This is a genomic window from Oxalobacteraceae bacterium OTU3CAMAD1, assembly GCA_024123915.1.
Classification (GTDB): Bacteria; Pseudomonadota; Gammaproteobacteria; order Burkholderiales; family Burkholderiaceae_D; genus Rugamonas.
Map to the genome: position 1 here is coordinate 3,969,371 of CP099650.1, position 461,373 is coordinate 4,430,743.

At 64.4% G+C, this 461,373-nt stretch carries 364 protein-coding genes, 4 tRNA genes, 5 pseudogenes and 2 riboswitches (2 of these 375 only partly in view); of the genes and pseudogenes, 174 read left to right on the forward strand and 199 right to left on the reverse strand.

Translation table 11 applies throughout. From position 1 onward, the window contains the following. Together NHH88_17200 and NHH88_17205 are read left to right on the forward strand one after the other, a co-directional pair. Window positions 1-847: the 3' portion of a GH92 family glycosyl hydrolase gene (locus NHH88_17200; protein USX11453.1), read on the forward strand. The gene continues 1,505 nt to the left of window position 1, outside the view; the window shows 847 of its 2,352 coding nt (coding positions 1,506-2,352); its start codon lies beyond the left edge, outside the window; it ends in the stop codon at window positions 845-847. A gap of 144 nt (window positions 848-991) precedes the next feature. After that, window positions 992-1,414, forward strand: a complete 423-nt coding sequence (locus NHH88_17205; protein USX11454.1) for a hypothetical protein — start codon at window positions 992-994, stop codon at window positions 1,412-1,414. Window positions 1,415-1,484: 70 nt separating this feature from the next. Here the strand turns inward: NHH88_17205 and NHH88_17210 are convergent, their stop codons facing one another. Beyond that, on the reverse strand, window positions 1,485-2,189 hold the full coding sequence (locus NHH88_17210) for a PEP-CTERM sorting domain-containing protein (GenBank protein ID USX11455.1): 705 nt from the start codon (window positions 2,187-2,189) through the stop codon (window positions 1,485-1,487). A 307-nt stretch (window positions 2,190-2,496) separates the two neighbouring features. On the opposite strand from NHH88_17210, the gene NHH88_17215 reads away from it, so the two are divergent. Together NHH88_17215 and NHH88_17220 are read left to right on the forward strand one after the other, a co-directional pair. After that, window positions 2,497-2,949: a hypothetical protein gene (locus NHH88_17215; protein USX11456.1), complete on the forward strand. Its 453-nt coding sequence runs from the start codon at window positions 2,497-2,499 to the stop codon at window positions 2,947-2,949. Between the two features lie 56 nt (window positions 2,950-3,005). Then, window positions 3,006-3,479 carry a hypothetical protein gene (locus NHH88_17220; GenBank protein ID USX11457.1) on the forward strand — a complete coding sequence of 158 codons (474 nt, stop codon included), beginning with the start codon at window positions 3,006-3,008 and terminating at the stop codon, window positions 3,477-3,479. 3 nt (window positions 3,480-3,482) lie between these two features. Here the strand turns inward: NHH88_17220 and NHH88_17225 are convergent, their stop codons facing one another. Both NHH88_17225 and ppk2 read right to left on the reverse strand, forming a co-directional pair. Beyond that, on the reverse strand, window positions 3,483-3,863 hold the full coding sequence (locus NHH88_17225) for a VOC family protein (GenBank protein ID USX11458.1): 381 nt from the start codon (window positions 3,861-3,863) through the stop codon (window positions 3,483-3,485). Window positions 3,864-3,894: 31 nt separating this feature from the next. Continuing rightward, entirely contained in the window at window positions 3,895-4,809 is a 915-nt protein-coding gene (ppk2, locus tag NHH88_17230; GenBank protein ID USX17363.1) for a polyphosphate kinase 2, read from the reverse strand. 187 nt (window positions 4,810-4,996) lie between these two features. Between ppk2 and NHH88_17235 the strand changes: the two genes are divergently transcribed. Continuing rightward, the gene (locus tag NHH88_17235) at window positions 4,997-5,416 is read left to right on the forward strand and encodes a hypothetical protein (protein USX11459.1); all 420 of its coding nucleotides are present in this window, start codon (window positions 4,997-4,999) and stop codon (window positions 5,414-5,416) included. 100 nt (window positions 5,417-5,516) lie between these two features. Here the strand turns inward: NHH88_17235 and NHH88_17240 are convergent, their stop codons facing one another. Together NHH88_17240 and NHH88_17245 are read right to left on the reverse strand one after the other, a co-directional pair. Then, window positions 5,517-6,497, reverse strand: coding sequence for a 2-dehydropantoate 2-reductase (locus NHH88_17240; GenBank protein ID USX11460.1), 981 nt, complete (start codon window positions 6,495-6,497; stop codon window positions 5,517-5,519). A gap of 100 nt (window positions 6,498-6,597) precedes the next feature. Beyond that, window positions 6,598-7,935, reverse strand: coding sequence for an MFS transporter (locus NHH88_17245; protein USX11461.1), 1,338 nt, complete (start codon window positions 7,933-7,935; stop codon window positions 6,598-6,600). 135 nt (window positions 7,936-8,070) lie between these two features. On the opposite strand from NHH88_17245, the gene cyoA reads away from it, so the two are divergent. Genes cyoA through thpR form a run of 8 tightly spaced genes read left to right on the forward strand, consistent with a single transcriptional unit; the run spans window position 8,071 to window position 15,412 of the window. Further along, entirely contained in the window at window positions 8,071-9,066 is a 996-nt protein-coding gene (gene cyoA, locus NHH88_17250; GenBank protein ID USX11462.1) for a ubiquinol oxidase subunit II, read from the forward strand. 2 nt (window positions 9,067-9,068) lie between these two features. Continuing rightward, window positions 9,069-11,075, forward strand: a complete 2,007-nt coding sequence (cyoB, locus tag NHH88_17255) for a cytochrome o ubiquinol oxidase subunit I (protein ID USX11463.1) — start codon at window positions 9,069-9,071, stop codon at window positions 11,073-11,075. Beyond that, window positions 11,068-11,697, forward strand: a complete 630-nt coding sequence (gene cyoC / locus NHH88_17260) for a cytochrome o ubiquinol oxidase subunit III (protein ID USX11464.1) — start codon at window positions 11,068-11,070, stop codon at window positions 11,695-11,697. The genes cyoB and cyoC overlap by 8 nt, the downstream gene beginning before the upstream one ends. Further along, window positions 11,694-12,104 carry a cytochrome o ubiquinol oxidase subunit IV gene (gene cyoD / locus NHH88_17265; protein ID USX11465.1) on the forward strand — a complete coding sequence of 137 codons (411 nt, stop codon included), beginning with the start codon at window positions 11,694-11,696 and terminating at the stop codon, window positions 12,102-12,104. Before cyoC ends, cyoD begins: the two co-directional genes overlap by 4 nt. Then, window positions 12,101-12,886, forward strand: a complete 786-nt coding sequence (locus NHH88_17270) for an SURF1 family protein (GenBank protein ID USX11466.1) — start codon at window positions 12,101-12,103, stop codon at window positions 12,884-12,886. The genes cyoD and NHH88_17270 overlap by 4 nt, the downstream gene beginning before the upstream one ends. Before the next feature lie 18 nt (window positions 12,887-12,904). Further along, the gene (locus NHH88_17275; GenBank protein USX11467.1) at window positions 12,905-14,281 is read left to right on the forward strand and encodes an ATP-binding protein; all 1,377 of its coding nucleotides are present in this window, start codon (window positions 12,905-12,907) and stop codon (window positions 14,279-14,281) included. Then, a complete protein-coding gene (locus tag NHH88_17280) occupies window positions 14,271-14,819 on the forward strand; it encodes a response regulator transcription factor (GenBank protein USX11468.1) in 549 nt (182 codons plus the stop codon). The genes NHH88_17275 and NHH88_17280 overlap by 11 nt, the downstream gene beginning before the upstream one ends. Continuing rightward, window positions 14,819-15,412, forward strand: coding sequence for an RNA 2',3'-cyclic phosphodiesterase (thpR, locus tag NHH88_17285; GenBank protein ID USX11469.1), 594 nt, complete (start codon window positions 14,819-14,821; stop codon window positions 15,410-15,412). The genes NHH88_17280 and thpR overlap by 1 nt, the downstream gene beginning before the upstream one ends. Window positions 15,413-15,642: 230 nt before the next feature. Here the strand turns inward: thpR and NHH88_17290 are convergent, their stop codons facing one another. Beyond that, a complete protein-coding gene (locus NHH88_17290; protein USX11470.1) occupies window positions 15,643-15,990 on the reverse strand; it encodes a hypothetical protein in 348 nt (115 codons plus the stop codon). 470 nt (window positions 15,991-16,460) lie between these two features. Between NHH88_17290 and NHH88_17295 the strand changes: the two genes are divergently transcribed. The 3 genes from NHH88_17295 (at window position 16,461) to NHH88_17305 (ending at window position 19,970) form a co-directional block, all read left to right on the forward strand. After that, window positions 16,461-17,585 (forward strand): Fic family protein, encoded by a 1,125-nt coding sequence (locus NHH88_17295; GenBank protein ID USX11471.1) that lies wholly within the window; start codon window positions 16,461-16,463, stop codon window positions 17,583-17,585. Between the two features lie 86 nt (window positions 17,586-17,671). After that, window positions 17,672-18,820 carry a putative peptide maturation dehydrogenase gene (locus NHH88_17300; GenBank protein USX11472.1) on the forward strand — a complete coding sequence of 383 codons (1,149 nt, stop codon included), beginning with the start codon at window positions 17,672-17,674 and terminating at the stop codon, window positions 18,818-18,820. Between the two features lie 100 nt (window positions 18,821-18,920). Beyond that, the gene (locus NHH88_17305; protein USX11473.1) at window positions 18,921-19,970 is read left to right on the forward strand and encodes a hypothetical protein; all 1,050 of its coding nucleotides are present in this window, start codon (window positions 18,921-18,923) and stop codon (window positions 19,968-19,970) included. A gap of 95 nt (window positions 19,971-20,065) precedes the next feature. On the opposite strand, the gene NHH88_17310 is transcribed toward NHH88_17305, so the two are convergent. After that, a complete protein-coding gene (locus tag NHH88_17310; GenBank protein USX11474.1) occupies window positions 20,066-20,320 on the reverse strand; it encodes an NHLP-related RiPP peptide in 255 nt (84 codons plus the stop codon). Window positions 20,321-20,425: 105 nt separating this feature from the next. Further along, window positions 20,426-25,396: a response regulator gene (locus NHH88_17315; GenBank protein USX11475.1), complete on the reverse strand. Its 4,971-nt coding sequence runs from the start codon at window positions 25,394-25,396 to the stop codon at window positions 20,426-20,428. Window positions 25,397-25,701: 305 nt separating this feature from the next. Here NHH88_17315 and NHH88_17320 point away from each other — a divergent pair, with 305 nt between their 5' ends. The 3 genes from NHH88_17320 to NHH88_17330 all read left to right on the forward strand — a co-directional run bounded on the left by NHH88_17320 (window position 25,702) and on the right by NHH88_17330 (window position 29,837). Beyond that, complete coding sequence (locus NHH88_17320; protein ID USX11476.1) at window positions 25,702-26,652, forward strand: 2-hydroxyacid dehydrogenase; 951 nt, start codon at window positions 25,702-25,704, stop codon at window positions 26,650-26,652. 90 nt (window positions 26,653-26,742) lie between these two features. Next, a complete protein-coding gene (locus tag NHH88_17325; protein USX11477.1) occupies window positions 26,743-28,362 on the forward strand; it encodes a methyl-accepting chemotaxis protein in 1,620 nt (539 codons plus the stop codon). Between the two features lie 92 nt (window positions 28,363-28,454). Further along, window positions 28,455-29,837, forward strand: a complete 1,383-nt coding sequence (locus tag NHH88_17330; GenBank protein USX11478.1) for an MATE family efflux transporter — start codon at window positions 28,455-28,457, stop codon at window positions 29,835-29,837. Between the two features lie 42 nt (window positions 29,838-29,879). Here the strand turns inward: NHH88_17330 and NHH88_17335 are convergent, their stop codons facing one another. The 3 genes from NHH88_17335 to NHH88_17345 all read right to left on the reverse strand — a co-directional run bounded on the left by NHH88_17335 (window position 29,880) and on the right by NHH88_17345 (window position 35,583). Continuing rightward, window positions 29,880-30,290, reverse strand: coding sequence for a hypothetical protein (locus tag NHH88_17335; protein ID USX11479.1), 411 nt, complete (start codon window positions 30,288-30,290; stop codon window positions 29,880-29,882). 10 nt (window positions 30,291-30,300) lie between these two features. Further along, window positions 30,301-31,551 carry a porin gene (locus NHH88_17340; GenBank protein ID USX11480.1) on the reverse strand — a complete coding sequence of 417 codons (1,251 nt, stop codon included), beginning with the start codon at window positions 31,549-31,551 and terminating at the stop codon, window positions 30,301-30,303. A 276-nt stretch (window positions 31,552-31,827) separates the two neighbouring features. Beyond that, entirely contained in the window at window positions 31,828-35,583 is a 3,756-nt protein-coding gene (locus NHH88_17345; GenBank protein ID USX11481.1) for a CHASE domain-containing protein, read from the reverse strand. Between the two features lie 211 nt (window positions 35,584-35,794). Here NHH88_17345 and NHH88_17350 point away from each other — a divergent pair, with 211 nt between their 5' ends. The 4 genes from NHH88_17350 to NHH88_17365 are packed head-to-tail and all read left to right on the forward strand — an operon-like array spanning window position 35,795 to window position 39,693. After that, complete coding sequence (locus NHH88_17350) at window positions 35,795-36,217, forward strand: DUF2141 domain-containing protein (protein ID USX11482.1); 423 nt, start codon at window positions 35,795-35,797, stop codon at window positions 36,215-36,217. 7 nt (window positions 36,218-36,224) lie between these two features. After that, window positions 36,225-37,718 (forward strand): carotenoid oxygenase family protein, encoded by a 1,494-nt coding sequence (locus NHH88_17355; protein USX11483.1) that lies wholly within the window; start codon window positions 36,225-36,227, stop codon window positions 37,716-37,718. Next, complete coding sequence (locus NHH88_17360) at window positions 37,715-38,902, forward strand: sensor histidine kinase (protein USX11484.1); 1,188 nt, start codon at window positions 37,715-37,717, stop codon at window positions 38,900-38,902. Before NHH88_17355 ends, NHH88_17360 begins: the two co-directional genes overlap by 4 nt. A gap of 20 nt (window positions 38,903-38,922) precedes the next feature. Continuing rightward, window positions 38,923-39,693, forward strand: a complete 771-nt coding sequence (locus tag NHH88_17365; GenBank protein USX17364.1) for a LytTR family DNA-binding domain-containing protein — start codon at window positions 38,923-38,925, stop codon at window positions 39,691-39,693. Between the two features lie 117 nt (window positions 39,694-39,810). Here NHH88_17365 and purT read toward each other — a convergent pair whose 3' ends face one another. Continuing rightward, window positions 39,811-41,022, reverse strand: a complete 1,212-nt coding sequence (gene purT / locus NHH88_17370) for a formate-dependent phosphoribosylglycinamide formyltransferase (protein ID USX11485.1) — start codon at window positions 41,020-41,022, stop codon at window positions 39,811-39,813. A gap of 31 nt (window positions 41,023-41,053) precedes the next feature. After that, complete coding sequence (locus NHH88_17375) at window positions 41,054-41,803, reverse strand: DUF481 domain-containing protein (GenBank protein USX17365.1); 750 nt, start codon at window positions 41,801-41,803, stop codon at window positions 41,054-41,056. Between the two features lie 167 nt (window positions 41,804-41,970). On the opposite strand from NHH88_17375, the gene NHH88_17380 reads away from it, so the two are divergent. Beyond that, window positions 41,971-42,360, forward strand: coding sequence for a hypothetical protein (locus tag NHH88_17380; GenBank protein ID USX11486.1), 390 nt, complete (start codon window positions 41,971-41,973; stop codon window positions 42,358-42,360). A 19-nt stretch (window positions 42,361-42,379) separates the two neighbouring features. On the opposite strand, the gene NHH88_17385 is transcribed toward NHH88_17380, so the two are convergent. Both NHH88_17385 and NHH88_17390 read right to left on the reverse strand, forming a co-directional pair. Beyond that, a complete protein-coding gene (locus NHH88_17385; protein USX11487.1) occupies window positions 42,380-43,429 on the reverse strand; it encodes a GGDEF domain-containing protein in 1,050 nt (349 codons plus the stop codon). Between the two features lie 140 nt (window positions 43,430-43,569). Next, window positions 43,570-44,028 carry an Lrp/AsnC family transcriptional regulator gene (locus NHH88_17390; protein ID USX11488.1) on the reverse strand — a complete coding sequence of 153 codons (459 nt, stop codon included), beginning with the start codon at window positions 44,026-44,028 and terminating at the stop codon, window positions 43,570-43,572. Window positions 44,029-44,153: 125 nt separating this feature from the next. Here NHH88_17390 and NHH88_17395 point away from each other — a divergent pair, with 125 nt between their 5' ends. Next, window positions 44,154-44,408 carry a hypothetical protein gene (locus tag NHH88_17395; protein USX11489.1) on the forward strand — a complete coding sequence of 85 codons (255 nt, stop codon included), beginning with the start codon at window positions 44,154-44,156 and terminating at the stop codon, window positions 44,406-44,408. Here NHH88_17395 and NHH88_17400 read toward each other — a convergent pair. Next, on the reverse strand, window positions 44,401-45,690 hold the full coding sequence (locus tag NHH88_17400; GenBank protein ID USX11490.1) for an NCS2 family permease: 1,290 nt from the start codon (window positions 45,688-45,690) through the stop codon (window positions 44,401-44,403). The genes NHH88_17395 and NHH88_17400 overlap by 8 nt on opposite strands. A 194-nt stretch (window positions 45,691-45,884) precedes the next feature. Here NHH88_17400 and NHH88_17405 point away from each other — a divergent pair, with 194 nt between their 5' ends. Next, window positions 45,885-46,853 (forward strand): MBL fold metallo-hydrolase, encoded by a 969-nt coding sequence (locus tag NHH88_17405; protein USX11491.1) that lies wholly within the window; start codon window positions 45,885-45,887, stop codon window positions 46,851-46,853. Between the two features lie 13 nt (window positions 46,854-46,866). On the opposite strand, the gene NHH88_17410 is transcribed toward NHH88_17405, so the two are convergent. Next, entirely contained in the window at window positions 46,867-49,248 is a 2,382-nt protein-coding gene (locus tag NHH88_17410) for a diguanylate cyclase (protein USX11492.1), read from the reverse strand. Window positions 49,249-49,395: 147 nt separating this feature from the next. Here NHH88_17410 and NHH88_17415 point away from each other — a divergent pair, with 147 nt between their 5' ends. The 8 genes from NHH88_17415 to NHH88_17450 all read left to right on the forward strand — a co-directional run bounded on the left by NHH88_17415 (window position 49,396) and on the right by NHH88_17450 (window position 58,897). After that, window positions 49,396-50,052, forward strand: a complete 657-nt coding sequence (locus NHH88_17415; GenBank protein ID USX11493.1) for an HAD family phosphatase — start codon at window positions 49,396-49,398, stop codon at window positions 50,050-50,052. A gap of 107 nt (window positions 50,053-50,159) precedes the next feature. Next, complete coding sequence (locus NHH88_17420; protein ID USX11494.1) at window positions 50,160-50,375, forward strand: hypothetical protein; 216 nt, start codon at window positions 50,160-50,162, stop codon at window positions 50,373-50,375. 204 nt (window positions 50,376-50,579) lie between these two features. Further along, window positions 50,580-51,416 (forward strand): DNA/RNA non-specific endonuclease, encoded by an 837-nt coding sequence (locus NHH88_17425; GenBank protein USX11495.1) that lies wholly within the window; start codon window positions 50,580-50,582, stop codon window positions 51,414-51,416. Then, on the forward strand, window positions 51,404-51,664 hold the full coding sequence (locus NHH88_17430) for a hypothetical protein (protein USX11496.1): 261 nt from the start codon (window positions 51,404-51,406) through the stop codon (window positions 51,662-51,664). Before NHH88_17425 ends, NHH88_17430 begins: the two co-directional genes overlap by 13 nt. Window positions 51,665-51,787: 123 nt before the next feature. Then, on the forward strand, window positions 51,788-53,494 hold the full coding sequence (locus NHH88_17435; GenBank protein USX11497.1) for a DUF4214 domain-containing protein: 1,707 nt from the start codon (window positions 51,788-51,790) through the stop codon (window positions 53,492-53,494). 89 nt (window positions 53,495-53,583) lie between these two features. Continuing rightward, window positions 53,584-55,290: a DUF4214 domain-containing protein gene (locus NHH88_17440; GenBank protein ID USX11498.1), complete on the forward strand. Its 1,707-nt coding sequence runs from the start codon at window positions 53,584-53,586 to the stop codon at window positions 55,288-55,290. 95 nt (window positions 55,291-55,385) lie between these two features. Continuing rightward, window positions 55,386-57,095 (forward strand): DUF4214 domain-containing protein, encoded by a 1,710-nt coding sequence (locus NHH88_17445; GenBank protein USX11499.1) that lies wholly within the window; start codon window positions 55,386-55,388, stop codon window positions 57,093-57,095. Between the two features lie 95 nt (window positions 57,096-57,190). Further along, window positions 57,191-58,897 carry a DUF4214 domain-containing protein gene (locus NHH88_17450; GenBank protein ID USX11500.1) on the forward strand — a complete coding sequence of 569 codons (1,707 nt, stop codon included), beginning with the start codon at window positions 57,191-57,193 and terminating at the stop codon, window positions 58,895-58,897. On the opposite strand, the gene NHH88_17455 is transcribed toward NHH88_17450, so the two are convergent. Then, window positions 58,878-59,900 carry a GGDEF domain-containing protein gene (locus NHH88_17455; protein USX11501.1) on the reverse strand — a complete coding sequence of 341 codons (1,023 nt, stop codon included), beginning with the start codon at window positions 59,898-59,900 and terminating at the stop codon, window positions 58,878-58,880. The two genes, NHH88_17450 and NHH88_17455, sit on opposite strands and share 20 nt — an antisense overlap. A gap of 55 nt (window positions 59,901-59,955) precedes the next feature. Continuing rightward, window positions 59,956-60,837 (reverse strand): histidine kinase, encoded by an 882-nt coding sequence (locus NHH88_17460; protein USX11502.1) that lies wholly within the window; start codon window positions 60,835-60,837, stop codon window positions 59,956-59,958. A 185-nt stretch (window positions 60,838-61,022) separates the two neighbouring features. On the opposite strand from NHH88_17460, the gene queE reads away from it, so the two are divergent. The 5 genes from queE to NHH88_17485 all read left to right on the forward strand — a co-directional run bounded on the left by queE (window position 61,023) and on the right by NHH88_17485 (window position 64,638). Continuing rightward, window positions 61,023-61,658, forward strand: a complete 636-nt coding sequence (queE, locus tag NHH88_17465) for a 7-carboxy-7-deazaguanine synthase (GenBank protein USX11503.1) — start codon at window positions 61,023-61,025, stop codon at window positions 61,656-61,658. A gap of 11 nt (window positions 61,659-61,669) precedes the next feature. After that, window positions 61,670-62,116, forward strand: coding sequence for a 6-carboxytetrahydropterin synthase QueD (gene queD, locus NHH88_17470; GenBank protein USX11504.1), 447 nt, complete (start codon window positions 61,670-61,672; stop codon window positions 62,114-62,116). Next, window positions 62,109-62,624 (forward strand): tRNA adenosine(34) deaminase TadA, encoded by a 516-nt coding sequence (gene tadA / locus NHH88_17475; GenBank protein ID USX11505.1) that lies wholly within the window; start codon window positions 62,109-62,111, stop codon window positions 62,622-62,624. The genes queD and tadA overlap by 8 nt, the downstream gene beginning before the upstream one ends. 118 nt (window positions 62,625-62,742) lie before the next feature. Further along, window positions 62,743-63,690 carry an alpha/beta fold hydrolase gene (locus NHH88_17480; protein ID USX11506.1) on the forward strand — a complete coding sequence of 316 codons (948 nt, stop codon included), beginning with the start codon at window positions 62,743-62,745 and terminating at the stop codon, window positions 63,688-63,690. Window positions 63,691-63,717: 27 nt separating this feature from the next. After that, entirely contained in the window at window positions 63,718-64,638 is a 921-nt protein-coding gene (locus NHH88_17485) for an LD-carboxypeptidase (protein USX11507.1), read from the forward strand. Between the two features lie 3 nt (window positions 64,639-64,641). Here the strand turns inward: NHH88_17485 and NHH88_17490 are convergent, their stop codons facing one another. The 3 genes from NHH88_17490 to NHH88_17500 all read right to left on the reverse strand — a co-directional run bounded on the left by NHH88_17490 (window position 64,642) and on the right by NHH88_17500 (window position 69,675). Then, the gene (locus tag NHH88_17490) at window positions 64,642-65,157 is read right to left on the reverse strand and encodes a hypothetical protein (GenBank protein ID USX11508.1); all 516 of its coding nucleotides are present in this window, start codon (window positions 65,155-65,157) and stop codon (window positions 64,642-64,644) included. Between the two features lie 131 nt (window positions 65,158-65,288). After that, on the reverse strand, window positions 65,289-68,999 hold the full coding sequence (locus tag NHH88_17495) for a TonB-dependent receptor (GenBank protein USX11509.1): 3,711 nt from the start codon (window positions 68,997-68,999) through the stop codon (window positions 65,289-65,291). A 379-nt stretch (window positions 69,000-69,378) separates the two neighbouring features. Further along, window positions 69,379-69,675: a hypothetical protein gene (locus tag NHH88_17500; GenBank protein ID USX11510.1), complete on the reverse strand. Its 297-nt coding sequence runs from the start codon at window positions 69,673-69,675 to the stop codon at window positions 69,379-69,381. A gap of 148 nt (window positions 69,676-69,823) precedes the next feature. Here NHH88_17500 and NHH88_17505 point away from each other — a divergent pair, with 148 nt between their 5' ends. The 5 genes from NHH88_17505 (at window position 69,824) to NHH88_17525 (ending at window position 75,244) form a co-directional block, all read left to right on the forward strand. Further along, window positions 69,824-71,425: an ABC-F family ATPase gene (locus tag NHH88_17505; protein ID USX11511.1), complete on the forward strand. Its 1,602-nt coding sequence runs from the start codon at window positions 69,824-69,826 to the stop codon at window positions 71,423-71,425. Window positions 71,426-71,449: 24 nt separating this feature from the next. Further along, entirely contained in the window at window positions 71,450-72,595 is a 1,146-nt protein-coding gene (gene nadA / locus NHH88_17510; GenBank protein ID USX11512.1) for a quinolinate synthase NadA, read from the forward strand. Next, complete coding sequence (gene nadC / locus NHH88_17515) at window positions 72,595-73,461, forward strand: carboxylating nicotinate-nucleotide diphosphorylase (protein ID USX17366.1); 867 nt, start codon at window positions 72,595-72,597, stop codon at window positions 73,459-73,461. The genes nadA and nadC overlap by 1 nt, the downstream gene beginning before the upstream one ends. A gap of 101 nt (window positions 73,462-73,562) precedes the next feature. Beyond that, window positions 73,563-74,351 carry a PEP-CTERM sorting domain-containing protein gene (locus tag NHH88_17520; protein USX11513.1) on the forward strand — a complete coding sequence of 263 codons (789 nt, stop codon included), beginning with the start codon at window positions 73,563-73,565 and terminating at the stop codon, window positions 74,349-74,351. A gap of 116 nt (window positions 74,352-74,467) precedes the next feature. Next, a complete protein-coding gene (locus NHH88_17525) occupies window positions 74,468-75,244 on the forward strand; it encodes a transporter substrate-binding domain-containing protein (protein USX11514.1) in 777 nt (258 codons plus the stop codon). On the opposite strand, the gene NHH88_17530 is transcribed toward NHH88_17525, so the two are convergent. From NHH88_17530 to NHH88_17580, 11 genes are all read right to left on the reverse strand, one after another. Then, window positions 75,231-75,734: a GNAT family N-acetyltransferase gene (locus tag NHH88_17530; GenBank protein ID USX17367.1), complete on the reverse strand. Its 504-nt coding sequence runs from the start codon at window positions 75,732-75,734 to the stop codon at window positions 75,231-75,233. The two genes, NHH88_17525 and NHH88_17530, sit on opposite strands and share 14 nt — an antisense overlap. A gap of 56 nt (window positions 75,735-75,790) precedes the next feature. Beyond that, the gene (nadB, locus tag NHH88_17535; protein ID USX11515.1) at window positions 75,791-77,404 is read right to left on the reverse strand and encodes an L-aspartate oxidase; all 1,614 of its coding nucleotides are present in this window, start codon (window positions 77,402-77,404) and stop codon (window positions 75,791-75,793) included. A gap of 236 nt (window positions 77,405-77,640) precedes the next feature. Further along, window positions 77,641-79,260, reverse strand: coding sequence for a serine protein kinase (locus NHH88_17540; GenBank protein USX11516.1), 1,620 nt, complete (start codon window positions 79,258-79,260; stop codon window positions 77,641-77,643). A gap of 230 nt (window positions 79,261-79,490) precedes the next feature. Beyond that, window positions 79,491-79,919: a hypothetical protein gene (locus NHH88_17545; GenBank protein ID USX11517.1), complete on the reverse strand. Its 429-nt coding sequence runs from the start codon at window positions 79,917-79,919 to the stop codon at window positions 79,491-79,493. 412 nt (window positions 79,920-80,331) lie between these two features. Further along, entirely contained in the window at window positions 80,332-80,742 is a 411-nt protein-coding gene (locus NHH88_17550) for an Hpt domain-containing protein (GenBank protein USX11518.1), read from the reverse strand. 115 nt (window positions 80,743-80,857) lie between these two features. After that, the gene (locus tag NHH88_17555) at window positions 80,858-81,727 is read right to left on the reverse strand and encodes a proteasome-type protease (GenBank protein ID USX11519.1); all 870 of its coding nucleotides are present in this window, start codon (window positions 81,725-81,727) and stop codon (window positions 80,858-80,860) included. A gap of 46 nt (window positions 81,728-81,773) precedes the next feature. Next, on the reverse strand, window positions 81,774-82,577 hold the full coding sequence (locus NHH88_17560; GenBank protein ID USX11520.1) for a transglutaminase family protein: 804 nt from the start codon (window positions 82,575-82,577) through the stop codon (window positions 81,774-81,776). A 15-nt stretch (window positions 82,578-82,592) separates the two neighbouring features. Continuing rightward, window positions 82,593-83,546, reverse strand: coding sequence for an alpha-E domain-containing protein (locus NHH88_17565; GenBank protein USX11521.1), 954 nt, complete (start codon window positions 83,544-83,546; stop codon window positions 82,593-82,595). A 9-nt stretch (window positions 83,547-83,555) separates the two neighbouring features. Then, entirely contained in the window at window positions 83,556-84,986 is a 1,431-nt protein-coding gene (locus NHH88_17570; GenBank protein USX11522.1) for a circularly permuted type 2 ATP-grasp protein, read from the reverse strand. Window positions 84,987-85,186: 200 nt separating this feature from the next. After that, window positions 85,187-85,762, reverse strand: coding sequence for a PRC-barrel domain-containing protein (locus NHH88_17575; protein USX11523.1), 576 nt, complete (start codon window positions 85,760-85,762; stop codon window positions 85,187-85,189). Window positions 85,763-86,038: 276 nt separating this feature from the next. Beyond that, complete coding sequence (locus NHH88_17580; protein USX11524.1) at window positions 86,039-87,274, reverse strand: D-amino acid dehydrogenase; 1,236 nt, start codon at window positions 87,272-87,274, stop codon at window positions 86,039-86,041. Window positions 87,275-87,487: 213 nt separating this feature from the next. Here NHH88_17580 and NHH88_17585 point away from each other — a divergent pair, with 213 nt between their 5' ends. The 9 genes from NHH88_17585 (at window position 87,488) to NHH88_17625 (ending at window position 99,835) form a co-directional block, all read left to right on the forward strand. Then, the gene (locus NHH88_17585; protein USX11525.1) at window positions 87,488-88,372 is read left to right on the forward strand and encodes an N-acetylmuramic acid 6-phosphate etherase; all 885 of its coding nucleotides are present in this window, start codon (window positions 87,488-87,490) and stop codon (window positions 88,370-88,372) included. A gap of 65 nt (window positions 88,373-88,437) precedes the next feature. Further along, window positions 88,438-89,322, forward strand: coding sequence for a LysR family transcriptional regulator (locus NHH88_17590; protein ID USX11526.1), 885 nt, complete (start codon window positions 88,438-88,440; stop codon window positions 89,320-89,322). A 206-nt stretch (window positions 89,323-89,528) separates the two neighbouring features. Further along, window positions 89,529-92,294: a TonB-dependent receptor gene (locus NHH88_17595; protein USX11527.1), complete on the forward strand. Its 2,766-nt coding sequence runs from the start codon at window positions 89,529-89,531 to the stop codon at window positions 92,292-92,294. A 107-nt stretch (window positions 92,295-92,401) separates the two neighbouring features. Then, window positions 92,402-93,355 (forward strand): LD-carboxypeptidase, encoded by a 954-nt coding sequence (locus tag NHH88_17600; GenBank protein USX11528.1) that lies wholly within the window; start codon window positions 92,402-92,404, stop codon window positions 93,353-93,355. Window positions 93,356-93,406: 51 nt separating this feature from the next. Continuing rightward, window positions 93,407-94,231: a ferritin-like domain-containing protein gene (locus NHH88_17605; GenBank protein USX11529.1), complete on the forward strand. Its 825-nt coding sequence runs from the start codon at window positions 93,407-93,409 to the stop codon at window positions 94,229-94,231. A gap of 141 nt (window positions 94,232-94,372) precedes the next feature. Continuing rightward, window positions 94,373-95,026, forward strand: a complete 654-nt coding sequence (paoA, locus tag NHH88_17610) for an aldehyde dehydrogenase iron-sulfur subunit (protein ID USX11530.1) — start codon at window positions 94,373-94,375, stop codon at window positions 95,024-95,026. Beyond that, on the forward strand, window positions 95,023-95,976 hold the full coding sequence (locus NHH88_17615; protein ID USX11531.1) for a xanthine dehydrogenase family protein subunit M: 954 nt from the start codon (window positions 95,023-95,025) through the stop codon (window positions 95,974-95,976). The genes paoA and NHH88_17615 overlap by 4 nt, the downstream gene beginning before the upstream one ends. Window positions 95,977-95,980: 4 nt before the next feature. Continuing rightward, a complete protein-coding gene (locus NHH88_17620; protein ID USX11532.1) occupies window positions 95,981-98,182 on the forward strand; it encodes a xanthine dehydrogenase family protein molybdopterin-binding subunit in 2,202 nt (733 codons plus the stop codon). Between the two features lie 93 nt (window positions 98,183-98,275). Next, window positions 98,276-99,835 carry a TerC family protein gene (locus NHH88_17625; GenBank protein USX11533.1) on the forward strand — a complete coding sequence of 520 codons (1,560 nt, stop codon included), beginning with the start codon at window positions 98,276-98,278 and terminating at the stop codon, window positions 99,833-99,835. Window positions 99,836-100,007: 172 nt separating this feature from the next. Here the strand turns inward: NHH88_17625 and NHH88_17630 are convergent, their stop codons facing one another. From NHH88_17630 to NHH88_17655, 6 genes are all read right to left on the reverse strand, one after another. Further along, the gene (locus NHH88_17630) at window positions 100,008-100,862 is read right to left on the reverse strand and encodes a class I SAM-dependent methyltransferase (protein USX11534.1); all 855 of its coding nucleotides are present in this window, start codon (window positions 100,860-100,862) and stop codon (window positions 100,008-100,010) included. Window positions 100,863-100,949: 87 nt separating this feature from the next. Beyond that, window positions 100,950-103,439, reverse strand: a complete 2,490-nt coding sequence (locus NHH88_17635) for a glycosyl hydrolase 115 family protein (protein USX11535.1) — start codon at window positions 103,437-103,439, stop codon at window positions 100,950-100,952. Further along, the gene (locus NHH88_17640; GenBank protein USX11536.1) at window positions 103,436-107,311 is read right to left on the reverse strand and encodes a beta-galactosidase; all 3,876 of its coding nucleotides are present in this window, start codon (window positions 107,309-107,311) and stop codon (window positions 103,436-103,438) included. Before NHH88_17640 ends, NHH88_17635 begins: the two co-directional genes overlap by 4 nt. Before the next feature lie 205 nt (window positions 107,312-107,516). Continuing rightward, complete coding sequence (locus NHH88_17645) at window positions 107,517-110,735, reverse strand: discoidin domain-containing protein (GenBank protein ID USX11537.1); 3,219 nt, start codon at window positions 110,733-110,735, stop codon at window positions 107,517-107,519. A gap of 285 nt (window positions 110,736-111,020) precedes the next feature. Next, a complete protein-coding gene (locus NHH88_17650) occupies window positions 111,021-111,308 on the reverse strand; it encodes a hypothetical protein (protein ID USX11538.1) in 288 nt (95 codons plus the stop codon). Window positions 111,309-111,519: 211 nt separating this feature from the next. Next, window positions 111,520-112,281 carry an SDR family oxidoreductase gene (locus NHH88_17655; protein USX11539.1) on the reverse strand — a complete coding sequence of 254 codons (762 nt, stop codon included), beginning with the start codon at window positions 112,279-112,281 and terminating at the stop codon, window positions 111,520-111,522. A 100-nt stretch (window positions 112,282-112,381) separates the two neighbouring features. Here NHH88_17655 and NHH88_17660 point away from each other — a divergent pair, with 100 nt between their 5' ends. Continuing rightward, entirely contained in the window at window positions 112,382-113,284 is a 903-nt protein-coding gene (locus tag NHH88_17660; protein USX11540.1) for an AraC family transcriptional regulator, read from the forward strand. A 107-nt stretch (window positions 113,285-113,391) separates the two neighbouring features. Further along, window positions 113,392-114,564 (forward strand): hypothetical protein, encoded by a 1,173-nt coding sequence (locus NHH88_17665; protein USX11541.1) that lies wholly within the window; start codon window positions 113,392-113,394, stop codon window positions 114,562-114,564. Between the two features lie 35 nt (window positions 114,565-114,599). On the opposite strand, the gene NHH88_17670 is transcribed toward NHH88_17665, so the two are convergent. From NHH88_17670 to NHH88_17680, 3 genes are all read right to left on the reverse strand, one after another. Beyond that, entirely contained in the window at window positions 114,600-116,048 is a 1,449-nt protein-coding gene (locus tag NHH88_17670) for a cellulase family glycosylhydrolase (protein USX11542.1), read from the reverse strand. Window positions 116,049-116,078: 30 nt separating this feature from the next. Beyond that, window positions 116,079-116,639 carry a LemA family protein gene (locus NHH88_17675; GenBank protein USX11543.1) on the reverse strand — a complete coding sequence of 187 codons (561 nt, stop codon included), beginning with the start codon at window positions 116,637-116,639 and terminating at the stop codon, window positions 116,079-116,081. A gap of 69 nt (window positions 116,640-116,708) precedes the next feature. After that, on the reverse strand, window positions 116,709-119,810 hold the full coding sequence (locus NHH88_17680) for a cellulose binding domain-containing protein (protein USX11544.1): 3,102 nt from the start codon (window positions 119,808-119,810) through the stop codon (window positions 116,709-116,711). A 614-nt stretch (window positions 119,811-120,424) separates the two neighbouring features. Continuing rightward, window positions 120,425-120,643, forward strand: a riboswitch (cobalamin riboswitch). 187 nt (window positions 120,644-120,830) lie between these two features. Here NHH88_17680 and NHH88_17685 point away from each other — a divergent pair. After that, window positions 120,831-122,939, forward strand: coding sequence for a TonB-dependent receptor (locus NHH88_17685; GenBank protein USX11545.1), 2,109 nt, complete (start codon window positions 120,831-120,833; stop codon window positions 122,937-122,939). On the opposite strand, the gene NHH88_17690 is transcribed toward NHH88_17685, so the two are convergent. The 8 genes from NHH88_17690 to NHH88_17725 all read right to left on the reverse strand — a co-directional run bounded on the left by NHH88_17690 (window position 122,933) and on the right by NHH88_17725 (window position 130,353). Beyond that, window positions 122,933-123,229 carry a DUF971 domain-containing protein gene (locus tag NHH88_17690; protein ID USX11546.1) on the reverse strand — a complete coding sequence of 99 codons (297 nt, stop codon included), beginning with the start codon at window positions 123,227-123,229 and terminating at the stop codon, window positions 122,933-122,935. The two genes, NHH88_17685 and NHH88_17690, sit on opposite strands and share 7 nt — an antisense overlap. Continuing rightward, a complete protein-coding gene (locus NHH88_17695; GenBank protein ID USX11547.1) occupies window positions 123,229-124,218 on the reverse strand; it encodes a HEAT repeat domain-containing protein in 990 nt (329 codons plus the stop codon). The genes NHH88_17690 and NHH88_17695 overlap by 1 nt, the downstream gene beginning before the upstream one ends. A gap of 188 nt (window positions 124,219-124,406) precedes the next feature. Next, window positions 124,407-125,240: an ABC transporter ATP-binding protein gene (locus NHH88_17700; GenBank protein ID USX11548.1), complete on the reverse strand. Its 834-nt coding sequence runs from the start codon at window positions 125,238-125,240 to the stop codon at window positions 124,407-124,409. Next, window positions 125,237-126,130 (reverse strand): ABC transporter permease, encoded by an 894-nt coding sequence (locus tag NHH88_17705; GenBank protein USX11549.1) that lies wholly within the window; start codon window positions 126,128-126,130, stop codon window positions 125,237-125,239. Before NHH88_17705 ends, NHH88_17700 begins: the two co-directional genes overlap by 4 nt. A 10-nt stretch (window positions 126,131-126,140) precedes the next feature. Beyond that, the gene (locus NHH88_17710) at window positions 126,141-127,553 is read right to left on the reverse strand and encodes an ABC transporter substrate-binding protein (protein ID USX11550.1); all 1,413 of its coding nucleotides are present in this window, start codon (window positions 127,551-127,553) and stop codon (window positions 126,141-126,143) included. A 17-nt stretch (window positions 127,554-127,570) separates the two neighbouring features. Further along, the gene (locus tag NHH88_17715) at window positions 127,571-127,804 is read right to left on the reverse strand and encodes a ferredoxin family protein (GenBank protein USX11551.1); all 234 of its coding nucleotides are present in this window, start codon (window positions 127,802-127,804) and stop codon (window positions 127,571-127,573) included. A gap of 10 nt (window positions 127,805-127,814) precedes the next feature. Next, window positions 127,815-129,575 carry a fumarate reductase/succinate dehydrogenase flavoprotein subunit gene (locus NHH88_17720; protein USX11552.1) on the reverse strand — a complete coding sequence of 587 codons (1,761 nt, stop codon included), beginning with the start codon at window positions 129,573-129,575 and terminating at the stop codon, window positions 127,815-127,817. A 34-nt stretch (window positions 129,576-129,609) separates the two neighbouring features. Next, window positions 129,610-130,353, reverse strand: a complete 744-nt coding sequence (locus NHH88_17725) for a GntR family transcriptional regulator (GenBank protein ID USX11553.1) — start codon at window positions 130,351-130,353, stop codon at window positions 129,610-129,612. Window positions 130,354-130,866: 513 nt separating this feature from the next. Between NHH88_17725 and NHH88_17730 the strand changes: the two genes are divergently transcribed. The 10 genes and pseudogenes from NHH88_17730 to NHH88_17775 all read left to right on the forward strand — a co-directional run bounded on the left by NHH88_17730 (window position 130,867) and on the right by NHH88_17775 (window position 143,061). Next, a complete protein-coding gene (locus NHH88_17730) occupies window positions 130,867-131,499 on the forward strand; it encodes a response regulator transcription factor (protein ID USX11554.1) in 633 nt (210 codons plus the stop codon). A gap of 30 nt (window positions 131,500-131,529) precedes the next feature. Beyond that, window positions 131,530-132,696, forward strand: coding sequence for a response regulator (locus tag NHH88_17735; protein ID USX11555.1), 1,167 nt, complete (start codon window positions 131,530-131,532; stop codon window positions 132,694-132,696). Continuing rightward, entirely contained in the window at window positions 132,693-138,062 is a 5,370-nt protein-coding gene (locus tag NHH88_17740) for an ATP-binding protein (GenBank protein USX11556.1), read from the forward strand. The genes NHH88_17735 and NHH88_17740 overlap by 4 nt, the downstream gene beginning before the upstream one ends. 147 nt (window positions 138,063-138,209) lie before the next feature. Beyond that, window positions 138,210-138,662 (forward strand): annotated as a pseudogene (locus NHH88_17745) (MCP four helix bundle domain-containing protein). Between the two features lie 219 nt (window positions 138,663-138,881). Further along, window positions 138,882-139,826: pseudogene (locus tag NHH88_17750) on the forward strand (methyl-accepting chemotaxis protein). Window positions 139,827-139,973: 147 nt separating this feature from the next. Further along, window positions 139,974-140,369, forward strand: a complete 396-nt coding sequence (locus NHH88_17755) for a hypothetical protein (protein ID USX11557.1) — start codon at window positions 139,974-139,976, stop codon at window positions 140,367-140,369. Window positions 140,370-140,514: 145 nt separating this feature from the next. Continuing rightward, on the forward strand, window positions 140,515-141,156 hold the full coding sequence (locus NHH88_17760) for an FxDxF family PEP-CTERM protein (protein ID USX11558.1): 642 nt from the start codon (window positions 140,515-140,517) through the stop codon (window positions 141,154-141,156). A gap of 112 nt (window positions 141,157-141,268) precedes the next feature. Next, complete coding sequence (locus tag NHH88_17765; GenBank protein ID USX11559.1) at window positions 141,269-142,291, forward strand: dienelactone hydrolase family protein; 1,023 nt, start codon at window positions 141,269-141,271, stop codon at window positions 142,289-142,291. 141 nt (window positions 142,292-142,432) lie between these two features. After that, window positions 142,433-142,687 (forward strand): hypothetical protein, encoded by a 255-nt coding sequence (locus tag NHH88_17770; protein USX11560.1) that lies wholly within the window; start codon window positions 142,433-142,435, stop codon window positions 142,685-142,687. Next, window positions 142,687-143,061, forward strand: a complete 375-nt coding sequence (locus NHH88_17775; GenBank protein ID USX11561.1) for a type II toxin-antitoxin system PemK/MazF family toxin — start codon at window positions 142,687-142,689, stop codon at window positions 143,059-143,061. The genes NHH88_17770 and NHH88_17775 overlap by 1 nt, the downstream gene beginning before the upstream one ends. Before the next feature lie 102 nt (window positions 143,062-143,163). On the opposite strand, the gene NHH88_17780 is transcribed toward NHH88_17775, so the two are convergent. After that, entirely contained in the window at window positions 143,164-143,301 is a 138-nt protein-coding gene (locus NHH88_17780; GenBank protein USX11562.1) for a hypothetical protein, read from the reverse strand. A gap of 86 nt (window positions 143,302-143,387) precedes the next feature. On the opposite strand from NHH88_17780, the gene NHH88_17785 reads away from it, so the two are divergent. Further along, the gene (locus NHH88_17785) at window positions 143,388-144,530 is read left to right on the forward strand and encodes a cellulase family glycosylhydrolase (GenBank protein USX11563.1); all 1,143 of its coding nucleotides are present in this window, start codon (window positions 143,388-143,390) and stop codon (window positions 144,528-144,530) included. A gap of 20 nt (window positions 144,531-144,550) precedes the next feature. Here NHH88_17785 and NHH88_17790 read toward each other — a convergent pair whose 3' ends face one another. From NHH88_17790 to NHH88_17810, 5 genes are all read right to left on the reverse strand, one after another. Next, entirely contained in the window at window positions 144,551-145,816 is a 1,266-nt protein-coding gene (locus NHH88_17790; protein ID USX11564.1) for an ROK family transcriptional regulator, read from the reverse strand. A 7-nt stretch (window positions 145,817-145,823) separates the two neighbouring features. Next, complete coding sequence (locus NHH88_17795; protein USX11565.1) at window positions 145,824-146,276, reverse strand: RbsD or FucU transport; 453 nt, start codon at window positions 146,274-146,276, stop codon at window positions 145,824-145,826. Further along, window positions 146,269-147,063, reverse strand: coding sequence for an ATP-binding cassette domain-containing protein (locus tag NHH88_17800; protein USX11566.1), 795 nt, complete (start codon window positions 147,061-147,063; stop codon window positions 146,269-146,271). Before NHH88_17800 ends, NHH88_17795 begins: the two co-directional genes overlap by 8 nt. Window positions 147,064-147,068: 5 nt before the next feature. Continuing rightward, window positions 147,069-148,028, reverse strand: a complete 960-nt coding sequence (locus NHH88_17805; GenBank protein USX17368.1) for an ABC transporter permease — start codon at window positions 148,026-148,028, stop codon at window positions 147,069-147,071. Between the two features lie 77 nt (window positions 148,029-148,105). Then, a complete protein-coding gene (locus NHH88_17810; GenBank protein USX11567.1) occupies window positions 148,106-149,071 on the reverse strand; it encodes a sugar ABC transporter substrate-binding protein in 966 nt (321 codons plus the stop codon). 211 nt (window positions 149,072-149,282) lie between these two features. Here NHH88_17810 and NHH88_17815 point away from each other — a divergent pair, with 211 nt between their 5' ends. Further along, window positions 149,283-150,227, forward strand: a complete 945-nt coding sequence (locus NHH88_17815) for a PfkB family carbohydrate kinase (protein USX11568.1) — start codon at window positions 149,283-149,285, stop codon at window positions 150,225-150,227. A gap of 274 nt (window positions 150,228-150,501) precedes the next feature. After that, window positions 150,502-151,833 carry a carbohydrate porin gene (locus NHH88_17820; GenBank protein USX11569.1) on the forward strand — a complete coding sequence of 444 codons (1,332 nt, stop codon included), beginning with the start codon at window positions 150,502-150,504 and terminating at the stop codon, window positions 151,831-151,833. A gap of 29 nt (window positions 151,834-151,862) precedes the next feature. Here NHH88_17820 and NHH88_17825 read toward each other — a convergent pair whose 3' ends face one another. Beyond that, entirely contained in the window at window positions 151,863-153,266 is a 1,404-nt protein-coding gene (locus NHH88_17825; GenBank protein USX11570.1) for an ATP-binding protein, read from the reverse strand. After that, on the reverse strand, window positions 153,259-153,951 hold the full coding sequence (locus NHH88_17830; GenBank protein USX11571.1) for a response regulator transcription factor: 693 nt from the start codon (window positions 153,949-153,951) through the stop codon (window positions 153,259-153,261). The genes NHH88_17825 and NHH88_17830 overlap by 8 nt, the downstream gene beginning before the upstream one ends. 116 nt (window positions 153,952-154,067) lie before the next feature. Here NHH88_17830 and NHH88_17835 point away from each other — a divergent pair, with 116 nt between their 5' ends. The 3 genes from NHH88_17835 to NHH88_17845 are packed head-to-tail and all read left to right on the forward strand — an operon-like array spanning window position 154,068 to window position 159,758. Next, on the forward strand, window positions 154,068-155,207 hold the full coding sequence (locus tag NHH88_17835) for an efflux RND transporter periplasmic adaptor subunit (GenBank protein USX11572.1): 1,140 nt from the start codon (window positions 154,068-154,070) through the stop codon (window positions 155,205-155,207). Then, a complete protein-coding gene (locus NHH88_17840) occupies window positions 155,200-158,319 on the forward strand; it encodes a CusA/CzcA family heavy metal efflux RND transporter (GenBank protein USX11573.1) in 3,120 nt (1,039 codons plus the stop codon). Before NHH88_17835 ends, NHH88_17840 begins: the two co-directional genes overlap by 8 nt. Further along, window positions 158,316-159,758, forward strand: a complete 1,443-nt coding sequence (locus NHH88_17845; protein ID USX11574.1) for an efflux transporter outer membrane subunit — start codon at window positions 158,316-158,318, stop codon at window positions 159,756-159,758. The genes NHH88_17840 and NHH88_17845 overlap by 4 nt, the downstream gene beginning before the upstream one ends. Window positions 159,759-159,773: 15 nt before the next feature. Here the strand turns inward: NHH88_17845 and NHH88_17850 are convergent, their stop codons facing one another. The 3 genes from NHH88_17850 to NHH88_17860 all read right to left on the reverse strand — a co-directional run bounded on the left by NHH88_17850 (window position 159,774) and on the right by NHH88_17860 (window position 162,698). Further along, entirely contained in the window at window positions 159,774-160,274 is a 501-nt protein-coding gene (locus NHH88_17850; GenBank protein USX11575.1) for a hypothetical protein, read from the reverse strand. Between the two features lie 140 nt (window positions 160,275-160,414). Beyond that, entirely contained in the window at window positions 160,415-161,095 is a 681-nt protein-coding gene (locus NHH88_17855) for a hypothetical protein (protein USX11576.1), read from the reverse strand. 76 nt (window positions 161,096-161,171) lie between these two features. Then, window positions 161,172-162,698, reverse strand: coding sequence for a CitMHS family transporter (locus NHH88_17860; protein USX11577.1), 1,527 nt, complete (start codon window positions 162,696-162,698; stop codon window positions 161,172-161,174). A gap of 286 nt (window positions 162,699-162,984) precedes the next feature. On the opposite strand from NHH88_17860, the gene NHH88_17865 reads away from it, so the two are divergent. From NHH88_17865 to NHH88_17885, 5 genes are all read left to right on the forward strand, one after another. Further along, the gene (locus NHH88_17865) at window positions 162,985-164,190 is read left to right on the forward strand and encodes a matrilysin family metalloendoprotease (GenBank protein ID USX11578.1); all 1,206 of its coding nucleotides are present in this window, start codon (window positions 162,985-162,987) and stop codon (window positions 164,188-164,190) included. A 13-nt stretch (window positions 164,191-164,203) separates the two neighbouring features. After that, window positions 164,204-164,479, forward strand: coding sequence for a hypothetical protein (locus tag NHH88_17870; GenBank protein ID USX11579.1), 276 nt, complete (start codon window positions 164,204-164,206; stop codon window positions 164,477-164,479). Continuing rightward, entirely contained in the window at window positions 164,479-164,829 is a 351-nt protein-coding gene (locus NHH88_17875; protein ID USX11580.1) for a hypothetical protein, read from the forward strand. Before NHH88_17870 ends, NHH88_17875 begins: the two co-directional genes overlap by 1 nt. Window positions 164,830-164,920: 91 nt before the next feature. Next, entirely contained in the window at window positions 164,921-167,227 is a 2,307-nt protein-coding gene (locus NHH88_17880; GenBank protein ID USX11581.1) for an EAL domain-containing protein, read from the forward strand. Between the two features lie 109 nt (window positions 167,228-167,336). Continuing rightward, window positions 167,337-170,309 (forward strand): trypsin-like peptidase domain-containing protein, encoded by a 2,973-nt coding sequence (locus NHH88_17885; protein ID USX11582.1) that lies wholly within the window; start codon window positions 167,337-167,339, stop codon window positions 170,307-170,309. A 54-nt stretch (window positions 170,310-170,363) separates the two neighbouring features. Here NHH88_17885 and kefC read toward each other — a convergent pair whose 3' ends face one another. Next, window positions 170,364-172,214: a glutathione-regulated potassium-efflux system protein KefC gene (gene kefC / locus NHH88_17890; GenBank protein ID USX11583.1), complete on the reverse strand. Its 1,851-nt coding sequence runs from the start codon at window positions 172,212-172,214 to the stop codon at window positions 170,364-170,366. Window positions 172,215-172,410: 196 nt separating this feature from the next. On the opposite strand from kefC, the gene NHH88_17895 reads away from it, so the two are divergent. Next, window positions 172,411-173,034: an FxDxF family PEP-CTERM protein gene (locus NHH88_17895; protein USX11584.1), complete on the forward strand. Its 624-nt coding sequence runs from the start codon at window positions 172,411-172,413 to the stop codon at window positions 173,032-173,034. A 211-nt stretch (window positions 173,035-173,245) separates the two neighbouring features. After that, entirely contained in the window at window positions 173,246-174,274 is a 1,029-nt protein-coding gene (locus NHH88_17900; GenBank protein ID USX11585.1) for a diguanylate cyclase, read from the forward strand. 27 nt (window positions 174,275-174,301) lie between these two features. Here the strand turns inward: NHH88_17900 and NHH88_17905 are convergent, their stop codons facing one another. Then, a complete protein-coding gene (locus NHH88_17905; GenBank protein ID USX11586.1) occupies window positions 174,302-174,700 on the reverse strand; it encodes an ACT domain-containing protein in 399 nt (132 codons plus the stop codon). 226 nt (window positions 174,701-174,926) lie between these two features. Here NHH88_17905 and NHH88_17910 point away from each other — a divergent pair, with 226 nt between their 5' ends. From NHH88_17910 to NHH88_17925, 4 genes are read left to right on the forward strand one after another with little or no spacing between them, the layout of a single operon-like run. Then, window positions 174,927-175,739, forward strand: a complete 813-nt coding sequence (locus NHH88_17910; GenBank protein USX11587.1) for a DUF1080 domain-containing protein — start codon at window positions 174,927-174,929, stop codon at window positions 175,737-175,739. A gap of 3 nt (window positions 175,740-175,742) precedes the next feature. Then, a complete protein-coding gene (locus NHH88_17915; GenBank protein USX11588.1) occupies window positions 175,743-176,615 on the forward strand; it encodes an FAD:protein FMN transferase in 873 nt (290 codons plus the stop codon). Further along, entirely contained in the window at window positions 176,602-177,900 is a 1,299-nt protein-coding gene (locus NHH88_17920) for a Gfo/Idh/MocA family oxidoreductase (protein ID USX11589.1), read from the forward strand. Before NHH88_17915 ends, NHH88_17920 begins: the two co-directional genes overlap by 14 nt. A gap of 55 nt (window positions 177,901-177,955) precedes the next feature. Next, window positions 177,956-179,365, forward strand: coding sequence for a Gfo/Idh/MocA family oxidoreductase (locus NHH88_17925; protein USX11590.1), 1,410 nt, complete (start codon window positions 177,956-177,958; stop codon window positions 179,363-179,365). A gap of 91 nt (window positions 179,366-179,456) precedes the next feature. Here the strand turns inward: NHH88_17925 and NHH88_17930 are convergent, their stop codons facing one another. Further along, the gene (locus NHH88_17930; protein ID USX11591.1) at window positions 179,457-180,995 is read right to left on the reverse strand and encodes a PLP-dependent aminotransferase family protein; all 1,539 of its coding nucleotides are present in this window, start codon (window positions 180,993-180,995) and stop codon (window positions 179,457-179,459) included. A gap of 98 nt (window positions 180,996-181,093) precedes the next feature. On the opposite strand from NHH88_17930, the gene NHH88_17935 reads away from it, so the two are divergent. From NHH88_17935 to udk, 3 genes are all read left to right on the forward strand, one after another. Further along, complete coding sequence (locus NHH88_17935; GenBank protein ID USX11592.1) at window positions 181,094-181,732, forward strand: FMN-binding negative transcriptional regulator; 639 nt, start codon at window positions 181,094-181,096, stop codon at window positions 181,730-181,732. Between the two features lie 98 nt (window positions 181,733-181,830). Then, window positions 181,831-182,739 carry a DNA-binding protein gene (locus NHH88_17940; protein ID USX11593.1) on the forward strand — a complete coding sequence of 303 codons (909 nt, stop codon included), beginning with the start codon at window positions 181,831-181,833 and terminating at the stop codon, window positions 182,737-182,739. A gap of 93 nt (window positions 182,740-182,832) precedes the next feature. After that, a complete protein-coding gene (gene udk / locus NHH88_17945) occupies window positions 182,833-183,474 on the forward strand; it encodes a uridine kinase (GenBank protein ID USX11594.1) in 642 nt (213 codons plus the stop codon). A 434-nt stretch (window positions 183,475-183,908) separates the two neighbouring features. Here udk and NHH88_17950 read toward each other — a convergent pair whose 3' ends face one another. From NHH88_17950 to NHH88_17975, 6 genes are all read right to left on the reverse strand, one after another. Next, entirely contained in the window at window positions 183,909-186,299 is a 2,391-nt protein-coding gene (locus NHH88_17950) for a TonB-dependent siderophore receptor (GenBank protein USX11595.1), read from the reverse strand. An 87-nt stretch (window positions 186,300-186,386) separates the two neighbouring features. Further along, window positions 186,387-187,394 (reverse strand): FecR domain-containing protein, encoded by a 1,008-nt coding sequence (locus NHH88_17955; protein ID USX11596.1) that lies wholly within the window; start codon window positions 187,392-187,394, stop codon window positions 186,387-186,389. Between the two features lie 18 nt (window positions 187,395-187,412). Next, entirely contained in the window at window positions 187,413-187,946 is a 534-nt protein-coding gene (locus tag NHH88_17960; GenBank protein USX11597.1) for a sigma-70 family RNA polymerase sigma factor, read from the reverse strand. Between the two features lie 117 nt (window positions 187,947-188,063). Next, window positions 188,064-189,728 (reverse strand): glycoside hydrolase family 43 protein, encoded by a 1,665-nt coding sequence (locus NHH88_17965; protein ID USX11598.1) that lies wholly within the window; start codon window positions 189,726-189,728, stop codon window positions 188,064-188,066. 30 nt (window positions 189,729-189,758) lie between these two features. Further along, window positions 189,759-192,848 (reverse strand): TonB-dependent receptor, encoded by a 3,090-nt coding sequence (locus tag NHH88_17970; GenBank protein ID USX11599.1) that lies wholly within the window; start codon window positions 192,846-192,848, stop codon window positions 189,759-189,761. A 392-nt stretch (window positions 192,849-193,240) separates the two neighbouring features. Next, window positions 193,241-195,220 (reverse strand): U32 family peptidase, encoded by a 1,980-nt coding sequence (locus tag NHH88_17975; protein ID USX11600.1) that lies wholly within the window; start codon window positions 195,218-195,220, stop codon window positions 193,241-193,243. 222 nt (window positions 195,221-195,442) lie between these two features. Here NHH88_17975 and NHH88_17980 point away from each other — a divergent pair, with 222 nt between their 5' ends. Continuing rightward, the gene (locus NHH88_17980) at window positions 195,443-202,225 is read left to right on the forward strand and encodes a filamentous hemagglutinin N-terminal domain-containing protein (protein ID USX11601.1); all 6,783 of its coding nucleotides are present in this window, start codon (window positions 195,443-195,445) and stop codon (window positions 202,223-202,225) included. Between the two features lie 28 nt (window positions 202,226-202,253). Here the strand turns inward: NHH88_17980 and NHH88_17985 are convergent, their stop codons facing one another. After that, entirely contained in the window at window positions 202,254-203,120 is an 867-nt protein-coding gene (locus NHH88_17985) for a LysR family transcriptional regulator (protein USX11602.1), read from the reverse strand. A gap of 117 nt (window positions 203,121-203,237) precedes the next feature. On the opposite strand from NHH88_17985, the gene NHH88_17990 reads away from it, so the two are divergent. Both NHH88_17990 and NHH88_17995 read left to right on the forward strand, forming a co-directional pair. Then, the gene (locus tag NHH88_17990) at window positions 203,238-204,140 is read left to right on the forward strand and encodes an NADP-dependent oxidoreductase (GenBank protein USX11603.1); all 903 of its coding nucleotides are present in this window, start codon (window positions 203,238-203,240) and stop codon (window positions 204,138-204,140) included. A 165-nt stretch (window positions 204,141-204,305) separates the two neighbouring features. Continuing rightward, the gene (locus NHH88_17995) at window positions 204,306-204,725 is read left to right on the forward strand and encodes a helix-turn-helix domain-containing protein (GenBank protein ID USX17369.1); all 420 of its coding nucleotides are present in this window, start codon (window positions 204,306-204,308) and stop codon (window positions 204,723-204,725) included. Between the two features lie 65 nt (window positions 204,726-204,790). On the opposite strand, the gene NHH88_18000 is transcribed toward NHH88_17995, so the two are convergent. The 9 genes and pseudogenes from NHH88_18000 to NHH88_18040 all read right to left on the reverse strand — a co-directional run bounded on the left by NHH88_18000 (window position 204,791) and on the right by NHH88_18040 (window position 216,422). Continuing rightward, the gene (locus NHH88_18000; protein USX11604.1) at window positions 204,791-205,531 is read right to left on the reverse strand and encodes an NAD(P)-binding domain-containing protein; all 741 of its coding nucleotides are present in this window, start codon (window positions 205,529-205,531) and stop codon (window positions 204,791-204,793) included. A 51-nt stretch (window positions 205,532-205,582) separates the two neighbouring features. Then, complete coding sequence (locus NHH88_18005; protein ID USX11605.1) at window positions 205,583-205,948, reverse strand: MarR family winged helix-turn-helix transcriptional regulator; 366 nt, start codon at window positions 205,946-205,948, stop codon at window positions 205,583-205,585. Between the two features lie 271 nt (window positions 205,949-206,219). Continuing rightward, the gene (locus tag NHH88_18010; GenBank protein USX11606.1) at window positions 206,220-207,746 is read right to left on the reverse strand and encodes an alpha-N-arabinofuranosidase; all 1,527 of its coding nucleotides are present in this window, start codon (window positions 207,744-207,746) and stop codon (window positions 206,220-206,222) included. Between the two features lie 81 nt (window positions 207,747-207,827). Next, window positions 207,828-208,778 carry a PA14 domain-containing protein gene (locus NHH88_18015; GenBank protein USX11607.1) on the reverse strand — a complete coding sequence of 317 codons (951 nt, stop codon included), beginning with the start codon at window positions 208,776-208,778 and terminating at the stop codon, window positions 207,828-207,830. A gap of 32 nt (window positions 208,779-208,810) precedes the next feature. After that, window positions 208,811-209,383 (reverse strand): hypothetical protein, encoded by a 573-nt coding sequence (locus NHH88_18020; protein USX17370.1) that lies wholly within the window; start codon window positions 209,381-209,383, stop codon window positions 208,811-208,813. Then, window positions 209,368-209,463, reverse strand: a pseudogene (locus NHH88_18025) (DUF4390 domain-containing protein). The gene NHH88_18020 and the pseudogene NHH88_18025 overlap by 16 nt, the downstream one beginning before the upstream one ends. Before the next feature lie 103 nt (window positions 209,464-209,566). Next, a pseudogene (locus tag NHH88_18030) lies at window positions 209,567-211,702 on the reverse strand (family 43 glycosylhydrolase). 258 nt (window positions 211,703-211,960) lie between these two features. After that, window positions 211,961-215,119: a TonB-dependent receptor gene (locus NHH88_18035; protein USX11608.1), complete on the reverse strand. Its 3,159-nt coding sequence runs from the start codon at window positions 215,117-215,119 to the stop codon at window positions 211,961-211,963. Between the two features lie 79 nt (window positions 215,120-215,198). After that, window positions 215,199-216,422 carry a hypothetical protein gene (locus NHH88_18040; GenBank protein USX11609.1) on the reverse strand — a complete coding sequence of 408 codons (1,224 nt, stop codon included), beginning with the start codon at window positions 216,420-216,422 and terminating at the stop codon, window positions 215,199-215,201. 413 nt (window positions 216,423-216,835) lie between these two features. On the opposite strand from NHH88_18040, the gene NHH88_18045 reads away from it, so the two are divergent. Further along, window positions 216,836-218,341, forward strand: coding sequence for a tryptophan 7-halogenase (locus NHH88_18045; GenBank protein USX11610.1), 1,506 nt, complete (start codon window positions 216,836-216,838; stop codon window positions 218,339-218,341). Next, the gene (locus tag NHH88_18050; GenBank protein USX11611.1) at window positions 218,338-219,819 is read left to right on the forward strand and encodes a tryptophan 7-halogenase; all 1,482 of its coding nucleotides are present in this window, start codon (window positions 218,338-218,340) and stop codon (window positions 219,817-219,819) included. Before NHH88_18045 ends, NHH88_18050 begins: the two co-directional genes overlap by 4 nt. Window positions 219,820-219,832: 13 nt before the next feature. On the opposite strand, the gene NHH88_18055 is transcribed toward NHH88_18050, so the two are convergent. Both NHH88_18055 and NHH88_18060 read right to left on the reverse strand, forming a co-directional pair. After that, window positions 219,833-220,873 (reverse strand): helix-turn-helix transcriptional regulator, encoded by a 1,041-nt coding sequence (locus NHH88_18055; GenBank protein ID USX11612.1) that lies wholly within the window; start codon window positions 220,871-220,873, stop codon window positions 219,833-219,835. 259 nt (window positions 220,874-221,132) lie between these two features. Further along, entirely contained in the window at window positions 221,133-222,731 is a 1,599-nt protein-coding gene (locus NHH88_18060) for a glycoside hydrolase 43 family protein (protein USX11613.1), read from the reverse strand. A 325-nt stretch (window positions 222,732-223,056) separates the two neighbouring features. Here NHH88_18060 and NHH88_18065 point away from each other — a divergent pair, with 325 nt between their 5' ends. Next, the gene (locus tag NHH88_18065) at window positions 223,057-224,499 is read left to right on the forward strand and encodes a DUF1593 domain-containing protein (protein ID USX11614.1); all 1,443 of its coding nucleotides are present in this window, start codon (window positions 223,057-223,059) and stop codon (window positions 224,497-224,499) included. A gap of 21 nt (window positions 224,500-224,520) precedes the next feature. Here the strand turns inward: NHH88_18065 and NHH88_18070 are convergent, their stop codons facing one another. Both NHH88_18070 and NHH88_18075 read right to left on the reverse strand, forming a co-directional pair. After that, on the reverse strand, window positions 224,521-224,979 hold the full coding sequence (locus tag NHH88_18070) for a GGDEF domain-containing protein (GenBank protein USX17371.1): 459 nt from the start codon (window positions 224,977-224,979) through the stop codon (window positions 224,521-224,523). A 318-nt stretch (window positions 224,980-225,297) separates the two neighbouring features. Next, a pseudogene (locus NHH88_18075) lies at window positions 225,298-226,983 on the reverse strand (hypothetical protein). A gap of 839 nt (window positions 226,984-227,822) precedes the next feature. Between NHH88_18075 and NHH88_18080 the strand changes: the two are divergent. After that, on the forward strand, window positions 227,823-228,125 hold the full coding sequence (locus tag NHH88_18080; GenBank protein ID USX11615.1) for a FlxA-like family protein: 303 nt from the start codon (window positions 227,823-227,825) through the stop codon (window positions 228,123-228,125). A 73-nt stretch (window positions 228,126-228,198) separates the two neighbouring features. Here the strand turns inward: NHH88_18080 and NHH88_18085 are convergent, their stop codons facing one another. Then, window positions 228,199-228,831 carry a hypothetical protein gene (locus NHH88_18085; GenBank protein USX11616.1) on the reverse strand — a complete coding sequence of 211 codons (633 nt, stop codon included), beginning with the start codon at window positions 228,829-228,831 and terminating at the stop codon, window positions 228,199-228,201. 712 nt (window positions 228,832-229,543) lie between these two features. On the opposite strand from NHH88_18085, the gene NHH88_18090 reads away from it, so the two are divergent. Further along, a complete protein-coding gene (locus NHH88_18090) occupies window positions 229,544-230,182 on the forward strand; it encodes a hypothetical protein (protein ID USX11617.1) in 639 nt (212 codons plus the stop codon). Window positions 230,183-230,617: 435 nt separating this feature from the next. On the opposite strand, the gene NHH88_18095 is transcribed toward NHH88_18090, so the two are convergent. Then, the gene (locus NHH88_18095; protein ID USX11618.1) at window positions 230,618-231,784 is read right to left on the reverse strand and encodes a response regulator; all 1,167 of its coding nucleotides are present in this window, start codon (window positions 231,782-231,784) and stop codon (window positions 230,618-230,620) included. Between the two features lie 121 nt (window positions 231,785-231,905). Between NHH88_18095 and NHH88_18100 the strand changes: the two genes are divergently transcribed. Beyond that, entirely contained in the window at window positions 231,906-234,173 is a 2,268-nt protein-coding gene (locus tag NHH88_18100) for an ATP-binding protein (GenBank protein ID USX11619.1), read from the forward strand. 241 nt (window positions 234,174-234,414) lie between these two features. Here the strand turns inward: NHH88_18100 and NHH88_18105 are convergent, their stop codons facing one another. Genes NHH88_18105 through NHH88_18115 form a run of 3 tightly spaced genes read right to left on the reverse strand, consistent with a single transcriptional unit; the run spans window position 234,415 to window position 237,164 of the window. After that, a complete protein-coding gene (locus tag NHH88_18105) occupies window positions 234,415-234,708 on the reverse strand; it encodes a type II toxin-antitoxin system RelE/ParE family toxin (protein USX11620.1) in 294 nt (97 codons plus the stop codon). Then, window positions 234,701-234,919 carry a hypothetical protein gene (locus NHH88_18110; protein ID USX11621.1) on the reverse strand — a complete coding sequence of 73 codons (219 nt, stop codon included), beginning with the start codon at window positions 234,917-234,919 and terminating at the stop codon, window positions 234,701-234,703. The genes NHH88_18105 and NHH88_18110 overlap by 8 nt, the downstream gene beginning before the upstream one ends. 49 nt (window positions 234,920-234,968) lie before the next feature. Further along, window positions 234,969-237,164: an OsmC domain/YcaO domain-containing protein gene (locus NHH88_18115; protein USX11622.1), complete on the reverse strand. Its 2,196-nt coding sequence runs from the start codon at window positions 237,162-237,164 to the stop codon at window positions 234,969-234,971. A gap of 176 nt (window positions 237,165-237,340) precedes the next feature. Here NHH88_18115 and NHH88_18120 point away from each other — a divergent pair, with 176 nt between their 5' ends. Further along, window positions 237,341-238,252, forward strand: coding sequence for a LysR substrate-binding domain-containing protein (locus NHH88_18120; GenBank protein USX11623.1), 912 nt, complete (start codon window positions 237,341-237,343; stop codon window positions 238,250-238,252). 13 nt (window positions 238,253-238,265) lie between these two features. Here NHH88_18120 and arsH read toward each other — a convergent pair whose 3' ends face one another. The 4 genes from arsH to NHH88_18140 are packed head-to-tail and all read right to left on the reverse strand — an operon-like array spanning window position 238,266 to window position 241,148. Then, complete coding sequence (gene arsH / locus NHH88_18125; protein USX11624.1) at window positions 238,266-238,982, reverse strand: arsenical resistance protein ArsH; 717 nt, start codon at window positions 238,980-238,982, stop codon at window positions 238,266-238,268. A 24-nt stretch (window positions 238,983-239,006) separates the two neighbouring features. Then, complete coding sequence (locus NHH88_18130; GenBank protein ID USX11625.1) at window positions 239,007-240,287, reverse strand: arsenic transporter; 1,281 nt, start codon at window positions 240,285-240,287, stop codon at window positions 239,007-239,009. Between the two features lie 22 nt (window positions 240,288-240,309). Next, window positions 240,310-240,804, reverse strand: coding sequence for an arsenate reductase ArsC (locus NHH88_18135; protein ID USX11626.1), 495 nt, complete (start codon window positions 240,802-240,804; stop codon window positions 240,310-240,312). A 35-nt stretch (window positions 240,805-240,839) separates the two neighbouring features. Continuing rightward, entirely contained in the window at window positions 240,840-241,148 is a 309-nt protein-coding gene (locus tag NHH88_18140; GenBank protein ID USX11627.1) for a metalloregulator ArsR/SmtB family transcription factor, read from the reverse strand. A gap of 147 nt (window positions 241,149-241,295) precedes the next feature. On the opposite strand from NHH88_18140, the gene arsN2 reads away from it, so the two are divergent. The 3 genes from arsN2 (at window position 241,296) to NHH88_18155 (ending at window position 244,920) form a co-directional block, all read left to right on the forward strand. Continuing rightward, entirely contained in the window at window positions 241,296-241,757 is a 462-nt protein-coding gene (gene arsN2 / locus NHH88_18145) for an arsenic resistance N-acetyltransferase ArsN2 (protein ID USX11628.1), read from the forward strand. 47 nt (window positions 241,758-241,804) lie between these two features. Next, window positions 241,805-243,010 carry an MFS transporter gene (locus NHH88_18150; protein USX11629.1) on the forward strand — a complete coding sequence of 402 codons (1,206 nt, stop codon included), beginning with the start codon at window positions 241,805-241,807 and terminating at the stop codon, window positions 243,008-243,010. A 467-nt stretch (window positions 243,011-243,477) separates the two neighbouring features. Beyond that, window positions 243,478-244,920 (forward strand): polysaccharide lyase, encoded by a 1,443-nt coding sequence (locus NHH88_18155; protein USX11630.1) that lies wholly within the window; start codon window positions 243,478-243,480, stop codon window positions 244,918-244,920. Window positions 244,921-245,015: 95 nt separating this feature from the next. On the opposite strand, the gene NHH88_18160 is transcribed toward NHH88_18155, so the two are convergent. Beyond that, window positions 245,016-245,672, reverse strand: coding sequence for a cation diffusion facilitator family transporter (locus tag NHH88_18160; protein USX11631.1), 657 nt, complete (start codon window positions 245,670-245,672; stop codon window positions 245,016-245,018). Between the two features lie 153 nt (window positions 245,673-245,825). Between NHH88_18160 and NHH88_18165 the strand changes: the two genes are divergently transcribed. Together NHH88_18165 and NHH88_18170 are read left to right on the forward strand one after the other, a co-directional pair. Next, entirely contained in the window at window positions 245,826-247,595 is a 1,770-nt protein-coding gene (locus NHH88_18165; GenBank protein USX11632.1) for a hypothetical protein, read from the forward strand. Window positions 247,596-247,685: 90 nt separating this feature from the next. Further along, a complete protein-coding gene (locus NHH88_18170; protein ID USX11633.1) occupies window positions 247,686-250,055 on the forward strand; it encodes an acyl-CoA dehydrogenase in 2,370 nt (789 codons plus the stop codon). A 144-nt stretch (window positions 250,056-250,199) separates the two neighbouring features. Here NHH88_18170 and NHH88_18175 read toward each other — a convergent pair whose 3' ends face one another. Genes NHH88_18175 through NHH88_18185 form a run of 3 tightly spaced genes read right to left on the reverse strand, consistent with a single transcriptional unit; the run spans window position 250,200 to window position 254,724 of the window. After that, the gene (locus tag NHH88_18175) at window positions 250,200-251,594 is read right to left on the reverse strand and encodes a glycoside hydrolase family 5 protein (protein ID USX11634.1); all 1,395 of its coding nucleotides are present in this window, start codon (window positions 251,592-251,594) and stop codon (window positions 250,200-250,202) included. Window positions 251,595-251,619: 25 nt separating this feature from the next. Further along, window positions 251,620-252,222 carry a PEP-CTERM sorting domain-containing protein gene (locus tag NHH88_18180; GenBank protein ID USX11635.1) on the reverse strand — a complete coding sequence of 201 codons (603 nt, stop codon included), beginning with the start codon at window positions 252,220-252,222 and terminating at the stop codon, window positions 251,620-251,622. A gap of 15 nt (window positions 252,223-252,237) precedes the next feature. Then, window positions 252,238-254,724, reverse strand: a complete 2,487-nt coding sequence (locus NHH88_18185; GenBank protein ID USX11636.1) for a cellulose binding domain-containing protein — start codon at window positions 254,722-254,724, stop codon at window positions 252,238-252,240. 383 nt (window positions 254,725-255,107) lie between these two features. Here NHH88_18185 and NHH88_18190 point away from each other — a divergent pair, with 383 nt between their 5' ends. From NHH88_18190 to NHH88_18200, 3 genes are read left to right on the forward strand one after another with little or no spacing between them, the layout of a single operon-like run. Then, window positions 255,108-256,331, forward strand: coding sequence for a DUF4861 domain-containing protein (locus NHH88_18190; protein USX11637.1), 1,224 nt, complete (start codon window positions 255,108-255,110; stop codon window positions 256,329-256,331). A gap of 3 nt (window positions 256,332-256,334) precedes the next feature. Further along, a complete protein-coding gene (locus NHH88_18195; GenBank protein ID USX11638.1) occupies window positions 256,335-257,720 on the forward strand; it encodes a rhamnogalacturonan acetylesterase in 1,386 nt (461 codons plus the stop codon). Window position 257,721: 1 nt separating this feature from the next. After that, on the forward strand, window positions 257,722-258,693 hold the full coding sequence (locus tag NHH88_18200; protein ID USX11639.1) for a glycoside hydrolase family 43 protein: 972 nt from the start codon (window positions 257,722-257,724) through the stop codon (window positions 258,691-258,693). Between the two features lie 85 nt (window positions 258,694-258,778). Here the strand turns inward: NHH88_18200 and NHH88_18205 are convergent, their stop codons facing one another. Continuing rightward, window positions 258,779-260,140, reverse strand: coding sequence for a glycoside hydrolase family 88 protein (locus NHH88_18205; GenBank protein ID USX11640.1), 1,362 nt, complete (start codon window positions 260,138-260,140; stop codon window positions 258,779-258,781). A 19-nt stretch (window positions 260,141-260,159) separates the two neighbouring features. Continuing rightward, window positions 260,160-261,821, reverse strand: a complete 1,662-nt coding sequence (locus tag NHH88_18210) for a rhamnogalacturonan acetylesterase (GenBank protein USX11641.1) — start codon at window positions 261,819-261,821, stop codon at window positions 260,160-260,162. Between the two features lie 125 nt (window positions 261,822-261,946). On the opposite strand from NHH88_18210, the gene NHH88_18215 reads away from it, so the two are divergent. Continuing rightward, window positions 261,947-263,275, forward strand: coding sequence for a hypothetical protein (locus NHH88_18215; GenBank protein ID USX11642.1), 1,329 nt, complete (start codon window positions 261,947-261,949; stop codon window positions 263,273-263,275). Here the strand turns inward: NHH88_18215 and NHH88_18220 are convergent. Then, entirely contained in the window at window positions 263,272-263,904 is a 633-nt protein-coding gene (locus tag NHH88_18220; GenBank protein ID USX11643.1) for a DUF1080 domain-containing protein, read from the reverse strand. The genes NHH88_18215 and NHH88_18220 overlap by 4 nt on opposite strands. A gap of 17 nt (window positions 263,905-263,921) precedes the next feature. Here NHH88_18220 and NHH88_18225 point away from each other — a divergent pair, with 17 nt between their 5' ends. Next, window positions 263,922-264,830, forward strand: coding sequence for an alpha/beta hydrolase (locus tag NHH88_18225; GenBank protein USX11644.1), 909 nt, complete (start codon window positions 263,922-263,924; stop codon window positions 264,828-264,830). On the opposite strand, the gene NHH88_18230 is transcribed toward NHH88_18225, so the two are convergent. From NHH88_18230 to NHH88_18255, 6 genes are read right to left on the reverse strand one after another with little or no spacing between them, the layout of a single operon-like run. Beyond that, entirely contained in the window at window positions 264,818-265,132 is a 315-nt protein-coding gene (locus NHH88_18230; protein USX11645.1) for an L-rhamnose mutarotase, read from the reverse strand. The genes NHH88_18225 and NHH88_18230 overlap by 13 nt on opposite strands. Then, window positions 265,129-266,325: a glycoside hydrolase family 88 protein gene (locus NHH88_18235; protein USX11646.1), complete on the reverse strand. Its 1,197-nt coding sequence runs from the start codon at window positions 266,323-266,325 to the stop codon at window positions 265,129-265,131. Before NHH88_18235 ends, NHH88_18230 begins: the two co-directional genes overlap by 4 nt. Continuing rightward, on the reverse strand, window positions 266,325-267,764 hold the full coding sequence (locus NHH88_18240; protein USX11647.1) for a glycosyl hydrolase family 28 protein: 1,440 nt from the start codon (window positions 267,762-267,764) through the stop codon (window positions 266,325-266,327). The genes NHH88_18235 and NHH88_18240 overlap by 1 nt, the downstream gene beginning before the upstream one ends. An 8-nt stretch (window positions 267,765-267,772) precedes the next feature. Continuing rightward, a complete protein-coding gene (locus tag NHH88_18245; protein ID USX11648.1) occupies window positions 267,773-270,520 on the reverse strand; it encodes a glycoside hydrolase in 2,748 nt (915 codons plus the stop codon). Window positions 270,521-270,565: 45 nt separating this feature from the next. Further along, complete coding sequence (rhaI, locus tag NHH88_18250; protein USX11649.1) at window positions 270,566-271,873, reverse strand: L-rhamnose catabolism isomerase; 1,308 nt, start codon at window positions 271,871-271,873, stop codon at window positions 270,566-270,568. A 38-nt stretch (window positions 271,874-271,911) separates the two neighbouring features. Then, window positions 271,912-273,948, reverse strand: a complete 2,037-nt coding sequence (locus NHH88_18255) for a bifunctional rhamnulose-1-phosphate aldolase/short-chain dehydrogenase (protein USX17372.1) — start codon at window positions 273,946-273,948, stop codon at window positions 271,912-271,914. A 386-nt stretch (window positions 273,949-274,334) separates the two neighbouring features. Between NHH88_18255 and NHH88_18260 the strand changes: the two genes are divergently transcribed. From NHH88_18260 to NHH88_18285, 6 genes are read left to right on the forward strand one after another with little or no spacing between them, the layout of a single operon-like run. Then, on the forward strand, window positions 274,335-275,201 hold the full coding sequence (locus NHH88_18260; protein USX11650.1) for a DeoR/GlpR family DNA-binding transcription regulator: 867 nt from the start codon (window positions 274,335-274,337) through the stop codon (window positions 275,199-275,201). Continuing rightward, window positions 275,198-276,205, forward strand: coding sequence for a rhamnose ABC transporter substrate-binding protein (gene rhaS / locus NHH88_18265; protein ID USX11651.1), 1,008 nt, complete (start codon window positions 275,198-275,200; stop codon window positions 276,203-276,205). The genes NHH88_18260 and rhaS overlap by 4 nt, the downstream gene beginning before the upstream one ends. Window positions 276,206-276,216: 11 nt before the next feature. Next, on the forward strand, window positions 276,217-277,740 hold the full coding sequence (locus NHH88_18270; GenBank protein USX11652.1) for a sugar ABC transporter ATP-binding protein: 1,524 nt from the start codon (window positions 276,217-276,219) through the stop codon (window positions 277,738-277,740). Continuing rightward, window positions 277,737-278,738, forward strand: coding sequence for an ABC transporter permease (locus NHH88_18275; GenBank protein ID USX11653.1), 1,002 nt, complete (start codon window positions 277,737-277,739; stop codon window positions 278,736-278,738). Before NHH88_18270 ends, NHH88_18275 begins: the two co-directional genes overlap by 4 nt. A 14-nt stretch (window positions 278,739-278,752) precedes the next feature. Beyond that, window positions 278,753-279,772, forward strand: coding sequence for an ABC transporter permease (locus NHH88_18280; protein ID USX17373.1), 1,020 nt, complete (start codon window positions 278,753-278,755; stop codon window positions 279,770-279,772). Beyond that, window positions 279,769-281,163, forward strand: coding sequence for an L-fuculose kinase (locus NHH88_18285; GenBank protein USX11654.1), 1,395 nt, complete (start codon window positions 279,769-279,771; stop codon window positions 281,161-281,163). The genes NHH88_18280 and NHH88_18285 overlap by 4 nt, the downstream gene beginning before the upstream one ends. A 90-nt stretch (window positions 281,164-281,253) precedes the next feature. On the opposite strand, the gene NHH88_18290 is transcribed toward NHH88_18285, so the two are convergent. Both NHH88_18290 and NHH88_18295 read right to left on the reverse strand, forming a co-directional pair. Further along, complete coding sequence (locus tag NHH88_18290; protein ID USX11655.1) at window positions 281,254-282,243, reverse strand: glycoside hydrolase family 43 protein; 990 nt, start codon at window positions 282,241-282,243, stop codon at window positions 281,254-281,256. 53 nt (window positions 282,244-282,296) lie between these two features. Then, entirely contained in the window at window positions 282,297-285,476 is a 3,180-nt protein-coding gene (locus NHH88_18295) for a TonB-dependent receptor (GenBank protein USX11656.1), read from the reverse strand. Window positions 285,477-285,670: 194 nt separating this feature from the next. Here NHH88_18295 and NHH88_18300 point away from each other — a divergent pair, with 194 nt between their 5' ends. Together NHH88_18300 and NHH88_18305 are read left to right on the forward strand one after the other, a co-directional pair. Beyond that, window positions 285,671-287,344, forward strand: a complete 1,674-nt coding sequence (locus tag NHH88_18300) for an FAD-dependent oxidoreductase (protein USX11657.1) — start codon at window positions 285,671-285,673, stop codon at window positions 287,342-287,344. 82 nt (window positions 287,345-287,426) lie between these two features. Further along, a complete protein-coding gene (locus NHH88_18305) occupies window positions 287,427-289,649 on the forward strand; it encodes a patatin-like phospholipase family protein (GenBank protein USX11658.1) in 2,223 nt (740 codons plus the stop codon). A gap of 9 nt (window positions 289,650-289,658) precedes the next feature. Here NHH88_18305 and fabI read toward each other — a convergent pair whose 3' ends face one another. The 4 genes from fabI to NHH88_18325 form a co-directional block, all read right to left on the reverse strand. Further along, the gene (gene fabI / locus NHH88_18310) at window positions 289,659-290,435 is read right to left on the reverse strand and encodes an enoyl-ACP reductase FabI (protein ID USX11659.1); all 777 of its coding nucleotides are present in this window, start codon (window positions 290,433-290,435) and stop codon (window positions 289,659-289,661) included. Next, window positions 290,432-291,625, reverse strand: a complete 1,194-nt coding sequence (locus tag NHH88_18315; GenBank protein USX11660.1) for an acetate/propionate family kinase — start codon at window positions 291,623-291,625, stop codon at window positions 290,432-290,434. Before NHH88_18315 ends, fabI begins: the two co-directional genes overlap by 4 nt. A gap of 4 nt (window positions 291,626-291,629) precedes the next feature. Then, entirely contained in the window at window positions 291,630-292,589 is a 960-nt protein-coding gene (locus NHH88_18320) for a phosphate acetyltransferase (protein ID USX11661.1), read from the reverse strand. A 117-nt stretch (window positions 292,590-292,706) separates the two neighbouring features. Continuing rightward, window positions 292,707-293,933, reverse strand: a complete 1,227-nt coding sequence (locus NHH88_18325; GenBank protein ID USX11662.1) for a S8 family peptidase — start codon at window positions 293,931-293,933, stop codon at window positions 292,707-292,709. A gap of 49 nt (window positions 293,934-293,982) precedes the next feature. Next, a riboswitch (cyclic di-GMP riboswitch) is annotated at window positions 293,983-294,071 on the reverse strand. A gap of 237 nt (window positions 294,072-294,308) precedes the next feature. Here NHH88_18325 and NHH88_18330 point away from each other — a divergent pair. Beyond that, complete coding sequence (locus NHH88_18330; protein ID USX11663.1) at window positions 294,309-294,758, forward strand: hypothetical protein; 450 nt, start codon at window positions 294,309-294,311, stop codon at window positions 294,756-294,758. A gap of 12 nt (window positions 294,759-294,770) precedes the next feature. Here NHH88_18330 and NHH88_18335 read toward each other — a convergent pair whose 3' ends face one another. Together NHH88_18335 and NHH88_18340 are read right to left on the reverse strand one after the other, a co-directional pair. Continuing rightward, window positions 294,771-294,944, reverse strand: coding sequence for a hypothetical protein (locus tag NHH88_18335; protein USX11664.1), 174 nt, complete (start codon window positions 294,942-294,944; stop codon window positions 294,771-294,773). Further along, on the reverse strand, window positions 294,941-296,113 hold the full coding sequence (locus tag NHH88_18340) for a PepSY domain-containing protein (GenBank protein ID USX11665.1): 1,173 nt from the start codon (window positions 296,111-296,113) through the stop codon (window positions 294,941-294,943). The genes NHH88_18335 and NHH88_18340 overlap by 4 nt, the downstream gene beginning before the upstream one ends. Before the next feature lie 130 nt (window positions 296,114-296,243). On the opposite strand from NHH88_18340, the gene NHH88_18345 reads away from it, so the two are divergent. After that, window positions 296,244-298,436 (forward strand): TonB-dependent siderophore receptor, encoded by a 2,193-nt coding sequence (locus NHH88_18345; protein ID USX11666.1) that lies wholly within the window; start codon window positions 296,244-296,246, stop codon window positions 298,434-298,436. Window positions 298,437-298,545: 109 nt separating this feature from the next. Beyond that, window positions 298,546-299,682, forward strand: a complete 1,137-nt coding sequence (locus NHH88_18350) for a PQQ-dependent sugar dehydrogenase (GenBank protein ID USX11667.1) — start codon at window positions 298,546-298,548, stop codon at window positions 299,680-299,682. A gap of 230 nt (window positions 299,683-299,912) precedes the next feature. On the opposite strand, the gene NHH88_18355 is transcribed toward NHH88_18350, so the two are convergent. From NHH88_18355 to NHH88_18380, 6 genes are all read right to left on the reverse strand, one after another. Next, the gene (locus tag NHH88_18355) at window positions 299,913-301,637 is read right to left on the reverse strand and encodes a tetratricopeptide repeat protein (GenBank protein USX11668.1); all 1,725 of its coding nucleotides are present in this window, start codon (window positions 301,635-301,637) and stop codon (window positions 299,913-299,915) included. Window positions 301,638-302,247: 610 nt separating this feature from the next. Beyond that, window positions 302,248-302,472 carry a hypothetical protein gene (locus tag NHH88_18360; GenBank protein ID USX11669.1) on the reverse strand — a complete coding sequence of 75 codons (225 nt, stop codon included), beginning with the start codon at window positions 302,470-302,472 and terminating at the stop codon, window positions 302,248-302,250. A gap of 417 nt (window positions 302,473-302,889) precedes the next feature. After that, window positions 302,890-303,249: a hypothetical protein gene (locus tag NHH88_18365; GenBank protein USX11670.1), complete on the reverse strand. Its 360-nt coding sequence runs from the start codon at window positions 303,247-303,249 to the stop codon at window positions 302,890-302,892. 67 nt (window positions 303,250-303,316) lie between these two features. Continuing rightward, window positions 303,317-304,072 (reverse strand): hypothetical protein, encoded by a 756-nt coding sequence (locus NHH88_18370; GenBank protein USX11671.1) that lies wholly within the window; start codon window positions 304,070-304,072, stop codon window positions 303,317-303,319. A 242-nt stretch (window positions 304,073-304,314) separates the two neighbouring features. Beyond that, window positions 304,315-304,620 (reverse strand): hypothetical protein, encoded by a 306-nt coding sequence (locus tag NHH88_18375; protein ID USX11672.1) that lies wholly within the window; start codon window positions 304,618-304,620, stop codon window positions 304,315-304,317. Between the two features lie 67 nt (window positions 304,621-304,687). Beyond that, window positions 304,688-305,065 (reverse strand): hypothetical protein, encoded by a 378-nt coding sequence (locus tag NHH88_18380; GenBank protein USX11673.1) that lies wholly within the window; start codon window positions 305,063-305,065, stop codon window positions 304,688-304,690. A gap of 244 nt (window positions 305,066-305,309) precedes the next feature. Between NHH88_18380 and NHH88_18385 the strand changes: the two genes are divergently transcribed. Beyond that, the gene (locus NHH88_18385; GenBank protein ID USX11674.1) at window positions 305,310-305,810 is read left to right on the forward strand and encodes a hypothetical protein; all 501 of its coding nucleotides are present in this window, start codon (window positions 305,310-305,312) and stop codon (window positions 305,808-305,810) included. A gap of 337 nt (window positions 305,811-306,147) precedes the next feature. On the opposite strand, the gene NHH88_18390 is transcribed toward NHH88_18385, so the two are convergent. The 3 genes from NHH88_18390 to NHH88_18400 form a co-directional block, all read right to left on the reverse strand. Then, window positions 306,148-307,227, reverse strand: coding sequence for a GGDEF domain-containing protein (locus tag NHH88_18390; protein USX11675.1), 1,080 nt, complete (start codon window positions 307,225-307,227; stop codon window positions 306,148-306,150). A 139-nt stretch (window positions 307,228-307,366) separates the two neighbouring features. After that, window positions 307,367-307,810: a GNAT family N-acetyltransferase gene (locus tag NHH88_18395; protein ID USX11676.1), complete on the reverse strand. Its 444-nt coding sequence runs from the start codon at window positions 307,808-307,810 to the stop codon at window positions 307,367-307,369. Window positions 307,811-308,067: 257 nt separating this feature from the next. Further along, on the reverse strand, window positions 308,068-309,465 hold the full coding sequence (locus NHH88_18400) for a DUF2799 domain-containing protein (protein ID USX11677.1): 1,398 nt from the start codon (window positions 309,463-309,465) through the stop codon (window positions 308,068-308,070). A gap of 92 nt (window positions 309,466-309,557) precedes the next feature. Between NHH88_18400 and NHH88_18405 the strand changes: the two genes are divergently transcribed. Continuing rightward, window positions 309,558-310,724, forward strand: coding sequence for a DUF5009 domain-containing protein (locus tag NHH88_18405; GenBank protein USX11678.1), 1,167 nt, complete (start codon window positions 309,558-309,560; stop codon window positions 310,722-310,724). A 9-nt stretch (window positions 310,725-310,733) separates the two neighbouring features. Beyond that, complete coding sequence (locus NHH88_18410; GenBank protein USX11679.1) at window positions 310,734-311,804, forward strand: heparan-alpha-glucosaminide N-acetyltransferase domain-containing protein; 1,071 nt, start codon at window positions 310,734-310,736, stop codon at window positions 311,802-311,804. Here the strand turns inward: NHH88_18410 and NHH88_18415 are convergent. Next, a complete protein-coding gene (locus tag NHH88_18415) occupies window positions 311,794-312,033 on the reverse strand; it encodes a hypothetical protein (GenBank protein ID USX11680.1) in 240 nt (79 codons plus the stop codon). The genes NHH88_18410 and NHH88_18415 overlap by 11 nt on opposite strands. Window positions 312,034-312,077: 44 nt before the next feature. Between NHH88_18415 and NHH88_18420 the strand changes: the two genes are divergently transcribed. Beyond that, window positions 312,078-312,584, forward strand: a complete 507-nt coding sequence (locus NHH88_18420; protein ID USX11681.1) for a hypothetical protein — start codon at window positions 312,078-312,080, stop codon at window positions 312,582-312,584. A 48-nt stretch (window positions 312,585-312,632) separates the two neighbouring features. Here the strand turns inward: NHH88_18420 and fusA are convergent, their stop codons facing one another. Continuing rightward, window positions 312,633-314,744 (reverse strand): elongation factor G, encoded by a 2,112-nt coding sequence (gene fusA / locus NHH88_18425; protein ID USX11682.1) that lies wholly within the window; start codon window positions 314,742-314,744, stop codon window positions 312,633-312,635. Between the two features lie 268 nt (window positions 314,745-315,012). Between fusA and NHH88_18430 the strand changes: the two genes are divergently transcribed. Beyond that, on the forward strand, window positions 315,013-316,059 hold the full coding sequence (locus NHH88_18430) for a phospholipase A (protein ID USX11683.1): 1,047 nt from the start codon (window positions 315,013-315,015) through the stop codon (window positions 316,057-316,059). Between the two features lie 244 nt (window positions 316,060-316,303). Continuing rightward, a complete protein-coding gene (locus NHH88_18435; GenBank protein USX11684.1) occupies window positions 316,304-317,908 on the forward strand; it encodes a methyl-accepting chemotaxis protein in 1,605 nt (534 codons plus the stop codon). A 218-nt stretch (window positions 317,909-318,126) separates the two neighbouring features. On the opposite strand, the gene NHH88_18440 is transcribed toward NHH88_18435, so the two are convergent. From NHH88_18440 to NHH88_18450, 3 genes are all read right to left on the reverse strand, one after another. Beyond that, window positions 318,127-318,327, reverse strand: a complete 201-nt coding sequence (locus NHH88_18440) for a hypothetical protein (protein USX11685.1) — start codon at window positions 318,325-318,327, stop codon at window positions 318,127-318,129. 158 nt (window positions 318,328-318,485) lie between these two features. Then, the gene (locus NHH88_18445) at window positions 318,486-318,734 is read right to left on the reverse strand and encodes a hypothetical protein (protein USX11686.1); all 249 of its coding nucleotides are present in this window, start codon (window positions 318,732-318,734) and stop codon (window positions 318,486-318,488) included. 58 nt (window positions 318,735-318,792) lie between these two features. Continuing rightward, window positions 318,793-319,716, reverse strand: coding sequence for a methyltransferase domain-containing protein (locus tag NHH88_18450; protein ID USX11687.1), 924 nt, complete (start codon window positions 319,714-319,716; stop codon window positions 318,793-318,795). A 184-nt stretch (window positions 319,717-319,900) separates the two neighbouring features. On the opposite strand from NHH88_18450, the gene NHH88_18455 reads away from it, so the two are divergent. From NHH88_18455 to NHH88_18465, 3 genes are read left to right on the forward strand one after another with little or no spacing between them, the layout of a single operon-like run. After that, complete coding sequence (locus NHH88_18455; protein USX11688.1) at window positions 319,901-320,713, forward strand: alpha/beta hydrolase; 813 nt, start codon at window positions 319,901-319,903, stop codon at window positions 320,711-320,713. 30 nt (window positions 320,714-320,743) lie between these two features. Further along, window positions 320,744-321,307, forward strand: a complete 564-nt coding sequence (locus NHH88_18460) for an MbcA/ParS/Xre antitoxin family protein (GenBank protein ID USX11689.1) — start codon at window positions 320,744-320,746, stop codon at window positions 321,305-321,307. After that, entirely contained in the window at window positions 321,304-321,777 is a 474-nt protein-coding gene (locus NHH88_18465; GenBank protein ID USX11690.1) for an RES family NAD+ phosphorylase, read from the forward strand. Before NHH88_18460 ends, NHH88_18465 begins: the two co-directional genes overlap by 4 nt. A 37-nt stretch (window positions 321,778-321,814) precedes the next feature. On the opposite strand, the gene NHH88_18470 is transcribed toward NHH88_18465, so the two are convergent. Genes NHH88_18470 through mltG form a run of 6 tightly spaced genes read right to left on the reverse strand, consistent with a single transcriptional unit; the run spans window position 321,815 to window position 326,432 of the window. Then, entirely contained in the window at window positions 321,815-322,492 is a 678-nt protein-coding gene (locus NHH88_18470) for an ankyrin repeat domain-containing protein (protein USX11691.1), read from the reverse strand. Between the two features lie 7 nt (window positions 322,493-322,499). Further along, complete coding sequence (locus tag NHH88_18475; GenBank protein USX11692.1) at window positions 322,500-323,279, reverse strand: TatD family hydrolase; 780 nt, start codon at window positions 323,277-323,279, stop codon at window positions 322,500-322,502. Window positions 323,280-323,336: 57 nt separating this feature from the next. Further along, on the reverse strand, window positions 323,337-323,717 hold the full coding sequence (locus NHH88_18480) for a PilZ domain-containing protein (protein ID USX11693.1): 381 nt from the start codon (window positions 323,715-323,717) through the stop codon (window positions 323,337-323,339). Window positions 323,718-323,720: 3 nt separating this feature from the next. Continuing rightward, window positions 323,721-324,764 (reverse strand): DNA polymerase III subunit delta', encoded by a 1,044-nt coding sequence (locus tag NHH88_18485; protein ID USX11694.1) that lies wholly within the window; start codon window positions 324,762-324,764, stop codon window positions 323,721-323,723. 26 nt (window positions 324,765-324,790) lie between these two features. After that, on the reverse strand, window positions 324,791-325,423 hold the full coding sequence (tmk, locus tag NHH88_18490; GenBank protein USX11695.1) for a dTMP kinase: 633 nt from the start codon (window positions 325,421-325,423) through the stop codon (window positions 324,791-324,793). Between the two features lie 19 nt (window positions 325,424-325,442). Then, window positions 325,443-326,432 (reverse strand): endolytic transglycosylase MltG, encoded by a 990-nt coding sequence (gene mltG / locus NHH88_18495; GenBank protein USX11696.1) that lies wholly within the window; start codon window positions 326,430-326,432, stop codon window positions 325,443-325,445. 163 nt (window positions 326,433-326,595) lie between these two features. Between mltG and NHH88_18500 the strand changes: the two genes are divergently transcribed. The 4 genes from NHH88_18500 (at window position 326,596) to NHH88_18515 (ending at window position 329,191) form a co-directional block, all read left to right on the forward strand. After that, entirely contained in the window at window positions 326,596-327,612 is a 1,017-nt protein-coding gene (locus NHH88_18500) for a folate-binding protein (GenBank protein ID USX11697.1), read from the forward strand. Window position 327,613: 1 nt separating this feature from the next. Next, window positions 327,614-327,901 (forward strand): DUF4936 family protein, encoded by a 288-nt coding sequence (locus tag NHH88_18505; GenBank protein USX11698.1) that lies wholly within the window; start codon window positions 327,614-327,616, stop codon window positions 327,899-327,901. Continuing rightward, complete coding sequence (locus NHH88_18510) at window positions 327,892-328,635, forward strand: NRDE family protein (GenBank protein USX11699.1); 744 nt, start codon at window positions 327,892-327,894, stop codon at window positions 328,633-328,635. The genes NHH88_18505 and NHH88_18510 overlap by 10 nt, the downstream gene beginning before the upstream one ends. Window positions 328,636-328,804: 169 nt before the next feature. After that, the gene (locus tag NHH88_18515; GenBank protein ID USX11700.1) at window positions 328,805-329,191 is read left to right on the forward strand and encodes a VOC family protein; all 387 of its coding nucleotides are present in this window, start codon (window positions 328,805-328,807) and stop codon (window positions 329,189-329,191) included. Window positions 329,192-329,196: 5 nt separating this feature from the next. On the opposite strand, the gene NHH88_18520 is transcribed toward NHH88_18515, so the two are convergent. From NHH88_18520 to NHH88_18555, 8 genes are all read right to left on the reverse strand, one after another. Then, window positions 329,197-329,460 (reverse strand): hypothetical protein, encoded by a 264-nt coding sequence (locus NHH88_18520; GenBank protein USX11701.1) that lies wholly within the window; start codon window positions 329,458-329,460, stop codon window positions 329,197-329,199. A gap of 3 nt (window positions 329,461-329,463) precedes the next feature. Then, a complete protein-coding gene (locus NHH88_18525; GenBank protein ID USX11702.1) occupies window positions 329,464-331,203 on the reverse strand; it encodes a S8 family serine peptidase in 1,740 nt (579 codons plus the stop codon). A 54-nt stretch (window positions 331,204-331,257) separates the two neighbouring features. Continuing rightward, window positions 331,258-332,610 carry a PEP-CTERM-box response regulator transcription factor gene (prsR, locus tag NHH88_18530; GenBank protein USX11703.1) on the reverse strand — a complete coding sequence of 451 codons (1,353 nt, stop codon included), beginning with the start codon at window positions 332,608-332,610 and terminating at the stop codon, window positions 331,258-331,260. Between the two features lie 53 nt (window positions 332,611-332,663). After that, window positions 332,664-334,742, reverse strand: a complete 2,079-nt coding sequence (gene prsK, locus NHH88_18535) for a PEP-CTERM system histidine kinase PrsK (protein ID USX11704.1) — start codon at window positions 334,740-334,742, stop codon at window positions 332,664-332,666. A gap of 18 nt (window positions 334,743-334,760) precedes the next feature. After that, the gene (locus NHH88_18540) at window positions 334,761-336,161 is read right to left on the reverse strand and encodes a TIGR03013 family PEP-CTERM/XrtA system glycosyltransferase (protein USX11705.1); all 1,401 of its coding nucleotides are present in this window, start codon (window positions 336,159-336,161) and stop codon (window positions 334,761-334,763) included. An 82-nt stretch (window positions 336,162-336,243) separates the two neighbouring features. Further along, window positions 336,244-337,299: an NAD-dependent epimerase/dehydratase family protein gene (locus NHH88_18545; protein USX11706.1), complete on the reverse strand. Its 1,056-nt coding sequence runs from the start codon at window positions 337,297-337,299 to the stop codon at window positions 336,244-336,246. 2 nt (window positions 337,300-337,301) lie between these two features. Further along, complete coding sequence (locus NHH88_18550) at window positions 337,302-338,591, reverse strand: nucleotide sugar dehydrogenase (protein ID USX11707.1); 1,290 nt, start codon at window positions 338,589-338,591, stop codon at window positions 337,302-337,304. A gap of 360 nt (window positions 338,592-338,951) precedes the next feature. Further along, the gene (locus tag NHH88_18555; GenBank protein USX11708.1) at window positions 338,952-339,896 is read right to left on the reverse strand and encodes a glycosyltransferase; all 945 of its coding nucleotides are present in this window, start codon (window positions 339,894-339,896) and stop codon (window positions 338,952-338,954) included. A 167-nt stretch (window positions 339,897-340,063) separates the two neighbouring features. On the opposite strand from NHH88_18555, the gene NHH88_18560 reads away from it, so the two are divergent. The 5 genes from NHH88_18560 (at window position 340,064) to NHH88_18580 (ending at window position 345,526) form a co-directional block, all read left to right on the forward strand. Next, window positions 340,064-341,518, forward strand: coding sequence for a lipopolysaccharide biosynthesis protein (locus NHH88_18560; GenBank protein USX11709.1), 1,455 nt, complete (start codon window positions 340,064-340,066; stop codon window positions 341,516-341,518). Further along, window positions 341,515-342,474 carry a glycosyltransferase family 2 protein gene (locus tag NHH88_18565; protein ID USX11710.1) on the forward strand — a complete coding sequence of 320 codons (960 nt, stop codon included), beginning with the start codon at window positions 341,515-341,517 and terminating at the stop codon, window positions 342,472-342,474. The genes NHH88_18560 and NHH88_18565 overlap by 4 nt, the downstream gene beginning before the upstream one ends. After that, window positions 342,471-343,235 carry a methyltransferase domain-containing protein gene (locus tag NHH88_18570; protein USX11711.1) on the forward strand — a complete coding sequence of 255 codons (765 nt, stop codon included), beginning with the start codon at window positions 342,471-342,473 and terminating at the stop codon, window positions 343,233-343,235. The genes NHH88_18565 and NHH88_18570 overlap by 4 nt, the downstream gene beginning before the upstream one ends. Before the next feature lie 7 nt (window positions 343,236-343,242). After that, a complete protein-coding gene (locus NHH88_18575; protein ID USX11712.1) occupies window positions 343,243-344,199 on the forward strand; it encodes a glycosyltransferase family 2 protein in 957 nt (318 codons plus the stop codon). Window positions 344,200-344,704: 505 nt separating this feature from the next. Then, window positions 344,705-345,526 (forward strand): N-acetyltransferase, encoded by an 822-nt coding sequence (locus tag NHH88_18580; protein USX11713.1) that lies wholly within the window; start codon window positions 344,705-344,707, stop codon window positions 345,524-345,526. On the opposite strand, the gene prsT is transcribed toward NHH88_18580, so the two are convergent. Further along, window positions 345,513-348,269 (reverse strand): PEP-CTERM system TPR-repeat protein PrsT, encoded by a 2,757-nt coding sequence (prsT, locus tag NHH88_18585; protein USX11714.1) that lies wholly within the window; start codon window positions 348,267-348,269, stop codon window positions 345,513-345,515. The genes NHH88_18580 and prsT overlap by 14 nt on opposite strands. Window positions 348,270-348,544: 275 nt before the next feature. On the opposite strand from prsT, the gene NHH88_18590 reads away from it, so the two are divergent. The 4 genes from NHH88_18590 (at window position 348,545) to NHH88_18605 (ending at window position 352,385) form a co-directional block, all read left to right on the forward strand. After that, on the forward strand, window positions 348,545-349,309 hold the full coding sequence (locus NHH88_18590; protein USX11715.1) for an N-acetyltransferase: 765 nt from the start codon (window positions 348,545-348,547) through the stop codon (window positions 349,307-349,309). Between the two features lie 194 nt (window positions 349,310-349,503). Further along, the gene (gene pepA, locus NHH88_18595; GenBank protein ID USX11716.1) at window positions 349,504-350,301 is read left to right on the forward strand and encodes a flocculation-associated PEP-CTERM protein PepA; all 798 of its coding nucleotides are present in this window, start codon (window positions 349,504-349,506) and stop codon (window positions 350,299-350,301) included. A gap of 86 nt (window positions 350,302-350,387) precedes the next feature. Next, the gene (locus NHH88_18600) at window positions 350,388-351,491 is read left to right on the forward strand and encodes a hypothetical protein (protein USX11717.1); all 1,104 of its coding nucleotides are present in this window, start codon (window positions 350,388-350,390) and stop codon (window positions 351,489-351,491) included. A 129-nt stretch (window positions 351,492-351,620) separates the two neighbouring features. Continuing rightward, window positions 351,621-352,385 (forward strand): N-acetyltransferase, encoded by a 765-nt coding sequence (locus tag NHH88_18605; protein USX11718.1) that lies wholly within the window; start codon window positions 351,621-351,623, stop codon window positions 352,383-352,385. On the opposite strand, the gene NHH88_18610 is transcribed toward NHH88_18605, so the two are convergent. From NHH88_18610 to NHH88_18690, 17 genes are all read right to left on the reverse strand, one after another. Beyond that, window positions 352,325-353,026 (reverse strand): chemotaxis protein CheB, encoded by a 702-nt coding sequence (locus NHH88_18610; GenBank protein ID USX11719.1) that lies wholly within the window; start codon window positions 353,024-353,026, stop codon window positions 352,325-352,327. The genes NHH88_18605 and NHH88_18610 overlap by 61 nt on opposite strands. A gap of 143 nt (window positions 353,027-353,169) precedes the next feature. Next, complete coding sequence (locus NHH88_18615) at window positions 353,170-354,198, reverse strand: polysaccharide deacetylase family protein (protein USX11720.1); 1,029 nt, start codon at window positions 354,196-354,198, stop codon at window positions 353,170-353,172. Beyond that, on the reverse strand, window positions 354,195-355,508 hold the full coding sequence (locus tag NHH88_18620) for a putative O-glycosylation ligase, exosortase A system-associated (GenBank protein USX11721.1): 1,314 nt from the start codon (window positions 355,506-355,508) through the stop codon (window positions 354,195-354,197). Before NHH88_18620 ends, NHH88_18615 begins: the two co-directional genes overlap by 4 nt. Continuing rightward, window positions 355,505-356,953, reverse strand: a complete 1,449-nt coding sequence (locus NHH88_18625; protein ID USX11722.1) for an AMP-binding protein — start codon at window positions 356,951-356,953, stop codon at window positions 355,505-355,507. The genes NHH88_18620 and NHH88_18625 overlap by 4 nt, the downstream gene beginning before the upstream one ends. Next, on the reverse strand, window positions 356,950-358,086 hold the full coding sequence (locus NHH88_18630) for a glycosyltransferase family 4 protein (GenBank protein USX11723.1): 1,137 nt from the start codon (window positions 358,084-358,086) through the stop codon (window positions 356,950-356,952). The genes NHH88_18625 and NHH88_18630 overlap by 4 nt, the downstream gene beginning before the upstream one ends. Next, window positions 358,083-359,297, reverse strand: a complete 1,215-nt coding sequence (locus tag NHH88_18635) for a glycosyltransferase, exosortase A system-associated (protein USX17374.1) — start codon at window positions 359,295-359,297, stop codon at window positions 358,083-358,085. Before NHH88_18635 ends, NHH88_18630 begins: the two co-directional genes overlap by 4 nt. Window positions 359,298-359,359: 62 nt before the next feature. Continuing rightward, window positions 359,360-361,255: an amidotransferase 1, exosortase A system-associated gene (locus NHH88_18640; protein ID USX11724.1), complete on the reverse strand. Its 1,896-nt coding sequence runs from the start codon at window positions 361,253-361,255 to the stop codon at window positions 359,360-359,362. After that, the gene (locus tag NHH88_18645; protein USX11725.1) at window positions 361,243-362,418 is read right to left on the reverse strand and encodes a TIGR03088 family PEP-CTERM/XrtA system glycosyltransferase; all 1,176 of its coding nucleotides are present in this window, start codon (window positions 362,416-362,418) and stop codon (window positions 361,243-361,245) included. Before NHH88_18645 ends, NHH88_18640 begins: the two co-directional genes overlap by 13 nt. Further along, window positions 362,415-364,034, reverse strand: a complete 1,620-nt coding sequence (xrtA, locus tag NHH88_18650) for an exosortase A (GenBank protein ID USX11726.1) — start codon at window positions 364,032-364,034, stop codon at window positions 362,415-362,417. The genes NHH88_18645 and xrtA overlap by 4 nt, the downstream gene beginning before the upstream one ends. A 1-nt stretch (window position 364,035) precedes the next feature. Then, on the reverse strand, window positions 364,036-365,256 hold the full coding sequence (locus tag NHH88_18655) for a TIGR03087 family PEP-CTERM/XrtA system glycosyltransferase (protein ID USX11727.1): 1,221 nt from the start codon (window positions 365,254-365,256) through the stop codon (window positions 364,036-364,038). 3 nt (window positions 365,257-365,259) lie between these two features. Then, entirely contained in the window at window positions 365,260-366,351 is a 1,092-nt protein-coding gene (locus NHH88_18660) for a FemAB family PEP-CTERM system-associated protein (protein ID USX11728.1), read from the reverse strand. Then, the gene (locus NHH88_18665; protein ID USX11729.1) at window positions 366,348-367,199 is read right to left on the reverse strand and encodes a DUF3473 domain-containing protein; all 852 of its coding nucleotides are present in this window, start codon (window positions 367,197-367,199) and stop codon (window positions 366,348-366,350) included. The genes NHH88_18660 and NHH88_18665 overlap by 4 nt, the downstream gene beginning before the upstream one ends. Then, a complete protein-coding gene (gene wecB / locus NHH88_18670; protein ID USX11730.1) occupies window positions 367,196-368,365 on the reverse strand; it encodes a UDP-N-acetylglucosamine 2-epimerase (non-hydrolyzing) in 1,170 nt (389 codons plus the stop codon). Before wecB ends, NHH88_18665 begins: the two co-directional genes overlap by 4 nt. Then, the gene (locus NHH88_18675; GenBank protein USX11731.1) at window positions 368,362-369,369 is read right to left on the reverse strand and encodes an XrtA-associated ATPase; all 1,008 of its coding nucleotides are present in this window, start codon (window positions 369,367-369,369) and stop codon (window positions 368,362-368,364) included. The genes wecB and NHH88_18675 overlap by 4 nt, the downstream gene beginning before the upstream one ends. Window positions 369,370-369,384: 15 nt before the next feature. After that, window positions 369,385-370,923, reverse strand: a complete 1,539-nt coding sequence (locus NHH88_18680) for a TIGR03016 family PEP-CTERM system-associated outer membrane protein (protein USX11732.1) — start codon at window positions 370,921-370,923, stop codon at window positions 369,385-369,387. A 34-nt stretch (window positions 370,924-370,957) separates the two neighbouring features. Next, on the reverse strand, window positions 370,958-371,941 hold the full coding sequence (locus NHH88_18685; protein ID USX11733.1) for an XrtA-associated tyrosine autokinase: 984 nt from the start codon (window positions 371,939-371,941) through the stop codon (window positions 370,958-370,960). Window positions 371,942-372,028: 87 nt separating this feature from the next. Then, entirely contained in the window at window positions 372,029-373,555 is a 1,527-nt protein-coding gene (locus NHH88_18690) for a chain length-determining protein (protein ID USX11734.1), read from the reverse strand. Between the two features lie 206 nt (window positions 373,556-373,761). On the opposite strand from NHH88_18690, the gene NHH88_18695 reads away from it, so the two are divergent. The 6 genes from NHH88_18695 (at window position 373,762) to NHH88_18720 (ending at window position 378,387) form a co-directional block, all read left to right on the forward strand. Then, window positions 373,762-374,565 carry a serine protease gene (locus tag NHH88_18695; GenBank protein ID USX11735.1) on the forward strand — a complete coding sequence of 268 codons (804 nt, stop codon included), beginning with the start codon at window positions 373,762-373,764 and terminating at the stop codon, window positions 374,563-374,565. A gap of 203 nt (window positions 374,566-374,768) precedes the next feature. Beyond that, the gene (locus tag NHH88_18700) at window positions 374,769-375,329 is read left to right on the forward strand and encodes a polysaccharide export protein (protein USX17375.1); all 561 of its coding nucleotides are present in this window, start codon (window positions 374,769-374,771) and stop codon (window positions 375,327-375,329) included. A 172-nt stretch (window positions 375,330-375,501) separates the two neighbouring features. Continuing rightward, on the forward strand, window positions 375,502-376,101 hold the full coding sequence (locus NHH88_18705) for a hypothetical protein (protein USX11736.1): 600 nt from the start codon (window positions 375,502-375,504) through the stop codon (window positions 376,099-376,101). Next, a complete protein-coding gene (locus tag NHH88_18710) occupies window positions 376,098-376,376 on the forward strand; it encodes an HPr-rel-A system PqqD family peptide chaperone (GenBank protein ID USX11737.1) in 279 nt (92 codons plus the stop codon). The genes NHH88_18705 and NHH88_18710 overlap by 4 nt, the downstream gene beginning before the upstream one ends. Next, complete coding sequence (locus NHH88_18715; protein ID USX11738.1) at window positions 376,370-377,284, forward strand: HprK-related kinase A; 915 nt, start codon at window positions 376,370-376,372, stop codon at window positions 377,282-377,284. The genes NHH88_18710 and NHH88_18715 overlap by 7 nt, the downstream gene beginning before the upstream one ends. Continuing rightward, window positions 377,281-378,387, forward strand: coding sequence for a nucleotidyltransferase family protein (locus tag NHH88_18720; GenBank protein USX11739.1), 1,107 nt, complete (start codon window positions 377,281-377,283; stop codon window positions 378,385-378,387). Before NHH88_18715 ends, NHH88_18720 begins: the two co-directional genes overlap by 4 nt. 283 nt (window positions 378,388-378,670) lie before the next feature. Here NHH88_18720 and NHH88_18725 read toward each other — a convergent pair whose 3' ends face one another. The 9 genes from NHH88_18725 to NHH88_18765 all read right to left on the reverse strand — a co-directional run bounded on the left by NHH88_18725 (window position 378,671) and on the right by NHH88_18765 (window position 389,462). Continuing rightward, on the reverse strand, window positions 378,671-379,546 hold the full coding sequence (locus tag NHH88_18725) for a ThiF family adenylyltransferase (protein USX11740.1): 876 nt from the start codon (window positions 379,544-379,546) through the stop codon (window positions 378,671-378,673). Between the two features lie 100 nt (window positions 379,547-379,646). Further along, window positions 379,647-380,654, reverse strand: coding sequence for a glycosyltransferase (locus NHH88_18730; GenBank protein ID USX11741.1), 1,008 nt, complete (start codon window positions 380,652-380,654; stop codon window positions 379,647-379,649). Further along, complete coding sequence (locus NHH88_18735; GenBank protein ID USX11742.1) at window positions 380,651-381,892, reverse strand: ATP-grasp domain-containing protein; 1,242 nt, start codon at window positions 381,890-381,892, stop codon at window positions 380,651-380,653. The genes NHH88_18730 and NHH88_18735 overlap by 4 nt, the downstream gene beginning before the upstream one ends. After that, window positions 381,885-383,018 carry an acyltransferase gene (locus NHH88_18740; GenBank protein USX11743.1) on the reverse strand — a complete coding sequence of 378 codons (1,134 nt, stop codon included), beginning with the start codon at window positions 383,016-383,018 and terminating at the stop codon, window positions 381,885-381,887. The genes NHH88_18735 and NHH88_18740 overlap by 8 nt, the downstream gene beginning before the upstream one ends. Then, window positions 383,015-383,695 carry a hypothetical protein gene (locus tag NHH88_18745; protein USX11744.1) on the reverse strand — a complete coding sequence of 227 codons (681 nt, stop codon included), beginning with the start codon at window positions 383,693-383,695 and terminating at the stop codon, window positions 383,015-383,017. Before NHH88_18745 ends, NHH88_18740 begins: the two co-directional genes overlap by 4 nt. After that, window positions 383,692-384,717 carry a polysaccharide deacetylase family protein gene (locus NHH88_18750; GenBank protein USX11745.1) on the reverse strand — a complete coding sequence of 342 codons (1,026 nt, stop codon included), beginning with the start codon at window positions 384,715-384,717 and terminating at the stop codon, window positions 383,692-383,694. Before NHH88_18750 ends, NHH88_18745 begins: the two co-directional genes overlap by 4 nt. A 4-nt stretch (window positions 384,718-384,721) precedes the next feature. Next, window positions 384,722-386,548 carry an asparagine synthase C-terminal domain-containing protein gene (locus NHH88_18755; protein ID USX11746.1) on the reverse strand — a complete coding sequence of 609 codons (1,827 nt, stop codon included), beginning with the start codon at window positions 386,546-386,548 and terminating at the stop codon, window positions 384,722-384,724. After that, a complete protein-coding gene (locus NHH88_18760; protein USX11747.1) occupies window positions 386,545-387,831 on the reverse strand; it encodes a pyridoxal-dependent decarboxylase, exosortase A system-associated in 1,287 nt (428 codons plus the stop codon). Before NHH88_18760 ends, NHH88_18755 begins: the two co-directional genes overlap by 4 nt. Further along, window positions 387,828-389,462 (reverse strand): acyl-CoA ligase (AMP-forming), exosortase A system-associated, encoded by a 1,635-nt coding sequence (locus NHH88_18765; GenBank protein USX11748.1) that lies wholly within the window; start codon window positions 389,460-389,462, stop codon window positions 387,828-387,830. Before NHH88_18765 ends, NHH88_18760 begins: the two co-directional genes overlap by 4 nt. A 259-nt stretch (window positions 389,463-389,721) precedes the next feature. On the opposite strand from NHH88_18765, the gene NHH88_18770 reads away from it, so the two are divergent. Genes NHH88_18770 through NHH88_18805 form a run of 8 tightly spaced genes read left to right on the forward strand, consistent with a single transcriptional unit; the run spans window position 389,722 to window position 398,537 of the window. After that, on the forward strand, window positions 389,722-390,972 hold the full coding sequence (locus NHH88_18770; protein USX11749.1) for an aminotransferase class I/II-fold pyridoxal phosphate-dependent enzyme: 1,251 nt from the start codon (window positions 389,722-389,724) through the stop codon (window positions 390,970-390,972). Then, a complete protein-coding gene (locus tag NHH88_18775) occupies window positions 390,921-392,078 on the forward strand; it encodes a GNAT family N-acetyltransferase (protein ID USX11750.1) in 1,158 nt (385 codons plus the stop codon). Before NHH88_18770 ends, NHH88_18775 begins: the two co-directional genes overlap by 52 nt. A 6-nt stretch (window positions 392,079-392,084) precedes the next feature. Beyond that, window positions 392,085-392,336, forward strand: a complete 252-nt coding sequence (locus tag NHH88_18780) for an acyl carrier protein (protein USX11751.1) — start codon at window positions 392,085-392,087, stop codon at window positions 392,334-392,336. Next, a complete protein-coding gene (locus NHH88_18785) occupies window positions 392,333-393,196 on the forward strand; it encodes a hydrolase 2, exosortase A system-associated (GenBank protein USX11752.1) in 864 nt (287 codons plus the stop codon). Before NHH88_18780 ends, NHH88_18785 begins: the two co-directional genes overlap by 4 nt. Continuing rightward, on the forward strand, window positions 393,186-394,037 hold the full coding sequence (locus tag NHH88_18790) for a hydrolase 1, exosortase A system-associated (protein ID USX11753.1): 852 nt from the start codon (window positions 393,186-393,188) through the stop codon (window positions 394,035-394,037). Before NHH88_18785 ends, NHH88_18790 begins: the two co-directional genes overlap by 11 nt. Continuing rightward, window positions 394,031-395,344 (forward strand): glycosyltransferase, encoded by a 1,314-nt coding sequence (locus NHH88_18795; protein USX11754.1) that lies wholly within the window; start codon window positions 394,031-394,033, stop codon window positions 395,342-395,344. The genes NHH88_18790 and NHH88_18795 overlap by 7 nt, the downstream gene beginning before the upstream one ends. After that, entirely contained in the window at window positions 395,341-396,006 is a 666-nt protein-coding gene (locus NHH88_18800) for a tetratricopeptide repeat protein (protein ID USX11755.1), read from the forward strand. The genes NHH88_18795 and NHH88_18800 overlap by 4 nt, the downstream gene beginning before the upstream one ends. After that, on the forward strand, window positions 396,003-398,537 hold the full coding sequence (locus NHH88_18805; protein USX11756.1) for a hypothetical protein: 2,535 nt from the start codon (window positions 396,003-396,005) through the stop codon (window positions 398,535-398,537). Before NHH88_18800 ends, NHH88_18805 begins: the two co-directional genes overlap by 4 nt. 17 nt (window positions 398,538-398,554) lie before the next feature. On the opposite strand, the gene NHH88_18810 is transcribed toward NHH88_18805, so the two are convergent. Continuing rightward, window positions 398,555-398,992 carry a GNAT family N-acetyltransferase gene (locus tag NHH88_18810; GenBank protein USX11757.1) on the reverse strand — a complete coding sequence of 146 codons (438 nt, stop codon included), beginning with the start codon at window positions 398,990-398,992 and terminating at the stop codon, window positions 398,555-398,557. Next, window positions 398,989-399,924, reverse strand: a complete 936-nt coding sequence (locus NHH88_18815) for a LysR substrate-binding domain-containing protein (GenBank protein ID USX11758.1) — start codon at window positions 399,922-399,924, stop codon at window positions 398,989-398,991. Before NHH88_18815 ends, NHH88_18810 begins: the two co-directional genes overlap by 4 nt. Before the next feature lie 112 nt (window positions 399,925-400,036). Here NHH88_18815 and NHH88_18820 point away from each other — a divergent pair, with 112 nt between their 5' ends. After that, entirely contained in the window at window positions 400,037-401,116 is a 1,080-nt protein-coding gene (locus NHH88_18820) for a tartrate dehydrogenase (protein USX11759.1), read from the forward strand. Between the two features lie 248 nt (window positions 401,117-401,364). Here the strand turns inward: NHH88_18820 and NHH88_18825 are convergent, their stop codons facing one another. The 5 genes from NHH88_18825 to NHH88_18845 all read right to left on the reverse strand — a co-directional run bounded on the left by NHH88_18825 (window position 401,365) and on the right by NHH88_18845 (window position 406,443). Continuing rightward, on the reverse strand, window positions 401,365-401,892 hold the full coding sequence (locus NHH88_18825) for a superoxide dismutase family protein (GenBank protein USX11760.1): 528 nt from the start codon (window positions 401,890-401,892) through the stop codon (window positions 401,365-401,367). Between the two features lie 113 nt (window positions 401,893-402,005). Beyond that, entirely contained in the window at window positions 402,006-403,004 is a 999-nt protein-coding gene (locus NHH88_18830) for an NADP-dependent oxidoreductase (GenBank protein ID USX17376.1), read from the reverse strand. A 6-nt stretch (window positions 403,005-403,010) separates the two neighbouring features. Continuing rightward, window positions 403,011-403,313: a Dabb family protein gene (locus NHH88_18835; protein USX11761.1), complete on the reverse strand. Its 303-nt coding sequence runs from the start codon at window positions 403,311-403,313 to the stop codon at window positions 403,011-403,013. Window positions 403,314-403,325: 12 nt separating this feature from the next. Beyond that, entirely contained in the window at window positions 403,326-405,260 is a 1,935-nt protein-coding gene (locus NHH88_18840) for an acyl-CoA dehydrogenase (protein ID USX11762.1), read from the reverse strand. Window positions 405,261-405,264: 4 nt separating this feature from the next. After that, window positions 405,265-406,443, reverse strand: coding sequence for an acetyl-CoA C-acyltransferase (locus tag NHH88_18845; GenBank protein USX11763.1), 1,179 nt, complete (start codon window positions 406,441-406,443; stop codon window positions 405,265-405,267). Between the two features lie 191 nt (window positions 406,444-406,634). On the opposite strand from NHH88_18845, the gene NHH88_18850 reads away from it, so the two are divergent. Beyond that, a complete protein-coding gene (locus NHH88_18850; protein USX11764.1) occupies window positions 406,635-408,332 on the forward strand; it encodes an MHS family MFS transporter in 1,698 nt (565 codons plus the stop codon). 188 nt (window positions 408,333-408,520) lie between these two features. Here the strand turns inward: NHH88_18850 and NHH88_18855 are convergent, their stop codons facing one another. Next, the gene (locus tag NHH88_18855) at window positions 408,521-409,543 is read right to left on the reverse strand and encodes a helix-turn-helix transcriptional regulator (protein ID USX11765.1); all 1,023 of its coding nucleotides are present in this window, start codon (window positions 409,541-409,543) and stop codon (window positions 408,521-408,523) included. A gap of 127 nt (window positions 409,544-409,670) precedes the next feature. Here NHH88_18855 and NHH88_18860 point away from each other — a divergent pair, with 127 nt between their 5' ends. After that, the gene (locus NHH88_18860; GenBank protein USX11766.1) at window positions 409,671-410,903 is read left to right on the forward strand and encodes a lipase family protein; all 1,233 of its coding nucleotides are present in this window, start codon (window positions 409,671-409,673) and stop codon (window positions 410,901-410,903) included. 71 nt (window positions 410,904-410,974) lie between these two features. Here NHH88_18860 and NHH88_18865 read toward each other — a convergent pair whose 3' ends face one another. Further along, entirely contained in the window at window positions 410,975-411,610 is a 636-nt protein-coding gene (locus tag NHH88_18865; GenBank protein USX11767.1) for a PEPxxWA-CTERM sorting domain-containing protein, read from the reverse strand. A gap of 196 nt (window positions 411,611-411,806) precedes the next feature. After that, window positions 411,807-413,897 carry a 3-hydroxyacyl-CoA dehydrogenase NAD-binding domain-containing protein gene (locus tag NHH88_18870; protein ID USX11768.1) on the reverse strand — a complete coding sequence of 697 codons (2,091 nt, stop codon included), beginning with the start codon at window positions 413,895-413,897 and terminating at the stop codon, window positions 411,807-411,809. Window positions 413,898-414,190: 293 nt separating this feature from the next. Here NHH88_18870 and NHH88_18875 point away from each other — a divergent pair, with 293 nt between their 5' ends. The 5 genes from NHH88_18875 (at window position 414,191) to NHH88_18895 (ending at window position 419,603) form a co-directional block, all read left to right on the forward strand. Continuing rightward, window positions 414,191-415,888: a methyl-accepting chemotaxis protein gene (locus tag NHH88_18875; protein ID USX11769.1), complete on the forward strand. Its 1,698-nt coding sequence runs from the start codon at window positions 414,191-414,193 to the stop codon at window positions 415,886-415,888. A gap of 8 nt (window positions 415,889-415,896) precedes the next feature. Next, window positions 415,897-416,733: a protein-glutamate O-methyltransferase CheR gene (locus tag NHH88_18880; GenBank protein USX11770.1), complete on the forward strand. Its 837-nt coding sequence runs from the start codon at window positions 415,897-415,899 to the stop codon at window positions 416,731-416,733. A 4-nt stretch (window positions 416,734-416,737) separates the two neighbouring features. Continuing rightward, window positions 416,738-417,313: a chemotaxis protein CheD gene (locus NHH88_18885; protein ID USX11771.1), complete on the forward strand. Its 576-nt coding sequence runs from the start codon at window positions 416,738-416,740 to the stop codon at window positions 417,311-417,313. Continuing rightward, window positions 417,300-418,841 carry a chemotaxis protein CheW gene (locus tag NHH88_18890; GenBank protein ID USX11772.1) on the forward strand — a complete coding sequence of 514 codons (1,542 nt, stop codon included), beginning with the start codon at window positions 417,300-417,302 and terminating at the stop codon, window positions 418,839-418,841. The genes NHH88_18885 and NHH88_18890 overlap by 14 nt, the downstream gene beginning before the upstream one ends. A 66-nt stretch (window positions 418,842-418,907) precedes the next feature. Next, the gene (locus NHH88_18895; GenBank protein ID USX11773.1) at window positions 418,908-419,603 is read left to right on the forward strand and encodes a DUF4197 domain-containing protein; all 696 of its coding nucleotides are present in this window, start codon (window positions 418,908-418,910) and stop codon (window positions 419,601-419,603) included. Between the two features lie 239 nt (window positions 419,604-419,842). On the opposite strand, the gene NHH88_18900 is transcribed toward NHH88_18895, so the two are convergent. Then, window positions 419,843-420,310 (reverse strand): hypothetical protein, encoded by a 468-nt coding sequence (locus NHH88_18900; GenBank protein USX11774.1) that lies wholly within the window; start codon window positions 420,308-420,310, stop codon window positions 419,843-419,845. A 377-nt stretch (window positions 420,311-420,687) separates the two neighbouring features. Between NHH88_18900 and NHH88_18905 the strand changes: the two genes are divergently transcribed. Beyond that, a complete protein-coding gene (locus NHH88_18905; GenBank protein USX11775.1) occupies window positions 420,688-421,023 on the forward strand; it encodes a hypothetical protein in 336 nt (111 codons plus the stop codon). A gap of 125 nt (window positions 421,024-421,148) precedes the next feature. On the opposite strand, the gene NHH88_18910 is transcribed toward NHH88_18905, so the two are convergent. After that, window positions 421,149-422,936 carry a beta-lactamase family protein gene (locus NHH88_18910; GenBank protein ID USX11776.1) on the reverse strand — a complete coding sequence of 596 codons (1,788 nt, stop codon included), beginning with the start codon at window positions 422,934-422,936 and terminating at the stop codon, window positions 421,149-421,151. Between the two features lie 4 nt (window positions 422,937-422,940). Beyond that, window positions 422,941-424,569, reverse strand: a complete 1,629-nt coding sequence (locus NHH88_18915) for a 3-(methylthio)propionyl-CoA ligase (GenBank protein USX17377.1) — start codon at window positions 424,567-424,569, stop codon at window positions 422,941-422,943. Window positions 424,570-424,842: 273 nt separating this feature from the next. On the opposite strand from NHH88_18915, the gene NHH88_18920 reads away from it, so the two are divergent. The 6 genes from NHH88_18920 (at window position 424,843) to NHH88_18945 (ending at window position 429,347) form a co-directional block, all read left to right on the forward strand. Further along, window positions 424,843-426,240 (forward strand): YdiU family protein, encoded by a 1,398-nt coding sequence (locus NHH88_18920; GenBank protein USX11777.1) that lies wholly within the window; start codon window positions 424,843-424,845, stop codon window positions 426,238-426,240. Window positions 426,241-426,254: 14 nt separating this feature from the next. Continuing rightward, entirely contained in the window at window positions 426,255-426,653 is a 399-nt protein-coding gene (gene msrB, locus NHH88_18925; GenBank protein USX11778.1) for a peptide-methionine (R)-S-oxide reductase MsrB, read from the forward strand. A 22-nt stretch (window positions 426,654-426,675) separates the two neighbouring features. Then, window positions 426,676-427,305, forward strand: a complete 630-nt coding sequence (locus tag NHH88_18930) for a septation protein A (protein ID USX11779.1) — start codon at window positions 426,676-426,678, stop codon at window positions 427,303-427,305. After that, window positions 427,302-427,574: a BolA family transcriptional regulator gene (locus NHH88_18935; protein USX11780.1), complete on the forward strand. Its 273-nt coding sequence runs from the start codon at window positions 427,302-427,304 to the stop codon at window positions 427,572-427,574. Before NHH88_18930 ends, NHH88_18935 begins: the two co-directional genes overlap by 4 nt. A gap of 120 nt (window positions 427,575-427,694) precedes the next feature. Continuing rightward, the gene (locus NHH88_18940) at window positions 427,695-428,471 is read left to right on the forward strand and encodes a peptidyl-prolyl cis-trans isomerase (GenBank protein USX11781.1); all 777 of its coding nucleotides are present in this window, start codon (window positions 427,695-427,697) and stop codon (window positions 428,469-428,471) included. A gap of 99 nt (window positions 428,472-428,570) precedes the next feature. Continuing rightward, on the forward strand, window positions 428,571-429,347 hold the full coding sequence (locus tag NHH88_18945; GenBank protein ID USX11782.1) for a peptidylprolyl isomerase: 777 nt from the start codon (window positions 428,571-428,573) through the stop codon (window positions 429,345-429,347). Window positions 429,348-429,453: 106 nt separating this feature from the next. Here the strand turns inward: NHH88_18945 and NHH88_18950 are convergent, their stop codons facing one another. Next, window positions 429,454-429,870, reverse strand: coding sequence for a YeeE/YedE family protein (locus NHH88_18950; GenBank protein ID USX11783.1), 417 nt, complete (start codon window positions 429,868-429,870; stop codon window positions 429,454-429,456). Window positions 429,871-429,880: 10 nt separating this feature from the next. Next, window positions 429,881-430,312 (reverse strand): YeeE/YedE family protein, encoded by a 432-nt coding sequence (locus NHH88_18955; GenBank protein USX11784.1) that lies wholly within the window; start codon window positions 430,310-430,312, stop codon window positions 429,881-429,883. Window positions 430,313-430,551: 239 nt separating this feature from the next. On the opposite strand from NHH88_18955, the gene NHH88_18960 reads away from it, so the two are divergent. After that, the gene (locus tag NHH88_18960; protein USX11785.1) at window positions 430,552-431,307 is read left to right on the forward strand and encodes a DNA alkylation repair protein; all 756 of its coding nucleotides are present in this window, start codon (window positions 430,552-430,554) and stop codon (window positions 431,305-431,307) included. Here the strand turns inward: NHH88_18960 and NHH88_18965 are convergent. Then, window positions 431,232-432,317 (reverse strand): PEP-CTERM sorting domain-containing protein, encoded by a 1,086-nt coding sequence (locus NHH88_18965; protein ID USX11786.1) that lies wholly within the window; start codon window positions 432,315-432,317, stop codon window positions 431,232-431,234. The genes NHH88_18960 and NHH88_18965 overlap by 76 nt on opposite strands. Window positions 432,318-432,505: 188 nt before the next feature. Continuing rightward, entirely contained in the window at window positions 432,506-436,561 is a 4,056-nt protein-coding gene (gene purL / locus NHH88_18970; GenBank protein ID USX11787.1) for a phosphoribosylformylglycinamidine synthase, read from the reverse strand. A gap of 276 nt (window positions 436,562-436,837) precedes the next feature. On the opposite strand from purL, the gene NHH88_18975 reads away from it, so the two are divergent. Next, window positions 436,838-438,478, forward strand: a complete 1,641-nt coding sequence (locus tag NHH88_18975) for a response regulator (GenBank protein USX11788.1) — start codon at window positions 436,838-436,840, stop codon at window positions 438,476-438,478. A 296-nt stretch (window positions 438,479-438,774) separates the two neighbouring features. Here NHH88_18975 and NHH88_18980 read toward each other — a convergent pair whose 3' ends face one another. Continuing rightward, the gene (locus NHH88_18980; GenBank protein USX11789.1) at window positions 438,775-440,796 is read right to left on the reverse strand and encodes an ATP-binding protein; all 2,022 of its coding nucleotides are present in this window, start codon (window positions 440,794-440,796) and stop codon (window positions 438,775-438,777) included. A 79-nt stretch (window positions 440,797-440,875) separates the two neighbouring features. Continuing rightward, window positions 440,876-444,484: a hydantoinase B/oxoprolinase family protein gene (locus tag NHH88_18985; protein ID USX11790.1), complete on the reverse strand. Its 3,609-nt coding sequence runs from the start codon at window positions 444,482-444,484 to the stop codon at window positions 440,876-440,878. A gap of 106 nt (window positions 444,485-444,590) precedes the next feature. On the opposite strand from NHH88_18985, the gene NHH88_18990 reads away from it, so the two are divergent. Next, window positions 444,591-446,150 (forward strand): NAD(P)H-hydrate dehydratase, encoded by a 1,560-nt coding sequence (locus NHH88_18990; GenBank protein ID USX11791.1) that lies wholly within the window; start codon window positions 444,591-444,593, stop codon window positions 446,148-446,150. Window positions 446,151-446,314: 164 nt separating this feature from the next. On the opposite strand, the gene NHH88_18995 is transcribed toward NHH88_18990, so the two are convergent. Next, on the reverse strand, window positions 446,315-447,088 hold the full coding sequence (locus NHH88_18995) for an ABC transporter ATP-binding protein (GenBank protein USX11792.1): 774 nt from the start codon (window positions 447,086-447,088) through the stop codon (window positions 446,315-446,317). A 73-nt stretch (window positions 447,089-447,161) separates the two neighbouring features. Here NHH88_18995 and NHH88_19000 point away from each other — a divergent pair, with 73 nt between their 5' ends. The 3 genes from NHH88_19000 to NHH88_19010 all read left to right on the forward strand — a co-directional run bounded on the left by NHH88_19000 (window position 447,162) and on the right by NHH88_19010 (window position 451,873). Then, on the forward strand, window positions 447,162-447,749 hold the full coding sequence (locus NHH88_19000; GenBank protein ID USX11793.1) for an arylesterase: 588 nt from the start codon (window positions 447,162-447,164) through the stop codon (window positions 447,747-447,749). Then, window positions 447,746-448,807, forward strand: coding sequence for a tRNA 2-selenouridine(34) synthase MnmH (gene mnmH, locus NHH88_19005; GenBank protein USX11794.1), 1,062 nt, complete (start codon window positions 447,746-447,748; stop codon window positions 448,805-448,807). Before NHH88_19000 ends, mnmH begins: the two co-directional genes overlap by 4 nt. A 594-nt stretch (window positions 448,808-449,401) precedes the next feature. Continuing rightward, window positions 449,402-451,873, forward strand: coding sequence for a TonB-dependent receptor (locus NHH88_19010; GenBank protein ID USX11795.1), 2,472 nt, complete (start codon window positions 449,402-449,404; stop codon window positions 451,871-451,873). 158 nt (window positions 451,874-452,031) lie between these two features. Here NHH88_19010 and NHH88_19015 read toward each other — a convergent pair whose 3' ends face one another. The 10 genes from NHH88_19015 to NHH88_19060 form a co-directional block, all read right to left on the reverse strand. After that, on the reverse strand, window positions 452,032-453,909 hold the full coding sequence (locus tag NHH88_19015; protein ID USX11796.1) for a SurA N-terminal domain-containing protein: 1,878 nt from the start codon (window positions 453,907-453,909) through the stop codon (window positions 452,032-452,034). A gap of 348 nt (window positions 453,910-454,257) precedes the next feature. Beyond that, window positions 454,258-454,334: transfer RNA gene (locus NHH88_19020), tRNA-Asp, on the reverse strand. Window positions 454,335-454,362: 28 nt separating this feature from the next. Further along, window positions 454,363-454,439, reverse strand: a tRNA-Asp gene (locus NHH88_19025). A 44-nt stretch (window positions 454,440-454,483) separates the two neighbouring features. Further along, window positions 454,484-454,559 (reverse strand) — tRNA-Val (locus NHH88_19030). A gap of 60 nt (window positions 454,560-454,619) precedes the next feature. After that, entirely contained in the window at window positions 454,620-454,892 is a 273-nt protein-coding gene (locus NHH88_19035) for an HU family DNA-binding protein (GenBank protein USX11797.1), read from the reverse strand. 212 nt (window positions 454,893-455,104) lie between these two features. Then, window positions 455,105-457,516, reverse strand: coding sequence for an endopeptidase La (gene lon, locus NHH88_19040; protein ID USX11798.1), 2,412 nt, complete (start codon window positions 457,514-457,516; stop codon window positions 455,105-455,107). Between the two features lie 276 nt (window positions 457,517-457,792). After that, window positions 457,793-459,061, reverse strand: a complete 1,269-nt coding sequence (gene clpX, locus NHH88_19045; protein ID USX11799.1) for an ATP-dependent Clp protease ATP-binding subunit ClpX — start codon at window positions 459,059-459,061, stop codon at window positions 457,793-457,795. A gap of 172 nt (window positions 459,062-459,233) precedes the next feature. Beyond that, window positions 459,234-459,821, reverse strand: a complete 588-nt coding sequence (gene clpP, locus NHH88_19050) for an ATP-dependent Clp endopeptidase proteolytic subunit ClpP (GenBank protein USX17378.1) — start codon at window positions 459,819-459,821, stop codon at window positions 459,234-459,236. A 136-nt stretch (window positions 459,822-459,957) separates the two neighbouring features. Beyond that, window positions 459,958-461,307 (reverse strand): trigger factor, encoded by a 1,350-nt coding sequence (gene tig, locus NHH88_19055; GenBank protein USX11800.1) that lies wholly within the window; start codon window positions 461,305-461,307, stop codon window positions 459,958-459,960. A gap of 32 nt (window positions 461,308-461,339) precedes the next feature. Then, window positions 461,340-461,373 (reverse strand) — tRNA-Leu (locus NHH88_19060); it runs 53 nt beyond the window's last position.

A 461,373-nucleotide genomic window follows, 5' to 3' on the forward strand; every position in this document is an offset into this window, starting at 1 on the left:
GTTCGACGACTGGACCATCGCGCGCATGGCGGAGAAGATGGGCAAGAAGGACGTCGCCGCGCGCTATTACAAGCGGGCGCTGAACTACCGCAACTCCTTCGACACCAAGACCGGCTTCCTGCGGGCGAAAAAGTCGGACGGCAAGTTCCGCGAGCCGTTCGATCCGGTGCGCTCGAACTTCGGCAGCGACTACACCGAGGGCAGCGCCTGGCAATATTCCTGGTATTCGCCGCACGATAACGCCGGCCTGATCAAGATGCTCGGCGGAGATGCCGGTTTGCAAAATAAGATCGACATGATGTTCGACGCCAAGGTCGACGACAACGTCTACGCGCACATGGAGGATATCTCCGGCCTGATCGGCCACTACGCGCACGGCAACGAGCCGTCGCACCACGTGGCCTATCTGTACAACTTCGCCGGCGCGCCGTGGAAGACCCAGCAGCGCCTGACGCAGGTGGTGGCGTCGCAGTACAACGCCACGCCGCAGGGCTTGTCGGGCAACGACGATCTGGGGCAGATGTCGGCCTGGCTGGCCTTCACGGCGCTGGGCTTCTATCCGGTGGCGCCGGGCAGCAACGAGTACGTGATCGGCCGTCCCTTCCTGGACAAGGCGGTGATGAATCTGCCCAACGGCAAGACCTTCACCATCCGCGCGGTGGGCATGAGCGCCGACAACGCCTATGTCGCCGGCGTGACCTTGAACGGCAAGCCGCTGGCGCAGACTTTCCTGCGCCACGAGCAAATCATGGCCGGTGGCGAGCTGGTGTTTACGATGGACAAGGAACCGAACAAGGCGTGGGGCAGGGGCGCGGCGGCGCGCCCGTACACGCAAACGGCCTACTAATCGTTCGACGAACAGCAGGAAATGTCGATCGGATCATATCGCTCCCCGTTGGGCTGGGTAAGCTGGACTTTCGCCATATCGGGCGGGAAGTTCTCTTCGTCACTATTGCTCGCGCTTGGTGACCACTCAACCTGGACGGAGGTTATGATGGATGAATTTGTCTACAGTCTGCTGTTGAAGGGTACGCAAGGATTGACCCTGCTTGGCACGTTGCGCTACCGCTTCACCGATCTTGCCGCCGACGCCCGCACCCGCGACATGCAAGCGCTGATGGGCGCGACGATCGACCGGCCCACCATCGAGCTGTTCATCCTGCCGGCCGAGGGCACGATCTCGGTGCCGCTGCTGACCGGGCTGACGCCGGTGCCGATCAGCGGCATCGGCTTCGGCAGTCCGGCGGGCCTGCTGACGGTGCTGTTCTCCAGCACCGACGATACGCGCGGCCTCAGCCTGCAAATCAATCCGATCGACGCCACCCACATCGGCGGCGGCCTGACCTGGAAGCCAGGCCAGCCGGACACGTTGCTGTTCAGTGTACTGGGCACGCAGCTTGCATTCCCGATGTGAAGCGGGGGGCCGGGTGCGGATGGTGGGGAAGGGCGCCATGGGAGTGGCGCCCTTGTTGCATCCGGGGTGCTCAGGCGCGGCGTTTGCGCAGCGCCGCGCCGATCACGCCGAGTCCCGCGAGCATCAGCAAGGCCGATTCCGGCTCGGGAACGGCGGATACCTGGACCCGCTGGATCGAGGTGAGCGTGCCCCAGAAGGAGACGCCGTAGTCGTCGCTTTGACGGTACCAGCCGCCGCCGATGGTCGACACCAGGTCCTTGTAGGCGATGTCGAGCGCCGACGGCAGCGCTGTCGAATTGAGATAGCCGCCACTGGCGTCCGTGAAACCCAGCCCCGCGCCGCCGCTCAGGTCGGGCTGTGCGCTCCCTTCATAATTGGTGTTGTCGAGGGCGATCGAATCGTTACCGGGTCCGTTCACCACCGTCACCGCGCCCGTGTGGGCGCTGGCGTAATTGTTCTGGCCCGACTTGAAGCTGTATTCCATGCTGAACGTGGGCAACGTGCTCAGGCTGTAGCTGCCGTAGTCGAAGAAGGAAGACGGGTTGGCCGTATCAAAGCTGATGCGTCCCGTCAGTTGGTCGTTCACCGCCATGTGATGGCCCGCCAAGTTGGCGCTATCGACATAGCCCCCCTGGCCTTTCGACAGAGCGAGCACGCGATCGACCACGGCGGTGAAAGTGTAGGTCACGGTCTCGGCATGCGTCGGGCTGGCGGCCGACAGCAAGGCCAGCGCCACCGCGCCGACGCTTGCGTTCATCTTGGTTGTCCAGGTCATAGCCATTCCAATCTCTGTGTGAAGTAGGGAACTTATTATAATAATTGCACTCAGGAATTGTAAATGTAAAATCTCAAGCGTGCGGGCCGATACAACGCCGACCATGCCGATTTGATCACAATGTGTGGACATGGCGGGTGGCGCTGGCGCGGGCGCCTGAAGCGGCGGGCCGCGATTGCAATATCGATCTGATCAGAATGCGTCCAAATCGGCCGGGTAAGCTGAACTACTGCCCCATCAGGCAGGGAAGTTCTCGCTGTCACTATCGTTAGCGCATGGTGGCAGCTCAACCCGCATGGAGGTTATGATGGATGAGATTATTTATGATCTGTTATTGAAGAGTCCGCTTGGTTTTGCCCTGTTAGGCACGCTTCGTTTCCGCATCATTTTCGATGAACCGGCGTCCGGAAAAAGCATCGGCGACGTCTCCGCGCTGTTGACCGAGACGCTGGAGCGGCCCTTTATCACCATGAGCGCCCAGGAGCTGGAGGGCAGCATCTCGGTGCAATTCCTGACCGGCTCGCGTCCGTTGCCGGCCGCCGGCCGTCTCTTCGGCTTCGACATGACGCCGCTGCCGCTGAACGCCTTGTTAAACGGCGGCGACGCCACGCGCCAGCTGTTCCTGCAGTTCAGCTTCCTCGACGCCACGCACATCGGAGGCGGCATGCTGTGGCAACCCAACACGCCGCAGCAAATGAAGTTCAGCCTGCTGGGCACGCAGCGTCCGTTCGGCATGTCGGCCGATGACATCCCCCAATGAAATTCCCTTCGCCGCCATTGCCCGCGCATGGTGGCCGCTCAACATGGATGGAGGTTATGATGGATGAGATTGCCTTTAATATAATACTGACGAGCAGGTTCGGCCTGAGCCTGCCCGGCATGCTGCGTCTTCGCTTCACCGATCTGGACGCGCTCATGCCCAGCGGCGATATCGGCGCCGTGCTGGCGGCGATGCCGCAGCCGGTCGACATCGACGTGGCGGTGTTCCAGCTGGCCGGGACAATGTCGGTGCCGCTGCTGACCGGCGTGCGTCCCGTGCCGGTGGCCGGCATCGGCCTGGCCACGGCGGCCGGCCCCATCGGGTATGTGCTGGCCGGCACCGACCCGGCGCGTCCGCTTCGGCTGCTGTTCAACAACCTGGACGTTCAGGACATCGCCGGCGGGCTGGTGTGGCGGGCGGGGCAGTTCGGCCAGCAGATTTTCAGCTTGCTGGGCACCCAGCTTCCGTTCGGCCTGCGGGGCGACGCGGCCCCGCAAGAGGAGGCCGCTCCCCAGGACGAGACCGCTTGATGCTCAGGGACCGGCTTCCGCCTCGTCCAGCGACACGAAGGTGAGCCGGTTGCCGAACGGATCTTTGACCGACATCTCACGCCCGCCCCACGGCACCGTTTCGATGCCCGGGCGGGCGTATTTATAGTGCTTGACGGTCAGCTCGGCGTGCAGGGCGTCGATGTCGGCGCTAACCACCCGCAGCGCCGCGCCCGGGCTGCAATCGCCGTGGTGTTCGCTCAGGTGCAGCGCGCAGCCGTCGCGCGACACTTGCAGGTAGAGCGGCATGCCCGGCTCGAAACGGTGTTCCCAATCGACCCCGAAGCCCAGGTAGTCGATGTAGAACTCGCGCGCCTTGGCTTCGTCGAAGATGCGCAGGATGGGCGTGATGGTTCCGAGGGTCATGCTGGTTCCTGTGGATGGGCTGTACGGACCCCTAGTATATCTCCGGCACGATGATTTCGGACGGCACCGGGCGGCGCACGTAGTCGTCGTGGTACTCGCGCTCCGGCAGCTGGATTGCCGGATGCTCGACTTCGATGTAGGGCATCTGTCCCAGCAGGTGGTGGATGCAGTTCAGCCTGGCCTTCTTCTTGTCCACGCCTTGCACCACCCACCATGGCGCCTCCGGAATGTGGGTGCGCTCGAGCATGATTTCCTTGGCCTTGGTGTATTCCTCCCAGCGGCGGCGCGACTCCAGGTCCATCGGGCTCAGTTTCCATTGCTTGAGCGGATCGTGGATGCGGCCCAGGAAGCGCGCGTTCTGCTCCTCGTCCGAGATCGAGAACCAATATTTGATCAGCTGGATGCCCGAGCGCGCCAGCATGCGCTCGAACTCCGGCACAGTCTGGAAGAATTCCTCGTATTGTTCGTCGCTGCAAAAACCCATCACGCGCTCGACGCCGGCGCGGTTGTACCAGCTGCGGTCGAACAGGACGATCTCGCCGGCGGCCGGCAGGTGCGAGGCGTAGCGCTGGAAATACCACTGCGTGCGCTCGCGGTTGTTGGGCGCGGGCAGGGCGGCCACGCGGCAAACGCGCGGATTGAGGCGCTGCACGATGCGTTTGATCACGCCGCCCTTGCCGGCGGCGTCGCGGCCCTCGAACAAGATCACCACCTTGTGGCCGGTGTGCACCACCCAGTCCTGCAGCTTGACCAGCTCGGCTTGCAGGCGGAACAGTTCGCGGAAGTAATGGCGGCGGGCCGCCTTGGCCGCCTCGCTGCGTTCCGTTTCGATGACCAGCTTGGTGACCGGGTCGATCTCGCGGTCCTCCAGCTCCATCTCCAATTCCTCGTCGTAGCTGTCGGTGAGCTCGCGGTGTACGCGCTCCAGCAATTCCTGCTCGTTCAATTTCACGCAATGCTCCTCGGTGTGGGTCGGGCACAGCTTACGCGTGGAATGTGACCTGGCGATGACGAATCAATATCGTCCCGATGTCGATCTGATCATGGCGCCGTGCGCCCGCCTCGGTAAGCTGAAATCCTGGCTCGCTCGTGAGGCAGGCATGTTTGCGGTGACTTTACCTATGGAGGTTGTGATGGATGAGCTGGTCTATAACTTGTTATTGAAGAGTCCGCACGGTTTGACGCTGCCGGGCACCTTGCGCTATCGCTATACCGACCTGGACGCCCTCAAGGCGGGGGAGATGTCAGCCCTCATGGAGCAGGCGCAGCAGGTGGACACCTTCGAATTGTCGCTCTTCAAGCTGGCCGGTACCTTGTCGGTGCCGCTGCTGACCGGTTTCACGCCGGTGCCTGTCGAGGGGATCTCGTTCGTCGCCCTGCTGGGGCCGACCTTGACCAATTTGCTGAGCAGCACCGATCCGCGCCGCCGCCTCGATATGCAGTTCAACTTCCTCGGCAGTAATAATATCGCCGGCGGCCTGCTGTGGCGTCCGGGCGAGCTGCGCCAGCAGGTGTTCAGCATCCTGGGCACCCGCGCGGCGCCGGGCGTGTAGAAGGGCCCAACCCGCAGAGCCAGGCGGGGTCGGACCCGACGGGTCCGACCCCTAAGCGCGGCGGCAAGCGTCGAGTTGCCATCTCGGAGGGGGCTCGATTTTAATTCGGATACAGGCCGTGCACCCGGCCGAACAACCGGGTCAGGCCGAGCAGGGCGTCGATGTGGGGCGTGGGCAATTGCAGCCGCTGGCCGATTTCGCGCACGGCGCCCACCAGCGCGTCCAGCTCCAGCACGCGGCCGGCGTCGGCGTCCTGCAGCATCGAACTCTTGAAGGCGCCCAGCTTGCGCGTGACCTGGTGGCGCTGCTCCGGCGTCTCGTCGATGTGGCAGCCGATGCGGTCGCCGATCAGCGCCGCCTCGCGCATGGCCGCGCGGCAGAACTCGGCCACCAGCGGATCGTCCAGGATGCGGTCGGCGGTGGCGCCGGTGATGGCCGACACCGGGTTCAACGTCATGTTGCCCCACAGTTTGTACCAGATGTCGTAGCGGATGTTGTCGGAGACGGTGACGTCGAAGCCGGCGCCGCCCAGCAGCGCGCCGAGCTGGCGCGCGCGCGCCGACTCGCCGCCGCCGGGTTCGCCGATGATCAGGCCGTTGCCCATTTTGTGGGCGACCAGGCCCGGCTCCGGCGACGAGGTGCTGGCGTGCACGACGCAGCCGAGCACCTGGGCGTAGGGCAGGGCGGCGGTGATCGAGCCCTCCGGATCGACGCTGGCCAGCGGCTGGTCGCCGATGGCGGCCACGCCCTGGCCGAACCACCATGGCACGCCGTTCATGGCCGGCAGGATCACCGTCTCGGGCCCGATCAGCGGACCGATCTCGCGCGCCACGGCCGTCAAGCCCTGGCCCTTGACAGCGACGATGACCACATCCTGGCGTCCCAGCTGCGAGGCGTCGTCGCTGGCGTGGGCCGGGGCCGTGGTCAGCACGTCGCCCTGGCGCAGCCGCCAACCGTTTTCTTGCAGCGAAACGAGTGCCGCGCGGCGCGCCAGCACACTTAAATCACACGCGGCCGCAGCCGCCAGACGGGTGCCGATGAAACCGCCAATGGCCCCGGCGCCGACGATACATACTTTCATGTTGTCTCCTCTGAAAGAAAAGGGGCCGCGATGTGCGGCCCCGCCTCCTGAAGCAGGTTTGATTACATCTTATTATTTGCTAAGTATATATCACTCTATATCAATTGCGAATATCGAGCCTGCGGTTCAGGCTCAGCGCCGCCAGCGAGGCCACGGCGCCCGACAGCAGGTACAGGCCGACATAGGCCAGGCCGAAGTGCGCCGACACGCCCAGCGCCACCAGCGGCGCGAAACCGGCGCCGACCAGCCAGGCGATATCCGACGTCAATGCCGCGCCGGTATAGCGGAAGCGCTGTTCGAAGTTGGCGGTAACGGCGCCGGCGGCCTGCCCGTAGGACAGGCCCAGCAGCGCGAAGCCCACCAGGATGAAGATGTCCTGGCCGATTTCGCCGCCGTCGATCAGCGACGGCACGGCCGCGCTGAAGACGGCGATCATGATGGCGAGGGTGCCCAGGGTGCGGCGGCGGCCGTAGCGGTCGGCCACCAGGCCCGAAATAATGATGCCGATCGTCATCAATACCACGCCGACCATCTGCACTTGCAGGAAGCCGGACACCGAGCGCGGCGAATACAGGCTGATCCAGGACAGCGGGAACACCGTCACCAGGTGGAACAGCGCGTAGCTGGCCAGCGCGGCAAGCGCGCCGATCAGCACGTTGCGGCCCTGTTTGCTCAGCAGTTCGACGACGCTGACCGGCTCCAGCTGGCGCTCGTCGAGCAGGTGCGAGTATTCATGGGTGGTAACCAGGCGCAGGCGGGCGAACAGCGCGACCACGTTGATGGCGAAGGCCACATAGAACGGATAGCGCCAGCCCCAGTCGAGGAAGTCCAGCGAGCTCAAGGTGGCCATCATATAGGCGAACAGGCCGGCCGCGATGAGGAAGCCGATCGGCGCGCCCAGCTGGCCCAGCATGGCGTACCAGCCGCGCTTGTGCTCCGGCGCGTTGAGCGCCAGCAGCGACGGCAGGCCGTCCCATGAACCACCCTGGGCGATGCCCTGGCCGATGCGCAGCAGCGACAGGATGACGATGGAGGTGGTGCCCAGCGACGCGTAGTCGGGCAGGAAGGCGATACCGGCGGTGGACACGCCCATCACCATCAGCGCGAGCATCAGCTTGGCTTCCCTGGTGAACCGGTGTTGTACTGCCATAAACGCCACAGTGCCGAGCGGCCGGGCGATAAATGCTAGCGAGAAAATCGCGAAAGCGTATAGTGTTCCGTCAAGGCGGCTCTCGTACGGGAAGAACACCGACGGGAACACCAGCGCCGAAGCGATCGCGTAGACGAAGAAGTCGAAGTATTCGGAGGCGCGGCCGATGACCACGCCGATGGCGATTTCGCCTGGTGAAATATCCCCATCCCTGGCATTGATGTTACGCGCGCCTTGGCTGGTTTGATGCTCAGGGACGACGCCCGTTAATGTAGTCGTATTGGCCATGGTCTCGTCTCGTAAGTAAATTAATTTTTATTACGATCATGTCCCTGGACCACTAGGACAAAGTGTCCAATGGCAAGAACATTCCGTAATAGGTACAGTAGCATGTTATCCATATTCTGTGACGTAAATTACCGCATGATTCCTCCTATCGCACGTCGTGGGCTATTCCTCGCACCGTTGTTGTGGCTTGCCGGCTGCAACACGGTCGTGTTGAACCCGTCCGGAGATATCGCTGCCCAGCAAGGAAACCTTGTCATTGTTTCCACATTGCTGATGCTGTTGATTATCGTACCCGTTATGATTTTGATCTGTCTGTTCGCTTGGCGCTATAGGAAGGCAAATACTTCCGCCAAGTACGAACCGAACTGGGATCACTCGACCAAGCTCGAATTGCTGATCTGGGGCGCGCCGCTGCTGATCATCATCGTGCTGGGCGCGATCACCTGGATCTACACCCACTTGCTGGACCCGTACCGTCCGCTCAGCCGCCTCGACGCCAACCGTCCGATCGCCGCCGGCGTCAAGCCGCTGGAGATCCAGGTCGTGTCGATGGACTGGAAGTGGATGTTCATCTATCCGGAGCAGGGCATCGCCACCGTCAACGAACTGGTGACTCCGATCGACGTGCCGGTGCGCTTCAAGCTGACCTCGTCGACCGTGATGAACGCGTTCTACGTCCCCGCGCTGGCAGGCATGATCTACACCATGCCCGGCATGGAGACCCAGCTGAACGCGGTGATGAACAAGGTGGGCGTGTACGACGGCTTCTCGTCGAACTACAGCGGCGCCGGCTTCTCGCAGATGCGCTTCAAGTACCACGGCGTGAGCCAGGGCGACTTCGACGCGTGGGTCGCCAAGACCAAGGCTACCACCGGCACGCTTACCCGCGCCGAGTTCGTGACCCTGGACAAGCCGACCATTAAGCACCCGATCATGCACTTCGGTACCGTCGACAAGGGTCTGTACGACCTCGTGCTGAACCGTTGCGTCGTTGAAGGTTCGGTCTGCATGAACACCCTGATGCACCAGGACGCCACACGCATCAAGGCGGCGGCCGCAGTCAAAGCGCTGGACAAAGACGTCTGTGAGACTGACGTTGCCGCCACCGCCCAACCTACCCGTAAAGAATGACCATGTCCGAACATACCTTGACACCCAACCACCCGATCCTGGGTCGCCTGTCGTGGGAATCGATCCCGCTGCATGAGCCCATCCTGATCGGCACCTTCGCCATGGTGGCGCTGGGAGGCCTGGCCTTCCTCGCCGTCATGTTCAAATTCCGCCTGTGGGGCCCGCTGTGGAAGAACTGGATCACCAGTATCGACCACAAGAAGATCGGTATCATGTACATGATCCTGGGTATCATCATGCTGCTGCGCGGCTTCGCCGACGCGCTGATGATGCGCGCCCAGCAAGCGATGGCCTTCGGCGACAACGCCGGCTTCCTGCCGCCGCACCACTACGACCAGGTCTTCACGGCCCACGGCACGATCATGATTTTCTTCGTGGCAATGCCTTTGGTCACCGGCCTGATGAACTACGTGGTGCCGCTGCAGATCGGCGCGCGCGACGTTTCGTTCCCGTTCCTGAACAACTTCTCGTTCTGGATGACCACCTTCGGCGCCATGCTGACGATGGTGTCGCTGTTCGTGGGCGAATTCGCCAAGACCGGCTGGCTGGCGTTCCCGCCGCTGTCGGGCATCATGGCCAGTCCGGACGTGGGGGTTGACTACTATATCTGGTCATTACAGATCGCCGGGGTGGGCACGACCCTGTCCGGCGTCAACCTGATCGCCACCATCGTCAAGATGCGCGCGCCGGGCATGGACCTGATGAAGATGCCAGTGTTTACCTGGACCGCGCTGTGCACCAACGCCCTGATCGTCGCGACGTTCCCGATCCTGACCGTTACCCTGGCGATGTTGTCGCTCGACCGCATGGTCGGCACCAACTTCTTCACCAACGACCTCGGCGGCAACCCGATGTTGTACGTCAACCTGATCTGGATCTGGGGCCACCCTGAGGTCTACATTCTGATCCTGCCGGTGTTCGGCGTGTTCTCGGAAATCGTCTCGACCTTCAGCGCCAAGCGCCTGTTCGGCTACACCTCGATGGTGTACGCCACCGTCGTGATCACCATCCTGTCGTACCTGGTATGGCTGCACCACTTCTTCACCATGGGTTCCGGGGCCAGCGTCAACTCGTTCTTCGGCATCACGACGATGATCATCTCGATCCCGACCGGCGCGAAGATCTTCAACTGGCTGTTCACCATGTACAAGGGCCGCATCACCTTCGACGTGCCGATGTTGTGGACCGTGGGCTTCATGCTGACCTTCGTCATCGGCGGCATGACCGGCGTGATGCTGGCCGTGCCACCGGCCGACTTCGTGCTGCACAACTCGCTGTTCCTGATCGCCCACTTCCACAACGTCATCATCGGCGGCGTGGTGTTCGGCCTGTTCGCCGGCATGAACTACTGGTTCCCGAAAGCGTTCGGCTTCAAGCTCGACGAATTCTGGGGCAAGGTTTGCTTCTGGTGCTGGCTGGTCGGCTTCTGGGTCGCGTTCACGCCGCTGTACGTGATGGGCTTCATGGGCGTCACCCGCCGCATGAACCACTTCGAAGATCCGTCGCTGCAAATCTGGTTCGTCATCGCCGCCATCGGCGCGCTGATCATCGCCGGCGGTATCGGCGCGTTCCTGATCCAGATCTATGTGTCGTGGCGCGACCGCGCGAAGCTGCGCGACGTCACCGGCGACCCATGGGGCGGCCGTACCTTGGAATGGGCGACTTCGTCGCCGCCGCCGGACTACAACTTCGCGTTCACGCCGGTGGTGCATGACAGCGACAGCTGGGCCGACATGAAGGCGCACAACTACAAGCGTCCGACCAAGGGCTTCGTCGACATCCACATGCCGAAAAACACGGCCGCCGGCTTCATCATCTCGTCGCTGTCGTTCGTGATGGGCTTCGCCCTGGTCTGGCAGATGTGGGCGCTGGCCATCGTCGGCTTCGTCGCCATGATGGTCGCCATCATCAAGCACACCTTTAACTACAAGCGCGATTTCTACATCAAGGCGGAAGAAGTCATCCGTACCGAAGAAGCGCACACTCGTTTGCTGGAAAGCCATGTCTGATATAACCGCTAACGCCGCCATGAGCGACGACCCAAGCGCGCGCTACTACGTAGCCGACCACCACCCGGAGAACGGCACGTTGCTGGGCTTCTGGCTCTACCTGATGAGCGACTGCCTGCTGTTCGCCGGCCTGTTCGCGGCCTACGCCGTGCTCGGCCGCAACTACGCGGGCGGCCCGTCGGGCGCCGAGCTGTTCGAGCTGGGCACGATCGCGCTGAACACCGCGTTCCTGCTGCTGTCGTCGATCACCTATGGCTTTGCCATGATCGCCGCCCAGCGCAAGAGCCTGAAGTTCGCCATCATCTGGCTGGGGATCACGGGCCTGTTCGGCCTGGCGTTCCTGTTCCTGGAGATCGAAGAGTTCATGCACCTGATTCACATCGGTGCCGGTCCGCAGCGCAGCGCGTTCCTGACCTCGTTCTTCGCGCTGGTCGGTACCCACGGTCTGCACGTGACCTTCGGTACGATCTGGCTGATCACGTTGATGTTCCAGCTGAAAAAGCACGGTCTGACGGTCGAAAACAATCGGCGCATGATGTGCCTGTCGATGTTCTGGCACTTCCTGGACGTGATCTGGATCGGTGTATTTACCTTTGTTTACCTGATGGGAGTTCTGCCATGAGCGCGCCACACAATCACGGTCATGGCCACGGTCATGACGATCATGGCCACGGCCACGGCGAAGAGGGCGCCCACGGCAGCCTGAAGGATTACGCCATCGGCTTCGTGCTGTCGGTGATCCTGACGGCAATTCCGTTCTGGCTGGTGATGGCCAAGGTGTTCGACAAGTCCAGCACCACGGCCGCCGTGATCCTGGCCTTTGCCGCCGTCCAGGTGGTCGTGCACATGGTCTACTTCCTGCACATGAACGGCAAGAACGAAGGCGGCTGGTCGATGCTGGCCCTGTTGTTCACCGCAGTGTTGCTGCTGATCGTATTGGCGGGCTCGATCTGGGTCATGTACCACATGAACCTGAACATGATGCCGTCGATGGGCTCGGATGTGCACAGCATGCACGACATGAAATGACGACTGGCGCACCGCGCCAACGTTCCCGCGCCCTGCGCGTCATCCTGGCCCTGGTGGCCGGGGTGATGTTCGCAGGGTTTTTTGCTTTGGGAACGTGGCAAATATTCAGGTTGCAATGGAAGCTGGCGCTGATCGAGCGGGTCGACCAGCGCGTGCACGCCGCGCCGACGGCCGCGCCCGGCATCGCCGACTGGCCGACGCTCAGCGCCGAGGACGACGAATACCGCCGCGTGCGCCTCAGCGGCGTGTACCTGCCGGCCTCGACCACGTGGACCCTGGCGTCGCTCGAGCGTGGCATCGGCTACTGGGTGTTGACGCCGCTGTGCACACAAGACGGCGGCATCGTCATGGTCAATCGCGGCTTCGTGCCGGCGGGTACGGGCGGCTGGAGTCCGCGTCCGGCGCCGGCGCCCGCTGCGGCCAACGCCTGCGCGGCAGTGGCTGGCGGCCCGGCGGTGACGGTCACCGGCCTGCTGCGCGTCAGCGAAAAGACCAGCTCGCTGCGGGCCAACGAGCCGGCGCGCAATTACTGGTACACACGCGACTTGCAGGCGATCGCCAAGGCGCGCGGTCTGCCGGCGGTGGCGCCGTATTACGTCGATGCCGACGCCGCCTCAGCGCAGGTCGATTTGCCGGGAGAAACCGTGCGCCCGATCGGCGGGCTGACGGTGGTCTCCTTCGTCAACAACCATCTGGTTTATGCTTTGACCTGGTTTGGGCTGGCGTTGATGGTGGCTGTCGCCACCTGGTGGGTCGCACGGGATACACGTGGGGGACGTTGATCACGTAAAATAACGGGGATGGCGACAAAATACCCCAACCCCTTCGACCGCGGTCGTCCCAACGCCCCCGTGGTCGAACCGCTGGCCGCCGTGAAAGCGTCGGCCAACACCATCACGCACGCGGCCGGCCACAAGAACATGCAGCAGCTGATCCAGCTGCGCTGGATCGCCGTGATCGGCCAGATCACCACCATCGCCGCCGCCTCGCAGCTGCTCGACGTGCAACTGCCGATGCCGGCCATGCTCAACGTGCTGGCCTGCCTGATCGCCTTCAACATCGCCAGCACCCTGCGCTGGCAGGAAAACCAGTTCGTCTCCAACAACGAGCTGCTGCTCGCGTTGACGGTGGACGTCGCCAGCCTGACCGCCCAGCTCTATTTGAGCGGCGGCGCCACCAACCCCTTCGTGTTCCTCTACCTGCTGCACGTGATCCTGGGCGCGGTGCTGCTGGAAGCCTGGTCGACCTGGACCATCGTCGCCGTCACCGGCGCCTGCATCGCCTGGCTGGCGCTGTTCTCCGAACCTTTGCGGCTGCCTCAAGACCACGAACGCGGCATCCTCAGCCTGTACGTGCAGGGCATGCTGGTGTGCTTCATCCTCGACGCCGCGCTGCTGGTGGTGTTCATCAGCCGCATCACGCGCAACATGCGCACCACCGCCGCCAAGCTGGCCGCCTTGCACCAGCGGGCGGCCGAGGAGGAGCACATTATCCGTATGGGCCTGCTGGCCTCGGGCGCCGCGCACGAACTGGGCACGCCGCTGGCCACCCTGGCCGTCATCCTCGGTGATTGGAAGCACATGCCCGAGTTCAAGGGCAATCCGGTGCTGCTGGAGGAAATCGCCGAGATGCAGACGCAGCTCAAGCGCTGCAAGTCCATCGTCAGCGGCATCCTGCTGTCGGCGGGCGAGACGCGCGGCGAATCGTCGGCCGCGACCACCATCAACACCTTCCTCGACGAGGTGGTGGCGGAGTGGCGCATCGGCCGTCCGGTGGTGGCGTTCGAGTTCGAGAATCGCATCGATCCCGACCTGCCGGTGGTGTCCGATTCAACACTGAAGCAAATGATCTGCAATGTGCTGGATAATGCGCTGGAGGCGTCGCCGCAGTGGCTGCGCATGGAAGCCAGCCGCGAGGACGACGCCTTGGTGCTGCAGGTGACCGACGCCGGTCCCGGTTTCGCCGAGGCGATGCTGGCGCAATTCGGCAAACCATATAATTCCAGTAAAGGACGGCCGGGCGGAGGGCTCGGGCTGTTCCTGGTGGTGAACGTGGCGCGCACCCTGGGCGGCGCCGTCACCGCCAGCAACCTGGAGCAGGGTGGGGCGATGGTGCGTTTGACGCTGCCGTTGTCGGCCATCGAAATCAAATCGGAACAAGCTAATCATGAGTACTGAGGAAACTGAACAACGTTTGCTGTTGCTGGTCGAGGACGACGCCGCTTTCGCCCGCACCTTGAGCCGTTCGTTCGAACGGCGCGGCTACAAGGTGCTGCTGGCCGAGAACGTCGACGAGACCAGCGCGGTGCTGGTGGACCACTCGCCCGGCTACGCTGTGGTGGACTTGAAATTGAAGGGCAACTCGTCCGGCCTGGCCTGCGTGCAGATGCTGCATCAGCACGATCCGGAGATGCTGATCGTGGTGCTGACCGGTTTCGCCAGCATCAACACGGCGGTCGAGGCGATCAAGCTGGGCGCCTGCCAGTATCTGGCCAAGCCGTCCAATACCGACGATATCGAGGCGGCGTTCGAACACGTCGCCGGCTCGGCCGAGCTGGAGCTGACCAACCGGTCGACGTCGATCAAGACCTTGGAGTGGGAGCATATCCACACGGTGCTGGCGGAGACCGATTTCAATATCTCGGAAGCCGCGCGCCGGCTCGGCATGCACCGCCGCACCCTGGCGCGCAAGCTGGAAAAGCAGCGGGTTAAATAGTGACACAAGCTTCATTTCCCGGTTTCGAGCCTGAACCGGAACTGACGGACCGGATATTTTTTGCCGTGATGCCGGATGGCGCGGCGGTTGCCGGGATCAATCAGGTCACGGCGGAGTTGAAAGCCCGTCACGGCATGCGTGGCCGGCCCATCGTCGACGCCAAGCTGCACGCCACTTTGTGCAACCTGGGCGACTTTCCGGGCATGCCGGCCAGCCTGGTCGCGCGCGCGGAGCAGGCGGCTGCGTCCATAGCCGCCGCAACGCCCGAGTTCGATGTCGCCTTCGACACGGCGCAGACCTTCGTGAATCGTTCACGCAATCGGCCGTTCGTGCTGACCGGCGGCGACGGCGTGGTTGGGCTGACGGCGCTCTACAAGAATCTGGCGCAAGCGCTGCTCAAGGTCGGCATCGCCGGCAATCCTCCCAGCTATACGCCGCATGTCACGCTGCTGTACGACGATGTCACCGCCGCTCCGGCGCCGGTACCGGCGATCCAGTGGACCGTGCGGGAATTGGTGCTGCTGCATAGCCGGATTGGCCAGAATCAACCAGCGTATACCACAGTGGCGCGTTGGCCGCTCGGCATGATTTAACCATGTTGCGGTAGCCTAATACGGTCTTTTTATCTTTGATCACGTCGACGGGATTCCACCATTGACTATCTTCGCCAGCACAGTTTGAAAATCTAAAATGTGCCTAGCAGAAGTGTCCGTGACGTTGGGGGGAAGGCCAGTATGGTCATTCTCCGCAGTAGCAAGAGGTGATTTCCTTCTTTAATCCTCTCGCTGGTGACACTGAATCGCTATCTGCGGCTCTTTGACATTCAGTATTTGAAAGGAATTTGTGGCACCTTGTAATCGTTCTTGCTCTTGCCAGTTCGCTCCAAGTCCTCTTCAAATTCTTTCATGGCCCGCAACGCCTCCGAAAAGATAATTTGCTGCCGTCCCGAAAATTGGGGAGCCTTCTCAGCGCCGAACCACTTAGGCCATACCGTCTGATCGTATGTGTACTTTGCAACTGTAATCAGCGCATAGAGTTGAAATCTTATTTTCGGATCCAGGTCATGAGTTTTCCAGCGATTGATGGTCCAGTTGATGCACTCCACCATCAAGATCGCCTGGATGTCGTTACCGTAACCTCTCATCTTGCTATTGATACTTTCAGGTGCCATGAGGTGCTTCAAACCCTCGCCAAGGTCACTTCATCAAATCCTTGGGATACAGGACGGCACCTGCACGATGACGCCGTTTCGCTATCTGGTGAAGACAAACCGATCGCCGACTTTACGATCACCCCGCCAACGGCCTGCTGTATGACGTCGTCATTGAAGTAGATCAACCTGACTTGGGGACGCTCGACAAACAGACAAATGAGTTTCGGCGTCGCATCGTGGTCGTAGACCGCATCGAACCGCGAACAAGCGCCCCCGACATGTCGTCGCGCAAAATGTCGCCTTCGTCTATCAACTGATCCATGTTGGCGATCATGACTTTTTCTAGTTCAACCTCGTAGTATCGGCTTGCCGTCGCTATCGGCGCGCATGAATTCTAGTTCGGCAACAAGCGGTGCACACGGGTCGATTCTCGCAATAGATGCGGTAAATATCTTGCTTGTGCGGCGAAAGTGGCGAATAATCACCGCATGAATAGCGGCTATTACACGTATATCTGGCAGGCCCGGGATTGGCCGGCGTGGCGCTTTGAGCTTGCCGTGCTGGCTACGCCCATGGCCGAGGTGAGCAGGGCGCAGGGGCATTTGGTCGGTCGTCTGGCTGACGTCGGCTTGGTACTGCGCGGCCAGGCAAGTCTGGCCGCACTGACCGAGGACGTCGTCAAAACCAGCGAAATCGAAGGAGAGGCGCTCAACGTCTCCTCCGTTCGCTCGTCCATCGCCCGTCGTCTTGGCGTCGACATCGGTGCCCTTGCGCCAGTTGATCGCCATGTGGAAGGCGTAGTTGAAATGGTTCTCGATGCGACGGCCAATTGCCACGCGCCGGTCACGCGGGATCGCCTGTTCGCTTGGCATGCGGCGCTGTTTCCTACCGGGTATTCAGGCCTTTCCAAAATCAATGTCGGTGCCTGGCGCGACGATGTCAACGGCCCGATGCAGGTGGTCTCCGGTCCCGTCGGCAGGCAACGGGTGCACTTCGAGGCACCTCCCGCAAGCGCGCTTGAAGCTGAAACCGCACTGTTTCTCGACTGGATAGACACGGATTCAAATGTTCCTCCGCTGATCAAGGCCGGTCTCGGACACTTGTGGCTGGTGACACTGCATCCATTCGACGATGGCAACGGCCGTATCGCGCGCGCCCTCGGCGATCTGCTGCTGGCGCGCGCCGAGGGATGTCCTCAGCGCTTCTATAGCCTATCCGCGCAAATCCAGCGCCAGCGCAAGGCATACTATGAAATTCTGGAGCGGACGCAGAAGGGTGCGATGGACGTCACCGAATGGCTTCTGTGGTTTTTCGATGCGCTGAGAAGCGCGGTCGAACAGGCTCATCTCGGTCTCGATGTCGTTTTGTGGAAAGCGCGCTTCTGGCGACAATGGGCAGAGGCGCCGATGAACGAGCGCCAGGTCAAGTTGCTCAACAAATTGCTTGATGGCTTTGAAGGCAAGCTCACGACCAGCAAGTGGGCCGCGATCGCCAAGTGTTCGACCGACACGGCACTGCGTGATATCACCGATCTTGTGCGGCGTGGAGTGCTCCGCAAAACGGATGCCGGAGGGCGCAGCACCGGTTACGAGTTGAGTGGGCTGGCATTGTGAACGCTCGCACTTGGCAGTGGATTGCAAAGGTGCAGTTAGCGTCAGACTGGAACAAACTGGCAGGGGTTTTTACGAGGTGAACCATCATGCTGATCAGACGCTGCGCCGTGCTGTTTGTCGAGCCCCGCGAGGATCTCGATATCGATTGGTCTTCGCTGTTCGCCGGCGAGAGCGCGCTGGGCTCGACGGTGCGCTGGATCGCGCTGGCGCCGCATCTTGGCGCCGAGGTCGAGATCGGCAGCGACGAGATGCTGGCCCTGGGTGGCATCAGCCTGACCTTGTGGCAGGAGCGCGCCGTCTGCGAGCGGAAGTCGTCGGCCGACGTCATCGGGCGTTTGCTCGCGCACGGCCTGCTAATGAGTGATGCGCCCGAGGGCGCGGCGATTCGGGAACGCGACGAGGTACTGCGTTCGCAGCACTGGCGGCCGTTATCCGCCGCCGCGCATATGTTTAGCCGCTGGGGCGATATGCGGGTCGATAAGGGCATGCAGTTTCCCAGCTTTGAGGAGCTGGTTGAGTCGTACGGCACGCCGCCGGGCCCCGCCATCGAACGCGGCGCCGCCGCTGATGCGTTGATGTTGCCGGTTCCGGAGCGCGCCGGGTTGGACGAGACGCTTTTCAAACGCTACACCGGCCGTAATTTCGATCCGGTCGCCACGCTGCCATTGGCCACCGCCTCGCGTTTGCTGCAACGCGCCTTCGGCTCGCAGGGCGAGCGCGAGATGGCGCCGGATGCCTTTGTGCTGAAGAAGCTCAGTCCCTCGGCCGGCGGCCTGCATCCCACGGAGGCGTATGTGCTGGCGCAGCGCGTGGAGGGCGTGGCGCCGGGGTTGTATCACTACCACCCGGTGCGGCACGCGCTGGAGCCGCTGGTGGCGATGGATACCACGCAGACGGCGGAGCTGGCGATGCGCATGGTGGCCGATCAGGATTGGTTTGTCGATGCGCCCATGATGGTGGTGCTGGCGGCGCGCGTGGAACGGAATTTTTGGAAGTACCGTAATCACGCCAAGGCTTATCGGGCGTTGTTGTTGGACGCGGGGCATTTGTCGCAGACGTTTTATCTGCTGGCGACGGAGGCGGGGATGCCGGCCTTTGTGACGGCTGCTGTCAATGAGGTGGATATCGAGCGGGCGTTGGGGCTCGATCCGCTCAAGGATATGGTGGTGGCGGTTTGTGGGTGCGGCGCGGCGTCGGGGGCGCAGGATACGGTGGAGATGCGGTATGAGCCGTGACGCTGACTTGGGTTCCTGACGGCGCTTGCATGGCGGATTACGCTTCGCTAATCCGCCCTACGTGTTTATGATGTATGGTTGACTCATACATCCTCCGCCTATGAAAACTCTTTTTTTGCTGCCGGTCGTTTTGTTCGCCGGGTGCGCGTTTGCCGATGCACCTTCCGCCACTTGGGACAAGCAGGCTAGCGGCGTCGCCGGTCGCTTGCGCGGCGTGAGCGCTGTCGATGACAATGTGGCCTGGGCCAGCGGCGCGGGCAACGCCGTGCTGCGCACCGCCGACGGTGGCGCCACCTGGCGCAGCCTTACACCGCCGGTCGATGCCCAGGCCACGCCGCTCGATTTCCGCGATATCGACGCCGTCGACGCTCGCACCGCCTACTTGTTGAGCATCGGGCCGTCCACGGCCTCTCGCATCTTCAAGACCACCGACGCCGGCGTCACCTGGACGCAGCAGTATGTCAATCCCGATGAAAAAGGCTTCCTCGACGCGATGACGTTTTGGGACGCGGACAGTGGCCTGGTGATCGGCGATTCGATCGACGGCCGCTTTCAGATACTGCGCACCGCCGACGGCGGCGCGACATGGAGCAAGATTCCCGCCGCCGCGCTGCCGCCCGCGTTGCCGAACGAGGGATCATTCTCGGCCAGCGGGTCCAACATCGCCGTGGTCGGCCGCGACGACGCCTGGATCGCCACCGGCAGCCGGGTGCTGCACACCGGCGATCGCGGTAAAACCTGGAGCGTCGTCCAGGCGCCGCTCGATACCAGCGAGTCGGCCGGCATCTTTTCGATCACGTTCCGCGATGCGCTGCATGGCGTGATCGTCGGCGGCGACTACAAGCGCGAAGGCGCGGCCGTCAACAACGTTGCCGTCACCAGCGATGGCGGAAAGAGCTGGTCGCTGGTGCGTGAAAAAGGATTGTCCGGTTACCGCTCGGCGGTGAAGTACTTGCCCGGGGGCGGCAAGTCGCTGGTGGCCGTCGGTCCGTCAGGCGCCGATGTGTCGCGGGATGACGGCAGGACGTGGACGCCGTTGGCGTATCCGGCATCGGTCGCCGGCTTCGACGCGATCAGCTTTGCCGCCGGCCGCAAGACGGCTTGGGCCAGCGGCAACAAGGGCGAACTGGCGAAAGTGAATTTTAAATAAACTGCAAACCCGCATAGCTAAACGATGGGCCGGCGTTGGCGCAATGGGGTCGGACCCCGCGGGTCCGACCCCGCCTGGCCCTGTGGGTTGGGCGTTCAGCGCTGGCCTGATAGGAAGAACGGAATCGCGCCGGCGGCGTTTTCCAGTTTGCCTTTGATCGCATGACGATTGGCGGCGAGGACTTCTTTCGACGGCAGGCTGCGCAGGGCCGGAATCTGGGCGGCGTCGATGCGGATGCCCAAGCCATCGAGCGCAATTTGCGGATCGCTCAGGAAGCTCTGGCGGAAGCTGTCGTCGCCGGAGAGTTTGGACAGCAGCAGGTCGAGATCTTGCGGGGAATGCGAGGCCATGTGGTCACCTTTCGTATGCGGGGAGCAGGTTGATGCGTATCAATACGCAAGTCCATGCTAGGACAAAGCCTGACCGACCTCAAGAAATTTCAACATAGCAATATGCTAGTGAGTTTGCCCGGTGTTTTCCATGCTCGCGGGCGGCGCCGCTGATTGTTTGGCGATCTCGTCGTGCGCGCTGTGCATGACGATCTCGAAGGCCTGCTCGAAATCGCTCAACAGTTGCGGCAACGCGGTTTCCCGCTCTCTGAGACGCTCCTCCAGCGCCGTCGCCGCCTTAAAAAGATCGGGCGCGGAAATGTTTCCAGCCGCGCCACGGATCTTGTGTACAAGTTCGGCCGCCCGGGCCAGATCGCCGGCGTCGATTGCATCATGAATGTGTTGCAAAATGGCGCCGAAGTCGTGGGCGAACAGGCTCAAAAGCCGCGTCAGCAGGGCGCTGTGGCCGCCGAGGCGTTCCAGCGCGGCGTTCATGTCGATGCCCGGGCGCGCGCTTGGCGGCGCCGCCGGCGGCAGGCCCGCGCCGCGCGGCGCGTCCGGCTCGTCGATCGGCGCGCGTGCCGCATCGTGCTCCACCCAGGTCGCCAGCACGGCGTACAGCGTGTCCGGATCGATAGGCTTGGTGACGTAGTCGTTCATGTCCATGTTCAGGCAGCGCTCGCGGTAGCCGGCCACCGCGTGCGCCGTCATGGCGATGATCGGCAGCGCGGCGTGGCGTTCGTCGGCGCGGATCAGCGCCGTGGCCTGGTAGCCGTCCATGTCGGGCATTTGTATGTCCATCAGCACCGCGTCGTACTGGCGCGCGTGGACCATGCGCGCCGCCTCCTCGCCGCTGGCGGCCAGGTCGACCCGGACCCCGGCGCGCTGCAGGATTTCGCTCGCCACCTGCTGGTTGATGCTGTTGTCGTCGACCACCAGTACAAGCGCGCCGCGTATGCGCTGGACCGCGAACGAGGGCGGGGCGGGCAGCTTGACGGCGGGCTGTCCGGCGTCCAGGCCGAGCGCCGTCATGATCGCGCTGCGCAGCAGGTAGGGATTGGCCGGCTTGTCGATGAAGGGCATGCGGCGGGTCTGTTCGGCGGCCTCGATATTGTGCTCGCGCGCGTAGGCGGTGACCATGAGGATGGCCGGCGGCACGGCCAGCGCCGGGTCGGCGCCGATGCGGCGCAGCGTTTCGATGCCGTCCAGCTCCGGCATGTCGGCGTCGATCAGCAGGATGTCGTACGGTTCCAGCTGCAGCGCGGCCAGCGCCGCCGCGCCGGAGGCCACGGCGCGCGCCTGCAGTCCAAGGCCGCCCAATTGGATCTGCAGCATGTGGCGCGCCGCTTCGCAATCGTCGGCCACCAGCACGCGCTTGCCGAGCGCCTGCGCCGGAACCGGTAACAGGCGCGGCGTCTGGTCGGCGGCCGGTTGCAGCTGCACGGTGAAACTGAAGCTGCTGCCGACACCGGGCTCGCTGTCGACGGCGATCACGCCGCCCATTTTGCGCACCAGCTGCTGCGAGATCGCCAGTCCCAATCCGGTGCCGCCGTAGAGCCGCGTGGTGCTGGCGTCGGCCTGGGCGAAGGCCTGGAACAGGCGCGCCTGCTGCTCGCCGCTGATGCCAAGGCCGCTGTCTTCCACCGTGAAGCGCAGCGCGAACGCGCCGGGGACCACGTCGGCGGCGGCCAGGTTCGGGTCCAGCTCGACCCGCAGTTCGATGTGGCCGCGCACGGTGAACTTGAGCGCGTTGCCCACCAGGTTGACCAGGATCTGGCTCAGTCGCAGCGGGTCGCCCAGCAGGTTGGCCGGCACGTCCGGGGCCGACCAGATCACCAGTTCCAGACCCCGTTCGGCGGCGCGCCACGAGAACAGGTCGGCCAGCTGGTTGAGCGTGTCGGGAAGGTCGAAGGGCAGGGCCTCCAGTTCCAGCTTGCCCGATTCGATCTTGGAGAAGTCCAGCACATCGTTGATGATCTCGAGCAGGCTTTGTCCCGCGCGGCCGATCTTGCGGAAGTAGTCCAGCGGTTGCGGCGGCAGGTCGAGGTGGGTGCCAAGTCCGGCGAAGCCGAGGATGGCGTTCATCGGCGTGCGGATCTCGTGGCTAATGTTGGCCAGGAACTCGCTCTTGGCGCGGGTGGCCGCTTCGGCGTTGGCGCGCGCCTGCTCGATCATGCGCAGCGCCCGCGCCTTCTGGTAGGCCGACACGAACGGCTCCTTCAGCGCCTTGAGCAGATCGAGGTCGCTCGCTTCGAACTTGGTCTGGTACTGGTAGTTCTCGAAGATCAGATAGCCCTCGACCTGGCCGTCGATCACCACGCGCACCGCCAGCATCGCGCAGACGTCGCCCGGCAGCGAATTGTGATGGTAGATTTCGAAGATGTCCGGCGCGATCATGGATTCGGGCGGGGCGTAGCGCAGCTCCGCCTGGCGCAGGTCGATGCTGTAGGCGTCGGCGGCGGCGTCGATGCGGCCCCAGGCCGCGCGCAAGGTCAGCGTCTCGGTGCCGGCTTCGCGCACCAGCGCCAGGGCCGAATCGATGCCCTTGATGACGGTGGATTCCTGCAGGATGGTCTGCAGCAGCGCGTCGAAGTCCAGCTGCTCGTTGATCGATTTGACGATGGCGTTGAGTTTTTCCAGATGCCGGGTGCGCGAGTAGACCAGCGCCTGCAGGACCTCGCCCTTGTTGTGCAGTTGTCTGACGCGCCAGCGCACCAGCGCCCATGCCAGCAGGCCGGCGGCCAGCAGGTAGCCGGTCCGGGCCCACCAGGTCTGGTGCCAGGCCGGCAGCACCACCACCCGCAGCGACAGTTCATCGACGTTCCACAGGCCCTCGCGGTTGCTGCCGCGCAGGCGCAGGCGGTAGGTGCCGGGCGGCAGGCTGTTGTAGCTGGCCACGCGGCGGCTGGCGTCGGCCTCGGTCCAGCGGCGGTCGAAGCCCTCCAGCAGATAGGCGTAGCGGTTGCGTTGTGGCGCGGAGTAGTCCAGCGCCGCCAGTTCCACCTCGAAGTTCTGGGTGTCGGGCGTCAGGGTCAGGGTCGGACCTTCGGGGGCGCTGAGCTGGTCGGGCGTGAGCGCGCGCTGGTCGACCCGCACGGCGCTGATCACCAGCGGCGGACGATAGGCCCAGTCGTTCAGGCGCGCGGAGTCCACCACCGCCATGCCGGAGGTGGCGCCGAACAGCAGATCGCGTTCGTTGGTGACGGTGCTGGCGCCGATGAAGAAGGTGCGGAACGCCAGCCCGTCGGCGCGGGCCAGCGCGCGCGCCTTGAGCGTGGTGGCGTCGACCACGGCGATGCTGTCCGAAGTGGCGGCCCAGATGCGGCCGGCGGGGTCCGACTGCAAGGCCATGATGGTGCCGGTCGACAGTCCCTCGGCGACGCCCACCCGTTCGAACACCGGCGCGCCCCTGGCATCGCGCCCGGTCATCACGCAGATGCCGCCGCCGTAGGTGCCCACCCAAAGCCGGCCGCGCCCGTCGATCACCAGCGAACTGATAACGGCCTCGGAGAGCGCGGTGGGGAGGGCCGGCGCGGCGTGGATCTGCTCCACCTTGCCGGTCGCCGGATCGAGGCGATTGAGGCCGTTGCGGGTGGCGATCCACAGCGCGCCGTCGGCATCGGGGATCACGGCGTGGATGCGGTTGTCGGTCAGCCCGCCGCCCTCCGGCGGTCCCTGGACGTAGCGCTTGATGGTGCCGGCGGCGACATCGTAGCGCAGCAGTCCTTCGAAAGTGCCGAGCCAGAGCTGGCCGTCGCGCTTCAGGATGGTGCCGATGCGCGGATACTGGTTTTCCTGCGGCAGGGCGATGCGTTTGGCGGCCCGCCCGCCGCCCCGGGTGCGGTACAAACCGAGCTGGGTGCCGATCCAGGCCTCGCCGGGCTCCGCCTCGGCCAGCGCCAGCACCACGCGGTTGGGCAGCGCCGTTTCCGGCTGGTGCGGGTCGGGGCGCAGCGCCGCGCGCCGGGTGCCGTCGGTCGCCACGATGTCGATGCCCTGGTCGGCCAGCGCGATCCACACCTCGCGGCGGCTGTCGGTCATCAGCGCGGTGACGGCCGCCTCCAGCTTGCCCTCGCCGCCGAACACCGAGTCGATGCTCTCGCTGTGCGGATCGTGGATGTCGACGCCGCGCTCGGTGCTGACCCAGATCATGCCGCTGCGGTCGCGCAGCAGCGCGGCGGTGCGGTCGTTACTGAGGCTGAGCGGCACCGCCGGCTGGTGCAGTATGCGGTTGCTGCGGCCCGTGGCGGTGTGATACTCGACGATGCCGCCGCCGTAGGTGCCGGCCCACCAGGTGCCCGGCGTGCTCTCGGCGACCGACAGCACCATGTTCGATTCCATGTCCTTGACGCCCTTGAGCGCGACCAGCTGACCCCTGTCGGCCAGCGGATCGACCGTGCCGATGCCGCTTTTGAGCGTGCCGAAAGCGATCTGTCCCCGGCTGTTCTCGCCCAGCGCCATGACGGTGTCGCTCCAGCCGCCCTGGCCGGCGGCGCCGACCGGAATGGCGGCGATGGCGCCGCCGGGTTTCATCCGCGCCAGTCCGGTGCCGGTACCGATCCACAGGTTGCCCGAACGGTCCGCCAGCAGCGCGCGGACCTGGTTGTCCGGCAGGCCCGGCGCGGTCTCGCGGGTATGGCTAGTCACGGTGCCGGCGATGGCGTCGTAGAATTTGAGGCCGGCGGGCGTGCCTATCCACAGATTGCCCTTGGCGTCGCTGGCGATCGCGCTCACCAGGCCATGGCTCAACTCCTCGTTGAGGCGGACGAAGTGTTCCTTGCGATTGTCGTACATCGCCAGGCCGGCGGCGGCGGTGCCGACCCACAGGCGGCCGCGCGCGTCGACGTGCAGGGTTTGAATGAAATCGCCGGGAAGGCTGGTGGGGTCGGTGGCGTTGTGGTGGAAGCTGCGCACGCGGTAACCGTCCCAGCGCGCCAGCCCGCTCTGCGTGCCGATCCAGATGTAGCCGTCGCCGTCCTGCGCCAGCGCCATGCTGACCGGATGCGGCAAGCCTTGTTCGAGTCCGAGATGTTCAAACAGCGGGGTGGCCAATTTATCCCAGCGCTCGGCGCCGGCCCGGGCGGGGCCGAACGACATCGCGCCGGCCAGAAGGCACAGGCATGCCGCCGGCGCGAAGGCGACACGGGACAGCGGGACGACACAGCATAGCCGAAAAAGTCGACAAAGGGCGGCGATACAGGCATGCGGTGATAGGGCGTGGGCGTTCAAATCAGGGCACTCTCCCGGCAAGTGATTATCAGCATACGGAATAGCCGGCCGAAAGTCCATGCTTGCGGCGCGAATTCGCCGCCGCTTGTACAATCGCCGTCAGCATCGCCTTACAAGGAATTACCCTCCCTATGAAACCGTCGCTATGAAGCAGTCGCTATGAGACCGTCGCTATGAAACCTCAATTACTGGTGCTGGCCGCCAGCCCCTCCGCCTCCGTCATGGAGCAACTGGACGTCCACTTTGAATGCCACCACGCCTGGCGCCAGCCGCGCGAGACGCAGCCCAATTACATACGCGGCGTGGCCGCCGGTGTGCGCGGCCTGCTGACCACCGGCGCGATCGGCGTCGGCCCGGCGCTGCTGGAGCAGTTGCCGGCGTTGGAAATCGTCGCCGTCAACGGCATCGGCACCGACGCCGTGGCGCTGGAGGCGACCCGCGCGCGCGGCATTGCCGTCACCAATACCCCCGGCGTGCTGACCGACGACGTGGCCGATCTGGCACTGACGTTGTTGCTGGCGGCGGCGCGGCGACTGCCGGCGCTGGACCGCTACGTGCGCAGCGGCGCCTGGGAGGCGGGGCAGCCGCTGGCGCCCACGCGCGCCTTGCGCGGCAAGGTCTGCGGCGTGTTCGGCTTCGGCCGCATCGGCCAGGCGGTGGCCGCGCGTGCCGAGGCGTTCGGCATGCGCACGCTGTACTTCCAGCCGCGCGCGATCGCCGGCGTGCCGCAGGAGCGCAGCGCCTCCCTGCTGGAGCTGGCGCGGGCGAGCGACTATCTGGTGGTGTGCGCCCCCGGTGGCGCCGCCACCCGGCACGCGGTGGACGCGCAGGTGCTCGCGGAGCTGGGGGCGGAGGGCACGCTGGTGAATATCGCGCGCGGTTCGCTGGTGGACCAGCAGGCGTTGATCGAGGCGCTGCGCGAAGGCGCGCTGGGGATGGCGGCGCTCGACGTGTTCGACGACGAGCCACGCGTTCCGGCCGCGCTGCGCGAGCTCGATAACGTGGTGCTGGCGCCGCACGTGGGCAGCCTGACGGTGGAGACCCGCCACGCGATGGGGCAACTGGTGGTGGATAACCTGGTGGCGCATTTCGAAGGGCGCGCGCTTCCCACTCCCGTGGTATAAATTGCCGCGTGGTAATTATGGTGTCATATTCGTCGCGTATAGTGATTGATGTCGGTGTTATAACATTAATTACTCGGAAGAACTGTCGCGATGAAACTCCCTCAATTGAAGACCGGCGCGCGCGTGCTGGCGTCTTTCGCCATGCTGCTGTTCGCGATGGCCTGCATGTCGGCCGTGTCGCTGTGGCGCCTGCAATCGGCCAACGACACCGCGTCCAACCTGGTCGATGAAAAGCTGGCCAAGCAGCAGCTGACGTCCGAGCTGCTGGGCGTGGCCGAGCTCAATGGGCTGCGGGCGATTTCAATCGCCCGCAGCGACAGCCTGGAAGTGGGCGACATCTTCCATGCGCAGCTGGTCGCCGGTGAAAAGGTGGCGGCGGCGATGGACCGCCAGTTGGCCGCCATGCCGGCGGACGGCGTGGAACACGAGCTGCTGCGCGCCGTCGGCGCCAGGCGGGCGGCGTACGCGGCCCTGCGCGCCGACTTGTTCAAATTGAAGGACGGCGGACGGATACAGGAGGTGAGCGACTTGCTCGACACCCGCCTCGCCGCCGCCTTCGGCGCGTACACCGGCGCGCTGCAAAAACTGCTGGCGTATCAAACGCAGGAGGCCAGGACGATGGCGGCGCTGTCGGCCAGCCAGTATCGAAGCAGCCGCGCGCTGCTGATCGGGCTCGGACTGGCCACCCTTGCATTGGGCGCGGTGCTGGCGCTGATGCTGACGCGCAGTATCGTGCGTCCGCTGACGCGGGCGGTGGCGCTGGCCGAACAGGTGGCGGCCGGCGAGCTGCATGCCGTCATCGAGCATGGACGCGGCGACGAGATCGGCCAACTGTTCGACGCGTTGAGCCACATGACGGGCCGCCTGGCCCACACCGTCGGCCGGGTGCGCGACGGCGCGGTGGCGATCGACTCGGCCTCGCGCGAGATCGCCAACGGCAATATGGATCTGTCGCGCCGCACCGAACATCAGGCCGGGGCGCTGCAGGAGACCGCGTCGGCGATGGTGCAACTGACGTCGGCGGTGCGCGAAAACAGCGGTAACGCGCGCCATGCCAACGCGCTGGCCTTGTCGGCGTCGGAGGTGGCGGGCAAGGGCGGCAAGGTGGTGTCCGAAGTGGTGCGCACGATGGCCGGCATCAACGACTACGCGCACAAGATCGTCGACATCACCGGCGTGATCGACAGCATCGCCTTCCAGACCAATATCCTGGCGTTGAACGCCGCCGTCGAAGCGGCGCGCGCGGGCGAGCAGGGACGCGGCTTCGCGGTTGTGGCCTCCGAGGTGCGCAATCTGGCGCAGCGTTCGGCGGCGGCGGCCAAGGAGATCAAAAAGCTGATCAACGACTCGGCCGAACAAATCGCCAGCGGCAGCGTGCTGGCCGAAAACGCCGGCGCGACGATGGACGAAATCGTACTGAGCGTGCGCAAGGTGACCGCCATCATGGCCGCGATCAGCACCGCCAGCGCCGAGCAGGAACACGGCATCGGGCAGGTCACCACCGCCATCGGCGAGATGGACGGCGTCACGCAGCAGAACGCCGCGCTGGTGGAGGAGGCGGCAGCGGCGGCGGCAGCGATGCAGGCGCAAGCGAAGGAACTGGCGCAACTGGTGGGCTCCTTCAAAATCGACGCCACCAGCGCAAAACCACCGATGTCAACGAAACCAAGTATACCCAGGATCCACGTAGGGCGGATTAGCGCAGCGTAATCCGCCAATGCGTGCATGTCGACGACCCATGCACCGGCCGATATTGCTGTAAACTAGGAGAGCTCAGCACCACTAACTCTCCCGAACCATCCATGTCCGCTCCCAAATCCCCCTCCGGCACCCCGCCCATGTTCAACCTGGCGTGGCCGCTGCTGGTCGAACTGGGATTGGCGATAGGCGCCGGCGTGGTCGGCACCGCGCTGGCCTCGCGCATCTCCGACGCCGCCGGCGGCGCCTTCGCGATCGCCAGCCAGGTCTCGGCCACTTTGTTCATCCTGTTCCGCATCATCGGCGCCGGCGTCAGCGTGGTGGTCACGCAAAATCTCGGCGGCGGCCAGCGTGACGCCGCCGACAATGTCGCCCGCGCGGTGGTCGGCGCCAGCACCTGGCTCGGCGCGGTCGCCGCGCTCGCGGCGCTGGTTGGCGCCAACGGCCTGCTGCACCTGCTCAACGCGCCGCCCGAGGTCTTCCCGCTGGCCGCGCCGCTGTTGATGGCGCTGGCGCCATCGCTGCTGTTCGACGCCTGGAACGCCTCCATGGCCAGCGTGATGCGCGCCCATCTGCGCACGCGCGACACCTTGCTGGTGCTGATCGCCATGCACGTCAGCCACCTGGCGCTGGCCATTCCGCTGATGTACGGCTGGGGACCGGTGCCCGCCATGGGCCTGCCCGGATTCGCGGCGGCGCTGGCGGTCAGCCGCGCCATCGGCCTGGCGCTGCACCTTTGGCTGTGGCGCATCCACCTTGGCGTCACGCTGGTGCGCAGCGACTGGTGGCGCCTGCCGCGCCGCGAGCTGGCGGCGGTGCTGCATATCGGCCTGCCCGGCGCGGCCGAGAATATCGCCTACCGCCTGGCGTTCATGTTCAGCGTGGCGACGGCGGCGAAACTGGGCGCCACCGCCCTGGCGACCCAGGCCTACGTGCTGCAGTTGATGGGCGGGGTGATGATGTTCAGTATCGCAACCGGCCTGGCGGTGGAGATTGTGGTCGGCTACCTGATCGGCGCGGGCGACCTGCGCGAGGCGCACGCCGTGGTGCGGCGCGCGCTGAAGATCGGATTGGTGGCGTGCGTGGCGATCGCCGCCGCCGCCGCGCTGGCCGGGCGCTGGTTGCTGGGATGGTTCACGCAGGACCAGCAGATCATCGACGCCGGCATCGCGCTGTTGTGGATCACGGTGCTGCTGGAGCCGGGCCGCACCTTCAACCTGGTGGTGATCAACGCGCTGCGCGCGGCCGGCGACGCCCGTTTTCCGGTAATGGCGGGCGCCTTGTCGATGCTGCTGGTACTGGCCGGCGGCAGCTGGGTGCTGGGCGTGGTGCTGGGCTGGGGCCTGGTCGGCGTGTGGATCGCCTACGTCGCCGATGAATGGATACGCGGCTTGATCATGTGGCATCGCTGGCAAACCCACGCCTGGGTGCCGCACGCGCGGGCCTCGCGCAAGCGGCTGCGGCCCGTGATCGTGGTCGAGGGATAAAAAAACGCCCGGCTGCGGCCGGGCGTTTTTTATCGCGCATCGTTACTGCACGGTGAGGATCACTTTGACCGTGTCGTCGACCTGCGATTTCTCGATATAGCCGATGGCGCTGGGGTCGGCCGCCACGGCTTTCTTCACTTCGGCGCTGGACGCGTATTCCTTGGGCGCGCTGGCCTTGCCGGTGAAGACCAGCTTCGACCAGATGGCCTTGACCTGCGTCGCGTCCTTGTCCAGCACCTTTTTATAGAACTCGTTGCGCAGCGCGCCGTCGGTGTGTTCGACGGGCGTGAACAAGGTCGATTTACCGAGGAAGAACTGGCCCGCCTGTTCGCTGAACATGCGCGTGGCCGGGTTCTTCGGATTGACGATCACCACGATCTCCGCCGCGAACGAAGGCGCGGCGAACGCGCACACACCCGCCGCCAGCAGCAGCTTGCCGATAGTCGTTTTCATGTGGTTCTCCTTAGAAGACGAAATCGATGGCGGCGGCGTAGACATTCACCGTGCTGCCGGCGAAGCCGGGCTTGGGGTTGGTGAAGTAGCCGTCGCCGTCACGCGTCTTGACGCGGTCCATCTGCACCTTGAACGCGGCCGACTTGTAGAAGTCCCAGCGCAAGCCGATCGCAGTGCTCGATTGCAGCCCCACCTTGAGCGCGGCGTTGGCGCCGGCCGCCAGCGGCGCCAGAGGACCGGTGGTGGGCAGCGTCGAGAAGTTGCGGATGCTGTCCTGTTTCACGTCGCCGTGCATCACGAACGGCACGAATTTTCCCCAGCGGTATCCCAGCATCACGTACCAGGAGGTGGTGTCGTGCACCAGGCGGCTGTCGGTCTTGCGCTTGGCGAATTCCGTCATGCCGATGATGTTGTTGTAGTCCATGCTGATGCCGGCCGAATTGAACGTTCCCTTGACGTCGCGTGACGGGATTTGTGCCAGCAGGCCGGTCAAATTCAGCGCGGTGAAGGAATTGGTGAGGACCGTCACGTTCGGGCTGCCATCGATGGTGAACTTCGTGCGCGAGTGGCCGAGCCGGTAGGTGAATGGGCCATTCTCGAGCAGGATTTGCGCGGCCATGGTGCGCTTGAAGTCGACATCGAATCCCTCCGACAGCCGCACCGTGGTGTTGCCGAGGCCCAGTTGGGCGGTGACGGTGCTGTCGCCGAAACTATGCTGGTAAGTGATGTCGCCGCCGTCGACGCTGTCGAACGGCACCTGGCGATACACCTCGGTCGGCGGGCGAAGCATGGTGTTGGCGTAGCCGACGTTGCGCACATCGGAGATCATGTAGACCGGCAGGCCGACGCGGCCCAGCCGCACCGAGAAATCGTCGTTGAGCTTGAACTTGGCGAAGGCCCAAGTCAACTCGGCGCCGTAGCTGTCTTCATCGCCGTACTTGCGCACCAGGCCTTGGGCGGTGAACGAGATGGTGTCGCTCAATTTCCCGGTAACCTGCAGTCCAAGATTGGAATCGACGCCGGTGCGCCAATCCTTGCCCGCGCCGCTGGCCTGGTTCAGACGTGTAAATTCCGCGCCATCGGTGTCGGTCCGCGTGACAGCGCCGGTACCGAAACCGCTAATCGTGATCGGCAGGCTGTCCTGGGCGTAGGCCGTGGCGCAAAAGGCGCCAAGGATCGCCAGCGCCATCAGCGATTTCATCGCGGGATTCAACACTGGATTGCTGACTAAAGTGCGGTTTGCAAGCTTGGTTTGTTTCATTGGGTACCCTCCGGTGGTTGCGTCTGGACGTTTTGGTTGTCCTGATCGTCCTTTTTAGTGTGGCCCGGAAGGCATTGATTTGGGTTAAATTTATACGGAAATGTCACAATTTCGTTGTTCATGGGCAACGACTTGCGATATGGGATCGCTATCATGTGACTGAAACGGCAAGCTTTCCCAAGCCATGTCTACGATTTCTGGCACGGTCGCCGGTGCCGGGCGGCGCCGGGTCATGACACAAATTCCGGAGGACGAGGGACGGGCAGGGAAGGCGCTTTAACGGCCGTCGGCGGACGGTGTCGCGGGCAGGTTGCGCACGATGGCGCGCAGCATTTCCTCGACGTCGATCGGCTTGGCGATGAAGTCGTTCATGCCCGAAGCGATGCATTGCTCGCGTTCCGAGGCCATCACGCCGGCCGTCATCGCCAGCACTGGCAGCGTCAGTTTCAGTTCGGAGCGGATCAGGCGCGTCGCCTCGAAACCGTCCATTTCCGGCATCTGCACGTCCATCAAAACCAGGTCGTAGCGATGCGACTCGGTGCGCAGCAGGTCGACCGCCTGGCGGCCATTCTCGACCGAGTCGATGCTGGCGCCGGCGTAATCGAGCATGCTCTTGGCGACCAGTTGATTGATCGGATTGTCCTCGACCAGCAGGATACGCACGCCGTCGACGCGCAGGCCGGGGGGCGGCGGCTGGTCCGCCTCGGTGGGGGGCGCGGAACCCGGCGCCGCGGGATCGCCTGCATCCTTCTTGTCGGCCACCGCCGCCTCGCGGGCGGCGCGCGCCAGCCGCACGGTATCGTGCAGGCGTTGGCCGGTTACGGGTTTGAGCAGCACCGCATCGGCGCTTTGGGCGCCGCCGGCGTGCAGCAGCTTGCCCTGGCCGAAGGCGCTGACCATCAGGACGATGGGCGGCGCGACGGGGCCGGCCGCCCGTATCGCCTCCATCGTTTCCAGGCCATCCATGTCCGGCATGTTCCAGTCCACCAGCACGGCGCCGTAGCGGCCGGCCGAGCCGCGCAACAACGTCAGCGCCTGCTCGCCCGAGCCGGCGCAGTCGCAGCGCCAGCCTTGCGCGCGTATCGTTTTGTACAGGTAGCGCGCGCTGGTCGGATCGTCGTCCACCACCAGCAAATGCAGCGCGGGCAGGCCGGCCGCGTCGTCGGCCGCTGCGTCGGCGCGCAGCATCGGCACCGTCAGCATGAATTCGCTGCCGACACCAGGCGTGCTGCGCACCTCGATCGCGCCGCCCAGCAAGGCGGCGATGCGGCGCGAGATCGCCAGTCCAAGGCCGGTGCCGCCGAAGCGGCGCGTCATCGAGGCGTCGGCCTGGGAAAAGGGCGCGAACAACTGCGCCAGGCTGTCGGCCGGAATGCCGATGCCGCTGTCGCTGACGGTGAAGCGCAGCGTGGCCGGAGCGCCGGCCGCCTGGTCGATGCCGGAGGCGCCGGGCGTGCCGGCCACCAGCTCCACCAGCACCGCCACCGAGCCTTTTTCGGTGAACTTGATGGCGTTGCCGACCAGGTTGACAAGGACCTGCTGCAGCCGGTGGCCGTCGCCGACCAGCGCCTGCGGCACGCCGGGCTCGATGCCGATGGCCAGTTCCAGGTCCTTCTCGCCGCCGTTGACGGTCATGATGTTGGCCAGCGCCTCCAGCACCGCGCCGAGCTGGAACGGCGCCGGCGACAGCTCCATGCGGCCCGCCTCGATCTTGGAGAAGTCCAGCACGTCGTTGAGGATGCCGAGCAGCGAGTTGCCGGACGTCCGTATCATCTCCAGGTACTTTTGCTGGTCGGCCGACAGCGGCGTGTTGTTCAGCAAATGCGTCATTCCCAGCACGGCGTTGAGCGGGGTGCGGATCTCGTGGCTCATGTTGGCTACGAACTCGGTCTTGGCCCGGCTGGCCGCTTCGGCCAGGTCGCGCGCGGCGATCAGCGAGCGTTCCGACTCGCGCAGCGCGCCGGTCATTTGCCGCGCCAGCGCGGTGGCGTAGACGTGGCGCGCGGTCAGCGCCCGCACCACGCCGAAGAATAGCAGGCTGATGATGACGCCGGCCAGCAGCACGATGTGCGATTTCTGGCGGTCGATGGAGCGCTCGAAGGCCGGCAGCGACGTGAAACGCAGCGTCCAGCGGTGCTGCAGCAGTTCGAGCGGCATCTCGCGCGCGAATGGATTGGGATAGTGCAAACGGTCGTCCGCGGTGCGGTCGGCGGCGCTGGCGTACAGGCGCGCCTTGGCGTCGGCCTCGTCGCCGTCGAAGATCTCCAGCCGGATCGCGTGCGCGCCCGCGTGGTTCTCCCCGTGCCCGCCCGCGCCGAGCAAGTCGCGCATCAATTCCGCAGCCAGGATCGGGCTGTAGGCGTAACCCTGCAGCGCCGCCATGCGCTGCTCCGGTGTCGCGGCGGCGGACAATCCCGCCTGTTTGCGGTACACCGGAAAATACATGAGGAAGCCCGGCTGGTGCCCGTCCCGGGCGCTCTGCACCAGCTCCACCTTGGCGCTCAGCGCCGGCATGCCCGAGCGCGCGGCGTTGCGCAGCGCCACCTTGCGGATCGGTTCGGAAAACATGTCGTAGCCGAAGGCGCGGCGATTGCGCTCGTCGAACGGCTCCAGGTACAGCACCGCCACCGAGGACGGCGGCGGGTGCGCCGCCGAATCGAGCGACCAGACGCGGAACTCGGGATAGCCCTCCTGGCGTACCTGGCGCTCCAGCCCCGCGCGCTGGTCGTGGCGCAGGAAAATTCCATAGCCCAGCCCCATCACGCCGGGGAAGTTGTTTGCCAGGTCCAGGCCGGCGGCGAAGTCGCGCCACTGGGTGCGGGTCGGCTCCTGCTCGGCATTGAACAGCGCCTGGGCGCCGCGCAGCCCCGATTCGTAAAGCGTCATGCGCTGGACGATGCTGCGCGCGATTTCGGCGGCCTCCGCGTCGAACCGCTCGCGCGCGCGGCGCTCGGTGTCCACCGCCACCAGGTGCCACACCAGAACCGTCAGGCCCACCCCCACCAGCAAGGTCGCCCATTGCGCGGCGCTGTGTTCCGGGACGCTGGTCTGCAGCCGTTTGCGTTCGCTGGCGTCGGCGCTCAGCACCAGGCCAATCAGGCTGCACAACACGATGAAGCTGTCGAGCGAGATCAGCGCGTCGTTCAGGGTGCCTGCCGCGAACGGACCGAGGCCGCTGACGGTGCCCAGCACCGCGCCGGCGGCGGCGCACATGTACACGGCGCTGGCGCCGCGCAGGCCGTAGCGGTAGGACGCCCAGGCCACGCACAGCACGAACAGATAGGGCAGCCATCCGAGGTGGTCGTGCGGCGAATAGGCGCGGAAGAACACCATGGCGATCAGCGCCAGCAACGCCGCCAAGGACAGCGCCACCTCCAGCGCGCCACGCCAGCGCCGGGCCAGCGACCGGTCCGTCCACCAGACGATGATCGCCGGCGTCACCAGCAGCACCCCGGCGGTGTCGCCGACCCACCAGGTCAGCATGACGGTGGCGTAGGCGTCGGCGCCGGCCAGGCCGAAAAGCACCAGGGTGGTGGCGCCGATGCCGGCGCTCACCAGGCACATGGCCATGGCGACCAGTGCGAACTTGTAGACGTTTTGCAGTTGGCCTATCGGTTGCGTGACGTCGGCGTAGCGGCGTATCAGCCAGGTGCCGGCCAGCGCCTCGAGGGTGTTGCCGCCGGCGATGGCGCCCGATGCCAGCGCCACTACGCCGTCCAGTGGCAGGCCGTTGACGTGGAAGGTGGCGAGATTGGCGGCGAAGGCTCCCAGCATGATAGCCGGCCAGGCGCGGTAGCCGATCAACAGGATGGCGGCGAAGGCGATGCCGGACGGCGGCCAGACGGGGGTGGCGTTGGTGTTGGCGAAGGCCAGCAGCAGACTGGCGCGGGCCACCAGCGCGTAGCAAAGCGCCAGCAGCGCCAGCCCGACCAGCCTTTGTCGCGTGTCCGGCGCGCCGGCTCCCCCGGTCCAGGCGGAGACCAGGGAGCGCTCGGATGCGGCCGGGGAATCCGTATCGTGACCTACGCGCATGGCAGCATGTTTTGGATTATTTGAGTTGCACTTGTCCACTATATCGTATTTGCACCGGGGTTTGCGCCGGGTTTATACATTTCGCGCCACCGGTATGCATTTGGCGCCGTTTGGGCGCCGCTCGTCGCATCGGCCGGCGGCGGGACGCTCGCCTGGCTACAGTGGAATCCCGATTCATCCACCGCAACCGCCACATCCAACGGAGCCCGATATGACACGCCAGACCGCGACAGCCTTCCTTGCCTTCCTTTTCGCCGCAGCCAGCGCCTGCGCCAGCGCGGGCGACCTCACCATCACCGTCGAAGGCGTGGCCAGCGCCGATGGCCGGTTGATGGTCGCCTTGTACAACTCCGCCGAGACCTTTCGCGGCAAGCCGGCCCTGGCGCGGATGGCTCCCGCGTCGGCGGGCGCCGTCACGCTGGCGTTCAAGGAACTGCCTGCCGGCGACTACGCGTTCGCCGTCTATCACGACGCCAACGGCAACGGCAAACTGGATTTGAACGCTGTCGGCATGCCCGTCGAGGACTACGCCTTCAGCAACAACGCCATGGGCAACCGGAGCGCGCCGAGTTACGAGGACGCGCGCTTCCAGGTGCCGGCCGGCGGCGCCGCCGTTAGCGTCAACCTGCGCTGAAAGGGCGATGATGAACCAACGCCGTCAATTCCTTTTTCGTGGCGTCGGCCTTGCCGCCCTGGGTGCGTCCGCCCGACCGGCGCTTGCCGACAGCGGGACCTTCGGCCGTTTTCACCAGGCGCTCGAGCGCAATCCGCGTTTGTCCGTGTACGCCGATACCAGCGGCGAACAGGCGGGCCTGGCGCAGGTTTGGGGCAGCATGCCGCCGGACCTGAATGGCGTGTTCTACCGCAACGGGCCGGGACGTTTCGAGTTGGGCGGCGAGCGCTATCACCATTGGTTCGATGGCGACGGCTTTGCGCAGCGCTGGCAAGTCGGTGGCGGCAAGGTAGGTCATCGTGGGCGTTTCGTGTTGACGAAAAAATTCGAGGACGAGAGCAAAGCGGGGCGCTTCCTGTACCCGGTCTTCGGCACCGCGATCGCGCGCCGGGCGGTGAAGAACAATGACAGCGTCAACGTCGCCAATACCAATCTGCTGCCGTTCAACGGCGCCTTGTACGCGCTGTGGGAGGGCGGTTCGGCGATCGAACTCGATCCGGATACATTGGCCACGCGCGGCGTCAAGACCTGGCGCGCCGATTTGAAGGCCATGCCTTTCTCCGCCCATCCGAAGATGGACCCCGATGGCGGGCTGTGGAACTTCGGCAATCCGCCTGGAGGCGACCAGTTGGTCATCTATCGCCTGAACGCCGCCGGCGAAGTGACGCGCACCGCCATGGTGCCGGTGCCCAGCTTGAACATGGTGCACGACTTCGTCGTCAGCGGCCGCCATCTGATCTTCCTGGTGGCGCCATACGCCGTGCGCGCCGATGCCGGCCTCAGTCTGGCCGAGCGCATGCGATGGGACGGCGGCACGCGGCCGCTGCGCGCGGTCGTCATCGACAAGAATACGCTGGAACTGCGCCAGGTGTTCGAGCTGCCGGCGCGCTCCGTCTTCCACCTCGGGAACGCGTTCGAGGATGGCGGCTGCACGCGGCTGGACGCGGTGCTGCACGAAGGCGACGTCCTGCCCGATCCCGCGCTGCCGATGCGCGGAGACATGCGCGAGTACCGCGAGGCGCGCAGCGCCACGGTGCAGATCACGCTGGACTATGCCAGCGGCCAGGCGCGCGAGGCGCGGCTGTTCGGCGTCAGCGAGTTCCCGCGCGTGGCGCCGCAGGTGGTGTCGGCGCGCCATCGCAGGTTGGCGGTGCTTGGCGCCGACGGCGTGGGCAAGGATCTGATCCTGAACACCGTTAATCTGATCGACACCGACACCGGCAAGGCCGACAGCTATGCCTTCGGCGCCGGCTGGCAGGTGGAGGAGCATGTGCTGGTGCCCAGGCGCGGTGCGCGCTCCGAGACCGATGGCTATCTGGTCGGCGTCGCGCAGGACACGCGGCGCGGGCAAACGGTGCTGACCGTGTTCGATGCACACAACATCAAAGCCGGTCCGAGGGCTTTGGCGCGATTGTCCTATCGCGCGCCGGTTTGTTTTCATGGTAACTTTCTGGCCACATGAATATTACTCCCGACACCCTAAGCCGTAAGCAGCCGCCGATCGCCCATCCGCTCGAAGTCATCCCGGTTTTCCGGCGTTGGCCGTCCTCGGTGCCGCGCAACGTGCTCTATACGATTATCTTCAGCTGCCTGGTGGCCCTGGTGCTGACGGCGATCGACAAGACCCGGGGAGCGAGCGACCAGATGCTGCGCGCGAACTTTCCCGCCACGCTGTTGATCTCCAACTTGATCGGCGCGTTGGTGTATGGCGGGATGTTCGCGCTGAATCGCTCGCTGGACGGGTGGGTGGCGCGCCTGCGCGGTGTGCGGCGCATGCTTTTCTACGTGTCGCTGATGTCGGTCAGCGTGCCGCTCGGCATAAGCTTGGGCAATGTGCTGCTGCGGGGTGCCAGTCCTTTGGTGGTGTTGGCGCAGCGCGGGGTGTGGGTGTACTCGCTGGCGACGGCGGTGCTGGTCGCCGGCTTCATGTACCTGGTTCATCGCAGCGGGGAACGGCGGATGCAGCAGGCGATGGCCACGGCGCGCAACAATGAATTGATCGCGTCCAGCCAGCGGCTGCTGGCCGAGGCGCGCCTGCGCGCTTTGCAGGCGCAGATCGAGCCGCACTTTTTGTACAACACGCTGGCCAATGTGGTCGGCTTGATCGGCACGCAGCCGGCTCGCGCGCAGCATATGCTGGAACGGTTCATCGACTACCTGCGCGCCAGCCTGGCGGCCAGCCGTGGCGACCAGGCGACCCTGGCCAGCGAGGCGGCCATGCTGGCGGCGTATCTGGATGTGCTGGCGGTGCGCATGGGCGAGCGGCTGCGCTACCGCATCGACGTGCCGGACGATCTGCGCGGCTTCGCTATCGCGCCCATGCTGCTGCAGCCGGTGGTGGAGAACGCGATCACCCATGGCCTGGAGCCGAAAGTGGAGGGCGGCGAGATCGTCATCGGCGCGCGAGTGCTTGGCGACCGTGTGTGCGTGGAGATCAGCGACACCGGCGCCGGCCTGGCCGAATCGGGGGCGGCGTCGAAGAAGCATGGCGGCGGGGTGGGGTTGAGCAATCTGCGCGAACGCCTGGCCAGTTTGTACGGCGGCGCTGCTCGGGTAGAATTACTGGAAAATCAACCTTGCGGCATGACGGTGCGCCTGATGCTGCCTTTGAATGCGAGTCCGACATCGATACCTTCCACGCCCTGATAGCAGACGACGAGGCGCACCTGCGCGATTATCTGGAGGGACAACTCAAGACCGTGTGGCCCGAACTACGGGTGGTCGCGAAGGCGGCCAACGGGCTCGATGCGCTGCGTTTGATCGACGAGGAGGCGCCCGATGTGGTCTTTCTGGACATCCGCATGCCGGGCATGACGGGGCTCGACGTGGCGGCGCGGCTGGTGGAGGGACGCAAGCCGCCGCACATCGTGTTCGTCACCGCATTCGACCAGTATGCGGTGGAGGCGTTCGAGCATTCGGCGGTGGACTACCTGTTGAAGCCGGCCAGCCTGGATCGGCTGACCAAGACGGTGGTGAAGTTAAAGGCGGCGTTGCAGGCGAGGCGGGAAGTCGGGCAAGAGCCTGCGGCGGCGGGCGGTGTGACGGCGGCCGCTTTGCAGGCCTTGCTGGCGCAGTTGGGTGGCGCGGTGGCCGCTCCTGTCGCCGCTGTGGAGCCGCTGCAGTGGATACGCGCTTCGCAGGGAGATCAGACGCGCTTGATCTCGATCGACGAGGTGATTTATTTCCAGAGTAATGACAAGTACACCAGCGTGTTCCTGGCCGATGGCGAGAGTTTGATCCGCACGCCGATCAGCAAGTTGCGCGAGCAGCTCGATGAGCGGCAGTTCTGGCAGATACACCGCAGTGTGATCGTGGCGGCGCGGCATGTGGCGGGGACGCGGCAGGATTTTCGCGGACGCTTGATGGTGCTGTTGAAGGGGCGCGGCGAGCAGCTGGTGGTCAGCCGCAATTACGTGGATTTGTTCAGGCAGATGTAGGGCGGTTTTTAACCCGCACGGCCATACGGGGTCGGACCCTACCGGGTCCGACCCCTAAGCGGTATGGTCGGCATATCGTTGAAAGCACGCGGGGTTGAAAGCGTGCGTATTCTGGAACTACTTGGCGATGACCGGCTTGACCTTCGCCGCCGCTTCCTTGGCGCGCGCGCGTGCGGTTTCCACGTCGTCCGCAGTCGCCAGCGCCACGCCCATGCGGCGGCGCGCGAACGATTCCGGCTTGCCGAACAGGCGGATGTCGCTGCCCGGCACGCGCAGCGCTTCGGCTACGCCTTCGAACGCGATGCCGGCCGCTTCGTGCTGGCCGTAGATGACGGCAGAGGCGCCCGGCGCCTTGAGCGCGACATTGACCGGCAGGCCCAGGATCGCCTTGGCGTGCAGTTCGAATTCGCTTTGCACCTGCGTCGCCATGGTCACCATGCCGGTGTCGTGCGGACGCGGGCTCACTTCCGAGAACCAGACCATGTCGTCCTTGACGAACAGCTCGACGCCGAACAGGCCAAGGCCGCCCAGGTCGCCCGTCACCTTGCCGGCGATGTCGCGCGCGCGTTCCAGCGCCACCGGGTCCATGCGGCACGGCTGCCACGATTCGACGTAGTCGCCCTGCACCTGTACGTGGCCGATCGGTTCGCAGAACTGCGTTTCCACCTGGCCGTCGGCGCCGATCGAGCGCACCGTCAGCAGCGTGATTTCGTAATCGAAGTCGATGAAGCCTTCGACGATGACGCGGCCCGAGTCTACCCGGCTGCCGGCGGCGGCGTAATCCCACGCGGCCTTGACTTCGGCGGCGCTGTCGATCTTCGACTGGCCTTTACCCGACGACGACATGACAGGCTTGATCACGCACGGGAAGCCGATGGCGGCGGTGGCCGCCTCAAGTTCCGCCAGGCTGCTGGCGAAGCGGTAAGGCGACGTCGCCAGGCCGAGCGTTTCGGCGGCCAGGCAGCGGATGCCTTCGCGGTTCATGGTCAGCTGCGCGGCGCGCGCGGTCGGGATGCAGGTGATCTTGCCGGCTTGTTCCAGCGCTGCCAGCGTGTCGGTGGCGATGGCTTCGATCTCCGGCACGATCAGGTCCGGCTTTTCCTGCTCGATCAGCGCGGCCAGCGCGGCGCCGTCGGTCATGTTGATGACATGGGCGCGGTGCGCGACCTGGTGGCCCGGCGCGTTCGGATAGCGGTCGACGGCGATCACTTCCACGCCCAGGCGCTGCAGCGCGATGATGACTTCCTTGCCTAGCTCCCCTGAGCCGAGCAGCATGACTTTGGTGGCGGTGGGGGACAGCGGCGTGCCGAGGATGCGTGGAGTGTTCATGTTTGGTTCAGAGAGAAGAAAAGTAAAGGCGTCAGAAAGAGTAGACCAGGGTCACCGAGGTTTGCGTGTCGGTGCTCTTTTTATCGTCCGGGACGTTGGTGTCGCTGCGGACGCTGAACGCGGCCTTCAACTGCATGGTGTTGTTGATCTTGGTGCGCAGCGATGTTTCCGCCTCCGAGTGGGTGTTCGAGGTGCCCCGTTCGACCATCAAGGTTTGCTGGAACAGGGCGTTTTCGCTCAGGCGCCATTTGAAGTTGCCCGCGCCGCGGATGGTCATGCCGTTCTCGGTTTCGCCGGTGTCGCGCGCGCCGCGGAAGTAGCCCGGACCGATTTCCACGTCCAGCGTCTTGGTCTCCGACTGATAGACCTGGGTGCCGTAACCGACGCCGATCGTCGAGTAGCGGATGTAGGCGCCGAACCGGTCGTCGACGTGCGTGGCCAGCGCGAACAGCCGGTCGCGGTCCTGCATCAACTTGTACGCGGCCTTGGCCGACAGCGAGTAGCGCTGCGCCGAACGCTCGCGCACTTTTTCGCCGTCGCTGTTGGTGACCTGCTCGTCCTTGAAATAGCCGGCGGCGATGTACTCGTTGCTCCAGTCGGGAAGTTCCTGCTTGGAATCTATCTTGCCGGTAACGGAGGTGCCGACGGTGTTGCCGGAGGTGGAAATCGCGCCCAGCTCGGCGGAGGTGCTCCAGCCGTAGGGTGGGTCCAGATCGACGGCGGCCGCGTGGCCGACGGTGAGTGATAGCGCTAGCGCGGGTACGAACAGCAATGGTTTCATAGGCATGGGAGGGCGATGCCGGGCATTGCCGGCGGTGCGTCGTCTTGTACGGAAGAAGCCGCTATTGTACCCGACACCGATTACGTGTGGTTCCGTACAGAACGGGGCCTTTCAACGGAGGATCATTGCCCCATTAGCTGAACGGGGTAACGATCATGAAGACATCATTGAAATTGACAAAAATGCTGCTGTGCGCGGGCCTGTTCGCCGCCACCGCCTCCGCCACCTCGTTCGCCAGCGCCGGCATCAACCGCTGCGTCGACCCGCAGGGCGCCGTGCTGCTGACCGACGCCGACTGCCCGCAGGGCAGCCGCGTCGCCAACGAGGACGCCGTGAGCGACACTGGCGCCGATGGCGTCATCATCAACAGTGGTGTCGAACGCGTCGTCCCGGGAATTCAGAGCGGCGCCAGCCTGCCGCGCAGCCGTTGGGCCGATTTGCCGCGCCCTCTGGTGCGCAAGGCCGGCGGCACGGACGCGATGACCTTGCAGGCCGCCCGCAGCACGCTGCAGATGCAGGACGAGTTGCGTCGCCAGAGCCGCGTGGCGGCCCGTTGATGCCCCACCCGGACCGGCGTCAGGCAGCTTCGCGCTGATCGGTGGCGACGACGTAGCGGTTTTTACCGGCATGCTTGGCCGAGTACAGCGCCCGGTCGGCATGGCGGTAGCTGACCGAGAGGTCGGCCTGTTTGTCGAATTCGGCGATGCCGATGCTGATCGTGCGCGCCGGCACGCAGGCCGCCCGCACCTCGTCCAGCAGCCGGCCGGCGAACACGCAAGCGTCATCGAGGTCGCCGTGGAAGACGACGCCGAATTCCTCGCCGCCCAGCCGCCCGCACAGGTGGTTGGCGGACAGCCGGCCGACGACGGCGGCGGCCCTTTTCAAGACCTCGTCGCCGGCGTCGTGGCCGAGGGTATCGTTGATCTTCTTGAAGTCGTCGATGTCGATCATCAGCAAGTGCAGCGGACCTGTCGTTTGCTGGGCGGCGCGGGCGTCGAGGGTGAACTTGCGGCGGTTGCTCAAGCCGGTGAGGCTGTCCTTGAACGCCAGCACCGTCAACTCCTTGCGGGCGCGGAAATTACCGACGCGCAAGGTGAGGAAAAAAATATTGAGATAAACGCCGATGCACAGGCTCCCGCCGACGGCGACCAGCGCCAGGTTGAAGTCGAGGTGCCCCGGTTGGCCGGGGAAATTGCCGACGCCGAGCACCAGCCAGATGACGACGACGGTGGCCACGTAATTAATCAGCCCGCTAAACACGGGCGCCGACGCCAGCGCCATGGCGATGCCGATCGGCAGTACCCAGAACGCCGGGTGCGCGGTTTGATCGATGAACAGCCGGAAGGCGACGGCGGTGGTCACCGCCCCCAGCACGCCGCTGACGATCAACTGGCGCAGCGAGCGCGCGCGGACGGTCATCAGCAGGCTGGCCAGGATGCCCGGCGCGCCCAGCAGCAATTTCAGGTGGCCGTTGCCGTGCGCGCCGAACAACAAAGTGATAGAGCACAGCCAGGCGATCAGTCCGAAGGCCTGGGTCAGGATGACGACCGGACGGCCTTCGACAAAAAATTGTCGTTGCTGTTCGGGATCGCCAATGAAATAGGAGTAAGCAAAAAGTTTTCGCATGCGCGTTCGCATATAATTTCCCAAGAGTATAAATCTTGTGCTCGGGAAAAAATAGTGATTTTGGTGGAAATGTAAGCGAAATCACAGGAGTTGCTTCAATTTATCAACAATTCCTTAAATGCAATTGATCCGCCGACAGCTCACGGCGCCACCGAAAAGCTGCGTTTCAGGCACCGCAGCACGAAGGTCGAGCGGCTGTGGCGCAGTCCCGGCAGCTTGTACAGTTTGCGGCGCAGGAACTCTTCGTAGCCGGCCGTTCCGGCCACCGCCACCTTGATCAGGTAGTCGTACTCGCCGGTCAGCAAATAGGCTTCCATCACCTCCGGCAGTTCGGCCAGCGCCTGGCCGAACTTGTCGAAGATGTCGTCGTCGTGGCGATCCAGCGTGACCTCGATGATGACGGTGTCGGGGTAGCCCAGCGCCGTCTGGCTCAGCAGCGCGGTGTAGCCCTCGATCATCCCGCCTTCCTCCAGCGCGCGCACGCGATTCCAGCATGGCGTGGTAGACAGACCGACCTTTTCAGCCAGCTTGGTGTTGCTCAGGCGCCCGTCCTGGCGCAGCTCGCGCAAGATGCGGCGGTCGATCTCGTCGATTTCCATGTTTCGCTCCCGGGAAGATGAATATTCCATGAATTTTACATGTGCGGGGACGATCTTCTTGGAAATGGGCGGAATCGGGGCAATTCAGGGAGCCTATTTCGCCCGACTGTGGATATTCTGATGGTATGAATACCACACAGAAAAACTACCGTTTTTGCATCGAGCCGGATGCGCCCATCGCCACCCTTGAGGCCGCGCTGGCCGTCGTGCGCCGCCTCGGCATCGAGCTGCGCGGCCTGCGCACGACCGCCGGGGACCACGGGCTGGAGGTGCATTTGCGCCTGGCCGCGCCGGAGGAGGACCCGCTGGTGCTGTGCCGCATGCGCCTGCACAACGTCATCGGCGTGCAGGCGATCCGCGAGCTGGCCGAGATTACGTGACGCTGTACTTAATCAGGAAAACGATGGCGATGATCCAGACCACCGGCTTGACCTGGCGCGCCTGGCCGGTCAGCAGCTTGAGGCCGGCGTAGGTAATGAAGCCGAAGGCGATGCCGTGGGCGATCGAGTACGTGAACGGGATCACCAGCGCGGTGATCGCCGCCGGCACGCTTTCCGTGGTGTCGCTCCAGTCAACGTCGACCAGGTCGCGCAGCATCAGGCAGGCGACGAACAGCAGCGCCGGCGCGGTGGCGTAGGCCGGCACCACGCCGGCGATCGGCGCGAAGAACAGCGCGGCGAGAAACAGCAGCGCCACCACCAGCGCCGTCAGGCCGGTGCGCCCGCCGGCCTGCACGCCGGCCGCGCTTTCCAGATAGGCGGTGGTGCTCGAGGTGCCCAGCACCGAGCCGGCCACGATGGCGCAGCTGTCGGCCAGCAGCGCCTTGTTCAGGCGTTCCATCTTGCCGTTGACCAGCAGGCCGGCGCGGCTGGCCACGCCCATCAGGGTGCCGGTGGCGTCGAACAGCTCCACCAGGAAGAACACCAGCACCACATTGAACAGCCCCATCGAGATGGCGCCCGCCAGGTCGAAGTGGAACAAGGTCGGCGAGATCGACGGCGGCAGTGACATGAAGCCTTTGAAGGTGTTGCCGCCGAAGAAGAAGCTCAGCACGGTGACGGCGACGATGCCGATCAACAGCGCGCCCGGCACCCGCAGCCGGTCCAGGGTGACGATCAGCAGGAAGCCGAAGATGGCCATCAGGGTGTGCGGATTGTGCATGTCGCCGACGGTGACCAGCGTTTCCGGGTTGGCCACCACCAGGCCGGCGCTTTTCATCGCGATCAGCGCCAGGAACAAGCCCAGGCCGACGGTGATGGCGACCCGCAGCGATTGCGGGATGCCGTTGACGATATGCTCGCGCACCTTGAACACGCTGACCACGATGAACAGGCAGCCGGAGATGAACACCGCGCCGAGCGCCGTCTGCCACGGCACGCCCATGCCGAGCACCACGGCGTAGGCGAAGTAGGCGTTCAAGCCCATGCCCGGCGCCATGCCGATCGGGTAGTTGGCGTACAGGCCCATGATCAGCGTGCCCAGCGCGGCGGCCAGGCAGGTGGCCACGAACACCGAGTCCTTCGGCAGGCCGGCGTCGCCGAGGATGGCGGGATTGACGAAGATGATGTAGGCCATCGTCAGGAAGGTGGTGACACCGGCGATCACCTCGGTGCGGATGGTCGTGCCGTGCTCGGCGAGCTTGAAGAATTGGTTGAGTGACATGGCTGGTCAAGGTCGTGGTCGACCCGGTATCGCGGGGAGGGCGAAGAATACCACGACCTCGGCGGCACCCGGGGCATCACATATTGTATTGCCTTTTAGACACAGAGGTGTCAAAATGCAAAATCTGCTGCCTGTTTGACACCACTAGTTGCTTTATCGACACGGGGCCATCGCACCACCATGGAATTCGCTTTATGAAAGCCCGCATCTGGGGCGCGCGCGGCTCGCTGCCGGTGGCGCTGAACCATAAGCACATCCGCGCCAAGCTGGTCTCGGCGCTGGAGGGGGCGATCGGCCGCGATCTCGACTCGCGCGAAAAGGTGGCGTCGTATGTCGACAACGAGCTCGATTTCGACGTGCGCGGCACGTATGGCGGCAATTCCAGCTGCGTCGAGGTCGAGGCCTGGGACCCGGACGCCACCACCGACCACATCATCCTCGACCTCGGTTCGGGCGTGCGGCCGCTGGCCGGCGCCAAGCTGGCGCGCTACGGTCCGGCCAAGCCGCAGACCTACCATGTGTTCATGTCCCATCTTCATTGGGACCACATCATGGGCTTTCCGTTCTTTACGCCTGCCTACATTCCGGGCAACCGCATCATCATCTACGGCTGCCACGCGGAACTGGAGGCGGCGTTCCGGCGCCAGCAGGACCCGATCAGCTTCCCGGTCGGCTTCGACCAGCTGGCGGCCACCATCGAATTCGTGCGCATGGAGCCGGGCGTGCCGGTGATGGTCAAGGACGTGAAGGTGACGGCCAAGCGCCAGCTGCACCACGGCGATTCCTACGGCTACCGGCTGGAGCGCGGCGGACTGGCCATGGTCTACAGCACCGATTCCGAGCACAAGCTCGACGACGCCGCCGGACGCGCGGCGTTCGTGGAGTTCTTCCGCGACGCCGACCTGGTGATCTTCGACGCTATGTATTCGCTAGCCGAATGCGTGTCGGCCAAGGCCGACTGGGGCCATTCGAGCGGCGCGGTGGGCGTGGAGCTGTGCCGGCTGGCCGGCGTGCGCACGCTGTGCCTGTTCCACCACGAGCCGGTCTACGACGACGCCCGCATCTCCGGCGTGCTGGCCGAGACGCGCCGCTACGCGGCCGCCACCGGCGAGACGCCGCTGGAGGTGGTGTCGGCCTACGATGGCATGGAGATCGACCTGTAAGAGGCGTGGCGCCTTAGTCGGCGATCGCGTAGCCGTCGCGGCCGTTGTGCTTGGCCGCGTACAGCGCGCTGTCGGCGCGCGCCACCAGTTCCGCCGCCGATTCCCCTTCGCCAAGATGCAGCGCCAAACCGATGCTGGTGGTGACCGCCATCGCCGCCTCCGCCACCATGAACGGCCGCCGGATCGCCTCGACGATCTTGAGCGCCATGCGCGCCGCCTCGTCGACGTTCGCCACTTGTTCGAAGATGATGATGAATTCGTCGCCGGCGACGCGGGCGACGGTGTCCGAGGCGCGCACGTTGGCCGTCAGGCGGGCGGCAAACTCCTTGAGCACGCCGTCGCCGGCGCCGTGGCCGCGCGTGTCGTTGATGGCCTTGAAGTGGTCGATGTCCAGGTAGGCCAGCGCCAGCGGCTGACGATTGCGCCTGGCGCGCACGATCGCCAGTTGCAGTATTTCCTCGAACATGCGGCGGTTGGCGATGCCGGTAAGTGTGTCGATGCGCGCCAGCTGCGTCAGGCGCTGTTCGATTTCCTTCATGCGCGTGGTGTCGTGGGTCAGCGAGTAGATGCCGACGACGGCGCCGTCGGTGCCCAGCTCCGGCACGAAGGTGGTCTCGAGCGCGTGCTCGCCGCCGTCGATCCTGGCGGTGTGCTCGTAGGTGGCGTTGTGGCCCTGGTAGGCGCGGTCCAGGTGCGGTTGCGCCAGCGCGTACTGGGTGTTGCCGATGCCTTCGACCAGATGGCGGCCGATCATCTTGACCGGGTCCATGCCGAACCAGTGCAGGAAGGTGGCGTTGAGGAACTGGAAGGTGCGCGCGTGGTCCAGGTAGGAGATCAGCACCGGCAAGTTGTCGGCCAGGGTGCGCAGGCGCTTTTCGCTGGCGGCGATCTTGCGCTCGTACGCCACCCGCTCGGTGATGTCGTGCAGGAAGGCGGTGGCGTAGTAGGCGCCGTCGTGGCGCAGCGCGCCGAGCGACAGTTCGACCGGCACCTCGCTGCCGTCCTTGTGCAGCGCCGCCACCCGCACCCGCGAGTTGATCAGGCGTCCGGCGTGGCCGTCGGCGAAGCTGCGCATGCCGGCGCCGTGCTTGCCGCGCATCGCCGGCGGGACGATCAGTTCGGCGATGTCGCGGCCGATCGCCTCCTCGCGCGTCCAGCCGAAACTGCGCTCGGCGGCGGCGTTCCACTTGGTGATGATGCCGGTGGCCTCGCAACTGACGAAGGCGTCGGGGGCGCGCTCGAGGATGCTGCTGATGAGCGCTTCGCTGTCGCGGATCGCCGTTTGCGCGGCCTCGCGTTCGGCCATCAGTTCGTGGAAGGCCACGCTCAGCGCGCCGATCTCGTCGGCGCGCCCGCGCTGCAGCACGCCGATGTCGGCGCGGCCGCCGCGGATGTCGTCGATGTGCCCGCGCAGGCGGCCCAGCGGGCGCAGCATCCACTGCACGGCGATCCACGCCGCCAGCCCGGCCAGCGCGGCGAAGGCCGCGGCGCCCAGCATGGCCTTGTGGCGCATGGCGATCATCGGCGCGAACGCCTCGTCCACCGGGAAGCGGGCGCCGATGATCCAGTTGGTGGCGCGCAACCGTTTGAAGCAGTAGATGCCTTGCACGCCGTCGCGGCCGGTCGTTTCGGTCCAGCCTTCGAAGCCCGTCAGCGCCAGCGCGGTGGCCTTGCTATGGCCGGGGCGCTCGTCGCGCCGTTTGAGCAGCAGGGAAGTGTTGGGATGGTGCAGTATCACGCCGTCGGCGGTCATCATGTAGGTGTAGCCGGTCTTGCCCGGCTTTTGCGCGGCCACCTGTTCGGTGAACGAAGGACTGCTCAGGTCGATGCTGCCGCACAGCAGCATGAGCGCGCGGCCGCCGGCGTCGAGCACCGGATGGACGATCATAATGGCCGGGCGGCCCGTCAGTATGCTCTTGAAAGGCGGCGACACGGCCGGCTTGCCGGCCGCCAGCGCGCGCTCGAACCAGGCGTGCGCGGCCTCGCCCGGGTCGAGCGCAGTCACGCCAGCATCGGCGCCATCGCCGACACCCCCGCCGGTATTGAGCAGCGCGCCTTGCCGATTGTAGATGTGCAGATTGAGGAAGCGCCCGCGCGCCACCGGATGGCGGGCGACGAACGCCTGCATGGCCGCCGGGCTGGCACCGTCGCTTTCGGTGACGGTGTCGGCCAGGCTGGCGAGCAGCACCTTCCTGGCGGTGAACTGGGCGTCGACCTGGGCGGCGGCCGACGACAGCAGCGCGTATTGCTGGTCGCCGATCACGCTTTTCATGTCGCGCTCGGCGAGCACCAGCGCGACCCAGGCCACCGTCACCGTGGCGGCCAGAACCAACATCACGACGACCCCGGTCATGCGGAACTTGAGGCTGCGCGGAAGTCGTGCAAAAACGGCCATGTCGCTCTTCGAATATGCGTTGGGGCAAGTATTGCATACCCTGTCAGGCAAGACCAGCGGGTACAATCGCCGCTGCCAACGGGCCATCGCGACGCCGGCGCCGGCCACGTCGCGGCCGCTTGCCGGCCTTTACAAGGAATGCGGAGTATGCTGCAAGCAATTTTGTGGGACAACGACGGGGTGCTGGTCGATACCGAACGGCTGTTTTACGAGGCCAACCGGGAGCTGTTCAGGCCGCTTGGCCTGGAGCTGAGCGAGCAGCACTTCTTCGACTGGTACCTGGCCGACAATCGCGGCGCCTGGCATCTGCTGGAGCCGGCCATGGACGAAGCGCAAATCGAGGCGGCGCGCGCGCAGCGCAACGAGCGCTACGCGCTGCGGCTGGCGTCGGAACACATCCCGGCCATCGCCGGCGTGGCCGAGGTGCTGGCCAGCCTGGCGCCGCGCGTACGCATGGCCGTCGTCACCAGTTCCATCAGCGAGCACTTCGAGATCATCCACGGACGTTTGCCGCTGCGGCGGCACTTCGAATTCGTGCTCACGCACGAGTCGTATGCCAACAGCAAGCCGTCGCCCGAGCCCTATCTGCTGGGCCTTGAGCGGCTGGGGGTGGCGGCGGCCGACGCGCTGGTGGTCGAGGATTCGCCGCGCGGCCTGCAGGCGGCGATGGCGGCCGGCATCCGCTGCGTCGTCCTGCGCAACGCGCTCACGCGCGGCCACGATTTCCCCGGCGCCTACCGGGTGGTCGACACGATGACCGAGTTGCTTGCGGAGATAGAACTGCTGTTGTCGGTGGAAAACTGACAAGCGAAACAGGGATTGCGGCGTAGCAGCCGTGCGACATCCCCGACGGCGTTTCAGTAGCATGGTTCGCGTAGATGCTGAACATGTTCTGAAGAAAGGAGTCCATCATGCCCCGAGGAGCAAGCCCCAAACGCGAGCACGAGTACAAGGAGCTGGAACACAAATTCGAACAGGAAGGACGCTACCCCGGCCGCGAGGAGGAGGTGGCGGCCCGGATCGTCAACAAGCAGCGGACCGAGGCCGGCGAGACCAAGCAGCCGCCCGGCCGCACCGGCACCGGCCACCGCCGTCGCAACACCACACGCCGCAACAAGCCGTCCTGAGCTCGCCGCTTTCGTTGTCAAAGTTTTCACCCAAGCCGCTAAAAACAATGTAAAATGACAAGCAGTGTTATAGCAATGGAAATATAAAACAAGGCCTCTGGTAGGGCGGATGTTTTGAAAGGGTCGAATCCTGACGGGTTCGGCCCTTTTTGTTTGGAGCGTGGTCGGCTAGAATGCCGCCTCCAAAATCTGCCCCAGGGAAATATGAATTTGTTTCAAAAAAGCGTGGCCGCGACGGCCATCGCTTGCGGCCTGATCGCCACGTCGGGCTTGTTCTCCGTCGCGCCGGCCTTCGAGGCCCGCGCCGCCAAAAGCCGCTGTGCCGCCCACTACGTCGACGGCCGGCTGCCGGAAATCGCCAACCGCAAGCTGGGCGCCGCCACAACCGAGCTGTGCTATGGCGTGTTCGGCGTCATGCATTCCGGCATCACGCGCACGCCGCTGTGGTCGGCGGAGCACCTAACCGCCGACAATATCGCCGCCGCCAGGGAATTGTCGCGCGAGGACAGCTTCCACGCCGAAAAGCGCTTGCCGCCCGGCGTCCGCGCCGAGCTGGACGACTACGCGCGCAGCGGCTACGACCGGGGGCACATGGCGCCCAACGGCGACATGCCGGACCGCCGCACCCAGCACGAGAGCTTCACCCTGGCCAATATGGTGCCGCAGGACGCCGACAATAACCGCCATCTGTGGGCGGGCATCGAGGCGGTGGTGCGCAAACTGGCGCAGAAGGAGGGCGACCTGTATGTCATCACCGGCCCGGCCTTCATCGGCCGCGAACTGCGCAAGGTCGGCAACGTGCTGGTGCCCACCCATTTGTATAAACTGGTCTACAGCCCGCGCCAGCGCGCCGGCGCCGCCTACTTTGTCGAAAACCGGGCCGACGCGGAGTACGAGGTGCTCAGCGTCGCCGAACTGGAAAGCAGGATCGGCATCGATCTGTTACCGTCGTTGTCGGCGGAGCGCAAGCAGGAACTTCTGCGCCTGCCGCATGCGCGGCAACGCAAGGGCAAGGAAAGGAGCAGGCAATGGGCCAATTGAGAAACGTATTCGTTCCCTATGCGAACGAGTCGGATGTGCTGAACATCGGGCATCTGACGATCGAGAACCGGGTCGACCGCATCACCGTCAGCGGCGATGTCGACCTGACCGCCGACCTGGCCGGCCTGGATTATGCGCGGGCGCTGCACCAGTTGCTGGGCGAGGTGGTGGCCAGCCTGGAGGCGCGGGAATTGCCTGACAAATTGCCCGCGCCGCCCACGAAGACGGTGGCGAACCCCTTCGAGTAGAGCGCCAACGATTACGCCGGCGTAAGTGGCGGGAGGCTAATCCGCAACACTTGCCGCTGAGAAATTCACCATTGCCCGGCCATGATGTTACTATTGGGCAATTATACTTGCGCTGGATAGATCATGGCTACCATCACTGGAATCAACTCCCTGGACGCGTTGCTGAAGAGCAGTTGGGCGTCGTCCGCCGGCACCGCCGTCACACTGACCTACAGCTTCCTGACCACGTCGCCGGCCGGGGCCACGACCACGGATGCGAACGGATTCAAGCCGATGACGGCCGCCCAGCAGGCGGCCGTCAAGGTGGCGCTGGACAGCTGGGCGGCGGTGGCCGACATCACCTTCACGCAGGTGAGCTCGGGCGGCGACCTCCAGGTGGGCACCAACAACCAGGGCGACGACAGCAGCGCTTACGCCTATCTGCCGGGCGGCCGGGGTCCGGTGTATATGTACACCAATAACACATATGCGCCCGGTTCCACCTATGCGGCCGGCGACTTTGGCGCCTCGGTGCTGATCCATGAATTCGGCCATACGCTGGGACTCAAGCATCCGGGCAATTACGATTCGACCGGCGGCGCGACCGACGGCCCGTTCCTGCCGGCCGCCACCGATAATCTGGATTTCACGCAGATGTCGTACAACACCGGTTCCGGCTTTAGCCTCAACGGCAACTATGGCGTCACGCCCATGCAGTTCGACATCCAGGCGATCCAGTACATGTACGGCGCCAACATGGCCTATCACACGGGCGCCGACACCTACAGCTTCGTGCGCGATTCGGCGCTGCAGTGCATCTGGGACGCGGGCGGCACCGACACCCTCGATTTTTCCGCTTGCACGGGCGCCACCATCATCAACTTAAACCAGGGCAACTTCAGCTCGACGGCGCCCGGTTACAACAACATCTCGATCGCCTACAACGTGACGATCGAGCGTGCGATCGCCGGCAGCGGCGGCTCCACCATCCACGGCAACGACGCCGGCAACGTCATCATCGGCGGCATCCGCAGCGACACCGTCTATCTGGGCAAGGGCAGCGATACGGTCACCGGCGGTGGCGGCGGGGATACGGTCGTCTTCGATCTCGCCCTGGCCAGCTACGGCTTCAGCGGTAGTAAAGCCGCCCTGACCGTCACCGGCGAGGGCACCGACCTGTTGAATAATATTTCGACGCTGAAGTTCGACGACCGCACGATACAACTGTCGAATTACATCTCGCTGAGCGGCGGCGGCGCCGGCGACGACAAGTTGGTGGCCGGCACGGGCAACGAGTTGTTTTCAGGCGGCACCGGTTTCGACACGGTCCACTACAGCCTGGCGCGCAGCAACTACACGGTGGCCGCCAGCGGCAAAGCCTTCACCGTCGGCGACAAGAGCGTCAGCGGCGGCACCGATCTGGTGGCCGGCGTCGAGCGCCTGGAGTTTTCCGACGGCAGCGGCGTGGCGCTGGACATCGCCGGCGCGGCCGGCCAGACCTACCGCCTGTATCAGGCGGCCTTCAACCGGAAGCCGGACCTGGGCGGATTGAGCTTCTGGCTCGACAAGATGGACGACGGCCTGGGACTGGCGAGCATGGCGCAGTTCTTCCTCAACAGTAAAGAGAGCGTGGCGATCTACGCCTTATTGACGGACGCGCAGTTCGTCGCCCAGGTGTACACCAACGTGTTGCACCGCGAGCCGGACACCGGCGGCCTGGATTTCTACATCAAAGGCATGGCCGCCGGGGTGACACGGGCGGCGGTACTGGCCGACTTCTCCGAATCGGCAGAGAATCAGGCCGCCGTGATCGGATCGATTACCAACGGCATCAATTACACGGTGTTCTAATAGATCATCAAAAAGTTATTCACAAAAATCATTGCCGATTTAGTAAGTTCGCGTTACCATAAAGAAATTAAACTTTAAGATAGCGGACCATGGCAGATATCACAGGCATCAACTCGATTGACTCGTTGCTTTACTCGAGCTGGGCGGACTACACCCACACGCCGGTTTCGCTGACCTACAGCTTCCTGACCGTGGCGCCAACCCGTGCGGCGAAGGACGCCATCGGCTTTGCCGCCATGACCGCCGGGCAGCGCGAGGGCGTCAAGGCGGCGATGGCGACCTGGTCGGCGGTGGCCAATATCAAGTTTACCGAGGTCGCTTCCGGTGGCGACATTCAAATCGGAACCAACAATCAGGGTGACGACAGCGCGGCTTACGCGACCTTTCCCAACCCGGGCGGGGCTTCCTATTTGTTAACGAACAATACCGACGACTATAACTTCAAGTTCGATGCCGGCGGTTATGGCCTTGAGACGCTGGTGCATGAACTGGGCCATACGCTCGGGTTTAAGCATCCGGGCGACTACACCGACGACGGCACCGCGCTGCATGAAGGGCCGTACCTGCCGACGGTTACCGACAATACCGATTACTCGGTGATGTCCTATCACAACGGCGACGGTTACTCGGTGCACGGCAAGTATGTCAGCACGCCCATGTTGTACGACATTCAGGCGATGCAAGTGCTGTATGGCGCCAACATGGCATACCACACCGGCAACGACACCTACAAATACGCCAAGGACACGGCGCCGCTGTGCATCTGGGATGCGGGCGGCACCGACACGCTGGATTTCTCGCTGTGCACCGGCTCGACTGTCATCAATCTGCGCGAGGGGGGCTTTAGCTCGACCGCTCGCGATTACTACAATATCTCCATCGCGTTCAACGTCACGATCGAGCGCGCGATCGCCGGCAGCGGCGGCGGCTCCATTTTCGGCAACGACGCCGGCAACGTGATCAGCGGCGGCGCCGGCACCGATTTCATTTATTTGGGCAAGGGTAGCGACACGGTGACCGGCGGCGGCGGTACGGACGAGGTTATCTTCGATCTCGACCTGGCGAGCTACAGCTTCAGCGGCGGCAAAGCCCTGCTGACCGTCACCGGCGAAGGCACCGACGTGCTGAGTAACATCTCTTCGCTGGAGTTCAACGACCGCACGATTCAGTTGTCGAACTATCTCTCGCTGAGCGGCGGCGGCGCCGGCAAGGACTCGTTCGTGGCTGGCACCGGCAGTGAATTGTTTTCCGGCGGCGGCGGCCTCGATACCGTCCACTACGGCCGTGTTCGCGATAATTACACGGTGAGCGCCAGCGGCAAGGATTTCACCATCGGCGATAAAAGCGGCAGCGGCGGCACCGATCTGGTGGCCGGCGTCGAGCGCCTGGAGTTTGCCAACGGCAGCGGCGTGGCGCTCGACATCGCAGGCGCGGCCGGCCAGACCTACCGTCTGTACCAGGCGGCCTTCAACCGGACGCCGGACCAGGGCGGCTTTAGCTTCTGGCTGGACAAAATGGACGACGGCCTGGGCCTGGTCACAATGGCGCAGTTCTTCCTTAACAGTGCCGAGAACGTTGCGACCTACGGCACGCTGACGGATGCGCAGTTCGTTGGCCAGGTGTACACCAACGTGCTGCACCGCCAGCCCGACGCCGGCGGCCTGGATTTTTATATCAAGGGCCTTGGCGCCGGGGTGACGCGCGCGACGGTGCTGGCCGACTTCTCCGAATCGCCGGAGAACCAGGCCGCCGTGATCGGCTCGATCACCAACGGCATGAACTACACGGTGTTCTAACGTAGAGGAAATAGTCGGTGCCGTGCGGCTCCGGTTATTGTTATGCTGTCAAGTTAATGTTACCATAAGGAAATTGACCTTTATGCTAACAAACGATGACTACCTTCACCGGCAATAACTCGATCGACGCGCTGTTTCATAGCAGCTGGGCGACCCAAACCAAAACACCGATCAGCCTGACTTACAGCTTCCTGACCGTGGCGCCGGTTGGAACCTACTGGATGGATTCAGTCGGTTTCGCCGCGATGACCGCAGGTCAGCGTGAGGGCGTGAAGGCGGCGATGGCGACCTGGTCGGCTGTTGCCAATATCACCTATACGGAGGTCGCTTCCGGCGGCGACCTGCTTCTTGGCACCAATGATCAAGGCACGGCGAGCGCCGGCTACGCCACCTATCCGGCGTCTGGCAGGACTGTCTACTTATTTACCAGCAATATAGACCCGAACAACTTCAACCTTGTCGACGGTGGTTATGGCAAGAACGTGCTGATACACGAACTTGGCCATACGCTTGGATTGAAGCACCCGGGCGACTACGCTCACGAAGACGACTCGAAAGACGAAGGCCCGTTCCTGCCGACCGCGACGGATAACCGGGACTACACGGTAATGTCGTACAACCAAGGTTCGGGGGTTGTTTATCATGGCAAGTACGGCATCACGCCGATGCTGTACGACATCCAGGTGGCCCAGCTGCTGTACGGCGCCAACATGACCTATCATACCGGCGCGGACACCTACCGCTTTACCGGGGACACCGTGCCGCAGTGCATCTGGGACGCGGGCGGCGTCGATACCCTCGATTTTTCCGCGTGCGCGGGCGCCACCGTGATTGATCTGAACGCCGGTTCCTTCAGCTCGACCGCGCCCGGCTACCACAACATTTCGATCGCTTACAACGTGACGATCGAGCGCGCGATCGCGGGCAATGGCGGATCCACCATTCACGGCAACGATGCCGGCAACGTCATCATTGGCGGCATCCGCAACGATTACGTTTATCTGGGCAAGGGCAGCGACACTGTCACCGGCGGCGGGGGCGGCGACATCGTGATATTCGAGAACGACATCGAGAACTACACCCTCAGCGGCAACAGCGCCACCCTGACGGTCAAGGGCCAGGGCACGGACGTGCTCAACAATATTCCGACGCTGTATTTCAAGGATTTCATCGTGCGGGCCACCGACTACGTCTGGATCGGCGCCGGCGGCGACGGCGCCGACGTGTTCAAGGGCGGGTCGGGCGCCGAACTGTTCAGCGGCGGGGCCGGCGTCGATACCGTCAGCTATAGCCGGGAGCGCGCCAATTTCACCGTATGGTCCGCCAACAGCGCGTTCAAGGTGCGCGACGATGGCGGCAGCGGCGGGATCGATGTGACCGCCGGCGTAGAACGCTTGAAGTTTTCCGATGGCAGCGGCGTGGCGCTCGACATCGACGGCGCGGCCGGCCAGACCTACCGCCTGTACCAGGCGGCCTTCAACCGGACGCCGGACCAGGGCGGTTTCAGCTTCTGGCTCGACAAGATGGACGACGGCCTCGGCCTGGCGAGCATGGCGCAGTTCTTCCTCAACAGCGCCGAGAATGTTGCGACCTACGGCACGCTGACGGACGCGCAGTTCGTCGGCCAGGTGTACACCAATGTGCTGCACCGCCAGCCGGACGCCGGCGGCCTCGACTTCTACCTGAAGGGCCTCGCCGCCGGGCTGACCCGCGCGGCGGTGCTGGCGGACTTTTCCGAATCGCCGGAGAACCAGGCCGCCGTGATCGGCTCGATCACCAACGGCATCAACTACACGGTGTTCTAGGCGGTAAGAAATAGTCGGTGCCTGGCGGCTCCGGCTATTGTCGTGCTGGCAAGATGATGTTACCATAAGGAAATTGAACTTTATGATAACAAACGATGGCTACCTTCGGCACCAACTCGATCGACGCGCTTTACTACAAGAGCTGGGCGGCTTTTACGCAAACGCCGATCACGCTGACCTATAGTTTTCTGAAGGCGAGCCCGGCGGACGCCACCGCCAGGGACGCCCTCGGCTTCGCGCCCATGACGGCGGCGCAGCAGGCGGCAACCAAGGTCGCGATGGCCGCCTGGTCGGCGGTGGCCAACATCACCTATACCGAGGTCGCTTCCGGCGGCATTCTGGGCATCGCGACCAACGATCAGGGCAACGAGAGCGGTGGTTACGCGGGGTATCCGAACGGTACCCGTCCCATTTACTTGTACACCAATAACACGGGCGACTATAACTTCAAGTTCGCGGACGGCGACTATGGCCGCGATGTGTTGCTCCATGAGCTGGGACACATGCTGGGATTGAAACATCCCGGCGACTACAGCAAAGACGCCATGCCCCACCACCAGGGCCCCTTCCTGCCGACCTGGTCGGATAACAAGGACTACACGGTGATGTCGTATAACGACGGGGCGGGCCGGGCGCTGCACGGCAACTATGGCATCTCGCCGATGTTGTACGACATACAGCTGGTCCAGTTGCTGTACGGCGCCAACATGAGCTATCACGCCGGCGCCGATCGGTACAGCTTCGTCAAAGACTCGGCCCCGCAGTGCATCTGGGATGCCGGCGGCACCGATACGCTCGATTTTTCGTCATGCACCGATAGCGTTGTCATCAACATGAACGCGGGCACCTTCAGCTCGACCGCGCCCGGCTACGACAATGTATCGATCGCCTATAACGTGACGATCGAGCGCGCCGTCGCCGGCAGCGGCGGCTCCATCATCCACGGCAACGATGCGGGCAACGTCATCACCGGCGGCATCCGCGCCGACAACATCCATCTGGGTGGCGGCAGCGACACCGTGAACGGCGGCGGCGGTGCGGACATCGTTTATTTTGAGCGCGCCCTGGATTCCTATACGGTCCACGGGGACGGCAAGGTGCTGACCGTCAAGGGGCAGGGCACGGATACGTTGAACAACATCCCGACAGTCTATTTCAGCGACCTGATAATTGAAGCGTCAAAATATATCAGCATCATCGGCGGCGGCGACGGCGACGATGCGTTCAGGGCGGGAACGGGAGCCGAGTTGTTCACCGGCGGCGCAGGAGTGGATGCCGTCAGCTACAGCCGCGGGCGTGACAATTTCACCATCAGCGCGATCCGCAGCGCGTTTACGGTCAGCGACAAGGGCGGCAGCGGCGGCCTGGATGTGGTCGCCGGCGTCGAGCGTCTGAAGTTTTCCGACGGCAGCGGCGTGGCGCTGGACATCGACGGCGCGGCCGGCCAGACCTACCGCCTGTATCAGGCGGCGTTCAACCGGACGCCGGACCAGGGCGGCTTCAGCTTCTGGCTCGACAAGATGGACGACGGCCTGGGACTGGTGAGCATGGCGCAGTTCTTCCTCAACAGCGCCGAGAACGTGGCGACCTACGGCACGCTGACGGACGCGCAGTTCGTCGGCCAGGTGTACACCAACGTGCTGCACCGCCAGCCCGACGCCGGCGGCCTCGATTTCTACCTGAAGGGCCTTGCCGCCGGGCTGACCCGGGCGACGGTGCTGGCGGACTTCTCCGAATCGGCCGAGAACCAGGCCGCCGTCATCGGTTCCATCACCAACGGCATCAACTACACGGTTTTTTAACCGCTTCGACGATGGCCGCCGCCAGATCGCTGTCCGCCGAGGGCAGGCTGATGCGGTTGCGGCCCATGTGCTTGGCGCGGTAAAGGGCCGAGTCGGCCGCCGCGACCAGCTGGCTCGAATCGTTGTCCGGCGCCGCCAGCGCCGTGGCCGCGCCGATGCTGACCGTCACCACGTGGCCCTCGTTGCCGAGGTTGGGCATGTGCAGCTGCTCGACGCGGCAGCGGATGCGCTCGGCCACGATGGCCGCGCCCTTGAGCGACTGGTTGGGCAGGATCACCGCGAACTCTTCTCCGCCATAGCGCGCCACCAGGTCGTTGGTGCGCATTTCGCTGGCCACCGCCTTGGCGATGCGCTGCAGGCACTCGTCGCCGCCGAGGTGGCCGTAGGCATCGTTGTATTGCTTGAAATTGTCGACATCGACCATCAGCAGCGACAGCGGCTGTTGCTGGCGCAGCGCGCGTTGCCATTCCGCGTACAGCGTGTTGTCGAAGCAGCGGCGGTTGGCCAGGCCGGTCAGGCCGTCGCGCGTGGCCAGCTGCTCCAGCGCCACCTGCGCGCATTTTTCGTCCGTCACGTCGCGCAGCGTCTCGACCACCGCCAGCAGCTTGCCCTCGTTGTCGACGATGGGGCTGGCGTCGGCGGCCAGGTAGCGGCGCCGGCCGATGCGCGGCATGTCGCACCAGTTTTCCGCGCGCAGGTTGCCGTCGGGGTCGGCGCGCCGCTGGCTGTGCGGGTCGGCGCCCCGGCCCTGGAGCACCAGGTCGGCCAGGGTGGTGCGCTGTTCATGGTAAAAGCCGCGCCAGTGGTCGGTGGTGCCCAGCACTTCCCAGGCGTCCACCGCCGTCAGGCGTTCGCAGGCGCGGTTCCAGATGATGACTTTGCCGTGGCAGTCGAGCACGAAGGTTGGAATGACCAGCAATTCCATCATTTTGAGCGCGAATCCATGCGGCTGCTCCGGGTGCGGATATTCCATCACATGCTGAATCTTGGGCTTGCGGTTCATGACGGCGGCCTTTGGGGGTATGGGTACGAAATCTGGAGGGGAGGTGCCGCAAGTGCTATGGCAGCGGGAACGACATCGTCAGCGCCGTGCCGCTGCCTGGCGCGGTGGCGACATCGAAACGTCCGCCGGCTTCCGCCACCCGTTCCGCCATGCCGCGCAGGCCATTGCCGCGCCGGGCCGGGGACGAGGTGTCGCTCGCGGCGTGGGCGGGGGCGCGGGCCGGCCCGTGGCCGCTGGCGATGCCAACCCCGTTGTCGCGCACGGTCAGGCTCAGCCGGTCTTCGGCGCGGCTGAGGCCCACCGAGACCTGCGACGCCTTGGCGTGGCGGGCGATATTGCTGAGCGATTCCTGCAGGATCCGGTAGATGACCTTGTCCATGCCGCCGTCGATGCGTCCGTCGGCGGCGATGGCGCCGGCGTCGAGCTGGCAGGCAATGCCGCTGAGGCGCGAGAACTGCGCCACCTGCTGTTCTACCGCGCCGCGCAGGCCGTCGCGCAAGCCCTCCGGCTGTAAATCGCGTACGATGGAGCGCATCGAACGCAAGGTCGCGGCGATGCGCTCGTCGACCTTGTGCAGCGCGTCCTTCAGCTCCGGGTGCTGCGCGGCCAGCGCGCCCAGCTCAAAGCTCATCGCCAGCAAGTGCTGGCCGAGGTCGTCATGCAGGTCGCGGGCGATGCGGCGGCGGTCGGCGTCGCGCAGCGATTGCTGGCTCTTGCTCAGGTGGCAAACCTGGCGGCGGGTGTCGGTCAGCGCCTGTTCGGCCAGCGCGCGGCCGCAGCGCTCGTGCGACAGCCTCGCTTGCAAGCGCGCCTCGATCCGGGCGAACGCGCTGCGTTGCCGTTGCTGTCGCCACAGCAGCAACAGGGCGAGCCAGACCAGCGCGCACACGCCCGCGACGATGAGATCGATCTGGATGGCTTGCGTCGTGTAGTTCATGGTGGTTCGTCCCCTGTGGTCGGGCGCCGGGCCGGTGCACTTGGTGAGATGCACGAAGCCGGTCGCCACCCTATGAAAATACCGTGGTTGCCGCACGGCAGCATTGTGCAAGGTCAACTTCCGCCGGAAACCGCGAAAAAGTGTCGCGTGGGATATAATTGAGGGTTGTCCAATCAGGAACTATCGTGACTTACAGCATCAAAGAGATCTTTTACACACTGCAGGGCGAGGGCGCGCATGCCGGACGCCCGGCGGTTTTCTGCCGTTTCTCCGGCTGCAACCTGTGGACCGGGCGCGAGAGTGACCGCGCCGGCGCCGTGTGCCAGTTCTGCGATACCGATTTCGTCGGCACCGACGGCGAAGGCGGCGGCAAATTCAAGACCCCGGAGGAACTGGCGGCGGCGATCGACGCGCTGTGGCCGGCCGCCTATCCAGCCAGCAAGTACGTGGTGTTCACCGGCGGCGAGCCGCTGTTGCAACTGGACGCGGCGTTGATCGCCGCCATGCACGCGGTCGGCTTCACGATCGCCATCGAAACCAACGGCACCTTGCCGGTGCCCGACGGCGTCGACTGGATCTGCGTCAGTCCGAAGATGGGCTCGACACTGGTGGTGACCAAGGGCAGCGAGATCAAGGTCGTCATTCCGCAGACGGGACAGGACCTGGCGGCCTACGAACAGCTCGATTTCGAGAATTTCTATGTGCAGGCGATGGACGGCCCGCTGGCCGAGTTCAACACCAAACTGGCGATCGAAACCTGCAAGCGCAATCCGAAATGGAAGCTGAGCCTGCAAACCCATAAACTTTTACAAATACCCTAAGAAAAGATGTCATGCTGACTATTACCCGCAAGCTGGAATTCGACGCCGGCCACCGCATTCCCGACCACAAGAGCCAGTGCCGCAACCTGCACGGCCACCGCTATACCCTGGAAATCACCCTGACCGGCAACATCATCACCGCCGAAGGCAATTCCGACAACGGCATGATCATGGATTTCTCCGACATCAAGGCGCTGGCCAAAGAGCATCTGGTCGATGTCTGGGACCACGCCTTCATCGTTTACGAGAAGGACACGGCGGTGCGCGACTTCCTGGCGACTTTGCCGGGCCATAAGACCGTGGTGATCGACCGCATTCCGACAGTGGAGAACCTGGCCCATGTCGCCTTCGCCATCCTCAAGTCGGCCTACAAGGACCGCTACGGCACCGGTTTGCATCTGCACAAGCTGGTGCTGCACGAGACGCCAAACTGCTGGGCAGAGATCACCGATGCCTGACGCGATGTCCGATGCGACGTCGGATGCGCAGCCTGCTGACTTTATGCGGCTGGCGCTGGAACAGGCACGGCACGCGTGGGATCTGGGCGAGGTGCCGGTGGGCGCCGTTGTCGTCAAGGACGGCGTGGTGATCGCGCGCGGCTATAACCAGCCGATCGGCAAGCACGATCCGACCGCGCACGCGGAAATCGTCGCGCTGCGCGCGGCCGCCGAGGTGCTGGGCAACTACCGGCTGCCGGGCTGCGAGCTGTATGTGACGCTGGAGCCGTGCGTGATGTGCTCGGGCGCGATGATGCACGCGCGCCTGGCCAAGGTGGTGTACGGCGCCACCGACCCCAAAACCGGCGCCTGCGGTTCGGTGGTCGATTTGTTCGGACAGGAACAGTTGAACCATCATACCGAGGTCAGCGGTGGCGTCATGGCCGAGGAGTGCGGCGCCATGCTCAAGAGTTTCTTCGCCGCCCGCCGCGCCGCCGCGGCCGCCGCGCGCCGCGACGCCCAGGAATAAGACTCCGGCACGACGTTTCCCCGGCCCGCGTTTCCAGACACCGGCAAAAATGGTATGCTGAAGCCACGATGCGCTGCGCGTCGTCGGCATCGCCGCCAGCCCCCTCCCGGAGACCGCTTTGGCTACCGCAAAAGCAAACGGCATTACGCTCACCTACGAAGCCAGCGGCAACCCGCAGGATACCCCCGTGCTGCTCATCATGGGCCTGGGCATGCAACTGATCGCCTGGCCGCAGGACCTGGTCGACGGCCTGGTCGAGCAGGGCTATTACGTGATTCGCTACGACAACCGCGATATCGGCCTGTCCAGCAAATTCGACCATTTCAAAAAGCCCAACCTGATGCTGGCCTACCTGAAGTCGCTGGTGGGCTGGCGGCAGTCGCCCGCGTACACGCTCAACGACATGGCCAACGACGCGCTCGGCCTGCTCGACGCGCTGGGCATCGCCCGCGCCCACGTGGTGGGCGCCTCGATGGGCGGTATGATCGCGCAGATTTTCGCCGCGCGCTTCGGCGCCCGCACCCTCAGTCTGACGTCCATCATGTCGAGCAGCGGCCGCCGGGGACTGCCCGGGCCGACGTCGGCCGCGCGCGCGGCGCTGATGCGCGGTCCCGGCAACGCCAGCGACCGCAAGGAGGTGATCGACCACGCCGTCGGCGTGTTCCGCACCATCGGCAGCCCGTCGTTTCCGACGCCGGAGCGCCAGCTGCGCGCCAATATCGAGCGTGCGCTCAACCGCAACGTCAATCCGGCCGGAATAGCCCGGCAGATGGTGGCCGTGGTGGCGTCGGGCGACCGCACGCCACTGCTGCGCAAGATCGCCTGTCCGGCGCTGGTCATCCACGGCGCGGCCGATCCGCTGGTGCCGGCCGCCTGCGGCGTGGACACGGCCGAGGCCATCCCGGGCGCCAAGCTGCACGTGATCGAAGGCATGGGCCACGACCTGCCGCCGCAGCTGATCGAGCGCCTGCTCGCCTTGCTCGACAACCATCTGCGCGGTAATATGACGCCGGACCTGCCCGCGCTGATCGCGCGCCGCGCCGGCAGTGGCACCCCTCAACAATAGCGCTTCACAATCGAGCATCGAACCAATTTGAACACCAACAAAATCGGCATCGCCATTGTCGCGCCGGGTGGCGCCGCGCCCAACGCCGCCGCGCTGCAGGCCGGCATCGCCCGGCTGGAACGGCAGGGCTTCCTGGTCCACAATTATTATGACGACGACAAGCGGCACCTGCGCTTCGGCGGCACCGACGCCGCCCGCCTGGCCCAGCTCGACGCCGCCGCCGCCGATCCCGACGTGCGGATCGTCATCGCCCTGCGCGGCTCGTACGGCATGACCCGGCTGTTACCGATGATTGATTTCGCCGCGATGGCCGACAGCGGCAAGCTGTTTGTCGGCTATAGCGACTTTACCGCCTTCCAGATGCCGCTGATGAAACAGACCGGGCGCATCAGCTTCGCCGGACCGATGATGTGCGACGACTTCGTCCGCGAGGAAGCGGAAGCCTATACGATGGCGCAGTTCTGGGATTGCCTGCGCGGTCCGGAGCACGGCGTGCGCGGCGAGGTGGCCGACGGCCGCGCCGACAACCCTGTAGTCGACGTCGGCGGCAGGCTATGGGGCGGCAACCTGGCGATGATGGTCAGCCTGCTCGGGACGCCGTATTTCCACGCGCTGGACGACGGCATCGTGTTCATCGAAGACATCGCCGAGCATCCCTACCGGATCGAGCGCATGGTGTTGCAATTGCTGTACGCGGGCGCGCTGGACGGCCAGCGGGCGCTGGTGCTGGGCGATTTTTCCGGCTATAAACTGGGCGCGCTGGAGAACGGCTACGACTTCGAGACCATGCTGGCCTATTTGCGCGAGCGTTTGCCGATGCCGGTGTTGACCGGCTTGCCGTTCGGCCACATCAAGCGGCGCGCCACCTTGCCTTATGGCGGGATGGCGCGGCTGGTGTCGGACGCGCGCGGCTTCGACCTGACCATCCGCGACTATCCCACCTTATAAGGCCTACTGCACCCGGCGCACGCGCGGGGGCTGCTTGGCGCCGTCGACTTCGAAGAAGACGGTGCCGATGGCGTTGCGGGTCAGGACCACTTTCGGATTGGTGCGTTCGATGAACCACTCGGAGCTGCCGTCCACCACCCGCCATACCTGGCCGTTGGCCAGTTTGAACTGGGTGGTGGGACCCCAGCCCTCGATCTTGCCGACCACTGTGCTTTCGATGGACTTCAAGTCGGCGGTTCTGTCCTTGGCGATGGTGTCGAGTCCGAAGCCGGCCTCGGTGTTGGCCGCAGGGGCGGCCTGTGCGGGTTGGGCCGCGCGCGCGACCGGTGCGGCCTGCGTAGCGGCGGGCGCTGCGGCAGGCGCGGCGGCGCCGACCTTGCCGGCGGCCGGCGCCACCGGGATCGCGTCGTAGCATGCCACGCGGCCGGCCACGTCGGCGATGGTGCGGCATTGGAGCAGGGCGCGGTCGTCGGCCAGCGCGGAACCGGACATTGCCAGCAATACAAGCAAAGCTTTCATCGAATACCTTCCAGATTGTGATCCCTGATTATATAGATAACGAGCGGAAAAAAAATAGCCCGGACGCGTGAGCGGCCGGGCTGTCGAAGAGAGGAGGGAGACCGCCTCCTCTTGGTGCTGGGTGGCTGACGTTAGTTCCTGAAGTTCATGCCGACCATGATGCGGCGGCCGGCGTAGGACGTGTCGAGCAGGTTGGGCGTGCCGTCGGCGAACGCCGCGTACTGGGCCTGGCTGTTGGTGGTCGAGCTCAGGTTCAGGTTGCGGCCCTCGGCGAAGATCTCCATGTTCTTGTTGATGCGGTAGGCGATCTTGGCGTCGACATAACGGGTGGCGTTCTTGAAGTTCGGCGAGCCCGGGTTGTATGGCGTGATGGTGGTGCGTCCGCCGGCCGCGTTAGGGTAGTTGTTGACCCCCGTGGCGCCACAGGCGGCGATGCAGCTGAACTTCTGGCCGACCGCCTGCAGCGACAAGCGCATCGACAGCGCGCCGTCGTCGTACCACAAGGAGGCGTTGTAGGTGTACTTCGATTCGCCGACCGGCGGCAGGGCCTCGCCGGTGAGCAGGTCGACGACGCGCTGGTCGGTGTTCTTCGAGCGTAGCTTGGTGTAGTTGAGGTCGATCCCGGTGTAGCGCAGCATCCACGGCAGGAACGTGAAGGCGGTCTTGCTGCCGTATTCCAGACCGGTGCGGGTGATGTTGGCGCCGTTCTCGTAGGTGCGGTAGTCGAATCCGAGGCCGTCGAGCGAGCGGCCGGTCTGCGGATCGACCAGCCCGGAGCCGTCGAACAGGCTCACGGCGCTCTTGCCGACGACGGTGCTGCCGCCAACCTTGCCCACCTGCCGGAACGCGCCCACCGAGAACGAGGAGTCGTCGTTCGGATACCATTCCAGCGCCAGGTTCTGGTTCTGGTTGGTTTGCGCCTTGAGCGCCGGATTGCCGATGGTGCCCGAGCAGCTCTGTTCCTCGTCGTCGCGGCGCCGTTCGTCGTAGGTGCAGGTGCCGGCCGGGATCAGCGCGTTGACCGGCGGGCGGGCGACCTGCTTGGCGCGGTTGTAGCGCAACACCACCTCGTTGGGCACCATCCACAGCGACAGGTTCAGGATCGGCAGGTAGTCGGTGGTGTTGGCGTCGAGCGCGGTCAGCTTGCTGGCCGTGGCGCTGATGGTGCCGCCGGCGGCGGTCGGGTTGAGCGGATCGTAGGCGGCCGTCTTGACGATGGAGGTGAAGCTCATCACCCCGGTGGCATGGACCTTGGTGCGCACCACGCGGTAGCCGAAGTTGCCGTCCAATTCCATGCCGAACGGCAGGCGCCGGTTGGTGAACGGGATTTCGTCCAAGCCGAAATCGGTCATCAGGTAAGCGGCCGTGGTGCGCTCCTTGAAGGTGCTGACCGGCTGCCGGTAGACCTTGCCGTCGTTGGCCGTGCATTCCTTGACGCAGTCGAAGTTGACGTTGGGCGAGTTGACCAGGCTGAACACTTTTTCGACGTCGATCTGGTTCCAGCCGTCGATCAGGCCGGCCGGACGGTCCGGCATGCCGTTGAAGAACGGCGTGTTCCGCTGCGCCATCGATTGCGCGATGATGTCCTGGAACTGCTGCTGCGACATGAAGGTGTTGCCGGAGCGGGCCGAGGCCGGATCGGTGTTGGGGACGTAGCCGGTCGCGCAGGGCTTGCCGCCCGGTCCGAGCGAGCCGGGGGTGTCGGTGCAGCCGGAAAAGAAGCTGCGCACGTTGGCGCTCGGCAGGATCACCGCCGGCACGTAGCCGGGCTTGCCGAACTCGCCGACGGCCGTTTGCACGGTCGAGCCGCCGCCGCCCCAGCTGCTGCCGGAGGTCTGGCGGAAGTTGAAGCCGCTCTTGACGCGCTTGAAGAACGGCACTTTTTCGCTCAACGCGTAGCTGAAGTCGGCCTTGGCGGTGCGCTCCTCGGTCTCGGCCATCTTCGGCGAGAAGCTGATTTGCGGCGCCTGCGTGCTCAGCGGCTGCTGGTCGATGGTGTAGGCCGGCACGGCCGGGCCCTTCGGACCGGCCTCGACCGCCTTGGTGTCGACGCCGGCCGGGCGCACCTGCGCGTAGATGGTCGGGTCGGCTTGGTTAAAGCTGCTGCCGGCGGGCTGTTCGTAAGTCCACAGGCCGTTGGACAGCACCCGCATCGTGGTCGGGCCGTAGTTGTAGCTCCAGTTGGTGCGCTTGTCGCCGCGCTGCCACTTGGAGCGGGCGTCGCCGACGAAGAACTCGGCCGCGAAGCCGCCGTTCTTGTACACGCCGCCGGTCTGGAAGTAGCGGTCGGTGGTCTTCATGACGTTGTGGATCTGGTCGGTGTTGACGTTGGCGTCGCTGATTGTGTACTGCGTCACGTGGTGGTTGGCGTCCACCAGCACCGAGCGCGGGTCGACGTTGGCGACGATGCCGGTGGCCGGATACAGGTTGGCGCGGTAGCTGGCGCCGTCGTACAGGTAGTAACCGGAACCGGGCACGGCGCTGCGCACGCCGGCCGACGTGTCGGTAAAGGTCGGTCCCTGGTAGGTCGGGCTGTAGGCGGTCGCCGCATTGGTGTTCAGGCCGCCCAGGCCGTAGGTCTGGTTGTTGTCGTCCACTTCCCGGCGGGCGTAGTTGACCTTGCCGTAGACGGTCAGCTGGTTGTTGACCTTGAAGTCGAAGCGCAGGTCGACGTTGCCGCGCTTTTCCTCCTGGCGCTTTTCGATGAAGCGCACCAGCGACGGCGTGTAGTCGTTCCACTGGTTCAGGCAACTGAGCAGTTCGTTGCCACGGGCGTTGATGGCGGCGTTGCGGGCGGTGTTGCCGTTGACGGCGTTGGCCTGCGCCGTGGTCAGCGCCGGGAAGGCCGCGTAGCACGCCGCCTTGGTCTGGGCCGCCGCCGATTTGGTCAGGATGTCGGCCGGCGAGGCGTGGTCGAAGAAGCCGCCGGCCGTCAGCGGCGAGCGCAACGTCGGCGCGGTGCTGGCCGGGTCGTTCGGCGACAAGGTGCCTGGCTGGTAGGTGAAGGTCTTGTTGGGCGAGTTGTCGAAGTCGACGTTGCGCGAATAACCGGCGTTGCGGGTGGTGGCGATCTCGGACGAGTGCGATTCGTTGACGGCGCGCGAGGTCGACGCGTTGAGCATGACGCCGAAGCGGTTGTCGAAGAATTTGCGGGTCAGGATCAGGTTGGTGTCGGGCGACCATTCCTTGTTGAGCGAGCCTTGCGAACCGGCCAGGCGCAGCGAATAGAACGGGTCCTTGAAGTCCAGGCTGGTGCGGGTCTTGATGATGATGCCGCCGCCCAGCGAGCCTTCGGTCATGTCGGCGGTGGCGCCCTTGACGACGTCGACGCTTTTGATCAGGTCTGCCGACAGCGAGCGGAACTCGACGCCGCGTCCGCTGCCGCCGCCATTCATGTCGGTGCCGCCGGCCGATTGCACGCCCTGGCCGTCGATCTCGACGCGGGTGAGGTCCGCGCTGTTGCCTCGGATGGCGACGCTGACGCCCTCGCCGAAGTCGCCGCGGTCGAGGGCGACGCCGGAGATGCGCGAGATGGCCTCGCCGATGTTGCGGTCGGGGAAGGAGCCGACGTCGTCGGCGACGATCGAGTCCATCGCGGTGGCGGCGTTCTTCTTGCGTTCGATGCCCGATTGCTGGGCGGCGCGCTGGCCCTGGACGACGACGGTTTTGATTTCCGTGGCGCCCGGCGCGGGTGCGGGTGTTTGCGCCGCCGGTGCGTCCGGCTTGGCGTCCTGGGCGGCGGCGTGGCCGGCGACGAGCGAGGCCAGCGCGATCGAGACCGCGTAAGCGATCGGCTTGAGGCTCAGTGGTTTGGCGAGCGCGCCTTGGGTGTGTCCGTGCATGCTGTCTTCTCTCCCTGACTGGCCTTTGCGGCCATTTTTTAACGCCGGTGGTATCCGCCCGGCTGATATATTAGTGATTAGTCTAGTGTTGAAAACAGGCGCGCGGATTGTTAAATGGAAAAGAATCACCCGCTTGAGCGGGATATTGATTTGGGCGCAAAACCGCCGTTTGCGGGCGGATTTGGATATCGGCCAGGTCGTTGGCCGCTGGCGGAGCTTGGCGGATTACGCGCTGCGCGCTAATCCGCCCTACGTGGTTCAGATGGGATTGGGGAATGCTGGCTTGCGGCCACGCGAGCCGATCCCTCGCGGAGACACGTAGGTCGGATTAGGCGGAACGCCGTAATCCGACATGTGTGAGCGGCCGTTAGCGCTGGACTTATTTCGCCGGCGGGACCGGCGCGGGCTGAGTGTAGACCACCACCGACTGCGGCGGCATGGGAGCGGCCTTGGGCGTGGCGTTGTTGAGAACGAAGGTAGTCACCGTCAGCGCAGTGCCACCGAGGACGATCGCGGTGCCGACCACCCATTTGATCATGTCGGCGAAGCCCCTGTGCATCGCCACCTGCAGGGCGCCCATCTTGTCGGCCAACTCCGTCTGGCGCGCCTCGATCCGCGCCAGGCGTTCCTTGGCGTCGGTTGCGAACTCTTCCAGTTTGGCGATGCGCGCTTCCATGTTGCTCCTTTCCAGGGCCGGTCACCCTGAACTTAACAAAATTGTACGCCATGTTTTAGCCCCTGTCCCCGGTGCCGCGCGGTGGGTGCTGTATAATCTCGCATTTCCGCCTAACGGCATGATTTAATTAAGAAAAGCCCAATTCAGAATGCTATCCACCGCTAACATCACCATGCAATTCGGCGCCAAGCCGCTGTTCGAAAACATCTCCGTCAAGTTCGGCGATGGCAACCGCTACGGCCTGATCGGCGCCAACGGCTGCGGCAAATCCACGTTCATGAAAATCCTGGGCGGCGATCTGGAGCCGTCGGGCGGCAACGTGATGCTGGACACGAACGAGCGTCTGGGCAAGCTGCGCCAGGACCAGTTCGCCTATGAGGAAATGCGCGTGCTCGACGTGGTCATGATGGGCCACACCGAGATGTGGGCCGCGATGCAGGAACGCGACGCCATCTACGCCAATCCGGAAGCGACCGACGACGATTACATGAAGGCCGCCGAGCTCGAAGGCAAAGTGTCCGAGTACGACGGCTACACGGCCGAGTCGCGCGCCGGCGAGCTGCTGCTGGGCGCCGGCGTGGACATCGAGCTGCACAAGGGACCGATGAGCAATGTGTCGCCGGGCTGGAAGCTGCGCGTATTGCTGGCCCAGGCGCTGTTCTCGAATCCGGACATCCTGCTGCTCGACGAGCCGACCAACAATCTGGACATCAACACCATCCGCTGGCTGGAGGACGTGCTGAACGACCGTAACTCCACCATGATCATCATTTCCCACGATCGCCACTTCCTCAACCAGGTCTGCACCCACGTGGCCGACATGGATTACGGCACGTTGAAGATCTATCCGGGCAATTACGACGAGTACATGTTCGCCTCGACCCAGGCGCGCAACCAGCAACTGGCCAACAACGCCAAGGCCAAGGACAAGGTCGCCGAACTGCAGGACTTCGTGCGCCGCTTCGCCGCCAACAAATCCAAGGCCCGCCAGGCGACTTCGCGCGCCAAGCAGATCGAGAAGATCAAGGTCGACGACATCAAGCCGTCGTCGCGCGCCTATCCGTTCGTGCGCTTCGACGGCGAGAAGAAGTTGCACCGCCTGGCCGTCGAGGTCGACAGCATCGCGAAGAAATACGACCGCCAGCTGTTCAATAACTTCAGCATCATGGTCGAGGCGGGCGAGCGCATCGCCATCATCGGCGCCAACGGCGCCGGTAAGACCACCTTGCTGCGTTGCATAGGCGGCGACGACATCGCCGGCCTGCACGCCGACCACGGCACCGTCAAGTGGGCCGAGAACGCCAACGTGGGCTACATGCCGCAGGATCCGACCGAGGAATTCGCCAAGGACACGACGTTGACCGACTGGATGGGCGACTGGACCCAGGAAGGCGACGACGACCAGGCCGTGCGCTCGATCCTGGGCCGCCTGCTGTTCGGCGGCGACGAGGTCAAGAAGTCGGTCAAGGTGCTGTCCGGCGGCGAGAAGGGCCGCATGATGTACGGCAAGCTGATGCTGGGCCGCCACAACGTGCTGCTGCTCGATGAGCCGACCAACCACATGGACATGGAATCGATCGAGTCGCTCAACATCGCGCTGGAGAAGTACGCCGGCACGCTGATCTTCGTCTCGCACGACCGCGAGTTCGTGTCGTCGCTGGCCAACCGCATCCTCGAGATCAAGGAAAACGAAATCATCGATTTCCGCGGCAACTACGAGGACTACCTGTCCAGCCAGGGCATCGACTAACTTTACGTTCTTTCTTACGGCACCATGCAAACCATCGAGATCAAATCCGTCGAGTACGATCATCCTCAAGACGGAGCCAGCTGCACCGCCCATGCCTGGGCGCGCACGCCAGCGACACCGACGGCCGAACAGCGCACCGCGCTCAAGGCCCGCATCAAGCAACTGCTGGTCGAGAAGGAAGCGGTGCTCGTTTCGCACTACTACGTCGACGGCGACCTGCAGGACCTGGCCGAGGAAACCGGCGGCTGCGTCTCCGATTCGCTGGAGATGGCGCGCTTCGGACGCGACCACCCGGCCAAGACCTTGGTCGTGGCCGGCGTGCGCTTCATGGGCGAGACCGCCAAGATCCTCAGCCCGGAAAAGCGCATCCTGATGCCGGACCTGGACGCGACCTGTTCGTTGGACCTGGGCTGCCCGGTCGACGAGTTCACCGCCTTCTGCGACGCCCATCCGGACCGCACGGTGGTGGTGTACGCCAACACCAGCGCGGCCGTCAAGGCGCGCGCCGACTGGATGGTGACGTCGTCGATCGGCCTCGACATCGTGGCCCACCTGCACGCGCAGGGCAAGAAAATCCTGTGGGCGCCGGACCGGCACCTGGGTTCCTACATTCAGAAGCAGACCGGCGCGGACATGCTGCTGTGGCAGGGCTCCTGCCTGGTGCATGACGAGTTCAAGGGCGTCGAGCTCGAGCTGCTGAAGGCGCAATATCCGGACGCCAAGGTACTGGTGCATCCGGAGTCGCCGGCCAACGTGGTGGCGCTGGCCGATGTGGTCGGCTCGACGACGCAGATCATCAACGCCGCCGTCGAGTCCGACGCCGATACCTTCATCGTCGCCACCGACAACGGCATCCTGCACAAGATGCGCGCGGCCGCGCCGGGCAAGCGCTTCATCGAGGCGCCGACCGCCGGCAACAGCGCCACCTGCAAGAGTTGCGCGCATTGCCCGTGGATGGCGATGAACGGCCTGCAAAACCTGGCCGACGTGCTGGAAAACATGGAAACCAGCACGACCAACGAGATCCATGTCGATCCGGAGATCGGCCGCCAGGCGGTGGTGTCGATCAACCGCATGCTCGATTTCGCGGCCGCCAAGAAGGCCCGGGTGCAGCCCGGCGCCGACCTGGCCAAGGAAGCACAACTGTTTTCAGGAATTGGTCCCGCATGATGAGTACTTTGTCGAATAAATTCGCGCCCTTCGATGACGCGCTGAAAACGGCCTTCGAGGCCAATCTGCTGTCGGCCTTGCTGGAGGATGTGGGCACGGGCGATTTGACGGGCCTGCTGGTGCCGGAGGGCGGCCGCTCGACCGCGCGCGTAATCGTGCGCGAGGACGCGGTGCTGTGCGGCGCGCCGTGGTTTGAGGGCGTGATGAATTGCATGCAGGCCGGCATCGAGATCGACTGGCAGTACGCCGAGGGCGACATGATGAAGGCCGACAGCGTCGTCTGCGTCATCCAGGGCCCGGCGCGCGCGCTGTTGACGGCGGAGCGGGCGGCGTTGAACTTCCTGCAGTTGCTGTCCGGCGTGGCGACCGCCACCCGCAAATACGTCGACGTCATCGCCGGCACCAACGCGGCCATCCTCGATACCCGCAAGACCTTGCCGGGCCTGCGTCTGGCGCAGAAGTACGCGGTGCGCGTCGGTGGCGGTCAGAACCAGCGCCTGGCGCTGTACGACGGCATCCTGATCAAGGAAAACCATATCGCGGCGGCCGGCGGCATCACCAACGCGGTGCTGGCGGCCAAGCGTTTGGATAAGGGGGTATCGATCCAGGTCGAGGTCGAGAACCTGGACGAGCTGGCCGAGGCGCTGGCGGCGGGTGCGGTGTCCATCCTTCTGGACAACTTCAGCAACGACATGATGCGCGAGGCGGTCAAGATCAATGCGGGCAGGGCGCTGCTGGAGGCGTCGGGCGGCATCAACTTCGATACAGTGCGCGCCATCGCCGAAACGGGCGTCAACCGCATTTCGATCGGAAGCTTGACAAAAGATATACGCGCCACAGACTATTCTTTGCGGATTGTCAACTAAATTATTTAAAAAATATGCAAATAATACAATTGTTAAGGATGACTTAAAGATAATATAATCTCCCTTGTTCTTTTGCCACTATTAACCAGGGAGATAGTTAGATGAAATTGAAACATGTAGCGGGTATGTTGGCGTTGGTAGGTTTGAGCGGTCTGGCGCAGGCCGACAACTTCGTCAACGGCGGCTTCGAATCCGGCACCACCAGTGGTTGGACCACCGGTGGCGGCTATCGCGGCGGCAGCCCGAACGCTTCCATCACGCCGGCGGATTTCCTCGCCGGTGGCGCGCTGAACTCGGATGACGGCGCGCGCGGTGTGATCATCGACAAGACTTATGTCGATCCGAACGTGGGCGCGTTGATCGGTGCGACCGTACTCGATGGTAACTATTCGTACCGCGTGGAAGACACCACCTACGGCGGCTACGGCACCGTGATCAGCCAGCAAGTCAAGAATTACACCGATACCGACATTTACTTCGGCTGGAAGGCCGTGCTGGAAAACGGCGGCCACGTCGAGGACGAATCGGCTGCTATGATCCTGACCTTGACCGACAACACCACCGGCCAACTGGTCCTGAGCCGCACCTACAACGCCGGCAACGGCGGCGGCGGTGTCGATTCGCGCTTCCAGACCTCGGGCGAGTTCTTCTACACGGCGGCATGGCAGCTCGAGCACCTGAGCATCGACCAATCCCTGTCCGGCCACGACTTCACGTTGTCGCTGCTGGCAGCCGACTGCGAGCCTACCGGCCACACCGGCTACGCCTATATCGACGGCTTCGGTTCCTATGTTCCGCCGGTACCAGAGCCTGAAACCTACGCCATGATGCTGGCCGGACTGGGCATGATGGGCTGGGTGGCGCGCCGCAAGAAAGCCGCCAAGGTTTAAGTAAGCGGCGCTGCCGCGATGAACTGCTAGAATCCTCCTTGTTGCACGGTTTGTTGTGCCGGATGCTCCGGCAGGGAGGCTGCTTGCGCGTGATCGCGGCGTTTCAGGAAGACCCATTGGCTTTTCTCGTTCGACGGCGTCTGCTGTTCGGCACGTGCGGCATTGCGCTCGGCGCTTTGCCGCATTTTGCTTTGGGCGCCGACAAAGCGCCGCTGCGGGTGGTCGGCACGCGTTTCGAGGGCGTGTACGAGCGCGAGGCCGATGGCGGATTTTCCGGCCTGGGTGTCGAGGTGGTGCGCTTGCTCGCCAAGCGCCGGGACTGCGCCGTGCAGTTTGAAGTCTATCCCTGGCGGCGCGCGCAGCAGCGCGTGGCCATGGGCCTGGCCGACGTGCTGGTCGGGCCCTACAAATCCGCCGAGCGCGAGCAAATCATGCGCTTCGGCGAACAACCGTTTTTCCAGGACCAGGTGGCGTTTTATTCACGCGCCAAGGGCATGGTGTTCTGGGGTGGCGACTACGCCGCGCTCAAGGGCAAGCGTATCGTCACGCTCAACGGCTGGAGTTACGGCGCAGCGTTCACCGCGGCGGCTGCGGGCTTGAATATCAGCGTCGCCAACAACGTCGAGAACGGTTTGATGATGCTGATCTACGGCCATGTGGATATGTTTGCCAGCAACCGGCGCGACACCGATCCGGTGATACAGCGCATGGGCTTGACCGACAAGCTGCTGCCGGTGGCGCCACTGATCGATACGCAGAACGCCTATTTCGCTTTTCCCAAAACGGCGATCGGCGAGGAACTGGCCGGCGCCTTCGATCAGTTGCTGTCGGAATTAAAGAGCAACGGCGAGTTGCGGCGCATGGCCAGGCGCCACCTGGTCAGCCTGCCTTGATGGTGATGGCCTTGCGCATGCGGGTCAGCGGCACTTGCACCGGGCCGGGCAAGGCGATCTCGAAGTTGTCGACTTCGCTGAAGCCGCAGGCCAGGTACAGCGGGACGCCGGGCATGGTGGCCGCCAGCTCCAGGGCGTGAAAGCCGGCCTCGGCGGCGGCATCGGTGCAGTGCTGCAGCAGCAGCCGACCCAATCCCTGGCGCGCGGCGGACGGATCGACGAAGAAGGCGCGGATGCGGGCCGGCTCGGTGGCCGGGTCGAGCAGGGCGTCGATGCCTTGTTTAGTGCGGTCGGCGCCGAACAAGGTGCTGCGCTTGCTCCAGCCGCCACACGCCACCAGCTTGCCTTGCTGTTCGATGAGGAAATACGTCTGGTCGGCCACCAGCTGGGTATCGACGCCGAATACGTGTTGCGTCACCGCCCGCGCCTGTTCGGCGGTGTAAAAGCCTTCGCTCAGTTCGATGCCGGAGCGCTTGATCAGCGCTTCCATGGCGGGAATGTCGGCGGGCGCGGCGGCGCGTACGGTGACCGTCAAGATGTCCGTCCCTAATTGCGGCGCGGCGGCATCAGGATGCTCGGCAAAGCCTTCGGCAACGTTTCCGGATAGTCGCGGCTGAAATGCAGGCCCCGGCTTTCGCGGCGCTGCAGCGCGCTGTTGACGATCAGGTTGGCCACGTCGACCAGGTTGCGCAGTTCCAGCAGGTCGTGCGTGATGCGGAAGTTGCGGTAGTACTCGTCGATTTCTTCCTTCAGCAGCGCGATGCGGTGCTGCGCGCGTTCCAGGCGCTTGGTGGTGCGCACGATGCCGACGTAGTTCCACATGAAGCGGCGCAGCTCGTCCCAATTGTGGGAAATGACCACTTCCTCGTCGGCGTCGGTGACGCGGCTTTCGTCCCAATCGGGCAGGTAGGGCACTTCGCCTTTTTCCTTGGCGGCGATGTCGCGCGCGCAGGCGCTGCCGATGACCACGCATTCGAGCAGCGAGTTGCTGGCCAGGCGGTTGGCGCCGTGCAGGCCGGTGCAGGCGGTCTCGCCCACGGCGTACAGGCCGGGCAGGTCGGTGCGGCCGAACAGGTCGGTCACCACGCCGCCGCAGGTGTAGTGCGCGGCCGGCACGATCGGGATCGGCTGCTTGGTGATGTCGATGCCCAGCTCCAGGCAGCGCGCGTAGATCGTCGGGAAGTGTTCGATCAGGAATTCGGCCGGCTTGTGGCTGATGTCCAGGTGCACGTAGTCGAGGCCGCGCTTCTTGATCTCGAAGTCGATCGCGCGGGCCACCACGTCGCGCGGCGCCAGCTCGGCGCGCTCGTCGTGGGCCAGCATGAAGCGCGTGCCGGCGGCGGCGCCCGCTTCCGGCGGCAGCTTGAGCAGGCCGCCCTCGCCACGGATCGCCTCGGTGATCAGGAACGATTTGGCGTAGGGGTGGTACAGGCAGGTCGGGTGGAACTGGATGAACTCCATGTTCGAGATGCGGCAGCCGGCGCGCCAGGCCATGGCGATGCCGTCGCCGCTGGCGGTGTCCGGATTGGTGGTGTACAGGTAGACCTTGCCGGCGCCGCCGGTGGCCAGGACGGTATGCTCGGCGGCGAAGGTCAGCACCTGGCCCGATTTCTCGTCCTGGACGTACAAGCCGTAGCATTTCGGCTGGGAATGGCCTTTTTTGACCGGATGCAGCTTGTCGGAGGTGATCAGGTCGATCGCGCAGTGGTGCTCGAACAAGGTGATGTTCGGATGGGCGCGGACTTTTTCCTCCAGCGTGACTTGCACCGCGTGGCCGGTGGCGTCGGCCGCGTGGATGATGCGGCGCTGGCTGTGGCCGCCTTCGCGGGTCAGGTGGAAGCCCAGTTCGGCCGACGAGTCGCGCGTGAACGGCACGCCCTGCGCGATCAGCCATTCGATCGCCTCGCGGCCGTGCTCGACGATGTAGCGCGTGGCGCTTTCGTCGCACAGGCCGCCGCCGGCGATCAGGGTGTCGTCGATGTGCTGGGTGTGGCTGTCGCCGGAATCGAGCACGGCGGCGATGCCCCCTTGCGCCCAGTTGCTGGCGCCGTCTTTGAGCGCGCGTTTGGAGATAATCGCGACTGTGCGCGTTTCGGCCAGGTGCAGGGCGACCGAGAGGCCGGCCAATCCGCTGCCGACGATTGCAACATCAAATTTCATGATCACATGTGAAATGCTGTAAGGAAGCATGACTATAGTCTATTTGTCACACCTTCGTCATATTCCCCCGTTTTTTGCTGGTCTTTTGCCGGTTTTTCCCATTTTCTGAGCCCGGTTTGCGCTAGCGCCGGTTTGCGGTTGTGGGCGCGCAAAGCGAACGGACCTGCTTGTCTCCATCATGAAAGTTCCGCCGGTCAGAGCGGCAGGGAGCTTATTGTGATCAGAATATTTCATCATTACGTGTCGAAAATGGCCTTCATGCTGCTGATGCTGGAGCTGCTGGTGTTATTGACGGCCGCTGTCGCCAGCGCGCCGCTGTGGCGGCAAGGCGCGCCGTCGCCGGGGGCCAGCCTGTATCCGCCGGCGCTGGCGTTCGCGCTGGTGCTGGTGTTCAGCATGGGGGCGCTGGGCATGTAGAACTCCTTGCGCGTTAGCACCAGATAGTCGACCCACTTGCGCTTGCGGGCCGATTCGATGCGGGCGTCGCTTTCGATGCCGTCCTTGAGCGCCAGCAGCAGGTCCATCGTGCTCAGGCTGCTGCGCTGCGACTGGATGATGGCGTTCGACAGGGCATTGATGACGAAGCGCGGCGACACGCCGGACAGGCCTTCGTCCGGCGCCTTTTCCTTGTTGCGCACGCGTAGCGCCTCCGAGTGATGCACGCCGTCGACGTCCTCGCCCGCGTGGATGCGCACGCGCCGCGCCAGTTCGTTGTCGCGGTCCTCGCCCTCGTGCAGGCGAGTCAGGACGGCGAACACCGCCGCCGCGTGCAGCACGTGCGGGTCGAGGTGGACGCTGCGGAAGGCCGCCGCCGCAGCCAGGATCAGCTTGTGATAAATGCGCGCCTCCTCGCGGAAATTCAGGGTGTACGGCACCTGCACGATGACCATGCGGTCGAGCAAGCCTTCGTTTTCGCTCTCCTGCAGAAATTTGCGGAACTCGGCCAGGTTGGTGTGCGCCAATATCGTCTCGTCCAGATAAATCAGGGGAAAGCGCGCCACCTTGACGTTTTTTTCCTGTGTTAACGTCAGCAGCAGATACAGGAATTCGCGCTTGACCTTCAGGATCTCGATCATTTCCAGCATGCCGCGGCTGGCCGCGTACACGGCGCCCGACCACGACCACGCGCGCGGGTCGCCCTCGTCGCCGTACTCGGCCACCCTGGACAGGTCGACCGAGCCGACCAGGTCGGCGATATCGGCCGTGTTCGGATCGTGCGGCGCATAGGTGCCGATGGCGCTGCGGCCGGCCTCGGATATGAAAATGCGCTCGACCGGCATGCGCAGGAAGTCGCCGGCCAGCTCGTGCTCCAGGCGTGCCCGGCAGTGGGGGCACAGTTCCCCGGCGACCTCGACGTTATAGGTGTCGCGGAAGCCGGAGCGCATTGTGTGCGGCACCAGGTGCAACGGCGATTCATGCACCGGACAGCCGGCGATGCCGTACAGCGCCCCCTGGTCGGTGTAGCTGTATTCCTCGAGGCCCCGTTTCAGCCTGATCACGAGGGTGGACTTGCCGCCGGAAGGGGGGCCGAGCAGCAGCAACAGGCGCCGTCCGACCTCCGAGCCGGCGGCGGCGGCCTTGAAATAGTCCGCCACGCGCGCCAGGGCGTCGTCGATGCCGAACAGCTCGTCCGCGAACAGGCTGCAGCGCAGCTTGCCGTTCGGGTCCTGCTTGCCGCTCCAGCGCAGCATGTCCCAGATGTACTGATGGGAGCTGCGCGCTAACTGGCAGGGGGAGGCCGGCAAGACCTGCTCCATGAACTGCGAGAAACTTCCGGTCCAATGCCCGGCCCGGTGCTGGCGGGTAAAGGCCAACAGCTGTTCCTGGAATTGTGCTTGCTCGGTCAGTTGATCCATCGTCGCCTTTCCTCCAGCGTCGCGCAGATCCGGACGCGCGGCACTTCGGAGTATGGTCCGACGCATGGCAGGTCGCCTGATCTGCCTCAAATGGAAAAACGGATTTTTATGGCTGCAGGCTGGTCGTCGATGCCCCAAGCGTATCGCTGGCGAGGCGCGCGGGCAAAAAAAAACCGCCGCACCCTGAGGTGAAGCGGTTTGATGCCCGGATGAGGGGACTCGCGGGGAACTTAGCGCGGCGCGTAGTTGACGCTGGTCGCTTCCTTGATCACGCGGCCTGCCGTGCGCGCCGCGTTGGCGGCGCCGGCGCCACCCATGCCGTCGCCGGCTTCGTGCGCCATGCCGACCAGACCGACGGCCGCCTGGGCATCGCCTGCGCTGGCCGCGCGTTCGAACAAAGCGATCGCCTCGTTGCGCTTGGCCGGGTTGGACAAATACCGCAATGCCAGCTCGCGCTGGGCCACCGCGGAGCCCTGGTCTGCCCATTCCTGTAAACGTCGCTCCGCCGCCGGTTGGCCCTGCGGACCGATTTGCATCGCGGCGGCTTCAATCACGGTCGAGGCGGGTACGGTACCTTCCTGCGCCTGGCAGGCGATCAACGCCCCGACCAGAACCAGAACCGACGATACCAACACACCTGACTTGTTGAATAAATCCATATTTTAGTTACCCTTGGTAATCGCCGTTTAAGACGCAACGCACCATTATACTTGCATCTCGGCAAATTGTCTCTTACGCAATACTACGCAGAGACTAATTTCGTGTGCGAGAGCTTACGACATCGTCAAAATCCATGTCGCACATCCCGCGCAGCAACGCCGTGGTTCGCGCGCCTTTTGGATGGTGGCGATATTAACATGAACACTTTGGCGCTTCGGATTGCAAGTGGCGAATCAGGGTAACAATTGTAACCATTCGTTAACCCGGCAAAAAGCGCCCAAACGGAGCATACCAGTGTGCGCTGCAACATGACCGTTCGTTACGATTTTTAGCAAGCTTACAAGGGGGATTGGAAGATTTAGTGCGGAATCGCGCAATGACAGAACGTCCTCGCGAAGAAGGAACCCGGCCTTATGCCCGGGTCGTCTTGCCGTCCAGCGGAGCGTTATGCAGCAGCCAATCCGCAGCCTGGCGCAGGACCAGCTGGTATTCGGATTCCAGTTCGGCGAACAGGTGAGGGATGTGCTCGGTCTGGCGCTCGGCCAGCGCCTGCTCCAGCTTGAGCGACGACGCCACCAGGCGCTTCGCCCCCAGCGTGCCGATGGACCCACGCAGACTGTGGAAAATCTTGCCGGCATCGACCAGACGCTCCTCCCGGATCGCTTCGCCGGCCTGCTGAAAAGGGGCCATGCCGGGCGCGCAGGCGTCACGGACGATTTTGGAGACGATCGCCAGCGCCTTGTCGTCGTTGCCCATGTATTTGAGCAAGGTGGCGACTGAGAATACGTTCTCTTCGGGTCCAGACGGACTGGTTTCAGACATGCGGCGCTCCACAACGACATTGATTGACTAATAATACACTGACGCGCGATGTTGCCGTACAGATTGTTCGAACATACTTAAACTTACTGGGCTCGGATTAAGCCAGATCAATACACTACTGTTGACCGTTGTTGAATTGCTGCGCCAAGGTCTGCAGCGGCACGATGGACGCGGCCGGCGCGGTACCGGCCGGCGGGACGACACGGACCGGCTTGCCGCCCGTCTTCGCCGCGTGCAGCACGTTGCTGGTAGCCTCGGGCGCCGCGTTCCACAGCGGATTGTCGAGGCCCTCGAACACGCGTTTGAGCTGGTCGCCCCAGGTGTTGCGGATCATCTGGAAATACTGGTTGCGCTCGTCGATGGTCACGAAATGCGTGACCGCCAGCGCGTCGGTCCCGTAGACCAGCAAATCGAGCGGCAGGCCGACCGAGACGTTGGAGCGCAAGGTCGCATCCATCGAAATGAGCGCGCACTTGGCGGCATCGTCCAGGCTGGTAGCCGGCGTCACCACGCGGTCGAGGATCGGCTTGCCGTACTTGGCCTCGCCGATCTGGAAATAGGTGTTCTCGTCGTGCGATTCGATGAAATTGCCGGCTGAGTAGATCTGGAACAGGCGGCAGCGCTCGCCCTTGATCTGACCGCCGAAAATAATGCTGACGTTGAAGTCGATGCCAAACTCGGCCAGCGATCTGGCGTCGCGCTCATGCACCCGGCGCACGGCGTCGCCGAGGATGCGGGCGGCCTCGTACATGTTCGGCGCGTCCCACAGGCTGCTGCCTGCGGCCGCCTGCTCGGACACCAGTTGGCGGATCGATTGCGAAATCGACAAGTTCCCGGCGGTCATCATGACCATCATACGGTCGCCGGGCACCTCGAACACGCTCATTTTGCGGAACGTGCCGACCTGGTCCACGCCAGCGTTGGTGCGCGAATCCGATAAAAACACCAGCCCGGCATCGAGGCGCATGCCCACACAATAAGTCATCGTCGTAAAGTATTGAATAAAAGTACGACTATTTTACACGTGGTAATTACCTGGCCCCAATTTTCACATCGACTTCCATCGATTCCTGGCCGCCGCCGCGCCGCACGCCGCGCACCGGCGCCGCCGAGTCGTAGTCGCGGCCGATGGCCAGACGGCAATAGGCATCGGTCATCAGGCGCGCATGCGTAACGTCGATGCTGATCCAGCCGACGTAATCCTTGTCTTCGGCCCAGGCGTCGACCCAGGCGTGGCTGGCCGCGTGCCCGGTGTCCTCGGGATCGATGTAGCCGGAAACGTAGCGCGCCGGGATGCCGTGCGCATGGCAGCAGGCCAGGAACAGGTGGGCATGATCCTGGCACACGCCTTCGCCCAGCGCCAACGCGTCGCTGGCGGTGGTGGTGACGACGGTCGCACCGCTTTGATACCGGACCGCACCAAAGATGTGCTCGGCAAGCGAAAGCAGGTCCTTGCTCTGCGCCCGGCCGTGCGGCAGGCAGGAGGCGGCCAGTTCCAGGATGCCTGGTGCGGCCTCGGTCAGGCGCGTCGGCACCGTGAAGATCAGCGGCGACAGCGTGTCGCCGTTCGGCACCCGCCCCTTGAGCGGCGCGACGGTCTCGATCACGCCCGAGGCGACGATGGCCAGGCCCTGGTGCGGCGTGTCCATCGTCATCATGTGCGACAGGTTGCCGTAGGCATCGGTGTAGGCATGCACATGGCCGGGCATGCCGATATGCCACGACAGCACATGCTGCTGCGGCTCCTTGCGCGGCGTCAGGTGCAGCTGCTGGATGGTGTAGGCCAGGGGCGCGGTATAGGTGTAGCGTGTTGCATGCCGAATATTCAGGAGCATTTGCCAGCCTCTCGCTCAAGCCGCCAGCGGCACCAGGAAATCGCGGCTGACGCGGTCGCCCAGTTGGTTGATGTCGGCCAGGAAGCGGGTCAGCGTTTCGTGCAGGCCGGCCTCCAGGATGTCGTCGATATTGCTGAATTGCAGCGCCGCGCGTAGCCTCCCAGCCAGGCGCTCGGTATCGGCCGACACGTCGTTGCGCACCTCGGCCAGGTTCTGCACCACCTCGTCCATACACGCCAGCAACGAGCGCGGCATGTCTCCGCGCAGCATCAGCAGCTCGGCGATGCGGGCCGGCGTGATGACGTCGCGATACACCTTGCGGTAGATCTCGAAGCCCGACACCGAGCGCAGCAGCGCGCCCCAGTAATAGAAATCGTGCTGGCTCATGGCCTCGCTGCGGGTGGCCTCGGCGCCGCCGCCATGGAACTTGACGTCCAGGATGCGCGCCGTGTTGTCGGCCCGCTCGAGGAAGGTGCCGAGACGGATGAAATGCACGGCCTCGTCGCGCAGCATGGTGCCGACGGTCACCCCGCGCGACAGGTGCGAGCGGAACTTGACCCATTCGAAGAACTTGCTCGGATCGTCCTCCAGCAAATCGCTGTCGAGGCGCTTTTGCATGTCCAGCCAGGTCTGGTTCTGGATTTCCCACACTTCGGTGGTCAGGGTGCCGCGCACGGCGCGGGCGTTCTCGCGCGCCTCGGTCAGGCAGGCGACGATCGACGAGGAATTATCCGGGTCGCGCACCATGAAATCGATAACCTCGCGCGCCTCCAGGGTCTTGTGCTTGGCGTCGTAGGCGGCTTGCAGCTCCGAAATGCCGAGCATCGCCCGCCATCCGTGGGCGTTGTCCTCGTCGGACTGGGGCAGCATCGACGTCTGTACGTTGACGTCGAGCATGCGGGCGGTGTTTTCGGCGCGCTCGGTGTAGCGCGCCATCCAGAACAGGTGATCTGCGGTACGGCTTAACATGGTGTCTCCTTAGCGTTCCAGTATCCAGGTGTCCTTGGTGCCGCCGCCTTGCGACGAATTCACCACCAGCGAACCTTCTTGCAATGCCACCCGGGTCAGGCCGCCGGGCACCATCGAAATGGTCTTGCCAGACAGCACGAACGGACGCAGGTCGATGTGGCGCGGCGCGATGCCGTTCTCCACATAGGTGGGGCAGGCCGACAACGCCAGGGTCGGCTGGGCGATATAGCCGTCCGGCTTGGCCAGCAGGCGCTGGCGGAAATCCTCGATCTGCGCCTTGGTCGACGCCGGGCCGACCAGCATGCCGTAGCCGCCGGCGCCGTGCACCTCCTTGACCACCAGCTCGCCCAGATTGGCCAGCGTGTAGTCCAGATCCTCTTTTTTGCGGCACTGGTAGGTCGGCACGTTGTTGAGCACCGGCTCCTCGGACAGGTAGAACTTGATCATGTCCGGCACAAAAGGATAGATGGACTTGTCGTCCGCCACGCCGGTGCCGATGGCGTTGGCCAAGGTCACGCGGCCGGCGCGGTACACCGACAACAGGCCCGGCACGCCGAGCGAGGAATCCGGGCGGAACGCCAGCGGATCGAGGAAATCGTCGTCCAGGCGGCGGTAAATCACGTCGACGCGCTTAGGTCCGCGCGTGGTGCGCATGAATACGGTGTTGTCGCTGACAAACAAATCCTTGCCCTCGACCAGCTCCACGCCCATTTGCTGGGCCAGGAAGGCGTGCTCGAAATAGGCCGAGTTGTACATGCCCGGCGTCATCACCACCACCGTCGGATCGTTGATCCCCATGGGCGCGACCGAGCGCAGGTTGTCGAGCAGCATGTCCGGGTAATGGTCGACCGGCGCGATTTTGTTGCGCGCGAACAATTCCGGGAATAGCCGCATCATCATCTTGCGGTCTTCGAGCATGTAAGAGACGCCCGACGGCACGCGCAGATTGTCTTCCAACACGTAAAACTCGCCTTCGCCGGCGCGCACGATATCGACCCCGGCGATGTGGGCATAGATGTCCGAGGCCACGTTGATGCCCTGCATCTCGGGCCGGTATTGCGCGTTCTTGTAGATCTGCTCGGCGGGAATCAGGCCGGCCTTGATGATGTTCTGGTCGTGGTAGATGTCATGGATGAACATGTTCAGCGCCTTCACGCGCTGAACCAGGCCGGTTTCCATCTTTTTCCACTCGGCGGCGGGGATGATGCGGGGGATCGTATCGAACGGAATCAGCCGCTCGGTGCCGGCGTCGTCGCCGTAGACGGCAAAGGTGATGCCGACGCGGCGGAAGGTCAGGTCGGCCTCGGCCCGCTTTCGCTCGATGGTTTCGGCCGACTGGCGCTGGAGCCAGCCGCAAAACTCGCGATAGTGTTCACGTACCTCGGCGCTGGCATGGTGTGCCAGGCCGTCAGCGGTCATTTCGTTGAAAAATTTTGCCATGTCGAACGTTCCTCTGTGGGGTGCCTTTATCTTCTATCAAGAAGTGTGCCAGAGGAAATGCCCGATATTGGTGCGTTTACACTATTGGGATAACTACACTGTCGATGATAAGGACGCAAAACGCCAAGGCACGCTACGAAGCATACCTTGGCGCTGAGAATTGTGTTGGACAGAATGCAATCGTGCTGTCCCCTCAACAATTAGAGGTTGCCGCTGCCCGAGCCGGTGCTGCCGTAGCCGGAGCCGGTCTGGCTGCCGGTCTGGGTGCCAACGCCGCTCTGGCTGCCGTACCCTGGATCGCTCTGCAGGCTTGAGCTGCCCGCGCCCATCACGCTGCCGCTGGCGGTACGGGTGCCGAGGGCGCCTTGCTGGGTACCGTAGAAGTTGTGCAGCTGGGTGCTGAACTCGGCGCTGGCCATGTCGGGCCAGTTATCCTTGTCGAAGCCCGGCGCGTTCTTCAGGTGGTCTTTGGACACGTCCAGCAGGAAGCGCTTGTTGACGGTGTCCAGTTGCAGGGCTTCCCAAGGCACGGCGAACAGTTTGTCGCCCATGCCCAGCCAGCCGCCGAAGGACAGCACCGCGTAGGCGACTTTGCCCTGGCGCATGTCGAGCATGATTTCCTTGATATCGCCCAGGTCTTCTTCCTGGCGGTTGTAGACATCCTCGCCGATCAGCGTGTCTGCGCCCATCAGGCGGGGGCCGGGGCCGCTGTTGACGTCGAGGTCGTTATCGAGGTCGGTGTAAATGCCGTAGGTGTCGCGGTCTAGGTAGCTCATGATGGTCTCCAAGTGGTTGAACAAATCCCGTCATACATGCCGCGGGAACAAGGCTCATCATGCGTCCAACGCGACGGTAGAGGTATAGGTGCGCGTGCGGTGTCGATGTAGGACGGGGATGAGTTCCCGGAGAACATAGCGAGGTGCTACTCGTGTACCCGCCAATCACGTCGAACCGCCTCTAAAACACGTAGGGCGGATTAGCGCAGCGTAATCCGCCATGCCTGCGTTGCGACGGCTCACGCATTGGCGGATTACGGCTTCGCCTAATCCGCCCTACGTGGAACCGAGGCCGTCCAGCGCGAACGGCGGGGTTTCGCCGCGCAGCGCGCCCGCCAGCAACTTGGCGGTGCCGCAGGCGAAGGTGAAGCCGAGCGCGCCATGGCCAACGTTAAGCCACAGGTTGTCGTAGCGGGTGGCGCCGATGATGGGCGCGCCGCCCGGCGTGGCCGGACGCAGGCCTGCCCACGTCTCGACGTTGTCGTAGTCGGCCGCGCCCGGCATGGCTTCCCTTGCCAGCCGCATCAGGCCCTGCACGCGGCCGTGCTCGATGGCGAGCCTGGCGCCCACCAGGTCGACCATGGCGGCCACCCGCAGCCGGCCGCCGATGCGCGCGTACAGCACCTTGCGCTCGAAGTCGGTCACGCTGATTTCCGGCGCGCGGTCGACCGCGCGTATCGGCGCCGTCAGGCTGTAGCCCTTGAGCGGATACAAGGGCAGGTAGATGCCGGCGCGCCCCGCCAGGTCGCGGCTGTCGATGCCGGCCGCCAGCACGTAATGATCGCCGCCCATGCGCCCGACGGAAGTGTCGAGTCCGCTCACCCGGCCGTCTTCGACCAACAAGGCGTGCACATCGGCGTGGACGACGCCAACAAAATTGGGATGCGCGCGCAGGCGCAGTTCCAGTGCCAGGCAAAACGCGTGGCAGTCGGCCACCGCTTCGCCGGGGTTGAAGATGGCGCCCGCCAGCACGTTGTGCAGCGCCGCCAGGGCCGGTTCCCGCGCCACAGTGGCGGCCGGCGACAAGATCTCGGCATCGGCGGCGGCCAGCCCGGCGGCGCGCTCGAACAGCGCGCGGCTGCGATACACGATCAGCTTGCCGGCGTCGCGCCAGGCGAACTCGGACGGCGGCAGCAGCGGCGACAGTTCCGCCATCGCATTGCGGCTCAGTTCGCCCAGCTGCAGCAAGGTGGCGGTGGTGCGGCGGTTGACGTCGGCATTGCAGTTGCGCAGAAATTGCAGGAACCAGCGCCATTGGCGCGGGTCGGCCTCGGGGCGAAAACGCAGCGGTCCGTCGCGCTGGAACAGCCACTGCAGCGCCTTCAGCGGCACGCCGGCGTCCGCCAGCGGCGCCACGTAGCGATAGCTGAGCTGGCCGCCATTGCGGTAGCTGGCCATGCTGCCGACTTGCGCCTCGCGCTCGACCAGGCGCACCTGAAAGCCGGCCTCGGCCAGCCACCAGGCCGACGTCAGGCCGACCACGCCGCCGCCGATGACGACGATCTCGCTCATGGTTCAGTGTCTCCCGCTGACAACAATATTGTTCCTATGCCCGGCGGCACATCGCACCGTACGCGGCACAGAATAACGTGGCCTGGCCGCCGTTGCCAATGAAAACCGGCGCTGCCACCATAACCTTTAGGAATGCGCGTCCGGCAACGTTTCATGCCTCAAGCACGCGTTTGGCGATTACACTGACAGCATCGAACCCATCGAGGCATGACGATGCTCAGAACCGAAATTCCCAGCCAGGAACATGCCGGCCTGGACCAATATCCGGTGCCCGACCTGGTCGAGACCCTGATCGCCGACCAGTTCAACGCCATCGCGGCGGTCCGCCATGCGGCCGCGCAGATCTGCGCCGTCGTCGAGGCGGCCGTGCCCCGCATCGCCGCCGGCGGACGCCTGATTTACGTGGGCGCGGGCACCTCGGGCCGGCTTGGCGTGCTGGACGGCGTCGAGCTGCATCCCACTTTTTCATGGCCGCACGAACGGGCGCTGTCGCTGCTGGCCGGCGGCAAGGGCGCCATGTTCCAGGCGGTCGAGGGCGCCGAGGACGACGCCGACCAAGGCGCCGCCGACCTCGCGGCGCTGCGTCCCGGTCCCAGGGACGTGGTCCTGCTGCTGGCCGCCTCGGGCGCCACGCCGTACGTGCTGGGCGCGCTGGACGCCGCCCGCGCCAGCGAGGCTCTGACCGTCGGCATCGCCAACAATCCAGGCGCGCCGCTGGTGCTGCGGGCCGGCATCGGCATCACCCTGGATACGGGGCCGGAGATCATTTCCGGCAGCACCCGCCTGAAGGCCGGCACCTCGCAGAAAATCGTGCTCAACACCATCTCCAGCGCGATCATGGTCAGGCTGCACAAGGTTTACGGCAACCTGATGGTGGACATGAAGCCGAGCAATTCCAAGCTGGTCCAGCGCGCCGTCGCGCTGACGATGCACGCCACCGGCGCCGACGAGGCCCGCGCCCGCGCGGCCCTGGAGCAATGCGGCTTCCACGTGAAAGTCGCCATCGTCGCCTTGCTCAAGCAGCTATCGATACCGCAGGCGCAAGCCTTGCTCGACCGCAGCGCCGGCAGTGTGCGCGCCGCACTCCTGCTACAGTAGCGCGCAGAGGCGTTATTGAAAGAGGGACCATGCGGTTACGGCACATAGAAGTATTCCACGCGATCATGCAAGTCGGTACCATCAGCGGCGCTGCGCAGGTGCTGCACATTTCCCAGCCGGCCGTTACCAAGGTGCTGCAACATTGCGAACTGCAACTGGGCATGCCGCTGTTCGAACGGGTGCGCGGCAAGCTGTATCCCAAGCCGGAGGCGCACCGCCTGTTCGCGGAAACGGAAAAGCTGCATCACGAACTGCAAGGCATCCGCCGCCTCGCCGCCAGCCTCAAAAGCCGCACGGTGGAAACCATCCGCCTGGTGGCGACGCCGACGATCGCCGTCAGCGTCCTGCCGCAGGCGATGAGCGCATGGCGTCGCGCCTTCGCCGACACCCGCTGCGAGCTGGCGACCCACCACACCAGCGAGATCATCAACACGCTGCGTCTCGGCGAGGCCGATCTCGGCCTGTCGCTGCAGGACCCGCGCCATCCGGGCATCATCGCCGAGCCGATCGCGCAGGGCGTGATGACGGTGATCGCGCCGCCGGGCAGCTGGTCGGCGGCGGAAGAGGGCGAAGCGCTATCGGCCTGCGGCCTGATAGGCGAGCTGATCGGCTACACAGACAACGATCCGTTGGGCGCACAGGTGGAGGCCGCCTGCGAAGCGCAAGGCATCGCGCCCTCGGTCCACACCGTGGTGCAAACCTACCAGATCGCCCGCTCGCTGGTGGAGGCGGGCGGCGGCATGGCCGTGGTCGATCCGTTCACTGCCGCTTCCGGGCGCGGGCGCCTGCAAAGCCGTCCCTGGGCGCCAGCCATTCCCATCCCGCTATACTTACTAACTCCGGCCCACGCGCCGCTGTCGCACGGCGCCCGCCGCTTGGCTGACAGTATCGGCACGGCCGCGCGGGCGTTGCTGGAAGAGACTTTATTATTTACTCCGTGGCAAAAATGATACAAATGCCATTCCGTAAATTGAGAGCGGCTGGCATCCTCCTCCTGCGCCGCTCACTTTATGACTAAAAGTTATAACCTCAAAAGCTATTTTCATTGGATGGCGACAAAGTCGAGCGGCTAATCTGGACTGGCGGGACAGCGCGGCGCAATGACGCCGGCAACCGCCTGACTCGATAGATCGCAAGCACATCAAAGGGAGAGGCCGTGAAGGTTAAGAAACTGGCGCACATGATTGCGCTGATAGGTGTTGTCGCCCCGGCATCGGGACCGGTGCTGGCGCAAAGCGGCGAACCGAGCATGCAACGGGTCGAGATCACCGGCAGCAGCATCAAGCGGGTGGCCAAGGAGGGCGCTTTGCCGGTGCAGGTGATTAACTACGAAACCATCGAAAAGCAGGGCATCACCAGCACAGAACAGTTAATCCGCACCTTGTCGGCCAACGGCACGGGCGCCGACAACATGACTTCCGGTAATAACGTCTTCGGCGCCGACGCCGACCGCGTCAGCGGCGGCGCCTCGTACGCATCGCTGCGCGGACTCGGCCCCAACAGCACCCTGGTGCTGCTCAACGGCCGCCGCATCGCCACCTACGGCGCCAGCGGCAAGTCCGTCGACCTGAACGCCATTCCGCTGGGCGCCATCGCCCGCGTCGAGATCCTCAAGGACGGCGCCTCGGCCATCTACGGCACCGACGCCATCGGCGGCGTCATCAACTTCATCCTGCGCACAGATTATCGCGGCCTGGAGGCGTCCTACACCGGCAACTTCACCGAGGAGGGCGGCGGCGCCAAGCGCCGCCTGTCGCTGCTCGGCGGCACCGGCTCGCTGCAGACCGACGGCTACAACCTGATGGGTAGCGTCACCTACGACAACGACGAAAAGCTCAGCTCGCGCGAGCGCTCGTTCGCCAACGGCTTCCAGCCGGCGCGCGGCCTGTCGCCGGACACCACCGGCACGCCTTTCGCCAACCAGCTCAATGGCCCCGGCACCGCGCTGGGCGCCGGCTTCAAGATGCCCGGCGACAATACGACCTATCTGCAGGCGAATCCGCTCAGCTTCCAGGGCAAGTGCGATTCGATTCCCGGCATGTCGCAATACCAGACCGCGCTGTGGAGAGACGTTACCGCCGCCGCCCGCAGCACCTACTCGTGCGCCTACGACTATGGCGCCGACTACATTATCAGCTTCCCGGTCGAGCGCCTGAACGCGGTCTCGCGCGGTACCGTGCAGATCAGCCCGGACCACAAGGTGTTCGTCGAGGCCCTGTACGGCCACAACAAAGCCATCTCGGAGCTGACGCCGGTGCAAATCTCCGCCACCGTGGCCAACGGCGGCGTCTACCCCGTCGGCGGCGCCTACTACCAGGACCTGTCGCAGTATATTTCCACCTTCGACAAGAGCAAGCCGATCTCGTACAAATGGCGCGCCAACGACTGGGGCTACCGCCAGCAGGAGAACGTCACCGACAACGCCCGCCTGCTGCTCGGCGCCGAGGGCGTCCTGCTGGGCAAGTGGGACTACCGCGCCGGCGTCTCCCACGGCGAGAGCAAGACCAAGACCCGCCTGCTGAACGGCTATGGCTACACCAGCAAGATCTACGCTGCGCTGGGCACCGGCCTCATCAATCCATGGCTGACGCCGGGGCAGTCGCAAACGCCGGAGGCGATCGCGCTGATCGACTCCACCCGCTATCGCGGCCCGCTACAGCACGGCAAAACAAAACTGACCCAGATCGACGGCAACATCTCCGGCGAGGTGATGCAATTGCCGGCGGGGGCGATGTCCATGGCGGTCGGCTTCGACCTGCGCCGCGAGGGCTACAGCTTCGCGCAGGATGTCGACGCCACGCAAATCTTGCTGGCGCCAGGCAACGCGGCGTTGAACGACGCGACGCGCGACATCAAGGCCTTTTACACCGAGCTCTTGGTGCCCGTCACCAAGGAGCTGGAGCTGCAACTGGCCGTGCGGCGCGACCACTACAGCGTATTCGGCGATACCACCAACCCCAAGGTGTCGTTCCGCTACCAGCCCAACAGTTCGCTGCTGTTCCGCGGCTCGGCCAACAAGGGTTTCCTGGCGCCGAGCTTCACGCAGCTGTATTCCGGCAGCCTGCTGCAGGAACTGCCAAACGGCATCATCGATCCCATCGGCTGCCCGGCCAATCCGGGCAATCCGGCTTTCTGCGCCATTCCGCGCCTGGAATATCTGACCGGCGGCAACACCAAGCTGAAGCCGGAGACCTCCAAGCAGGGCAGCCTCGGCGTCGTCTTCGAGCCGGTCAAGGGTTACTCGGCATCGCTGGATTACTGGGCGATCAACACGCTCAACCGCATCCTGAACCGCACGCCGCAAGTGGTGCTGGCCAACGCGGCGGCACTGTCCGAGAACATCGTGCGCAATCCCGACAATACCATCGCCTATGTGCAAGCGGGCTGGATCAATGCCGCCGGCGCCAAGACGCGCGGCGCCGACCTGAGCCTGCGCGGCGAAGGCAAGCTCAGCAATTACAACTGGAACTTCAGTCTCGACGGCACCTATACCAACAGCTTCAAGTTCGCCGAGTTCGAAGGGCAGGAATACAAGGAATATGTGGGCAACTTCTACACCCGCGACCTGTATCTGCGCTGGAAGCACAACGCCAGCTTCAGCCTGTCCAAAGGCGACTGGAGCGCCATGCTGATCCAGAACTACAGCACCGGCTACAAGGACCAGTTGCCGAACGCGGGCAAGTCGCCGCCGCCGCCGGGCTTCAATCCCAACGTCAAGGCTTATACCAAGTACGACCTGTCGGCTACTTACAGCGGCATCCGCAACACCACGATCACGGTGGGCATCCAGAACATCCTCGACACCGATCCGCCGTTCACGGCGCACAACGTCGACGAAGTGGTGGGTGCCGGCTGGGACCCGCGTGTCGCCGATCCGCGCGGCCGCTCGCTCAGCGTCTTGCTGAAGTATAAGTTCCTGTAATGTCAGGGGGATTCAGCCGGCGGCAATTCGGCAACCTGCTGGCAGCCGCCGCGCTGGGGACAAGCGCGACGGCCGCCGCTGCGCCGTCGTCCAGCCGGAGGAACACCATGCGTCTGATGAAACCCGCCCGATTGTTGCCTGGCGACCTCGTCGGCATCATCGCGCCGGGCGGGCATACCAATGAGGAAGCGCTGGCGAAGGCGGTGGCCAATATCGAATCGCTGGGCTTGCGCGCACGCGTCAGCAACAACATCCACTATGTCTACGGCAACTATGCGGGCACCGTCCAGCAGCGGCTCGAAGATCTGCATGGCATGTTTCTCGATCCGGAGATCAAGGCGGTGTGGGCGATACGGGGCGGCTCAGGCTGTATCTCTCTGCTCGAGCACATCGACTACCGGCTGATACGCGCCCATCCGAAGGTGCTGATCGGCTATTCGGACATCACCTGCCTGCACCTGGCCTTGCTCAAGCATGCCGGGCTGGTGACTTTCCATGGGCCGGTGGCGTCGTCGACGTTCTCGGAGTACGCCGTCACGCATATGCGGAACGTGCTGATGACGCCGCACGACAATTACACTATCGCGATGTCGGCGGAAAACGCGCTGGCCGGCGAGGAACACGCCAACTACAAGATCCGCACCATCCATGCTGGTATCGCGACCGGGAGGTTGATCGGCGGCAATCTGTCACTGTTCAGCGCGGTGGCCGGCACGCCGTATGCGGCCGACTTCACCGACGCCATCCTGTATCTGGAAGAGGTCAACGAGGAGCCGTACCGCGTCGACCGCATGATGACGCAGTTGCAGCTCAGCCAAGGGTACCGCCACGCCGCCGCTGTGATGCTGGGCATTTTCGAGAACTGCGAGGGGATCGACGGTGAAAGTGCCCTGTCGCTGGACGAGACGGTCGACCAGCACCTGCTGCCGCTGACGCGCCCGGCCGTCGCGGGCTATTCCTTCGGCCACATCCGCCATCAATTCACCATGCCGGTCGGCGTCCGGGCCCGGCTCGATACCGCGCGGCAAACACTGACGTTGCTGGAGCCCGGCGTCGTCTAGCGGGGAGGGGGAGTGGTACACTGCCGCCTTTCCCGTAAGTCCCCTAATCCGATGCACCCATCCCCCAGCCCCGAATTCGCTCCAACCGAGCTGCGCGCCTACGCGCTGCATTGCCTGCAGGAACCCGATCCGACCAAAAAGGTCGCCGCCGTCGCCGCGATGGCGGCCGCGTCCGCCGCCGGCCTGTGCCCGCCGGACCCGGCCGCCATGCTGCAAGCCACCGCCGCCATCCCCGGCCGCCCGCGAAAGCCCGATCTGGTGCCGCCGCGCGAAGTGGGGCGCCGCTCGATGAACACGCTCGAAGGCCGCGCCATGCTGATCCACGCGCTGTCCCACATCGAATTCAACGCCATCAACTTGGCACTGGACGCGCTGTGGCGCTTCCCGAACTTGCCTGCCGGCTATTACATGGACTGGTTGCGCGTCGCCGACGAGGAAGCGTTGCATTTTTCTCTGCTGGTTGCGCACTTGGGTGTGTTGGGTCACACATACGGCGATTTCACCGCCCACGACAGTTTGTGGGAGATGGTCGAGCGAACCACCGGCGACGTGCTGGCCCGCATGGCCTTGGTGCCGCGCACCCTGGAGGCGCGCGGCCTGGACGCCAATCCGCCGCTGCGCGCCAAGCTGGCCCAGGCTGGCGATATGCCCGCCGCGCACATCCTCGACATCATCCTGCGCGACGAGATCGGCCATGTGGAGATTGGCAACCGCTGGTACAGGTATCTGTGCGATCAGAACGGCCTGGAGCCGGGGGCCGCCTATGCCGACCTGGCCCTGCGCTACCGCGCCCCCGCATTGCGCGGCCCGTTCAATGTCGAGGCCCGGGTGCAGGCCGGTTTTACGATGGACGAGATCCGCGCGATGGGAGGCTGAACCCGGTCCGATTGCCTAAAACAACGGCTCCATTGCCTGATCCAACAGTGCGAATCAACCGTTCCGAATGCGCTTAATATTAATAAGACTGCCTCATCCAGAGAAGGCCTTTTAAACATTAGCCAACAGGACGTGAACACAATGGACGACCTAAGCCAAGTAAAAATTTCCCGGCGCGACGTGCTGATCGCGGGCGCCTTGTCGGCGACGGCGGCGGCCGTGCCATCCGCTTCAAACGCCCAAGGCACGGCGGGCGCGGCCAACAGCGCCGCAGCGCCGCCGGTGCTGGCCAAGGTGTCGCTCCAGGTCAATGGCGAAGTCCGCAAGCTCGAGCTCGACACCCGCACCACCTTGCTCGATGCCCTGCGCGAGAATCTGCACCTGACCGGCACCAAGAAAGGTTGCGACCACGGTCAGTGCGGCGCCTGCACGGTGATCGTCGACGGCCGCCGCATCAATTCCTGCCTGACCCTTGCCGTGATGCATGAAGGCGCCAAGGTCACCACCATCGAGGGGCTGGGCACGCCCGGCAAGCTGCATCCGATGCAGGCCGCCTTCGTCAAGCACGACGGCTACCAGTGCGGCTACTGTACCCCGGGACAAATCTGTTCGGCCGTGTCCGCGATCGAGGAGATCAAGCAGGGCATCCCAAGCCACGTCAGCCCCGATTTGACCGCGCGTCCGTTGCTCAACGCCACCGAATTGCGCGAACGCATGAGCGGCAACATCTGCCGCTGCGGCGCCTACTCCAACATCATCGACGCGATCAGCGAAGTCGCCGGGAGCGCCGCATGAGAGCCTTTACCTATCAGCGCGCGCAGTCGCCGGCCGAAGCCGCAGCCCTCGCCGCGCGCACGCCCAACGCCAAGTTCATCGCTGGCGGCACCAATCTGCTGGACTTGATGAAGCTGGAGATCGAAACGCCGGCCCACCTGATCGACGTCAACGGCGTCGGCCTGGACAAGATCGAAGCCACGCCGCAGGGCGGGCTGCGCATCGGCGCCATGGTGCGCAACACCGACCTGGCCGCCGACGAGCGCATCCGCCGCGACTACGGCGTGCTGTCCCGCGCCTTGCTGGCCGGCGCCTCGGCGCAGCTGCGCAACAAGGCCACCACCGCCGGCAACCTGCTGCAGCGTACCCGTTGCCCGTACTTTTACGACACCAACCAGGCCTGCAACAAGCGCACGCCGGGCAGCGGCTGCTCGGCCATCGCCGGACACAGCCGCAACCACGCGATTGTCGGCGTCAGCGATGAGTGCATCGCCACGCATCCGAGCGACATGGCCGTCGCCATGCAATTGCTGGACGCGGTCGTCGAGACCGTTCGTCCCGATGGCTCGACCCGCAGCATTCCGATGGCTGAATTCCACCGCCTGCCGGGCAAGACGCCGCATATCGAAACCACGCTGATGCCGGGCGAGATGATCACCGCCGTGACGTTGCCCAAGCCGCTGGGCGGCAAGCATTTCTACCGCAAGGTGCGCGACCGCTCGTCCTACGCCTTCGCGCTGATCTCGGTGGCGGCCGTCGTCCAGCCGGACGGCACCGGCCGGGTCGCGCTGGGCGGCGTCGCCCACAAGCCCTGGCGCATGCCGGGCGCCGACGACAGCATGGCGCGCGGCGGCAAGGCCGTGGCCGCCCAATTGCTGGCCGGCGCCAAGACCACCCACGAGAACGCCTTTAAGATCACCCTGGTTCAGCGCACGATAGAATCTGTGCTGGCGGAAGCGAAGAAAGCCTGACGCCATGAAATTCACCACTCCAGCCACCACCAATCCGATCGACCAGCTCAAGCTCGTCGGCAAGCCCCTGGACCGCATCGACGGTCCGCTCAAGACCACCGGCACCGCGCCGTACGCGTATGAACAGCACGAGGCCGCGCCCAACGCCGCCTACGGCTACGTGGTCGGCGCCGCCATCGCCAAGGGACGCATCGTCTCGATGGACCTGGCCGCCGCCAAGCGCGCGCCCGGCGTCATCGCCATCGTCACCGCCGACAACGCCGGCAAGCTGGGCAAGGGCAAGATGAACACCGCCAAGCTGCTCGGCGGTCCGGAGATCCAGCATTACCACCAGGCCGTCGCGCTGGTGGTCGCCGAGAGCTTCGAACAGGCGCGCGCGGCCGCGCAACTGGTGCAGGTCAAGTACGCGGCCGCCAAGGGCGCCTACGACCTGGCCAAGGAAAAAGACAAGGGCGTGCCGCACAAGGACAAGGAAAACGCCGATTCCAAGGTGGGCGACTTCGCCAGCGCCTTCGCCTCGGCGCCGGTGCGCATCGACGCCACCTACACCACGCCCGACCAGTCGCACGCGATGATGGAGCCGCACGCGTCCATCGCCAAATGGGACGGCGACAAGGTCACTTTGTGGACCTCGAACCAGATGATCGCCTGGAGCCAAGGCGACGTCGCCAAGACGCTCGGTATTCCGAAAGAAAAAGTACGCCTGGTCTCGCCGTACATCGGCGGCGGCTTCGGCGGCAAGCTGTTCTTGCGCAGCGAAGCCTTGCTGGCCGCGCTGGGCGCCAAAGCGGCCAACCGGGCGGTCAAGGTCACCTTGCAACGTCCGCTGATGTTCAACAACACCACGCACCGGCCGGCAACGATCCAGCGCATCCGCATCGGCGCCAGCAGGGAAGGCAAGATCACCGCCATCGGGCATGAGAGCTGGTCGGGCGACCTGCCGGACGGCCAACCGGAGACGGCGGTCAACCAGACCAAGCTGCTGTATGCCGGCGCCAACCGCATGACCAAGATGCGCCTGTCCGTGCTCGACCTGCCCGAAGGCAACGCCATGCGCGCGCCGGGCGAGGCGCCGGGCCTGATGGCGCTGGAAATCGCCGTCGACGAGCTGGCGGAAAAACTCAAGATGGACCCGGTGACGTTCCGCATCATCAACGATGTCACGCACGATCCGGCCAAGCGCGAGCGCAAGTTCTCGCAGCGGCGGCTGGTCGAGTGCCTGCGCAATGGCGCCGAACGCTTCGGCTGGAGCGCGCGCAGCGTGGAGCCCGGCAAGGTGCGCGACGGCCGCTGGCTGGTGGGCATGGGTGTCGCCGCCGCATTCCGCAACAACCTGGTGATGAAATCCGCCGCCCGCGTGCGCCTGGACGGCAAGGGCATCGTCACGGTCGAGACCGACATGACCGATATCGGTACCGGCACCTACACCATCATCGCCCAGACCGCCGCCGAAATGATGGGCCTGCCCATCGACAAGGTCGTGGTCAAGCTGGGCGACTCCGATTTCCCGGTCTCGGCCGGCTCGGGCGGGCAGTGGGGCGCCAACAGCGCAACCGCCGGCGTGTATGCCGCCTGCGTCAAGTTGCGCGAGGCGATCGCGCAAAAGGCCGGCTTGAACGCGGCCGAGGCCGAATTCACGGGCGGCTCGGTGCGCGCCGGCGGCAAGTCGGTCACGTTGCAGCAAGCCGCGCAGGATGGCGAGATCGTTGCCGAGGACACAATGGAGTACGGTGACCTGGACAAGAAGTACCAGCAATCGACCTTTGGCGCGCACTTCGTCGAAGTGGCGGTCGACGCCTACACCGGCGAAACGCGCATCCGCCGCATGTTGGCGGTGTGCGCGGCCGGGCGCATCCTCAATCCCAAGTCGGCGCGCAGCCAGGTGATCGGCGCGATGACGATGGGCGCCGGCGCCGCGTTGATGGAGCACCTTGTCGTCGACAAGCGTGGCGGCTTCTTCGTCAACCACGATCTGGCGGGCTATGAAGTGCCGGTGCACGCCGACATTCCACATCAGGAAGTGATTTTCCTGGAGGAGACCGATCCGATCTCATCGCCGATGAAGGCCAAGGGGGTGGGCGAGTTGGGCATTTGCGGCGTCGGCGCTGCCATCGCCAACGCGGTCTACAACGCCACCGGCGTGCGCGTGCGCGACTACCCGATCACGCTCGACAAGCTGATCGACAAGATGCCGCTGACCGCGTAAATAGTTCCATAAAGCAATGATGCCGAGCCCCGGCTATCGAACGGGGCTCCGGCATGGATTACAATGCATGCTTCTCAACACTGAAAGCAGCGCATGGAATGGCTATTCGACCCAAACATTTGGGTCGGTCTGTTTGCATTAATCGTTCTCGAAATCGTACTTGGCGTCGACAATCTCATCTTCATCGCGATCCTCGCCGATAAATTGGCGCCGGAGCAGCGCGACAAGGCGAGGCTCGTCGGCCTGAGCCTGGCGATGCTAATGCGCCTGGGTTTGTTGAGCGTAATGTCCTGGCTGGTCACCCTGACCGAACCGCTGTTTTCGATTGCCTCGCTAAGCTTCTCCGGACGGGACTTGATCCTGCTGCTGGGCGGCTTCTTCCTGCTGTTCAAAGCCACGATCGAGCTGCATGAGCGGGTCGAGGGCAAAGTCCACGAGACCCAGGGCGGGTCGAGGGTCTACGCCGGTTTCGGCGCCGTCGTCGCCCAGATCATCGTGCTGGACGCCGTGTTTTCGCTCGACGCCGTCATCACCGCCGTCGGCATGGTCGACGATCTTGGCGTGATGATGGCCGCCGTCGTCATTTCGATGGTGGTGATGCTGCTCGCCTCCAAGCCGTTGACCCGCTTCGTCAACGCCCATCCGACCGTGGTGGTGCTGTGCCTGAGTTTCCTGCTGATGATCGGCCTGAGCCTGATCGCCGAAGGCTTCGGCTTCCACATTCCCAAAGGCTATCTGTACGCCGCCATCGGCTTCTCGGTGGTGATCGAAGCGCTGAACCAGTTGGCGCGCCGTAATTTCGTCAGCCGGGAATCGCATGTTCCGCTGCGCGACCGTACTGCCGATGCCGTGTTGCGCCTGTTGGGCAGCAAGAAGCGCGTCGCCGCCGGCGGCGAGGAAGAGGACACCGCGACCACGGTGGTGCCGGAAGCGTTCGAGCAGGAGGAGCGCAACATGGTCAGCGGCGTGCTCAGCTTGTCCCAGCGCTCGGTACGCTCGATCATGACGGTCCGTTCCAACATTTCGTGGATCGATCTGGATGCCGACACCGCCACGATCCAGGGCCAGATCCTGGAAACGCCGCACAGCTTCTTCCCGGTCAGCCGGGGACATTTGGACAACATCATCGGCGTGGTCCGCGCCAAGGAATTGATGGCCAACCTGGCGCGCGGTGTCGCGATTCCGCCCGAGCACATCCGCGAGCCCATCATCATGCCCGAAGCCAGCGGCGTGCTGAAGGTGATGGAAACGTTGAAGCGTTCGCGCGGGCAATTGGTGCTGATCGCCGATGAGTACGGCACTATCCAGGGCGTGGTGACGCCGATCGATATTCTGGAGGCGATCGCCGGCGAATTCCCCGACGAGGACGAGCAACCGGACGTGCAGGAGCAGGGGCCGGATTGCTGGCGTGTTGCCGGCACGGCCGATCTGCACTATCTGGAGCAGGTGCTGGAGACGGACGAACTGATCAGCGAGAACGACGATTACACGTCCCTGGCGGGCTTCATGCTGGAACGCCTCGGCAACCTGCCGACGGTGGGCGAGGCGGTCGAGGTCGACGGTCTGCGGTTCGAGGTGATAGAGGTGGTGGAGCGGCGCATCGCGTCCGTGCTGGTGACGCGCGTCGAACCGACAACGTCAGACGAGGAATAACGCCGGCCATGGTCGCGCGTGAATTAATCTAAAACACGTAGGGCGGATTAGCGCAGCGTAATCGGCCATGGGTGCGCCGTCGGCGGCTTATGCATGGCCGATTACGGCGTGCCGCCTAATCCGCCCTACGTGCCTCCGTGATGATGCATGATGTGGGGTGAATGCGGGCCGCTCACACCGTGCGCCGCAAAATCGCATACATATTGTCACTCAATGGACTGCGATCCAGCATCGACATCCGCACCACATGCAACCCCGCCAGCTCGGCCGTCGCCTTCAGCGTCTCCGGCGTAAAATAATTCACATGATCCGGCCACCGGAAACCGCACCAGCGCGACCCGCGCAAGTACCGGTTCAAACAATTGTAGTTGGGCACCTTGACCAGAATCGAGCCGCCGGGCTTGAGCCGCTTCGCCGAACGCTCCAGCACCGCCAGCGGATTGATGTCATGCTCAAGAAACGACGCCATGATGATGACGTCGAAATAGCCATCGTCGAAATGTTCCAGCCCATCCATCGCAGACGCGTGCACGCAGCGTCCGCCGGCCTTGCGCAGCTTTCCATCCGATATCCTCGACAGCTCTTGCGATATCTCTATCCCGTGCGGCACGCTTTTGCCGCGCAGCGCCGCCGGCAGCGACTTGAACAAATCATCCAGCAGCGAGCCCCAGCCACAGCCAACGTCGAGCACGTTGATGCGGGCGCCGCGCGCGTCGCGTATCAGCCGCTGCACCAGGGTCAGGCTCTTGTTGCGCTTCAGGATGCGGCCGCGAAAGCGTTTCAGCGCGGTGCTGATCGCATAGCGCAAAGGCTCGGCTTGCTTGCGCGCCTGCGACTCCTTCTCGAACGTCACCTCATAAGCGAAATCCTGTGACAGCTCCTCGTAAGCGGGAGGGTTGGCCAGGAAAACAATGCCGGTCTGCTTGCATTGTTTAAGCCGCCAGGGCGAGGGCGCATATGGCAAATCGATTTCGTCGCCGCCTTGGGCGCGGAGCGGGGAGATTCTCAGTCGTGCGGCGATAGTCATGGCTGATGTCCTGCTGGTCGGTTGCGGGAGCGTGCCGACCAACATTAGCATGGACATATTGCAGTACGATGACCTGCGCCAATAGTGCTATCTGGGTGTCGCGCCGTAGTAACGCGCCGCGCCGTCGGGGACGATATCGACCCGGTCGAGGATAAAGCCCGGGTCCATGGCATACAAGCGCAGCCGATGTTTGCCTGCTGAAAACTTCTGCGCAGGCAGCGACCTGACCGCCGTGTTGCTCAGCACGTTGAGCTTCCATTCGTTGCTGCGGCCGTGCGTGCGGTAGTCCAATATTGCCAGCGGCCCGTCGTCGATGCTATAACCCAGCCTGAGCTGGTTTGCCGACGTCAGCGGATGGGTGGGGAGGGCGACGATGTTCACACCGACCGGATCGGCGGAATCGGTGTGGAACTCGATCACCAGCGGCGCAACGTCTACAGCCCGGGTCGCGTCGATGGAGGGCAAGGCTAGCGACGAGCGCAGCACCGCGCCCATGCTGCCCAGTTCATCGATCTTCTGCCATTGCGGATGCGGCGCCGCGCTGGACGCGGCAATCGACACCGTGCGCGGCCGAGCTGCCGGCTCCGACGCTGGTGGCGTCGCCGCCGCCGAGGCGCCGCCCGGTGATACGGGCCATGCGGGCTCGGCGAACACCGGCAGGCGGCGCGGCGCCATGTCCATCATGTGGCGCCACTTACCGTTGGCCAAGCCGTTGTAGTCGGCGGTGTCGGCAACGATGGACCGGTGCGCCGCCTTTGCCTCCGTCACATACTGTTCGGCACGGGTGCCGGCGTTGTCCGGCAAACCCGCCAGTTCCAGCTTCAGGATGCGCGCGTTCAGGCTGGCGCTTGCGCGTACCGGATACAACACCAGTTCGTAGAACGCGTCGCGGCGGTCGGCGGGCATCGCTTGCGCCAGCGCCTCGGCCCGTGCGGCAATGGCCGCGTACCGGTCCAGGCGTCGCCGCGCCTCGTCGCCGCCCGATTGCAAATACGCGGTCGGCCGGTTCGGCGTGGTCGGCTCGGTCTGGCCGAAGCCCATGAACTCCGGGCGGCGCTCCCATGCCAGTGCGTAGTACTCCATCATGATGTCGGTGATCTGCCGCGCCTGGTCCGCGCCGAACTGGCGCGCCATCCAGGCGCGCAAATGCTCGCTGGGCGCCTGCTCCAGCACACCGTGGTCGAAAGCCAGGTCGAGGAAGTACTGGCTCAGGTATTCCAGCGGCTTGATATCGCCGACGTTCGCCACCCACAGCTTGCGGGCGCCGGTATGCCTGGCACGCTCCAGCTGCTCGCGCACCAGAGACGGATGCGTCGTGCCCAGCCACAGATAGTCGTGCGGCCGGCCCCAGTACGACAAGTGGTAATAGAGACCGGCGCCGCCGGCGCGCCGCGCCTCGGCTTCAGTACTGAGCTGACTGATATAGCCGTAATTATCGTCCGGCCAGATCAGGCTGATGTCATCCGGCACCTTCAACCCGGCCTTGTAGATGTCGAGCACTTCCTTGTACAAGGTGAGCTCCTGCGGAATCCGTTCCGGCGGACGGCCCTGCGCCTTGGACAGCAAGCCCCGCTGGACATCGATGACCTGTTCGACGCCGTCGCGCGCCTCCGGGATGGTCTTCGCGCCTTCCATCGCGCTGTCGTGTACGCCGCGCAAACCGACCGACATCAGGGTCTCGAAGCCTTTGACTTGCTGAACCCGCTCATCCCAATAGGCGATCATGCGGTCGCGGTTGGTGAAGAAGTTGAACGGCCCGTTCGTCTTCAGATTCCACTCGCGCACGTTATTACGCATCATCGGCTCGGCGTGCGACGTGCCGACCACGATGGCGTAATTGCGCGCCATCTCCGGGTTGCCGTCGATCTGATAGAAGGGCTTGGTCGAGTCGTGCATCGCCGGCCACAGCGTGTTGGCCTTCAATCGCCACATCAGCTCGTAGATCCGCGCGTAGGTGGCGGGGCCGATATCGCCGGTTTTCGGGTCGTAGGTCTTGGCCGCCCAAGGCTGTAAGCCCCAGTCCTCATCGTTGAGGAAAATGCCGCGGTACTGGACCGATGGCGCGCGCGAGAATACGGTGGCGTCGCCAACGGCCAAGCGGGCTTGGCGGCGCGGCGTCACATCCGCCCACCACTCCCATGCCGAGACGCCCAGCTCGCGCGTCAGGTCCACCACGCCATAGACGGCGCCCCGCACATCCGACCCGGCGATCAATACGTAGTTCTGTTTTTTGGAGCGGACGACCAACCGTTTGTGCCGTTCCCACTCGCCGCGCAACGCCGCCAGATCGAGGCCGTCGCGTGTGGCGACCTGGCGCAGCAGCGGCGTATCGTATGCGCCGATGATCACACAGGTCTTGCCGCAATCCTGCAAGCGCGACGAGATGCGCGGCGTCTGGCCGCTCAGCGCCTGCAGGTCGCGGCCCAGCAATTGCGCCGCCAGCGCATAGGTCTTTTGATCTTCATGAACGATGGCGGCAACGGCACCGCCTTGTTCGTACAACGTCAGCTCCCCGGCGCCGGCGTGTCCGACGATGGCGAGCCACGCCCAGCACGCCAGCGGTCCGGCCAGCTTCATCGTTGCGCGCCGGCCGGGGCCGAGACATTCACCGCACCGGGCATGATTTCCAGCGGCACGCCGCCGCGCACCGTGCGCAGGTTGACCAGCTTCACAGGCTCCAGCGCGTTGCCGGGTTTGCCGTCGGTCGTGACCGCCAGCGCGATGGTGTTGGCGCCGTTCGGGTTCAGGATGCCTGGCGGGATCACAAACGTGCGCTGCGGACCGATGTGGGCGATGAACTGTCCCATGTTCCAGCCGTTGACGAAGATCAGCGCGCGGTTCTCGCGCTCCGAACGGGGCTTGGTGGTATCGCCGAACGCCAGGCCAAGCTGGATGTCGTGGCCCTCGGGCAGGTCCAGATCGAACGACGTGCGCAGCCAGTAGGTTCCCGGCGCTGGCGGCGCGTCGCCGGTCCTGGCCTTGGCCCAGCCTGCGCCGGAGGTCTTGCCATCCGTCGGCGGCAAGTACCAGCCCTGGCGTTCGCCGTAGAGCCCGCCATTGTTCATCGGGCCACGCACGACATCGACGATGTTCTCGCCGCCCTGGGTGCCCTGGATGCGCCACGCGATCGGAACGGCATAGCGTTGACCGCCGCGCGACGTCAGCGAGGCGGAGATCAAGCCGCGCGCCTCGCGGTGATAGTCGTCGGCCATCAGGTTCCAGTTGTGCGAGTTGTTGCGCACCATGACGGCGATCACGTGCGGACCTTTCGCCAGCTTGTCTCCGAGCGAGAACTTGACGCTGTCCGTGGTCTCGGGGAAGGAACGGCCAACGTCCAGCTCGTGTTGGCCGATGAATTTGCCGTCCACCCACACCTGTATCATGCCGGCGCCACCGGCGCCGTAGAACAGCTCCAGCTGATTGCTCTTGGCGTCGGCAAGGTCCAGTCGGCCGCGATACCAGACGTCGCCGTGGTGGAAGCCGTAGTCGCTCATCGACAAGGTCGGCTGGCCGCGCTCGGGCATGGTCCAGGTCTGCGCCGCCGAGGCGCGGTTGTCGGCTTTGATCCAGGCCGAATCGTCGAACTTCGGCTGCGCCTCGGGGCTGTCCATGCGCCGCGTCCAGCCCAGCGCGCCCAGGTCGGGCAGCTTCACCGCGTCCGGCCCCTTGAGCGCGGCGGTGCGCAGGCTGCCGTCCGGCTGGGAGGTGACCGAAAGGTTTTCGCCGTTGAAGGTGACGGCTGATACGGACGGCCCCCAGATTTGCATATCGCTGGCAGCCGTGGTATCTCCCGTCAACGCCAGCTTGCCGCCGGCCAGGCTGGCCGAGCGCACCATCGCCGGGCTAAGCTGAAGCACCTGGCCGGCCGGCGTTTTCTGAGTCCAAAAGGCGATGCTGTTCTTCTCGTCGGCCAGCAACAGCAGAAGCGGAGTGCGGCCGCCGCCGGAAATACGCACGCGGGCCAGGCCGTCGTGCAAATAATCGAGCTTCAGCACGCCGTTCTCGTAGCGCGATGTCACCTTGCCTTCGACTACGTCCACCTTCGGCGCGCTGGCGTAGCGCAGCAGTGTCTCGCCCGGTTCGTTCGCGCGGCCGTGCAGCAGCGCGATATCGCGGTCGCCGTTGGCGAAGTGGGTCTGAATTTCCGATGTCGAGTAGACCAGGTGATGGCGCTCCAGCTTGTAGTCAGCCAGCAGCATCTTGGCGTCCTGGCCGTTCAGGCGCAGCGGCACCTTGTAGCTGCCATCCTTGGTGGTCAGGTCGAAGGTGAAGCTGTCGTTCGTCAGCAGGTCCGAGGGACTGTGCACGGCGAACAGGATGTGCGTGTTGAGGTCGGGGTTGATATTGTGGTAGACCTTGACCTTGTCGGACGAGGTCTTGATCTCCGGTCCCTTGTCCATCTTGGCCAGCGCCTGCTCGGCCGCCTGGACCAGCATGCCTTGCTGCTTCAGGCCGTAAGCCTTGGCGCGCAAGCCACGGTCCTCCGAGATCGGCGCGCCGTAATCATAGGAGGTGTACACCACCGGCCCGGCCAGCCAACCCCACGAGGTGCCGCCGAACGTCATATAGATGTTGTGGATCGTGATGCGATTGATCAGGTTGGTGCCATAGAACACGCGTTGATACCCGGTGCCCTGGCGCTCGCCGGTGCAATTGTAGGTGCCGTTCGAGCCCCAGTAGTCGAACCAGCCGCCGCCCAGTTCGGCGGCGAAGCCCGGCGTCTTGGGCGAGGACAGCGCGCCGATCTTCGGCGAGTTCTTGCCGTAGATGCCCCAGTCCGGCGCCTTGTTCGGGCCGGCGGGATCGGCGTGCACATTGCAGGTGCCGCCTGGATAGCCGTCGAACGCATACATGTCGGTCGGGCCGGGATTGGCCCACGGCGCGGTCGAGTCCTTCGGTGTCCAGTCCGGCAGCCGTCCGGCGGCGTTGTGGAAGAATGGCACGCTGATGCCGTCCGCGCGCGCTTTCTTCGCCAGGTGGTCCATATGGCGCACGTGTTTCGGTTCCACCTTGCCCAGCTCGTTCTCCAACTGGTAGGCGATGACGTTGCCGCCGCCGGTGGTGATCTGGTGGCGCGCGATGATGGCGTTAATCTGCGTCATCCATTCATCGACGGCGGTCAGGTAGACCGGATCGTCGGTGCGCGCCTCGGCGCGGTTGCGGAACATCCAGCCCGGATAGCCGCCACCGGTCAACTCCGCGTTCACGTACGGGCCGGTGCGGGCGATCACGTACATGCCTTCCTCTTCGGCGATCTCGAGCGCGCGCTCGACGTTGCGCACATGTGAGAAATCGTAGACGCCGGGCGCCGTGGAGTGATAGCCCCAGTCGAAATAGAAGGCCACGCCGTTAAAGCCGAGCGCCTTCATCTTCTGTATGACGTCGCGCCACAGCGATGGGTTGGGCAGGCGGAACGGGTGGATCTCGCCGGACCACACGACCACGCGCTTGCCGTCGATCAGCATCGAGTGCTCGTCCCAGCTGACCTTTTTCGGCTGGCCTTTCGGCTTGGTGGTCTGCTCCAGAGCCTTGCGGTCCTCGACCAGCACCGAGGCCTGGCCGATGATGCCGGACACGCCGCCCAGTTGCTTGGCCGCGCTCCAGGTGCGCAAGCCGTCCTGGCTGTCGGAATACCAGCGGCGGCCGGTAGCGGTGTCGCCGAAATAAAGGCGCCATTGCCCGCCAGGCAGCTTGACCAGCGAGTGGGCGCCGGTGGTTGCGCCCCATTTGGCCCAGTCGCCTTGCTTCTCGACTGTCCACGGGCCTTGCAGCGACTTGGCGCCGGCCATCTCGATCAGGCCGGTGGCGGCGTTGCGGGCGAGGGCGGCGTAGCCGCCGTCTGTGACGGCGACGATCGTGTCGACATAGTTGTCCGGCAAGCCCTGCAAAGGCTGCGGCGCCGACCATGCGCTGAAATCGGCGTTCGGCGTCAACACATAGCTGCCGCCGGCGCCGCGTGAAACGATGGCTTTCAACGATCCATCCTTGTCGCGCAACCATTCCGGCGCGACGGCCTGGGCGTTGCCCGGCAGTGCCAGCGGCACGTTGCGGACGAACTGCCAGTTCTTCAGGTCTTTGGAGCGGGTGAGGCCGAGTTCGGCGCTGTCGGCGCCGGTGGCATAGAGCACGTAATAGTAGCCATCGCTGTGGCGCACAATCGCCGGGTCGCGCATCAACTTGCTGGGCGGCCGGTAAGCATCGGAGGCCAGCGATGTGAAGGTGACGCCGTCGGTGGAAGAGAACAGGCTGAGCCAATTGTCCGACGAGCTATTGAAACTGGCCATCAGGAACGCCGAGGCGTCGGCCGCACCGCCGCGCGCCTGGCTGGTTTGCCGGTCCGCGTCGGACGCCTGCGGAATGCCCAGTTCCTGGGCGGCGCAACCCAGCGCCAGGGTGGCGCCGCCGATGCCGGCGATGGTTTTTCGAGCGATGCGTGTGAAGTTCAGCATGGACCTATTTCAGTGAGGTAAGAACCACACATCATAAGTCCATATGCTAAGGCAGCGACATGCCTCCCGATCAACAAGTTGAGTGATTGATTGAATTCCTGCCAAAGCCAATTTACATAAGGCGAACTCGCACTCTTCTAAACGACGTAGGGCGGATTAGCGCAGCGTAATCCGCCATGCTCCGTCGACGGCTTGCGACGAATTCCTATAGCGACTTAAGGAACGACAGCACCGCCTCCCGGTCCGTCTTCGACAAACCCTCGAAGCGCTGGCGCGAGCGGTCGGCTTCGCCGCCGTGCCACAGGATGGCCTCGGTCAGCGTACGGGCGCGGCCGTCGTGCAGATAGCCGGCCTTGGCGCCGCCACCCATGACCTTGTCCGTGTAGCCGATGCCCCACAGCGGGGCGGTGCGCCACATCGCGCCCTTGGCCTGGCCCTCGACGAATTTGTCGGCAAGACCTGCGCCCATGTCGTGCAGCAGCAGGTCGCTGTACGGCCGGATGGTCTGGTTGCGCAGCTCGGCGAACAGGTGGCCGGGACCCGTCTTGATCTCGGCCGTGTGGCAGGCCACGCAGCGCATGCCCTGGAACAGCTTGGCCCCGGCCGCGACCTGCTGCGAGTCGACGCGGTGCTCGTCCAGCGGCGCCACGCCTTTCGGGAAGCCGCTCGCCACGCTGCGCTGCGCCGGCACCGCCACCAGCGCCAGATAGTTGGAGATCGATTGCAGATCGCCCTCGGAGATGCCCGCCTGGGACGCCCCGGCGCGGCAGGCCACCGGACCGTTGACGCAGTCGCGGCTGCGGTAGACCGGGGAGGTCACCGCCATGTCGAGCAGCAGTGCTTCGGCCGACTGCTGGCGCAACGTCGCCTTGGCCGCCTTCCAGCCGAAGCGGCCCACCCGCACTGCGCCGCTTTCCGGATCGTAGACGTAGTTGGCCACGCCTTTGACGCCGTCCGCGTCCGGCGCCGAACGCGCCAGCGCCAGAATGCTCGCCTCCGGTATGGCCTCCAGCAAGCCGGCCCCTATCATCGGCTGGGCCGCGCGCAGCGAGAAGATATCGGGCGTCGCGCCTTCGAAGGCCAGGGTCGGCTTGCGCAGTTCGACCGCCGTGCCGTCCGCCAGCTTGACCGACCTCGTCTCGAAGCCCGCGACGCGCACGCCGTTGCCCCAGTTCTGCGGCTTGCCGGTGGACGACATCGCGTTCATCTGCACGGCGGTGCCGTATTGCGGATGCGGCAGCTGCTGGCCGCTGGCGTTGGCGGTCGCAACCCGGATCGACATGCTGTCGAGCCGCTGGTTGATCGCCGCCGGCGCCGGGCTGCGGCCGTTGTTGACGTGACAGGCGATACAGGCGGACTGGTTGAACCGCGTTCCCTGCAGCCCCACCGCTTGCGCGTAGCGGTCGTTGCCCGGCTCGTTGTGGTCGCCGGTGGTGAAGTTGGTGTGCACCAGGCGCCGGCCCTCGACGAAGCGCTGCATGTTCTGCATGCCGATATTGTTGTGCGGTTGCTGGAACATGAACAGGCCGTTGTCCGAGTAGTTGTAGGACACCGAACCGGCGCCGCCGGACAAGGTTTCCTCCGGCAGAGGAATCGTGTTCAAGCGCGGCTGCACGCCGTACCAGGGCTTGAGTCCGGCGCCGACCACATACGCCCACTCGTACGAGTAGTAGCGCACGCCGCCGTTGTCGCCCTTGGCGGCCAGCGCATCGACGGTGGTAAACATCGATGGCGACACTTCGACGACATCGCCGACCGCCAGCGGCCGGCCACGGACGGTGGTGCCGTTGGGGAAGCCATCGATGCCGAGTCCGGCGTGTCCCGGATAGTTGTCGACCCGGATCGTGCAGCCGTTGTTGATGCCGTTGGCATTGGTCAGCTTGCCGTTGAGCGGATAAGCCACCGGTTTGCAGATGGCGACATTGTCGTCCACCAGCTGGCCCGGCGCCATCCAGCCGTAGCCGGTCACGCCGGGACGGTCGAAGCCGCGGAAGAAGGCCACGCCGCCTTTCAGGAAGTCGACCGTGGTGTATTGGTTCACGGTCAGGGTCGGCTTGGTGACGCCGGCCACGCGGCTGTTGTCGATGATCTCCACGCCCCAGGTGCGGTTCTTGAAGTATTGCGGCACGAACGTCAGGTAGTTGCCCGGCCCCTTGTCGCGCGGCAGCCCGGTGGCGGCGTCGACCGTCTCGTTGGGGCCGTAGCCGATCTCGTTCCAGTCCTCGCCGCGCTCGCGGCCGTGGCGGGCCAGGCCGCGCGCGCCGAAGCGGGTGACCAGGGTGCCGTCGGCCAGGGCGAATTGCAGCGTCTCGAGCGGCTGGTCGGCCGAGGGCAGGGGAGTCCAGCCGGCGCCGCTGGCGGGGAAGTTCAGCGGCGACGTCGCCACGCCGGCCAGCGTATTGTCGCTGCCGGGCGTCCTGAATTCCACCTCGTACAGCGAGTAGCCGTACTGGCTGGCGCGGGCCACGCCCTGCAGGCGCACGTAGCGGGCGTCGATGCCGAGATTGAAGAACTCCTCGGCGCCCCCCTGGCCGTTGGCGACGGCGCGTCGCAAGGTCCAGTTCTGGCCATCGTCCGAGACCAGCAGGCTGTATTGCTTGCCGTACGAGTTTTCCCAAAGCACCTTCATGTAGCCGATCGGCGTCTTGGCGCCGAAGTCGAACTGGAGCCAGGCGCCATCCTCGAACGCGCTGGCCCAGCGCGTGTTGGTCTTGCCGTCGATCGCCATGGCGGCCGACAGGCCTGGATTCTCCAGCTTGGAGGAGGTGGCGGCGACGGGCTTGATCGCCACGCCGGGCTGGGTCGGATCGGCCGGCAGCGGGGACGGCAACGGATCCGTCGGCGCCGTGACCGGCGTGCCCGAGAACGCCTGCACCTCAATGATCGAGTAGCCGTATTGCGTGGAGCGTTTAATGCCCTTGATGCGCAGATAGCGGCCCTGGCCGTTCAGCCCCGTCAAATCCTCGGTGCCGCCCTCGCTGTTGTCGACGCTTTTGATGGTGGTCCAGCTGGCGTTGTCGTCGGATACTTGCAGCAGGTATTGGGCGGCGTGGGCGTTCTCCCAATCGATGCGCACCCGGGTGATGATTTCGGTCTTGCCGAAGTCCAGGGTCAGATACTGGTCGTCCGCGAAGCCGCTGCCCCAGCGCGTGCCGCTGTTGTGATCGATGGCGGCGGCGGCCGACAGGTCGCCGCGTTCGGCGGAGCTGGCGCTGGCGTTGACCGGCGTCAGCGGCACTTCCGCCGAGACCGCCGCGCCCTGTATCCGCATGGCGCTGGCGGTGCGGGGCGCGGACTGGGCGGTTTCTTCTCCGCCGCCTCCGCAAGCTGCCAGCAAGGCGATCAAGGCCAAGGGCAGGCCCTGGATGGGGAGCCTGCGCAAGCGTCGCAGGTTGAGTTGGTGGCGACGCGGCGAGTGATTCATTCCATTCCCTTTTGTATGGTTGGCGATGGTGGCGATCCGTATATGGAAGCGCTTCCATCGGCGATGACTGAAGGGCCGGTTCCGGTGCGATCCGGCCCCCCGTCCCGACGCGCCGGATAACGGCACGTCAGAACTTATCAGTTACAAACAATTTCTATTGAGAAACGTTGCCGAAGATATCTGGTGTTGACCGGCATGTCAAGCGGGTCACAAAAATGTCATGAAAGCGGCTGGGGAAGCGCAAGTCGCCACCCGGCGTGTGGCCTGAAGCGGCGGCTGGGGGGCTTATTTCTTGAGCAAGGCGTCGAAAGTCATGCGCGAGCGCGCCAATTCCCAGTCCAGACTGCTGAAAGTCTGCTTCTGGGTAGCTGCGGTGACTTCCGGTTGCGCCACCGATGCCGCTGGCTCGTAGATTTGGCCGGGATCGGCTTCGGCGCGGCGCGGGGCGAACTCTTCCGGATACTCCCGCTTCAACATGGCCTGTATCTCCGCCATGCGTTCCTCGAACGGCGTGACCCTCGGGTCGTCGGCGGCGACGATCAGGCTTGGTTTGGTCTTCGCCAGTTCGGCCATGGAAATGACCTGAAAAGGCTTGCTTGTATCGATGCGGTACATAATGGCAGTTCCGTAAGTGGTATCGCGAATATGCGTGTCCGGCAGGTAAGCGCTTGGTTCATATTGGACAAGCGTACCCATATTGCCACGAGGAATCGAACCCGGTCAACGATATTTTGTGCCCGATGGTTACATTTGATCCCGACGTATTAATCGTCCAAAACGCAGGTTAACCGCGCAACAAACGCGCGCCGTTTTCGGCCATCGCCACCGCGTCGGCACCGGCAGGCATGCGCCCTGGCGATGACGGCTCGTTCGCGGCCCGCCATACGGCCTCCGCCACATCGGTCGCATGGGTCATGGCCGTTTGCTCCCCCCATGCCGCGAAGACTTCCTGCGCCATGCCGGCGTAGGCGTCGGGAATGGCGCCCTGCATGTGCGGCCGGGCGTTTTCGCCGAAACGGGTCTCCGGGGCGCGGCCCGGCAGCACCAGATGCACCCGCACGCCGAATTGCTCAAGCTCCAGCGCCAACGATTCCGTGAAGGCGTTGACCGCCGCCTTGCTTGCCGTGTACACCGACAGCAGCGGTAGCGGCACCAGCGTAACACTGGAAGTGACGTTGACAACGACGCCAGCCTTGCGTTGCCTGAACTGCGGCAGCACCGCCTGGGTCATCGCGATCGTGCCCAGCGTGTTGGTGTCGAAGATGTGACGGACGCTCGCCATCGATGTGCCCTCCAGCGCGCCCAGCAATCCGACACCGGCGTTGTTGACCAGCACATCGATCGGTCCGGCCGCCTCGACCGCCTGGCGGATGCTGTCCGGGTCGGTAACATCGAGTGCGATCACGCGCAGCCGGTCGGAGCGCGGCAATATATCAGGCGCGGGCGTGCGCATCGTCGCGACCACGTTCCAGTCGCGGTCCAGGAAATAGCGGGTAGTTTCAAGGCCGAAGCCGGATGAGCAGCCGGTGATCAGAACGGTTTTCATGGAATTACTCCTGTGGTTGGTTAGCAGGGTTGAACTATAGGGCGCGCGGGCAGGACTTGCTATAATCAAACGTCCACCTTTCATTCGCAGGAGTCCATACATGACCGATCCCTTGGCGGAAGTCGTTTCGCTGCTCCAACCGCAGGCCCGTTTTTCGAAGGTGGTTGGCGCGGCTGGCGCCTGGCGCGTGCGTCGCGCCGAGTCCGGCCAACCGTTCTATTGCGTGGTGATGGACGGCGCGTGCCAGCTCACCGTCGATGGACAGCAACCGTTGCATTTGCGGCAGGGCGACTTTGTGCTGATTCCGTCGGCCCACGGCTTCACGATGTCCAGCAACGAGCCCATGACTCCGGCGGACGCCGAAACCGAGCCCGTGGCGCTGCCCGACGGCGGGTTCCGGCATGGCCGGCAGGACGGTCCCGCCGACGTGCAATTGTTGATCGGCCACTGCGCCTTCGATTCGCCCGACGCGGCGTTGCTGGTGTCGCTGTTGCCGCAACTGGTGCATGTGCGCGGCGAGCGGCGGCTCGCCATCATCGTCGAGCTGGTCGGCGACGAATCGCGGGCGCGGCGGCCCGCGCGCGATGTCATCCTGGCCCGGCTGTTGGAGGTGCTGATGATCGAAGCGCTGCGCTCGGCCGCGCACACGGCCGCGTCGCCTGGCCTGCTGCGCGGGCTGGCCGACGAACGCCTGGCCGTCGCCATCCGGCATATGCACGAAAGCATGACGCGCCCATGGACGGTGGCGCAGCTGGCGAAGGAATCGGCGATGTCGCGGTCGGCGTTTTTCGAGCGTTTCAGCCGCGCGGTCGGCGTCGCGCCGATGGAGTACCTGCTTGCCTGGCGCATGGCGCTGGCCAAGCACCTGCTGCGGCGCGGGGAGGGCGGCGTCGCCGACGTGGCGCAGCAGGTCGGCTATGGTTCGGCCAGCGCGTTCAGCGTCGCCTTCGCCCGCCACGTCGGGTTGCCGCCGATGCGCTACGCGCGCGGGCTGTCCGGCTGAACGGCCCTTCCTTCGGCCAACCGGCCGGCGGCGGCACGACGTGGATCAAAGACGCGGCCGCCTTTTGCGCTAAGGTCAAGACTGGCTATCATCGACGGAGCGACATCATGGACGCACAAGTCAACAGCGGTTTCCAGGCCCGCGTCAATCTGATGCGGCTGCTGGCGGCGGGAATGGCCGTCGTCTATCACGTGCGCTTCCTGCTGTTCGCCGGCTATCCCGAGGTCTCGGAAAAGAGCTTGGTGCTGACGCTGTTCTATTTCGTCACCAGCCTGGGCCACGAAGCGTTCGTCATGTACATGGTCATCAGCGGCGTGGCCCTTGGCGGACTGTCGATCCACCGCTGGCGCCACGGCGTCGATCCCGGAACCGATCTGCTGCGCCGCTCCACGTGGTTTTATTGTCTGCTGACACCGGCGCTACTGCTCGGGGGCGCGCTGGACTTGCTCGGCACCCGCGCGCTCGCGCGTCCCGAGGTCTACGCCTACTTCACGATGTTTTCGCCCAGCCTGGACCTGGAGGCCTTCGCCGGAAACATGCTGATGCTTCAGCGCTTCGTCGTTCCCGGACTGGGCAGCAACACCATGCTCTATCTGCTGGCGTACGAATGCTGGGCCTACCTCGCGCTGGCCGCGCTGTTTGTGCTCGGAAAGCGTAGCCGGACGCTGGGCTGGTGCGCCGCCGTCACGGTCGCCTGGGCGGGCAGCGTGCTGGCGCCGGAGTTCCTCGGGTATTTGCTGTTGTGGATCTTGGGGACCGGCGTCGGCTGGCTCGGTTACAACACCAAGGTGCGTTTCCAGCGCCGCTACGGCATGCCGGTCTTTGTCATCGGCCTGCTGGTGTCGCGCTGGGGTGGCGCGCACGTCGAGCAAGTGCAGGAGGCGATGATTCCGGCCGCCCGGATGGCGCTGGACTTGCTGTTCGGCGCCAGCTTCGCATTGCTCACCGTCTCCTGGCTGACCGCCGGCGCCAGGCAGGCGCCGATCTTTTGGCTGCGCTGGACCGCGTGGCGGCTCAACCGCTGGTTCAGCGGCGCCAGTTTTGTGTTGTTCACGACGCATTTTCCTTTCATGATGTTTGTCGTCGCGGTCGCCTCGGCGGAGTTCCACGTGCCGATCGGCGGACAGCCCGGCGCGTTCGCGTTCGCGATGTTCGGCGGAACGGTGGTGGCGATCTACCTGTACGCGTATGCGTTCTCGGCCGTGGCGTCGCGCCTGGCAAGGAAGGTGCGGCGAACAATGCGCGGCCGGAGCTTGGCGAAAGCGGCTCCGCCAATCTGATCCCGGGCCGCGCGACGTCCTGCCCGCCGACGACGTTAACGCGTGGCGCAGAAGCCGAAGTTCTGCGTGCCGCCCGGCTGCACGGTGGCGTTGTGGCTCTGGCCCGTCGCCGTCAAGGTCGTGCCGGCCTGGTTCCACACCGCGCCCCACAGGTTGTTGATGGTGCCGGCCACCGTGAGCTGGACGTTCCACTGGGCCGGCTGCGTGCCCGTATTGCTCACCGTGACGTCCGCGCAGTAGCCGGCGCCCCAGTCCGAGTTGGTCTTCAAGGTCGCGGTCACGGCGCCCGGCGGCGTGTCCGGCGGATTGGGTGGATTCGTCGGCGGCGTGGTCGTGCCGCCGTCCCACAGTCGTTGGAGCAACGCCAGCTTGTCCGGCCAGACGGTCTTCCAGTCGTCCTGCAGGATGCCGCCGGTGTCGCCGCTGTTCGGATTCCACGACCAGTAGAACAGGCCCGTCATGCCGCGCGGCTTCAGGTAATCGACCAGCGCGTCCTGCCAGATCTTGTCCTTGGGACTGCCGCCGTGGCCGTACTTGCCGCCCGCTTCGCCCAGCACCACCGGATAGTCCTTGGCGAACTGGCCGAAATGGGTGTCCCAGATGGCCGGCATATTGGCCGGGAAGTTGGGCGCGTCGAAGTAGGACTGGTTGAACACGTCCGGGCCGTACACGTGCGGCGACAGCACCAGCTTGCTGCGCGGGATGTCGAGCGCCTTGCACTTCAACGGCTCCAGGTTGCCGCCCCAGAATATGCCCTGGTTGCCCGAGCAGACCGGATTGGTGGCGATGCCTTCGACGAAGATCAACAGCTTCGGATTGACCGCCAGGATGCGTTGGGCGGCGCGCTCGGCGGCCAGGTTCCAGTCAGTCGATACGTTGCCCGTGCCCCAGGTGGCGGCGCCGTGCGGCTCGTTCTTGAGATCGAGCCCTACCAGGTTACGCAGGCCGGAATACTTCTGCGCCAGATACTCCAGGTCGTCCAGCCACTGCGCCTCGCTGTACGCCGGCGTGTACCACAACTCCGAGATGGCCTGGCAGTCCGGCCGATGGTGGTCGAGCAGGATGTAGATGCCGCGCCGGTCCAGCTCGGTCAGGAAGACGTCCAGCCACTGGCGCGATTTCAGCCCGACCAGGTCGGGGTTCAGGTTGGAGTTGATGACGCCGCCGGGCGGCGAGCCTTCGCCACGGAAGGTGGCCGGGCATACCGGCACGCGCACAGCGTTGAAGCCGCTGGCCTGGATCTGGTCGATCATCTGTTTCCAGTTGCGCGCCCACAGGCCGTGCACCGTACCGTCCGGCGTCTCGAAGCCGAACCAGTTCACGCCCCGCAGTGGCACGGGCTTGTCGGCGTCGTCGAGGATCTGCGTGCCGGACACGGTGTAGGCCTGCGCCGGGGCGGTCGCCGCCACGCCGAATGCGAAGGACAGCGCCGCCGCCAGCGCTGTCGTCTTCCTCGCGCTGGTAGATATGTTCAGTGCTTTCACGATGTTCTTTCTAAATTAAAAGGGTTGGAGTCACAGCCCGGCGGGCAGATCGGGGTAGGCCAGCGCCGCCAGCGCGCCCGCGCCGGGAAAGGCCGCGCTCAGGTCGTTGTAGCCGGCCGCCGCGTGGCGGTAGCGCTCCCGCGTGGCCGCCAGGGCCGCCTCGTCGCGCAGCAACTCGCTGCGCAAGCCTTGCACCGCGCCGCTGGTCGCCACGGCCGGTACGCGCTGGGCGTTGGCGACCAGCACGAACAGCGCGCCGGTCAGCTCGCCCTGGTACTGCTTGTAGCGTTCGATCGCGCGCGCGTCGCCGAGCAGTTGTTCGTGCGCCGGCATCCTGGAGGCGCGCGCCAGCGCATCGCGCGCGCGGGCGGTGACGGCCGGGTCGAGGCCGTCGGCGGTGCCGACGGCGGCCAGCGCCGCGCTCGCCGCCTGCGCGCGGGCGGCATGGATCTGCGCCAACTCCAGCCAGGCGGCCGCGCTGGCCTCCCTGGCCTCGGCGCGCGCCAGGTGATGCCGTCCGGCCCCGATCGCCCCGAGCACGAGCACGCCGAGCAAGGTGGCCATGGCCACGGTTCTCCGTTGTATTGTCATGGTGTCTCCTGTATGTATTCCTTTGTGTAAAAGCGGCGGCCGCGCGCACCGTGCGCGGCCGCCTTCACGCTATTTCACGACGATGGTGCAGCTGCGGCCGGCCCAGGTCAGGCCGACCGGCACCGGTTTGGCGCCGCTGTAGCCCAGTTGCATGCCGAACTCGACGCTGCCATTGGCCGGCACCGTGGCGTTACCCAGCGGCGTGGCGACGAAGCCGCGGCCCGAGGTCGCCAGGGTCGCGTTCCACGAGTTGACCAGGGTGACGTCGTTCGACGCGGTCCAGCTCAGCGACCAGCCGTTGATCGCGGTGGCGCCGGTGTTGCGCAGCACCACGCGTGGCACCTGGCCGCTGCCCCAGTCGCTGCTGGTGTCGAAGTCGACCGCGCAGCCGCCGGCCAGGGCGTCCTTGTCGGCCTCGCTGGCGGCGACCAGCACATCGGTCGCATTCGGCGCCGAGACCCGGAAGCTGGCCGTGCCGTTGACGCTGTCGGCGTCGTTGGCGGCCGCCAAGGTGACGGTCTGGGCGGCGTTCCAGTTGGCCGTGGTAAAGCTCAGCGAGGCGCCGCCCGAAACGCTCAGGTCGGCGTCGCCGCTGGCGCGCGCCACGCTCACCGTCACCGGTCCGCTCGGCGCGCTGGCCAGCTGCACCTGGAAGGTTTTCGTGCCGCCCTCGGGCACCGTGACCGGCGCGCCGCTGACCGACAGCACGACCGGCACCACCACATCCTTGTCGATCTCGGTGGCTGTCACGCTGGTCGAGAGGTAGCCGGTCGCGCTGAAGCCGAAGGTGGCGCTGCCGCTCAACTGGTCGGCGTCGACGGCTGCCCGCAGCGCGACGGGCTGCGCCACGTTGTAGTTGGCCGGCGTGAACGTCAGCGCGGCGGTCTCCGTGCCCAGGTCGGGATCGCCCCCGGCCGCCTTGACGATGGCGACCGTCAGGTTGGCCGCCGGCGCCTTCGACAGCGAGATGGCGACGCTGGCCGTGCCGCCCTCCGGCACCGAGACGCCGGTGGAATCGGCCAGGATCGCCGGCGAGTCGGCCTGTTCCACCAGGTTGGCGTAGTCGTTCAGCGCCATGGCGATGTCGGCCTGGGCCCAGAAGCGGTGGTAGCGCCAGGTCGGGGCGGGGCCGCCGTCCAGGTGGGCTTTCAGCTTCGGCCACTGCGGGTCTTGCTGGTACTTCGGCCGCATGCTCAGGAAGGTCGAGCTGGCGTCGATGGTGGCGCCCTGGGCGTTGGTACCGGTCCAGCCCGGCGGCACGTACACGCCGGAGCCGGTGGCCGCGTCATACTTGGCGGTGAAGCGCAGGTAGTCGGTGCGTTTCTCGTCGACCGCCACGCCTTGCGGGTCCTGGTGCTTGGCCCACATGCGGTCGAGCAGCTCCTTGGCCAGCGTCTTGGCGCCGGCGTTGTTGGCCTTTGCGCCGTAGTAGATCAGGGTGCGGGCGAAGGCGGCGGCGATGCCGACGTCGCCGGTGCCATCGACCACCGTCACGCGCAAGCCGGCGTTGGCGCCCGGCGCGGCGGCGTTCCAGTTGTCCGGCTGGCCGCTCCACGACAAGGTGTTCGGAATCGTGTAGGTGCCGTCGGCGTTGAGCGTGGTGTTGGCCGAGGCCCACGCCACCCATTTGTCGAGCACCGCCTTGGCGCGGACGTCGCCGCTGGTGTAGTAGTACTCGGCCACGCGCTGCATCGACCAGGCCTGGAAGCCGAACCAGGTGTTCGAGGCCGGATCGTGGTAGACCGGTTTTTCATCGTAGAACATGCCGTAGAACGTGGCGGTGCCGGCCGGCGGCGTGCCGTAGCCGCCGCCCCAGCTGTTGGTGGCGCCGCCGGCGATGGCGCCCTCGGCCGATTGCAGCCAGCGGTAGAACTCGATTTGGCGGCCCAGGCTCTTGCCCCAGTCGCCGGCGGCCGTCGGCGACAGCGGCTTGAACTCGGTCTGGGTCGACAGCACCCACGCGGCCAGCGGATTCTGGTAGCCGAAGTGGTTGTGGCTGGAACCGATGCGCCATGCCCAGCCGGCGCTGCTGTCGGTGGCGCCGCCCCAGGCGTAGTACCAGCTCATCAGGTAATGCTGGTTGTCGCGCATGCCTTGGGCGTCGGCCGCGCCGCTGCCGCCGGGGCAGGTTTGCGTGCCGATGCAATTGCCGACCTTCTTGAAGTACTTATCGAACATGGCGTAGCGCAGGTAGTCGCCCATCTTCGCGGCCTTTTTGACCAGGCTGGCCACGTCGGCGCTCTTGCCCTGCGCCTTGGCCCACTCCGAGGCCCAGTAGATCGCCTGCACGGCGCGGGCGTCGGCGTCCGGCGCGTTGGTGTAGCGCCATTGCTTGGCGTAGCTGGAGTCGCCGATGAACAGGCTCAGGAAGCCCTGCGTGCCGCCGGTGCGGCCCCATTTAAAGGTTTCGCACGATGGATGCGGAATGGTCTCCCACACCGATTCCTGCGAGCCGCGCTGGAAGGTATTGATGTACGACGGGCGGGTCGTGCCATCGCCGCAGCGGCCGTAGCCGTACCAGTTGTCGACGTCGAGCAACCAGTGCATGCCGTAGATGTCGCGGTTGCCGTAGGTGCTGAACAGTTCGGCGCTGATCGGGTCCTGGCCCACCGGCACGCCGCTCGAGATCGGCGCCGGGTATTGGTTCGGCAGCGGGAACTCGCCGGCGTAGGTGGCCGGCTTGGCGGCGTTGTAGAAGCTGTTGGTGGGCTGGTCGGCAGGGGCCGGGATGATGTATTTCTCCATATTGGCCCAGGCGGCGTTGAGCGGCGCCCAGTCGCCGGTGACGCGGCCGTACTGTGCCTCCAGCCACAGCCAGAAGCTGTAGGTTTCGGAGGTGGTCTCGTGGCCGTGGTCGGGCGCCTCGACCATCAGGGTTTCGATCGAGTGGTACGGCACGCCCTCCGGGCTGAAGTAGCCGTTGGCCGGATTTTTGATTTTCTGGTACTGGGCCAGGAAGCGCTTGGTGTACTCGGCGTCTGCCGCGTGCGCGGAGGTCGCCAGCGGCAGGCCGACGATGGCGGCGGCGCCGGTCGTCAGCGACAGCGCCAGCAGGCCGCGCGCGAGGCCGCGCGCCCAGCGCCGCGCCTGGCGCCGGACCTTGTGGTCGGGCGCCGCTAGCGTTGGCGCGGCGGTGAGCGGGAAGGTTGGTGAAACCGATGGGGTGTGCATGTTGTCTCCCTTTATTTTCAAATTAAAGTGTGAACATCCATGGCGCGCGTGAGACCACGAGCGCTTGCAGCGCGTGCTTCGGCCGATGCATGCGCGCACGGCCAGGCACGTTGTCACGCCGTCGCCGATTGCGCGGCGACAGCGGGACACCGGCGGGCAAAAAAATGCCCGACGAGAGAGGACAGCGCCGGTCGGGCCGGTGCTGTGAAACGCGTGTTGTTAGGGGTGCGTGGGCGGAGGGCTAACGCTGTCGGAAAATGAAACGGTCGTCAGGATGACGCGCGAAACGAGGAATTGAAATCGTTTTCATATTCGCCTCGAAAAAAAGCGATCGATGATCGCTTGATCATTTGAGCGCGTCCGGCAGCAAGCGTGCGGACGCGGATCGTGACGCGGCGGAAGGTGTGCCCCCGTACTTTTGGGCCGGTTGGAGCCGTGCAACTCAGGGTCAAGAGTAATCGCGGTGGTAGTTTAAAGTCAAGCTTGCGAAAGATATTTATTCGACGGGCGTAAACGCGACAACTTGCATCGTGGACGCGACCGGATTCGACGATGCGGCGCCACGGCGCCTTGTTTGACGGCCTGTACAGCGAAGTGTCGTCGCGTGTAGAATGCGCGCTGATTACGTGAATGGTGTCCTCCCGCTTGTCGGCGGGAGGGTGAAACGGGAAGCCGGTGACGCGCGCGATTTTCATCGCGCGCCAGTCCGGCGCAGCCCCCGCTGCTGTAAGCCTGACGACGTCGATCGTACGCCACTGTGCAACGCACGGGAAGGCAGGATCGGGGAAGGATGACGGCGAGCCAGAAGACCGGCCAGTCACGATGCGTTACGTAAAACCCGGGGTGCGGTTTTACTTGATGTTTGTTTTTTCCCGTTGTCGCCACAGCAGTCGCGCGCCGCCGCGCGTGTGTTCGTTCGCGCCGCCGTTGCGGCCGCGCGCGCCGCACGCCTGGGCGCGCGCGCGCCGTCGCGACCTTGACCGCCCGGAGTTTCCGGCACTTGACCACGTAGACATGTTCATGATTCCTTCCCGCCTCGCTCACTTCCCGTCCACCCGTCCGATCGTGGCCGCCATCGCGCTGCTATGCGCCCATTGCGCCGCCGCGCAGCAGACCCAACTCATGCAGACCGTCACCGTAACAGCGGAGGCAGCGCGGGACGGCGAGGGATTGGGACTGGCGCGTGTGAACGGCAGCGCCAGCCGCCTGGATCTGCGCGCCGGCGAGCTGCCCGCCAGTGTCGAGTCGCTTAGCGCGGCGGCGATGCAGGCGCGCGGCGACCTGCAGGTCAAGGACGCCATCACCCGCACCACCGGCCTGACGGACATCAGCTCGCCCGGCAACGGCATCGCGTATTCGGCGCGCGGCTTTAGCGGCAACAACGCCGTCGCCATGCTGGAAAGTGGACAGCGGCTGCTGGTGGGCTCGGGCACGGCGACGTATCCATCGGACCCGTGGGGCTACGATTACATCGAAGTGCTGCGCGGACCCGGCTCGGTGGTCCACGGCAGCGGCACCACCGGCGCCACCATCAACGCCGTGCGCAAGGCGCCCAGTCGCGACGCCGCGTTCGAGGCGATGGCCGGCGTCGGCGGCGGCCGGGCGCTGCGGGCGGGCGTCGGCGGCAGCGGCGCGCTGGGGGAGCGCGCCGCCTTCCGCGTCGACGCCTACGCCGACCACAGCGACGGCTTCATCGACCGTGGCGAAGCGCGCCACGCCAAGCTGCTGACGGCGTTGACCTACGCGCTGACGCCGGACCTCGACCTGGACGTTCAGCTCGACCATCTGCGGCAAAAACCGCAGCGCTACTTCGGCACGCCGCTGGTGAACGGCGGCCTGTCTGGCGCGCTGCGCGACCAGAACTACAACGTCGGCGACGCCGATATCGACTTCGCCGACGACAAGGCCGTGGCGCGGCTGACGTGGCGCGCCACGCCGGCGCTCACCGTCAGCAACGAGCTGGCCTACATGAAGGCGCGGCGCAACTGGCGCAACGTCGAAGCCTACGTCTACGATTCGTTGGCCGACGTGGTCGACCGCAGCGACTATATCGCCATCAAGCACGACCAGGAGCAGACCGGCAACCGCCTCGAGGCGCGCTGGAACAGCGGCGCCAACCGGGTCGTCGCCGGCTGGGAGGCGGCCACCATCAACTTTACCCACACCAATAACTCGCCGTACGGCGGCGCCTCCAGCGTGGCGCCGACCGGCTTCGATCCGGGCCGCTTCGACAGCCCGGACGCGCTGCGTCCCAACTTCGCCACCGACACCACCACCAACGGGCTGTATGTCGAGGACGCGTACACCATCTCCGAGCGCCTGCTGCTGCTGGGCGGCGTGCGCCACGACCGCTACCGGGTCGCGCTGACCAGCCTGCGGGGAGCAGCCGGCTTCACGACGACCTTGCAGTCGACCGCCGCGCGCCTCGGCCTGAGCTGGAAGGTGGCGCCAGATACGTCGTTGTATGGACAGCTAAGCACCGGCAGCGATCCGTTGACCAGCCTGCTCTCGATGAACCTGGCCAACAGCCGCTACAAGCTGACGCGCTCGCGCCAGGTCGAGGGCGGCGTCAAGCAGTCGCTGGCTGGCGGCAAGGCCGAATGGACCGCCGCGTTGTACCGGATACGCAAGGACGACATTGTCACCCGCGATCCGGCCAATCCGGCGCTGTCGGTGCAGGGCGGCTCGCAATCGTCGCGCGGCGCCGAGCTGAGCGCCAGCGTCGGCCTGGCGCGCGCGTGGCGGCTCGACGCCAACGTCGCCTACACCGACGCCAGTTACGACAACCTGATCGAAGCCGGCAATGTCTCGCGCGCCGGCAAGCGCCCGACCGACGTGCCGAAGGTCTCGGCCAATCTGTGGCTGGGCTACCGCACCGACGACTGGCGCGCCGGCGCCGGCGCGCGCCACGTCGGCAAGCGTTTCATCGACAATGGCAACACGCAGGCGCTGCCGGCTTACACCACGCTCGACGCCACCATCGGCTGGAACGTCAACCGCCACCTGCTGGTGCAGCTGAACCTGCGCAATCTGGGCGACAAGCTGTATGCGAGCACGTCCTACAGCGACAGCCAGTATCTGCTGGGCGAACGCCGGCACGCCGAGTTGACGGCGCAGTGGCGTTATTGAGTTTCGGCGGGCAGCGAGCGCAGATACGGCCACGGATAGATCCCACGTTCGTGACGGTCGCCGAAGACCAGTTGCAGGCCGTAATTGCCGATCATCCGCAGGTTTTCGACTTGCGATGTCTCTTGGGACGGCTCCGCTTTGACGCCTAGCAGCCGTTGAGATTGGCACTGCGTGCATTTGCAGTGCGCACGCAGTTGGGCATGCGGCCATTGCTGCCGCACGCCATCCTGCCAGACGATCGTCAGTACGCGGCCGGCGCGGTCGTTGCTGATTTCGGCGGGGTAGTCCATCACGCGCTCCGATTCGCCGCATGGATCTGTTCCAGCGCCAGGCGCGCGGCCTTGCGCACTTCGGGATCGGGATCGGCCGCCACCGGTTCCAGCGCCGGCAGCGCGGCGGCGTCGCCAAGCTCGCCCAACGCCAGCGCGGCCTCCTTGCGCAGGTTGCTAATCGCGTGGGACAGCACCGGCACCAGCGCTGGCAGGGCGGCGGCGTACTTCAGGCGGCCCAGGCTGCGCGCGGCGCGCAGCCTGATCTGCCAGTAGCTGTCGTCCAGCGCCGCCATCAATGCGGTCCCGATGACCGTCAGATTGGCGACGTCGGCGCCGTCGCGGACGCCGGCCAGTTTGCCCAGCGTCGTTGCCGCTTCCTCGCGCACTTGCCACACGGGATCGCGCAGCGCGTCCAGCAAGGCGGTGGCGGTGTCCGCGCCGGCGCCGTAGCCGACGGCGCCGACCGCCGCGCGCCGCACCTCGGCGTCGGGATCGTTGCTGATCAGGGCAGTGAGGGCGGGCAGCGCGTCGGGCTGTTTCAGGTAGCCCAGCACGGCGACGGCTTCGCGGCGCACGCTGGCGTCGCTATCGGTAAGCGCGGCGAGCGCTGGCGCGTAGCTGTGCGGCGAGCGTAGTTCGCGCACGGCGCGCAGCACGGCGGTTTTTACAAATGGATCGGCGTGGGCGAGATGCGGCAGCAGTACTTGCGCGCTTTCTGATTGCTTTACTTCGCTCAGGCTTTGGGCGGCGGCCTGGCGCACGCTTTGCTCCGGGTCGCTCAGCAGCACGGCGAGGCCGGCGACGCCGTCAGCGGTTTCGAAGCCTTCGAGCGCGCGCGCGGCTTCGGCGCGCACGGTGGCGTCGGTGTCGCGCAGCGCGTCGATGAACAGGTCGGCGTGTTCGTCGCCGGCCCAGTCGGCCAGGTCCAGCAAGGCGATGCGGCGTACCGTGGCGTCGGGGTTGGACAGGCGCTCGCGCAGGTCGATGTCGTTGTCGGTGGTGTTCATGTTGTCCTTGTTCGATGGCTGATGCGTGCTTGGGGATGTCTTTGTTCGATGGCTGATGCCTATTTCGGAATCACGTAGGGCGGATTAGCGCAGCGTAATCGGCCATGCATGGGCCGCCGGTGACGCATGCATGGCCGATTACGGCGTTCCGCCTAATCCGCCCTACGTGTTTTAGATGTGAGCATGTGTTAGATGGCGAATTGCAGTTGGCGTGGTGCGGTTGCGCCTAACGGACTGAGTCGCTCCAACGGCAACTCGGCGTTGGCCGGATGCAGCAGCTGCAGGCAGCGCCGCTTCAGCGCCGTGAACTCGGGCGATGTCACCAGCGACGAGTCGCGCGGGCGCGCAAACGGTACGGCGATCTGTTCGATGATGCGCCCAGGACGCGGACTCATCACTAACACGCGGTCGGCCAGGAACAGCGCCTCGTCGATGTCGTGCGTGATGAAGACGATGGTGGTGCGGATGCGCGCCCACAAGTCCAGCAACAACTGCTGCATCATCAGGCGCGTCTGCGCGTCGAGCGCGCCGAACGGTTCGTCCATCAGCATCACACGCGGGTGGTTGATCAGCACGCGGGCTATTTCAACCCGCTGCTTCATGCCGCCCGATAGCTGCGCCGGGTAGTGCTCGGCGAACGCCTCCAAACCCACCAGGGCCAGCAGCTCCAGCGCGCGTTGGCGGCGCTCGGCGCGCGCCACGCCTTGCATCTTCAGGCCGAAGGCGACGTTGTCGACCACTTTGCGCCACGGGAACAGCGTGTGGTGCTGGAACACCAGGCCGCGCTCGGCGTGCGGGCCGTCGATGGCGCGGCCGTCGACGGTGATGGCGCCACGGCTGGGCCGTAGATGGCCGGCCAGCGCGCCCAGCAAGGTCGATTTGCCGCAGCCGGACGGGCCGAGCAGGCAGACGAACTCGCCCGGTTCGACCGTCAGGCTGACGTCCTGTACCGCCTCGAACGCCTGCGCGCCATGGCCGACCCGCAGGTGCAGCTTGTCGATCTCGATTTTCCCCACGCTCATGGCTTGCCCTCCGGTTGGTGCCAGGGCATCAAGACCTGGCCGATGGTTTTGACCAGCGCGCTGCTGCCCATGCCCAGCAGGCCGATGACCAGCATGCCGACGACGATGTCGGCGTAGTTCTGGATCGTGTAGGACGCCCAGGTGTAGTAGCCGATGCCGAACTGGCCGGAGATCATCTCCGCCGTGACCAGGCAAAACCAGGCCGTGCCCATGCCGATCGACAGGCCGGTGACGATGCTGGGCGCGGCGCCCGGCAGCACCACCTCGGTGAAGATGGCGCGCCGTCCGCCGCCCAGGCTGCGCGCCGAGGCGACCAGGCGCGGATCGATGTTCTCGACGCCGTGGACGGTGTTGAGCAGGATCGGAAACAGCGCGCCGGTGAAGGTGATGAACACCATCGACAGCTCCGACGACGGGAACATCAGGATCGCCAGCGGTATCCAGGCCACCGCCGGGATGGGCCGCAGCATTTCCAGTGGCGGCATCAGCCAGTTCTCCAGCCGGCGCGAGCGGCCGATGGCCAACCCGAGCAGGATGCCGACCAGCGCGGCGACCAGGAAGCCGCTGAACACGCGCGCCAGGCTGGCCTTCAGATGGCCCAGCAACTGCGGCGATTGCAGCAAGGCCCAGCCGGCCTGCGCGACCTCGGTCGGCGGCGGCACGTTTTGAAACGTCACCAGGCCCAGGTTCAGGTGGCTGGCCGAGGCCCATTGCCAGGCCAGCAGGCATGCCAGCAACGAGGTGGCGCCGGCGCCCCAGCGGGCGGCGCCGGACCCGAGTCCCGCAGCCAGGCCGCTACCCAGGTCGGCGCCACCGCCGGCGATGCCATGGCCGGCTGTCCCCACCGCCGCGATGCCGCTGCCGCCGAGCGCTTGCTGTGTGCTGTCCATCGGCGCGCTCCTATTTGGCCGCGAGGGCGGGCGTGGTGCCCCGCGCGGCGGCGAAGTCGACGACGGAGCCGCCGTTGCGGGCGGCCCAGGCGTCGGCCGACGCCCGCGTCAGGAAGGCGCTGGTATCGCCTTTGACGGTGACGAACCATGCGTCGCGGGCGAATAGCTTCAGGCCGCTGTCGCGGTCGTGGGCGTAGACCACGCGCACCTTCTTGCCGTCTTTGTCGAGTTGGCGCAGCGCGGTAAAGGCGCTGTCGGCGCTGGTGTAGTGGCGCACCAGCGGTTCGCCGTCGACCCAGATCTGCGTCAGGCGCGAGAAGTCGGTGATCGGCTTGCCGGTGGCCGCGTCCTTGGCCACCAGCGGCAGGCGATTGTAGTTCTTCAGCCGCGCGTCGTAGTCCAGGCCGGCTTGCTTGAAGGCGGCGCGGATGTAGCGGTCGTCGATGAAGGTGTTGACGTCGAGGTCGTTGTCGGTGCGCTTCATCAGCCGCAGCGTTTCGATCGAGGTCTTGACGGCCTGGCGGTACTCCGGCTTCCAGCTGAAGTCGCGCGTTTGCAAGCCCAACGGGCCGTGGAACAGGTAATCGACCTCGGCCTCGATGCCGGTCACCTTTGCAATCAGTTCGCTGTACTTCTCCGGTTCGGCCGCGATCAGGCGGTCGGCCTCGATGGCGGCGCGCAGGAAGGCGGTGACGATCTCCGGATACTTGGCCGCGTAGGCGGCGTCGACCAGGCTGCCGTGCAGGGTGGGGGACTTGGCTTGCGAACCGTCGAAGATCTTGCGGGCGTAGCCCCGGTGCGGGAACAGTTCCGCGAACGGCACGAAGTCGGCGTGGGCGTCGATCTTGTTGCTTTGCAGCGCAGATCCGGCCACTTCCGGCGCCTGCGTGACGACGGTGATGTCCCTGTCCAGCTCCCAGCCTTGCGCCTTGATGGCGCGCAGCAGCATGCCGTGGGCGGTGGACGCGAACGGCACCGAGATGGTTTTGCCCTTGAGCTCGGCGAGCGACTGCACCGCCGATGCCTTCGGCACCACGATGCCGTTGCCGCTGCCTTGCACGCTGCCCGACAGCACGGTGATGAAGAGGCTTTTCTTGCCGGCCTTCTCGAACGCGGCGCCGTTGAAGGAGCCCGGGAAGTCGGCCATCGAGCCGATGTCGAGCTTGCCGGCGACCATCTCGTTGGTCAGCGGCGCGCCGGAGGTGAAGTTCTTCCAGACGATCTCGTATTGCGCGTCCTTGTACTTGCCGTCGCGCGGCAGGTATTTTTCCAGCAGCTTCAGTTCGCGGATCAGCAGGCCGCCGGTGGCGCAGTTGATGGTTGTGTCCTGGGTGCCGATGGCGATGCGGATCGTCTCGGCGTTGGCCGCGCCGGCGCTCAGGGCCGCCAGCAGCAGGGTGGTCAAAGTGCGATGCAAGAACATGTGATTCTCCAGATAGGTCAGCGCAACAAGTAGGGAATATCGACCGTGACGGCGCCGGTCGGGCAATCTTTTTCGCAGGGCATGCAGTACCAGCATTCGTCGAATTTCATAAAGGCCTTGCCTTTGGTGAAGTCGATGGCCAGCACGTCCAGCGGGCAGACGTCGACGCACACGGTGCAGCCCTTGTCGGCGATGCACAGCTCCTCGTTGACGCGGACCGGAACGCTGCTTGGGTTGAGCGCGATGGGCATGGTGTTCTCCTTAAACGGCAAGCGCTTCGGCTTGCGGCGCGGTGTTCGCGGTGGCTGTCTCTTTACCGATCCGCAGTCGTTGATAGGCTTGCTTCTCCTGTTCGTCGAGGGCGACGATGTACGGCTCCAGCGGACGCTTGAAGCAGGTCATCTCGCCATCGACCTTCTTCAGCTGCACATGGCACAGCCAGTCGGCGTCGTTGCGCTCGGGGTGATCGACCCGGTTGTGGTACAGGCCCCAGCGGCTCTCGGTGCGGAACAGCGAAGCGCGCGCCGCCATCTCGGCGCAGTCGCGGATCGCGTGCACCTCCAGTGTGCGCATCAGCTCATGCGGGCCGGCGGCCGACAAGCGGTCCAGATCGGCGCGGATGGCCTCGAAGCGGGTCAGGCCGATCTCCATCTTGCGCGTGACCTTGGGCGGCTGCAGATAGTCGTTGACCATGCGGCGCAGCTTGTATTCGACCTGGGCCGGCGGCAAGCCGTCGGTGCGGCTTAGCGGGGCCCAGACCCGCTCCCGCTCGGCCTCGACCTGGGCGTCGTCGAGCGGCGCCAGTTCGATGTCGGCGCAGCGGCGCGCCGCGCTTTCGCCGGCCAGCTTGCCGTAGACGAAGGCGCCCAGCATGTAGTTGTGCGGCACGCAAGCCAGGTCGCCGGCCGCGTACAGGCCGGCCACCGTGGTCTCGGCATGTTCGTTGACCCACACGCCGGAGGCCGAGTGACCGCTGCACAGGCCGATCTCCGAGATATGCATCTCGACCATCTGCTCGCGGTAATCGGTGCCGCGTCCCTCGTGGAATCTGCCACGGCTGGGCCGCTCGTTGGTGTGCAAAATCGTCTCGATGGTGCTGATGGTTTCCTCGGCCAGGTGGTCCAGCTTGAGGAATACCGGGCCGTTGCCGCCTTGCAGCTCGTTGTAGAACTCCTGCATCATCTGGCCGCTCCAGTAGTCGCACTCGATGAAGCGCTCGCCCTTGTTGTTGGTGGTGAAGCCGCCGAACGGACCGGTCACGTAGGCGCAGGCCGGGCCGTTGTAATCCTTGATCAGCGGATTGATCTGGAAGCACTCGATGCCCGACAACTCGGCCCCGGCGTGATAGGCCATGCTGTAGCCGTCGCCGGCGTTGGTCGGGTTCTCGTAGGTGCCGAACAGGTAGCCCGAGGCCGGCAGCCCCAGCCGGCCGGCGGCGCCGGTGGCCAGCACCACCGCCTTGGCGCGGATCACGTGGAAGTCGCCGGTGCGGCAATCGAAGGACATGGCGCCGGCGATGCTGCCGTCGGCCGCCGTCAGCAGGCGCGTCGCCACCAGGCGGTTGCTGATCTCCACGCGCTGGCGCTTGAGGCGGCGGTACAGCACCTTCTTGATGTCGTGGCCTTCGGGCATCGGCAATACGTAGGTGCCCATGTGGTGCACCTTGCGCATCGCGTAGTCGCCGGTCTCGTCCTTCTCGAACTTGACGCCCCAGCGGTCCAGTTCCTCGATCATCGGATAGCTGTTCTCGGCATAGGTCATCACCGTGCGCTGGTTGACGATGCCGTCGTTGGCGGTGGTGATCTCCTTCACGTATTGCTCGGGCGTCGCGAAGCCGGGCACGACTGCGTTGTTCAGGCCGTCCATGCCCATGGAGATGGCGCCGCTGCGCTTGACGTGGGCCTTCTCCAGCAGCAGCACGCGCAGCTTGGGGTTGGCTTCCTTGGCCTTGACGGCGGCCATCGGGCCGGCGGTGCCGCCGCCGATCACCAGCACGTCGACGGTTTCGATGATGGTTTGCATAGTGGTTTGCTCCAGATGAAAAACGTGGGGGCGCTCAACCTCGGCGCGCGATCTGCAGGCGATACTGGAAGGCGTCGCCGCGGAAATACAGGTACTCGAAGTCGAGCGGCGTGCCGTCGGCCGCGTGGGTCAGGCGCTCGATGCGCAGCAGCGCGGTGCCGGCCTCGATGCGCAGCGCGTGGGCCAAGGTGTCGTCGGCCAGCATGGCGTCGATCTGCAGGTCGGCCCGGCCCAGCGCGATGCCGTAGTCGTTTTCCAGGATCAGGAAGATGTCGCGCCCGGCCAGGTCCTCGCGGCGCAGGCGCTCGCCGATGTCGGGCGGCAGATAGGTTACCTCCAGCGACACCGGCTCGCGGTTGAGGTGGCGCACGCGCTTGATCTCGGCGACGTCGGCGCCGGCCGCCAAGCCTAGGCGCTGCGCCACGTGGGCCGGCGCGGCAATGGTCTTGTGGCTGGTGACCTGGTTGTAGATCTCGTAGCCCATGCGGCCCATGGCCTCGCCGAAGCCCTCGAGCTGGGTCAGTTGCTGGAAGGCCTTGGGTTTGGAGACGAAGGTGCCCTTGCCGGGGATCTTGAAGATCACGCCTTCCTTTTGCAGGTCGTTGAGCGCCTGGCGCACGGTGATGCGGCTGACGCCGAAGATCGTGCTCAGCTCGCTCTCTGCCGGCAGTTTGGCGTGGGCCGGATAGCTGCCGTCGAGGATGCGCTCGCGCAGGTTTTCCTTCACCTGCGTATAGAGCGGGACGGGGGACAGTTCAACGGTACGGAAATTGGTCATCGGTTCACCTGGTCGGCATAAGCTGTCATATAAGCTGTCATAACAGGTTATGACTATCGAAAGAGCTTGCAGTCTATCGAGGCCGTTTCAGCGTGTGAACGAATGATTGCGCGTTTGCTTATGCGGAAAATTTAGCGGAGGGTGCTACGGGGAGGTGCGGCAGGGAGCCGTTCTTCCTGCGCCGGCGCGCGTCCATGGCGCCGCCTTGCCGATCACATCAGCGCCCGGCCACGGTAGGGATTTCCCTACCATGCCAGCGCCGCCGCCCTACGGCACAATCAAGAATGCCCGATGGCGCGGCCCCGCCCGCGCGGGCATGCTGTGGCATACGAACGCCAATACCGATCAGGAGAACCCGATGCACAACACCGCCATGCCCGCCGCGCCGGGCCCGGCCCGCACCCGCCGGCGAGGATTGTTGTAACAATGGAACAAGAAAACGAAACCGGCGTGTTGTCTGGTAGCATGATCGCTCCGAATGTTGCGATTTGCCCTGGAGAGCCGTTCCCCATCATGATACGAATTCTGATCGCCGACGACCACGCGATCGTGCGCGGCGGCCTGCTGCAATTGTTCGCGCTGGCCGGCGATGTGACGGTGGTGGCGCAGGCCACCAACGGCGGGCAGGTGATCGAAAGCCTGCGCGGCGAACCGTGCGACCTGGTGCTGCTGGATATGTCGATGCCGGGCATCAGCGGCATCGAGCTGATCGGACGCATCCGCGCCCACGCGCCGACCCTGCCGATCCTGGTGCTGAGCATGCACAACGAGGCGCTGGTGGTGCGGCGCGCGCTCAAGGCCGGGGCCAACGGCTACATGACCAAGGACGGCGACCCGGAGACCTTGCTGCTGGCCGTGCGCAAGGTTGCCGCCGGCGGGCGCTACATCGATCCCGGCCTGGCCGAGCAGATGGTGTTCGAGGGCGAGGGCGGGCAGGCCGAGCGCCCCCACGAGCAATTGTCCAACCGCGAACTGAGCATCTTCCGCCTGTTCGTCGGCGGCAAGAGCGTCAACCAGATCGCCGAGGAGCTGGCCATCAGCAACAAGACGGTGAGCACCCACAAGGCGCGCCTGATGCAGAAGATGGGTTTCCAGAGCAACGCCGACATGCTGCGCTACGGCATCGACCACGCGCTGGGCCAGTAGCCCGGGGCCCGCCGCGCGCCGGAAAACACCATGAGCATGCCGCCCGACCTGCGCGACCGCACCATCCTGATCGTCGACGACACGCCGGCCAACCTGACCCTGGCCGTGGCCATGCTGCAGCAGCACGGCCTGCGCCTCGCCGTGGCCCACAGCGGCGACGAGGCGCTGCGCCGCGTCGCCTTCTCCCCGCCCGACCTGATCCTGCTCGACGTGATGCTGCCCGGCATCGACGGCTTCGAGGTCTGCCGCGCCCTCAAGGCCGGCCCCGCCGCCGGCGCGGCCGTGCCGGTGATCTTCATGACCGCGCTCACCGGCACGGCCGAGAAGGTGGCCGGCTTCGCCGCCGGCGCGGTCGACTACGTGACCAAGCCGCTGCGCGCCGAGGAGGTGCTGGCGCGCGTGACGACCCACCTGCGGCTGGCCGCGATGCAGGCGCAGCTGGTCCAGCAGAACGCCCTGCTCGAGGGCGAGAACCGCGAGCGCCGCGCCGCCGAGCGCGTGCTGCAGCAATACCGCGACAGCCTGGAACTCCAGGTGGCCGAGCGCACCGCCGAGCTGCGCGAGCTCAGCGCCCACCGCGAGAGTGTGCGCGAATGCGAGCGCAAGCACATCGCCCGCGAGCTGCACGACGAGCTGGGGCAGTCGCTCACGGCGCTGCGCATGCAGGCGGCGCTGCTGCGGGTGCGCTTCGGCGCCGAGATCCCTGGCCTCAACGAGCAGGTGCGCGCCATGACCGAGCTGGTCGACCGCACCATCGGCGTGGTGCGCAACGTCGCCACCAGCCTGCGCCCGACCGTGCTCGACATGGGCATCGCCTCGGCGCTCGAATGGCTGGTCGACGAGTTCCGCCGCCACAGTGGCCTCGATTGCAGCCTGACCCTGGCGCTGGGCGAGGCCCAGCTGAGCGAACCGCAGGCCGTGGCCGTGTTCCGCATCGTGCAGGAATCGCTCACCAACGTCGCCCGCCACGCCGACGCCAGCGAGACGGCCGTTTCGCTGCGCCGCGACGGCGACGCCTGCGAGCTGGAGGTCGAGGACGACGGCCGCGGCTTCGACCCGGCGCGCACGCGGGCCCATTCGTTCGGCCTGCTCGGCGTGCGCGAGCGCGTGCTCAGCCTGGGCGGCCAGTTGACCATCGCCAGCCAGCCCGGCGGGCGCACCCGCATCGTCGTGCGCCTGCCGCTGGACCCGGCATGATCCGGCCCGGCGCGCGCCGGGCGCTGGCGTGTTGCCTGCTGGCCGGCGCCGCGCTGGCCGCCACGGCCGCGCCGTCGGCCCCCGGGCGGGCGGCGGGAGCGGGCGAAGCGGCGGACGTCGTCGCGCCCGAGCGCTGGTCCGAGCTGACCTTGCCGATGTTTCAGGCCGTCGGCGCGCCGCAGGGGCTGGGCAACGTCATCGTCATGGCCGTCGCCCAGGACCGCACCGGTTTCTTGTGGGTGGCCACCGCCGGCGGCCTGTCGCGCTGGGACGGCTACCGCTTCCGCAACTACACCAACAGCCCCGACGACCCGCGCTCGCTGCCGGACAACTACGTGCTCTCGCTCTACAGCGACCGCCGCGGGCGCTTCTGGGTGGGCACCTCCACCGGCGGCCTGGCGCGCTACGTGCCAGGGGACGACGGCTTCGTCACCTACAACGCCAAGAGCGCAGGGCTGGCCGCCGGCGGCGTGATGGCCATCGCCGGCGACGGCGGCGACGGCTTGTGGCTGGCCACCGCCACCGGGCTGGTCCATCTGGCCGACCCGGACGATCCGGCGCGGGCGCGCGCCACCCGCTACCGCCACGACCCGGACGATCCGGCCAGCGTGCCGGCCGACATCATCGAATCGCTGGCGGTGGGCGCCGACGGCACCGTCTGGATCGGCACCAGCGAGGGCCTGGCGCGGCGCGGGCCCGGCGCGGCCGGCTTCGCCAGGGTGGCGCTGCCGGTGCGCCCCGGCGACGGCCCGTCCGTGTCGGCGCTGATGGTCGACCAGGACGGCTTGTTGTGGATCGGCACTAACGGCGCCGGCGTATTCGTGCTCGACCCGCGCAGCGGCCGGCTCGGGCGCCACGCCGACGGCGCCGCCGCCGCCGCGCTGATGAAGCACGTCATGGTCACCGGCTTCGCCGAGCCGGTCCCTGGCGAGCTGTGGGTGAGCTCCTATTCGGAGGGCGTGGCCGTGATCGACCGCGCCAGCGGCCGCGCGCGCCTGCTGGCGCACGAGCCGCTGGCGCCGGGCGGGCTCGCGAGCGGCGTGGTGCGCGCGCTGTTCGCCGACCGCGCCGGCGCGTTGTGGGTCGGCACCGACAACGGCCTGAACCAGCGCGCGCCGCAGCAGGCGGCGCTGTCGCTGGCGCCGCGCCAGAACACCCGCCCGGGCCTGAGCGACGGCGACGTGATGAGCCTGGCCGAGGGGGCCGACGGCGGCCTGTGGGTCGGCATGGTGCGCCGCGGCGCGGACGTGGTCGATCCGGCGCGCCGGCGCGTCACGCGCTGGCCGCCGGCGCCGCGCCCGGGCGCGACGGTGTCGGCCTACAACGTCACCACCCTGTATGCGGACCGGGCCGGCAAGATGTGGGCGGCCACGCCGTCGGGCCTGTTCCGCGCCGACCCGGACGGGCGCGCCGGCACGGCCGTCGACGCCCCGTGGCTCGACCCGCGCCTGCACATCCGGGCGATGACCGAGGCCGGCGGCAGCTTGTGGATCGGCACCGCCAGCGGCGGACTGTTCCAGGCGCGCCTCGACGGCCCCGCCAAGCTGCGCAAGGTGCGCGAGGTCGCCGGGCTCGGCGGCCTGGAGATCGGCGACCTGCTGCCCGGGCCGGCCGGTTCGTTGTGGGTCGGCGCCAGCACCGGCTTGAGCCGGATCGACACGGCCAGCGGCGCCGTGCTCGAACACATCGGCGCCGACCGCGACGATCCGGCGGCGCTGTCGCATCCGAACATCAACAGCATGCTCACCGACCGCCGCGGCCGGCTGTGGGTGGGCGGCGACGGCGGCATTAATGTGCTCGAACCCGGGCCCGGCGGGCGCCGGCGCATCCACCGCGTGGGCAAGGCCGAGGGCTTGTCCAACACCAATATCTCGCAGTTGCTCGAGGACGGCCAGGGCCGCATCTGGGCCTGCACCGACGACGGCCTGGCCGTCATCGACCCGGTCAGCTACGCCGTCGGCGCGCTGGGGCCGGCCGAGGGCGCGCGCTACGCGCCGTACTGGGCGCGCGGGGGCGTGGCCGGCGCCGGCGGCGACCTGCTGTTCGCCGGTTCGGGCGGGGTCACCGTGGTGCGCCCGCAGCGCTACCGGCCGTGGCGCCTGGCGCCGCCGCTGGTGGTCACCGAGGTGCGGGTGGGCGGCAAGCCGATGCCGCCGGGGCGCTACCATGGCGACGGTGGCGCCGCGCTGGAGGTGCCGGCCGACGCCAACAGCTTCGCCGTGGCCTTCGCCGCGCTCGATTTCACCGCCCCCGAGCTCAACCAATATGCCTACCGCCTCGACGGCTTCGACCGCGACTGGGCCCACGCCGACGCCGCGCACCGGCTGGCGTCCTACACCAACCTGCCGCCCGGGGACTACCGCCTGTTGATCCGGGGCACCAACCGGGCCGGCGTCTGGAGCGGGCGCGAGCTGGCGCTGCCGGTGCGGGTGCTGCCGTGGTGGTGGCAGACCTGGTGGTTCCGCGCCGCCGCGGCGCTGGCGGGGCTGGCCGCGCTGTACGGCGCCTACCGGCTGCGCATCTGGCGCCTGGCGGCCCAGCGCGGCGCACTCGAGCGCGAGGTGGTCGCCCGCACCGCCGAGGTGCTGCGGCAAAAGGCGCTGGCCGACCAGCAGCGCGGCGAGGCCGAGCGCCAGCACCGCGAGGCGAGCGAGCGCAACGCCGAACTGGCGGCGGTCAACGCGGTGGCGCACACGCTGGCCGGCAAACTCGAGCTCGACCAGATGATCGCGCTGGTGGGCGACCAGGTGCGCCGCCTGTTCCAGGCCGAACGCGCCTGCATCACCTTGCTCGACGGGGACAGCGGCGCGCCCCTGGTGGCCTATACCCATGGCCAGGTCCATGGCCACGACCGGGCCGACGCCCTGGCCGCCGCCGACGAGGCGGCGCTGGGGCGGGTGCTGGCCAGCGGCCTGGGCGAGCTGGCCGACGACGGCGCGGTCTCGGGCCTGTATGTGCCCATCATCGCCAACGGCGTGGTGCGCGGCGCGGCGGCGGTGCGGCGCGCCGCCGGGCCGTATCAGGCCAGCGACCAGCGCCTGCTCGACACCATCGCCGCCCACTTGGGCGCGGCGCTGCAGAACGCGCGCCTGTTCCAGCAGGCCGAGGCGGCCCGGGCCCGGGCCGAGGAGGCCACCCAGGCCAAGTCCATGTTCCTGGCCAACATGAGCCACGAGATCCGCACGCCGATGAACGCGGTGATCGGCCTGTCCTACCTGGCGCTGGGCACCGGCTCGGCGTCGCGCCAGCGCGACTACCTGCAAAAGATCCACAACGCCGGCAATTCGCTGGTGGGTATCATCAGCGACATCCTCGATTTCTCCAAGATCGAGGCCGGCAAGCTCGACATCGAGAACGCCGACTTCGACCTCGACGACCTGCTGGCCCACGTGGCCGCCATCGCCGGCGGCACCGGCGGCGGCGCGCCCGAATGCAATTTCGACGTGCCGGCCGACGTGCCCAGGCGCCTGTGCGGCGACGCCCAGCGCCTCGGCCAGGTGCTCATCAACCTGCTCAACAACGCGCTCAAGTTCACCGCCGGCGGCGAGGTGGCGCTGGCGGTGCGCGCGCCCGAGGAGCGCGACGGGCGCGTGCGGCTCGCCTTCAGCGTGCGCGACACCGGCATCGGCATGTCGGCGCCCCAGCTCGACCAGCTGTTCCAGGCCTTCACCCAGGTCGACGGCTCGTCGACGCGGCGCTTCGGCGGCACCGGCCTGGGCCTGAGCATCTGCAAGAACCTGGTCGACCTGATGGGCGGCACGATCGCCGTCGACAGCGCGCCCGGCGTCGGCAGCCGCTTCGTCGTCGAGCTGTGGCTCGGGCGCGCCAGCGACGCGCTGGCGGCGGCGCCGGGCCTGCCGGCGGCGCTGGCGGCGCTGCGGGTGCTGGTGGTCGACGACAACGCCACCGCGCGCGCCGCGCTCGCGGGCACGCTCGGCAGCCTGGGGATCGCCGCCGTCGCCGTCGACGGCCCGCTGGCGGCCGCGCACGCGCTGGCCGGCGCGGCGCGCTACGACCTGCTGCTGGTCGATGCCGGCCTGGCCGGCGCGGGCGGCTGGGGCGACGCTGCCGCGCCGCTGGCGTCGGTGCTGGCCGCGCGCGACGGCGCCGCCCCCAAGCTGGCCCTGCTGAACGGCGCGGCCGGGGACGGGGCGGACGGCACCGGCGACGCCGACGCCTGCCTGGTCAAGCCGGTGACGCGGGCCGCCATGGCCGATAAGCTGCTGCGCCTGTTCGCGCCCGGGCAGCGCCCCGGCGCCCCGGGCCAGCGGCGCCCGCCGCCCCGGTTCGACGGCGCGCGCGTGCTGCTGGTCGAGGACAACGAGATCAACCAGGAGATCGCCGTCGGCCTGCTGGAGGCCTGCGGGGTCGCCGTCGACCTGGCCAACAACGGCCGCGAGGCGCTCGAGCGGCTGCGCGCGGTGGACGCGGCGCGCCACTACCAGCTGGTCTTCATGGACTTGCACATGCCCGAGCTCGACGGCCACGCCGCCACCGCGCGGCTGCGCCGCGACACCCGCTTCGACGCGCTGCCGATCATCGCCATGACGGCCAACGCCATGCCGGCCGAGCGCCAGCGCTGCCGCGACGAGGGCTTCGACGACCATCTGAGCAAGCCGTTGATACCGGCCGAGCTGTACCGCATGCTGGGCAGGCATCTGGACCCGGCCACGCGCGGCGCCTGGTGTGCGCGGCGCCGGCGCGCGCCGCTGCCCGAGGACGGCGTGCCGGGCCTGGACCTGGCGCTGGCGCGCCAGGGCGTCGACGGCGACGAGGCGCTGCTGCTCAAGGTGCTGCGCATGTTCGCCCGCGACGAGCGCGACCGCGCCGGGCGCATCCGCGCCGCGCTCGGGCGCGGCGACCACGCCGGCGCCGAGCGCCACGCGCACTCGCTGCGCGGGCTGGCCGAGGGCATAGGCGCGCTCGCGCTGGCGCGCCTGGCCGGCGAGCTGGAACGGGCGGCGCGGCGCGCCCGCGAGGCGCGCGCCGGCGGCGCGGCGCCGGACTTGGACGCGCCGGCCGCGTCCCACACCGAGTTGGCGGCGCTGGCCGCGCTCGACACCGCGCTGGCCGCGCTGTGCGCCGAGCTCGACGCCCTGCCGCCGGCCGAGGCCGAGGCCGTGGCCGCCGCCGGCACCGCGCGCGCGCCGCTGGAGTGGCTGGGCGAGCTGCGCCGGTTGGCCGAACTGATGTGCGAGCGCGACGGCGCGGCGGTCGGCCTGTTCGCCGCCGGCGCCGCCGACTTCGCCGCCAGCTTCGGCGCCTGGGACGCCGAGGCGATCCAGCGCGGCCTCGACGACCTCGACTTCGACGGCGCGCACGCGGCGTTGCGCTGGGTCGCCCACAAGCACGAGCTGGGCCTGTGAGGGCGCGCCTTACCGGCCGATCAGGTTTTCCCTACGGTTATATCAGGATGTACTGATTACCCCGAGTATTTCCCTGAAATAACATGAATTTCTTTTGGAATTCAATGGGCGCCCGCACGAGGCAGGCCCGAACGGGGAGACACAAAAATGAAAGATTGGAAAATCGGTACGCGCCTGGGCATCGGCTTCGGCGTCGTCCTGCTGTTGCTGGCGGTGGTGGCGGCGCTGGGCGTCAATGGCATGGGTCGCACCAAGCGCGCGCTCGACCGGATCGTCGACGTCAACGTCAATAAAATGAGCCTGGTGCAAGACATGTCGGAATCGGTCCACATCATCTCCCGCGTCACGCGCACGGTCGTGCTGTTGAGCGAGCCGGCGGCGATCGAACGGGAACTTGTCAAGCTCATGGCGGCCCGCGCGAAATACAACACCGCCTGGGAAGAGTTGGACAAGAGCGCCGCCAGCGTCGCGGGCCGGGCCGTGCGCGCCAGGATGGCTGAAGCGCGGCTGGCGTCCACGGAGCTCAACGACAAGGTGATCGCACTGGCCAAGGCCGACCGGGACGCCGAGGCGACCGAACTGCTGATCAAAGAGGCCGCGCCGGCGGCGACCCGGTGGCAGGACGCGATGGACGAGAACATCGAATTGCAAAAGGCGAACAACAAGATGGAAGTGGGGCAAGCCGGCGCGGCCTACGACCGCGCGCGTTCGCTGGTGCTGATGCTCACCGCCGTGGCGGCGCTGCTGGGCGCGGCCATCGCCTGGTTCGCCACGCGCTCGGTGACCGTGCCGATCCGCGCGGCGGTGGCGGTGGCGCGGGCCGTCGCCGACGGCGACCTGTCGAGCCGCATCGAGGTCGATACGCGGGACGAGACGGGACAACTATTGCAAGCGCTCAAGGACATGAACGAGGGCCTGGTCACCATCGTCGGCCAGGTGCGCAGCGGCACCGACGCCATCGCCGCCGCCTCCGGCCAGATCGCCAGCGGCAACATCGATCTGTCGTCGCGCACCGAGACGCAGGCCAGTACGCTGGAGGAGACCGCGTCCTCGATGGAGGAAATGACATCGGCCGTCAGGCAGAACGCCGACAACGCGCGCCAGGCCAACCAGCTGGCCATTTCGGCCTCCGCCGTGGCGGTCGAAGGCGGGGAGGTCGTCGCCCGCGTGGTCGACACCATGGACGCGATCAATGGCGCGTCGAAGAAGATCGTCGAGATCATCGGCGTGATCGACGGCATCGCCTTCCAAACCAATATCCTGGCGCTCAACGCGGCGGTCGAGGCCGCGCGCGCGGGCGAACAGGGGCGCGGCTTCGCCGTGGTCGCCACCGAGGTGCGCAACCTGGCACAGCGCTCGGCCGCCGCCGCCAAGGAGATCAAACAGTTGATCGGCGCATCGGTGGAAAAGGTCGACGCCGGCGCCAAGCTGGTCGACCATGCCGGCTCGACCATGCGCGCCATCGTCCAGAGCATCCGCAGCGTGACCGATATCATGGGCGAGATCACCTCGGCCAGCCAGGAGCAGAGCGCCGGCATCGAGCAAATCAATCAAGCCATCGTCCAGATGGACCGGGTCACGCAGCAGAACGCGGCGCTGGTGGAGGAGGCCGCGGCCGCCGCCGCCGCGCTGCAGGACCAGGCCGGCGGCCTGGTGCGCGCGGTGGGCGTGTTCAAGCTCGCCGCCGACGGATCGCCCGGGGCGGAAAGGCGCGCGGTGGCGGGTGTGGCCGCCCCCGCGATGCAATTGAGCTTCAGTCAATGAGCGGCGCCGTCGCTGCCAAGGCGTGCGGGCGGGTGCGCCGTTTGCCCTACAAGAACACGGGCAAATCCCTACATCACTATCCGACGCGGCTGATGGTCCCGCGATGCGGACTGATGCATTGTGTGGGTATCGAGGGAGGGGTTTAAAATGAACATAGCGCCACTGTACGAACATTATGAACAATACGTCCGGGAGTACCGGTCCGTCTTGCACCTGATCGACCAGATCCTGGCGCCGCGCGGCATGGATACGGCTGGCGCGATTGCGGCGCGCCGCCACCTGCTGGGCGAGGACGCGGTGACGGCCTTCATCCATATCACCGAGCGTATGCAGGCGCAGGTCTCGCAGGGGCGGATGGAGGTCGACGTCGTGCTGGCGGCCCTGGTGTACGAGTGTTGCGACAAACTGACGGTGCTGGGGGCGAACGGCGCCGTCGAGCATGAGGTTGTGGCCGGCGACGTGCAGCGCAAGGAGCGCTTGATTTCACCGGCCCGGCGCCTGTTCCACGGGGCTTGCCAACGTTTGCTGACGCGCTGCGCCTGACCGCGCCGGCCGCATGGGACGAGCTCGATTGCCTGATCCTTTCACCGCGCAGCGATCTTGAACAAAAAAACTATCATGCAGAATTGCTAACTGTATTAAGCTCGCGTTGCGCCATTTGGCGCGGTCAAAAAATACAGGAGGCACTATGCGTAACTTGTTGATTGTTATGTGCATTTCGCTAGCCAGTTTGTTTGGCGGTTCGGCCCACGCGTATCAGTACAACTATGTCAGCCAGGTGATCCCGGTCGAACACACCGCGTATCGAAGCGATATCACCTTCACCCATTACAGCGTCATCACGGTGCAGATCTTCACGCCCACACTGCTGACGGCCGGCTCCGCGTGGTCGCCCGACACGGTCATCTACATGAACCGGTGGTCGAACGATAATCCGACCCACCCGCAGTCGCTGCTCTATCCCAATCCGGACGCCGATCCGACCCGTCCGCCCGGCTCGGTCTGGAATCCCAACTGGACGGTGAACATGGACATCGGCGCGGTCGACGCCAATGGCTTGCCCACGGTATGGGACATCAGCCTGCTGCGCCAATTGCACACCCCGGAGGGCAGGGAAGACATCAGCAACATCACCACCACGAACAACGGCGACAGCGTCGTCGGCGGTTACGAGACCTATTACTACTTCCAGGGCGCGATCACCGCGCCGGGCACCTGGACCATGGGCGTGGCGGCCGTACCCGAGCCGGAAACCTACGCGATGATGCTGGCCGGCCTCGGCCTGGTCGGCGCCGTGGCGCGCCGCCGCCGGTCCGCACGGGCGGGTTGAATTTATAAGTATCCCCTCAGGTGGCCTGAGTAAATAAAGTTTTCTGATTTAACATTATCTTAACGGTAACTTTCATAGAATCGGCGGCATTCAAACCAATCGGAGCCGCTCGATGAAGTACTGGACCACTTTTGCCACCTTGTTGTTGGCGCTCGCCGCCGCCGGAATGCCGGCGGCGCGGGCGCAAAGCACGACCACCGACCCCGCCGTTACGCGCGTCGAGTTCGACAGCTACACGCCGCCCACCATGTACGACCTCGCGCGCGAACGGCGGCAAAACTGGGCGCCGCAGCGGGTCTGGGCCGATATGACGATGCCGCGCATGCGCGACGGCGAGGGTCCGGTGCCGGCGATGGTCATCATGCACGGCAGCGCCGGCATTGAGGCCAACACCAAGATGTGGGTGGCCGCGCTCAATTCGATCGGGGTCGCCACCTTCGTCGTCAGCAGTTACGAGCCGCGCGGGGTCATCCGCACCGTGGAGGACCAGACGCTGGTGCCGCCGGCCGCCAATTTGATGGACGGCCTGCAGGCGCTGCAAGTGCTGGGGGAAGATCCGCGCATCGATCCCGAGCGCATCGGCGTGATGGGTTTCTCGCGCGGCGGCGCGGTCGCCTTCCGCAGCGCCATCGAACCGCTGCGCCACGCCGTCATCAAGACCGACTTGCGCTTCGCGTTGCACATCCCGCTCTACGCCGGGTGCAACGATGTCTATTGGTCGCGCCAGGTGACCGGCGCGCCGATCCTGAGCCTGGTGGGCGCGGCAGACGATTACGTCGGCGCCGCAGGGTGCATATCGCTGGCGGCGAAGTATGCCGAGGCCGGCGCGCCGATCCGCACCGTCAAGTACGCCGGCGCCGGCCATTCCTTCGACGCCACCTACGCGGTGACGTGGCTGCCCAAGGCGAGCGTCTCGACACCGTGCGGCGTGGTGCGCTGGGATATCGAACCCTGGACCATCCACTCCGAACTGACGGGCGCCACGATCGACCCGGCCAAGCTGACCGATTTCTACAAGGCCTGCACGAAGTTCGGCGCGCATGCCGGGCGCAACGAGGCGGCGGCCACGCAGGCGCGTACCGAGGTGATCAACTTTGTCCGGAAGATTTTCTTCCCCACCGTATCGAAGTCATAGGCCGCCGGTGGCGGCTCACCACTTGCAAATGATCTGGATTCCGCCGCCGCGTCGTTTAGCGTGACGTATCAACATCGTTGACACATAGATGATTTGTTGATACGGTGTGTCTACGATATTTGACTCTTAGGGAGAAATGCTATGGCACAGCAAGCAATTGAAACTTCCATCAACACATGGGGTAATGGGCTTGCCTTGCGCTTGAATAAAATGATCGCAAAGGCAGCAGGCATCGTTGACGGCACCCAGGTGCGCGTCATCGCGCAGCCAGGCAAGATCATCGTGGAGATCACCGACCGGAAACCGACCTTGGACGAAATGCTGGCCTCGTTCGACAAGACGAGGCACGGTGGCGAAGTGATGGCGTTCGCACCGGTCGGCAAGGAAGCTCGCTGATGGTCGCGAAGACACCCGTCAAATGGGTTCCTGAGCGGGGTGAAATCATCTACGTGAACCACAGCCCCCATGTTGGAAAGGAGATGCCCGGAGTCCATCCACTCCTTGTGGCGTCACCGCAAGCCTTCAATGAGCGCACAGGAATCGTGATCGGCTTCCCAATGACGCACGCAGCGTTCAATGCGGATAACCCTTTTGCCGTCGCAGTGCAGGGGCCAAAGAGCGAGGTCGGCTACGTGCTGGCGTTTCAGCCGAAATCCTTCGACTGGGAGGAACGCGGCGCCACAAAACACCCGTGGGGCGGTGGGCACGGCAAGGTGCTGGATGCTGCACTTGAGAAGTTGGATGCGATTTGCGGCATCTGCAATTGTTGACCAAGTCACACTAAGTGACCGGAAAACAAAATGCTCGAAAAAGATGCAATCGCCGCAATCCGACGTGCGCGAATTGATTGAGCTAATACGAGCGGTCGAGAACTACGTCACGATGATGGCCACCGCCGCGTTGGCCTGCTCGTCGATCCGGTCGGTACGGACCCGGTTGCGGTTCTGACGTTTAGCGTACGGCGCGATCCGTCCGGCGTTTAGCGCGCCGGACGCTAAACTGATTGTCAAAATCGCTTTCACGAAATTTCACATCATTTGCTTCCATATAATTAAAACAAGGGGCTTCCCCTTAATAACAATACTGGAGAGCATGGATGAAAAAATACATCAAGCAGCTGTTGATCGCGGGCGCGATCGTGTTGTCGGCGGTGGGGCAGGCCCAAGCCCAGGTTACGCCGACTTGTTCAAGCGCGGCGTCCGACCCGGACGGTGACGGCTGGGGTTGGGAGAACAACCAGTCGTGCAAGGTGGCCCCCAAGTGCGCGATCGCCTCATCGGACCCGGATGGCGACGGTTGGGGTTGGGAAAATAATCAATCCTGCATGGTTGTCGCCAGCGCATCGAAGGGCTTCACGGTGTCCGGCAGCGTGCTGAAGGACGCCAACGGCAATGCCTTTATCGCCCGTGGCGTCAACAACCCACATGCGTGGTTCGACGCTCAGGCCTACAACGTTCTGCCGAATCTGGCGGCGCGCAAGACCAACCTGATACGCGTCGTCTGGACCATGAACGGCACCGCGTCGCGCCTTGACCAGATCCTGACGGCCATCGAGGCGCAGCAGATGGTGTCCATCGTCGAACTGCATGACGGGACGGGCAGCAACAGCACAACCGTGCTCCAGAATATGGCCAACTATTGGGTGCGCAGCGATGTCGCCGCCGTGCTCAAAAAACACGAGCGCAGCACCATGATCAACATCGCCAACGAGTGGGGCGACAACGATATGACGCCGCTGCAGTGGCGCAACGCCTACATGCAGCCAATCACGACCCTGCGCAACGCCGGCTTTACCACGACCATCGTCATCGACAGTCCCGCCTGGGGCCAGGACGCCAGCGCCGGCCTGTTGTACGGCTGGGACCTGCTCAACCACGACCCACGGCACAACCTGCTGTTCTCGGTGCACGCGTACGTCAGGTTCAATAACCCGAACGACATCTACAACATGATGAACAACTACAAGAGCAACAACTTGCCCTTGTTGATCGGCGAGTTCGGCTACAACTACAACAACGGCAACAACAACCTTGGCTCCAAGGTCGATGCGCCGCTGCTGATGCAGTATGCGCAGCAGTTCGGTGTCGGCTATGTTGCCTGGTCGACGCAAGGCAACGATGCCGCCAACGCCTGGCTCGATCTGATGACAAATTGGTCCACGACCACGAGTTGGGGCAACACGGTGTGGTACGGCCAGTACGGCATCAGCAACACCGCTAAGAAGGCGTCGATCTACTAGCCGCCACGCCAGCTGTACGCCTACTTGTCGGACTTGAGGAACAGCTCGCTGTCCGGGGCGAAGTTGGCGTACAGCGGCAGCAGCGCGCCGCCGATGGCGCGCGCGTCCGAGCCGATGGTGCCGCCCAGTACCGACGGGCGCGACACGCCTTCCCAGCTGTAGTAGCCCAGCGCGGTCTCCACCTGCGGCAACAGTTCGTCGAGCAGGCTGCGCTCGCACGAGCCGTCGATGATCACGCTGTCGAGGTCGAGCAGGCAGGCGGCGCTGTTGATGGTCAATGCGATGGCGCGCGCGGCGTGGTCCAGCCACGCCATCGTGTGCGGACGCCACGGTTCGCGCAGCGCGCGGCCGTCGAAAGAGGCCGCCTCGTCCAGCCCGGCGGCAATGAACGATCGCTCCAGGCTGAACAGGGAGGCGTCGCTTAACAATTGCGCCGGCTGCGCGGTGTCGCCGCGCCGCGCCAGCCCGAGCGGGATCGAGCCGATGGCGCCGGCGTTGCCGTGCAGGCCGCCGCGCAGGTTGCTGTCGATGACCAGGCCGCCGCCGATAAAAGTGTCGACGTACACGTACAGGAAACTCTTGATGCTGCGGCCCCGGCCGGCGACCAGTTCGGCCACGCAGGCGGCGGCGGTGTCCTTGACGAATTGCACCGGCAGCCCGGTCATCGCCTGCACCCGCTCGCGGATGTCGATGCAGTTCCATTTTTCCGCCTGCTCGGGGGCGATGCCGAGCAGCTTCTGCCAGCCGCCGAGGGCCAGCGGGGCGGCGATGCCGATGCCGCTCAGGCGCTTGGCGCGCGCCGGGCCGAGCCGCTCGTGGATCAGCGCCAGCTGCTTTTCGATTTCGACGAACAGCGTGTCGGGATCGGGAAAGGTGTACGACAGCGACGAGCGCTCGCGCGTCTTGCCAACGAAATCGATGAGCAGCACGTCCAGGCTGCGCCGCGCGATCTTGATGCCGATCGAGAAGGCGCCGTCCGGATCGAGCGCGATCGGCACCGACGGTTGCCCGACCTTGCCGCGCAGCGCTTCGCGCTTGAGCACCAAGCCCTCCTCGAGCAAGCGGTTGATGATCAGCGAGATGGTCTGCGTGCTCAGGTTGGTCTGCCTGGCCAGATCGGCTTTCGGCATCGGGCCGTGCAGGCGGATGGTTTGCAGCACGACCCGTTCGTTGAACTGGCTCATGCCGATCTGGTTGGAGCCGCGCGGACGCAGCCGCCGGATGTCATCCTCGGTCGGCGCTGCGCCGGGATCTGTCTCTGTTTGTAATTTTTTATTGTTTGGCATTATTTAATTATGCCAGAGCGGCATCGATAACGCCCTTCTTAAAAATGAAGTTGGCATACGGTTGCGCCTCGCCGGTTTGGACGATGGCGTAGGCGCGGCCGACCCGGTCGTAGAAGGCGAAACGCTCGACCGCCGCGCATTGTCCGGGCGCGGCCGAGGCCAGTTCGCCGGCCAGCGCGATGACCGAGCGCTGCACATCGGACGCGTAGCCCTCGGGCGTGTGCTCGACCTTCATGTAGGCGACCGGTTGCTCCACCGACTGGTCCAGCGGGAACACCGACAGCACCGCCGTGCAAGCGCGGCGCAGGTCGATGCCGGGCATGCGGATGACGGGTTTGCCACGGCCCAGCGACGCGGCCGTGAAGTTGGCGTCCACCACCACGATCTCGTCGCCGTGCCCCATCTCGCACAACACCTTCAGCAGCTCGGGCGTGAGCGCGGCATCGATTCCTTTAAGCATGGGCATCTTCCGGCAGGTGGGCGGGGTCCTTGGCGCCCGTCATCACGGCGACGGTGTCGGACATGCTGATCGTCTTGGGGTTGACCACGGCGGCGCGCCGGCCCAGCCGCTGGATGTGGATGCGGTCGGCGATCTCGAACACGTGCGGCATGTTGTGGCTGATCAGCACCACGGCCAGGCCCCGGTCGCGCACACGGCGGATCAGCTCCAGCACCATATTGCCTTCCTTGACCCCCAGCGCGGCGGTGGGCTCGTCGAGGATGACCACGTGGCGGGCGAAGGCCGTACTGCGCGCCACCGCCACGCCCTGGCGCTGACCGCCGGACAAGGTTTCCACCGCCTGTTGCATCGAACGGATGCCGATCTTCAGATCCTGCATGTGGCGGATCGCCTCGGACAGCATCTTCTTCTTGTCGATGACGCGGAAGCATTTGCCCATGATGCCAGGCTTGAGGATCTCGCGGCCGAGGAACAGATTTTCGGCGATGGTCATCGCCGGCGCGACGGCCAGGTCCTGGTAAACCGTTTCGATGCCATGGCGGCGGGCGTCGATCGGCGAGCCGAAGTGGACAGCCTTACCCCCGAGCAGCAATTCGCCCGTATCCGGCACGATGGCGCCGGACAGCGCCTTGATCAGGCTGGACTTGCCGGCGCCGTTGTCGCCGATTACCGCGAGAATCTCACCGGCGCGCAGTTCGAAGTCGGTGCCGTCGAGGGCGGTGACATTGCCGTAGCGCTTGGTCAGGCCGCGCGCCTGGAACACCGGGGTAGCATTGGATATCGTCATGATGATTAACCCTTCTTGTGGGTGAGTTGGTCGGTGGCCACAGCCAGGATCACGAGCACGCCCGTAACCAGTACCTGATACACCGAGGGCACGCCCATCAGCGTCAAACCATTGCGGAACACGCCCACGATCAACACGCCGATCAAGGTGCCGACGATCGAGCCGCGTCCGCCGAACAGGCTGGTGCCGCCGATGACGACGGCGGTGATGCTGTCGAGGTTATCGGTGGCGCCGGCCTGCGGATCGCCGACGCCCATGCGGGCCACCGACAACATCGAGGCGATGCCATAGAACAGGCCCGCCGCCATGTACACGCCCAGCATGACTTTGCCGGTGGCGATGCCGGTGAGCCGCGCCGACTCGGGGTTGTTGCCGACCGCGTAGACGTGACGTCCGGGCGCCGTGTCGCGCAGGAACAGCCAGGTCACGACATACAACGCGATCATCAGCACGGTGCCGTAGGTGATCGAGGTCTGCCCGAGCTGGAAGGTATTCCCGAAGAACATCATCGAGTCCGGCACGTCGGTGACGGTTTGCGCGCCCGAGTAAATCTGCGTCAGCGCGAAGGCGATGTTCATCGTACCCAGGGTGACGATGAAGGCGGGCAGTTTGATCCGCGTCACCAGCGCGCCGTTGAGCGCGCCGAAGGCCGTGCAAACGGCGATGCCGCAGGCGATGGCGACATAGGGATCGATGCCCATGTCGACGGCGAACTTGCTCATCACGACCGAGCCGAGCGCCATCACCATGCCGCACGACAGGTCGATGCCGGCGGTGAGCACGATCAGGGTTTGTCCGAGGGCGATGACGCCGACGATCATCACCTGTTGCAGGATCAGCGAGAAGTTCTGGCCGCTCAGGAAACGCTCCGATTGCGAGGCGAAAAACAGCGAGGCGACCACCAGGGCGATGAACGGCCCCAGCGTGGAGACGGGTGGCAGGCGGTCGAGCAGGCGGGCGTTCATGGCGGCGTCCTTGGTGAGGGGCAGCGAGCCCTGCAGGGGAGTATTCATGGTCGTTATTCCTCTTTCGTTATTCCTTTTTATTTCCGGCCCCAGCAGGCGTCGAGGCCGGCCTGGGTGTCTTTGCTGTCCACGCCCGCGAGCGGCTTGTCGGTGATGAGCGTGACGCCGGTGTCGACATAGCCGCTGGCCTTCTTGCCGGTCTTGGCGTACGCCAGGCCCGCCTCGACGCCGAGCGCCGCCATCTTCAGCGGGTATTGCTGGGCCGTGGCGGCGATCTTGCCGCTCTTGACGTCGCGCACGCCGGTGCAGCCGCCGTCAACCGACACCAGCAGCACGCCCTTGTCCTTGCCGGCCGCCTTGAGCGCCTTGAACGCGCCGGCGGCGGCCGGTTCGTTGATGGCGTAGACCAGATTGATGCCGGGATTCTTTTGCAGGCAGTTTTCCATCGCGGTCTGGCCCTTGGCCTGGTCGCCGTAGCTGTCCTGCATGCAGACGATGCTGGCGTCGCCTTTCTTGATGCCGAAGCCTTCCAGGAAGCCGGCCAGGCGCTGGATGCCGACCGGGTGGCCGGGGAACAGGTCGAGCGCGGCGATCTTGACCGGCTTGTCGGCGAAGGCGGCCTTGGCATAGCGGCCGATCAGCACGCCAGCCTTGTGGTTGTCGGTGCTGAAGAGGGCGTCCGCCGCGTCCATCGGCTCGGTCGGGCTGTCCATGGCGATCACCATCACGCCCTTGTCGCGCGCTTTTTTGATCGACGGCACGATCGCCTTGGCGTCGCTCGGAGTGATGAGGATGGTCTTGGCGCCGGCCGCGATCATGTTCTCGATGGCGGTCACCTGGCCGGCGTTGTCGCCGTCGGATTTGCCGGCGCCGGTCAGCAGCTTGGCGCCGCCGGCCTGGGCCGCTTGTTGCGCGCCTTCCTTCATCTTGACGAAGAAGGGGTTGATTTCGGTCTTGGTGATCAGACCGATCACGGGCTGTTCCGCAGCCATGGCCGTGACGGTGCCGAGCGCGCTCAGCGCCAGGAAATATTTCAATCTCATGCGGTGTCTCCTCTGATTTTCTGGGTGGCCACGCCTGTCGGCGGGGCGTGATTCGGTAGGAAGTGATAACGCTTTACTACCGAACCGATTAGGAATATATTCGCAACAAATTAATAAATCAAGTTGTTTTATTAATTAAGCGGCCGGCCGAATACGCGTTATCTGGCGTGCCGGCTAGAGTAGTTTTCCCAATGCAACTTACGAGGACATGATGATCGCAACCTTAGGCGAGGCCTTGGTGGACATGATCGAACAACCCGACGGACGCTTCCAGGCATGCCTGGGCGGCTCCGTGTTCAACTCCGCCATCGGGCTGGCGCGGCAGGGCGTACCGACCGCTTATCTCAACCCGCTGTCGACGGACAAATTCGGCGGCAGGTTCGCCGCGCTGCTGGCGGCGAGCGACGTTTTGCCGGCCGCGCCCGCGCCCAGCGCCCGACCGACCTCGCTCGCCATCGTCAGCATCGACGCCAACGGCGCGCCGACCTACGCCTTCCACCGCGAGCGGGTGGCCGATCGCGACATCAGCGCCGCCTCGCTGATCGACAGCTTCCCGCTGCAAATGACACTGCTGCACACCGGGGGACTGGCGCTGGTGCCGGAGGATGGCGACACACTGCTGCCGGCGCTGCGGGCCGCCGCCGAACGCGGCGCGTTGATCTCGATCGACGCCAACCTGCGGCCGCTGGTGGCCGACGATTTGCCACGCTACCTGGGCGCCGTCAGGCAAGCGCTGAAGCTGGCGCACATCGTCAAGGTCAGCGACGAGGATCTTGCGTATCTGGGCCTGGATGCCGCGAATCTGGAGGAAGTCGCCAACGCGTTGTTCCATGAATCGTCGGCGCAGTTGATCGCCGTGACGCGCGGCGGACACGCGGCCGCCCTGATGTCGCGCGTACACCGCATTGAACAGCCGACGCCAGCCGGCCTGGCACTGGTCGACACCGTGGGCGCGGGCGACTGCTTCCAGGCCGGCCTGATCGCCTGTCTGTACAAAGCGGGCGCGTTGAGCGGCGCGGCGGCCCTGCAAGAACTCGACGAGGAAACCCTGCGCGGCGCGCTCAAGCACGCCATTTGCGCCGCCAGCGTCAACGTCACGCGCGCCGGATGCGACCCGGCGACGTGGGACGAAACTGTGCAATTCGGCGCCGACTGACGGAGACACGTAGGGCGGATTAGGCGGAACGCCGTAATCGGCCAATGCATGAGCCGCCGACGACGCATAGATGGCCGATTACGCTGCGCTAATCCGCCCTACGTGGTTCGTGATTTAACTGACCAACCAAAAATGGCCTTCAGTGCGCCAGGGGAGCCCTACGCCCAAATTTCAATAGCAAAGCTGTATCCGGCATGGACGCGCCAAACACAACTAAAACAAACAACAACAGACACGACAACAAACACTGGAGACCAGACAAATGAAAAATATCATGCACCTCTTCACACCCAAATTCCCGCTGATGCAAACGGCGCTGGCCGCCGGCGCCATGGCGTGCTGCCTGCCGGCGGCCGCGCTCGACTATCAGGGCTACTTCCGCGCGCTGGCCGGGTCCAACTCCTCCCACGGCGGCGCCAGCTGCTTTCAGCTTGCCGGCGCGCTGGCCAAGTACCGCCTCGGCAACGAGTGCGAGGTCTACGGCGAGTTCTGGCTGGGCCAGCAAGTAGGCAAGGTTGCCGACGATGGCGCCGTCTTTAACGCCAACATCATGCTGTCCTACTACAGCCCGAACGCGTCATCGAAGTCCGACGCCGACCTGCCGCAGATTTACGTGCAAGGCGACAAAATCCCCGAACTTAACGGCGGCAGCGTATGGCTGGGCCGCAAGTACTACAAACGCGAAGGCCTGGGCGCCAACGACTTTATCTACTGGAGCGGCCGGGGCTTCGGCGGCGGCGTTCAGGACGTCCCGGTGGTGGGCGATCTGAAGTTCAGCTATGCCTTGCTGCGCAAGGACAATCTGGTAGCCACCACCAGCGGCTTGCTGCCGGCGACGGGCGCGCTGGCCGACAACGGCAGCAACTCGGCCACCCGTCACGACTTTCAACTGCGCGGCATTCCCACCAATAGCGGCGGCGCTTTGGAGCTGGGCATGAGCTTTATCGTCAAGGACGCCAAGGGCAACGCCGAGCAGTCGGCCGAACGTCTGCACTCCGGCTACGGGGTCACGGTGCAGCACCGGCAGTCCGGCATCAACGGCGACGGTGAGAATAAGTTCGCGCTTCAATACGGCAAGGGGCCGGGCACCGGCGGCGCCGACCAGGCCATCGGCGCGATCGGCAACCTGGGCGACGACAAGAACATCAGCCGCCTGCGGGTGGTCGAAGGCTTGTACACGCAGTTCACCCCGCGTTGGGGCGCCGAGCTGGTGGCGATCTACCAGAAGGACAAGGGTTTCACGGCCGACCGCACCGTGTTGGGCGTGGCCGAGAACAAGGTCTGGACCAGCCTGGGCGGACGTCTGGTCTACGGCATCTCCCGGCGCTTCAAGATCGCCACGGACGTGGGCGTGGACACCATCCGTCCGGACGACGGCCCCACGCGCAGGATGACCAAGTTCACAATCGCCCCGACCATTTCATCCGGGCCCGGCCTGAACGCGCGGCCCGACCTGCGCCTGTTCTACACCTACGCCAAGTGGAACGACGCCGCGCGGCTGGCCGCCGACAGCGCCGCGCCGGGCAGCGCGCTGTCGTCGACCGGCGCGTTCGGCGTGGCCAAATCGGGGTCGATGATCGGCGTGCAGGCAGACGTCTGCTTCTAAGCGGGGGGTATCACTGGCAGCAAACGGAGCTACTTCTTTCGCGGTAGCCAAACGCTGAAGAGCGCTCCGCCTTGCGCCTGGTTCGCCATCTCGATTTTGCCGCCGTAAGCGCGGAGGATGGCCTGGCACAGGGCTAGCCCCAGGCCGACGCCGTCGATGCCGTCCGCCCGCGCGCCGTCGCCGCGAAAGAATCGATCGAACAGAAACGGCAGCTCGTCATCGCCGATGCCGGGGCCCTGGTCGGCCACGGTCAACACCGTTCCGTTGGCGCCATCGGCGAGGCGCACATCGATGCGGCCGCCCGCCGGCGAGAATTTGATGGCGTTGTCGAGTATGTTGCGCAGCACGAGGCCGAGCGGCGCGCCGTCGACGTCCATGGCCTGCGGCAGGTCGTCGCTCAGCGCGATGGCGATGCCGCGTTCGCGCGCCTGCGGCGCCAGGCGCTCGATAGTGTCGCGCGCCAGCCCGGCCAGCGACACGAGGACGGCCGATCCCCGTTCCTGGCCGGCGTCGATCCTGGCCAGCATCAGCAACTCCTCCACCAATGTGGTCAGGCGTTCGACTTCCTCCAGGCAGGAGCGCAAGGCGGTGACGTAGTCGCCGCTCTCGCGAGGGCGGCGCAGCGTGATTTCGATCTCGGCGCGCAGGCGTGATAAAGGAGAGCGCAATTCGTGCGAGGCGTCGGCCGTGAAGCGCCGTTGCGTGTCGAACGCGTGCTCGATCCGTTCCAGCATCGCGTTCAGGGTCTGGACCAACTGGCCGATCTCGTCGTCGTCGCCCGGATGCGGCAGGCGCCGGTGCAGGTTGCCGTCCTCGATCTCGCGCGCCTGGTCGACGATATTCTCGATGGCGACGAACAGTTTGCTGGAGAGGCGGGCGCCGGCCCAGCCCAGGGCCGCGAGCAAGGCCGCCGCCATCAAGGCAAACAGCAGGGCGGCCGAGCGCAGGATCTGGTTGACGTCGTCCAGCGAGCCGGCCACCTGCACGGCGTAGTGCTGGCCCCGCACCTGCGTTGGCAGCGAGACCATGCGCAGCGGTTCCTCGCTGGTGTCGGGCAGCGTTTCGAACACGGTCTTGCCGGCGGCGAGACGCTCCACCAGATGCGGAAACACGGGCAGGGTTTCCGAGCCCAGATTGGCGCTGCGGGCGACTACGCGGCCCTGGCCGTCGATGATCTGGACCAGGCGGTCGAGCCGCGTCAGCGAGGGCGGGGCGCTGCCGGCCGGCGCCTCGTGGACGTGGATAGGCAACGCAGCGCCGTCGCCGTCGGCCAGCATCGCCACTTCGGCTTCGGCCAGGGCCAGCAGCGCGCCGTCCAGTTGCCGGTTGACGGAGCGCGACATCATCCACCAGCCGGCGCCCGCCGTGGCGCCGACGGCGACCAGGATCGCCAGCATGTGCAGCAGCACCAGCCGCCGGCGCATGCTAAGCATCGCGGGCCTCCGGGGCGTCCGGCGCGTTGAGACGGAAGCCGCGCCCGCGCACCGTTTCAATCAGCGCCGGCAGTTCCGGCGGATCGACCTTGCGGCGCAGGTTCTTCATATGAACGTCGATGAGATTGTCGATGGCGATCAAGTCGGCCATCCACACGTGTTCCGCCAGTTGCAGCCGGCTGACGATGGCGCCGGGACGGCGCATCAGGAATTCGAGGATGGCGTATTCCTTGGGCGTGAGGTCGAAACTTGCGGCCGCGCGACCGGCCGCGCGTGTGGCCGGATCGAGCCAGAGGTCGGCCACCCTGAGCGTGGCGGGCTGCGCGCGCTCGGTACGGCGCAGCAGCGCGCGCACGCGGGCCAGTAGCTCGTCGAAGACAAAGGGCTTGGTCAGGTAATCGTCGGCGCCGGTATTGAGGCCGGTGATGCGGTCGGCCACGGCGTCGCGCGCGGTCAGCATCAGGACCGGCAGCAGATGTCCGGCCTCACGCCATTCGGCGCACAGGGCGACGCCGTCCTTGCCGGGCATCATCCAGTCGAGAATGGCCACGTCGAAACGCGCCAGCGCATGAGTGGACGCCTCTTGCGCCGAATGCGCGACCACAACCTGGAAACCTTCCTCCTCCAGGCCGCGCGCCAGCAGCCGGGCCGCTTTGTGATCGTCTTCCACCAACAGAATATGCATGAAACGTCCTCGACAAGAGCCGGAGTATAGCAGCGTTGCCGGTGGGCTTTCCTGAAGAAGAATTCAGGATGCGGTGCAGCAAAATTTAATACCATCCCGGCCCAAGGGAGAACAATATGAAGAAACCATCACTGCACAAAGCAATCCTGCCAGGCCTGCTGGGCCTGGCCGCGTTCGGTCTGACCGGTTGGGGGCTGCTTGGCCTGCACGCCAAGGAAACGCCGCCGGAAGCCGCCACGCCCGTCCTCGTACATGACGGCGATGCGCTGCTGATACCGGAAAAATCCCCGCTGAGAAAATCGCTGCTGGTGGCGCCGGTGGAGGAGCAAAGCGTGGCGATGCCGTTCACGCTGCCCGCCGTGGTGGAAGCCGATCCGGCGCGCCTGGTCAAGGTGATGCCGCCGCTGGCAGGCCGCATTGTCCGCCTGAATAAGCAGCTGGGAGACCAGGTCAAGGCCGGCGACGTACTGTTCGTCATGGACTCGCCCGATTTCGCCCAGGCCAACGCCGACGCGGCCAAGGCGCGCGCCGCGTTGACCCTGGCCTCCCACGGCTTGGAGCGACAGCGTGAACTCGACAAGTCGGACCTCGCCGTCCGCCGAGACCTGGAACAGGCGCAGAGCGATTTCGCGCAGGCGTCCAGCGAGGCGGCGCGCGCCGACGCCCGCCTGCGCCAGACCGGCGCCCGTGCCGGCGCCAACGCGGATGGCAAGCTGGCGGTGCGTTCGCCCATCGCCGGCCGTGTGGTGGAACTGGCCGCCGCCGAAGGGGCCTACTGGAACGACGCCACCGCGCCATTGATGACGGTGGCCGACCTGTCGCGTGTCTTCGTCAGCGCCAACGCGCAGGAGAAGGACCTTGCGCGGTTGTATGTGGGCCAGCAGGCCAGCGTGAAGCTGGACGCCTATCCCGCGCCACTTACGGGCCAGGTGCGCTATGTCGGCGACCTGCTTGATGCCGATACCCGCACGGTCAAGGTGCGCCTGCCGTTCGAGAATCGCGATGGCCGCCTCAAACCGGGCATGTTCGCCGAGGCCACGCTGTCGTCTCAGCCGCACCAGGGCATCCTGGTGCCGATGGCGGCGGTGATCCAGGGCGGCTTCACCAGCCGGGCTTTCGTCGAGGTGGCCCCATGGCGCTTTGCACCGCGCGAGGTTAAGCTGGGCGTCCAGATCGGCCAGCAAATCGAGGTGCTGGGCGGCCTGAAGGCGGGCGAGCGCATCGTCGTCAAGGATGGAGTGCTGCTCAATGATTGACCGTCTCGTTACTCTGTGCTTCAACCGGCGCGGCATCGTCGCGCTGATCTTCCTGCTGGTGACCCTCTACGGCGGCTACTGCTGGACCCAATTGCCGCTGGAAGCCTATCCGGACATCGCCGACACCACCTCGCAGGTGGTCACCCAGGTCAACGGCCTGGCCGCCGAGGAGGTCGAGCAGCAGATCACCATTCCGCTCGAACGCGAGATCATGGGCACGCCCGGCATGCACGTGATGCGCTCGAAGTCGACCTTTGGCCTGTCGCTGATCACCGTGGTGTTCGAGGATGGCGCGGAAGACTACTGGTCGCGCCAGCGGCTGCAGGAGCGCATCGCCGCCGTCAGCCTGCCGTACGGCGCGCAGCCGGGGCTCGACGCGCTGACGTCGCCTATCGGTGAAATCTACCGCTACACCTTGGAGTCGAAGACGCGCGACCTGCGCGAATTGTCCGAGCTGCAGCGCTGGACGGTGATCCCGCGCCTGAAGCAGGCGGCGGGCGTGGTTGACGTCACCAACTTCGGTGGCCTGAGCACGCAGTTCCTGCTGGAGTTCGACCCGCTCAAGCTGTCCAAGTACCACTTGTCGCTGACGCAGATCACGCAGGCCATCGCCGCCAACAACGCCAACGCCGGCGGCAGCGTGATGACACGCGGAGAGCAGGGCCTGGTGGTGCGCGGGGTGGGCTTGATCCACAGCCTGGACGACTTGGGTAATATCGTCGTCGCGCAGAAGAACGGCGTGCCGGTGCTGGTCAAGGACTTGGGCAACGTCACCCTGGGTAACCAGGAACGGCACGGGGTGCTGGGCAAAGACCACGTGTCGGACACCGTGTCCGGCATCGTGCTGCTGCTGAAGAACGAGAATCCCTCGCAGGTGATCGCCGGAGTACACGAGGCGGCGCGCGAGCTGAACGACCATCTGCTGCCCAAAGACGTCAAGCTGGTGCCGTACATGGACCGCAGCACCTTGGTCGAGGCCACCGTGCACACCGTCGGCAAAACCTTGATCGAAGGCGTGGTGCTGGTGACGCTGGTACTGGCGCTGTTCCTGGGCAGCGTGCGCGCGGCGCTGATCGCGGCGGCGACCATTCCGGTGTCGCTGATGATCGCCTTCGTCCTGATGCACCACTTTAAGATCCCGGCCAATCTGCTGTCGTTGGGCGCGATCGACTTTGGCATCATCGTTGACGGCGCCATTTTCGTGCTGGAGGCGGTGCTGCGCCGCCGCGAGGAGAATCCCGACGGGATCATGAGCGAGGAGGACGCGACCGGCGCGGCCCTGCAGGTGATGAAGCCGACCTGCTTCGGCATGCTGGTCATCATGGTCGCCTACCTGCCGTTGTTTGCCTTCCAGCGCATCGAGTACAAGCTGTTTTCACCGATGGCGTTCGCGGTGGGCTTCGCGCTGCTGGGAGCCTTGCTGATGACCGTCATGCTGATACCCGGCATGGCCTATCAGGCCTTCCGCACGCCGCGCAAGATCTTCCACAACCCAGTGCTGGCGTGGCTCTTGCCCCGCTATGAAGCGCTGCTGCGCCGCCTGGTGGGCAAGACGCGACTGGTGCTGGCTGTGGCCGCCGCCACGCTGGTGGGCGTGATCGCGCTGGGCGGCGCCATCGGCCGCGACTTCCTGCCGACCTTGGACGAGGGGTCGATCTGGCTACAGGTGACGCTGCCGCCTGGGATCTCGCTGGAGAAGGCCACCCACATGGCCGACGCGCTGCGCGAGGCCACGCTGAAGGAGCCGCAGGTCGCTCACGTGGTCACGCAACTGGGCCGCAACGACGAAGGCACCGATCCGTTCACGCCGTCGCACATCGAATGCGCGGTGACCCTGCATCCGTACAGCGAATGGCCGTCCGGCATGGTCAAGCAGGACCTGGTCGACAAACTGGCGGCGCGCTTCCGCGATCTGCCGCGCACCGAGGTGGGATTCTCCCAGCCGATGATCGACGGTGTGCTCGACAAGCTGGCCGGCGCCCACAGCGATCTGGTGGTCAAGGTCTACGGCGAGGATTTCCGCGGGACGCGCAAACTGGCGGCCGCCGTCGAACACCTGCTGCGCGGCGTGCCAGGCGCCCAGGACGTCATCATCGACCAGGAACCGCCGCTGCCGCAGGTGCGCATCGACGTCGACCGCGCCGCCGCCGCGCGGCTAGGTATCAACGTGGCCGACATCATGGCGTTGATCCAGACCGGCATCGGCGGCAGCCCGGTGACGCAGGTCTACGTGGACGACCGCAGCTACGACGTCGCGGCCCGCTTCAGCGGCGCCACGCGCAACGACCCGCAGGCCATCGGCGACCTGGTGCTGACCGCAGCCAACGGCGCGCAGGTGGCGCTGTCGCAGGTGGCGCATATCGGCCTGGCCGAAGGCGAGACCACCATCACGCGCGAGATGAACCGCCGCCACCTGACCGTGCGCACCAATCTGCGCGGCCGCGACCTGTCGTCATTCCTGGCCGAGGCCCAGGGCCGGATCGAGCGCGAAGTCCCCTACGATCACGCGCACTACCAGATCACCTGGGGCGGTCAGTTCGAGAACCAGCAGCGCGCCCAGGCGCGTCTGGCGGTGATCGTGCCGGCGGTGCTGGCGCTGATGTTCGTGATGCTGTTCTCTGCGTTCGGCAATCTGCGCCAGCCGGGATTGATCTTGCTGGCGGTGCCGTTGTCGTTGCTGGGCGGGCTGGTGGCGCTGCAACTACGCGGCATGACCCTGAACGTGTCGTCGGCGGTCGGATTCATCGCCTTGTTCGGCGTCTCGGTGCTGAACGCGGTGGTGATGCTGTCGAACCTGAACCGCTGGCGCGAACTGCTGCCCGACGATTTGCGGTCCGCCGTCATCAACGGTGCGCGCGAACGCGTGCGGCCGGTGCTGACCACCGCCACGGTGGCGGCGCTGGGACTGGTGCCTGCGGCGCTGGCCCATGGCTTGGGCAGCGACGTGCAGCGTCCACTGGCGACGGTGGTCGTCGGTGGGCTGGTCACGGCGACGGTGTTGACCCTGGTCCTGCTGCCGGCTTTGTACTACTTGATAGAGGAATATGTCTCCCGGCGCCAGCGCCGGGACGGCAATGCGACCGTGGAAGCGGTCAAAGGAGAAGGCGCATGAAGAAAACCGTCACGGCAAAAGTGGCCGCCATGTTGTTGGCGGCCCTGATGTCCGGCTGCGCGGCCGGTCCCGATTTTGTACGCCCGGCCGCGCCGGTGGCGCAGCGCTACACAGCGCAGCCGCTGGCGTCGGAAACCGGCGCCACTCCGGTGGCCGGTGGCGCGGCCCAGCGCTTCGCGGAAGGGCAGGAAGTGCCGGAGCGCTGGTGGACGGCGTTCGGTTCGGACGATTTGAATCGGTTGGTCGACGCCGCGCTGGCCGCTAATCCGGACATCGAGGCGGCCGAAGCGGCCCTGCGCGCGGCGCGTGAGAACGCTTCCGCCCAGCGTGGCGCCTACTTCCCCGGCGCCGACCTGCGTTTGACGCCGACGCGCCAGCGGATAGCCGATTCCTTGTCCAGCCCCACCGCGTCGGGCGCCAACCTGTACACGCTGCACACGGCGCAACTGAGCGTCGGCTACGCGCCGGACGCCTTCGGCGGCGTGCGGCGGCAGGTCGAGGCGGCGGACGCGCAGACCGACGTGGCGCGCTTCCAGCGCGAGGCCGCCCGGTCGACACTGATCGCCAACCTGGTGGCGGCGGTCATCGGCGAGGCGGCGCTGCGGGCCCAGCTCGACGCCACGCGCGACTTGGTGGACATGGCGCGCGCGCAGCTCGATGCCGTGCGCAAGCAGCAGCACGCCGGCCAGTTGGGCGCTGCCGACGTCGCGGCGCAGGAGGCGCTGGTGGCCCAGGTGGAAGGCGGCCTGCCGCCGCTGGAAAAGCAGGTGGCCCAGCAAGGCGACCTGCTGGCCTTGCTCGCCGGGCGCCTGCCCAGCGAAGGCGTCGCCCAACGCGTGGCCTTCGACAGCCTGGCGCTGACGGAAACCTTGCCGCTTAGCCTGCCGGCCCGGCTGGTGGAGCGGCGGCCGGACATCCGCGCCGCCGAAGCCCAGCTGCACGCGGCCAGCGCGCAGATCGGCATCGCGCAGGCGGCGCGGCTGCCGAACATCGCGTTGACGGCGACCCTGGGCAGCACGGCGCTGGACGCCGGCACCTTGTTCAAGGCCGGCGGCGGCTTCTGGAGCATCGGCGCCGATCTGCTGCAGCCGGTCTTCCGCGGCGGCACGCTGATGCACCAGCAGCGCGCCGCCGTGGCGACGTACGAGCAGAGTGCGGCCCAGTACCGTTCCGTGGTGCTGGTGGCGTTCCAGAACGTCGCCGGCGCGCTGCATGCGATCGAGGCCGACGCCAAAACCCTGCAGGCCGCGTCCGCAACCGAGCGGGCCGCGCGCAAGAGCCTGACGATCGCCCAGCGGCAGTGGCAATTGGGCGCGGTCGCCTATCCGGCCGTGCTGCAGGCGCAACAGGCATATCAGCAGGCGGCGATCGCGTTGATACCGGCGCGCGCCGCGCGCTACACCGACACCGTCGCCTTGTTCCAGGCACTGGGAGGATGAGTCTGCGTTCGTGGCTTATTCGAACTGGATCCTGGTGATGTAGTAGGCGCTGTAGGGGTTGGCCTGTCCTTGCCAGCTGATGCCGTCGATGGTCTTGCCTTCGACGCCGAGTTCCTTTAGCGTGATCTCGACCTGGGTCCAGGTCTTGGCCTTGGGCTGGATCGCGACCGCCGATTCGACGGCCTTGCCATCGACCGTGGCTTTGATCGACAGCTCCTGGCCGCCGCTCACGCCGCCATTGATGCTGAAAGTCAGCTTGCTGTAGCCGGCGGTGGAAAAGGCGTCGTGGTGCAGCGCCAGCGCGGTCCACGGATCGCCTTCGACCCTGATCGGCTTGGCGCCGCCGATGGGCTTGGCCAGTTCGACCTTGGCCCAGCTCCAGTTTTGCCAGCCATTCGCCAGTCCGTCGTCGTAGGCGACGAAGGGTTTGCCGAGCGCTTGCGCGAACAGGGGCGGGGCCAGCAGCGATGCGGCCAGGCCCGCCACGGCGGTGAAGAAAGTGCGACGTGTGTGCATTTGCAGTCTCCTTCTAGGTATCATTTTTGTCTTCAAAATGTACCGCTGGGAAACCAGTTTTTCAAGCTCACCATGCATTTCCGTCCGTGTTTAGCGGGCGCCACGCAACGATATAGGGCGTTCCCTACACGGCTGTAGGCCTAGCCCGGAGGCGTGCTGGCGGCCAGGAAGACGGCCTTGATGTCGTCCAGTTGTTCGTCGATGGAGTAGGGCAGCGCCTTGGCCAGCAGGTCGAGCACGATGAGCGCGTTGATGGCGCCGTCGTCGTCGACCGCGTGCCGCAGCCGCTTGGCCATGGCGCCGTTGACCGTTTGCAGCGCCAGGTAGCGCGCCTTCAGGCCGTCGAGTTCCCAGTCCGGCGTGCCGCCTTGGCGCGCGAGAAAATACTGTCCCAGCAAGTAGGTCGAGGCTGCCCGGTAAATGGTTTCCTCTTCGGAGGCGAACGGCAGGTGGAAATGCGCCATGGGCCGCAGGAAGGCCGCGTGCGGACAAGCGCTGCCGGCCGCCAGCAAGCCCATCAGTGCGCCGACGCCGCGCTGCACCGTGGTCACCTTGCCAACCTTGCGTTCCGGCGTCTGCACGCGCACCTCGACCTGCTCATAGGAGCGCAGCTTGCCTATCATGGCGATCAGGGGGATGAAGCGCACCGCCATCGGACAGCGTGGCGCGGTGGCGGGGTCCAGCGGACAGTTGGGGCACTGCTCGAATTCCAGCGCGGTCCAGGCCGGCAGGTCGGCGGTCTCCGCTTCGCCATCGGCGGACACCGCGCAGCTGGCGGTGACGCCGTCGGGAAAGCGAAAGTGATAAAGCACATTCTGCATGGCCACTCCTGGGCGTCACATCGGGGCATGATTGCATTCTGCCACGACATCGCGCCCGGAGGGCATTAAAGCGTACTCAACGTCCCATGAAAGGAATCACACCGCACACCAGGGCGGCGGCCAGCATCACCAGCGAGGCGGAGATCGCCCACATCAAGGTGTAGCGCTGGTGGTCGCCGAACTCGATCTTGGCCATGCCCACCAGCAGGTAGGTCGACGCGACCAGCGGGCTGAGCAGGTGAACCGGCTGGCCGATGATCGAGGCGCGGCCGATTTCGGCGCCGGTGATGCCATAGACGGCGGCAGCCTTGGCCAGGATCGGCACCACGCCGAAGTAGAACGCGTCGTTGGAGATGAAGAAGGTGAACGGGATGCTGAGGATGCCGGTGACGATGGCCAGGTATGGACCCATCCAGGTCGGAATCGCGGTGATCACGCTGGCGGCGATGGCGTCGACCATCTTCGTGCCTTGCAGGATGCCGACGAAGATACCGGCGGCGAAGATCAGCGACACGACCGGCAGCACGTTGGCGGCGTGGGCCGTGAGTCGTTCCTTCTGATCTTCCAGCTTCGGGTAGTTGATCATGATGGCGATCGCGAAGGCGATCATGAACAGCACCGGCAGCGGCAGCACGCCCTTGATCAGCATACCCATCAGCAGCAGGGTCAGCCCGAGGTTAATCCAGATCAGTTTTGGACGAGCGGTTTGCGGATCGGTCAGGTTGATGTCGTCGTCGGAACCGTCTGCGCCGGTGTTCGGCGCGCCGTGCAGGTGCACCACCTTGCTGAAAGCGACGCCCTGGTCGGCGGCAACGTGGCGCGCACGGCCGGCGATGCCGATTTGACCGGAACCGCCCATGGCGCCGTCCATGCCCATGGCGGCGTTCACCTGCTGCAGCTGGGCGACGCCGGTGTAGGCCGGCTGCACACCGACGGCGTCGGTTTCCGCAGCGACGGCCTTGGTGGCCTTGGCCGGCAGCAGCTCCACCACGCCGAGGCGGGCGCGCTCTTTGCGGCCCAGGACGTAGGCGACGAACAGCACCCAGCAAACGCCGGCGATCATGGCCGGAATCATCGGTACGAAGATGTCGCTGACCTCCACGCCCAGCGCGCTGGCGGCGCGGGCGGTCGGGCCGCCCCACGGCAGGATGTTGAACACGCCGCCGGCCAGCATGATCACGCAGGCCATGACCAGGCGGCTGATGCCCAGGCGCTGGTACAGCGGCAGCATGGCCGACACAGTGATCATGTAGGTGGTGGCGCCGTCGCCGTCGAGCGAGACGATCATCGTCAGCACGGCGGTGCCGACCACGATCTTCATCGGGTCGCCCTTGACCAGTTTAAGGATGAGCCGTACGACCGGGTCGAACAGGCCGGCGTCGATCATGACGCCGAAGTACAGGATGGCGAACATCAGCATGACGCCGGTGGGGGCGAGCTGCTTGATACCCGCGAGCATCATCGGGCCCAGCTCAGCGCCGAAACCGCCGATCACGCCGAAGCCGATCGGCACCAGGATCAGCGCGACCATCGCCGGCAGGCGCTTGGTCATGATCAAAAACATAAAGACTACGACCATCGAGTAGGCGAGTAGGGTCAACATTTAATTCTCCTCAGTATCATCCACCGGCGTGATGGCTTGCCGGCGTTATAGGTTTTATGCATAAGCTGCATAAGTTATGCGAATACTATAAATGCCCCAAGCTTTCAAATGACTTTCAGTGCGCGCAATTCCCCTATGAAAAGCACCGGAAACAGGTGTGTCTCCAGTGCAATTGCGCAAGCCGATTCGACAAGGCTGGGTTTGATTCTTGTCAACGCGGCGGCGTGGAGAGGGAACAGAATCCCCTTTGCGAGCGATGGGTCGTAGACAGAGGAGAGGGTAAAAAATGAGCAAATATCCCGCCGAGCGAGCGCAGCAACTCGCCAAGATCGTCCATCGCGAAGGCGCGCGAGGCGACGCCGTAGCACATTTCAAACGACTGCTGACGCGGCTCGGCTACTATCCTCGGCCCATTCCGCATCTGGACGCGGCGGACGATAAAAGCGACCTCTACGATGCCGACATGACGCGCGCGGTGCGCATCTTCCAGGCATATTTCCACCTGCCGGTGACCGGCAACATCGATGTCCAGACCCTGAAGCTGCTGCGCCAGCCTCGTTGCGGCGTGCGCGATATTCCGGAAGGCGTCGATCTGAAGGCGCTGTCGGACGCGCTGGGCAACTCGGGAGATGAGGAACAGGACCCGTTCACCTTCCGCTTCAACAGCGGACCGTGGGAAAGCTACGATCTGCGCTACCAGGTCTATAACGGCTCGCCCGACCTGGCGACCGAGGTCGAGTGCATCGACGCGGCGTTCCAGGTATGGGCCGGCGTCAGCCCGCTCAGTTTCACGCGCGTCGACAGCGAACCGGACATCCGCCTCGGCTTCGAATCGGGCGACCATGGCGACAATTCGCCGTTCGACGGCCCCGGCAATATCGTCGCGCACGGTTTCTATCCGAGGACCGGGCTGGTCCACTTCGACGAGGCCGAGAACTGGCGCGACTGGCGTTTCGGCTCGGCCGGCGGCCAGGACCTGTTGAACGTCGCCATCCACGAGATCGGCCATGCCCTGGGGCTCGGGCATTCCCGGGAAGACAACGCGGTCATGTTCCCGTTCGTCCAGAACGGCCAGCACACGTTGGCGGAGGAGGACATTCGCGGCATTTTGAGCCTCTACCCGTTCCGGGTCGGTGCCGGCGCGCGGGCGAGCGTGGTCAACCTGTGGGCCTTCGCCGGCGGCACCGGTTCGGCGCTGGTCGATTTCGGCCGGCGCCGCCGCTTCCTGGCGTTCGGGCAGGCGACGTTCGTCGATGCGCTGACCGACTTCGACCGCGACAACGCCTGCGCGATCGACGTGTTCCGCGTCGATGGCGAACTGATCGGTAATGCCGGTTTCGGCGGCGACCACCTGGGCACGAATGGCGCCCCCAGCAACCTGTTCCAGGGCGCGTTCATCGGCGTGGGGCGGACGGTGCAGTTTCGGTTGAGCACGTTCCATTCATCCGACCTTGAGGCATATGGCGTGGGCTGCGTGCTCGCGCTCGACTAAGGAGGTATCACCCATGACACACTACGCAATCGTTGAGACGGCAACCGGCAAGATCGTCCGGCTGCATTCCCACTACGTGTTCGGCAACGAGCAGCCCGTGACGTGCTCGGACGAGGAGCTGCGCGCGGCCATTGTCGAGCTGGGCGACCCGGCCAGGTACGAGATCCACACCGCGCCGGCGGACTTCGACCCCGGCAACCGCGAGAAAACGCTGGTGTTCGATCCGGCGATCAAGCATCTGCAGGTGGCCGCCCGCGCACCGCGCCGTTCCGGCAAAGGGGAAATCTGATGGACGCCTTCCGAGTCAACCTGTGGAATTTCGGCACCGGCGCCACGACGGCCACCGTCAATTTCGAGCGGGCGCGCTCCTTCCTGGCGTGGGGCAGCATCACGTTTACGGACGCGCTCACCGATTACGACCGCGACAACGCCCAGGCGATCGAGGTGTACCGCATCGACGGCATCGATCCGGGCGTGGTCGGCACCGGCGGCGACCACCTGGGCGCGCCAGGGACGGATGCCAACCTGCGCCCGGGCGCCCGGGTCGGCTTCGGGCGCAGCGTCACGTTCCGGCTGCGCAGCATGCACGTGAGCGACCTGGAGAGCTACGGCGTCGGTTGCGTGGTCACGCTGGACTAGGTGTGGTAAAAGGCGGTGGGACGATCGTCTTGTGACGCGCTAACCCGGCCCCGGCATTGATTAATCGTCCATGCTGAGGCATATTGCTTGAATGAACGTATCGCCCCACACCTTTATCCTGTTCTCGCTCGGCACCGATCTGATCCTGTGCGCGGTGCTGGTGTTCCTGTGGTGGCGGCACAGCGACGAAAAGCACGCGATCGCCTGGGCGGCGGGCCAGTTGGCGATGACCGCCGGCAGCCTTTTTTGGTACTTGGGACCGCCGGACTGGCCACGGCACGCGTTGGCGGCCATCACGCTCACCGTCAGCGTGGCCGGATTCTGGGCCGGCACCGAATTTTTCCTTGGTAATCTCAAACGCCGCCATGTGCGTATCGCCGCGTTGTCGTTCGTGCTGTTCGGCTGCGCCGTCTATGCGGCATGGACCACGTTGGGGGGACCGGTCGAGACCATCACCGCCTTCACTTATGGCCTGACCTTCCTCTGGGTCGGCTGGCGTCTCGCGGGAAAGCGTAACCAGTACCGCTTGCTTGGCCTGATACTGGTGGCGCGTGGCATGTTCAACTTTGCAAACGGCATGAACCTGGTGCCGGCCGTGTTCGAGGTCTGGTTCGCCTGGTCGTTCCTGATCAAGGCGAGCTCGATGTTGTGCCTGATCCACGCGGTGCAAGAAAAGATACAGAAGCGCTACACCCACGCGATCGACAGCCTGAGCAAGGGATTCCTGATGTACGACCGCGACGGCCGTATCCGCTCCGCCAACGAGAGCAGCGCCCGCTTGCTCGGCGCGCCCAGTGTCAAGCAGCTGCTCGGCACCCATGTGGCCGATTGGATGCCGGCCATCAGCCGCCAGAAAGTTGCCGAGCACTTCCAGCGGTTCGCCGCCGCCACGCGCTATCCCCATGTCGAAACGGCGGTCATCGACGGCGGCGGCGGGCGCGAGCTGCCACTCGAATTGCTCGCTTCGCCGCACTACGAGCGCGGCCAGCTGCATTGCATGATGCTGGTAATGGATATCACCGAGCGCAAGAAGAACGACGACCTGTTGCAGCGCGCCGCCAACTACGACAGCGTCACCGGCTTGTTGAACCGGCACGGCCTGTCGGGGCGGCTGGCCGCCGCGCTGACGCAGGCAGGCGCGAGCGGCCAAGCCTGCGCTGTGCTGTTCATCGATATCGACAAGTTCAAGCGCGTCAACGATTGCTTCGGCCATGCGGCCGGCGACCAGTTGCTGACCCAGATGGCGCAGCTGCTGCGCGCTGTGGTGCGCGAGGGCGACGTGCTGGCCCGCTTCGGCGGCGACGAGTTCATCGTGGTGTTGCAGGGACTGCCGCAGGCCGATGTCGACGGTGCGGCGGCGGCATGCGGCCAGCAGATCCTGCGGGCGCTGGGCTGCGGCTTCCAGCTGTCGCCGCAGTTGATCACCGTCTCGGCCAGCATCGGTGTGGCGTGTTTCCCGCGCGACGGCGACGACGCCGACACGCTGACCCGCAACGCCGACATCGCCATGCACGACGTCAAGAACACCGGCAGGGGCGAGCTGCGCTTCTTCGACCCGGCCATGAGCGCGTACGCGCGCGACGCGCTAGTGATCGACGGCGCGCTGCGCGGGGCGATCCAGGCAGGCGAGCTCATCCTTGCGTATCAACCGATCATCAGCGCCGCCAGCGGTCGCATGGACAAGGTCGAGGCGCTGCTGCGCTGGCATAGCGCCTCGCTGGGCACGGTCGGCCCGGACCGTTTCATTCCGGTTGCCGAGGATAGCGGCCTGATCATTGAACTGGGCGCCTGGGTGCTCGACGAGGCCTGCCGCCAATTGGCGGACTGGCGCGACAGCCTGCCGGAGCTCGTGGTCAGCATCAACGTGTCCGCGCGGCAGCTGCTCGACCCGGCGTTCATCGGGCTGGTGGAACGGGCGTTGGCGGACAACGGCCTGGCGCCCGGGCGGCTCGAGCTCGAGCTGACCGAGCGTGTGCTCATCAGCGATGGCGCGCAGGTGCGGGGGGCGCTGGGCCGGTTGCGCGAGCTCGGCGTCAGCATCTCGCTCGACGACTTCGGCACGGGGTACTCGTCGCTCAGTTACTTGACCCAATTCCGGATCGACACGCTCAAGATCGACCGCGCCTTCGTCACCGACATGGTGGACAGCCCGCGCAGCAACGCGCTGGTGGCGACCATCATCGCCATGGGCCACAGCCTCGGCCTGCAACTGGTGGCGGAGGGCGTGGAAACGGCCGGCCAGGCGCGCGCGCTCGAGGCCATGGGATGTCATTACTTGCAGGGATACCACATCTCGCGGCCGGTCGGCGCGGCTGCGATGCTGCAGTTTGCCGCCCGGTCCGACGCTGCAGTCGAGTCCGAGCCGCCGCCGACCGTTCTCCCGACCGTTCTCCTTTAACGAACCGTACGAGTCTTTGATCTGGTCGAGCACGCGGTCGCGGGCGCGGCCGTCAAATGGGATCGTCGACCGCCCAATTGGACGGCGCACTTCGTCCAAGGAGAACATCATGAGTCATCGTATCGGTCGCGTCATCCACGACGGCCGCACCGTCACCCAGGCGTCGGGCATCGACCTCGACCCGTCCGACGGGCCACACGGTCCCGTGCGCTTTGTCATGCTCCATTTCGACAACGCCAATCTTTCCGGCGCGGCGCGCCTGACCGTGCCGTTGGGGTACGGCACCGACGTGTTCACGGCCAGTTCGGGCAGCACCTTCTGGTCGCGGCCGATCGACGCGGCAACGTTGCCGATACAGATCCGCATCAGCGGCGGCGATGGCAGCGTTCGGTTGCTGGAGTTCGGCGTTGGCGAACCCGACGTGCCGCCCGGCCACCCGCCGGGCACCGCCGAGGGCAGTTTGACCAACCCGGACGTGTTTCTGCACACCAGTCCCTATGTTGATCCGACCTACGAAACCCGGGTGCAGTGCGGCGGCGCCTTTGACTGGCAGAATGCGGCATGCCCCTTGTCTCCCATCGCCGACAGCGTGCGCAGCCGTGTCGCGGCGGCGACCGGCATCATCGTCGAGGCCCACGGCGACCATCTCACCACCTGTAGCGGCACGCTCATCGCGGCCGATCTGTTCCTCACCGCCAGGCATTGCCTGCCCGATCCCAATCGTGCTGACCAGTTGAGCGCTTCGGTCTCGTTCGACTACGCCACGGCATGCGATGGCACCCGGCCGGCCGGGCATGTGACGCGCTTTTTCAAGGTCACCGAGGACGTCGCGTCGGGCAGCCCGCCGGTCGGCTCGAGCCCGCCGCCCGCCACCGACTGGGTGGTCGTGCGGCTCGACGCCGCGCCCGGCGCGTTGCCGGCGCCGTTGACGCTGCGGGAGGCCTCGCTGATGCCCAACGAGACCATCTTCACGATGCACCACCCCAATGGCGCGGTGAAGAAGACGCAGGCCGGCATATTCAGCGGCGGCTCGGTCACGGGCTTCGATTTCGCCGGCGGCAGTTCGGGATCGGCGCTGTTCGACAGCGCGGGCCAACTCGTCGGCGGCCCGCTGAGCCGGGGCTCCGGCTGCTTTGCCAGCTTTGCGCCGGCCGCCGCGATCAAAGCGGCGCTGTCGAACCCGCCGGCGCCGCCCGCGCCGATCGATGTCATGGTGGTGTTCGACCACTCGGGCAGCATGGCGGCCAGCGCCCCTCCCATCGGGCGCAGCAAGCTGGCCGAAGCCCAGGACGCGGCGTCCCTGTTCGTGCAGCTGGTGCGCGAAGGGCAGGGCGACCGCATCGGCCTGGTCGGATTCAGCACGCTGGCCGACATTGTGGTGCCGCCGGCGCCGGCCGCCACGGCCAAACCGGCGTTGGTGGGGCCGCCGCCGTTCACGGGCGGACACATCGGCGCCATTACGGCCGGCGGGGCGACCAGCATCGGCGCCGGCGTCGGCACGGCCTTGCTCGCGCTGGGCGGCACGGCCAATCAGCGCGCAATCCTGCTGTTGACCGACGGCTTGCAAAACACCGCGCCCATGCTGGAGGAAGTGGAGGGCGCGCTGGGCAACACCATCGTCAACGTGATCGGCCTCGGATCGGACGCCGATATCGACGGCCCGCTGTTGAGCCGGGTGGCGCACGAGCACGGCGGCCATTTCACGCGCGCGACCGACGGCCTGGCGCTGCGCAAGTTCTTCGGCCTGAGCTTCGGCAACATCTTCGAAACGGGCGCCCTCAGCGACCCCGAGTTCGTGCTCAAGGCCAGCCAGAAGGCGTCGGACCCGCATCACTTCGATGTCTGCGGCGAGCAGCGCATCACGCTCGCGCTGACGTGGGACGACCTGGCGGCGCCGCTGCGCGCGGCCATCTACACGCCGTCGGGCCAGCTGGTGTCGGAGCGGACCATCGTTCCGGTGCGCGGGCGCAGCTGGGTGTTCTGGCGCATACCGCTGCCGCACGAGGGCGAGCGCGACGGCCGCTGGACATTCGTGGTCGACCGGGTGCCGACCGGCGGCGAGTTCCCGCCGGAGGCGACCGATGTGCGTTACCAATACATTGTCATCTGCGCCGGCGGTCCCAAGCTCGTTTCGTTGACGCCCAAGCGGCGCCATTACACGGGCGATACCTTCGATCCCCTCGTGGCGCTGCATTACCCCGACCGCACTTTTCCGCCCGCGACGGTGGTCCTGCACATCGAACGGCCCGATATCGCCTTGGGGCAGCTGGCCACGGACGCCGGCCTGCGCCCGCCGGTGGTGGTCGGCGACACACTCGACGCCTTCCATGCGACGCTGCAGGCCATCGCGCGCGGCGCCGGGGGAACCTTGCCGATTCCGACGTCCAGGTTGCAGGTGCCGCTGTGCGACGACGGCATGCACGACGACGGCGCCATGGAGCCGGACGGCGTCTACAATCACCCGTTGAGCGACCTGTTCCGCGCCGAGGGCACCTACCAGTTCCGCGCGGTCGCCACCTTCGGCGAAGGCTGCACCACCACCCGTGAGGCGCACTGGTCCGTGCACGTCGTGCCGGCGATCGACCCCGACCGCACCATCGTCACCGTGGTGGCGGGCGGCGACGGCCCCGATGGCCGCGCGGGCACGCTGGTCATCACGCCCATCGACCCATACGGCAATCCGATCGGCCCCGGCCGGGGTGGCTTGTTCGTGGTGTCGCCGTTGCCGGGTGTTCGAATCATCGGCACGCCGCATGACCGGGGCGACGGCAGCTACGAAGTGGACGTTGTCTGGGACCCGGAGATCACGGCGCAGCCCGGTGTCATCGTGCAGCAGCCCGACCGGCCGCCCATCGTTGTATCGCCGGCGCCTGGTGACGGCGAATGCCCGCCGCGCGATTGCCGCGAGGCCGCCTGTGACCTCCTGGATTGCCTCGGGTTAGAGGGCGTGGACACAAAATCGGTGCGCGTCACGCGCGTTTGCCTCGAAGTCGACGTCCAACCGCCGCCATGCAAGCCGGACAGTGGTGATGACAAGGCGCGCCAGGCCGGGAAGCCGCGCCGGAAGGGGCCCTGCTGCTAATCGGGCCGGCGGCCACTCCGGGGTCAGGTCCTCCATTGCTACACGAGCTGTGCCCTAAGGCTTGTTAGTGCCGGGCTCGTGTCCGAATGTCGGACCTGACCCCGGCTGTTGGGGTTGGTTTTCGGCGGTTTTGAAGGCGGCGGCGTCGCCGGCGAACATTTCCTCCAGTTCCAGGCGTCCCTTGCGCGTGAGCGAGACCATCTCGTCCTGATCCTGCTGGTGCGGGTACACTTCCATCAGCATCTTGAGGTTGTGCGTGCGGAAGGTGCGCGCGGCATGCTCGGCGCGTTCGGCGGCAAAGCCCAGCTGTTGCAGTACCTTGGCGCCGAGTTGCAGCGACGACTCGAAGGTCTCGCGCTCGATCAGCGTCACGCCACGGTCCAGTAGTTCGTAGTAGTGGGTGACATTGCGCGCCCGCGCCAGGATCGTCAGCGATGGATAGCGCTCGCGCACGGCGTCGACCAGCGCCAGGCTGTCGTCGACGTTGTCGATCGCGATCACCAGGGTGGTGGCCTTGCCGATGCCGGCCGCTTCCAGCAGGTCGATGCGGGTGGCGTCGCCGTAGAACACTTCGTAGCCGAATTTGCGCAGCAATTCGATCTGGTCGGGATCGTGGTCGAGCACCGTGACGCCGATGCGGTTGGCCGACAACAGGCGGCCGATGATCTGGCCGAAACGGCCGAAGCCGGCGATGATGACAGGGTGCTCGACCGTGATCTTGTCCGCTTCGCGCTTCTTTTTCGCCGTGCGCAGGCGCGGCGCGGCCAGCTTGTCGTACAGCAGCAGCAACAGCGGCGTGGCCACCATCGATAGCGTTACCACCATCACCAGCATGGCCGAGGTCTCCGACGCCAGCACCCTGGCTTCGACGGCCGTGCCGAACACCACGAAGGCGAATTCGCCGCCCTGCGACATCAGCAGCGCGAAGAACAGCCGCTGGCCGCGCGGAATGTCGAACCAGAAGGACATGCCGTACAGCAGGCCGCCTTTGAGCAGCAGCAGGCCGCAGGTGAGCCCCGCCACCAGCAGCGGATGGGCCAGCAGCACGCCGAAGTCGGCCGACATGCCGACCGCCATGAAGAACAGGCCCAACAGCAGTCCCTTGAACGGCTCCAGGTCGCTGACCAGCTGGTGGCGGTATTCGGAGTCGGCCAGCAACACGCCGGCGGTGAACGTGCCCAGCGCCAGCGACAGCCCGACCGATTCCATCAGCAGACAGATGCCGATCACCAGCAGCAGCGCGAAGGCGGTGAACAACTCGCGCAGGCCGGTGCGGGCGAGAAAACGCATCACCGGGTTGACCAGGCAGCGGCCGAAGGCGACCAAGGTCAGCAGCACCGCCACCAGCTTGACGGCGCGCATCCAGCCGCCGCTTTCATGCTCGGCGGCCACGCCGGCCAGCAGCGGCACCAGCGCGATCATCGGGATGGCGGCGATATCCTGGAACAGCAAAATGGAAAAGCTCGCCGAGCCGGCGGGGCTCGGCATCAGCTTGCGCTCGCCCAGGGTGGCGAGCACGATGGCGGTCGACGACAGCGACATGCCGAGGCCGGCGACCAGGGCGATCTTCCAGTCGACGCCGAACGCCATGGCCGCCGCCGCGAGCGCCGCGCTGACGATGAGCACCTGCACGCCGCCCCAGCCGAAGATGGGCCGGCGCAGCGACCACAGTTTTTTCGGCTCCAGTTCCAGGCCGATCAGGAACAGCATCAACACCACGCCAAATTCCGAGACGCTCAGCACGTCCTCCACATTGCCGATCAGCGACAGGCCCCACGGGCCGATGAGGGCGCCGGCGGCCAGATAACCGAGCACCGCGCCCATGCCGGCCCGCTTGGCCAGCGGCACCAGCACGACGGCCGCCACCAGATAAAACACCATGTGTAAGAGAAAGCCGTGTGCCATAAGGGTCCGTTGTGCGCGCCGCTGCCGGCGCTGATTGTCGAGCTTGCAAGTATCTCATCGGGCGGAGCTTGCCGTCCACCACCGGAATGGAGAGGGTTCGTAAAAAAATACCAAGTTTCTTGAACTATTTCCAACGTATCGGGAATGTACGGTAGGCAGCCGAGTGGCGCCTCCCACAACGATAAGGATGACAAGAATGAAAACTTTGTTAAAGAATACGCTGGCCGTGGCCGCGCTGGCCCTGACGGCCCATGCCCACGCCGTGACCGACGTGTCCGGCGATTTCCTGGCCGGCTACACCGGCAGCCGCGACGCCGCCTTCGACGTGCTGTCGGCCGACGTCAGCTTCAACGCCGCCACCAATGAGTTCGTGTTCAGCACGACGGCGGCGGGCGCGATCGCCGGCGTCAACGGCGCCGCCTACGTCTTCGGCCTCAACGCCGGCGGCACGGCCAACGCGCCGTTCACGTCGGTCGGACTGCCGGGCGCGGTCTTTAACCGCACGGTCACCTTGCGCGCCAACGGCACTGCCGGGGTTGGCGCCACGCCGATCACCGAGCAAATCGTCGGCGACCGCATTTTCACCACCGTGTCGGCATCGCTGCTGCCATCGAACGGCCTGGCGTTCAAGGATTACACCTGGACCGTGTGGTCCATCGATACCAACGTCGCCGGGCTCGCCCGTCTGGCCGACTTCGCGCCGGACGCCAACATCAACGTCACGGCGGTGCCGGAACCGGCGACCTACGGCATGCTGCTGGCCGGACTGGGAATGCTGGGCATGGTGGCCCGCCGCCGCCGCGCGAGCGCCGAGGGCTGATCCAGGCGGGTTGCAAAGGCGCGGTGACGCCGGCGGTTGTCGTTTGGCGGGCACTTGCCCGGCGGATTAAGCGGATGTTTGTGTCGTGGCGATCACGGATGTGGTACCGTAATTGCTGTAGGAACCTATTTTCCAAATGGAAATATAAAGTGGAAATATAATCGGGTTCCTGCGGCGATCGGCCGGCCACACGCTGAACGGAAAGCACCGCATGACATCACGCAAGTCCAGCCGGGACCCTCCCGGCCCGGCGTCCGTCGCGGCCGGGCAGACCCGCGCCGCCTCTTTCACCGTCGAGCCGCGGCTGGCCGCCAGCTTGGCTGCCATCCTGCTGCGTAACGCCGACGAGAGCGACAACGGCATCGCCATGCTCGACGCCGGCAACATCTTCCTGTACCACAACCAAGCCTTCGCGCAGATGTTCGGCTTCGCCGACGACACCATGGTCGGCAAGCACTACGACGATATGATGATCTGGGCCTACACCCACCGGTGCGGGCCGTTGATCGAGGCGGCCAGCATCGAGGAGTGGTTGTGCCATGTGCATACCCGGCAGCGCAGCGCCCGCTTCCGCAGCTTCGAGGTGGACCTGATCGACGGCCGCTGGCTGCTGATCACCGAGCAGGTGAACGCCGGTGGCGAAATGGTGGTGATGTGCACCGACATCACCCGCCAGAAACAAACCGAATTTGAACTTAAACACGCGCACGCCGAGCTGAGGCGGCTGGCGCTGACCGACGAACTCACCGGCATCCCGAACCGGCGCCAGCTCTTCCCGCGCTTCGACGTCGAGCTGGAGCGGGCCGAGCGCCACGGCTCTCCGCTGTGTCTGGCGATACTGGACCTCGACCACTTCAAGCACGTCAACGACCGCTACGGCCACGCGGCCGGCGACGCCGTGCTGCGCCACTTCGCCGATTTTCTGGTGCGTTGCTTGCGCGCGGCCGACGTGGTGGGCCGATTGGGGGGCGAGGAATTCGCCGTGCTATTGCCGGAGACCGGCATCGAGGAGGCGCTGTTTGTGTTGCGCCGTGTGGTGGAGCAATTGGCGGAGGAGACCGTGGACGCGGTCTCCCCGGGGTTCGCCTACGCTTTTTCAGGCGGTGTGGCGGCTGCCGGCCAGGCCCGGCCGGCGACCGCGCAACGCTTGCTGGCGTGCGCGGACCGCGCGCTCTACCAAGCCAAGAGCGGCGGCCGCAACCGCATCAACGCATATGTACCGGACGACTACGGGACATAGGATGGTCCGGCCGGCTAAACCAGAGTTTCACTGTATCTCATCGGAAGCGACCAGCAGGTGGCCGGCGGCGGTCAACAGCGGTAACGCGCGCGCCAGATCGCCGCGTTGCACCAGCAAATGATCGCCGTCAAAGGTCGATACCACGAAAATGCCGATACCGCCGCGCGACAAGGGTTCGATCACTGACAACACGATGCCGGTGGCGCCGAAGGCGAACGGGCCGACGAACCGCCAGCACACCCAATCCTGCTCCGACTGTATTCCCGCCGGCACCCGCCCGGCGCGGCAGACGATGGACAGCTCCTGGCGCGAACGGCTGATGGTGACAAAGCCTTCGCCGTCGGCCCAGGCGGGGATCGGCTGATCCGGGGCGAGGCGGCTGACGGCGTAGGGATGAGGGTCTTGCTCGAGCGTGATCTGGTGCATGCGGGTTCCTGGCTTCAAAGTATGTCGGCGCCAAGATAGATCCGCGCCGCCCGGCCGTCCAGTCAATAATTTTCACCGCCCATTCGCGCCGCTAATGGCTGCCGCCTTGCCAAGCGGCCCCGCGTGCGTTGATTACGCCCCCATCCCGTCCCTGAAAAAGTTGTTTCCCACGCGAGAAAGATTGCGCTATCATTTGTGCCGACGCAGTCTGATTCGAGGGGATTTGATGAGCAAATTCGCAGCGATAGTACTACTCGCCGGGTCCGCCATGATGGCGGGCGCGACGGCCGTGGCGGCGCCGGGGCCGGCGCAGCGGAACTGTGCGGACGGCGCCGCCCAAACCAGCCTGACCCCGGCGGAGAAGGCGGAAGGCTGGCGCATGCTCTGGGACGGCCGCACATCCGAGGGCTGGCGCGCCGTCAAATCGGATGAGTTCCCTCAAAAAGGCTGGCAAATGTGCGGCGGCGTGCTGTCCGTGCAGGGCAGCGACGGCGAGGAATCGCAAGGCGGCGGCGACATCATCACCAAACAGCGCTACGCCGATTTCGAGTTGAGCGCCGAGTTCAAGACGACGCCGGGCGCCAACAGCGGCATCAAGATCTTCACCCAGCCGACCCTCAGCGCCATCGACAAGGTCACCGGCAAGCCCACCCAGATCGGTTCGGCCATCGGCCTGGAGTTCCAGGTGCTCGACGACGAGCGCCATCCCGACGCCAAACTGGGCCGCGACGGCAACCGCACCATCGGCTCCTTGTACGACCTCATTCCCGCACCCAAGGACAAGACCGTGATGCCGGTGGGCCAGTGGAACCAGGCGCGCATCGTATCGAAAGGCAAGCTCGTATCGTTCTGGCTCAACGGCAAAAAGACGGTCGAGTTCGAGCGCGGCTCGCCGGCGTTCCGCGCCAGCGTCGCGGGCAGCAAGTTCAAGGAGATTCCCCAGTTTGGCGAATGGCCCGACGGCCACATCCTGCTGCAGGACCACGGTAACAATGTCTCGTTCCGCAACATCAGGATTCGCGAACTGGGCGGAAAATAGGCCATGCCCGGGGCGCCTGTTTTCCAGCACACGTTCGCGGCGATGAACACCCGCTTCACCATGGTGCTGCCATCGGTGGACGCCGCCGAGGGCGCCCCGCTGGCGCGCGAGGTGGAGGCGTTCGTGGGCCGGCAGGAGCGGCTCATGAGCCGGTTCGTGGAGCACGGCGCCGTCGCGCTGATCAATCGGCGCGCGGGACAGGCGGCAGTTGCCGCCGGCGACGCCTGGGACGTGCTGCAAGCCTGCCGCGACCATTGGCGGCGCACCGGCGGCGCCTTCGATATCGCCCAGGGCGCCCGCATCGGCGGGAGCTCGTTCGCCGCGGCGGACAACGGCATGCAACACGTCGAGCTCGACGAAGCCGGCCGCACCGTGCGCTTCGCCTCGCCCGGCGTCAAGCTGGACCTCGGCGGCATCGGCAAGGGCATCGCCCTCGACGAGGTGACGCGGCGCCTGCGCGCCAGTGGAATTGAGCGCGCGTTCCTGAGCTTCGGGGAAAGCTCGATCGCCGTCATCGGCGGCCATCCGGCCGGCCCGCACTGGCCGGTCGGTGTCGTCGATCCCTTGTGCGACGATGCCGCGCTGCACAGTTTTCACCTGCGCGACGCGGCCATGTCCACCTCGGGCAACCGCATCGACGACGGCCAGACCGTCGACCCGCGCACCGGGCTGCGGCGCAACGGGCGATGCGTGCTGTCGGTGGCGTGCGCCAGCGCAACGGACGCGGAAGTGCTCTCCACCGCGCTGTTGGTCACGCCGTGCGCGGAGCGCGCCCGCATATTGAACAAATACCCCGGGGCGGAAGGCGTCGAGTTTGTCTGCTCGACAGCTGCCGGTCCGCCCGGCCTGCACAAGAGATGGCATGATGAATCCTGATTTTCCCGAAGACACCGGCGATCTCGACGAGGACCGCCGGCGCCGGCGCCAGTTCCTGACCCGGCTGGCGGCGACCGTGGCCGGCTCCGGCGTGTTGAGCGCGCTGCCGTGGATCGCTCCGTTGCGCGCGGCGCCGCTCGGTTCAGCCGCGTCCGACCGGGTGCGCCTCGGCGTGATCGGCGTCGGCTCGCGCGGCCGGCGGCTGATGCGGGACCTGTTGCGCACCCCGGGTGTCGAGGTGGTGGCGCTGTGCGACAACTACGCGCCCCATCTCCGGCTGGGCATGCAAGCGGCGGGTGACAAGCCGCTGGCCTTCTCCGACCACCGCGCGCTGCTGGCGACGCCGCACCTGGACGGCGTGGTGATCGCGACGCCGCTCCATCAGCACGCCCCGATGTGCCTCGACGCGCTGGCGGCCGACAAGCATGTGTTTTGCGAAAAAAGCCTGGCGCTGACCATCGACGAATGCCGCGCCGTCGCCCGCGCGGCCGCCGCCAGCAAGCGCGCCTTCCAGATCGGCCACCAGCGCCTGTTCAGCAACCAGTTCCTGCAGGCGCACCAGATGGTGCGCGAGGGCGCGATCGGCAACATCAGCCAGATCCGCGCCTACTGGCACCGCAACGCCAGCTGGCGGAACCCGGCCGCCACGCCGGAACTGGACCGCATCCTCAACTGGCGCCTGTACCGCGCATATTCGGCCGGGCTGATGGGCGAGTTGGCCTCGCACCATTTGCACGTCGCCAACTGGTTCCTCGACGCCGCGCCCCTATCCTGCGTCGGCTACGGCAGCATCAATCACTGGAAGGACGGCCGCGAAGTGCACGACAACGTGAACGTCGTCTACCGCTATCGCGACGGCGTCTCCGTGGTCTACGATTCGCTCAGCAGCAATCGCTTCCACGGCATGGAGGTGCAGATCATGGGGACGAAGGGAACCATCGAGGGGGAGAGCGCCAAGGCCTATTTCGAGCAGGCGCAGCCCGCGCCCGGCGTCGCCAAACTCGTCACCCAGCTTGAGCAGGGCCGGTTCGACACCGTGGCCGTCGCCGCGCCCACCTGGAATCCCGAGCTCAAACAGAGCGCCCAGGGCCTGGCGTTGCGCCGCAACGCCAACGGCGACGACGGCACCGCCGTTTCGTTGGCCGCCTTCGCCAACACCATCCGTTCGGGCCAGAAGATCCCGCAGATGGTCGAGCATGCCTACCGCGCCGGTGTCGCCTCGTTGATGGGGCTGGCCGCTGTCGAGCAGGGCGGCGAGGTCCTGTGGCCGGAAAACTACGAATGAGCCGGTCCTCCACCAAGGCCATGTCAAACACTTGTCAACCACAACTGGAACCGTCATGACCCACACACCTTCCTCGCCGCGCCGCCGCGCCTTCGTCCAGGGCGCGCTCACGGCCGGCGCTGCGACGCTTTTGGTCCCGCGCCTGGCCAAGGCCGCCTCGCCGGGCGACAAGGTCAATCTGGCCTGCGTGGGGATCGGCAACCGCGCCGCCCAGATCATCCTGGACCTGCACGCGACCGGCCTGGCGAACATCGTGGCCTTGTGCGATACCGACATGGGCGCCCCGCAGACCGCGCAAATCCTCAAGTTGTTCCCCGACGTGCCGCGCTTCCGCGATTTCCGCCAGATGTTCGACAAGATGGGCACGCAGATCGACGCCGTCAGCATCGGCACGCCGGACCTCTCCCACTTTCCGGTGGCCATGCTCGCCATGTCACAAGGCAAGCATGTGTATTGCGAAAAACCGATGGGCCAGAGTTTCCGCCAGATCGAATTGATGATGGCCGCCGAGAAGAAATACAAGGTCGCCGCCCAGATGGGCAACCAGGGCCATTCCGGACCCAATTACTTCCAGTTCCAGGCCTGGGTCAACGCCGGCGTCATCAAGAATGTCACCCGCATTACCGCCTATATGAACAACCCGCGCCGCTGGCACGGGATGCGGGTGTCGGGATACTTGCCCGCGCAGCCGCTACCGGATGGACTCGACTGGGACGGCTGGCTCGCCACCGAGCGATTTCACGCCTATAACAAGGGTTATGTGAACGGCGACTGGCGCTCGTGGTTCGACTTCGGCAACGGCGCGCTCGGCGACTGGGGCGCGCACATCTTCGACACCGCCCACGAGTTCCTGCAACTGGGTCTGCCGACCCGGGTGGACGCGATCAAGCTGGACGGCCACAGCCCGTTCATTTTCCCGCAGGCGTCGACACTCGGCTTCCACTTCCCGGCGCGCGGGGCGCTGCCGCCGCTCGACCTGACCTGGTATGACGGCAAGGACAATCTGCCGCCGCTGCCGGCGAACATGGGCGCGTCCGTGGTCGATCCGTCGATCCCGCCGCCGTCGAAAGGCGCGAACGCAGGCGCCGACCAGCTAGCGCCCGGAAAGATTATTTACGGGGAAGGGCTGACGTTCAAGGGCGGCACGCATGGTTCCGAGCTGCAAATCCTCGACGGCGAAAAATCGGAGGCGATCCGCGCGCGCCTGCCGGCGGTCCCGCTTAGCCCCTCCAACCACTACGCCAACTTCCTGCGCGCCTGCATGGGACAGGAAACCTGCCGCTCAAGCTTTGCGGTCGCCGGGCCGTTGTGTCAAACGATGAGCCTGGGCGTCATCGCCCAGCGCGTGAACGCGACGATCGAGTTCGATCCGGTCCGCAAGCGCGTGACCAACCACCGGCTGGCCGACTCGCTGCTGGACGGCGTGCCGCCGCGCAAGGAGTGGGAGCAGTTCTACAAACTGTGAGCCGCGCCACCACCGTCGGGAACATGCCGGCGCCGCAAAGCAAGGGTTCTTGAATTGAGCCAGGACAGCGCGCCGGGCAGGGGCTGCCGGTTCAGGTTTCAGTTGCCGCTTCGGCTCGACCGCGACTCCGATGACTCGGATCCGTTCTCATTGCGATGATGATCGCGGCAAGGCGCTTGACCGCCGCCTCCATCTGATCGTTGCTGAATCCGCCCAGACCGAGCACCAACCCCGGGCGGCCATTGCCCTCCGAGTACATCGGAGACACCGCGCGCACGGCGACTCCCGCTTCCAGGGCGCGTGATGCCAGCAGCACGTCATCGATCCCGCTCGCCAGCCAAAGCACCAGGTGCATGCCTTGGTCGCTCGGCTGCAACCATCCAAGATCCCTGGATATCCATCGATCGAGCATGCCGGTCAGCTGGTTTCGGCGATCGGCGTACACGCTGCGGATGCGCCGGATATGCCGATCCAGATGGCCTTCGGTGATGAAGGCCGCGAGGACGTGCTGGTCGGCGGTTGGCGTATGCCTGTCCATCAGTACGCGCGCGCCGCAGAAGGCGGGCACCAAAGTGTCGGGAACGATGGCGTAGCCCAGGCGCAGCGACGGGAACAGTATCTTGCTGAAGGTGCCCAGGTAGACGACACGGTCCGGCGCCAACCCTTGCAGTGACGGGAACGGATGGCCGGCATAGCGCAGTTCGCTGTCGTAGTCGTCCTCCACGATCCAGGCGCCGTTCTTTTGCGCCCAAGCGAGCAACTCATTCCTGCGCCCCATGCTCATCGGCATTCCCAACGGATATTGATGCGACGGCGTGACAAATGCGGCACGCGCGCCTTCTTCCATCGCAATGCCTGCCTCGACGTTGATACCGGCATCGTCAACCGGAACACGCACCATGCGATCCTGCCACCCTGTGCTTTCCAGAATTCCCGTTATCCCCCGATAGGCTGGGTCTTCCACCCAAGCGCTGTCGGCGGCGCCCAGCAGCACTTTGCAGGCGACGTACAATCCTTGCTGGGTTCCCGACGTGATGATGACTTGCTCGGCACGGCATTGCACGGAACGCGACCTCCGTACGTACTCGGCCACCGCTTCCCGCAGGGCCTTGACGCCTTGGGGATCGTCATAACCCGAGGGCGCGCCCGGTCCCCGGGCCCGGATGCGGTTGCTGAGCCGCCGCCACGTCTCGTCGGGCGCCGCCGGGCCTGTGGGGACGGACACGGCAAAGGGCACCTGCGGGAGCGGCTTGAATTGTTCGGCGATTTTGGCGAAGGCGGCGGCGGATGCCGGGAGCGAGGCGGGCGGCGGATTTACCTTGGTCTGTTGCGCGGCGATAGCTGTGTGCCGCGCTTGCGACAACGCCGAGGCCACTCGCGTGCCGGCCCTGGGTTGGGCCTCGAGAAAACCCTCGGCGATCAGTTGTTCGTACGCCTCCAGCACGGTGCCGCGCGCGATGTCGAGCGCGCCGGCCAACTGGCGGGTCGAGGGCAAAAGATCGCCCGGCTTCAAGTTGTCGGTGCGTATCGCTTCGCGCAGGGCATGGGTCAATTGGCGGCCAAGATGTCCGCTTGAACGGTCCAAGCCGCTAATCGGCGGCAGATCGACTGCTTGGGGGCGTCTGGGCATGCGATTCTGGTCTATTAAAAAATGTCAATTGTGGATCTACATGGTAATCCAGATTCTTCCGATAATCCGTCCACCCGATGAAAACCAGGAGAACTGATATGTATGTACCCGCCCACTTCGATGAGTCCCGCACCGAAGTGCTGCATGACTTCATCAAGCAACATCCATTTGGCATGCTGGTCACGCATGGCACAACTGGGCTTGACGCCAATCATATTCCGTTTGAAATCGACCCCGGGCAGGGCGGGAAGGGCGGTTTGACCGCCCATGTGGCCCGCGCCAACCCGGTGTGGCGGAACGTAGCCGATGGCGATCAGGTGTTGGTGGTCTTTCGCGCCGCCGATGCCTATATTTCGCCAAACTGGTATCCGTCCAAACACGAGTTCCACAAGCAGGTGCCGACCTGGAATTACATGGTGGTCCATGCCTATGGCCGCATCACCATTCGCGACGACGAGCGCTTCGTGCGCGGCGTTGTTGGCCGCTTGACGCGGACGCATGAGGCTTCCCAACCAAAACCGTGGAAGATGACGGACAGCGCCAAGGAAGTCATCGATGCGATGCTGAAAGCGATTGTCGGTGTTGAGATTGAAATCACACGTCTTGTGGGCAAGTCAAAGCTGAGCCAGAACAAGGACGCCCGCGACATACGCGGTGCTGCCGAAATGCTTAAAGACCAAGCGAATCATGTGATCGGCGATGCGATGCTGGCCGGGGTCAAAGCCGGGTCGGACTAGGCAGCGAATCAGGCACGACACAAATAGGTTTCCGCTCCGCATAGAAATGGTACATAATTACGTGGTATGTAATACAGTACGAACCGAACGGAGGAAGTATGGCGAGAGCAGGACTGGAAAAATCGGACGTGAGGAAGGCGCGGGACAGCTTGATCGCTCAGTCCCAGTACCCATCGGTGGACGCGGTTCGCATCGCTCTCGGCAATACCGGGTCCAAAACCACGATCCACAAGTATCTCAGGGAGCTGGAAGAGGAGGAGGGTGGCAGCGCCGGTAAGAAGGCGTCGATCAGCGAAGCGTTGCAAGATCTGGTCGAACGGCTAGCAGCACGCCTTGCTGAAGAAGCCGACGTACGGATCAAGCAGGTCACACACGAGTTCCGCGTCAAGGAACAAGCCAATGCGCAGGCCTTCCAGCAACTGCAAAGCGAACTACTCGCCAGTCAAGAAGCCAACCGTGTGCTGGAGGACCGCCTGCAAAGCGAAATTGCCGGCCATGCCAAAACACGCGCCGCCCTCCAGGCCGAAACCGTCGCGCGCCATACGGCCGGACAGCAAGTGACCGATTTGAAAGATCGGCTTGAGCAGGCGAAGCTGGAGCTGCGCCAACAGCAACTGGCGATACGGGGCAAGCAGGACGAGGTCACCAAACTCAATCAAGAGGGCGCCCGCCTGGTTCTGGAGTTGTCGCATACGAAGCAGTCGCTTTACGAGCAACTAACCAATGGCCGCAAGCTGGAGCAGAAGATCGAGCAGCTTCAGGCTGCCCATCTGCACACGGGCGATCTTCAGCGCCAACTTGTCAGCAAGATCGCCGAAGCCGAGGTGCTGAGCGAGCAACTGAAGGCCTCCGAGGCACAGCTCGAACCGGCAAAGGCACGATTACGCGAGTTCGAGTTGCTGCTGGCCCAGGCCAACGCCAAGGTGCACGCGCAAGACCAGATTGGCGAACAGTTGCAGGCCTATCTCGATAAAATGACGGCAGGTTCGAAGACGAAAGCTAAATAGTTGCATGAAAAGCAGAGGACCACAGGACCGTCGCACGGGTTGGGAATCGAGCCGGTCCCTGTCAGTTCGATCCCGGTTCCGGTATCATTCGGTATGAATAAGATTTCTTTCCATCCTTTTGTTATTGGTGTCGCCGGCGGAAGCGGCAGTGGCAAGTCAACGGTGTCCCAGCAAGTGCTCGCTTCGTTTGGCTCCGATATGGTCTCTGTCGTGATGCAGGACGATTACTACTGCGACCAATCCCACCTCACCCCTGAAGTCCGCCGCAAGCAGAATTACGACCATCCGCAGGCCTTCGACTGGCCTTTGCTTGTGCAGCACGTCAAAGCCTTGCGCAACGGCGAAGCGATCGAGATGCCGGAGTACGACTTTACGCTCGACAATCGCTCCAACCGGACCATTCCGGTCAAGCCGGCGCCGGTCATCGTCATCGAAGGGCTGTTTGCCCTGTATGACGCGGACCTGCGCAAGATGATGTCGCTGAAGATCTTTGTCGACACCGCCTCCGACGTTCGCTTCATCCGCCGCATGCAACGAGATATCACCGAACGCGGCCGTTCGGTGGAAAGCGTCGTCGACCAGTATCTGGAAACCGTCCGCCCCATGCACCAGCAATTCATCGAGCCAACCAAGCGCCATGCCGATGTCATTATTCCGCATGGCGCCAATGGCCCGGCGGTCGATGTGATCACCACCAAGGTGGCGAGCGTTATCGGCCAGTTGAAGCGGCCCTGAGTTCTGGTTAAGGCGGGAGGCTGGAATGAAAAATAGTCGTGTATTCGTTGTTGCTTTGGGTATCGCTATTTTTTGTTCATTTTCTGCATGCACTTACCGGGTCACGCAGATTGAACGAGGGTTTGCGTCAGTCGAAACTGGCGCCCCGGAACGCGCGGTAATTGAAAAGCTTGGCAGCCCGGACGTCGTCGATACGTCCGCTGCCCCTTTTGGCGTCTACGCGTCGGCGCTATGCAGTGCTCCGTGCATCAGACGGCTGTGGTGGGAGCATCCCGTACTCAAAGGAGTAGAAGCTTGGTCGGTTGAACTTGGTTCGACTGGAAACGTATTGACGAAAGCTCATTGGGTATCGCCATAGCGTCGACATAGCAGCCATCGGGATACTCCTCCTCGTGATTTTGGCCAAGGAGGAGTATGGCCCGACGAAGCCCGCATCAGAAACGGTAACCCGCGCTCACATTGACCGTACGCTCGGCGTTGCGATAGCAGAATCTGCCGTCGCAATCGAGCAAAACCTGTTTGTCCAGCAGGTTGTTGAGGTTGACCGAGAACCGCCACGCCCCCTGGTCGACACCAAAGGCGGCATCGACCATGCCGAAGGCGGGATTGATGATCCCTTCATTGCCATAATCCTGGTATGAGCGCGCCTTGCCGTAGTAGCGCACGCCCAACCCCGCATTGGCCAGCAGGGCGTCGCTCAGCTTGAAACTGTACTTGGTCCACACGGAGGCGCTGTGCTTGACGGCGCCCGGCTGCGACAGGCCACGGTCGCCGTTGTTGCTCTGCGTGATTTCGGTGTCCAGGTAGGTGTACTGCGCCACAATGCTGAGATTGCGCAGGATGTCGGCGCGCGCCTCCAGTTCGATACCCTGGGACTTGACCTCGCCGCTTTGCACCAGCGCGTCCGGATCCTGGGACGCGGCGGTGGTCACATTCTTGCGCTCCAGCTGAAAGACTGAAGCCGTGTAACTGACGTTGGCGTTGTCCGGCTGGTAGCGCAGTCCCGCCTCCAGCTGGCGGCCGGTGGACGGCTTGAGCAGTTCGTCATTGACGTCGCGGCCGATCTCCGGCGAGAACGAGGTCGCATAACTGGCGTAGGGCGCCCAGCCGGAATCGAACAGATAGACGCCGCCCAGGCGGCCCGTGGTCTTGCTGGCTGATTGGTCATAGAGCCGCGTCGAGGTGCCCGAGGCCGGCAGTTCGCGCGTATTCGAGTTCTCGGCACGGTCGCGGCGCAAACCGCCGGTGACGACCCACTTGTCCCATTTGAGTTGGTCCTGCAGGTAAAGCCCGGTCTGCTTGAGCGGGAAATAGTCGGCGCGTGGCGCGGCCGAGGCAACCGGGACCTGCGCGCCGCCGTACACCGGGTTGTACAGGTCCAGGTTCGGCATCACGCCGATGTCGTACGGGTTGCGGTTGGTCGTTTTGTTGTCGGCGTAGTCCACCCCGATCAGGACGTTGTGCGTCATTCCGGCGGCCCGGAACGACGCCTGCGCGCGCGTATCTACTTGCAGGCCGCGCCAGGCGGAACTGGTGGGGAAGAAGAGGCGGGTGACGGAGCGCCCGTCGGCCAGCAGCGCGCGGGGGAAGACGTCGCCTTCGTCGCGTTTCAACTTGGTGTAGCGCAGGTTTTGCTGCACCGTCCACATGTCGTTGAAGCGGTGCTCGAACTCGTAGCCCAGTGCATGGTTTTCGCGTTCCCAGCGGTTGTCCCTGCCGCCGAGGTTCACACTCGGATCGGGTTGTCCCAGCGCGCCGGGATTTTGCAACTGGTTGCCCCAGGCGTAGGATTGATCGTCCTTCTGGTATTGGGCGAGCAGGGTCAACCGGGTATCGGCGCCGGGCTGCCAGGTCAGCGCCGGCGCCACATAGACGCGGTCATCGCGGTCGAGATCGAGTCGGGTGCCGGATTTGCGTCCCAGCACGGTGACGCGGTAGGTCCACTCGCCGCGCTCGTCCAGCGCGCCGCCGACATCGGCCTTGATCTGTTTGCGGTCATAGGTGCCGTACTCGACGCCGATCTCGCGCACGGCGGTGGCCGAAGGACGCTTGGAGACGGCGTTGATCATGCCGCCCGGCGGCGACTGGCCGTACAGCACCGAGGCCGGTCCGCGCAGCACTTCCAGGCGTTCCAGGCCGTACGGCTCGATGGGCGCGGCATAGGCACGGCCGGAGGTTAGCAGGCCGTCGCGGAAAATGCCGGCGTTGCCCAGGTCGAAGCCGCGCAGCATCGAAAATTCGTCGACCGCCCAGGGTTTCATATTCGGCGTTACGCCGGCGGTGTAGCGCAGCGCCTCATCCAGGGTCTCCACCTTGCGGTCGGCCAGCTCGTCGGCGGTGACCACCGATACCGATTGGGGATTTTCGATCAGGCGGCTGTCGGTCTTGGTCGCCGTGGCGCTGCGTCTGGCGACATAGCCGTCGACATGGCCCAGGGCCGCTTCACGCTCGGCTCGCACCTCCACCGCCGGCAGCGCGACGGCGGCGTCCGGGCGCGGCGCGGCGACCGGCGCGGCGCCTTCCTTCAGGACATAGCGTCCGTCTCCTTGCCGCACGGCGTCCAGCCCACTGCCTTTCAGCAGGCGGTTCAACGCGTCCTGCGGTGCCAGCGTGCCTTGCAAGCCGGCACTGGTCTTGCCGGCGGTTAGCGCGCCGTCGGCGGCGATGTACACGCCCGATTCGGCGGCGAAGCGCGCGATGGCGGCACTTAACGGGCCGGCAGGGATGTTGTAGGAACGAGGGGCGGCGTCAGCGGCGAAGGCCGGGGCGGTCATGGCGGCGACCATCAGGCCGGCCAGGGCGTGTTGTGCGAAATGGGATGTCATGCGTACTTTCGGAAAATGGGAAATAGCTGTCTTCAATCTGCTTTCCGAACAACATCCAAAAAAGGGAACCGAATTCCGAAATTATTTTTACCTATCGTCCTGGCGGGCCTCGACCGTGACCCACCACGGCAGCACGAAACGCGCCCGCACCGGCAAAGCCGCCTCCAGCATCGCCAGCGCCTGACTGGTGTCTCGCACCGGGAAACCGCCCACCACGCGCAGCCCGGCAATGGCTGGATCGCAGCCCAGATGGCCGCGACGGTAGCGCGCCAGTTCGGCCAGGAACTGTTCCAGCGGCATGTCTTCGGCGACCAGCATGCCTTGCGTCCAGGCCTGGCGCGTGGCAGGCAGCGCGGCCGGGGCCGAAATGTCGCCTTGCGAGAACCTGACTTCCTGACCAGCATCGATTACACGGCGCGGCGAGTCCCGGTCAAACGGCGTGATCTCGACGCGGCCCTGGCTTACGCCGACTTGGGTATGACCATCGAACTGACGGACCCCGAAGCGTGTGCCCAGCGCGCGCATGCCCCCATGGGGGCTATGCACGACGAACGGGCGGGGCGATTGACGGGTGTCTGGATGGGTTTCGATCAACACCTCGCCTTTATGCAGCACCAGCAGGCGCAGGCCGCCGTCGAAGCGTTCGTCGACGGCGGTATCGGTATTGAGCCAGAGCCGGGTGCCGTCCGCCAGTACCACATTGCGGCTTTCGCCCACGCCGGTCCGATGCGTCGCGCCCAAGCCGGCGATGGTCGTGCGCACCTCGTCCTGGCGGGACAGTTGCCAGCCCAAACCGACGGTGGCGGCGGTCAACACAAGTGTCTTGATCAGCTTGCGGCGCCGGCGCAGTTGGCTGGCTGCGTGCAGCGCGGAAGTTGCCGCTTCCGGTGCTTCCCTGGCAATGGAAACACCCTGGCTGATGGCCTCAACGCGGGCCCAGGCCCGGCGATTGCCGGCGTCGCTGGCGAGCCAGTCCTGCCAGCGACGCCGTTCGTCATCCTCGACCTTTCCCGAGCGGAAAACGGCAAACCATTCGGCCGCCTGTTCCAGCGTGTCGAAGGGAATATCCTGCGTGGTGTCGTGGCTGCGGCGCATCGGCGGCTTTCGCTCCGCTCAGGCCAGCGCGGCGCGGAACGTCGCGCCCGCTGCCAGGCAATGCAGCATGGCCTGCGCCATATACTTTTTGACCATGCGCTCGGAGACGCAGAGGCGCTCGCCAATTTCGGCGTAGGTCAGGTCGTGCAGTTGCGCCAGCAGGACAGCCGCGCGGGGTTTCTCGGCCAGGCTGGCGAGGATGCGATCGACCTCCATCAGCGTTTCCACGATGATGGCCTGATGCTCGGCCGAAGGCTGGAAGGCCTCGGGGCGCTCCATCATGACCGCCAGCCAGGCGCGCTCGATTTCCTCGCGGCGCCAATGGTCGATCACCAGGCCCTTGGCGATCGTGGTGAGGTAGGCGCGTGGATTTTGGCCTGCGTCGAGCTTGCGCGGACGGACCAGCAGGCGCAGAAAGGTGTCCTGGGTCAAATCTTCGGCGGTGAAAGCGCATCCCAGCTTCTTGCGCAGCCACGCGTGCAGCCAGCCGTGGTGGTCGGCATACAGCGCGTGCAACGGCTGTGGTTGCGCAATCGAGTTGTAGCCCGCCATGTGATGTCGCCCTGGACGCATGAGAATAATTCTCATTATTATATAGCCGTTCAGTGATGCGGTACAAGTCGGGCCCCGGCCCGCAGCGTCGCCGCTAGCGCGGCGACGCGCACCCGTTCAATCCGCCCCGGAGGACTGCACGTAGGGGCCGATGACGACGCCGACAAAGCCCTTGGCTTTTTGCGTGGACAGGAATGTCACGTCGACGTCCTTCTTGAGCGCTTTGACCTGCCCGCCGCTGCGGTAGCTGTAGGCGGAGCGGCCGCCGCGCATCTCCACGATCAGCTCGACACGCTTGTCCGTCACCGGCGCCGATTCCAGCAAGGTTTCCTTGCCATCCTCGTACTTGACCAGCGCAACCATGCGGCGGCCGGCCGTTTGCGTCACGCCCAGGAACAGGTAGTTCGCATCGTTCTGGATGGCGATCAGGCCGGCGCGGTCGCCGTCGCGCCGTGGCGCGTAGTCGACCACGGTCGACACCGTCGCGTCATGGTGTTGCTGGCGACGGCCGATGAAGCCCGGCACACCGTCAAGCTTGCCCAGCGGCTGGCCGGAGTTCAGCACCAAGTCGCCCTTGTCGATCTTGTACAGCTGGCCGCGCGGCGTGCGCATGCCGATCCAGGCGGCGGAGAGGGGCTTGTCGAACTCGTCGACGTAGCTGAAGTCGCCGTTCATCGGCAGCGCGGGCGCCGGCTGGGCAGGGAGTTTGGGCTTGGCCAAGGTGTAGGGCACGGGCTTGCCCTGCTCGAGGATCATCGGCCAGCCGTCTTTCCACGTCACCGGCAGCAGGAAGGTTTCACGACCGATATTATAGAAATTGCCGGGGTAGGGGCGGGTGGCCAGGAAAACCGCCCACCAGTCGCCCTGCTGGGTCTGTACCAGCTTGGCGTGGCCGGTCGTGGTGACCGGATTGGTGCGCGCCGGATCCAGATCGCGCTGGGTCAGGATCGGATTGGCCGGTCCGGGCACATACGGGCCCATGACGTCCTTGGAGCGCAGAATCACTTCGGAGTGGTTGTCCCCGGTCCCGCCTTCCGCGCACATCAGATAATAGTAGCCATCCTTCTTCAACAGATGCGGACCTTCGATCCAGATCGGATTCTTGGCCGGCACCACGCCGCCGTCGATCAGCACCTTCGGCGTGCCGATGCGCTGGAAGCTGGCCGGGTCGATCTCCGTGATCCAGATGGCGCGGTGGCCGTCGTAGCGCGGCGTGCCCACGGGCGCGTCGTTGTGGACCACATAGGCCTTGTCGCCGTCCCAGAAGATCGACGGGTCGATGCCATTCAAACCTTTGATGGTGACCGGTTGGGACCAGGGGCCGGACGGCTTATCCGCCGTGATGACGAAGTTGCCCATGCCGCCGGGGCAGCTGGAGCAGGTGGTGATGATGTAGTAGCGCCCGTTGTGGAACGAGATGTCCGGCGCGTAGATGCCCTGCGAACCGCGCACGCCGGTGAAGTCGACCTGTTCCGGCCGATCCAGCGCGTTGCCGATCTGCGTCCACGTGACCATGTCCCTGGAATGCATGATCGGCAGGCCCGGGAAGTTGGTGAACGAGGAATTGACGATGTAGTAGTCGTCGCCCACGCGGGCGATTGACGGGTCGGGGAAATATCCCGACAGGATGGGGTTGAGGAACTCGCCGGCGCGCGGCTTGGCCTGCTCCTGCGATTTGCCCGCGTAGCTGAAGCGCTCGAAGCGCGCGCTCGCGGCGGTGTCGGCGGCGTACGCCCCCGACACCGCGCACAGTGCCGCGACAAGTAAGATTTTCTGTTTCATATTAACCCTAAAAGTGCGGCACCGGCGGCCTTAGAACTTCATGCGCAGGCCGAGCGCGAAGGTACGGCCCGGATCGTACTGCGACATCGTCGCGTTCGGGAACTGGAAGTATCCGCGACGCTTGGCCTTGTTCAGGTTGACGATGTCGAAGGTGATCATCGGCAGGCCGTCGCGGTCGAACACCTGGTCCAGCTCGATGCTCGACGAGAAGTCCCACTGCTTGTAGGTGTCGCTGAACAGCGCCGCCTGGGTGATGCCGCTCTGGTTCGCCGTCGCCACCTGGCTGCCCTGCGAGTAGGTGTGCATGAAGCGCGCCATGTAGCCGTGGTTCTCGTAGTAGACGCCGAAGTTGTTGGTCTTCTTCGGCACGCCCAGCGCGATGAAACCTTTCGAGCCTTCGCCGCTGGCCTTCTGGTTGATCAGGGTCAGCGTTTCGTTGAAGCCGAAGCCCTTGATCGGCAGCCACTTGTCGAGCGGCTGGACCCAGCCCACTTCCAGGCCGCGGATGCGCAGGATGCCTTCGGCGTTGCGCGGACGGGTCATTACAACGGTGGCCACGTCCGGGCCGCCGCGCGAATCGATCGCCAGCTGCTGCGTCGGAATCAGGGTGCCGTAGTTGATGCCGTACTGCGCCAGCGCGGAGAATGGCAGGGTGACGTTCTCGTCGACGGTGAAGCCGTTGACGCGCTTCTGGAAGCCGGTCACCGACACATAGCCTTCGCGGCCGGTGTACCAGTCGATGCCCAGGTCGATGTTATCCGACAGGTAAGGTTTCAGGTTCGGATTGCCCTGGGTGCCGGTGTCCGCCGAGACGCCGGAGAAATTGACGCCAGGACGCAGCGAGTTCGGATTGACGCGCGTCATGCTGCGCGACAGGGCGGCGCGCACCACCACGTCCTTCATCACGTCGACGGCGATGGTGCCGGACGGCAGCGTGTTGCTGTACTCCGAATCCTGGTAGACCCACGAATCGATGTTCGGATACTTGCTGCCGTTCAGCGGCAAGGTGGCGTTGCGCGGATCGCTGAAGGAATTGCGCGAACCGACCTGCTGTTGGGTGCGGACGTAGCGCACGCCCACGTTCCAGCGGGTATTGAAGCCGGCCGGCGCCAATTCGCCGCTCGCCTCCAGATAGACCGCCTTCGACTTCTCGCGGATGTAGCCGGCGCTGGCGCCGGTCGACGAGGCGCCCGTGTCCGGCGCGTTGCTGTTGAAGAAGTTGTAGTTGGAATCCTGGCGGAAGCGATCCCAATCCAGCGCCAGGTTGCCGTACTGGCCAGGCGTCAGATAGCTCGGCAGCGCGGCGTTGGTGATCAGCGAACCCTGGTAGGTAAGCGGCGCGGTCTGGCCGGCCGTGTAGCCGGTGCCGTAGCCCGGGTACAGCGCGGCGGCGCTGGCGCCAGGCGTGCTGGCGCCGTTGCATGGCGGCGCGCCGTTCGGGCCTTGCAGGAACACCGATGGATTGTTGCCGCAGACGGCGGCCTGCCAGGCGGCGGAATTATCCTGGCCGCGGATGGTGCGGTCGATATCGTCCCAGGCGAATCCGCCCTTGACGGTCAGCTTCTTGTCGCCCCAGGCCAGGTTGGTGTGGAAGCCCTTGGTCTCGGTTTCGCGCAACTCGTTCTGGACGTTGACACGGCCGCCGACCCACTGGTAGTTGGCCGGGTTGTTCAGGTCCATGTTCGAGACGATGGACGGCACGCCGCCGTTGTTCGCGTAGGTGATCGTGTTGCCGCTGTTGGGCGCGGTGATCGGCATGACCGTCGGCGCCTCGTGGGTGAAGCGGCTGCGGTTCCAGTTACCGGCGACGTCGAGCGACAGCTTCGGCGTGATCTTCCACTCCATGCCCGGGTTGATGCCCAGCAGGTCGACCTTGTCCTTGCGCGGGCCGAACTCGATGAAATTGAGCGCGTTGGCGAAGGTGCCGGAGGTCACCGTGCAGCCGTTGGTGCAATCGGTCTTGTCGACTTTCATGTTCAGCGGAATGGCGCCGTTGTTACGCACGGCCCAGGTGTAGCCGTTGCGCGTCATGTCGTCATCCTTCTTGCTGTACATGGTGTCCAGGTAGAAGTGCAGATCCTGCGTCGGACGGTACTCGGCGGCGAACACGCCGGAGATCTTGTCCTTGGTGCCGTAGTACTCCATGGTGCGGCCCAGACGCGGAATGATAGCGTTGTCAATCTGGCCGATCGTCAAGCCGGGATTGTTCGCCAGCAGGAAGGCCTCGTTGATCGGCGTACCCGCCACCAGGCCGTTGCCGGCGCCGGCCGGCACGGTGGCCGGGATGGTCCAGTTGCCACCGCCGGTGTTGTTGCGGGTCGGCGAGCTGCTCTGCGACGCGGTCAGGTTGGGATTGGTCCAGCCGACGGTCTCGAAGCCGGTGGTGCGAGCCTGCTGGCGCGAGAACGAAATGCCGCCCAGGATACCGAACTTGCCGTCCCAGGTATTGCTGGCCAGGATATTGCCGCGCATGCCGGCCTTGTCGGCGATCTGCTGCTTGGTGCCGGTCAGGCCCATGGACAGCTGCTTGCCTTCCTTGTCGAACGGCCGCGCGCTGCGCAGGTTGACGACGCCGGCGGCGCCGCCCTCGATCTGGCCGGCGGTCGGGCTCTTGCTGACGGTGAGCTTGGTGAACAGGTCGGTCGGCAGCAGGTCCAGATCGACTTCGCGGTTGGTGTTGGCGCCGTCGATCGGGCCGGACGACGCCACGGCGATCGGGGAATTGTTCAGCAAAATCTTGGTGAACGACGAGCCCAGGCCACGGATCTGGATGGTCATGCCTTCGCCGGTGACGTCGCGCGACACGCCGACGCCGGGAACGCGGCTGAGCGACTCGGCCAGGTTTTTGTCCGGGAATTTACCGAAATCCTCGGCGTTGATCGAATCCTGGAAGCCGACGGCTTGCTTCTTGTCGCGCGCGGAAGACAGCAAGCTGTTGCGGTAGCCGGTGACCTGGACGCTGGTGATCGGCGCCTCGGCGGTGGTGGCGGCAGGGGTGGCTGCGGTCGTCTCGGTGGCGGGGGCGGGGGCGGTTTGCTGGGCGTATGCCTGGGCGATCATACTGGCCATGACGGTCAGTCCAAGCGCGGCGCGCCGGCTGGCGGTCGTTCGTTGATTCATTGCGGTCTCCTGTTTTTTATCGGTACTGGCGTGTTTTTCCTGTTTTTTTTCAACACGACAGCGCCAAGTCTAGGAGGCGGCTTGAGCAAAGTCAACAACTTCAAACAAAATTTGATAAGCGCAACCATTTTGAACAACACAAGCGCGGGCGGGGTGCGGGTCTATGTTATGCGGTAAGGAAACGAAGTGTGAAGCGCGGCGTGATAAGCGTAACCATTTGGCGCGCATGCACACCGGGGTCAGGTCCGACATTCGGACAGGAGCTGGACAGTAAAGCGTTCTACTGCCCAGACCGTGTCCGAATGTCGGACCTGACCCCCGTCGGGGGAGGCGTAACCATTTGCCGGGGTATTTCGGGATGGGGCGGCCATCCCGAGCTTGGGGGAGGTGACCTATACTTCGGCGCGGGGGCGCTGGCGGTGGAAGACCAGAGGGCTGTACGGGATGTTCGACGGCGGCGGCGATTTGAGGATGTTGGACTTCATGGCGCCCACCACGTGCATCTCGCAGGGTTTGCAGTCGAACCGCAGGGTGTAAGTGTGATCGCCGCTGACCAATGTCATCGGCTCGGCACGGACCTGGCCCTGCACGCCTTGCACGCCCTTGGCCTGCTTCGGACACAGGTTGAACGAGAAGCGCAGGCAGTGCTTGGTGATCATCAACGGCACTTCGCCCGGTTCCTCGTGCGACTCGTAGGCGGCGGCGACCAGTTTGACGCCGTGCTTGTGGTAGAAGGCGCGCGCCTTCTCGTTGTAGACGTTGGCCAGGTAGCTGAGCTGGGTGTCGGGGTAGACCGCCGGCGGTTCGGCGCTGGCCTTGCGCATCGGACGGTCCCAAGCGGCCAGGCGCGCCGCTTCATGCGCTTCGATGGCGTCGCGGCGCAGCGCGTTGATCGCGGCGGCCGGTACGAACCACGGTTTGAATAGGCTCAATTCCACGCTGGCGGCCGAGAACATCGTGCCGCCCAGCTTGCCCAGGCTGGCACGCAGCGAGGCTTCCGCCTGTTCGGTTTGCTGTGCGGGCTGGTAGGCGATGGCGGCGTCGGTCACGCTGACGATGCCATCTTCGTCGCGCAGGGACAGGCGCAGACCGTCTCCGTGCTCGCGCAAGGACAGATGCAGGTCGACTTTCCGATCGGAGGACTTCTTGCTCAGCGCGCCTTCCCAGTGATGGTCGCGGTTGCGCAGGATGGAGGCGCCGACCTTGAAACCGGTCAGCAGCCCGACCGTCTCGTTCGGGAACACGCGCCACTGCTCGCCGTCCGCACTGGCGCCGATTTTCTTCACCGTGTTGGCCTGGATGCCGAACGATTCGCGCTTGTACATGTAGTTCAGCCCGTCGCCGTTGGCCATCGGCCCGTTGGTGGTGATGTCGAAGTGGTCGGTGGCAATGCGCGTCACCGTGCCCAGTTCCACGCCGACGTATTTAGGGCTGTCGAAGGCGCCGATCTCTCCACCTTCGCGGCCGTGGGCGAAGTAATCGGTGTGGCCGCGGTGGAAGGTCTTGTCGACATCCGGCGTGAACAGGATGTCGGTGCGGCCGCTGGCGGCGCGCGTGAATTCCGTACGGCGCTCCAGGATTTCGTCCAGCAGAAGGCGGTAATGGGCCGTGATGTTTTTCACGTAGCCCATGTCCTTGTAGCGGCCCTCGATCTTGAACGAGCGGATGCCGGCGTCGACCAACGCCTCCAGATTGCGGCTCTGGTCGTTGTCCTTCATCGACAGCAGGTGTTTTTCGTACGCGACGACGCGGCCTTTGGTGTCGCTCAGCGTGTACGGCAGGCGGCAGGCCTGCGAGCAGTCGCCGCGATTGGCGCTGCGGCCCGTGTCCGCGTGCGAAATGTAGCACTGGCCCGAATAGGCCACGCACAGCGCGCCGTGAATGAAATATTCGAGCGGGGTGTCCACCTCGGCGTGGATCTTGCGGATTTGTTCGATCGTCAGCTCGCGCGCCAGCACCAGCTGCGAGAAGCCGACGTCGCCGAGGAACTTGGCCTTTTCCATCGTGCGGATGTCGCACTGGGTACTTGCGTGCAACTGGATCGGCGGCAGATCCATCTCCAGCAGTCCCATGTCCTGCACGATCAGCGCGTCCACGCCGGCTTCGTACAGCTGCCAGATCTGCGCGCGGGCGGCGTCCAGCTCGGCGTCGTGCAGGATGGTGTTGAGCGTGACGAAGATGCGCGAACGGTAGCGGTGCGCGAACGCCACCAGTTTGGAGATTTCCTCGATCGAATTGCTGGCGTTGTGGCGCGCGCCGAAGGCGGGGCCGCCGATATAGACGGCGTCGGCGCCGTGCAAAATGGCCTCCCGGCCGATCTCGGCGGTTTTGGCGGGCGACAGCAGTTCGAGCTGATGGGCTAGCAAAGTCATGGCGTAATCCGTTGCGATGAAAGCAGCAATTATAGCGAGATCAAGCCGGCGAAAACCGGCTTCGTGCTTGCAAGCGACACCCGCATCGGGGTTCATTTCCCATTCGTGATGCGCCAGTGAAACAATTCAGGGGGGTAAACGTCAGTTTGGTGACAACGGGCAACATAAACCACGTTAAACTCCTTATAACAGACCAAACAGTCCACTGATAGGGGAAAAATGATGCGCCGCATCTCTACCGGCCCGACGACCTCCGCGCTACGACGCCGAGTCCTGCCCCTGCTGCTGGCCGCCGGTTTCGGCGCGCCCCAGGCTGCGCCCGTTTCACCGCAAGTGGTGGCCGGCCAGGCGACATTTAGCCAGCAGGGAAATGTTTTCTCTATCACTAATACGCCCAACACCATCATCAACTGGCAGAGTTTTTCGGTCGGCGCCGGCGAGGTGACCCGCTTCGTCCAGCAAAGCAGCTCGAGCGCGGTGCTGAACCGCATCCTCGGACAGGATCCCAGCCGGATTTTTGGCGCCCTGCAGTCGAACGGGCGCGTCTTCCTGATCAATCCCAACGGCGTGATGTTCGGCCGCGATTCGCGGGTCGATGTCGCCGGCCTGGTCGCGTCCAGCCTGAACCTGTCGAACAGCGACTTTCTGGCCGGCAGGACCAACTTCACCGCCGTCGCTGGCGCGGGCGCGGTCAGCAACGCCGGCAGCATCGCCACGCCGTCCGGCGGCCAGGTTTACCTGGTGGCGCCGAACGTGGACAACAGCGGCATCATCACCTCGCCGCAGGGGGAGGTGATGTTGGCGGCCGGGCACGCCGTCCAACTGGTCGAGGCGGGCAATCCGTCGGTGCACGTGGTCGTCAGCGCGCCGGACAACGCGGCCCTGAACCTCGGCCAGGTGATCGCGCAGGGCGGGCGCATCGGCATCTACGGCGCCCTGGTCGCCCAGCGCGGGCGCCTGAACGCGGACAGCGCGGTGGTCGGCGAGAACGGCAAGATCGTCCTCCGGGCCAGCCGCGACACCTTGCTGGAGGCGGGCAGCGTGACCAGCGCCACCGGCGCCGGGCAGGGCGGGGAGGTGGCAGTGCTGGGGCGGCGCGTGGCCTTGACCGGCGATGCGCGCATCGACGCCAGCGGACAAACGGGCGGCGGCACCGTGCTGGTCGGCGGCGATTACCAGGGCGGGAACGCGGCGGTGCAGAACGCCGAAACGACCGTGGTCGGCGCCGGCGCCAACATCCGCGCCGACGCGGTCGCTCGCGGCGACGGCGGCAAGATCGTGGTCTGGGCCGACGGCGCGACCTCGATGGCGGGACGGCTGTCGGCGCGCGGCGGCGCGAACGGCGGCGACGGCGGCCTGGCCGAATCGTCCGGCATGCAATTTCTCGATTTTCGCGGCACGGCCGACCTGCGCGCGCCGCGCGGAAGAATGGGGACGTTGCTGCTCGACCCGAACGATATTGCCATCGCGGCGGGCGGCGACACCTATATCGGCCAGAACGGCGGCGATCCCTTCGTGTTCGAGGGGATCAATTCGCCGGCGATGCTTACGCCGCTGACCATCACCAACCAGCTCGGCCTGTCGGACGTGCGGGTGTTGACCAACACCGGTTCGATAACGGTGCTGAGCCCGGTCACCTGGTCCAACGCCAGCGGGCTCACCCTGTCCGCCGCCACCGGCATCACGCTCAACGCCCAAGTGACCAACACCGGCGGCGGTAAACTGGCGCTGCACACCGTCGGTGGCGACATCACCCAGAGCGCGGCGATTTCCGTGCCGACCCTGGCGGCGATCGCCGATGGCGGCGGCGTGGTGCTGACCCATAGCGGCAACAGCGTGGGCACCCTGGCTGGAGCGGGCGCGACGGGCTTCTCCTACCGCGACAGCAATGCGCTGACGATAGGGACCGTGTCGGCCGGCGCGATCGCCACGCAAAGCGGCATCACGTCCAGCGGCGGCGATATCGGTATCGTATCGGGCGTCGGCAACCTCAGCGGCGGCCTGGCCATCGATGCGCCCGTGTCGGCTCTATCCGGTGTCGTGAATTTGCGCGACTACAAGGGCAATATCACCCAAAGCGCTTCGTTGAACGCGGCCGCCGCGCTGATCATCGCGGACGAGGGCGCCGTCACGCTCAACAACACATCCAACTCCCTGACCGAGCTGGCCGGTTACAGCAACGCGGCGGCGGGCTTTAGTTTCGTCAATGACAGTGGATTCACGGTCGGCACGGTGGCCGGTTCGAACGGCGTGCTCAGCTTTGGCGCCGCGCCCCTGACCCTGACGGCGTTGACAGGCGACCTGAGCGTGTCGAACACGACCTACGGCGTGAGCGCCGGCAGCGCCGGAAACTCGGCATTGTCGTTGACCGCGAACGGCGGACAGGTGCTGGGCGGCGGCATCGTCAAGGGCGCCACGGTCGCGGTCAGCAGCGCCACCGGCATCAACCTGAACGGCACGCAAAACGAGATCGGTGCGCTGACCGCCAGCGTCGCCGGCAGCGGTGATGTCGCCTTGGTCAACAACCGGCACTTGTCGATCGCCTCGATCAGCACCGGCGCCGCCAACGCAGCGGTCAATATCTCGACCACCGCAGGCTCCGCATTCGGCATCGAGGTGGCCGGTGCGATCGGCACCGGCGCGACCGGCTCGGTCTCCCTCAACGCCGGCGGCAGCGGGGCGATCACCCGCGTCGGCGCCGCCAGCGTCATCAGCACCAACAACCTGACCCTGCAAAGCGCTAGCGGCGGCGCCGTCGGCACCTCCGCGCTGCCGGTGCTCGCCAGCGCGGTTGGCGGCGGCACCACCAATTTCCATACCGGCACCGTCGGCGACGGCCCGCAAGGCTTACACTTGAGCCAGGCGGGCAACTTGCGCCTGAACGCCGGCTCGCACTACGGCAACAACACGGCCGTCGACATCGGCGCGACCGGCAATCTGACCGTCGCCGGCAATCTGAGCGCCGGCACGGCGGACTTGACCCTGGAAAGCGCGGGCACGATCCAGATGTCGGGCAGTTACCTGATCCAGGCCGGCGCGCTCGACCTGAAGGCCGCCACCGGCATCTACGGCAGCAACAGTGCCGCGCCGCTGGCCATCATGAGCGATAGTGTCCAGGCACGAAATACCACCTCGGGAGCGGTGCGGCTGTCCAATAGCGGCACCAATCTGTCGGTGGGCGGCGCCGGCAGCTACGGTATCGATCAGCAGGGCAGCGGCAACGTGTACCTGGACAACGCCAGCGGCTACACGACCAGTATCGACAAATCCGTCACCAGCGCCGGCGGCAGCATTGCGATCAATGGCGCCGGCGGCATCGCGCTCGCGCCTTCGCAGACCATCGCCAGCAACGGCGGCGGCATCCAGCTGTTCGCGTTGGGCGCCAACGCACAATTGGGCATCGGGTCCGGGTCCAGCGTCGTCAGCAATGGCGGTTTGATCAGCCTGAAGGCGGACGCCATGTCCCTCGCCGGCGCCGTGCAGGCCGGCAGCGGCGGCGTCGCCATCGCGCCGGGCAGCGGCGACACACAGATCTACGCCGGCGCCGGCGCGGCCGATGTCGGCGGCCTCGCGGGCGTCCGGGTGCTGGGGCTCACCGAGACCGAACTGCGCACCATCGATACCAGCGGCTACCTCTACCTCGGCAATGGTTCGCAGAACGCAGACGTGATCGTCTCTGGCGCGCTGGACTTGTACGACGGCGGCGCGCGCAGCGGCATGCTGTCGCTCAACGGCGGCAATGGCAACGTGATCATCAACAACGTGCTGACGACGGGACAAGCGACTATCTCCAACGCCAGCGCGTCGAAGGCCATCACCATCGGCAATGGCGGACGGTTGCGGTCCCACGGAACGACCGTGCTGAACACGCTGGGCGGCCTGGTCTTGAACGGCGACGGCGCCATCGCAACCAATGGCGCCGCGTTGTATGTCGAGGGCACGACCGGTGTCGCGTTGAACGGCACCTCAAGCATTTCGACGGCGGGCGGCGGGCTGACGCTGGCCGCCGGATCGACCGATGGCATGTTCGCCACCCAGGCCGGCACGGCGATTTCCACCGGCGGGGCTGCGGCGACGATCTCGGCCGACAACATGAACCTGGCGGGCAGCATCACCAGCGCCAGCGGCGTCACCTTGGCGCCGCACAGCGCGGGCGTGGCGATCAAAGTCGGCGCGTTGGCGGCCGACAGCAGCGGCGTGCTGCGCCTTTCCAGCGCGGAACTGAACGGCGTGCACGCGCCGGTCCTGCGCATCGGCTCGTCCACGGCGGGCGCGATCGCGATCGAATCGGCGTTGGGCAACAGCGGCGGCGGGGCGTTCGAACATGTCGACTCGACGCTGAAGCTGGCGTCCGGCGGGGCCATCACCCAAAGCGCCGGCGCCACCATAGGCGGGGTCGACATGCTCGCGCTTGCGGGCGCCAGCGTCACGCTCGACCAGGCCAACGACACCGGCCGCATCGCAGGCAGCACCAGCGGGGCGTTCTCCTATCGCTCGGCCAACCAGATCTCGGTCGAAACGGTCGACGGCAGCGGCGGCATCGCCGCCGGCGCCGGCCAGACCATCCGGCTCAAGTCCGATGGCGCCGGCATCAGCCAGGGCAGCGGCGCGCCGCTGATAGCGTCCGGCGGCACGCTGGTGCTGGAGGCGGCGGGAGCGGCCGAGCTGGAATCGAGCAGCAACAATTTCGCCATACTGGGTGGCGCGTTGAACCAGGGCGGCGCGGGCGCCAAGGGCGCGTCGCAGATCCACACCGGCAGCAACCTGTCCATCGCCAGCGTCACGGCGATGGATGGCGTCACCACCCTTAACGGCCTGTCGACCAACAACCAGGACCTCGAGCTGTCGACCGGCCTGTCCACCTATCAACTCACCGTCAACCAGGCCATCGACGCCGGCACCGCCGGCGTGACCCTGGAGACGGACAATCTGGCGCTTAACGACACGGTCACGGCCAACACCGTGATGCTGCGGCCGCGCACCAGCGGCCGGCCGATCACGGTGGGCTCTGCCACGTGCCAGGTGGGCGGCGCCGGCGGTTGCCTGGCGATCACCCGGCTCGACCGCGTGGTCGCGGCCAATATCGGCATCGGCCAGCGCTACGCCGACAGCGGGGCGCCGGGAGACCTCTACGTGGCCGGCATCACCAGCGCCGGCACTGCCGCCGCGACCGACATCAACCCGGCCACCACGCTGATCGCCCTTGGCAGCGGCGGCACCATCACCCAGGGTGGGCCGATCGTGGTCGACACGCTGGGCCTTTCCGCCGGCGGCAACGTGACGCTGGGCCACGCGGGCAACCTGGTGTCGACGCTGGTGGCCGAGACCAACGGCAAGGAGCTCTCGTACAACAATAGCGCGGGCTTCACGGTGGGCGTGCTGCACGCCAATACACTGATCGAGGCGGGCGGCAGCGCCTTGAGCGGCATCCGCACACTGGGCGGCGATGTAGCGTTGACGGTGGACGGCGGCCCTACCGGCGAGCTGACGATCTCCCGGTCGATCAACGCCGGCGTCGGCTCCGTGATGCTGGCCTCGTCGGGCGCCGTGTATGGCGACACCGGCGCCAGCGACATCACGGCCGGCACGCTGAGCATTACGGCGGATGGCACCTCGACGCGGAGCGGCGGCATCGGCGCCATCGACGGCAACGGCGGCTTGCATACCACCGTGCCGCGCATCGCCGCGCTGTGGGCGCCAACGGGCGGCATCCGGATCGGCAGCCTGACGGGCCTGGTCGTGGGTCCGTCCACGGCCCTGGCGGACGACTTTGTGCGCACGGGCGGCACGCTGGCGCTGAGCACCGCCAGCGGCCACGCGCTGACCATCAACGGCAACATTGCCGCCGTCGGCGATATCGAGCTCACGGCTGGTTCGGCCGGTTCGGGCAACGCCCTGGACCAGATTCATTTTGAGCGGAATGTCGCCTCCAGCGGCGGCAATATCACCATCAACGCCAACAGCGTGACCGGCGCCCATGTGCCGACCGGCGGCAACGTCATCTCGCGCCTGTTCGTCGCGCCGGTGCCGGGTTCGACACCGACCCTGGCCGAGTGCGTCGCCAATCCGGCGTTGACCGGCTGCGCTGGCGTCCTGCCCAACCTGGCCGCCTGCACGGCGAATCCGGCCCTCGCCGGCTGCGGCGCGGTCTTGCCGGGCCTGGGCGCGTGCGTCGCCGCGCCGGCCACCGCCGGTTGCGAGGCCGTGTTGCCGACCCTGGCCATGTGTACCGTCACGCCCACCTTGGCCGGTTGCTCGGCGGTGCTGCCGACGGTCGCGGCCTGCGCGGCGAGCCCGGGCTTGCCGGGGTGCTCGGTCGTGCTGCCGACCGTGGCCGTCTGTACCGCCACGCCGACCCTGCCGGGTTGCGGAGCGGTGCTGCCGACGGTGGCCGCATGCACGCTCACGCCGGGCTTGCCCGGTTGTTCGGCCGTGCTGCCCGGCCTGGCCGCCTGCGTCGCCACGCCATCACTGGCGGGCTGCGCCGCCGTACTGCCGACGCTGAGCGCCTGCCTGACGACGCCGAGCACGGCCGGTTGCTCGGCGATACTGCCCACCCTGGCCGCCTGCATCGCCACGCCAGGCGCGCCCGGTTGTGCGGCCGTGTTGCCATCGCTGGGGATCTGTGTGGCCACGCCGAACACGGCGGGCTGCGGCGCCGTCCTGCCGACCTTGGCGCAATGCACCAGCACGCCGACCCTGGCCGGATGCGGCATCGTGCTGCCACCGGTGAATATCTGCTTGGTCAACCCGAGCGCTGCCGGCTGCCAGGTCGTGGTGCCGCCATCCGGGTTGCCGTCGAGCGGGCCGGTGGCCCAAGCGATCAATACGACGGTCAACATCATCAACGCGGTGACGACGATCGGCGGCAGCGGCGGTTCGGCCGCGTTTTCCAGCGCGCCGGACGATGGCGACATCAAGGAGAAGGGCGGCGTGAAAGAGGGGCTCGCCGTACAACAAACCGCGACTAAGAGCGAGTTGCCGAAGAAGACCTACTGCAACTGAGTGACGGACAACATGGGCGCGCGATGGGCTAGTCGAAGTAATCGCACAGAAATTCAACGAAGGCGCCCACTTTGGGACTCACCAGCCGACGCGATGCGTGCAACACCCAGCATTCGATGACAGGTCCTTGCGCCGTTCCCCACGCGACCAGACGGCCGGCGGCCAGTTCGTCGGCGACTGCCGAGCGAGGCAGCAGGGCGGCACCGGCGCCGGCAAGCACGGCGTCGCGCGCCATCAAGGGCGTCGACAGGCACATGACCGGTTGCGGGAGATAGCTGCGCACGCCGCCCGAAGCATCGATGACGGTCCAAAGTGGAACCTCGGCGCGGCCGGCGCGAACCACCGCCCGCAACTTTTGCGGTTGCTCGTCGTGGGGCGGCTGCGGCAGGTGCGGCGGCGCCACAAGTACCAGGCGATCGCTCAAAAATTTGCGGCCGACCAGCGCGTCGTCCTGGCGGGGATTGAAGCGCACCACGACATCGTAGCCGTCGCTCACCAGATCGACGATGCGATCCTCGGCGATGATGTCGAGCCGTATTTCCGGATAGACGGCGCAAAAGGCAGCGCTCAACCGCCCCACGGAGACGTCGGCGAACAACAGCGGCACGCTCACCCGCAAGACGCCGCGCGGCCGGCCTATGCCGGCTTTGAGTTCCGCCGCCGCTTGCGTGATCTCGTCGAAGGGGGCCACTGTACGCGCGTGCAGGATCGCGCCCTCCGGCGTCAGGCGCAGCTCGCGGCCGCCACGCTCGACGAGACGGACTTCCATGAGCTCTTCCAGCGCGCTGACATGACGCGACAGGGTTGCCTTGGGCCGCCCGCTCGCGCGGCTTGCCCGCCCAAAGCCGCCGTGGGTGGCGACTAGATTGAAATCTGCCAGCGCGCTGAGATCCATTTGCGATTTACTCGTTCCATTTTTGAGACAATATGTCTCGGTTTTGACGACTATACACCATTTATGGATCACCGGAAAATGGCGCCTCACCCGATCATTCCGGTAAGGAGTTATCCAATGAAGGCAATACGTTTTTATGAATATGGCGGTCCAGAGGTTTTGAAGCTGGAAAATATCGATCTGCCGGAACCCGGCCCCGGCCAGATCCGCATCGCGGTCAAGGCTGCCGGCGTCAATCCGATCGACTGGAAAGTTCGCGCCGGGTACATGCGCGAAATGATGCCGCTGGTGCTGCCCGCCGGGGTCGGGCACGACGCGTCGGGCATCGTCGACGCCGTGGGGAGCGATGTGGCGGGTGTCTCGGTGGGCGATCCCGTCTTTGGCAGGGGCCATGCGACGATGGCCGAGTACGCGATCCTCTACGAGTGGGCCCGCAAACCCGACACCCTGTCCTTCGAAGAGGCGGCGGCGCTTCCGGTGGCGGTCGAGACGGCCACCCGGATCATCGAGGAACTGGCGGTGAAACCCGGCGAAACGCTTTTGGTCAGCGGCGCCGCCGGCGGGGTAGGCTCCGCGGTCATTCAGTTGGCCGCCGCCTCGGGCATCCGTACGATCGGCACGGCCAGCGCCGCGAAGCACGCCTATCTGCAATCGTTGGGGGCGATTCCGACGACCTACGGCCCCGGCCTTCCCGAACGGGTCGCCGCGCTGGCTGCGGACGGGGTACAGGCGGCCGTCGACATCGTTGGCTCCGGGGTCATAGCTGATTTGGTCGCGATCACCGGCGCGCCGACGAAGGTCGTGTCGATCTCCGACGTCCAGGCGCCTCAATACGGGGTCAGAACCTTGTTTGAGGACCGCAACGCCACGCCGGCCCTGGAGCGCGTTGCAAAGTTGTTTGTCGCCGGCGCATTCAAGTTGCCGGTGGAGCGCACCTTCAAGCTCGCAGAGCTTGGCGCTGCCCACGAACTCAGCGCGCAGGGCCGGGTCACGGGACGGCTCGTCATTGTGATCGGTTAGACCGAGGGCGCTGGGGCGCGCGGGCTTAAACAGCGCGCCCTAGCACCTTGGAATTACAGCAATGAGCACTACAATGTTAAATATACTTAACATTAATCGGGTGTTCCGGTGAACTTGGCCTAAATCGGCGTTGAAATCCACAGCAAGCGCATTCAAGCCGGCCTGCTGCAGGAGCACGTTGCCAAGTTTGCTGGCCTCTCCCGCGTGACGATCAACCAGTTGGAGAACGGGACGCTGAAGGACCTAGGCTATACCAAGCTGAAGGCGGTAATGGATATTCTCGGCCTTCACATGGAAATAGTGCAGCCTTGCGGCTTGAAAAGTGCGTTGGCGGTCGCCGCACGCAGCATCAGTACCAGCTACCGGGACGTGATGACACCGGACATGCTATCGACTATGCTGCGTTCGGGCCAAGCGCCGGAACAGTTCCAACCCCATTTAATGGCCTTGCTGGATGAAACGCCATTACCCGTCGTGGTGAAAGCCATTGCGGAGGCGGCCACGCCCGATGTGCCGGCCAAGAAAATCATGAAGAATCTCAGCCAGTGGGCTAAACAATGGCAAGTAAGCAGAACGGTCTGGTAACGGTCGGGGAACCGGGAATTCCCGGTACATCCCGTGTCACCGGCGAGCGACGAACACGGGAACGGTCAGCGCGGCGCGCTGATCGCGCGATTGCGTTCAATGGTGCGTTCATGCGTCGGCGGCGTGGCGGCCTGCATAAACTCTTCAATCACCGCATCGCGATTCGCCGGAGCGCGATCCTTGTCCGCCGACGCTAAAGCTAGCCGCAGCTTGTCAACCGGCAGCTCGGTGCAATAGGCGGGCGTGCCTGGTTGTTGGCGCCAGGACTCGGCCAACGTTCCGGCATCGACAGGATCGAACCCCGCTTCATCGACCAGTTGTTCCGCGATTTTTTTGCTGCGGCTGTCGTCACCGGCCACCGGAATGGCAATACGTCCATCAGCGCCGGCTGGACGGCCGTTTGCCGACAGCGTATGCGCCAATACTGCATTGAACGCTTTGATGACCGGCCGGCCGAGTTGCTCGCTGGTCCACACACTTTCCGGTTTGCCCTGCTCAACGTCGGCGATCTTTTGATCCCGCATCGGATAGTAGTTGGACGTGTCGATGACGCAAACATGCGCAGGCACATCCGCGAACAAGGCGCCAACGTCCGGAATGCTTGCGAAGGGAATGGACAAGATGACGACGTCGACGTCTTTCACCGCGTCGATCGATGCGACCGGACTGGCGCCAATTCTTTCAGCCTGTTCACGTATCTGTTCAGGACCTTTTGAACCTGCCAGCTTGACCAGGTGGCCAGCTGCCGCGAATTTGCGCGCGAGCGTTCCACCAATGTTACCCGCGCCGATTATGCCGATTTTCATGTTTTACTCCAATAAGAAATACTGCTGTTCTTCGCCGGCGGCAGGCGAAACTCACTCCGGTGCCGGATGGGCCAGCGCTTCCAGGGTAAGGACCAGGTCATACATGTCCTGGTCGCTCAACTTGCATAGCGTCTTGATCTGGCTGGTGACGCTGCGGACCGGCGTCTCAAGCGAGCGTCCGTGCGCCGTAAGGTCGACCATCACGCGCCGCTCATCCGCCGGGTCGCGCGTTCGCGTGACCATGCCGGCTACTTCGAGGCGCTTCACCAGCGGCGTGATCGTGCCGGTATCCATGCCGAGGCGCGCGCCAAGCACGCCGACCGGCACCGGCGATTCTTCCAACAGTTCGAGTACCGCCAGATATTGTGGAAACGTCAAACCCAGCGGGTCCAGCAATGGCTTATGGAGCCGCGACATACGGTTCGCCACGCCGTAGAGCGCGAAAGACAACTTGGTACCGATCGATCGTTTGGGTGTCTGCATTTATCTATTGTACCAGACTCTAGCACACTAGATATTTGACCGTTTGAGTCTCCCTGCGGCGCGGGCGACTCTTGTAGCCCCGGCGGTCAACTAAAAAACCGGCTTATTGAAAGAAGCCGGCCTTGAGGCTCAAACCAATGTCTCCGACGTGTTTATCTCTATTGAACTGAAATCCGGCGCGGGTGCTGCCCGCGCCGGGCGCCTACTACTCCAAAGCGACCACCATCACGGCCTTGGCGGGCACCTTGATCGAGAGCTTGCCGCTCGCCGCGCGCGTGCTGAACGCCGACGGCTTGATGACCTGCGGATTTTGGAACGTGTTGTGCGCATCCATCGCGGCCGAGGTCAGCACCTTGCCGGCCGCGCCTTTGACCTTCGTGCCGGCGACATCGACGGCGACATCGACCGCTTTCGACGGGTCGGTGTTGACGAGCGCCAGATACACCTTGCCGTCCTTGGCGCGCGCCGCCGAAGCGCTCACGCCCGGAATGGTGGTCGTGCCCAGAGTGTAGCTGGTGTTGTTCTTGATCGCCAGCGGCAGCGTCTTGGCGTCCTGGAACGGCACGTACATCTGGAACGCGTAGTAGGTCGGGGTCAGGACCATCTTCTCCTTGTCGGTCAGGATCATCGACTGCAGCACATTGACCATTTGGGCGATGGTGGTCATGGGGACCCGCTCCGCGTGCTCATGGAAGATGTTGAAGCTAAGCGCCGCCACAAGCGCGTCGCGCAGGGAGTTTTGCTGGAAGAGGGCGCTTGGGGCGTTTTTCTCTTCGTCATACCAGGTACCCCACTCGTCGATCATCAGCCCGATCTTCTTCTCCGGATCGTTCTTGTCCAGCACGGCCACGTGGTCTTTGATGATCTTGTCCATTTTCGAGGCGGCGGCAAGGGTCGAAATCCACTCGCCTTCCTTGAAGCCGAGGGTCTTGCCCTTGACTTCCCAGATACCGCTCGGGATGGTGTACTGGTGGATGCTGATGCCATTCGTGCGGCCCTTCAGGTCCTTGCTCAAGACCTCTGTCCAAGCAATCTCGCCGCCGGCGGCGATCATTTTCGGCTTGTTCTGCTCGGGCGTCCTCAGGAAGGTCCAGTAGTTGTTGTACAGGCCCGCGTAGTACTCGGGCTTCATGTTGCCGCCGCAGCCCCACAACTCGTTGCCGACTCCGAAATAGGCCACCTTGAACGGCTTTTCGCGCCCGTTCTTGGCGCGCAGCCGGGCCAGGGGCGAGCCGCCGTCCGCGGTCAGGTACTCGACCCAGTCGGCCATCTCCTGCACGGTGCCGGTGCCGACGTTGCCGTTGATGTAGGCGTCGGCGCCCAGCATGTCGATCAGGTCGAAGAATTCGTGGGTGCCGACGGCGTTGAACTGGTCCACGCGGCCGCCGTTGATGTTGCTTGGACGCTGGTCCTGCGGTCCGATGCCGTCGCGCCAATGGTAGGTGTCGGCGAAGCAGCCGCCCGGCCAGCGCACCAGCGGCACATGCAATTCCTTGAGCGCGCCGACGACGTCGTTGCGCCAGCCCCTGGTGTTGGGGATGGTCGACTTCTCGCCGACGTACATGCCCTCGTAGACGCCGGTGCCGAGATTCTCGGCGAACTGGCCGTACACATCTTTGTTGATGACCGGGCCGGGTTTGGCGGCGTCGATGCTGACGCTGACTTGGCCGGCGGCAAAAACGGGTACCGCGATCATGCCGAGTACGGCGAGGCTGTGTTTAATGAGGTTCAACAGGGGTCTCCAGACAGTGGTGATTAAGGTTTGCTACAAAGATCGTGGTTGCTGCAAAGCCGCTGTGCGGCTTGAATCTGGTTATTCTTTTGGCTGCATCGCCGCCAGCGTGTCGGCCGGCGGTCGTCCGATCAGCTTGCGCGGCAAGTAGTCGAAATCGGCCGCGCCTGGCTTGCGCCAGCCAAGGATCAGCGCCAGGTTGAAGCCCGGCCCCTGGAAATAGCGCACGCGGAAGTTGCGCAAGCCCTTTTCCAGCGTCACCTTGGCCGTTTCCGGCGACGCTCCGTGGATGCCGTCGTTGTTGATCACGTCCTGCCCGTCGATGCTCAGGATGGCGCCGTCGTCGGACAACAGCATCAACTCCCACGTGCCGGCCTCGGCGACATTGACGGTGAAGCGGATATCGAGGCCAAACCATTCGGTGGTCGTGCCCAGGCCCGGAAAACCTTCGCGGAAATCGCGCGGCGCGATATTGAGCTGGGCCAGGCAGACGCGCTTGACCGGCTTGCGTCGCCGCATTTCGTTGACCGACTGGGTGCCGGTGCGCAGGTTATAGACATCGGCTACCATGTTCCGGTCCGGCGAGTCCGCACATTCCTCGAACAACTTGGGCGGCGTGGCCGCCACCTTGACCTCGGGCGGAGGGGGAGGCGGCGGCGGTGGTGGCGTGACCACGGCCGGCGCCGGGATGGCCTGCGCCACGGGTGGCGGAGCCACCTGGACCTCGGCTACCTTGACGGGCGCAAGGTCCGGCAGGGCAGGGACCTGCACCGGCGGAGGCTCGACCGGGCGCGGCTCGGGCACGGTTTCGGGCGCTTTTTTCTCCGGCACTTTCGCCTCGAACAGCACGACATCGACGGCGCGCTGCTCCTGCTTGGGCGGGGGCCGCGAGTTCGACAGCAGCGCGAACAATCCCAGCACCAGATGGAGCAGGATCACAAGGCCGATGGCGTAGCGATTGTGCTTGCGCCCCCAGCGCGGCTCACGTTCTTCGGTGGCGGGGGAATTGGTTTCCGGCGGTATCAGAGACATAGGTTTTCACAGATAATAGAAATCGGTCGACGTCAGCGGGAGGCGCCGCGTTGCCCGATCCGGTAGTAATCGAAGTCGACACGGCCGCCGGCGGTCTTGGTCGAATAGAAGAACAGCGCGTAGCGGTAACCCATGAAGTGCGGGAAGCTGTATTCGAGACGCGAGGGGCGGCCGATGGCCTTCCACGATTTGCCGTCAAGGCTGTACGAGAAGCGCGCCATTTCAGGCGCGGGCTGGAACTCGCCCTCCACCTTGAGGTGAACGGTAGTGCCGGACAGGGGAATGGAGGCGATCTCCTCGGGCTTGTCGGAGTCGGCGCTCACCATGACGATCGATCTAACGCCGCCGCTCATCTTCACGCCGACAAAACCATACTTCCTCTGGAAAGCGGACAGGCCGGCCCAGTCGCCGTCCTTCATGCCGCTCACGTCGATGCGGGTGGTGGCGGAACTGTCGGGGCCGAAGGTGCGCTGGGTGAGGGTGTTCCTGGCCTCCGGCAGGCTGGCGTCGACCCGGCCGGTGACCAGGCTCAGGTAGCCCGGGCGCTTGGTCAGCGACCAGTTACGCGGATCGGGATTGTGATTCCATTGCCAGGCGAGGGGCAGGGCGGGGGCGCCGGGCCGGCGGGCGAATTCGTCGGAGGCGACGATGCCGGCGGCGCCGGACGCGCCTTGGCCGCCGGCGGGAATGTCGAGCGTCATCGGCACTTCGCCGTCCTTGCCGAGCACGGGCCAGCCGTCCGTCCAGGTCACGGGCACGAGGTAGGGAATGCGGCCGACGGCGCCGTTGTCCTTGAACAGATAGGTATACCATTTGCCTTCCGGGGTGTCGATCAGGCCGCCCTGGGCGATACCGCGATCGTCGAGCGCAATGCGGCCCTCGTAGGGACCGTCGATGGTGTCGGCACGGTGGATGGTGACGGTACGCGCCCAGCGGGTGCCGGGCGAGGTGATGTTAAACAGGTAGTAGCGGCCGTTGGCTTTGAACAGCTGCGAGCCCTCGCCTTTGAGCCCGCCCTGGTCGGGGCCGAACAGGGCGTTGACGTTGTCGACGATGACCTTGTTCACGCCGCCAGGCTTGATGCCGGACAGATCGGGTAGCATTTCGACGAGCGAGATGCGGGCGCCCCCGTACACCATGTAGACGCGGCCGTCGTCGTCGAAGAACAGGCTGTGGTCGCCCAGCGATGGCTTGAAACTGGTCTCTTTCCACGGACCGCGATCCGGATCGCGCGTGCTGTAGATATGCGTGCGTTCCGTGTTGGCGGAGAAGGTCGACGCGTGAAACACGCCGTCGTGGTAACGCAGGCTGCTGGCCCAGGAGCCGGCGCCGTAGGCGTTCTTGCCGTTTTCGAGGCGGAAGGTTTCGTCGTCGGCCAGCGTCTCATAGGCGTAGGAGGCCATGCTCCAGTTGACCAGGTCGGTCGACTTCATGATCGGCAGGCCCGGGCTCATGTGCATCGTCGTGCTGCTCATGTAGTAGGTTTTTCCTACGCGGATAATGGCGATGTCCGGCACGTCGGCCCAGATCAGGGGATTATGGGCGGGGTGCGCCGGTAGGGGCGGGGAGGCGACGGAAGCGTCCGCGGCATCGCGCCGGGCGAATTTCCAGTGATCGAACTTGAACAGTTCTTCGCCGGGCGCGCCGCGGAACACGAAGAACAGATCGTGGACGCCCGGGGCGGCCGATACCTGCGCCGACTGCGGCTGCCACTCGCCGCCGGTGCCCGAGACCGGCAGGGTGCCGATCAACTGGCCGTCGAGCTTGCCCAAGCGGATCTCGATCTTCGCCCCCGTGGCCTGCTTCGCCTTGGCCTTGCTGGAAAGGCTGGCCGTGAAGGCGCGCGCGCCGGTCGCGCCAAAATCGACATTGCGCACCTGGATATGGTCGCCGTCGTGGATGTTCCACACATTCTGGCCGCCTGCGCTGCTGCGCTCGATCTTGACGCCGGACGACCAGGCGATGGTCTCCGCCTCCACGCGCTTGTAGGGATCGAGGGTCGCGATCGGCGCCGGCCCTTGCTTGGTCGGTTGCACCATCGGCACCGAGCCATCCGGGTCGAACTTCAACTCGTCGACGGCCACGGAGCGTTTGAAGCCGTCGCCGCCCGGCAGCGCGGCATTGTGGTAGAAGAGGTAGGTCTTGCCCTTGAAATCCACCACGCCCGCGTGGTTGGTGAAGGCGCTTTGCGGCGGCATGATCACCCCGCCATAGGTCCACGGGCCCTCCGGCGTGGGGCCGGTGGAGTAGGCCAGATGCTCGGGGATGGGGCCGCCGGCAAAGAACAGGTAGTTGAGATTCTTGCGTTTATAGAGCCAAGGCCCCTCTTCGTAGGACGTGCCGCGCAGGGCGGGCTTTGGCAGCGTGTAGCCTTGCGTGTCGGGCGGCGTGCGCTCGCCCAAGGCCTTGACGGTCATCGGGTGGCCAATGATGCCTTTCTCGCCGACGCTCGTGTCGTAGGAAATCATGTCCTTGTTCAGCTTGACCGACCACAGGTTGGGATTGCCCCAGGCGAGATAGGCCTGGCCCTTGTCGTCGATGTAGACGGTCGGATCGATGCTGTCGTACAGGCCGCCGGCGTGGCCGGCGATCAGCGGTTTTTTGATGGGGTCGGTGTAGGGGCCGAGGGGACTGTCGGCCACCAGCACGCCGATGCCGCGTCCTTGCACCGGGGCATACAGATACCATTTGCCGTCCCGCTCGATCGCCTGTGGCGCCCAGGCGCCGTTGTTAAATCCATCCCAGCCGGAGATTTCCTTGGCGGCCCACGGAAAGTCCCGCAGCGAGGCGATCACGCCATGCTGGGTCCAGTTCACCATGTCGGTCGTCGTGGCGAGCACCCAGTTCTTCATGTTGAAGTTGTTGGGCTCACCGACATCCTCATCGTGGCTGGAAAACAGGTAGAGCGTGCCGTCGTGGACCATCGGGCCCGGATCGGCGGTGTACATCGTTTGTATCACCGGGTTGAGCGCGAATGACGCCGGGGGCAGCACGGCCAGCACGGATAGCAGGACGACGGCGGAGCAGGATGTTTTTTTCATGGGGCTTGAAAAGGGAAATGGCGAACGAGCGGGCGCGGCCTCGCAGGCTCGGCGCCCAAGCGAAAGAAAACACCGACCCGAGCGGGCCGGCGTTTTGGTCGGTAGCACAAGCGGCCCCGTTGGGGGCCGCCCCGCCGCGTCTTAGTACGAGTAGCGCAGCGCCAGGCGGTAGCTGCGGCCAGGCTCGAACCAGGCGCGGGTCATGTTGCCGATATGCTGTTGCTGGGTTTGCCGAACGACGACATCGGTGAGGTTGCTCGCCGAGAAGCTGGCCTGCAGACGCTCGGTGATCTTGTAGTCGATCCCCAAATCGAGCTGTCCGGTCGCTTCCTGCCAGGTTGGCAAACCCCAGGCCACGTCGGTCGGATAAACCGTCTTGCCGTTGACCACCGTCGCCCGGGTCGGATCGGCGCTGGTGGCGCCGCCGTTGCCGTCGGAGGTGCCATTGACCGCCACACCTTGCAGGAAGCGGCTGCGCCAGCTGTAGGCCAGACGCATCGACAGCGGCCCCTTGTCGTACAAGAACATCAAGTTGAACGCGTTGGGCGACAAATACTGCAACGGCATGTCGGTGAACGGCGTGCCGTCGGTGTCGCAACCGTAGGTGCTCAGCGACGTGTTGTTGAACGACCCGGCCGCCGGGCAGTACTTCAACGCGAACGGACGGTGCAACTCCTGCTTGCTCTTCAGGTGGGTGTAGTTGGCGGAGATGCCGAAGCCCTTGGCCCATTCCGGCAGCTTGCCCTCCAGTCCCGGCACGTTGTTGAAGTAGGTCTGACCGGCGATTTCCACCCCGGCCACGCGACCATCGGAAGCGTTGGTCGGCGCGCTGATCAGGAAGGTTTGCGGGTTGCCGGCCAGGTCGTTGTAGTCGGCGGTGTAGGCCGAGTTCAGCACGATGTCGCGCACTTTCTTGTAGAAGAAGGCGGCCGTCAGCGACGAGCCGCTGCCCGGATACCACTCGAGCGTCGCGTCAAAGCTGTTGGCCCGGGTCGGATTGAGCCTGGCGTTACCCTTGTTGACCCCCTTGTAGTTGATGTTGGCGATGGTGCCATCGGTGTTGCTGCTGACCTGTTGCTCCAAGGTGACGTACTCGGCCAGGTCGCCAAAGCTCGGCCGGTACATTGACTTGGCGAACGCGAAGCGCGCTTGCAACTTGTCGGTCAACTCCACCTTCAGGTTAAGACTCGGCAGCAGGTCGAGATAGCTGTGCTCGATATCGATCGGCTGGTTGATCTTGCCAAACTGCGGGATGGACGGCGGCGTGGTGCCGCTGTAGGTCGGCAGGAACACGGTGTAGCCGTGCGCCGTCGTGCTGGTGTGAACCACGCGCACGCCAACGCTGCCCTCGACCGGGAAGCGCAGCTCGTCGAAGGCGAAACGCGACGACAGGTAGGCGGCCTGCGTCTTCTCTCCCTGACGCCGGACGTTTGCCGGATCGCCGTCGTAGGCGAACGGCTTCCAGTCCGCGCCTGCGGTCGAGCAGTCGTCGCTTCTGTGCCAGTAGGCGTTGTTGTCCTCGCAGGCGTACTTCTTGACCATCGCAAGCTTGGCGTAGGCGTTCGGATAGTCCTTGACTGCGGCCAGGGTCGGCTGCACCAGGGTGCCCGGCACGGGAACCTTGCCGTTGAAGAAGTTGTCGTAGTTGGTGGTGCCGACCGGAATCAGGGCCGCGTACTTCGGATCGCTCAGATAGCCGAAGTTCGCGCGAGGTTGCCAGCCCGGATCGTTCGCGGTGGGCAGGCTCCCCGGCACGGTCGTCGGCCGCACAGCCCATGGCTCGCCGATGCTGTACCATTCCGAGCCGGTCGCCTTGGTGTTGTTGGTCGAGCGCTTGGTCAGGCGCACGCCGAAACGCACGTCGCGCAGCACCGGATGGTCGAACTTGTAGCGCACGTCGCCCTTCCAGGCGTATAGGTCGGCGGTCGCCTTGCTCTTGCCCGCCTGGACGTTGGAAACGTAATAATTGCCAGGATCGGTCAGGAATTTTTTCGCCGCGTCGTCGAAGGTGATCTGGCCGGGACTGCCGGTCAGGTCGATATCCATGCTTGGCACGAAGGTGCCCAGGACCATGCCGGCGCCGAAACTCTTGGTCGTCGCATGCACCCACTGCAGGTCGTTCTGGACGGTCCAGCGCTCGTTGATGTTCCATTTGGCATTCCAGGCGATCTCCCTGGTTTGCGAACTCGATTCGCTGAAGGCCTGGTTGGAGTTGAAGCCAAGGCCGCCGGCGGCGAACTGATTGGCGCCGGCGCCGCCGATCGGATAGGTGTACTTGGCCTTCTGCAAGATCCCCCGGCTGTCGAACACGGGGTCGACCAGCTTGGACATGTAGGGGTTTTCCACCCCCGTGAACAAGGCGTTCTCGACCGTTTTGTCCTTGTAGCCCGAGTGGAAATAGGTCAGCGCCGACTCCATGCCCGCCTTCTTCCACTGCAGCGCGCCATATACGCCGGCGCGGTTGGTCTCGCTGGTGTTGGTGCGCCACGATCCCGATTTGGGCACCCACAAGGTTTGTCCGTCGACGATGTCAGTGCGGGGGAAGTAGGCGTCGACCTGGATCGTGTCGTTGTGGGTGTTGTTCCTGTTGGCGGACACGTCGATCAGCGCGCCCCACTGGCCGAAGTCGTTTTCCCAGCGTTTGGACACTAGGCCGGAGACGGCGGGCGAGGTCTTCGAACCGAGCTGGTTGTAGTTGACGTAGGTCGAGGCCGAGAATTTGTCGCCCTTGTAGTCGAACGGCAGCGCGGTGCGCAAGTCGACCTGGCCGCTGACGCCACCCTCGATCAGGTCGGCAGGCGGATTTTTGTGCACGATCACCGCCGACATCAGTTCGGCCGGAACGTCGCCCCAGCTCAATTCGCGCCCCGGCCAGCCGGCCGAGAACGATTCGCGGCCGTTCAAGGTCGACGATCCCCAAGTCAGGCCGCGCACCGAAATGCCCGAACCCTCGACCGAGAAATGCTCCGGGTCGCCGCGCGATTTGTTGCGGTCCATCGTCACGCCGACGATCCGCTGCAGCACCTCGGTGATCGACCTGTCGGGCAGCTTGCCGGCCTCCTCGGCGACGACGCCGTCAATGACCTCCTCGGAATTCTGTTTGAGCTTGGCGGCCGATTGCATCGCCGCGCGCTGGCCCGTCACCACCACGGAGGTGACTTCCCCGTCCTTGGCGGCCGGCTCGACGGCCGTCTGCGCCTGCGCGGCGCCGCTGTAGAGCATTGCGAGCTGCGCCGCAGCCAGTGCCAGCGCGGTCATCCGCAAGGGTTCGCGCTTGATCTGTGTTCCGATTGTTTTCATTGTCTCCGTCCTATTGAAATCTTATAAGTGCTTTGCTTGCCCGCCGCGCACCGCCGGCGGGGTAGATCATCGCGCGCCATTACTGGAAGCTGATGGATCCCATCGTCACGCTGGTGCTGTAGATGCTGGTCCCGGCGTTCGGCACCTGATTGTTAATATCAGGCACGTTGAACTCGATCTTGGAGATCGCGTGGTCCTGCAGCTCCGTCGCGGCGTCGACCACGTCCAGGCCACAACTCCGCTCAACGGTGAACGACTTGAGATCGATGGTTTGCTGCTGCACGCCCTGCACGGATGTCGAGAACACCGGTGTGATGAACTTCTCCAGACGCACGTTGCAATCGTTGTTGGCGTTGTGGCCGAGGTACAGCCAAACCCTGAGTCGGGTCTTGTTGGCGGCGACCATTTCGGGGTTCATCATCAGATTGAACTTCATCGCCTGCTGGCCGTCGATCACCGCGCCGCCGGTCTCGCCGCCCTTGACCAACTCCTGCAGGCCGGCGGCGTAAACCGTGAGACCGTAGTAGCCGCCGAAATTAGGCGCGTCCGACTGTTTATCCATGGCGAGCGCGAAGGTGCTGCCGTCGGCGGCCACGGTGGTTTTGGTCGGATCCGAGGAATACCACTCGATTTTGCCGTTCTCCGTGGTACGGCCGACATCGTTTGCCTTGTAGCCGCTGGCGAAATTCAGCGGGGGCAATACCGCGTCGCCGATCGGAATGGTCTTGTCCACTTTCGCCGTCAGGTAGATATCGTTGCCGCCCGCCGTGGCGCTGACCACGCACAGGCCGTTGGCGCGCTTTTGCAAGGTGCTGCCGCTGACCGAGCACACATCCGGCGTGCTGGTGCTAAAGGTGACCGGCAGTGCTTCGGCGGCGCTCGCCACCAGTGGCAACGGCGCCGCGTCCAGCGGCTGCACCCCCGGGTTGCGGAAGGTGATCAGCGCCGGGCGCTTGGGAATGACGAAAAGTTGGCGCGCCGAGGCCGGAGCGAAGCCATCGCCGCCGGCCTGGTTGGCGTTGACCGAGCACTCGCCGGCTTTCAGCAGCGACAGCGTGGCGCCGCTGACGCTACAGGTGCCCGGCGTGTTCGACACGTAGGTGACCGGACCGCCGGAACTGGCGGTCGCCTTAAGCTCGATGGTGGCGACGGTGGCCGGGGCGCCCACTGTCGCGCCGCCCGGGAATGGGAAGGCAATCGACTGCGCCAGGCCGCCGTCGGCCCCCTTGTCGCCGCCACCGCCTCCGCAGCCAGCCAGCAACGTGGCGCAGGCCAATCCGACAGCCGTAAGCTGGAATTTCATTTTTTGTCCCCTCATGATTTTATGGTTTCTCTCTGGTGCGTTTACTGCTGGTTGGCTGTCACCGGCTTCGCCGCTGGCAAACGAAAATGCGCACCCGCTCCGCTGCTACCGGCGGCGTCGACGACGATAATTCGTTGTCTGCGGTATCACACTCGTGGAGGCTATTATGTGGAGAGGAAATACTTGCGGCAATTACAAAAAACATCAATACAACATATAAAATTCAGTAGATTGCGACTTCGCGGACCGGCATGGTTTTTTTTGCGGCGATTCGTGCGAGAATTATTCCGCTCCCTTGCTCCACCGCTGCGCGTCCAACGCTGACGGCGCGGGGGCGGGCTCATTTCACCGGCGCCGACACGCCGGCCGCATCCTTGCCCGCGCAGGCAAGCACTCTAAAAAGAAGCAACGACATGTCCGACAAAAACATACGAAAAGTCGTCATCGTGGGCGGCGGTACCGCCGGCTGGATGGCCGCCGCGCCGCTGGCGCTCAAGCTGCCCAAGACCTGCGAAGTGGTGCTGGTCGAGTCGCCAGAGATCGGTACCGTCGGCGTCGGCGAGGCGACGCTGCCGACGATCCGCTACTTCAATCTCGCACTCGGCCTGGACGAATCGGACTTCGTCAGGAAGACCCAGGCGACCTTCAAGCTCGGCATCGAATTCAAGGATTGGGGCCATGTTGGCAACCGGTTTTTCCACGGCTTCGGCGACTTCGGCCCGGCCATCGAGAACCGCCCGGCGACCATGTACTGGCAGCGCCTGTCGCGCGTGTTCAAGGACATGCCGTCCTACGAGCAATGGTCGATGGCGACCATGATGGCGCGCAGCAACCGCTTCGTGCCGCCGCAAGACGACATGCCAACGATCACCGACGCATATGGCTACGCCTACCATTTCGACGCCGGACTGTATGCCGCCTATTTGCGCGACTACGCCACGCAACGCGGCGTCAAACGCATCGAAGGCATGATCGAGCACGTGGAGCAGCACCCCGAAACCGGCTTCATCACCGCCCTCAGGCTGCGCGACGGCCGCCGCGTCGAGGGCGACCTGTTCGTCGATTGCTCGGGCTTTCGCGGCCTGCTGATCGAAGGCGTGTACCAGGCCGGCTACGACGACTGGAGCGCCATGCTGCCGTGTAACAGCGCGCAGGCCGTCCCGTGCGCCAAGGTCGAGCCGCTCACGCCGTACACCACCTCCACCGCCAAGGAAGCCGGCTGGACCTGGCGCATTCCGCTTCAACATCGCACCGGCAACGGCCACGTCTACTGCGACGGCTTCACCACCGACGCGCAGGCCGGGCGCGTGCTGCTCGAAGGTCTCGACGGCGATCCGCTCGGCGAACCGCGCCAGCTGCGCTTCACCACGGGCCGGCGGCGCAAGTCCTGGGTCAAGAACTGCGTGGCGATCGGCCTGTCGAGCGGCTTTCTCGAGCCGCTCGAATCGACCAGCATCAACATCATCGAAAACGCGGTCGGCTGGCTGCTCCAGTATTTCCCCGATCGCGACTACCGTCCCGAGCTGGCCGACGAGTTCAACCGCCTGGTCGCGCAGCGCTACGAGTACGTGCGCGACTTCATCATCATGCATTACAAGCTCACCAACCGTACCGATTCGGACTTCTGGCGCTACTGCGCCAACATGGCGATTCCCGATACGCTGCGGCACCAGATCGAGACGTACCGCGAAACCGGCCGCGTCGTGGTCTACGACAAGCTCGGCTTCACCGAACCGTCGATGGTCTCGCTGCTGATGGGACTGGGTGTGGTGCCCAAACGGGACGACCCGCTGATCGACAACCTCAATTTCGACCAGTTGCTGGGGCACCTGGCAAGCCGGCGCGACATCATCGCGCAGGTGGTCAAGGCGATGCCCGCTCACGCCGAGCACATCGCCCGGCATTGCGCCGCGCCATGAAGCCGCCGTTCAAACGCATCGTGGTGGTCGGCGGCGGCGCGGCCGGATGGATGACGGCCACCGCGCTGGCCACCGCCCTCAAGGGCGCCACCACTATCGAGCTGGTAGAGTCGGAGGAGATCGGCATCGTCGGGGTGGGGGAGGCGACCTTTCCATCGATCCGCAACTTCCACCGGCTGCTCGGCATTGACGAGGCCGAGTTCCTGCGCGCCAGCAACGGCAGCTACAAGCTGGGCATCCAGTTTTGCGACTGGCGCGCGCAGGGCGAAAGCTATTTCCACACTTTCGGCGACTTCGGCGAACTGAGCGGATCGCGCGCGGTGTGGGGCCAGTACCAACGGCTGGGCGAGGCCGGCATTGGGTCCCTGGGGGAGCAATGCCTGCCGAGCGTGATGGCCGCCCAGGGCCGCTTCGCGGTGCCTGGAGAGGCCGACCGCTACGATTACGCCTACCACTTCGACGCCGCGCTGTACGCCGCTTTCCTGCGCAAGCTGGGGGAAGGGCGCGGCGCGCGCCGCACCGAGGGGCGCATCGTCGACGTGGCGCGGCGCGCCGACGGTGGCGTCGACCGGCTCACCCTGGCCGATGGGCGCGTGGTGGCCGGCGACCTGTACATCGACTGTTCCGGCTTCGCGTCGCTGCTGCTGGGGCGCACCCTGGGCGAACCGTTCGTCGACTTCAGCCACTGGCTGCCGGTGGACCGGGCCTGGGCCTGTCCGACCGAACGCATCGGGACCGAACTGACGCCGTACACGCGCGCCACCGCGCTGGAGGCGGGTTGGGCGTGGCGGATACCGCTGCAAAGCCGCACAGGCAACGGCCACGTGTTCGCCAGCCGCTACATCGACGAGGATCGCGCGCGCGAACAATTGCTGGGGCAGCTGGACGGGCCGGCGCTGGCCGAACCGCGCCTGCTGCGATTCCAGACCGGCCACCGCGCGCGCGCCTGGGTGCACAACGTGGTCGCGCTAGGCCTGTCGGGGGGATTCCTGGAGCCGCTCGAGTCCACGAGCATTTTCCTGGTCCAGCGGGCGCTGGGGAAGCTGATCGATTTGCTGTTGACGGGCGCGCCGTTGACCGAGCACGTGCTGGCCGACTACAACGGCGAAATGGCGCGCCAGTTCGCGCGTGTGCGCGATTTCATCATCATGCACTACTGCCTGAGCGCGCGCCGCGACAGCGCGCTGTGGCGCGCGATGGCCACCATGGAGCTACCCGAGACCTTGGTCTTCAAGCTCCACGCATGGCGCCAGGCGGGCGCGCTGCACCAATACGACCTGGAGGGCTTCGACGCGACCAGCTGGCTGGCGATCCATGCCGGCATGGGGCACTGGCCAGTACGCGCCGACCCGTCGCTGGGCGACATCGAGCGCGCGGTCGCGCTGCAGGGCTTGCGGTGGCGCCGCGAATGCATCGCCACCGCCGTGGCGGCCATGCCCCAACACGACGCCTACCTGCGCGGCGTGCTGGGGCGCTGATGAACACACCGCCCTAGGGTGTGCTGGACGGCGCTGGCTCCGGCGCCTCCTTCTTGAAGACTTCCCGGAACGCCTTGGGCGTGCAGTGGTATTCCTCCTTGAAGAGCCGGTTGAAGTACGAGGAATTCTTGTAGCCGACCGAATAGGCGATCTCGGCGATGCTGGCGTTGGTGTTTTCCACCAGCAGGCGCGACGCCTCGGTCAGTCTGAGCTTGTTGAGGTACCCGGTAAAGGTGTAGCCCATTTCCGCCTTGAGTATTTCGTTGACCTTATTGCGGTTCACGCCGGTTTCCGACACAACCGTTTCCAGATCCAGTTCCGAATCCGCGTAACGCGTCGCCAGCAGTCTCAGAAGGTTGGATTTTTCTTTTTCCCGGTGCGGCTCCAGCGCCAATTGCTGGTAGGCCACCAGCGGCAGATCTTTCTGCATCCGCGCGTGCAGGTCGTTGGCCAAGGCCACCGCGCACTGCTTGACGAACCAGTACCCGAAACCACCCCAGGCCACGATCAGGAACGCGGCGAAAAAATACAGGTAGGCGTAATTCCGGTCGTGCAATTCGATGTTGGCGATTTCGATGCGGGAGGGAATGCCGAGCCGGCTGGCCTTGCTCGTGCCCACTTCGATCTGCGCGACCTTATCCAGCGAGTAGCCCTGGTCCGACGGGTCGAGTTTGTTCATTTCGCTCCACCACAGCGGAACGGTCAAACGCGTCAGGTCGATCTCGGCGATGGCCCCGTCCTGATTGCAGTTGACGAATGCCGATGGCGCGCGATAAGTCTGCAGCTGATCCGGTTTGGAGAGCTTGTCATCAAAGGTGTTCAGGCCGATGCGGATGGTACCGGCGGGGAAGCAGCGCGCCTCGAAACTCATCTTGCCGAACCTGGACCAGTTGGACAACGTCGGTTTGCCGGTGCTGTCTGTAAAGAGCAGGGCGGTCAATGCAAAGGGAAAGGGCTGGTCGCGCGACAGGACGAATTCCATGATCAGGCGCCCGGTGTCGACTTTCGCCTGCAGTGGGGCGGTCGCGTCGTCGCCGTTGTGCGACTTGTGCAACTGCCAGGAAAAATCCGGCCCAAACAGGGGGACGCGGTGATAGCTGCGGTTGACGCACAGATACCCGATCAGTGCACTGACACAGAGAAGCAGGACCAGCCGAACCAGCGCTTTTGAATATAAGTTGTGCATGCAAGTAAAAGTTGTAAGGCCTGACAACGACAACTGCGCCACACACCGGTGCGGGGCAGTTGTCAGGTCTCGCAATGTACAGCATGTCATGCTGCCTGTAAATTTTTATCTGGCAGTAGAATTCATCTTAGTATTTGATTCTGAACCAGTCAAAATCCACGTAGCCACCCGCGTTCTTGGTGGCGTAGTTGAACAAGCCGAAACGATAGCCCATAAAATGAGGGATGGTATATTTCATTTTTAAGGTCGAACCTATCGGCTTCCAAACTTTGCCGTCCAAGCTGTAGAAGAACTTGGCTTCGTCTTTCATGTTTGTGAAGTCGCAATCGATTTTGAAATAGATATTATTTTGGTGCAATGGAATTCGTTGCACTTCAACGGCTTTATCCTTGTCGGTGGCGGTCATCACTATCGATTTTTTACCGCCTTCCACTTTTACGCCCACCAGACCGTATTCTCTTTGCAGAGCTGACAATCCGGCGTAATCGCCTTCCTTCATTTTTGCTACGTCCAAGGCGACAGAAGCCGAACTGGTAGGGCCAATAGTGCGCTGCGTAAGCGTGTTTCTGGCCAACAGAAAATCAGGGTCAATTTTTCCTGTTTTGAGGCGCAGAAATCCTTTTCTTTCGCTGACAGACCAAAGCGTATTGTCCGGATTATGGTTCCATTGCCAGACCAATGGTAGCGACGCCTCGCCACTTTTGCGGTTGAACTCATCGGAAGCGACCAAACCTGGAATCAAACCTTTACTGGCAGGCAGGTCCAGCTTTTCCGGGGCTTTGCCATTTTCTCCCAACACGGGCCAACCATCCTCCCACTTCACGGGAACGAGATAAGGAATGCGTCCCACAGCACCGAAGTCGCGGAAAAGATAAGAAAACCAACGCCCGTCGGGGGTGTCTATCAATCCGCCTTGGGCGATCCCAAGGTCCTGAAATGCAATTTTTCCTTCCCACGGACCGTTGACACTGTCCGCCCGATGTATGATTTCCGTCCGCATTCCCCAGTTCGCCGGCGCGCAAATGTTAAACAAATAGTATTTTCCATTGACTTTAAATAGTTGAGACCCCTCGGCGTTAAGGCTCGGCTTTTCCCCGCAAGGTATGCTGGAATTCTCGATAAGCACTCGCTCGGGAACACCCTGCCTGACGCCGGTCAGATCATCATTCAGCTCAACAATTTTTAGCTTTTCCGCGCCGTAAATCAAATACACTTTGCCATCGTCATCGAAAAATAAGGAACTGTCATGATACGACGGCTTAAATGACACCCTTTGCCAGTTTCCTTTTTCGATATCTTTTGTTTTGAAGACGTAGGTCTCACCCGTGTCATGCGCGAAAGTGGTGACGTAATATGTACCCTTGTGGTAGCGCAGGCTACTCGCCCACGACCCTCTACTATAGATGCCTTTTCCGTCTGTCAAATTCAGCGCCGGCAGATCTGCCAGCGTATCGTAGGCATAGTTGAGCAGCTTCCAATTGACGAGATCCGTGGATTTCATAATGGGAACACCAGGGTTCATGTGCATCGTCGTGCTACTCATATAGTAATTATTACCCACCCGGATCATCGCCACATCGGGTACATCAGCGAATATGATCGGATTTTCCGCTTGCGCAAAAGAAGTGCCCGGAACAAGCAAAAAAATCGAGGCGGAAACAGCCTCGATTATTTTTCGCATAAAATATGTTGAGATTACTGATGGAACCCTGGTGTAAAATTTCATGGTCACAGTTTTTACTGGTTATATGGGGAATATTAATCGGGTACGTTGTCCGTCGCCAGTGGCTGTCGCTGGCGAGGGAGAAGCGCAGGCCCCGGTCGCCCGGAAAAACTGGCGAAGTGTAGCCGTGTCGTCGCGCGACGAATGCGAGGAAGTGCACAATCAATGCGACTATCTGCACGGATGCAATAATTTCATCATAAACGCCACTTTAGGGCGGCTTAAATAAAATTATTCGTCCCACCGGTGGATTTGATAATTGTCTTGGCGCTGAGTGTGAATCACAATCCTTGCTTGCGAACTAGCCCCTTAATTCACGAGAGATACGATGCGATTACTTCCCATCGCTGCCATGTTGGCGGCGTTTATGACCTGCGCGCCTGCCGTTTGCCTCGCCGAACCCAAACAGCGCGTGATTGTCCTGAGCGATATCGAGGCCGATCCCGATGACAGCCAGTCGCTGGTGCGCTTGCTTCTGTACGCAAACCAGATCGATATCGAAGGCATCGTCGCCACGACCTCCACGCACCAGAAGTCGCGTATCGCACCGGAAACGATGCATGCGATTATCGACGCCTACGGCCAGGTACAACCCAATCTGTTGAAGCACGAGCCGGGGTTCCCGAAAGCGCAGGCGCTGAAAGCGCTGGTGCGCTCCGGGTCGGCACTCTACGGCATGCAAGGAGTCGGCGAGGGCAAGGACACCCCGGGATCGGACACGATCATCAAGGCCCTTGAGAAAAATGACGCGCGGCCCCTATGGGTTTCGGTATGGGGCGGCGCCAACACGCTCGCTCAAGCGTTATACCGGATCGACCGCGACAGGACGCCTGAGCAGGCCGCCCGACTGCTGAAAAAGCTGCGCGTCTACACGATCTCCGATCAGGACGATTCCGGCATCTGGATGCGCACCAAGTTTCCCGATCTGTTTTACATCGTCAGCCCCGGCGGCTATGGCAACGGCACCTGGACCGGCATGCACTCGACCGAGCAGGGCTTCGACAGCACGGAGGTGAGCAACAACTGGATCGCCGAGCATCTCCAGCAGGGCCACGGTCCGCTGGGCGCGGTGTATCCGGACGTCTCTTTTGGCATCGAGGGCGATACGCCGGCTTTCCTGTCACTGATACCGAACGGCCTGAACGCACCCGAGCATCCGGACTGGGGCGGCTGGGGAGGGCGCTACGAGTTGTACACGCCAGCGTTGGAGACCACCGATCCGAAAGGCTTCACCGGCAACGTCCCCGTCCTGCAAGAGCCGCGTCCCATCTGGAGCAACGCCGTGGATAGCTACAGGCCGTTCATCCACAACGACTACGGCCGCACCGTGAAAGCCCACGACAAGGTCTCCACCGGGTACAGGACCACCATCTGGCGCTGGCGCAAAGACTTCCAGAACGATTTCGCGGCGCGGATGGATTGGACCACCAAGCCGTACAAGGGGGCGAATCATCCGCCGGTCGTCAGGCTCGGCAATAGCGAACGGCTGACCATCAAATCCGGCGAAGTGTTCGCGATGAGCGCGGCCGGAAGCTCCGACCCCGATGGAGACAGCTTGAGCTACCTGTGGTTCCAATATCCGGAAGCCGGCAGTTACAAGGAGGAGATCAAGCTGGGGTATGCGGAAAATCATCATACCGTTTCGGGGCAGGCGCCAGCGGTGTCCAAGCCGGAGACCGCGCACTTCATCGTGAAGGTGAGCGACAAGGGCAGTCCGGCGCTGGCGCGCTACCGGCGCGTGATCGTCACCATCGTGCCGGCCAATCCCTGAACCACCACAGGCACGGCCTCGTCAAGGGGCCGCGCCGTCCAGGCGCCAGGTGTTGCGCCCGGCGGCCTTGGCCTGGTACAGCGCCAGATCGGCCGCCTTGTACAAGTCGTCGACATTCTCCGCGCTGGTGAAGTGGGCGCCGCCGATGCTGGCGCTCACGCGCATCTCGATCGCGTGATGCATGATAGGGCGCGCCATATCGTCGACAATGCGCTGGCAAATCATGCCGCCGACCGTCGTGTTGCTTAAGGGGGCGAGCAGCACGGCGAATTCGTCGCCGCCCAGGCGCGCCACGCGGTCCGTCTGGCGCACCGCTTGCCGCAGCCGGGCGGCCGCTTCGACCAACAGGGCGTCGCCGGCGTCGTGGCCGAAGGTATCGTTGATCTCCTTGAAACGATCCAGGTCGATCAGCAGCAAGGTGAACGGCACGCCGTCGCGCTGGGTCTGGGCAGCCATGCGGCGGATCTCGTCGGTGAACATGCGGCGGTTGGGCAGCCCTGTGAGCGGGTCGCTGTAGGCCATGGTTTCAAGATGCCCCTGGGTGGCGCGCAGTTCGGCGGTGCGCTCGGCCACCATGGCTTCCAGTTCGCGCTTATGGCGCCGCAGCAGCGCGGTACGCGCCTGCACCAGGCCCGCGATACCGGCCACCATCACGACCACCGCCAGCGCGCGCACCCAGTTCTGCTGGTGCCAGGCGGGCAGCACGCGCACCGGCACGTCGAGGCGCAGCGGTGTGCCGCCTTCGGGATCGCTTTTGCGCAGCTCCAGCGTGTAGTCGCCTGGCGCCAGATTGGTGTAGCTGATCGGGCGCGAGGTGTTCTCGGTGTCGATCCAGTTGCGATCGAAGCCGGCCAGGCGGTAGCTGTGGCGCTGTTGCCCGGGAACGGCGAAATCGAGCACGTTGTATTCCAGCGAGAAGCCGCGTTCGCGGTCTCCCGGCGCCAGCGTCAGGACGGCCTTCGCGGCCGCGCCCGGGTTGAAGGGGGCTTCGGGCAGCTTGCGCCCGCCCAGCAAGATGCCGGTAACGGCAAGCGGCGCAACATCGTGGCGCTGAGCCAGGCGGGTAGGCCGCACCACCGTGATGCCGGTCAGGCCGCCAAACAGGATGTCGCCGTTGGCGGCCCGCGCGCGCGAGCCGAACCAATATGTCGGGATGTGCATGCCGTCGGCCGCGCCCAGCTTACGTACCGCCAGCGTGTCGGCGGCGATGCGCGCCAGGCCGTTGTCGGTGCTGAGCCAGATGGTGCCGTCCGGCTCGGCCACGAGCGCATTGACGCCGTTGTCGGGCAGCCCCTCGGCCACGCCGAAGCGGCGGAACCAGCGGCGACCGGCCGCGTCGGTGCGCTCCAGCATCGCGACGCCGCTGCCGTAGGTGGACACCCATAGCCGGCCGTCGCGGTCCAGCGCCAGCGAGGAGACGGAGCCGGGCGCGATGCGGGTGGCGTCGCGTGCGTCGGTGGGCAGCAGTTCGACCGGGCCGCCGTCGGGCGGCAGGCGCGCCAGGCCGGCGCGGGTGCCGATCCACGCGGAGCCATCGTCCATCGGCAGGATGGCGCTCACGCGCATGTCGCCCAGCACCGTGTCCTCGTGGCGGAGCAGGGTGGTGGCGCCGGCGCCGTCGAGCGACAGCACCAAGAGGCCCTCGAAACCGCCTACCCATAGCACGCCGTCGCGGTAGGCGAGCGCCCTGACCGCCGCATCGGCGGCGCGCTTGGGCAAGGCGACGCGCCTGACCTCGCGGCCGTCGCCATCGCTGCGGAACAGGCCTTGATTGGTGCCGATATAGACGCTGCCGTCGGGACCGTTGACCATAGACTGCACCCGGCCTTTGGGCAGGCCGCCACCGCTGATATCGGCCTGCGGCACGATTTCGCCGACCTGGCCGCGCAAGGGGTCGACGATATTGACGGCGCCGCCGGTGGTGGCGATCCAGACCTTTCCGTCCGGGCGTACCAGCAACTGGTGGGCGCTCATTTTCGCGCCGCCGGCACCGGTGAAACGAATGGTGAGGAATCCTTGCGGGCGTGGGTCGTGAACGCTCATGGCCTGCGAGGTGGCGACGAATAATTGCCCGCCCCGTTCGCGGAACATGGCGACCACTTCGTCGTCGTACAGGCTGTCGGTGGCGTCGGACTGATGGCGGATTTGGCGGATCCGGCCGTGCGCAGGATCGAGCTCGAGGACGCCGCCGCCTTCGGTGCCAAACCAGAGGATGCCGGGCGACTTTTCGACGATCGAGAAAATCGGATAGCCTTGCACGGCCGGTTTGCCGTCGGCGCCCAGCACTTGCTGCGCACGCCCCTGGGCATCGAGCGTGAAGGCGCCGTGGGCGCGGGTACCGATCCAGACGCGCCCGGCGCCGTCCTGGTACAGCGAAGTGATCGCCGGTTCCGGCGCGCCGGGCGCGACCAGCGCCACGGCCTCCACCGGCAACCGGTCGTTGGCGCGCTGGAACAGGCCCTGCCGGGTGCCGATCCAGAGCATGCCGGCGCGGTCGCGCAGCAAGGTCGCGACGCCGCCTTTCGGCAGGGCGGTGGCGGCGATCTGCGGCGCGCCGCTGGTAGCCGCGTGCACCCGGCCATCGGCGCCGATGCGTTCCAGGCCGCCCGCCGTGCCGACCCAGATGCCGCCGCTGCCGTCGTCGGCCAGCGCCGTCGCGCGGGCGTGGTTCAATCCCCCTGCGCCGGCGCCGATGGTGACGAAGGCATCGTGCACGGGATCGTAGCGCGCCAGCCCGCCGCTGCTGGTACCGACCCACAGGCGCCCCGCGCCGTCGACCAGCAGCGAAAGGATGTAGCTGTCGGGCAGGGAGCCCGGCACGATGGCGTCGCTGACGTAGCGGCGCATGCGCATGCCGTCCCAGCGCACCAGGCCGTTTTGGGTGCCCAGCCAGATGAACCCGGTTTTGTCTTGTGCGAAGACGGTGCCGAAGCTGAACGCGGTCTCGGTCTGGTGGCGGAAAGCGGTGTGGCCCATGGCTGACCAAGGCTCCGCCGCGTCGTCAGCCTGGACTGCGGGAGCGTACAGCGCCAACGCTACCACGACGATATTGACCAGGGCGATGCAGGCGCGACGGAGGGGTATGGTCATCATGAATTGTATTGTCGGCAGGAATCCCAACTATAAACAGGGCACCTTGAAATGCAAGCGCAACACTGGGTTATTTAACGGTTCCCGCCGGGTGTTGCAACATATCAACACGTTGAGTTGAAAAGACGGGCGCTCGTTGTGGATTAGTCTGCTTCCGTTAGAAATGTACGATGTAGTTGCCCTAAAACATTAATATGGATTAATATCTCGGCACATCAGATACGGAGGGGATCATGGCATTGAGCATCGGACGCGGCGCCCGCAGCATCACCAACAGTGTCAGTGCGCAGGGCCAGATCGTGCGGATCATGGCGCAGATCAAGGACGTGCGCAAGCAACTCACCGCGCTGCAAAAGCAGTTGCGTGAAACCAGCGATCCGGAGGTGCAGAAGCTGCTGTTCAAGCAGATCTTCGACATGCAGCGCACGATCCAGTTGATGGAGCAGCAGATCGCGCAGATCGAGGCCGCCGAACAGCAAAAGGCAGCCGCCCGTCAGCACGAAAAGCAACAACCGGCGGACGACGAAAAGGCCTAGCCGATCATTGCGCCCTAAGTGTCGTGTACCTTGCTACAGCCCCCGGGGTTCCGTCGCTTGTTGAATGTCCGTTCTAACTCGGATTTGGTAGTCGTTCCTTGAGTTTTATGGTGATGCGAGCGATTTCTTTCGAGTTTATGTGAATAACGTCAAGAAGGTGGTCGTACTCTGTGTAGTTGCCCTCCATGAATAGCCGGTCGGCTGCGTTCGGCATGCGATCTAGCATTTGTTTTAGGTAACTCGCTGATGTTTTCAGCCTTATTATCAAAGCGAGAGTTCTTTGATCCCCGAATTCTAAGGCCCTAATTAGATTGAGTTCGTCTATTAAAGTTACCAGAGGGAGTTCCCATTTGGTTTGCGTGAGGCTAACAGCAAATATGTTCTTGTCTTTGTGTGCTTCATAAGCTTCGGCGCTCACTATTACAAGTTCGTCCGCTAATGCATGTAGCGATTTACATCGGCGTTCGTGCATTAGTTGATCGGCAAGTCGTGCGGCGGCTTGTGCCGCTTCGCTTTGTGAGTGGCCGATAGTCCATGCTGCGGCGATCGCCAAGAATCCTCCGATTGCCTGTGCCCAACTCGCTGCGTTGGCAAAGCTTTCCCCGCCTGGAAGAAGCAAAGCTACAACGAATCCACAGAGAAAAATAATTGTTCCCAGCAGAGTTGCCATTGTTATGGAGCTAAGATTTTTGACGAACTGTTTCACACTGAGCTTTCGTGAAGTCGAAAGCACATTGTCCCACGAGAAACGCGCTGAAAGTTGACGGGTGTTACGAGCGGCTGTATTGGCGGGACGCAACGAGAAGCGAACTTGTACCTTGCCACAGCCCCCCTGGGTCCGGCGCCGGCCGCATGTTTATTTCAACAGGTTTGTCGGGGCAGGCGATACTGTATGCGCTTTGTTTTCCGCTTGCCACTGTTGCCGGGATTTCAATCCGAGATTGCGCTTTGGGGATGTGTTGTCATCCGCCAATATGCCGCAATTGACGAATTTAGGTGGACTCTGAACCCGTGGCAACGTATTGGGTAATAGCTTCGGTAATCTCGTGCTGTGGTAGGCAACGTATTCTCGGCGGCAACTTGGACCTTTGCTTAAACGATATGAAGTCGAAGCCGTGGAGTGCTTTGCTCTGTTGAGGGGCATACGATGGAAAGGCTGAGAACGGGGTGCAACAACGCGCTCGGCGTTGTCTACCTCGCCAGAGCGCCTGGTGTCCCTGCGCCTGTGGAATGCTCGCCTGAAGTGCCCTCTATGCTGTATATTTATACAGTCTAGAGGGCGTCATGGCAAGTACATCACAGCCGATTATTTTTTCAGATACAACACCCTGCGGGACGCAAAACGCCCACTAAGATCTCGATACCTTGATCTAATTATAGGGTATCATAGTTTTCCTTAAGTCAACACACCGCTAGCCATGGAAAACTCCTATTCGATCTCTGCAACCGGTATGGTCCGATTGAGTTCGTTTGCACTATGTCTTTTGCTTTTTTCTTCACCAAGTGTTCGTGCGGAGATATATCAAGGCATTGAGCCTAATGCTACATTGCAGGAGATTAAGGCAAGGTTCCCAAATGCTGACTATAAACCCGTAAACGCTGCATGGGTGACAGCTGACAAGGCGTTTTATCGTATCACTGGTACTGGCTTGGTCGGGGAGCTCTACGTTGCTTTTTACGATGATCGACCAGCATCGTTCACTTCTATGACTGACGCGAAGGCGGCGGGAAACGAGATAATGGCAAAATTTTACTTAGCACAGTGGGAGAAGGGTGCTGAGGCGGCGTTAGCGACGCAATGGGTTCGGTGGGTGCCGCCATCTGCTATCCCCGTTGAGCGGTTTTTCGGTCGCTATGGTAAGCCGGTGAAGGTTGAGTTCAATGATTCTGACATGGCTCCGTACTATCAATGGAAAGAAAAGGGCGTGTTGGTTACACTGACAGACGACTTCAAAAAGGCGCTTAGTGTTGAATACAGTTTCACAATGGCTGAATGGTTTGCAAGTTGCAAGAAGAAATATGATCTCAAAATATGCGAGAAGTTCTACAGCAAGTGAGTGTGTAGCGTGTTGCTCGATCCATTGGAGCGCGACACTTTCTTATCGAAGGCGTTATATTGGCGCCATGCAACTACAACTGTTCCGTTTGAATCCGTAACGCCGGGAGAGCTTGAACTGATTTATCGATCTATCAGGCATAGCTATTGGCATTTGAGGAACCTGAGAACGGCCAGGTGGGGCCAAGCAAAGGCGAGGAAGCATTACCGGATGGTGGCGGCCCCAAAAAAACGCCTACTCATGGTAGGCGTATCAAAGCGTGAAATACGGGACTTACTAGCTTGTTGCCGGTCGAAGTGTAGCAGGCATCGACACCCGTTTAAACCATGTCCATTTTGTCCCTAAACGACGTGCCAGTCTACGCCACCAATTTGACATAATATAAATTATGCGAAGTGTGACGTGGTCCGAGCTAACAAACCCGACACGCTCCGCTTATGCCAGCTTACGCGGCAAAACCACATCAACACAGGTCCGCCCACCTGGTCGGCTGACAATCTCAAGCCGCCCATCCAGGCTGAGCGCCCGTTCGCGGATACCCAGCAGGCCAAACGATTGCGGCCGTGCCGCCGTCGGATCGAATCCACACCCGTTGTCCTCAACCCGCAAGATGCATTGACTGGCCGAACACCGCAGCGTGACCGTGGTCTCACTGGCGTCCGCATGCCGCGCGATATTGGTCAACGACTCCTGCACGATGCGGAATATGGCGATGGCTTGCGGTTCGTCCAGCCCGCCCGGTTCCAGATCCAGCGTCAGGCTGCAATCGAGTCCGCTATGCCTGCGGAACTCGTCGACCAGCCATTCCAGCGCCGAGCCTATCCCCATGTCCAGCACCGTCGGCCGCAGCGTCGTAGCGACATTGCGCACCACGCCGATGCTGCGGTCAACCAGATCGGTCAACCGGCGCACGTGCTCGTTCAGGCCCGGAGCATCGGCGCCGAACCGTACCCGCAGCAGCCCCGCCCGCATGCGCAACGCGGTCAGCGATTGGCCCAGTTCATCGTGGAGCTCGCGGGCGATATGCTTGCGTTCATCTTCACGGGTGGTTTCCCGATGCGTGGCCAACTCGCGCACTTCGGCGGTGCGCGCCGCCACCTGCAGTTCCAGACTGTCGCGATATTGCTGCAGCACGCGCTCGGCTTCACGGCGTTCCTGGTTCTCGCGCATCAGCAGCGCATTCTGGTCGACCAGTTGGGTCCGCATCACGGCCAGCCGCAGGTGGGTCGACACCCGCGCCAGCACCTCATCGAGCTGCAGCGGCTTGGTGACATAGTCCACCGCGCCGGCGGCAAAGCCGGCCACCTTGTCGGCGGTGTCCGTCAGCGCGGTCATGAAGATCACCGGCACGGTGGCCGCCGCGCCGCCGCCGGACTTGAGGCGGCGGCACACTTCAAAGCCGTCGATGCCCGGTAACTTCACATCGAGCAGTATCAGGTCCGGCAAGGCGAACGCCACCCGCTGCAAGGTTTCGTCGCCGCACTGCGCCACGGATAGGCGCAGGCCCTGCTGTTCCAGCATGTCGACTGCCAAGGTCAAATTGGCCGGGATATCGTCGACGATCAAGATGGTACGGCCACGCAAGTCTGGCGGCAGGTTCATGGTTACTCCGGCTGTACACAAGGTGAGTTCGTAGAAGTTGATCCTATGCTACCAGACCCGGGTATATACTTGGGCTCGCTCTGCCCTCCCCTTGTTGTTCCAAGAACCCATCGGTCCGCACATGAACCAGACGCTCTCCAGGCCAACAGCAATAATTTACTACCTGGTTGTCTTATTGTTATTCCTGACGCCGACATTGCTGGTCTGGCAGCATTTCGGCATGGTCCGGAGCCTTGAGATATCCCCTCGCCACCCACATGGCATCAAACTGGCGGACGACCGTGACGACGACCACGGCGACTCGGTCGCATCGCTGGTGCGCACCAACGACGCGCTCACCATGCGCTGCGACCTGGGAACCGGCACCCAGTATCCATTTTGCAAAATGCAGTTTCTGATGGGCGAACCGGGCGAGGGACTGGATTTTTCCAATTTCGATACCGTTACCTTCAACATGCGCTACACGAGCGACCAGCCCAAATTGTTCAAGCTGCACCTGCTGAATTTTGAACCAGGCTTGTCCATTGCTGGCGTTTGGAACTCGCAACGCTATAACGAAGCCGAGATCGCGCCCCCTCCCGAAACGACTTTTACGATCCCACTCAACGTGGTGCACACTGCGGAATGGTGGCGCAGCGCGCACAAGATACCGTTGTCTAAAAACCCCACCCGGCTCGACCGGGTGACCGCCGTGGAGATTGCGACTGCGGTGTTAGGCCCGAAACAACTGATCACGATCGAGTTGCGGTCGATCGAATTCCGCGGCAAATGGATGTCGAAGACAACCCTGCTCATGTATCTGGTGTCCGCCTGGATCGGCTGCGGACTGCTCGGCTTGTCGCTGGGCCTGCTCCACTTTCGGGCCAGCCTTTCGGCAAGCAATTCACGCCTGGAGAGTCTGACCGCCATCGATCGCGAACGCAAGGCGGCCGAGGCGGCGCGCGAGGCGGCCCTGGCCGAGGCGATCCGGTTGGCGCACCAGCGCAGCAACTTCATGGCGCAAATGAGCCACGAATTGCGTACCCCGCTCAATGCCATCATGGGCTACGCCCAGTTGCTGCGGCGTGACAGCCAACAGCTCAGCGAACGACAGGCCGTCGGCCTGGCCACCATTCATGAGAGCGGCCAGCACTTGCTTACGCTCATCAATGACATCCTGGACATGGCGCGGGTCGAAGCGGGAAAGATGGTTTTGTATCCGACCGCCGTCGATCTCGACGTTTTCCTGCGGGTGGTGAGCGACATCGTGCGCGTCAAGGCGGAAGAAAAAGGCATCCGGTTCAGCTACGAGTTGGTCGCCGACTTGCCGGCCGCCGTCACGATCGATGAGACACGCCTGCGCCAGGTGCTGCTCAACCTGCTGGGCAACGCCGTGAAATTCACCGATCGCGGCGCCGTTTCCCTGCGGGTGCGGCCGGCGTCGTCCGAAGAAGGCCCGGCCGTCCATGACGGCCGCGCAAGCACGCGCTTGCGCTTCGAGGTGGCCGACAGCGGTATCGGCATGAGCGCCCAACAGCTCGAGCGTATTTTCCAACCCTTCGAGCAGATGGGCAACATGAAGCGGCGCGAAGGGGGCGCGGGATTGGGCCTGGCCATCAGCCGGCAACTGGTGCGCCTCATGGGCGGCGACATCGCAGTCGTTAGCGAACCGGACAAGGGCAGCACGTTTTGGTTTGAACTGACGGTGCCGATCGCCACCGAGAGCCCGGCGGCCGTGCAGCCACTGCACAACATCGTCGGCTATGAAGGCGCACGCAAGCGATTGCTGATTGCCGACGACGTGCCGCAAAATCGCGCGATGTTGGTGGACTTGCTGCAGGCGGTGGGCTTCATCGTGGCTGCGGCGGAGAACGGGCTGGAGTGCCTGGTCCTGCTGGAGAGCTTCAAGCCCGAGCTGATCTTGATGGATGTCATGATGCCTCTGCTTGATGGCAATGAGACGACGCGGCGGATACGCCGGATGCCGGGTTGGGAAGCCATTCCGATTGTCGCCGTGAGCGCCGGCGCGAGCCGGGAGGACGAATCGAAATGCTATGAAGCGGGCGCCAACGCCTTTCTCGCCAAGCCGATCGAACACGAAGCACTGCTGCGCACGATCGGGACCCAACTGTCGCTGGACTGGATTTCCACGCAGCCAGCGCCCGTCGCCCCTGCCCGGGAAGACGCAACGGATTTTGTGATCCCGCCGGCCGAGGAAATCGAGGTGCTGTGGCAATTGGCGCAACTCGGGAACATGCGGGAGATCAGGGAGCGGGCGCGCTACCTGCAGGAGCTCGATCCCGCCTACGCCGCTTTCGCCAACCGTCTGGACACGCTGGCGCGGGGCTACCAGTCGCTGGCGTTGACCACCTTCGTCGCGAGTCATCGGGCTGACAAAGCGTTGCAATGACCAGCGCCCGGTTGACGTCCGGCGCTTGTGGACCTACAGACAAGGCACTAGACAGGCCGGGCGGAGCTAGCCATCCACGACAGTTCAACGGCTGCTCCAGCGACCTTTGCCGAGGCCGCTGGAGCGGCCTTCCCTGTTTCCCATCCCGGGACCGGTAGTCACGCCAGCATCCCTGCAACGAAGCGGAGGACAGGACTTGCCAAGCAGAATAGCTCGCCGTCCGCAGCTTGAACGGCTATTCTTAAACCTTCGGCGGCCAGTTACGACGAGCATAAAACAGATGAAGTATCTGCACCTCGCTGCCGTAAAGGCGATATGAAACGACATACGGAGTTCCGCTGACAATCAACTCGAGAGTGCCATCTACACGGCCTTTCTTGCCCAGATAAGGAAAGTCGGCAAGCTGGCCGACTTGCCGAGCTATCTGTGCGTCAATAGCCAGCGCGGCTCCCAAATTATGGGAACCGATGTAGTCCACAATCTCATCTTTTTCACGGACCGCTTCAGGCAACCAAAAAATGGCGAAATTAGGCATCAGTCTTGCCAGACAACCGCGCCATCAGGCGGGCCTTCGAGGTCGCGAAAACCTCATCATGAGACTGCAACGGCGCGGACTTGGCATCCGCTATTTTCACGCGCTTCTCGATCGTCGCCTTAACAACCGCGTCATGATCTTGCGCCTCGATAGCGTCAATCTCACGCTGAAGCTGCTCGCCTGAAGGCAACTCTACTGGAATGGACGCCATTGGATTACTCCTCGAAACCAACGTGGGATGCCACGATTATACGACAAGGTCAAACCGCCGCCTTCGCCCGCGCCGTATGCAATTTCTTGTAGCTGTCGATCAGACGTTCGTGCCTGTCGAGGCCTTCCAGCTTCATGCTTGTCGGCGTCAAACCGTAGAACCGCACGCTGCCGTCCATCGATCCCAGCACCGCGTCCATCCGCGCATCGCCAAACATCCGGCGGAAATTGACCACGTAATCTTCCAGTTCCAGATCGTCGTCCAACTCCACTTCCAGCACCACGTTCAAGGCCTGATAGAACAGTCCGCGCTCGAGCGAGTTGTCGTTGTATTGCAGGAAGGCTTCCACCAGCTCTTTTGCCTCTTCAAACTGCTCCAAGGCCAGATTGATCAACAGCTTCAACTCCAGCGTCGTCAACTGTCCCCAAGGCGTGTTCTCGTCGAACTCGACGCCGATCAACGTGGCGATATCGCCGTATTCGTCCAGTTCGTTATCGTCCAGACGTTCGAGCAGCGCCTCCAGGGCGTCATCGTCCAGGCTGTGCAAGTTCAACACGTCGGAGCGGAACAACAGCGATTTGTTGGTGTTATCCCAGATCAGATCCTCCACCGGATACACTTCCGAATAACCCGGCACCAGAATCCGGCATGCGGTCGAGCCTAGTTGGTCGTAGACGGCCATGTAGACCTCTTTACCCATTTCTTCGAGAATGCCGAACAAGGTCGCGGCTTCCTCGGCGTTGGAGTTCTCACCTTGTGCGGAGAAATCCCATTCCACGAAATCGTAGTCGGCTTTGGCGCTGAAGAAGCGCCAAGACACGATGCCGCTGGAATCGATGAAGTGTTCGACGAAGTTGTTCGGCTCGGTCACGGCGTTACTGACAAACGTCGGCCGAGGCAAATCGTTCAAGCCTTCAAAGCTGCGGCCCTGCAGCAGTTCGGTCAGACTGCGTTCCAGCGCCACTTCCAGGCTCGGGTGCGCGCCGAACGAGGCAAACACCCCGCCCGTGCGTGGATTCATCAACGTCACGCACATGACCGGGTAGGTTCCGCCCAGCGACGCATCCTTGACCAGCACCGGGAAGCCCTGCTCTTCCAGGCCTTGAATGCCGGCCACGATGCCCGGGTACTTCGCCAATACTTCCTGTGGCACGTCGGGCAAGGCGATTTCGCCTTCCAGAATCTCGCGTTTAACCGCCCTCTCGAAGATCTCCGACAGGCATTGCACCTGCGCCTCGGCCAGCGTGTTACCGGCGCTCATGCCATTGCTGACGTACAGGTTCTCGACCAGGTTCGACGGAAAATACACGACGGCGTCGTCCGATTGCCGCACGAATGGCAGCGAACAGATGCCGCGCTCCACATTGCCGGAGTTGGTGTCGTACAGATGCGAGCCGCGCAGTTCGCGATCGGCGTCGTAGATTTCCAGGCAATACTCATCCAGGATTTCGGCCGGCAACGCGTCCTTGCGGCCAGGCTTGAACCAGCGTTCGTTCGGGTAATGGACGAAGGCGGCGTTGGCGATGTCTTCGCCCCAATACGCGCCCGCATAGAAGTGGTTGCAGTTCAGCCGCTCGATATACTCGCCCAGGGCCGACGCCAAGGCGCTTTCCTTGGTCGATCCCTTGCCGTTGGTGAAGCACATCGGCGAGTGCGCATCGCGGATGTGCAGCGACCAGACGTTGGGAACGATATTGCGCCACGAGGCGATTTCAATCTTGATACCCAATCCCGCCAGAACGCCGGACATATTGGCGATGGTTTGCTCCAGCGGCAGATCCTTGCCAACGATATAGGTGTTGGCTTCCCCTGCCGGCTTCATGGTCAGCAACGCCTGGGCGTCGGCATCCAGGTTCTCGACTTCTTCAATAATGAATTCGGGTCCGGCCTGCACCACCTTTTTCACCGTGCAGCGGTCGATGGAGCGCAAGATGCCTTGGCGGTCCTTGTCCGAGATATCGGCCGGCAGTTCGACCTGGATCTTGAAGATCTGCTGGTAACGGTTCTCCGGATCGACAATATTATTCTGCGACAGGCGGATGTTTTCCGTTGGAATATTGCGAGTTACGCAATACAACTTGACGAAGTAAGCGGCGCACAAGGCGGACGAGGCCAGAAAATAGTCGAACGGACCCGGCGCGGAGCCATCCCCTTTGTAGCGGATGGGTTGGTCGGCGATGACCGTGAAATCATCGAATTTAGCTTCGAGACGTAGCTTATCGAGAAAATTGACCTTAATTTCCATGGGGAATTCCAATCTGGTGCGCAAAATGAGTTGGCCGCCATTATCCGTTGTTTTGGCCGTGCGGCAAAGACTGGCACACGACCATCGCCGCTATACCGCTCTGATACTATGCGAAATCGGAATAACGATAGGCACGGCAGGGCGGACAATGGCAACTGGCATGGGAGAACGGACCGATGGACATCAAGTGGCTGGAGGATTTCATCAGTCTCGCGCGGACGCGCAATTTTTCGCGCTCAGCCGACGACCGCGGCGTGACCCAATCGGCGCTCAGCCGACGCATCCAATCCTTGGAGGCCTGGGTGGGCGCCGATCTGGTCGACCGCAGCAGTTATCCGCTGGTGCTCACGCCGGCCGGCAAGATGTTCGGCGCCGCCGCAACCGAGGCGGTACGGCTATTGAACGATACCCGCGCCGTGCTGCGCGTCGAGGAAACCAATGACCAAGTGCTGCGCGTGTCGGCCGGCCATGCCTTGTCGCTGAACTTCTTTCCAGGCTGGCTCAATTCGGTGCAAGCGCGGCACGGCCCGCTGCCGGCGCGCATCTTGCCCACCAATGTGCACGACTCGGTGCTGTCGCTGGTCGAGGGAAATTGTGATCTGCTGCTGTGCTATCACCACGCCGACTTGCCGATCGAACTGGATGCGCAGCGCTTCGAATTCCTGCACCTGGGCGACGAAACGGTGATGCCGGTATCGGTGCCCAACCGCGCCGGCTCGCCGATGTTCGCGCTGCCCGGCGGCACGGCCGCTCCCCTGCCCTATCTGGCTTACACGGCGACGTCCTACTTCGGCCGGGTGGTGCAACGCTTGCAGGCGCGCACCGGCCAACCTGTCTGCCTTCGCAGCTGTTACGAGAGCGACATGGCCGAACTGCTCAAGACCATGGCGCTGTCCGGACACGGGCTGGCCTGGCTGCCGGAGAGCAGCATCGCGCGCGAGCTGGCCGAAGGCAACCTGGTGCGCGCCGGCGGCGATTTGTGGACCATGCGGCTCGAGATCCGGCTGTTCCGCGCCATTGCCCACCGCAAGCCCATGCTGGACAAGTTGTGGGACCAGTTGCGCGAAGGCCGGCAATCCGCTTCCTGACAGGCCACGCCGTTCAGATTCGTTTAATGGCGGCGTCGATCGCCTTCATCTGCCGTTCATTGCGCTCGCTGTAACGATCCGTCAGATAGTCCGTCCGGCCTCGCAGCAACAGCGTCATCTTGAACAACTCTTCCATCACATCGACCACCCGGTCGTAGTAGGCCGAAGGCCGCATGCGCCCGGCGTCGTCGAACTCCTTGTACGCCATCGGCACCGACGACTGGTTGGGAATGGTGAACATGCGCATCCAGCGCCCGAGCAGGCGCAGCGTATTGACCACGTTGAACGATTGCGAACCGCCGCAGACCTGCATCACCGCCAGGGTGCGGCCCTGGCTGGGACGAATCGCGCCCATCTCCAGCGGAATCCAGTCGATCTGGTTTTTCATCACGGCGGTAACGGCGCCGTGGCGCTCCGGGCTGCACCACACCTGGCCCTCGGACCACATGCACAGTTCGCGCAGCTCGACCACTTTTGGATGATCGTCCGCCACGCTGCCGGCCATCGGCAACGTCATCGGATCGAAGATCTTCACCTCGGCGCCGAAGTGCTCCAGGATGCGCGCCGCCTCCTCGGTCAGGAAGCGGCTGAACGAGCGTTCCCGCAGCGAGCCGTACAGCATCAGGATGCGCGGCGGGTGGCTCAGGTCGCCGACTTGGGCCAGTTTATCCAGCCTCGGCAAATCGAGCTGGTCGGGATTGATGTTGGGCAGGTTGGTGATCTTTTCCATGTTTAGTCCAGATTGTTCAGGTGTTTAAGCCAGCCGCAAGGCCAGCGCGGCCAAGGTGATCAACAGCACCGGCAAGGTCAGCACAATGCCGACGCGGAAGTAATAGCCCCACGATATCTTGATGTCCTTGCTCGACAGGACGTGCAGCCACAGCAGCGTGGCGAGGCTGCCGATCGGCGTGATTTTCGGGCCGAGGTCGCTACCGATGACGTTGGCATAGATCATCGCCTCGCGCACCGCGCCCTGGGCCGTGGTCGCGTCGATCGACAGCGCGCCGATCAGCACGGTCGGCATATTGTTCATGATCGACGACAGCAACGCCGTGATCAGGCCGGTGCCCAGCGCCGCGCCCCACACGCCATAGTTGGCGCATTGATTCAGTACACCGGTCAGGTAATCGGTGAGACCGGCGTTGCGCAAGCCGTACACCACCAGGTACATGCCCAGCGAGAAAACCACGATTTGCCAGGGCGCGTTGCGGACCACGTCGCGGGTCGAGATATTATGGCCGCGCGCGGCGACCGCCAACAGCAAGGCCGCGCCGGCCGCCGCGACCGCGCTGATCGGCACGCCCAGTTGATCGAGCCAGAAGAAGCCGACCAACAGCAGGCCCAGCACCCACCAGCCGGTGAGGAAGGTGGCGCGGTCGTGGATCGCCTCGTCCGGCGCTTTCAACTGGGCCAGCTCGTAGGTGGCCGGAATGTGCTGGCGGAAGAACCACATCAGCGCTGCCAGGGTGGCGGCCACGGAGACCAGGTTGACCGGCGCCATGACGGCGGCATAGCGGGCAAAGCCGATATCGAAATAATCGGCCGACACGATGTTGACCAGGTTGGACACCACCAGCGGCAGACTGGCCGTGTCGGCGATAAAGCCGGCCGCCATCACGAAGGCCAGCGTGGCCTTGGCGGAAAAGCGCAGCGCGCGCAGCATGGCGATGACGATGGGCGTCAGGATCAACGCCGCGCCGTCGTTGGCGAACAGCGCGGCCACGGCCGCCCCCAGCAAGATCAGCAGCACGAACAAGCGCGTTCCGCTGCCGCGCCCCCAGCGGGCCACATGCAACGCGGCCCACTCGAAGAAGCCGGCCTTGTCCAGCAACAGGCTGATGATAATCACCGCCACGAAGGTACCGGTGGCGTTCCAAACGATGTGCCACACCACCGGGATATCGGCGACATGGATCACGCCGGCCAGCAGCGCCACGAAGGCGCCGGCGGCCGCGCTCCAACCGATGCCCAGCCCGCGCGGCTGCCAGATAACGAGGATCAATGTGGCGAGGAAAATCAAAAATGCAGCGAGCATTGCCAGTCCTTAGACTCCGGGGTTAGGTGGTGATGTGACCGATTTTGTCGAGCTCGGCCTTCAGCGCGGCCTTGTCTTTCGAAAGCTCCGCCAGCGGCAGCGCGAGGAAGGCTTCGATGCGGGCGCGGATGATGCCGTAGGTGTGCTCGAACGCCGTGTCGATCTCTTCTTCCGTGCCGCCTACGTGGCCGGGATCGTCGACGCCCCAATGCGTGCGCGTCACCGGTCCCAGGTAGGCCGGACAGGTTTCGCCGGCGGCGCTGCCGCAAACGGTGACGACGATGTCGGGTGTCACCGGCAGATCGTTCCAGGACTTGCTGAAATAACCCTCGGTCGAGATGCCCTTGCTGGCCAGTAGCGATACCGCGCGCGGATGCAGTTTGCCAGCCGGTTGGCTGCCAGCGCTGATCGCCTTCAATCCGGCGGGCGCCAAGTGATTGAAAGTGGCTTCGGAGATGACGGAACGGCAGGAGTTGCCGGTGCAAAGGAACAGGACGTTATAAGCTTTTTCTTGCATGTGGATTCTCCGGTTTATGTGGATAGTGAATTTGTTCAGCAGCCGGTCGGGCCGCAAGGAACCCCACCGCAGCAGTTCTCCGTCAGGTAGCCAATCAGGCCGTTCATGACGGCGACGTCGGCCGAGTAGATGACGAACCGCCCTTCGCTGCGGGAGGTGATCAGCTTGGCGTGGGTCAGCTCCTTCAGGTGAAACGACAGCGACGACGGCGCGATGTCCAGGTGCTCGGCGATCTTGGTGGCCGCCATGCCGCCAGGACCGATCTGCACCAGCAGCCTGAAAATCGCCAGCCTGCTCTCCTGGGCGATGGCCGCCAGCGCCGCTAACACGTCCTTGGTTTCCATAATCTTGCTTCCATGATTCGATAACGATTGAAGTATCATAACTTGAAGACTACGACATTTCAAATAATATCGAAGTATATTGACAGCTTGATGACATGGAATTATTCTTTAGGCAAGCCGGTGTGGCGAACAACAAACAGGAGAGATATGAGCAGCATCCCCGCGCGAATCCCGGCATTCCGGCCGGCCACCTCCGCCGACTGGGGCGCCATCGAAACGATGTTGAATGACGCGCGCTTGCCGCTCGACGGCGCGCAAGATCACCTGGACAGCTTTATTGTCGGCGAGCTCGATGGCGCGATCGTCTGCGCCGGCGCGCTGGAACACTACGGCGCGACGGCATTGCTGCGCTCGGTGGTGGTGTCGGCCACCCTGCGTGGCGGTGGCACGGGCGGCCAGCTGTTCGACGCACTCAAAGGGATGGCCAGGTCGCGCGGCATCGACAAACTGTACCTGCTGACGACCACTGCCGCGGCGTTCTTTGCCCGGCGCGGTTTCACGGAAAGCACCCGCGTCGAGGTTCCCTCCGCGCTGCACGCCTCGCGCGAATTTCAGGGCGCATGTCCCGCTTCGGCGACCTTGATGTCCATGTCCTTGACGACCGACTGAGGGCGCCCGCCAAGTCTTTATAAATCGCAGGACTAAGAAAGAGATTGATGCCGCATTCCTGGCGCACCATCGGCATACTTGCCTTCACACAAATTGCCACATGGGGCTCGGTCTACTACGCATTTTCCATCGTCGCCCCATCCATCGGACGCGAACTGGGGCTACGTTCCGAGATGGTCTACGGCGCTTTCTCGTGGAGCCTGCTGGTCTCGGGCCTGGTCGCCACGCCCGCCGGCATCCTGCTGGACCGCTTCGGCGGCCAGTGGATCATGGCGGCCGGTTCCGTGCTGTGCGGCGCCGGACTTGTCTGGCTCAGCCGGGCCGGCGACACGCTGTCCTATTTCGGCGCCTGGACCGTGCTGGGCGTCGCCATGTCGCTGACGATGTACGAGGCGGCGTTCGCCACCATCAACCGCAAGTTCCATCTCAACAGCCGCCAGGCGATCTCGACGCTGACCTTGTTCGGCGGCTTCTCCAGCACCGTGTTCTGGCCGCTGACCCTAAAAATGAGCACGCTGATCGGCTGGCGCGACACCTATTTCTGGTTCGGCCTGGCGCAGCTGCTGCTTTGCCTGCCGCTGCACGCGATGCTCGGGCGCGACACGCCGGCCGCGCCGGTCCAGAACGCGCCGCCCGACCGCAGCCACACCCTGGCGGAGGCGCTGCGCCATCCGGCGTTCTGGTTGCTGGCGATGGCGTTCTCGGCCAACATCTTCATTTTCTCGGCGTTGTCCGTGCACCTGATTCCCCTGCTGACGGACCTGGGCCACACCGCCGCCATCGCCGTGCTGATGGCCAGTTTGATGGGACCGGCGCAAGTGGCCGGCCGCATCTGCGAGCGCACCCTGCTGCGCAACGCGCTGCCGCAAACGGTCGGCAAGTTCACCTTCTCCTCGCTGCCGGCGGCCGTGCTGGCGCTGCTGCTGTTCGGCGCCCAGGCCTGGGCCGTGGCGTTGTTCTGCGTGCTTTACGGCATGAGCAACGGCGTGCTGACGATCGTGCGCGGCACCATACCGCAGGCGATGTTCGGCCGGGCAAACTACGGCGCGATTTCCGGTGCCATGGCCGGGCCGTCGCTGGCGGCCAAGGCCGCGGGACCGATCGTGGCGGCGGCGATCTTGAGCGGCCACGCCAACCCGGCGGCCCTGCTGGTCATCTTGCTGGCGATGTCGATCGTCTCGCTGGGCTTTTACCTGCGCGCGATACAGGGCAGCGCGCATGATGGCAAGGCGTCCAAGCCGATCGGTTCGTAAGCTTCAAACTGGCTTGCAACTTGGTATGTTGTTTAACATAAATCCAATATTGCATATTTCTTTCTTCGGGATTAGTATTCATCAATCGACGCCGAAACGCGCCCATCAGGGTTCGCCGGCACCGGTTCCTTGACCTGCGCGAACTCGGCTCCCAGCCCTCCTCGCAACGGCGACAGGTACGCAAGGTGCCTGTTTCAGCCATCGCTGTCCGGATGCTGAATGTTTGTCCGTACCCACCCAGTTGGAAAATGTTCGTCGCGACCTGCAGTGGCCCACCGCCATTGCCTCCGGCCTACATTGGTGTCGGTTTTCGGATCGAGAATCCCGATCGAAAATCGCGATCGAAAATCGACCTTGCATTGCGTCAGGCAAGGCGCCCACACGCGGGTACGGATCGTAGCGCGAGCAGAAAACGAAGCGTTCACAAAAGAACGCAGCCGCACGTTACTTCCACATTGGAGACACGCATGAAACTCACAGTTCTCGCCGCCAGCATCCTGTTGGCCACTTCCGCGCAAGCCGCCATCGACGCCGCCACCCTGGTCGGCGCCAGCACCCCGCTGCAAACCGCCCAGTACGGCGTGCGCAATTATTCCGCCCCGGTGCTGGTGAACGGCAAGCACGATCCCGCCAGCTACATGGCCGCGCCCAAGTTGCCGACATGGCAGTTCGCCTCGGCCGATCCAACCGGCGGCGTGCTCACCTTCGAGCGCCAGAGCGCGCCGACCGCCGGCTGGCATGCCTGGTCGCGCAAGGGCAATGTGGTGGTGACGGGCGGCGGTTCGGCCACCGCCAACCGCGTCTATACCGTCTACAACGGCCAGCAGTTGATCGCCGCCATCCAGCAGGCCGGCAACGAGCCGAAGATCATCCGCGTGATCGGCCATATCGACCTGCGCTGGAGCCAGAACAACACCGTCTTCCGCGAGTACACCAGCTATTCGGACCAGAAGTTCGGCGGCTCGATCAGCCTGCCGTCGAACACGACCCTGGTGGGCATCAACGACGCGCAGGGCCGGCCGGCGCGCATCACCGGCACCGCCCTGCTGATCGGCGGCGAGCTGGCGCTGGCGCCCGGCGGCGATCCGGAATCGGACTTCAAGAAATGGATCGCCGACGGCAAGAACGGCGACGACTATCCGACCTGGACCCGCAACGTGATCGTGCGTAACCTGGTGCTCGACACGCCATGGGACGTCAACCCCGAGGATTCGGCCAACGCCTACGCCGATGGCATCACCTTGGGACGCGCGCAGAATGTTTACATCGACCACTTGACCGTCAGCGACGGCGACACGCCGGATTCGCTGGCGACCGGCACCTACAAAACCCGGCACGACGGCGCGCTCGACGTGGTGCGCGGCAGCGATTACGTCACCATCGCCAACAGCCTGTTCGCCAAACACCACAAGACCACCTTGGTGGGCAACGGCGACTCCGGGCGCGCCTGGAGCGACGCCGGCCGCCTGCACGTGACGTTCTCGGGCAACTGGTGGAATGGTGCGACCACGCGCCTGCCGCTAAATCGCTTTGGCCAGGTACACATGTTCAACAACGTGGTCACCGGCAGCACCACCACCACCAATCCGGACCTCAAGTTCGCGGGCGGCAGCGATGCGCGCTACCAGTCGAACATGCTGCTGCAAAATAACTACTACACCATCGAAGGATTGAAGGTGGAGGACTTCTGCGGCAAGGTCATCAAGGGCAAGGACTTCCTCGGTTTCCGTTCGTCGGGGCATATCTTCAACAGCGACCGGTCGGGCAGCAGTGCGATCGATGGACAGTGCGGATTCGCGCAGCCTAGCGCCGCGAACACGTGGACGCCGCCGTATGCGTACACGTTGCAGACGGCGGCGGCGGCACAGACGGCTGTGCCGGCAAAAGCCGGCGCGGGCAAGTTGAACTAAGCTCCGTTCTGAACCACGTAGGGCGGATTAGCGAAGCGTAATCGGCCATGCAAGCGCCGCCGGTGGCTCGTACATGGCCGATTACGGCGTTCCGCCTAATCCGCCCTACGTATTTCAGAAGTTTTCAGCGTCACTGGGCTCGGGGACATCTCCGCCCTCGCCTGCTTGATGACCTGGCGCGCGGCGCTCAGGGCCAGGCAGCCCATGATCAGCGCCACGCCGATATCCGGCCAGCCGCTTTGCGTGCCGAACACGCCCAGCGCCGCCAGCATGACGGCGACGTTGCCGATGGCGTCGTTGCGCGTGCACAGCCACACCGAGCGCATGTTGGCGTCGCCGTCGCGGTAGGCGTACAGCAACAACGCGACCGTGCCGTTGGCGATCAGCGCCGCGAAACCTATGCTCCCCATCATCACCGGCTCGGGCACGGGTCCCGACACCATATGCCACGCGGCCTTGCCGAGCACGAAGACGCCATACGCCCCCATCGTCGCGCCCTTGAACAAGGCCGTGCGCGAACGCCACGCCAGCGGCGAACCCAATACCAGCAAGGACAGCGCGTAGTTGCCGGCGTCACCGAGAAAATCGACGGCGTCGGCCAGCAAGGCGACGGAATTGCTGGCCAGGCCGCCGGCCAACTCCACGCCGAACATCAGCGTATTGACCACCAGCGCGATCCACAAAATGCGCCGATAACGCGGATCGGCCACCGGCTTGCCGGGCGCGCAACCTCCAGAACAGCAGTCAGACATGAGCATTCCTTTCCCTCAATAGCCGCCATTAGAAACCCTGAAGCCACTGCAAGGTCAAGCCCATGCGACAGGACGAGCCATCTTGGCAAAAATGGTTGCAAATAGATACATCGCCTGTGTTATCGTACTGAAAAATTTCACACGAGACAGTCCATGTACAACGCCATTTGTGCCGGAGCGCTTGCCGCGCTTGGCATCATCTCGATGTCCCACGCCGCCGCCCAACAAAGCGAGGCGCAGCAAGTAACCCAGAGTGTTACCATCGCCAACTACAAGAAGGCATCGCCGTGGTTCCGCGCCGAAAGCCAGCACTTCATCGTCTACGCCGACACCAATCGCGAAGCGACGACCGAACTGCTCAACAATCTGGAACGGCTCGACTTCCTGTTGCGGATATATACCAAGCCTTACCGCAAGGCCAACAGCTCGGATCAGAAGCTGACCTTTTACTACCAGAACCGCGTCGAGGGCTTGAACACCATCGACGCCGCGCTGCCTGCCGACGCCATCGGCTTGTACAGCAGCTGCCCTTCCGGTGTACAGGGCTTCGGCTTCCATCTCGGCGAAACGTCGGAGAACGAAGGGCTTTCGTACATCTTCGAAGCCTATACCCGCCACTTCGTTTATCGCCATACCGACATCCGGTCGCCGGCCGCCTTCATCGACGGTTTCGCGCAGTATTTCGCCAGCGTGCGCTTCACCGACACGCAGATGAGCATCGGTAAAACGCCGCTGAACGTCGCGCTATACCTCGACTTCCTCGAGGAAGGGAACCGCTACAGCCTCGATTACACCGACGTCCTCGCACAACGGATCGCCAACGCCAAGAACTACGCCGGCGACGCCGGCGTGCGCCTCGAATTCGCCGCCAAGTCCTGGGTACTGATGCATTACATGCTGTCTTCCGAAGACAACCGCGCCCGCCTGGGCAAATACCTGAACTCGGTCTATCAGGGCAAGGAGGCGGTGCCGGCGTTCGAGGGCGCCTTCGATCTGAAGGCGACACAGTTGGGCACGGAGATGTGGCGCTACCGCCGCACCTCGATCAAGGTGTTGCTGGTGGACGTGCCCGATCTGCCCAAGGCGACCGTCAACTTCACCGCGCTGCCGCAGGCGGCCACGGACTTCGTCATGCTCGACGCGGCCGTTAAATCGTGCCCGGGCAAAACGGCGGGCGAAGCGCTGCTGAACAAGATCGCCAGCGAGGCGGGCAAGTTTCCAAAGAACGAATACGCGCAAATGACGCTGAGCCGGGCGCGCATCGCTTTCGGCAATCCGCAGGAGGCGTTGCCGTGGCTGACACAGGCCATCGCTAAAAACGCCGGCGATTTCGACGCCGTATATCTGTCGGGTCTGGCGAATCTGCGCTTGGCCGAACAGACCCAGGGAACAGGGGCGCAAGCTTACCTCCAGAGGGCGCAGCAACAGTTGCTCAATGCGAGGGAATTGAATCCCGAATCGGCGGATGCCGCCTACGCCTACTTCCGCGCCGAATTGCTGGGACGGTCCGAACTGAGCGAAACGGCGCTGGAGGGCGCGCTGACCGCCTGGCGCAGCGCGCGCGAAGTCGGCGCCTTCGCGCGATTCGCCGCCCTGACGCAAGCCTACCTTGGCAACACATCGCAAGCGAAGATTCAGTTGAAGACGATGACCTTGAACACGCTTGATCCCGAAACCGCGAGCTGGGCGAACACCTGGCAGCAGAAAGTTGCGGCGGGCGCCAGCCGCGACGACATCCTCGCTGAAATGCGCACCGAGCAGGCAGCGCCGACATTCAAGGAATGGACCATCGACACCCAGAGCGTGATGGCGACGGTCCGCTACAACGCCGGCGTGGAGGCCGCCCAAAACTACTTCCACAACCAGACCATTAATACGGGCAGTCCGGACAAGGCCGTGATAGGCACCCCCACCAAGCGATAATCGCCTGGCTTAGATAACAGTTATGCGCGTGAACGCACGGTAACGTAGCTTCCCGCGCAGTATCGTGCTCCAATAATAAAGGAGCACGATATGATCTTCGCTATATTCTTCGTGATACTGATTGGCGTTCCCGCCATCATCCTCGCCACGCCGTCGCTGCGCCGCAGCCTGGTCACCCCGCATATCTTCGCGCTGTTCAAGCGCATTCTGCCGGCCATGTCCGACACCGAGCGCGACGCCCTCGAAGCGGGCACCACCTGGTGGGACGCGGACCTCTTCTCCGGACGTCCCGACTGGAACAAATTCATGAAGCTGCCGCGCCCGGCGCTGACGGTTGAGGAACAATCCTTCCTCGACCACGAAGTGCGCCACCTGTGCGAGCTGGTCGACGACTGGGAGGCGACCCAGGTCTGGCAAGGCCTGCCGGCGCCGGCATGGCAATACGCCCGCGACAAAGGCTTTCTGGGCATGATCATTCCGAAGGAATACGGCGGCAAGGCCTTCTCCGCCTACATGCATTCGCAGGTGGTGATGCAGCTGTCGACGCGCTGCTCGGCGCTGGCGGTGCAGGTGATGGTGCCGAACTCGCTTGGCCCGGCCGAACTGCTGCTGCACTACGGCACCGACGAACAGAAGAACTACTACCTGCCGCGCCTGGCCGCCGGCACCGAAATCCCCTGCTTCGCGCTGACGAGCCCCTACGCCGGCTCCGACGCCGCCGCGATTCCCGATACCGGCGTGGTGTGCATGGGCAAGTTCGAAGGCCGCGAGACGCTGGGCCTGCGTATCACGTGGAACAAGCGCTACATCACCTTGGGTCCGATCGCCACCCTGCTGGGCCTGGCCTTCCGCGTGGTCGATCCGGATGGCCTGCTGCCGGCCGGCTCCAGCACCGGCATCACCTGCGCACTGATCCCGACCACCCATCCCGGCGTCGTGATCGGCCGGCGCCACTGGCCGCTGAACGCGGTGTTCCAGAACGGTCCGACCAGCGGCGACAACGTCTTCATCCCGATGGAATGGATCATCGGCGGCCCGCGCCAGATCGGCAAGGGCTGGCGCATGCTGATGGAATGCCTGGCGGCCGGCCGCGCGATTTCGCTGCCGTCGGCCAGCGTCGGCACGGCCAAGCTGGCGGTGCGCGGCACCAGCGCCTATTGCGCGATCCGCCGCCAGTTCAAGACCTCGATCGGCAAGTTCGAAGGCGTGCAGGAGGCGCTGGCCCGCATGGGCGGCAATCTGTACATGATGGACGCGACGCGCAAGCTGTCGGCGCTGGCCGTCGACCTGGGCGAAAAGCCGGCCGTGATCTCGGCCATCGCCAAGTATCATGTCACCGAGCGCGGACGCGCAGTCGTCAACGACGGCATGGACATCCTGGGCGGCAAAGGCATCTGCATGGGACCGAGCAATTTCCTCGCCCGCGCGTACCAGCAGATCCCGATCGCCATCACGGTGGAAGGCGCCAACATCCTCACGCGCTGCCTGATCATCTTCGGCCAGGGCGCAATCCGCTCGCATCCCTACGTGCTGCGAGAGATGCAAGCCACCGCCGATACCGATCATCGCAAGGCGCTGCACGATTTCGACGCCGCCTTCTTCGGCCACATGCGCTTCGTCTGCGCCAACGCCGCGCGCGGCCTGTGGTATGGGTTGACCGGCGGCGGTACCGCGCCGGTGCCGGAGCAGGCGGCCGGGGAAATGGCCGGCTACTATCGCGCCATCGGGCGCGTGTCCACCGCGTTCGCGCTGATGACCGACATGTCGATGTTCGTGCTGGGAGGGGAATTGAAGCGCCGCGAGCGCATCTCCGGCCGCCTGGGCGACGCGCTGTCGCAGATGTACCTGGCCAGCGCCACCTTGAAGCGCTATGAAGACGACGGCCGGCAGCAAGCCGACGCGCCCTACGTCCACTGGTCGGTGCAGGATGCGTTGCACAAGGCGCAGTTGGCGCTGGACGGCGTGTTGGAGAACTTCCCCAACCGCCCCGCCGCCGTCCTGGCGCGCCTGCTGACGTTCCCGTTCGGGTTGCCGTACTCGCCGCCGTCCGATGAACTAGGCAGCGCCGTGGCGAACGCCATGCAAACCGCCGGCGCCGGCCGCGAAAGACTGCTGGCCGACGGCTTCCTGGCCGACGACCTGCGCGATCCGGTGGCATGCGGCGAACTGGCGTTCGGCCTGCTGCCGCAGGTGGAGGCTGTCGAACACCGCCTCAAGCCGGCGGTGCGTGCCGGCCAACTCGAAGGCATGCCGCAAAGCCTGCCGGAGATGGAGCAATGGGTCTCGCGGGCCGCTGCCAAGGGCCTGGTGACGCCGGAGGAACGCCGCGCGCTGTCGGACTTCGCCCGCTTCACCGACCTGTCGGTGCACGTGGACGACTTCCCGCAAGACCTCAACGCCGCCGCCGACGCCGACAAGCGCTGGCGGATGTCGGCGAAAGAAGCGCCAATCGAAGCCTGATCGCCGGGATCACCACGGTTCCACGTAGGGCGGATTAGGCGGAACGCCGTAATCGGCCATTTGTGAGTCGCCGACGGAGCACGCATTGGCGGATTACGCTTCGCTAATCCGCCCTACGTGTTTCAGCGGTTCGTCCCTGCTTCGTTACTTGGCGGCGTTGATGATCCCGGTGACCACATCGGGATAAGCCTGTGTGCCGTTCGAACGATTGAATAATCCCGAGGCGTGGTTGCCGGTGAAACCGCTATCCCAGTACATCGGGACCACGCCGCGCTTGAAGGCCGCTTGCGTAATGTACTGATTCCACAGCTTGCGGTACTTACCCGTTGGATCGACGTTGCTGCGCAAGTTGGCCGAGTACTCGCCCAGGATCACCGGCACGCCCTTGTCGATAAAGTTGGTCTTCATCTTCTGGAACTGGGCGTCGGTGAACGACTCGTTGGCCCAGGTCTCGGTCGCAGCCGGATTGGTGGCGCTCGCGCCCCACTGCCAGATATTGTCGCTTTCGCTCAAGGTGAAGTTGTACGGATCGTAGTAATGCACCTCCATCATCAAGCGGCTGGCCACAGAGTCGGTCGGCATCGTGGCATTGCAACCGATGGTGTAGTCGATGTTGGTCAGATATCCCTGCACCACCAGATGGCGCTGGGTGTTATTGCCGCCGGTGGCGCGAACCGCGTTGACGAAGGTTTGGTTGAAGCTCTTCTGCACCGTGCAGTTTTCCGCCGTCGGCGCGCTGAACACCCCCTCGATATTGGTTTCGTTGGTGCCGGCGAACAGCAGATAGTCGTCGTAGGTTTTGAAGGTGGTGCCGATCTGCGTCCAGAACTTGTTCAGGCGCGAGTTCACCGCCGCCTGCTGGGCGAACGACGGCTGCATCCAGCCGCCATCCCAGTGGAGGTTGATGATCACGTACAGACCCGCGGTGCGCGCATAATCGACGACCTGCTTCACACGCGCCATCCAGCTGGCGCTGATGTTGTAGTTGGCGTCCGCATACTGGCTCCACGACACCGGAATGCGCACGCTCTTGAAGCCCGCCGCCTTGACGCCGTTGAACAGTGCCTGGTTGGCTTGCGGATTGCCCCAGGCGGTTTCGCCGCCGATTGCTTCCAACGAGTTACCCAGGTTCCAGCCCGGCGACATCTGCGCCGACAACTGAAGGCTGGTCAGGTTGCGCACCGCGCCGGAGCGCACCGCCGTCGCCGCGCCGGAACTGTAGCTGCCGCCGCTGGTGGTGAACTTGATCCAGTACCAGTAAGGCGTGCCCTGCGCCGGCGTTGCGTCGGTGTAGGTGGTGGCCGATGCCGCCAGGATCGCCAGCCGGCTGCGGCCATTGGTGTCGCTGTCGGTGTCGCGGTAGACCTGCACGCCGGTGACGGCGCCGCTGACGGTCCAGGTCAGTTTGATATTGTCGGCCGTGCCGGTCGCGGTGAGGCAAACGGTCGCGCCGCCGCCACTACCGCAATTTTGCGCCTGCGCGAGCGGCCCCGCGCCCAGCGCGAGGAGCAATAGCACCATCGATAACAAGGGTTTCATCGTGTGACCTTTCGTGGTTACGTGGTTAGGACTTCCGACGCATTGCTGCAAAACCCGTCATCAGCAATCCCGCCGCAAGCAGGACCACAGTGCCCGATTCCGGCACGGGGCTCGGTACGGGGCCGATGGCGGACATCGACAGGTCGTCCATCACGAACCAGCCCTTGTCGCGCGTGATGGTCAAACGGGATACGTTGGCGAAGCTGGCTTGCACCCAGCTATAGGTGCCGTTGATGGCGACATTGCCGGTGCTGCCTATCAGCTGGTTCGCCGCATCGTAGGCGCTGATGTTGATCCACGTGGCCTTCGATCCGTTGGTGGCCGGTGTGGCGAACCAAGCGCCGTCCAGATTGAAGGCGGTGGCGCTGCTGATGCCAAGATTGTTCACGCCGAAACCGTTGGACACGAACTGCGTGCCCGAATGCGCGCCATTGCTGTAGCCATTGACGGCGGTATCGCCCAGGAACCAGCTGCTGGTCCAGGTCAGATCCTCGTATGGATTGTATTTGGACAGCGTCGACAGTTTGCCGCCGGCGCTTACGTCATCGAAGTCCACCACGGCTGCTTGTGCCGGCGACGCCAGCGTCAGGACCGCGCCGGCCAAAAAGCCAATCAGTATCTTTTTCATAGTCTCACTCTCTAATTATTTGCAAGCGTCGCCGGTAACGACGGGAATCGCCTCGCCGCTGACGGTCATCCCGAATTCCGCGGTGTCGCCGGGCTGGATGTTGGTGTTCCAGCTCTGGTTCGGCGTGGCCGTGTAGGTCGGGGGCGTGCCGGTGACGTCGGCGTTCCAGAACCCCTGGACGCTTGAATTGTCGGTGTAAGTCCAGCTGACGGCCCAGCCGTTGACGGCGGTCGAGCGGTTGTTCTTGATGCGGACGGCTGCGTTGTAGCCACCCGACCAGGCGGCGGTGACGACGTAGCTGCACTCGTTGACCGGCTGCGGCGTGACCACCGGCGGGCCGGCCGTCACCGGCGTCACCAGCACTTCGCCGCCGGTCGTCGGCGTGCCGTAGGCGATGCCGCGACCGGCGGTGCTCATGTAGATGCGGCCGAAGACGTTCATATCGCCGCTCACCATGCCGCCGTTGGCCAAGCCGCCATATTGGTGGGCGGCGTCGTTGACGCGCACCCACGTCGCGCCGGCGTCGGTCGAACGCATCATGCCGTGCACGCTGCCCACCGTACCGTGGAGGTAGACGGTTGGATAGCTGGCCTGCGGCGCGGTCTTGCCGAAACCGACGGCATCGCACTGGTTCACCGTCGCGACCTTGGTGAACGTGGCGCCGGAATCGGTGGAGCGCGACAGCCCGTTGCCATTCAGGCAGACCCACAAATCGCCCTCGCGTCCCGGCGCGGGACGAATCAGCTTGGAGCCGCCCGAAGCCAGTGTGCTTTTGAGGGCGAACGAGGCGCCACCATCGACGCTGGCCAGCAGCCTGCCATTGTCGTAGGCGTAGAACTTGGTGGGATTGACCGGATCGGCCACCGGGCGCGCGTTGTTGGCCGTGAGCCCCGAGATGGCGGTCCAGCTGGCGCCGAAGTTGGTGGAGCGATAGCTGACGGCGGAATCGGCGGGACTATGCAGCAAGGCGAAGCCGTCGGCCGACAGCGCGACGTAGCCCTTGGCGCCGTTCAGCACCGGCGACTTGGTCCAGCTCGAGCCGCTGTTGGTGGTGTAGTACATGTCGTTGCCGACGCGCGTCATGATACGCGGGTCCTGCGCGGCGATGGCCAGGCCGGTGGTGGTGCCGGTCTGCGGCGCATGGCGCACACCGTACTGCGACGGATCGCTGTTGATGAAGCCATCGAAATCGCCGATCACCGAGACCAGCGGCCCGTTCGGGATGCTCTGGAAATCGAACGGCACGGTCTCCTCCAGCCCCGCCACGTCGAAGTTCCAGGTGGTCGTGGTGGCGTTGATGTCGTTCGTCTTGAACAAGCCGTTACCGGAAACCACCCACACCTTCTTGCCGTCGAACGGATCGATTTCGACCGAACCGGCCCAATGAATCGAGGTGTCGGCGATCCAGTTGGCGCCCTTGGGGTCGAGCGCGAAGCCGCGCGCCACCACGTCCGTCCACGTACGACCGGCATCCTTGGACGTGAAAATGCGGTCGCCGTACTGGTTGGCGCTTTGCTGCATCCACGTGTTGATGGTGGAGACCACCAAATGTTTAGGATCGTTGCGGTCGATGCTGATGCCGCCGAATGGCCGCGCGAAGCCGGTCGGGGTGATGTTGGTCCAGTTGCCGCCCACGGCGTCGTATTCCCATACCTGGCCGTTGTCCATCGGCTCGTCCGTGCCCGGATGCGGACCGGCGCCGTTGGCGTAGGTGATGTACAGCAGCCCTTCGGGCGACAGCACCGCGCGCTGCGGCATCAGGCCCGTCGGGCCGCCTTCGACCGGCACGAAGGTCTCGCCGGCGTCATAGCTGAAGAACAGGTTCGGTCCCGCCGAATCGAAGCGCGACACGCCCACGAACATGCGCTGCGCCAGGCCGCCGTCCACGCTGGTGGGATCGAGCAGCACGAAGCTCACGCCATTGTCGTTCGGCGTGCTGGTGACGTCGAAGCCGGGCATGCGGCTCCAGGTGGCGCCTGCGTCCGCGCTCTTGAACAAGCCGTCGCGGCGCGTGCCCGCGTACAGCACGTTGCCGGAGCCGGGATCGACCTGCAGCTTCTCGCCGTTCTGGCGCCCCATGCCGTTGCCGTGGGATTTAAATTGGGTACTGACGTCGGTGACGGTGAAGGTTTTGCCGTAATCGCTGGAACGCAGCACGGCGGTCTTGCCGCCGCTGAAGTAGCTGGTACCGGCCAGCATGTAGACGTTGGCCGCGTTGTGCGGATCGACCGCGAGCGACTCGATGCCCAGCAAGCCGACATCGCTCTGGCCTATCCAGTCGGTCATCGACGCCCAGCGCGATTTGCCGGCATCCCAGCGATAGGCGCCGCCGACGTCGGTGCGCACGTAGACGACATCGCGTTCAAGCTTGCTAGGGACAACCCCGGTGACGAAGCCACCGCCGCCGATGGCGACCGAGTCCCAGTGATAGTTTTCCGCTGTCGAGACGAGCGGGATCGACAACGCTGCCGCAAGCAGCGCCACAACGGGCTTGATTCTCATTTTTTTGTGTCTCTCTTAGATTTATAGTTATCGCGCCTCTGGTGCGCGTCTGACCATTCTGCGATTTCGTCAAGGCGTCCGCAATTACGAAAATCACCAGAGCGCTCAACGAAATTTGGCTTACGAACTCTTACTAGCTTTAGTCACAAACATGATTAGATCGCGTCAACCGTTGACACCACCAATCGCAATATCGATACTCTTCGATATTCATCGACGTGCGCCTAGACTCGTCGCAACCGAAAATCAAAAAACGCAGGAGATGACGGCGGGCTGCGGGACTGTTTCATTCGTGCTTTGCCGGATTTGCAAGATGCGGTAAAGTCTCGGAAATACCCGCAAATACCCGTTTTCATAACGTCGTCACTAACACTGGTAAATACATGAAACTTCGTCACATCCTGTTCGTACCTGCCGCACTGGCCACCGCCGGCGCGGGTTTCGCCGCCGACCGTTTGACCGTCACCGTCACGCACAACCTGGATGCGGCGCGCCCATCGGAGACGATCACCATCCCCTGGACCGAAGTCAATCGCGTGCTGCCAGGCGCGCTGCTGCAGCATATCGAAGTGAAAGACGCCGCCGGCCGCGTGCTGCCGTATCAGGTCACCAATGTGGCCCCGCAGGCCAAGGACCCGAAGAACGTCGGCATCGCGTATGGCGAGCTGATTTTCCAGCATAACTTCGCCGTCGGCGAAAAGAAGGCCACCTTCACCGTCGAGAAAATCGAGGCCATGGCGCCGCCCTTCCCTAGCAAGGTCTCGGCCCGCTACATCCAGGAACGCCTGGACGATTTCGCGTGGGAGAACGACAAGGTCGCGCACCGCACCTACGGTCCCGCGCTGGCCGCTCCCGCGCCCGAAGGCAGCGGCAAGGAAGTGCTGGTCACCAGCGGCATGGATATCTGGCACAAGCGTGTCGCCTATCCCATCGTCGACCGCTGGTACAACAAGGGCCACGACCATTATCACCATGATGAAGGCGAAGGCATGGACATGTACAACGTCGGCAAGTCGCGCGGCGCGGGCGGCACCGGCATCTGGGACGGCAGCAACCTGTTCACCAGCGTGAACTACGCCAAATGGAAAGTCATCGCCAACGGCCCGGTGCGCGCCATCTTCGAATTGAACTACGACGCGTGGGACGCCGCCGGCACCAAGGTTTCCGAAGTCAAGCGCTTCACCGTCGACGCCGGCCACTACTTCGACCAGATCGAAAGCACCTTCACCTTTACCGGTCCGCAGCAGCTGACCGCCGCCGTTGGCCTGAACAAGACGCCGGCCGACAAGGGCCAGGAAGCCGTCGTCCAGCCGTCGACCGTGCCGGCCGACCGCGCGATGCTGCAGTGGATCGAGCAGAAATCGAACGGCGCCTTCGGCACCGCCATCATCGTGCCGACCGCCGATGAAAAGGGCTACGCGGAAGACAAGCTCAATCAACTGATGCTGGCCAAGGTCGTCTCCGGCCAGCCGCTGCGCTACTACGTCGGCTCCGGCTGGACCCGTGGCGGCGACTTCGCCACCCGCGACGACTGGCAGAAGTACGTGGCGGCGCAGGCGGCGCGCGTACGTGCCCCGGTCAGCGTGACGCTGGGCGCAAGCAAATAGATAATGCAGTTTAAACCGGGCACTCCTTCCCTGCCGGTGGCAAGCCGTCTCTCCTCGGCGAAGCTGCTGGCAGGGTTTTCTATTCTGGCGTTGGCAGCCTCCGGCCCCGCCCATGCGGCCGCGGTAACCGCAAGCACCGACACCTGGCGGCTGGCTTTCGGCGGCGGCAAGCCGGCTGCCGGCTACACCGCCGTGCAACCGGGTATGGACTACAACGAAAAGCGCGGCTTCGGATTCGAGCCGGGCGCCGTGGTGCGCAATGTGCCGGCGGGTTCCGGGCACCTTGCCGCCGGCAAGCCCTTCTTCTTTTCCGTCGATCTGCCCGAAGGGAACTACAACGTCACCATCACCTTCGGCGGTGGCGACGCGGCCTCGAATACCACGGTCAAATCGGAACTGCGCCGGTTGATGCTGGAAAACGTAACGACCGCGCCGGGCGCCACCCTCAAACGCGCTTTCACCGTCAACATCCGCACGCCCCGGATTCCCGCACGGGACGGCATCGCCGCCGGCAGCGTCAAGCTGAAGGCGCCGCGCGAAACGGTGCAGGAAGCCTGGAGCTGGGACAAGCGCCTGACATTGGAGATCGGCGGCGGGAACCCCGTCATCAGCGCCATCGAGATCGTCCCCGTCAAAACGCCGACCTTGTTCCTGCTGGGCGACTCCACCGTTTGCGATCAGCCGGCGGAGCCGTATAGCAGCTGGGGACAAATGCTGCCGCGCTTTCTTAAGCCGGGCATTGCGGTCGCCAACCATGCCGAATCGGGCGAAACCTACCGCGATTCGCTGGCGCGCCGCCGGCTGGACAAAGTCGTCAGCGCCATGCGGCCAGGCGACGCGGTCCTGATGCAGTTCGGCCACAACGACCAGAAGCAGATCAAGGAGAACAAGGGCGGGCCTTTCACCACCTACAAGGACGAGATCCGCGCCCACGTCGACGCCATCCGCGCGCACGGCGGCGTGCCGGTGATCGTATCGTCGATGGAACGCCGTAACTTCGACGCGGCCGGCAAGGTCGTGCCGTCGTTGCGCGACTACGCCGACGCCGCGCGAGAATCCGCGAAAGAGCTGGGCGTCGCCTTCATCGACCTCAATGCGATGAGCAAACCGTTCTACGAGGCGCTGGGTCCCGAGCTCTCGAAGAAAGCCTTCGCCGAGCCGGAGCCGGGCCGCATCGACAACACGCACCACAACAACTACGGCGGTTACGAACTGGCGCAGATCGTTCTGACCGGCATGCGTCAGAGCGGCCTGCCCGTCGCCGCCTTCATCGCCGAAGGCTATGGCAATTTCGATCCATCCCATCCCGACCCGGTGGCCTCGTTCGCGGTCCCGGCTAGTCCCACCTTTACCAACGAACGCCCGCTGGGCGACGAGGCAAACCAATAACATGAAAATCACGCGGCAACTGGCCGTTGGCTTAACGCTGGCGATGGCCAGTTTCGCGTCGCAGGCGGCCGACGCCTACGTCTTCGCCTACTTCACCGGCAACGGCGAGGACGGCCTGCATTTCGCCGGCAGCGCGGACGGCTACAAGTGGGACAAGTTGGGCGGCGGCCGCAGCTTCCTGGCGCCGAAGGTCGGCAACTCCAAATTGATGCGCGATCCCTGCATCGTGCGCGGCCCGGACGGCACCTATCACATGGTCTGGACGTCGGGCTGGAACGAGAACAACATCGGCTACGCGTCGTCGAAGGACCTGGTCAACTGGTCGCCGCAGCAGCAGGTGCCCGTGATGGCGCACGAACCGGGCTCGTTGAACGCCTGGGCGCCGGAGATCGTCTACGACGACAAGCGCGGCGAGTTCCTGATCTTCTGGGCATCCACGATACCTAGGCGCTTCCCGGCAACCGACGGCTCGTCGGAGGAAAAATACAACCACCGCATGTACTACACGACGACGCGCGACTTCGTCACCTACGCGCCGACGAAGCTATACTACGATCCCGGCTTCAGCGTGATCGACGCCAGCTTCGTGCGCGCCAACGGCAAGAACTACCTGATGGTCAAGGATGAGACGCGCAATCCGCCGAAGAAGTATCTGCAGATAGCGGCCGCGCCGGACTTGCGTGGACCGTTCGGTAAACTGAGTGCGCCCATTACGCCGCCGGGATTGTGGGTGGAAGGTCCAACGGCGCTGCAAATCGGCCAGGACGTGATCCTCTACTACGACGCCTACACGACCAAGCATTACGGCGCCATGCGCTCGCGCGACATGGTGAAATGGGAGGACGTCACGGCGAAGATGCAATTCCCCGACGAAGGCACGCCGCTGCGGCTGCGCCATGGCACGGTGATTGCCGTGCCATCGGAGTTGGTCACGAAGCTGATGAACAATTCTGAAACACGTAGGGCGGATTAGCGAAGCGTAATCGGCCATGCATGCGCCCCGGCGACGCATGCATGGCCGATTACGGCGTTCCGCCTAATCCGCCACGGAGTCCGGGTTATTTCACCAACAACTGCAACGAACTATCGTTGATCTCGAACTTGTGCGTCTTCAGCATCGTGATCACTTCTGCGCCCGCCAGCAGCACCGGTCCATATCCGTGCGCCGCATACACGTTCACCGGACGATAGGCATAGAACGCCGGATCGAATCCCATCCCCGTCCCGACACAAACCCCTTCAACCTGTCCCTTCGCATTCACCTTGGTCGCCACCGCGTTCCAGGCCAGCATGACAGCCGGCGCATACGCCATCTTGTCGATATACCCCTTGTTGATCGCCCGCGCCATCGAGTACGCATAGATCGCCGTGGCCGACGTCTCCAGATACGTATCGTTCCGGTCCAGCAGTTGATGCCACAAGCCCGTGCCATCCTGATACGACGCCAAGCCCTTCACATGCGCGCGCAACTGCTTCAACACCATCGGATACCCCGGATGGCTCTTCGGCAGCACATCGAGCAGCTCCACCAGCGTCATCACCGCCCAGCCGTTCGCGCGGGCCCAATGGAATTCTGGATGCACCTCCATCCCCTGCACCCAACCGTGCATGTAAATGCCCTTCTGCTCATTGAACATCCGCTTGGAGAATTGCTCCACCTGTTTGACCGCGTCGTCGTAGTAACTGGCGTCGCCGGTCAGCTTGCCCAGCTGCGCCAGCGCCGGCACGGCCATGAACAGATCGTCCAGCCACAGCGTATCGACCTGCGGACGCACGCGGCCCAGGGTCCCGTCCTTCAGCCGATGCTCCTTGGTCCGGATGAAGGTGATGCAGCTATCCAGCAGCGGCTTCACGTCAGCCTGCAAACCCTCCTGCTTGGCCTTGACGATCGCCGCGCACACCGCGCCGATATCGTCCAGCGCATGCGGCTCCAGCATGCCGCGCACCGGCGACTTGCTTTGCGGGTTGGACTTCATGCGCGCCAGCGTGGCCGGCGCCATGTTGGCCAGCAGCGTCAAACGCTTGTTCACATACTCGTTATAACGCTTGTCGCCGGTGGCGCCGCCGGCCGCCAGCATGCCGGCGTAAGTCACTCCCCATTCGTAGCTGGTCAGGCGGAAATCGCCCGGCGCGAGCACGGTGTCGTCATCCATCTGGCTGAAATTGGTGATCTCTTTCTTGGTCTTGGCGTTGATCGCCTGCGCCGGGGTGGCGGCATCCAGATATGTGAACACCCGGTTCAGCACCTTGTTGACATCGTCGATCGACGGATTGCCGTATGGCGTGGGATAGTCGGCCTTCATCAGGTGCAGCGGCGCCGTCATGTCGTTGGCCGGCTTGGTCTCTGCCCAGGCCTGGCATGCCAGCGGCAGCAGCATGGCGGCGATGGCGGTTTTTTTCAGCAAAAGCTTAACTTTCATATGATGTGTCTCGTTGTTGTTAGTGTTTGAGATAAGCTGCCAGCGGATTGCCTGGCAAGGTTTTGAAGGCATCGACTACACGCGCCGCATTGAACTGCGCGCCGGCTTCATTGGTGTGTGTACGAGCGTCGGAAAAGTAGCCGTTGACGGCACTGGCGCCGGCCTTGCGGTAAGCGTCGCTGACCACCATCGTCAGGTCGGCAAACATCGCGCCGCCTTTGCGCGCCACTTCCTCGTCCCACTGCGCATAGTTTGCGAAGTCGCGGCCCTGCTCCCATACGTCGCGGTGCGGTACCGGCGACAGCAGGATCACGGTGGCGCCTTTGGCCTTTGCGTCGGCGACATAGCGCGCCATGTACCAGCCAAAGCTGTGGACCTGCTCCTTGATGCCATCCGGCCGCGTGTCCTCGACCGTCTCCGGCCCGGTCCCGGGCGCAGAACCGCGATTTTTACCGGCGGGATCGCCAATGCGGGCGCCGTCGTTGTGGCCAAACTGGATCGCTACGAAGTCCCCCGCCTTCAGTTGCGCCAGCACCTTGTCCCAGCGCCCCTCGGTAAAGAAGGTGCGGCTGCTGCGGCCACCGATCGCGTGGTTGACGACATTGATCTTATTGGTGTCGAAGTGCGGCGTAATGCGCTCGCCCCAGCCGATCGCGCCATTCGCTCCGCCGCTTTTGACGGTCGAATCCCCGACCAGAAATAGACTGGGCAACGAGGGATCGCGCGGTTTCTCACCCGCGACCTTGTTGGCGTCGACCACCGGACGGTCATCCTCGGCGGCGGGAACGGCCTGGCCGGCCGCGTTCAGCGCCGTCATGACCACTGGCGTGCGCAAGGCTTTAAGGCCGGCGACGACCGCGCGGGCATTCAGTTCGGCGCCGGCCAAATTCGTGTGGGTCTGCTCGTCCGGCGTCACCACCGGGAACATCTTCATCACCTCGTCGCGGCCCATCGCGTCGTATTGGCGGGCGACGATGCCATTCAGGTCGATGAAGCCGACCTTCTGCTGGCGCGCCACCTGTTCGGCCCAGCCGGCGTACTCGTTCTGGCTGCGCCGTATCTTGCCATCCTCGCCCCAGCTTTTACGCGGTATTGGCGAGCAGATGACGGCGGTGGCGCCGCGCGCCTTGATATCGGCCACGAAGGTTCGCAAATACCACCCGTAGCTGTGCACCACTTCGCGCTCGCCGGTCATCAGATTATCGATTTCCTCCGCCTCGTCGCCGATACCCTTGATGGTGCCGCGCGCGCGGATGGTGTCGTTGACCGGTCCCGCGTCGTTGTGGCCGAACTGGATCAGCACCACGTCGCCCGCCTTGACGAAGGCCAGGCTGCGCTCCCAGTGCTTGGTGGTCAGATAGGTGCGGCTGCTCAGGCCACCGATGGCGCGATTGACCACGTTGATCCTGGCCGGGTCGAACATCGTGGCGAACGGATTTCCCCATCCCCATTGGCCGGCCGCGCCTTTGCCTTGGCCGTCGTCCTTGCCGTTGCGGACCGTGGAATCGCCGATCAATATCAGTGAAGGCAGGTTCGGATTCGCTGGTTCCGGCAGCACCACCTGCGCGTTGCGCGGATCGGTGTTGACGGCGGGCGGCGGGGTCTGCGCCGACGTCGTCGAGGAACCCGCGACTGCTGCGGCGCAGCACAATTTAAGGATGAAAGCAAGGTATCTGTTCATGCCGCCAATTCTATGCGAGGATTTTTCGAGGCTTGTACTTTGAGCTTAAAGAATCAGAAAAATGAGCAATGTCCGCATCGGTATGAGCAGACAATCGTAACCTTTCAACCTGTTTTGAGCTATCGATGATTATCAAGATCCTGATTTGCGCAGCCCTGATCCTCTCCAGTAGCGCGCACGCGCAGATCGGCAAGCGGTTTCCGTCCGAGCGCAAGGTGGTCAAAGACCCCGTCACCGGCACCATGCTGACCTTCCTGACCAGTAAGCCGAACGGCGACTCCAAGATCTATCCCACGCATCCCCAATGGACGTCGGACGGCAAGTGGCTGGTGTTCCGTTCCGCGCGGGTCAAGGGCGAGGCCATGGCCGTCAACGAGGAAACCGGCGAACTGGTACAGGTCACGGAAGGCGGCTACGTCGGCATGTTGAACCTTGCGCGCAAGTCGATGAAGCTCTACTTCATGCGCAAGGACGGCGATGCCAAGCGCCTGCAGTTCGTCGAGGTGGATCTGGCGGCGCTGCTGGCGGACAGCAAGGCCGGCAAGCTCAAATCGGCCGACGCCTACCAGCGTATCTGCGGCACAACCGCGCCGGAGCTGGAGGCCGGCGGCGACATGGCGCTGGACGCGGACGAGGAATGGGCCTACTTCCGCACCGGTCCGACCGAGGCGGCAAAGCACCTAGCGCCGGGCGTGAAAATCGAGCCGGCTTTCGGCCCGCGCAGCATGGGCGCCGGCCCGAACGGGATCTCGCGCATGAATGTGCGCACCGGCGAAGTCAAACATGTGGTGTCCGTGCCCTTCCAGATCGGCCATATCCAGGCGAACCTGTGGAACCCGGGCGAGATCGTTTTCTGCTGGGAGACCGGTGGCAAGTCGCCGCAACGCACCTGGACGGTGAAAGCCGATGGCACCGGCCTGCGGCCGCTCTATCCCGAGGCACCATATGAGTGGGTGACGCACGAAGCGGTGATCTCGAAGGATGAAGTGGCGATGGCGATCATGGGGCACCGGCCCATCGCCGAGGGCGGCGGCGGGGTTGGCGCTCCGGCGACTGGCGTTCAGGGCGCGAATCCCGGCCAGGACGAGGGCTGGGGCATCACCGGCACGCGCGAAAAGCCGAGCGGGCTGGCGATCGTCAACCTGCGCACCCGCGAGATGACGATCGCGGGCCAGACGCCGTCCGGCAGCGGATTGTGGCATGTACATGGGTCGTCGGATGGGCGTTGGGCGGTGGGCGATGATTTCAGCCGCAGCGTATACCTGATCGACCGCAAGACGCGCGAGATGGTGATGCTGACGACCGGGCATAAAACCACGGCGGCCGACCATCCCCACCCGACGTTCAACGCCGATGGCACGCGCATACAGATTCAATCGGCGATGTTGTCGGAGGATGGACGCAGCATGAACATCTGCATCGTCCCGGTGCCGGAGGCGTGGCTTAAACGCTAATTCAACTCCACCAGTTCGACACGGCGCAGCTCATACGGCGCCCCCTCAAGCTGGAAACCTATGCGCCCCGACGCCGGCTCGCTCCGTGTAACGCTGTTCTGAACAACGCCATTGATCGTGACCTCAACCTTGCCATCGCGGCTGACGATATCGCAGACGTTCCACTCTCCGGCGGCCAGCTCGCTGTCGAGGGCCGTATGCGCCTTGATACGCGGCTCGGCGCCATGAGCGGAGGTCAGCGGTTCCGCAAAGCTGGCGCCGGCCATCGGCAGCAGATCGCCCACATTCCCGCGCTTGGTCTGCACCTGAAGACTGAGCGGCCACACACGATCCATCGGACCATCACTGATATGCAGCAGGATGCCGCCATTACCCGGCGTTCCGCTCCAGCGCCACTCCACATGCAGCTTGTAGTTACCATAGCTATTCAGCGTGGACAAGAACCCCGAAGGCTGACCAGTCGCAGCGACCACGCCGCCCGGCAGCATGCGGAACACGCTGTCGATGCGGGCGGCGGGCGACGTCTTCAACTCCCAGCCGCTGAAATCGCGCCCGTTGAACAATTCCACCGCGCCCGCCGACTGCGCGGAAAAAAACAGCAAGGCGGCGCATGCCATCCGATTCATCATCTGATACTCTCTTCACTATGAAAAAAACACTGATTACCCTGATCCTCGGCGTTAGCGCCAGCCTGGCCGGCGCCGCCCCCACCGTCATCCAGCTCTGGCCCGAGGGCGTGCCCGGAATTAAGGCCGACATCGGCCCCGAAAAAATCGGCGGCGGCTACAACTCCAACGTCAGCGAGCCGACACTGACCATGGTCGGTCCCGCCGTCGACAGGCCAAACGGCACCGCCGTCATTATCTGCCCCGGCGGCGGCTATGTGCGCATGTCCACCGCGCGCGAAGGCGATCAATACGCCAACTGGCTCAGCACCCTGGGCGTGACCAGCTTTGTGCTCAAGTATCGCATGCAGGAGTACGGCCACCCCGCTCCGCTGCAGGACGTGCTGCGCGCGGTTCGCATGCTGCGCTCGCGCGCCGCGGAGTTCAACATCAATCCGGCGCGCATAGGCGTCATGGGCAGTTCCGCCGGCGGCCACCTGGCGGCAAGCGCCGGCACGCTGTTCGACAATCCCGCCGGCCGCACCGGCGCCGCCATGGACACCGTCAGCGCCCGTCCGGACTTCCTGATGCTGATGTATCCCGTCATTACGATGCAGGAGCCGGCCGTCCATGCGGGCTCGCGCAAAGCGCTGCTGGGCGCCGCGCCGTCGCCAGAAACGCTTCAGTTGATGTCGCTGGAAAAGCAGGTCACGGCCGCCACGCCGCCGACGCTGTTGATCCACACGCAGGAAGATCAAGCCGTCCCGGTCGAGAACAGCATCCTGTTCTACCAGGCGCTGACCAAGGCCAAGGTGCCGGCCGAAATGTACCTGTTCGAGCACGGCGGGCACGGCATGGGCATGCGCGACGGCCTGGGCACCTCGTCGCTGTGGCCGCGCCGCGCGGAGGAATGGCTGCGCGATCGCGGCCTGCTCACTCAGGCGAAATAGAACATCGGCTGCAGCGGCCATTCGCGGGGCCGGTTGCCCGGCTCCACCTCCATCAGGTCCGCCATGTAGTCCCACCAGCGCTTCATCACAGGCTGGCCCGGCAAGGCCTCGATCTTGTTGTCCGTCGCAAGCTTGAGGACCGCAAACAGGTGCAGCGTTTCCTCGTCGAGGAAAATCGAATAGTCGTAGATGCCGGCTTCCTTCAGCGCCGCCGCCAGGTCGGGCCACAGCACATCGTGGCGGCGCTTGTATTCATCCACCGTGCCGGGTTTAAGCTTCATGCGGAACGCGCGCGTGATCATGGTTTGCCTCCGTTAGCCATTTTTCTCAGTTCGGCGGCAGCCAGCAGGTAGCCGCCGACGCCGTAATTGTAGCTGGAAGCGGGCCGGTAATACGCCGGCTCCGCGCCGGTCTGCTGGATGCCGCCAAGACGGCCGTCCGCATAGACGTGTTTGAGGATGCCGGCCCACGCCCGTTCAATCACGGGGCGGTAGACTTTGGCGTCCAGATAACCCTTGTTGACGCCATAAGCCATGCCGTATACGAACAGCGCGGAACCGGAGATCTCCGGCAGCGGGTAGTTGCGCGGATCGAGCAGCCCCGCGTGCCACAGACCGTCCTTGCCCTGCAAGCCGGCGATGCGAGCCGACATCTCGCGTAACTGCTGCACGTAGAACTGCTTTTGCTGGTCGTTCTCGGGGATGTAATCCAGCGTGCGCGCCAGACCGCCGAGCACCCAGCCCTCGCCACGCGACCAGAATATCTTCTTGCCATTCGGCTCGCGCTTGCTGATGTAGCTGGCGTCGCGCGCGTATAGATGCTCTTCCTTGTCGTACAGCAGATCGTAGGTCTTGCGCCACTGCTCGTGTACGTAATCGAGGTATTTGCGTTCGCCGGTGGCCTTGTACATCTTCACCCACACCGGTGGCGCCATGAACAGCGCATCGCACCACCACCAGGGCAGCCGATCGTCCCCTGGTTTGAGCGTTTTCAGGTTGATCAGGATATCGAGCTCGGTTTTGGTAGGACCGAGGCGCGCCGACGATGGATCGCGCTCATGCAGTTCCAGGTAGGTTTGCGCGACGCTGATATCGTCGGCGTTGGGATACGGCGTTCGCAGCTTCCATTCAAACTGATTGGCCATGGCCAGCATGGCATCGCGATATTTCGGGTCGCCAGTCGCTTCCGAGGCGGCCATGAAACCGCTGAACAACACACTGGAGGTCCAGATCCGGTCCAGATGCGGCATGGTACGCGCCAGCTGCCAGTCGGCCACCTTGCGCAGCGCCTTGTCGATGGCGGCCGCCCGTAATGCCGGCGACAGGTCGGTGGCTATCGGCCCACCATCCGCCGGCGCGTCGCCGAAATGACGGCCGGTGTCCTTGTCGATGATGGCCTGCATGGCGGGCGTCGGCAGCGGATACTGCTGCGTATTCGTGCCGGCGCAGCCGCCGACCAGGCCGAGCGCCACTAGAAGCAAATACGAGGTCTTCATCAAGTCTTGTCCTGTTCTTCAAAACTCTTCTTGGAAGGATCTTCCTTGGGCGGCGCCGGCTTGACAACTACGCTGCCGGCCGGCAGGCCACGCACCGCAGCCGCGTCCTCGATGGCGACCGGCTGCTTCAGGCGCAGTTTCGTATCCGTGAATTGCCAGCCTTTGGCGTCGTAGATATGGCCGCCCTTCTCCGCTTCGATGTCCAGATTGGCAAGGCTGAAGCGGTCCAGCGGCACCTCCTTGTAGCCGTCGACCTCGAAAGCCGTGGTGGCGCCGGTCGCCTTGATATTCCAGATACGGACATCGTGGAAGTGCGCGATGCCCTTCTCCCTCGGCACCGGCGTGGCCAGCACCTTCCAGTACGCCGGATAGTCCTTGATCTCTTTCGGGATCTCGGCGTAGCTGTAGCTTGGATTCCAGTTCATCGTGATGCGGATGACGACGGGCGTGCCCTTCATCGTGAAATCGTGCAGGCGCAGATTTTCGCCGAAACCGCCCCGCGTGTGCGCCGATTTGAACAGGATGCCGACGGGGACTTTGTCCAGCACCGTGATGTTGTAGGCCTCGATGTTACGGAAACCGCCAGCCGTCTCGCTGCCGAATGTCACCCCGGCGGCGCCGTCGCGCACAATGGAGTCGCGGATGATGACGTCCTCGGTCGGCCGGGCGACGCGCTGGCCGTCCGAATCGCGCCCGGCCTTCAGGCACAAGGCGTCGTCGTTGACGGCGATGTCGGCGTTCTGCACCAGGATCTTCTTCGAGGAGTCGATATCGATACCGTCGGTCGACGGGCCGCGTCCACCCTCGTTGTTGCGGATGACGACCCCATCGACGGTGATATCGGTCGAGTAGCAGATGTGCAGCGTCCAGAAACCAGAACGGCGCAACAGCAGGCCGCCACCGACCGTCACCTGCGACGAATTGAATACCTGGATCAGGCGCGGACGGCGGGCATCGTAGTCGGACGCCCAACGCAAGCCGCGTGGTTCGTAGGTCTTACGCAGCGTCCAGTAGCTGTCCCAAAAGATCTTGCCGTCGCCGTCGATGGTTCCCTGACCGGTGATCGCGGCGTTCTTTTGCTCGTAGACGTTGACCAGCGCGGCCGGCCAACTCATTTCGATACCGGCGATCCGGGTCGGCATGATGGGATAGTCCTCGATCCGCTGCGAGCCAAGGATGGTCACGCCCTTGTCGACTTGCAGCGTGACGCCGGTTTTAACGAAGATCGATCCGCTCAGGTAGGTGCCGGGACTGAGCACCACTGTCCCGCCATCCTTGGCGGCGGCGTCGATGGCCGCCTGAATCGCCTTGGTGTTGAGGGTCACGCCGTCGCCCTTGGCGCCGTAGCTGGCGGCGTTGTAGGTTTTGGCGCCGGCCGTGGCCATGCCCAGGGCAAGCATCGCCGTTGCGGCGAGGCGTATCCACTTCGTTATCTTCATGTTGGTTCTCATTCCTTAGGTTGCGTCAGCAGTCGCACGGGGCCGAGCATGCCGGACGGTGTCGGGACGATAAGATCCGTATCCTGCGGCACGAAGCGCTGGCCATAGCGCGCCGACAGCAGCCGGTAATCCGGACGTTCCTGGCCCGCCAGCGCGTTGATCGACAAATTGGCGACCTTGACTTCGATCTTGTTGACGCCCGCGCGCAGTTGGCTGGTGACGTCCAGCTCATAGGGTGGATGCCACACCGAGCCGGCACGCCGGCCGTTTACGAAGACCTCTGCCGCCTCACGGATCGGACTCTCCATCATTGCGCGCATGCCGGCTGGGACCTTGGGCGTGCTGTCCAACGGCGTACCTTTGCCGAAATCCAGACGGATGGCGGCGCCGTTCAGTTGCGACGCGGTGAGTTCCACGTCCTTGCTGTAGACGGCGATGCCGGAGAAGAAGCGCCTGGATGGATCGTCGGTCCACGAGCGGAGTTGCGGCATCGATTGCGGTTTCTCTCCGGGGAATCGTACTTGCCACTCGCGGCCAAGTTCCGCAAGAACAGTCAATGGCTTGTCGATGGCGACCAATCCAGCGGCATCACCATCGCTCAACACCAGAATCCGTGATTCGTATGGCGCCAGAACCAGCTCCAGCGTCGGCGTCACTTTGGCCGGGCTGGCCGTGCCGTCATGCGGATTCCACCACGATGCGGATTTGCGCGTTGCGCGCAGCTTTGCCGTCGTCCGAACTTCCCGGTTGCCGGTATTTGCGATGAAGTAGATATCGCCGTCCGCCAGCTTGCGGCGGATGAAACCGACATCGGCAGACTGCGACGCCAGCTTCAGGTCCGGCGTCAGCGCCTTGGCGAGTGCGGCGCCAACCGCCGCGTCGTCGGCCACCAGCGTCAGGCCAGCCTTGCCTTGCAGGGCTTTGGAAGCCGCGACCACCTGCGACGTGATCCGCCGAGCATCGGCGAAGCCGGGCGCCATTGACGGCAACGCGCCGACGGCGATGATCTTGCCGCCGCCACGCACATAGTCCGCCAGCTTGGCCATCACTTCCGGCGACAGGCGCGTCACATGCGGCATCACCAGCACCGGATGGTTGACGCCCAGCGCCAGTATCGATTCCGCATCCACGTAGTCCAGATTATGGCCTGCATCGAGTATCTGTTCGGTTAATTCCGGCGTGACGTGTTTGTGCATTTCCGCGGACAGCGACACTTTACCCGGTGTCATCGCCGCGTAGACGTCGTCGTTCGGCAGGAGCACGGCGACGTCGTTGGCGGGCCGTCCCTGGCGCAGCAGATAGCTGGCGCGGCTCAAATACGCCGTCACATCGGGCATGACGTTCCACCAGGGCTGGTGATCGTTGAAGACGGCGGCCGCATAAAAGGCGTAGCCAGGTTCCGGCGAACCTGGCGGTGTGTAGGGCCAGCCATGACCGACGAACAGGTTCACGCCCTGCAGCAGCATGCGGTCGGCTTCCGCTTTCATATCCAGCGGCGTGGCGCTGAAGGCCGGCGAGTGCAGCCAGGTCCACGTCTCGGCCGAGATCACCGGTTTGTCGTACAAGTGCCCGGCCGATGTTGCCAGGCGTGTGAACGAGAAGGTGCGGAATTGCGGCCCTTCGCCCTCCGGCAGCGCGACCAGGCGGTTGCTCGACATGGACACCGCCGGCTCGCCATAAGTCTGTGAGCGGAACTGCGTCTTGTGCTTCTTCGCCCAATCGTTGACCGGTGTCAGATAGCGTTCATTGACCAATTCCGTTTGCGTTTGTACCCAGTCGTGGCGCAGCGCGCCCGCATCCGGCCCGACGCCACTGTAGATCGCCGGCAGATGTGGCTTGAGGTCATAGCTGCGCCGGCGCTTAAACTCTTCGAGGAAGTCGTCGGTCCAGTCGGTGCCGTAGACTTCCAGACTGTCCGAGAACACCGCGTACGGCGGCTGGTCGCCAAATGCCTTGAGCAGCGGTTCGGCGACGGTATTCAGATGATGATCGATGGCCTTGCGGCTCAGATGGTCCAGCACAAAGCCTTCCGCGCCCAGTGCCGCGCGCTTGACCTGCTGGCCGGTGCGGCTGGCGATGTAGAACACCATCACGCGCGCGTCGGTCGCAGGCGCGACAACCGCGCGGCCGGGACCTGCAGTCCCCGGCAGTTCAATCAGCTTCAGCGTGGCGGCATCGTACTGTTTGGGGCTACCGGCACCAACGAAGGCGGCCAGCAGTTTCTCGCCGCTCATGATGGCCGGCAGGGTGACGCTGGCCGCGCCGGGCGCCACTTCCGCGACGGCGACACGCAAGCGTCCCGCCGATTCCGTGACCGGCACATTGGGGCCGCCATACGGCCAGCCGCTGGCCAACGTCATATCGACGCGCATGCCTTCGGCCCGCGCCTTGCGGTTGACGAAGCTGACCGAATCGAGGAATTCGGCCGACAAATAAGGGACGTTGCGAATGCCGCGCGCCGGGTCGTCCAGCTCCATCGGGTACACCGGCTGAATCTCGACGCCGCCGAAGCCGCCGGCCTTCATCGCCTGCAGTTCGCGCTCAAGCTCCGACTGGACCACGGCCGGCCCGAACCACCACCACCGCACCATGGGACGTGCGTCCGCCGGTGGATTGGCCAGGTGGGCGGCGACGTCCGCGAGGCGGTCCGACAGCACCGGCCCGGGCGCGCTGCCCTGCGCCGCAGCGACCCCGGCGCACAGCAAGGCCAGCGCCGATGCCAACGAACGACAGGCCACCTTTGCGGCGGGCGTCACCGGGCGGCGCTGATCGCGCGGCCCCTTTATTGTCGGGGCCACCGCTTAGACTATACCGCTGCTGCTGGCACCCGCCTTGGCAGGCCGGCGTTCGGCGGCCTGTCCACGATAACCGCTGGACCGATAGAACGCCACCGGATCGATCGCGCCGCCGGACCGCAGACGCGCCATCGCCAGAATCGCGCTGACGTCGGTGCGGTATGCGTGCTTGAGCGTTTGCGCCGACTGCAGCGCGTCATTGGCTTCCTGGTACTGGCGCAAGGCCACGCGGTCCACCAGGTTAGCCTGGACGAAGGCGCGCTGCACTTCGACCGCGCTGTTCATCAGGCTTTCGATCGGATCGGTCACGTTGTGCGACTGGTCCAGCATGTAGGCCGGTGCGAACGAAGCGCCCTCGCGTTCGGCGGCATCGGCCAGCTCATTGAAGACGAGGAACAGCTGGAATGGATTGATGCTGCCCGAATCCAGATCGTCGTCGCCGTATTTGCTGTCGTTGAAGTGGAAGCCACCCAGCTTGCCGAATTGCGCCAGCCGCGCGACGATCATCTCGATGTTGGTGTTCGGCGCGTGGTGTCCCAGGTCGACCAGGCATTTCGCCTTCTCGCCCAGGGTCTGCGCGCAGGCGAAGCTGGTGCCCCAGTCGGCGATGGTGGTGGCGTAGAAAGCCGGCTCGAACAGCTTATGTTCGATGAACATGTTCCAGTCGGCCGGCAACGCCGCGTAGATGCCGCGCGCGCTGTCCAGATACCGCTCCAGCGCACCGCGCAGATTGTGCTGGCCCGGGAAGTTGGCGCCGTCGCCCACCCACACCGTCAGCGCCTTCGATCCCAGCGCCCGGCCCAACTCGATACATTCGATATTATGCTCGACCGCCTGGGCGCGGGTGGCGGCGCTGTGCGCCGTCATGCTGCCGTATTTGTAGGTGTGCTCCTGGCCCACCTGGTCCTGGAAGGTATTGGAGTTGACGGCGTCGAAGTACAGGCCATGGCTCTCGGCTTGCTGGCGCAGCGCCGACGGGTCCGAGGTTTTATCCCATGGGAAGTGCAGCGAGACGCCGGGCGTTGCGCAGGTTAATTGGTGGATGACAGCGCAGTCCTCCAGCTTTTCGACCACGTTGCGCGGCTCGCCCTTGCCCGGAAAACGGGCGAAGCGCGTGCCGCCGGTGCCGGCGCCCCAACTTGGCAAGGCCACGGCGAACTTTTGCGCTTGCGCCGTCAGCTTCTCGATGTCCTGGCCTCGGCGGGCCAGCATGCCTCCCAGCGCCGCGTAGTCCTCGTCCAGATTGGCGCGCAGCTTGGCGTTGTGTTCGGCCACGCGGCCGCTGTCGATCATCGTGCTAGATAAGGTGCTCATTAAAATAGGTCTCCTTCGTTATTTTTATAGTGTGTGGCTTAGCGCGTGAACGCAGCGGCATTGCCGGCATCGACGTTGAGAATGTTACCAGTGCTCTTGCCGGCTTTGTCGCTCGCCAGGAAGTACACGGCTTCGGCGATATCCTCCGGCAGAACACTCAGTTTCAGCATGCTGCGGTCGCGGTAGAACTTCTCGACGTCGTCGGCCTCGATTTTATTCGACTGGGCGCGTTCCTGCTTCCACTTTCCGTCCCAGATGCGCGAGCCGCGAATGACCGCGTCCGGATTGACGACGTTGACCCGAATGCCGTGCGGCGCGCCTTCCAGCGCGATGCAGCGCGCCAGGTGGATTTCCGCCGCCTTGGCGGTGCAGTAGGCCGAAGCGCCGGCCGATGCCACCAGGCCGTTTTTGCTGGCGACGAAGACCATGCTGCCGCCCAGTCCCTGCTGCTTCATGATGCGGAAGGCCGCGCGGCTGGCCAGGAAGTAGCCGGTCACCAGGATGTCCTGGTTGCGCTGCCAGATTTCCAGCGTGGTGTCCTCCAGTGGCGCGGACGAGGCGATGCCGGCGTTGGAGATCAACAGATCGACGCCGCCGAAACGCAGCGCGGCCGCCTGCAGCACACTTTCCACCGCTTCTTCGCTGGTGATGTTGGCGACGATGCTGCCGACGCTGTCTTTGCCCGCCGACTTCACCAGGTCGGCGTGCGCCTGCGACAGCGCTTCCGGATCGATATCGGTCAACATCACGCAAGCGCCTTCTTGCAGCAGCTGCTTGGCGACCGCCTGGCCGATGCCGCCGGCGCCGCCGGTGACCAGCGCGATGCGGCCTGCCAGGCTTTTCGGCTTCGGCATGCGCTGCAGCTTCGCTTCTTCCAGCAGCCAGTATTCGATGTCGAAGGCTTCCTGTTCCGGCAAGCCGACGTAGGTATCGACTCCGTTCGCGCCGCGCATCACGTTGATCGCGTTGACATAGAACTCGCCGGCGATGCGCGCGGTGGCTTTGTCCTTGGCAAACGACAGCATGCCGACACCGGGAATCAGGTAGATGATCGGATTGGCGTCGCGCACGGCCGGGCTGTTATCGTGCTTGCAGCGCTCGTAGTAGGCCACGTAGCCGGCGCGGTATTCCTCCAGTGCCTGATCGAGGCCGGCGACCAGCTTGTCAAAGTCCGGCTTGAGCGGATCGAAGTCGATCACGAACGGACGGATTTTGGTGCGCAGGAAGTGATCGGGGCACGAGGTGCCCAGCGCGGCCAGCGGTTGCAGATCGCGGCTGCAAACGAATTCCAGCACGGCGGCGCTGTCGTCGAAGTGACCGAGCTTGTATTCGTCGCGGCTGATTTTACCGCGCAACAGCGGCATCAATTTGGCCGCCAGCGCGCTGCGCTGCTCGGACGGTAGCGGCTCGATCGCCTGGCCGCCGAACGATGGCTGCTTCGAATTCGCGGCCAGCCATTCCTCTGCGCGTTTAATGATTGCCAGCGTGGTCTCATAGCAGGACTTGGCGGTGTCGCCCCAGGTGAACAGGCCGTGCCCTTCGAGGATGATGCCCTTCAGGTTGGGCTGCGCCTTCGATACCTGTTCCAGTTTCAGGCCAAGGTCGTAGCCTGGACGCTGCCATGGCAGCCATCCCAGCTCGCCCTCGAAGATTTTTTGCGTCAGCGCCTGGCTGCCGGCACAGGCGGCGATGGCGATCACCGCGTCCGGGTGCATGTGGTCGACGTGCTTGCGGGCGATGTAGGCGTGCAGCGGCGTGTCGATGCTGGCTGCGCGCGGATTGAGGTTGAAGGTGCAGTGCGGCAGATAGGCCACCATCTCGTCTTCCAGCGCCAGGCCGCGATAACGTCCCTTCAAGGCGTTGAGCTTGTCCATGTACAGCGTCGAAAAGCCGTCAAGCTTGATGCTGCCAAGGTCGCCACCGGAACCCTTCACCCACAGCACCTCCACCTGCTCGCCGCTGAGCGGATCGTCCATCATGACCTTGGCCGAGGTATTGCCGCCGCCGAAATTGGTGATGCGCAGGTCCGAACCGAGCAGGTTCGAACGGTATAGCAACAGCTCCGGCTCGCTCATGGCTGCCGCAGCTTTGTCGTCCCACAAAGAAGTGATCGGGGCTTGCTGCTGGGTTACTTTCATTTACTGATCTCCGTTGTTTGAGTATGCGTTTCGTGTTCGCTTTTGCCGCTTTTGGCAACTGTAACCAGTAGAAATCAGCGGCGCATGGGTGTCAATGCGCCAGCGCTCAAGTTGATGACCAAGTAGGAAATAATCATATCGATGATCGAAAGGTGATCAGTTCACGAAAACGATATCGAAACAATCAAATATTTGATCGACTAATGATTGACGTAAGATTTTGAAATGTTTAGTCTTAGTAATTAATAAAGGCGCACACCGGATCGGTCCCCCAGAAAACTGTGGCAGCGACGGTAGTAAGCGCCAAATAAAAGGAGACAGGAATGGTAAATCACAAGCGCCGTAAACGTTTGCTGAAGTTGCTCGCCGAACATAATACGGCCAGCGTGCCGCAATTGGTCGACTGGCTCAGCGCCTCCCCCGCCACGGTGCGCCGCGACATCAGCTGGCTCGCCGCCCGCAGTCTGCTCACCCGCACCCGTGGCGGCGCCGCGAACCTGGAGCAGAAAAAACGCAGCTTCACCCTCACCAGCGAGACCTTCCAGCACAATATCCAGTGCTACGCCGAGCGCAAACGCGCCATCGCCCGCCACGCCGCCGGCATGTGCACCGAAGGCGAAACGATCATCATCAACGGCGGCACCACCACCTTCATGATGGCCGAATTCCTGGTCGACCAGCACCTCAAGATCCTCACCAATTCCTTCCTCATGGCCGAGCGCCTGCTGGTATCGAGCGAAAACGAGATCATTGTCCCCGGCGGCAAAGTCTATCGCGAGCAGAACGTCATCCTCAGCCCCTTCGACAACGACATCACCCAGCATCATTACGCGGCCAAGATGTTCATGAGCGTCTACGGCCTGTCGCTGCTTGGACTGATGGAAGCCGACCCGCTGCTGATCCAGGCCGAGAAGCGCCTGATCTCGCAGGCGGAAGAACTGATCGTCTTGGTCGACAGCTCCAAGTTCGCGAAGAAGGCGGGCCTGATCCTGTGCGGCTTGAACCGCGTATCGACCGTCATCACCGACACCTACGCCTCTGATTCGGCGGTGCAGCTGCTCGAGCAATCCGGCGTGCGCGTGGTCACCGTGGAGCCGGAAGCGATTCCCGCCCAGCACAACGCCAGCCAGTTCAATCCACCGTTCGACTACCAGTCGGCGGCGATGTACCAATCGGAGGTATCGCATTGAAGCGCAGGAAGATCGTATTGGCGGCCGTTGCCGCCGGCCTGCTCACGGCCATCGCCGGCTGCGGCGAGAAGAAAAGTGAGAACATGCGCATCGCGATGGTCGTCAAAAGCCTGGGTAACGGCTTCTTCGACGCCGCCCACACCGGCGCCAAGGACGCGGCCAAGGAGCTGAAAAATGTGGAGATCATCTACACCGGCCCGACCACGCCGAGCGCCGAGGGCCAGATCGAAATCATCAACTCGTTGATCAGTCAAAAGGTCGACGCCATCGTCATCTCCGCCAACGACCCGAACGCGCTGGTGCCGATCACGAAGAAGGCCATGGCGCGCGGGATCAAGGTAATCTCCTTCGACAGCGGCCTGGCGCCCGAAGGCCGCCTGATGCAGCTGAATCCCTCCAACGCGGACCTGATCGGATTGAAGCAGATCCAGATGGCGTCCGACGCCATTGGCGGCAAGGGTGAGATCGCGATCCTGTCGGCATCGGCACAGGCTACCAACCAGAATATCTGGATCGGCGTGATGAAGAAGACGCTGGAGAAGCCCGAGTTCAGCAACATGAAGCTGGTCGCCACCGTCTACGGCGACGACCAGTCGGACAAGAGCTACCGCGAGGCCATCGGCCTGTTGCGCAGCAATCCGAACCTGAAGGCCATCATCGCCCCGACCACGGTCGGCATCAACGCCGCCAGCAAGGCGGTGGTCGACGAAAACCTGGTCGGCAAGGTGTTTGTCACCGGCCTGGGTCTGCCGTCCGAAATGGCGGGCCATGTCAAGAGCGGCGCGGTGCGCGAGTTCGCGATCTGGAATCCGATCGATCTCGGTTACGCCGCCACTTACGCCGCCTACGACTTCGTCAAAGGCCAGCCCACCGCCAAACCCGGTGGCAGCGTTTCGGCCGGCCGCATGGGCAGCATCGCATTGGACGCCAACGGTGAAGGCGCGATGGCGCCGCCATTCACCTACGACAAAGGGAACGTCGACAAGTTCTCCAAGATCTTCTGAGCTGGAGTCCTATGAATACCAATACAACCCCGGTCCTGCAATTGACCGGGATCTGCAAGCGCTTTGCCGGCATCGTCGCGTTGAACAACGTGGCGCTGTCGGTACGCGCGGGTGAAGTCATGGCGCTGATCGGAGAGAACGGCGCCGGCAAATCGACATTGGTCAAAACCCTGACCGGTATCTACCGGCCGGACGAAGGTTCGATCGAACTGGCCGGCCAACCGATCAAGTTCGCCAACGCGCAGGACGCGATGCGCGCCGGCGTCACGGCGGTGCACCAGGAAACCGTGATGTTCGACGAGCTGACCGTGGCGGAAAACATCTACGTCGGCCGCCAGCCTTGCAAGGGGGCCTCCGGCCGCATTGACTGGAGCAAAATCGAGGCCGAGGCGGAGAAGCTGTTCGCGCGCCTGGAGGTCAACCTGCCGGTGCGCGCCCGCGTCAAGGATCTGAGCGTGGCCCAGCGCCACTTCGTCGAAATCGCCCGCGCGCTGTCGCAGGACGCGCGCGTGGTGATCCTGGACGAGCCGACGGCGTCGCTGTCGCAGCGCGAAATCCACGAACTCTATCGCATCATCGGCCAGCTGCGCGCGGCTGGCACCGCGATCATTTTCATCACCCATAAATTCGACGAGATCTTCGCCGTGGCCGACCGTTACACAGTGCTGCGCGACGGCCAGTTCATCGCCGAAGGCGCGATCGCCGACGTCACCGAGCAGGATCTGGTGGCGCTGATGGTGGGCCGCACCGTCAAGCAGGCCTACCCCAAGGCCCACGTCACGCCCGGCGAGGTGCTGCTGGAAGTGAAAAACCTGTGCCACCCTACCGAATTCGACGACGTCAGCTTCTCCTTGCGGCGCGGAGAAATCCTCGGCTTTTATGGATTGGTCGGCGCCGGCCGCTCGGAGGTCATGCATGCTATCTTTGGATTGAGCACCGCCGTGCGCGGAACGGTCAGGCTTGATGGCAAGGAGATTTGCGTCACCTGCGCGTCCGACGCTATCAAGCACGGCATCGCTTATGTGCCGGAGGACCGTCAGCACCAGGGCGCGCATCTGTCGCTGCCTATCATGCAGAACATCACGCTGCCTATCCTGTCCAGGGTCGGCTTCTTCCTGCGTGGACGCCGGGCGCAGGAGACCGCGATCGCGCGCCACTACGCCGAGCAGCTGGAACTGAAGGCGGCGCACTTGACGCAAAACGTCTCCGAACTCTCCGGCGGCAACCAGCAGAAGGTCGTGCTGGGCAAATGGCTCGCGACCAATCCAAAAGTGATCATTCTGGACGAGCCGACCAAAGGCATCGACATCGGCTCGAAGGCCGCCGTGCACCGCTTTATCGGCGAGCTGGTGAGCAAGGGACTGTCTGTGATCCTGGTCTCGTCCGAACTGCCCGAGGTCATGGGCCTGGCCGACCGCATCGTCGTCATGCACCAGGGTCGCATCGAACATACATACAACCGCGCGGACGCAACGCCGGAAAATATCGTGGCCGCCGCCTCGGGCTGCGCGCTGCCAGTGGAGGAATGCGTATGAAGGCGCTGCTGAAAATGCGCGAAGTTCAGCTTGCGCTGTGCACCGTCGCACTGATTATATTAGTGGGCACGCGGGCGCCGGTGTTCGTCACCGGGTCCAGCCTGGCCAATCTGCTCACCGACAGTACCCTGCTGATCATGCTGGCCTTGACGCAGATGCTGGTCATCGTCACGCGCGGCGTCGATTTGTCGGTCGCCTCCAGCTTGGCGCTGGCGGGCATGATGTCGGCGCTGCTGGCGTCCCGTTTTCCCGAACTGCCGCTGCCGCTGGTGATGCTGGCCGCAGTGGCCATCGGGCTGCTGCTTGGTTTGATCAACGGCTACCTGATCGGCTATCTGGATCTGGCGCCCATCGTCGTCACCTTGGGAACCATGAGCGTCTATCGCGGCCTGGTGTTCGTACTGTCCGGTGGCGCCTGGGTGTCGTCGCACCAGATGCCGGCCGACTTCATCGCCTTCCCGCTGGCGCGCCTGTTCGGCGTCACGCATCTGGTGTGGATCTCGGCGCTGACCGTGCTGGCGGCGTGGTATGTCGCAAAGCACAGCCGCTTCGGCCGCGACCTGTACGCGATCGGCAACGAGCCGTTTTCCGCGCGCTACGTCGGCATTCCGATCGCCAGCCGCTTGATGTGGACCTACGGCCTGTCCGGCGCCATGGCCGGCTTGTGCGGCTACCTGTGGGTGGCGCGCTACGCGGTCGCCTACACCGAGATCGCCTACGGCTTTGAATTCACCGTCATCGCGGCGTGCGTCATCGGCGGCATCAGCATCGCCGGCGGCAGCGGCAGCGTGGCCGGCGCGGTGCTGGGCGGTCTGTTCCTCGCCGTGATCGGCAACGCGCTGCCGGTGGTGAAGGTATCGCCGTTCTGGCAAAGCGCGCTGACCGGCGTCGTGATCCTGACGGCGGTGCTGATCAATGCCCGTGGCGGCAGACCTATCGGCCGGCAAATCCTGCCGCTGCACCTGAATAAATCCAACGCAACAGGGAGCGCTGCGTGAATACGAGTACCGTGATGTCCAATTCCGCCGACGCGCCTGAAAAAGCCAGCTCCTCCCGCTACATCATCGCGGACCGTCCGGGCTTTCGCCTGGGGACCCTGCTGGGCCGCTGGGAAAGCCTGCTTGCGCTGCTGCTGGTGGCGGCCTTCGCCGCCAACGCCATCATGCTGCCGCACTTCCTGGACCTGTACAACCTGGCCGACGGCACCTTCAACTTCAGCGAAAAGGCGCTGATCGCGCTGCCGATGGCGTTGTTGATCATCTGCCGCGAGATCGACATTTCCGTGTCCGGCATCCTCGCGCTGTCGTCGGTGGCGATCGGCCTGGCGCACGCCAACGGCGTGGCGCCGGAGCTGCTGCTGCCCATCGCCTTGGCCACCGGTACGGCCTGCGGCTGGCTCAATGGCATTATGGTCACCCACTTCCGGCTGCCGTCGATCGTTGTCACCATCGGCACCGTTTCGCTGTTCCGCGGGCTGGCCAGCGTGGTGCTGGGCGATAAGGCCTTCACCGGCTACCCGCAGGTGATGGCCGACTGGGGCCAGGGCTACTTCTTCGGCTTCATCCCGCGCGAATTCATCATCCTGCTGGCGTTCGCGGGGCTGTTCGCGTTCGTGCTGCACGCGACGACCTGGGGCCGCCGCATCTACGCCATCGGTAACAACCCGGTCGCGGCGCGCTTCTCCGGCATCGCCGTCGACCGCTATCGCCTGGTGCTGTTCATGCTGACCGGCGCGATGGCCGGACTGGCAGCGTACCTGCTGACGGGGCGCATCGGCAGCACGCGGCCGAATATCGCCATGGGCTGGGAGCTGGAAGTGATCACGATGGTGATCCTGGGCGGCGTCAGCATCGCCGGCGGCGCCGGCACCATCGGTGGCGTGATGCTGGCGGTGCTCACTTTGGGCACCGTCACCTACGGGCTGTCGCTGGCCAATATCCCAGGCATCTACATGACCATCGTCGTCGGTATTCTGCTGCTGGCGACCATCGCCCTGCCACGTCTGTTGCGCGGTCGAAGGACCGCCAAATGAGCTTGCCGATCGAAGCCACCATCGTCCTCGATATCGGCAAGACCAACGTCAAGCTGGTGCTGATCGATGTCGACGGCGCGGTGCTGGCGGAGCGCCGCAGCCCGAATACGATATTGAATTGCGGGCCGTATCCGCATCACGACACTGACCGTATCTGGAGCTGGATGCTGGACGGGATGCTGCAATTTTCGACGCTCGCGCATGTGGGTGCCATCGTCAGCGTCACGCACGGCGCCACGGCGGCGCTGGTCGATGACGAGGGACTGGTGCTGCCGGTGCTCGACTACGAGTTCGAAATGCCCACCGAACAGGGCGCGCACTATGCCGGCCAGCGGCCGCCCTACTCCGCGACCTATTCGCCTCGCCTGCCGGCCGGCCTGAATCTGGGGAGGCAGCTGGCGTGGCAAGCGCAAGCCTTTCCCGAGCAATTCGGCCGCGCGCGGCATATCCTCATGTATCCGCAGTATTGGGCCTGGCGTTTGAGCGGCGTGGCGGCCAGTGAGGTCACGTCGCTGGGTTGTCACACGGATCTGTGGCAACCTTCGCGCCAGCAGTATTCATCGCTGATCGAGCGCATGGGTTGGAGCGATTTGTTCCCGCCGCTGCAGCCTGCGTGGGCGCCGCTTGGTTTCTTGAAGGCGGAACTGGCGCGGCAAACCGGCTTGCCGTCCGAGTGCAGGGTCTTGTGCGGCATCCATGACAGCAACGCATCGCTGTTGCGGCATTTCGCACGTGCCGAAGGCGGTGAAGGCGATGCGCCGGCGGTGCTGTCGACCGGAACCTGGGTGATCGCCGCCGCGCCGGGCAAGCCGCTGGAAGGCTTGCGCGAGGCGGCCGACATGCTCGCCAATAGCAACGCGATGGGCCATGCCGTGGCGTGCATGCGTTTCATGGGTGGGCGCGAGTTCGGGGAGTTGGCCGGGGCGGAGCTGGAGGTTTGTGGCGTTGAGGATTTGCGCTTGCTGATCGAACGGCAGACGATGGCGCTGCCGTGTTACTCGCAGGCTGGCGGCCCGTTTGCCGGGCGGACGGGCGAGATTGTCGGGTTGGCCCCGCAGGACAACAGGCAGCGTTACGCGCTTGCCACGCTGTATTGTGTTTTGATGAGCGATTACTGCCTGGAGCAGTTGGGTGCGGACGGCGCGGTGGTCGTTGAGGGTAGTTACACGGGGAATCCGTGGTTTGCGCCCTTGCTGGCGGCGTTGCGTCCGAATCAGCAAATTAGTAGCACGGACGACACCAGCGGAACTACATGCGGAGGGTGGATGCTGCATCACTGGGGGAGCGCCCCGGCTGTACGAAATACGACAGCGGAGCCGCTCGGGATCGATGGTTGGGACGACTATAAGCAGCGCTGGCGGTCCCTCGTGGAGGCGCGTAGGGCGGATTAGCGTAGCGTAATCGGCCATGCATGCTCCGTCGGCGGCGCATGCATGGCCGATTACGGCGTTCCGCCTAATCCGCCCTACGTGTCTCCGTTGTCATTTACGCTTGTCGGCTACCGGTTGACCGAAGTTCGGCGTGCCGTCCGCGTTCCAGTGCAGCACCTGCGCGCGGGTGTGGCGGTTTTGATCGTTCAACGGATCGCCGACGATGTCGCGGTAATTGCGTGCGTGGTAGACCAGGATATCCGTCTTGCCATCCGGCGTGGTCGTGAACCAGTTATGCCCCGGCCCATACTGGCCATTCGCCTCGCTGCTGACAAACACCGGCTTCGCCGACTTGCTCCAGGTGCCGGGCTTCAGCAGATCCCCTCCCACCGGCGCCGTCAACAAACCAAGCGCATAATTCGCATCCGTCGCGCTGGCCGAGTAGCTGACAAACACCTTGCCATTCTTGACCAGCACCGCCGGCGCTTCGTTGACGGCGTGCTTGACCTTCTCCCAGTCATACTCCGGCTTCGTCAGCATCACCGCCGGGCCTTTGATCGACGCTGGCGTATCCATCGCGGCGATGTAGATATTGGTGGCGTGCGTGGTCGATTCCGGAGCGACCTGCGTCCACAGCAAATACCGTTTGCCATCCAGCGCAAACGTGGTGGCGTCCAGCGAGAACGATTCCCAGCCGGTCTTGAGCTGCCCCAGCTCCTTCCATTCCCCTTCCAGCGGATTGGGCGAGCTGTTTTCCAGCACGTAGAGACGGATATCCCAGATCTTGTCGGAGGCGCCGGCCGTGAAGTAGATATACCATTTGCCGCCGATGTAGTGCATCTCCGGCGCCCAGATGTGTGCCCCCATGATGCCGCTGGCGTGCTTGCGCCATACCACCTTGGCCTCGGCCGATCCCAGGTCGTTGAGCGAGCGCGCGCGCCGCAGTTCGATGCGGTCGTACTCCGGCACCGTGGCGGTGAAGTAGTAATAGCCGTCGCTGTGCAGCGAGACCTGCGGGTCGGCCCGCTGTTTGACCAGCGGGTTGTTAAATACCGGTTCCGCCGCCGATGCGGCGAGCGCAAACGAAAAAACAGCGGCCATGCAGGCCGCCGTTTTCAGTCCGCGCGCAATAAACGCTTGCGCCATGGATGCCCTTAGTTTTTGATCGATAAACTCACGAAGTAACGACGGCCGGACCATGCCACTTCGTTCACGCGGAACGGATCGCCGCCGTCGGTGGTCTGCGCCTGGTCCGTCAGGTTCTTGCCTTCGATGGAGAACGTGATGTTGTCATTGTAGCGATATTGGAACTTCGCGTCGAGGAAACCTGTCTTCTGCTGGAAGGTCGGGTTGCCCGCCACATCGTTGTTACCCGTGTAAAAACGATCACGGAAGTTGTAGGCCACGCGGGCGTTGATTTTGCCCAGGTCATACCACAGCGCCGCGTTGTAGCTGTTTTTCGACAGCCCCGCGTACGGCAGAACCGTGCCGTCCAGCGGGTTGATTCGTTCGGTGCCGGCCGCGTATTTGTACGTCATGCGGGTATAGTTGACGTCTCCGCCGAAGCCGCCCAGCCATCCGGGCAGGAAGGTGAACGCGGTGCGCGCCGTCAGCTCGACGCCTTTGGTGGTGGCGCCCTCGCCGTTGATCGCCTGTGTGACGTCGAACCGCCGGCCATCGCCGAACAGGTCGACGCCCCTGACGATTTGCTTCTCCAGGATGTAGCTGTCGATCTTCTTCTTGAACAGGCCGACGCTGACCTGGCTGTCCGCGCTCGGATAGTATTCGAAGCTCAGGTCCGTGTTCGTCGCGCGGAACGGCTTCAGGTTCGGATTGCCGGCCGTGCAATCGTCGTCGCCCTCGCCGCCGTATGCGGGATTGCCGCTGCCGGTGATGCAGCGGGCGTTCGGCGCTAGCAGGTCGACGCGCGGCCGCGACATCACCTTGGCGAGTCCGAACCGCACCATGAACTTGTCCGGAACGGCCCAGGCCATCACGTTGAGGCTTGGCAGGTAGTCATGGTAGCTGTTCTCCAGCGAGAGAATATTGGTGCCGTACAGGTAGTCGGAGTAGCCGGCCGCCGAACCAGGATTCGGCACGCGGATGCCGGAGGACTGCGAACCAGTGGATTTGTCGCGCGTGCCGGTATAGCGCACGCCCAGGTTGCCCCAGATCTGGTGCTCATACAGCTCGGTGTCGAAATCGACCCGCACATACGCCGACTTGATGCGCTCTTCGACCCGGTAGGCGGGAATCTGTGGATGCATGTTGCCGTCGGTGCCGATGCCGTTGTAGATGGCGTCGAAGTTGAACTTGGACGTGTCGAAGTACGGGGCTGCCGCGCTGTAGACAGGTGTCATCCAGCCACTCGGGATGTTGCCGACCTTGTCGTAGCCGCCGAAGAAAGTGCCAGGCGAGCGCCCGCGCACGGCGTCGACCAACTGCGCCATCTGCGCGGCGTTGACATAGCGGCTGGACCATCCGGGATCGGCGATGTTGAACCTGTCCGGCCCGCGTATCACGCCGCTGGTGTTGTTCGGGTCATAGGTCACCGTCTGGTTGATGTTGGCGCCGCCGACGATCAGGTCGTCCGCCGTACCCGCCAGATCGGAGCCGTTGTCGAGCACATAGGAAGTACCGTTATAGCGCTGCGCGGACGATTTGCGCGCCTGCACGCCAAACCATACCTTGCTGAAGAATGGCGTCGACAGGCGGTACTTAAAATCGAGCTTGGCCTGATCTTCGTCGTTCTTGGTTTCGTAGGGACGGTACTGCAGCTGCGCGCTGACGTAGGAGCGGCTGTCCTCCGGCGAATAGCCGGCCGGGAAGTCAAAATGCGGCAAGCCCTGGGCGTCGAGCGAGACCTTCAAGCCCGGCGCGTTTTGCGACAGCACGATGCTGTTGGTCTCATTGTGATAATTCGAACGCGAGGTGCCGGCAAGGCCCTCGATCTCCAGCGGCCCTTTTTTATAGGTGAAGCCGGACGTAACGTAGCGTGAATCGATTTTCAGGTCGAAATCGCGCGCCTGGGTGCTGAACGAGCCCTGCCCGGCGATGCCGTTCAAATAGGTGCAGCTGCCGACCGTGTACTCGGTCACGTAGTGGTTGGCGACGGTCATGCCGGCCGGCGTGGAGGCGGTCGGCGCGGCGGTGCAAGTGGCGCCGGAAGGAACACCGGAGGCGTTGTAGGTCGGCGCGCGGCCGGCGTTGGACAGCCGGGTGACGGCACTGAAATCGGTGCCGAAGTTACGGTCGTTGAGGCGCTGGTCCTGCTTGTTGGCCTGATAGCTGACATACGCTTTCAGGTCGTTGCTGAATTTATACTGCGCGGTCAACTCGGCCGACGAGCGTTTATGATCGCGGGTCCAGATGCCGTAGCGCGGCGTGCCCGGCGAATAGTCATACCATTGCTGGTTACAGGCGGTGCGCTGCGCGGCCGACAGGTTGGCGGCGCCGCAGCCGGAAACGTCCGAGATGCCAGCCACCGACGGATCGAGCGAGGTGACGGTTTTCTCCGGCGAGAAGTCCCAGTCGCGCAGGAAGCGCCAACTGGTGTTGCGGGTGTAGTCGTTGCGTGTGCGGACGTCGTCATAGACCACGTTGGCCATCAGCCCGAGGCGCCCGTCCAGGAACTGGTCCGCGATCAGCAGGCTGGCGCGCGGCTGCACGCCGCCACGGCTGGACGACTGTTCGCCCGACACGGTGCTGGCGATGGTGAACTTCTTGAAATCGAGCGGCTTGCGGGTGGTGATCACCACCGTGCCGCCGACACCGCCCTCGGTCAGGTCGGGCGTGCTGCCCTTGAAGACGTCGATCGACGCAATCAGCTCCGAAGCCAGCTCGCGCAGCTCGGCGCCCCGGCCGGCGTTGCCGTTGGTGCCCAGCACCGACATGCCGTTGATCTCGACCCGATTCAAATCCGGCTCGACACCGCGAATCGAAATCTGCGAACCTTCGCCGAAGTCGCGCGTGAGCTGCACGCCGGTGATGCGCGACAGCGCCTCGCCGACGTTCTTGTCGGGGAACTGGTTGATGTCCTCGGCCACCAGCGAGTCCGAGACGGTGGAGTTGCGGATCTTGCGGTCGATCGCCGACGCCACCGATTTACGGGTGCCGACCACGGTGACGACGGCCGGCGGCGCGTCGTCCGGCGCGCGCGGCACGCCGGCCGGCTGCGAGGTGGGCTGGGAAGCCGGCGCGGATGCATCGGTCGATTGCGCCATCGCGGCGTTACTGGCCAGGATGGAGGCGACCGCAGACGCCACGGCGGCTACGATGACACGCTGGGTGGTACGGCTGCCGGCCTGCTTCGACTGCGTGCTTGCTGTCTTCATTACTGTGTTCACTTTTGTCTCCCGTCGTCTCGGCCGTGTGTCCGGCCGGTGTTTTATGATCAGCTTGTGAGCGCATTCTAGTAGTCACTTGCGCATAAAAATCATCGCCCGCTCAAAGAATCACAATGATGATCACCAACCGCTCTTCCTTTAGAATCTGGCAGTGCAGCATTTAACCGCGTTAAACTGTGATCATGACGACCTACGACACCTTCAAATCCCGCGCCGGCCAGGCGCTTCCCAAACTCGATGCGTCCGAGGTCCGGCGGATCGAGCGCTTCGGCGCGCGCGCCTGCTACCGCGACGGCGAGATGTTGTTCGAGGCCGGCCGCAGCACCTTCGGCATGTTCGTCCTGCTGGCCGGGAAAATCCGCATCAGCCGCTATGACGGGTTGGGAAATACCTCTGTGATCACCGAACATCTGCCGGGCGAATTCGCCGGCGAAATGAGCCAGCTATCCAACGCGCCGTCGCTGGTCAACGGCCACGCGATCGGCGCCGTCGAAGTGCTGGTGCTGACCACGCAATCGCTGCGCGCGCTGCTGGTGGCGGAGGCGGAACTGGGAGAGAAAATCGTGCGCGCCTTCATATTGCGGCGCGTCGAATTGATGGACAACGGCGCCAGCGGCGTGGTGCTGATTGCAACACCTGGCCATCCGCGCATGCACGCGCTGCAGGGCTGGTTGAACAGCAACGGGATACCCAACAAGGTGCTCGACCCGCAGGTTGACGAACAGGCGCGCGCCCTGTGCGAACGGTATCACCCGCTGCCCGAGGAACTGCCGATGGTGGTGTGCCCCGACGGCAGCGTGCGCAAAAATCCCTCGACGGTCGATCTGGGGCGCTGTCTCGGCACACTGCCCGAGCTGAGCTCCAACCAGGTGTGGGACGTGATCGTGGTCGGCGCCGGACCGGCCGGACTGGCGACGGCGGTATATGCGGCCTCCGAAGGCTTGTCCGTGCTGGCGCTGGAAACGCGGGCCTATGGCGGCCAGGCGGCGGCCAGCGCCCGCATTGAGAACTACCTGGGCTTCCCGACCGGGATCTCCGGCCGCGCGCTGGCCGGCCGCGCCTACGTCCAATCACGCAAATTCGGCGTCGAGATGGCGATACCCGCGCCGGCCGGACGCCTCGTGTGCGGCAACTATCCGCTCGAAGTGGAGATGTGCGGCAGCCTGCAACGGCTGCAAGCGCGCACGGTGGTGCTGTCGTGCGGCGCGAGGTATCGCCGCCCTTCCCTGGCCAACCTGACCCAGTTCGAGGGCAAGGGCGTGTACTACTGGGCCTCGCCGCTGGAGGCCAAGCTGTGCGCCAGCGAGGAAGTGATGCTGGTCGGCGGCGGCAATTCGGCCGGCCAGGCGGCGGTGTTCCTGTCCGGCTTCGCGTCCAGGGTGCATATGTTGATCCGCAAGGACAGCCTGGCGTCGACGATGTCTAGCTACCTGATCGAGCGTATCGAGGCGACGCCGAACATCGTGCTGCACACGCACTCAGAGATCGTCGCGCTGGAGGGCACGAGCGAGGATGGATTGCGGCAGGTGCGCGTGCGCGACAACCGCGACGAAGTCGAAACCGATTACGACGTGCGGCGCCTGTTCCTGTTCATCGGCGCCGATCCGAACACCGGCTGGCTGGGCGACTGCGGCGTGGAGGTGGACGCCAAAGGCTTCATCCTGACCGGCTACGATACCCCGGGCTGCGCGCTCGAAAGCCGGCAAGCCAGCCTGGAGACCAGCGTGCCGGGGGTGTTCGCCATCGGCGACGTGCGCGCCAACTCGACCAAACGGGTGGCCGCCGCCGTCGGCGAAGGCGCCGCCGTGGTATCGCAGATCCACGCGTTTCTGGCGCGGCGGGAGCAGGCTGGCTAACCCGCTAAAACTGACCCGCGAATGGCGCGGACGGCTGGTGCGTTTGATTGTTTTCCAAACAACACCATGCTACAGTCAAGCCATGCGAAAATTCACCACGCTGCTATGCTGCCTTAGCCTTTTTCTCCAGACCGCCCACGCGCAGACGCCAGCGCGGGACGCCACGCCCGCCGCGCAGCCGTCCGTCCGGCCCAAGGTGGCGTTGGTGCTGTCCGGTGGCGGCGCGCGCGGCGGCGCCCATCTCGGCGTGCTCAAAGTCCTTGAGGATTTGCGGATCCCGGTCGATATGATCGTCGGCACCAGCGCCGGCGCCATCGTCGGCGGCGCCTATGCCAGCGGAATGCCGTTGGCGGACATCGAGCGCGAGATGCAAACCCTGAGCACCGCCAACCTGTTTCACGATGTCGCCCGGCGCGACCTGTCGATCGCCCGCAAGGCGGACGCCGCCGGTGCGTATGTCGGCCCGGAGATCGGCGTCGGCCGCGACGGCGTCGCCCTGCCGAAGGGCGCGGTGGCCGGCGTGGCGCTGGAAGCGGTGCTGCGGCGGCTGACCGCGCGCCAGACGGCGAACAATTTCGATCACTTTCCGATTCCGTTCCGCGCCATCGCCACCGATGTCAGCGACGGCCAGATGATTGTGCTGGCCGACGGCAACCTGGCGCAGGCGGTGCGCGCGAGCATGGCGATACCGGCGGCGATCAATCCGGTGGAGATCGACGGCAGGCTGCTGGTCGACGGCGGCATCGCGCGCAACCTGCCGGTGGACGTGGCTCGCGCAATGGGCGCCGATGTGGTCATCGCCGTCAATATCGGCACCCCGCTGCTCAAGCGCGAAGAGATCAAGTCGGTGCTGTCGATGTCGGACCAGATGACACGCATGCTGACCAACACCAATGTGCAGGTATCGCTACGCGAGCTCAGTGACAAGGACGTGCTGATCACGCCCAACCTGTCGGCGATCCAGGCGGCCAGCTTCGATATGCTCAAGGAAGCCGAAGCCCAGGGGCTGGAAGCGGCACGCGCTTCAACACCGGAACTGCGACGCTACGCGATAGGCCCCGACGACTACGCCTTGCTGGCACGCCATCGGAACGGCGAGCCGCCGCCCAAGGGCGTGCTGCTCAAGGAGGTTCGCGTCGCCGGCGCACACCGCGTGCCGGCCGAGGCGCTGCGCGGCACGATGGAATCCCAGCCAGGCCAGTTGTTCGATCCGGCGATCGCCGAGCGCGACATGCGCCGCCTCTACGGGCGCGGGGACTTCGAACATGTCGGCTACGCCGTCACGCCACTGCACGACGGCAGCCACGTGATGACGACCACAGTCACCGAAAAATCATGGGGGCCGCAATACCTTCGGCTGGGATTGGGCGTATCGACCGACTTCGAAGGCGATTCGTTCTTTTCGCTGCGGGCCTCGCATCGTTGGACGTGGCTCAATTCCCTCGGCGCGGAGTGGCGCAACGAAGTGGAGATCGGCCACACCGACCGGCTGGGCACCGAATGGCGCCAACCCCTGACGCCGGCGCAGCGCCTGTTCGCAACCGCCTACCTGGCTGCGGAGCGTACCCCGCTCGATGTGTACACAAATGGCGACCGGTTGGCGCGCTTCCGGCGCGAATCGGTGACGGCCGGCACCGATATCGGCGTGCCGCTGGCGGAATGGGGTGAGGCCAGGATAGGCTACTCGCGCGGCCACGCCAAGCTGCTGGCCGATACGAGCCTGCTGCCTACCCTGCTCTATCCGAGCGCCCGCACCGCCGCCATCCAGGCCCGCCTGCGCGCGGACACGCTCGACAACCTGGCCTTCCCCCGCGACGGCTTCGAGGCCGATGTGCAGGTGTACTCGTCGCGCACGGGCCTGGGCGCGACCAGCAACTACGACAAGCTGTCGTTCTCCGCGCGCACCGCCGTCGCGACGGGACCGCACTCGCTGCAGGGCGGCCTTGAAATCCAGCGCAAGATCGGCGGCAATCCGCTGCCCGACCATGAGTACATCGCGTTCGGCGGCTTCCTCAAGCTGTCCGGATACCGCACCGGCGAATTGGTTGGCAACAGCCTGCATTTCGGGCGGCTGGTGTACAACTACCGCATCTCGCGTCCCGGCCTGCTCGACGGCGCCTACATCGGCTTCTCGGCCGAACTGGGGCGGATGGGCGACACGCTCGATTCGGTCGACGGCGTGCAGAACGTGCGCAGCAACGCGTTGTATGTGGCGGTCGATACGCCGCTCGGACCGATCTATCTCGGCGCCGGCCGCGCCTCGCGCAACAAGACGGCCTTGTATCTGTTGATCGGCAAGCCCTAGCCGGCGCGGTCAGGCGACGATGTTCAAGCCGCCATCGACATACACGGTGCTGCCGGTGAGCCTATGGGCGTACGGCGTCGCCAGAAACGCGCAGGTGGCGCCGATGTCGTCGATGTCGACCAACTCGCCTAGCGGCGCGCGTTCGACCGCCTCGTTCAGCAACCGGTCAAAATCCTTCAGGCCGGACGCCGCCCGCGTTTTCAACGGTCCCGGCGAGATCGCGTGTACCCGGATGCCGCGCGGTCCCAGCTCATACGCCAGGTAGCGGCATGAGGCCTCCAGTGCCGCCTTCACTGGTCCCATGACGTTATAGTTCGGTACCACCTTGTTGGCGCCATGATAGCTCATCGCGAACATCGAGCCGCCGTCCGTCATCAGCGGCACGGCCAGTTTGGCCATCCGCACGAAAGAGTGGCACGACACGTCCATCGCCTGCAGAAAGCCGTCCAGCGAGCAATCGAGCAGGCCGCCCTGCAAATCCGCCTTGGGCGCAAACGCGATTGAATGGACCAGGATATCGAGCTTGCCCTGCCCCGCAAGGATCGGGAACAACTCTTCGAGTTGACCCGGTTGCGTCACGTCGAGCGGCAGCAGCTGCGCGTCGATTTGCGCCGCCAACGGCGCCACATGCGGCAGCGCCTTGTCGTTCAGATAGGTGAGCACCACGTCGGCGCCCGCCTTGCGGAACGCCAGCGCGCAACCCCAGGCGATCGAATGTTCGTTCGCCACGCCGACCACCAGGGCGCGCTTACCGGCCAAAATGGGAAAAATGGTTTCGGTGTTCATGCATCCTCCAGTATCGCCAGCGTGTGTCGGGCGATCATCAGTTCCTCGTTGGCCGGCACCACCCACGCGGCGACCTTGCTGCCGGCGGCGCTGATGCGGGTCACGCCGCGCGGATTGGCGTCGTTGGCCGCCGCGTCCAGCTCCACGCCCAGCCAGGCCGCGTCGCGGCAGACGGCGGCGCGCAGCGCCACGCTGTTCTCGCCTATGCCGCCCGAGAACACCAGCGCATCGAGCCCTCCCAGCGCGGCGGCCAGCGAACCGAGTTCGCGGCCGATGCGGTAGACCATCAAGCCGATGGCAGCGTTGGCGCGCGGATCGTCGCTCGCCTCCAATGTGCGCATATCGGCCGAGATGCCCGATACGCCCAGCAGGCCGGATTCCTGGTACAGCAGCTTCTGGACGGCCGCCACGTCCATGCCCAGCTCCTCGATCAAATACAACACCACGCCCGGATCGAGGTCGCCGCAGCGGGTGCCCATCGGCAGGCCGTCGACGGCGGTGAAGCCCATCGTGCTGGCGACGCTGCGCCCGGCCGACATCGCGCACATGCTGGCGCCGTTGCCTAAATGCGCGGCCACCACCTTGGCTCCGGCCAGGCCGGGGTCCGCCTGCGGCAGGCGGCTGGCGATATATTCGTAGGACAGGCCGTGGAAGCCATAACGGCGTATGCCGAGATCAGTGATCCTGGCCGGCAGCGCGAACGCCTGCGCCTGCGCCGGCTGGCCGGCATGGAAGGCGGTATCGAAGCAGCCCACCTGCGGCACCTCGGGCGCCAGCGCGATCATCGAGCGCACCGGCGCCAGGTTGTGCGGCAGGTGCAACGGCGCCAGCGGAACCAGTTTGTCGAGCTCCGCCACCACGGTTTGATCCAGCAACTGCGGCCCGCTATAGGCCACGCCGCCATGGACGATGCGGTGGCCGACGGCGGCCACCCGCCTGCCATCGAGATGCGTCTGCGCGAAGTCGATCAGGAAGCGCATGCCGGCCTCGTGATCGATGGGCGCATCCGGCCAGCTTCGCTCGCCGACCGTCGCGCCCTGCGCATCCTGGGCGATGAAACGGGTCACGCCGGCGTACAGGTTTTCGATTTTGCCGCGCAGCGCAGGCCGCAGCGACGGGCCGTCGAACAGCGAGAACTTGATGCTCGACGAACCGGCGTTGATGACGACGATGCAGCCGTTGGGCGCCATCGCCTCAGGCTCCGGTCGCGGCGACGACAGCGGCCTTGCTGTGCACCAGCAGCACCGCCACCGCGCACGACGCCAGACGCGCCTCCACCGAGTCCGCGCGGCTGGTCAGGATGACCGGCACGCGCGCGCCCAGCACGATGCCGGCCGCGCCGGCGCCGGCCATGAAGGTCAGGCTCTTGGCCAGCATATTGCCCGCCTCCAGATCCGGCGCGATCAGCACATTGGCCTGCCCCGCCACCGGCGACACCAGGTTCTTGATCGCCGCCGCCTCCGGATCGATGGCGTTGTCCATCGCCAGCGGGCCGTCGAGGATGGCGCCGGTGATCTGGCCCCGATCGGCCATTTTGCACAGGGCCGCCGCGTCGATGGTGGACGGCATCTTGGCGCTCACCGTCTCGACGGCGGCCAGGATCGCCACCTTGACCGGATCGAATTTGAGCACCTGCGCCAGGTCGATCGCGTTTTGCACGATGTCGACCTTTTCGCTCAACCCCGGATTGATGTTGACGGCGGCGTCGGTGATGATCAGCGGTTCGCTGCGCCCCGGCACATCCATGATGAAGCAGTGGCTCAGACGCCGCGCCGTGCGCAGGCCCGTGTCGGCGGCCACCACGGCGCCCATCAGTTCATCGGTGTGCAGGCTGCCCTTCATCAGCGCCTGCGCCTTGCCCTCGCGTACCAGCTCCACCGCGCGCGCGGCCGACGCGTGGCTGTGCGGCGTATCGATCAGGGTCAGCGCGGAGATGTCGAACTTCGCCTCGTCGGCGGCCTTTTGGATGCGCGCACGCGGCCCCACCAGGATGGGCGTGATCAAGCCCATTTCGGCCGCATCCAGCGCCGCCTCCAATGCGTTGCGGTCGCATGGATGGGCCACGGCCACCGTCACCGGCCCGGCGTCGCGGGCGGCGGTGATCAGGCGGTCGTAGTTGGGGTGCGCGGATTGCTGCCGGGTCGATGCATTCATTGGGGCTCCTGGGGGATGACCCGGCAAATGATAGCAATCCATGCAAATAATGCAACCGCCGATTTGTGCGGTGCGGCATGCCGCACGACACTTATCGCGCTACCTGAGTGGCGATCTTCACTGAAGGAACGCAGCCGTGGCGACGTCGGTGCCCGTGTAGAGCAGCAGGTTCGGCGAGCCGGTGCCCGCGCTCCACACCTTGTTCGGCGTGGCGCGGGACTTGATCAACTGGGCGACCTGGCTCGGGATCAAGCTTGGCTGGCTCTGGAGCAGCAGCGCGACGTTGCCCGCCACGTGTGGCGCCGCCATCGACGTCCCGCTCATCGTCGTCACGGACGTATTGCTGTAGATGCCCGCCGACGTGATGGACGAGCCCGGCGCGAAGATGTCCAGGCAGCGTCCCCAATTGGAATAGGAAGCGCGCGCATCGTTGCTGGCGGTGGCGCCCACGGTAATGGCCGAAGGCTCGCGGGCCGGCGAACTGGTGCAGGCATCTACATTGGAGTTGCCAGCCGCGACCGCCACACTGATGCCGCGCGACACCACATTGGCCACCGCCCTGTCCAGGGTGTATGAGAGGCCGCCGCCGAGCGACATGTTGACCACGGCGGGCCGTACGGCGTTGACCGCCACCCAATCCAGGCCGGCCAGCACGCCGCTCATGGTGCCCGAGCCGTTGCAGCCCAACACCCGCACCGGCACTACGCTTGCGGCTTTCGCGATGCCGTACTTCGCACCGGCCGCCGTGGCGGCGACGTGGGTGCCGTGGCCGTGGCAGTCGTTGGTGCCATTGCCATCGGCAATCGCCGTGTAGCCGGCTCGCACGCGCCCGCCGAAATCGGCATGGGCGGCGCGCACGCCGGTGTCCAGCACGTAGATTTGCACGCCCAGGCCGGTGGCCGCATAGCTGTACGCGCCGTTGAGCGGCAAGGCGCGCTGGTCGGACCTGTCCAACCCCCAGGTCGCACTGGTTTGCGTGGTTTGCGTGTGCGTCACAACCATGTCGGGTTCGATGGATTGCACCAACGGATGGCGACGCATCGCTTCCAGATAGTGGGCGCTCGACTTGGTCGGCAGCGTCACCGTGAAGCCTTTGACGACGTGTTCATAGACGTGGTCCGGACGGGTGCCGGAGCCGTTGGCCAACGACTCGGCGTGCTGCTTCACGGCCCCCGAACCGGGCTTGAAGACGATGATGTAACGGGTGCGTTCGGATTGCTGGGACGCATCAGGGGACTGGGCGTTCGCCGGCATGCTCAGCGCGGCGCCGAGCAGCGGAACCAGCGTAATGACGGACAGGGTGACAAAGGTGCGGGGCGCAACGGCGCCTTGCTTCTGCAACATGGTTTGGCCTCTATAAATTGATAGAGGCCGGCAAGGAATATGGTCCTTGGCCGGGAGTACAGCTACCATGGCGCGGACTGCGCTGTAGGCCTGAAGCTTTGCGTCCCGAGGCTTTCGCCTGGTTTGCCCTCCGGTTTCAATGAGTGCGAGGTTACCACGAAGACTTGCGGCACGAACACGTGTTGCGGCGGGATATCTGGTGCCTGTCGTCTGCACACAACTAGCTCATCTGTAGCGGCCAGGCATCTGTCGCGCTCGCTTTTAGACCGCGTCTTCCATTGCCCTAAACCCAGATCAATTAGCAGTTATATATTTTGAACTTAACGGATGAGTCCTGTCTAACAGAGCGCAAGACCTACAATTAAAGGAGTCATCATGACATCGCCACTTTCATTCTGGACCTGGTCGCCACAATTTTACTTCCCCTGGAGCGGCGGAGTAATGCAACAGATCGACCCCGATCTGACGTGGTTCTCACACTGGATTACCCCCGGTGCAGGCAACGCGGCAATTGAAGAGAAGGCCTTCAGCGGCGTCGCGTCGTACGGCAAACAGCTCGGGTTGATCACCGACGTGTTGCTGGCGGTTGTGGACGAAACGGCACTGACCGCCGAGTCCAAAGCGGTCGACGACTTGCGGCGCATACGCAGCCGCATCGAGATGCTCAAAACCATCGAGTACACCTTGGCGAACGACCAGATCGTCGCCCAGGTGAACAAAATTCGAGAGCGCGGCGGCTCCGAGCTAAATGAACTGACCACGCAGTTATTGCCGCTGCTGATGGACAAGCGGCAACAGCAAGGCCTGCGGAATCTGGCGGGTTAGCCCGGCGGCAACTCAGCGGCGCAGCCCGTACCACGCGCAAGCGACGGCCGGGACACCGAGCGCGACGGCGGAAACGTAATCCCACACGCCGTCGCCCAGCAAGGCGGAAACCAGGCCGACCGCCGTCAGTATCGCCAACACGATGGGCGCGCCCCACATGCGGAGGAAGGGACTCGCGCCGCTCATCGCGCCTCCCCTTCGCTCGCGTAGGCGGGCTCCCGCAATTCCGCGACGACATCGTCATCCTCCTTGCGCACCGGTGCCTTGGCCTGCACACCCCGTTTCAACCAGAGGTACACACCGCTGCCCAGCACGAAGATGGTGGCGATATCGAGCATCGCCCAGAGGAACTGCATCCATGCGCCGCCGTAGTCGCCGAAGTGCAGCGGCTGCGACACCAGCAGCGCCGTCAGGTACCACGGCAACGCGCGGCGATCGGTGATCTCGCTCGTTTGCGCGTCGATCAGCACCGGTTTGTACAGCCGCGACGTCAACGCCTCATTGCCATGCATGAAGATGCCGTAGTGGTGGGGGCTGGAGAACGCGGTGCCCGGGAAGGCGACGAAAGCCACCTGCATGCCCGGCTCGGCGGCGACGGCGTTGTCCATTGCCTTCTGCATCGAACCCAGCTTGCTCGGCAACGCCATATCCTTGTAGGGCGCGGTCATCTCGGCCATCTCGGTGGCTTGCCAGTACTTGACCAGCAGATCCGCCCAGGTGTTGATCATGCCGGTCGCGCCCACCACCAGCGCCCACGTCAGCGTGACAATGCCCAGCATATTGTGCAGGTCCAGCCATTTGACGCGCGGACCGCGCTCGCGCCGCACCTCGCCGAATTCCAGCTTGCGCATGAACGGTGCGTACAGCACGACGCCGGAAATGATCGCCACCACCAGCAACAGCCCCATAAAGCCGAGGAATAATTTGCCCCACAGGCCAGCGTACAAATCCACGTGCAGGTGGAACATCACGCCCAGGAAGGTGCCCTCGAAACTGGGCTCGGCCAGCACCTTGGCGGTGCGCGCATCGACCGCGACCGACTTGAAGCCCTCGTCGGTCGGATGGTCGCCCATCGTCAGATACCAGATCTCGCGCTCGTCCGCCTCCTGCGACATGTACATCACCAGCTTGTTCGGATAGCGCGCCTTGGCGGCGGCGATGACGGCGTCGAGATCGGCCTTGGGCGTGTCCGGCGCCATTTTCGGCGCCTCGATGGCGTTGCCCAGCAGGTGGTCGATTTCGTGGTGATAGATCAACGGCAAGCCGGTCAGGCACAGCAGCAGCATGAACACGGTGCAGACCAGGCTGCTCCATTTGTGGATCCAGGCCCAACGGCGGACGGTAACAGGTGTCATTTTGAAAGTGAGTCGGCAAACCGGAAATTACAATGATAATGCAAATCACTCTCATTTAGTAGCAATACTGCGGCCTCCAGCGCTATAATTGAGAATCGCTCTCATTTACTTACCAAAAATTAAACGAATCATGCACACTCCAAATCTGAAATTGTCCCCGTTCGCGCTTGCCGCGATGCTCATGGCCGGTGCCGCCGGCGCGCAAGGCCAAACCGCCACAGGAGCGGCGGCCGATGTCGCCGAGGGCAAAATCCAGACCGTGGTCATCAGCGCCTCGGCGGATGCGTCGGCCGACGGCTTGACCAAGGATTACGCCGGCGGCCAGGTCGCGCGCGGCGGCCGTCTCGGCCTGCTGGGCAATGTGGACATGATGGATACGCCGTTTAATACGCTCAACTTCACCCAGGCCGTGATCCAGGACCAGCAGGCGCGCAGCGTCGCCGACGTGCTGCAGAATGACCCGTCGGTGCGCGTCGCGCGCGGGTTCGGCAACTACCAGGAGCTGTATGTGATTCGCGGCTTCCCGGTCAACTCCGACGACCTGGCGTACAACGGTTTATTCGGCCTGCTGCCGCGCCAGTTCGTCGCCTCCGAACTGCTCGAACGCGTGGAAGTGCTGCGCGGCGCGAACTCCTTCATCAACGGCGCGGCGCCGGGCGGCGGTGGCGTGGGCGGCTCGATTAACCTGCTGCCCAAGCGCGCCAGCAATAACCCGCTGACGCAGCTGACGGTCGGCGTCGATAGCGGCGGCCAGGGTTACGGCGCGATCGACATCGGCCGCCGCTTCGGCGAGAACGGCAACACCGGTATCCGCGTCAACGCGGTGCGCCGCGACGGCGACACGCCCGTCGACGGCGAGAAGCGCGAGTTGTCGGTAGCCTCCGTCGGCATCGACTTCCAGGGACGCGGCTTCCGCCTGTCGGCCGATGTCGGTTACCAGAACCACAATCTGCGAGGCGCGCGCCCGAGCGTGACCGTCAGCCAGGGCGTCGCCCTGCCCTCCGCGCCTGACTCGGACAGCAACTGGGCACAGAAATGGACCCACTCGAAGGAGCGCGACACCTTCGGCACCTTGCGCGGCGAGGTCGATCTGGCCAAGGACACGGTGGCGTGGGCCGCGCTGGGCGCGCGCAGCGGCGACGAGTCCAACATCATCGCCGAACCGACCGTCGGCGGCACCGGCGGCGCGGCCAGCATGTACCGCTTCGACAATGTGCGCCACGACAGCGTGCGCACCGGCGAGATCGGCGTGCGCACCAGGCTGCGCACCGGCGCCATCGGCCATAGCCTGAGCGCGACCGCGTCGGGGTTCTGGACGGAGTCGCGCAACGCATACGCCTTCAGTAACTTCGCCGGCTTCGCGACCAGCATCTTCAATCCGGTCGATGTGGCGGCGCCGGTTGCCGATTTCTTCACCGGTGGTGTTTTGAACGATCCGAAGCGCGTTTCTAAGTCCATCCTTTCCAGCTACGCGCTGGCGGACACGCTGTCCATGCTGGACGACAAGGTGCTGCTGACGGTCGGCGTGCGGCATCAGTCGATCAAGTCGGAGAGCTATAACTACGACTCCGGCGCTTCGGAGTCGCACTACGACCGCAGCAAAGTCACACCGATGGCCGGCGTCGTTTACCGTCCGGTGAAAGCGGTGTCGCTCTACGCGAACTACACTGAGGGGCTGCAGCAGGGGCCCATCGCTTCCGGGAACATCGACAACATCGGCGAGACGTTCGCACCGTTTGTCTCGAAGCAGAAAGAAATCGGCGTGAAGTACGATGTCGGCACCGTGGGCGCCAGCGCGGCGGTGTTCAGCACCACGCAGCCATCGGCGTATGTGGAGAACAGGATCTTCGGCGTATTCGGCGAACAGCGCAATCGCGGTCTGGAGATGACCGTGTTCGGCGTGCCGACGCGCGGCCTGCGCGTGCTGGGCGGCTTGACTTTGCTCGACGCCGAGCAGCGCGTCACCGCCAGCGGCGTCAATCAAGGCAACGACGTGATCGGCGTGCCGAAGACGCAGCTGAACATCGGCGCGGAGTGGGATGTGCCGGGCGTGCGCGGTTTGAACCTGAATGCGCGGGCGCTGTACACGTCATCGCAGTATGCCGATGGTGCGAATCTGCAGGAGCTGCCGGCGTGGAGCCGGCTGGACATCGGCGCGAGCTATGTCGCCACCATCGCGGATCGCAAGGTCACGCTCCGCGCACGGATCGACAACGTCGCGGACAAGAGCTACTGGGCGTCGGCCGGCGGCTATCCGGGTTCGGGCTACCTGGTGCTTGGTTCGCCGCGTACGGCCGTGTTGTCGGCGACAGTGGATTTTTGATTTGAATCCCCCGACATTTTAGGGAGTTTTGCTCTACACTTCCCAACGCCCCTAGGGACCAACAGCCGGCGCATGCTGGCATCAATCCGCGAATGGAGATCTGGAAAACATGAATATGAGCATGCTCGGCCTTGCCACCACTTTCTCGCTCACCCTGCTCGCGTTCGCCGCCGCCCCGGCAACCGCGAACGCGCAGGCCAGTGCATCCGCGACCGGCAGCCTGCCTTTCGAGGTCAAGCCGGTGGGCACATTCAAGAGCCCATGGGCCATGGCATTCCTGCCCGACGGCAACCTGCTGGTTACGCAAAAGGAGGGGGCGATGATTTTGTTCGATCCCGCTACCGGTACCAAGCGGACAGTGTCCGGCACACCCGCCGTCAGCAGCAAGGACCAGGGTGCGCTCATGGACATCGTGGCCGCTCCCGATTTCGCGGTCAGCAAGCTGCTCTACTTCAGCTACGCCGAGCCGGCCTCCGGTGGCAGTAGCCGGGTCGTGCTCGCCACCGCGACATTGGATCAGGCAGGCGGAACGCTTAAGGATACAAAGGCCATTTTCCGCGGCCAGGATGCTTCGACTGGCGGGCACTATTCGGGCCGTATCGGCTTTTCGCCTGATGGCAAGTATCTCTTCTTCACGAGTGGCGACCGCCAGCTTCTCGATCCGGCGCAGGACCCCAAGTCGACGCTCGGCAAGGTGCTGCGCCTGAACCTCGACGGCACGCCGGCCGCCGGTAATCCGCTCGCAGCCAAGGGCTTCCATGCAGCCGTCTGGTCGTATGGCCACCGCAACCTGCTGGGCATCGCCTTCGACAGGCAGGAGCGCTTGTGGGAAATGGAGATGGGGCCGCGCCATGGCGACGAGATCAACCTGATCAAGCCAGGCCTCAACTATGGCTGGCCGAAGGCATCGAACGGCAGTCACTATGACGGCCGGGACATCCCCGACCACGCGCCCGGCGACGGCTTCGAGGCCCCGAAAGTTTCCTGGAATCCGGCCATTTCACCAGGCGGCCTCGCCTACTACGATGCGGACCTGTTCCCGAAGTGGAAAAACTCCCTCTTCATCACCGGTCTCTCGGGCAAGTCGCTGGACCGCATCACGCTCGACGGTGAGAACGCCAGCAAGGTGGACCATTGGGACATGGGCGAACGAATCCGCGCCGTGCGCACCGGGCCGGATGGCGCGCTATGGCTGCTGGAAGACGGTCCGCGCGGCCGGCTGCTGATGCTGACACCGAAGAGGTAGGCCAGCGGGAACGACGTGGCGCGGACATGCCATGCCGGTAGATTAAGTTTGCAGGCGAGCTTACCGCGATTGGTCGGGTTCCGCCTAGTATGCTCACCACCGGCGGGTGCCGGTAGCAGTGCTTGGGCCATGGCAGCAGTGCGCCTGCGAACACGGCCGCTATCTTAACGCCGACCTCCTACCGTACGTCTGCTTCCGCCCCTGAGCGGACTTAGGTGTCGGCCGGAGCGTTAGCGGGCGTCGCCATACATTCGCCTGAAGCCTGGTGATGCGAGCGGTTCGTCACGCAACGCAGTCAGTAAGTGATCACGCGTTACCCCTTTTTCGAACAGCTTGAGCCACTGCACGGCCCATGCGGCGCTATTCGGATCGTGATCGTTCTTTGCGAGCGTGTTTAAGGCCCGATAGGCGCTGGCTGAGTCGCCTAGCCAAGCATACGCCAAGGCGGCCGCACGTGCGAATGCCGCGACATCATGCCCTTGGCGCCAGGCCTTGCTCGCCAAGTCCATGGTTTTTTCCGGCGGCGTTTCTGAATCCATGATCCCGACATGGAACAGCGCATACGATATCCAGGGCGTCCCGGGCGCCAGTAGGGCTGCCTCAGTCAGGCTGGTGCGGGCTTCCGCAAGTTGCTCCCGTTTGTCTCCCACCGCGTTTTTCGCCAGTTTCAGGTGAGCCAGGCCCAGCAGATAATGAAGTTCCACGTTGCGAGAATCGTGGCGCAGGGCGTCCGTCAGGTAGGGGATCGCGTCGCGCGGATCACCCCACTCGATCTCAGCACGGCTCATGGTGATCTGGGCAAAATCAACAGCATGTGCCGCTGCCGCCGCAGCGCGCACGCGTCGCAGCAGCTTCCCGCCATTGTCGGGAGAGGGGCAAGCTTTCAGCGCTGCATTGTCAAGAACGAAGTCGCCCTCGACTCGGCTTAGGCGGGTAAAGTCGATACGAGCCATGGGCAGTTCGGGAAAATCGACCTTGATGACCTTCATGAGCACTCGCCGGTAATGCCACATTGTCGCGTTCAGTTTCATGCCTGACAGGCCAAACAAGTCTGCAAACGCCGCTCCCCCGTCGCTGCCGTTATTCATCAGCTCTAGATACCGCGCCATCTTGTCGCGGTTTTCCGCAGTTGAAAGCATGTAGTGCACTAGATTGAACGCCCGGGACTGAAATTCAGCTTGCGCCAGATATGCGTCAGTACCTATTTCGGTTTTCTTCATGCGGCTGAAAAAATCCTGCGACATGTCCTTACGCAACACTTCGTCGTAGGTGAGGAAATACAGGCGTCCTTGGCTGTAATCGAGCAACTTCATCGATTCGGCGGTCGTACCGGCGGCATGGCCGATCGCCATCTGGTTGTCTGTGAATCGCGCTCCCCCGAAATAAAATTTAAAACCCTGGAGGAACCACTCTGGCCCCCGAATCTCGGTGTGGCGGTACAAAAAATTCTCGCTGTATAAAGTGAGAATAGCCGACAGCGTGAAATCAACATTGTCCGTCAACAGCGACGCATTATTCGACTCCCACATCCGCCCCCGGCCGAACGTGAAAACCTGGGTGCCGGATACGCAGCTGTCAACCAAGCCAACGGTCTCGACAGGGAATTCACCGAGTTCCGCGGTCCAGTTGACCCGGTCCTGAAAGTACAAGGTGAGCTTAGGCAAGTCAGGCTGCCGAATAAGGAATGGTCGCAGGTACAGCCGCAGCACATAGTCCAGCCGCTCCAGGTTCTTCACCAGTTGGACGGCCTGTTCGGGATCGCTGTCAGAATAAACGATTAGGTGCTGGCTCTCGATCCGGAACCACGTCGATGGATCGCGCACCCCCTTGATAACAATGGTGGCGGAATTCTGGCTGCTCTCGACCACATTTTGTTTTGGCTCGCTCACAGATGCGCCAGCGGGCAGGAGTGCAATTGCGATGAGCAGGGTAAATACATACTTGGCAATGGTCACCCACGTCTCCTTCTTGTTTTCAGCTTGTGTGCGGCGTTAAGGGGATGAGTAGATAGCCATATTGAGCAACTTACCGTAGGTCCGCTTATGGCCGGTTTCGGCCTACGCTCTACGGCATGACTGCTGCGCCGTCGATTGCTGCGCAGAAAGCCAAAAACCAAGAGATTGGGGCGATAGCAAAAAGCCACAAAAAGGAATAAATTAGCCTAGCAGCAAGCAATTCCCCCTTTGTAACGCGGAAAATTCCAACTAGGCTAGCCCCTAAAAGAGCTATCCACGCGGAAAAAAAATATGTAAACTGTGCCTCCCAGTCCGGGTGCCTCCATGCGAGAAAGTGAAGCCATAATAGAACTGGGGATAACGCTACGGTCCAGTTAGCTAATAAGTTCACGTAAGCACGAAATTTCATTGTATGTAGCCCGAATTTAAAGTCCGCTGTTGGCCGGCCTCCGTTTATGCCCAATTCCGTCAAGCCACTTGTTGCTTTTCTGCTGGAATTGTGGTCGCTCTGGAAATGGCCTAGCAAACCGATGCTTAAGAACAAAGGGGGACGCCAGCAGTCGCCTGCGGATTCAACCGTTTTTAGCTGATTTCTGCTCCAGCAGAGCGGCTAAATCTTCGTATTTCGGTCCCCGCCTAACTGCGGATGAGCAATGGCAACGAGCACGGCTACGAACAGGCCATAGGCTAATTTGTCGCTTTCAAAAACGTCCATAAATATGCAGCCGATTGCGATAAGCATCGCAATCAAAAGGACAACACGGATGATCCTCGCGTTGCTGGCCTTCCGACTCGCCTTCGCAATCAAAGCCAATTCTTTTTGTGTGAATTCCATTAAACGCCTCTATTTTTTCGACAACTCATCACGTGTATGGCCGCTTTTGGCTGCAGCCTCTATACGCAACGAAACTGGACTTCGGCAGATGCATAAGTACCGTAGCTCGAGTCTTTTCCTGTGCTGCCTACCGGTTCCACTTGCTTCCCTTTCCCCAAGCAGAACTTAGCCGCGTCCTGGAACAATCGGACTTTAACTGCGCTGCTTGAAAAATCGGTAAAATTTCCAAGCCCACCGATCATATACAAATTCTGGCCTATCTCGACCACTCCATCCGTGCCCGTTGTAGCGCAACCCATTGTCGAGGAAGCGACTAGCCATGCGCTGAAAGCAGGAGTAAAAAACTTCTTCATTGTCGGGCACCTCTCTAAAAACAGCAGTTGCGTAAGGCCGCACATGGCCGATATCGAGGCGTTATTAAAAACGCGGTTGCCGCATTTCTATAACACGAGATAGAACGACTAAGCCCTTATCGAGCTTCAACATCTCGATTCGAGCTGTGACCGCCGCCAAGTCTTGTGTCGTCACAGTGCCTTCAAAACCAATTTCCACATCGACGACACCGTGACTGGCAGTCGACTTTATTTCAACGACTCGGTTAAGCTTTTGCATACTACGTTCTATCGGGTTCAACACGATTTCTACTAGCTTCTCCGGGTCGTTTTCTCGTACTGAGTAATGCACCAACACCACTGTCGCGCCCTTCTCGGCGGCAACGGCACCAGTGCCCAAACTGAGTGCTGAAGCCCCTATTAAAATTAGACTTTTGCTCTTCACGAAGCCCCCCAGAGTTGCACTCAAAATTTGCGACGTCTGCTGTTGGCCGAATACAGACAAATTTATATCAGCAACAAATATATTTAATCGGGTTTTGACTTCCGTTAGTGTATAGGTGAGCAACTGACTTGCCAACAAAGGGTTTATATCTGGCGGCATCCAACTCACCTGCCATTTTCTTCCGTTTCTTGTTATTGCTCTCTTCCCAGCCCGACGGAACGAAAACACCGCGCACGATTCCTCGTGCTACCGCAAGAACACAAGCAGCCTGGCTGGCTCGCTTAATACTTAATACCCAATTGCCTTTCACAGCATCGAATATATCAGAACGCTCAATGCTCGCGGCGCTATCGTTGTACTTCTCTAGCAGTTCACCCCATTTGCGTTCAATCTTAATTATCAGCAATGGGATTTCTTCAAAATTATCTAATTTTTCCGCGTGCAAAGCGGTTTTCAAATCACGTGCGTCTCTGATTCCTTCCGCCACTCCATGGCCCGATACTTCGTTTGTCAACGCCTCTGGCTCGATATGATTAACCATGTCGATAAGGGAAGCTTCTACCTTTATCGCTTCCTCATGCGACATCCCATAGCGAACAATTTTGTGCACTACTTCCTCGCCAGATTTTAGGATTGCCGCAATAATCTCTTGCTTGGCCGACATAACATCATCTGACTCCAAGCGCACCATCTGACCCTGCGCATGTGCAAAGACACGATTTCCTACCCCTTTCCCAACGTAAAAAGGCAGATTTTTTCTATTGGGGTCAAATAATGCATATACGTAATGCCCCAACGTCGGCCACGCATCTTGATGGAACATCTGACTCTCCCAAAGTAGTTAATATTCTAATATCTAAAAAAACACCACCGAGTCTCCTAGAGACGCTTGACTCAAGTTGAATGGTTTCACTAAAAGTGTATCTTGCTTTTATCGCGCGCGGAATTTGTATGACCCACTTGAATAAACGCCACTCATCGAGCTGAGAGCCGAAGTAAACGCAGAACAATCGAGTCGAACCATTAATACTTTCTTTATTTCCGAGTGGCGGCTTGTGGCCGAATTCAGTCGGCGGCTTTAACACCTGTTGCCGATGCCCACTGCCCCATGAAAACTCGGGCCGGTTCGTCAAGCTTCATTGACATGGCTGCCTGCGCCATCGCGTCCCAGAAGCGACGGTCTTGGAGCGAATGCGTTGCGGCTTCTGCAAGCTCTTCTAAGGCCAGTCCTAATTCGTTGTAGCACAAATATTCCTCAAAAGCAGCTAATCGATTGTCTTCCGAAGAGGAATTCACAACGATGAACGAGCTGGCTCTACGTAGCCACTCCTCGGTGATTCTCCATTGTTCCAAAAGCTCGGAACTCGCCATAATTTATTTCCAAAAGGGTTTAGCGGACGGCTATTATTGGCCGCTTGCGGACCTAACACGGCGGCAGTCACCATTCTTTCGTAATAGTGACATATTCACCTGCAACGAACAGGTGATAAGCTTCATAGCCATGGTCGTCGATTGTCAGTGTCAAACTCCCAGACGCCCCGAACTGGATGCGAATTTCGTTATTTGGAAGCCGCTCTACAGCTGTTACGCATTGCCCCAGGAGTGGGAAAAGATTGGCAGCCGGAGTGGCCAAGTCCGAATTTCCCGCCCTGATAATTTCATTGCCCTTAGTTTGGAACTCAAATCCTGCCTCGATATCCACTCTATCCCGCGCAAATTTAAGTGACAAACTATGTCGTCCGATAGCTAACTGATTTAACTCCTGCGCTACTAGCTCATTCAGCGGGAAATCATCGGGAATTGACAGTCCAGCCATTTTTCTCCTTCGTCAATAACGCCTCACTGTCTGCTTCTGGCCGGGACCGTGCCGGTAGCTAGCAGGATAGCAACTTACTCCCGCAAAAGTTTCACGCTTTCTCACTGCCGGGCAAAAGTCGTCGCGAAGCAGCTGTTACTATAACGGTTAGGTGAGCGGAATAACAACAAAATGACAATGTCTGATTGTCATTTTCACAATGAAGTTCTATGATTGGGAATTCCCCCCTCCCGAAAGATGCTCGATGAATAAATTGCCCCTGCGCGTCGCTGCCGGCGCCCTTTGGCTCGCTGTTTCCAGCGCGTCGATAGCTGATTCTTCCGTTACTATGCCAATTGAAATTAACGGCACGCTGACGGAAATTCCTGGTCCGTCGCTGCGCTGTCCGTCCAAATTCGGCGGCGTGATCATCGGGCGTGGCGAAGGCGCCCTTACCGGTCCGGTGGCATTCATCGCCAACGATTGCATCACCCAAAGCGGCACGTTGTTTACGTTCAGCGCCGGCAAGTTGATTGTCCTCACTGTAGCCGGCGACCAGATCTTCGCCGACTATAGCGGTCAGTTCGTTCCAACGGGCGTAGGGTCGAATTTCGCATTCACTGGCGCCACGTTCCAAGTGACAGGCGGCACCGGGAAATTCAACAAGGCCAGCGGCGGCGGTAACATGACCGGCGCTGAAGACATCAGCACTGGACAAGGCACGATCAAACTGAGCGGTCGCATCACCTATAAAAACAAGAACTGATCCCATATACATGTCTGGCTCGTGCACAGCGGACAACGGACTGAACTTGGAAATACCATCCCTGCCAGCCCTAGCACAACTAAGGCGCACGCTGGAAGTGCCCGACACCATGAAACTGCTGGTTGGCATCTCGTTTGGCCGGGCAGAGATGGCCGCGCGACAAGTCCCCCACATTCCGCACGTCACTAAGTGAGAGCGTGGTCATGAAATTTGGGGCCCCGAAAAGCGCAGCTCTGTTGAGCACATCATTGCCGTAGAAATCGTCACATGTTCAGCGTTTCCCCTAGCTGGCTCCAGTTCAAACTGCTCCACCTGAAAAACATATATCGTCCAATACCTACGAAAGTGACGTGGGTTGCGAAGGGTCAGCAATCACCACGCGGTTGCGGCCGGCCTGCTTGCCTCGGTAGAGCGCCGCGTCGGCACGGGCCACGCAGTGCTCGAACGTTTCGCCCGGCTGGCGGGTGGCGCAGCCGATCGTCACGCTGACCGAGAGCGGCCGGTCGTCATCGGCGTTCCGCAATGCCTCGACCGACGCGCGGATGCGTTCGGCGATGTGGGCGCCTTGTTCAACGTCCCCGGCCACGCAGATCAGAAACTCCTCCCCGCCCCAGCGCGCCACCCGTTCCTCCGGTCGCACACTGGCCTCGATCGCTTGCACCACCTGCACCAGTACGCCGTCGCCGGCCTCGTGGCCGAAGGCGTCGTTGATGCGCTTGAAGAGGTCTATGTCGGCCAGTAACAGCGTTGACATCCCGCCGGCGACCAGGGCGGTATCCACCGCATGAACCATTGCCCGGCGGTTCAGCGCGCCGGTCAGCGGATCGGTCGATGCGATGGCGCGCAATCGGTGTTCCGATGCGAGTACCGCCTTGTAATAAACGTTCGCGAGCAAGCCCAGCATCAGGAAGCCGGCGCTGACGTTAAACCAGCGCAACAGCGTCAGCACATCATGCGACACCGTCACCGGGGGCGCGTGCGCGTGTGCGTAGGCATCGAGCGCCAGATAGATCGCGAGCAGCACAACGCCATGCAGCAGTTTGCGTCGCAGCTGCGCGCCGGGGCTCACGAAGATCATGGGCAGCATCACCATCAGATAATAGTGGAAGCCACTATCCCATCCGATGAGTGCCACGGCCAACACAGCGTGCGAGATGATTTCGATCCAGATGAGCCCCATCGCCAGGCTGTTGCGGCGCGACTTCAGCGCCAGGCGGGCAGCGACATAGATCAGTATGCTGGCGCCGTTGACCCAGACCATCAGCGACACGTCGATCGCATAGAAGAGCAGCGCGAAAAGCGCGTGCGCGACGAGCGCGATCTGGCAACCGATCGACATCACGTGCCAAAACGTGCGTCCGTTTTGGCGCTGCAGCAGGAGGCCGGCATCGCGCAGCTCCGCAGGGTTGAGATTCATCCTGGATTCCTCAGTTGGCAGCAGGCGGCTTCGATAAAACTTCCTGTCGCGCTTAGCCCACTGCACTAGAATACCATGTTGCCCAGATGAAATGGCGACAGTTATCTTCGTCACCTGTCGTTAGATTGCGAAGGAGTGTTCACGCCCGCTTTGAAAATCTTTGGCGATCCCTTGAAAATCCCTGCGCCTCATAAAACCGGTGCGCATCCGAGCGGTGGTCGCCGCTTGTCACCTCGATTTTTACGCAGCCAGATGCTGAAAACCATTCGCTGGCTGCGCGCATCAGCGTGGATCCAACGCCCAGGCGTCTATGCTGTTGGTCGATGACAAAGCTCGTTATCCGACCGAGAAACCCATCAGCGTGGAATAGAGGGAGTAAATGGAGACTGATACAACCAACAATACTGTCCTCGATTGCGGCGACCAGCACTAAATCTGTCGAGCTATCTTGAATTCCGCGAAGCCTATCCGAAATCTGGGATGGGGTGGCCTCGTAGCCGAGTTGCTGCATCAACGAGGCAATATTCTCACTGTCCCTAGAAAGCACCCTTCGGATAATTGGTAGTTCAGGACTCATGCTCATGCTTTTTTACCCCCTTCCTTGCGCAAAATTCAGGCTTGGTGATGGCGCGGCCCGCGAGCACCGTCATTCAGGCGTGAGCCGCCGGCGGAGCTTGGCCGATTACGCTTCGCTAATCAGCCCTACGTGGTTTAGATTGACGCCAAAGCCACGGTTCAAGTTGACGCCGGAGTCACATTTAAATTGACGCCGAAGTCACGGTTCAAATGACGCCGGAGTCGCGGCGCAAATTGCGGCCCGTGCATTCTCTTCGGCGGCTTTTAGTAAATCTCGCGGCGCAGGCGCTGCATTTGCATGTCGTGACGCTCGACCCAGCGGCGCGCTTCGTCCAGCTGCCATTCAAGGCGGCGGATGTAGTCGATCAGCTCGCGCCTTTCCTGTTCGCGGCGGCGGTCCTGCTTCTTGGACTCTTCGTTGACTTGGCGGTCCTTGGAATCCTGCGCGCCGCGCGTGTCACGCTCCAGGCGACCCAGGCGCCGGTTGGCGTCGTACAGGCGACTTTCCAGATCGTTGACGTCGTTGAGCGCCTGCGCGCGTTTCATCGCAGCCACCTCGAAATCCTGCCCGCTGACGTACGCGCGCTTTAGCTGGTTACGCAGTTCGCCGCGACATACCTCCACCGCCATGCCGGTGTTGGCGCGTCCGCGTTCGAAGGCGTTCTCCGGCACGCAGTATTTGGCGTTCTGCTCTTCCCATGCCTTGGTGTAGACGTCGCGCGTCGACGGTATGACAAATACCCCGTCGCGCGAGGCGCTGGCCTTGCGCTCCTCCAGCATGAACGGTTTGCCGTAGCCGTCGTCCAGGCCCGCCTGGCGCCAGTGGTCGTCCAGGCGCTTTTCCCAGGCCTTGCGGTACTCGGACTCGAAAACCTTCAAACCCTTTTGACGCGCCTCCTTGCCGCGCGTGCCGAACTCCTTGCCGCTGACGGCGTCCTGCGCGCCGAGATTCCGCCAGTAGTTGACGATCTCCGCGTTCCACGCCGTGCGATACACTTCCTCCTGCACCTGCACCCCGGCGTCGCGCGCGGCCGCCGCGCGATCCCGGAAGCGGCTGTCCGGCGTGCCGTTGCGCGCATCGGTGAATCCGGCGTCCTGCCAGAACGTGCGGTTGCCGGCGTGCCAGCCGTTGGTATATGCCGCTTCGTCGAAGCGCAGTTGCGCGGTGGCGGCCCGCGCGCGGCTGTCCTCCTTCTTCGTCAACGGCAGGCCGTCGGTGCCTTCGCGCTTGCCGATGCCTTCCCAGTACTGCGAGTTTCCCTTCAACCAGCCCTCGTCGTAGCCCGCCTGGTTTAACGGCGTCTTGCGCTTGCGGACTTCCTCGCCGGCCGCGCGCACCGCGTACTGCGATTGCTGCAAACCCTTCGCGCCATCGATGGCGCCTACCGCCGCCCACATCTCGCGATTGCCCTGCTCCCAACCGGCCGTGTAGCGCGCGCCGGCATCTTCGCCGGCGGGCTTTTTGTCGTCGCCGTGATCGTCGCAGAAGTCCTTGCGGTCGGCGAAAGTGGGCGGCGCGCCGTCAAGACCGTCCGTCCTGCCGATCTGGTTCCAGTCTCCCGTCTTGCAAGCTTCTATGCGCTGTTTCATCGATGCGCCGCAGCCTCCCAGCACCAAGGGCAAAACAAGCATCAGCAGCAGCAGGCGGGCGATAGAGATCATGAGGTCCACGAAAGAGTTTTTAGCCGCGAGATTATAGATCTAAAGATTAAATAGATGATAATCTTAGAGTATCCAAATAGAAAGATTAAATCTTGCGCGTACTTGCTATCGATGCCTTCCGTGGTATCACCATCCTGGTCATGATCTTTGTAAACACGCTGGCGGGCGTGAGCGGCATGCCGCCCTGGATGGGACACGTGGCCGCCGGCGTCGACGGCATGACCTTTCCCGATGTCGTCTTCCCCGCCTTCCTTTTCATCGTCGGCATGTCGATACCGTTCGCGATGGCGCAGCGCCAGGCGGCGGGCGATACCGGCTGGAAGCTGTGGCGCCACGTGCTGGCCCGCGCCGCCGGCATGCTGGTGTTCGGCGTCTTCATGGTCAACGCGGAAGCGGGCTACAACGAGGCGGCGATGGGCATGACCGTCCACGTCTGGTCGCTGCTGTTCTACCTTTGCGCGATACTGGTGTGGGCGGTCTACCGCTTCGAAAACAAGCAGCTGGCCTTCGCGCTGCGCTTGGCCGGCGCGGCCGGACTGGTCGCGCTGGCGCTGGTTTTTCGCGGCGGACCGGATGGCAACGAGAGGTTGGCGCCGCAATGGTGGGGCATACTTGGGCTGATCGGCTGGGCGTACCTGTATGCGACCATCGCCTGGCGCCTGACCCGCGCGCGTCCGCTGCCGATCGCGCTGACGGTGCTCGCCTGCGTCGCGTGGTACTGCGTGTTCAACACGGCTGCCGTGCAGCCCTCGGCGCTGTGGACGCTGCTGGGTGCCCAATCCGGCAACGCGATCCACACCGCCATCGCGTTATGCGGCGTGCTGACGACCTTGATCTTCTTCCGCGATGGCCGCCCGCGCGCCCACCCTTTCGGCAAGGCGCTGCTGTTGGCGGCGGTGCTGGCGGCGCTGGCGTTCGCGCTGCGGCCCTGGTTCACGATATCGAAGATCGCCGCGACGCCGAGTTGGGCGCTGTACAGCGCCGCGATCTGCGTGCTGCTGTTCGCGGCGATGTACTGGCTGGTGGACTTGAAACAGCAGCGCGGCTGGGTGGCGTTCTTCCGGCCGGCGGCCGCCAATCCCCTGCTCACCTATATCCTCCCCTTCATCATCTACGCGCTGATGGAGACGCTGAACCTGGCCTTCCCTTCCATGCTGGGCGCCGGCATGCCGGGCCTGATCTGGGCGGTGATCTACGCCCTGATCGTCATGGCGCTGGTCGCCGGCCTCAACCGCCTGCACATCAAACTGCAACTCTAACAAAAAACTATGCGCATTAACTCTATCGACGCCGTACGAGGCCTGACCGTGGCCGCCATGCTCTTGGTGAACAACGCGGGTGACTGGTCAAACATCTACCCCTGGTTCGAGCACGCACACTGGCACGGCTGCACGCCGGCGGACTTGATCTTCCCTACCTTCCTGCTGATCGTCGGCGTGTCGCTCCACTTGGCGCTGGGCCGGCAACTGGACGCCGACGCCGGTCCGCTCGCGCGCAAGGCGCTGGCCCGTACGGTGTTGCTGCGCGGCGCGCGCATCTTCCTGCTCGGTCTCGCCCTCAACGCCATCTCCACGCTGATGATGGATGGACGTCCATTCCGCCTGCTCGGCGTGCTGCAGCGGATCGGCATCTGCTTCGCGGCGGCGGGCCTGCTGGCCATCTACGTGCGCGGCGCGCGGGCGCAGTGGGCGATCCTGGTCGCGATACTGCTGGGGTATTGGGGAATGCTGGTCGCCGGGGGTTCGCTGGAGCCGAACCTGAATCTGGCCGACCGCATCGACAGCGCGCTGCTCGGCCCACTGTCCTATCAATACGATGCGGCGACGGGACTGGCGCACGAACCCGAGGGCATCTTGAGCACGCTGCCGTCGCTGGCGACGGTCATCCTCGGTTTGCGGGCGGGCGCCTGGCTGCGCTACGGCCGGATTCGCCAGCTTGCCATTGGCGGCGTGGTGGCGCTGGCCGCCGGCGGCGTGTGGTCGCTGCTGCTGCCGCTGAACAAACAACTGTGGACGTCGTCGTTCGTCCTGTGGACGGGCGGTTTCGGCATGCTGGCCATCGCCGTCGCCTACCAGTTGATCGACGTGCGCGGCTGGCCGCCGCTGGGCCGCTCGATGGGCATCAACGCCATCGCCGCCTACGCCGGATCGTGGATCGCCACTTGCCTGCTGGCCTATAGCGGTGTCCTGACGCCGTTATATCAAAATGTCTTCGCCACGCCGATTACGCCGCTACTCGGGCCGGCGGCGGCATCGCTGGCCTTCGCGGCCTGCTTCACCGCCGTCTTCTGGCTGGCGACGGTGTACGCGGAAAAACGCGGCTGGCGCATCACGATTTAACCATCTTCGCGACAGCATCCACCGAAACCACCAACGTCTGATGCCGCTGCGTGCCGACAGCGCCAGGTTTGGTCGTCGATACGCAGGCGCCCAGCGCCAATGCCAGCGCGGCCGTGTAAGTGAGTAAATTGAACCGGTTCATGATCATCCCCTTTGTTGATTTTGGAACAATCATTTTGCTCTGGTGGAATATTTGGCTTCTAATCCAGATCAAGGCGGAAGCAATCATTCGCTATAATCCAACGTTCTCAACAACACTGAAGAAAGCTTCGGATGATCAAGCGTTTGCGTAGTTCCATCGCGGCCGGCACGCTGCTGCCGTTGTTGGCTTGCCTGTCCGGAGCGGCCGTGGCTGACACCTTCGAGACCATCGAATCGGCGCCGCTGAAGGAGGTTTGGCTCAATGGCGGGTTTTACTCGTATCACTTCGATCGCGACAAGGATTTGAACGATAGCAATCCGGGCCTGGGGGCGGAGTATCGGTTCTCGACGGTGGCGTCGGCCACCGCCGGGCGGTTTTATAACAGCGACCGGGCGTATTCGAATTATATCGGCGTGTATTACCAGCCGTTCAAGGTCGGGCCGGTGCGGCTGGGCGCGGTGGTGGGGGCTTTTAACGGCTATCCGAAGATGCGTGATGGCGGCTGGTTCCCGGCATTGATACCGACCGCCAGTTTTGAATATAAGAGCGTGGGGGTGAATGTGGCCTTTGTGCCGAAGTATAAGGATCGGTTGTACGGCGCGTTGTCGATCCAGTTGAAATTGAAGGTGTTCGATTAGAAATACGCGGTAGTCCGCCATGCATGACGGATTACCGCGTTGATCATATTAATGCCGCGACTTGGACGATACGGCGATCTGGTCGAGGATGTGCTTCGGCACCGCCGCGTAGTGCTTGAACTCCATCGTGTACGTGGCGCGCCCTTGCGTGAGCGAACGTAACGTCGTCGAGTAGCCAAACATCTCCGCCAGCGGCACCAGCGCGCGGATGATCTTGCCGCCGCCGCCGGGAATCTCGTCCATCCCCTGCACCATGCCGCGCCGCGCCGTCAGGTCGCCCATGGCGTTGCCCATGAACTCTTCCGGCGTTTCCACCTCGACCTGCATCATCGGTTCCAGCAGCACCGGGTCTGCCCGCTTCATGCCGTCCTTGAACGCCATCGAGCCGGCCATGCGGAAGGCGTTTTCGTTCGAATCGACATCGTGGTACGAACCGAAGGTCAACGTCACCTTGACGTCCACCACCGGATAACCGGCCAGCACGCCGCTGCGCAAAGTCTCCTGCACGCCCTTGTCGACCGCAGGAATGTACTCGCGCGGCACCACGCCGCCCTTGATAGCGTCGACGAACTGATAGCCCTTGCCAGGCTCCATCGGTTCCAGCGTCAGCACCACGTGGCCGTACTGCCCGCGCCCGCCGGACTGCTTGACGAACTTGCCTTCGACATCGCTCGCGGCCTTCTGGATGGTCTCGCGGTAGGCCACCTGCGGCTTGCCCACCGTCGCCTCGACGCTGAACTCGCGCCGCATGCGGTCCACCAGAATCTCCAGGTGCAGCTCGCCCATGCCGGACATGATGGTCTGGCCCGATTCCTCGTCCGTATGCACGCGGAAGGACGGGTCCTCCTGCGCCAGGCGGTTGAGCGCGATGCCCATCTTTTCCTGGTCGGCCTTGGTCTTCGGTTCGACCGCCTGCGAGATCACCGGTTCCGGGAAGATCATCTTTTCCAGCACGATGACGTGGTCCGGCGAGCTCAACGTGTCGCCGGTGGTCACCCCTTTCAGCCCGACGGCGGCGGCGATGTCGCCCGCGTACACCTCCTTGATCTCCTTGCGCTCGTTGGCGTGCATCTGCAGGATGCGGCCCAGGCGCTCCTTCTGGCTCTTGGTCGGGTTGTAGACCGTGTCGCCGGAATTGACCACGCCCGAATACACGCGGAAGAACGTCAGCTGGCCGACGAACGGATCGGTCATGATCTTGAAGGCGAGCGCCGAGAACGGGTCCGCGTCGCTCGGATGCCGCTCGATCGGATTGTCGTCCTCGTCGGTGCCGGCGATCGCCGGCACGTCCAGCGGCGACGGCAGGTATTCGACGACCGCGTCCAGCATCGCTTGCACGCCGCGATTCTTGAACGCGCTGCCGGCCAGCATCGGCACGATCTCGTTGCGGATCGTGCGCAGGCGCAGCCCGGTCTTGATCTCTTCCTCGGTCAGCACGCCGCCGTCCAGGTATTTTTCCAGCAGCTCGGGCGTGCCTTCGGCGGCGGCCTCGACCATCTTGTCGTGCCACTCCTGTGCCAACGCCTGTAGGTGCTCCGGGATGTCCTCGTAGGTGAACTTGACGCCCAGGCTCTCGTCGTCCCAGTTAATGGCGCGCATCTTCACCAGGTCGACGACGCCGTGGAAGTTATCCTCGGCGCCCAGCGGAATCTGGATCGGCACGGCCACGCCTTTCAGGCGGTTGGCCACCTGTTCGCGCACGCGGAAAAAGTCGGCGCCGACGCGGTCCATCTTGTTGACGAAGGCGATGCGCGGCACTTTGTACTTGTTTGCCTGGCGCCAGACGGTTTCCGATTGCGGCTGCACGCCGCCGACCGCGTCATAGACCATGACGGCGCCGTCGAGCACGCGCATCGAGCGTTCGACTTCGATCGTGAAGTCGACGTGGCCCGGCGTGTCGATGATGTTGATGCGGTGCTCGGCGAAATTGCCGGCCATGCCTTTCCAGAAGGCGGTGGTGGCGGCCGAGGTGATGGTGATCCCGCGTTCCTGCTCCTGCTCCATCCAGTCCATCGTCGCGGCGCCATTGTGCACCTCGCCGATCTTGTGATTGACGCCGGTATAAAACAGGATGCGCTCCGTGGTGGTGGTCTTGCCAGCGTCGATGTGCGCGCTGATGCCAATGTTGCGGTAACGCTCGATGGGGGTCTTGCGGGTCATCACAAATCTCCTTGAACACGTCGTGTCTTTAAGCCTTGGTAGTCTCAAGTGCGGCGATAGTTGCCGAAATCAAGCCCTGAAAAACTTTCCTAATGTGCGACATACCTAACGGCAATTAATGTAGTCTGTGTAATAAACTGCAAGCTTACATCTCACCTGGAAAAAATGCATGGTCCTCCGACGTAATACCGCCCTTCTCCTCTCCTTAGGCATGGGGCCGGCTCTGGCTTTAGCACAGTCCGCGCCGCCGCAGCCCGCCGATCTCGAATTGCGCATCGAACGTTGCTCGGTACTGGGCGACGCCAGCGCCCGCCTCGCCTGCTACGACGGCTTGGCGCGCACCACGCCGACCAAGCAGGCGGCGGGCGGCGCGGCCGTCGGCGTGCCCGATCCGGGCAACGACAGCAAGCTGGTCAACGGCGTGGTGATGCCGGCCAGCACCCAGCCGGCCGAACCGCCGGCGGCGCCGGCAGACGCGCCGATCCCGGCCAAGGTCGCCGAACTGACCACCATTCCGCCGCAGGACAAGGTCTCGCGCATGGTGCAATGGTGGGAGCTGGACCGCTCGGCCAAGCGCGGCGTGTTCAACTTCCGGCCGCACCGCGACAACTACCTGTTATTGGCGAATTACAGCACCAGCAACAACGATACGCCGTTCCAGGAATTCTCGCCCGACGGCCTCAAATCCAAGCACGTCGAGTTGATGTACCAGCTGAGTTTCAAGATGAAGATGATCGAGCAGGCCTTCGGCTGGCCGGTCGATCTGTGGTTCGGCTACACGCAGGAGAGTTTCTGGCAGGCTTACAACCGCTCCGAATCGAGCCCTTTCCGCGAGACCAACTACCAGCCGGAGCTGATGCTGACCACGCCGCTGGCGCTGAACCTGGGCGGCGTCGACGTGCGCTTCTTGACCTTGGGCCTGGTGCACCAGTCGAACGGCCAGACATCGACGTTGTCGCGCAGCTGGAACCGGGTTTACGCGCAGGTGGGCGCCGAGAAAGGCAACTTCGCCGTCAACTTCCGACTGTGGCGCAGGCTGGACAATGCGCGCTCGGACAACGACAACATCGACATCACCGATTACCTCGGCCATGGCGATCTGAACGCGAGCTACCGTTTCGATGGCCATGAATTGTCGGTCACGGCGCGGCGTAACTTCCACACCAACCATGGCGGCTTGCAAGCCGGCTGGGCGTTCCCGGTGTCGGCCAACCTGAAGGGATATGTGCAAGTTTTCAGCGGTTACGGCCAAAGTTTGATCGACTATAACTACGCGCAAAAATCCATCGGCGGCGGCTTCAAGGTCGATTTCTAAAGATTGTCAAACAAGCCGCAAAGCCGCTGCACAGCTCGCTTTGCGGTCTTTCCCTGTGTCGAATTTGGCACAAAACTCCCATTGCCTCTCGGCATGAAACTGCCTTATATTTTCCCTCGGCATCTGCTTGTGCAGATACTTTCGGTTTTCCGCCGATGTGGCGCGACCGGTCCCGTGACCGGCCACTAGACCACCAAGCGGAACCGGATACGCATCGTCAATACGTGGCGCACTGGGGGAAATAATGAAATTCGCAAACTTGAAAATTAGCGCACGGCTAGGCCTGGCTTTTGGACTGGTCGTCGCCTTGCTGCTCGTCGTCGTCGCCGTCGCGATGGGAGGTATGTCGTCGGCCGAACAGCGTCTGTACAACATCATCGACGACCGCTATTACAAAATCGAACTGACCAACAACGTCAAATACAACGTCGCCAACATCCACAAGCACATGCGCAATGTCACCATAGCCGCCGACGCAGCCGCCGTGCAGCGCGAGGTCGATACGATGAACGCGATTCGGGCCAGCAACCGCGAGCTGCTCGACAAAATGGACAAGGTACTCAACATCCCCAAGGCCCGCGAGCTGTTCACCGCCATCGTTGCCGCCCGCAAGGTTGACCTGGAAGGACAGACGTCATTGATGAAGCTGATCAATGAAGGCAAACAGGACGAGGCCCGCGCCTTGCTGACGACCTCCATCGCCCAGAACGAGCGCAACTACGTCAGCCTGCTCAGCGAGATGAGCATGGTGCAAACCGAACGCATGAAGGACGAGGCCGCACAGACCAAGCTGGGCTTCGCCTCGGCCGCACGGCTGATGATCGGCATCGCCGTGGTTACCGTGGCGCTGACCTTGCTGATCGCCTGGAGCGCCAGCCGCAGCATCACCGTGCCACTGAACCACGCGGTGGGCATGGCACGCCGTGTCGCCGACGGCGACCTTTCGGCGCGTATCGAGGTGACGTCGACCAACGAGACCGGGCAGTTGATGAGCGCGCTCAAGGACATGAACCAGAGCCTGACGGACATCGTCGGCCAAGTCCGCACCGGCACCGACACGATGGTGACCGCCTCGGTCCAGATCGCCACCGGGAATATGGATTTGTCTGCCCGCACCGAACGCCAGGCCAGCGCGCTGGAGGAAACGGCATCGTCGATGGAGGAGTTGACCAGCACGGTGCAGCAGAACGCGCAAAACGCCGAGCAGAGCAATATCTTGGCGGAGTCCGCCTCGGAGGTCGCGCTGAAGGGTAAGAACGTGGTGGCACAGGTGGTCGACACCATGGGCGCGATCAACGAATCGTCGCGCAAGATCGTCGACATCATCGGCGTCATCGACGGCATCGCCTTCCAGACCAATATCCTGGCGCTCAACGCGGCCGTGGAGGCGGCGCGCGCCGGCGAGCAGGGACGCGGCTTCGCGGTGGTCGCATCCGAGGTGCGGAATTTGGCACAACGCTCTGCCGCCGCCGCCAAGGAAATCAAGACCCTGATCGGCAACTCGGTGCAGCAGGTTGACGCCGGTGCCCATCTCGTCAATCAGGCGGGCAGTACGATGGATGAAGTGGTGGCCAGCGTGCAACGAGTGACCGGTATTCTGCGCGAAATCAGCCTGGCCAGCGCCGAGCAGACCACCGGCATTTCGCAGATCAACGAAGCGATCATTCAGATGGATGATGTGACCCAGCAGAACGCGGCCTTGGTCGAACAGGCGGCGGCAGCGGCGCAAAGCATGCGCGAGCAGGCGTCGCATTTGTCGGAGGTGGTCGGAGTGTTCCGGTTGGACGAGGCGCCTCGCGCGCCGCGTCTAGCGCAGACCAAGCGGCCACGGATCGCACTGCCTGCATAGCTGATGATGGATGCGCCGCCGGTGACGCACACATGGCGGATTACGGCGTCCCGCCTAATCCGCCCTACGTGCCTCCGGAATGAAGCGGAGGTCTGATGTCAACGGATACGCACGTTCGCGGCGGCCCGTGTGTCGAATGACTGCGGAGACACGTAGGGCGGATTAGCGTAGCGTAATCCGCCAAGCTCCGCCAACGGCCCCAAGATTGCCCCGACGTCTCAACGCCCCGGCGAACCCCGCAGGATGCGCGCCGGTAGCAGCACCACGGCGCGCAGCAGTTCAAACACGCCCTCCACGCCTATCCCGATCAGCCTGAACGGCAACGTCAGCAGCCAGAACACCGGATACAGCAGCAGCGCCAGCAAGGCCAGCGGCCAGCAAAGAAAAAGCAGTACCAGCCACAGCACAAAACTCAGCATGAGACGCCCCCGATCCAGTGATGCGATTGTCAATGCTGTCACTGTAGAACGGTGCGGCGACGCGGGCAATTCCCGTGCGACCAACTGCGTATAAACGCGATCAATCGCAGGAATTCGGGGATAAACGGAGGAGAAAGCCGGGCCTTACCAGCCGCAGACTACTGGCCCAGGCAGATAATCTTGGTCACGTACTCGTGGGCGTTCGGCTTCTTCTTGCCCGCCCAGGCGATCGCCTCGTTGGCTTGGTCGATGGTCAGGATCGACGCCTTTTCCTTGGACTTGATGAAGGACACGCCCTCGAAGGCGCCGTCCTTGCTACGCATGACTTTGGCGAACACGGGCGGTTTGGTCTCGCCGTCGGCGATTTTATTTTGCTGGATGAGGTAGCGCTGGTCGTTCTGTTCCATATATCTCTTTCTGTAAAAGACGAAATATACGCTTCAGAACGACCTTCGTGGGGACTTTTTAAGCGTAGGCGGCGATGGCCGTGGCCGGCTGCGTCACGGTATCGTGCAGGATTTCGGCGCGCAGCGCGGCCTGCAGCGACGGGATCGAGCCACCCGCGCGGTACTGGAAGCTGACCTGCAACACGTCACCTTGCTTGGCCTTGATCGGCGTCGCCAGCGGCAAGGTCATGTAGTGGTTCAGCCAATCGATGGTGGTCGAGCGCTCGGCGACCACGGCCAGCACGTTCTTGGTCACGAAGCGCATGGCGCTGATCTCGCCGGCCTTTTCGATGACGAACTTGCCCTGCCATGCATACGCCAGCTCGTTGGGCTGGTTGAAATCGATGATGCTGTAGACGGCCGGCTGCGCCGCCTCCACCGTGCCCGGATAGACTACGTTGGTCTCCTGGAACTGGACGATGGGCGCGTAAAACCCTTCGAAATCGTACTCCTGCTGCACCGGTTGCACCGCCATGATCACCGCTTCCGGCAGGAACACCGGCAGCGGTCCGCCGAAGCGCTCCAGATAGCGCCGCTTGAACGACTCGATCACCTCGACCTGCTTTTCGCGCAACATGGCCACGTGGATCATCTCGCAGATGACGACGTCGACCGGCTCCGGCGGCAGGTACTCGAAGGCGTCCGCGTGCACCACCTCGACCTTCTCGCCGTTGGGATTGAGCGCGAGCATCTTGCGCGCCTCTTTGACCATGTCTGGATTAAACTCGACGCAATACACCTTCTCCGCCTTGGCCGCCGCGAACCAGGACAGCACGCCGGTACCGCCGCCCAGCTCGAGCACCTTGGCACCAGGCTTGACCGCGTAATCGATGGCCGACTTGAAACCGTGCATACGGTTCTGGTCCATCAGCATGTTGTGATGGTAGTGGACTGGTATGAATTGCCCCAGATAGCAGCTTTCGATTTCGCGTTCGTTCAGCATGGTTTCCCTTGGTTGTGGCGCATTGTGCTTTGATGCAATACGGTGAACCTATTATCGTTAAGATTGTCCACCTATAAAGTGGCGAGCTAGGTGGGAAACCCCTGCCAGTTCTGCTTTTCCGCAAGAAAGTTATCAGAAACCGTATTCAATTATATTATAGCGATCCGCTGCACGAAAGTACGCCATGTCGCTTCAAGAACGCAACAACGTCCATTGCTACGGCGATGGTGATCACACCATGATGCTGGTGCACGGCTACGGCTGCGACCAGACGATGTGGCGCTTTTTATACCCGCACTTCGCCGAGCGCTACCAGGTGATCCTGCTGGACCTGGTTGGCAGCGGCGGCTCCGACCTGTCGGCCTACGACCGCGACAAGTACGGCACCTTGCATGGCTACGCCGACGACATGCTGGAAATAATCGATGAATTCGCCACGGGGCCGGTGATCTTCGTCGGCCACTCGGTCAGCGCGATGATCGGCATGCTGGCCACAATCAAGGCCCCGGACAAGTTTCTCGCCCAGGTCATGGTCGGGCCGTCGCCCAGCTTCATCAACGATGACGACTACGTCGGCGGCTACAACCCGGAAGACATCGAAGGCTTGCTGCAAATGATGGACGACAATTACCTGGAGTGGACCAAGGTGATGGCGCCGACCATCATGGGGGCGCCGACCAAACCGGCGTTGGCGAAGGAATTGCTGGTCCGTTTCCAGGCCAACGACCGCGAGATCGCCAGGCATTTCGCCCGGGTGACGTTCACCGCCGACCACCGCGCGGACGTGGAGAAGTCGACCGTGCCGGCCCTGATCCTGCAATGCAGCGACGACCTGATCGCGCCGCGCGAGGTGGGGGAATATCTGCACAAGCATCTGGCGAACAGCACGCTCAAGGTGATCACCAATGTCGGCCACTGCCCGCATATGAGCGCACCATCGGCCAGCTCAGAGGTGATCACGCGCTATCTGGACCGCCTTGTCAAATGCCTCGTTTGATCTATACTGTCGTCTCAAAGGAGGCAATTTATGTCAGGTTCCAAGACCGTTGCAAAGCGGACGACAGCGTCCAGCCCCGCACGCATCAAAGCGGCAACCGCGGCAGGCGGCGGTCTCGTCCTGGCGGACACCACAGCGCCGGCGGTGGTCCGCCACGGCGTCACGATCGTCGATGGTGCCCATCTTTACCGCGTCGATCCACAGGCGCGCATTGCTGTGATAAGGCAAGGCATTCCAGCGTCGATGGTCGGCAATCTTTCGTCGCGCATGGGCATGAGCAAGGAAACTTTGCTGTCCAGCCTGGGCTTGTCGCGCGCGACGATCAGCCGGAAAGAGAAGGATGCCACGGTGTTGTCCAAGGATGAATCGGAACGGGTACTGGGGGTTGAAACGCTGATCGGCATGGTGCAAACCATGGTCGAGCAGTCCGGCGATCCGACCGGGTTCGACGCCGCGCGCTGGTTATCGGAGTGGCTCACCAAGCCGTTGCCGGCGCTGGCTGGCGAGACGCCGGCGAGTTATATGGATACATTCGAGGGCCAGAAACTGGTGTCCGAGTTGCTGTCGATGAGTCAGAGCGGAGCCTACGCGTGACCGTGCCGGTCTGGCGGATTGCGGTCGAGGCGCCAACCTACGCAGCCAATGATTTGAGCGGTGCCGGCGCCAAGAGGACCGGCGGTCGTTGGAATAGCAAGGGCACGGCGGTGGTCTACTGCGCCGCAAACATCGCGCTGGCCACCCTTGAGACCGTCCATTATCTGCGTGGCGGCGGCCTCCCATACAATCGCTATCTGGTGCGCATCGATATTCCGGATGACGTATGGGCCGCGCGCGATGTCCTCGCGCCGCTGCCAGGTGGATGGGACGCAATTCCGGCTGGAATGAGCGCCAGAGCGGCGGGCGACGCCTGGGTTGCGGCGAGCGCGACGGCCGTCCTGCAAGTGCCCTCGGTGATCGTACCGGACGAATCCAACATACTAATCAATCCGCTGCACCGCGACGCCGCCGCCGTCGTCGCAACCACCCTGAAGCGTTGGAGCTACGATCCCCGGTTCTTTCCTTGATTGAGCGCCAGCCCTGTTCAAACGTGATCGACCCGGCTTAGCGTTTGCCCTTGGCCGCCAAAAACGCGTCGATCGTCTTGGCGATCCAAGGCTTGTCCGCCTTGGTGGCGAACTCGGAAGCCGTCAGCTTAAAGCCGCGATCCTTCAGCGTGGCATCGGCGCCCTGCTGCAACAACACTTCCACCACCTGCTCAGCGCCCTCGCGGGCCGCCATCATCAGCGGCGTCATCCCGGAAGGCGATTCGGCGTCGATGTAGGCATGCTGCTCCAACAGGATATTGGTGATTTCCACACTGCCGGCCGCCGCCGCGTAATGCAACGCCGTCCAGCCCTTTTGATTGACGTGCGCACCGCGCTTGATCATATCCAGCACCATCGGCTTGTTCTGGCGGAATGCCGCCATCATCAGCGCGGTGTTGCCGTTGGGCGCCTTGGCTTCCAGGTCGATGCCCGGCTGATCCATTAGCAAGGTGGCGACGTTGACCGCTTCGTGACGCATCGCCAGGATCAAACCGGTCTCGCCGCTGGGATCGCGCACATTGGGATTGAGGCCGCGCGCCAGCACCTTTTTGACGCCCGCGACGTAATCGACTTGCACGGCCCGGAAGAACGCAACCTCGTCATCCGTCTGATCGGCGGCGAAGGCCGGCAGCGCTACGGCAAGTGCGACCACACCCAGCAGGAAACGGCGGCGAACTGTCTGTAGAATCAACATGAGCTTCTCACGCCACAACGTTGAATAATTTGAAGAAATTGGCGGAAGTCTGTGCCGCCACTTGCTCCACCGGTATGCCTTTGAGCTTGGCGATATATTCGCCAACGTGGGCGACGAAACCCGGCTCGTTCATCTTGCCGCGATGCGGCATTGGCGCCAGGTACGGCGAATCGGTCTCGATCAGGATGCGCTCCAGCGGCACTTCCAGCGCCACCGCCTGCAAGTCCTTGGCGCTCTTGAAAGTCACGATGCCCGAGAACGAGATGTAAAAGCCCATGTCGATGGCCGCGCGAGCCACTTCCAGCGATTCCGTGAAGCAGTGCATGACGCCGGCGACGCCGCCAGCCTCGGTGCCGGCGCCCTCCTCGCGCATGATGCGGATCGTGTCCTCGCTGGCCGCGCGCGTGTGAATAATCAAGGGCTTACGCGTGATTCTTGAAGCTTTGATGTGAGTGCGAAAACGCTCGCGCTGCCATTCCAGGTCTCCCTGCAGACGGAAATAATCCAGGCCGGTCTCGCCGATGGCGATGATCTTCGGGTGGTTGGACAGTTCGACCAGCTGTTCGACGCTTGGTTCCGGCGTGTCCTCGTAATCGGGATGCACCCCGCAAGAGGCGTAGATGTGCGGGTATTCCTTGGCCAGCGCCAGCACTTGGGGGAAATCCGGCAAGTCGACCGACACGCACAGCGCGTGCGTCACCTTGTTGTCGGCCATCTTGGCCAGGATTTCGGGCATGCGAGCAGCCAGCTCGGGGAAATTAATATGGCAATGGGAGTCGATAAACATACCGATATTGTACCCCGGACGGGGCAGGCCCACCGGCGCAGCAGTTCGCAAAGACGCTTACAGGGTATGCGTGGCGCGTGACGACCTCAGCGCGGCGCCGAGGATTTCCTCGATCCGCAGGCGCGCGCGCTGGCCGCTCTCGTCGTCCGGAAAATGCACGCCGATGCCCTGCGCCTTGTTGTTGTGCGCGCCGGGCGGGGTGATCCAGGCGACCTTGCCGGCGATCGGATATTTGTTGGGGTCGTCCATCAACGCCAGGATCAGGTAGATCTCGTCACCCAGCTTGTACGGTTTTTGCGTCGGCACGAACATGCCGCCGTTCTTGAGGAAAGGCATGTAGGCGGCATACAGTGCCGCCTTTTCCTTGATTGCCAGCGACAACACCGTCGGCCGCGCGACTGGCACGGTGTTCGGGTCGATGGGACTGGCAGCGGACATGGATTACCTTTCAGACACTGAGGCGGTATAGTCGAGCAACATATCCTCCAAAAACAGCTTCGGCGACAACGGATGGTCTGAGGTCGCGCGACGCTCGTTGGCACCCTTGATCGCCGCCAACAGCTTGCTGACGTGGATCTTGTCCGCCAGCCCGGCCAGCTCTTTCTGGTAGCGGGGATAGTAACGGATGTTACCTGCCAGTTTGTAGGAAAACAAATCATAAAGCCAGCGTTGCAGCCAAGATACTTGCGCGCTCAGGGGCACTTTTTGAAGTTTATCAGCAACTTTCAACGCGCCCTCGACACTCGGTCGCGCCAGCAGTTGCAGCAGCACCTCCAGATCGTCGCGGTTGCCAGTCTCAGCCTGCGCCATGGCCGCCAGCGGCGCGCCACCCTGCTCGCGCAGCCAGCTGTCGGCGTCGGCCACGCCCTGCGCCTTGAGCCAGGCCAGCGCCTCGGCATGGCTCGGCATCGGCAGCGCGAACTTGCGGCAGCGCGACAGGATGGTCGGCAACAGGCGGTCTAGGCTGTTGGAGGCCAGCAGGAACACCGTACCCGGAGGCGGCTCCTCCAGCGTCTTCAGCAAAGCGTTCGAGGCCGGCATGTTCAGCGCCTCGGCCGGATATAGCACCACCACGCGCAAGCCCTGGCGATGGGTCGAGATGTTCATGAAATCGGCCAGATTGCGTATCTGCTCGATCTTGATTTCCTTGGACGGCGCCTTGGCCGACTTGGCCGACTTCTTGGTCTCCGCCTCGCCGTCTTCACCACCTTCGGCGGTCGGCTCGTCTTCCAGCGCCTCCGGACGCACGCGGCGGTAGTCCGGATGGTTTTGCTGCGCGAACCAGCCGCACGACGCACACTGGCCGCAGGCGTGGCCATCGGGCAGCACCGCCTCGCACAGCAAGCCTTGGGCGAAACTTTCGATAAAGTCCGACTTGCCGATGCCGGCGGCGCCGTGGAACAGGATGGCGTGCGGCATGCGCTGGCGCAGCTGTTGCAGCTGCGTCCACGACGATTCTTGCCACGGATAGATGGTATTACTCATTATATTCAGTTACTTAGCTGATGCGTTTAAAGTAGATCGTCAAGTATTGCGCCGATCTGCAGCTGGATCTCCGCAATGGACTGCGTCGAATCGATCACGCGGAAGCGCTCGGGGAACTGGGTCGCGCGGCGCAGATACTCGTTGCGGGTGGCGGCGAAGAAATCGGCCTTCTCCTGCTCGAACTTGTCCAGCGACCGGGTGGCGTCGAGCCGGGCCCGCGCCACTTCCAGCGGCACGTCGAACAGCAGGGTCAGGTCCGGCTGCAGATGCGGATGCACCCACTGCTCCAGCGCCTCCAGCTTGGCCAGGTCCATGCCACGGCCTCCGCCCTGGTAGGCGAAGCTGGCGTCGGTAAAGCGGTCAGAAATGACCCAGGCGCCGTCGGCTAGCGCCGGCGCGATCACCTGCGCGATATGCTCGCGGCGGCTGGCGAACATCAGCAGCGCCTCGGTTTCCAGGTGCATCTTTTCATGCAGCACCAGTTCGCGCAGCTTTTCGCCCAGCGGCGTGCCGCCCGGCTCGCGCGAGCTGACCAGCGCGATGCCGCGCGATTTGATGTATTCGCTGACGAACGCGATGTGGGTCGACTTGCCGGCCCCGTCTATGCCCTCGAAGGTGATGAATTTGCCGCTGTGTTGCGTGGCGCTTTGTTGAGTCATGTAGTTTTTATCGCAGTTGCTATCTCTGGTACTGATTCACTGCCCGGTTGTGGTCGGTCAGGTTATCGGAAAATTTACTGGTGCCGTTGCCACGGGCTACGAAATACAGGGCTTGCGTCTTGGCGGGCGCCAGCGCGGCGGCCAGCGACTGCACACCAGGCAAGGCGATCGGCGTCGGCGGCAGGCCGCTGCGCGTATAGGTATTGTACGGGGTGTCAGTCTCCAGGTCCTTTTTACGGATGTTGCCCTCGTACTTGGTGCCCATGCCGTAGATCACGGTCGGATCGGTCTGCAGCATCATGCCGATGCGCAGCCGATTGACGAACACGGCGGCGATCATGTTGCGCTCGGACTTTTGTCCGGTCTCCTTCTCGACGATGGACGCCATCGTCAGCGCCTCGTACGGATTCTTGTACGGCAGCGCCGGATCGCGCTTTTCCCACGCCGAAGCCAGGCGGTTGAGCATCAACGCATGCGCCTGGCGGTAGATCTGCAAGTCGCTGGCACCCTTGGCGAACAGATAAGTGTCCGGGAAGAACAAGCCCTCGGGCTGCTTGTATTCGGAGGCGATGGCGTTCATCACCTCCTGGTCGCTCAGCGAGGTGGTGTCGTGCTTGAGGCCGCGATGGGCGGCGATGGCCGCGCGCATCTGGCGGAAGGTCCAGCCTTCGATGATGGTCAGCTGCTCCTGCGCGAACTCGCCGCGCACCAGCTGGTCGATCAGCTTAAGCGGCGTGACGCCAGGCTTGAGCTCGTAGGAACCGGCCTTCAAGCGGCCGCTTTTATTGGTCACGCGGGCCAGCAGGTTGAACAGCAAGGGCCCCATCGGAATGCCGGCATCGGAGATTTGCTCGCCGGCCGCGTGGGCGCCGCTGCCCGGAAGGATGGTGAACGGTATCGGTTCGACGTCGCCGACGATAATCGGGGCCTGCGACCAATACATGAAGTAACCGCCGCCGGCGATTGCCAGGAGAACGCAGAGTGTAATTATTTTTTTGATAAATGCCATTGTTCGAGCCGGATTGTAGGATCAACTGAAATCGGGTACAGCTTGCCACTTCTCGGACCAGACCGCCAGCGCCGCGTTTTGCACGGCATCCGACGCGATCTTCGGGACATCACTATAATGAGCCCGTAATGATAATGCTTTAATCGTCAAACTATTGGAAATTATGTCTTCTTGGAATGAACTTTTAGCACAGCCGTCCGCCCCGCTGACGCCCACCGCGCTGGCGGTCGGTTTTGTCGCGCCCATCACCGACCAGGGCTTGATCGCGCTGGATGGGGAGGAAGCGGCCGGTTTCCTGCACAACCAACTCACCAACGACGTCGAGCACCTCGGCCTGGGCGAAGCCCGCCTGGCCGGCTACTGCTCGCCGAAGGGCCGCCTGCTGGCCTCGTTTCTGATGTGGCGCAGCGAGACGACTATCTTCCTGCAATTATCGCGCGACATCCAGGTCGCCGTGCAAAAGCGGCTGTCGATGTTCGTTTTGCGCGCCAAAGCCAAACTCAGCGACGCCACCGAGGCGCCCGCCAACCAGGTTGTCCTCGGCCTGGGCGGCGGCCTGGCCGAAGCCGTGCTGCAAACGTGGTTCGACACCCTGCCCGCCAAACCGTTCGCCAAAGTCGACCACCCGCTGGGCACCTTGATCCGCGTGGCCGACGCCTTCGGCGCCGCCCGCTACCAGTGGCTGCTGTCGGCCGAGGTTGCGCAAACGGTCGCGGCGGAACTGGCCGATCGCCTGACCGTCGGCGGCAACCAGGCCTGGCACTTGTCCGAAATCCACGCCGGCATCCCGCAGATCGCCAAGGCCACGCAGGAACAGTTCGTCCCGCAGATGGTCAACCTGGAGCTGCTGGGCGGCGTCAACTTTAAAAAGGGTTGCTACCCGGGCCAGGAAATCGTCGCCCGCAGCCAGTACCTCGGCAAGCTCAAGCGTCGCACCACCCTGGTCAGCATCCCCGACCCGACGGCCGCCGCCGGCGCCGAAGTGTTCGCCACGGCCGACCCCGAGCAGCCCTGCGGCATGATCGTCAACGCCGCAGCCAACGGCAACGGCGGCATCGACGCGCTGGTCGAAATGAAGCTGGCCGCGATCGAAGCGGCCTCGGTCCGCCTCGGCTCGGCGCAGGGCCCCGCCCTGGCCTTCCTCGACATGCCGTACATGCTGGACCCGCTCGACCTCTAGCATGGATCTCTATATTTATTACCAGGTCAAGGAAGCCGACACGGCCTCCTTGCAGGCTGCGGTCGTCTCGATGCAGGCGGAGCTGTCGCGGCGGCACGGCGTCGCCTGCCAGCTCAAGCGCCGTCCCGAAGCCAGGGACGGCCTGCAGACGTGGATGGAAGTCTACGCCGGCACGCCGGCCGCTTTCGCGGCGGCGCTGGACGAAGCCGTCCAACGGTCCGGTCTGTCCGCATGGACCAGCGGCCCGCGCCACACCGAAGTTTTTACGGATTTAGTGCCATGTGTTTGATCGTTTTTGCCTGGCGGGTCATTCCGGCGGTGCCGCTGGTGGCGGCCGCCAACCGCGACGAGTTTTATCAGCGCGCCACCGCGCCGGCGGCGCCGTGGCCGGAGCATCCGCAAATTTTCGCCGGCCGCGACCTGCAGGCCGGCGGCAGCTGGATGGGCATCACGCAACCGTCCGAATGCGGCGGTGCGGCGCGCTTCGCGGCGATCACCAACATCCGCGCGCCGTCAGAGCACCGCGACGAGGCGCCCTCGCGCGGGCGGCTGGTGGCCGATTTCCTGGCCGGCTGCATGACGCCGCAGGAATATGTCGACGCGATCCGCGACGGCGCCGACGCCTACAACGGCTTCAACCTCGTGCTGGGCGACCGCGACACCCTGATCTGGTTCTCCAACCGGGGCGACGACGACCCGCGCAACGGCAAGCCGCTCGAACCTGGGGTGTACGGGCTATCGAACGCGCTGCTCGACGCGCCGTGGCCGAAGGTGGTCAAGACCAAGGCGCAGTTCGCCAGTTTGCTGTGTTTGGGGGCGCCGGACGAGGCGTTCTTCGAGATGCTCGCCGACACGGCCCCAGCGCCGGACCAGCGTCTGCCGGAGACGGGCGTGCCGCTGGACCTGGAGCGGATGCTGTCGGCGGTGCGGATCGAAAGCCCGAGCTACGGCACGCGCACGTCGACCGTGGTCAAGCTGTATGCCGACGCGCACGCCACCCTGCATGAGATGTTGATTCAGTAACTCCGGGGTCAGGTCCGCCATTGCTACACGGGCTCGTGCTAACGGTGTTGGTGGTTCGGCGATGGCGGATTACGCTTCGTTAATCCGCCCTACGTAATCAACTGCTTGTCTCGGTCCCAACCTATGCTAGAGTTTGATATGGCGTTTTGACGGGTCTTGGAGATTCTCTATGAAGCGTGTGACCGGTATCGGGGGCATCTTTTTCCACGCGAAAGATCCGGTCGCGCTGCGCGCCTGGTACAAGCGGCATCTGGGCATCGACGTGCAGGATTGGGGTGGCGCGGCGTTCACTTGGGCCGACCAGGCCGGTAACCCGACCAAGGGTACGACCATCTGGTCGATCGGCGCGGCAGACAACAATCAGTTCGCGCCCAGCGCTTCGTCGTTCATGGTGAACTACCGGGTCGAAGATTTGACTGCCCTGCTCCAGCTTTTACGCGGCGAGGGCTGCCATGTGCTGGAAAACACAGACGACTCGGAATACGGCAAGTTCGGCTGGGTGGTCGACCCTGAGGGAAACAAGGTCGAGCTCTGGCAACCTCCCGCCGGACAATAACCCGCTTACTTGATATTAGGCGCCATCTTCTGGACCAGGGAGACCTGCGCAACCTTGTCATGCCGCGCAAGCGTGCTCAAAGCGTCGGCCGGCAACGAGGCGAACAGCACCCGTCGCCGGGTATCGGCATCGGCGCAGCCCAGGCCCTGTAATTCGCTTGCCTCGTCCGGTGTCAGCGGCGATCGCAGCCGCACCGAGACATCGACATTGCCCTCTTGTGGCCGCACCAGCGCCAGGCTGAGGGCGGCGTCAAACTTGGTACCACTCATGATCTATACCTTGATCAGGCCATATCCCCACTTTATATCATGCGCGCCAGCGGGCGAACCGGGCACGGCCGAATTCTTTTTCAGCCAGGCTTTGGCTTGCGCCGGCGTCGCCTTCGGATTGGATTCCAGGAACAGCGCCAGCAGGCCGGTGACGACGGGCGATGCCATGCTGGTGCCCGCCATCACGCGATAGCCCTGGGCGATCACATCGCTTTTATCGACGCTGGAGGCCGACGACAACGCGGACGCGATCATCGCGCCGGGCGCGGCCACGTCCGGCTTCAAGGCGCCGCCGCGCAGAGGACCCGGGCTGCTGAATTCGGATATCGTATCCGGCGTCAAGCCCACCGATTGCGGCGCCCCCGAAATATCGACCCATTGGTTGCGCGAGGTATAGGAAGCCACCGTGACAACTTCCTGGCCCGACCCGGGCGAGCCGACCAGGGTATCGAACAACGGCGAGACCATCTCCGCCGAGCCGTAACGCTCCTGATCGCTCAACAACCAGACATCGACGTCGGACGCCGAGCCCGACTTACGGCGCACCTCCACTTTCCACAGGCCGCCCTGCACCGCGCCCTGGCCGGATACCTCCACCAGGAATTGCCGGTCGCCACCCGGCGCCAGCGATTCGGGCGTCGAGACGACCACCTGGTCGCTGCCCAACATAGTCGTCTTCGCGGCCGGATCGGTGTCGAGCAAGCCCTGCCACGGCGTCGCCGCGCCGGTCGAGCTGATGACCCGCACCTCGCACTTGGTCTTGCCCGAGTACCAGCCGTTGATCAGGAACCACGGCGCGGAAAGGTCGGACCGCTTGGGCTGCACCTTGATCTCGAAGCGCACGGCTTTGGCGGAATCGACCCGCTGCCTGGAATGGATCGGATCGCCGCCCTCGTTGCCGGCCGCCGCCACCACCAGCCGGCCTGGGCCACATTCATCGCTGATCGCCACGCTGGTGTCGTCCTCGCCGTCGTGGCCGTCGAAGTGGCCGCCCAAACTGAGGTTGACGACACATGGGCGCCCGAGCTTTTTCGCTTCTTCGAAGATCCAGCGCACGCCTTCGACAATGGCGCTGTTCTGGAAATTGGTCTTAACGATGATGAGCTCGGCGGCGCCGGCGATGCCGCTGAACGGCGCCACCGCGCCGCTGGCGATGCCCGCCACGTGGGTGCCGTGGCCGTGCATGTCCGCGCTAGCGTCCATCGCGGCGCCGGTCAGCAAGCGGCCGAGCTTGCTATAGCCGGCCCCGGGGCCGTCCCCCGCGATCTCCTGGTCCCATATTTTCAGAACGCGGCCCGCAAACGCGGGATGGTTGACATCGATACCGGTGTCGACGACGCCGACAATCACGCCCTGGCCGGAGACATTGTTCTGCGCGATATATTCTGGCGCGCCGACCAGCGGTCCGGCGATATCCATCAGCGGGCGCAGGCGTCTTGGCGCCGACACGCGCGCCACCTTCTCATCGAGCGCAAACTCCATCAACTTGGACGCTGGCACCAGCGCCGTCATCACCTCCCCGGCGCCTTTGGCGAGCTTGATACCGGCGACCGATTTGGTCTGCGGATCGGTACAGCGGACCAGCACATGGTAAATCGGCGCCAGGTTCGGGACGCGTTTTCTGACTGACAGCAGATTCGGCGCGCCGGTCACCTGCTCGGCCTCGCTGGATGCCAACAAAACGGCCAGGCTGGCCGACATCTTGTTTTTGCCGCCGACTGCGGACTTGGATTTGCTCGCCATATTCGCCCTGTCTTAAAGTGTTAAAGATTAGGCGTACTGTACAACATTGTCGGATCAGGCATCAATCGCGTGCCTGTGCATCAGGTCGTACAGTGTGGGCCTGCTCACACCCAGCAGTTCGGCGGCGCGCAGGATGTTGTTCTCGCAGCGCACCAGGGCGCGCACGATGGCTTCGCGCTCGGCCCGGTCGCGCACCTGGCGCAGGTTGAAGTCGTCCGCCGCCTGTTCGGGCGCGTCCAGGCCCAGGTCCTCGGCGACGATCTGCGGGCCGTCGGCCATGATGATGGCGCGCTTGATGCAGTTCTCCATCTCGCGCACATTGCCCGGCCATTGCCAGGCCTCGACCGCCGCCAGCGCCTGCTGGCTGAACTCGATGCGGCTGCGACCTTCCTGCGCGCAGAACAGATTGCGGAAATGGTAGGCCAGCAGGGTGGCGTCGCCGCTGCGCTCGCGCAGCGGCGGGATCGGAATCACAATCTCGGACAGGCGGTAATACAAATCCTCGCGGAAGCGCCCCTGGGCGATCAGCTGCTTCAGGTCCTGGTGCGTGGCGCAGACGACGCGCACGTCGACCGCGATCTCTTCATGCCCGCCGACCCGCTCGATGACCCGCTGCTGCAGGAAGCGCAGCAGCTTGGCCTGCAAGGCCATCGGCAAGTCGCCGATCTCGTCGAGGAAGAAGGTGCCGCCCTGCGCCATCTCGACCTTGCCCTTGGTCTGCTTGGCGGCGCCGGTGAAGGCGCCCTTTTCGTAACCGAACAGCTCGCTCTCGAGCAGGTGTTCCGGTATCGCCGCGCAGTTGATGGCCATGAAGCGCTGGTTGGCGCGCGGACTGAGTTGGTGCAGGCCGCGCGCCAGCACCTCCTTGCCGGTGCCGCTCTCGCCCAGCAGCATCACGGTGGCCGAGGTCGGTGCTACCTTCTCGATGTTGCGGCAAACCTTTTGCATCGTCGGCGCGCGGCTGATGACGGTGCTCAGGGCGGAGGTGGTTTGCACCTCGCGCATGCGCACGTTCTCCTGCTGCAGGCCGTGCAGATAGAAGGCGCGCTGCAGCACCAGGCCCAGCACGCCGGGATCGACCGGCTTCTGGTGGAAATCGTAGGCGCCGGCGGCGATGGCGCTGAGCGCGTGCGCGTGGTCCTGGTTGCCGGTCAGGACGATGACCTTGGTGTCCGGCGCCAGCGCCAGGATCTCGCGCAACGTTGCCAGCCCTTCGGTGGCGCCGTCCGGGTCCGGCGGCAAGCCCAGGTCCATCGTGACCACGGCCGGCTCGTGCCGGCGCAGTTGCGCCAGCGCGCTGGAACGGTTGTCCGCCAGCGCGATGTCGTAGTGGTCGAGGCTCCAGCGCAGCTGCTTTTGCAGCCCCAGGTCGTCCTCGATGATCAATAACTTGGCTTTGTTCGCCATAACCTACCTCTCTGGCTTTCAGGCCGGAATGCTTGTATTTATGCTGCTTGTACTTATGCTGCTACGGGAACGTCCGCCGCGCGCCAGCCGGGCAGCACCACACGGAAGGTGGTGCCGCGCAGCGGTACGCTGTGCACCTCCAGCCGTCCGCCCAGCTCGGCGACGTACTCGCGGCTCTCGAAGGCGCCAATGCCCATGCCTGCCGCCTTGGTCGATTCGAACGGTTTGAACAGGCGCTCGCGGATGAACTCCGGCGTCATGCCCTGCCCGGTATCGCTGATTTCGATCAAGACTTCCTCCCCATCGCGGCGCAGCCGCAGCGCCACCTCGCCGTCGTGCGGCGTGGCCTCGATGGCATTTTGCAGCAGATGGCCCAGCACCCGCTCCAGGCGGCCGTGCGCCGCCATCACGCACAGGCCGGGCTCATCGCAGCGCAACACCGGCCTGGGCATGGTGCTGCCGCGCAGGGCCACCATTTGCGCCAGCATGGTCGCCAGCTCAATCGGCCCGGCCGCCTCGGGGGCGTCGCTGCGTTGCAGCTTTTGCAGCATCAGCTTCATTTTCTGTACGCCATGTTCGACTGTGTCGAGCATGTCTTGCTGGAATTCGGGATTGTCCAGATGCAGTTTGGCGTTCGGTATCATCAGAGACAACTGCGCCACCAGGTTCTTCAGGTCGTGGACGATGAAGGTCGACATACGGTGGAACGACTCGAACTGGCGCGCGGTCATCAGGGCGGTCGTGGTTTCCTGCAGCGCCAGATAACCCGCCACTTGGCTGGCGGCCACCTTCAACAGGTCGATCACCTCCCAGTTCAGGCGCAGCGCGCTGCGCGGCTCCTGCAACAGCAACACGCCGAACAGGCGGTCCTGCAACATCAACGGCACCACCAGCCGGGCGCGCGGCAAGCGCGACAGCCATGCCGGCACCGATGCCCGCTGCACGGGCTCGCCAAGGTCAATCACCCACTGGTTACGCTCGATCGACTGGCAGAAGGCGGCGTCCCCTTCCTGCTCCCCCTTCTGGGCCCCGCCGCTCGCGGCCGCCGGCGGCACCGTCATCTGGCATTGCGCGGCCAGGGTGAAACGCTCGCCGTCGCGCCAGATCCACAGCGCGCCGCCGGGACTTTCCACCAGTTGTGCGACCGCCTCGATGGCGCGCTCGGCCGGTCCCGGAGTCTGCTGCGACAGCTTGCGCGTAAAGCCCAGCCATTCCTCGCGGTAATCGTAGTCGTAGCGGTAAAAGTGCTTGCTGATGAAGACCTTGAGGCGCGAGCGGAAGGTGCCGGAAAACAGCACGCCGGCCAGCAGCAGCATGGCGCCGAACAGGAAGCCGACCTGTATCAGACCGCCCCAGTTGCCGCCGACATAGCGCAAGTAGTAGCCGACGGCGCCCATCGTCATCAGATAGGCGGCCGATCCCAGCAGCGCGGCGGAATGGAACATGGCCTGGCGCGACAGCAGCATGCCGCTGGGCCAGGACGCGCTGCGGGCCACCGCCACGGCGATCAGCGGCACGGTCAGCGCGTTGACCACGCCGCGCGCGGCCCAGATGTCGGCGCTGACGCGGCGCACCAGCATGGCGTCGCAGTACAGATAGAAATCGTAGGCGAAGATGCCGCCGATGCCCAGGCAGGCGTACTTGACGGCCCACTGGCTTTGCGCATCCTTCTGGCGGTACAACTGCTCGACCAGCACCATGCCGGCCACCGCCATGACGGTGCGCATGGCCAGCAGAACCGCCAGCGCCAGCCCTTCCACCTCGGCCAGCTTTTCGGCCTCGGCCAAGCGCCAGCCCGGCAACAGCGCCAGCAAGATCGCGATGCCATAGCCGGCGCAATAGCCATACCAGCGCCATCTGGCATCGGCGCGCGGATAGCCGAGCAGGCGCAAAATGAAGAAGCTGCAAGCGGCGTTGCGGGCTACCTCCATGACGTCGACCCAGCGCCCGGCGCCAGCCAGGCCGGCGGCGTCGGCGGCGATCAGCGCGGCCCAGGCGGCGCAGCACAGGCAAGCCAGCAGCAGCGCGCCCGCGTGGCGGCGCCGGCTCCAGCCGCCGAGCAGCAGCGCGGCGAGCGCCAGGAACGCGAGCGCGGCCAGCCCGTAACTGAGGCTGTCTATGCGGCCGTGCATCACGCCCCCACCAGGCACCTAGCGGCCGCCGCCGAACAGCACCACTTTGAGGGTGTCGATCAGCACCAGCACGTCCAGGAACAGGCTGTTGTTCTTCACGTAGTACAAATCGTACTGCAGCTTCTGGATGGCGTCGGAGACCGAGGCGCCGTAGCCGTAGCGCACTTGGGCCCAACCGGTGATGCCCGGCTTGATGCTGTGGCGCAGCTGGTAGAAGCGCAGTTGCGCGTTGAGCTGGTCGACGAAATACGGCCGCTCCGGGCGCGGTCCGACAAAGCTCATCTCGCCCTTGAACACGTTAAGCAGCTGCGGCAGCTCGTCGATGCGGCACTTGCGGATGATGTTGCCGATCCGGGTCACACGCGGATCGCGCACCATCGCCCACTGCGGCGCGCCGGCTTGCTCGGCGTTGATGCCCATGCTGCGGAATTTAAGAATGAAGAAGCGGCGGCCGTCCTTGCCCACCCGCTCCTGCTGATAAAACACCGGCCCGCCGTCCTCGAAGCGGATCGCGGCCGCCGTCAGCAACATCACCGGCAGCGCCAGCGCCAGGATGACGGCGCTAACCACCAGGTCGAACACACGCTTCATGACGATGCGCACGGGGCTCTGGTCGAAGCCGCCGCCGAACACCAGCCAGCTCGGTTGCAGCGAGTCGACCCGGATCTGGCCGCTTTCGCGCTCGAAGAAGGTGGTGGCGTCGATCACCTTGATGCCATGCAGCTTGCACTCGAGCAGGTCCTTGATCGGCAAGGCGCCGCCGCGCCGTTCCTGCACGGTGACGACGATCTCGCGCGCCTTGTAGCGCCGCGCGAGTTCGACCAGCGAGTCGCCCAGGTCCATGTCGAGCAAGGCGCCGGTATTGACGCAGCAAGCCTCGTTCGGCGTGGCGACGTAGCCTGCGATCTGGTATTTCTGGTAGCTGCCGGTGTTGGCGGCCAGCTCGCCGCACTCCTTGGCGACGGCGCCGTGGCCGAGGAAGATCAGCCGAGACGTCAGCATCTTGGACTGCGAACCGCTGACGAACATGGCCCGCACCAGCACCACACCGGCCAGCGCGATAGCCAGCACCAGCAGCAACACCCCGCGCCCGACGTACAGGCTCGGCGCCACGTAGAACACCACCGCCAGGATGCCGACGGCCATCGCGAACGCCGGCAGTAGTTGCAGGAACAGGCGTGGGCGGAAGCCCTGCGCCAGGTCCTGGTGGTACATGCCGAAGGTGCTCATGCTAAAGACGATCGCCAGCGCGAACGTCAGCGCCGAGGCCATGAGATTGTGTAGCGGCGGCGCGCCGGTGCCCGCCGGCAGCAGCAGGATCGCCGCGCCCGCGTGGAAGGCCGCCATTAACATCATTATCTCGATCAACAGCAGACTGGCCGCCACCTTCGACACGTAGTGATTTGAAATTTTCAGCATACCGTATCCCCAACCAACATGGACTGCAACGTTGAGAGCTATCGGCGCCGTTACCGCCGGCGTCGCGCCCTTCTGGTCTCCCCTACCGCGTACTTAGACTGTCGACATACCAGTCCATCGCCACCGCCAGGCCTTCCTGGATGCGGTGTGTGGGCTCGTAGCCGAGTCGCTTACGGGCCTTGTCGATGTCGGCCTGCGAGTGCCGCACATCGCCGGGCCGGAAATCCGTGTACTGCGGCGTATGGCCGCCGAGCCGTGGAAAGCGCGGCTCCAGCAACGCGCACATCATCGCGTGCAGCTGCTTGAGCGACGTGCGCTCGTTCAGCGCGACGTTGTAGACCTGGTTGGCCGCGGCAGGATCGGTGCTGCACGCCGCCAGCAGGTTGGCCTGGATCACGTTGTCGATGTAGCAGAAGTCGCGGCTGGTCTCGCCGTCGCCGTTGATGCGCACCGGGGCGTCGGCGATCAGCGCCGCCACCCACTGCGGAATCACGGCGGCGTAGGCGCCGTTCGGGTCCTGGCGCGGGCCGAAGACGTTGAAGTAGCGCAGGCCGATGGTATCCATGCCGTAGCAGCGCCCGAACACTTCCGCGTACAACTCGTTGACATATTTGGTCACCGCGTACGGCGACAGCGGCCGGCCGATCTGCTCCTCGATTTTGGGCAGGGCCGGATGGTCGCCGTAGGTGGAGCTGGAGGCGGCGTAGACAAACCGTTTAACCTTGGCGTCGCGCGCGGCGGTGAGCATGTTCAGGAAGCCGCCGACGTTGGTGGCGTTGGTGGCGGCCGGGTCTTCGATGGAACGGGCCACCGAACCGAGCGCCGCCTGATGCAATACGTAGTCGACGCCCTCGCAGGCGCGGATGCAATCGCCCGGCACGCGGATGTCGCCGTTGACGAAATAGAAGTTGGCCCAGGCAGACTCGCCGACCAGCGCGCGCACCTGGTCGAGGTTGTGCTGATGGCCGGTGGCGAAGTTGTCCATGCCGGTGACGCGCTGGCCCAGCCGCAGCAGCGCCTCGACCAGGTTGGAGCCGATGAAACCGGCGGCGCCGGTCACCAGCCAGCGTTTCGAGTTGGCGGGCAGCTCATGCAGCAGCGCGGCGTACGCCGTCGCGCCTCGGGTGTGGTCATCCATGATCACAGGCGCCAGACGCAGTGTCCCGCTTGGGCGAGTTTGGCGGTGTCGAACGCCGATTTGATGTCGATGAAGCAGCCCCGCGGGGTCAACTTCGCCTGCAATTCGCCGATCGGCATGGCCAGCAGTTCGCGGTGCGGCACGGCGGCGACGATGGCGTCGGCGCGCGGCAGGTAGTCCCAGCCTTCGAGCTCGATGCCGTATTCATGATAGGCCTCGGCGCTGGCGGCCACCGGATCGTGCACGTGCACCTCGACGCCGTAGGATTTCAGTTCGGCGACGATGTCGGCCACCTTGGAGTTGCGCAGGTCGGGACAGTTTTCCTTGAACGTCAGGCCCAGCACGTTGACGCGCGCGCCTTTGACGTAGCAGCCGGCCGCGATCATGCTCTTGACGGTTTTCTCGGCCACGAACTTGGCCATGCCGTCGTTGATGCGGCGCCCGGCCAGGATCACTTCCGGGTGGTAGCCCAGGGTCGCGGCCTTGTGGGTCAGGTAGTAGGGATCGACGCCGATGCAGTGGCCGCCGACCAGGCCCGGACGGAACGGCAGGAAGTTCCACTTGGTGCCGGCCGCTTCCAGCACTTCGAGTGTGTCGATGCCGATGCGGTCGAACAGGATGGCCAGCTCGTTCATCAGCGCGATGTTGAGGTCGCGCTGGGTGTTTTCGATGACCTTGGCCGCCTCGGCCACCTTGATGCTGGAGGCGCGGTAGACGCCGGCCGTGACGATCGACTCATACAACGCCGCGACCTTCTCCAAGGTGTCGGCGTCGTCGCCGGAGACGACCTTGAGGATGGTGGTCAGCGTGTGTTCCTTGTCGCCCGGGTTGATGCGCTCGGGCGAGAAGCCGACGTGGAAATCCTCGCGCCATTTCAGGCCCGAGTGCTTCTCCAGCAGCGGGATGCAGACCTCCTCGGTGGCGCCAGGATAAACGGTTGACTCGAACACCACGATGGCGCCCTTTTTCATGTGGCGTCCCACCGTTTCGCTGGCGCCGGCCAGCGCCGTGAAGTCGGGGTTGTGGGCGTTGTCGACCGGGGTCGGCACCGCCACCACGAAGTAATCGGCCTCGGCCAGCTCGGCCGGATCGTCCGTGTAGCGCAGGCCTTCGGCCGCGCGCAATTGTGCCTCGCTCACTTCGCCGGTCGGGTCGACGCCGTCGCGGTAGTGCTGGATCTTCTTCGCCGACAGGTCGAAACCGACCGTGTTGCGACGCTTGCCAAATTCCACCGCCAACGGCAGGCCGACATAGCCCAAACCGATGACGGCTACCACGTTCGTGTTTTCCATCGCAGAACCCCAGAAGTGACGCACTACCTGTTTTGCTTACCTGAAATTTAGGCAAATCGATTTGCAAATCGGTTTGACAAATGATTATTAAAACGTCAGGAAAGATATATTTTTTACATTAAGCTTGCTAGGGCCAATAGTTATCGAACCGACAAAAAAATGCAAGCGATAAAAAAAGCTTTTTCACAATTATTTCCGGTTACATGAGTCCGCTTACTATGGCGGACTCGACCGTACCATTTTGTCCATATGGCGCGAATACAACGGCGGCGTGGCGGAGTTGCGACACAGTTCGCCGCAAAGATTGCATGTAGGAATCGTCTGACACCGGTGTAGGGATTGCGATTCCACGTTTTGTCGTCAGCCGGCGCGCAAACCGCTGGCCAGCAGCTCCTTCCACGCCGCCGGATGGAACGGCCGCAACCGTATCCAGCGCGCCGCGCAGCGCAACGCGGCGGTGTAGCGGCGGCGACCGCGATAGAAGTAGCAATGGTCCTGCATCACCATGTCCAGGCGGCCGATCAGCAACGCGCGGTAGGAGCGCCAGGCCGGCATGTTCATCAACATCAGCAGCATGTTGTCCTCCAGCAGGAAGCGCGGCGCGTCGCCGTGGGTCAGGCTGGCCGGGTGGATGCGGTAGTAGGCCACCTCCTCCGTCACCATCCACAGATCGTTGTCGAGCGCGCAGCGGAACCACAGGTGGTAATCCTCGGCGCGCCGCAGGCGCTCGTCGAACAAGCCCTTGGCCACCAGCAGGCGCTGGCGTATCAGGGTGGTGGTCGGAATGACGATGCAGTCCCGCGCCAACTCGGCGACCGGCCGGCGCAACCTTTGCACCGGTGCGGGCGACGGCGACGCCGGGCAGGCGGCGGTCAGTTCGGCCAGCGGCGCGAAGCCCTCGGCGCCGGGGCGCAGCAGGCTGATCTTGCCGGCGATCCAGTGCGCCTCCGGGTGCTGGCGCTGCACCTGCCAGCGCTGCGCCAGCGAGTGCGGAAACCACACGTCGTCGGCGTCGAGGAAGGCGATCCATTCGCCGCGCGCGGCCTCGATGCCGGTGTTGCGGGCGCCGGCCGCGCCCTTCGAGTGGTGATTACGCAACACGGAAACCATCGGCCAGGCGCCCACCTCGTCGAGTACAAGGCGTGTCGCCGGATCGGTGCTGCGGTCGTCCACGACCACCACTTCGAACACCGGCAGCGACTGCCCGTCCAGGGCCTGCTGTCCCAGTACGGACAGCACCGCTTCGCGCAAAAAAATGCCGGCGTTGAACACCGGGATAACGACCGATACGGCGGGTTGCGACATCGCTGCTCCTGGGTGATCGATAAATGTAATCAAATCAATATCAAGCTTGACTCCCTCAAATGCTTACGAGAGAATCATGATAATAGCTTATTAATAAGCAAAAATGACAACGGTTTGTGAAGACAGGCACGTTGCCGCAGACATTTCCAACCGGGGTTCCGCGCCGCATGACGCACATTAACGAACGCATGGCCACCGGCATCGTCTGGATGATCACCGCACGCCTGGTCGACCGCGGCATCGGCATGGTCAGCACGCTTTTGCTGGCGCGCCTGCTGGCGCCGGACGACTTCGGCCTGGTGGCGATGGCCACCGCCATCGGCGGCCTGCTCGACGTGCTGGGCGCCTTCAGCTTCGACCTGGCGCTGATCCAAAAGAAGAACGCCGAGCGGCGCCACTACGACACCGTCTGGACCCTGAACGTCATCTTTGGCCTGTTCTGTGCCGGCGCGCTGGTGGCGCTGGCGCACCCGGCGGCCCTGTTCTACGACGAGCCGCGCCTGGTCGGCGTGATGTGGGTGCTGTCGCTGATGTACCTGATCAACGCCTTCGGCAACGTCGGCGTGGTCAACTTCCGCAAGGAGCTGGACTTCCGCCAGGAGTTCAACTTCATCATGGTGCGCCGGGTCGGCACCTTCGTCGTCACCATCGGCGCCGCGCTGATGCTGCACTCGTACTGGGCGCTGTTGCTGGGCATGTGCCTGGGACGCACCATCACCGTGGCGATGAGCTACGCGATGAACGACTACCGTCCCCGCTTCGGGCTGGGCGCCATGCGCGAGCTGTTCCATTTCTCCAAATGGATGCTGCTCAATAACGCGCTCGGTTTCCTGCGCCACGACGGCTGCACCTTCATCATCGGCCGCTACTTCGGCGCGGCCGGGCTGGGCGTGTACACGGTGTCGTACGAGATCTCCAACCTGCCCTCGACCGAGCTGGTGGCGCCGATCAACCGCGTCACCTTTCCCGGCTTTTCCAAGATGGCCGACACGGCGCAAATCTCCGCCTCGTATTTCCGCCTGCTGGGCATGATCACCCTGCTGATCCTGCCGGTGGGCATCGGCATCGCCTGCGTCGCCGAGCCGCTGGTGCAAGCCATGCTGGGCGACAAATGGCAGCAAGCCGTCCCGTTGATCGCCATCCTCGCCATCAGCGGCGCCATCACTGCCACCCAGACCAACAACGCCTCGGTGTGGCTGGCGCTGGGCCGCCCGCACGAGGTCGCCATCGTGCAAACCTGCTACCTGCTGATCCTGTTCCCGGCGCTGTTCTTCTTCATGCGGCGCTACGGCATCGTCGGCGCCGGCTACGCCTACCTGACCGCGCAACTGCTGGACGTGGTGCTGGAGATGAGCGCCACCAAACGGCTGCTCAAGTTCGGCTGGGGCGAAGTGGCGCGCACCGTTTGGCGGCCCGTCGCCGGCGTCACGGTCATGGCAATGGCGGTGGGGCAGCTCGACGCGCGCATGGACGGCCTCAACCCCTGGCTGCGGCTGTTCATCGATGCCGGCGCCGGCGCGCTGGTCTATGTGGCCACCGTGTTCGCGCTGTGGTTCGTCAGCGCCCGCCCGCAAGGCGCCGAACGCTTCTGCCTGCGCCGCCTGAAAGTTTTGCCCGCATGAAAAACGCCGCCCTCCTGGAAGCGATGCGTCCGCCGGCGATTACGCGGGCGGAGCCGCAGGTGACCGTGATCGTGCCGACCACGGCACAGCTATCGCGCCGCATGGAGATCGAACGTTGTCTCGATTCGATCCGCGCCTCGTCGGCGCAGCCGGTGCAAATCATCGTCGTGGTCAACGGCCAGCGTTTTGACGAGGGCGTGTGCGCCTGGCTGCGCGCGCAGCCGGACGTCCGCTACGCCTATGTCGAGCTGCCGTCCGCGCCCAACGCCGTGTGGGAAGGCCGCCGCATGGTCGACACGCCCTACTTTTCGATGATCGACGACGACGACGAATACTTGCCCGGCGCCACCGACCTGAAGCTCGCCGCACTGCATGCGCAACCGCAGGCCGACCTGGTCGTGACCAACGCCTACCGCCGCTTCGAGGGCGTCGATTCGCTGCTGTACAACCACCTGGCGCAGGTGCGGCACGAACCGCTGGCGATGCTGTTCGAGGCCAACTGGCTCACCAACGGCAACGCCCTGTACCGCACCGACAGCGTCGGCCCCGCCTACTTCGCCGACTACCAGCCGTACGCCGAGTGGACCTGGCTGGCGTTCAAGCTTAGCCTGGATGGCAAGCAGGTCGCCACCATCGAGCAGCCGACCTTCCGCGTCCATGTGACGGGCGGTTCGTTGTCGCAGTCGGACGCCTACTTCGAGTTCTACCTGTCGCTGTACCAGCAGATGCTGGCGGCCGGGCCGCCGCCCGCGATTGAGCGGCGCATCCGGCGCCACTTGTCGGGCGCGCAGCACGACCATTCGGTGCGCGCGCTCGGACGCGGACGCTGGCGCGAGGCGCTCAATTGGCACTGGCGCAGCCTGCGCCAGCCCGGCGGCCTGCAGTATCTGAGCTACACGCGCCATTTTTTGCTTCATTTCCTGCGCCAGCCGTCGCGCACACCGAGGACGCCATGAGTGCCATGAACGCCGACACCGAACTGAAGGCGACCGTGCTGGTCGACCATTACCGCGCCACCGCCGCCAGTGAAAAGAGCCACGTGGCCTACCAGGGGCTGCCGATCCACGCGCTGCCCGGCCTGCACGAATACGCCTTCGAACAGTTCAGCCGCCACAACGCGCCCGGCGCCAGCGTGCTGGAGCTGGCCGCCGGCAGCGGCGCCATGAGCCGCCGCCTGGCCGACGCCGGCTACGAGGTCACCGCCACCGACTACGTGCGCGAGAACTTCCGCCTGCACGGCGCGATTCCCTTCTTCACGTGCGACCTGAACCAGAATTTCTCCGACGGCCGCGCCGCCAGCGAAGACCACATCTGCGCGCTGGAAATCATCGAACACCTGGAGAACCCGCGCCACTTCGCGCGCCAATGCTTCCAGGTGCTCAAGCCCGGCGGCACCCTGTTGCTGTCCACGCCCAACCTCGACACCGCCGCCTCGATCGCCATGTTCATGCGCGACCTGTCGTTCCAGTGGTTCGCCGAGGACGACTACGCCCGCGACGGCCACATCACGCCGCTGAGCCAATGGCAGTTAAACAAGTGCTTCACCGAGGCCGGCTTCGCCCGGGTGTGGGAAGGCTCGGTCGGCGATCCGTGGGGCCGCGTGCGCGGTTCGCCGCGCCTGCTGTATCTGTCGAAGGCGATCGCCCTGCTGATGCGCCGGCCGGCGCCGCTGCGCAATCAAATCTACGTCGCGCTGCTGCGCAAGCCCGCCGTCTGAGGCCGACATGAAGGTGTGCGTGGTCATCCCCGCGTACAACGCCGCCGGCTATGTAACCGAGGCGCTCGACAGCGTGGCCGGCCAAAGCGCGCCGCCGGACCAGGTGGTGGTGGTCGACGACGGCTCGCGCGACCACACGGCGCGCGTGGTGCGCGACTGGATTGCCGCCCACCCGGGGTGCGACACACGGCTGGTCGAGCAGGCCAACGGCGGCATTCCGGTGGCGCGCAACACCGGCATCCGCGCCGGCGGCGGCGACTGGATCGCGCTGCTCGACGCCGACGACGTCTGGGAGCCCGACCACCTGTCCAGCTTGCGCGCGGCGTTGGCGGCCGCGCCGGACGCAGTGGCCGCCTACGGCGCCGGCCGGCTATTGGTCGACGGCCAAGTCCAGCCCCGCCTGTACGACGACTTCTGGGACAACCCCTCGCGCCGCCACGGCCGGCCGATCGATGGCACGCACTGCCTGCGCATCGACGGCGCCGCGCTGTCTCGCCTCATCCACGGCAACTTCATCAAGCCATCCAGTCTGTGCTTCTCGCGCGCGGCGGCGCTGGCCGTTGGCCTGTTCGACGAAGGATTGCGGGTCAGCGAGGACCGCGAATTCCTGATCCGGTTGCTGCTCAGCGGCGACTTCGTCTACACGCCGACGCCGATCACGCGCTACCGCTGGCACGACGACAACGCCTCCAGCCACAAGAACAGCCGCCGCAACATGGAATACGCGCTGCGCGCGCTGCACCGCATCGGCGACAACAGCGCCGCCTTCGATCCACCGCAGCGCACCGCCTTCCGCCACGAAACCCGGATCGCCATCCGGGACTACCTTTACACCTGCGCGCGCGACGGCTGGCGTCCCTACGCCGAGGGGCTGCGGCTGGTGGCCGCGTTATACGGCGCCCCGCGCATGGTCGGCGGCTTCAACCCGAAGCACCTCGCCCGCTCGCTGTGGCGCGTCGCCTGACCCGCAGAATTTCTCCTCCGCTTGTCCCATGAAAGCGATTTCGTATATACTCCACAATGCAATTACGCAATACCGCTGGAATTCGGACAACGCTTATGCACGGTCACAGCGCGCGCGACATGGAATATTCGCCGCACTGCAGCATGAGCGGTAACGAAGTTTGGCTATAGTCAGTCGGCAACAAATTTTTGCACACCGAAACCGCAGAAGCGGTTCGTCAATATCTACACACCTGCGTGCTGGACGGGTTCCCCGTCTACGCCACAGGTTGGCGCCTGGTCAGCGCACCGTACAGTAGCCTGTTTGCTGTGCGGCATCAATCTCAGGCACGTCGTCCGCCGTTTTTGCGGGCGATGCGTTAAAAATTCCCAATGGAAATTGCACGCACGATAGCTATCAGCTTGAAAGCTGATTGAACCGAACACGGCTATTATGTTGCGCGTTGCAATATGTTAAATCAGCCGTTCGACGATTTCACGTTCGGCGCGGAATATGGGAAGTATCGATGAACATGACCCCGGTAGCAATCCGACCACCTTGCGCCACCTCCGAGTATTATGGCCCCGCCATCGTGCCCGACGTATTGGCCAAACTGCCCGCTAACTGGCAAACCTCAGGACCGCTGAACTCGTTCGGCATCCACTTGGCCAACACCGAGGCGGGACGCCAGTCCGCCGCCACGCTCGTCAACAAAATGTACAGCTGGCGCGGCTATGGCGACCAGCACGCGCTGGAGGCGCACCCGCACCACGTGACCCTGGCGGCCGCCGAACCCGAGCAGATGCTGGGCACCGTGACCTTGCGGACCGACTCGGCCGAAGGCATGCTGGCCGACGCCACGTTCAAGGAAGTCATCGACGTCTACCGCCGGGCCGGCGCCAAGGTGTGCGAGGTGACCAAGCTGGCGATCGACCCGCTGGCCCATCCCAAGCTGGCGCTGGCGTCGCTGTTCCACATCGTCTACCTGTACGCGCGCAAGGTTTACGACTGCACCGATGTGTTCATCGAGGTCAATCCCCGCCACAAGCGTTTTTACGAACAGATGTTGGGATTCGAGGCGGCCGCCGATGTCAGGAACAACGAGCGCGTCAACGCCCCGGCACACTTGCTGTGCATCAGCCTGGAGTACATGGGGGCGGAAATCCGCAAGATGGGCGGCACCGGCGTCGCCACTGGCCAGGAGGCGCGCCGTTCGCTGTATCCCTACTTCTTCTGCAGCAGCGCCGAGCCGGGCATCATGTCGAAGCTGGCCAGCCTGGCCAGCCTGGGCGATGCGCCGCCGGTCGGCCCTTACGGCTTGCGCTGGCCCATGCTCAAAGCTGCTTGAGCAGGGTCCGCGCGCCCTCGACCTGCGGAAAGTTGACGTCGCCGGCAAGCAACTGCTCGAGCACTTTTTTGGCGCCGGCCTTGTCGCCCGACCGCACCAGGCCCTGCGCCAGGTGGTAGTGGATGTCGGCCGCCTTGTCCTTGGCGGCCGCGCCGCGCAACAGCTCCAGCCCGCGCGCGGTGTCGCCGCGCTCGACCAGCAGCCAGCCCAGCGTGTCCATCACGGCCGGGTTGGACGGCGCCAGCGCGAACGCCTTCTCGGCCGCCGGCAAGGCGCCGGGGTTGCGCAGTTGCTGATAGGCGTAGGCCAGGTTGTTCCAGGCGTCGGCGCTGTCGGCGCGCGCCAGCACCACCGACTCGAGCTGGGTGGCGGCCTGCTGGTACTGGCCGCCGGCCAGGTAGGTCTGGCCAAGATACATGCGCAGCAGCACGGCATCGTTGCGGTCGGGCGCCGCCTTGATCCAGCCCAGCAGACGCTCTTCGGCCTGCTTGTGCTTGCCGCCGGCCGCCATCAGGTTGACCAGCTTGATCTTGACGGCGGCGTCGGGCTCCAGCGCCAGCGCCTTTTCATACGCGGCCATGGCGGGCGCCGGTTTCTTTTGCTTGACCAGCAGGTCGCCTTCCAGCAGCAGCCCCACCGACGACTTGGGTTCCTGGCGCTGGATCTGGCGTGCCAGCGACAGCGCCTGTTCGAAGTCGCCGGCGCGTTCGGACAAGCCGGCCAGCGCCAGTTGCGCATCCATGAACTCGGGGGTGAGCGCCAGCGCTTTTTTCAGCGAGCGCATGGCGTCGGCCTCGTTCTTGCGCGCCGCCTGGGCCCTGGCCAGCCAGTACCACGGCGGCGCCTGGTCCGGCTGCAGCTTGGTCAGCTGGCTGAAGCTTTCCAGCGCGTCGACCGACTTCTGGACCACCAGTTGGGCCTTGCCCAGCATCTCCAGCGCCCCCGGATTGCCAGGGTTGGCCGCATGCAGTTTGCGCGCCAGGGTCAGGCCGCGCTCCTCCTGGCCGTTGACGAGGTAATTGTCGATCACCCGCAGCGCCGGCCATACCGCGTCCGGATTGGCCGCCATCGATTGCTCCAGCCAGTTGGTGGCCTCGGCCCGCTTGCCCTGCCCGGCCGCCAGTTGCGACAGCGCCGTCATCGCGTTCATATTGCCTTTGTCCTGCTGCAGGTAGGCCAGCAGCCTGGCTTTGGCCGCCTCCGGCTTGCGCTCGGCGATATCGAGCAGCGCCAGGTTGGCCACCGGCTCGTAGTAGCGCTGGCGCTGGCTCGCGGCACGTTCGAACGAGGCGCGCGCGGCGACGGCGTCACCCTTGCCCAGTTGCGCGTTGCCGATCATCAGCGTCACCTCGGCGTCTTGCGGGTGACTCTTGGCCAGGCTGCGCGCGGCCGCCAGCGCGCGGTCGAACTCGCCCAGTCCATGCGCCGTGCGCACCACCGCCAACCCGGCCGGCAGCGAGCCGGCGTCGATCACCGTGGCGCGTTCCAGTTCCGCCAGCGCGCGCGCCTCGTCGCCCCCGCCCAGCAAACTCAGGCCGAGCGCGGTGCGTAGCGGGGCCATGGTCGGCTCCAGTTTGCTGGCGCGCTCGTAATACGCGGTGGCCTTGGCGAATTCGCGGTTCTTCGCGCTCGCCTCGCCGGCCAACGCGAGCACGTAGGCATCCGGCTCCTTGGCAGCCAGCGCCGGGGCCAGCACCACCAGCGCATCGCGCGGACGGTCGACCTGCAGCAAGGTCGACGCCAATAGCTTGCGGGCGCTCAGGTTGTTCGGGTCGCCGTCCAGGTACTTGCCCAAGTGCTGCTCGGCCTGCGCCATGGCGCCCAGCTTGAACTGCACGGCGCCCGCCAGCATCAGCGACGGCAGGTGGTTCGGCGCGACCTTCAGCACATGCTGCAGCGGTTCGAGCGCGGCGGCGGTGTTGCCCTGGCTGTATTCGAGCAGCGCCTGCGTGTACGGGAACAGCAGGCTGCCGTTGGCCGCCTTGCGGTACTGCTCGAGCTCGGCCTTGGCGGCGTCGTACTTCTTTTCCTCGATATACAGATAGGTTTTTTGCAGGTGGGCGTCGCCGTGGGACGGATCGACCTTGAGCGCGGCATCGTAGGCCATCGCGGCCGAATCGTGGCGCCCCTGCGACCGTTCGAGGTTCCCCTTGAACATCAAGGCGTCGATATCGGCCGGATGGTCGGCGGTCGCCTGCGCGGCCAGCCGGTTGGCCTGCGGCAGGTCGCGGCCCAATGCGGCGGCCTGCGCCATGCCAATGGTGGCGGCGGCATCCTTCGGCCGCAGCTGCAGCGCCGACTCGAATTCGGTGTTGGCCTCGGGCAGGCGCCCCATGCCCAGATAGGCGTGGCCGCGCCGGGTCAGCACCTCGGGCCCGGGCTTGGCCGCCGCTTCGGTTTCCTTGAGCACCGCCTCGAACTTGCTCTGCTGGATCAGCGAGCGTGCCAGCACCGGCAACGCAAGCTGGCTGTCGACGCCGAGGCTGACCGCCTTGCGCGCCTCTTTTTCCGCCGACAGCGGATCGCCGGCGTCGTTGTAGACGCTGGCCAGCATCAGGCGCGCCTGGGCGTTGCCGGCATCGACCTGCAAGGCGTTCTTCAGCTGGATGATGGCGCCTTTGTTGTCGCGCTTGAGGTGCATCTGTTGCGCCTCGGCGATCAATTCCGGCGCCGATTGCTGCTTGGCGCAGCCGCCCAGGGTGGCCAGCGCCAACAAACAGACAAGGCCGCGGGACGGGGTCATTTTGTTACCGAACGCGCGCATAGCGGCTTCCTCCAAACATTTTGATGCCAATCACCAAACATGCAAACTATACATCGATTTGACAAGAAAGTTAGAATAATTGCATTATAAAGATGGAAATTTACAACGGTGGAATGCGGTCTCCGGGGGATATGCGTCCGGTTCCCCGCAACGCCAGCGAATCACATTGTCGGGTCCGCCAGATTGGACTATGATTATCAATATAATAATTAACCATCCGTTACAGCCGAGTGGTTGCCTTCCAGGAGGAGCAGATGACAGTGTCAGATAAGCAGGCCGACAACGCGGCCGGCGCGGTCGCGCGCAGCCGCGAAATGGTGGACATCCCCGATACCAAGCCGGACAACCTGGTCGAGCTCACCATCGACGAAAAGGTGTTCGGGCTGCGCATGGTCGACACGCCCCACGGCCGCAACAAGGCCAGCGTGTTGATCAACAAGATGTACTCGTGGCGCGGCTATGCCGGCGCGCACAACCTGGCCGACGACCCCAACCGCATCACCTTGACCTCGACCCACCACGGCGAGGTGGTCGGCACCTTGACCTTGGGCATCGATTCGCCGATCGGTATCCTGGCCGACGAGATCTTCAAGGACGAGATCGACGCCTTCCGCCAGCGCGGCGCCAAGGTGTGCGAGCTGACCAAGCTGGCCTTCGACCCGGCCGTGCAGTCGAAGGCCATGATGGCCTCGCTGTTCCACATGGCGGTGCTGTTCGCCCGCGACCTGCACCGCTGCACCGACCTGTTCATCGAAGTCAATCCGCGTCACCGGCGCTTCTACCAGCACATGCTGGGCTTTCGCCAGCTCGGCGAGCCCAAGACCAATCCGCGCGTAAACGCGCCGGCCCACCTGCTGTGGGTCGGCTTCGATTATGTGAGCGAGCAGATCGAGACCTTCGGCGGCAAGGGCGAGGCCGCCGCCGGCGAGCGCTCCTTCTATCCGCTGTTCTTCTCGCCGCGCGAACAGACCGGTATCGTCCACCGCCTGCGCGGCATCGACGCCGAGCCCGGCAAGTAGATAACCGGCCCCCGCGAAAATACTGTCGGATTTCTTTACAGTGCCAAATCCCCGCAATACACGATTTCCCGTAACCATTTGATTTAAAACAAGATATTGAGGTAGATCAATGCTGGCCCGGATCATGCTTATATGACACAAGACCGCTTCCACGGTTACGAGCATTCACGGGGCATTTCAATTAGGGGGAGTATATGAAACGATTCAATTTCGGCAAACGCGTGGTCATGGCGGCATCAGGGGTGGCGCTGGCACTGGGCATGGCGTCGGCACACGCCGTGCCGCAGTTCACCATCAATCCGGCGGCGCTCGGCCTTGGCGGGCCGGCGGGACCGATCACGGCCGACGCGATCGGGGGCACGTCGTCCGAACTGCTGCACACCATCGGCGACACGCACGAAGGGCAAGGCTGGCTGAGCTACAGCTCGTTCCGCTTGAACTCGGCGAACCTGGCGGCCAACGTCACTGGCTTGAACTTCTTCTACGGCATCTATGTAAAGTTCACGCTCAAGGACCACGTCACCACGGGCGCCATCAACACGCCCAACAGCATCAACACGCTCGACCAGCTGGACTTCACGATGTGGGCCGATCCGGGCAACGCCAACGTCTTCACCGCCGCCACGCTGGGCTCGGAAGCGACCATCTCGGGCGAGGCCGACGACATCCAGCTCGGCTTCGGCAAGCTGATCTCCGGCACCTCGTCGTTCAACAACCTGTTCGGCGCGGCCCTCAACGCCAACACCGACTTCACGTTGACCGACAACGGCAAGCTGTTCTTCGTCGGCCCGGTGCCGTTCTACGACATGACCTTCAACGGCTTTAACAACACCACCCAGGGCGCGCAAATCGATGGCGCCGGCAATGTCGCCATCAACGACGCTTCCGGCACCACCGACTTCAACCGCGTGCCGGAACCGGGCTCGCTGGCCCTGCTCGCGCTCGGCCTGCTCGGTGTTCACGCGGTCAATCGCCGCCGGCAAAGCGCTTGATACACAGCTAGTGCAAACCAGACAGCCCGCCCACCAGGACGGGCTGTTTTTAAATCCGCCACCGATGTTGGAGTAACATAGCTCAGATGCGCGTTCCCGATCAACTCATCGAATGTCTGCTGGAGGCGGCCCGCTGGTCCGCGTCGGCCGACAATATGCAGTCCTGGCGCTTCGACTGGGACGGCGCCACCTTGCGGCTGATGTTCCTGCGCCGCGCCGACAGCGAAGGCGCTTTCGGCATCGACAGCCCGGCCACGCTGCTCGCCTTCGGCGGCGTGATCGAGAATCTGAGCCAGATGGCCGATGCCACCGGCTGCCAGTTGTACGACGCCGCCGCCTTCCCGCGCGACGACGACCCGGCCTGCGTGTTCCGCTGCCGCATCGACGCCACCGCGCCGCTGGCCACCGCCGGCTGCCGCAACCATCCGCTGTTCGAGCGCCACACCAACCGCCTGCCCTACCTGGACCGGCCCCTGCCCGACGAGACCGCCGCCACGATGGCCGCGCTGGCCGAGGGCGAGGCCCGCTGCCGGCTGATCGTCGAACCGCACGAGGTCAAGCGCTGGGCGGCGCTGGTGCGCACCGGCTCCGAGCTGCGCTTTCAAAACCGCCTCGCCCATACCGCGCTCGACGCCAGCTTGCGCATGACCGAGCGCGAGGCGGCGCGCGGCGACGGCCTCGACGTCGCCACCTTTTTCCTGCCGCCCGGCGGCAAGGCCATGCTGTCGTACACGCGCAGCTGGCCGCACATGGCCATGCTCAACCGCGTGGGCCTGTACAAGATGTTCGCCGCCATCGAGGCCGACCTGGTGCGCAAGGGGCCGGGCATGCTGCTGGTGACCGGCGCCGCCGGCAGCCAGGGCGCGCTCGACGCCGGCCGCCTGCTGCTGCGCGCCTGGACCAGCCTTAACCGGCAAGGCCTGGCGGTGCAACCGTATTACGTGGTGCCCGACCAGATCTTCCGGCTCGAGGACGGCACGGTGCCGGAAGCGTCGCGCGCGGCGGCGCGCACGCTGGCGCAAGCGTGCCGGATCGAACTGCCCGCCGGCGAGACGCTCTATATGCTGTTGCGTGTCGGTTATCCCAAGAAGCCGGCGGTGCGGTCGCGCCGCCTCCCCCTCGAGCAAGTCTCATCCATCGCCGCGGCCCAGCGCGGCGGCGACCCGGTACCCAAGCCGTCCACCGGTTGAGCCGCCGCTCGGCCTTTCCCTCGCTCATCACCATGGTCCCTCCCGTTCGCGGGACGGACGCCGCACGCGCGCGCCGGCATGCCCCCGCATACCCCGTCGCGCCCGAACCAACGATAAGGAATCTTTTGGATGGAAGACCCTGCGGCGTTCGCCGAGTTGCCCCCGCGCCGTGTCGCGCAATACGGACCGGCCATTGTCGCGGACGTCGTCGCCAGCATGGCGCCCACATGGCAGCCCTATCCCGATCCGCCATCGGCCGCAGCGTTCGGCATCCACTTCGGCAACAGCATCGCGGGCCGGCGCTCGGCGGCCGCGCTGATCAACCGCATGTACCGCTGGCGCGGCTATGGCGACAAGCATTTCCTCGAACCGCACGCCGGCCATCTGACCTTGAACGCCTCGTCTGCGGAAACGCTGCTGGCCACGGTCACCTTGCGCGTCGATTCGGCCGCCGGCCTGCTGGCCGACGACACCTTCGGCGACGCCATCGACGGCTACCGCCACGCCGGCGCCCGCGTGTGCGAAGTAACGCGGCTGGCGCTCGACCCGCTGGCCCACACCCGGCTGGCGCTGGCGTCGCTGTTCCACATCCTGTACATCCACGCGCGCAAGTCGCACCGGTGCAGCGACGCCTTCATCGAAGTGCATCCGCGCCACCGGCGTTTCTACGAGCATATGCTGGGTTTCCGCCACGTGGCGGGCAAGCGGCACAACCTGCGCGTGGACGCGCCGGCGCACTTGCTCCATCTGGACCTGGAATTCATGGGGGCGCAAATCGCCCGCTTCGGCGGCACCGGCGCGGGCAACCTGCACGCGCGGCGCTCGCTGTACCCCTACTTCTTCGGTCCCGCCGAGGAGGCCAACATCGCCGCCGTGCTGACGTCGATGGTGTGACCCTGGCGCGGCGGCACGCGGCCCGCCGCTTCAACGGCGCCGACCGCCTGTGAAGGCAAACGCCGCGCCGGCACGGCGGCCAGCGCCGTCAGGGTGGCGCCGATGGCGTCGGCGCGCAGGATGGAGTCGACCGCCACCTGGCGGATCGCGTTGGCCGGCATGTCGGGGCACAGCGCGTCGCGCGGCTCTTGCGCGATGGCGGTGCCGCCGGCGGCCTTGATGGCGCGCAAGCCGTCGGTACCGTCGTCGAGGAAGCCGGACAAGACTGTGCCGACGACCCGTTCGCCGAACTCGGCGGCGGCCGACGTGAACAAGGGATTGATGGCGGGCGCCATCAGATTGGGGTTGCCACTCGCGGTCAGCCTGACCCTTACCTTGCCGTGATCGTTGACGATGGTGAGATTGAGGCCGGGCGCGGCGACCAGGATGGTGCCCGGTTCCGCGTACTGGCCGTCGATGGCGTGCGACGCCGGCAGGCGGCAGCTTTTGGCGAGGACTTGAAGAAGTTCATTGCCCTGCGGGCCGACGTGCATGGCGATGAGTACGGGCGCGGAAAAGTCCAAAGGCAGCTCCGCGCATATCGCCTCCAGCGCCGGAATACCTCCTGCGGAGGCGCCCACCACCACTACCCGTTCCATCATCGTTCTCCTTGGCCAGCGGTTGACGGCACCTAAGGGAATTGGAAATTGCCGTAACTCAATGAAATTATACCAAAAAGTCGTACAAATGGCTTAAGTCATCAGTATGGCGCGGGGCGGTGGGTTTTCTCTGTACGCTGGCCCTCTTATGCTCGCGAAGATTCGGCAGTCTGCGCCCTGCGGGCCAGGTTCATCGCCAACCGCAGCTGGAAGCGCGGCGCGCCCAGGTCCCACGGCGTGAAACGCGGCAGCTGGTACAGGTCGCCGGTGCGTCCGCCCCAGGCGGTCGACACCGCGCCATCGAAACCGAGTTCGCGCACGATACCGACATGTTCGGCGCGGTAGTCGACATTTGGCTTCCCGTTCGGATAGGCGAACAGCGGCACCGGCGCGCCTATCAGCGTTTCCAGCCGCTGCTTGCCGGCCGCGATCTCGTCGCCAGCCTGCCGCGCCGGGATCGCCGCCAGGATCGGATGGTTGACCGTGTGGGCGCCGATGCCCATGCCGGCCGCGTGCAGCTGGCGTACCTGCCCGCTGCTCATCATCAAGTCCCGGGCCAGGCCGTAGTCCGCCTCCCCGGCCAGGCGCTCGACCATGGCCAGCCGCTCCTCCATCGGCAGGTATTTCAGGTGGCCGATCAGGGCGCCGATGGCGGCCCGCCTCGCCTCGGGGCCGTCCAGCGGCAGCAGGCCGAGGCCCGCCGTGCGGGCGTCGAACCGCGCGCCGGGTGCCGCAGGCGCGTTTCGCACCAGCTCGATCACGGTGTCGTTCCACATGCGGCCGCCATCGAGGAAGCCGGTGGCGATGAAGAACGTGGCCGTCAGGCCGAAGCGCTGCAGGATGGGCAGCGCCTCCACCGCGTTGTCGGCGTAGCCGTCGTCGAAGGTGATGCAGGCGGCGCGCGGCGGCAATTTCCCGGCGCGCATCAGGCGCACCGCCTCGTCCAGCGGCAGCACGTTGAACGAGGACTTGAGCAAGCCGAGCTGGATCGCGAAGGCTGCGCGGTCTATCTCGCCCGGGAACAAGGGATCGGGCGCGGCCAGCACCCTGTGATAGATCATGATGCTCAGGCCGCGACGGCCGCCGGGCGACAGCAATCGCAACAGCGGCCGCGTCGGCCAGCCGCCACGCGCCGGCACTGGCGGCGAGCCGGTGATATCCGCGCCCGCGCTCATGTCTGCGCCACGCCGGCGTCGGCGTCGGCTTCCGTGTGCCGATCTACCGCCCGCGCCGTCGGCCGGCGTTGCGGCGCGGCCTGCCGCGCCACAAGTATCCGCGTCGCCACCATGGCCGCCATGATCATGTACGGCACGTCGAAATAGGCCAGGCTGAGGAACGCGCCGCCGACGGCGAAGCCCACCAGGCTCACCTGCAGCATGGTGGCCAGCCGCAGCGCCCAATCCAGCTCCGGCACGCCCTTGGCCTGGCGCACGATGGCGCTGCCGGTACGCCAGATCATCACGCCCAGCGCCAGGTACAGCGCCAGGCCCATCCAGCCATGCTCGCCCAGCACCTGGAAATAAATGCTGTGGGCCGCGTGCACGTCCGCCGGGATCGGGGCGTAGCGGGCGAACACCTGACCGTCATAGATCTCGAAGCCGCCGCCCAGCAGGCGGTCGTTGGCCAGGTTGAACGCCATGCGCCAGGCATTGATGCGGCCCATGGCCGACGTGTCCTCCTGGTAGGTGTTGATGGTGTCGATGCGCTCGTGCCATTGCGACGGCATCAGCACCACCATCAACGGCACGGCCATCGCCAGCAGCACGCCCAGCGGCAGCTTGTTGCGGCTCTTGAGCCACAACACCGTGGTCATCGCCACGATCGCCAGCGCGGCGCCGCGCGAATACGAGCCCAGCGAGGCCAGCGCGCACAACAGAATCGAGGCGACCAGCGCGCCCCTGGCCCAGCGCTGGCGCACATTGCCGATCAGGTAGTACATCAGCGGAATGACAACGATCAGGGCCAGCGCCACCTCGTTGTTGCCGTCGATGAAGGTGCCCTCCGGCCCCCACACGCGGAAGTTGCCGCCGCTACGCAAGGTGAAAATACCGCCCTTGACGCCGTAGAAGCCCAGCGACACGACCACGGTCCACACCAGCCATTCGATCTCCTGGCGGGTACGCACCAGCATCATCACCACCGCCGTCATGCCGAAGATCTTGTACACCTTGATCCATTGCTGGGTGACGACGTCAACGCCGTGGATCGAGAACAGCGACGTCACGCTCATCCAGCCCATGAAGGCCAGGAACACCCAGGTGACCGGGTGGGCGGGCAAACGGTACTTGTCTTTGTGCAGAAACATGGCGGCGACGATGGCGGCGGCGATCACCGCAGCGAACGGAAAGGTGCGGGCGAAGCCCCAGCCCTGCGAGTGCGGGTTCATCACGCTGATCCAGATCCACATGACGACGCCGAACGGCGGCCGCTTGAAGATAAACGGCAGCGATCCGAACACCAGCAGCGTGACCAGCAAATCCCTCATGGCGTGCCGGCTCCGTGGTTGGCCCCGTAATTGCGCGCCGCGTCGACCTTGCTCACCACGTAGCGGAATTTGCCCGACGCCTCCGGCGCGATGGCCTCCACGCGCTCGACCGTCACCTCGACCTGCGCGCCGAGCCGCGCCCGCACGCCGCGCGTGATGTGGTCTCTCAGCTTATCGCTCAACGGCGTGTCCAGCGCCACCTGCACGCGCGTCGAATGCAGCGATTCCTGGATGATCTTGAACGCCTTCATGCCCTCGATATCGCGCAGGATGTACACCAGCGCCAGGCCGTGCATGACGGTGCCGTCGGCCGCCACCAGGAAATCGGTGCTGCGCCCTTGTATCTCTTCGAGCATCGGCAGGCTGCGCCCGCAGCCGCACTGGCGGGTCGACAGCGCGCCAACGTCGCCGGTACGGTAGCGGATGAACGGGAAGTCGCCGCTGGCCAGGTGGGTGACGACGATCTCGCCGGTGGCGCCGGCCGGCAACGGCCTGCCCTCGGCGTCGACGATTTCGACAATGATGTCCTCGGCCGTGATGTGCATGCCGCCATGCGGGCACTGGTGGGCGATGAAGCCGGCGTCGCGCCCGCCATAGCCGTTGGCCACCGCGCAGCCGAAGGTGCGGGTGATTTGCTCGCGCTGCTCGTCGTAGAGCCGCTCGGAGGTGACGAAGGCAACGCGGATGCCCAGGTCGTCCATGCGCTGGCCGCGCAGCTCGGCGTGACGGGCGATGTGCGACAGCGCCGACGGATAGCCGAACAGCATGCGCGGGCGCCGCGCCCGGATGCGGGCGACGAAGGCGTCCAGGTTCGCTTCCGACATCTCGAACGCCGGCAGCAGCATGGTGCGCATCACGCGGTCGCGCATGGCGCGGGCGCGGTCCTGCGCACCCAGCTCAATCGGCGACCCCCACACCACGATCTCCGGGTCGCCGATGTCGACGTCCCACCAGCGCGTGGCGCGCCACTTGGCGGCGACATCGTGGCTGACGCGCTCCTTGCCGATGTAGAAAATCAACGGCTCGCCGCTGGAGCCGCCGGTATTGAAGCGCGCCAGCTCGCGCGCGTCGCCGGCGCGCAGGTCGGCGCTGTGGGCGCGTATCAGCGCCTTGTCCAGCATCGGCAACCGCGCCAACGCGTCCAGCGACCCGACGTCGCGCCGGGCGTCGAAGCCGATCCCGGCGAACAGCGCGCGGTAGTACGGCACCTGCGTCTGCGCCCGCAGCAGCAGGCGGCGCAGGCGTTCCAGGCGCAGCTTCTCCAGCCGCTCCGGCGCCCAGTACTCGGTGTCGTCCATGCGGCGGCGCACGCTCACCGTGGTGTGGCGCTTGAACTGCTCCTGCAGCGGAAACAGCAGGCCGGCCACCACCGCCGTGTACAAACTGCGGGGCGCCAGCGGGGCCGGCGCCGATGGCGGCGCGCCGGTATTCAGGACAGTATTCATGCTTTGCTCCCGCCGGTGGCGGATGCGCCGCCGGCCTTGTTGGCTTTCTCGATCACCGAGCGATACACCTGCAACAGGCGCGGACGCACCTGCGCCCACGTGTACTGGTCGGCCAACTGCAGGCCGGCCTGGCGCAGGCGCTCCTTCAGGTCCGGCTCGCCCAGCAGCAAAAACATCGCGTCCGCCATCGCCTGCGGATTTTGCGGCGGCACCAGCAAGGCGCTGCGGCGGTGCTCGACCAGATATGGCACGCCGCCGACGTCGGTGCTGACCACCGCCACGCCGCCGGCCAGCGCCTCCAGCACCGAGTTCGGCATGTTGTCGACCAGGCTAGGATTGAGCATGATGTCGGCCTCGCGGTACAGCGCCGCCATGGCCGAATTGTCGATGCGGCCGGTGAAACGCACCGCCTGCGCGATGCCGAGATGGTCCGCCAGCGCGGTCAGCATCTCGGCCTCGGGGCCGCTGCCGGCGATCACCAGCTGCGCCGCCGGATAACGGGCAGCCAGCAGCGCGAACGCCCGCAACGCCGTCTGATTGTCGTAGATCGGCTCGAGGTGGCGCGCCACCAGCACCGACGGCGCCCTGCATCCCGATGGCGTGGGGCGGCCCTCGGCGTGGCCGAAGCGCTCCAGGTTGATCACGTTGGGCACCACCGTGCTGCCGAAGCCGTGGCGCTGGAACACGGCTTCCAGAAATCCTGAAGGCACCAGCAAGGCCGCGCTGTGGCGCAGGCTGGGGCGGACCCAGTCGGCGGCCCGCTGCAGGAAGGCGTCGGCCTCCCCGCCCCGGTAGTTGACCACGACCGGACAGCCGCGCAGGCGCGCGATCCAGATCGCCGGCGCGGCAAACAAATGCCAGGACCAGCCGGAATTGGCCATCACGTGCAGCAACTGGACCTTGCCGGCCACCCGCCACAGCCGCCACAAGTACGGCAGCAGCCGCACGCCGGCGCGCAGCACCGGGATGCGGCCGGCCCAGGCCGGACTGTAGGGCGCGTTCATCTGCACCAGCTCGACACGGTGGCCGTCGCGCAGCAGCAGCTCATTCAGCTGCAAGGTTTGATTCGCCATGCCGCCGGGCGGCGGCGGCAGCGGGCCGATCAAGCCGATGTGTACCGGCGCCTCCATCATGCCGCCCGCTCCGCGTTGACGCTTTTATACACCGCGCGGTAGCGCGCCACGCTGGCGGCCCAATTGCGTTCGTGTTCGACAAAGCGGCGGCCGCTGGCGCGCAGCGCGTCCCAGCGCTGCGGCGCCGCCAGCAGGGCCAGCACCTGGTCGCTCAGCGCCTGCGGGTCGCCGGCGGCGAACAGCACGCCGGTCTCGCCGTCTTCGATCAGCTCGCGGTGGCCGCCGACATCGGAGGCCACCAGCAATCGTCCCTGCGCCATCGCCTCCAGCGGCTTGAGCGGCGTGACCAGGTCGGTCAGCCGCATCTTCACGCGCGGGTAGACCAGCACGTCGGTCAGGTCGTAGTAGCGCTGCACTTGTTCGTGCGGCACGCGTCCGGTGAAGACCACGTGCGCGGCCACGCCCAGCGCCTCTGCTTGAGCGCGCAGCGCCGCCTCCTGGGCGCCGCCGCCGACCAGCAGCAGCCGGATATCGGGCCGCTTGGCGATGATGCCGGGCAGCGCTTCGAGCAGGATGTGCAAGCCTTCATAGGCGTAGAAGGACCCGATGAAGCCCAGCACCACCTTGCCGTCCAGGCCCAGTTGCGCGGCCAGCGCCTCGTCGCGGACACCGCCGACGCTGAAGTCGGCGATGTTGACGGCGTTCGGTATCACGGTCACCTTGCCCGGCGCGATGCCGCGCGCGGCGATGTCGGCCCGCAGCCCTTCGCAGATGGTGGTGGCGGCATCGACCCGGCGCAGCGCGTAGGTTTCCATCGCCCGCGTGGCGCGGTACCGCAGGCCGCCGTCGCTGCTGGAACCGTGGTCGACGGCCGCGTCCTCCCAAAAGGCGCGGATCTCGTACACCACCGGAATGCCCAGGCGGCGCCCGACCCGCAGCGCGGCGATCGCGTTAAGCGCCGGCGAATGCGCGTGCAGGATGTCCGGCCGCACTTCGCGCGCCACTTCCAGCAGGCGCGCCTCGATGGCGTCGATCACCGCCAGCTGGCGCAGCGCGGGCAAGCCGGCCTTGAAACCGCTGGCCGGCGGCGTGCGGTAAAAATCGAGGCCGTCGATCTGCTCCTTCGGCGCGTCGCTGACGCCCTGCTTCGGCCCGGTGAGCTGGAAGGTTTGCCAGCCCAACACCTTTTGCTGGCGCAGGATGGCGCGCGTGCGGAATGTATAGCCGCTGTGCAGCGGGATCGAATGATCGAGCACGTGCAGGATGCGCAGCGGCGCCGACGCGGCGTCGGCGTCCACCCCTTCGCCGGCGGCGGAACGCAAGGTCGCCGCGCTCATGCGCGCAGCTCCTTGCGCAGGAACGCCTCGAACATCAGCAGCGACCAGATCGGCGCGCTGTAGTCGCGCAACCCGGCCTGGTGCTGCTCGTGCAGGTGGCGCAGGTAATCGGGGTTGAACATGCCGCTGTCGCCCAGCAGTGGCCCCAGCAGCGCATCGTGCACGCGCTGCTTGAGCGGTCCACGGAACCAGGTGGCCAGCGGCACCGAGAAGCCCATCTTCTTGCGGTACAGGATGTCGTGCGGCAGGTGCGATTCCAGGCTTTTTTTGAAGATGTACTTGCCCTCCCCGCCTTGCAGCTTGAGCGACGGCGGCAGGCCGGAGATCCATTCGACCAGTTGATGGTCCAGCAGCGGCACCCGCACCTCCAGCGCGTGGGCCATGCTGGCGCGGTCGACCTTGGTCAGGATGTCGCCCGGCAGATAGGTCTTCAAATCCAGGTACTGCAGCAGCGACAGCGGATCGTCGGTGGGCGCGGCGTCGGCGTGGCCGCGCATGACCTCGATCGCGCGGTAGCCTTGCAGGCCGGTCTTGAAACGGTCCGAGAACAGCTGCGCGCGCATGGCGTCGCTCATCAGGGTCACGCCGTGGAAGTAGCCTTCGACCAGGTCGCGTGACAGCGCCTCGAAGGTGGTCTTGGCGCGGAACACGCGCGGCGCCCAGTCGGCCTTGGGATACCAGCGGCCCAGCAAGCCGAACACCGGCTTGCGCAAGCCGGCAGGAATGCGGCCGCGCACACGGTGCTCGTTCATCGCGTAGCGGTAGCGGCGGTAGCCGGCCAGGTTCTCGTCGCCGCCGTCGCCCGACAACGCGACCGTCACCCTCTGGCGCGCCAGCTGGCACACGCGGTAGGTCGGAATCGCCGAGCTGTCGGCGAACGGTTCGTCGTACAACCCGGCCAGGGTGTCGAGCAGCGCGTAGTCGTCGGTGCCGACATTTCCCGTGTAATGGTCGGTGCCGTGCTGCGCCGCCACCTGGGCCGCATAATCGGATTCGTCGAAGGCCTTGTCCTGGAAGCCGATGGTGCAGGTGTTGACGGGCTTGTCGCTCATGCCGGCCATCATCGCCACCACGGCGCTGGAATCGACCCCGCCGGACAGGAAGGCGCCCAGCGGCACGTCGGCCACCAGCCGGATACGCACGGCCTCGCGCAGCCGTTCAATCAACTCGTGCTCGACGTCGGCGCTGGCCATCGGCGCGTGCGGCGCGAACGGCACGTCCCAGAACTTGACCGGGGCGGCCAGCGGCGCGCCCACCTTTTGCGTCAAGGTGTGGCCGGGCGCCAGTTTAAGCGCGCCTTCGTAGATGGTGCGCGGCTCCGGGATGTAGCCGTAGGCGAAGTAGTCCTCGACCGCGCGCGGATCGATGCGGCGTTCCAGGTCCGGCAGCGACGCCAGCGCCTTCAGTTCCGAGCTGAAGGCGAGGAAGCCGTCGGCCGTCAGGCAGTAATACAGCGGCTTGACGCCAAGCCGGTCGCGCCCGATGAACATGGTTTGCTGGTTGCGGTCCCACAGCCCGAAGGCGAACATGCCGCGGAAGCGGTGCACGCACGCTTCGCCCCACTCCTCCCAGGCGTGGACGATGACCTCGGTGTCGCAGCGGGTGCGGAACACGTGGCCCAGCGCCTTCAATTCCACCGTCAGTTCGCGGAAGTTGTAGATCTCGCCATTGAAGCACACCATCACCGAACCGTCCTCGTTGCCCAGCGGTTGCAGGCCGGCGGCGATGTCGATCACCGACAGCCGCCGGTGGCCGAAGCCGATGCCGGGTTCCAGGTACAGGTCGGCCTCGTCGGGGCCGCGATGATGCTGGGTCTCGTTCATGCGCTGCAGCACGGCGCGATCGATGTCGCGCTTGCCGCCTATGTCCATGATGCCAACTATTCCGCACATGATGCCACCCGCCTTCTCAGTTTAAGTTTTCGTTCGCATAATTCGTCGTACAGCGCCTGGTAGGCGGCCACCATAGCCTGCATGCCGTAGTGCTGGGTCACGCGCAGGCGCGCGGCCAGCCCGTGTTCGTGCACCAGCGCGGGACGGGTGGCGTAGCGTTCCAGCGCCGCGCACAGCGCTTCGCTGTCGCCCGGCGGCACCAGCGCGCCGGTGGCGCCGTCGGCCACCACCTCCGGCACGCCGCCGACGTCGCTGCCGATCACCGGCACGCCGCTGGCCATGGCCTCGAGCGCGGCGCCGGGCGTGCCCTCGGCGATCGACGGCAGCGCGAACACGGTCAGTCCGCGCAGGATCGCGGCGACGTCGTCGCGTTTGCCCGGCAGCCAGACGGCGTCGTTCAGGCCGGCCGCGTCGACCTGCGCGCGAAGCGCCGGCAGCAACGGGCCGTCGCCGATGATCGCCAGCCGCAGCCGGTGCGCCAGCTCCGGACGGCGCGCGCGCAAGGCGGCGAAGGCGGTCAGCAGCAGCGCGTGGTTCTTGACCGGTTCGATGCGGCCGACGCTGCCGATCACCAGGCAACCGGGGCCGAAATGGCGGTCCAGCGGGCCATTGGTCTCGGCGGGTGTGGGCGGCCGGTAGCGGTCGATGTCGATGCCGTTCGGCAGCAGGCGGCTCTTGCGGGCCGGTACGCCGATGATCTCGCGGTTCCAGGCCAGCATCTCGGCCGAGTTGGCGTAGCAGTGGTCGTAGAACGGGATCATCAGGCGGCGCAGCAGCCGGTGTTTGCGGTTCAGTCCCTTGGGATCGGCGGCGTCGCGGCCGTGGGCGCCGTTGATGCGCACCGGCACGCCCGCCAGCAGCGCGGCCGGCGCGTATTCGATGGCCGACAGGTTGTACGTGTGCAGGATGTCGGGGCGCAGTTGCCGCAGCAGGCGCCACAGCGCGGCGTGGGTGCCAAACGCCAGTCCGGCCGGCTTGTCGAGCGCGTACAGGGCGACATCGCTGCGGGTGATGCGCTCGGCGAACGCGGTGTAGCCGGTTAGCGCGATCACTGCGTGCCGGTAGTGGCCGGCCGGCATGCGGTTGATGCGCTCGACCATCAGGTTTTCCATGCCGCCGAAATCGAGGCGGTAAATCAGGTGGACGACAAGTGGCGGCTTCATCGCTTCGATCCCTCTTGCGCGCGCACCCGCGTCAACGTGGCGTCCATGGCGCCGAGATTGTCGGCGAGGAAAGCGCGCAGCGCTGCGCGGGCGCCGTCCGGCTGGTCGCCAAGCGGCGCGAACAGCATGACGGCGGCGCCGTCGTCGCTGCCGGTGAGGACGCGCTGCTTGATCTGCAGCAGCTTGCCCATCGTGTCGCTGGTGGTGGCGCGGCCGTCGATCCAGTACCAGTGCCAGACCAGCAGCGCGCCGTCTTTACCGTGCAACATCGACTCGCGCACGGCCAGGGTGCGGCCGGCAACCATCTCGTTGCGCACCGCGCCCCCCGTCAGGTTCCATGGCGAATTGACCATCGACGTCAGCCGGTTCATTGACGTGATCAGTTTGCTTGCGCCGGTTTGATGGCGGTAGTACAGCAGCGACAGGCCAACCTGGCCGGTGTTCTGCGCGTAGTAGCGGCGCAGCGTAGCGGCCGGCGGCGTGAAGGCGGGCTGCCAATCGGTGAAGGCGGCCGTGAACGGCGCCCTGGCCGGAAAACTGTCGAGGCCGACCGGCGGCGCCGTGTTGCCGGTGCTTTGCAGAAAACCGGCATAGGCGGGCCATACGCCCAGGGCCACCACGACGCCGAGCGCCATCGCGGCGATACGCGTGGTTGGCGGCCGCCGCGAGGCGAGCTTCGGCGCCGGGGTGGAGGCCGGCGGCAGGCGGTCGCGCCAGCGCGCGCCGATCAGGAACAGCGCAAAGATAACGATGCCGAAGAACAGCCAGCCATACAGCAGGTGATCGACGCCGACCGCCAGGGTCATCCCGCTCAGGTGGCCGAGCATGACGATCATATAGGCGCGCAGGCCGTTCGCCAGGATGGGCAGCAAGGCCGCGACCACCACGAACAGCGCGCGTTTCCACCAGCGGGTATAGGTCATGTAGGCGTACAGCACCCCGGCCGTCACCGAGGCGATCAGATAGCGCAGGCCGCTGCACGCCTCCACCACCGACCACCCGCCCGATGGCAGGATGAAATTATTGCCTTCGTGCAGAACCGGTATGCCAGTCAGGCGCAGCGCCGCCACGGTGAAATTGGCGGTGACGGTCATCAGCGGTTCGATCAGGCTGTCGCCGACCGGCACGGCCAAGAACAGGAACAGCAACGGGAAGGCGATCACCCGCGCCATGCGCGGCCCCAGCACCGCCAGCGCCGTCAGAGGGAACATCGCGACGAAGGCGTACTGGCGGATCACCTGCACCTCGCCCAGGTCGGCGAGCAGCCAGAGCATGCCGCAGCCGGCCAGCGGCAACAGCGCGGGCCAGAACGGCGCCGGCGTCATCGCCCGCAGCCGCTCGCGGCGCTGCCAGGCCAGCCACAGGCTGATCGGCACAATCAGGTAACCATGGGCAAAGGTTTCCGAGCGCGCCCAAATCTCGACGATGGAGACGGCCGTGCTCCAGTAGGCGGCCAGCGGCAATATTGTTAGTAGCAAGGCCAGCAGCAAGGCGCGGGCGGCGGCCGTGGCGCCCGTGCCGCTGCCGCTGCCGCGCGCGGCGCCGCCGATGCCGGTCCGGGCGTCGCCGGCGGTGGTGGCGGCTGCGGGCGCGGCCGTGGTGTCTATCGCGCTCATCTCACGCGCTCCGTGGCCAGGGCTGGGCCGGACGCTGTTCCAGCAACGCGGACACGGGCGCCAGATTGCTTTCCCAGCCGTACAGTTGTTCGACCTTGGCCCGCGCGGCCGCGCCGATGGCCGGATCGGGCGCGTTCAGATAGGCGAGCGCCGCGCGGGCGTGGCCGCCGGCGTCGTCGGCCAGCAGCAGTTCGCGGCCGGGTACGGCGTCTATACCTTCCAGCGCCTGCGGCGAGACCAGCACCGGCCGCGCCATCGCCATCGCCTCCAGCACCTTGTTCTGGATGCCGCGCGCGATGCGCATCGGCGCCACGCACAGCGCCGCGTGCGCCACATAGGCGCGCACGTCGGGCACGGTGCCGGTCACCAGCACGCCCGGCAGCTCGGCCAGGCGCTGCACGGCCGGCGCCGGCCGCGAGCCGACGATGCAAAACAGCACGTCCGGCGCGGCGGCGCGGATGACGGGCAACACCTCCCGCGCGAACCAGCTGACGGCGTCGATGTTGGGCCAGTAATCCATGGCGCCGGTGAAGGCGAGCACGCGGGCGCCCGGCGGATATGGCGAGGCGCCAGCATTCGCCGGGGAAAAGAATTCGGTATCGACACCGTTGCTGTAGTAACCAATGCTGGCGGCGCTTTCCGGCGCAAGCGTGCGGAACAACGCCGCCTCGGGCGCGGACACGAACAAGGCCGCATCGCTGGCGCGCGCCACCTCGCGCTCGTAGTCGAGCAGCAGGCGCGCCTCGCGCCGGTAGACCTGGCGCATCGGCCAGCGCTTGCCGTCGGCGTACTGGCGCCATTTGTCGGAATCGACATCGACGAAATCCATCACCCGCCGGGCCGACGGATGCGCGTCGGCGTACTGCGCCATCGGCGAGGAGTAGCAGACGATGCGGGTGATGCCTTCGCGCTTCACGGTCTCGTCGACCCAGCGCCGCATGCCGTCGTTGCGGTAATAGTCGCACGACAGCGCCCGCCCGCCAGCCAGCGCCGCCAGGCTGCGCAAGCGTGCCCGCAGAGGGTGCAGCGCGGAAAAATGGCTGCCGGCGCACATTTCTTGCAGATGCGCGACATGCTTCCAGTCGTCGGCGTCGTCGACAAACGTGCCCAGATAGACCTGGTAGCGGGCGCGCAGGTGCCGCAGCAAATGGTACGACCGTATCTTGTCGCCTTTATTGGGCGGATACGGAATGCGGTGCACCAGGAGCAGCAGTTTTTCCACGTGTCAGCCCAGGTTCTTGACAATGTGAGGGCCCAGCAAGTTCGCCATCGGCAGCGGCAATCGCTGCCACATCTGGATGAACAGGCGGTACTTGGGATTGAGCGGGTTGTTCTCCGGCACCGCCGACGCCTTGATCAGCTTGACCTCGTAGTCCAGCGGCTCGGGCTCGAAGCCCCAGTTCTTCTTGAAGTCGAAGGCGCCGGTGCCCAGCTTGCTACGGCCGAAATCGAACAGCCGCATGCCCCGCGCGGCCGACGCCTGCATCAAATTCCAGTACATAAAGTCGTTGCCGGCCAGCGCGCGGGCGTTGTCCAATCCGCCGCCGTAGTACGGCAGCACCTGGTCGCGGAAGAAGAAGCTGAGCACGCCGGCCACCAGTTGGCCTTCATGGGTGATGACCCGCACCTCGCAATCGTCGCCGAAGGTTTCCTTGAGCAGCGCGAAATAGCGACGCGAAAACACTGGCGTGCCCAGACGGTGCACGCTGCGCGCGTAGGCGGCGTAAAAGCGTCCGACATCCTGGTCGACCTCGCCTTTCAGGCCGAATTTGATGCCCTTCCTGACCATCGCGCGCTGCTTGCGAGGAATGGCGTTCATATTTTGCTCGTCGTCGGCGACGATGGCTTTGCGGAACGTCACATACAGGGGCTTGGCGATCCAGCCCGGATCGCCCGGATGGCTGCGCGCGATGTTGCGGTACTCGAGGTGGCCCACGCCCAGCTCCCGCGCCAGCGCCTGCGCGGCCTGGTCGAGCATGGCGCGCGCCTCGTCGGAGCTGGCGGCAATGCCGCCGTAGACGCAAAACGGCAACGCGCCCAGCCAGTGGCCGAACACGCGGCTACGCACCTCGCCCAGCGGCAAGATGCCTTCGATGACGCCGGCACGCTCAACATAGTAAAACCAGGTGCGGTGGCCGAACGCCTGGCGCAGCACCCGTTGCCATCCGGCGCGGTGGAAGAACGTCGCCGCCGGACATTGATCGACGTAGGCATCCCAGCGCCGGCTGTCTTGCTCCTCCATCAGGCGCAGGCGCAATTGGCCGGCCGCCGGTGCTTGCGCTCCGGCCAGGTGCGCGTGTTCGGCCAGCGCGCTCATGCCGCCCCCAGGAACAGCCGGTCCATGCGGTCCCAGGCGAAGTCGCGCGTCAAGGCGCGGATGCGGCCGTCCATGCGGTCGAGGTTGACGTAGTGGCGGAAACGCGTCTTCCACTCCAGACCCTGTTGGCGCGGCTGGCCGGGGTCGAGCTCCCACGGGTGGAAATAGAAGATAGCCGGTTGGCGGTCCTGCTGGTTCACCTGGCGCATCATCCAGCGCGACATCGCGTACGGCATCAGGCGGAAATAGCCGCCGCCGCCGGCCGGCAGGTTGCGCTTCATCAGGCGCACGGTTGTGATCGGTACTTCCAGCAGGCCCTGGTCGCCGTTCGGATAGAAGGCGAAGCGCGGCGCGTCCGGCATGCCGTAGTGGTCGTGAACAATTGGATAGATGCTGGAGCTGTAGCGGTAGCCGGCCTCTTGCAGCGCGTCCAACGCCCACAGGTTGGCCGGGCCGATGGAGAAGCTGGGCGCGCGGTAGCCGTGCACGGCCTGGCCACCGATGTCTTCCAGTATCGTTTTACTGGAACTGATGTCTTCCAGGAAGGCGGTGTGGCTCTGGTCCGACGCCCGCAGGTGGCCGTAGCCGTGGCTGGCCAGCTCGTGGCCGCCGTCGACGATGCGCCGCACCAGCTTGGGGTAGCGCTCGGCGATCCAGCCCAAGGTGAAGAACGTGGCGACGACGGCGCCGTCGTCCAGGATACCCAGGATGCGGTCGACGTTGGCCTCGACCCGGCATTCGCGGTCGGCCCAGCTGTCGCGGGCGATGTGCGGCGCGAACGCCGACACCTGGAAGTAATCCTCGACGTCGATCGTCATGGCGTTGCGCACCGGCTGGACGGTTTTCATTGCGTCGCCCCTTCGCGCTCGGTGAGCCAGCGCTGCATGATCTGGACGATGCGGCGCGCCGCCTGGCCGTCCCAGTAGCGCGGCACGCGGCCCGTCTTGCCGGCGCCGCTGAGCACCTTGTTGTACTCGGCCAGGATGCGGCCGGCATCCTGTCCGACGATGGTGTTGGTGCCCTGCTCGACCGTGATCGGCCGCTCGGTGTTGTTGCGCAGGGTCAGGCACGGGACGCCCAGCGCGGTGGTCTCCTCCTGCATGCCGCCGGAATCGGTCAGCACCACGCGGGCGCCGCGCATCAACCCCAGCATTTCGAGGTAGCCCATCGGCGGCAGCGGCAGCATGCCTGGCTGGTCGAGCAGGTCGCCCAGGCCGGCCCGCTCGATCATGGCGCGCGTGCGCGGGTGCAGCGGGAACATCACCGGCGTGCGGCGCGAGACGATCAGCGCCGTCTCCAGCAAGCTGCGCAGCACTTCCGGACGGTCGACGTTCGATGGCCGGTGCAGGGTCAGCACGGCGTAGCCGTCTTCGCCGTCGGCGAAGCCGGGGCGTCCGGCCATCGCGGCGATGTTGGCGGCCGGCAGCGCGCGCGGCAGGTTGGCGACCAGCGTGTCGATCATGACGTTGCCGGTGAAATGGATGCGCTGTTCCTCGATGCCCTCGCGCAGCAGGTTGTCGCGTCCGCTCGATTCGGTGGTGAACAGCAGGTCGGACAGCTGGTCGGTCAGGATGCGGTTGATCTCTTCCGGCATGGCGCGGTCGCCGCTGCGCAGGCCCGCCTCCACATGGAACACCGGAATGCCGCGCTTGTTGGCCACCAGCGCGCAGGCCAAGGTCGAATTGACGTCACCCACCACCAGCACGCCGTCCGGCGCCACCTCGTCCATGGCCGGCTCGAACTTGCGCATCACCTCGGCGGTCTGCAGGGCGTGGCTGCCCGAGCCGACCTCCAGGTTGATGTCCGGGTCGCGGATGCCCAGCGCCGAGAAGATCTGGTGGTTCATGGCGACGTCGTAGTGCTGGCCGGTGTGCAGCAGGCGCGCCTCAAATCCGGCCGTCGGCTCTTCCAGCGCGGTCATGATGGGCGCCATCTTCATGAAGTTGGGGCGGGCGCCGACCACGCAAAGGATGCGGAATTTACGCGCGGGCGTCTCTACGTCGGAGTGGATCATTCGATGTTGTCCATCTGTGGCAGGTTGGCAGGAGTGGCGACGAGTTTTCTGAGCACGTGCAGCAGCGACACCATCGAGCGTTCGACGCGCACCAGGCGTTCGTCTATGGTTCCCTGGGACACCATGCCGCCGCTGGGCGGCCACTCGCCCGGAGGCTCCATGGCCGGCATCGAGTCAGGTCCGTCCGGCACGGCCGTCTCGTCGCGGATGTCGCGCAGCACCGTGGCCACTTCGGCCTCGGTGAAGGTGTCGAGCTCCTCGAGGAAACCCATCAGCAGCAGGCGGTCGCAGACGTGGTTGGTGGTGCGCGGGATACCGCCGGCGTAGGCGTGAATGGCCGCGTGGGCGCCGTCCGTGAAGCACGGATTGCCGCGCCAGCCGACCGTTTGCAGCCGGTGCACGATGTAGGCGCGCGTTTCGTCGCCGTTCATCGGCCCCAGGTGGTAGGTGGCGATGACGCGCTGGCGCAGCTGGCGCAGTTCCGGGCTGTTGAGCGTGGTGCGGAACTCCGGCTGTCCCAGCAGGAAGGTTTGCAGCAGCGAGCGCTCGTCGGACTGGAAGTTCGACAGCATGCGCAACTCCTCGACGGTGCGTGCGGTGAGGTTTTGCGCCTCGTCGACGACCAGCAGCGCGCGCTTGCCCTGCTTGTCGCAGTTGCGCAGGAACTGTTCCAGCCGCACCAGCAGCATGCTCTTGCTGCCCTCCTCGGCCGGCAGGCCGAACGCGGCCAGCACCATGCGCAAGGTGTCCTCGGTGTTCAGGTAGGTGTTGGTAATCTGCGCGGCGACGATCTCGTTGGCCGGCAGGCCGTTGAACATATTGCGCATCAAGGTGGTCTTGCCGGCGCCGACCTCGCCCGTGATGACAATGAAGCCCTCGCGCTGCGACAGGCCGTATTCGAGATAGGCCATGGCGCGCTTGTGGCCCTGGCTGCCGAAAAAGAAGTGGGGGTCGGGGCGCAGCTGGAACGGCTTGGCGCTGAGCCCATAATAGTTCTCATACATCGCGGGCCTGGCTCCTCAGAAGCGTTGGTTGAGATGAAACACGATGGCGTTCTCGCGGTAGCCACCACGGGCGCCGGCCACGCTGCCGGTCTGGCGGCGCAGTTCGAGGTCGCCGGTCAGCTGGCGGCCGAGCTGGCGCGTGAGCGCCACACGGAAGGCGCGGTTGATGCTGCTGGCCTGCTGGACCAGCGAGTCGGCCTTGTTGAAGCTGGCCGACAGGTTGACCGAGCTACGCGGCGAGAGCCGGTAGTTGAAGGTGGCGCTGCCGCCCTGCTGGTGGCTGTTGTCGTTGAGGCTGCCGAAGCTGCTGCCCAGCAAGGCGCTGTCCGACTGCACCGACGACAGCGCGTTGCGGCGCTCGTCCGTCAGGCTCAGCACCAGCACGCTGTGCGCCAGGGTCCAGGCCAGCGAGACCTGGAACTGCTTTTGCAGGATGTAGCGGTTGCTCAGATAGTTGACGCTGTCGGTCAGGGCCAGCGGCAGTCCGTTGGCGCGGATGAAGGCGTCGACCGCCTGGCGCCGCCGCGCCGGATCGGCGATGGCGCCGGCGTACATGCGGTCGAGCAGTTCAAAGGTCGAGACCGACGCCGGCAGCAGGAACTGGTCGCGCGAGGTGGTGACGTCGGTCGTATAGCGCACGCTCCAGGCCGTGGCGCGGGTGCGGTGCACGGCGTCGAGGTGGTAGCTGTCGCCGAAAAAGCGCTTACCGAAGCTGGCGCTGACGCTGGTGCGGCTCGACGGCGTCCAGCCGAAGCCGAGCGACCACGACTTGCCGGTCGGCGAATCGCCCACCTGCGATTCATATTTATACTGGTCGCGGCCGATGCTGGCCGTCAGGCGCAGCGGCGCGGCGATCAGGTAGGAGCCGTTCAACCCAAGGTCGCCGCTGATGGTGGTCGGGCCGGTGCCGTTCTCCACCCGCTGGCGGTAGTATTGCAGCCCCCAGCCGGCGCGCGGGCCGACGGTGCCGCCGAGCGAGGCTTGCACGCTGTCGGCGCTGCTGTGGTTGAAGCCGGCGGTGTCGGCGCTGACCACGTCGTGCGTGTAGCGCAGGTCGCCCGTCATCAGGCGGCCGAAGCTGTGCGTCAGGTAGGGACTGACGCTGTAGCTTTTGACGTTGGTGCGGTTTTCGGTCAGGTAGCCGTCGGCGCCGTCCTGGGCCACCGGCGCGCCGAAGGCCGACACCGCCTGCTGGCGGTAGGCCCCGGCGGCGTCCAGAAACAACAGGCCGGCGACGGCTTCGGCGTGCATCTTGCCGTTGAAGTTGTGCGACAGGCTCTGGTTGGCCGCCGGGTCGTCGCGCGAATAGGCGTACAGGCGCGCCTCGTAGGCGGCCAGCAATTGCAGGCGTGGGCTGTCGTCGCGTACGGTGATGCCCGGCGTCAGTTCGCTGATCCACAGGCTGCGGGCCTGGTCCGGCGGTGCCAGGCTGACGTTGTCGGTGTAGGTTTGCTGGAACTGCGCGGACGGTTCGACCTTCAGTTCGGCCCGGCAGGCGGGCGAAAACAACAACGCCACAGCCGCCGCCGTGACGGTCGGCACGGGCAGCCGCATGGCCAACCCCACGGCGACCCGCCCGTGGCGACGCTCAGGACTGGCCATTATGATAAGTATAGTTATATTGGTAGTCATACGCCGCAGTCCCGGGGAACTCGCGGGTCTTGTTGTATACCAGGTTGACGTTGTGCAGGCCCTCCAGCTGGCGCAGCGATTCCTGCACCGCGTGCTGGCTGGTCTTCTCGGCCTCGACCACCACCACGATCTGCCCCATGTGCGCGGCCAGCACGTGCGCCTCGGTGGTCAGCAACAGCGGCGGCGAATCGAAGATGATGATGCGGTCGGGATAGCGCCCGGCCATCTCCTGCAGCAGGTTGGCCATGGCCTGGCTGGCCAGCAGCTCGGTGGCGCGCGCGTTGGCGGCGCCGGCCGGCAGCAGGGTCAGGCCGTCGATATTGGTGTGCAGCAGCAGTTCGGACATGTCGGCGCGCTCGTCGAGCAGCAGCTCCATCAGGCCGCGCTGGCCGGGCAGGCCCAGGGTGCGCAGCACCGACGGCCGGGCGACGTCGGCGTCGACCAGCAGCACCGTGTGGTCCAGCTCCATGGCGATGCTCATGGCCAGGTTGATGGCGCAGAAGGTCTTGCCCTCGCCCGGCAGAGAGCTGGTGATCATGATCAGGTTGGCCGGCTTGTCGCTGCGGTGCTTGGGCGAGAAGGCGCGCGTGATCAGCGGGCGTTTGATGACCCGGACCTCCTCCATCAGCGGCGTGCGGGTGCCAGCGGTGATGAAGCCCATGGCCTGCATGCGCACCGCGTCCAGTTCGATGTTCTTGCCGTTGCCCCGGTTGCGCAGCACGGCCGCCGGCGACGCCGACGGCGGCAGGCCACGGCTCGGCGAGTCCGATGGCGACGGCGATGGCGTCCCTACGTTGGCGGCCAGCGCGGCGGCGACGGCTTCGTCGGCGTGGATTTGAGCCTGACCTTGACCCATACCCTGCGCCTGACCCTGCGCCGGCCCCTGGCGCGCCGCCGCGTCCTGGTGCATGCGGCTGGTGGCTCGTTCGATTATGCTCACGGAGAACTCCTGGTTTCACTGATGAAGCTGGCTGACTGGGCTGGGTGGTGCCGTTGGACGCCCGTCAGGCCGTTGGTTGTAATGTGACTAGCGCTGCATCCACAACACCGATGCCATGACGCCGCCATAGCCGCCGAAGAACAGCGACACCGCCAGCCCGAACGCGTACAGGCGGCGTCGCCGCTTGAGGCGCTGGGTGTCGGTCCAGTTCATCGAAATGCTTCCAAGGATGGGAATGCCGGTGGTCTCGCGCAGCGAGCGCTGGCTGATGAAGGTCGGCCGTATCTGGCTCAGCAACAGCGCCGAGCCCAGGCCGGCCAGCAGCGCGCCGGCGAACACGATCGAGCACAGCCGCGCGCGGTTGGGGCCGACCGGCATTACCGGCGCGCTCGGCGGATCGATGACGCGGATGGTCATCATGTCCGACGCCGAGCTCAGGTCCCCCGACAGCCGGGCCGATTCGCGCCGTTCGACCAGCTTGGCGTAGTTTTCCTTGTTGATGGCGTAGTCGCGGTTCAGTTGCGACAGCTCGGCCTCGACCTCCGGCGCGGCCGTGCTCATGGCGCGCAGCGCCGCCACCCGGCTGCTGTATTCGCGCACGCGGGTCTGCAGCGCGGCCAGGCGCGCCTCCTCGACCGACAGCGCGACGTTCATCTGCTGCACCATCGGGCTGAAATTGGCGCCGTTGGTGCGCACCTTCTTCGACGCCTCCTCGCGCTTGCGGGCCTTCAACTGGTCGATCAGGCGCTTGGTGCCGGCGATGTCGGGATGCTCGTCGGTGTATTGCATGCGCAACTGGTCGAGGTTTTTCTCGAGCGCCTGGATGCGGCCGTCGAGCTCGGGATTGGCGTCCTCGCTCGGCGTCGCGCCCAGCACCGGCGCCGGTTCCTCGCCGACGATCTGGCGCTTGATGGCGTTGCGCGACTGCTCCACCTCGGCCGCCTCCAGGCGCGCCTGGTTGAGCAGCTCGGTGGTCTCGGCCAGCTTGCTGGCGTAGTCGCCGCCCTGGCGCGACATCAGCGCCATGTTGCGGATCTTGAAATCCTTGAGCGCGTTCTCGCCGGCGGCCAGCTTTTCCTCGTAGCTTTTGATCTGCTCGGCGATGAAGGAGATGGCCTTGTCCGAATCCTGCTTCTTGCCGCCGACGCTGCCCTCGACGAAGATCGTCAGCAGCGATTGCACCACGTCCTTGCCCAGCTTGGGATCGGGATTGGTGTAGGCGATGGTGTAGATGTCGTCGTTGCCGGTGCCGCTGATGCTGATCTGCGAAGTCAGCTCGTCGACCAGGCGTTCCTTGTCGTTGACGCTGCGCGTCTTGATGTCCAGATCGACCATGCGGATGACGCGTTCGACGTTCGGCCGGCTGATCAGCGTGCGGCGCATGAACATGACCTGCTCCTCGATGTTGGGCATGGTGGTCATGCCTGCCATCAGGGGCTTGAGGATGCTTTGGGTGTCGACATAGACGCGGGCCGTCGATTGGTACTCGTCCGGCATGCGGTACACGACCGCCCAACCGATCAGGCCAACCACCCACGCGACCGCCACGGCATACCAGCGATACTTGCCGAGCGCTTTCAGAAACGTCAGCAGCAATGCACTCAATTCCGCCATCTCTTGCCTCGCCAAGTGCGCGCCAAGTCCTGTCTGGAAGGCCGGCGCGTCGATTATCAAAACAACATTTCTATGAATAATAGTACAACGGATCAGTTCGCTGTTATTATTTTTTACACAGTTGGCCACAACGTTGCAAGAAATGGACAAGCTGAAAGTCAGCGAAGATTTGTTGCAATAATTATCAGATGGTGTAGATTGCGGGCATGATCATAATCGCCACATTTTTAAGCAGCGCGCGCCGGACCGCCTCGCTCTACGCGTTGCTCGCGGGGGCAGCGCTTGCCGTCTCCCCGGGCGCGCGGGCGGCCGAGCTGAGGGAAACCGTGGCCGCCGTCAAGCGCTCGGTGGTGGCGATCGGCAGTTACCAGCCGACCCGCTCGCCGCCCATCGTCTACAGCGGCACCGGCTGGGTCACCGGCGACGGCCTGAGCGTGATCACCAACGCCCACGTGGTGCCGGAGGCGCCCGATCTGGCGCGCCAGGAAAGCTGGGGCGTGGTGGTGGCCGACGGCCAGAATGTCCGCTTCCGCGCGGCAACGTTGGCCGGACGCGACACCGAACACGATTTATTACACCTGCGCCTGTCGGGCACGCCGCTGCCGGCGCTCAAGCTGGCCGATTCCGACACCGCCGGCGAGGGCCAGGACTTGGCCTTCACCGGCTTCCCGCTGGGCATGGTGCTCGGTTTGCATCCCGCCACGCACCGCGCGGTGCTGGCGGCAATCACGCCGATGACGCGGCCGGCGGCGACCTCGCGCCAGCTCGACGCGCGCGCCGTCAAGCAGCTCGGACGACCGCCGGTGACGGTGTTCCAGCTCGACGCCATCGCCTATCCCGGCAACAGCGGCAGCCCGCTGTACGACCCGGCGACAGGGGCCGTCTACGGGGTCCTGAACATGGTGTACGTCAAGGGCAGCAAGGAGAACGCGATCAGCACGCCGAGCGGGATCGGCTACGCGGTGCCGTCGAACTACGTGCGCGATTTGCTGCGCGCACCGTCACAGTAAAGCAACAACAACGCCACAATAACTTTCTTGCCATGATCAAAAAGGCATGTCAAAATGAAAATATCGGCGTGACTTGCGCCGTGCCAGTTTTCTCCATCGCACTCCATTAAAGGACGACCGTGAACGCGCACTCTTCCCCCAATCTATACCGGCGCGCGCTGCGCTGCGTCCTGGCGTTGACCTGCGGCCTGGCCATCGCGGCATTGTCCGGCTGCGCGACGCAGCGGCCGCTGGCCGCGCCCGTCGAGTCCTCGCCGGAGATCGATTACCTGATCGGGCCGGGCGACAGTATCAGCATCAATGTCTGGCGCAATCCGGAGGTGTCGCAGACGGTGCCGGTGCGCCCCGACGGCAAGATCACGGCGCCGCTGGTGGAAGACCTGCCAGCCAGCGGCAAGACCCCGAGCCAGCTGGCGCGCGACATCGAAAAGGCGCTGGCGCGCTACATCCAGCAACCGGCCGTGAGCGTTGTCGTCAACGGCTTCGTCGGCACCTACGACCAGCAAATCCGCGTGATCGGCCAGGCCGCCAAGCCGCAGTCGCTGCCGTACCGGCGCGACATGTCGCTGATGGACGTGCTGATCGCCGTCGGCGGCGTCACCGAGTTCGCGGCGGGCAACCGCGCCAGCATCGTGCGCAAGATCGACGGCAAGCAGGAGAAGCTGCCGGTGCGCCTGAGCGACTTGATCAAGGACGGCGACATCTCGGCCAACGTGCGGATGTGGCCGGGCGACATCCTGATCATCCCCGAGAGTTTCTTCTAAGATAGTGTCGAGATTCTTTACAGTCGCCGGCCCCGCGCGGGGCGCGCTGGCAGCGATAACATAAAACCGATCATAAGTCCTTGATTTTAATTGAAGTCCAGTCAGGATTCAGTGTCGGGAATGAAACTTGCATTAGATTGTGCAGACAAGTAAAACACAGGGGATGGCAGACGTGGCTAAGCAAACGCATCAAGATAATCCAGGCGATGCGCCGGTGCCGGTGCAGGTGGTAGTGGACGCCAACGCCCCGTCACGGCCATCGCGCCGACGCCTGGCCGGGGCCGGCATCGCCAGCGGCGTCATCCTGACACTGAAAAGTCCGTCCGCCATGGGCACGACGATGTGCAAGGCGCCGTCGGGCGCGATGTCGGGTGGCCTGAGCAGCCAGAAGCCGACGACGACGCTGGTGTGCAAGGGCCGCCTGCCTTCGTGGTGGGCCATGCAGACCTGTCCGTTGCCGCCGACCTGCGCCGCCTTCGGCCACGTGTTCACCTGCGGCTCGCGCACCACGGCCTACGCCAGCGTGCCGATCCTCAAGATCCTGAAGGCCCAGACCTATGACCGCGACCGGGTGGGCATGTACCTGATGGCGGCCTACTTCAACGCCTACACGGGCAAGACCTCGTTCCTGAAAGTGCCGGCGGTGATCGCCATCTGGAACGAGTGGCAAAGTTCCGGCGCCAACCTCGGCGGCACCTACACGCCGATCGCCGGGGGCCGCAAATGGGGCTCGCGCGAAATCGTCGCCTACCTCGCCAGCACGATGACATGAGCACGGCCATTTCCTGGCGCCTGACGCCGGGCCAGCAACTGCGGCGGCGGCAGTGGGACGGGGAATGCGTGCTGTACAACGACCTCTCCGGCGACACCCACCTGCTCGGCGCCGACGCGCTGGAGCTGCTGCTGGCGCTGCTGGCCGGACCGGCCGACGCCGACGCCCTGGCGCGCAGGCTGCTGGCGGCCGGACTGGACGCGGACGAGCCGGCCGAAGTGGACGCCCTGCTGGCGGACCTGGAAGGCCTGGCCCTGGTCGAGGCGGTATGCTGACTGTGGCGCAGCTGCCGGCCGGCCAACTGGCCGCGCGGCTGGCCGGCACCGGCCTGTACCTGCAAACCGGCGCCTTCGTCACCCGCCTGCAAAGCACGATACCTGGCGTGGTGCACGGCGTGGGGCTGATGTACGCCGACTATCCGCTCGGCCCCGACAACGGCTACGCCGATTTCCACCTGCGCATGGTGCGTCCGCTCAACTGGCGGCGCTGGCTGCGCCCGCAGGTGCAGTTGCTGGCCGACGGGCTGGCCCCGTTCAAGCCGCTGCCGCTGGCCCAGGCCTATCCGATGTTCGAATGGGGGCTGAACTGGTGCATCTCCAGCCGCGCCCACAGCTACCTGATGTTGCACGCGGCGGTGGTGGAAAAGAACGGCCGCGCGGCTATCCTCCCGGCGCCGCCCGGCTCCGGAAAAAGCACCTTGTGCGCGGCACTGGTCCACCACGGCTGGCGCCTGCTGTCCGACGAACTGACCATGGTCCGGCTGGAGGACGGCCTGATCGTGCCGATGCCCCGTCCGATCAGCCTGAAGAACGGCTCGATCGACTTGATGCGCGCGGCGCTGCCGGCCGCCCTGTTCTCGCCGCCCGTGCACGACACCAACAAGGGCACCGTGGCCCACCTGCGGGCGCCGGCCGACAGCGTCGGCCGCCTGGCCGAGCCGGCGCGGCCGGCCTGGATCATCTTCCCCCGTTACGAAGCCGGCGCGGCGGCCGAGCTGTTACCGGTCGCCAAGGGGCGCGCCCATCTGCGCGCCGCCGAGAACGCTTTCAATTACAGCGTGCTGGGCGCGCGCGGTTTCGACGCCATGGCCGAGCTGATCGAACAATCGGACTGCTACGACTTTTGCTACAGCAGCCTGGCCGACGGCATCGCCACCTTCGAGCGCGTGGCGGCGGCGCCATGACGCCGCTGCTGATCGAGGTGCTGCGCAGGCCGGCGGCGCTGGCCGCGTTCACGCCCGCCCAGTGCGACCTGGTGCTGCGCCAGGCCGAGCGCGCGCAACTGCTGGCCAGCCTGCACGCACGGGCGCGCGACGCCGGCGTGCTGGAGCGCTTGCCGGCGCCGGCGCGGCGGCAACTGGAATGGGCCCGCCAGCAGGGCGAGCGCCACCTGCAGGCGGTGCGCTGGGAGGTGCGGCAGATCCGGCAGGCGATGGCGGGACTGGGCGTGCCCCTGATCCTGCTCAAGGGCGGCGCCTACGCGATGGCCGGGCTGGCCGCCGCCGAGGGCAGGATTTTTTCCGACATCGACATTCTGGTGCCGCGCGCGGCGCTGGCCGACGTCGAGTCGGCGCTGATGCTGCACGGCTGGGCCGGCGTCGGCCACGACGACTACGACCAGCATTACTACCGGCGCTGGATGCACGAGCTGCCGCCGATGCGCCACGTCTGGCGCGAGACGGTGATCGACGTCCACCACGCAATACTGCCGAGCACGGCCGCCGCGCATCCCGACGCCATGCTGCTGCGCGCGGCCGCCGAGCCGGTGCCGGGCTATCCCGCCAGCGGCAGCCTGCCGCCGCTGTACACGCTCGGGCCGGTGGACATGATCCTGCACAGCGCCACCCACCTGCTCTACGAAAGCGAGTTCGACCACGGCTTGCGCAACCTGGTCGATATCGACCGGTTGCTGCACGAGTTTTCGTCGCTGCCGGGATTCTGGGTGCGGTTGACGGACCGGGCAGCGATGCTGCAACTGCAACGGCCGCTGTTTTACGCGCTGCGCCACGCCGCGCGGCTGCTGCACACGCCGGTGCCGGCGGCTGTGCTGGAGGGGAACGAGGCGGCGCGGCCGGGGCCGGTGGTGCTGGCGCTGATGGACGCGCTGCTGGACCGGGCGTTGCTCCCGCAGCACGCCAGCTGCGACGGGCCGCTGAGCAAGCTGGCGCGCCAGATGCTTTACCTGCGCGGCAACTGGCTGCGCATGCCGCCCTGGCTGCTGGCGCGCCACCTGTTCCACAAGGCGCTGCTGACGCCGCTTCAGGCGACGCGTACGCGGGATGTTTGACGGTTGTATTCAAATTGTTGAGCCGTCGACGGCGCATGCATGGCGGATTACGCTGCGCTAATCCGCCCTACGTGTTTTAGACAACGTCGACGCCCCGGGACAGCACCATTCCGAGCAGACACGTACGGCGGATTAGGCGGAACGCCGTAATCCGCCAACGTGTTTTAGACAACGTCGACGCCACGGGACAGCACCACTCCGAGCAGACACGTAGGGCGGATTAGGCGGAACGCCGTAATCCGCCATCGCCGAGCCACCGCCAACGCGCCCGAGAGTCCGCCAATCACCCCTCCGCCAACGCCTTGCCATAAATCCGCTTGGCGATGGTGATCGCCAGCCATTGCAAGGGGTGGCTGCTGCCGCCGGGACGGTAGGTGTGGACCATTTTGTTACGGTAGGCGTCGAAGTGCAGGCCGTGCGGCGCGGCCAGCACCTCTCCCCTGCCCAACAACACCTTCAGCGCGACCGTGGCCGAGATGCCCGCGCACAGGTTGCACGCCATGATGGTCGACGGACCGCGCCGCTCCTTTAAATTCACCGCCGACGGCACCACCAGATACGCCCGGTGCAGGCCGGCCGGCGCCAGCCCGACCATGAAGCGGATCGCCTTGTCCAGCTCCGGCAAATCCCCCCACTGGAAGTACTGTTCGAAGGTGGTCTTGCCAGGCAGGAAAGTCAGGCTGGCCCCGCCCATGCCCAGCGGCGCACAGGTGGTCGCCGGAATACCCATCTCGGCACATTTGGCGAAGGTCTGCTGGCGCGCGTCGAACGCGAAGAAGTCCAGCCCGTCGACATAGAAATCCACGTCGCGCAGGAATTCCGGCAAGTTGGCGCTGGTGACGCCCTCGGGAAAGACGCGGATGTCGGCCTCGGGATTGATGTCGAGGATCATGCGGCGTATCACTTCCGACTTCGGCTGGCCGAGCGTGCTCATGGTCGCGCCCAGCTGGCGGTTGAAGTTGACGATGTCGTAGGTGTCGAAGTCGGCGATGACGAACTTGCCGAAGCCGAGCCGGGCGAAGGTGTTGGCGTAGAACGACCCGACCGCGCCCGCGCCGCCGATCGCCACCCGCTTGCCGCGCAGTATCGACTGTTCAGCCTCGGTGACCCAACCGATATTGCGCGAGAACGCCTTGTCGTAAAAGAATGCTTGATCCATGGCAGCTACCTTTCTAGTGATCCTGGACCACCGGAATCGTGGCCGTCTCCCCAACGCCATCGTTCCACTCAGGATATTCGGTGAGTCTTTAAATGGTGGGCTACTTCCCGCGTTCGCGCTGCAACGCGATGCCGACCGCCAATGGCAAGGCGTAGATGAAGGTCTGCGGATCGACCTTGCAATGCCGTCCCAGCAGCGACGGCGAGACTTCCTGCCGGTGCAGCACGCGGTGCAGCAGATCGGCGACAAAACTGCGGCGCAGGCGGCGCACGCTGGCCAGATTGGCCTGCCGCTGCGGCGCCGACAGGTCGAACAGGCGCGACAGCGCGCGTTGGAATTTCATTTCGTGGTGCAGCCGCAACAGCGACGTCTTGCTGCCCCAGCCCGAACCCGAAAAGATGTTCACGCCGGCGCCGTAGACGCACTCGCAGCGCGCCGAAAACGCGATGCGGCCGGTGCGCTGGCTCAGCTCGAGCCAGAACAGATAGTCTTCGCCGGCGTAGACGAACTCCTCGCGGAACCGCAGGGTCGCCAGCGGCGCGTGGCGGTACACCACGGTCGAGGTGCCGATGATGTTGCCGCTCAGGATCTGGTCGAACATGTCGCCCCGGTAGGCGTACAGCTCATCGGCGCCGGCCAGCGCCGGGTGTTGCGCCGGTTCGATGCGGCCGGCGCGGCGGAAGGCGCTGACCGTCTGGTTCAACTGGTAGTGGTCGGAGAAATAGAAATCGTTGCCCTGCCCCAGCGCCGCCAGCGCGCGCTGCAAATGCTCCGGTATCCATTCATCGTCGGAATCGAGGAAGGCAACGAAGTCGGTGCCGGCCGGCAGCGCGCGCAGTCCGGTGTTGCGGGCGGCGGCGGGACCGGCGTTGGGCCGTTCGATGATGACGATGCGCTCCGGCTCATCGGCCAGCAAGCCGGCCAGCTCGGCGCGCGCAGGCACCGGCGAGGCGTCGTCGACAATGATGATGGTGAGCCGGTGCTCGCCGCGCTGGCCCAGCGCCGACACGACCGCCTTGTGCAGGATGCCCTCCTGCCGCTGGTAGTACGGAATGATCACGGCGACCGTGGGCAAAGCGCCTGCGTCTTTGTCGACTGCGACGTTCATGTTTTTCTCCGTTGCGGGATGCGCAGCGCGGGCAGGAAGCGCCGCGCCGTCAGCCACAGGTCGCTCAACAAAGGCATCGGGTCGCGCCAGCTGTGGACGAAATAGCGGGTGCTCGGCCGGACGAAGTCGAACAGATAACCGGCGATCTCGGCCAGCGCTCCGGCCGGCGGCACATAGCCGTCGCTGGGCTTGCGGGTCAGCACGCGCCACAGGCGCTTGGTCTCCGGCGCCATGAATCGGGCGCGCAGCCCTGACACGTACGGCGCCTGCGCCACCGGCCGGTCCAGTCCAAGCAGCTGGTAGGCGTACCATGGAAACGCCGCGCCGGCCTGGCAGGCCAACGGCAGGCTGCCCCAGAAGCGACCGTTGATTTCCATCAGCGCGGCCCGCCCGGTGGCCGGGTCATAGCGGTATTCGACCATGGCCACGCCCTCCCAGTCCAACGCGCGCAACAGAGCGACCGATTGTTCCATCAACCCGGCGTGTTGATCCGGCGGCAGCGATTCGCACAGCGTGGAAATGCCACCTTCGGGCGGCCATTCGTGCACGCGGCGGTGCTGGAACAGGCAGTGCGCCTGGCCGTCGCGCATCAGCACGAACTGGCCGAGGCCGTAACCGGCGCAAAATTCCTGCACCATCGGATAAATGCCGACCGCCTCGTAGCGGCGCAGTCCGGCCAGCAGTTCGTCGGCGTCGGCGCAGTAGCGCAGCTTGTCGAGCGACAGGCCGGCCTTGCGCAGCGGCTGCATGGCGCCGTTAGGATCGGCCCACTTGAGGATGACCGGATAATGCAACCCCGGCGCGGCGGCGGCGGCCTCCTCCATCGACGCCGGGTGCAAGGTGCGCGGCACGTGGATACCCACCGAGGCGGCGGCAGCATAGGTCTGGTCCTTGTGCAGCACCCGCTCCATGCGCGCCGTGTCGGCGAACATCAAGCGGTAGCCATCCAGCTGTGCGCGCTCCAGGTTGAGCGCGGCGATGTCGGTTTCGGAGATCGCGAAAAGGCAGGCCGGGCCGATCTCCGAGGACAGCTGCCGCAATTGCTGCAGAAGACCGGCGGCCCCGCCGCCCGGACGTATCAAGCCCCGCGTGAGGTAGCGCGAACGCAGGCCGAGCCCGGACGCGCTGTGCGCGATGCCGATCACCGGTACGCCGCGCCGGCCCAGGTCGCGGATGATGGCCAGCCCGATCGGGGTATCGATGCCCAGCACCACCGCCGGTATCAAGGTCTCAGCCATGGGGTACTCCCGCCACCGGCGCCTCCGGCAGATGCCGGCCCGCCCGGTCGAAGATGCGCGCCAGCAGCTTGCGGATCGCATGCCGCCAGTGGTGGCGCTGCTGTTCGGTCAGGCTGCCCAGCACGCCGATGGTGGCGAAGGTGGCCAGCATCGTCGCCGCGTAGAACCATGGCTGGCCCGGGTCGCCGTCGATCAGCGCGGCGTAGAACTGCATCAGCGGCTGGTGCAAAATATAGGCGCTGAAGGTGTAGGCGGCCAGCGGGCGGATCGCCGGTTCGATCAGGCCCAGCGGCCGCGCCGCGATGTCCGCCAGCGCGCGCATGCCGGCGAAGTTGGCCAGCACGATCAGCGCCAGCAGGTAGTCGGTGATGAAGAACTTGGAGAAAGCCATCTGGTGGTGCAAGTCGGCGCCGACCAGCCGCAACAGCAGGTTCGAACCGGCATCGGTCATGCCGTAATGGTGGAACAGCCAGTAAGCCGGCCACGAGGCGGCAAACAGCAGCGCGCCCGGCAGTGGCTTGAGCGCGTGCAGCCATTGCCAGCGGAACAGCACCACGCCGGCCACCCACACCGGCGCCAGCAGCAGGATCTTGGGGCCGAGCAGCAGCATGACGGCGCCGGCCAGCAACACGCGGGTGCGGCCGGCCGTGAAGGTGACGATGGCGAACAGCACGTAATACCAGAACTCGTAGCACAGCGACCAGTACGGCACGTTGGAGAACGACATGATCGACACCAGCCACACCTCGTTGAGGAAGGTCAGGCTGGTCAGGATGCGCAGCCAGGCTAGGCCGTAGGTGGTGGTGCCTCCGGTGTAGAACTCTGGCGTCATGGCCTCGCCGGCCATGTCCAGCAGTGGCGTCAGCAGTACAACCGGCAGCGCCAGCGAGTAGAAGCGCGACAGCCGGCTGGACCAATAGGACAAGGGCGTGTTCTCGCGCTCGGAGGTGATGTAGGCGATCACATAGCCCGACAACACGAAGAAGACGATCACCGCCGCGTGGCCGTGGTTGCTGAATGGCAGCTTCTCGGTGGTGAGCAGGCGGAAATTGGAGTGGTAGACGATCACCGCCAGCGCGGCGAGAACCCGCACCAGATCGAGGTAAATGGAAAATCCCCGGTTCATGCGACGCTCCCGCTGCGGTTCGATGCGCCGGCGGCGCGCCGGATCGCCGCCGGTTCGTTGGCAATGGCCGGCGTCTCGGCGGGCTCGCGCCGCGTCAACTGCGGCACGGCGCGCTGAAGGCCGCGCACCGCCTGGCGCACCCTTGCGAAGCATTGGTCGAAGTAGGCGTCGCTCAATGTAAAGGGATCGTGCAGGTGCGGCATCGGTCCCGTGCACCACAGGCCCAGCAGCACCACCTCGACATCGGTGCGCGGTCCCAGCCGGCGTCGCAGTTCGCGCGCCTGGCGCACTTCCATGACCAGGAACAGGTCGCCCGGCTGGACGTCGAAGTCGGTCAGGTCGGTGGCGCGGTGGGCGCTCATGTCGTAGCCGTGGCGGCGCGCGGCGCGCAGCGCGCTGTCCGGCGATGCCGAGCCGGTGTGGGTCGACAGGCCGGCCGAGGCCACCGTCATGTCCAGCCGCGCCGCCACCTGCTCGGCGAAGGCGCTGCGGCAGATGTTGCCGAGGCAGATGAAGACGGCGCGGCGCACCTTGTGCGGATGGCGCAGGCGGAAGCCGGACAGGCGGCCACTGGCGAGCTCGATCCGGGCCAGCACCGCGCGCACGAGGCCGCGCCAGGTCCCGTGTCGGCGGTTGATGGCCTCGGCCAGCGGCGCGAAAGGAAGGCGCCAGTTCATGCCGCACCCGCGCTCTGGCGCGCCAATGCCCAATGGCCGTAGCGATCGTACAACACCTGGGTCGCCATGCGGCACACGCTTTGCCACGGCGCGCCGCTGAGCAGATGGTTTTCCGCTTGTTGCGGGGCCAATGGCAGGCTGGCGGCGGCGGCCAGGCCGCTGGCCTGATACAGGTCGCTGTTGGCCGCGAGATAGCCGCACAGGCGCTCCAGCCGTTCCTGGTTGACGCCGTGTCTGCGCAGGGTGCGGTAATCGGCGCCCCGGCTTTGCACGTATTCGAAGGGATGAGTCAGGATTACCACCAGCTCCATGCCTGCCCGGCGCGCCAGCTCCAGCAAGGTTCGCGTTTCCGCGAAGCTGGTGCCGGAGATTGACAGCGTCTTCAGGTGCGGACGGCGCAGGCGCCAGTCGCTGAAGGTCAGCACCGGGCATTCCAGCACGCCGTGGCGCAGATGGCGGCCGCCATACAAACGGTAGCGCGGATCGCCGCTGTCGTAGATCGCCAGCCCGATGTTGGAACTGTAAGGAATGCCGGCGGCGGCGATGGCACTATAAAGGCCGCTGTCATGCTGCAGGCTGGCGCTGCGAAACACCTGCGGTGGCGGCAGGCCCCATTCGCGGAAAGTTTCCTGGCCTTGGCGCAGCAGCTCCAAGGTCGAGGCCTCGTCGCGGCCGGCGAAATCGTCCTGGCGCGGCTCGCGCCGCACGCGCTCGGCCCAGTCGTCGTGCTGGAACACCGCCCAGCACGGATGGGCGTGCAGTTGCAGTTCGTGGCCGGCCGCGGCGATGCGCTGCGCCAGCGGCCGCATCGGATCGTCGCGGAAGTAGTGGCGTTGCAAGGTCTCGATGAAGAACGTCGCGGTGATGTCGTTGCGGGCGAAGCAGTCGAGCATGAAGTCGAGGCCCTGCGAGCGGCCGTCGACGTCGCAACGGACCATCTGCGCGCCGACCGGGCGCAGCGCCGGGTCGGCGAAGGCGCCGGCAATGCTGAATTCGGTATCGATGGTCAGGCAGACGCGCATGACATCAGTTCCGGGTTTCTTGATGCTGCTGGTACCACTGCTCCAGCATCAGCAACACCCACACCATCGTGCCGTGGTAGCCGGCGTGCTCTCGCACGTGATGGCCGAGCAGCTTGTCGATGAACTCGCCGCGCACGACGCCGCGCCGGCGCAGCGATTGCAGACTGTCGCCGGCCAGCTCGTTCAGTCGCGGATACTGCTGCATCCAGACGCCGAACGGCAAGCCGAAGCCGTGCTTTTCCTTATGGATGATTTCCTGCGGCAGGAAGTCGTCGAGCGCCTGCTTGAAGAAATAGCGCAACTGGCTGCCGTTGAGTTTCTGGCGCGGCGTCAAGCGGGACGAGAACGCCACCATCGATTCGCTCAGGAACGGGAACGCGGCCTCGACGCCGGCCAGCGCGCAGGCGCCGCGCACCTTCGGTAGATCGTTGTCGGCCAAGGTGATCTTCAGGTCGAGCGCCAGCATGCGGTTGATCAGGCTGCCAGCGTCGCTCTGGCCGTAGGACGCCGCCAGTTCGTCCAGCGGACGCCCGGGGTTGGCGCCGGCCAGCAGGCCCGGCTCGAACACCTCGGCCGCGCCATAGCGGTTGAGCAGGTTGTAGGTTTCCAGCCGGGCCGGCATCGGCACCGACGCCTGCGCCACGTAGCTGCGCGCCTTGCGCAACAGCGCCACGCGGTCGGCGCCGGGGAAATGATTGAGCGCAGGCTCGAGCAAGCCCTCGCGCAGCAGCGCCGGCACCTTCTGGTACAGCGCGAACACTTGCTGGCGGGCGTAGCGCTCATTGCCGCCGAACAGCTCGTCGCCGCCGTCACCGCCGATCATGCGCGTGACGCCGTCGGCCGCCGCCATGCGCGCGCAGTAATACGCGGGCACGGCCGAGGCGTTGCCGAACGGCTGGTCGAAAGCCTTCGCCATGCGCGGGATGATGTCGACGACGTCGTCGGCCGTCACATAGTATTCGTGGTGGTCGGTGCCGAAATGGCGCGAGGCCAGGCGGGCGTAGGACATTTCGTCGTAGCCGTCGGCCGAGAAGCCGATCGAATAGGTTTGCGCCGGCGCGCCGCCCGTCTCGCACAGGATGCCGGCCAGGGTCGAGCTGTCGGTGCCGCCGCTGAGGAAGGCGCCGACCTTGCCGTTGCCCACACTCTCGCGCACGCTGTCGCGCAGCACCTGGCGGAATTCCTCTTTGAGTTGGGGAAACGGCGTGTCGACCCGCTCGTCGAAGCGCATGCGCCAGTAGGTGTGCGACTCGATCCGTCCCTGGCGGTAATGCAGGCAGCTGCCAGGCAGCAAGCGCTGCTGGTGCCGGTAGATGCCGCCCGGCGCCGGAATCATGTGGAAGAAAACGTAGTTGTACAAGCCCTGCGGATCGATCTCGGCCGGCGTCAGCGGGTGGCGGCGCAGCGCCTGGGCCGAGCTGGCGAACACCAGGGTCTCGCCCTGCTGCTGATACAGCAGCGGGAAGCTGCCCATGTGATCGGTCGCCAGCAAGGCCTCGCCGGCGCGCTCGTCGATGACGGCCAGCGCGAAGGCGCCGGTCAGCGCTTCGCACAAGGCCAGCGCGCCCTGCCCGCGCCATAGTTCTGTCCAGGCCGGGCCCGGGATGATATCGGCGCCGCCACGCAGCCGGGCCTCGCCCCACAGCATGAAGCGCACGCCATCGGCCTCGTAGCATTGCACGCCGGCGCCGGCCATGGCGCTGGCCGCGCCCGCCATGATTTGCGGCGGCTGGCCGTCGATGCCCACCAGCGGCGCGGCCATCGTCTCGGCCAGCTCACGGTTAGCGCCGGCGTCGCGGCCCTGCCCTATCCACCCACAGATTCCACTCATGAAGCCGCTCCATCGCGATCTTGTTGTCCGACCAGTACTTCCAGCGCCGCCGGATGGCTGAGAAAGCCGCCGGGACTTGCGCTCAACCCATAGGCGCCCGATTGCAGCACCGCCACCAGGTCGCCAGGACCGGCGGCGGCCAATTCCATGCGGTCGGCCAGCAGGTCCAGCGGCGTGCACAGCGGCCCGACGACGGACACCGTCTCGCGCGCCGTGCCATGAACGCGATTGCCGATCACCACCGGATAATTCTTGCGGATCACCTGGCCGAAGTTACCGGAGGCCGACAGGTGATGGTGCAAACCGCCGTCGGTGACCAGGAACACCTGCCCGCGCGAGACCTTGCGCTCGATCACACGGCTGACATAGACGCCCGCCTCGCCGACCAAGTAGCGGCCCAGTTCGATGACGATCTGTGCCTCCGGCAGCGCGCGTCGCACGTCCGGCAGCAACAGCGCCAGGTTGGCGCCGACCGCCGCCACGTCGAGCCGCTGCTCGCCGGGGAAATAGGGAATGCCGAAGCCGCCGCCGATGTTCAGCAGCCGCATCGGACGGGGCGCGAATTCGGCCAGGCGCATGGCCAGCGCCAGGGTTTGCTGGTGGGCTTCCTGCAAGGCCGCCGCCTTCAGGTTCTGCGAGCCGCTGAAGATATGCAGGCCGTGCCAGTCGACCGGCATCGCCGCCAGCCGCTGCAACAAGGCCGGCACCAGCTCGGCGTCGATGCCGAACTGGCGAGCGCCGCCGCCCATGCGCATGCCGGACGACTTGAGTTCGAAATCGGGATTGACGCGGAGCGCCACCTGCGGACGGATGTCGAGCCGCAGGCCGATCATGGCGATCCGATCGAGCTCGGCTTCCGACTCGACGTTGATGATCACGCCGGCCGCCACCGCGCAGGCCAGTTCGCCGTCGCCCTTGCCGGGACCGGCGAAGCTGATGTCGGTCGGCGCCACGCCGGTGTCGAGCGCCACGCGCAGCTCGTTGCCGGAGGCGACGTCGATGCCATCGACCAGGCCGGCCAGGTGGTGCACCACTGCCGGCATCGGATTGGCCTTCATCGCGTAGTGCAGCTGCACGCCAGGCGGCAGCGCCGCGCGCAGCTCGGCCACGCGGCGCGCGATGGCGTGGCGGTCGTAGGCGTAGAACGGGGTTTGGCCCAGCTGCGCGGCCAGGCGCGTCAGCGGCACGCCGCCGACGTGCAGGCAGTCGTCGCGCACGGGGAATTGCTCCAGCGGTGCGTGGACCGGCGCCTGGCTCGCGGCCCGGCTCGATTCAGCGCTCATGCTGCCGCTGCCGTGAAGCTGGCCAGATATTGCGTGCTGAGCAGCTTGCGGTCGATCTTGCCGTTGGCGTTGCGCGGCAGGCTGGTATCGGCCAGGATGATTTTATGCGGCAGCATGTAGTTGGGCAGGTGCGGCTTGAGCGCGGCCAGCAGGCGCGCCTCGTCGAGCACGCGTCCGTCGCGCACGGACACAACGACCACGATCGCCTGGCCAAGCACCGGATGCGGCACGCCCAGCGCGGCGGCCTCGGCCACCTCGCCCTGCGCGTACAGCACCGCCTCCACCTCGCCCGGGCTGACCCGGTAGCCGGAGGTCTTGATCATCTCGTCGGCGCGGCTGATGAAATACAGGAAACCGTCCTCGTCGCGGCGCACGGTGTCGCCGGACCACACCGCCATCTCCGGCAGCATCAGGCCCGTCAGCGGCGAGCGGTAGGGTTTGAAGCGCTCGGCGGTGCGCGCGGCGTCGTTCCAGTAGCCGAGCGACACCAGCGGTCCACGGTGCACCAGTTCGCCCGGCTCGCCGGGCGCGCATTCGCTGCCGTCGGGGCGCAGCACCAGCACCTCGGCGTTGGGGATGGCCTTGCCCATCGAATCGGGACGGCGGTCCAGCTCGGCCGGCGGCAGGAAGGTCGAGCGGAACGCCTCGGTCAGGCCGTACATCAGATAGGGTTGGGCGGCCGGCAGCCTGGCGCGCAGCTGGTCGAGCGTGGCGCGCGGCATGGCCCCGCCGGAATTGGTGAGATAGCGCAGGGTGCACACCGTCGGCCAGTCGAGCGCGGCCAGCTGTATCCACAGCGGCGGCACGCCGGCCAGGCCGGTGATGCGTTCGGCGATCACGGCAGTGAGCACGTCGCGCGGCAGCAAGTGGTTGATCAGCACCGCGCAGGCGCCGCTGAGGAAGGCGGTGGTCAGCTGGCTCAGACCGTAGTCGAAGCTGAGCGGCAGCACGGCCAGGATGCGGTCCTCCGCCTTGTTGCCCAGATAGCTGGCGACGCTGGCCGCGCCGGCCACCAGGTTGCGGTGCGACAGCACCACGCCCTTGGGCTGCCCGGTGCTGCCGGAGGTGTACAGGATGGCGGCGACGTCGGAATCGGTGATGCGGCGGGCCGGCAAGTTGGCGGTGTCGATGTTGGCCTCGGCGGCGTCGGCTTCGGCCAGCGCCGCCTCCCAGTCGAGCACCCGGATCTGGCCGATATCGGCCACCGGTGCGGCCGCGCGCGCCGCGCCCAGCGCCAGCACCGTGTGCAGGCTGTCGCAGCCGCCCAGGCTGGGCGCGAGCTGGCGCAACCGGTCGGCGCTGGTGACCAGCACGCGCACGTCGCAGTCGCGCAGGATATAAGCGACCTGCTCGGGCTTCAACAATGGATTGACGGGAACGAACACCATGCCGGCTGCTGCGGCGCCGAACAGCGCCGCGACATGCTCGATATTCTTTTCCATGTAGACGGCGACCCGTTCGCCGCGCCGCGCGCCGCGCGCCCGCAGCGCCGCGCAAGTGCGCTTGGTCAGGGTGGCAAGTTGCGCATAGGTGAGGCGCCGGGCGCCGTCGACCAACGCTTCGGCGGCGGGTGCGCGCTCGGCCGAGGAGAAAATAAAATCGTGCACCAGATAGCTCGTAGCACAGCCCATGTCACCCTCTTTTGCAGGTTTTTATGCAGGTTTTTTGCTGATCGGCCGGCCTCGGCCACAGGTCGAATGATGATATCAGAATGGCACGCAGATTAGCATTTTAATATTCAATTACAACGAAAACAACACAATTTGACATCGTTCGTTATTAATAGTGCATCGGACTATCAGGAGCGCTATACTCGAAAAATGTCTAAATGGTAACGGAGGGGCGAACGAAGAGTCGCCTCCAATCTTACCGGCCGGGGAGTAGTTGAGCATGTTGAATGTCAATCAGGATGTCGGTTTCCAGCCGGCCGTTGGCGGCGCGCAAGCCGCATCCGCACCACCGCCGGCCTCGCCGATTCCACTTCGGCCCGTGCTGTCCACCGCGTCCTTCCTGCACCGTGGGCATCCCGCCGTGCGCTCCATCGTCGATGCCGGACCGGCGCGCCTGGTCACCAGCGGGCGGGTCGCCATCGCGCTGGCGCTGAGGGAAATGACGGTCGGCGCCGGCGACGAGGTGCTGGTGCCGGCCTACCATTGCGCGTCGATGATCGAGCCGGTGATCTGGTCGGGCGCGCAGCCGGTGTTCTACCGCATCCTGCGCAACACCGAGATCGACCTGGAGGACCTGGCGCGCCGGGTCACGCCGCGCACCAAGGTGCTGATGGCCACCAATTACTTCGGCTTTCCCCAACCGCTCGACAAGCTGCGGGCGTTTTGCGACGGCCACGGCATCAAACTGCTGGAAGACTGCGCGCACTCCTTCCTGGGCGAATACCAGGGCAAGCCGCTGGGCTCGTTCGGCGACTACGCCATCGCCAGCAGCATGAAATTCCTTCCTATATATGAAGGCGGCTGCCTGGTGTCGGCGCGCCATTCGCTGGACGGCGTGCGGCTGCGCTCGGCCGGTGCCGGATTCGAGGCCAAGGTGGCCATCAACGCGCTGGAGGAAGGTTGTCAGTACCACCGCCTGGGCCTGCTGCGCCACCTGCTGGCGCTGCCGATGGCGCTCAAGAACGCGCTGTGGCAACGCATGAAGGCGCGCAATCCGGCGCGCGCGCAACCGCTGTCGCCGGGCTCGTCGGAAGGCGGTTTCAGTTTCGATCCGGCCTGGCTGGACAAACGTTCGTCGGTGTATTCGCGGCTGATGCTGCGGCTGGTGTCGCGGCGCCGCATGGGCGCGCTGCGCCGGCGCCACTATCTACGACTGCACGCGGCGCTGGCCGACCTGCCCGGCTGCCGGCCGCTGTTTCCGGCCTTGCCGGACAACGTCTATCCCTGGGTGTTTCCGTTGTGGGTGGAGCAACCAAGACAAGTCTTCGCCGCGCTCAAGCGCGGCGCCGTGCCAGTCCTGCGCTTCGGCGAATTCCTGTGGCCGGACGCGGGCGCGGCCGTGTGCGACGCCAGCGTCGAGCTGTCGCGCCACGTGATGCAGTTTCCCTGTCACCAGGAGTTGCGCGACGATGAGCTGGAATGGATGATCGTCCAGATCCGCGCGGCGCTGACGGCGGGAGCGCAGGCATGAGCTGGTCGCTGGTGCCGGCCGCCCGCTTCGCCGACCACGCCGCCACTTGGTCCGGGCTGAACATCGCCGGACCGGCCGCGCCATTGCTGTCGCCCGAATTCGTGCTACCGCTGCTGAAGGAGTTCGGCAGCGGTAACGAATGGCTGGCCATGTGGCGCAAGGACAACGAAGTGGTCGTGATGACCATCGTTTGCCCGCGCCGCGCAGGCGTCTGGGAAACCTTTCAACCGTCGCAGGCGCCGGTCACCTTGTGGCTGGAACAACCTGGCGCGCTGGCGCCGGAGGATTTGCCGCGCCTGCTCGACGCCCTGATCCGTACCCTGCCCGGCGGCGCCTTGTTGCTCGGCATGACCCAGTGCGATCCGGCCGTCACCCGCCAACCGGAGGACAGCGACCGCATCACCGTGCTGCCCTATCTGGACACCGCCCGCGTGGCGCTGCAGGGCGAGTTCGCCGATTACTGGAACGGGCGCGGCAAGAACCTGCGTGCCAACATGAAGAAGCAGCGGGCCAAACTGCTCAAGGAAGGCATCGCCACCCGCATGGAAGTCACGCGCGACGCGGAGGGCATGGCCGCCGCCGTGGCCGACTTCGGCCGGCTCGAAAGCGCCGGCTGGAAATCCAAGGAAGGCACCTCGGTGCACCTCGACAACGCCCAAGGCCGGTTCTACCGCGCCATGCTCGAAGGCATGGCGAAACGCGGCAACGCCGCCGTCTACCGCTACTGGTTCGACGACCGCCTGGTCGCGGTCAACCTGTGCGTCGAGGGCGGCGACAGCGTCATCATCCTGAAAACCACCTACGACGAGTCGCTGGGCAGCCAATACAGCCCGGCTTTCCTGCTGCTGGAAGAACTTTGTCAGCATTTGTTTGCGCTACGTCGTTTCAAGGGACTTGAATTCTATGGCAAGGTGATGGAGTGGCACCGCCGCTGGAGCGACGAAGTGCGCACCTTGTACCACGTCAACAGTTACCGCTGGTCCGGACTGCGCCGCCTGCACCACGCGTGGCAACGGCGCGCCGAACACCGCAACCTGGCGGCCGCCACCCCGGCCGGGGCAGCAACAGCGACAACAGCCGCAACAACCGAACAATCAATGGAGTAGCGTCAAATGCAACTGGAATCCGTCAAAACCATCCTCGGCGACGTACTGAGCCTGGGGCCGTCCGCACAGGCGCTCACGCGCGACTCGGCCTTGCTGGGCAGCATCCCCGAGCTCGACTCGATGGCCGTGGTGCAATTGCTGGCCGCGCTGGAGGAGCACTACGGCTTCACCATCGAGGACGACGACATCAGCGCCCACACCTTCGCCACCGTCGGCAGCCTGACCGACTTCGTCAACGACAAGATGATGGCGGCATGAACAACGGGGCGGCCGAGGCGTTCTTTCTGCCGGCAGACAATCAGGCCGGCGGGCAACGCTATTGCCTGTACCAGCCGGCCGTCGGCGCCTGCCGTGGCGCCCTGGTCTATGTGCCGCCGTTCGCCGAGGAAATGAACAAGTCGCGGCGCATGGCCGCCCTGCTGGCGCTGGAATTGGCAAGGCAAGGCATCGCCACCCTGCGCATCGACCTGCACGGATGCGGCGACAGCAGCGGCGATTTTGCCGACGCCCGCTGGGAAAGCTGGCGCGACGATATCGGCCTCGCCAGCGCCTGGCTGGAACAGCGCAGCGGCAACCGCCCGGCGCTGCTCGGGCTGCGCCTGGGCGCCCTGCTTGCGATGGACTACGCGGCCAACGCGCCGGAAGCCGATGCGCCGCGTCAACTGATCCTGTGGCAGCCCGTGCTGGACGGCGCCACCTTCCTCACGCAATTCCTGCGCCTGCGCATGGCCGGCGCGATGATGAGCGCGACGGGCGCGGCGGACAATTCCACCGCCGCCCTGCGTACGATGCTGGCGGCCGGGCAATCGCTGGAAGTCGCCGGCTACGAACTGTCGCCGGAACTGGCGCTGGCCATCGACGGCCTGAAGCTGGCGCCGCTCGGCCGCGCCGGTTGCGCCCTGCACTGGTTCGACGTCGGCCAGCCGGAGCGCGCGCAGTCGCCCGCCACGGACAAGGCGCTGGCGGCGCTGCGCGAGCGCGGCGTCGAGGTCGACCTGACCCGGATCGACGGACCGGCATTCTGGGGCAGCCAGGAAATCGCCACCTGCCAACCACTGCTGGAGGCCACCGCCGCGCTGGCCTCGTGGTTCGCGTTGGAGAGCGCCGATGCGCTATGAAGAACAAGCCGTGGCCTTCCGCTGCGGCGGTGAACAGCTTCACGGCGTGCTCAGCCTGCCGGAGCAGCCGTCGCCGCGCGGCGTGCTGATCATTGTCGGCGGGCCGCAATACCGCGCCGGCAGCCACCGCCAGTTCACCCTGCTGGCGCGCACGCTGGCGGCGCGCGGCATCCCGGTGCAACGCTTCGACTATCGCGGCATGGGTGACAGCGAAGGCGCGCAGCGCGACTTCAGCGATGTCGAGCTCGACGTGCGCGCGGCGGTCGATCATTTCATGACGGCAGTGCCTGGCATGCGCGAGGTGGTGCTGTGGGGCTTGTGCGACGGCGCCTCGGCGGCGCTGTTTTACGCCGGCCAGGACGCCCGCGTGCGCGGCCTGGTGCTGCTCAACCCCTGGGTGCGCACCGAAGCGGGCGCGGCGCGCGCCACGCTCAAGCATTATTACCGTGGCCGCCTGTTGCAGGGCGAACTGTGGCGCAAGCTGTTCAGCGGGCAGTTCGACGCCGGCGCCGCCTGGCGCTCGCTGCGCCAACTGCTGGCGGCCAGCGGGGCCAGCGGCAAGCCGCAGGCCGAAGCCGACGCCCCACCGGCGGACCTGCCCTCGCGCATGCTGGCGAGCTGGTCGCGCTTCAAGGGACCGGTGCTGCTGATCCTCAGCGGCGCCGACCTGACGGCCAGGGAATTCACCGACCTGGCCGACGCGTCCCCCGCATGGCAAAACCTGCTGAAGCGGGCGGGCACCACACGACACGAACTCGACGAAGCCGACCACACTTTTTCCCGTCGCGCATGGCGCGACCAGGTCGCCGACTGGACTGCAAACTGGGTGCACACATGGTAGAGACGGCAACGTCCAAAAAAGTGTTGATGATCGCCTTCCACTACCCGCCGATGCGCGGCAGCAGCGGTATTCAACGCACGCTGAAGTTCTCGCAATACCTGCCCGAATGGGGCTGGAAGCCGGTGCTGTTGTCGGCGCATCCGCGCGCCTACAGCAATCCCGGTGACGACCAGATGGGCGAGATCCCCGCCGACGTGCCAGTGTGCCGCGCCTTCGCGCTCGACACGGCGCGCCACCTGTCGCTGCGCGGCCGCTACTCGAGCCTGATGGCGCTGCCCGACCGCTGGGTGTCGTGGCTGCTGGGCGCGGTGCCGGCCGGGCTGCGGCTGATCCGCCAACATCGTCCGCAGGTGCTGTGGTCGACCTATCCGATCGCCACCGCCCACCTGATCGCCTACGTGCTGCAGCGCCTGTCGGGCCTGCCGTGGGTGGCCGACCTGCGCGACCCGATGACCGATATCGGCTATCCGGAAAATCCGCTCACGCGCAAGGTCTACCTGTGGATAGAACGGCGCACCGTCGAGCGCTGCACGGTGGCCGTGTGCACCACGCCGGGCGCGATCCAGACCTACCGGCAACGCTTCCCGCACCTGCCCGCCGAACGCTTCCGTCTGGTGGAGAACGGCTACGACGAGGAAAATTTCATCGACGCCCAGCGCAATGGCGCCATCGGCGCCACAAGCCCGCCACCACCGTCCGCCGACCGTCCGCTGGTGCTGCTGCACAGCGGCGTCATCTATCCGTCCGAGCGCGACCCGGCGCCCTTGTTCGCCGCCATGGCCGCGCTGCGGCGCCAGGGACTGATCGGCCCGGCCACCTTGAAGCTGGTGCTGCGTGCCACCGGTCACGACGCCTTCCTGGCCGGCTTGCTGGCGACCCACGGACTGGAGGACATGGTCACCATCGCCCCGCACCAGCCCTACCGCGCCGCGCTGACGGAAATGCTCACCGTCGACGCGCTGCTGATACTGCAGGCGTCGAACTGCAACCACCAGATTCCGGCCAAACTATACGAATACATGCGCGCCAGCCGCCCGATCCTGGCGCTGACCGACGCCGGCGGCGACACCGCCGCCACCCTGCGCGCGTCCGGCATCGACACGATCGCCGCGCTCGACTCCGAGGAGGACATCATGCAAACACTGCCGCGTTTCCTGTCGCTGGTGCGCGAAGGCAAGGCGCCATTGCCGCCGGCGTCCGTGGTCGCCGCTCATTCCCGCCACGCGCGCAGCGCCGTGCTGGCCCAATTGCTGGACGATGTGGCCGGTGCCCCGGTGGCGTTCAAGGCCGGGGCGGCGGCGGCATGAACCGCACGTCACCATCCCTGCCGGCTCGGCTGCTGACGCCGTTGCTCACCGCGCTGCTGCTGGCCGGCATGGCAACGCCATCCCAGGCCGCGCCCAAGAAACTGTGCGGGCAGATCGCCAACTCCTTCGGCCCCTTCGACTACAACGATCCGGGCAATGTCCAGAATATCGCCATGGTCGAGCCGCACCACTTCCCCGAAGAGGTGGAACTAGGCATACGCGGCGCCACTGGCCCGCTCGGCAGCGACATCGATTACACCTTGCGCGCCATCCCCAACCATCCGCGCGCGCTGGCGACGATGGCGCGCGTGGGCGTGCGCGACAAGGTCACGCAATTGCCCGGAGCCCAGTTCCCGGTCGAATGCTATTTCGTGCGGGCGATGGAATTCCAGCCGGCCGATCCGGCCGTGCGCGCCACCTACGCCACCTACCTGATGGCATTGGGCAAGCTCGACATGGCGCGCGACCAGTTGCGCGAGGCGGTGGCGCTGGCGCCCGAAGACCCGACCTATAACTACAACCTCGGCCTGGTGTACTACAAGACCAAGCAATTCAAGGAAGCCAATGAATACGCGCACAAGGCCTATGCGCTCGGCTTCCCGCTGCCAGGCCTCAAGCAGCTACTCGTGACGGCCGGAAAATGGCAGGACCCGGCGCCATGAACGAGCCCGCCGCCGGCCATGTTGTCGGCGGAACGGCCGCCGACACGGCCGGGGGCGTGACGCGCCAGCCATCGGTCGGCGGCGCCAGGATCGTGCTGTGGCGCCTGCTCGCGCTGATCCCGCTGGCGCTGCTGGCAGCGCTGCTGCCGCACTATCCGTTCTGGCCGCTGGCGGCCACGCTGGCGGTCGCCGCCTACGCGGCGCTGCTGTGGTGGCGCCCGGCGCTATGGCTGCTGCTGGTGCCGGCCGCGCTGCCGTGGCTGGACCTGGGCGCCTGGACCGGCTGGCTCTACGTCGATGAAATCGATCTGATGCTGCTGGCCACCGCGGCGGTCGGCTACTGGCGGCTGGCGCCCTGCCATCGCACCGGCAAGCTGCCGACCATCGCCAAACTGTTGCTGGCCGCCGTGACCGCCACCACCGCCATCGCCGCCGTGCGCGGCCTGCTCCCGCTCCCGCCGCTGGACCTGAACGCCTTCGCCAGCTACAACAGCCACTACAACAGCCTGCGCGTGGCCAAGGGATTGGCGTGGGCGTTGGTGTTGTTGCCGCTGCTGACCCGCAGCGTAGGCCCGGAGCTGTCGCGGTTGCGCACCTTGCTGGTGCCGGGCATGCTGCTCGGTTTGTTCTGCACGGCCCTGATCCAGGGCTGGGAGCGCTGGCTGTTTCCCGGCCTGCTCAACTTTTCCACCGACTACCGGCCGACGGCGTCGTTCTCGGCCATGCACACCGGCGGCGCCGCGCTCGACGCTTTTTTGGCCCTGAGCTTCCCGTTCGTGGCCTGTTGGCTGCTGGGCAAAGCCCGGCGCTGGCAGTTGGGCGCCGCGCTGGCGCTGCTGCTGATGGGCCTATTCACCGGTTTCACCACTTTCTCGCGCGACGTCTGGCTGGCGTACGCCGGCTCCGGCGTCGTCATCGGGGCGCTGGTCTGCGGTCCGCAACTGGCCGCCGGCAAGCTTCGGCCGGGCGTGCTGGCGGCCGTCGCGGTGTTGCACGCCGTGATCAGCGTGTTGCTGATGCGTTCGTTCGCCACCGGCGGCTACCGCACGCTGGGCGCCTTGCTCATCCTGCTAAGCGCGACCTTGCTGACGGGTGGGCTACCGCGCGCCGCCGGCCGCGTGCTGCAGCCTCGCTACTTGTTGTGGGCTGGCGCGGCCACCGCCGCCTTGTTGTTGCTGGACCTGGCCCTGTTCGTCGCACTGCGCAAGCTCCCCATGCCGGGCTGGGCGAAGGCGCCCTATCTGTCGCTGGCGGCTGCCGCCTTCGCCATCGGACTGGCGGGCGTGAGCGCCCTCGCCGGTCCGCGCGCGTGGCGCCAGCAGGCCACGGCGCTGGCGCTGGGCACCTACCCGGCGCTAGCGATCGCCTGCCTGCTGGTGGCGCGCCACTGGGGCGGCATGCAGGCCGCGCTGGACGCGGCCTGGGTGGTCGGGCTGAGCTGCGTTATATGCGTGATGAGTCTGTCAGTTCACCAACCACTGTGGCACATCGGCCGCGCCAGCGTGACCTTCGGCGCGGGCGCGGCGGCGCTGCTGGCGATGGCCATTCCGGTGCTGGGCAGCTCTTACATGGGCGAGCGCATGAGCACCGTCGCGCAGGATTGGGAGCTGCGCACCCGCCATTGGGACGAGGCCCTGCACATGATGCGGGGCGACGTGCCGACGACCTTGCTCGGCGCCGGGCTGGGGAGTTATCCGCGCACCTATTACTGGGGCAACATGCTTGGCATACGTCCGGGCAGCTTCCGTTACGAGACCGATCTCGTCGGCAACAACTACCTGCGACTGGCCGCGCCGGTCCATCCGCGCGGCTACAGCGACGTGCTGCGCCACATACAGCACCTGCGCCTGGAGCCGAATACCAACTACCGCATTTCGCTGGACGTCAAACGCAGCGATCCCAAGGCCGTCGTCTGGATGGCGGTGTGCGAGCGATGGCTGCTTTATCCGCAGACATGCGTGTCGCCCGGAATCAGGCTGACGGCAGCCGATGATCGCTGGCAGCACTTTGAGCTGGACTTTTACAGCGCGGGGATGGGTCAGCGGCAAGGCTTACTGGGACGCATACCGGGCGCACAGGCACCGGTGCAGCTGGAACTGGCCAGCGGCGACCAGGATGGCGTGGTCGATATCGACAACGTGAGCGTGCGCGCGCGCGATGGCGGGCCGGAGCTGCTGCGCAATGGCGATTTTACGGGTGGGCAGGCCGGGTGGTTCTTCACCAGCGACCGGGATCACTTGCCTTGGCATATCAAGAATTTTTACATCCACACCTACTTCGAGCAGGGCTGGCTGGGGGCGGTGGCGATGGGATTGCTGTTGCTCTACGCTGCCTGGCGGATGGCGGGCAGTGCCTGGCATGGCCGGGTGGACGCGGCGGTGTTCCTGGCAGCGCTGACCGGGGCGCTCGTGGTGGGCGTCTTCGATAGCCTGTTCGATGTGCCCAAAGTGCAGTTGTTGTTCTTCCTGGTGCTGGCGGCAGGGTTGATGCGGCCGCGCCGGAGAATTATGAATCGCCCGAGAGACACGTGATCATCGACGTAAACGAATCAATCGAACTTGTACTGCATATTGATGTGCGCGATACCGGCCTCGAAGAACTCGCCGCCTTCGATCTTGAAGCCGTGGCGCTGATAAAACGGTGCGGCGTGCGACTGCGAGCTGAGCACCACTTGCCGGTCGCCCCGTGCCTTGGCTTGCGCCATCAACCCTTGCAGCAAGGCGCCGCCGACGCCCGTGCCGCGCCCGCTCTTGCGCACCGCCATGCGGCCGATGTGGCCGTCCGGCAGCAACCTGCCGGTGCCAACCGGAATGCCGGCGGCGTCATAGGCGACGGCGTGCAGACAGACCGCGTCCATGTGGTCCATCTCAAGCTCGGCAGGAACCTTTTGCTCTTCGACGAAGACTTCAAATCGGATGGTTTTGGCGTCCGCGTTGAGGGTGCTCCAGTCTCCGAAACGGATATCGTATTGTGCGTGGTTGCTCATTCGCGTGGCATCTGGTTGAATAAGCCTGGATTGTCGCACGCGAGATGCTGTTCGAGAAAGTCCACGAACACGCGCACCTTGGCCGAGCTGGCCAACCGTTGCGGGTAGACCGCCCAGACATTGGCTTCCTGCGTGTACGCCGGCAAAACCTGCACCAGCTGGCCCCGGTCCAGATAAGCCTGCGCATCCCAGCGCGAACGCAGCACGATGCCGGCGCCGGCCACCGCCCATTGCAATGCGATCTCGCCATGGTTGGTCGACAGCGGGCCGTTCACCTTGACCACGCCCTCCTCCTCCGCACTGCGCAGGCGCCAGACGCCGAACGGCAGGTCGCGCTCCTTGATCGGCAGGCAATCATGGGCCTCGAGCTCGCGCAGGGTTTCCGGCGTGCCCCGCCGCGCCAGATAGGCGGGCGACGCGCACAGGATGCGGTGATTGGTCATCAGCCGGCGCGCGATCAGTTGCGGCGCGATCTCGTCGCCGATGCGGACGTCGATGTCGAAACCCTCGCTGACGATGTCGACCAGGCGGTCGAACACCTCGAACCGCACCTGCAGCGCCGGATGGTCGGCCGTCAGCCTGGCGATCGCCGGCGCGACCACGTTGCGCCCGAAGCCGAAGCTGCTGCTGACGCGCAGCTGCCCGCGCGGCACGCCCTGCCGCTCGGCCACCTCGTCAAACAGGCTGTCCAGGCTGGCCAGTATCGTCAGCGCGCGCGCGTACACCTGCTCGCCGTCGTCGCTGACGACCACCCGCCGCGTGGTGCGGTGGAACAGGCGCACGCCAAGCGCCTCTTCCAGCATGCCGATCCGCTTGCTGACGTAGGCCGGCGACATGCCCAGCTCCTCGGCGGCGGCGACAAAGCTGGCCTTGCGCACGACGGTGGCGAACACGCGCAGGTCGTTGTTCTCGATATTCTTATTCGAGGTCATTATTCAAGGGGATTATTCACTTAGCGTGTTTTATGAGATCACAATTAGCCACATTTTAAACGAGACCGGGCGCGTTATGCTGGCAGTCATCGGCTAACAGAGGAGCAACCCCATGAAAACACACAAAATCGCAGTCATCGCTGGCGACGGCATCGGCAAGGAAGTCATGCCCGAAGGCATACGGGTGGTCGAGGCGGCGGCGAAGCGCTTTGAGATCGGCATCGAGTGGACCAACTTCGAGTGGGCCAGTTGCGATTACTATGCGCTGCACGGCAAGATGATGCCGGACGATTGGTTCGAACAGCTCAAGAGTTTCGACGCGATCTTTTTCGGCGCCGTGGGCTGGCCGGAGACGGTGCCGGATCATATTTCGCTGTGGGGCTCGCTGCTGAAATTCCGCCGCCAGTTCGATCAGTATGTGAACCTGCGGCCGGTGCGCTTGATGCCCGGCGTGCCTTGTCCGCTGGCGAACAAAAAGCCGGGCGACATTGATTTCTATATTGTCCGCGAGAATACCGAGGGTGAGTATTCCTCCGTCGGCGGAAAGATGTTCGAAGGGACCGAGCGCGAATTCGTCTTGCAGGAATCGGTGTTTACGCGCACCGGCGTCGATCGCGTGCTGAAGTATGCCTTCGAGCTGGCGCAGAGCCGGCCGAAGAAGCACCTGACGTCGGCTACGAAGTCGAACGGTATTTCGATCAGCATGCCATATTGGGACGAACGCTTTGCCGTCATGGGCGGGGCTTACCCGGAGATCCGGCGCGACCAGTACCATATCGATATTCTGTGCGCGCGGTTCGTGTTGTCGCCGGAGCGCTTCGATGTGGTGGTGGCGTCCAATTTGTTTGGGGATATCTTGTCGGATTTGGGGCCGGCCTGTACGGGGACGATTGGGATCGCGCCGTCGGCGAACCTGAATCCGGAGCGGACCTGGCCGTCGTTGTTCGAGCCGGTGCATGGATCGGCGCCGGATATTTATGGGAAGAATATCGCCAACCCGGTGGCCATGATCTGGTCGGGGGCGATGATGCTGGACTTTTTGGGCGCTGGCGAAGGCAAGTACCGGGCGGCACATGATGCGATCGTGGCGGCCATTGAATCGTGTATTCAGGATGGGGCGCGGACGCCGGATTTGGGCGGCACGGCGGATACGACCGCGGCGGGTAAGGCGATCGCGGCGGCGTTGGGATGATTGTTGGGCCTCGGGCGGCGCTGTGGCGGATTACGCTACGCTAATCCGCCCTACGTGGATCCGAGGTAACGCGCCGTGCCGATTCCTGGGAAACACGTAGGGCGGATTAGCGGGCGAGGCCCGCTAACCGCCCCGGGGGCCCATCGAAGAGGCGGCCTACTGCCGTAGGCCTTAAGAGGCGGCACGCCGTAATCCGCCATGCATGCAGGCCAGCGGCCCATGCATGGCCGCTCTCCGCGCCAATCGACTTATTTTGCTGCGATGACGCCGCAGGCCAGACGCGCACCGGAATTGCCGGTCGGCTGCGTGACCATGTCGTCCGGCGCGGCGTGGACGATCACCGAGCGGCCGACCGCGTTGGCCGGGTTGCCGTCGGTCAGGTTGATCTGGGTCAGCGGCACCGACACATCCAGCTCGGCCACGCCCTTGTCGTTGGCGTTCAGGTTGCCGAAGTCGCCGCCGTGGTGCATGGGCTTGGCCGGATCGCCATGCGTCGTCGTAGAGGGGTTGAAGTGACCGCCGGCGCTGGTGCCGTCCGGCGCCGAGCAATCACCCTTCTCATGAATGTGGAAACCGTGCAAGCCTGGCGTCAGTCCTTCGACGCGCGCCTTGACGCGCAAGCTGTCCTTCCCTTGTTCGAAACTTACCACGCCGGTGACCTTGTTGCCGGCGGTTGCCTTCAACGGCGCCTCGGCGCTGGTGGTCGCGGCAAACGCGGTCGATGCCGCCATCAGGGACAAACTCATCATGCAGCTCACTACGGCGATCTTCTTCATATATTTCCTATTTTCAAGAGTGTATTTCGGATACGTCAAGCAGGGTCTAGGCTACGCCGGTTTGGTCGCTTCGACAACAGTAGTAATGTAGAGTGTGTGAAACAATTCACCCATCAAACCAGCTTGACAAGTTGCTTGCCGAAATTACGCCCTTCCAACAGGCCGATGAACGCGTCCGGCGCCGACGCCAAGCCTTCGGCCACCGATTCGCGGTACTTGAGTTTTCCATCCGCCACCAGCGCGCCCAACTCCTGTAAGCCCTGCGACCAAAAGTCCATGTGCTCGGTGATGATGAAGCCGCGCAAAGTCAAACGGTTGATCAGCAGCAGGCGTGAATTCTTGATCGACAGATCGGCGCCTGCGAAGCCGGCGATGATGCCGCACAAGGCGATGCGCGCGAAGGCGTTGGTGCGCGCCAGCGACGCGTCCAGCACGGCGCCGCCGACGTTCTCGAAAATACCGTCGATGCCATCGGGCGTGGCCGCCTCAAGATCCTTTTCCAGATTGCCCGCCTTGTAATCGACACAGGCGTCGAAGCCCAGTTCATCGACCACATAGGCGCATTTGTCCGCCCCGCCGGCGATGCCGACCGCGCGGCAGCCGCGCAACTTGGCCAACTGTCCGACGACGCTGCCGACCGCGCCGCTGGCGGCCGAGACCACGATCGTCTCGCCCGGTTTGGACGCCATGATCTGGTTGAAGCCGTACCATGCGGCCATGCCGGGCATGCCGACCGCGCCGAGATAGGCCGACAAAGGAATACCGGAAGTATCGAGCTTGCGCAGCATGGCGCCGTCGGAGACGCCCATCTCGCTCCAGCCGAGCACGCCGCCAACGAAGTCGCCGACGCGATAGCGTTCGTTGCGCGACGCCAGCACCTGGCCGACCGTGCCACCGATCATGGTTTCATCCAGCGCCTGGCAATCGGCGTAGCTTTTGGACGCGCTCATGCGCCCGCGCATGTACGGGTCGAGCGACAGATAGTGATTGCGGATCAAGACCTGGCCGTCGTCCAGCTCGGGCACCGGCACGGTTTCCAGACGAAAGTTCTCGGGCAGCACCGGCCCGCGCGGACGCGAAGCCAAAACTAGACGTTGGTAGGTCGAAGGAATATCCATTCAGACCTCGTAATCCATGCATTGGCGCTGATCGCGCACGGCGCCGAAGAACGGCTTGATGGCGACGTGGTCGGGGTGCTCCTGATACGCGTCCAGCGCGGCCTTGTCGGTGAACTCGGAATACAGAATCACATCGTAAGTCGCCTCCAGGCCCGGCTGCGCCAGCGCCGCCTCGAACTTCAGGATGCCCGGCACCAGATTGGCGCAACCATCGAGCATCGCCTTCATCTTGGCGGCATTGGTGGCACGGTCGCCGCCTTCGGCGTGTTCTTTCAATTTCCACATTACGATGTGTTTCAGCATTATTATTCCTTGTTAAAACCACGCGTCTTGCATATCGAGCGTGGTGGTGTCCACGCTGGCTAGCAGCTCCAGCTGCTGCGCCACCTTGGGCAGCTCCCAACGGTAGAAGAAGCGGCAAGCCTGCAGCTTGCCGCGATAAAAATCGACGTCCGACACATTGGCGTCGGCAAGCGCACGCGCCGCCAGAAACGCCTGCTGGAGCCAGATCCACGCCAGCACCACATGGCCGACCGCCTCCAGATAAGCGCTGGCGTTGGCCAGCGTCTTGTTCATGTCGCCGACAGCATACAGCCTCTGCGTTACTTCTTCCACTCTCTGCCATGCCGTATCGAGCGCGTCCGCGTGGGCCAGCAGTTCGGCGGCGATGTCGTTGGCCGCTTCGGCCGTTAGTTGCGCGCTGGCGGCATTGGCCGCGTTTACCGCGCCCGGCGCACCCACGCCGCCGCGTACCTTGCGCACCGTGCGCCGCAGCTCGGCGCCGAAGGCCTTGAACAGCGCGCCGTCCTGCGTCGCTACTTTTCGACCCAGCAAGTCCAGGCCGTGGATGCCGTGCGTGCCTTCGTGGATGGCGTTGAGGCGGTTGTCGCGATAGAACTGTTCGACGTTGTACTCGCGCGTGTAGCCGTAGCCGCCGTGCACCTGGATCGCCAGGCTGTTGGCCTCGACACACCACTGCGACGGCCACGACTTGGTCACCGGCGTGAGGAAATCGAGCAAGCGTCCGGCATGTTCGCGCGCTTCCGGCGTTTCGGCGGTGCGCTGCTCGTCGACCAGGCGCGAGCAATACAGCACCAGAGCCAGCGCGCCTTCGACATACGCCTTCTGGGCCAGCAGCATGCGGCGCACGTCGGTGTGTTCGATGATGGTCAGCTGCGGCTGGGCCGGGTCCTTCTGCGCCGGATGACGGCCCTGCGGACGGTTGCGCGCATAGTCCAGCGCGTGCAGATAGCCGGTGTAGCCGAGCACAGCCGCGCCGAGGCCGACGCTGATGCGGGCGTCGTTCATCATGTGGAACATATTGGCCAGTCCCTGGTGGGCGGTGCCGACCAGATAGCCGACAGCCCCGCCCTTGCCCATCGGCTTGAACTTGCCCTCGCCGAAGTTGAGCAGGCAGTTGGTGGCGCCGCGATTGCCCATCTTGTGGTTCAGGCCGGCCAACACGACGTCGTTGCGCTCGCCCGCGCTGCCGTCCTCGTTAATCAGGAACTTGGGGACGATGAACAGCGAGATGCCTTTCACGCCCGGGATCAGCTTGCCGTCGGGACCGGGTATCTTGGCCAGCACCAAGTGCACGATGTTGTCCGACAGTTCGTGCTCGCCGGCCGTGATCCACATCTTGTTGCCGCTGAGGCGGTACTGACGCTCGCCATCGACGCCGTCGATTGGATCGGGCTCGGCACGGGTGGTGATGTCGGACAGGCTTGAGCCGGCCTGCGGTTCGGACAGGCACATGGTGCCGAAGTAGCGGCCGGCGAACATCGGATCGGCAAAGCGCCGCACCTGCTCCGGCGTGCCGCACTTGAGCAAGGTGCCGGCGTTGCTGGTGGTCAGAAAGGTGTAGGCCGTGGTGCTGACGTTGGCGGCGGTGAAGTAGCACGCCAGCGTCTTTTCCACCACGCACGGCAATTGCATGCCGCCGCGCTCGTAGTCCTGTCCGGACGCCATCAGGCCGGCCGCCGAGTAGGCGTCCAGCGCCACCTTCACGTCCGGAATCATCTTGACGTTCAGGCAGTGCTCGCCGGGAACCGCGTGCGGCTCCTGGCTGTCGCTCTTCTTGTTGTGCGGCTCGAACAGATCGGCGGCCAGTTGCTCGGCCGTGTCGATGGCGGCGTCGAAGGTTTCGCGGTTGTGGTCCTGGAAGCGCTCACGCCGGGTCAGCGATTCCACGTCCAGCCATTCGTACAGCATGAAGTCGATGTCGCGGCGCGACAGCAGTTTCGATGCCATGGGCTTACACCACTTCGAACAGGCCGGCCGCGCCCTGGCCGCCGCCGATGCACATCGTCACCACTACGTATTTGACGCCACGCCGCTTGCCTTCCAGCAGCGCGTGGCCCGTCAGGCGCGCGCCCGACACGCCGTAGGGATGGCCGACGGCGATGGCGCCGCCGTTGACATTGAGGCGGTCCATCGGAATGCCCAGCTTGTCCGCGCAATACAGCACCTGCACGGCGAAGGCCTCGTTCAATTCCCACAGACCGATGTCCTCGACCTTGAGCCCGGCCTTCTTGAGCAGCTTGGGAATCGCAAACACCGGGCCGATGCCCATCTCGTCCGGTTCGCAGCCGGCCACGGCGAAGCCACGGAAGATGCCCAGCGGCGCCAGTCCCTTGGCGGCGGCGGTCTGCGCACTCATGACGATGGACATCGAGCCGCCGTCGGAGAACTGGCTGGCGTTGCCGGCGCTGATGACGCCGCCCGGCACGGCGCTGCGGATCTTGGCCACGCCCTCGTAGGTGGTGTCGGCGCGGATGCCTTCGTCGGCCGAGATCGTCACTTCGCGGCTCAGCAACATGCCCGATTCCTTGTCGGCCACGCCCATCACCGTGGTCATCGGCACGATCTCGGCGTCGAACAGGCCGGCGGCCTGGGCGGCGGCGGCGCGCTGCTGGCTTTGCACGCCGTAGTGATCCTGGCGCTCGCGGCTGATGTTGTAGCGCTTGGCGACCGTCTCGGCCGTCTGCAACATGGGCCAATACAATTCCGGCTTGTGTTCGGACAGCCACACTTCCTTGTACATATGGGTGTTCATTTCCTGCTGCACGCAGGAGATCGACTCGACGCCGCCGGCGGCATAGATGTCGCCCTCGCCGGCGATGATGCGTTGCGCGGCCGTGGCGATGGTTTGCAGGCCCGACGAGCAAAATCGGTTGATGGTCATGCCGGCGGTGGTGACCGGGCAGCCGCCGCGCAGCGCGATCTGGCGCGCGATGTTGCCGCCGGTGGCGCCTTCCGGATTGGCGCAGCCGACCAGCACGTCCTCGACCTCGCCGGGCTCGATGCCGGCGCGGGCGATCGCCGCCTGCAACACGTGGCCGCCCAGGGTGGCGCCGTGCGTCATGTTGAACGCGCCCTTCCAGGATTTGGCTAGCCCGGTGCGGGCGGTCGAAACGATGACGGCATCTATCATGGGAATCTCCTGTGGATTATTTTAATCGGGCCAGAATAGCATATTTAGTACGACCGTTCTTAATTCAATTTGTCAGTTTCGCGTAAGTTTGAAGCAAGCATGACGTAAGGTTCGGCGGCCACACTGCATTCAAGCTGACGGAGTAGTAACTATCGCGGCTAGTGAAGTTCAAATAATTACAGGAGACATATATGGCAACCCCAACAGGCACTGCAGACCTGCGCAATCCGCCCAAAGCAGCAGGGATCACTCCGGAAGAACGCAAGGTGATTTTCGCCTCGTCGCTCGGCACGGTCTTTGAATGGTACGACTTCTATTTGTACGGCGCGCTGGCGTCGATCATCGCCAAACAGTTCTTCATCGGCGACCCCACCACCACCTTCATTTTCGCACTGCTGGCCTTTGCCGCCGGCTTCATCGTGCGTCCGTTCGGCGCGCTGGTGTTCGGCCGCCTGGGCGACATGATCGGCCGTAAATACACCTTCCTGATCACCATCCTGATCATGGGCGCGTCCACCTTCATCGTCGGCCTGCTGCCGGGTTACGCGGCAATCGGCATCGCCGCGCCGATCATCCTGGTGTTCCTGCGTATCCTGCAGGGCCTGGCACTGGGCGGCGAGTACGGCGGCGCGGCGACCTACGTCGCCGAGCACGCACCGCACGGCAAGCGCGGCTCGTTCACCGCCTGGATCCAAACCACCGCGACCCTGGGCCTGTTCCTGTCGCTGATGGTCATCCTGGGCACCCGCACCGCCATCGGCGAAGAAGCGTTCAACGCCTGGGGCTGGCGCGTGCCGTTCCTGGTGTCGGTCCTGCTGCTGGGCGTTTCGGTCTGGATTCGCCTGTCGATGAACGAATCGCCGGCTTTCGCCAAAATGAAAGCCGAAGGCAAGACCTCGAAAGCACCGCTGAGCGAAGCGTTCGGCAAGTGGAAAAACCTGAAAGTCGTAATCCTGGCGCTGGTCGGCCTGACCATGGGCCAGGCGGTGGTGTGGTACACCGGCCAGTTCTACGCGCTGTTCTTCATGACGCAAACCCTCAAGATCGATGGCGCCAGCGCCAACATCATGACCGCGATCTCGCTGGCCCTGGCCACGCCGTTCTTCATCTTCTTCGGCATGCTGTCGGACAAGATCGGTCGTAAATGGATCATCCTGGGCGGTTGCGTGATCGCAGCGGCAACCTACTTCCCGCTGTTCGGCGCGCTGACCCACTACGGCAACCCTGCGCTGGAAACCGCGCTGAAAAACTCGCCAGTCGTGGTCGTCGCCGATCCTGCATCGTGCCACTTCCAGTTCAACCCGACCGGCACCGCCAAGTTCCCATCGTCGTGCGACATCGCCACCGGCATCCTGTCGAACGCGTCGGTCGCCTACACCAAGGAAGCGGCACCGGCCGGCAGCGTCGCCAAGATCAAGATCGGCGACAAGGAAGTGCCAGCGTTCAACGCTGTCATGACGCCTGACGGCCTGAACTTCGACGCCGACAGCAAGAAAGCCGAAGCCGCGCTGAAGAAAGACGTGGCGGCCGCGATCAAGGTGGCAGGCTATCCAGCCAAGGCCGACGAATCGCAGATGAACAAGCCGATGATCATCGGCATCCTGTTCATCCTGGTGCTGTATGTGACGATGGTGTACGGCCCGATCGCCGCGATGCTGGTTGAAATGTTCCCGACCCGCATCCGCTACACCTCGATGTCCCTGCCTTACCACATCGGTAACGGCTGGTTCGGCGGTCTGCTGCCGACGATCTCGTTCGCGCTGGTCGCGTTCAAGGGCGACATCTACTACGGCCTGTGGTATCCGATCGTCATCGCCCTGATCACCGCCGTGATCGGCGCGCTGTTCGTCCGCGAAACCAAGGACAACAACATCTACGCCAACGACTAATGTTGGCGCGCTAATAGCGCAAAGAGGCCGGGTTCCGCTAAGCGGACCCGGCTTTTTTTTGTTTAGGCGGTGCTGAAAATCTTCTAAACCACGTAGGGCGGATTAGGCGGCACGCCGTAATCGGCCATGCATGCGTCAACGCGACGCCGGCATGGCCGATTACGCTGCGCTAATCCGCCCTACGTGGATCACGGGCTGAGCGCGGCTAACAATTCTATTTTGTTGGACACGCCCAGGCCGCCGTAGGCATTCTTCAGATAGCTGCGCACCGTCGCCGGCGTCAGGCCCATCAGCCGGGCGATCTCCTTGTACGAGTGGCCGCGCGCGTACAACATCGCGGCGCTGAGTTCGCGCGGCGAGACCCGCAGCGCGCGCGTCCCGTCGTCCACCAGCGACAGCACCGCGAGCGGCCCGCTGCGGTCCAGCAGCAGCCGGCGCCCGGCCAGCGCGATGCCGCACGGCGCCCGCGACAGGCCGTCGACCACCCGCGCCGGCAAGATCGTTCCCTGCCAGTTCTCGCAAACGCTCCCCAGCAGCCGGCCGACGCCGCCGCCCACAAACGACAAGCGCCCTTGCATGTCCGAGATCGCCATCGACGCCAGCGACGTCGCCTGGCTCGACACCCGTATGTCGGCCAAACGATGGCCCCAGTGTTGCAGCAAATGCCGGCTGAACATTTGGAACAACATGCTCTCCAGATCGCTGAAAGGCGAACGCGGACAGTTGCGGTACAGGCAGACAAAAAACAGCAAGCCGCTGCCCGGCAACTCATCGGTGATCGCCATGGTCGTGCGCAGACCGTGCCGCTCGACGAACGCGGCCATCTCCTCCGCATCGTCCGGACACTCGCCGCCGCCTTCGCGCACCACCACGCCCAGGCTGTCCATCGACGCGCGCGCGAAGCTGTCGGACGCGGCCACCGTCTGGTTCCATTCCTGCGCGAAGTCCTGGCTCAAACCTATGCTCGCGTGCATCAGATTGCGCGGCGCCCGCACCGCCGTGGCCGGACTCACCTCGCCCCACCAGGCGGAATCGAAGCCGATGCAGCGCCGCAGTATCAACAACGATTCGCGCAAGAACTGCTCCGGCCCGGCCTCCCGCGCCAGCTCGCCCAGCGCCAGCACCGCGCCGCTGAATGCCAGATACACCGATTGCGGCACAGCGGCCGCCGTCCCGCAGCCGCTCTTGATCCATGGATATCGATCCCGCACGCGCCCTCCCCCGATTAGTCGGCCACCCCCGCATCTGCGGAGGGCCGCACCGGCAAGCCAGCCGGTAGTATGAATAGTATCAGGCAACCTGATAAATATCACCCATAACGATAATCGGAGACTTTTCATGGCAATCACTCACACCAAAGCGGCGCGGGCCGGCGCGCTGATACTGGCCTGCGGCGCGGCGCTATCGACCACCTTGCTCAGCGGCTGCGGCGACAACACCGCGCACGCAGCCAACGTGGCCGGCTTCAAGGAGGTGTCGCTGGGCACCTCGTTCTGGGACATCACGGCCGTCCCGCCAGCCGGTTCCGCCGCAGGCGATATCCTCCATGCCCAGTTGCGCACCGACGCCCCCGCCGGCGCCAAGGCCTGGGACGTGGTCTACGTGTCGGAAATTCAGCCGGGCAAACTGGCCTATGTGTCGGGGGAAATCTACATCCCCGCCGGGTCCGCAGGCGGCCAGCGCGACGTGGTGCTGTGGAACCACGAGACGGCCGGCCTGGCGGACGCCTGCGCGCCGTCGCGCCGCAGCCGGGTCGAAGCCGGCCGGGAGCGCGTGCCCGCCCTGGAGGCGCTGCTGGCCAAGGGCCACGTGGTGGTCATGAGCGATTACCCGGGCCTCGGCCTGCCCGGCCCCGCCTTCTACATGGCGGGCCAGCCGAACGCCCGCGCCTCGCTCGACATGTTGCGCGTGGCGCAGAAGTTCAGCGAAGCCAACGTCTCGCGCCGCTACGTCATGTACGGCTGGTCGCAGGGCGGCCAGACCACGATGTGGGCGGAAAATATCGCCGCCAGCTACGCGCCGGAGTTCACCGGCCTGGGCGCGGCCCTGATCGCGCCGGCCGTGCGCATCAAGGACTTGACCCTGAACTCGATGACCAGCACGGAAAACGCCGGCTACGTGATCTCGACCCTGCCCGGCATCCAGGCCTACTTCCCGGCGCTGAAGTACCGCGACTTCCTGACGCCGGAGGCGATGGAGCAGTTGCCGGTGCTGGCCAGCGGCTGCTTCGACGTGTGGAGCGCGGCCGCCGGCGTCAAGGATGCCTACGTGCCGGGCGCCCTGTCCCCCGGCACGGCGTGGTGGACGGCGATGACGGCGGTCGACAACTTCACCCCGCGCGGCTCGATGCCGTTCAAGATCTACCAGGGCTCGGCTGACACCACCACCCCGGTGTCGCTGACCAAGGGCGAACGTGCGGCATTGTGCAGCGCCGGGTCGGCCGTCGACTACCAGGAGTTCCCGGGGCTGGACCACGAGGCGGTGGTCGGACAGGCGGCCAAGGTGCTGCCCGCCTGGTTCGAGGAGCGCTTCAGCGGACGCGCGGCCGCCAGCAACTGCGGCGCGCCTTGACCTGACCGGCGGCCGCCAAACGAAAAAAGGGCCGCCATCGCTGGCGGCCCCAAGGCTGAACCCACTTGTTATTATTTTGACTTGCGGCGGCGCGCAATGGCGCCGACCAGTGCCAGTCCGCCCAACATCATGGCGTAGGTCTCCGGCTCCGGCACCGGGGTGACGGTGCTGTCGGTAAATTCGACGCGCAGGCCGGTCGGGTTGCCGCCGTTTTGCGCCCAGTTGGTGACCACGAACTCGATGGTGTTGACGCCGTCGATGAAACCGCCATTCGAGGCGAAAGCGCTCCAGACGGTGAAGCCGGAGGCGCTGGAAATCGTGTGGCTGTTGAGCAGCACCGTCACGGCGTTGTCGGCGGCCATGCGGCCGCTGAAGCTGGCGGTGCCGGCCTTAAAGCCGCTCAGGTCGAACGACAGCGAATACGTGTAGGTGCCCGAACTCGACCCATCGAAGCTTTGCGACTGGTCGGCGGTCGGCGTGATCCACTTGGAGGTGGCGTCGTTGCCGATCCACGGGCTGATCGGCCACTGGTTGTCGTAGGTGATGACGGGAACGGTGCTGGCCGTGCTGGCCGAGCTGAGGGCGTAGTGGGTATCGGCAGTGCCGCTGGCGCCGACGCCGGTGTTGACCAGGCCGTTGATATTGGCCGCGTGGGCGGTCGAGAATGCGCTGATGGCGAGTGCTGCTGCGATGATGATGCGTTTCATGTGTACCTCTAAAAATGGAGTGGTTGTGTTGTAACGTGGGCATCAATGGGGATGCCAATTTGCTCACGCTGCGACTCGAACCGTTTTTTAGGGCTTCGATGAAATTGTGCTTTCGAGAATTATACCGAGGTTTGCAGGAAAATGCTCACAGGCCATTAAATTTTCTTTATGGCATGTGAGCATCTGACAACAAGGATTAGCTGTTGAAGCCGTTGCCCTCCTCGGCCAGCCGCACCAGCAACGGCGCCGGCTTCCACGCCTCGCCGTGGTGGCCTTGCGCGTACTTATTGATGGCGGCCAGCACGTTCGGCAGACCCACCGTATCGGCGTAGAACATCGGTCCGCCACGGAACAGCGGGAAGCCGTAACCGGTCAGATACACCATGTCGATGTCGGACGCGCGCAGGGCGATGCCCTCCTCCAGGATGTTGGCGGCCTCATTGACCAGCGCATACACCAGCCGCTCGACGATCTCCTGGTCGCCGATCTTGCGCCGGTTGATGCCCAGCTCGGCGGAATGGGCGACGATCATCGCGTCGACCTCGGCGCTCGGATAGGCCTTGCGGTCGCCCGGCTTGTAGTCGTACCAGCCGCCGCCGGTTTTCTGGCCGTAGCGACCCATCTCGCACAGCAGGTCGGCGGTCCGGGAATAGCTGATCTCCGGCTTTTCGACATAGCGGCGCTTGCGGATGGCCCAGCCGATATCGTTGCCGGCCAGGTCGGCCATGCGGAACGGCCCCATGGCCCAGCCGAACTTCTCGGCGGCCTTGTCGACCTGCTCGGGCAAGGCGCCCTCCTCCAGCAGGAAGCCGGCCTGGCGGCTGTACTGCTCGATCATGCGATTGCCGATGAAGCCGTCGCAGACGCCGGAGACGACGCCGGTTTTCTTCAGTTTTTTCGACAGCGCCAGCGCCGTCGCCAGCACGTCCTTGCCGGTCTGCGCGCCACGCACGATTTCCAGCAGCTTCATCACGTTGGCCGGGCTGAAGAAGTGGGTGCCGACGACATCCTGCGGCCGCCTGGTGAAGCCGGCGATCTGGTCGACATCGAGTGTCGAGGTATTGGTCGCCAGGATCGCGCCCGGCTTCATCACCTCGTCGAGCCGGCGGAACACCGCCTCCTTGACGCCCATCTCCTCAAACACGGCCTCGACCACGATATCGGCGTCGGCGATGTCCTCATAGGCCAGCGTGCCGGTGACCAGGGCCATGCGCTGGTCGAACTTCTCCTGCGTCAGCTTGCCCTTCTTCATCGTGCTTTCGTAATTCTTGCGGATGGTCGCCAGGCCCTTGTCGAGCGCCTCCTGTTTGGTCTCCAGCAGCTTGACGGGGATGCCGGCGTTGAGGAAGTTCATGGCGATGCCGCCGCCCATCATGCCGGCGCCGATCACGGCCGCCTGCCTGATCGCGCGCACTGGAGTGTCGGCCGGCACGTCCGGCACCTTGCTGGCGATGCGCTCGGCGAAGAAGGCGTGGCGCAGCGCCTTCGATTCGGTGGTCTGGATCAGATGCATGAAACGCTCGCGCTCGAACTTCATGCCGTCGTCGAACTTCATCGTCACCGACGCGGCCACCGTCTCCACGCACTCGAGCGGCGCCGGGAACGGGCCGGCCATGGCCTTGACGGTGTTGCGCGAGAATTGCAGGAAAGCTTCGTGGTTCGGGTAGTCGACCTTGCGCTCGCGCACCTTCGGCAGCGGACGCGCGTCGGCGATTTTCTCGGCGAAGGCGATGGCCGAGGCCAGCAGGTCGGCGTCGGCCGCGAACACCTCGTCGAACAGCGCCGTCGTGCCGGCCAGCTTGTCGGACGCGACGGGCGTGCCGGAGACGATCATGTTGAGCGCCATTTCAAGACCCAGCACGCGCGGCAGGCGCTGCGTGCCGCCGGCGCCCGGCAGCAGTCCCAGCTTGACCTCCGGCAGCGCGATCTGCGCGCCCGGCATGGCGACCCGGTAGTGGCAGCCGAGCGAGAGTTCCAGGCCGCCGCCCATGCACACCGTGTGGATGGCCGCCACCACCGGCTTGGTCGAGCCTTCGGCCGTGGCGATCAGGGTATGCAGGCTCGGTTCGGCGAGCGCCTTGGGCGAATTGAATTCCTTGATGTCGGCGCCGCCAGAGAACGCCTTGCCGGCGCCGGTGATGACGATCGCCTTGACCGCGTCGTCCGCCAGCGCCTGCTGGATGCCCTTGACGGCGGCGGTGCGGGTGGCCAGGCCCAGGCCGTTGACCGGCGGATTGTTGAGGGTGACAACGGCGACGGCGCCGTGGACTTGATATTCAGCGGTCATGTCTCTTCCTTATTGTTGTGTGAAACGGAACGAAGCAACTATACCGTAAAAAAGAACGATCGTACCGGAAATTCGCGCCGGCGGGCGCCGGGTTTTGAATGCGGCGGCCACGCTTTTAAACGCGGAGAAAGTGTGGCCGCGAGTGGAAAATAAGGTACACGGCCCATCTCAATTCGAATGGCTCAGCTTGTCTTTTAACTTGGTTAAAGGAAATAATATAAAACCGCGCCGGGGATGCGACCAGCGCAAAACATTATCTACCCACTATTATTATCTAAGATATAGGATTTCTTATGGACGTGCATACACAGGCGATTCAATCGGGCGATCAGGATTTGCAGGCGATTAATACCGCGCTGAACCGCGTGCAAGCGCTGATCGAATTCGATCTGGAAGGCATTATCCTGCATGCGAACGAGAATTTCCTGGCCACCGTCGGCTACACCCTGGCCGAAGTCCAGGGCCGCCACCACGCCATGTTCTGCGACCCCGAGTATGTGAAAACGCCCGAGTACAAGGACTTCTGGGCCCGCCTCGGGCGCGGCGAGTACGACCGTGGCGACTACAAGCGCGTGGGCAAAGGCGGCCGCGAAGTGTGGATCAACGCCTCCTACAACCCCATCATCGACGCCGACGGCAAGGCCTACAAGATCATCAAGTTCGCCACCGTCATCACCGACACCAAGCTCAAGAACGCCGAGTACGAAAGCAAGGTCGCCGCCATGTCCAAGGCGCAGGCGGTCATCGAATTCGACATGACAGGCCACGTGCTGTGCGCCAACGACAACTTCCTCGACGCGATGGGCTACACCATCGACGACATTCGCGGCGAACACCACCGGATGTTCTGCGAACCCGAATATGCCACCGGATCGGAATATAAGCGTTTCTGGCAAAAGCTCAATCGTGGCGAATTCGATTCGGGCCGTTATAAACGCATCGGCAATAATGGCAAAACAATATGGATACAGGCCACTTATAATCCTATCCTCGATTTAAATGGCAAACCATATAAGGTGGTTAAATTCGCCAGCGATATTACCGCGCAGGTGAATCTGGAGGCATCGGTAGCCGCCCAGGCGGCCTCGGACGGCGCCAAGATCAAGCGTCTGCTGGAATCGGTGGAGCGCGCAGCCGCCGGCGACCTGACCAGCACAGTCGTCATCGACGGCGACGAGCCGCTCGACCTTCTGGCCGGGGGCATCAGCAAGATGATCGCCGACCTGCGCAAGGTGATCGGCCAGGTGGTGGCCTCGGCCAACGGCTTCGCCGACGCCTCGACCACCATCGCCGAGCGCTCCGGCGGCGTGGCCATGGGCACGCAGGCACTGGGCGCCACCGTCGAGGAGATGAACGCCTCGATCGACGGCCTGACCAACTCGATCGACGTCATCGCCGGCAACACGTCCAATGCCGACACCCTGGCCAAGGACACGCAGCGCGAGGCCGAGGCCGGCGCCAAGGCGGTGGCCAAGTCGATCGAGGCGATGGACCTGATCAACCGCTCGTCCGAAGACATCGGCGAGATCGTCAAGGTCATCAGCGAGATCGCCAACCAGACCAATATGCTGGCCTTCAACGCCGCCATCGAGGCCGCGCGCGCCGGCGAGCACGGCCTGGGCTTCTCGGTGGTGGCCGACGAGGTGCGCAAGCTGGCCGAGCGCTCCTCGCAGGCGACCAAGGAAATCTCCAAGCTGATCAACGAATCGGTCAAGCGCGTCTCGGCCGGCAGCGAGATCTCGCGCCAGGCCAGCGACGCCTTCGACAAAATCGTCGCCGGCGTGGCCAAGACGACGATGGCGATTTCCGACATCTCCAAGGCCACCAACGAACAGCTGCTGACGGCGCGCGAAGTGAGCACGGCGGTGCAGTACATCGCCGAGGAGGCGGAGAAGACCGCGTCCGCCTGCGACAGCATCGCCCGCTCGACGGAGGGGCTGAACGAGCGGGCCGGCGACCTGAACAAAACCGTTTCCGGCTTCGTGGTCTAAGTGGACTGATGGATAACAGCGCGGGCATCCAACCGACGACCTTGTCGGCATTGATCGCGCTGGTGCGCGAGCATACCGGCATCGCCATGAGCGACCGCAAAAGCCTGCTGCTGGAGCGGCGCTTGCGGCCGCGGATGCTGGCGCTCGACATCGGCAGCTACCAGGGCTACGTGCAGCGGGTGCGCGACGACGACGCCGAGGTGCCGCACTTTATCGACCTGGTCACCACCAACGACACGCTGTTTTTCCGCACGCAGCATGTGTGGGACTACGTGGAGCAGGAGTTCCTGCCGCGCTGGTGGCGAGCGCATCCGGGCGAGACGCTCAAGGTGTGGTCGGCGGCCACCTCCAGCGGCGAGGAGCTGTATTCGATCGCCATGCTGTGCGAGCAGTTTCGGGCGGCCACGCCGGGTTTTCGCTACAAGATCCTGGCCACCGATATCTCGCGCCAGATGCTGGCGCTGGCTGGCGCGGGCAAGTACGCCGGCAGATCGGTCGAGCGCCTGATCGCCTCGCATCCAAAGTTAGTGAAAGAGTATTTCGAAGTGAGCGGCGATGGCCTGCAGGTGGTCGATGCGCTGAAGAACCATGTCACTTTGGCCCAGCACAATTTGCTGACGCCGCTGCGACCGACGGCGGCCTTTGCGGATCACCCGTTCGATCTGGTGTTCCTGCGTAACGTACTGTTCTACTTCGATCGCGAACACCAGTTAAAGGTGCTTCAGCAAGTCCGCCGCAGTATGGCGCGCGAGGCCCCCTTGATCCTGGGCGAATCCGAATCGATCACAGGCCTCGACACCGCCTGCCAGTTCGAGCGGCCGTTGATTTACACTTTTAATAGCTAAACAGATGATTGCCACCCTCCCCCCGATCAGCGACACCGTCGTCCTGCCCACACTGGACTGGAATACGGTCGACGACGCGGCCGGCCGCCTCAGCGGTCCGTTCCAGCATGTCAACATCGGCGAGCTGAAGATCGGCGGCCGCAACGAACAACTGAAGGCGCTGCTGGGCTCCTGTGTCGGCATCGCCTTCCTGTGGAAAAAACGCGGCCGCTGCGGCCTGGCCCATTGCCTGCTGCCGGAAGCCGCCGGCCCGCAATTGGAACTTGGCGCGCGCCACGTCAGCCACGCGGTGCCGTCCCTGCTGCGCCTGATGGGCGCGACGGTCGCCGATTACGCCGACATCGTGGTGGTGGTGGCCGGCGGCGGCATGATGCTGGATGCCTGCTCGTCGCGCTTCCAGATCGGCCAGCAGAACGCCGACGCGGCCCGCAAATACCTCAAACTGTACGGCCTGAACGTGCTGGAATGCCGCGTCGGCGGCAAGACGGGCCGCACCCTGGCCGTCGACTGCGCCACTTGCACTTATCAGATCGACGACATCACCGCCCAGCCTCGGGAACGCCGCCATGCACATGCTTGAACAGAAAACGCCCGCCGCCGGCCCGACCGAACTGTTCGGCTCCTTCGTGCTGGGCCCCGACGAATTCGCCCTGCCCGCGCTTTGCATACGCGAAGTGGTCAACTTCCCCGACAAAATGACCGCGCTGCCGCTGTCGCCCGCGTTTTTGGAAGGCATGTTCACCCTGCGCGGCAGCGTCATCCCGGTGGTCAACCTGGGCCGCGTGTTCAACCCGGCCGCGCCGGCCGCCGAGCCGACGCACAAGATCGCCATCCTCGATTACGACGGCGTGCTGGTCGGCATCCTGTTTCACGCCACCGGCGAAATCCTGCGCGTGCGGCCCGAACAGCGCAGCACGCTGAGCTACGCGTCCGGCGAGAGCCACGGCGTGGTGGCCGGCACCATCCTGCTCGAGGACGGCGCCCGGCTGCTGCAAGTGCTCGACCCGGCCGCGCTGGCGCGCATCGAAAACGTGCCGCAGGTGCTGGCGCTGCAAGGCGCAGGCCGCCAGGCGGCGAGGCGACACCAGGGCGAGCGGCGCCAATGCGTCAGCTTCCGCGTCGGCAGCTCGTCGTTCGCGCTGGAGATGGGCGCCATCCAGGAAATCATCCGCGTGCCGGAGATCCAGGCCTCGGTGCTGAACAGCGCCTTGTGCCTGGGGCGCATCAACTTCCGTGGCAGCCCGGTGGCGGTGGTGTGCTTCCACACCTTGCTGACGCCGGGCACCGCCAGCGCGCCGCCGCCGGGCGGGCGCGTGTTCCATCCCGACCAGCGAGTGGTGATCGCCCGCATCGACGACGCCACCATCGGCTTCCTGGTCGACTCGGTCGACAACATCGTCAACTTCTTCAGCGAGGAGATCATGCCGATCCCGATGCTGGGCAAGGCGCGCGCCGGCATGTTCGGCGGCTGCATCTCCAAGCCCGAGCTGGGCGACATCATCCTGCTGGAGCACCGCCAGATCCTGTCGAGCGCCGAGATCGTGGCGATGCGCACCGGCCACGCCAACCTGTATCCCAAGGACGAACCGGGCGCCGGAGGCCAGGAAAACGGCCACGCGCGCCGCAACCAGCGCCAGGTCTACATCACCTTCGCGCTGGAGAACACCTACGCGATCGAAATCAAGCAGGTGCGCGAGATCATCGACTATTCCGACGCCGTCACCCATACGCCGGGCATGCCGTCGTTCATGCGCGGCATGCTGAATTTGCGCCAGCAGATGATCAGCGTGATCGACCTGCGCAGCCTGTACCAGATGGCGCCGGCCCCGCAGACCGGCCAGGCAAAGATCCTGGTCATCGAGCGCGGACAGGACCGCTACGGGCTGCTGGTCGACGCGGTCGAGAACATCATGACCGTCAACGACAACCGCCGCTTCACCGCGCCGAAGATGATGCGCAACAGCAGCGTCAACGACGGCCCGCGCGGCGAGATGGAGGAAGTGATCGACATCGAAGGCGAAGGCGATAGCCACAAAACGCTCAGCGTGTTCGAGTGCGACCGTCTGCTGCAGCGTCTGGCGCGCGAAATGCCCGCACTGGCGGCTTGATACGGCGTCGGGTAAAGTAGCGGAGTGCCGGCGACCGCCGGTGCCGCTTTTTTATTGAGGTTCATCATGTCCGCCGCTACTTCCCTCCGCGCCTTTGCGCTGCTCCCGCTTGGACTGGTCGCCGCCAGCGCCTTCGCCATTTCCCTGTCCGACCTCAGTAACAAGGACGCCACCGGCGGCTTGAAAGCGGCGCTGGAGCAAGGCTCGAGCCTCGCGGTCGCCAAGCTGGGCGCCGAGAATGGTTTTCTGAACAATGAGAAGGTCCGCATCCAGCTGCCGAAGATTCTGGAACAGGCGCGCCCACTGCTGCAAATGACGGGCAAGGGTCAGAAACTCGAGGAGCTGGTGGTGCAGATGAACCATGCCGCCGAAGCGGCCGTGCCGATGGCCAAGCCGTTGTTGATGGATGCGGTCAAGTCGATGAGCGTGACCGATGCCAAAAATATCCTCACCGGTGGCGAGACCTCGGTGACGGATTTCTTCCGTGAGAAGACGTCGGCCAAGCTGGCGGTGCAATTCCTGCCGATCGTCAAAAAGGTCACAGACCGCTCCAAGCTGTCGACCCAATACAATTCCACCATGGCGATGGCGCCGACCATGGGCTTGGTGTCGGAAGACCAGCGGACCGTCGAGGGTTATGTGACCAAGCGCGCGCTGGATGGGCTGTACACGATGATCGGTGAGGAAGAGAAAGCCATTCGTGCCGATCCGCTGGGGGCCGGCAGCAAGCTGATTGGCAAGGTTTTCGGGGCTATCAAGTAATGCTGCTAAGCGCAGCCCGACTCTCATATATCGAGCATGATTTCTGCTCGGTCTGCCATCTTTAAGTGCACAGGACCCGGTCTCTTTTTTCGCGACTCAGTCTAATTTGGTCTATATCACGCGCGTTCGGTCTAATCGAGTCCCAAAATGGCAGTGGTGCCCGCTCGGTTAGACTGGAATCGCCTGTTCGATGAAAGTTTTCGACCGAATTAGACGGCCCGCTGCCCGAATAGACAGCGTTAGACCGCCGCAATCACGGTTTTAGACTGCTTTTGCGCCAAGTCCTCGGAATGGATTCTGAAGTTGCCAGCGCGGACCCAATGATCGTTGCCAGGAAAACGCAGCCAAACGAAACGCCAGGCATTACGTCCTTTTGCATGTCGGTTGGCGAACATCGATGGCGTTAGCGATCTATCGTCGTCGGACACGATGCGGTCGCCCACGACTTTGGCAAATTCGACGACATCGCCATTGCTGGTTCGTAGCGTTGTCCCCTCCGGCAAAAAGACATTTTTCCACTGGAAACCGCGCATCGCTTGCCCGTTGCGTAAGGCAAGGCGCGCGGTTTCAGTGGCAAGCCAACGTTTCACGAGTTCAACCACGAAGGGTCCAGGTTTAACGCCAGGACGATTATCCATCAGGAAGAATTCTAGATTGAGATAGTCAGTTATCGGGAGATAGATCGCTTGCTTCGCCTCGTACTTCATATTCCCTCCAGTCGAAAATGGTCTAAAGCTTAGAGGGCGGAACGAAATCATCGTTCACTTTAGACTTTCGCTCCACGCGGTTAGACCAAATTAGACTTTCTCGTTGATTTTTTGGTCCATTTTAGACTATGACCGACGAAATTTAGACTCGATTAGACTCGAAAGGCCGGGAATAGACCGAAATAGACCAAACCCCAAAACAAGGCAGGCGGCCGACCGAACGCAGTCACTCCGATAGCCGGGCCCCAGATCAACGCGTGTAAGGACGCCGTCACATGCTCTCGCTTAGACTTGTCCTGACACGAGCTGTCAGATGAGTTAGAGTTCGAAGCACGCTACCAACTACAGCAGCCCCATAACACGTCACGAAAATCTTTATGGAACCTGTCACACAATTTACCGCTGAATTATCCTTTCATTTTAGAGAGCATGGTGCTGATCGGCAGCAGCGATTCGTTTTTGGTGAAAATCTGCATAGGCGTGTGCCGATGAAAATGGATGGCGTCATTGGCCTCAACACGGTAGGAATGTGGGTGGGCGTCGCGCAAGGATTTCAAAGACATGACTCGACCACGGTCCGATGTGTTGTGCTTGAACCTAAACTTTTCGTTGACGTGATAAAGCCAGGTGTAAAGTTTGAGCTTTGGGACGGCGGCTTCTTCGCTTGCGGAAAAGTTATCGCGCGAGTTGACGCGGGATGGCGAAAACCTTGAGTACACGAGCTAGCCGTCCTGCAACGGAAGAACCGGAGATAACTGGAAGCGCCGTCGACGCTTATACCGCACTCCGGGGCCTTCTGCGGGAAACCTTTTAGTGGGATACGTTATGCTGCTCTTTGTCAGTTTGACCGCAATTGAATGTCCCGGACGCCCGGCTTACCCAGCTTCCCTGGCAAGTCTTTAGGCTTGGTCGCGCCAGACGCGACAATCGTTACTTTGGTGAACCGAAGCTCGCGCACCCGTTCGCCATGCACCTTGAAGCCCGTGCAGCGCGCGGGCATCGCGCAGTCGAAAGTGGCGACGCCGACCGGTCCGGCGACGAAGAACTTGCCGCCGCCGGCATAGTCCATCGATAGCTCGCCGCGGGGAAAGGTCATCACCAGCTTGCCTTCCTTGCGCGCCACGGTGTACAGCACGCGCAGCTCGTCGCTGTAATATTGGCCCTCATACGCGCGCATGTCCTTGGGGGACAGCGCCGGCTTGCGGCCCCGCAGTGCCGGCTGGGCCGCGCCATTCTGGTGTAGAACGAAGCGCGGCGACAAACCATTCTTGCCGGGCGCATCGAAGCTGAAGCGCGCATCGACCGCCTTGGCAAAAAACGCGCGCTCGGCCGACGCGTACAACGGTAACTTACCTTGCCCGGTGCATTGAATCATCAGGCCGCCATCTTCGCTCGTGAAATTGCAGCCGAAGTCCGGTCCCAGGGCATAGAATCCGGCCACCGCCGCCAGTTGTGACTTGTCGAGCTTCACTTCGGCAGGGTATTGCTTGGGTGCCGCAGCAACGGGCTTGGGAGCGAGCTCACGGTCAAGATAGATGTCGGTGATCTGACGAGAAAGTTTGACCGGATTAACGCTGCGCGCATTGGCCAGCACGACGACGGTGAAGTGCTGGCTCGGGAAGCGCGACATCAACGAGATGTATCCGCCGACGGTGCCCAAATGTTCGACCAACTTCAAGCCCCGGTAAGTGTCGAAGTACAAACCGGAGGCGTAGTTGACCGGCGCGCCGCTGTTGAGCACGCCAGCTTCCAGCATCCTCGTCTGGACCTCCTTGCCGCCGATCCGGCCGTCGTCAAAATTAGCGTCCCACAGCGCCAGGTCCTCCGCTGTCGTGAGCACGTCGCTCGGTCCTGGCGCCACCTTGCTCACCGGTGAATATCGATAGGCGCCATCCTGCGCGAGCTGGTACGACAGCGCGCGGTTGGGCACGAGTTCGGTATGGCTCGCCAGGAAACGCGTGTGCTTCATGCCCAGCGGATCGAAGATGCGCTCTTTCGCGAACGCGCCAAGTGGCTTGCCGGACACCCGCTCGACGATCGCCGCCAGCACGACGTAGCCCGTATTGTTGTACAAGTGTTCGACACCTGGCGCGAAGTTCAGCGTGCGCTGCTGTTTGAGCATGGTCAGGAGGTCGTCCGAGGTCGCGACGTCATCGTATCGCCAGCCGGCCAGATAGAGCAGGTTCGACGAATCACGCAGGCCGCTGGTATGGTGCAACAGATGGCGGATCGTAATCTTATGTTTAAGGTCTGGCCACTCCGGCAAATATTTGCGCATATCGTCGTCGAGCGCCAACTTGCCGTCGGCGGCGAGCAACTGAATCGCGAAGGCGGTGAACTGCTTGGAGATGGAACCGATGTTGAACACCGTCTCGGTAGTAATGGGTACGGCGCGCTCAAGGTCGGCCATGCCATAGGCCTTGCTGAGCACAACCATGCCGTCGCGGATGACGACCACCTCGGCGCCGGGCACATTGGGCTGCTTCCATTTTGCGAACAGGGCTTCGACTTGCTGCTCGGGGGATAGCGACGCCTCGGCGGTGACAATGGCGGGGTCGGCCGCGCTGCCGGCCAACGGAAAGGCCAGCAGCAGTGCTGCCGCAAAGGCGAGGTGCGTCGGTTTCATAGACTCAAACCGTCGGCAACTGGTAGTCCCTAAACTGCTCGCGCAATTTGTTTTTCTGTATCTTGCCGGTGCCGCCAACGGGCAATGCCTCGGCGAACACGACGTCATCCGGCAACCACCACTTGGCGACCTTGCCGGTGAAGTGCGCGAGCAGTTCGTCGCGGCTCACCTGCTGCCCCGGCCGCAGTACCACCACCAGCAGCGGCCGCTCGTCCCACTTCGGATGCGCGACGCCGATGCAGGCCGCCTGCATCACCGCCGGGTGCGCCATGGCCACATTTTCCAGGTCTATGGTGCCAATCCATTCGCCACCGGACTTGATGACGTCCTTGCTGCGGTCAGTGATCTGCATGAAGCCGTCCGCGTCGATGGTGGCAACGTCGCCGGTGGGGAACCAGCCGTCCTCCAGCACATCGCCGCCCTCGTCCTTGAAGTAGCTCGCCAGCACCCATGGGCCCTTCACCAGCAGATGCCCGTAGCTGACGCCATCCCACGGCAACTCCTTGCCATCGTCGTCGACGATTTTCATGTCCACGCCAAAGATCGCATGCCCCTGCTTTTGCAGGATGGCGCGCTGCTGCTCCTTCGGCAATTCCGTGTGCTTGCTTAGCAAGCCGCCGGTGGTGCCGAGCGGCGACATTTCCGTCATGCCCCAGCCGTGAATGACCTCGACACCGAATTCGTCGATCAAGGTGTTCATCATCGCCGGCGGACAGGCCGAGCCGCCGATCACCGTGCGGCGGAAGGTCGAGAACTTCAGCTTGTTCTGCAACGCGTAGTTGATCAGCCCCAGCCAGACGGTCGGCACACCGGCCGAGAACGTCACGCGTTCGCTCTCGAACAGCTCGTAGACCGATTTGCCGTCCAGCGCGGCACCGGGGAACACCATCTTTGCGCCCGACAGCGGCACCGAGTACGGCAGTCCCCAGGCGTTGACGTGAAACATGGGCACGACCGGCATCACCACGTCGCGCGAGGAGACGTTGAGCGCGTTCGGCATGGCCGACGCATACGCGTGCAGCACCGTCGAACGGTGGGAGTACAGCGCGCCCTTGGGGTTGCCCGTGGTGCCGGAGGTGTAGCACAACGTGGCAGCCGTGTTCTCGTCGAACTGCGGCCAGGCGTAGTCGTCCGAGTGCGCGCCGATCAGGCTTTCGTAGCACAGCAGATTGGGTATCTTCGTTTCGGCCGGCATGCGGTCGGCGTCGCCCATCAGGATGAAGCCCTTGACCGTCTTGCAATGGGGCGCGATGGCCTCAACTAGGGGCAAGAAACAGAAATCGAACAGCAAATACTGGTCCTCTGCATGGTTGCAAATGTAGGCAAGCTGCTCGGGATGCAGGCGCGGATTGATCGTGTGCAAGACGGCGCCGGAACCGGAGACGCCGTAGTACGCTTCAAGATGACGATAGCCGTTCCATGCCAGGGTGGCCACCCGCTCGCCCTGCTCGACGCCGAGCCCGTGCAGCGCGTTCGCCAGCCGCTTGGCGCGCTGATGGCATTCGCGGAAAGTGTAGCGGTGCAAGTCGCCCTCCACCCGCCGCGAGACGATCTCACTGCCACCGTAGTGCCGCGCGGCGAACTCGATAATGCTGGAGATCAGCAAGGGCTGGCTCATCATCTGCCCCATCAATGGAGCCGCTGGAACCGCTGGACTCTCCGAACTCTTGAATTGCATGGCACGCTCCGCAACATGGTTATTTATGCAAACAAGTGTGGACGGGCGGAACAAGCACCGTCAACGGTTTTCGATGCTGCAATGCAGCACCGGAAGCCTGCGGTAAAATCATCAAACTACCGGCGGTCATCCGCCGAACCTACTTGAACGGATACTATTATTACTGCTGCCAATCTGCCGCTGGACAATTCCTTCGCGTCCTTGCCGCCCGCTTTTTATACCCGGCTCATGCCCACCCCGCTACCCGCGCCCTATCTGGTCGCGGTCAGCGAGCCGGCCGCCGCCCTGATCGGCCTGAAGCCTGAACAACTGGCCGATAGCGTCGATATCCTGATCGGCAATGCCGTTCCGGACCGCTCGCTGCCGCTGGCGGCCGTCTATTCCGGACACCAGTTCGGCGTCTGGGCCGGCCAGCTCGGCGACGGCCGCGCGATTTTGTTTGGCGAGGCGCCCACCGCCGAAGGCCCGATGGAATTGCAATGGAAAGGCGCCGGCATGACGCCCTATTCCCGCATGGGCGACGGCCGCGCCGTGCTGCGCTCGTCGATCCGCGAATTCCTGTGCTCGGAAGCGATGCATGCGCTGGGCATTCCGACCTCGCGCGCCTTGTCTGTCGCCGGCTCGGACCAGGGCGTGATGCGCGAAACGGTCGAAACGTCGGCCGTCGTGGTGCGCATGGCGCCTAGCTTCGTGCGCTTCGGCTCGTTCGAGCACTGGTTCTACCGCAACAAGCCGGACGAGCTGAAAATCCTGGCCGACTACGTGATCGACCGGTTTTACCCGGAGTTACGCGCCGAAGACAACCCGTATGTGGGCCTGCTGCGTGAAGTTTCCGTCCGCACCGCGCACATGATCGCGCACTGGCAGGCGGTCGGCTTCATGCACGGCGTGATGAACACCGACAATATGTCGATCCTGGGTTTGACGATAGACTACGGCCCGTTCGGCTTCATGGAAGCCTTCGACCCCGACCATATCTGCAACCACACCGATCAACAGGGCCGCTACTCGTACAGCAACCAGCCGCAGGTCGGCCACTGGAACTGCTACGCGCTGGGCCAGGCGCTGCTGCCGTTGATCGGCGAGGTCGAGGCCGCACAGGCCGCGCTCGATGTCTATCAACCGGCGTTCGCCGCCAAGCTGGACGAGCTGCTGCACGCCAAGCTGGGACTGGCACAGCTTGAGCAACACGCCGACGCCGACCGCGCGCTGTTCGACGCCATGTTTGCGCTAATGCAGGCCAACGGCGTCGATTTCACCCTCTTCTTCCGCAAACTGAGTGGCCTGCAGGCGGCCGACGCCAGCGGCGACGAACCACTGCGCGACCTGTTCATCGACCGTCCCGCCTTCGACGCCTGGGCCATCCAGTACCGTGAGCGTCTGCAAGCCGAGGCCAGCGACGATGCCCAACGCCAGCTTGCGATGAACAAAATCAACCCCAAATATGTGCTGCGTAACTATCTGGCCCAAGTGGCCATCGAAAAAGCGCAAAACAAGGACTTTTCCGAGGTGGCGCGCCTGCTGGCGGTATTGCAGCGCCCCTACGACGAACAGCCCGAGCACGACCACTACGCCGCTTTGCCGCCGGACTGGGCAAGCCATCTCGAAGTCAGCTGTTCTTCTTAAGCGAGCACCAATCCATGACCACTAAAGTGACCAAATCCGACGCCGAATGGCGCGACATGCTGGACCCGATGGAGTACCAAGTGACGCGGCATGCCGCCACCGAGCGTGCATTTACCGGCAAATTCTGGGATCATCACGAGCACGGCATCTACACCTGCGTGTGCTGCGACACGCCGCTGTTCCGTTCCGACGCCAAATTCGATTCCGGCTGCGGCTGGCCGAGCTATTTCGAAGCACTGGATCCCGCTAACGTGATCGAGAAAACCGACCGAACCCATGGTATGCTGCGCACCGAAATCATTTGCGCGGTATGCGATGCCCACCTGGGCCACGTGTTCCCGGACGGCCCGCCGCCGACCGGCCTGCGCTATTGCATCAACTCGGCCTCATTGCGATTCGATCCACAAGACTAATAACACTAGTAAATAAGACACCATGAAATTTCTGTTCGACTTTTTGCCGGTCCTGCTGTTCTTTGGCGCCTACAAGCTCTCCGGCGCCAACGCCGAGGCCTCCCAGCACTTCATCAACACTTATCTGAGCGGCATCATCTCGGGCGGTTCGGTCACGCCCGACCAGTCGCCGATCGTGCTGGCCACCCTGGTCGGCATCATCGGCACGATCGCCCAGATCGCCTACCTGAAGCTGCGCGGCCAGAAAGTCGAATTCCTCATGTGGTTCTCGCTGGGCATGTTCGTGTTTTTCGGCGGCCTGACGATTTACTTGCACGATGAAGTATTCATCAAATGGAAACTAAGTATCGTGTATTGGTTCTTTGCGGTCGGTTTGCTGGTAAGCGAATTCATCTTTAAAAAGAATCTGATGCGCAAATCGATGGGCGAAATCATCGAACTGCCGGATGTGATCTGGTCGCGCCTCAATCTGGCGTGGATCGGTTTCTTCACCGCCATGGGCATCCTCAATTGGTATGTCGCATTCGTCCTTTATAAAGGCGATACCAGCGCCTGGGTCAGCTTCAAGGCGTTTGGATCGACGGCCATCATGTTTGTCTTTATCGTTGCGCAGACGATTTATTTGTCGCGCCATATGAAGGATCCGACATGAGCGATACCCGCATGGACCGCATGCGCGGCCGCTTCCAGGCCGCGCTGTCGCCCGTGGAATTGGTGCTGGAAGACGATTCCGCGATGCACGCCGGACACGCCGGCGCCGCCTCCGGCGGTGGTCATTACAATGTCAGAATCGTTTCGTTACAATTCGAAGGCCTGAAACTCGTCACAAGACATCGACTCGTGTATGATTCCGTGCACGATATGATGCATAGTGAAATACATGCATTGGCCATTACCGCATTGGCTCCGTCCGAAGTATGATGTAGCGCCCGGCTAGGAGCGGTCCTATCGGTTTCAAGAATAACTGAACACAAAGACAGATAGCTGACCGAACTCCTTCCAGGCAATTTCGCTAAAACTTTCCCCTTACAGGAATTAATAATGACTTTCAAGCCAGCCAGTTTGCTGATCGCACTTCTCGTTGTCGCCGTGCCTGCATTCGCACAGAACGTTGCCGTTGTTAATGGCAAAGCCATCCCGACCTCGCGCGTCGAAGCCGTCGTCAAGCAAGTCGTCGCCCAGGGCCAGCAGCCGGACTCGCCGCAACTGCGCGACCTGATCAAGAAAGACCTGATCGGCCGTGAAGTGATGATGCAGGAAGCGGAAAAACAAGGCTTCGGCAAGGACGCTGCTGTCAAGGCGCAGATCGACAATGCCCGCCAGGCCATCATCATCAACGCGATGGTCGCCGACTATATCAAGAAGAACCCGGTCGCCGACGCTGACGTCAAGGCCGAGTACGACCGCTTCACCGCCCAGGCCGGCGACAAGGAATACCACGTGCGTCACATCCTGACCGCGACCGAAGCCGAAGCCAACGACGTGATCGCCAAGCTCAAAGCCGGCTCGAAGTTCGAAGATCTGGCTAAGACCTCGAAAGACACCGGTTCGGCTGCCAACGGCGGCGATCTGGACTGGGCCTCCCCTTCGTCCTTCCCACCAGCGTTCTCGGCCGCCTTCGTGGCCTTGCAAAAAGGTGGCGTGACCGAGAAGCCAGTGCAGACTCCGAACGGTTTCCACGTCATCAAGGTCGACGACATCCGTCCGGCCAAGCTGCCGACCCTGGAAGAAGTCAAGCCGCAGATCTCCGAAGCGCTGGCGCAGAAGAAGCTGCAGGCGTATCAGGAAGAACTGGTCAAGAAAGCAAAAGTGCAGTAATGTTATAGAAGGCGGCGCCCTGCGGGGCGCCGTTTTTGATTCTGCGTTGGTACAATGCACCGCCGAGTGCGATTTCTTGTTTTTTTATAGGATTTAATAATGATGTTGAAGCCAGCCCGTCTGTTGTTAGCACTGATCGCTGTTGTTGCAGCCCCGGTTTTCGCGCAAAACGCCGCGACCGTCAATGGAAAGGCTATTCCCGCCGCCAAGGTGGACCAGATGGTCAAACAAGTGGTCGCCCAAGGCCAGCAGCCCGACAGCCCGCAGCTGCGCGAAATGGTCAAGAAGGAACTGATCGGTCGCGAAGTGCTGCTGCAGGAAGCCAGCAAGCAAGGCTATGGCGCCAAGCCGGAAGTGAAGTCGGCCATCGACAACGCCGCGCAAAGCATCACCATCAACGCCATGCTGGCCGACTACGTCAAGAAGAACCCGGTCAAGGACGCTGAAATCCAGGCCGAATACGACAAGTACAAGGCCGCCGTCGGCGACAAGGAATACCACTCGCGCCACATCCTGGTAGCCACCGAACAGGAAGCCAAGGACATCATCGCCAAGCTCAAAGCCGGCGGCAAGTTCGAAGAACTGGCCAAGGTATCGAAAGACGGTTCGGCCAACAACGGCGGCGATCTGGGCTGGATGACTCCCGCCAAGCTGGTCAAGCCTTTCGCTGACGCCATGATTGCCCTGAAACCAGGCGCGATCACCGAAACCCCGGTCAAGACCGAGTTCGGCTACCACGTCATCAAGCTGGAAGAGTCGCGCGCCACCAAGCTGCCGGCGCTGGCCGAAGTCAAAGGCCAGGTGTCCGAGGCGCTGCAACAGAAGAAGATCGCCGCTTACCGCGACGAACTGATCAAGAAAGCCAAGGTCCAGTAATACTGGCAGGCTCAAGCAGTGCGGCCCGGCCGCCTGCCCTAACCGAACGCCCGATGAAGTTTATCGGGCGTTTTGCTTTTCAGGCCACCGTATTTCAGGCCGGCTTTCAGCCCTTGGCGCGGCGGCGCCATTCGAACAGGCCCATGCCCGCCAGCATGGCCGCCACGAACAGCATCGCCTTGGGCTCCAGCATGCCCACGCCGACCAGCGCGGGGCCCGGGCAGAAGCCGGCGATGCCCCAGCCGATGCCGAACAGCAGCGCTCCGATCACTAACGGGCGGTCGATCTGGCGTGCGGTGGGCAGGTTGATGGGTTCGCCGGTCGGCGTCACTTTGCGCCGGGTGGCCGCCGCGAAGCCTACAAACGCCACGCCGATCGCGCCGCCCATGACGAACATCAGGGAGGGGTCCCAGGCGCCAGCCAAGTCCAGAAACCCCAGCACCTTGGCGGGATTGGCCATTCCGGACAGTATCAGGCCGAGGCCGAAAATCAGTCCGGCCAGTAATGCGGTGAATATCGCCATATGCCCTCCCCTAGTTTATTAAATGACGGACCACGTAGGTGGCGGCGAATCCGGCGGCCATAAAGGTTATGGTCGCCACCAGCGATCGTGGCGATAGCCTGGATAAACCGCAGACGCCGTGGCCGCTGGTGCAGCCAGAGCCGTAGCGGGTTCCGACGCCGACTATCAGGCCGGCGGCTATCAGGATGCCGTAATTGGGGTCGATTTGAATGGTGGGTAGTTCGGTGAATAGCCGGTAAATTAAAGGCGCGACAAGCAGGCCGGCGATGAATGCTGCGCGCCAGCTGGTATCGCCTTTTTTAGGGTGGAATAAACCGCCGATTATTCCGCTTATGCCGGCTATTCTTCCGTTGAATAGAATGAGCAGACTCGCTGCCGCGCCGATTAATAGGCCGCCGGCTAGCGATGCCCATGGGGTGAAGGATTGCCAATCAATGGACATCGTTGTTCCTTTTTGCGATCGAGCGATGGGTTGGTGTTGTGTTGATTTGTACTATAGCATCTGCACTCGGTATTTGTTTTTGGGGCCGTCGGCGGAGCTTGGCGGATTACGCTGCGCTAATCCGCCCTACGTGGTTTAGATGGGCGCTTGGCCCACCGGCCTTGCCAAGTTGCACCAGATTCTGGCGGTTACGTGCTAATATTTAGCTTGAATCCATCACCGGTAGCCCTTGCGTACCCATGAAACCGGATATCGCGGCCATTGCGCTCGCCCTTCAAGAGGTTGCCGATCCTTCGCGTGGCGCGCCCATGGCCGCCTATATGCGCGATCAGTTCGAGTTTCTCGGCATTGGTACGCCGGCGCGCCGCGCGGCGACCAGGCAGCTTTACAAGGGAATGAAATCACACAGCGCGGACGAATTGATTGCAATGGCGCGGGCGCTTTGGAATTACCGTGAGCGGGAATATCAATATGCGGCCATCGATTTACTCGCCATGCACGCTAATAAACTCGATGTCGGGCATTTGCCCTTTTTGATGGAATTGATGCAATCGAAATCGTGGTGGGATACGGTCGATGCGATCGCATCAGTAGTCGGCAAGGTTTTGCGATATCGGCATGACGGTATGGATCAGGCCATCGGCCACGAGAATATGTGGGTGCGGCGGGTCGCGATATTGCATCAATTGGGATGGCGGGATAAAACGGATGAGGCCCTGCTCTTTTCTTATTCGCTGCAACGCGCGCATGAAAAGGAGTTCTTTATTCAGAAAGCCATCGGCTGGGCGCTGAGGGATTACGCGCGCCACAATCCGCAGGCCGTGCGGGAGTTTACCCTGACGGAGAAAGCCAGGCTTTCTCCGCTCAGTTATCGGGAGGCGAATAAACACTTCCCCCCCCGATACTTAAAACACGCCGATTACTTCGCCGCTTGCTTGCGACGACGACGTGCGGCCACGCCGATAGCGGCCATACCCAACAGCATCATGCCGTAGGTTTCAGGTTCCGGAACGGCCGCGACCGGGCCGCCAACCGGGGAACCCGCAGGCGAACCTGCCGTCAAAGGCGACAGCAGCAGGGAGCCGCAACCGCTGGCGTTGCAGCCTTGGGCCAGGATCTGGTTGTTTTCGTTGATCACGCTGGCGCTGGTGATGTTCCAGCCGGAGGCCGGATCGATCAATGAGTTCAAGTCATACGACACGCCATCGACCAGCAACAGGCCCTTGAGGAAGCTGGAATTGGTCGTATCCTGCAGCCCACCAACGGCCCAACCGGAATTATTGAGGCTTTGATAACCTACGCCGCTCGGCAGGTAATCCACGACACCGTTGAAGTAGGTGAAATGCGACATCGACGACGTATTCATACCCAACAATTGGTTATGATCGTTGGCCGCGCCGACGAAGGCCGAATCGCCAAAGACGCTCGAGTAGTCGGTCAGAACGCCGTTGCGGTACGTATATGGACTCATCCCGCCGGAGTCCGCCGGATTTCCGAAGCCGTACATCGTACCGCCCTTGCTGATGCCTATCGTGCGCATGAACTGTCCGCCCAGGCTCACGTCCGTCGTTTGGCCATTGGCGTATAGCGAGGACGTTGTTGTGTTAGCACCAAACGGCCCCGAGTGGCTGAGAATGCCAGCCACATTGCCTTGGTTGTCAATACCGTACGCCTCGAAACCGGCGATCGCCGTCAGGGAGCCTGACGAATACAGAAAGCCCCGCTCCGCGTAGTCACCGAAATTGCCGGAAATCTGGCCGGCGTCGTTGATGCCGTTGGCGAACGATATGCCCGTGGTGCCGGCGACGCCCGATACGACGCCGCCATTGTAGATCGCGGCCTGCTGGGTGCCGGAGGCAAAAGTATAGCCAGCGACCTGGCCATGGTTGTTCATATCCAGGCCGACCAGCGAGCCCAGGGAGGTCACGGAGTACTGTCCAGGTGCGGCAGCCTGCGCGGAGAAGGTCAAGACACTCAAAATAGATGCGAGTATGCGCAGTTTCATCGAAATCCTCGGTTATTAAATTAGTTGGCAGATTTGCCAGCCAATACAATAACATTAATTATATTTTAAGAAAATACTATTCATAAGTTTTCGATAATTTTGACCATAAAGCAATCGAGGCAGCGGGGATTGCTCCCGGCTGCCTCGATATTCACCGCCGCCGATTAAGCGACGGGTTTCCCTTCGTTTTATCCCACGAACTTACGGGCATTGCGGAACATGCGCATCCAAGGAGAATCCTCGCCCCACGCTTCCGGATGCCAGGACTGCTGCACCGAGCGGAACACGCGCTCCGCATGCGGCATCATGACCGTGAAGCGGCCATCGGCCGTGGTCACCGACGTCAAGCCCTGCGGCGAGCCGTTCGGATTGAACGGGTAAGCCTCGGTGGCCGCGCCGCGCTGGTCGACGAAACGCATCGTCGCCACCGCCTCGGCGATGTTGCCGGTCTGGGTGAAGTCCGCGTAGCCTTCGCCGTGGGCGATGGCGATCGGCGTTTGCGTGCCGGCCATGCCGTTGAAGAAGATCGACGGCGAATCCAGCACTTCCACCATCGCGAAGCGCGCTTCGAACTTCTCCGATTTGTTGGTGGTGAACTTCGGCCACGCATGCGCGCCCGGGATGATGGCCTTCAGATTACTCATCATCTGGCAACCGTTGCACACGCCCAGGCCGAAGCTGTCCGTGCGCGCGAAGAAGCGGGCGAACTGCTCGGACAAGGCGGCGTTGAACAGGATCGTCTTGGCCCAGCCCTCGCCGGCGCCCAGCACGTCGCCGTACGAGAAGCCGCCGACGGCGATGATGCCCTGGAAGTCGTCCAGCTTGACCCTGCCCGCGATCAGATCGCTCATGTGCACGTCGACGGCGTTGAAGCCCGCCTGGTGCATCACGTACGCGGTCTCGATGTGCGAATTGACGCCCTGCTCGCGCAGGATCGCCACGCGCGGACGCACGCCGGTCGCGATGAACGGCGCGGCCACGTTCTCGGTCAGGTCAAAGGTGATCTTCGGCGTCATGCCTGGTTCGGCTTCGTCCAGGATGCGGTCGTATTCGGCGTCGGCGCAGGCCGGATTGTCGCGCAGGCGGGCGATGCGCCAGCTGGTTTCGCTCCACAGGCGGTGCAACGCGGCACGCGGCTGGTTGTAGATGATCTTGGCGTCGCGGGTGAACTCAATCACGCCACGGTCGTTCGGTTTGCCGATAATATGGCTGCACGCGCCCAGGTTGAAGGAGCGCAGCACGTCCATGACCAGCGACTTCTCGTCGGCGCGCACCTGGATCACGGCGCCCAGCTCCTCGGAGAACAGCGCGCGCAAGGTTTGCTCGTTGCGGCGTTCGGCGATCTGGCCGGCCCAGTTCTTGGCGTCGCCCTGGTCGGCGCCGTGGCCCTCTTCCAGGGTCAGGATGTCGAGGTTGATCGACAGGCCCGCGCGGCCGGCGAAGGCCATCTCGGTCAGCGTGCCAAACAGGCCGCCGTCGGAACGGTCATGGTAGGCCAGCAGCTTGCCGTCCGCGTTCAACTGCTGGATGGCGGCGAAGAAGGCTTTCAGGTCTTCCGGGCTGTCGACGTCCGGCGTCTCGTTGCCCAGTTGGCCCATGACCAGCGACAGCGCCGAGGCGCCCAGGCGATTTTTGCCGCGACCCAGATCGATCAGGATCATGGCGGTGTCGCCGGCGTCGGTCTTGATCTGCGGCGTCAGCGATTTGCGCACGTCGTAGACCGGCGCGAAGGCCGAGACGATCAACGAAACCGGCGAGGTGACAGCTTTAGAATCACCATCGTCTTTCCACGTGGTGCGCATCGACAGCGAATCCTTGCCGACCGGGATGCTGATCCCCAGCGCCGGACACAGTTCCATGCCGACCGCCTTGACGGTGTCGAACAGCGCCGCGTCCTGGCCCGGCTGGCCGCAGGCGGCCATCCAGTTGGCCGACAGTTTGATGTCGGAGATATCCTTGATCGGCGCGGCGGCGATGTTGGTGATCGATTCGGCGACGGCCATGCGGCCCGACGCGGCGGCATTGATGACGGCCAGCGGCGTGCGCTCGCCCATCGCCATCGCTTCGCCCAGATACCCTTCAAAGCTCATCGCGGTGACGGCGCAATCGGCCACCGGCACCTGCCATGGGCCGACCATCTGGTCGCGCACGGACATGCCGCCCACGGTACGGTCGCCGATGGTGATCAGGAAGGATTTGTCGCCGACGGTCGGCAGCAGCAGCACGCGCTTGGCCGCTTCTTCCAGTTCGATGCCGGTCAGGTCGATGGCCGGGAATTCGTTTTGCACGTGGTGCGCGTCGCGCTGCATCTTCGGCGGTTTGCCCAGCAAAACATCCATCGGCATGTCGACCGGCTCGTTGCCCAGCTCCGGATCGATCAGCTTCAGCTGGCGTTCCTCGGTGGCGGTGCCGACGACGGCGAACAGGCAGCGCTCACGCTCGCACAGCGCCTTGAACATCGGCAGGCTTTCCGGCGCGATGGCCAGCACATAGCGTTCCTGCGATTCGTTGGACCAGATTTCTTTCGGCGCCATGCCGCTTTCTTCCAGCGGGATCTTGCGCAGGTCGAAGATCGCGCCGCGCTTGGCGTCGTTGGTGATCTCCGGGAAGGCGTTCGACAAACCGCCGGCGCCGACGTCGTGGATCGAGATGATCGGGTTGTTCGCGCCGAGCTGCCAGCAGCCGTTGATCACTTCCTGGGCGCGGCGTTCCATTTCCGGGTTGCCGCGCTGGACCGAGTCGAAGTCCAGGTCGGCCGTGTTGGTGCCGGTCGCCATCGACGACGCGGCCGAGCCGCCCATGCCGATGCGCATGCCGGGACCGCCCAGCTGCACCAGCAGGCTGCCGACCGGGATGTCGTTCTTGTGCGTGTGCTGGCCGGAGATGTTGCCGATGCCGCCGGCGATCATGATCGGCTTGTGGTAGCCAAACACGGTGTCCTGGGCGCCGGCGAACTGCTTGCCGATATTCTGTTCGTAGGTGCGGAAGTAACCGCCCAGCACCGGACGGCCGAATTCATTGCTGAACGCGGCGCCGCCGAGAGGGCCTTCGATCATGATCTGCAGCGCCGAGGCGATGCGGTCAGGTTTGCCGTAGGCCTTGGCGGACGCGCTGTCGCGGTATCCGGAGACGGGGGCGGTCACGTCGATGTCGTTTTCCCAGGCCTGCACGGCGCCAGGCAGCAGCAGGTTCGAGACCGTAAAGCCGGTCAGGCCCGCCTTCGGCTTGGCGCCGCGGCCGGTCGCGCCCTCATCGCGGATCTCGCCGCCGGCGCCGGTGGAGGCGCCCGGGAACGGCGAAATCGCGGTCGGGTGGTTGTGGGTTTCCACCTTCATCAGGGTGTGGGTCAGTTCCGTCATCGGCGCGTACTGCTGCGATTCGCCCTGCGGGAAGAAGCGCATCACTTCGGCGCCTTCCATGATCGACGAGTTGTCGCTGTACGCGACGATGGTGCCCTTCGGCTGCAACTGGTGGGTGTTCTTGATCATGCCGAACAGCGACTTGGGCTGCGCGACGCCGTCGATGGTCCAATCGGCGTTGAAGATCTTGTGGCGGCAATGCTCGCTGTTGGCCTGCGCGAACATCATCAGCTCGACGTCGGTCGGATTGCGGCCGGCCTTGGTGAAGGCGGCGTCCAGGTACTCGATCTCGTCGTCCGACATCGCCAGGCCCAGGTCCGTGTTGGCCTTCTCCAGCGCGTTCTTGCCCATGCCGATCACGTCGACCGACTCCAGCGGCTTGGCGTCCAGGGTGCGGAACAGGCCGGCCGCCTCTTCCGACGAGCGCAACACCGATTCGGTCATGCGGTCGTGCAGCAGGGCCGCGACGGTTTGCACTTCCTGGTCCGACAGCTTCTTCGGCGCGCCGATGCTGCTGCCCAGGATGCCGGTCTTCAGGTTGATGCGGAAGGCGATGCCGCGCTCGACGCGCTTGACGTGCGCCATGCCGCAGTTGTGGACGATGTCGGTGGCCTTGGAGGCCCACGGCGAGATCGTGCCGAAGCGCGGGATGACGAAGAATTCCTCGACCGCGCCTTCGGTGTTGTCGGCGTGGGCCGGCTCGCCGTAGGTCAGCAGACCACCGAGGCGGCCGGTGTCGTCGGCCGACAGCGGCTGGGCGGCGTCGATGAAGTGGACATAGCGCGCCTGGACGGCGGCGACGGACGGCAGCGCGGCTTGCAGTTGGGTCAACAGGCGTTGGCTACGGAATGCGGACAGGGCGTTGGAGCCCGGCAGAATCAACATATTTGGAGGATGGTTGATGCAGCAAGGCTGCGGATTAAAGGGCGATGAGGCATGAGGCTAATTCTTGCAGTGTTCCTTTGCGCGCATTATACCCGTTAGCAGCCTCGCCATACAGCGCCATTTCCACCCAAAAACTGCTGCCGAAGCAACATTTAACGACGGTTTGCCCCGGAAAAGCCCCACTTTCCCCGCCAAACACTTGGTTTCTGTAACATTTTTACTTGCCTTGGGGTATGCTAGACCGAATAAGCAGGGAACATAAGCAGGGGTTTCATCATGGCGGAATATAGCGACTTGTCGGTGCTCATCGTCGACCCGAACCCGGGTATGCGCGGCAGCCTGCACAATATGCTGAACCAATCGTCGATCAGCAAGATCGAATACGCGGTCAGTTCCGGCACCGCCATCCGGCAGTTATCAAAAAAACCCTACGATATCGTGCTGTGCGAATACGACCTGGGCAACGGCAGCGGCGAGGCCAACGGCCAGGACGGCCAGCAACTGCTCGAAGACCTGCGCCACCATAAGCTGATCGCGCAGTGGACCATCTTCATCATGCTCACCTCCGAGGGCGTCTACAGCAAGGTCATCGGCGCGGTCGAGCTGGCGCCGACCGATTACATCCTCAAGCCGTTCACCGTCGATTCGCTGATGCAGCGCATCGGCCGCGCCGTCGAGCGGCGCGAGGTGTTCTGGCCGGTGTACCAGCAACTGGCCGCCGGCAGCATCCGCAAGGCCATCACCAGCTGCAAGGACGGCGAGGACAAGCATCCCCGCTACGCCAACGACTACGCCCGCCTGCGCGCCGAGCTGCTGGTGTCCATCGACGACCTGGTGGAGGCCGAATTTGTCTACCAAACTATCCTGATGACCCGCCCCACCGCCTGGGCCCACCTGGGCATGGCGCGCTGCCAGTTCGGGCTGCAGAAATTCGTCGAGGCGCAACAAACGCTGGTCGACCTGCTGGAACAGCATCCGAAGTTCATGGCCGCCTACGATCTGCTGGCGCGCACCCACGAGGCGCTGGGCCAGCAGGAATCGGCCAAGAAGGTGCTGGAGGACGCGGTCGGCATTTCCCCCAACATGGTGCGCCGGCTGCGCCACCTGGGCGAGGTGGCGCTGGAGACGGGCGACGTCGGCGTGGCCGAGAAAGCCTTCAAGCAGGTCGTCGCCAAGGCCAAGTACTCTGAGTTCCGCGACCCCGAGGACCACGTCAAGCTGGTCAAGACGCTGGTCAAGAAAGGCGACGCCAACCAGGCCAGCGGCGTGATCCGCGACATGGAACGCTCGCTGCGCGGCAACGCCAACACCGAGGCGTGCCGCGCCATCGCCGCCGGGCTGGTACAGGAAATGACGGGCAACCTGGCCGGCGCCGCCACCGAGTTGACGACGGCCGTCAACGCCATCGAGAACGCGCGCGGCCTGTCGACCGGCCTCAAGATCGGCCTGGTGCACAGCTGCCTGAACATCAAGCTGGACCAGCAAGCGTCCAACGTCATGCTCAACCTGATGAACGATAACGATAGCGGCGTGACGATGGACGACGCCGTGCAAGTGTTCGAAAAGGCCGGCCGCCACGACCTGGCCGAAGGCATGGGCGAACAGATCAAGGTGCAGGTGGGCGAGCTGCTGGCCGACGCGGCCGCGATGCGCGGGCAGGGCGACCTGCGGGCGGCGGTCGACACGCTCAACGCCGGCCTGCGCAAGGCGCCGGCCAATATGTCGCTGCTGCCGGCGGCGGCCTCGGCGATGTTGAAGCAACTGGACGATCTGGGTTGGGAAGTGCCGCTGGCCGAGCAATGCGCCTGGCTGCTGGAGCGCATGCGCAAGATCGACCCGGCCCATCCGTCGCTGGAAGCGCTGCAGGCGCAGTACTATCACACCCAGCGCAAATACGGTATCGCCACGACGGCGTAGCGCCATCCGGGCGGCACCCGCCTAGCGGTAGAAGATCATCGTTCCGGGAAAGTTGGACCAATGGGTGATCAGAAACCACGAGACAAAATACAGTCCGCACAGTACGAAAGCGGAAAATAGCGCCGCATTCGGCGATCTGCCCTCGCGCAATATCCTGATGAGCGTTCGCACTGCATCCTCCGTCAACCGTTCAAAAACGCAGCGTACGTCGCCTGTCGCCGCATCGACAAGCGGCGAATCGCCGGTATCGCATCGCGGTGCCGACGGTATCGGATAGCGCGACCCGCAGCCCGGCGTCAACGGCGGTCGAGCACCAGCCGTACTTTGCGCGCCAGCGCGTGGCGCGTGTAGGGCTTGCCCAGCAAATCGAGGCCCGGGTCGAGCCGTCCGTCGTGGACGATGGCGTCTTGGGCGTAGCCGGAGGTGAACAGCACGGCCAGCGCCGGCAATTTGGCGCGCGCCCGGCGCGCCAGTTCCGGACCGCGCAGCGGCCCCGGCATGACCACGTCGGTGAACAGCAGGTCGATCGGCGCGCCGCTATCGACGATGTCCATCGCGCCGACGGCGTCGTGGGCCTTCAGCACCGTGTAGCCCAGTTCGCTCAACATCTCGACGGCGATGTCGCACACCGCCTCGTTGTCCTCGACCACCAGCACCGTCTCGGTGCCCCCGACCGCCGCCTGGTCGCCCTCGCCCGCCGCCGGCGCCCGCGCATCTCCGGCCTCCAGGCTGCGCGGCAAGTACAGCCTGACCGTGGTGCCCACGCCGACTTCGCTGGCGATGCCGACATGGCCGCCCGACTGCTTGACGAAGCCGAACACCATCGACAGCCCCAGCCCGGTACCCTTGCCCTCCGGCTTGGTCGAAAAGAAGGGATCGAAGGCCCTTTGCAGTACTTCCGGCGGCATGCCGCTGCCGCTGTCGCCGACGGCGATCATCACATAGTCGCCTGGCGTCACGTCGATGTGGGCGCGCGCATAGTCGTCGTCGAGCGCGGCGTTCTCGATGACGATGGTCAGCTTGCCGCTGCCGGCCATGGCGTCGCGCGCGTTGATGCACAGATTGAGCACGGCGTTTTCCAGCTGCGCGGTGTCGACGAAGGTGTGCCACAAGCCGTCGGCGATCCGGGTCTCGATGTCGACCTGGCCGTCGAGCGTGTGGCGCAGCATGTCCTCCATGGCGGCGAGCAGGCCGTCGATCCTGACCACCTTCGGTTCCAGTGCCTGGCGCCGGCTGAAGGCCAGCAGATAGCTGGCCAGCTTGGCGCCGCGCGTGACGCCGGCCAAGGCGCGTTCGACATAGCGCAGCGCGCCGTGCCCGGCGCCCAGCACGGCCGTCAGCAACTGCAGGTTGCCGGAGATCACCTGCAGCAGATTGTTGAAGTCGTGCGCGACGCCGCCCGTCAGCTTGCCGATCGCCTCCATCTTTTGCGCGTGCTGCAAGGCGGCCTCGGTGCGTCTGAGCGCGGCGGCGGCCTCACGCTCGGCGGTGCTGTCGCGGCCGATGCCGAGCAGGTAGTTGCCATTGAGGGCGCTGGTCCAGACGATATAGACAAAATGGCCGTCCTTGTGGCGCAGCTGGATCTCCAGCCGCGACGAGACGGCCGCTGCGCGGATCGCGGCCACGCGCGCGGCCACATGATCGCGCTCGTCAGGGTGGACCAGCGCCAGGAACGGATGTCCGGACAGCTCGCCCTCCTTCCAGCCGAGGGTGCGCGTGAAGGCCGGGTTGACGGCCGCCACCGCGTCGTCGGCGTCCAGCAACAGCATCAAATCGCTCGACAGTTGCCAGATGCGGTCGCGGTCCTGCGTCAGCGCCGTCAGCTCGTCCTTGAGCGTGACCGAAAAGCGCGCCGCCTCGCGCATCGCCAGCACTTTTTCGGTGGTCTCGATGACGGTGTCGAGCATGCCGACGATGTGGCCGTGCTCGTCGAACACGGGGCTGTAGCAGAACGTGAAATACGCCTGCTCGCTGGCGTCGCCACGGTTGACGACCAGCGGATAGTCTTCGATGAAGGTCGAGCGGCCCTGTCTGGTGAGCGCCCAGATCGGGTCCAGGTTGTCCCAAGCCTCTGCCCACACCTGCTGGAACGAGCGCCCCAGCGCGTCCGGCTTACGGCCCAGGATCGGGCGGAAGGCGTCGTTGTAGATCATTACCTTGTGCTCGCCCCACACCAGGCAGGACGGGAAATGGGACGCCAACACCAGATTGGCGGTGATCCGCAACGACGGCGGCCAGCCCTCGATCGGCCCCAGCGGCGTGGCGCCCCAGTCGTGCGCGGCCACGCGCGCGGCCATCACGCCGCTGGGCGCGTACACCGGCGGGCTCGCGGGCCCGCGTTGGGGCCCGCCTTGGGGCCCGCCTTGGAGCCGGCCCGGGGGCCCGCTGTCGAGCGGGTCACTCAACCGGTTCACCATAGCCGCCGCCGCCCGGCGTTTCGATGACGAACACGTCGCCGGGCTGCATGTCGACCTTGCCGATGTGGCCCAGTTGCTCGACGCCGCCATCGGCGCGCAGCACGGTGTTGCGCCCAAGCGCGCCCGCTTCGCCGCCGGCCATGCCGAACGGCGCGTGGATGCGGTTGTTCGACAGGATAGCCGCCGTCATCGGCTCCAGGAAGCGCACCTTGCGCACGCCGCCGTCGCCGCCGCGCCACTTGCCCGCACCGCCGCTGCCCTGGCGGATCTCGTAACTGTCCAGCCGCACCGGAAAGCGGAACTCGAGGATCTCGGGATCGGTCAGCCGCGAGTTGGTCATATTGGTCTGCACCACGCTGGTGCCGTCGAAGCCCGGCCCGGCGCCGGAGCCGCCGCTGATAGTTTCGTAGTACTGGTATTTGGCGTTGCCGAACGTGAAATTGTTCATCGTGCCCTGCGCCGCCGCCATCACCCCCAGCGCGCCGTACAGGGCGTTGGTGATGCAGGTCGAGGTCTCGACATTGCCGGAGACGACAGACGCCGGGTAGTGAGGATTGAGCATGGAGCCCGGCGGGATGATCACCTTCAGCGGCTTGAGGCAGCCGGCGTTGAGCGGAATCTCGTCGTTGACCAAGGTGCGGAACACGTACAGCACCGCCGCCATGCACACCGCCGACGGCGCGTTGAAGTTGTTGTCCAGCTGCGCCGACGTGCCGGTGAAATCGATCTCCGCGCCGCGATTGGGCTGGTCGACCCGCACCGCCACCTGGATCTGCGCGCCGTTGTCGAGCCGCAAGGTGTAGGCGCCGTCCTTGAGCGAGCCGATCACCCGGCGCACGGCCTCCTCGGCGTTGTCCTGCACGTGGCCCATGTAGGCCTGCACCACCTCCAGGCCGAAGTGCGCGACCATCTTGTGCAGCTCGTCGACGCCCTTTTGATTGGCGGCGACCTGCGCGCGCAAGTCGGCCATGTTCTGGTCCGGATTGCGCGCCGGATAGCGGGCGCCCGCCAGCAGGGCGCGTGTTTCGGCATCGCGCAGACGGCCGCCATCGGCGCCGTCGACCAATTTGAAATTATTGATCAGCACGCCCTCCTCCTCGATGCTGCGCGAGTCCGGCGGCATCGAGCCCGGCGTGGTGCCGCCGATGTCGGCATGGTGGCCGCGCGAGCCGACGTAGAACAAGATGTTTTGCGCCGCCTCGTCGAACACCGGCGAGATCACGGTGACGTCGGGCAAATGGGTGCCGCCGTTATACGGATCGTTGAGCATGTAGACGTCGCCGGCGCGCATCTTGCCGGCGTTTTCGCGCATGACGGTCTTGATGCTCTCGCCCATCGAGCCCAGGTGCACCGGCATGTGCGGCGCGTTGGCGATCAGGTTGCCGTCGGCGTCGAAGATGGCGCAGCTGAAGTCGAGCCGCTCCTTGATGTTGACCGAGTACGCGGTGTTCTGCAGCCGCAGCCCCATCTGCTCGGCGATCGACATGAACAGGTTGTTGAAGATCTCCAGCATCACCGGATCGGCGCTGGTGCCGATGGCGCGCCGCTCCGGCAGCGCGGCCACGCGGCGCAGCACCAGGTGGTCGTGCGGCGACACCTCGGCCTGCCAGCCCGGCTCGACGATGGTGGTGGCGTTGGCCTCGGCGATGATGGCCGGGCCCTTGACGATGTCGCCGATGCGGGTGGCCGAGCGGTGGTACAGGCTGGTCTGGCGCCAGCGCCCGCCCGAGTACATCGGCACCACGGCGTCGGGCATCAGGCCGGAGACGCGGCGCGGCGCCGGCTCGACGTTCTCGACCGGCGCGTCGGACTTGCCGACCGCCTCCACCGACACCGCCTCGACGATCAAGGCCTTGGCCTCCATCAGGAAGGAATAGCGCTTGCGGTAGGCGGCCTCGAACTGGGACTTCATGCTGTGCTGGGTATCGAACAGCACGATCAGCGCCGAATCGGTGCCCTCGTAGCGCAGGTGCACGCGCCGTATCAGCGCGATGCGGTCGTCGGCCACGCCCTGGTCGTACAGGTCGTCGCACGCCAGCTCGCCCAGCGCGTCGAGGCGATCGACCAGCTCGGGTTGCAGCTGCTCCGTCAGGCGCGCCTCGACGGCGGCCTCGCGCATCGCGGTCTGGTCGGCAAGCCCCATGCCGTAGGCCGACATCACGCCGGCCAGCGAGTGCACGAACACCGTCTTCATGCCCAACGCGTCGGCCACCAGGCAGGCGTGCTGCCCGCCGGCGCCGCCGAAGCTGGTGAGCGTGTAGTCGGTCACGTCGTGGCCGCGCTGCACCGAGATTTGCTTGATCGCGTTGGCCATGTTGCCGACGGCGATCTCGATGAAGCCCTCGGCGACCTGCTCGGCGGTCGTCTCCAGGCCGGTCGTGGCGGAGATGTGGGCCGCCAGTTCGCGAAAGCCGGCGCGCACCGTCTCGGCGTCGAGCGCCTGGCGGCCGTCGCCGCCGAACAGTTGCGGAAAATGCTGCGGCTGGATCTTGCCGAGCATGACGTTGCAGTCGGTGACGGCCAGCGGCCCGCCGCGCCGGTAGCTGGCCGGGCCGGGATTGGCGCCGGCGCTGTCCGGGCCGACGCGGTAGCGGCTGCCGTCGAAATGCAGGATCGAACCGCCGCCGGCGGCCACCGTGTGGATGCTCATCATCGGCGCGCGCATGCGCACGCCGGCCACCTGGGTCTGGAACACGCGCTCGAACTCGCCGGAATAATGCGACACGTCGGTCGAGGTGCCGCCCATGTCGAAGCCGATCACCTTGTCGAAGCCGGCCAGCTTGCTGGCGCGGACCATGCCGACGATGCCGCCGGCCGGGCCGCTCAGGATGCTGTCCTTGCCCTGGAAGGCGCGCGCGTCCGTCAGGCCGCCGCTCGACTGCATGAACTGCAGGTTCACGCCCGGCATCTCGTCGGCCACCTGGTCGACATAGCGGCGCAGGATGGGCGACAGGTAGGCGTCGACGACGGTGGTGTCGCCGCGCGCGACCAGCTTCATCATCGGGCTGGCCTCGTGCGACACCGACACCTGCGTAAAGCCGATCTCGCGCGCCGCCCCGGCCACCCGGTTCTCGTGCTCGTGGTAACGGTAGCCGTGCATGAAGACGATCGCCAGCGAGCGCAGACCCTGGTCGTAGGCGGCCTGCAGGCCGGCGCGGGCGGCGTCGAGATCGAGCGCGGTGACGACGTCGCCGTGGGCGCCGATCCGTTCATCGATTTCGATCACGTGTTGATACAGCAGCTCCGGCAGCACGATGTGGCGGTCGAACAGGCGCGGACGGTTCTGGTAGGCGATGCGCAGCGCGTCGCGGAAGCCGCGCGTGATGGCCAGCGCGGTCGGCTCGCCTTTGCGCTCCAACAGCGCGTTGGTGGCCACCGTGGTGCCCATTTTGACCGCGCCGATCTGCTCCACGGGGATGGGTTTGCCTTTGGGGACGCCCATCATCTGGCGGATGCCGGCGATGGCGGCGTCCCGGTACAGTTCCGGATTGTCGGACAACAGCTTCAATGTGCGCAAGTGGCCGTCGGGCGGACGCGCCACGATGTCGGTGAACGTGCCGCCGCGGTCGATCCAGAATTGCCAATCCATGCATGCCTCAAAACGCCAAGTGAAGCGCCTATTGTAGTGTGTGGGGGGCGCGCGCGGAAGCGCGTTCCTACCGTGCCGAAACAAATATAGATGCTAAGATGGCACCATGAACAGACTCTACTCCGTCGCCGAAATCCGCGCCATCGAACACGCAGCCGCAGCGGTCCTGCCGGACGGCGCGCTGATGCAGCGTGCCGGCCAGTCCGGCGCCAACGCGGCGCTCGACATGCTGCCGTTCTCCACCAACCACGCCAAGGTGCTGGTGCTCGCCGGTCCCGGCAACAACGGCGGCGACGCGCTGGAGGCGGCCGCGCATCTGGCCTACGCCGGCGCCAACGTCACGGTGCTGCACTACGCGCCCATCGGCGAGCCCTCGGCCGAACGCCAGACGGCGCTCCAGCGCGCGCGCGTCAGCGACGTGTCGTTCGCCGATGTTGCCGATACCGATAGTTACGGCGGTTCCGCCGATTCCACCGGGACGGCCGGCGGCGCCGAGGCGCTGGTGGCCGGCGTCGACTGGAACCTTGTGGTCGACGGCCTGTTCGGCATCGGCCTGAAGCGGCCGCTGGACGGCGCGATGCGGGCGCTGGTGGAAGCGGTCAACCTGCTCAAGTGCCAGGTGCTGGCGCTGGACGTGCCCAGCGGCCTGGACGCCGACACCGGCGCCATCGTCGGGCCGGACGGCGTGGCCGTGCGCGCCACGCACACGATCACCTTCATCGGCGACAAGCCGGGTCTGCACACCTGCGAAGGCCGCGATCACGCCGGCCTGGTGGACGTTGCGCGGCTGGAGATCGACGCCGCCCTGTTCCCGCCGGCCAGCATGCATGTGAACGACGTCAAGTTGTTCTCGCGCCATCTGCGGCCGCGCCAGCACAGTTCGCACAAAGGCAGCTATGGCAACGTGGCGGTGATCGGCGGCGCGCTCGGCATGGCAGGCGCGCCGTTGCTGGCCGCGCGCGCCGCGCTGCACGGCGGCGCCGGCCGGGTCTATGCGCTGTTTGTCGACGAGCCGCTGCCCTGCGACGCCGGCCAGCCGGAGGTGATGTGCCGTGGCGCGGGCGATTTCGATCTGGAGACGGCGACCCTGGTGATCGGGCCGGGGCTGGGGGCGTCGTCGGCGGCGGCCGCGCTGCTGGGGCGCGCCGTCGCTTGCGATGGCGCCCTGCTGGCGGATGCGGACGCGCTCAATCTGATCGCGGCCACGCCGTCGTTGCGGGAAGCGCTGGCTCAGCGCAAACACCCGGCTGTACTGACGCCGCATCCGCTGGAGGCGGCGCGGTTGCTCGAGTGTTCGGTTGGCGAGGTCCAGGCGGACCGGGTGCTGGCGGCGCGCAAGCTGGCGGCGGCCTTGAACGCGGTGGTGGTGTTGAAGGGTTCGGGGACGGTGATCGCCGCGCCGACTGGCGGGGTGGTCGTCAATACCACCGGTAATCCGGCGCTGGCGACCGCAGGTACCGGCGACGTGCTGGCGGGGTTGTGCGGCAGTCTGATGGCGCAAGGCTGGCCGCAGTGGGAGGCGGCGCTGGGCGCCGTGTGGCTGCACGGCATGGCGGCCGATGTGCTGGTCGCCGACGGCGCCGGGCCGATCGGGTTGACCGCCGGCGAATTGATACCGGCGATCCGGGTGGCGTTGAACCGGATGGTGCAGCACCACGGGCGGTAAATGTGTCGGCGGCTCGTAGATGGCGGATTACGCTACGCTAATCCGCCCTACGTGCCTCCGGAGCGGCTCTCGCTTCAACACCCCGGCGCCTGAAGCCACGTGTTACACGTAGGGCGGATTAGGCGGCACGCCGTAATCCGCCAAGCGCCGCCAACGCCGTTTGCTTATACCAAGCGCCCGGCCGCGATGGTGATGGTGCGGCCGCAACGCGCCGCCATCGACTGGTCGTGGGTGACCAACACCAGCGTCGAACCGTGCTGACGGTTCAATTCGAACATCAATTTGATGACCGACTCGCCGGTGGCCGCGTCCAGGCTGCCGGTCGGCTCGTCGGCGAACAACAGCGGGGGCTCGGTGACGAAGGCGCGCGCCAGCGCCACCCGCTGCTGCTCGCCGCCGGACAGATATTTGGGATAATGCTTCAAGCGGCTGCCAAGGCCAACCCGATCCAGCATCGCCTCGGCCTTTTCGCGCGCATGGGTGGCGCCGCTCAATTCCAATGGCAACATGACATTTTCGACCGCCGTCAAATGCGCCAGCAACTGGAACGACTGGAACACGAAGCCCAGCTTTTCCTTGCGCAGCGCGGCGCGGCCATCCTCGTCGAGCGCGTAGATGTCCACGCCATCGAGCACCACCTTGCCCGAGCTCGGGGTGTCCAGGCCGGCCAGCAAACCGAGCAAAGTGGACTTGCCCGATCCGGAAGCGCCTACAATGGCAAGCGTCTCGGCTTTTTGCACGGTAAAATCCACTTCGTGCAAAATCGTCAGTTCGCCACTGGCATCGGCGACCCGCTTGGCCAGGCCGCTGACGGCGATGGCGGGGCTATCGAGCCGGGAGACCGGCCCCACGGCGGTCGCCGTGTTCGCCGTGTTATAACCACCGCCGCCGGAACCATCCGGCACGAAATTGGAAGACGCTTTAGGGAAATCGGGCATGCGAAATGTATTGAGTAAGTTGGTAACAGATTTATCGAAGAAACTAAGTGTACACGCACTGGCCGCCCTGCTCATGTTGTCGGCAGCGGCGAGCGCCTATTCTGCACCAAAAACCGTGCTTGTGCTCGGGGACAGCCTGTCGGCCGAATACGGTCTGGCGCGCGGCGCCGGCTGGGTGGCGCTGGCCGAGAAAAAACTCAAGGACGAGAAGATCGACGCGGTACTGGTCAACGCCAGCGTCAGCGGCGAGACCACCAGCGGCGGCCGCACCCGCTTGCCGGCGTTGCTGGCCAAGTACAAGCCGGCGCTGGTCGTCATCGAGCTCGGCGCCAACGACGGCCTGCGCGGGTTGCCGGTCAAGGCCGCCGAGGCCAACCTGCGCGCCATGAACGAGGCGGCCACCAAGGCCGGCGCCAAGGTCATGCTGGTCGGCATGCGCATTCCGCCCAACTACGGGCGCGACTATTCGGAGCAATTCTTCGCCATGTATGGCACGTTGAGCAAGGAATTCAAGGCGCCGCTGGTGCCGTTCATGCTCGACGGCGTTGCCGACAAGACCCAATTGTTCCAGCCCGACCGCCTGCACCCGCTGGCCCAGGCCCACCCCACCATCCTGGCCAATATCTGGCCCGTGCTGCAAAAAACCATCAAGGCAAAATGAAGTATCCGGAAATTCTCGGCATCGACGACGTGCTGCACCAGTTGAACAGTTTCGACGCCATCATCGACGCCCGCAGCCCGTCCGAGTACGCGCTCGACCACTTGCCCGGCGCCATCAACGCGCCAGTGCTCGACGACGAACAGCGCATCCGCGTCGGCACCATGTACAAGCAGGTCAATTCCTTCGAGGCCAAGAAAGTCGGCGCCGCGCTGGTGGCGGCCAACATCGCCAACCACCTTGAGCGGCTGTGGCTGGACAAGCCGCGCGAATGGCGGCCGCTGGTCTATTGCTGGCGCGGCGGCAACCGCAGCGGCTCGATGGCGCACATCCTGGCCAAGGTCGGCTGGCCGGTGGTGCAGCTCGACGGCGGCTACAAGGCCTTCCGCGCGCACGTCAACGCCGCGCTGGAGGTGTCGCCGCCGCTGCGCTTCAAAGTCGTGTGCGGTACGACGGGCAGCGGCAAGAGCCGTTTGCTGGAGGTGCTGCACGCGCACGGCGCGCAAGTGCTGGATCTGGAACAGCTGGCAGCGCACCGGGGTTCGGTGCTGGGCAACCTGCCCAGCCAGCCGCAGCCCAGCCAGAAGGCGTTCGAGACCGCCATCTGGGACACCGTGCGCCGCTTCGACCCGGCGCTGCCGGTGTTTGTCGAGTCGGAGAGCAAGAAGGTCGGCAACCTGCGCGTGCCGACGGCGCTGATGGAGTCAATGCGGGCCTCGGACTGTATTTCTCTAACCTTGTCGCGCGCCAACCGCGTGCGCTTGCTGATGGAGGATTACCAGCATTTCCTGGTCAGTCCGGCGTCGCTGAACGAACAGCTGGAACATCTGACGGCGCTGCACGGGCGGGAGACGATCTCGCGCTGGCAATCGATGTCCGACGGCGGCGATATGGCGCCGCTGGTCGAGGAATTGCTTGAACGGCACTATGACCCGGCCTACCTGCGCTCGATCGACCGCAACTTCGTCAAATTCGGCGAAGCCACGGTGCTGGAGCTTGACGATATCGACACAGTCGCGTTCGACAAGGCGGCGGCAACCCTGATCGCCGCAGCAAAATAGCGCGCCGGCGACGGCTCATCTGCCACGTGACCACCCACGGATCCACGTAGGGCGGATTAGCGAAGCGTAATCGGCCATGCATGCGCCGTCGGCGGCTCGCGCACGGCCGATTACGGCGTTCCGCCTAATCCGCCCTACGTATATCCTCGACGACGCCCCGCCTCCCGATCCGCCCTACGCGACGGGCACGGTGCATGGCTAACCTAGGAACCACGTAGGGCGGATTAGCGAAGCGTAATCCGCCATGCATCCGCCGCCGCGAACTCATCCAGGACCCACCCACCGTAGTGCATCCCCCAAATCAGTGCATCCCTCAACGCCGCTTGTAACAACTTTGTTACAAAGCGGCGCGTGCGGATTTCTGCACAAAAAAATCCTTCCGGGGCATCCACCCCCTCCAGTTAGCTAAAGTACTTACATAGCTTTCAGTTTGCTATCTTGGCATACATCTTGCGATAAGGTAATTGTCCCTTACGCCAGTTTCATGCCGGCGTCCCACAACCACGAACCCAAAAGAAAACCCCGCGACGGGGTCTGGGGACACTTGCGCCTAAATTTTTAAAACCTGAAGGAGCGGCACCAATGAAGCATCCGATGCACACGAAAAAACGCCTGTTGACCCAAGCCGTACTGCTGGCACTGGCCGCCAGCGCGGCCGCGAACGTCATGGCCGCCGACGCCGACGCCGCCGAGGCTGCAGCCGCCGCAACACCAGCCCCGGCCGCCGCCGGCGACAACATCTCCGCCGTCATTGTCACCGGCACCCGTCGCGGCGGCCTGAAGGCCGTCGACAGCGCATCGCCGATCCAGGTGCTCGATTCAGGCTCGCTGGAACGCACCGGCCAGCCCGACCTGATCCAGGCGCTGGCGCAGAACCTGCCCTCCTTCACCGCCCAGGCCTTCGGCGGCGACACCGCCAACATGACCTTGTCGGCCCGCCTGCGCGGCCTGAGCCCGAACAATACCCTGGTGCTGGTCAACGGCAAGCGCCGCCACACCACCGCCAACCTGGCCGTGCTGGCCGGCCCGTTCCAGGGCGGCGCCGCGACCGACCTGAACTTCATCCCGGTGGCCGCCATCGATCACATCGAAGTGCTGCAGGACGGCGCCGCCGCCCAGTACGGCACCGACGCGATCGCCGGCGTGATCAACATCATCCTCAAAAACGATAGCTCGGGCGGCTCGCTGACCGGCACCGCCGGCCGCTACTTCGACGAGGGCGGCAAGACCGGCGACGCCAGCTTCAACATCGGCTTCGAACCGAGCGCCAACAGCTACCTGAACCTCACCGGCGAAACCAAGTACCACGGCCACAGCATGCGCTCGGACGTCGATCCGCGCGTGACCAACCCGGCCAACCTGGCGTCGATGCCGACCCTGACCCAGGCCGACGGCTACCCGTACGCCAACAAGATCTCCGGCGACGCCGCCTACCACCTGAACCTGCTGTCCCTGAACGGCGGCATCGACCTGGGCGGCACCGAGCTGTACACCATCGCCACCTACGGCGAGAAGAAAGCCGACTCGTTCCAGAACTACCGCGTGCCCAACCGCATTCCGCGCATGTACCCGAACGGCTTCAACCCCAAGCAAACCCTCGACGAAACCGACTACGGCTTCACCGGCGGCGCCAAGGGCGAGCTGGCCGGCTGGAACTGGGACCTGAGCAGCACCTACGGCAAGGACGAGGCCAAGATCGGCGTCAAGAACTCCGGCAACATCTCGCTGTTCAACGACACCGGCGCCTCGCCGACCTTGTTCCACGCGGGAACCTTCACCGCCACCCAGTGGACCACGTCGCTGGAGGTGAACCGCGAGTTCGCCGTCGGCTGGGCCTCGCCGCTGTCGGTGGCCGGCGGCGTCGAGTACCGCCGCGACGGCTACGAGATCGGCGCCGGCGACCCTGCCTCGCGTTACAAGGAAGGCTCGCAATCGTATCCGGGCTTCTCGCTGACCGACGCCGGCAAGCACGACCGCAACAACAAATCGGTCTACGTCGATGTCGCCGGCTCGCCGATCGCCAACCTGAAGATAGACGTCGCCGCCCGCTTCGAGGACTACAGCGACTTCGGCAGCGCGCGCGTGGGCAAGTTCACGGCCCGCTACGACTTCACGCCGGCGTTCGCGCTGCGCGGCACGGTCAGCAACGGCTTCCGCGCGCCGACCATGGCCGAACAATACTATTCGGCCACCAACGTCTCGCCGACGCAGGCCTCGGTGCAGTTGGCGCCGAACTCGCCGGCCGCCGCGCTGGTCGGCATCAACGGCCTGAAACCGGAGAAGTCGCAGAACTACAGCCTGGGCATGGTGTTCCATCCGGTACCGAAGGCGACGGTAACGGTGGACGCCTACAGCATCAGCATCCACGACCGCATCGTCGGCAGCGGCACCTTGTTCGGCTCGGGCAACACGGTCAATTCGCCGGCCGTGGTGGCGGCCATCCGCGCCAACGGCAACATCCTCGACCCGACGGTCACGCGCACCGGCATCAGCGTGTTCTCGAACGCGGCCAACACGCGCAACAAGGGCATCGAAGCGGTGCTGTCGTACGGCAGCAATTTCGGCGATATGGGCCGGGTGGACTGGTCGGCGGCGGCCAACTACAACAAGGTCACGGTGACCAAGGTCAACCAGGCGCCGTCGCAGTTGCTGCCGCAGCGCCTGCTCGACCAGTCGGCCATCGCGTCGCTGGAGAACTCGTCGCCGAAGGTGCGCGTCAACCTGGGCGGGCTGTGGAAGAAGGGAGACTGGACCGTCAACCTGCGGGAATCGATTTACGGGCCGTCGTCGGGGTATAGCTCGCTCAACAACGTCACCTACTTCGAGACCAAGATCGACACCTTGTTCACAACGGATCTGGAGGTATCGTACCGGGTAACGAAGGCGGTGACGGTATCGGCCGGCGCCAACAACCTGTTCAACAAGTATCCGGGCAAGGTCAATCAGGAGTATGTGGCGGCGGCGCGCGCGGCGCTGAACACGGCGGCGGTGACGCAGTATCCGTCGTTCTCGCCGATCGGCATCAACGGTGGATATTATTACGCGCGGGTCGGTTACACCTTCTAATCCATCGTTAACCCGCAACCCGGACGCCGGGGTCGGACCCGCAGGGTCCGACCCCATGTGGCCGCAGTGCGGGTTGGCGGCCGGCGCATGACGGCCGCAATAAAAAAGCCCCGAACGTTTTTGGCGTTCGGGGCTTTTTTTGTCTTGCTAACTCAAGCTTATTTTACTTCGGTGACCGCTGCCGTCTGGATCGGCTTGATGATCTTGACCTTGGCGCGTTCCTTCAGCAGCTGGATGTACTCGTACATCTCTTGCTGCGCGACGATGGTGTTGATCTGCTCGGCTTCCGTTTTGCGGCGCTCGGCATCCTGCTCGGCCGGCTGCTGCACCTTGCCGATGCGATAGATGCCGTAACCCATGCCCGGCACGTCCACGCCCACGTAGGCCGGCAGCTTGCTGGTGTCGGCTTTCATGACTTCCTGCATGGCCAAGCCGTTGATGCCTTCGGCCTTGGCGCGCGATACCAGCTTGGCAGCGCCAAAGCCGGTGGCGTCGCCCGATTTCTTGAACGCGGCCAGTTTGTCGGCGCCGGCCTTGGTGGCCAGCTTGTTGGCTTCTTCCATGGTCACGCGCTGACGGATGCCGGCATCGACTTCGGCCAGCGGACGCTTCGAGGCAGGCTTGAATTCGACGATGCGGCCGGCGATCAAGGTGCTCGGCGCGGATTCGACCGCTTCGGTGTTGCGCTTGCTGCTGATCGAGTCGTTCGAGAACAGCGCGGCCAGGAACTTGGCGTTGTTATACGGCGCCGGGCCGGCCATCGGCGATGGATTGCGCGAGACGTTGGCGGCCGTTTCAATCTTCAGGCCCAGCTTGTCTGCGACCGGCTTCAGGCTGTCGGACTGCTCGTAGACGGTGTTGGTGAACGCTTCAGCCATTTCCGAATACTTCTTGGCGGCCTTTTGCTTTTTCAGCGCCTCGGCCACTTCGGTCTTGACCGCGTCGAGCGGCTTGACGACGGCCGGCGTCAGCGCGCTGACGGTCAGCACGTGGAAACCGAATTCCGATTGCACGGCGTCGCTGATCTCGCCCTGCTTGAGCTTCATGACGGCGGCCTCGACCGGCGCCGGCAGCACGCCTTTGGTGACGATGTCCAGATCGCCGCCCTGCTCGGCCGATACCGGATCTTCGGACTTGGCCTTGGCAACCTTGGCGAAGTCGGCCGGGTTCTTGCGCAGCTCGGCGACGATGGCGTCGGCCTTGGCTTTGGCGGCGGCGGTCTCGGCGGCGTTGGCGCCCTTCTTCAGGCCGATCAACACGTGCGCGGCGCGGCGCGTTTCCGGCGTCGTGAAGGCGGCCTGGTTGGCGTTGTAGTAGGTGGCGACTTCGGCGTCGGTGACGGCGATCTGGCTCATCACGGCGTCGCTGTTGAGGACCACGTATTCGATCTTGGCCTGCTCGGGCACTTCAAAGAACTTGCCGTTCTTTTCGTAGTAGGCCTTGACCATCTCGTCGGTGACTTTGACCTGCGGCACGAAATCGGCGATCGGCAGCAACAGTTCCTGCACTTCGCGTTCCTGCGCGCCGATGTCCGACAGCGTCTTGGCGACGCTGCGCGGGGCGAAACCGGTGCTTTGCACCGAGCCGGCCAGCTGCTGCAGGGCCATGTCGCGGCGCATGCGGGCGTCGTTCATGGCCGGGGTCAAGCCCTGGGAGGCCAGTATCTGCTTGTAGCGCTCCATGTCGAAGGTGCCCGGGCCGCCGAACAGTTCGGTGATGGCCTTTTGCAGCTGGGCGTCGGTGACGCTCAGGTTCGAACGGGTCACTTCGGCGGCGATCGCGCGTTCGGCGATCAGCTGGTCGAGCAGGTTTTGCCGGAACTCGGGGGTGTCGAACATCTTCTGGTCGAACTGCTCGCCCATGCGCTGGCGGTAGCTGTCGAGCTGGTTGCGCAGCGCGTTGTCGAACTCTTGCTGGCTCACCGGTTGACCGGCGACCTTGGCGATCGTGGTGGCGTCGTCGCCGAAGCCTTTGTAGCCCTCGAGGCCGACTAACGCGAACGAAGGCACGATGATGATCGCCAGGAGAATCTGCATCAAGCGTTGATGGGTACGAATAAATTCAAACATGGTCAGCCAATTCGGATTGAGTGGAACTTGCACATACAAAAAAGGCGAACTCGCGTTCGCCAATTCCGGTTGGCGGATTTTACAGTGCCCCCCTGCCCTTAGCAAGGGTAAATCATGGTAGAACGGCACGGCGTTCAACCCGCACTTCCAACCTGGGGTCGGACCCGGCGGGTCCGACCCCGCCGGGCCCTGCGGGGGTTTATTTCCGGCGGTGCGCCATATAATAAAACCGACATCCCGATATTCAAGTGCGATATTCAAACGCACAAAAGAAAAACCCCGCAGCTCATTATAAGCTGCGGGGTATCTTGTTCTTGGCGGAGCGGACGGGACTCGAACCCGCGACCCCCGGCGTGACAGGCCGGTATTCTAACCAACTGAACTACCGCTCCTTTGGGTCATACATATATAGCATTTTGTTGGCGGAGCGGACGGGACTCGAACCCGCGACCCCCGGCGTGACAGGCCGGTATTCTAACCAACTGAACTACCGCTCCAACAAAACACTGGGTACAACACTTTACTGCTAATGCCGCAAAACTGGTGGGCGGTGAGAGGCTCGAACTCCCGACCTAAGCCTTGTAAGGGCTCCGCTCTACCAACTGAGCTAACCGCCCGTTTTGCCGCTTTTTCATCCAGTGAACCACTCATTTACATGAGCTGCTCACCGAAGTCCGTTAGTTTACAGCATCTTTCAAAGCTTTACCAGCTTTAAATTTAGGAACTTTTGCTGCTTCGATGGTGATCTCTTCCTTGGTGCGCGGATTGCGGCCGGTACGGGCGGCGCGTTCGCTCACGGAGAAGGTACCAAAGCCGACCAGGGTCACGCTGTCGTTGTTTTGCAGGGTCGTGGTCACGCCGTCGATCACCGCGTCCAGCGCGCGCGCAGCGGCAGCTTTCGAGATGTCAGCGGAAGTGGCAATATGGTCGATCAATTCAGTCTTATTCAAAGCAATTCCCCGTCACAAAGGTTATATCGTTTAGCCGCTAAACTCCGGTATTTAAAACCGCAGTCCTGGCCGAGAAAAATCTCAGGCCGTATTAAACAAGCCAGCCCCGTGTCGTGTCAAGCGCTGCACTGTAGAAAAGTGGGCCAAAATAAAAAACAGGCGCTATAAAAGCGCCTGTTTTTGCAATACCAGATACTAATGCTGAACAAAAGTTAGTGTTTTACCACTTCTGTTTGGCCGTCGGCTTTGGCGGCGGCTGCGGCCACCGCTTCCACCGGCGCGGTCTCCGTCAGCGGTTCAGGCAGACGTTCCAGCGCGATTTCCAGCACTTTGTCGATCCAACGCACCGGCACGATTTCCAGTTTGTTTTTGACATTGTCCGGGATGTCGGCCAGGTCCTTGACGTTCTGCTCGGGGATCAGCACGGTCTTGATGCCACCGCGCTGCGCCGCCAGCAGTTTCTCTTTGAGCCCACCGATCGGCAATACTTCGCCGCGCAGGGTGATCTCGCCCGTCATGGCCACGTCGGCGCGCACCGGAATGCCCGTGAACACCGACACCATCGCCACCGTCATCGCCGCGCCGGCCGAAGGACCGTCTTTCGGCGTCGCGCCTTCCGGCACGTGGATGTGGATGTCGCTCTTCTCGAACACTTCGTTCTTGATGCCGAGGCGGTTGGCACGGCTGCGCACCACGGTGCGGGCCGCTTCGATCGACTCCTTCATCACGTCGCCCAAAGTACCGGTGCGGATCACGCCGCCCTTGCCCGGCATCGACACGGCTTCGATGGTCAGCAGATCGCCGCCCACTTCGGTCCATGCCAGACCGACGACCTGGCCGATCTGATTCTCTTTCTCGGCCACGCCGAAGTCGTAGCGGCGCACGCCCAGGAACTTGTCCAGGTTTTTCGGCGTGACGGCGACTTTCTTCTCCGACTTCTTCAGCAAGAGCATCTTGACGACCTTGCGGCAGATCTTCGACACTTCGCGTTCCAGCGACCGCACGCCGGCTTCGCGGGTGTAGTAGCGGATGATGTCGCGCAAGGCGGCTTCGCTGACGGCGATCTCGTCTTCCTTCAGACCGTTGTTCTTGATCTGCTTAGGCAACAAGTAACGCTGGGCGATGCTGGTCTTCTCGTCTTCCGTGTAACCGGACAGGCGGATGACTTCCATGCGGTCCAGCAGCGCCGGCGGGATGTTGTACGAGTTCGACGTCGCCACGAACATCACGTCGGACAGATCGAAGTCGACTTCGATGTAGTGGTCCGAGAACGTATGGTTCTGTTCAGGGTCCAGCACCTCGAGCAGGGCCGACGACGGATCGCCGCGGAAGTCCGCGCCCATCTTGTCGATTTCATCCAGCAGGAACAGCGGATTGCGCACGCCGACCTTGGCCAGCGACTGCAGCACCTTGCCCGGCATCGAGCCGATGTAGGTACGGCGGTGGCCGCGGATCTCGGCCTCGTCGCGCACGCCGCCGAGCGCCATGCGGACGAACTTGCGGTTCGTGGCGCGGGCGATCGACTGGCCCAGCGAGGTTTTACCCACGCCTGGAGGACCGACGAAGCACAGGATCGGCGCTTTCAGCTTGTCGACGCGCTGTTGGACTGCAAGATATTCCAGGATGCGTTCTTTAACCTTGTCCAGGCCGTAGTGGTCGCCCTCGAGCACTTTTTCAGCGTTCGACAGGTCGTTGTTGACCTTGGACTTCTTCTTCCACGGCAGGCTGACCAGGGTGTCGATGTAGTTGCGCACAACGGTCGCTTCAGCCGACATCGGCGACATCAGCTTCAGCTTTTTCAGCTCGGCGGTGGCCTTGTCCAATGCCTCTTTCGGCATCTTCGCCAGCGCGACCTTCTTCTCCAGCTCGTCCAGATCGGCGCCGTCCTCGCCCTCGCCCAGTTCCTTCTGGATGGCTTTGACCTGCTCGTTCAGGTAGTACTCACGCTGCGACTTTTCCATCTGACGCTTGACGCGGCCACGGATGCGCTTCTCGACCTGCAGAATGTCGAGTTCGCCTTCCAGCTGGCCCAGCAGATGTTCCAGGCGCTTGGCGACGCTGAAGATTTCCAGGATCACCTGTTTCTGCTCGAGCTTCAGCGGCAGGTGCGCGGCGACGGTGTCGGCCAGGCGGCCGGCGTCGTCGATGCCCGACAGCGAAGCGAGGATTTCAGGCGGGATCTTTTTGTTCAGCTTGACGTACTGGTCGAACTGCTGAACGATCGCGCGGCGCATCGCTTCGATTTCCGAATCGTCGCCCAGCTCGGAATCGAGCGGCGTCAGGTCGGCCACGAAGTGCGTCGGCGTATCCGTGATGCGGTTGATGCGCGCGCGCTGCGAGCCCTCGACCAGCACCTTCACGGTACCGTCGGGCAGCTTCAGCATTTGCAGAATATTGGCCACGCAGCCGATCTCGTAGATATCGGAGGCAGAAGGTTCGTCCTTGGCGGCCGCTTTTTGCGCGGCAAGCATGATGCTCTTGCCCTGCTCCATTGCGGCTTCCAGCGCCTTGATCGACTTTGGTCGGCCTACGAAAAGTGGTATCACCATATGCGGGAAAACTACAACGTCCCGCAGCGGCAATAACGGCAGTTGAGTTTGCTCTGTTAATTTGGAAGTTGTCATGGCGTACCTTATGTGAAAGCGTGATTATGATGTGGGCGCTGATATGCCGAATCACAAGACCGGACTACAAGAAATAATTCCCTTAAAAAAGAGTCTTTTCAAAGTGGCCAGCCCATTCTAAAAGAACCATCCAATAAAAAAGCCACGCGCGACAGCGGCTGTCACGTGTGGCTTTTCGAATGAAGCCTGCTCTTTTATTGATTTAAATTGTACCGCCTTGCCTCACGGATGCGAAATGAATTTTGCGTCGGCGTGGGGCAAGTGTGCACAAGTTATTTAATTCTCACCAGAGGCTTTGGCCTGGTCTTGATATATCAATAAAGGTTTGGCGCCACTGGTGATCGTATTTTCATCGATAACCACTTTGGTGACATTGGTTTCATTTGGCAGCTCGTACATCGTGTCCAGCAAAGCGTGCTCCAGGATCGAACGCAGGCCGCGCGCGCCGGTCTTGCGGGCCAGCGCTTTCTTGGCGATGGCGTGCAGCGCGGCCGGACGAATCTCCAGCTCGGCGCCTTCCATGTCCAGCAGCTTCGAGTACTGTTTGACCAGCGCGTTCTTCGGCTCGATCAGGATCTGGATCAGCGCCTCTTCCGTCAGCTCCGACAGCGTGGCGACGACCGGCAGACGGCCGACCAGCTCGGGGATCAGGCCGAACTTGATCAGATCTTCCGGTTCCGCTTCCATCAGCACTTCGCTGGCGTTGCGTTCCTTCTTGCTCTTGACGCTGGCCGAGAAGCCGATGCCCGACTTTTCCGACCGGTTGGCGATGACCTTGGCCAGGCCGTCGAACGCGCCGCCGCAGATGAACATGATGTTGGTGGTGTCGATCTGCACGAAGTCCTGGTTAGGATGCTTGCGCCCGCCTTGCGGCGGCACCGACGCCATCGTGCCCTCGATCAGTTTCAACAGCGCCTGCTGCACGCCCTCGCCCGACACGTCGCGCGTGATGGACGGGTTGTCGGACTTGCGCGAGATCTTGTCGATCTCATCGATATAGACGATGCCGCGTTGCGCTTTCTCAACGTCGTAGTTGCAGCTCTGCAACAGTTTCTGGATGATATTCTCAACATCCTCGCCCACATAGCCCGCTTCGGTCAACGTGGTGGCGTCGGCGATGACGAACGGCACGTTCAACATGCGCGCCAGGGTTTGCGCCAGCAGGGTCTTGCCAGAGCCGGTAGGACCGACCAGCAAGATGTTGCTCTTGGCCAGTTCGATGTCGTCTTTCTTGCCCAGGTGCTTCAGACGCTTGTAGTGGTTGTACACGGCCACCGACAGGATGCGCTTGGCGGTTTGCTGGCCGATGACGTACTGGTCCAGCAAGTCCTTGATTTCATGCGGGGTTGGCAGGTCCGACTTGGCGCCGGCGACGGATTCGATGGCCGAGGTCTCGTCGCGGATGATGTCGTTGCACAGGTCGATGCATTCGTCGCAGATGAAGACCGACGGGCCGGCGATGAGTTTCTTTACCTCGTGCTGGCTCTTGCCGCAAAACGAGCAGTACAGTAATTTTTCGCCGCTGGAGGATTTTTTGTCTGACATGGGGCAGTTTTCTTTGAGTTACAGAATGGCTTTGCTGTTGCAGCATGTGTGGCGTTCCGGAAAAGTCCGCCTACCACTACATGCTACCCGAAATAAAAACGAAACGCCCGAACGATTGATCGCCCGGGCGCGTTTTACAGCAATACTCCGCAGCAATGCTGCGATGAAAGCATCAAGCCCGGTTGGACAACATTTTGTCGATCAATCCGTACTCTACAGCCTCTTCCGCCGACATGAAACGATCACGATCGGTGTCTTTGGCGATCTGCTCGACGGTTTGGCCGGTGCGTTCGGCCATGATGGCGTTCAGACGATGACGCAGATACAAGATTTCCTTGGCCTGGATCTCGATGTCGGACGCCATGCCTTGCGAGCCGCCCGAAGGCTGGTGAATCATGATGCGCGAGTTCGGCAGCGAGAAGCGCTTGCCCTTGGCGCCGGCGGCCAGCAGGAAGGCGCCCATCGAGGCGGCCATGCCGGTGCACAACGTCGAGACGTCGGGCTTGATGAACTGCATCGTATCGAAGATCGCCAGACCGGCCGAGACCGAACCGCCGGGGGAATTGATGTACAGCGAGATATCCTTGTCCGGATTTTCGCTTTCCAGGAACAACAGCTGGGCGACCACCAGGTTCGCCATCTGGTCGTTGACGGGACCGACCATGAAGATGATGCGTTCCTTGAGCAGGCGCGAGTAGATATCGTACGAACGCTCGCCGCGACCGCTTTGTTCGACCACCATCGGCACCAGGCCGAGCATTTCAGTGTCCAGCGCCGGATTACGGTTAAAACCAGTCATTCTATTTCCTTGTGAAGCAGCTAGGCCGGAGTGAAGATATTACTACAAATCGTTACAGCAAACTTGTCAGCTAAATTATCACTTCGGCCGTGCTGAATTACGCTTGAGCGTTGCTTCCCATCAGTTCGTCAAAGGCCACAACCTTGGACGACGTCTTCGACAGGCCCAGGACGTAGTTGACGACGTTTTCTTCCAATACAAGAGCTTCCACCTCGGCCAGACGGCGACGATCGCTGTAGTAGTACTTCAGCACTTCGCGCGGGTCTTCGTAGCTCTGGGCGAAGTCTTCGACTTGCGCTTTGACCTGCTCAGGCTGGGCTTGCAGCTTGTTCTCGCCGACCAGTTGCGACAGGATCAGGCCCAGGCGTACGCGACGCTCGGCTTTTTCCGCGAACAGTTCTTGCGGGAATGGCACGTCCTTGACGTTCATGCCGCGCTGTTCCATGTCCTGGCGGGTCATTTCGGCCAGGCGCTCGCTGTCCTGGGCGATCAGCGACTGCGGCACGTCCAGGGTGGCGGTTTTCACCAGCGCATCCATGACGGCTTCCTTGTTGCGGGCTTTGACACGGCCGGCGACTTCGCGTTCCAGGTTGACTTTGATGTCTTCGCGCATTTTGGCGACGTCGCCATCGGCCACGCCCAGCGATTTGGCGAATTCGGCATCGACTTCCGGCAGGTGCGCCCATTCCAGCTTTTTCAGGGTGATGGTGAACGACGCGGTTTTGCCGGCGACGTCTTTACCATGGTAGTCCTCTGGGAAAGCCAGCGGGAAGGTCTTGGCTTCGCCGACCTTCAGGCCGACGGTCGCGGCTTCGAATTCCGGCAGCATGCGGCCTTCGCCGAGCACGAACGGGTAGTCTTCAGCTTTGCCACCTGGGAACTCAACGCCGTCGATCGAGCCGACGAAGTCGACGGTCACGCGGTCGCCATTGGCAGCAACCGGCTCGCCGCCGTCGCCGTGTTCGCCGGCTTCGCCGGCTTCGCCTTTGGTGTGGAAGTGCACGCGCTGTTTGCGCAGGATTTCAATGGTCTTGTCGATCTCGGCTTCCGAGACGTCGGCCTTGACGGTTTCGATTTCCACCGTGGTCAGGTCGCCAACGACGACTTCCGGGTAGACTTCGAACGTCGCGTCGAAGGTCAGCACGCCTTCTGGCGAGTCTTCCTTCGGCTGGATGTTCGGGTAGCCAGCTACGCGCAGCTGGGCTTCGTTTGCGGCGTCGTTGAAAGCGCGGCCAACTTTGTCGTTCAACACTTCGGTCTCGATCTGATAACCGTACTGTGCTGCGACCATTTTCAGAGGAACTTTACCCGGACGGAAGCCTGGTGCCTTAGCCGTTTTGGCTTGCACTTTCAGGCGCTTCTCAACTTCGCTGCGGACTTCGGTCAGCGGGAAGGAGATCGTGATACGACGTTCGAGTTTGCCCAAGGTTTCGACTGCAGTTGCCATGTAAAAATCGTCCAAAAAAATAGTGATACAGTTGGTGCGAGGAGGGGGACTCGAACCCCCACACCA

What these genes read in the sequence shown, in the direction of transcription:
- NHH88_17205 (USX11454.1), top strand. Translation starts at nt 992, where the DNA reads ATGATGGATGAATTTGTCTACAGTCTGCTGTTGAAGGGTACGCAAGGA.
- NHH88_17210 (USX11455.1), bottom strand. Translation starts at nt 2,189, where the DNA reads ATGACCTGGACAACCAAGATGAACGCAAGCGTCGGCGCGGTGGCGCTG.
- NHH88_17215 (USX11456.1), top strand. Translation starts at nt 2,497, where the DNA reads ATGGATGAGATTATTTATGATCTGTTATTGAAGAGTCCGCTTGGTTTT.
- NHH88_17220 (USX11457.1), top strand. Translation starts at nt 3,006, where the DNA reads ATGATGGATGAGATTGCCTTTAATATAATACTGACGAGCAGGTTCGGC.
- NHH88_17225 (USX11458.1), bottom strand. Translation starts at nt 3,863, where the DNA reads ATGACCCTCGGAACCATCACGCCCATCCTGCGCATCTTCGACGAAGCC.
- NHH88_17235 (USX11459.1), top strand. Translation starts at nt 4,997, where the DNA reads ATGGATGAGCTGGTCTATAACTTGTTATTGAAGAGTCCGCACGGTTTG.
- NHH88_17240 (USX11460.1), bottom strand. Translation starts at nt 6,497, where the DNA reads ATGAAAGTATGTATCGTCGGCGCCGGGGCCATTGGCGGTTTCATCGGC.
- NHH88_17245 (USX11461.1), bottom strand. Translation starts at nt 7,935, where the DNA reads ATGGCCAATACGACTACATTAACGGGCGTCGTCCCTGAGCATCAAACC.
- cyoA (USX11462.1), top strand. Translation starts at nt 8,071, where the DNA reads ATGATTCCTCCTATCGCACGTCGTGGGCTATTCCTCGCACCGTTGTTG.
- cyoB (USX11463.1), top strand. Translation starts at nt 9,069, where the DNA reads ATGTCCGAACATACCTTGACACCCAACCACCCGATCCTGGGTCGCCTG.
- cyoC (USX11464.1), top strand. Translation starts at nt 11,068, where the DNA reads ATGTCTGATATAACCGCTAACGCCGCCATGAGCGACGACCCAAGCGCG.
- cyoD (USX11465.1), top strand. Translation starts at nt 11,694, where the DNA reads ATGAGCGCGCCACACAATCACGGTCATGGCCACGGTCATGACGATCAT.
- NHH88_17270 (USX11466.1), top strand. Translation starts at nt 12,101, where the DNA reads ATGACGACTGGCGCACCGCGCCAACGTTCCCGCGCCCTGCGCGTCATC.
- NHH88_17275 (USX11467.1), top strand. Translation starts at nt 12,905, where the DNA reads ATGGCGACAAAATACCCCAACCCCTTCGACCGCGGTCGTCCCAACGCC.
- NHH88_17280 (USX11468.1), top strand. Translation starts at nt 14,271, where the DNA reads ATGAGTACTGAGGAAACTGAACAACGTTTGCTGTTGCTGGTCGAGGAC.
- NHH88_17290 (USX11470.1), bottom strand. Translation starts at nt 15,990, where the DNA reads ATGGCACCTGAAAGTATCAATAGCAAGATGAGAGGTTACGGTAACGAC.
- NHH88_17295 (USX11471.1), top strand. Translation starts at nt 16,461, where the DNA reads ATGAATAGCGGCTATTACACGTATATCTGGCAGGCCCGGGATTGGCCG.
- NHH88_17300 (USX11472.1), top strand. Translation starts at nt 17,672, where the DNA reads ATGCTGATCAGACGCTGCGCCGTGCTGTTTGTCGAGCCCCGCGAGGAT.
- NHH88_17305 (USX11473.1), top strand. Translation starts at nt 18,921, where the DNA reads ATGAAAACTCTTTTTTTGCTGCCGGTCGTTTTGTTCGCCGGGTGCGCG.
- NHH88_17310 (USX11474.1), bottom strand. Translation starts at nt 20,320, where the DNA reads ATGGCCTCGCATTCCCCGCAAGATCTCGACCTGCTGCTGTCCAAACTC.
- NHH88_17315 (USX11475.1), bottom strand. Translation starts at nt 25,396, where the DNA reads ATGTCGTTCGGCCCCGCCCGGGCCGGCGCCGAGCGCTGGGATAAATTG.
- NHH88_17320 (USX11476.1), top strand. Translation starts at nt 25,702, where the DNA reads ATGAAACCTCAATTACTGGTGCTGGCCGCCAGCCCCTCCGCCTCCGTC.
- NHH88_17325 (USX11477.1), top strand. Translation starts at nt 26,743, where the DNA reads ATGAAACTCCCTCAATTGAAGACCGGCGCGCGCGTGCTGGCGTCTTTC.
- NHH88_17330 (USX11478.1), top strand. Translation starts at nt 28,455, where the DNA reads ATGTCCGCTCCCAAATCCCCCTCCGGCACCCCGCCCATGTTCAACCTG.
- NHH88_17335 (USX11479.1), bottom strand. Translation starts at nt 30,290, where the DNA reads ATGAAAACGACTATCGGCAAGCTGCTGCTGGCGGCGGGTGTGTGCGCG.
- NHH88_17340 (USX11480.1), bottom strand. Translation starts at nt 31,551, where the DNA reads ATGAAACAAACCAAGCTTGCAAACCGCACTTTAGTCAGCAATCCAGTG.
- NHH88_17345 (USX11481.1), bottom strand. Translation starts at nt 35,583, where the DNA reads ATGCGCGTAGGTCACGATACGGATTCCCCGGCCGCATCCGAGCGCTCC.
- NHH88_17350 (USX11482.1), top strand. Translation starts at nt 35,795, where the DNA reads ATGACACGCCAGACCGCGACAGCCTTCCTTGCCTTCCTTTTCGCCGCA.
- NHH88_17355 (USX11483.1), top strand. Translation starts at nt 36,225, where the DNA reads ATGATGAACCAACGCCGTCAATTCCTTTTTCGTGGCGTCGGCCTTGCC.
- NHH88_17360 (USX11484.1), top strand. Translation starts at nt 37,715, where the DNA reads ATGAATATTACTCCCGACACCCTAAGCCGTAAGCAGCCGCCGATCGCC.
- purT (USX11485.1), bottom strand. Translation starts at nt 41,022, where the DNA reads ATGAACACTCCACGCATCCTCGGCACGCCGCTGTCCCCCACCGCCACC.
- NHH88_17375 (USX17365.1), bottom strand. Translation starts at nt 41,803, where the DNA reads ATGAAACCATTGCTGTTCGTACCCGCGCTAGCGCTATCACTCACCGTC.
- NHH88_17385 (USX11487.1), bottom strand. Translation starts at nt 43,429, where the DNA reads ATGCGAAAACTTTTTGCTTACTCCTATTTCATTGGCGATCCCGAACAG.
- NHH88_17390 (USX11488.1), bottom strand. Translation starts at nt 44,028, where the DNA reads ATGGAAATCGACGAGATCGACCGCCGCATCTTGCGCGAGCTGCGCCAG.
- NHH88_17395 (USX11489.1), top strand. Translation starts at nt 44,154, where the DNA reads ATGAATACCACACAGAAAAACTACCGTTTTTGCATCGAGCCGGATGCG.
- NHH88_17400 (USX11490.1), bottom strand. Translation starts at nt 45,690, where the DNA reads ATGTCACTCAACCAATTCTTCAAGCTCGCCGAGCACGGCACGACCATC.
- NHH88_17405 (USX11491.1), top strand. Translation starts at nt 45,885, where the DNA reads ATGAAAGCCCGCATCTGGGGCGCGCGCGGCTCGCTGCCGGTGGCGCTG.
- NHH88_17410 (USX11492.1), bottom strand. Translation starts at nt 49,248, where the DNA reads ATGGCCGTTTTTGCACGACTTCCGCGCAGCCTCAAGTTCCGCATGACC.
- NHH88_17415 (USX11493.1), top strand. Translation starts at nt 49,396, where the DNA reads ATGCTGCAAGCAATTTTGTGGGACAACGACGGGGTGCTGGTCGATACC.
- NHH88_17420 (USX11494.1), top strand. Translation starts at nt 50,160, where the DNA reads ATGCCCCGAGGAGCAAGCCCCAAACGCGAGCACGAGTACAAGGAGCTG.
- NHH88_17425 (USX11495.1), top strand. Translation starts at nt 50,580, where the DNA reads ATGAATTTGTTTCAAAAAAGCGTGGCCGCGACGGCCATCGCTTGCGGC.
- NHH88_17430 (USX11496.1), top strand. Translation starts at nt 51,404, where the DNA reads ATGGGCCAATTGAGAAACGTATTCGTTCCCTATGCGAACGAGTCGGAT.
- NHH88_17435 (USX11497.1), top strand. Translation starts at nt 51,788, where the DNA reads ATGGCTACCATCACTGGAATCAACTCCCTGGACGCGTTGCTGAAGAGC.
- NHH88_17440 (USX11498.1), top strand. Translation starts at nt 53,584, where the DNA reads ATGGCAGATATCACAGGCATCAACTCGATTGACTCGTTGCTTTACTCG.
- NHH88_17445 (USX11499.1), top strand. Translation starts at nt 55,386, where the DNA reads ATGACTACCTTCACCGGCAATAACTCGATCGACGCGCTGTTTCATAGC.
- NHH88_17450 (USX11500.1), top strand. Translation starts at nt 57,191, where the DNA reads ATGGCTACCTTCGGCACCAACTCGATCGACGCGCTTTACTACAAGAGC.
- NHH88_17455 (USX11501.1), bottom strand. Translation starts at nt 59,900, where the DNA reads ATGAACCGCAAGCCCAAGATTCAGCATGTGATGGAATATCCGCACCCG.
- NHH88_17460 (USX11502.1), bottom strand. Translation starts at nt 60,837, where the DNA reads ATGAACTACACGACGCAAGCCATCCAGATCGATCTCATCGTCGCGGGC.
- queD (USX11504.1), top strand. Translation starts at nt 61,670, where the DNA reads ATGCTGACTATTACCCGCAAGCTGGAATTCGACGCCGGCCACCGCATT.
- tadA (USX11505.1), top strand. Translation starts at nt 62,109, where the DNA reads ATGCCTGACGCGATGTCCGATGCGACGTCGGATGCGCAGCCTGCTGAC.
- NHH88_17490 (USX11508.1), bottom strand. Translation starts at nt 65,157, where the DNA reads ATGAAAGCTTTGCTTGTATTGCTGGCAATGTCCGGTTCCGCGCTGGCC.
- NHH88_17495 (USX11509.1), bottom strand. Translation starts at nt 68,999, where the DNA reads ATGCACGGACACACCCAAGGCGCGCTCGCCAAACCACTGAGCCTCAAG.
- NHH88_17500 (USX11510.1), bottom strand. Translation starts at nt 69,675, where the DNA reads ATGGAAGCGCGCATCGCCAAACTGGAAGAGTTCGCAACCGACGCCAAG.
- NHH88_17505 (USX11511.1), top strand. Translation starts at nt 69,824, where the DNA reads ATGCTATCCACCGCTAACATCACCATGCAATTCGGCGCCAAGCCGCTG.
- nadA (USX11512.1), top strand. Translation starts at nt 71,450, where the DNA reads ATGCAAACCATCGAGATCAAATCCGTCGAGTACGATCATCCTCAAGAC.
- nadC (USX17366.1), top strand. Translation starts at nt 72,595, where the DNA reads ATGAGTACTTTGTCGAATAAATTCGCGCCCTTCGATGACGCGCTGAAA.
- NHH88_17520 (USX11513.1), top strand. Translation starts at nt 73,563, where the DNA reads ATGAAATTGAAACATGTAGCGGGTATGTTGGCGTTGGTAGGTTTGAGC.
- NHH88_17530 (USX17367.1), bottom strand. Translation starts at nt 75,734, where the DNA reads ATGGAAGCGCTGATCAAGCGCTCCGGCATCGAACTGAGCGAAGGCTTT.
- nadB (USX11515.1), bottom strand. Translation starts at nt 77,404, where the DNA reads ATGAAATTTGATGTTGCAATCGTCGGCAGCGGATTGGCCGGCCTCTCG.
- NHH88_17540 (USX11516.1), bottom strand. Translation starts at nt 79,260, where the DNA reads ATGGATCAACTGACCGAGCAAGCACAATTCCAGGAACAGCTGTTGGCC.
- NHH88_17545 (USX11517.1), bottom strand. Translation starts at nt 79,919, where the DNA reads ATGGATTTATTCAACAAGTCAGGTGTGTTGGTATCGTCGGTTCTGGTT.
- NHH88_17550 (USX11518.1), bottom strand. Translation starts at nt 80,742, where the DNA reads ATGTCTGAAACCAGTCCGTCTGGACCCGAAGAGAACGTATTCTCAGTC.
- NHH88_17555 (USX11519.1), bottom strand. Translation starts at nt 81,727, where the DNA reads ATGACTTATTGTGTGGGCATGCGCCTCGATGCCGGGCTGGTGTTTTTA.
- NHH88_17560 (USX11520.1), bottom strand. Translation starts at nt 82,577, where the DNA reads ATGCTCCTGAATATTCGGCATGCAACACGCTACACCTATACCGCGCCC.
- NHH88_17565 (USX11521.1), bottom strand. Translation starts at nt 83,546, where the DNA reads ATGTTAAGCCGTACCGCAGATCACCTGTTCTGGATGGCGCGCTACACC.
- NHH88_17570 (USX11522.1), bottom strand. Translation starts at nt 84,986, where the DNA reads ATGGCAAAATTTTTCAACGAAATGACCGCTGACGGCCTGGCACACCAT.
- NHH88_17575 (USX11523.1), bottom strand. Translation starts at nt 85,762, where the DNA reads ATGAGCTACCTAGACCGCGACACCTACGGCATTTACACCGACCTCGAT.
- NHH88_17580 (USX11524.1), bottom strand. Translation starts at nt 87,274, where the DNA reads ATGAGCGAGATCGTCGTCATCGGCGGCGGCGTGGTCGGCCTGACGTCG.
- NHH88_17585 (USX11525.1), top strand. Translation starts at nt 87,488, where the DNA reads ATGCTCAGAACCGAAATTCCCAGCCAGGAACATGCCGGCCTGGACCAA.
- NHH88_17590 (USX11526.1), top strand. Translation starts at nt 88,438, where the DNA reads ATGCAAGTCGGTACCATCAGCGGCGCTGCGCAGGTGCTGCACATTTCC.
- NHH88_17600 (USX11528.1), top strand. Translation starts at nt 92,402, where the DNA reads ATGCGTCTGATGAAACCCGCCCGATTGTTGCCTGGCGACCTCGTCGGC.
- NHH88_17605 (USX11529.1), top strand. Translation starts at nt 93,407, where the DNA reads ATGCACCCATCCCCCAGCCCCGAATTCGCTCCAACCGAGCTGCGCGCC.
- paoA (USX11530.1), top strand. Translation starts at nt 94,373, where the DNA reads ATGGACGACCTAAGCCAAGTAAAAATTTCCCGGCGCGACGTGCTGATC.
- NHH88_17615 (USX11531.1), top strand. Translation starts at nt 95,023, where the DNA reads ATGAGAGCCTTTACCTATCAGCGCGCGCAGTCGCCGGCCGAAGCCGCA.
- NHH88_17620 (USX11532.1), top strand. Translation starts at nt 95,981, where the DNA reads ATGAAATTCACCACTCCAGCCACCACCAATCCGATCGACCAGCTCAAG.
- NHH88_17625 (USX11533.1), top strand. Translation starts at nt 98,276, where the DNA reads ATGGAATGGCTATTCGACCCAAACATTTGGGTCGGTCTGTTTGCATTA.
- NHH88_17630 (USX11534.1), bottom strand. Translation starts at nt 100,862, where the DNA reads ATGACTATCGCCGCACGACTGAGAATCTCCCCGCTCCGCGCCCAAGGC.
- NHH88_17635 (USX11535.1), bottom strand. Translation starts at nt 103,439, where the DNA reads ATGAAGCTGGCCGGACCGCTGGCGTGCTGGGCGTGGCTCGCCATCGTC.
- NHH88_17640 (USX11536.1), bottom strand. Translation starts at nt 107,311, where the DNA reads ATGCTGAACTTCACACGCATCGCTCGAAAAACCATCGCCGGCATCGGC.
- NHH88_17645 (USX11537.1), bottom strand. Translation starts at nt 110,735, where the DNA reads ATGAATCACTCGCCGCGTCGCCACCAACTCAACCTGCGACGCTTGCGC.
- NHH88_17650 (USX11538.1), bottom strand. Translation starts at nt 111,308, where the DNA reads ATGGCCGAACTGGCGAAGACCAAACCAAGCCTGATCGTCGCCGCCGAC.
- NHH88_17655 (USX11539.1), bottom strand. Translation starts at nt 112,281, where the DNA reads ATGAAAACCGTTCTGATCACCGGCTGCTCATCCGGCTTCGGCCTTGAA.
- NHH88_17660 (USX11540.1), top strand. Translation starts at nt 112,382, where the DNA reads ATGACCGATCCCTTGGCGGAAGTCGTTTCGCTGCTCCAACCGCAGGCC.
- NHH88_17665 (USX11541.1), top strand. Translation starts at nt 113,392, where the DNA reads ATGGACGCACAAGTCAACAGCGGTTTCCAGGCCCGCGTCAATCTGATG.
- NHH88_17675 (USX11543.1), bottom strand. Translation starts at nt 116,639, where the DNA reads ATGACAATACAACGGAGAACCGTGGCCATGGCCACCTTGCTCGGCGTG.
- NHH88_17680 (USX11544.1), bottom strand. Translation starts at nt 119,810, where the DNA reads ATGCACACCCCATCGGTTTCACCAACCTTCCCGCTCACCGCCGCGCCA.
- NHH88_17685 (USX11545.1), top strand. Translation starts at nt 120,831, where the DNA reads ATGATTCCTTCCCGCCTCGCTCACTTCCCGTCCACCCGTCCGATCGTG.
- NHH88_17690 (USX11546.1), bottom strand. Translation starts at nt 123,229, where the DNA reads ATGGACTACCCCGCCGAAATCAGCAACGACCGCGCCGGCCGCGTACTG.
- NHH88_17695 (USX11547.1), bottom strand. Translation starts at nt 124,218, where the DNA reads ATGAACACCACCGACAACGACATCGACCTGCGCGAGCGCCTGTCCAAC.
- NHH88_17700 (USX11548.1), bottom strand. Translation starts at nt 125,240, where the DNA reads ATGAGCGTGGGGAAAATCGAGATCGACAAGCTGCACCTGCGGGTCGGC.
- NHH88_17705 (USX11549.1), bottom strand. Translation starts at nt 126,130, where the DNA reads ATGGACAGCACACAGCAAGCGCTCGGCGGCAGCGGCATCGCGGCGGTG.
- NHH88_17710 (USX11550.1), bottom strand. Translation starts at nt 127,553, where the DNA reads ATGTTCTTGCATCGCACTTTGACCACCCTGCTGCTGGCGGCCCTGAGC.
- NHH88_17715 (USX11551.1), bottom strand. Translation starts at nt 127,804, where the DNA reads ATGCCCATCGCGCTCAACCCAAGCAGCGTTCCGGTCCGCGTCAACGAG.
- NHH88_17720 (USX11552.1), bottom strand. Translation starts at nt 129,575, where the DNA reads ATGCAAACCATCATCGAAACCGTCGACGTGCTGGTGATCGGCGGCGGC.
- NHH88_17725 (USX11553.1), bottom strand. Translation starts at nt 130,353, where the DNA reads ATGACCAATTTCCGTACCGTTGAACTGTCCCCCGTCCCGCTCTATACG.
- NHH88_17730 (USX11554.1), top strand. Translation starts at nt 130,867, where the DNA reads ATGATACGAATTCTGATCGCCGACGACCACGCGATCGTGCGCGGCGGC.
- NHH88_17735 (USX11555.1), top strand. Translation starts at nt 131,530, where the DNA reads ATGAGCATGCCGCCCGACCTGCGCGACCGCACCATCCTGATCGTCGAC.
- NHH88_17740 (USX11556.1), top strand. Translation starts at nt 132,693, where the DNA reads ATGATCCGGCCCGGCGCGCGCCGGGCGCTGGCGTGTTGCCTGCTGGCC.
- NHH88_17755 (USX11557.1), top strand. Translation starts at nt 139,974, where the DNA reads ATGAACATAGCGCCACTGTACGAACATTATGAACAATACGTCCGGGAG.
- NHH88_17760 (USX11558.1), top strand. Translation starts at nt 140,515, where the DNA reads ATGCGTAACTTGTTGATTGTTATGTGCATTTCGCTAGCCAGTTTGTTT.
- NHH88_17765 (USX11559.1), top strand. Translation starts at nt 141,269, where the DNA reads ATGAAGTACTGGACCACTTTTGCCACCTTGTTGTTGGCGCTCGCCGCC.
- NHH88_17770 (USX11560.1), top strand. Translation starts at nt 142,433, where the DNA reads ATGGCACAGCAAGCAATTGAAACTTCCATCAACACATGGGGTAATGGG.
- NHH88_17775 (USX11561.1), top strand. Translation starts at nt 142,687, where the DNA reads ATGGTCGCGAAGACACCCGTCAAATGGGTTCCTGAGCGGGGTGAAATC.
- NHH88_17785 (USX11563.1), top strand. Translation starts at nt 143,388, where the DNA reads ATGAAAAAATACATCAAGCAGCTGTTGATCGCGGGCGCGATCGTGTTG.
- NHH88_17790 (USX11564.1), bottom strand. Translation starts at nt 145,816, where the DNA reads ATGCCAAACAATAAAAAATTACAAACAGAGACAGATCCCGGCGCAGCG.
- NHH88_17795 (USX11565.1), bottom strand. Translation starts at nt 146,276, where the DNA reads ATGCTTAAAGGAATCGATGCCGCGCTCACGCCCGAGCTGCTGAAGGTG.
- NHH88_17800 (USX11566.1), bottom strand. Translation starts at nt 147,063, where the DNA reads ATGACGATATCCAATGCTACCCCGGTGTTCCAGGCGCGCGGCCTGACC.
- NHH88_17805 (USX17368.1), bottom strand. Translation starts at nt 148,028, where the DNA reads ATGAACGCCCGCCTGCTCGACCGCCTGCCACCCGTCTCCACGCTGGGG.
- NHH88_17810 (USX11567.1), bottom strand. Translation starts at nt 149,071, where the DNA reads ATGAGATTGAAATATTTCCTGGCGCTGAGCGCGCTCGGCACCGTCACG.
- NHH88_17815 (USX11568.1), top strand. Translation starts at nt 149,283, where the DNA reads ATGATCGCAACCTTAGGCGAGGCCTTGGTGGACATGATCGAACAACCC.
- NHH88_17820 (USX11569.1), top strand. Translation starts at nt 150,502, where the DNA reads ATGCACCTCTTCACACCCAAATTCCCGCTGATGCAAACGGCGCTGGCC.
- NHH88_17825 (USX11570.1), bottom strand. Translation starts at nt 153,266, where the DNA reads ATGCTTAGCATGCGCCGGCGGCTGGTGCTGCTGCACATGCTGGCGATC.
- NHH88_17830 (USX11571.1), bottom strand. Translation starts at nt 153,951, where the DNA reads ATGCATATTCTGTTGGTGGAAGACGATCACAAAGCGGCCCGGCTGCTG.
- NHH88_17835 (USX11572.1), top strand. Translation starts at nt 154,068, where the DNA reads ATGAAGAAACCATCACTGCACAAAGCAATCCTGCCAGGCCTGCTGGGC.
- NHH88_17840 (USX11573.1), top strand. Translation starts at nt 155,200, where the DNA reads ATGATTGACCGTCTCGTTACTCTGTGCTTCAACCGGCGCGGCATCGTC.
- NHH88_17845 (USX11574.1), top strand. Translation starts at nt 158,316, where the DNA reads ATGAAGAAAACCGTCACGGCAAAAGTGGCCGCCATGTTGTTGGCGGCC.
- NHH88_17850 (USX11575.1), bottom strand. Translation starts at nt 160,274, where the DNA reads ATGCACACACGTCGCACTTTCTTCACCGCCGTGGCGGGCCTGGCCGCA.
- NHH88_17855 (USX11576.1), bottom strand. Translation starts at nt 161,095, where the DNA reads ATGCAGAATGTGCTTTATCACTTTCGCTTTCCCGACGGCGTCACCGCC.
- NHH88_17860 (USX11577.1), bottom strand. Translation starts at nt 162,698, where the DNA reads ATGTTGACCCTACTCGCCTACTCGATGGTCGTAGTCTTTATGTTTTTG.
- NHH88_17865 (USX11578.1), top strand. Translation starts at nt 162,985, where the DNA reads ATGAGCAAATATCCCGCCGAGCGAGCGCAGCAACTCGCCAAGATCGTC.
- NHH88_17870 (USX11579.1), top strand. Translation starts at nt 164,204, where the DNA reads ATGACACACTACGCAATCGTTGAGACGGCAACCGGCAAGATCGTCCGG.
- NHH88_17875 (USX11580.1), top strand. Translation starts at nt 164,479, where the DNA reads ATGGACGCCTTCCGAGTCAACCTGTGGAATTTCGGCACCGGCGCCACG.
- NHH88_17880 (USX11581.1), top strand. Translation starts at nt 164,921, where the DNA reads ATGAACGTATCGCCCCACACCTTTATCCTGTTCTCGCTCGGCACCGAT.
- NHH88_17885 (USX11582.1), top strand. Translation starts at nt 167,337, where the DNA reads ATGAGTCATCGTATCGGTCGCGTCATCCACGACGGCCGCACCGTCACC.
- kefC (USX11583.1), bottom strand. Translation starts at nt 172,214, where the DNA reads ATGGCACACGGCTTTCTCTTACACATGGTGTTTTATCTGGTGGCGGCC.
- NHH88_17895 (USX11584.1), top strand. Translation starts at nt 172,411, where the DNA reads ATGAAAACTTTGTTAAAGAATACGCTGGCCGTGGCCGCGCTGGCCCTG.
- NHH88_17900 (USX11585.1), top strand. Translation starts at nt 173,246, where the DNA reads ATGACATCACGCAAGTCCAGCCGGGACCCTCCCGGCCCGGCGTCCGTC.
- NHH88_17905 (USX11586.1), bottom strand. Translation starts at nt 174,700, where the DNA reads ATGCACCAGATCACGCTCGAGCAAGACCCTCATCCCTACGCCGTCAGC.
- NHH88_17910 (USX11587.1), top strand. Translation starts at nt 174,927, where the DNA reads ATGAGCAAATTCGCAGCGATAGTACTACTCGCCGGGTCCGCCATGATG.
- NHH88_17915 (USX11588.1), top strand. Translation starts at nt 175,743, where the DNA reads ATGCCCGGGGCGCCTGTTTTCCAGCACACGTTCGCGGCGATGAACACC.
- NHH88_17920 (USX11589.1), top strand. Translation starts at nt 176,602, where the DNA reads ATGATGAATCCTGATTTTCCCGAAGACACCGGCGATCTCGACGAGGAC.
- NHH88_17925 (USX11590.1), top strand. Translation starts at nt 177,956, where the DNA reads ATGACCCACACACCTTCCTCGCCGCGCCGCCGCGCCTTCGTCCAGGGC.
- NHH88_17930 (USX11591.1), bottom strand. Translation starts at nt 180,995, where the DNA reads ATGCCCAGACGCCCCCAAGCAGTCGATCTGCCGCCGATTAGCGGCTTG.
- NHH88_17935 (USX11592.1), top strand. Translation starts at nt 181,094, where the DNA reads ATGTATGTACCCGCCCACTTCGATGAGTCCCGCACCGAAGTGCTGCAT.
- NHH88_17940 (USX11593.1), top strand. Translation starts at nt 181,831, where the DNA reads ATGGCGAGAGCAGGACTGGAAAAATCGGACGTGAGGAAGGCGCGGGAC.
- udk (USX11594.1), top strand. Translation starts at nt 182,833, where the DNA reads ATGAATAAGATTTCTTTCCATCCTTTTGTTATTGGTGTCGCCGGCGGA.
- NHH88_17950 (USX11595.1), bottom strand. Translation starts at nt 186,299, where the DNA reads ATGACATCCCATTTCGCACAACACGCCCTGGCCGGCCTGATGGTCGCC.
- NHH88_17955 (USX11596.1), bottom strand. Translation starts at nt 187,394, where the DNA reads ATGCGCCGCAGCCACGACACCACGCAGGATATTCCCTTCGACACGCTG.
- NHH88_17960 (USX11597.1), bottom strand. Translation starts at nt 187,946, where the DNA reads ATGGCGGGCTACAACTCGATTGCGCAACCACAGCCGTTGCACGCGCTG.
- NHH88_17965 (USX11598.1), bottom strand. Translation starts at nt 189,728, where the DNA reads ATGAAACAGAAAATCTTACTTGTCGCGGCACTGTGCGCGGTGTCGGGG.
- NHH88_17970 (USX11599.1), bottom strand. Translation starts at nt 192,848, where the DNA reads ATGAATCAACGAACGACCGCCAGCCGGCGCGCCGCGCTTGGACTGACC.
- NHH88_17975 (USX11600.1), bottom strand. Translation starts at nt 195,220, where the DNA reads ATGACTTTGCTAGCCCATCAGCTCGAACTGCTGTCGCCCGCCAAAACC.
- NHH88_17980 (USX11601.1), top strand. Translation starts at nt 195,443, where the DNA reads ATGCGCCGCATCTCTACCGGCCCGACGACCTCCGCGCTACGACGCCGA.
- NHH88_17985 (USX11602.1), bottom strand. Translation starts at nt 203,120, where the DNA reads ATGGATCTCAGCGCGCTGGCAGATTTCAATCTAGTCGCCACCCACGGC.
- NHH88_17990 (USX11603.1), top strand. Translation starts at nt 203,238, where the DNA reads ATGAAGGCAATACGTTTTTATGAATATGGCGGTCCAGAGGTTTTGAAG.
- NHH88_18000 (USX11604.1), bottom strand. Translation starts at nt 205,531, where the DNA reads ATGAAAATCGGCATAATCGGCGCGGGTAACATTGGTGGAACGCTCGCG.
- NHH88_18005 (USX11605.1), bottom strand. Translation starts at nt 205,948, where the DNA reads ATGTCGCGGCTCCATAAGCCATTGCTGGACCCGCTGGGTTTGACGTTT.
- NHH88_18015 (USX11607.1), bottom strand. Translation starts at nt 208,778, where the DNA reads ATGTCTCTGATACCGCCGGAAACCAATTCCCCCGCCACCGAAGAACGT.
- NHH88_18035 (USX11608.1), bottom strand. Translation starts at nt 215,119, where the DNA reads ATGAAAACAATCGGAACACAGATCAAGCGCGAACCCTTGCGGATGACC.
- NHH88_18040 (USX11609.1), bottom strand. Translation starts at nt 216,422, where the DNA reads ATGAAATTCCAGCTTACGGCTGTCGGATTGGCCTGCGCCACGTTGCTG.
- NHH88_18045 (USX11610.1), top strand. Translation starts at nt 216,836, where the DNA reads ATGTCCGACAAAAACATACGAAAAGTCGTCATCGTGGGCGGCGGTACC.
- NHH88_18050 (USX11611.1), top strand. Translation starts at nt 218,338, where the DNA reads ATGAAGCCGCCGTTCAAACGCATCGTGGTGGTCGGCGGCGGCGCGGCC.
- NHH88_18060 (USX11613.1), bottom strand. Translation starts at nt 222,731, where the DNA reads ATGAAATTTTACACCAGGGTTCCATCAGTAATCTCAACATATTTTATG.
- NHH88_18065 (USX11614.1), top strand. Translation starts at nt 223,057, where the DNA reads ATGCGATTACTTCCCATCGCTGCCATGTTGGCGGCGTTTATGACCTGC.
- NHH88_18070 (USX17371.1), bottom strand. Translation starts at nt 224,979, where the DNA reads ATGTTCACCGACGAGATCCGCCGCATGGCTGCCCAGACCCAGCGCGAC.
- NHH88_18080 (USX11615.1), top strand. Translation starts at nt 227,823, where the DNA reads ATGGCATTGAGCATCGGACGCGGCGCCCGCAGCATCACCAACAGTGTC.
- NHH88_18090 (USX11617.1), top strand. Translation starts at nt 229,544, where the DNA reads ATGGAAAACTCCTATTCGATCTCTGCAACCGGTATGGTCCGATTGAGT.
- NHH88_18095 (USX11618.1), bottom strand. Translation starts at nt 231,784, where the DNA reads ATGAACCTGCCGCCAGACTTGCGTGGCCGTACCATCTTGATCGTCGAC.
- NHH88_18100 (USX11619.1), top strand. Translation starts at nt 231,906, where the DNA reads ATGAACCAGACGCTCTCCAGGCCAACAGCAATAATTTACTACCTGGTT.
- NHH88_18105 (USX11620.1), bottom strand. Translation starts at nt 234,708, where the DNA reads ATGCCTAATTTCGCCATTTTTTGGTTGCCTGAAGCGGTCCGTGAAAAA.
- NHH88_18110 (USX11621.1), bottom strand. Translation starts at nt 234,919, where the DNA reads ATGGCGTCCATTCCAGTAGAGTTGCCTTCAGGCGAGCAGCTTCAGCGT.
- NHH88_18115 (USX11622.1), bottom strand. Translation starts at nt 237,164, where the DNA reads ATGGAAATTAAGGTCAATTTTCTCGATAAGCTACGTCTCGAAGCTAAA.
- NHH88_18120 (USX11623.1), top strand. Translation starts at nt 237,341, where the DNA reads ATGGACATCAAGTGGCTGGAGGATTTCATCAGTCTCGCGCGGACGCGC.
- arsH (USX11624.1), bottom strand. Translation starts at nt 238,982, where the DNA reads ATGGAAAAGATCACCAACCTGCCCAACATCAATCCCGACCAGCTCGAT.
- NHH88_18130 (USX11625.1), bottom strand. Translation starts at nt 240,287, where the DNA reads ATGCTCGCTGCATTTTTGATTTTCCTCGCCACATTGATCCTCGTTATC.
- NHH88_18135 (USX11626.1), bottom strand. Translation starts at nt 240,804, where the DNA reads ATGCAAGAAAAAGCTTATAACGTCCTGTTCCTTTGCACCGGCAACTCC.
- NHH88_18140 (USX11627.1), bottom strand. Translation starts at nt 241,148, where the DNA reads ATGGAAACCAAGGACGTGTTAGCGGCGCTGGCGGCCATCGCCCAGGAG.
- arsN2 (USX11628.1), top strand. Translation starts at nt 241,296, where the DNA reads ATGAGCAGCATCCCCGCGCGAATCCCGGCATTCCGGCCGGCCACCTCC.
- NHH88_18150 (USX11629.1), top strand. Translation starts at nt 241,805, where the DNA reads ATGCCGCATTCCTGGCGCACCATCGGCATACTTGCCTTCACACAAATT.
- NHH88_18155 (USX11630.1), top strand. Translation starts at nt 243,478, where the DNA reads ATGAAACTCACAGTTCTCGCCGCCAGCATCCTGTTGGCCACTTCCGCG.
- NHH88_18160 (USX11631.1), bottom strand. Translation starts at nt 245,672, where the DNA reads ATGTCTGACTGCTGTTCTGGAGGTTGCGCGCCCGGCAAGCCGGTGGCC.
- NHH88_18165 (USX11632.1), top strand. Translation starts at nt 245,826, where the DNA reads ATGTACAACGCCATTTGTGCCGGAGCGCTTGCCGCGCTTGGCATCATC.
- NHH88_18170 (USX11633.1), top strand. Translation starts at nt 247,686, where the DNA reads ATGATCTTCGCTATATTCTTCGTGATACTGATTGGCGTTCCCGCCATC.
- NHH88_18175 (USX11634.1), bottom strand. Translation starts at nt 251,594, where the DNA reads ATGAAACCCTTGTTATCGATGGTGCTATTGCTCCTCGCGCTGGGCGCG.
- NHH88_18180 (USX11635.1), bottom strand. Translation starts at nt 252,222, where the DNA reads ATGAAAAAGATACTGATTGGCTTTTTGGCCGGCGCGGTCCTGACGCTG.
- NHH88_18185 (USX11636.1), bottom strand. Translation starts at nt 254,724, where the DNA reads ATGAGAATCAAGCCCGTTGTGGCGCTGCTTGCGGCAGCGTTGTCGATC.
- NHH88_18190 (USX11637.1), top strand. Translation starts at nt 255,108, where the DNA reads ATGAAACTTCGTCACATCCTGTTCGTACCTGCCGCACTGGCCACCGCC.
- NHH88_18195 (USX11638.1), top strand. Translation starts at nt 256,335, where the DNA reads ATGCAGTTTAAACCGGGCACTCCTTCCCTGCCGGTGGCAAGCCGTCTC.
- NHH88_18200 (USX11639.1), top strand. Translation starts at nt 257,722, where the DNA reads ATGAAAATCACGCGGCAACTGGCCGTTGGCTTAACGCTGGCGATGGCC.
- NHH88_18205 (USX11640.1), bottom strand. Translation starts at nt 260,140, where the DNA reads ATGAAAGTTAAGCTTTTGCTGAAAAAAACCGCCATCGCCGCCATGCTG.
- NHH88_18210 (USX11641.1), bottom strand. Translation starts at nt 261,821, where the DNA reads ATGAACAGATACCTTGCTTTCATCCTTAAATTGTGCTGCGCCGCAGCA.
- NHH88_18215 (USX11642.1), top strand. Translation starts at nt 261,947, where the DNA reads ATGATTATCAAGATCCTGATTTGCGCAGCCCTGATCCTCTCCAGTAGC.
- NHH88_18220 (USX11643.1), bottom strand. Translation starts at nt 263,904, where the DNA reads ATGATGAATCGGATGGCATGCGCCGCCTTGCTGTTTTTTTCCGCGCAG.
- NHH88_18225 (USX11644.1), top strand. Translation starts at nt 263,922, where the DNA reads ATGAAAAAAACACTGATTACCCTGATCCTCGGCGTTAGCGCCAGCCTG.
- NHH88_18230 (USX11645.1), bottom strand. Translation starts at nt 265,132, where the DNA reads ATGATCACGCGCGCGTTCCGCATGAAGCTTAAACCCGGCACGGTGGAT.
- NHH88_18235 (USX11646.1), bottom strand. Translation starts at nt 266,325, where the DNA reads ATGAAGACCTCGTATTTGCTTCTAGTGGCGCTCGGCCTGGTCGGCGGC.
- NHH88_18240 (USX11647.1), bottom strand. Translation starts at nt 267,764, where the DNA reads ATGAAGATAACGAAGTGGATACGCCTCGCCGCAACGGCGATGCTTGCC.
- rhaI (USX11649.1), bottom strand. Translation starts at nt 271,873, where the DNA reads ATGAGCACCTTATCTAGCACGATGATCGACAGCGGCCGCGTGGCCGAA.
- NHH88_18255 (USX17372.1), bottom strand. Translation starts at nt 273,948, where the DNA reads ATGAGCGAGCCGGAGCTGTTGCTATACCGTTCGAACCTGCTCGGTTCG.
- NHH88_18260 (USX11650.1), top strand. Translation starts at nt 274,335, where the DNA reads ATGGTAAATCACAAGCGCCGTAAACGTTTGCTGAAGTTGCTCGCCGAA.
- NHH88_18270 (USX11652.1), top strand. Translation starts at nt 276,217, where the DNA reads ATGAATACCAATACAACCCCGGTCCTGCAATTGACCGGGATCTGCAAG.
- NHH88_18275 (USX11653.1), top strand. Translation starts at nt 277,737, where the DNA reads ATGAAGGCGCTGCTGAAAATGCGCGAAGTTCAGCTTGCGCTGTGCACC.
- NHH88_18280 (USX17373.1), top strand. Translation starts at nt 278,753, where the DNA reads ATGTCCAATTCCGCCGACGCGCCTGAAAAAGCCAGCTCCTCCCGCTAC.
- NHH88_18285 (USX11654.1), top strand. Translation starts at nt 279,769, where the DNA reads ATGAGCTTGCCGATCGAAGCCACCATCGTCCTCGATATCGGCAAGACC.
- NHH88_18290 (USX11655.1), bottom strand. Translation starts at nt 282,243, where the DNA reads ATGGCCGCTGTTTTTTCGTTTGCGCTCGCCGCATCGGCGGCGGAACCG.
- NHH88_18295 (USX11656.1), bottom strand. Translation starts at nt 285,476, where the DNA reads ATGAAGACAGCAAGCACGCAGTCGAAGCAGGCCGGCAGCCGTACCACC.
- NHH88_18300 (USX11657.1), top strand. Translation starts at nt 285,671, where the DNA reads ATGACGACCTACGACACCTTCAAATCCCGCGCCGGCCAGGCGCTTCCC.
- NHH88_18305 (USX11658.1), top strand. Translation starts at nt 287,427, where the DNA reads ATGCGAAAATTCACCACGCTGCTATGCTGCCTTAGCCTTTTTCTCCAG.
- fabI (USX11659.1), bottom strand. Translation starts at nt 290,435, where the DNA reads ATGAACACCGAAACCATTTTTCCCATTTTGGCCGGTAAGCGCGCCCTG.
- NHH88_18315 (USX11660.1), bottom strand. Translation starts at nt 291,625, where the DNA reads ATGGCGCCCAACGGCTGCATCGTCGTCATCAACGCCGGTTCGTCGAGC.
- NHH88_18320 (USX11661.1), bottom strand. Translation starts at nt 292,589, where the DNA reads ATGAATGCATCGACCCGGCAGCAATCCGCGCACCCCAACTACGACCGC.
- NHH88_18325 (USX11662.1), bottom strand. Translation starts at nt 293,933, where the DNA reads ATGTTGCAGAAGCAAGGCGCCGTTGCGCCCCGCACCTTTGTCACCCTG.
- NHH88_18330 (USX11663.1), top strand. Translation starts at nt 294,309, where the DNA reads ATGACATCGCCACTTTCATTCTGGACCTGGTCGCCACAATTTTACTTC.
- NHH88_18335 (USX11664.1), bottom strand. Translation starts at nt 294,944, where the DNA reads ATGAGCGGCGCGAGTCCCTTCCTCCGCATGTGGGGCGCGCCCATCGTG.
- NHH88_18340 (USX11665.1), bottom strand. Translation starts at nt 296,113, where the DNA reads ATGACACCTGTTACCGTCCGCCGTTGGGCCTGGATCCACAAATGGAGC.
- NHH88_18345 (USX11666.1), top strand. Translation starts at nt 296,244, where the DNA reads ATGCACACTCCAAATCTGAAATTGTCCCCGTTCGCGCTTGCCGCGATG.
- NHH88_18350 (USX11667.1), top strand. Translation starts at nt 298,546, where the DNA reads ATGAATATGAGCATGCTCGGCCTTGCCACCACTTTCTCGCTCACCCTG.
- NHH88_18360 (USX11669.1), bottom strand. Translation starts at nt 302,472, where the DNA reads ATGGAATTCACACAAAAAGAATTGGCTTTGATTGCGAAGGCGAGTCGG.
- NHH88_18370 (USX11671.1), bottom strand. Translation starts at nt 304,072, where the DNA reads ATGTTCCATCAAGATGCGTGGCCGACGTTGGGGCATTACGTATATGCA.
- NHH88_18375 (USX11672.1), bottom strand. Translation starts at nt 304,620, where the DNA reads ATGGCGAGTTCCGAGCTTTTGGAACAATGGAGAATCACCGAGGAGTGG.
- NHH88_18380 (USX11673.1), bottom strand. Translation starts at nt 305,065, where the DNA reads ATGGCTGGACTGTCAATTCCCGATGATTTCCCGCTGAATGAGCTAGTA.
- NHH88_18385 (USX11674.1), top strand. Translation starts at nt 305,310, where the DNA reads ATGAATAAATTGCCCCTGCGCGTCGCTGCCGGCGCCCTTTGGCTCGCT.
- NHH88_18390 (USX11675.1), bottom strand. Translation starts at nt 307,227, where the DNA reads ATGAATCTCAACCCTGCGGAGCTGCGCGATGCCGGCCTCCTGCTGCAG.
- NHH88_18395 (USX11676.1), bottom strand. Translation starts at nt 307,810, where the DNA reads ATGAGCATGAGTCCTGAACTACCAATTATCCGAAGGGTGCTTTCTAGG.
- NHH88_18400 (USX11677.1), bottom strand. Translation starts at nt 309,465, where the DNA reads ATGATCTCTATCGCCCGCCTGCTGCTGCTGATGCTTGTTTTGCCCTTG.
- NHH88_18410 (USX11679.1), top strand. Translation starts at nt 310,734, where the DNA reads ATGCGCATTAACTCTATCGACGCCGTACGAGGCCTGACCGTGGCCGCC.
- NHH88_18415 (USX11680.1), bottom strand. Translation starts at nt 312,033, where the DNA reads ATGATTGCTTCCGCCTTGATCTGGATTAGAAGCCAAATATTCCACCAG.
- NHH88_18420 (USX11681.1), top strand. Translation starts at nt 312,078, where the DNA reads ATGATCAAGCGTTTGCGTAGTTCCATCGCGGCCGGCACGCTGCTGCCG.
- fusA (USX11682.1), bottom strand. Translation starts at nt 314,744, where the DNA reads ATGACCCGCAAGACCCCCATCGAGCGTTACCGCAACATTGGCATCAGC.
- NHH88_18435 (USX11684.1), top strand. Translation starts at nt 316,304, where the DNA reads ATGAAATTCGCAAACTTGAAAATTAGCGCACGGCTAGGCCTGGCTTTT.
- NHH88_18440 (USX11685.1), bottom strand. Translation starts at nt 318,327, where the DNA reads ATGCTGAGTTTTGTGCTGTGGCTGGTACTGCTTTTTCTTTGCTGGCCG.
- NHH88_18445 (USX11686.1), bottom strand. Translation starts at nt 318,734, where the DNA reads ATGGAACAGAACGACCAGCGCTACCTCATCCAGCAAAATAAAATCGCC.
- NHH88_18450 (USX11687.1), bottom strand. Translation starts at nt 319,716, where the DNA reads ATGCTGAACGAACGCGAAATCGAAAGCTGCTATCTGGGGCAATTCATA.
- NHH88_18455 (USX11688.1), top strand. Translation starts at nt 319,901, where the DNA reads ATGTCGCTTCAAGAACGCAACAACGTCCATTGCTACGGCGATGGTGAT.
- NHH88_18460 (USX11689.1), top strand. Translation starts at nt 320,744, where the DNA reads ATGTCAGGTTCCAAGACCGTTGCAAAGCGGACGACAGCGTCCAGCCCC.
- NHH88_18470 (USX11691.1), bottom strand. Translation starts at nt 322,492, where the DNA reads ATGTTGATTCTACAGACAGTTCGCCGCCGTTTCCTGCTGGGTGTGGTC.
- NHH88_18475 (USX11692.1), bottom strand. Translation starts at nt 323,279, where the DNA reads ATGTTTATCGACTCCCATTGCCATATTAATTTCCCCGAGCTGGCTGCT.
- NHH88_18480 (USX11693.1), bottom strand. Translation starts at nt 323,717, where the DNA reads ATGTCCGCTGCCAGTCCCATCGACCCGAACACCGTGCCAGTCGCGCGG.
- NHH88_18485 (USX11694.1), bottom strand. Translation starts at nt 324,764, where the DNA reads ATGAGTAATACCATCTATCCGTGGCAAGAATCGTCGTGGACGCAGCTG.
- tmk (USX11695.1), bottom strand. Translation starts at nt 325,423, where the DNA reads ATGACTCAACAAAGCGCCACGCAACACAGCGGCAAATTCATCACCTTC.
- mltG (USX11696.1), bottom strand. Translation starts at nt 326,432, where the DNA reads ATGGCATTTATCAAAAAAATAATTACACTCTGCGTTCTCCTGGCAATC.
- NHH88_18500 (USX11697.1), top strand. Translation starts at nt 326,596, where the DNA reads ATGTCTTCTTGGAATGAACTTTTAGCACAGCCGTCCGCCCCGCTGACG.
- NHH88_18505 (USX11698.1), top strand. Translation starts at nt 327,614, where the DNA reads ATGGATCTCTATATTTATTACCAGGTCAAGGAAGCCGACACGGCCTCC.
- NHH88_18510 (USX11699.1), top strand. Translation starts at nt 327,892, where the DNA reads ATGTGTTTGATCGTTTTTGCCTGGCGGGTCATTCCGGCGGTGCCGCTG.
- NHH88_18515 (USX11700.1), top strand. Translation starts at nt 328,805, where the DNA reads ATGAAGCGTGTGACCGGTATCGGGGGCATCTTTTTCCACGCGAAAGAT.
- NHH88_18520 (USX11701.1), bottom strand. Translation starts at nt 329,460, where the DNA reads ATGAGTGGTACCAAGTTTGACGCCGCCCTCAGCCTGGCGCTGGTGCGG.
- NHH88_18525 (USX11702.1), bottom strand. Translation starts at nt 331,203, where the DNA reads ATGGCGAGCAAATCCAAGTCCGCAGTCGGCGGCAAAAACAAGATGTCG.
- prsR (USX11703.1), bottom strand. Translation starts at nt 332,610, where the DNA reads ATGGCGAACAAAGCCAAGTTATTGATCATCGAGGACGACCTGGGGCTG.
- prsK (USX11704.1), bottom strand. Translation starts at nt 334,742, where the DNA reads ATGCACGGCCGCATAGACAGCCTCAGTTACGGGCTGGCCGCGCTCGCG.
- NHH88_18540 (USX11705.1), bottom strand. Translation starts at nt 336,161, where the DNA reads ATGCTGAAAATTTCAAATCACTACGTGTCGAAGGTGGCGGCCAGTCTG.
- NHH88_18545 (USX11706.1), bottom strand. Translation starts at nt 337,299, where the DNA reads ATGGATGACCACACCCGAGGCGCGACGGCGTACGCCGCGCTGCTGCAT.
- NHH88_18550 (USX11707.1), bottom strand. Translation starts at nt 338,591, where the DNA reads ATGGAAAACACGAACGTGGTAGCCGTCATCGGTTTGGGCTATGTCGGC.
- NHH88_18555 (USX11708.1), bottom strand. Translation starts at nt 339,896, where the DNA reads ATGTCGCAACCCGCCGTATCGGTCGTTATCCCGGTGTTCAACGCCGGC.
- NHH88_18560 (USX11709.1), top strand. Translation starts at nt 340,064, where the DNA reads ATGACGCACATTAACGAACGCATGGCCACCGGCATCGTCTGGATGATC.
- NHH88_18565 (USX11710.1), top strand. Translation starts at nt 341,515, where the DNA reads ATGAAAAACGCCGCCCTCCTGGAAGCGATGCGTCCGCCGGCGATTACG.
- NHH88_18570 (USX11711.1), top strand. Translation starts at nt 342,471, where the DNA reads ATGAGTGCCATGAACGCCGACACCGAACTGAAGGCGACCGTGCTGGTC.
- NHH88_18575 (USX11712.1), top strand. Translation starts at nt 343,243, where the DNA reads ATGAAGGTGTGCGTGGTCATCCCCGCGTACAACGCCGCCGGCTATGTA.
- NHH88_18580 (USX11713.1), top strand. Translation starts at nt 344,705, where the DNA reads ATGAACATGACCCCGGTAGCAATCCGACCACCTTGCGCCACCTCCGAG.
- prsT (USX11714.1), bottom strand. Translation starts at nt 348,269, where the DNA reads ATGACCCCGTCCCGCGGCCTTGTCTGTTTGTTGGCGCTGGCCACCCTG.
- NHH88_18590 (USX11715.1), top strand. Translation starts at nt 348,545, where the DNA reads ATGACAGTGTCAGATAAGCAGGCCGACAACGCGGCCGGCGCGGTCGCG.
- pepA (USX11716.1), top strand. Translation starts at nt 349,504, where the DNA reads ATGAAACGATTCAATTTCGGCAAACGCGTGGTCATGGCGGCATCAGGG.
- NHH88_18600 (USX11717.1), top strand. Translation starts at nt 350,388, where the DNA reads ATGCGCGTTCCCGATCAACTCATCGAATGTCTGCTGGAGGCGGCCCGC.
- NHH88_18605 (USX11718.1), top strand. Translation starts at nt 351,621, where the DNA reads ATGGAAGACCCTGCGGCGTTCGCCGAGTTGCCCCCGCGCCGTGTCGCG.
- NHH88_18610 (USX11719.1), bottom strand. Translation starts at nt 353,026, where the DNA reads ATGATGGAACGGGTAGTGGTGGTGGGCGCCTCCGCAGGAGGTATTCCG.
- NHH88_18615 (USX11720.1), bottom strand. Translation starts at nt 354,198, where the DNA reads ATGAGCGCGGGCGCGGATATCACCGGCTCGCCGCCAGTGCCGGCGCGT.
- NHH88_18620 (USX11721.1), bottom strand. Translation starts at nt 355,508, where the DNA reads ATGAGGGATTTGCTGGTCACGCTGCTGGTGTTCGGATCGCTGCCGTTT.
- NHH88_18625 (USX11722.1), bottom strand. Translation starts at nt 356,953, where the DNA reads ATGAATACTGTCCTGAATACCGGCGCGCCGCCATCGGCGCCGGCCCCG.
- NHH88_18630 (USX11723.1), bottom strand. Translation starts at nt 358,086, where the DNA reads ATGATGGAGGCGCCGGTACACATCGGCTTGATCGGCCCGCTGCCGCCG.
- NHH88_18640 (USX11724.1), bottom strand. Translation starts at nt 361,255, where the DNA reads ATGTGCGGAATAGTTGGCATCATGGACATAGGCGGCAAGCGCGACATC.
- NHH88_18645 (USX11725.1), bottom strand. Translation starts at nt 362,418, where the DNA reads ATGAAGCCGCCACTTGTCGTCCACCTGATTTACCGCCTCGATTTCGGC.
- xrtA (USX11726.1), bottom strand. Translation starts at nt 364,034, where the DNA reads ATGAGCGCGATAGACACCACGGCCGCGCCCGCAGCCGCCACCACCGCC.
- NHH88_18660 (USX11728.1), bottom strand. Translation starts at nt 366,351, where the DNA reads ATGAGCGCGCTGGCCGAACACGCGCACCTGGCCGGAGCGCAAGCACCG.
- NHH88_18665 (USX11729.1), bottom strand. Translation starts at nt 367,199, where the DNA reads ATGAAAACCGTCCAGCCGGTGCGCAACGCCATGACGATCGACGTCGAG.
- wecB (USX11730.1), bottom strand. Translation starts at nt 368,365, where the DNA reads ATGATCCACTCCGACGTAGAGACGCCCGCGCGTAAATTCCGCATCCTT.
- NHH88_18675 (USX11731.1), bottom strand. Translation starts at nt 369,369, where the DNA reads ATGTATGAGAACTATTATGGGCTCAGCGCCAAGCCGTTCCAGCTGCGC.
- NHH88_18680 (USX11732.1), bottom strand. Translation starts at nt 370,923, where the DNA reads ATGCGGCTGCCCGTGCCGACCGTCACGGCGGCGGCTGTGGCGTTGTTG.
- NHH88_18690 (USX11734.1), bottom strand. Translation starts at nt 373,555, where the DNA reads ATGGCGGAATTGAGTGCATTGCTGCTGACGTTTCTGAAAGCGCTCGGC.
- NHH88_18695 (USX11735.1), top strand. Translation starts at nt 373,762, where the DNA reads ATGATCATAATCGCCACATTTTTAAGCAGCGCGCGCCGGACCGCCTCG.
- NHH88_18710 (USX11737.1), top strand. Translation starts at nt 376,098, where the DNA reads ATGAGCACGGCCATTTCCTGGCGCCTGACGCCGGGCCAGCAACTGCGG.
- NHH88_18715 (USX11738.1), top strand. Translation starts at nt 376,370, where the DNA reads ATGCTGACTGTGGCGCAGCTGCCGGCCGGCCAACTGGCCGCGCGGCTG.
- NHH88_18720 (USX11739.1), top strand. Translation starts at nt 377,281, where the DNA reads ATGACGCCGCTGCTGATCGAGGTGCTGCGCAGGCCGGCGGCGCTGGCC.
- NHH88_18725 (USX11740.1), bottom strand. Translation starts at nt 379,546, where the DNA reads ATGGATCAAGCATTCTTTTACGACAAGGCGTTCTCGCGCAATATCGGT.
- NHH88_18730 (USX11741.1), bottom strand. Translation starts at nt 380,654, where the DNA reads ATGAACGTCGCAGTCGACAAAGACGCAGGCGCTTTGCCCACGGTCGCC.
- NHH88_18735 (USX11742.1), bottom strand. Translation starts at nt 381,892, where the DNA reads ATGGCTGAGACCTTGATACCGGCGGTGGTGCTGGGCATCGATACCCCG.
- NHH88_18740 (USX11743.1), bottom strand. Translation starts at nt 383,018, where the DNA reads ATGAACCGGGGATTTTCCATTTACCTCGATCTGGTGCGGGTTCTCGCC.
- NHH88_18745 (USX11744.1), bottom strand. Translation starts at nt 383,695, where the DNA reads ATGAACTGGCGCCTTCCTTTCGCGCCGCTGGCCGAGGCCATCAACCGC.
- NHH88_18750 (USX11745.1), bottom strand. Translation starts at nt 384,717, where the DNA reads ATGCGCGTCTGCCTGACCATCGATACCGAATTCAGCATTGCCGGCGCC.
- NHH88_18755 (USX11746.1), bottom strand. Translation starts at nt 386,548, where the DNA reads ATGAGTGGAATCTGTGGGTGGATAGGGCAGGGCCGCGACGCCGGCGCT.
- NHH88_18760 (USX11747.1), bottom strand. Translation starts at nt 387,831, where the DNA reads ATGAGCGCTGAATCGAGCCGGGCCGCGAGCCAGGCGCCGGTCCACGCA.
- NHH88_18765 (USX11748.1), bottom strand. Translation starts at nt 389,462, where the DNA reads ATGGGCTGTGCTACGAGCTATCTGGTGCACGATTTTATTTTCTCCTCG.
- NHH88_18770 (USX11749.1), top strand. Translation starts at nt 389,722, where the DNA reads ATGTTGAATGTCAATCAGGATGTCGGTTTCCAGCCGGCCGTTGGCGGC.
- NHH88_18775 (USX11750.1), top strand. Translation starts at nt 390,921, where the DNA reads ATGGATGATCGTCCAGATCCGCGCGGCGCTGACGGCGGGAGCGCAGGC.
- NHH88_18780 (USX11751.1), top strand. Translation starts at nt 392,085, where the DNA reads ATGCAACTGGAATCCGTCAAAACCATCCTCGGCGACGTACTGAGCCTG.
- NHH88_18785 (USX11752.1), top strand. Translation starts at nt 392,333, where the DNA reads ATGAACAACGGGGCGGCCGAGGCGTTCTTTCTGCCGGCAGACAATCAG.
- NHH88_18790 (USX11753.1), top strand. Translation starts at nt 393,186, where the DNA reads ATGCGCTATGAAGAACAAGCCGTGGCCTTCCGCTGCGGCGGTGAACAG.
- NHH88_18795 (USX11754.1), top strand. Translation starts at nt 394,031, where the DNA reads ATGGTAGAGACGGCAACGTCCAAAAAAGTGTTGATGATCGCCTTCCAC.
- NHH88_18800 (USX11755.1), top strand. Translation starts at nt 395,341, where the DNA reads ATGAACCGCACGTCACCATCCCTGCCGGCTCGGCTGCTGACGCCGTTG.
- NHH88_18805 (USX11756.1), top strand. Translation starts at nt 396,003, where the DNA reads ATGAACGAGCCCGCCGCCGGCCATGTTGTCGGCGGAACGGCCGCCGAC.
- NHH88_18810 (USX11757.1), bottom strand. Translation starts at nt 398,992, where the DNA reads ATGAGCAACCACGCACAATACGATATCCGTTTCGGAGACTGGAGCACC.
- NHH88_18815 (USX11758.1), bottom strand. Translation starts at nt 399,924, where the DNA reads ATGACCTCGAATAAGAATATCGAGAACAACGACCTGCGCGTGTTCGCC.
- NHH88_18820 (USX11759.1), top strand. Translation starts at nt 400,037, where the DNA reads ATGAAAACACACAAAATCGCAGTCATCGCTGGCGACGGCATCGGCAAG.
- NHH88_18825 (USX11760.1), bottom strand. Translation starts at nt 401,892, where the DNA reads ATGAAGAAGATCGCCGTAGTGAGCTGCATGATGAGTTTGTCCCTGATG.
- NHH88_18835 (USX11761.1), bottom strand. Translation starts at nt 403,313, where the DNA reads ATGCTGAAACACATCGTAATGTGGAAATTGAAAGAACACGCCGAAGGC.
- NHH88_18840 (USX11762.1), bottom strand. Translation starts at nt 405,260, where the DNA reads ATGGCATCGAAACTGCTGTCGCGCCGCGACATCGACTTCATGCTGTAC.
- NHH88_18845 (USX11763.1), bottom strand. Translation starts at nt 406,443, where the DNA reads ATGATAGATGCCGTCATCGTTTCGACCGCCCGCACCGGGCTAGCCAAA.
- NHH88_18850 (USX11764.1), top strand. Translation starts at nt 406,635, where the DNA reads ATGGCAACCCCAACAGGCACTGCAGACCTGCGCAATCCGCCCAAAGCA.
- NHH88_18860 (USX11766.1), top strand. Translation starts at nt 409,671, where the DNA reads ATGGCAATCACTCACACCAAAGCGGCGCGGGCCGGCGCGCTGATACTG.
- NHH88_18865 (USX11767.1), bottom strand. Translation starts at nt 411,610, where the DNA reads ATGAAACGCATCATCATCGCAGCAGCACTCGCCATCAGCGCATTCTCG.
- NHH88_18870 (USX11768.1), bottom strand. Translation starts at nt 413,897, where the DNA reads ATGACCGCTGAATATCAAGTCCACGGCGCCGTCGCCGTTGTCACCCTC.
- NHH88_18875 (USX11769.1), top strand. Translation starts at nt 414,191, where the DNA reads ATGGACGTGCATACACAGGCGATTCAATCGGGCGATCAGGATTTGCAG.
- NHH88_18880 (USX11770.1), top strand. Translation starts at nt 415,897, where the DNA reads ATGGATAACAGCGCGGGCATCCAACCGACGACCTTGTCGGCATTGATC.
- NHH88_18885 (USX11771.1), top strand. Translation starts at nt 416,738, where the DNA reads ATGATTGCCACCCTCCCCCCGATCAGCGACACCGTCGTCCTGCCCACA.
- NHH88_18890 (USX11772.1), top strand. Translation starts at nt 417,300, where the DNA reads ATGCACATGCTTGAACAGAAAACGCCCGCCGCCGGCCCGACCGAACTG.
- NHH88_18895 (USX11773.1), top strand. Translation starts at nt 418,908, where the DNA reads ATGTCCGCCGCTACTTCCCTCCGCGCCTTTGCGCTGCTCCCGCTTGGA.
- NHH88_18900 (USX11774.1), bottom strand. Translation starts at nt 420,310, where the DNA reads ATGAAGTACGAGGCGAAGCAAGCGATCTATCTCCCGATAACTGACTAT.
- NHH88_18905 (USX11775.1), top strand. Translation starts at nt 420,688, where the DNA reads ATGGAACCTGTCACACAATTTACCGCTGAATTATCCTTTCATTTTAGA.
- NHH88_18910 (USX11776.1), bottom strand. Translation starts at nt 422,936, where the DNA reads ATGAAACCGACGCACCTCGCCTTTGCGGCAGCACTGCTGCTGGCCTTT.
- NHH88_18920 (USX11777.1), top strand. Translation starts at nt 424,843, where the DNA reads ATGCCCACCCCGCTACCCGCGCCCTATCTGGTCGCGGTCAGCGAGCCG.
- msrB (USX11778.1), top strand. Translation starts at nt 426,255, where the DNA reads ATGACCACTAAAGTGACCAAATCCGACGCCGAATGGCGCGACATGCTG.
- NHH88_18930 (USX11779.1), top strand. Translation starts at nt 426,676, where the DNA reads ATGAAATTTCTGTTCGACTTTTTGCCGGTCCTGCTGTTCTTTGGCGCC.
- NHH88_18935 (USX11780.1), top strand. Translation starts at nt 427,302, where the DNA reads ATGAGCGATACCCGCATGGACCGCATGCGCGGCCGCTTCCAGGCCGCG.
- NHH88_18940 (USX11781.1), top strand. Translation starts at nt 427,695, where the DNA reads ATGACTTTCAAGCCAGCCAGTTTGCTGATCGCACTTCTCGTTGTCGCC.
- NHH88_18945 (USX11782.1), top strand. Translation starts at nt 428,571, where the DNA reads ATGATGTTGAAGCCAGCCCGTCTGTTGTTAGCACTGATCGCTGTTGTT.
- NHH88_18950 (USX11783.1), bottom strand. Translation starts at nt 429,870, where the DNA reads ATGGCGATATTCACCGCATTACTGGCCGGACTGATTTTCGGCCTCGGC.
- NHH88_18955 (USX11784.1), bottom strand. Translation starts at nt 430,312, where the DNA reads ATGTCCATTGATTGGCAATCCTTCACCCCATGGGCATCGCTAGCCGGC.
- NHH88_18960 (USX11785.1), top strand. Translation starts at nt 430,552, where the DNA reads ATGAAACCGGATATCGCGGCCATTGCGCTCGCCCTTCAAGAGGTTGCC.
- NHH88_18965 (USX11786.1), bottom strand. Translation starts at nt 432,317, where the DNA reads ATGAAACTGCGCATACTCGCATCTATTTTGAGTGTCTTGACCTTCTCC.
- purL (USX11787.1), bottom strand. Translation starts at nt 436,561, where the DNA reads ATGTTGATTCTGCCGGGCTCCAACGCCCTGTCCGCATTCCGTAGCCAA.
- NHH88_18975 (USX11788.1), top strand. Translation starts at nt 436,838, where the DNA reads ATGGCGGAATATAGCGACTTGTCGGTGCTCATCGTCGACCCGAACCCG.
- NHH88_18985 (USX11790.1), bottom strand. Translation starts at nt 444,484, where the DNA reads ATGGATTGGCAATTCTGGATCGACCGCGGCGGCACGTTCACCGACATC.
- NHH88_18990 (USX11791.1), top strand. Translation starts at nt 444,591, where the DNA reads ATGAACAGACTCTACTCCGTCGCCGAAATCCGCGCCATCGAACACGCA.
- NHH88_18995 (USX11792.1), bottom strand. Translation starts at nt 447,088, where the DNA reads ATGCCCGATTTCCCTAAAGCGTCTTCCAATTTCGTGCCGGATGGTTCC.
- NHH88_19000 (USX11793.1), top strand. Translation starts at nt 447,162, where the DNA reads ATGTTGTCGGCAGCGGCGAGCGCCTATTCTGCACCAAAAACCGTGCTT.
- mnmH (USX11794.1), top strand. Translation starts at nt 447,746, where the DNA reads ATGAAGTATCCGGAAATTCTCGGCATCGACGACGTGCTGCACCAGTTG.
- NHH88_19010 (USX11795.1), top strand. Translation starts at nt 449,402, where the DNA reads ATGCACACGAAAAAACGCCTGTTGACCCAAGCCGTACTGCTGGCACTG.
- NHH88_19015 (USX11796.1), bottom strand. Translation starts at nt 453,909, where the DNA reads ATGCAGATTCTCCTGGCGATCATCATCGTGCCTTCGTTCGCGTTAGTC.
- lon (USX11798.1), bottom strand. Translation starts at nt 457,516, where the DNA reads ATGACAACTTCCAAATTAACAGAGCAAACTCAACTGCCGTTATTGCCG.
- clpX (USX11799.1), bottom strand. Translation starts at nt 459,061, where the DNA reads ATGTCAGACAAAAAATCCTCCAGCGGCGAAAAATTACTGTACTGCTCG.
- clpP (USX17378.1), bottom strand. Translation starts at nt 459,821, where the DNA reads ATGCTCGGCCTGGTGCCGATGGTGGTCGAACAAAGCGGTCGCGGCGAG.
- tig (USX11800.1), bottom strand. Translation starts at nt 461,307, where the DNA reads ATGGCAACTGCAGTCGAAACCTTGGGCAAACTCGAACGTCGTATCACG.